General features: G+C 52.1%; 427 protein-coding genes, 2 tRNA genes and 1 riboswitch (2 of these 430 running past the window's edge). Of the genes, 199 read left to right on the top strand and 230 right to left on the bottom strand.

What is annotated here, in order from left to right; translation table 11 throughout:
- Positions 1-711: the 3' portion of a DUF6531 domain-containing protein gene (locus ACJJIJ_RS19510; protein WP_252084214.1), read on the top strand. 2,370 nt of this gene lie to the left of the window's left edge; the window shows 711 of its 3,081 coding nt (coding positions 2,371-3,081); the start codon falls outside the window, past its left edge; it ends in the stop codon at positions 709-711.
- A gap of 82 nt (positions 712-793) precedes the next feature.
- Positions 794-1,816: a succinylglutamate desuccinylase/aspartoacylase family protein gene (locus ACJJIJ_RS19505; RefSeq protein WP_252084213.1), complete on the top strand. Its 1,023-nt coding sequence runs from the start codon at positions 794-796 to the stop codon at positions 1,814-1,816.
- A 7-nt stretch (positions 1,817-1,823) separates the two neighbouring features.
- On the opposite strand, the gene ACJJIJ_RS19500 is transcribed toward ACJJIJ_RS19505, so the two are convergent.
- The 13 genes from ACJJIJ_RS19500 to ACJJIJ_RS19440 all read right to left on the bottom strand — a co-directional run bounded on the left by ACJJIJ_RS19500 (position 1,824) and on the right by ACJJIJ_RS19440 (position 17,242).
- The gene (locus tag ACJJIJ_RS19500; protein WP_252084212.1) at positions 1,824-3,044 is read right to left on the bottom strand and encodes a lytic murein transglycosylase; all 1,221 of its coding nucleotides are present in this window, start codon (positions 3,042-3,044) and stop codon (positions 1,824-1,826) included.
- Positions 3,045-3,214: 170 nt separating this feature from the next.
- Positions 3,215-3,868: a PAQR family membrane homeostasis protein TrhA gene (gene trhA, locus ACJJIJ_RS19495; protein WP_252084211.1), complete on the bottom strand. Its 654-nt coding sequence runs from the start codon at positions 3,866-3,868 to the stop codon at positions 3,215-3,217.
- Between the two features lie 142 nt (positions 3,869-4,010).
- On the bottom strand, positions 4,011-5,333 hold the full coding sequence (locus ACJJIJ_RS19490; protein ID WP_252084210.1) for an adenylosuccinate synthase: 1,323 nt from the start codon (positions 5,331-5,333) through the stop codon (positions 4,011-4,013).
- A gap of 127 nt (positions 5,334-5,460) precedes the next feature.
- A complete protein-coding gene (locus tag ACJJIJ_RS19485) occupies positions 5,461-6,654 on the bottom strand; it encodes an ATP phosphoribosyltransferase regulatory subunit (RefSeq protein ID WP_252084209.1) in 1,194 nt (397 codons plus the stop codon).
- 188 nt (positions 6,655-6,842) lie between these two features.
- Positions 6,843-7,715 (bottom strand): protease modulator HflC, encoded by an 873-nt coding sequence (gene hflC / locus ACJJIJ_RS19480; protein WP_252084208.1) that lies wholly within the window; start codon positions 7,713-7,715, stop codon positions 6,843-6,845.
- Between the two features lie 11 nt (positions 7,716-7,726).
- Positions 7,727-8,869, bottom strand: coding sequence for an FtsH protease activity modulator HflK (hflK, locus tag ACJJIJ_RS19475; protein ID WP_252084207.1), 1,143 nt, complete (start codon positions 8,867-8,869; stop codon positions 7,727-7,729).
- A gap of 145 nt (positions 8,870-9,014) precedes the next feature.
- Positions 9,015-10,346 carry a ribosome rescue GTPase HflX gene (gene hflX / locus ACJJIJ_RS19470; RefSeq protein ID WP_252084206.1) on the bottom strand — a complete coding sequence of 444 codons (1,332 nt, stop codon included), beginning with the start codon at positions 10,344-10,346 and terminating at the stop codon, positions 9,015-9,017.
- 136 nt (positions 10,347-10,482) lie between these two features.
- Positions 10,483-10,767, bottom strand: coding sequence for an RNA chaperone Hfq (gene hfq, locus ACJJIJ_RS19465; RefSeq protein WP_020413623.1), 285 nt, complete (start codon positions 10,765-10,767; stop codon positions 10,483-10,485).
- 191 nt (positions 10,768-10,958) lie between these two features.
- Positions 10,959-11,882, bottom strand: coding sequence for a tRNA (adenosine(37)-N6)-dimethylallyltransferase MiaA (gene miaA / locus ACJJIJ_RS19460; protein ID WP_252085945.1), 924 nt, complete (start codon positions 11,880-11,882; stop codon positions 10,959-10,961).
- Between the two features lie 70 nt (positions 11,883-11,952).
- Positions 11,953-13,848, bottom strand: a complete 1,896-nt coding sequence (mutL, locus tag ACJJIJ_RS19455) for a DNA mismatch repair endonuclease MutL (protein WP_252084205.1) — start codon at positions 13,846-13,848, stop codon at positions 11,953-11,955.
- Between the two features lie 54 nt (positions 13,849-13,902).
- Complete coding sequence (locus tag ACJJIJ_RS19450) at positions 13,903-15,213, bottom strand: N-acetylmuramoyl-L-alanine amidase (protein ID WP_252084204.1); 1,311 nt, start codon at positions 15,211-15,213, stop codon at positions 13,903-13,905.
- Positions 15,214-15,269: 56 nt separating this feature from the next.
- The gene (tsaE, locus tag ACJJIJ_RS19445; protein ID WP_444938201.1) at positions 15,270-15,758 is read right to left on the bottom strand and encodes a tRNA (adenosine(37)-N6)-threonylcarbamoyltransferase complex ATPase subunit type 1 TsaE; all 489 of its coding nucleotides are present in this window, start codon (positions 15,756-15,758) and stop codon (positions 15,270-15,272) included.
- Positions 15,759-15,760: 2 nt separating this feature from the next.
- Positions 15,761-17,242, bottom strand: a complete 1,482-nt coding sequence (locus ACJJIJ_RS19440; protein ID WP_444938200.1) for an NAD(P)H-hydrate dehydratase — start codon at positions 17,240-17,242, stop codon at positions 15,761-15,763.
- A gap of 134 nt (positions 17,243-17,376) precedes the next feature.
- On the opposite strand from ACJJIJ_RS19440, the gene queG reads away from it, so the two are divergent.
- Positions 17,377-18,480, top strand: coding sequence for a tRNA epoxyqueuosine(34) reductase QueG (gene queG / locus ACJJIJ_RS19435; protein WP_252084201.1), 1,104 nt, complete (start codon positions 17,377-17,379; stop codon positions 18,478-18,480).
- An 81-nt stretch (positions 18,481-18,561) separates the two neighbouring features.
- Here queG and orn read toward each other — a convergent pair whose 3' ends face one another.
- Positions 18,562-19,104 (bottom strand): oligoribonuclease, encoded by a 543-nt coding sequence (orn, locus tag ACJJIJ_RS19430; RefSeq protein WP_252084200.1) that lies wholly within the window; start codon positions 19,102-19,104, stop codon positions 18,562-18,564.
- An 86-nt stretch (positions 19,105-19,190) separates the two neighbouring features.
- On the opposite strand from orn, the gene rsgA reads away from it, so the two are divergent.
- Genes rsgA through asd form a run of 3 tightly spaced genes read left to right on the top strand, consistent with a single transcriptional unit; the run spans position 19,191 to position 21,912 of the window.
- Positions 19,191-20,231, top strand: a complete 1,041-nt coding sequence (gene rsgA / locus ACJJIJ_RS19425) for a small ribosomal subunit biogenesis GTPase RsgA (protein WP_252084199.1) — start codon at positions 19,191-19,193, stop codon at positions 20,229-20,231.
- On the top strand, positions 20,228-21,022 hold the full coding sequence (locus ACJJIJ_RS19420) for a sulfurtransferase (RefSeq protein WP_444938199.1): 795 nt from the start codon (positions 20,228-20,230) through the stop codon (positions 21,020-21,022). Before rsgA ends, ACJJIJ_RS19420 begins: the two co-directional genes overlap by 4 nt.
- 26 nt (positions 21,023-21,048) lie before the next feature.
- Positions 21,049-21,912 carry an archaetidylserine decarboxylase gene (gene asd / locus ACJJIJ_RS19415; RefSeq protein ID WP_252084197.1) on the top strand — a complete coding sequence of 288 codons (864 nt, stop codon included), beginning with the start codon at positions 21,049-21,051 and terminating at the stop codon, positions 21,910-21,912.
- A gap of 54 nt (positions 21,913-21,966) precedes the next feature.
- Here the strand turns inward: asd and ACJJIJ_RS19410 are convergent, their stop codons facing one another.
- The 11 genes from ACJJIJ_RS19410 to ACJJIJ_RS19360 all read right to left on the bottom strand — a co-directional run bounded on the left by ACJJIJ_RS19410 (position 21,967) and on the right by ACJJIJ_RS19360 (position 37,669).
- A complete protein-coding gene (locus tag ACJJIJ_RS19410; protein ID WP_444938198.1) occupies positions 21,967-23,322 on the bottom strand; it encodes a cyclic di-GMP phosphodiesterase in 1,356 nt (451 codons plus the stop codon).
- Between the two features lie 172 nt (positions 23,323-23,494).
- The gene (hemE, locus tag ACJJIJ_RS19405; protein WP_444887790.1) at positions 23,495-24,574 is read right to left on the bottom strand and encodes a uroporphyrinogen decarboxylase; all 1,080 of its coding nucleotides are present in this window, start codon (positions 24,572-24,574) and stop codon (positions 23,495-23,497) included.
- 159 nt (positions 24,575-24,733) lie between these two features.
- Positions 24,734-26,152 (bottom strand): glutamate synthase small subunit GltD family protein, encoded by a 1,419-nt coding sequence (locus ACJJIJ_RS19400; RefSeq protein WP_444908511.1) that lies wholly within the window; start codon positions 26,150-26,152, stop codon positions 24,734-24,736.
- Between the two features lie 20 nt (positions 26,153-26,172).
- Positions 26,173-30,621, bottom strand: a complete 4,449-nt coding sequence (gltB, locus tag ACJJIJ_RS19395) for a glutamate synthase large subunit (RefSeq protein ID WP_444938197.1) — start codon at positions 30,619-30,621, stop codon at positions 26,173-26,175.
- Positions 30,622-30,965: 344 nt separating this feature from the next.
- Positions 30,966-32,051 (bottom strand): 3-dehydroquinate synthase, encoded by a 1,086-nt coding sequence (gene aroB, locus ACJJIJ_RS19390; RefSeq protein ID WP_444938196.1) that lies wholly within the window; start codon positions 32,049-32,051, stop codon positions 30,966-30,968.
- A gap of 79 nt (positions 32,052-32,130) precedes the next feature.
- The gene (locus tag ACJJIJ_RS19385; protein WP_444939593.1) at positions 32,131-32,652 is read right to left on the bottom strand and encodes a shikimate kinase; all 522 of its coding nucleotides are present in this window, start codon (positions 32,650-32,652) and stop codon (positions 32,131-32,133) included.
- On the bottom strand, positions 32,652-34,841 hold the full coding sequence (locus ACJJIJ_RS19380; protein ID WP_252084191.1) for a type IV pilus secretin PilQ: 2,190 nt from the start codon (positions 34,839-34,841) through the stop codon (positions 32,652-32,654). The genes ACJJIJ_RS19385 and ACJJIJ_RS19380 overlap by 1 nt, the downstream gene beginning before the upstream one ends.
- Entirely contained in the window at positions 34,841-35,317 is a 477-nt protein-coding gene (locus ACJJIJ_RS19375; protein ID WP_286037014.1) for a pilus assembly protein PilP, read from the bottom strand. Before ACJJIJ_RS19375 ends, ACJJIJ_RS19380 begins: the two co-directional genes overlap by 1 nt.
- A gap of 50 nt (positions 35,318-35,367) precedes the next feature.
- Positions 35,368-35,988: a type IV pilus inner membrane component PilO gene (locus ACJJIJ_RS19370; RefSeq protein ID WP_252084190.1), complete on the bottom strand. Its 621-nt coding sequence runs from the start codon at positions 35,986-35,988 to the stop codon at positions 35,368-35,370.
- Positions 35,989-36,000: 12 nt separating this feature from the next.
- Entirely contained in the window at positions 36,001-36,591 is a 591-nt protein-coding gene (locus tag ACJJIJ_RS19365) for a PilN domain-containing protein (protein ID WP_252084189.1), read from the bottom strand.
- 1 nt (position 36,592) lies between these two features.
- Entirely contained in the window at positions 36,593-37,669 is a 1,077-nt protein-coding gene (locus ACJJIJ_RS19360) for a pilus assembly protein PilM (protein ID WP_252084188.1), read from the bottom strand.
- A gap of 147 nt (positions 37,670-37,816) precedes the next feature.
- Between ACJJIJ_RS19360 and ACJJIJ_RS19355 the strand changes: the two genes are divergently transcribed.
- On the top strand, positions 37,817-40,501 hold the full coding sequence (locus ACJJIJ_RS19355) for a penicillin-binding protein 1A (protein ID WP_444938195.1): 2,685 nt from the start codon (positions 37,817-37,819) through the stop codon (positions 40,499-40,501).
- A gap of 142 nt (positions 40,502-40,643) precedes the next feature.
- Here the strand turns inward: ACJJIJ_RS19355 and ACJJIJ_RS19350 are convergent, their stop codons facing one another.
- The 6 genes from ACJJIJ_RS19350 to pilG all read right to left on the bottom strand — a co-directional run bounded on the left by ACJJIJ_RS19350 (position 40,644) and on the right by pilG (position 51,593).
- Positions 40,644-41,126: a chemotaxis protein CheW gene (locus ACJJIJ_RS19350; protein WP_252084186.1), complete on the bottom strand. Its 483-nt coding sequence runs from the start codon at positions 41,124-41,126 to the stop codon at positions 40,644-40,646.
- Positions 41,127-41,168: 42 nt separating this feature from the next.
- Positions 41,169-47,582 (bottom strand): hybrid sensor histidine kinase/response regulator, encoded by a 6,414-nt coding sequence (locus ACJJIJ_RS19345; protein WP_444939592.1) that lies wholly within the window; start codon positions 47,580-47,582, stop codon positions 41,169-41,171.
- A gap of 159 nt (positions 47,583-47,741) precedes the next feature.
- Positions 47,742-49,883 (bottom strand): methyl-accepting chemotaxis protein, encoded by a 2,142-nt coding sequence (locus tag ACJJIJ_RS19340; RefSeq protein WP_252084184.1) that lies wholly within the window; start codon positions 49,881-49,883, stop codon positions 47,742-47,744.
- 160 nt (positions 49,884-50,043) lie between these two features.
- Positions 50,044-50,583, bottom strand: a complete 540-nt coding sequence (locus tag ACJJIJ_RS19335; protein WP_252084183.1) for a chemotaxis protein CheW — start codon at positions 50,581-50,583, stop codon at positions 50,044-50,046.
- A gap of 16 nt (positions 50,584-50,599) precedes the next feature.
- Positions 50,600-50,962: a twitching motility response regulator PilH gene (gene pilH / locus ACJJIJ_RS19330; protein WP_252084182.1), complete on the bottom strand. Its 363-nt coding sequence runs from the start codon at positions 50,960-50,962 to the stop codon at positions 50,600-50,602.
- Between the two features lie 235 nt (positions 50,963-51,197).
- Entirely contained in the window at positions 51,198-51,593 is a 396-nt protein-coding gene (gene pilG, locus ACJJIJ_RS19325; protein ID WP_020413651.1) for a twitching motility response regulator PilG, read from the bottom strand.
- 353 nt (positions 51,594-51,946) lie between these two features.
- On the opposite strand from pilG, the gene gshB reads away from it, so the two are divergent.
- The 9 genes from gshB (at position 51,947) to ACJJIJ_RS19280 (ending at position 60,668) form a co-directional block, all read left to right on the top strand.
- The gene (gene gshB / locus ACJJIJ_RS19320; protein WP_252085942.1) at positions 51,947-52,903 is read left to right on the top strand and encodes a glutathione synthase; all 957 of its coding nucleotides are present in this window, start codon (positions 51,947-51,949) and stop codon (positions 52,901-52,903) included.
- Positions 52,904-53,003: 100 nt separating this feature from the next.
- A complete protein-coding gene (locus ACJJIJ_RS19315) occupies positions 53,004-53,912 on the top strand; it encodes an energy transducer TonB (protein ID WP_444883442.1) in 909 nt (302 codons plus the stop codon).
- 35 nt (positions 53,913-53,947) lie between these two features.
- A complete protein-coding gene (locus ACJJIJ_RS19310; protein ID WP_444938194.1) occupies positions 53,948-54,532 on the top strand; it encodes a YqgE/AlgH family protein in 585 nt (194 codons plus the stop codon).
- 59 nt (positions 54,533-54,591) lie between these two features.
- Positions 54,592-55,014 (top strand): Holliday junction resolvase RuvX, encoded by a 423-nt coding sequence (gene ruvX, locus ACJJIJ_RS19305; protein ID WP_444938193.1) that lies wholly within the window; start codon positions 54,592-54,594, stop codon positions 55,012-55,014.
- Between the two features lie 89 nt (positions 55,015-55,103).
- The gene (hemC, locus tag ACJJIJ_RS19300; protein WP_252084178.1) at positions 55,104-56,021 is read left to right on the top strand and encodes a hydroxymethylbilane synthase; all 918 of its coding nucleotides are present in this window, start codon (positions 55,104-55,106) and stop codon (positions 56,019-56,021) included.
- A 17-nt stretch (positions 56,022-56,038) separates the two neighbouring features.
- Positions 56,039-56,809 carry a uroporphyrinogen-III synthase gene (locus ACJJIJ_RS19295; RefSeq protein WP_444938192.1) on the top strand — a complete coding sequence of 257 codons (771 nt, stop codon included), beginning with the start codon at positions 56,039-56,041 and terminating at the stop codon, positions 56,807-56,809.
- 119 nt (positions 56,810-56,928) lie between these two features.
- Positions 56,929-58,287 (top strand): uroporphyrinogen-III C-methyltransferase, encoded by a 1,359-nt coding sequence (locus ACJJIJ_RS19290; protein WP_444938191.1) that lies wholly within the window; start codon positions 56,929-56,931, stop codon positions 58,285-58,287.
- Entirely contained in the window at positions 58,284-59,534 is a 1,251-nt protein-coding gene (locus tag ACJJIJ_RS19285; protein ID WP_444938190.1) for a heme biosynthesis HemY N-terminal domain-containing protein, read from the top strand. The genes ACJJIJ_RS19290 and ACJJIJ_RS19285 overlap by 4 nt, the downstream gene beginning before the upstream one ends.
- A 93-nt stretch (positions 59,535-59,627) precedes the next feature.
- Positions 59,628-60,668 carry an alpha/beta fold hydrolase gene (locus ACJJIJ_RS19280; RefSeq protein WP_444891573.1) on the top strand — a complete coding sequence of 347 codons (1,041 nt, stop codon included), beginning with the start codon at positions 59,628-59,630 and terminating at the stop codon, positions 60,666-60,668.
- Positions 60,669-60,956: 288 nt separating this feature from the next.
- On the opposite strand, the gene ACJJIJ_RS19275 is transcribed toward ACJJIJ_RS19280, so the two are convergent.
- The 15 genes from ACJJIJ_RS19275 to proC form a co-directional block, all read right to left on the bottom strand.
- Entirely contained in the window at positions 60,957-61,286 is a 330-nt protein-coding gene (locus ACJJIJ_RS19275) for a hypothetical protein (protein WP_252084173.1), read from the bottom strand.
- A 287-nt stretch (positions 61,287-61,573) separates the two neighbouring features.
- Positions 61,574-61,882, bottom strand: a complete 309-nt coding sequence (locus ACJJIJ_RS19270; RefSeq protein WP_444938189.1) for a hypothetical protein — start codon at positions 61,880-61,882, stop codon at positions 61,574-61,576.
- Between the two features lie 342 nt (positions 61,883-62,224).
- Positions 62,225-63,445 carry a serine hydrolase domain-containing protein gene (locus tag ACJJIJ_RS19265; RefSeq protein ID WP_444938188.1) on the bottom strand — a complete coding sequence of 407 codons (1,221 nt, stop codon included), beginning with the start codon at positions 63,443-63,445 and terminating at the stop codon, positions 62,225-62,227.
- A gap of 179 nt (positions 63,446-63,624) precedes the next feature.
- A complete protein-coding gene (ubiD, locus tag ACJJIJ_RS19260; protein ID WP_252084170.1) occupies positions 63,625-65,091 on the bottom strand; it encodes a 4-hydroxy-3-polyprenylbenzoate decarboxylase in 1,467 nt (488 codons plus the stop codon).
- Between the two features lie 155 nt (positions 65,092-65,246).
- Positions 65,247-65,516: an RNA-binding regulator gene (gene rbp, locus ACJJIJ_RS19255; protein ID WP_020413665.1), complete on the bottom strand. Its 270-nt coding sequence runs from the start codon at positions 65,514-65,516 to the stop codon at positions 65,247-65,249.
- A gap of 269 nt (positions 65,517-65,785) precedes the next feature.
- Positions 65,786-67,045 carry a transcription termination factor Rho gene (rho, locus tag ACJJIJ_RS19250; protein WP_108731406.1) on the bottom strand — a complete coding sequence of 420 codons (1,260 nt, stop codon included), beginning with the start codon at positions 67,043-67,045 and terminating at the stop codon, positions 65,786-65,788.
- Between the two features lie 372 nt (positions 67,046-67,417).
- Positions 67,418-67,747, bottom strand: a complete 330-nt coding sequence (trxA, locus tag ACJJIJ_RS19245) for a thioredoxin TrxA (protein ID WP_252084169.1) — start codon at positions 67,745-67,747, stop codon at positions 67,418-67,420.
- A gap of 144 nt (positions 67,748-67,891) precedes the next feature.
- On the bottom strand, positions 67,892-69,106 hold the full coding sequence (gene hemW / locus ACJJIJ_RS19240; RefSeq protein ID WP_444938187.1) for a radical SAM family heme chaperone HemW: 1,215 nt from the start codon (positions 69,104-69,106) through the stop codon (positions 67,892-67,894).
- On the bottom strand, positions 69,096-69,716 hold the full coding sequence (gene rdgB / locus ACJJIJ_RS19235; RefSeq protein WP_444938186.1) for an RdgB/HAM1 family non-canonical purine NTP pyrophosphatase: 621 nt from the start codon (positions 69,714-69,716) through the stop codon (positions 69,096-69,098). Before rdgB ends, hemW begins: the two co-directional genes overlap by 11 nt.
- A 130-nt stretch (positions 69,717-69,846) precedes the next feature.
- On the bottom strand, positions 69,847-70,290 hold the full coding sequence (locus tag ACJJIJ_RS19230) for a DUF4426 domain-containing protein (RefSeq protein WP_444938185.1): 444 nt from the start codon (positions 70,288-70,290) through the stop codon (positions 69,847-69,849).
- Between the two features lie 136 nt (positions 70,291-70,426).
- Positions 70,427-71,017, bottom strand: a complete 591-nt coding sequence (gene metW / locus ACJJIJ_RS19225; protein ID WP_252084166.1) for a methionine biosynthesis protein MetW — start codon at positions 71,015-71,017, stop codon at positions 70,427-70,429.
- A complete protein-coding gene (gene metX, locus ACJJIJ_RS19220) occupies positions 71,008-72,213 on the bottom strand; it encodes a homoserine O-succinyltransferase MetX (protein ID WP_444938184.1) in 1,206 nt (401 codons plus the stop codon). The genes metW and metX overlap by 10 nt, the downstream gene beginning before the upstream one ends.
- Before the next feature lie 103 nt (positions 72,214-72,316).
- Entirely contained in the window at positions 72,317-74,284 is a 1,968-nt protein-coding gene (locus ACJJIJ_RS19215; protein ID WP_252084164.1) for a dynamin family protein, read from the bottom strand.
- Positions 74,285-74,434: 150 nt separating this feature from the next.
- Positions 74,435-75,043, bottom strand: a complete 609-nt coding sequence (locus ACJJIJ_RS19210) for a YggT family protein (RefSeq protein WP_252084163.1) — start codon at positions 75,041-75,043, stop codon at positions 74,435-74,437.
- Positions 75,044-75,106: 63 nt separating this feature from the next.
- Positions 75,107-75,940 carry a pyrroline-5-carboxylate reductase gene (gene proC, locus ACJJIJ_RS19205; RefSeq protein ID WP_444938183.1) on the bottom strand — a complete coding sequence of 278 codons (834 nt, stop codon included), beginning with the start codon at positions 75,938-75,940 and terminating at the stop codon, positions 75,107-75,109.
- A 142-nt stretch (positions 75,941-76,082) separates the two neighbouring features.
- Between proC and ACJJIJ_RS19200 the strand changes: the two genes are divergently transcribed.
- A complete protein-coding gene (locus ACJJIJ_RS19200) occupies positions 76,083-78,086 on the top strand; it encodes a S9 family peptidase (protein ID WP_444938182.1) in 2,004 nt (667 codons plus the stop codon).
- Positions 78,087-78,145: 59 nt separating this feature from the next.
- Here ACJJIJ_RS19200 and ACJJIJ_RS19195 read toward each other — a convergent pair whose 3' ends face one another.
- Positions 78,146-78,430, bottom strand: a complete 285-nt coding sequence (locus tag ACJJIJ_RS19195; protein ID WP_252084160.1) for a hypothetical protein — start codon at positions 78,428-78,430, stop codon at positions 78,146-78,148.
- Positions 78,431-78,502: 72 nt separating this feature from the next.
- On the bottom strand, positions 78,503-79,207 hold the full coding sequence (locus ACJJIJ_RS19190) for a YggS family pyridoxal phosphate-dependent enzyme (protein ID WP_444938181.1): 705 nt from the start codon (positions 79,205-79,207) through the stop codon (positions 78,503-78,505).
- A 69-nt stretch (positions 79,208-79,276) separates the two neighbouring features.
- Here ACJJIJ_RS19190 and ACJJIJ_RS19185 point away from each other — a divergent pair, with 69 nt between their 5' ends.
- From ACJJIJ_RS19185 to ACJJIJ_RS19170, 4 genes are all read left to right on the top strand, one after another.
- Positions 79,277-80,311: a type IV pilus twitching motility protein PilT gene (locus ACJJIJ_RS19185; protein ID WP_252084158.1), complete on the top strand. Its 1,035-nt coding sequence runs from the start codon at positions 79,277-79,279 to the stop codon at positions 80,309-80,311.
- Positions 80,312-80,358: 47 nt separating this feature from the next.
- Complete coding sequence (locus ACJJIJ_RS19180) at positions 80,359-81,510, top strand: PilT/PilU family type 4a pilus ATPase (RefSeq protein WP_152450611.1); 1,152 nt, start codon at positions 80,359-80,361, stop codon at positions 81,508-81,510.
- Positions 81,511-81,757: 247 nt separating this feature from the next.
- The gene (locus ACJJIJ_RS19175) at positions 81,758-82,507 is read left to right on the top strand and encodes an SDR family oxidoreductase (protein ID WP_444938180.1); all 750 of its coding nucleotides are present in this window, start codon (positions 81,758-81,760) and stop codon (positions 82,505-82,507) included.
- An 11-nt stretch (positions 82,508-82,518) separates the two neighbouring features.
- Complete coding sequence (locus ACJJIJ_RS19170; RefSeq protein ID WP_444883422.1) at positions 82,519-83,127, top strand: LysE family translocator; 609 nt, start codon at positions 82,519-82,521, stop codon at positions 83,125-83,127.
- 3 nt (positions 83,128-83,130) lie between these two features.
- Here ACJJIJ_RS19170 and ACJJIJ_RS19165 read toward each other — a convergent pair whose 3' ends face one another.
- Both ACJJIJ_RS19165 and ACJJIJ_RS19160 read right to left on the bottom strand, forming a co-directional pair.
- Positions 83,131-83,871 (bottom strand): LytR/AlgR family response regulator transcription factor, encoded by a 741-nt coding sequence (locus ACJJIJ_RS19165; RefSeq protein WP_444899297.1) that lies wholly within the window; start codon positions 83,869-83,871, stop codon positions 83,131-83,133.
- The gene (locus tag ACJJIJ_RS19160; RefSeq protein ID WP_444938179.1) at positions 83,868-85,025 is read right to left on the bottom strand and encodes a sensor histidine kinase; all 1,158 of its coding nucleotides are present in this window, start codon (positions 85,023-85,025) and stop codon (positions 83,868-83,870) included. Before ACJJIJ_RS19160 ends, ACJJIJ_RS19165 begins: the two co-directional genes overlap by 4 nt.
- 89 nt (positions 85,026-85,114) lie before the next feature.
- Between ACJJIJ_RS19160 and argH the strand changes: the two genes are divergently transcribed.
- Positions 85,115-86,533 (top strand): argininosuccinate lyase, encoded by a 1,419-nt coding sequence (gene argH / locus ACJJIJ_RS19155; protein WP_444938178.1) that lies wholly within the window; start codon positions 85,115-85,117, stop codon positions 86,531-86,533.
- Positions 86,534-86,608: 75 nt separating this feature from the next.
- On the opposite strand, the gene cyaY is transcribed toward argH, so the two are convergent.
- Positions 86,609-86,935, bottom strand: a complete 327-nt coding sequence (gene cyaY / locus ACJJIJ_RS19150; RefSeq protein WP_444923693.1) for an iron donor protein CyaY — start codon at positions 86,933-86,935, stop codon at positions 86,609-86,611.
- A gap of 105 nt (positions 86,936-87,040) precedes the next feature.
- Between cyaY and lptM the strand changes: the two genes are divergently transcribed.
- The 4 genes from lptM to ACJJIJ_RS19130 all read left to right on the top strand — a co-directional run bounded on the left by lptM (position 87,041) and on the right by ACJJIJ_RS19130 (position 90,388).
- Positions 87,041-87,361, top strand: coding sequence for an LPS translocon maturation chaperone LptM (gene lptM, locus ACJJIJ_RS19145; protein ID WP_252084151.1), 321 nt, complete (start codon positions 87,041-87,043; stop codon positions 87,359-87,361).
- A complete protein-coding gene (lysA, locus tag ACJJIJ_RS19140) occupies positions 87,358-88,611 on the top strand; it encodes a diaminopimelate decarboxylase (protein WP_252084150.1) in 1,254 nt (417 codons plus the stop codon). The genes lptM and lysA overlap by 4 nt, the downstream gene beginning before the upstream one ends.
- A 125-nt stretch (positions 88,612-88,736) precedes the next feature.
- Positions 88,737-89,567: a diaminopimelate epimerase gene (gene dapF, locus ACJJIJ_RS19135; RefSeq protein WP_252084149.1), complete on the top strand. Its 831-nt coding sequence runs from the start codon at positions 88,737-88,739 to the stop codon at positions 89,565-89,567.
- Positions 89,568-89,650: 83 nt separating this feature from the next.
- Positions 89,651-90,388 carry a DUF484 family protein gene (locus tag ACJJIJ_RS19130; protein ID WP_252084148.1) on the top strand — a complete coding sequence of 246 codons (738 nt, stop codon included), beginning with the start codon at positions 89,651-89,653 and terminating at the stop codon, positions 90,386-90,388.
- 78 nt (positions 90,389-90,466) lie between these two features.
- Here ACJJIJ_RS19130 and ACJJIJ_RS19125 read toward each other — a convergent pair whose 3' ends face one another.
- From ACJJIJ_RS19125 to ACJJIJ_RS19105, 5 genes are all read right to left on the bottom strand, one after another.
- The gene (locus tag ACJJIJ_RS19125; protein WP_252084147.1) at positions 90,467-90,691 is read right to left on the bottom strand and encodes a hypothetical protein; all 225 of its coding nucleotides are present in this window, start codon (positions 90,689-90,691) and stop codon (positions 90,467-90,469) included.
- 372 nt (positions 90,692-91,063) lie between these two features.
- Positions 91,064-91,402, bottom strand: a complete 339-nt coding sequence (locus tag ACJJIJ_RS19120; protein ID WP_152450594.1) for a P-II family nitrogen regulator — start codon at positions 91,400-91,402, stop codon at positions 91,064-91,066.
- An 86-nt stretch (positions 91,403-91,488) separates the two neighbouring features.
- Entirely contained in the window at positions 91,489-92,748 is a 1,260-nt protein-coding gene (amtB, locus tag ACJJIJ_RS19115) for an ammonium transporter AmtB (protein ID WP_252084146.1), read from the bottom strand.
- Between the two features lie 54 nt (positions 92,749-92,802).
- Positions 92,803-93,141 (bottom strand): P-II family nitrogen regulator, encoded by a 339-nt coding sequence (locus tag ACJJIJ_RS19110; RefSeq protein WP_252084145.1) that lies wholly within the window; start codon positions 93,139-93,141, stop codon positions 92,803-92,805.
- Positions 93,142-93,189: 48 nt separating this feature from the next.
- Positions 93,190-93,945 carry a TorF family putative porin gene (locus ACJJIJ_RS19105; RefSeq protein ID WP_252084144.1) on the bottom strand — a complete coding sequence of 252 codons (756 nt, stop codon included), beginning with the start codon at positions 93,943-93,945 and terminating at the stop codon, positions 93,190-93,192.
- 422 nt (positions 93,946-94,367) lie between these two features.
- Between ACJJIJ_RS19105 and ACJJIJ_RS19100 the strand changes: the two genes are divergently transcribed.
- The 5 genes from ACJJIJ_RS19100 (at position 94,368) to ACJJIJ_RS19080 (ending at position 97,215) form a co-directional block, all read left to right on the top strand.
- Positions 94,368-94,610 carry an accessory factor UbiK family protein gene (locus ACJJIJ_RS19100; protein ID WP_252084143.1) on the top strand — a complete coding sequence of 81 codons (243 nt, stop codon included), beginning with the start codon at positions 94,368-94,370 and terminating at the stop codon, positions 94,608-94,610.
- 34 nt (positions 94,611-94,644) lie between these two features.
- A complete protein-coding gene (locus ACJJIJ_RS19095) occupies positions 94,645-96,141 on the top strand; it encodes a YifB family Mg chelatase-like AAA ATPase (protein WP_444938177.1) in 1,497 nt (498 codons plus the stop codon).
- A 149-nt stretch (positions 96,142-96,290) separates the two neighbouring features.
- The gene (locus ACJJIJ_RS19090) at positions 96,291-96,578 is read left to right on the top strand and encodes a putative quinol monooxygenase (protein WP_444887763.1); all 288 of its coding nucleotides are present in this window, start codon (positions 96,291-96,293) and stop codon (positions 96,576-96,578) included.
- Complete coding sequence (locus tag ACJJIJ_RS19085) at positions 96,578-97,021, top strand: MarR family winged helix-turn-helix transcriptional regulator (protein ID WP_444938176.1); 444 nt, start codon at positions 96,578-96,580, stop codon at positions 97,019-97,021. The genes ACJJIJ_RS19090 and ACJJIJ_RS19085 overlap by 1 nt, the downstream gene beginning before the upstream one ends.
- Positions 97,018-97,215 (top strand): putative antibiotic biosynthesis monooxygenase, encoded by a 198-nt coding sequence (locus tag ACJJIJ_RS19080; RefSeq protein WP_444938175.1) that lies wholly within the window; start codon positions 97,018-97,020, stop codon positions 97,213-97,215. The genes ACJJIJ_RS19085 and ACJJIJ_RS19080 overlap by 4 nt, the downstream gene beginning before the upstream one ends.
- Positions 97,216-97,333: 118 nt before the next feature.
- On the opposite strand, the gene ACJJIJ_RS19075 is transcribed toward ACJJIJ_RS19080, so the two are convergent.
- The 8 genes from ACJJIJ_RS19075 to ACJJIJ_RS19040 form a co-directional block, all read right to left on the bottom strand.
- On the bottom strand, positions 97,334-98,617 hold the full coding sequence (locus ACJJIJ_RS19075; RefSeq protein ID WP_444887761.1) for an amidohydrolase family protein: 1,284 nt from the start codon (positions 98,615-98,617) through the stop codon (positions 97,334-97,336).
- A 94-nt stretch (positions 98,618-98,711) separates the two neighbouring features.
- Positions 98,712-99,560: a subclass B3 metallo-beta-lactamase gene (bla, locus tag ACJJIJ_RS19070; protein ID WP_444888891.1), complete on the bottom strand. Its 849-nt coding sequence runs from the start codon at positions 99,558-99,560 to the stop codon at positions 98,712-98,714.
- 5 nt (positions 99,561-99,565) lie between these two features.
- Positions 99,566-100,534: an alpha/beta hydrolase family protein gene (locus ACJJIJ_RS19065; protein WP_444938174.1), complete on the bottom strand. Its 969-nt coding sequence runs from the start codon at positions 100,532-100,534 to the stop codon at positions 99,566-99,568.
- Between the two features lie 98 nt (positions 100,535-100,632).
- Positions 100,633-101,229: a GNAT family N-acetyltransferase gene (locus ACJJIJ_RS19060; RefSeq protein ID WP_444938173.1), complete on the bottom strand. Its 597-nt coding sequence runs from the start codon at positions 101,227-101,229 to the stop codon at positions 100,633-100,635.
- A gap of 451 nt (positions 101,230-101,680) precedes the next feature.
- Entirely contained in the window at positions 101,681-102,250 is a 570-nt protein-coding gene (locus ACJJIJ_RS19055; protein WP_444938172.1) for a GNAT family N-acetyltransferase, read from the bottom strand.
- Between the two features lie 10 nt (positions 102,251-102,260).
- Positions 102,261-102,764, bottom strand: a complete 504-nt coding sequence (locus ACJJIJ_RS19050; RefSeq protein WP_444938171.1) for a GNAT family N-acetyltransferase — start codon at positions 102,762-102,764, stop codon at positions 102,261-102,263.
- A 17-nt stretch (positions 102,765-102,781) separates the two neighbouring features.
- Positions 102,782-103,234, bottom strand: coding sequence for a YaiI/YqxD family protein (locus tag ACJJIJ_RS19045; protein ID WP_152450565.1), 453 nt, complete (start codon positions 103,232-103,234; stop codon positions 102,782-102,784).
- Between the two features lie 2 nt (positions 103,235-103,236).
- Complete coding sequence (locus tag ACJJIJ_RS19040) at positions 103,237-103,455, bottom strand: DUF3565 domain-containing protein (protein WP_252084134.1); 219 nt, start codon at positions 103,453-103,455, stop codon at positions 103,237-103,239.
- A 153-nt stretch (positions 103,456-103,608) separates the two neighbouring features.
- On the opposite strand from ACJJIJ_RS19040, the gene rep reads away from it, so the two are divergent.
- Positions 103,609-105,642, top strand: coding sequence for a DNA helicase Rep (gene rep / locus ACJJIJ_RS19035; protein ID WP_444938170.1), 2,034 nt, complete (start codon positions 103,609-103,611; stop codon positions 105,640-105,642).
- 106 nt (positions 105,643-105,748) lie between these two features.
- Here the strand turns inward: rep and ACJJIJ_RS19030 are convergent, their stop codons facing one another.
- A complete protein-coding gene (locus tag ACJJIJ_RS19030) occupies positions 105,749-106,165 on the bottom strand; it encodes a c-type cytochrome (protein WP_252084131.1) in 417 nt (138 codons plus the stop codon).
- Positions 106,166-106,352: 187 nt separating this feature from the next.
- Here ACJJIJ_RS19030 and ACJJIJ_RS19025 point away from each other — a divergent pair.
- A tRNA-Arg gene (locus ACJJIJ_RS19025) sits at positions 106,353-106,429 on the top strand.
- 718 nt (positions 106,430-107,147) lie between these two features.
- Here the strand turns inward: ACJJIJ_RS19025 and moeA are convergent.
- Together moeA and narL are read right to left on the bottom strand one after the other, a co-directional pair.
- On the bottom strand, positions 107,148-108,389 hold the full coding sequence (moeA, locus tag ACJJIJ_RS19020; protein WP_444938169.1) for a molybdopterin molybdotransferase MoeA: 1,242 nt from the start codon (positions 108,387-108,389) through the stop codon (positions 107,148-107,150).
- A gap of 45 nt (positions 108,390-108,434) precedes the next feature.
- Positions 108,435-109,100, bottom strand: a complete 666-nt coding sequence (gene narL, locus ACJJIJ_RS19015) for a two-component system response regulator NarL (RefSeq protein ID WP_252084129.1) — start codon at positions 109,098-109,100, stop codon at positions 108,435-108,437.
- Between the two features lie 195 nt (positions 109,101-109,295).
- Here narL and ACJJIJ_RS19010 point away from each other — a divergent pair, with 195 nt between their 5' ends.
- A complete protein-coding gene (locus ACJJIJ_RS19010) occupies positions 109,296-110,909 on the top strand; it encodes an MFS transporter (protein WP_444883397.1) in 1,614 nt (537 codons plus the stop codon).
- A gap of 161 nt (positions 110,910-111,070) precedes the next feature.
- Here the strand turns inward: ACJJIJ_RS19010 and ACJJIJ_RS19005 are convergent, their stop codons facing one another.
- The 11 genes from ACJJIJ_RS19005 to ACJJIJ_RS18955 all read right to left on the bottom strand — a co-directional run bounded on the left by ACJJIJ_RS19005 (position 111,071) and on the right by ACJJIJ_RS18955 (position 120,076).
- Positions 111,071-112,189, bottom strand: a complete 1,119-nt coding sequence (locus ACJJIJ_RS19005) for an ATP-binding cassette domain-containing protein (protein ID WP_444938168.1) — start codon at positions 112,187-112,189, stop codon at positions 111,071-111,073.
- Positions 112,189-112,911 (bottom strand): molybdate ABC transporter permease subunit, encoded by a 723-nt coding sequence (modB, locus tag ACJJIJ_RS19000; protein ID WP_444938167.1) that lies wholly within the window; start codon positions 112,909-112,911, stop codon positions 112,189-112,191. The genes ACJJIJ_RS19005 and modB overlap by 1 nt, the downstream gene beginning before the upstream one ends.
- Complete coding sequence (modA, locus tag ACJJIJ_RS18995; protein ID WP_444938166.1) at positions 112,908-113,690, bottom strand: molybdate ABC transporter substrate-binding protein; 783 nt, start codon at positions 113,688-113,690, stop codon at positions 112,908-112,910. The genes modB and modA overlap by 4 nt, the downstream gene beginning before the upstream one ends.
- Positions 113,675-114,154, bottom strand: a complete 480-nt coding sequence (gene moaE / locus ACJJIJ_RS18990; RefSeq protein WP_444938165.1) for a molybdopterin synthase catalytic subunit MoaE — start codon at positions 114,152-114,154, stop codon at positions 113,675-113,677. The genes modA and moaE overlap by 16 nt, the downstream gene beginning before the upstream one ends.
- A gap of 10 nt (positions 114,155-114,164) precedes the next feature.
- Entirely contained in the window at positions 114,165-114,410 is a 246-nt protein-coding gene (moaD, locus tag ACJJIJ_RS18985; RefSeq protein WP_444938164.1) for a molybdopterin converting factor subunit 1, read from the bottom strand.
- A gap of 21 nt (positions 114,411-114,431) precedes the next feature.
- Entirely contained in the window at positions 114,432-114,923 is a 492-nt protein-coding gene (gene moaC / locus ACJJIJ_RS18980) for a cyclic pyranopterin monophosphate synthase MoaC (protein ID WP_444938163.1), read from the bottom strand.
- 3 nt (positions 114,924-114,926) lie between these two features.
- Entirely contained in the window at positions 114,927-115,469 is a 543-nt protein-coding gene (gene moaB / locus ACJJIJ_RS18975; RefSeq protein WP_444938162.1) for a molybdenum cofactor biosynthesis protein B, read from the bottom strand.
- Between the two features lie 2 nt (positions 115,470-115,471).
- Entirely contained in the window at positions 115,472-116,071 is a 600-nt protein-coding gene (mobA, locus tag ACJJIJ_RS18970; RefSeq protein WP_444938161.1) for a molybdenum cofactor guanylyltransferase, read from the bottom strand.
- 4 nt (positions 116,072-116,075) lie between these two features.
- Entirely contained in the window at positions 116,076-117,053 is a 978-nt protein-coding gene (moaA, locus tag ACJJIJ_RS18965; protein WP_444938160.1) for a GTP 3',8-cyclase MoaA, read from the bottom strand.
- Positions 117,042-117,192: riboswitch (molybdenum cofactor riboswitch) on the bottom strand. It overlaps the preceding gene by 12 nt.
- 217 nt (positions 117,193-117,409) lie before the next feature.
- Positions 117,410-118,633, bottom strand: a complete 1,224-nt coding sequence (locus ACJJIJ_RS18960; RefSeq protein WP_444938159.1) for an alginate export family protein — start codon at positions 118,631-118,633, stop codon at positions 117,410-117,412.
- A gap of 141 nt (positions 118,634-118,774) precedes the next feature.
- Positions 118,775-120,076, bottom strand: coding sequence for an MFS transporter (locus ACJJIJ_RS18955; RefSeq protein ID WP_444938158.1), 1,302 nt, complete (start codon positions 120,074-120,076; stop codon positions 118,775-118,777).
- A gap of 408 nt (positions 120,077-120,484) precedes the next feature.
- Here ACJJIJ_RS18955 and ACJJIJ_RS18950 point away from each other — a divergent pair, with 408 nt between their 5' ends.
- From ACJJIJ_RS18950 to ACJJIJ_RS18935, 4 genes are all read left to right on the top strand, one after another.
- Positions 120,485-121,960: a NarK family nitrate/nitrite MFS transporter gene (locus ACJJIJ_RS18950; protein ID WP_444938157.1), complete on the top strand. Its 1,476-nt coding sequence runs from the start codon at positions 120,485-120,487 to the stop codon at positions 121,958-121,960.
- A gap of 115 nt (positions 121,961-122,075) precedes the next feature.
- A complete protein-coding gene (locus ACJJIJ_RS18945; protein WP_444938156.1) occupies positions 122,076-123,848 on the top strand; it encodes a bifunctional protein-serine/threonine kinase/phosphatase in 1,773 nt (590 codons plus the stop codon).
- A 414-nt stretch (positions 123,849-124,262) separates the two neighbouring features.
- On the top strand, positions 124,263-124,844 hold the full coding sequence (locus tag ACJJIJ_RS18940; RefSeq protein ID WP_444938155.1) for a hypothetical protein: 582 nt from the start codon (positions 124,263-124,265) through the stop codon (positions 124,842-124,844).
- Positions 124,845-125,344: 500 nt separating this feature from the next.
- Complete coding sequence (locus tag ACJJIJ_RS18935; protein WP_444887736.1) at positions 125,345-125,830, top strand: hypothetical protein; 486 nt, start codon at positions 125,345-125,347, stop codon at positions 125,828-125,830.
- Between the two features lie 98 nt (positions 125,831-125,928).
- On the opposite strand, the gene csrA is transcribed toward ACJJIJ_RS18935, so the two are convergent.
- Entirely contained in the window at positions 125,929-126,117 is a 189-nt protein-coding gene (gene csrA / locus ACJJIJ_RS18930) for a carbon storage regulator CsrA (protein ID WP_444887735.1), read from the bottom strand.
- 1,451 nt (positions 126,118-127,568) lie between these two features.
- Here csrA and ACJJIJ_RS18925 point away from each other — a divergent pair.
- From ACJJIJ_RS18925 to ACJJIJ_RS18855, 15 genes are all read left to right on the top strand, one after another.
- The gene (locus tag ACJJIJ_RS18925) at positions 127,569-128,108 is read left to right on the top strand and encodes a hypothetical protein (protein ID WP_444887733.1); all 540 of its coding nucleotides are present in this window, start codon (positions 127,569-127,571) and stop codon (positions 128,106-128,108) included.
- Positions 128,105-128,287 (top strand): hypothetical protein, encoded by a 183-nt coding sequence (locus tag ACJJIJ_RS18920; RefSeq protein WP_444938154.1) that lies wholly within the window; start codon positions 128,105-128,107, stop codon positions 128,285-128,287. The genes ACJJIJ_RS18925 and ACJJIJ_RS18920 overlap by 4 nt, the downstream gene beginning before the upstream one ends.
- Positions 128,277-128,417, top strand: a complete 141-nt coding sequence (locus tag ACJJIJ_RS18915) for a hypothetical protein (RefSeq protein WP_444887732.1) — start codon at positions 128,277-128,279, stop codon at positions 128,415-128,417. Before ACJJIJ_RS18920 ends, ACJJIJ_RS18915 begins: the two co-directional genes overlap by 11 nt.
- Positions 128,418-128,551: 134 nt before the next feature.
- Entirely contained in the window at positions 128,552-128,764 is a 213-nt protein-coding gene (locus ACJJIJ_RS18910) for a hypothetical protein (RefSeq protein ID WP_444938153.1), read from the top strand.
- Between the two features lie 292 nt (positions 128,765-129,056).
- On the top strand, positions 129,057-129,581 hold the full coding sequence (locus ACJJIJ_RS18905) for a hypothetical protein (RefSeq protein ID WP_444938152.1): 525 nt from the start codon (positions 129,057-129,059) through the stop codon (positions 129,579-129,581).
- Between the two features lie 511 nt (positions 129,582-130,092).
- Complete coding sequence (locus tag ACJJIJ_RS18900) at positions 130,093-130,470, top strand: hypothetical protein (RefSeq protein WP_444938151.1); 378 nt, start codon at positions 130,093-130,095, stop codon at positions 130,468-130,470.
- Between the two features lie 318 nt (positions 130,471-130,788).
- Positions 130,789-131,166: a hypothetical protein gene (locus ACJJIJ_RS18895; RefSeq protein ID WP_444938150.1), complete on the top strand. Its 378-nt coding sequence runs from the start codon at positions 130,789-130,791 to the stop codon at positions 131,164-131,166.
- A gap of 1,045 nt (positions 131,167-132,211) precedes the next feature.
- Positions 132,212-132,610 carry a nuclear transport factor 2 family protein gene (locus ACJJIJ_RS18890; RefSeq protein WP_444938149.1) on the top strand — a complete coding sequence of 133 codons (399 nt, stop codon included), beginning with the start codon at positions 132,212-132,214 and terminating at the stop codon, positions 132,608-132,610.
- 808 nt (positions 132,611-133,418) lie between these two features.
- Positions 133,419-133,682 carry a hypothetical protein gene (locus tag ACJJIJ_RS18885; RefSeq protein ID WP_444891623.1) on the top strand — a complete coding sequence of 88 codons (264 nt, stop codon included), beginning with the start codon at positions 133,419-133,421 and terminating at the stop codon, positions 133,680-133,682.
- A gap of 109 nt (positions 133,683-133,791) precedes the next feature.
- Positions 133,792-134,418, top strand: a complete 627-nt coding sequence (locus tag ACJJIJ_RS18880; RefSeq protein ID WP_444938148.1) for a class I SAM-dependent methyltransferase — start codon at positions 133,792-133,794, stop codon at positions 134,416-134,418.
- 75 nt (positions 134,419-134,493) lie between these two features.
- The gene (locus ACJJIJ_RS18875) at positions 134,494-134,883 is read left to right on the top strand and encodes a VOC family protein (RefSeq protein ID WP_444938147.1); all 390 of its coding nucleotides are present in this window, start codon (positions 134,494-134,496) and stop codon (positions 134,881-134,883) included.
- 274 nt (positions 134,884-135,157) lie between these two features.
- Entirely contained in the window at positions 135,158-135,988 is an 831-nt protein-coding gene (locus ACJJIJ_RS18870; RefSeq protein WP_444938146.1) for an MBL fold metallo-hydrolase, read from the top strand.
- Positions 135,989-135,991: 3 nt separating this feature from the next.
- The gene (locus ACJJIJ_RS18865) at positions 135,992-136,432 is read left to right on the top strand and encodes a GNAT family N-acetyltransferase (protein WP_444938145.1); all 441 of its coding nucleotides are present in this window, start codon (positions 135,992-135,994) and stop codon (positions 136,430-136,432) included.
- Positions 136,433-136,500: 68 nt separating this feature from the next.
- Positions 136,501-136,905, top strand: coding sequence for a hypothetical protein (locus ACJJIJ_RS18860; protein ID WP_444938144.1), 405 nt, complete (start codon positions 136,501-136,503; stop codon positions 136,903-136,905).
- A gap of 320 nt (positions 136,906-137,225) precedes the next feature.
- Positions 137,226-137,702 (top strand): hypothetical protein, encoded by a 477-nt coding sequence (locus tag ACJJIJ_RS18855; protein ID WP_444938143.1) that lies wholly within the window; start codon positions 137,226-137,228, stop codon positions 137,700-137,702.
- A gap of 858 nt (positions 137,703-138,560) precedes the next feature.
- Here ACJJIJ_RS18855 and ACJJIJ_RS18850 read toward each other — a convergent pair.
- The 6 genes from ACJJIJ_RS18850 to ACJJIJ_RS18825 form a co-directional block, all read right to left on the bottom strand.
- Positions 138,561-138,683, bottom strand: a complete 123-nt coding sequence (locus ACJJIJ_RS18850; protein ID WP_444938142.1) for a hypothetical protein — start codon at positions 138,681-138,683, stop codon at positions 138,561-138,563.
- A gap of 129 nt (positions 138,684-138,812) precedes the next feature.
- Complete coding sequence (locus ACJJIJ_RS18845) at positions 138,813-139,637, bottom strand: peptidylprolyl isomerase (RefSeq protein ID WP_444938141.1); 825 nt, start codon at positions 139,635-139,637, stop codon at positions 138,813-138,815.
- 55 nt (positions 139,638-139,692) lie between these two features.
- Positions 139,693-140,382 carry a respiratory nitrate reductase subunit gamma gene (narI, locus tag ACJJIJ_RS18840; RefSeq protein ID WP_444938140.1) on the bottom strand — a complete coding sequence of 230 codons (690 nt, stop codon included), beginning with the start codon at positions 140,380-140,382 and terminating at the stop codon, positions 139,693-139,695.
- A 4-nt stretch (positions 140,383-140,386) separates the two neighbouring features.
- Entirely contained in the window at positions 140,387-141,121 is a 735-nt protein-coding gene (gene narJ / locus ACJJIJ_RS18835) for a nitrate reductase molybdenum cofactor assembly chaperone (RefSeq protein ID WP_444891628.1), read from the bottom strand.
- A gap of 19 nt (positions 141,122-141,140) precedes the next feature.
- Positions 141,141-142,688, bottom strand: coding sequence for a nitrate reductase subunit beta (narH, locus tag ACJJIJ_RS18830; RefSeq protein ID WP_444938139.1), 1,548 nt, complete (start codon positions 142,686-142,688; stop codon positions 141,141-141,143).
- Positions 142,689-142,690: 2 nt separating this feature from the next.
- Complete coding sequence (locus ACJJIJ_RS18825) at positions 142,691-146,461, bottom strand: nitrate reductase subunit alpha (RefSeq protein ID WP_444938138.1); 3,771 nt, start codon at positions 146,459-146,461, stop codon at positions 142,691-142,693.
- A gap of 317 nt (positions 146,462-146,778) precedes the next feature.
- Here ACJJIJ_RS18825 and ACJJIJ_RS18820 point away from each other — a divergent pair, with 317 nt between their 5' ends.
- From ACJJIJ_RS18820 to ACJJIJ_RS18810, 3 genes are all read left to right on the top strand, one after another.
- Entirely contained in the window at positions 146,779-148,629 is a 1,851-nt protein-coding gene (locus tag ACJJIJ_RS18820; protein WP_444883367.1) for a histidine kinase, read from the top strand.
- 390 nt (positions 148,630-149,019) lie between these two features.
- On the top strand, positions 149,020-149,694 hold the full coding sequence (locus tag ACJJIJ_RS18815) for a CHRD domain-containing protein (RefSeq protein WP_444899344.1): 675 nt from the start codon (positions 149,020-149,022) through the stop codon (positions 149,692-149,694).
- A gap of 54 nt (positions 149,695-149,748) precedes the next feature.
- Entirely contained in the window at positions 149,749-150,192 is a 444-nt protein-coding gene (locus ACJJIJ_RS18810; protein ID WP_252084091.1) for an SRPBCC family protein, read from the top strand.
- Between the two features lie 242 nt (positions 150,193-150,434).
- Here the strand turns inward: ACJJIJ_RS18810 and ACJJIJ_RS18805 are convergent, their stop codons facing one another.
- From ACJJIJ_RS18805 to ACJJIJ_RS18785, 5 genes are all read right to left on the bottom strand, one after another.
- Positions 150,435-151,835 (bottom strand): amidase, encoded by a 1,401-nt coding sequence (locus tag ACJJIJ_RS18805; protein ID WP_252084090.1) that lies wholly within the window; start codon positions 151,833-151,835, stop codon positions 150,435-150,437.
- Positions 151,836-151,901: 66 nt separating this feature from the next.
- Positions 151,902-152,786 carry a helix-turn-helix domain-containing protein gene (locus ACJJIJ_RS18800; RefSeq protein WP_252084089.1) on the bottom strand — a complete coding sequence of 295 codons (885 nt, stop codon included), beginning with the start codon at positions 152,784-152,786 and terminating at the stop codon, positions 151,902-151,904.
- 394 nt (positions 152,787-153,180) lie between these two features.
- Positions 153,181-154,341 carry a slipin family protein gene (locus ACJJIJ_RS18795; protein WP_252084088.1) on the bottom strand — a complete coding sequence of 387 codons (1,161 nt, stop codon included), beginning with the start codon at positions 154,339-154,341 and terminating at the stop codon, positions 153,181-153,183.
- 374 nt (positions 154,342-154,715) lie between these two features.
- A tRNA-OTHER gene (locus tag ACJJIJ_RS18790) sits at positions 154,716-154,784 on the bottom strand.
- A gap of 184 nt (positions 154,785-154,968) precedes the next feature.
- A complete protein-coding gene (locus tag ACJJIJ_RS18785) occupies positions 154,969-156,198 on the bottom strand; it encodes an RtcB family protein (RefSeq protein WP_444938137.1) in 1,230 nt (409 codons plus the stop codon).
- A gap of 229 nt (positions 156,199-156,427) precedes the next feature.
- Between ACJJIJ_RS18785 and rtcR the strand changes: the two genes are divergently transcribed.
- The 3 genes from rtcR to ACJJIJ_RS18770 all read left to right on the top strand — a co-directional run bounded on the left by rtcR (position 156,428) and on the right by ACJJIJ_RS18770 (position 160,490).
- On the top strand, positions 156,428-158,026 hold the full coding sequence (gene rtcR, locus ACJJIJ_RS18780; RefSeq protein WP_444938136.1) for an RNA repair transcriptional activator RtcR: 1,599 nt from the start codon (positions 156,428-156,430) through the stop codon (positions 158,024-158,026).
- Between the two features lie 60 nt (positions 158,027-158,086).
- Entirely contained in the window at positions 158,087-159,577 is a 1,491-nt protein-coding gene (locus tag ACJJIJ_RS18775; protein WP_444938135.1) for a C13 family peptidase, read from the top strand.
- A gap of 133 nt (positions 159,578-159,710) precedes the next feature.
- Complete coding sequence (locus ACJJIJ_RS18770) at positions 159,711-160,490, top strand: TSUP family transporter (protein WP_444938134.1); 780 nt, start codon at positions 159,711-159,713, stop codon at positions 160,488-160,490.
- Positions 160,491-160,596: 106 nt separating this feature from the next.
- Here the strand turns inward: ACJJIJ_RS18770 and ACJJIJ_RS18765 are convergent, their stop codons facing one another.
- Both ACJJIJ_RS18765 and ACJJIJ_RS18760 read right to left on the bottom strand, forming a co-directional pair.
- The gene (locus tag ACJJIJ_RS18765) at positions 160,597-162,381 is read right to left on the bottom strand and encodes a DUF885 domain-containing protein (RefSeq protein WP_444938133.1); all 1,785 of its coding nucleotides are present in this window, start codon (positions 162,379-162,381) and stop codon (positions 160,597-160,599) included.
- Positions 162,382-162,610: 229 nt separating this feature from the next.
- A complete protein-coding gene (locus ACJJIJ_RS18760; RefSeq protein WP_444938132.1) occupies positions 162,611-163,348 on the bottom strand; it encodes a YopT-type cysteine protease domain-containing protein in 738 nt (245 codons plus the stop codon).
- Positions 163,349-163,990: 642 nt separating this feature from the next.
- Between ACJJIJ_RS18760 and ACJJIJ_RS18755 the strand changes: the two genes are divergently transcribed.
- On the top strand, positions 163,991-164,848 hold the full coding sequence (locus ACJJIJ_RS18755; RefSeq protein ID WP_444887700.1) for a carbon-nitrogen hydrolase family protein: 858 nt from the start codon (positions 163,991-163,993) through the stop codon (positions 164,846-164,848).
- A 94-nt stretch (positions 164,849-164,942) separates the two neighbouring features.
- Here ACJJIJ_RS18755 and ACJJIJ_RS18750 read toward each other — a convergent pair whose 3' ends face one another.
- The 4 genes from ACJJIJ_RS18750 to ACJJIJ_RS18735 all read right to left on the bottom strand — a co-directional run bounded on the left by ACJJIJ_RS18750 (position 164,943) and on the right by ACJJIJ_RS18735 (position 168,107).
- Positions 164,943-165,950, bottom strand: coding sequence for a fumarylacetoacetate hydrolase family protein (locus ACJJIJ_RS18750; RefSeq protein WP_444938131.1), 1,008 nt, complete (start codon positions 165,948-165,950; stop codon positions 164,943-164,945).
- On the bottom strand, positions 165,947-166,507 hold the full coding sequence (locus ACJJIJ_RS18745) for a VOC family protein (RefSeq protein ID WP_444887698.1): 561 nt from the start codon (positions 166,505-166,507) through the stop codon (positions 165,947-165,949). The genes ACJJIJ_RS18750 and ACJJIJ_RS18745 overlap by 4 nt, the downstream gene beginning before the upstream one ends.
- 15 nt (positions 166,508-166,522) lie before the next feature.
- Positions 166,523-167,602 (bottom strand): 4-hydroxyphenylpyruvate dioxygenase, encoded by a 1,080-nt coding sequence (hppD, locus tag ACJJIJ_RS18740; RefSeq protein WP_444887697.1) that lies wholly within the window; start codon positions 167,600-167,602, stop codon positions 166,523-166,525.
- Positions 167,603-167,858: 256 nt separating this feature from the next.
- Complete coding sequence (locus ACJJIJ_RS18735) at positions 167,859-168,107, bottom strand: hypothetical protein (RefSeq protein WP_252084077.1); 249 nt, start codon at positions 168,105-168,107, stop codon at positions 167,859-167,861.
- A 348-nt stretch (positions 168,108-168,455) separates the two neighbouring features.
- Here ACJJIJ_RS18735 and ACJJIJ_RS18730 point away from each other — a divergent pair, with 348 nt between their 5' ends.
- The gene (locus ACJJIJ_RS18730) at positions 168,456-169,436 is read left to right on the top strand and encodes a calcium/sodium antiporter (RefSeq protein ID WP_444891642.1); all 981 of its coding nucleotides are present in this window, start codon (positions 168,456-168,458) and stop codon (positions 169,434-169,436) included.
- A gap of 140 nt (positions 169,437-169,576) precedes the next feature.
- Positions 169,577-170,566, top strand: coding sequence for a glycerophosphodiester phosphodiesterase family protein (locus ACJJIJ_RS18725; protein WP_444938130.1), 990 nt, complete (start codon positions 169,577-169,579; stop codon positions 170,564-170,566).
- Positions 170,567-170,569: 3 nt separating this feature from the next.
- Here the strand turns inward: ACJJIJ_RS18725 and ACJJIJ_RS18720 are convergent, their stop codons facing one another.
- The 8 genes from ACJJIJ_RS18720 to ACJJIJ_RS18685 form a co-directional block, all read right to left on the bottom strand.
- Complete coding sequence (locus tag ACJJIJ_RS18720; protein WP_252084074.1) at positions 170,570-170,893, bottom strand: chaperone modulator CbpM; 324 nt, start codon at positions 170,891-170,893, stop codon at positions 170,570-170,572.
- Positions 170,894-170,895: 2 nt separating this feature from the next.
- Entirely contained in the window at positions 170,896-171,849 is a 954-nt protein-coding gene (locus ACJJIJ_RS18715) for a DnaJ C-terminal domain-containing protein (RefSeq protein WP_444899358.1), read from the bottom strand.
- 137 nt (positions 171,850-171,986) lie between these two features.
- A complete protein-coding gene (locus ACJJIJ_RS18710; RefSeq protein WP_252084072.1) occupies positions 171,987-172,355 on the bottom strand; it encodes a hypothetical protein in 369 nt (122 codons plus the stop codon).
- Positions 172,356-172,710: 355 nt separating this feature from the next.
- The gene (locus ACJJIJ_RS18705; RefSeq protein ID WP_444938129.1) at positions 172,711-173,274 is read right to left on the bottom strand and encodes a TFIIB-type zinc ribbon-containing protein; all 564 of its coding nucleotides are present in this window, start codon (positions 173,272-173,274) and stop codon (positions 172,711-172,713) included.
- Between the two features lie 117 nt (positions 173,275-173,391).
- The gene (locus ACJJIJ_RS18700; protein ID WP_444938128.1) at positions 173,392-175,101 is read right to left on the bottom strand and encodes a flotillin family protein; all 1,710 of its coding nucleotides are present in this window, start codon (positions 175,099-175,101) and stop codon (positions 173,392-173,394) included.
- A complete protein-coding gene (locus ACJJIJ_RS18695) occupies positions 175,102-175,755 on the bottom strand; it encodes a YqiJ family protein (RefSeq protein ID WP_444903570.1) in 654 nt (217 codons plus the stop codon).
- A complete protein-coding gene (locus ACJJIJ_RS18690) occupies positions 175,755-176,483 on the bottom strand; it encodes a PspA/IM30 family protein (RefSeq protein WP_444938127.1) in 729 nt (242 codons plus the stop codon). The genes ACJJIJ_RS18695 and ACJJIJ_RS18690 overlap by 1 nt, the downstream gene beginning before the upstream one ends.
- 100 nt (positions 176,484-176,583) lie before the next feature.
- Positions 176,584-177,039, bottom strand: a complete 456-nt coding sequence (locus ACJJIJ_RS18685; protein WP_444938126.1) for a hypothetical protein — start codon at positions 177,037-177,039, stop codon at positions 176,584-176,586.
- 296 nt (positions 177,040-177,335) lie between these two features.
- Between ACJJIJ_RS18685 and ACJJIJ_RS18680 the strand changes: the two genes are divergently transcribed.
- From ACJJIJ_RS18680 to ACJJIJ_RS18635, 10 genes are all read left to right on the top strand, one after another.
- Positions 177,336-178,718: a nicotinate phosphoribosyltransferase gene (locus tag ACJJIJ_RS18680; protein WP_444938125.1), complete on the top strand. Its 1,383-nt coding sequence runs from the start codon at positions 177,336-177,338 to the stop codon at positions 178,716-178,718.
- A 209-nt stretch (positions 178,719-178,927) separates the two neighbouring features.
- Positions 178,928-180,559, top strand: coding sequence for a TldD/PmbA family protein (locus ACJJIJ_RS18675; protein WP_444938124.1), 1,632 nt, complete (start codon positions 178,928-178,930; stop codon positions 180,557-180,559).
- 35 nt (positions 180,560-180,594) lie between these two features.
- Positions 180,595-181,926 carry a TldD/PmbA family protein gene (locus ACJJIJ_RS18670; RefSeq protein ID WP_444883341.1) on the top strand — a complete coding sequence of 444 codons (1,332 nt, stop codon included), beginning with the start codon at positions 180,595-180,597 and terminating at the stop codon, positions 181,924-181,926.
- 27 nt (positions 181,927-181,953) lie between these two features.
- Positions 181,954-183,585: a TldD/PmbA family protein gene (locus ACJJIJ_RS18665; protein WP_444938123.1), complete on the top strand. Its 1,632-nt coding sequence runs from the start codon at positions 181,954-181,956 to the stop codon at positions 183,583-183,585.
- Between the two features lie 204 nt (positions 183,586-183,789).
- A complete protein-coding gene (locus tag ACJJIJ_RS18660; RefSeq protein WP_444938122.1) occupies positions 183,790-184,515 on the top strand; it encodes a DUF4159 domain-containing protein in 726 nt (241 codons plus the stop codon).
- Between the two features lie 2 nt (positions 184,516-184,517).
- Positions 184,518-185,516: an AAA family ATPase gene (locus ACJJIJ_RS18655; protein ID WP_444938121.1), complete on the top strand. Its 999-nt coding sequence runs from the start codon at positions 184,518-184,520 to the stop codon at positions 185,514-185,516.
- A gap of 5 nt (positions 185,517-185,521) precedes the next feature.
- Positions 185,522-186,424: a DUF58 domain-containing protein gene (locus tag ACJJIJ_RS18650; RefSeq protein WP_444938120.1), complete on the top strand. Its 903-nt coding sequence runs from the start codon at positions 185,522-185,524 to the stop codon at positions 186,422-186,424.
- A 1-nt stretch (position 186,425) separates the two neighbouring features.
- Positions 186,426-187,649, top strand: a complete 1,224-nt coding sequence (locus ACJJIJ_RS18645) for an N-terminal double-transmembrane domain-containing protein (protein ID WP_444938119.1) — start codon at positions 186,426-186,428, stop codon at positions 187,647-187,649.
- Positions 187,642-189,870 (top strand): hypothetical protein, encoded by a 2,229-nt coding sequence (locus tag ACJJIJ_RS18640; protein WP_444938118.1) that lies wholly within the window; start codon positions 187,642-187,644, stop codon positions 189,868-189,870. The genes ACJJIJ_RS18645 and ACJJIJ_RS18640 overlap by 8 nt, the downstream gene beginning before the upstream one ends.
- Positions 189,867-191,558, top strand: coding sequence for a hypothetical protein (locus ACJJIJ_RS18635; protein ID WP_444938117.1), 1,692 nt, complete (start codon positions 189,867-189,869; stop codon positions 191,556-191,558). The genes ACJJIJ_RS18640 and ACJJIJ_RS18635 overlap by 4 nt, the downstream gene beginning before the upstream one ends.
- Here the strand turns inward: ACJJIJ_RS18635 and ACJJIJ_RS18630 are convergent.
- The gene (locus ACJJIJ_RS18630) at positions 191,550-192,110 is read right to left on the bottom strand and encodes a lipocalin family protein (RefSeq protein WP_444938116.1); all 561 of its coding nucleotides are present in this window, start codon (positions 192,108-192,110) and stop codon (positions 191,550-191,552) included. The genes ACJJIJ_RS18635 and ACJJIJ_RS18630 overlap by 9 nt on opposite strands.
- A gap of 140 nt (positions 192,111-192,250) precedes the next feature.
- Positions 192,251-193,027, bottom strand: coding sequence for a ferredoxin--NADP reductase (locus ACJJIJ_RS18625; protein WP_252084055.1), 777 nt, complete (start codon positions 193,025-193,027; stop codon positions 192,251-192,253).
- A gap of 124 nt (positions 193,028-193,151) precedes the next feature.
- Between ACJJIJ_RS18625 and ACJJIJ_RS18620 the strand changes: the two genes are divergently transcribed.
- From ACJJIJ_RS18620 to ACJJIJ_RS18610, 3 genes are all read left to right on the top strand, one after another.
- Positions 193,152-194,039, top strand: coding sequence for a LysR family transcriptional regulator (locus ACJJIJ_RS18620; protein ID WP_444938115.1), 888 nt, complete (start codon positions 193,152-193,154; stop codon positions 194,037-194,039).
- Between the two features lie 300 nt (positions 194,040-194,339).
- Positions 194,340-194,837: a hypothetical protein gene (locus tag ACJJIJ_RS18615; RefSeq protein WP_444938114.1), complete on the top strand. Its 498-nt coding sequence runs from the start codon at positions 194,340-194,342 to the stop codon at positions 194,835-194,837.
- Positions 194,838-194,864: 27 nt separating this feature from the next.
- Complete coding sequence (locus ACJJIJ_RS18610; protein ID WP_444899374.1) at positions 194,865-195,263, top strand: ApeA family protein; 399 nt, start codon at positions 194,865-194,867, stop codon at positions 195,261-195,263.
- A 52-nt stretch (positions 195,264-195,315) separates the two neighbouring features.
- Here ACJJIJ_RS18610 and ACJJIJ_RS18605 read toward each other — a convergent pair whose 3' ends face one another.
- From ACJJIJ_RS18605 to ACJJIJ_RS18515, 19 genes are read right to left on the bottom strand one after another with little or no spacing between them, the layout of a single operon-like run.
- Positions 195,316-195,849 (bottom strand): acyloxyacyl hydrolase, encoded by a 534-nt coding sequence (locus ACJJIJ_RS18605; protein ID WP_444938113.1) that lies wholly within the window; start codon positions 195,847-195,849, stop codon positions 195,316-195,318.
- 36 nt (positions 195,850-195,885) lie between these two features.
- The gene (locus ACJJIJ_RS18600; RefSeq protein WP_444938112.1) at positions 195,886-197,112 is read right to left on the bottom strand and encodes a beta-ketoacyl-ACP synthase; all 1,227 of its coding nucleotides are present in this window, start codon (positions 197,110-197,112) and stop codon (positions 195,886-195,888) included.
- A complete protein-coding gene (gene fabG, locus ACJJIJ_RS18595; RefSeq protein WP_444883329.1) occupies positions 197,112-197,840 on the bottom strand; it encodes a 3-oxoacyl-ACP reductase FabG in 729 nt (242 codons plus the stop codon). Before fabG ends, ACJJIJ_RS18600 begins: the two co-directional genes overlap by 1 nt.
- Positions 197,841-198,287: a hotdog family protein gene (locus ACJJIJ_RS18590; RefSeq protein ID WP_444887675.1), complete on the bottom strand. Its 447-nt coding sequence runs from the start codon at positions 198,285-198,287 to the stop codon at positions 197,841-197,843.
- A 5-nt stretch (positions 198,288-198,292) separates the two neighbouring features.
- On the bottom strand, positions 198,293-199,453 hold the full coding sequence (locus tag ACJJIJ_RS18585) for a beta-ketoacyl-ACP synthase (protein WP_444938111.1): 1,161 nt from the start codon (positions 199,451-199,453) through the stop codon (positions 198,293-198,295).
- A gap of 2 nt (positions 199,454-199,455) precedes the next feature.
- Positions 199,456-200,007: an ApeN family LolB-like membrane protein gene (locus ACJJIJ_RS18580; RefSeq protein ID WP_444891664.1), complete on the bottom strand. Its 552-nt coding sequence runs from the start codon at positions 200,005-200,007 to the stop codon at positions 199,456-199,458.
- Complete coding sequence (locus ACJJIJ_RS18575) at positions 199,992-201,221, bottom strand: NAD(P)/FAD-dependent oxidoreductase (RefSeq protein ID WP_444938110.1); 1,230 nt, start codon at positions 201,219-201,221, stop codon at positions 199,992-199,994. Before ACJJIJ_RS18575 ends, ACJJIJ_RS18580 begins: the two co-directional genes overlap by 16 nt.
- 3 nt (positions 201,222-201,224) lie before the next feature.
- Positions 201,225-203,489, bottom strand: coding sequence for an MMPL family transporter (locus ACJJIJ_RS18570; protein ID WP_444891666.1), 2,265 nt, complete (start codon positions 203,487-203,489; stop codon positions 201,225-201,227).
- Positions 203,490-203,493: 4 nt separating this feature from the next.
- Positions 203,494-204,111: a LolA family protein gene (locus ACJJIJ_RS18565; protein WP_444891667.1), complete on the bottom strand. Its 618-nt coding sequence runs from the start codon at positions 204,109-204,111 to the stop codon at positions 203,494-203,496.
- A complete protein-coding gene (locus ACJJIJ_RS18560) occupies positions 204,111-204,545 on the bottom strand; it encodes an acyl-CoA thioesterase (protein WP_444891668.1) in 435 nt (144 codons plus the stop codon). The genes ACJJIJ_RS18565 and ACJJIJ_RS18560 overlap by 1 nt, the downstream gene beginning before the upstream one ends.
- A complete protein-coding gene (locus ACJJIJ_RS18555) occupies positions 204,535-206,094 on the bottom strand; it encodes an HAL/PAL/TAL family ammonia-lyase (RefSeq protein ID WP_444938109.1) in 1,560 nt (519 codons plus the stop codon). The genes ACJJIJ_RS18560 and ACJJIJ_RS18555 overlap by 11 nt, the downstream gene beginning before the upstream one ends.
- A complete protein-coding gene (locus ACJJIJ_RS18550) occupies positions 206,091-207,014 on the bottom strand; it encodes a lysophospholipid acyltransferase family protein (RefSeq protein ID WP_444891670.1) in 924 nt (307 codons plus the stop codon). The genes ACJJIJ_RS18555 and ACJJIJ_RS18550 overlap by 4 nt, the downstream gene beginning before the upstream one ends.
- A complete protein-coding gene (locus tag ACJJIJ_RS18545; protein ID WP_252084039.1) occupies positions 207,011-207,751 on the bottom strand; it encodes a glycosyltransferase family 2 protein in 741 nt (246 codons plus the stop codon). Before ACJJIJ_RS18545 ends, ACJJIJ_RS18550 begins: the two co-directional genes overlap by 4 nt.
- Positions 207,744-209,450 carry an ApeI family dehydratase gene (locus tag ACJJIJ_RS18540; protein WP_252084038.1) on the bottom strand — a complete coding sequence of 569 codons (1,707 nt, stop codon included), beginning with the start codon at positions 209,448-209,450 and terminating at the stop codon, positions 207,744-207,746. The genes ACJJIJ_RS18545 and ACJJIJ_RS18540 overlap by 8 nt, the downstream gene beginning before the upstream one ends.
- A 9-nt stretch (positions 209,451-209,459) precedes the next feature.
- On the bottom strand, positions 209,460-210,011 hold the full coding sequence (locus ACJJIJ_RS18535) for a COG4648 family protein (RefSeq protein WP_444938108.1): 552 nt from the start codon (positions 210,009-210,011) through the stop codon (positions 209,460-209,462).
- Positions 210,008-210,262 (bottom strand): acyl carrier protein, encoded by a 255-nt coding sequence (locus ACJJIJ_RS18530; RefSeq protein WP_252084036.1) that lies wholly within the window; start codon positions 210,260-210,262, stop codon positions 210,008-210,010. Before ACJJIJ_RS18530 ends, ACJJIJ_RS18535 begins: the two co-directional genes overlap by 4 nt.
- A gap of 11 nt (positions 210,263-210,273) precedes the next feature.
- On the bottom strand, positions 210,274-210,531 hold the full coding sequence (locus ACJJIJ_RS18525; protein WP_252084035.1) for an ApeE family acyl carrier protein: 258 nt from the start codon (positions 210,529-210,531) through the stop codon (positions 210,274-210,276).
- Complete coding sequence (locus tag ACJJIJ_RS18520; RefSeq protein WP_444891672.1) at positions 210,528-211,313, bottom strand: lysophospholipid acyltransferase family protein; 786 nt, start codon at positions 211,311-211,313, stop codon at positions 210,528-210,530. Before ACJJIJ_RS18520 ends, ACJJIJ_RS18525 begins: the two co-directional genes overlap by 4 nt.
- Positions 211,303-212,034 carry a beta-ketoacyl synthase chain length factor gene (locus ACJJIJ_RS18515; RefSeq protein WP_444891673.1) on the bottom strand — a complete coding sequence of 244 codons (732 nt, stop codon included), beginning with the start codon at positions 212,032-212,034 and terminating at the stop codon, positions 211,303-211,305. Before ACJJIJ_RS18515 ends, ACJJIJ_RS18520 begins: the two co-directional genes overlap by 11 nt.
- Positions 212,035-212,555: 521 nt before the next feature.
- Between ACJJIJ_RS18515 and ACJJIJ_RS18510 the strand changes: the two genes are divergently transcribed.
- Entirely contained in the window at positions 212,556-213,263 is a 708-nt protein-coding gene (locus tag ACJJIJ_RS18510; RefSeq protein ID WP_444891674.1) for a 4'-phosphopantetheinyl transferase family protein, read from the top strand.
- A gap of 68 nt (positions 213,264-213,331) precedes the next feature.
- Here the strand turns inward: ACJJIJ_RS18510 and ACJJIJ_RS18505 are convergent, their stop codons facing one another.
- The 9 genes from ACJJIJ_RS18505 to ACJJIJ_RS18465 form a co-directional block, all read right to left on the bottom strand.
- Positions 213,332-214,951 (bottom strand): M28 family metallopeptidase, encoded by a 1,620-nt coding sequence (locus ACJJIJ_RS18505; protein WP_444938107.1) that lies wholly within the window; start codon positions 214,949-214,951, stop codon positions 213,332-213,334.
- A 149-nt stretch (positions 214,952-215,100) separates the two neighbouring features.
- Positions 215,101-215,844 carry a hypothetical protein gene (locus tag ACJJIJ_RS18500; RefSeq protein WP_252084030.1) on the bottom strand — a complete coding sequence of 248 codons (744 nt, stop codon included), beginning with the start codon at positions 215,842-215,844 and terminating at the stop codon, positions 215,101-215,103.
- Between the two features lie 10 nt (positions 215,845-215,854).
- A complete protein-coding gene (locus tag ACJJIJ_RS18495; protein ID WP_444883311.1) occupies positions 215,855-216,265 on the bottom strand; it encodes an ACT domain-containing protein in 411 nt (136 codons plus the stop codon).
- A gap of 186 nt (positions 216,266-216,451) precedes the next feature.
- Positions 216,452-217,177: a hypothetical protein gene (locus ACJJIJ_RS18490; RefSeq protein WP_444891676.1), complete on the bottom strand. Its 726-nt coding sequence runs from the start codon at positions 217,175-217,177 to the stop codon at positions 216,452-216,454.
- Positions 217,178-217,251: 74 nt separating this feature from the next.
- On the bottom strand, positions 217,252-217,737 hold the full coding sequence (locus tag ACJJIJ_RS18485) for a hypothetical protein (RefSeq protein WP_444887657.1): 486 nt from the start codon (positions 217,735-217,737) through the stop codon (positions 217,252-217,254).
- 276 nt (positions 217,738-218,013) lie between these two features.
- Positions 218,014-218,478 carry an ecotin family protein gene (locus ACJJIJ_RS18480; RefSeq protein WP_444887656.1) on the bottom strand — a complete coding sequence of 155 codons (465 nt, stop codon included), beginning with the start codon at positions 218,476-218,478 and terminating at the stop codon, positions 218,014-218,016.
- Between the two features lie 45 nt (positions 218,479-218,523).
- A complete protein-coding gene (locus tag ACJJIJ_RS18475; RefSeq protein WP_444938106.1) occupies positions 218,524-219,717 on the bottom strand; it encodes a c-type cytochrome in 1,194 nt (397 codons plus the stop codon).
- A gap of 112 nt (positions 219,718-219,829) precedes the next feature.
- Positions 219,830-220,516 (bottom strand): thiol:disulfide interchange protein DsbA/DsbL, encoded by a 687-nt coding sequence (locus tag ACJJIJ_RS18470; protein ID WP_252084024.1) that lies wholly within the window; start codon positions 220,514-220,516, stop codon positions 219,830-219,832.
- A 229-nt stretch (positions 220,517-220,745) separates the two neighbouring features.
- Positions 220,746-221,405, bottom strand: a complete 660-nt coding sequence (locus ACJJIJ_RS18465) for a c-type cytochrome (RefSeq protein WP_444883307.1) — start codon at positions 221,403-221,405, stop codon at positions 220,746-220,748.
- A gap of 124 nt (positions 221,406-221,529) precedes the next feature.
- On the opposite strand from ACJJIJ_RS18465, the gene yihA reads away from it, so the two are divergent.
- On the top strand, positions 221,530-222,198 hold the full coding sequence (gene yihA / locus ACJJIJ_RS18460; protein WP_444938105.1) for a ribosome biogenesis GTP-binding protein YihA/YsxC: 669 nt from the start codon (positions 221,530-221,532) through the stop codon (positions 222,196-222,198).
- A 132-nt stretch (positions 222,199-222,330) separates the two neighbouring features.
- On the opposite strand, the gene ACJJIJ_RS18455 is transcribed toward yihA, so the two are convergent.
- The 5 genes from ACJJIJ_RS18455 to polA form a co-directional block, all read right to left on the bottom strand.
- The gene (locus tag ACJJIJ_RS18455) at positions 222,331-222,567 is read right to left on the bottom strand and encodes a hypothetical protein (protein WP_444938104.1); all 237 of its coding nucleotides are present in this window, start codon (positions 222,565-222,567) and stop codon (positions 222,331-222,333) included.
- A complete protein-coding gene (locus ACJJIJ_RS18450) occupies positions 222,539-222,997 on the bottom strand; it encodes a hypothetical protein (protein WP_444938103.1) in 459 nt (152 codons plus the stop codon). Before ACJJIJ_RS18450 ends, ACJJIJ_RS18455 begins: the two co-directional genes overlap by 29 nt.
- Before the next feature lie 693 nt (positions 222,998-223,690).
- Positions 223,691-224,659 carry a ribose-phosphate diphosphokinase gene (locus tag ACJJIJ_RS18445; RefSeq protein WP_252084020.1) on the bottom strand — a complete coding sequence of 323 codons (969 nt, stop codon included), beginning with the start codon at positions 224,657-224,659 and terminating at the stop codon, positions 223,691-223,693.
- On the bottom strand, positions 224,656-225,300 hold the full coding sequence (locus ACJJIJ_RS18440) for a dienelactone hydrolase family protein (RefSeq protein WP_444891682.1): 645 nt from the start codon (positions 225,298-225,300) through the stop codon (positions 224,656-224,658). The genes ACJJIJ_RS18445 and ACJJIJ_RS18440 overlap by 4 nt, the downstream gene beginning before the upstream one ends.
- Before the next feature lie 462 nt (positions 225,301-225,762).
- On the bottom strand, positions 225,763-228,501 hold the full coding sequence (gene polA, locus ACJJIJ_RS18435; RefSeq protein ID WP_444938102.1) for a DNA polymerase I: 2,739 nt from the start codon (positions 228,499-228,501) through the stop codon (positions 225,763-225,765).
- A gap of 339 nt (positions 228,502-228,840) precedes the next feature.
- Between polA and ACJJIJ_RS18430 the strand changes: the two genes are divergently transcribed.
- Positions 228,841-229,137, top strand: a complete 297-nt coding sequence (locus ACJJIJ_RS18430; RefSeq protein WP_444891684.1) for a hypothetical protein — start codon at positions 228,841-228,843, stop codon at positions 229,135-229,137.
- 88 nt (positions 229,138-229,225) lie between these two features.
- Here ACJJIJ_RS18430 and ACJJIJ_RS18425 read toward each other — a convergent pair whose 3' ends face one another.
- Entirely contained in the window at positions 229,226-230,131 is a 906-nt protein-coding gene (locus ACJJIJ_RS18425) for a metal ABC transporter substrate-binding protein (protein ID WP_444891685.1), read from the bottom strand.
- Between the two features lie 135 nt (positions 230,132-230,266).
- Between ACJJIJ_RS18425 and znuC the strand changes: the two genes are divergently transcribed.
- The 3 genes from znuC (at position 230,267) to ACJJIJ_RS18410 (ending at position 234,727) form a co-directional block, all read left to right on the top strand.
- Positions 230,267-231,052 (top strand): zinc ABC transporter ATP-binding protein ZnuC, encoded by a 786-nt coding sequence (gene znuC, locus ACJJIJ_RS18420; protein ID WP_444891713.1) that lies wholly within the window; start codon positions 230,267-230,269, stop codon positions 231,050-231,052.
- Positions 231,053-231,862, top strand: a complete 810-nt coding sequence (gene znuB / locus ACJJIJ_RS18415; protein WP_444899397.1) for a zinc ABC transporter permease subunit ZnuB — start codon at positions 231,053-231,055, stop codon at positions 231,860-231,862. It abuts the gene before it with no gap.
- 231 nt (positions 231,863-232,093) lie between these two features.
- Complete coding sequence (locus ACJJIJ_RS18410; protein WP_252084014.1) at positions 232,094-234,727, top strand: TonB-dependent receptor; 2,634 nt, start codon at positions 232,094-232,096, stop codon at positions 234,725-234,727.
- 411 nt (positions 234,728-235,138) lie between these two features.
- On the opposite strand, the gene ACJJIJ_RS18405 is transcribed toward ACJJIJ_RS18410, so the two are convergent.
- From ACJJIJ_RS18405 to ACJJIJ_RS18370, 8 genes are all read right to left on the bottom strand, one after another.
- Positions 235,139-235,348 carry a hypothetical protein gene (locus tag ACJJIJ_RS18405; protein ID WP_252084013.1) on the bottom strand — a complete coding sequence of 70 codons (210 nt, stop codon included), beginning with the start codon at positions 235,346-235,348 and terminating at the stop codon, positions 235,139-235,141.
- 98 nt (positions 235,349-235,446) lie between these two features.
- Positions 235,447-236,643: a dipeptidase gene (locus ACJJIJ_RS18400; RefSeq protein ID WP_444938101.1), complete on the bottom strand. Its 1,197-nt coding sequence runs from the start codon at positions 236,641-236,643 to the stop codon at positions 235,447-235,449.
- A 110-nt stretch (positions 236,644-236,753) separates the two neighbouring features.
- Complete coding sequence (locus ACJJIJ_RS18395; RefSeq protein WP_444938100.1) at positions 236,754-237,533, bottom strand: CPBP family intramembrane glutamic endopeptidase; 780 nt, start codon at positions 237,531-237,533, stop codon at positions 236,754-236,756.
- Between the two features lie 67 nt (positions 237,534-237,600).
- On the bottom strand, positions 237,601-238,284 hold the full coding sequence (locus ACJJIJ_RS18390) for an SCO family protein (protein WP_252084010.1): 684 nt from the start codon (positions 238,282-238,284) through the stop codon (positions 237,601-237,603).
- A 3-nt stretch (positions 238,285-238,287) separates the two neighbouring features.
- Entirely contained in the window at positions 238,288-239,181 is an 894-nt protein-coding gene (cyoE, locus tag ACJJIJ_RS18385; protein ID WP_252084009.1) for a heme o synthase, read from the bottom strand.
- 43 nt (positions 239,182-239,224) lie between these two features.
- The gene (locus ACJJIJ_RS18380) at positions 239,225-240,331 is read right to left on the bottom strand and encodes a COX15/CtaA family protein (RefSeq protein WP_252084008.1); all 1,107 of its coding nucleotides are present in this window, start codon (positions 240,329-240,331) and stop codon (positions 239,225-239,227) included.
- Between the two features lie 11 nt (positions 240,332-240,342).
- The gene (locus ACJJIJ_RS18375) at positions 240,343-240,984 is read right to left on the bottom strand and encodes a redox-active disulfide-containing membrane protein (RefSeq protein WP_252084007.1); all 642 of its coding nucleotides are present in this window, start codon (positions 240,982-240,984) and stop codon (positions 240,343-240,345) included.
- A gap of 10 nt (positions 240,985-240,994) precedes the next feature.
- Positions 240,995-241,729 carry an SURF1 family protein gene (locus tag ACJJIJ_RS18370; RefSeq protein ID WP_444938099.1) on the bottom strand — a complete coding sequence of 245 codons (735 nt, stop codon included), beginning with the start codon at positions 241,727-241,729 and terminating at the stop codon, positions 240,995-240,997.
- Between the two features lie 33 nt (positions 241,730-241,762).
- Between ACJJIJ_RS18370 and ACJJIJ_RS18365 the strand changes: the two genes are divergently transcribed.
- Positions 241,763-241,987 carry a DUF2909 domain-containing protein gene (locus ACJJIJ_RS18365; protein ID WP_252086046.1) on the top strand — a complete coding sequence of 75 codons (225 nt, stop codon included), beginning with the start codon at positions 241,763-241,765 and terminating at the stop codon, positions 241,985-241,987.
- Between the two features lie 53 nt (positions 241,988-242,040).
- On the opposite strand, the gene ACJJIJ_RS18360 is transcribed toward ACJJIJ_RS18365, so the two are convergent.
- From ACJJIJ_RS18360 to coxB, 4 genes are read right to left on the bottom strand one after another with little or no spacing between them, the layout of a single operon-like run.
- Complete coding sequence (locus tag ACJJIJ_RS18360; protein ID WP_252084005.1) at positions 242,041-242,931, bottom strand: cytochrome c oxidase subunit 3; 891 nt, start codon at positions 242,929-242,931, stop codon at positions 242,041-242,043.
- Positions 242,932-242,936: 5 nt separating this feature from the next.
- Entirely contained in the window at positions 242,937-243,506 is a 570-nt protein-coding gene (locus tag ACJJIJ_RS18355; protein ID WP_444938098.1) for a cytochrome c oxidase assembly protein, read from the bottom strand.
- A gap of 18 nt (positions 243,507-243,524) precedes the next feature.
- The gene (gene ctaD / locus ACJJIJ_RS18350; RefSeq protein ID WP_444883290.1) at positions 243,525-245,075 is read right to left on the bottom strand and encodes a cytochrome c oxidase subunit I; all 1,551 of its coding nucleotides are present in this window, start codon (positions 245,073-245,075) and stop codon (positions 243,525-243,527) included.
- A gap of 18 nt (positions 245,076-245,093) precedes the next feature.
- On the bottom strand, positions 245,094-246,239 hold the full coding sequence (gene coxB, locus ACJJIJ_RS18345; protein WP_444883289.1) for a cytochrome c oxidase subunit II: 1,146 nt from the start codon (positions 246,237-246,239) through the stop codon (positions 245,094-245,096).
- Positions 246,240-246,979: 740 nt separating this feature from the next.
- On the opposite strand from coxB, the gene ACJJIJ_RS18340 reads away from it, so the two are divergent.
- Positions 246,980-248,320, top strand: coding sequence for an MATE family efflux transporter (locus tag ACJJIJ_RS18340; RefSeq protein WP_444938097.1), 1,341 nt, complete (start codon positions 246,980-246,982; stop codon positions 248,318-248,320).
- Positions 248,321-248,598: 278 nt separating this feature from the next.
- Here the strand turns inward: ACJJIJ_RS18340 and ACJJIJ_RS18335 are convergent, their stop codons facing one another.
- From ACJJIJ_RS18335 to ACJJIJ_RS18325, 3 genes are read right to left on the bottom strand one after another with little or no spacing between them, the layout of a single operon-like run.
- On the bottom strand, positions 248,599-249,429 hold the full coding sequence (locus ACJJIJ_RS18335) for a hypothetical protein (protein WP_444938096.1): 831 nt from the start codon (positions 249,427-249,429) through the stop codon (positions 248,599-248,601).
- The gene (locus ACJJIJ_RS18330) at positions 249,429-249,704 is read right to left on the bottom strand and encodes a YheV family putative zinc ribbon protein (RefSeq protein ID WP_444938095.1); all 276 of its coding nucleotides are present in this window, start codon (positions 249,702-249,704) and stop codon (positions 249,429-249,431) included. Before ACJJIJ_RS18330 ends, ACJJIJ_RS18335 begins: the two co-directional genes overlap by 1 nt.
- Before the next feature lie 35 nt (positions 249,705-249,739).
- Entirely contained in the window at positions 249,740-251,788 is a 2,049-nt protein-coding gene (locus ACJJIJ_RS18325; RefSeq protein ID WP_444938094.1) for a M3 family metallopeptidase, read from the bottom strand.
- 65 nt (positions 251,789-251,853) lie between these two features.
- On the opposite strand from ACJJIJ_RS18325, the gene ACJJIJ_RS18320 reads away from it, so the two are divergent.
- The 3 genes from ACJJIJ_RS18320 (at position 251,854) to ACJJIJ_RS18310 (ending at position 253,953) form a co-directional block, all read left to right on the top strand.
- Complete coding sequence (locus ACJJIJ_RS18320; protein WP_444938093.1) at positions 251,854-252,408, top strand: gamma carbonic anhydrase family protein; 555 nt, start codon at positions 251,854-251,856, stop codon at positions 252,406-252,408.
- Between the two features lie 25 nt (positions 252,409-252,433).
- On the top strand, positions 252,434-253,348 hold the full coding sequence (locus ACJJIJ_RS18315) for a LysR family transcriptional regulator (RefSeq protein ID WP_444883283.1): 915 nt from the start codon (positions 252,434-252,436) through the stop codon (positions 253,346-253,348).
- An 86-nt stretch (positions 253,349-253,434) separates the two neighbouring features.
- Positions 253,435-253,953: a hypothetical protein gene (locus ACJJIJ_RS18310; RefSeq protein WP_444938092.1), complete on the top strand. Its 519-nt coding sequence runs from the start codon at positions 253,435-253,437 to the stop codon at positions 253,951-253,953.
- Positions 253,954-254,006: 53 nt separating this feature from the next.
- On the opposite strand, the gene ACJJIJ_RS18305 is transcribed toward ACJJIJ_RS18310, so the two are convergent.
- From ACJJIJ_RS18305 to ACJJIJ_RS18270, 8 genes are all read right to left on the bottom strand, one after another.
- Positions 254,007-254,417, bottom strand: coding sequence for a hypothetical protein (locus ACJJIJ_RS18305; RefSeq protein ID WP_444903523.1), 411 nt, complete (start codon positions 254,415-254,417; stop codon positions 254,007-254,009).
- A 38-nt stretch (positions 254,418-254,455) separates the two neighbouring features.
- Positions 254,456-255,277 (bottom strand): shikimate dehydrogenase, encoded by an 822-nt coding sequence (aroE, locus tag ACJJIJ_RS18300; protein ID WP_444903522.1) that lies wholly within the window; start codon positions 255,275-255,277, stop codon positions 254,456-254,458.
- Positions 255,274-255,726, bottom strand: a complete 453-nt coding sequence (locus tag ACJJIJ_RS18295; RefSeq protein WP_444938091.1) for a DUF6841 family protein — start codon at positions 255,724-255,726, stop codon at positions 255,274-255,276. The genes aroE and ACJJIJ_RS18295 overlap by 4 nt, the downstream gene beginning before the upstream one ends.
- Before the next feature lie 29 nt (positions 255,727-255,755).
- Complete coding sequence (hemF, locus tag ACJJIJ_RS18290; RefSeq protein ID WP_444883280.1) at positions 255,756-256,661, bottom strand: oxygen-dependent coproporphyrinogen oxidase; 906 nt, start codon at positions 256,659-256,661, stop codon at positions 255,756-255,758.
- 28 nt (positions 256,662-256,689) lie between these two features.
- On the bottom strand, positions 256,690-257,256 hold the full coding sequence (gene tsaC, locus ACJJIJ_RS18285) for an L-threonylcarbamoyladenylate synthase type 1 TsaC (protein WP_444883279.1): 567 nt from the start codon (positions 257,254-257,256) through the stop codon (positions 256,690-256,692).
- A 277-nt stretch (positions 257,257-257,533) separates the two neighbouring features.
- Positions 257,534-258,967 carry a catalase gene (locus ACJJIJ_RS18280; RefSeq protein ID WP_444938090.1) on the bottom strand — a complete coding sequence of 478 codons (1,434 nt, stop codon included), beginning with the start codon at positions 258,965-258,967 and terminating at the stop codon, positions 257,534-257,536.
- Positions 258,968-259,056: 89 nt separating this feature from the next.
- Complete coding sequence (dprA, locus tag ACJJIJ_RS18275; protein ID WP_444938089.1) at positions 259,057-260,202, bottom strand: DNA-processing protein DprA; 1,146 nt, start codon at positions 260,200-260,202, stop codon at positions 259,057-259,059.
- A gap of 95 nt (positions 260,203-260,297) precedes the next feature.
- Positions 260,298-261,368, bottom strand: a complete 1,071-nt coding sequence (locus tag ACJJIJ_RS18270; RefSeq protein WP_444938088.1) for a LysM peptidoglycan-binding domain-containing protein — start codon at positions 261,366-261,368, stop codon at positions 260,298-260,300.
- Between the two features lie 183 nt (positions 261,369-261,551).
- Between ACJJIJ_RS18270 and def the strand changes: the two genes are divergently transcribed.
- The 9 genes from def (at position 261,552) to ACJJIJ_RS18225 (ending at position 271,624) form a co-directional block, all read left to right on the top strand.
- The gene (gene def, locus ACJJIJ_RS18265; protein WP_444887632.1) at positions 261,552-262,058 is read left to right on the top strand and encodes a peptide deformylase; all 507 of its coding nucleotides are present in this window, start codon (positions 261,552-261,554) and stop codon (positions 262,056-262,058) included.
- 64 nt (positions 262,059-262,122) lie between these two features.
- Positions 262,123-263,076 (top strand): methionyl-tRNA formyltransferase, encoded by a 954-nt coding sequence (gene fmt, locus ACJJIJ_RS18260; RefSeq protein ID WP_444938087.1) that lies wholly within the window; start codon positions 262,123-262,125, stop codon positions 263,074-263,076.
- The gene (rsmB, locus tag ACJJIJ_RS18255) at positions 263,073-264,380 is read left to right on the top strand and encodes a 16S rRNA (cytosine(967)-C(5))-methyltransferase RsmB (RefSeq protein WP_444938086.1); all 1,308 of its coding nucleotides are present in this window, start codon (positions 263,073-263,075) and stop codon (positions 264,378-264,380) included. Before fmt ends, rsmB begins: the two co-directional genes overlap by 4 nt.
- Positions 264,381-264,410: 30 nt before the next feature.
- The gene (gene trkA, locus ACJJIJ_RS18250; protein ID WP_252083983.1) at positions 264,411-265,796 is read left to right on the top strand and encodes a Trk system potassium transporter TrkA; all 1,386 of its coding nucleotides are present in this window, start codon (positions 264,411-264,413) and stop codon (positions 265,794-265,796) included.
- Positions 265,797-265,885: 89 nt separating this feature from the next.
- Positions 265,886-267,337, top strand: a complete 1,452-nt coding sequence (locus tag ACJJIJ_RS18245; RefSeq protein WP_252083982.1) for a TrkH family potassium uptake protein — start codon at positions 265,886-265,888, stop codon at positions 267,335-267,337.
- 97 nt (positions 267,338-267,434) lie between these two features.
- On the top strand, positions 267,435-268,469 hold the full coding sequence (locus ACJJIJ_RS18240) for an efflux RND transporter periplasmic adaptor subunit (RefSeq protein ID WP_444938085.1): 1,035 nt from the start codon (positions 267,435-267,437) through the stop codon (positions 268,467-268,469).
- Positions 268,470-268,516: 47 nt separating this feature from the next.
- Positions 268,517-269,212: an ABC transporter ATP-binding protein gene (locus ACJJIJ_RS18235; protein WP_444883271.1), complete on the top strand. Its 696-nt coding sequence runs from the start codon at positions 268,517-268,519 to the stop codon at positions 269,210-269,212.
- On the top strand, positions 269,209-270,369 hold the full coding sequence (locus ACJJIJ_RS18230; protein WP_444888978.1) for an ABC transporter permease: 1,161 nt from the start codon (positions 269,209-269,211) through the stop codon (positions 270,367-270,369). Before ACJJIJ_RS18235 ends, ACJJIJ_RS18230 begins: the two co-directional genes overlap by 4 nt.
- A gap of 67 nt (positions 270,370-270,436) precedes the next feature.
- Positions 270,437-271,624, top strand: coding sequence for an ABC transporter permease (locus ACJJIJ_RS18225; RefSeq protein WP_444887627.1), 1,188 nt, complete (start codon positions 270,437-270,439; stop codon positions 271,622-271,624).
- A 42-nt stretch (positions 271,625-271,666) separates the two neighbouring features.
- Here ACJJIJ_RS18225 and ACJJIJ_RS18220 read toward each other — a convergent pair whose 3' ends face one another.
- Positions 271,667-272,554 (bottom strand): lysophospholipid acyltransferase family protein, encoded by an 888-nt coding sequence (locus tag ACJJIJ_RS18220; protein WP_444938084.1) that lies wholly within the window; start codon positions 272,552-272,554, stop codon positions 271,667-271,669.
- A gap of 157 nt (positions 272,555-272,711) precedes the next feature.
- Here ACJJIJ_RS18220 and glyQ point away from each other — a divergent pair, with 157 nt between their 5' ends.
- The 4 genes from glyQ (at position 272,712) to ACJJIJ_RS18200 (ending at position 279,689) form a co-directional block, all read left to right on the top strand.
- Positions 272,712-273,668 (top strand): glycine--tRNA ligase subunit alpha, encoded by a 957-nt coding sequence (gene glyQ, locus ACJJIJ_RS18215; RefSeq protein ID WP_444883267.1) that lies wholly within the window; start codon positions 272,712-272,714, stop codon positions 273,666-273,668.
- Complete coding sequence (glyS, locus tag ACJJIJ_RS18210) at positions 273,668-275,749, top strand: glycine--tRNA ligase subunit beta (RefSeq protein WP_444938083.1); 2,082 nt, start codon at positions 273,668-273,670, stop codon at positions 275,747-275,749. The genes glyQ and glyS overlap by 1 nt, the downstream gene beginning before the upstream one ends.
- Positions 275,750-275,803: 54 nt before the next feature.
- Positions 275,804-276,355, top strand: coding sequence for a D-glycero-beta-D-manno-heptose 1,7-bisphosphate 7-phosphatase (gene gmhB / locus ACJJIJ_RS18205; RefSeq protein WP_252083974.1), 552 nt, complete (start codon positions 275,804-275,806; stop codon positions 276,353-276,355).
- Positions 276,356-276,707: 352 nt separating this feature from the next.
- Positions 276,708-279,689, top strand: coding sequence for a S8 family serine peptidase (locus tag ACJJIJ_RS18200; protein WP_444938082.1), 2,982 nt, complete (start codon positions 276,708-276,710; stop codon positions 279,687-279,689).
- A gap of 79 nt (positions 279,690-279,768) precedes the next feature.
- Here the strand turns inward: ACJJIJ_RS18200 and ACJJIJ_RS18195 are convergent, their stop codons facing one another.
- On the bottom strand, positions 279,769-281,043 hold the full coding sequence (locus ACJJIJ_RS18195) for a serine hydrolase domain-containing protein (RefSeq protein ID WP_444938081.1): 1,275 nt from the start codon (positions 281,041-281,043) through the stop codon (positions 279,769-279,771).
- Positions 281,044-281,372: 329 nt separating this feature from the next.
- A complete protein-coding gene (locus tag ACJJIJ_RS18190; protein ID WP_444883263.1) occupies positions 281,373-282,359 on the bottom strand; it encodes a GlxA family transcriptional regulator in 987 nt (328 codons plus the stop codon).
- A 379-nt stretch (positions 282,360-282,738) separates the two neighbouring features.
- On the opposite strand from ACJJIJ_RS18190, the gene ACJJIJ_RS18185 reads away from it, so the two are divergent.
- Positions 282,739-283,926, top strand: coding sequence for a class I SAM-dependent rRNA methyltransferase (locus tag ACJJIJ_RS18185; protein WP_444938080.1), 1,188 nt, complete (start codon positions 282,739-282,741; stop codon positions 283,924-283,926).
- 76 nt (positions 283,927-284,002) lie between these two features.
- Here ACJJIJ_RS18185 and ACJJIJ_RS18180 read toward each other — a convergent pair whose 3' ends face one another.
- Positions 284,003-286,171: a TonB-dependent receptor family protein gene (locus tag ACJJIJ_RS18180; RefSeq protein WP_444938079.1), complete on the bottom strand. Its 2,169-nt coding sequence runs from the start codon at positions 286,169-286,171 to the stop codon at positions 284,003-284,005.
- A 238-nt stretch (positions 286,172-286,409) separates the two neighbouring features.
- Here ACJJIJ_RS18180 and ACJJIJ_RS18175 point away from each other — a divergent pair, with 238 nt between their 5' ends.
- Both ACJJIJ_RS18175 and ACJJIJ_RS18170 read left to right on the top strand, forming a co-directional pair.
- A complete protein-coding gene (locus ACJJIJ_RS18175) occupies positions 286,410-286,844 on the top strand; it encodes a GNAT family N-acetyltransferase (RefSeq protein ID WP_444938078.1) in 435 nt (144 codons plus the stop codon).
- Between the two features lie 137 nt (positions 286,845-286,981).
- On the top strand, positions 286,982-287,662 hold the full coding sequence (locus ACJJIJ_RS18170; protein ID WP_444938077.1) for a phosphoadenosine phosphosulfate reductase domain-containing protein: 681 nt from the start codon (positions 286,982-286,984) through the stop codon (positions 287,660-287,662).
- A 242-nt stretch (positions 287,663-287,904) separates the two neighbouring features.
- Here ACJJIJ_RS18170 and ACJJIJ_RS18165 read toward each other — a convergent pair whose 3' ends face one another.
- A complete protein-coding gene (locus tag ACJJIJ_RS18165) occupies positions 287,905-288,411 on the bottom strand; it encodes an SRPBCC family protein (RefSeq protein WP_444938076.1) in 507 nt (168 codons plus the stop codon).
- A 96-nt stretch (positions 288,412-288,507) separates the two neighbouring features.
- Here ACJJIJ_RS18165 and ACJJIJ_RS18160 point away from each other — a divergent pair, with 96 nt between their 5' ends.
- A complete protein-coding gene (locus ACJJIJ_RS18160; protein ID WP_444938075.1) occupies positions 288,508-289,353 on the top strand; it encodes a LysR family transcriptional regulator in 846 nt (281 codons plus the stop codon).
- Between the two features lie 132 nt (positions 289,354-289,485).
- Here ACJJIJ_RS18160 and gyrB read toward each other — a convergent pair whose 3' ends face one another.
- The 4 genes from gyrB to dnaA form a co-directional block, all read right to left on the bottom strand.
- Positions 289,486-291,906: a DNA topoisomerase (ATP-hydrolyzing) subunit B gene (gene gyrB / locus ACJJIJ_RS18155; protein WP_444899431.1), complete on the bottom strand. Its 2,421-nt coding sequence runs from the start codon at positions 291,904-291,906 to the stop codon at positions 289,486-289,488.
- A 21-nt stretch (positions 291,907-291,927) separates the two neighbouring features.
- Positions 291,928-293,031, bottom strand: a complete 1,104-nt coding sequence (recF, locus tag ACJJIJ_RS18150) for a DNA replication/repair protein RecF (RefSeq protein ID WP_444938074.1) — start codon at positions 293,029-293,031, stop codon at positions 291,928-291,930.
- A 125-nt stretch (positions 293,032-293,156) separates the two neighbouring features.
- Positions 293,157-294,263: a DNA polymerase III subunit beta gene (gene dnaN, locus ACJJIJ_RS18145; RefSeq protein ID WP_444938073.1), complete on the bottom strand. Its 1,107-nt coding sequence runs from the start codon at positions 294,261-294,263 to the stop codon at positions 293,157-293,159.
- Positions 294,264-294,295: 32 nt separating this feature from the next.
- Positions 294,296-296,002, bottom strand: a complete 1,707-nt coding sequence (gene dnaA, locus ACJJIJ_RS18140; RefSeq protein ID WP_444923801.1) for a chromosomal replication initiator protein DnaA — start codon at positions 296,000-296,002, stop codon at positions 294,296-294,298.
- Between the two features lie 507 nt (positions 296,003-296,509).
- Here dnaA and rpmH point away from each other — a divergent pair.
- From rpmH to ACJJIJ_RS18030, 22 genes are all read left to right on the top strand, one after another.
- Positions 296,510-296,644: a 50S ribosomal protein L34 gene (gene rpmH / locus ACJJIJ_RS18135; RefSeq protein ID WP_020413885.1), complete on the top strand. Its 135-nt coding sequence runs from the start codon at positions 296,510-296,512 to the stop codon at positions 296,642-296,644.
- Between the two features lie 27 nt (positions 296,645-296,671).
- Complete coding sequence (rnpA, locus tag ACJJIJ_RS18130; protein WP_020413886.1) at positions 296,672-297,058, top strand: ribonuclease P protein component; 387 nt, start codon at positions 296,672-296,674, stop codon at positions 297,056-297,058.
- Positions 297,055-297,288 (top strand): membrane protein insertion efficiency factor YidD, encoded by a 234-nt coding sequence (yidD, locus tag ACJJIJ_RS18125; protein ID WP_083922742.1) that lies wholly within the window; start codon positions 297,055-297,057, stop codon positions 297,286-297,288. The genes rnpA and yidD overlap by 4 nt, the downstream gene beginning before the upstream one ends.
- Positions 297,289-297,296: 8 nt before the next feature.
- Positions 297,297-298,964: a membrane protein insertase YidC gene (yidC, locus tag ACJJIJ_RS18120; protein WP_444883253.1), complete on the top strand. Its 1,668-nt coding sequence runs from the start codon at positions 297,297-297,299 to the stop codon at positions 298,962-298,964.
- 75 nt (positions 298,965-299,039) lie between these two features.
- A complete protein-coding gene (gene mnmE / locus ACJJIJ_RS18115; protein WP_444938072.1) occupies positions 299,040-300,416 on the top strand; it encodes a tRNA uridine-5-carboxymethylaminomethyl(34) synthesis GTPase MnmE in 1,377 nt (458 codons plus the stop codon).
- 898 nt (positions 300,417-301,314) lie between these two features.
- On the top strand, positions 301,315-303,204 hold the full coding sequence (gene mnmG / locus ACJJIJ_RS18110; protein ID WP_444938071.1) for a tRNA uridine-5-carboxymethylaminomethyl(34) synthesis enzyme MnmG: 1,890 nt from the start codon (positions 301,315-301,317) through the stop codon (positions 303,202-303,204).
- A gap of 85 nt (positions 303,205-303,289) precedes the next feature.
- The gene (rsmG, locus tag ACJJIJ_RS18105; protein ID WP_252083956.1) at positions 303,290-303,919 is read left to right on the top strand and encodes a 16S rRNA (guanine(527)-N(7))-methyltransferase RsmG; all 630 of its coding nucleotides are present in this window, start codon (positions 303,290-303,292) and stop codon (positions 303,917-303,919) included.
- A gap of 126 nt (positions 303,920-304,045) precedes the next feature.
- Positions 304,046-304,855, top strand: coding sequence for a ParA family protein (locus tag ACJJIJ_RS18100; protein ID WP_252083955.1), 810 nt, complete (start codon positions 304,046-304,048; stop codon positions 304,853-304,855).
- A 12-nt stretch (positions 304,856-304,867) separates the two neighbouring features.
- Positions 304,868-305,764: a ParB/RepB/Spo0J family partition protein gene (locus ACJJIJ_RS18095; RefSeq protein WP_444938070.1), complete on the top strand. Its 897-nt coding sequence runs from the start codon at positions 304,868-304,870 to the stop codon at positions 305,762-305,764.
- 201 nt (positions 305,765-305,965) lie between these two features.
- Positions 305,966-306,328, top strand: a complete 363-nt coding sequence (locus tag ACJJIJ_RS18090; RefSeq protein ID WP_444938069.1) for an ATP synthase subunit I — start codon at positions 305,966-305,968, stop codon at positions 306,326-306,328.
- Between the two features lie 50 nt (positions 306,329-306,378).
- Positions 306,379-307,305: a F0F1 ATP synthase subunit A gene (gene atpB, locus ACJJIJ_RS18085; RefSeq protein ID WP_252083952.1), complete on the top strand. Its 927-nt coding sequence runs from the start codon at positions 306,379-306,381 to the stop codon at positions 307,303-307,305.
- A 59-nt stretch (positions 307,306-307,364) separates the two neighbouring features.
- Complete coding sequence (gene atpE / locus ACJJIJ_RS18080) at positions 307,365-307,610, top strand: F0F1 ATP synthase subunit C (protein WP_020413895.1); 246 nt, start codon at positions 307,365-307,367, stop codon at positions 307,608-307,610.
- 52 nt (positions 307,611-307,662) lie between these two features.
- Positions 307,663-308,133, top strand: coding sequence for a F0F1 ATP synthase subunit B (locus tag ACJJIJ_RS18075; protein WP_252083951.1), 471 nt, complete (start codon positions 307,663-307,665; stop codon positions 308,131-308,133).
- 12 nt (positions 308,134-308,145) lie between these two features.
- Positions 308,146-308,682 carry a F0F1 ATP synthase subunit delta gene (locus ACJJIJ_RS18070; RefSeq protein WP_252083950.1) on the top strand — a complete coding sequence of 179 codons (537 nt, stop codon included), beginning with the start codon at positions 308,146-308,148 and terminating at the stop codon, positions 308,680-308,682.
- 49 nt (positions 308,683-308,731) lie between these two features.
- Positions 308,732-310,276 (top strand): F0F1 ATP synthase subunit alpha, encoded by a 1,545-nt coding sequence (gene atpA / locus ACJJIJ_RS18065; RefSeq protein WP_152455988.1) that lies wholly within the window; start codon positions 308,732-308,734, stop codon positions 310,274-310,276.
- A 77-nt stretch (positions 310,277-310,353) separates the two neighbouring features.
- Complete coding sequence (atpG, locus tag ACJJIJ_RS18060; protein ID WP_252083949.1) at positions 310,354-311,214, top strand: F0F1 ATP synthase subunit gamma; 861 nt, start codon at positions 310,354-310,356, stop codon at positions 311,212-311,214.
- Between the two features lie 59 nt (positions 311,215-311,273).
- Entirely contained in the window at positions 311,274-312,677 is a 1,404-nt protein-coding gene (gene atpD, locus ACJJIJ_RS18055) for a F0F1 ATP synthase subunit beta (RefSeq protein ID WP_252083948.1), read from the top strand.
- An 18-nt stretch (positions 312,678-312,695) separates the two neighbouring features.
- Positions 312,696-313,115 carry a F0F1 ATP synthase subunit epsilon gene (locus ACJJIJ_RS18050; protein WP_020413901.1) on the top strand — a complete coding sequence of 140 codons (420 nt, stop codon included), beginning with the start codon at positions 312,696-312,698 and terminating at the stop codon, positions 313,113-313,115.
- A 191-nt stretch (positions 313,116-313,306) separates the two neighbouring features.
- Complete coding sequence (locus ACJJIJ_RS18045; protein ID WP_444938068.1) at positions 313,307-314,296, top strand: hypothetical protein; 990 nt, start codon at positions 313,307-313,309, stop codon at positions 314,294-314,296.
- A gap of 20 nt (positions 314,297-314,316) precedes the next feature.
- On the top strand, positions 314,317-314,751 hold the full coding sequence (locus tag ACJJIJ_RS18040; protein WP_444938067.1) for a VOC family protein: 435 nt from the start codon (positions 314,317-314,319) through the stop codon (positions 314,749-314,751).
- A gap of 151 nt (positions 314,752-314,902) precedes the next feature.
- Positions 314,903-315,535, top strand: a complete 633-nt coding sequence (locus ACJJIJ_RS18035; RefSeq protein ID WP_444938066.1) for a glutathione S-transferase family protein — start codon at positions 314,903-314,905, stop codon at positions 315,533-315,535.
- 263 nt (positions 315,536-315,798) lie between these two features.
- Positions 315,799-316,593 carry a formate/nitrite transporter family protein gene (locus ACJJIJ_RS18030; RefSeq protein ID WP_444938065.1) on the top strand — a complete coding sequence of 265 codons (795 nt, stop codon included), beginning with the start codon at positions 315,799-315,801 and terminating at the stop codon, positions 316,591-316,593.
- A gap of 118 nt (positions 316,594-316,711) precedes the next feature.
- On the opposite strand, the gene ACJJIJ_RS18025 is transcribed toward ACJJIJ_RS18030, so the two are convergent.
- The gene (locus tag ACJJIJ_RS18025) at positions 316,712-320,053 is read right to left on the bottom strand and encodes an amidohydrolase family protein (protein ID WP_444938064.1); all 3,342 of its coding nucleotides are present in this window, start codon (positions 320,051-320,053) and stop codon (positions 316,712-316,714) included.
- A gap of 214 nt (positions 320,054-320,267) precedes the next feature.
- Here ACJJIJ_RS18025 and glmU point away from each other — a divergent pair, with 214 nt between their 5' ends.
- The 9 genes from glmU to ACJJIJ_RS17980 all read left to right on the top strand — a co-directional run bounded on the left by glmU (position 320,268) and on the right by ACJJIJ_RS17980 (position 331,328).
- Positions 320,268-321,629, top strand: coding sequence for a bifunctional UDP-N-acetylglucosamine diphosphorylase/glucosamine-1-phosphate N-acetyltransferase GlmU (glmU, locus tag ACJJIJ_RS18020; RefSeq protein ID WP_252083942.1), 1,362 nt, complete (start codon positions 320,268-320,270; stop codon positions 321,627-321,629).
- 126 nt (positions 321,630-321,755) lie between these two features.
- Positions 321,756-322,847: a pyruvate dehydrogenase (acetyl-transferring) E1 component subunit alpha gene (gene pdhA / locus ACJJIJ_RS18015; RefSeq protein WP_252083941.1), complete on the top strand. Its 1,092-nt coding sequence runs from the start codon at positions 321,756-321,758 to the stop codon at positions 322,845-322,847.
- Positions 322,847-323,842, top strand: a complete 996-nt coding sequence (locus tag ACJJIJ_RS18010; protein WP_444938063.1) for an alpha-ketoacid dehydrogenase subunit beta — start codon at positions 322,847-322,849, stop codon at positions 323,840-323,842. The genes pdhA and ACJJIJ_RS18010 overlap by 1 nt, the downstream gene beginning before the upstream one ends.
- Positions 323,839-325,110, top strand: a complete 1,272-nt coding sequence (locus ACJJIJ_RS18005; RefSeq protein WP_444938062.1) for a dihydrolipoamide acetyltransferase family protein — start codon at positions 323,839-323,841, stop codon at positions 325,108-325,110. Before ACJJIJ_RS18010 ends, ACJJIJ_RS18005 begins: the two co-directional genes overlap by 4 nt.
- Before the next feature lie 114 nt (positions 325,111-325,224).
- Positions 325,225-326,001 carry a DeoR/GlpR family DNA-binding transcription regulator gene (locus tag ACJJIJ_RS18000; RefSeq protein WP_252083938.1) on the top strand — a complete coding sequence of 259 codons (777 nt, stop codon included), beginning with the start codon at positions 325,225-325,227 and terminating at the stop codon, positions 325,999-326,001.
- 46 nt (positions 326,002-326,047) lie between these two features.
- A complete protein-coding gene (gene glmS / locus ACJJIJ_RS17995) occupies positions 326,048-327,877 on the top strand; it encodes a glutamine--fructose-6-phosphate transaminase (isomerizing) (protein ID WP_444938061.1) in 1,830 nt (609 codons plus the stop codon).
- Positions 327,878-327,900: 23 nt separating this feature from the next.
- On the top strand, positions 327,901-328,749 hold the full coding sequence (locus ACJJIJ_RS17990; RefSeq protein ID WP_444938060.1) for an alpha/beta fold hydrolase: 849 nt from the start codon (positions 327,901-327,903) through the stop codon (positions 328,747-328,749).
- A 555-nt stretch (positions 328,750-329,304) separates the two neighbouring features.
- The gene (locus ACJJIJ_RS17985; protein ID WP_444938059.1) at positions 329,305-330,924 is read left to right on the top strand and encodes a Na+/H+ antiporter; all 1,620 of its coding nucleotides are present in this window, start codon (positions 329,305-329,307) and stop codon (positions 330,922-330,924) included.
- A gap of 41 nt (positions 330,925-330,965) precedes the next feature.
- Entirely contained in the window at positions 330,966-331,328 is a 363-nt protein-coding gene (locus ACJJIJ_RS17980) for a cupin domain-containing protein (RefSeq protein ID WP_444938058.1), read from the top strand.
- A 117-nt stretch (positions 331,329-331,445) separates the two neighbouring features.
- Here the strand turns inward: ACJJIJ_RS17980 and ACJJIJ_RS17975 are convergent, their stop codons facing one another.
- Positions 331,446-333,302, bottom strand: a complete 1,857-nt coding sequence (locus ACJJIJ_RS17975) for a monovalent cation:proton antiporter-2 (CPA2) family protein (protein ID WP_252083933.1) — start codon at positions 333,300-333,302, stop codon at positions 331,446-331,448.
- A gap of 13 nt (positions 333,303-333,315) precedes the next feature.
- The gene (locus ACJJIJ_RS17970) at positions 333,316-334,623 is read right to left on the bottom strand and encodes a cation:proton antiporter (RefSeq protein WP_444938057.1); all 1,308 of its coding nucleotides are present in this window, start codon (positions 334,621-334,623) and stop codon (positions 333,316-333,318) included.
- Between the two features lie 442 nt (positions 334,624-335,065).
- On the opposite strand from ACJJIJ_RS17970, the gene ACJJIJ_RS17965 reads away from it, so the two are divergent.
- Both ACJJIJ_RS17965 and gstA read left to right on the top strand, forming a co-directional pair.
- Positions 335,066-335,464 carry a DoxX family protein gene (locus tag ACJJIJ_RS17965; RefSeq protein WP_252083931.1) on the top strand — a complete coding sequence of 133 codons (399 nt, stop codon included), beginning with the start codon at positions 335,066-335,068 and terminating at the stop codon, positions 335,462-335,464.
- Between the two features lie 65 nt (positions 335,465-335,529).
- Entirely contained in the window at positions 335,530-336,129 is a 600-nt protein-coding gene (gene gstA, locus ACJJIJ_RS17960) for a glutathione transferase GstA (protein ID WP_252083930.1), read from the top strand.
- A gap of 124 nt (positions 336,130-336,253) precedes the next feature.
- On the opposite strand, the gene ACJJIJ_RS17955 is transcribed toward gstA, so the two are convergent.
- Positions 336,254-337,246, bottom strand: coding sequence for a helix-turn-helix domain-containing protein (locus ACJJIJ_RS17955; RefSeq protein WP_444938056.1), 993 nt, complete (start codon positions 337,244-337,246; stop codon positions 336,254-336,256).
- 140 nt (positions 337,247-337,386) lie between these two features.
- Here ACJJIJ_RS17955 and ACJJIJ_RS17950 point away from each other — a divergent pair, with 140 nt between their 5' ends.
- Positions 337,387-337,800, top strand: coding sequence for a rhodanese-like domain-containing protein (locus tag ACJJIJ_RS17950; RefSeq protein WP_444887604.1), 414 nt, complete (start codon positions 337,387-337,389; stop codon positions 337,798-337,800).
- A 90-nt stretch (positions 337,801-337,890) separates the two neighbouring features.
- The gene (locus ACJJIJ_RS17945) at positions 337,891-338,340 is read left to right on the top strand and encodes a GNAT family N-acetyltransferase (protein WP_444938055.1); all 450 of its coding nucleotides are present in this window, start codon (positions 337,891-337,893) and stop codon (positions 338,338-338,340) included.
- Between the two features lie 57 nt (positions 338,341-338,397).
- Here the strand turns inward: ACJJIJ_RS17945 and ACJJIJ_RS17940 are convergent, their stop codons facing one another.
- Together ACJJIJ_RS17940 and hexR are read right to left on the bottom strand one after the other, a co-directional pair.
- Positions 338,398-339,657, bottom strand: coding sequence for a multidrug effflux MFS transporter (locus tag ACJJIJ_RS17940; RefSeq protein WP_252083926.1), 1,260 nt, complete (start codon positions 339,655-339,657; stop codon positions 338,398-338,400).
- Positions 339,658-339,776: 119 nt separating this feature from the next.
- On the bottom strand, positions 339,777-340,631 hold the full coding sequence (gene hexR, locus ACJJIJ_RS17935; RefSeq protein ID WP_108735063.1) for a transcriptional regulator HexR: 855 nt from the start codon (positions 340,629-340,631) through the stop codon (positions 339,777-339,779).
- Between the two features lie 139 nt (positions 340,632-340,770).
- Between hexR and uvrD the strand changes: the two genes are divergently transcribed.
- A complete protein-coding gene (uvrD, locus tag ACJJIJ_RS17930) occupies positions 340,771-342,975 on the top strand; it encodes a DNA helicase II (protein ID WP_252083925.1) in 2,205 nt (734 codons plus the stop codon).
- 139 nt (positions 342,976-343,114) lie between these two features.
- On the top strand, positions 343,115-344,263 hold the full coding sequence (locus tag ACJJIJ_RS17925; protein WP_252083924.1) for a TRAP transporter substrate-binding protein: 1,149 nt from the start codon (positions 343,115-343,117) through the stop codon (positions 344,261-344,263).
- 70 nt (positions 344,264-344,333) lie between these two features.
- On the opposite strand, the gene ACJJIJ_RS17920 is transcribed toward ACJJIJ_RS17925, so the two are convergent.
- From ACJJIJ_RS17920 to ACJJIJ_RS17900, 5 genes are all read right to left on the bottom strand, one after another.
- Entirely contained in the window at positions 344,334-344,732 is a 399-nt protein-coding gene (locus ACJJIJ_RS17920; RefSeq protein ID WP_152455932.1) for an acyl-CoA thioesterase, read from the bottom strand.
- A 170-nt stretch (positions 344,733-344,902) separates the two neighbouring features.
- Positions 344,903-348,484 carry an ABC transporter permease/M1 family aminopeptidase gene (locus ACJJIJ_RS17915; protein WP_252083923.1) on the bottom strand — a complete coding sequence of 1,194 codons (3,582 nt, stop codon included), beginning with the start codon at positions 348,482-348,484 and terminating at the stop codon, positions 344,903-344,905.
- Between the two features lie 19 nt (positions 348,485-348,503).
- Positions 348,504-349,397 carry an ABC transporter ATP-binding protein gene (locus ACJJIJ_RS17910; RefSeq protein ID WP_252083921.1) on the bottom strand — a complete coding sequence of 298 codons (894 nt, stop codon included), beginning with the start codon at positions 349,395-349,397 and terminating at the stop codon, positions 348,504-348,506.
- A 303-nt stretch (positions 349,398-349,700) separates the two neighbouring features.
- Positions 349,701-351,065 carry a TRAP transporter large permease gene (locus ACJJIJ_RS17905; protein WP_444938054.1) on the bottom strand — a complete coding sequence of 455 codons (1,365 nt, stop codon included), beginning with the start codon at positions 351,063-351,065 and terminating at the stop codon, positions 349,701-349,703.
- Positions 351,062-351,634 carry a TRAP transporter small permease subunit gene (locus tag ACJJIJ_RS17900; protein ID WP_252083918.1) on the bottom strand — a complete coding sequence of 191 codons (573 nt, stop codon included), beginning with the start codon at positions 351,632-351,634 and terminating at the stop codon, positions 351,062-351,064. Before ACJJIJ_RS17900 ends, ACJJIJ_RS17905 begins: the two co-directional genes overlap by 4 nt.
- A gap of 183 nt (positions 351,635-351,817) precedes the next feature.
- On the opposite strand from ACJJIJ_RS17900, the gene ACJJIJ_RS17895 reads away from it, so the two are divergent.
- The 8 genes from ACJJIJ_RS17895 (at position 351,818) to ACJJIJ_RS17860 (ending at position 359,931) form a co-directional block, all read left to right on the top strand.
- Entirely contained in the window at positions 351,818-352,870 is a 1,053-nt protein-coding gene (locus ACJJIJ_RS17895) for a PstS family phosphate ABC transporter substrate-binding protein (RefSeq protein ID WP_252083916.1), read from the top strand.
- A gap of 138 nt (positions 352,871-353,008) precedes the next feature.
- On the top strand, positions 353,009-354,388 hold the full coding sequence (gene pstC / locus ACJJIJ_RS17890) for a phosphate ABC transporter permease subunit PstC (protein ID WP_252083915.1): 1,380 nt from the start codon (positions 353,009-353,011) through the stop codon (positions 354,386-354,388).
- On the top strand, positions 354,381-355,667 hold the full coding sequence (gene pstA, locus ACJJIJ_RS17885) for a phosphate ABC transporter permease PstA (RefSeq protein ID WP_252083914.1): 1,287 nt from the start codon (positions 354,381-354,383) through the stop codon (positions 355,665-355,667). The genes pstC and pstA overlap by 8 nt, the downstream gene beginning before the upstream one ends.
- A gap of 31 nt (positions 355,668-355,698) precedes the next feature.
- On the top strand, positions 355,699-356,577 hold the full coding sequence (gene pstB, locus ACJJIJ_RS17880) for a phosphate ABC transporter ATP-binding protein PstB (protein ID WP_252083913.1): 879 nt from the start codon (positions 355,699-355,701) through the stop codon (positions 356,575-356,577).
- A gap of 25 nt (positions 356,578-356,602) precedes the next feature.
- The gene (gene phoU / locus ACJJIJ_RS17875) at positions 356,603-357,310 is read left to right on the top strand and encodes a phosphate signaling complex protein PhoU (RefSeq protein ID WP_252083912.1); all 708 of its coding nucleotides are present in this window, start codon (positions 356,603-356,605) and stop codon (positions 357,308-357,310) included.
- 87 nt (positions 357,311-357,397) lie between these two features.
- The gene (locus tag ACJJIJ_RS17870) at positions 357,398-357,727 is read left to right on the top strand and encodes an antibiotic biosynthesis monooxygenase family protein (RefSeq protein ID WP_444889018.1); all 330 of its coding nucleotides are present in this window, start codon (positions 357,398-357,400) and stop codon (positions 357,725-357,727) included.
- A gap of 283 nt (positions 357,728-358,010) precedes the next feature.
- On the top strand, positions 358,011-358,805 hold the full coding sequence (locus tag ACJJIJ_RS17865) for a putative porin (protein WP_252083910.1): 795 nt from the start codon (positions 358,011-358,013) through the stop codon (positions 358,803-358,805).
- A 160-nt stretch (positions 358,806-358,965) separates the two neighbouring features.
- A complete protein-coding gene (locus tag ACJJIJ_RS17860) occupies positions 358,966-359,931 on the top strand; it encodes a putative porin (RefSeq protein ID WP_444938053.1) in 966 nt (321 codons plus the stop codon).
- Between the two features lie 70 nt (positions 359,932-360,001).
- Here ACJJIJ_RS17860 and ACJJIJ_RS17855 read toward each other — a convergent pair whose 3' ends face one another.
- The gene (locus ACJJIJ_RS17855; protein WP_444938052.1) at positions 360,002-361,288 is read right to left on the bottom strand and encodes a M48 family metalloprotease; all 1,287 of its coding nucleotides are present in this window, start codon (positions 361,286-361,288) and stop codon (positions 360,002-360,004) included.
- A 69-nt stretch (positions 361,289-361,357) separates the two neighbouring features.
- Between ACJJIJ_RS17855 and ACJJIJ_RS17850 the strand changes: the two genes are divergently transcribed.
- From ACJJIJ_RS17850 to ACJJIJ_RS17835, 4 genes are all read left to right on the top strand, one after another.
- Complete coding sequence (locus ACJJIJ_RS17850; protein ID WP_252083907.1) at positions 361,358-361,837, top strand: DUF4265 domain-containing protein; 480 nt, start codon at positions 361,358-361,360, stop codon at positions 361,835-361,837.
- A gap of 65 nt (positions 361,838-361,902) precedes the next feature.
- A complete protein-coding gene (yaaA, locus tag ACJJIJ_RS17845) occupies positions 361,903-362,679 on the top strand; it encodes a peroxide stress protein YaaA (protein WP_444938051.1) in 777 nt (258 codons plus the stop codon).
- Positions 362,676-363,287 carry a DUF938 domain-containing protein gene (locus ACJJIJ_RS17840; RefSeq protein WP_444938050.1) on the top strand — a complete coding sequence of 204 codons (612 nt, stop codon included), beginning with the start codon at positions 362,676-362,678 and terminating at the stop codon, positions 363,285-363,287. Before yaaA ends, ACJJIJ_RS17840 begins: the two co-directional genes overlap by 4 nt.
- 2 nt (positions 363,288-363,289) lie before the next feature.
- Positions 363,290-363,649: a hypothetical protein gene (locus ACJJIJ_RS17835; protein ID WP_444938049.1), complete on the top strand. Its 360-nt coding sequence runs from the start codon at positions 363,290-363,292 to the stop codon at positions 363,647-363,649.
- A 21-nt stretch (positions 363,650-363,670) separates the two neighbouring features.
- Here ACJJIJ_RS17835 and phoR read toward each other — a convergent pair whose 3' ends face one another.
- From phoR to ACJJIJ_RS17815, 4 genes are all read right to left on the bottom strand, one after another.
- Positions 363,671-365,002: a phosphate regulon sensor histidine kinase PhoR gene (gene phoR / locus ACJJIJ_RS17830; RefSeq protein WP_444938048.1), complete on the bottom strand. Its 1,332-nt coding sequence runs from the start codon at positions 365,000-365,002 to the stop codon at positions 363,671-363,673.
- A 135-nt stretch (positions 365,003-365,137) separates the two neighbouring features.
- On the bottom strand, positions 365,138-365,842 hold the full coding sequence (gene phoB / locus ACJJIJ_RS17825; RefSeq protein WP_252083902.1) for a phosphate regulon transcriptional regulator PhoB: 705 nt from the start codon (positions 365,840-365,842) through the stop codon (positions 365,138-365,140).
- Between the two features lie 109 nt (positions 365,843-365,951).
- Positions 365,952-366,794 (bottom strand): 4-hydroxybenzoate octaprenyltransferase, encoded by an 843-nt coding sequence (gene ubiA, locus ACJJIJ_RS17820; RefSeq protein ID WP_444939591.1) that lies wholly within the window; start codon positions 366,792-366,794, stop codon positions 365,952-365,954.
- 63 nt (positions 366,795-366,857) lie between these two features.
- Positions 366,858-367,439 carry a chorismate--pyruvate lyase family protein gene (locus tag ACJJIJ_RS17815; protein ID WP_444938047.1) on the bottom strand — a complete coding sequence of 194 codons (582 nt, stop codon included), beginning with the start codon at positions 367,437-367,439 and terminating at the stop codon, positions 366,858-366,860.
- A 145-nt stretch (positions 367,440-367,584) separates the two neighbouring features.
- Here ACJJIJ_RS17815 and ACJJIJ_RS17810 point away from each other — a divergent pair, with 145 nt between their 5' ends.
- Positions 367,585-368,901: a dicarboxylate/amino acid:cation symporter gene (locus tag ACJJIJ_RS17810; protein WP_444938046.1), complete on the top strand. Its 1,317-nt coding sequence runs from the start codon at positions 367,585-367,587 to the stop codon at positions 368,899-368,901.
- Between the two features lie 10 nt (positions 368,902-368,911).
- On the opposite strand, the gene recG is transcribed toward ACJJIJ_RS17810, so the two are convergent.
- A complete protein-coding gene (gene recG, locus ACJJIJ_RS17805; RefSeq protein WP_444938045.1) occupies positions 368,912-371,014 on the bottom strand; it encodes an ATP-dependent DNA helicase RecG in 2,103 nt (700 codons plus the stop codon).
- Positions 370,993-371,916, bottom strand: coding sequence for a hydrogen peroxide-inducible genes activator (locus tag ACJJIJ_RS17800; protein WP_444938044.1), 924 nt, complete (start codon positions 371,914-371,916; stop codon positions 370,993-370,995). The genes recG and ACJJIJ_RS17800 overlap by 22 nt, the downstream gene beginning before the upstream one ends.
- A 189-nt stretch (positions 371,917-372,105) precedes the next feature.
- On the opposite strand from ACJJIJ_RS17800, the gene ACJJIJ_RS17795 reads away from it, so the two are divergent.
- Both ACJJIJ_RS17795 and ACJJIJ_RS17790 read left to right on the top strand, forming a co-directional pair.
- A complete protein-coding gene (locus ACJJIJ_RS17795) occupies positions 372,106-372,366 on the top strand; it encodes a GlsB/YeaQ/YmgE family stress response membrane protein (RefSeq protein ID WP_252083897.1) in 261 nt (86 codons plus the stop codon).
- Between the two features lie 229 nt (positions 372,367-372,595).
- Positions 372,596-373,480 carry an NAD-dependent epimerase/dehydratase family protein gene (locus ACJJIJ_RS17790; protein ID WP_444887588.1) on the top strand — a complete coding sequence of 295 codons (885 nt, stop codon included), beginning with the start codon at positions 372,596-372,598 and terminating at the stop codon, positions 373,478-373,480.
- Positions 373,481-373,561: 81 nt separating this feature from the next.
- Here ACJJIJ_RS17790 and ACJJIJ_RS17785 read toward each other — a convergent pair whose 3' ends face one another.
- The 6 genes from ACJJIJ_RS17785 to ACJJIJ_RS17760 all read right to left on the bottom strand — a co-directional run bounded on the left by ACJJIJ_RS17785 (position 373,562) and on the right by ACJJIJ_RS17760 (position 379,479).
- Positions 373,562-373,945, bottom strand: coding sequence for a Rid family detoxifying hydrolase (locus ACJJIJ_RS17785; protein ID WP_444883209.1), 384 nt, complete (start codon positions 373,943-373,945; stop codon positions 373,562-373,564).
- 155 nt (positions 373,946-374,100) lie between these two features.
- A complete protein-coding gene (gene spoT, locus ACJJIJ_RS17780) occupies positions 374,101-376,218 on the bottom strand; it encodes a bifunctional GTP diphosphokinase/guanosine-3',5'-bis pyrophosphate 3'-pyrophosphohydrolase (protein WP_444887587.1) in 2,118 nt (705 codons plus the stop codon).
- 54 nt (positions 376,219-376,272) lie between these two features.
- A complete protein-coding gene (rpoZ, locus tag ACJJIJ_RS17775; protein WP_252086044.1) occupies positions 376,273-376,536 on the bottom strand; it encodes a DNA-directed RNA polymerase subunit omega in 264 nt (87 codons plus the stop codon).
- A 100-nt stretch (positions 376,537-376,636) separates the two neighbouring features.
- A complete protein-coding gene (gmk, locus tag ACJJIJ_RS17770; protein ID WP_444887586.1) occupies positions 376,637-377,257 on the bottom strand; it encodes a guanylate kinase in 621 nt (206 codons plus the stop codon).
- A 242-nt stretch (positions 377,258-377,499) separates the two neighbouring features.
- Positions 377,500-378,744, bottom strand: coding sequence for a sterol desaturase family protein (locus ACJJIJ_RS17765; RefSeq protein WP_444889027.1), 1,245 nt, complete (start codon positions 378,742-378,744; stop codon positions 377,500-377,502).
- A 138-nt stretch (positions 378,745-378,882) separates the two neighbouring features.
- Positions 378,883-379,479, bottom strand: a complete 597-nt coding sequence (locus tag ACJJIJ_RS17760; protein WP_444883206.1) for a TetR/AcrR family transcriptional regulator — start codon at positions 379,477-379,479, stop codon at positions 378,883-378,885.
- 156 nt (positions 379,480-379,635) lie between these two features.
- Between ACJJIJ_RS17760 and ACJJIJ_RS17755 the strand changes: the two genes are divergently transcribed.
- Positions 379,636-380,178, top strand: a complete 543-nt coding sequence (locus tag ACJJIJ_RS17755; protein WP_444889028.1) for a carboxymuconolactone decarboxylase family protein — start codon at positions 379,636-379,638, stop codon at positions 380,176-380,178.
- Between the two features lie 78 nt (positions 380,179-380,256).
- Here the strand turns inward: ACJJIJ_RS17755 and ACJJIJ_RS17750 are convergent, their stop codons facing one another.
- From ACJJIJ_RS17750 to ACJJIJ_RS17735, 4 genes are all read right to left on the bottom strand, one after another.
- Entirely contained in the window at positions 380,257-381,651 is a 1,395-nt protein-coding gene (locus ACJJIJ_RS17750; RefSeq protein ID WP_444938043.1) for a S8 family peptidase, read from the bottom strand.
- A 357-nt stretch (positions 381,652-382,008) separates the two neighbouring features.
- Complete coding sequence (locus ACJJIJ_RS17745) at positions 382,009-383,754, bottom strand: S8 family peptidase (protein ID WP_444938042.1); 1,746 nt, start codon at positions 383,752-383,754, stop codon at positions 382,009-382,011.
- A gap of 650 nt (positions 383,755-384,404) precedes the next feature.
- Positions 384,405-384,980: a rhomboid family intramembrane serine protease gene (locus ACJJIJ_RS17740; protein ID WP_444938041.1), complete on the bottom strand. Its 576-nt coding sequence runs from the start codon at positions 384,978-384,980 to the stop codon at positions 384,405-384,407.
- Positions 384,981-385,084: 104 nt separating this feature from the next.
- Entirely contained in the window at positions 385,085-385,972 is an 888-nt protein-coding gene (locus ACJJIJ_RS17735) for a YicC/YloC family endoribonuclease (protein WP_444938040.1), read from the bottom strand.
- 109 nt (positions 385,973-386,081) lie between these two features.
- Between ACJJIJ_RS17735 and rph the strand changes: the two genes are divergently transcribed.
- A complete protein-coding gene (gene rph, locus ACJJIJ_RS17730; RefSeq protein WP_252083885.1) occupies positions 386,082-386,801 on the top strand; it encodes a ribonuclease PH in 720 nt (239 codons plus the stop codon).
- A gap of 108 nt (positions 386,802-386,909) precedes the next feature.
- Here the strand turns inward: rph and ACJJIJ_RS17725 are convergent, their stop codons facing one another.
- Positions 386,910-387,677, bottom strand: a complete 768-nt coding sequence (locus ACJJIJ_RS17725; RefSeq protein WP_252083884.1) for an exodeoxyribonuclease III — start codon at positions 387,675-387,677, stop codon at positions 386,910-386,912.
- Positions 387,678-387,794: 117 nt separating this feature from the next.
- Here ACJJIJ_RS17725 and pyrE point away from each other — a divergent pair, with 117 nt between their 5' ends.
- Together pyrE and ACJJIJ_RS17715 are read left to right on the top strand one after the other, a co-directional pair.
- Positions 387,795-388,445 carry an orotate phosphoribosyltransferase gene (gene pyrE / locus ACJJIJ_RS17720; RefSeq protein ID WP_444938039.1) on the top strand — a complete coding sequence of 217 codons (651 nt, stop codon included), beginning with the start codon at positions 387,795-387,797 and terminating at the stop codon, positions 388,443-388,445.
- Between the two features lie 51 nt (positions 388,446-388,496).
- Positions 388,497-389,096: a hypothetical protein gene (locus tag ACJJIJ_RS17715; protein ID WP_444938038.1), complete on the top strand. Its 600-nt coding sequence runs from the start codon at positions 388,497-388,499 to the stop codon at positions 389,094-389,096.
- Between the two features lie 84 nt (positions 389,097-389,180).
- Here the strand turns inward: ACJJIJ_RS17715 and slmA are convergent, their stop codons facing one another.
- The 4 genes from slmA to coaBC form a co-directional block, all read right to left on the bottom strand.
- Positions 389,181-389,789, bottom strand: a complete 609-nt coding sequence (gene slmA / locus ACJJIJ_RS17710) for a nucleoid occlusion factor SlmA (RefSeq protein WP_252083881.1) — start codon at positions 389,787-389,789, stop codon at positions 389,181-389,183.
- A gap of 127 nt (positions 389,790-389,916) precedes the next feature.
- Entirely contained in the window at positions 389,917-390,819 is a 903-nt protein-coding gene (gene argB, locus ACJJIJ_RS17705; protein WP_252083880.1) for an acetylglutamate kinase, read from the bottom strand.
- A 153-nt stretch (positions 390,820-390,972) separates the two neighbouring features.
- Complete coding sequence (locus ACJJIJ_RS17700; RefSeq protein WP_444938037.1) at positions 390,973-393,366, bottom strand: phosphomannomutase/phosphoglucomutase; 2,394 nt, start codon at positions 393,364-393,366, stop codon at positions 390,973-390,975.
- Positions 393,367-393,388: 22 nt separating this feature from the next.
- A complete protein-coding gene (coaBC, locus tag ACJJIJ_RS17695; RefSeq protein WP_444938036.1) occupies positions 393,389-394,597 on the bottom strand; it encodes a bifunctional phosphopantothenoylcysteine decarboxylase/phosphopantothenate--cysteine ligase CoaBC in 1,209 nt (402 codons plus the stop codon).
- A gap of 150 nt (positions 394,598-394,747) precedes the next feature.
- On the opposite strand from coaBC, the gene radC reads away from it, so the two are divergent.
- The 7 genes from radC (at position 394,748) to ACJJIJ_RS17660 (ending at position 399,527) form a co-directional block, all read left to right on the top strand.
- Entirely contained in the window at positions 394,748-395,422 is a 675-nt protein-coding gene (gene radC / locus ACJJIJ_RS17690) for a RadC family protein (RefSeq protein ID WP_444887576.1), read from the top strand.
- Positions 395,423-395,649: 227 nt separating this feature from the next.
- Positions 395,650-395,886 carry a 50S ribosomal protein L28 gene (gene rpmB / locus ACJJIJ_RS17685; RefSeq protein ID WP_020413982.1) on the top strand — a complete coding sequence of 79 codons (237 nt, stop codon included), beginning with the start codon at positions 395,650-395,652 and terminating at the stop codon, positions 395,884-395,886.
- Positions 395,887-395,922: 36 nt separating this feature from the next.
- Positions 395,923-396,078: a 50S ribosomal protein L33 gene (gene rpmG, locus ACJJIJ_RS17680; protein ID WP_020413983.1), complete on the top strand. Its 156-nt coding sequence runs from the start codon at positions 395,923-395,925 to the stop codon at positions 396,076-396,078.
- A gap of 87 nt (positions 396,079-396,165) precedes the next feature.
- Entirely contained in the window at positions 396,166-396,981 is an 816-nt protein-coding gene (gene mutM, locus ACJJIJ_RS17675; RefSeq protein ID WP_444938035.1) for a bifunctional DNA-formamidopyrimidine glycosylase/DNA-(apurinic or apyrimidinic site) lyase, read from the top strand.
- A gap of 73 nt (positions 396,982-397,054) precedes the next feature.
- The gene (locus ACJJIJ_RS17670) at positions 397,055-397,213 is read left to right on the top strand and encodes a DUF5993 family protein (RefSeq protein WP_444903461.1); all 159 of its coding nucleotides are present in this window, start codon (positions 397,055-397,057) and stop codon (positions 397,211-397,213) included.
- A 13-nt stretch (positions 397,214-397,226) separates the two neighbouring features.
- Positions 397,227-397,766, top strand: coding sequence for a disulfide bond formation protein B (locus tag ACJJIJ_RS17665; protein WP_252083874.1), 540 nt, complete (start codon positions 397,227-397,229; stop codon positions 397,764-397,766).
- Between the two features lie 81 nt (positions 397,767-397,847).
- On the top strand, positions 397,848-399,527 hold the full coding sequence (locus ACJJIJ_RS17660) for an amidohydrolase (protein ID WP_444938034.1): 1,680 nt from the start codon (positions 397,848-397,850) through the stop codon (positions 399,525-399,527).
- A gap of 22 nt (positions 399,528-399,549) precedes the next feature.
- Here ACJJIJ_RS17660 and ACJJIJ_RS17655 read toward each other — a convergent pair whose 3' ends face one another.
- The 4 genes from ACJJIJ_RS17655 to rsmD form a co-directional block, all read right to left on the bottom strand.
- On the bottom strand, positions 399,550-401,187 hold the full coding sequence (locus ACJJIJ_RS17655; RefSeq protein WP_444938033.1) for an NAD-dependent malic enzyme: 1,638 nt from the start codon (positions 401,185-401,187) through the stop codon (positions 399,550-399,552).
- Between the two features lie 156 nt (positions 401,188-401,343).
- A complete protein-coding gene (gene ggt / locus ACJJIJ_RS17650) occupies positions 401,344-403,062 on the bottom strand; it encodes a gamma-glutamyltransferase (protein ID WP_444938032.1) in 1,719 nt (572 codons plus the stop codon).
- A gap of 62 nt (positions 403,063-403,124) precedes the next feature.
- Positions 403,125-403,601 (bottom strand): pantetheine-phosphate adenylyltransferase, encoded by a 477-nt coding sequence (gene coaD, locus ACJJIJ_RS17645; RefSeq protein WP_252083870.1) that lies wholly within the window; start codon positions 403,599-403,601, stop codon positions 403,125-403,127.
- A 96-nt stretch (positions 403,602-403,697) separates the two neighbouring features.
- Entirely contained in the window at positions 403,698-404,297 is a 600-nt protein-coding gene (gene rsmD / locus ACJJIJ_RS17640) for a 16S rRNA (guanine(966)-N(2))-methyltransferase RsmD (protein WP_252083869.1), read from the bottom strand.
- Between the two features lie 268 nt (positions 404,298-404,565).
- Between rsmD and ftsY the strand changes: the two genes are divergently transcribed.
- From ftsY to trmB, 6 genes are all read left to right on the top strand, one after another.
- A complete protein-coding gene (gene ftsY, locus ACJJIJ_RS17635; RefSeq protein WP_444939590.1) occupies positions 404,566-405,708 on the top strand; it encodes a signal recognition particle-docking protein FtsY in 1,143 nt (380 codons plus the stop codon).
- Positions 405,709-405,748: 40 nt separating this feature from the next.
- Positions 405,749-406,435 (top strand): cell division ATP-binding protein FtsE, encoded by a 687-nt coding sequence (gene ftsE / locus ACJJIJ_RS17630; RefSeq protein WP_252083868.1) that lies wholly within the window; start codon positions 405,749-405,751, stop codon positions 406,433-406,435.
- Positions 406,416-407,432 carry a permease-like cell division protein FtsX gene (gene ftsX / locus ACJJIJ_RS17625; RefSeq protein WP_444938031.1) on the top strand — a complete coding sequence of 339 codons (1,017 nt, stop codon included), beginning with the start codon at positions 406,416-406,418 and terminating at the stop codon, positions 407,430-407,432. Before ftsE ends, ftsX begins: the two co-directional genes overlap by 20 nt.
- A 237-nt stretch (positions 407,433-407,669) precedes the next feature.
- On the top strand, positions 407,670-408,524 hold the full coding sequence (gene rpoH, locus ACJJIJ_RS17620) for an RNA polymerase sigma factor RpoH (RefSeq protein WP_252083866.1): 855 nt from the start codon (positions 407,670-407,672) through the stop codon (positions 408,522-408,524).
- 103 nt (positions 408,525-408,627) lie between these two features.
- Positions 408,628-409,005: a DUF423 domain-containing protein gene (locus ACJJIJ_RS17615; RefSeq protein ID WP_444938030.1), complete on the top strand. Its 378-nt coding sequence runs from the start codon at positions 408,628-408,630 to the stop codon at positions 409,003-409,005.
- Positions 409,006-409,068: 63 nt separating this feature from the next.
- Complete coding sequence (gene trmB / locus ACJJIJ_RS17610; RefSeq protein WP_444889047.1) at positions 409,069-409,860, top strand: tRNA (guanosine(46)-N7)-methyltransferase TrmB; 792 nt, start codon at positions 409,069-409,071, stop codon at positions 409,858-409,860.
- A 90-nt stretch (positions 409,861-409,950) separates the two neighbouring features.
- Here the strand turns inward: trmB and ACJJIJ_RS17605 are convergent, their stop codons facing one another.
- On the bottom strand, positions 409,951-410,955 hold the full coding sequence (locus tag ACJJIJ_RS17605) for a hypothetical protein (protein WP_252083863.1): 1,005 nt from the start codon (positions 410,953-410,955) through the stop codon (positions 409,951-409,953).
- A gap of 202 nt (positions 410,956-411,157) precedes the next feature.
- Between ACJJIJ_RS17605 and ACJJIJ_RS17600 the strand changes: the two genes are divergently transcribed.
- On the top strand, positions 411,158-412,054 hold the full coding sequence (locus ACJJIJ_RS17600; RefSeq protein WP_252083862.1) for an outer membrane beta-barrel protein: 897 nt from the start codon (positions 411,158-411,160) through the stop codon (positions 412,052-412,054).
- A gap of 88 nt (positions 412,055-412,142) precedes the next feature.
- Here ACJJIJ_RS17600 and ACJJIJ_RS17595 read toward each other — a convergent pair whose 3' ends face one another.
- Positions 412,143-414,059 carry an ATP-binding cassette domain-containing protein gene (locus tag ACJJIJ_RS17595; protein ID WP_444938029.1) on the bottom strand — a complete coding sequence of 639 codons (1,917 nt, stop codon included), beginning with the start codon at positions 414,057-414,059 and terminating at the stop codon, positions 412,143-412,145.
- A gap of 109 nt (positions 414,060-414,168) precedes the next feature.
- Here ACJJIJ_RS17595 and ACJJIJ_RS17590 point away from each other — a divergent pair, with 109 nt between their 5' ends.
- Positions 414,169-414,669 (top strand): TIGR02444 family protein, encoded by a 501-nt coding sequence (locus tag ACJJIJ_RS17590; RefSeq protein ID WP_252083860.1) that lies wholly within the window; start codon positions 414,169-414,171, stop codon positions 414,667-414,669.
- Positions 414,670-414,843: 174 nt separating this feature from the next.
- Here the strand turns inward: ACJJIJ_RS17590 and ACJJIJ_RS17585 are convergent, their stop codons facing one another.
- Complete coding sequence (locus ACJJIJ_RS17585) at positions 414,844-415,782, bottom strand: hypothetical protein (protein ID WP_444938028.1); 939 nt, start codon at positions 415,780-415,782, stop codon at positions 414,844-414,846.
- Positions 415,783-416,237: 455 nt separating this feature from the next.
- On the opposite strand from ACJJIJ_RS17585, the gene bamJ reads away from it, so the two are divergent.
- On the top strand, positions 416,238-417,026 hold the full coding sequence (gene bamJ / locus ACJJIJ_RS17580; protein WP_252083858.1) for an FKBP-type peptidyl-prolyl cis-trans isomerase: 789 nt from the start codon (positions 416,238-416,240) through the stop codon (positions 417,024-417,026).
- A 212-nt stretch (positions 417,027-417,238) separates the two neighbouring features.
- Here bamJ and rsd read toward each other — a convergent pair whose 3' ends face one another.
- From rsd to ACJJIJ_RS17525, 11 genes are all read right to left on the bottom strand, one after another.
- The gene (rsd, locus tag ACJJIJ_RS17575) at positions 417,239-417,706 is read right to left on the bottom strand and encodes a sigma D regulator (protein ID WP_252083857.1); all 468 of its coding nucleotides are present in this window, start codon (positions 417,704-417,706) and stop codon (positions 417,239-417,241) included.
- Positions 417,707-417,888: 182 nt separating this feature from the next.
- Positions 417,889-418,578 carry an LrgB family protein gene (locus ACJJIJ_RS17570; protein WP_444938027.1) on the bottom strand — a complete coding sequence of 230 codons (690 nt, stop codon included), beginning with the start codon at positions 418,576-418,578 and terminating at the stop codon, positions 417,889-417,891.
- Entirely contained in the window at positions 418,568-418,963 is a 396-nt protein-coding gene (locus tag ACJJIJ_RS17565) for a CidA/LrgA family protein (protein WP_444889052.1), read from the bottom strand. Before ACJJIJ_RS17565 ends, ACJJIJ_RS17570 begins: the two co-directional genes overlap by 11 nt.
- Positions 418,964-419,009: 46 nt before the next feature.
- Positions 419,010-419,501, bottom strand: a complete 492-nt coding sequence (locus ACJJIJ_RS17560) for a disulfide bond formation protein B (protein ID WP_252083854.1) — start codon at positions 419,499-419,501, stop codon at positions 419,010-419,012.
- Positions 419,498-420,100: an acyl carrier protein phosphodiesterase gene (locus tag ACJJIJ_RS17555; RefSeq protein ID WP_444938026.1), complete on the bottom strand. Its 603-nt coding sequence runs from the start codon at positions 420,098-420,100 to the stop codon at positions 419,498-419,500. The genes ACJJIJ_RS17560 and ACJJIJ_RS17555 overlap by 4 nt, the downstream gene beginning before the upstream one ends.
- Positions 420,101-420,160: 60 nt before the next feature.
- Entirely contained in the window at positions 420,161-421,744 is a 1,584-nt protein-coding gene (gene gshA / locus ACJJIJ_RS17550) for a glutamate--cysteine ligase (RefSeq protein WP_252083852.1), read from the bottom strand.
- Between the two features lie 81 nt (positions 421,745-421,825).
- Entirely contained in the window at positions 421,826-422,257 is a 432-nt protein-coding gene (locus ACJJIJ_RS17545) for a hypothetical protein (RefSeq protein WP_444938025.1), read from the bottom strand.
- 141 nt (positions 422,258-422,398) lie between these two features.
- Complete coding sequence (locus ACJJIJ_RS17540; protein WP_444887560.1) at positions 422,399-423,652, bottom strand: malic enzyme-like NAD(P)-binding protein; 1,254 nt, start codon at positions 423,650-423,652, stop codon at positions 422,399-422,401.
- 354 nt (positions 423,653-424,006) lie between these two features.
- A complete protein-coding gene (rpmE, locus tag ACJJIJ_RS17535; protein WP_083922744.1) occupies positions 424,007-424,219 on the bottom strand; it encodes a 50S ribosomal protein L31 in 213 nt (70 codons plus the stop codon).
- Positions 424,220-424,375: 156 nt separating this feature from the next.
- Positions 424,376-424,672, bottom strand: a complete 297-nt coding sequence (locus ACJJIJ_RS17530) for a winged helix-turn-helix domain-containing protein (RefSeq protein WP_444938024.1) — start codon at positions 424,670-424,672, stop codon at positions 424,376-424,378.
- Positions 424,669-425,238: a hypothetical protein gene (locus ACJJIJ_RS17525; protein ID WP_444887558.1), complete on the bottom strand. Its 570-nt coding sequence runs from the start codon at positions 425,236-425,238 to the stop codon at positions 424,669-424,671. Before ACJJIJ_RS17525 ends, ACJJIJ_RS17530 begins: the two co-directional genes overlap by 4 nt.
- A 155-nt stretch (positions 425,239-425,393) precedes the next feature.
- Here ACJJIJ_RS17525 and ACJJIJ_RS17520 point away from each other — a divergent pair, with 155 nt between their 5' ends.
- Both ACJJIJ_RS17520 and ACJJIJ_RS17515 read left to right on the top strand, forming a co-directional pair.
- Positions 425,394-427,619 carry a primosomal protein N' gene (locus ACJJIJ_RS17520; RefSeq protein ID WP_444938023.1) on the top strand — a complete coding sequence of 742 codons (2,226 nt, stop codon included), beginning with the start codon at positions 425,394-425,396 and terminating at the stop codon, positions 427,617-427,619.
- 82 nt (positions 427,620-427,701) lie between these two features.
- Positions 427,702-428,262: an SPOR domain-containing protein gene (locus ACJJIJ_RS17515; RefSeq protein ID WP_444938022.1), complete on the top strand. Its 561-nt coding sequence runs from the start codon at positions 427,702-427,704 to the stop codon at positions 428,260-428,262.
- A 1-nt stretch (position 428,263) separates the two neighbouring features.
- On the opposite strand, the gene ACJJIJ_RS17510 is transcribed toward ACJJIJ_RS17515, so the two are convergent.
- A complete protein-coding gene (locus ACJJIJ_RS17510; protein ID WP_444938021.1) occupies positions 428,264-428,512 on the bottom strand; it encodes a DUF2798 domain-containing protein in 249 nt (82 codons plus the stop codon).
- 166 nt (positions 428,513-428,678) lie between these two features.
- On the opposite strand from ACJJIJ_RS17510, the gene hslV reads away from it, so the two are divergent.
- The 5 genes from hslV to ACJJIJ_RS17485 all read left to right on the top strand — a co-directional run bounded on the left by hslV (position 428,679) and on the right by ACJJIJ_RS17485 (position 434,414).
- Positions 428,679-429,218, top strand: a complete 540-nt coding sequence (gene hslV / locus ACJJIJ_RS17505; protein ID WP_252083840.1) for an ATP-dependent protease subunit HslV — start codon at positions 428,679-428,681, stop codon at positions 429,216-429,218.
- A 76-nt stretch (positions 429,219-429,294) separates the two neighbouring features.
- A complete protein-coding gene (hslU, locus tag ACJJIJ_RS17500; RefSeq protein WP_444883174.1) occupies positions 429,295-430,611 on the top strand; it encodes an ATP-dependent protease ATPase subunit HslU in 1,317 nt (438 codons plus the stop codon).
- The gene (locus ACJJIJ_RS17495) at positions 430,612-430,986 is read left to right on the top strand and encodes a gamma-butyrobetaine hydroxylase family protein (protein WP_444938020.1); all 375 of its coding nucleotides are present in this window, start codon (positions 430,612-430,614) and stop codon (positions 430,984-430,986) included. It abuts the gene before it with no gap.
- 245 nt (positions 430,987-431,231) lie between these two features.
- Positions 431,232-432,767, top strand: coding sequence for an alkaline phosphatase (locus ACJJIJ_RS17490; RefSeq protein ID WP_444938019.1), 1,536 nt, complete (start codon positions 431,232-431,234; stop codon positions 432,765-432,767).
- 15 nt (positions 432,768-432,782) lie between these two features.
- Positions 432,783-434,414, top strand: a complete 1,632-nt coding sequence (locus ACJJIJ_RS17485) for an alkaline phosphatase (protein ID WP_444938018.1) — start codon at positions 432,783-432,785, stop codon at positions 434,412-434,414.
- An 86-nt stretch (positions 434,415-434,500) separates the two neighbouring features.
- On the opposite strand, the gene ACJJIJ_RS17480 is transcribed toward ACJJIJ_RS17485, so the two are convergent.
- On the bottom strand, positions 434,501-435,313 hold the full coding sequence (locus ACJJIJ_RS17480; RefSeq protein ID WP_444938017.1) for a CHAD domain-containing protein: 813 nt from the start codon (positions 435,311-435,313) through the stop codon (positions 434,501-434,503).
- Positions 435,314-435,451: 138 nt separating this feature from the next.
- Here ACJJIJ_RS17480 and ubiE point away from each other — a divergent pair, with 138 nt between their 5' ends.
- From ubiE to tatC, 8 genes are all read left to right on the top strand, one after another.
- A complete protein-coding gene (gene ubiE, locus ACJJIJ_RS17475) occupies positions 435,452-436,201 on the top strand; it encodes a bifunctional demethylmenaquinone methyltransferase/2-methoxy-6-polyprenyl-1,4-benzoquinol methylase UbiE (RefSeq protein WP_252083834.1) in 750 nt (249 codons plus the stop codon).
- Positions 436,202-436,254: 53 nt separating this feature from the next.
- The gene (locus ACJJIJ_RS17470; RefSeq protein ID WP_444938016.1) at positions 436,255-436,884 is read left to right on the top strand and encodes a ubiquinone biosynthesis accessory factor UbiJ; all 630 of its coding nucleotides are present in this window, start codon (positions 436,255-436,257) and stop codon (positions 436,882-436,884) included.
- 2 nt (positions 436,885-436,886) lie between these two features.
- Complete coding sequence (ubiB, locus tag ACJJIJ_RS17465; RefSeq protein ID WP_444923879.1) at positions 436,887-438,497, top strand: ubiquinone biosynthesis regulatory protein kinase UbiB; 1,611 nt, start codon at positions 436,887-436,889, stop codon at positions 438,495-438,497.
- A gap of 55 nt (positions 438,498-438,552) precedes the next feature.
- On the top strand, positions 438,553-438,966 hold the full coding sequence (hisI, locus tag ACJJIJ_RS17460) for a phosphoribosyl-AMP cyclohydrolase (protein WP_252083831.1): 414 nt from the start codon (positions 438,553-438,555) through the stop codon (positions 438,964-438,966).
- An 8-nt stretch (positions 438,967-438,974) separates the two neighbouring features.
- On the top strand, positions 438,975-439,313 hold the full coding sequence (locus ACJJIJ_RS17455) for a phosphoribosyl-ATP diphosphatase (RefSeq protein ID WP_252083830.1): 339 nt from the start codon (positions 438,975-438,977) through the stop codon (positions 439,311-439,313).
- A gap of 111 nt (positions 439,314-439,424) precedes the next feature.
- Positions 439,425-439,688, top strand: a complete 264-nt coding sequence (tatA, locus tag ACJJIJ_RS17450; protein ID WP_252083828.1) for a twin-arginine translocase TatA/TatE family subunit — start codon at positions 439,425-439,427, stop codon at positions 439,686-439,688.
- A gap of 29 nt (positions 439,689-439,717) precedes the next feature.
- The gene (gene tatB, locus ACJJIJ_RS17445) at positions 439,718-440,266 is read left to right on the top strand and encodes a Sec-independent protein translocase protein TatB (protein ID WP_252083826.1); all 549 of its coding nucleotides are present in this window, start codon (positions 439,718-439,720) and stop codon (positions 440,264-440,266) included.
- Positions 440,263-441,018, top strand: a complete 756-nt coding sequence (tatC, locus tag ACJJIJ_RS17440; RefSeq protein WP_252083825.1) for a twin-arginine translocase subunit TatC — start codon at positions 440,263-440,265, stop codon at positions 441,016-441,018. The genes tatB and tatC overlap by 4 nt, the downstream gene beginning before the upstream one ends.
- A gap of 383 nt (positions 441,019-441,401) precedes the next feature.
- Here the strand turns inward: tatC and ACJJIJ_RS17435 are convergent, their stop codons facing one another.
- Together ACJJIJ_RS17435 and ACJJIJ_RS17430 are read right to left on the bottom strand one after the other, a co-directional pair.
- Complete coding sequence (locus ACJJIJ_RS17435) at positions 441,402-441,596, bottom strand: DUF3149 domain-containing protein (RefSeq protein WP_252083824.1); 195 nt, start codon at positions 441,594-441,596, stop codon at positions 441,402-441,404.
- Positions 441,597-441,866: 270 nt separating this feature from the next.
- Complete coding sequence (locus ACJJIJ_RS17430; RefSeq protein WP_152455765.1) at positions 441,867-442,100, bottom strand: hypothetical protein; 234 nt, start codon at positions 442,098-442,100, stop codon at positions 441,867-441,869.
- Between the two features lie 77 nt (positions 442,101-442,177).
- Here ACJJIJ_RS17430 and ACJJIJ_RS17425 point away from each other — a divergent pair, with 77 nt between their 5' ends.
- Positions 442,178-443,314 carry an aminopeptidase gene (locus ACJJIJ_RS17425; RefSeq protein WP_444938015.1) on the top strand — a complete coding sequence of 379 codons (1,137 nt, stop codon included), beginning with the start codon at positions 442,178-442,180 and terminating at the stop codon, positions 443,312-443,314.
- Between the two features lie 243 nt (positions 443,315-443,557).
- Entirely contained in the window at positions 443,558-445,555 is a 1,998-nt protein-coding gene (locus tag ACJJIJ_RS17420; RefSeq protein ID WP_444938014.1) for a hypothetical protein, read from the top strand.
- A gap of 203 nt (positions 445,556-445,758) precedes the next feature.
- Here ACJJIJ_RS17420 and gap read toward each other — a convergent pair whose 3' ends face one another.
- Both gap and tkt read right to left on the bottom strand, forming a co-directional pair.
- Positions 445,759-446,784 (bottom strand): type I glyceraldehyde-3-phosphate dehydrogenase, encoded by a 1,026-nt coding sequence (gene gap, locus ACJJIJ_RS17415; protein WP_444938013.1) that lies wholly within the window; start codon positions 446,782-446,784, stop codon positions 445,759-445,761.
- 89 nt (positions 446,785-446,873) lie between these two features.
- Positions 446,874-448,874: a transketolase gene (gene tkt, locus ACJJIJ_RS17410; RefSeq protein ID WP_444938012.1), complete on the bottom strand. Its 2,001-nt coding sequence runs from the start codon at positions 448,872-448,874 to the stop codon at positions 446,874-446,876.
- 234 nt (positions 448,875-449,108) lie between these two features.
- Here tkt and ACJJIJ_RS17405 point away from each other — a divergent pair, with 234 nt between their 5' ends.
- The 5 genes from ACJJIJ_RS17405 (at position 449,109) to ACJJIJ_RS17385 (ending at position 454,493) form a co-directional block, all read left to right on the top strand.
- Positions 449,109-450,086, top strand: a complete 978-nt coding sequence (locus ACJJIJ_RS17405) for a metalloregulator ArsR/SmtB family transcription factor (RefSeq protein ID WP_444938011.1) — start codon at positions 449,109-449,111, stop codon at positions 450,084-450,086.
- A gap of 69 nt (positions 450,087-450,155) precedes the next feature.
- A complete protein-coding gene (gene metK / locus ACJJIJ_RS17400) occupies positions 450,156-451,376 on the top strand; it encodes a methionine adenosyltransferase (RefSeq protein ID WP_252083816.1) in 1,221 nt (406 codons plus the stop codon).
- 95 nt (positions 451,377-451,471) lie between these two features.
- Positions 451,472-452,857 carry an adenosylhomocysteinase gene (ahcY, locus tag ACJJIJ_RS17395; RefSeq protein ID WP_252083815.1) on the top strand — a complete coding sequence of 462 codons (1,386 nt, stop codon included), beginning with the start codon at positions 451,472-451,474 and terminating at the stop codon, positions 452,855-452,857.
- 61 nt (positions 452,858-452,918) lie between these two features.
- Complete coding sequence (gene metF, locus ACJJIJ_RS17390; RefSeq protein WP_444889067.1) at positions 452,919-453,758, top strand: methylenetetrahydrofolate reductase [NAD(P)H]; 840 nt, start codon at positions 452,919-452,921, stop codon at positions 453,756-453,758.
- Positions 453,759-453,827: 69 nt separating this feature from the next.
- Complete coding sequence (locus ACJJIJ_RS17385; RefSeq protein WP_444938010.1) at positions 453,828-454,493, top strand: RluA family pseudouridine synthase; 666 nt, start codon at positions 453,828-453,830, stop codon at positions 454,491-454,493.
- 91 nt (positions 454,494-454,584) lie between these two features.
- Here the strand turns inward: ACJJIJ_RS17385 and ACJJIJ_RS17380 are convergent, their stop codons facing one another.
- A complete protein-coding gene (locus ACJJIJ_RS17380) occupies positions 454,585-456,939 on the bottom strand; it encodes a Tex family protein (protein ID WP_252083812.1) in 2,355 nt (784 codons plus the stop codon).
- A 289-nt stretch (positions 456,940-457,228) separates the two neighbouring features.
- On the opposite strand from ACJJIJ_RS17380, the gene ACJJIJ_RS17375 reads away from it, so the two are divergent.
- Both ACJJIJ_RS17375 and ACJJIJ_RS17370 read left to right on the top strand, forming a co-directional pair.
- Positions 457,229-458,476, top strand: a complete 1,248-nt coding sequence (locus ACJJIJ_RS17375; protein ID WP_444938009.1) for an efflux RND transporter periplasmic adaptor subunit — start codon at positions 457,229-457,231, stop codon at positions 458,474-458,476.
- Positions 458,476-461,373, top strand: partial view of an efflux RND transporter permease subunit gene (locus tag ACJJIJ_RS17370; RefSeq protein ID WP_444938008.1) — the 5' portion only. The gene runs 234 nt beyond the window's last position; the window shows 2,898 of its 3,132 coding nt (coding positions 1-2,898); it begins with the start codon at positions 458,476-458,478; its stop codon lies off the right edge, out of view. The genes ACJJIJ_RS17375 and ACJJIJ_RS17370 overlap by 1 nt, the downstream gene beginning before the upstream one ends.

Below are 461,373 nucleotides of genomic sequence, written 5' to 3'. Positions count from 1 at the left end.
TTTAGTCTGGAAAGTGGACTCGCCCTCGCTTGGCAATTCGATAAGTGCCCCCCGCTACAGCTCACTACTCCAATACGCCAGACCGGGTTTCCCCAGGCACAAATTGACAGGGATAAGCGCGGCAACGTGGTCGCCGAGCGGCAAATTCCCGGGCGCAGAGATTATCAATACCAGTACGACGGTTGGGGGCTGATGAGCACCGCAGAATGCGGCGATTTTAAAACTCATTTCCGCTATGACCCGTTCGGGCGCCGTCTGAGTAAAACCTGCACCCATCGCAAATCGTCACGCCAGCGCCGGGTCACTAGCAGTTGGAGTGGCCTGGGTATCTGGGCTGAAGCACACCAGATCGATGGTAAATCCCGCGGCATTGGCCATTGGATAACACACCCCTTAAACGGATCCGTACTCTGCCACTGGAGCTCCGGCCGTTGTGAGTACTATCACACTGACTCACAGGGAAAACCGCTGGCTATTTTCGACGCACAGGGCACGGTGCAATGGTCTCAGGGAAAAGATGTCGAGGACAGAAATGGCCGAGCTTTTGGACAAACTCCTGGCCCCTGGCGCGGTATCGGCTTGATCGCCGATATTGAGACTGGCCTGTGGTACACCACTTCCGGATATTGGAATCCCGCCCTGCAAATGTGGCTGAACGGCTCAAGGATTTTCTCTCACACTACGTCCAATATGCCGCTAATCAGGCTCTAAAATCCTACTGGCGCCCCTCATCGGGGCCCACCCTGGCCTGCTCTATTCCCTAAACTTAGAGCTCTCAATTGCGAACGTAACCATGCAACAATCCCCGAACTTTGAAATTGGCGGTATCGCAGTGGCCAAGGGGGAATCCCGCCATATAGACCTGCCTGTAGTCAGCCTCTACACCAATACAGAAATGGCCATACCCGTTTATGTACAGCGCGGTAAACGGGAGGGTCCCACGATTTTTGTCTGTGCGGCCGTGCACGGCGATGAGCTGAACGGCATCGAAATCATCAGCCGTTTGATTCAGAGCCGCAGTCTAAAATCCCTTCGCGGTAACCTGATTGCCGTACCTATGGTCAATGTCTATGGTGTGCTCCAGCACACCCGCTACCTACCCGATCGCCGCGACCTCAATCGCAGCTTTCCCGGTTCTGCCAAAGGCTCCCTGGCTGCGCGTATGGCCCATGTGTTTCTGCGTGAGATAGTGGCCAAATGCGATTACGGCATCGATCTACATACCGGAGCCGCCCACCGCAGTAACCTTCCCCAGGTACGCGCCAATCTCGACGACGATGTGACCCGTGCCATGGCCAAGGCTTTCGGTGTACCGGTATTGCTAAATGCATCGATTCGCGATGGCTCCCTACGCCAGGCGGCCGCAGATCGGGGAGTGAGAATCCTCCTTTATGAGGCAGGAGAAGCCCTGCGCTTTGATGAGTTGTGCATTCGCGCTGGGCTGAAAGGAGTGACTAACGTTCTCAGGCATCTGGGTATGCTCCCGGTAAGGCGCAAACGCAGCTTAATAGAGCCCTTTATCGCTCGTAGCAGTGGCTGGCTAAGAGCCGGCGACAGCGGCATAGCCACCCACCTTAAAGCGCTTGGTGATCAAGTGTACGAAGGTGACCTCCTCGCCACTGTTGCCGACCCCTATGGCAATGAACTAGACCAGGTACGCAGTAATGGCGAGGGAATCATAATCGGCAAGCAGAACATCCCACTGGTGCAGGAGGGCGAGGCGATGTATCACATCGCCTATTTCCATGAACCCCAGGAGGTAGTTGAAAACCTCGAGTTATTGCAGGACAGCCTACTACCGGATGAGAACTTTTAGAGGCGCCCTACTGTTTCTGAAGTAACTCCAATACCTCTTTGCTGGGAAAGCCCTTCTCCTCCACACCGGCGCTCTTCTCAAAAGCCTTAATCGCTTTTCGGGTTCCCGGACCAGCTTTACCATCGATCTCACCACTGTAGAAACCCTTCTGCTTCAGCAGTTTTTGCAACTGTTCAACTTGACTGCCGTCGAGGGGAGTAAAAGGGCGGCTCCAGTCTTTCACCAGCGGCGCGCCGCCGCCAATACGATCCGAAAGTAAACCAATGGCTATAGCATAACGATCGGAGTTGTTATAACGCTTGAGTACAAAGAAATTCTTAAAGACTAGAAATGCCGGACCATTGCGCCCATCAGGCAGCTTCAGCTCCGCCACCGCTTTCTTACTTGGAAAGGGCTCACCATTAGCGCGCTTGACCCCGAGCTTTTCCCACTCCGCAACTGTCAATTTGCCGCCCGGCATTTTCTTGGCGGGAATGGTTACCTCATAGCCCCAGGGCTTACCTTTCTGCCAGCCATTACTAGAAAGCAAATTGGCAGCGGTAGCCAGTGCATCCGGCACCGAATTCCAAATATCACGCTTGCCGTCACCGTCGATGTCTACAGCATAAGCCTGGTAACTGGTGGGGATAAACTGCGTATGACCCATAGCTCCTGCCCAAGATCCAAGCAGGTGTTGACCTTCAACATCACCGGCCTGCAGGATTTTCAGTGCCGCCAACAACTGCTGTCGACCAAACTTCTTGCGCTGGGGATCTGCATAGGCCAGGGTCGCGAGAGAGCGGATTACACTGCGCATTACCGTCTCATTGCCAAGAATGCCTCCGAAGCTCGATTCCACCGACCAGATTGCCAGTAGGATATTGGGGTCCACACCAAAGCGCTTCTCGATTTTATCGAGCCAGGGCTGCATCTTCTCTTTTTCCCGCTTGCCCCGCTCGATAGCGCGCTTTTGCACACGGTTGTCGAAGTACTGCCACACCGGCGCCTTGAATTCCGGCTGGTAACTGGCTCTATCCAGCACCCACTGGTCAGGAGAGGTAATGCCTTTAAAGGCCTGGTCGTAAACCTGTGGGGAAATCCCATTCTTAACAGCCGTTTGGCGGAACTCCTTTACCCACTTTTCAAAAGCCGGGTCCGGCTTATCGGCTGCCTGAGCCTGTAGAGTGAATAACGTCAAACAGAGGGTAAGAACATAGAGCAGTGCGGGGAAGCGTTGCAATTTGGGCATGGGAGTACCTTTGACACGACATTTCGCTCGCACAAGGTTAGAACGAGCCTCTCTCTTCCGGAAGGCGGATTTCTCCAATGGTGTCATCCGCTTGATCCGTCATTAATGGGGACAGTGGAGTCGAAAGGAAGTTCTGGTGATGGCGAGGCCCTGTAACCAGGGCCACAAAATCAGGGAATGACGTAAAAGAGTACGGCGAAGAAATGCAAAATACCGCCAGCCAGCACAAATAGGTGCCAGATAGCGTGGTGAAAACGCAGGCTACGCCACAAATAAAAGGCAATACCGCCGGTATAACAGAGGCCCCCCAGCACCAACAGCCATAGACCACCGGTCTCAAGACTATTCGCCAGGGGCTTGATTGCAGCGATAACCACCCAGCCCATCAGGGCGCTGAGGGTGATCGACAGTGCACGGATCTTTTTCAAGGGAGTGAACTGGATAATCAGGCCCAACAGTGCCAAGCCCCAGATAATGCCAAACAACCACCAACCCCAGGGCCCGCGTAGGGTCACTAGGGTAAAGGGCGTATAGGTGCCGGCAATCAGCAGAAAAATTGAGGAGTGATCCAGAGTTCGCAATATCGCCTTGGCGCCTATATGGCTGACGGCGTGATAAAGAGTCGAGGCGAGGAAACAAAGAATCAGGGTGGAGGCATAGACACTGGAGCTGACGATATGCCAGGCATCCCCACGCAGTGCGGCGAAACCAGTGAGAACACCCAAACCAGCAATAGCCAGAACGGCTCCGATACCGTGGGTTACGCTATTGGCAATCTCTTCAGCAAAGCTATAGCGGCTGGCAACGGAAACGGAAGAGGTCATAAATTGGCCCGATTGAATTCTGGTAGCGAGTGGCTTCAAAACCACTCGACCGATAACTTGAATCAGGTCTAATGATCAAAGGCCTCACTAAAAATAGCAAGGCCAGGGTTTGACCGTAGATTCACAAGCAGGCTTTAGAGGCTTATACGCTCGCGTTATGGATTCCCATTTCACATAGAGCGGAAGAGGCGCGAACGATCGTCTCGTTGCGATCGGGACCTGTAGAAACAATATCTACCGGCGCACCCACCAGCTCTTCGATACGGGCGATATAAGCCTTGGCATTGGCCGGCAGGTCCGCCTCACGACGCACCCCGAAAGTATTCTCTGTCCAGCCAGGCATACTTTCGTATACAGGCTCTACACCCTCCCAACCGGCGGCGTCGAAAGGTACCGGTACTTCTTCTCCGGCACTGTTGCGGTAACCGACACAGATCTTCACTTCCTCAAGACCATCGAGTACATCCAGCTTGGTCAGACACAAGCCGGAGATACTGTTAATACGAATAGCATGACGTACGGCAACGGCATCGAACCAGCCGGTGCGACGCTGGCGCCCGGTGGTGGCACCAAATTCATGTCCCTTCTCACCCAGATGACGCCCTACTTCACAGTCGAGTTCGGTGGGGAAAGGGCCACTACCAACGCGGGTGGTGTAAGCCTTGGTGATACCCAGTACGTAATCCAGGTAGAGGGGGCCAAAACCAGAACCAGTGGCGGTGCCGCCAGCAGTGGTGTTGGAGGAGGTCACAAACGGATAGGTACCGTGGTCAATATCCAGCAGGGAACCCTGAGCCCCCTCGAATAGGATGTGCTCACCCTGTTCGCGGGCCTTATGCAGCTGGTCGGCCACATCGATGATCATCGGCACCAGTTGCTCACGCCAGATCTTGGCCTGCTCGAGAGTGTCCTCGTAGCTGACCGGATCGACTTTGTAATATTCGGTCAGGGCAAAGTTGTGGTAGTCGATCAGCTCCTTGAGCTGATTGCAGAAGTTCTCCCAGTTACACAAGTCACCGAGGCGCAGACCGCGGCGGGCAACTTTGTCTTCATAGGCGGGACCGATACCGCGACCGGTGGTACCGATTGCTTTGGCACCGCGCGCCTTTTCACGGGCCTGATCCAGTGCCACATGCACCGGCAGAATCAGGGGACAGGCTGGGGACAGGCGCAGGCGCTTGCGCACTGGGACACCGCGCTCTTCCAACTCAGACATTTCCTTGAGTAATGCTTCCGGTGACAGCACCACACCGTTGCCGATCAGGCAGGTCACGCTGGGGCGCAAGATACCGGAGGGGATCAGGTGCAGTACGGTTTTCTCACCGTCGATCACCAGGGTATGGCCGGCGTTGTGTCCGCCCTGAAAGCGCACCACCAGGGAGACCTGTTCTGTCAGCAAATCGACAATTTTACCCTTGCCTTCATCGCCCCACTGGGTACCCAGCACTACTACATTCTTGCCCATCTGTATCAATCTCTAACTCAGGTTTCGTTCTGCAGGAGGCCGAGAGGCCCCTACATCAATGAATCTTGCGGGGTTCACCGCACCAATATAGGCACATTATTGGCACATCCTCTGCGCCCGCCTTTGTTCAATCCCGGGGCTTTACCACCCAGGAGTCGCCCTCGAATACCAGCTCGCGATCACAGCGCGAATGAAGATCGCTCTCTGCGCTATCGGAAAGAGTGGCAATGACCACCTCTCCCCGCTCGCGCAGCTCATCAATTGCGCGCCACAGCCCGGCGCCCTGGGGACCACTTACCTCCGGCGCGAGTATGGCGCCCTCAGCGGGTGTCGCGCTGGTACCCAGCGTGTTGAGAGCCACTAAATCACTACTAAAGCCCGTTGCCGGGCGGTCCCGGCCAAATACTGCACCAATACCGTTGTAGCGGCCACCATTGGCGAGTGCCTGCCCGTGGCCCGGTGTGTAAGCGGCGAATACCAAGCCGGTTTCATAGTCGTATCCACGCTCTTCACTCAAATCGAAGAACAGGGTCACCGCCGGGTAGCGCTGCCCCAGAGCCTCGGCGACCTGCTGCAGATCAGACAAAGCATCCAACAGAGCCTGCGGCGCTCCCGCCAACTGAGTGGCGGCTCGTTCCAGGCAGTCGAGCCCGCCGGCAAGACTGGGGAGAGCTTGCAGCCAGCCCGATACCTGTGAATCACTAATATTCTCAGACACCCAGCTGTAAACATCGGCACTGGCCTTGTTCTGCAGCAGCGCGGAAAGTTCTTCACGCTCACTGTCACCGAGCCCGGCTGCCTCGGCGAGACTTCGGTAAATCGCTACGTGGCCGAGGTCCAAATAAATATCTTCTATCCCGGCAACCTGCAGGCTCTCCAGCATCAGGAAGATCACTTCGATATCTCCACTGAGGCTGTCCACGCCAAACAATTCCGCACCTATCTGGATCGGCGCACGCGAGCCCATCGCGGTACGTGGCCGGGTGTGCAGGACCTGGCCCGCGTAGCACAGGCGGTTAGCCCCCGCACGAGGAAAACTATGCGCATCGATACGCGCTGTCTGCGGGGTAATATCAGCGCGAATACCGAGTGTGCGGCCGGAAATCTGGTCTGTGACCTTGAAGGTGCTCAGGTCGAGATCACGCCCCATACCAACCAGCAGGGACTCGGTGAATTCCAACATTGGCGGTATCACCAACTCGTACCCCCAGCAATGGTAGAGGTCCAACAGTCGGCGGCGCAGGGTTTCAACTTGAACAGCTCCCGCGGGCAAAATCTCCGCGATGCCATCCGGCAGCATCCAACGATCGGCTTGAGTCATGGTGAAACGGACTTTTCAGAGTTAATGAGGCGCGTCGGCTTCCACAAAAAAACCGGGCGAGGCCCGGTTTGCGTGATTTTAGCACCAACTGCCGGCAGGAAGGTAGGGCTGTCGCAAGGACAGCCACGACCTCGGGCAAACAGCTGGGGGGTAGGGATAATCCGCTGCCATTTGCCCCGCAAGTTGGTTTATTGCCCTTTAGGGTCCTTCAGATAGCGGAAAAACTCACTATCTGGATCCACCAGCAACATATCGGATTTGCTGCGGAAAGATTCCCGATAAGCCTGCAGGCTGCGCGTGAAGCGGTAGAACTCGGGGTTCTTGGTATAGGCTGCGGCATAAATCGATGCCGCCTCCGCATCCCCAGCACCACGCAGTTCTTCGGCCTGGCGGTAGGCCTCGGACTCAATCACCACCTTTTGGCGATCGGCATTGGCTTTGATCCGCTCACTGGCCTCCTGCCCTTTGGCTCGGTGATCCCTTGCCTCCAGCTCACGGCCTGCACGCATACGCTGGAACACGGACTCGGAGACTTCTGGTGGCAGGTCGATGCGCTTGACGCGTACATCGATCACCTCCACACCCAAGTCGCCCTGAGCAACCTTATTCAGGTTTTTGGTAATCTCCGCCATCAGCTCATCGCGCTCACCACTGACTACCTCATGCAGGTCACGCACACCGAACTGGTTACGCAGCTGATCGTTGATCCGCTCAGACAGTAGACGCACCGCATTGCGCTCATCGCCACGGGTAGCGATGTAGAACTTACTCACATCTGAGATACGATATTTAGCGTACGAATCCACCATCATGAACTTGTTTTCGCTATTGAGCATACGCACCGGGCTTGAATCCACAGTTTGGATACGAGCGTCAAACTTGCGCAGCTTCTCCGCAAACGGAATCTTGAAGTAGAGACCCGGCTCGGTGTAGGTGCGCACCAGCTCACCAAAGCGCAGCAACACAGCCTTTTCCGTTTCCTTCACCACGAAGGCGCTGGAGGAAACCAACAGGACGACGAGCAGCAGTGCGACAATAATTCCCAAAGATTTGTTGTTCATTCCATCACCTCCTAGCGAACAGTCTGGCTGCGGCGGCTGCTGGCGGCATCCTGGCGCAGGCGCTCGACGATACGCTGGTAGACCTCTTCGATTACGATCGGGGAGGTGTCTTTACGTTGGACAGCCTGGGATGTGCTCTCCTGAGTCAGCTTATCCAGCGGTAGGTACATCATGTTGTTGCCACCCTCGACATCAACCATCACCTTGGAGGTGTTAGACATCACATCCTGCACCGCATCCAGGTATAGGCGTTCGCGGGTCACTTCCGGCGCGCGCTCGTATTCGGACAGCAGTTTCTCGAAGCGCACCGCCTCACCGCGGGCACTCTCGACTACACGGGCCTTGTAGCCCTCGGCCTCTTCGATAATTCGCTGTGCCTGACCGCGAGCAACCGGAATCACTTGGTTGGCGTAGGCCTGGGCTTCATTTTGCAGACGCACCTCGTCCTCGCGAGCCTTGGTTACATCGTCAAAGGCATCCTGCACTTCGCGGGGCGCCTTGGCATCAGTCAGGTTCACCACATCGATACGGATACCCGTTTGGTACAAATCCAGGTACTCCTGCAGACGCTGTTGGGTGTCGGTGGATACCTGGGTCCGGTTTTGCGAAATCACACCGTTCAGAGTGAGAGAGCCCACTACGTGGCGCAAGGCACTGTCAGTGGCCTCCTGTAGACTCTTCACCGGCTCGCGTACACGCAGTACAAAAGACTCCGCATCACTTACCTGCCATTGCACGGTCAATACCACTTCAACGATATTGGCATCTTCGGTCAGCATCTGTCCGGTGGTGCGCTCGGTACGCACCTCAGTCATATTGACCTTGGTTACACTATCTATCAGCGGTGGGTTCCAGTGCAGGCCGGCCGATTCGGTCGAGTGGTATTTACCAAGGCGCAATACCACCGCCTGTTCGTTGGCGTTGACCTGATAAATACCGAGTCCCGCATAAATTAATACCGCGATAACAATCACCAGCATCCATGGGAACTTACCCGTTCCGGTGCTTGGGCTACCGCCAAACAATCCGCCGAGTTTCTGCTGGACTTTGCGGAACAGCTCGTCGAGATCCGGTGGGCCATCGTTATTGCGGTTACCACCGCCGCCACCCCAAGGGTCTTTGCCGTTGTTACCACCCGGTTCATTCCAGGCCATCTAAATTACTCCAACTCTGATCATTTAAGCTTTGACTCCGGCGGATTCTAGCATTCCCCGCCGGCAAAATATTGCCGCCAGACCTCTGCTGAAGGCAAGTTTGTCGAAATTGGGGCCGCATCGGCCACACGAAAATGTGCTGGCGCTAGTGTTCTTGCGCCTCATTATCATCGGGAAGTGCCTCTTTTGGCAGCCACTCCGGCTCTTCACCACCATCTGTAAATGGGGCCAGTAAACGCTGGAAATCACTGCGCGGAAGCAATAACTGCAATTCGCAATCGCCATTATCCCGATAGTGTTCGCTCTGCACCGCGTTGATCTGGTAGAGCTGCGCGCGCAGGCGGGATTGCTGTGGTTTTACCACCAGCAGCCCCTGTACCATCTGCTCTCCCAGGCGCTCTGCAATCGCCTCCACCAGCAGGTCACAACCAGCACCGGTCACCGCTGAGAGCCAAACCGCACGCGGTACCCCCTCTTCATCGCGGTCAATGCGGGGCTCACTGTCGGCGAGCAGGTCGATTTTGTTGTACACCAGCAGCTGCGGGATATCCGCAGCACCAATTTCCTCCAGTACGGTCTGAACCTCTTCCATCAGGTGCAGACGATCTTCTGCGGCGGCATCCACCACATGTAGAAGCAGCGTTGCCTGCGCAGCCTCTTCCAGGGTCGCGCGGAACGCCTCCACCAGTTTGTGTGGCAGGTGCGAAACAAAACCTACCGTATCAGCAAGGATCATGGCGCCGACATTGGGTAATTCAACCCTTCGCATAGTAGGGTCTAAGGTTGCAAACAGTTGATCGCGCACATACACGTCGGCATCAGTGAGCCTGTTAAACAGAGTCGACTTGCCGGCGTTCGTGTAACCCACCAGGGAAACCGTAGCCACTTCGGCACGGGAGCGCGCACGCCGGCCCTGCTCTCGCTGGCGGCGAACTTTTTCCAGGCGCTTCTCAATGGAATCGATACGCGCACGCAATAAACGCCGATCCGTTTCCAGCTGGGTCTCGCCCGGTCCGCGTAAACCGATACCGCCTTTCTGCCGTTCCAGATGGGTCCATCCTCGCACCAGGCGGGTGGTCATATGGCGCAATTGCGCCAGCTCCACCTGCAACTTACCTTCATGGGTGCGCGCACGCTGGGCGAAGATATCCAGAATCAGGCCGGTGCGATCCAGCACCCGGCACTTGAGTTCACGCTCAATATTGCGCTCTTGGCTGGGTGAGAGGGTGTGATCAAAGATCACCAGCTCGGCACCCTGCTCTTTCACTTCCTGGCGAATCTCTTCCAGCTTACCTCGACCAACAAAGGTTTTAGGGTCTGGAGTGGCACGTTGTCCAAAAATAAAACTGACCGGATCGGCTCCGGCAGAGAGGGCCAGCTCCTCAAATTCGCGAGGATCATCGGGGCTGTCTATAGCGGAGAGTTCAAGGTGTACCAGTACTGCCAGTTCACCAGATTCCGGTCGATCGAAAAACAATGGGAAATCTCTATATGAGGAAATGGGCGCCTATCTGGCTCCCTAGATTGAAATGGCAGCCGCAAGTCCAACTCCGGATTCACTCGGCTGCTTGCGCCCCGGTAACGGGGCGCGAGTCTCGTTAAGCGCAACTCAATCAGCTGAAAGATTCGCGCTCACCGCCTTCACCATTGCCCTCGCCGCCATGCTGTGCGGCTGGGTTCAACAGGGGAACGCGCACTGCGCGGGACGGTACAACAGTGGAAATAGCGTGCTTGTAAACCATTTGGCTGACGGTATTTTTCAGCAACACCACAAACTGGTCGAAAGATTCAATTTGCCCTTGGAGCTTGATGCCGTTTACCAGATAGATAGAAACCGGGATACGCTCTTTGCGCAATACGTTGAGGTAAGGGTCTTGTAAGCTGTGCCCTTTTGACATCTTTTTTCTCCTTGTCAAAAAGCTGAATGCGGTATGCAGGCCGCAATCGTATCCGCGAAGTGCGCGGATCAAAAAACGACTGAGGTCGAATACGCGTAATAAGTAGTGTAGTTGCGAGCCGGAAAAGGCCGACCCTGTGAAAACTGACTGACTGAGCTTGTCGTTTTATAGCCCAACCACGTTATGGATGCTCAAGCGAGAAATTTCAAGGCTTCGGCCAATATTTCATCATTCTCACGCACCCTACCCTCGCTGTCCTGAGTGTACAAAATTTCCAACTCGGGCCAGCGCCGCAACCACGTCAGCTGTCGCTTGGCCAACTGGCGGGTGGCGGCAATTCCCGCAGCAACCATCTCATCATAATCGCAGTGCCCTTCCAGGTACTGCCACACTTGACGATAGCCCACCGCACGAATCGCCGGTAGATCCTCATGCAGATCGCCACGATCAAATAAACCGCGCACTTCCTGCACAAACCCAGCTTCGAGCATCCGCTTAAAGCGCAGTTCAATACGCCGATGTAGCAACGACCTGTCCCGAGGCATAATCGCCAACTGAGTCAAGTGGTAGCGTTCCTGTACCCCGCCACCAGATTGTTCTCGACGCAACTGGGAAAGAGGTACACCGGTAAGCCGATAAACCTCCAGCCCCCGCTCTATACGTACCGAGTGATTAGGATGCAGTTCCGCCGCTAATTGCGGGTCGACTTGTGCGAGTTCCGCATGCAGTGCCGGCCAGCCTTCACGTTCGGCACGCGCTTCAATCTCAGCGCGTAGCTTCAGGTCGGCCTCCGGCAACTTTGCCATTCCTTCCAGGAGAGCACGGAAATACAACATAGTTCCGCCAACCAGTAAAGGGATCTTACCGGCTACGCTGATTTCGTCCATAGCTTCGAGAGCATCTTTGCGAAATCGGCCGGCAGAAAAAGACTCGCTGGGATCACAGATATCGATCAAGCGATGGGGATAGCGGGCCAGCTCCTCCGCGCTGGGCTTGGCCGAGCCCACGTCGAGACCCCGATAAACGAGAGCCGAATCCACACTAATTAATTCCACCGGCAGGCGATCGGCCAAAGCCATGGCCAAATCCGTCTTGCCCGATGCCGTGGGACCCATCAAAAAAATTGCGCGGGGTTTATCGTCCAGAGTGCGCTCGCTCAAATCACCACCTACTTCCAAAACGCGATTATTGACCGCGCATAAACCACTTATCCATATCCGCCAGTTTAACCTGGGTCCAGGTCGGACGGCCGTGATTGCACTGGCCGCTGCGTTCAGTGCGCTCCATATCCCGCAGCAGCGCGTTCATTTCCGGAATCGTCAAGCGGCGGTTGGCGCGCACAGAACCGTGACAGGCCATGGTGGCGAGCACTTCATTGATTTGCTCGCCTATACGCTCGCTGTCACCCTGCCCAAGTAAATCTGACAACACATCGCGCACCAGCTGCTCCACCTGAGCACCGTGCAACATGGTCGGCACCTGTCGTACCAGTAGAGTTTCCGGGCCTGCGCGCTGTAGCACGAAACCGAGAGCCGTAAACACTTCGCTGCGCTCCTCGAAGCAATCCGCCTCACGCTGGCTTACCGCCAGGCTCACTGGTACCAGCAATGGCTGTGCCTGAATACCGCCCGCAGCATGAGCCACTTTCATCTGTTCATAGACAATACGCTCGTGGGCGGCATGCATGTCCACCACGATCATGCCCTGCTCGTTCTGCGCGAGGATATATATGCCATGCAGCTGAGCGATGGCAAAACCCAACGGCGGAACATCTTCTCCATTAGCACTCTCGTTAATCGTGGGTGCCTGCGCAGCCATTGGTGCAACAGGAGCGCCAGCCGGAGGCGCATCTGGAGAAGGTACCGCAGGCTCAGCAACAGCTGCCGGCTCCCGATAGGGTTGATGCAAGGCACCGTAGGTATTCATTTGCTGCTGTAAGCTCGCCGGTGAGGGGCGATTGGAGAGTGGCATTTTTTGTTGGCCGGAAAACTCTCCTGCCTGAATACCACTGATTCTTTCAGCAGCGCCATTCTCTTGCCCATCAGCCTCTTCAGCTTGCTCATCTTTCTGCCCTGGGCGCACATCCGCCAGAGCCCGATGCAAACTGCCAAACAAAAAGTCGTGTACCAAGCGACCATCGCGGAAACGCACCTCGTGCTTGGTCGGGTGTACATTTACATCTACCGATGCCGGGTCCAGCTCCAGATAGAGTACAAACGCCGGATGACGGCCGTGATAGAGCACATCCGCAAAGGCACGGCGCACCGCGTGACTCACCACCTTATCGCGGATAGCACGCCCATTGACGTAGAAGAATTGCAGATCGGCCTGGGAGCGGGAGAAAGCCGGCTCGGCCACCCAACCCCATAGGCGCAAACCACTGCGCTCCACATCGATATGCAGGGCGTTCTGCATAAAAGCCGGACCGCATACCTGCGCCACACGGCGCTCCATCTCCACGCGGCCGCTGCCGGCACGCAGGTTGTGCACGCCCTTGCCGTTGTGGCGCAGAGTGATAGACACATCGAAGCGGGACAGAGCAAGGCGCTTGATGGTGTCGTCGATACGGTTAAATTCAGTCTTCTCGGTGCGCAGAAACTTACGCCTCGCCGGCGTATTGAAAAATAGATCACGCACATCCACGGTGGTGCCGCGGGGGTGGGCCGCTGGGGCCAGCTGCGCCTGCATATCACGGCCCTCGGCGCTCACTTGCCAGCCCTTGCCGCTCTCATCGCGGCTACTGATCAGATTCAATCGCGCGACAGAGGAAATACTGGCCAGGGCCTCACCACGGAAACCCAGGGTGGCCACCGCTTCCAGATCTTCCAGCACATGGATTTTCGATGTGGCATGACGCGCCAACGCCATGGGCAAGTCCTCTTTCTCGATACCCTTGCCGTTATCCCGCACTTTCATGCGCTTGATACCGCCATTATCGATATCCACTTCCAGCCGCGTGGCGCCAGCATCCAAACTGTTTTCCAGCAGCTCCTTGATTACAGAGGCGGGGCGTTCGACCACCTCACCGGCAGCGATCTGGTTGGCGAGACGCGGAGATAATTGCTGGATACGTTCGTGCATAACTCTGTCTTGTTAACGCTAATTTGAAGGGCCGATAAGGCGGTAACTTTGCGGCTAACCCGAGGGGATACTCAGAGTCTGCCCCACGCGGATCACTGAGCTTTTAATACCGTTGGCTTTCTTCAGGGAGGCCACGGAAATCCGGTAACGCGCGGCAATTCCGGACAGTGTCTCGCCGCGGCTAATCACGTGGCGGCGCGACTTGGCAGGCTTGTTGGCTGCCAGCCAGGTACCCGCCGGAGGGTTAGCGCGAAAGTAAGCCACTATACCCTCACTGAGCTTTTCTGCCATACGCTGCTGAAACTTGGGATCACTCAATCGCCGTGACTCGTAGGGATTAGTGATAAAGCCCGTTTCCACCAAAATTGAGGGTACATCCGGGTTGCGCAACTCCGAAAAATTCGCCTGCTCCACTTTCTTTTTGTGCAAGTGTGTAAAGCTGGCCAGTGAATTCAGTACACTGGCGCCAATATCCAGGCTGGCATTCATGGTGGCGGTCATCGACAAATCCAGTAATACCCCAGCCAGGGTGTCATCCTTGTCATCCAGGCTCAAGTCACCGGCACCGCCTATCAGATCGGATTCATTTTCCCGCTGGGCCAGAAAACGTGCAGTCTCACTGGTAGCGCCACGCGAGGAAACGGCATAGACACCGGCACCACGGGCCTCCTTGCGGGTAAAGGCATCGGCGTGAATCGAAATGTACAGATCCGCGCGCATTTTGCGCCCCTTCTTCACCCTCTGGCGCAGGGGAATAAAGTAATCACCGGTTCTGACCAATTTCGCGCTGAAACCCCGCTCGCGATCGAGTTCTTTGTGTAGTTTTCGCGCAATAGCCAGCACCACATCCTTCTCGCGCAGACCTCTGGGACCCAGTGCACCCGGGTCCTCACCGCCGTGACCAGCATTCACGGCAATAACGATGTCGCGTTCAGTGCTTACCTGCTGCAGGGTCTTCTCTTGATTTTCCACTTTGTCGTAAAGATCAAGCACCAGGCGATCCGGCAGTACTTCATGACGGCGCAGGGAAAAACTGCGCGGATTGATCTGCTGCTTCAGATCGAGGACAACGCGCAGGTCTTTCTTGTTGTGGCGGGCGTGGCGCACTTGGGCGATGGGTGTACCCTTCAGATCCAGAGTATCTAACTGCGCCTTTAACTGAGTATCGGCAATATCCACCACAACACGGTGCGGCCCACTCAAGGTGAACAACTTGTGCTCCGCCGGGCCGCTCAAGTCGAAGACCAGGCGCGTGTGGTCCGGCGCCCGCCACAGGCGCACGCCCTCCACTTCAGCCGCCATCAGCGGCAGTGCAATTACCAGCCCAGTTACCAGGGCCACCAGCGAGCGCCACATCCTACTCATTACTTCCCAACCCTTTCACTTATTGTTTTTACACATCCCTGAATCCAGGCCAATTGCTATTTATTTAGCATCTTTGCCAGGGTATCGAGTACCGCTTCTCCCTGTTTGGAATGGGTATTCAACAGCAGCTGGCGGCCGCTGTCCGGCACTTGCAGAGTCAATTCCAAGTCTGGTTCGGGCAAAACGCCAGCGCCGCGTTCCGGCCATTCCACCAGGCTCAGGCTATGCGCGGCGAAGTAGTCCCGCACCCCCATAAACTCCAACTCCTCGGCATCTCCGAGGCGATAGAGGTCGAAGTGATATACCCGCTGGGGTCCAAGTTCGTAGGGCTCAACCAGGGTGTAAGTGGGGCTCTTCACCGCACCCTGATGCCCAAAGGCTCTAAGCACACCGCGACAAAAGGTGGTCTTGCCGGCACCCAGTTGGCCATTCAGGTACAGAGTGAGCCCCCGCTGTAGACCACTGGCCAGGCAGGCGCGGCCCAGCGCTTCGCCGCCTGCCACCGTTGCCTCTTCGTCCGCTAAATGCAATTTCAGTTCACTCACTATCAGTCCACCAACCGTCGAATCCAGGGCAATAAATCTGTGGCCAACAAACCGCGCTGACCATCCTCCGCGGCGCGGTTACCCGCTTCGCCATGCAGCCAAACTGCCAGGCGTGCCGCATCTCCCAAAGGCAGGTGCTGACCGATCAAGGCCGCCACTATTCCGGTGAGCAGGTCACCCATGCCTCCCGAAGCCATACCCGGATTACCGCTGTTGATCAGATCGACACCGCCTTCGTGGGCAATCAGGGTGCCGGCGCCTTTTAGTATCACCACACCACTGAATTTCTGCTGAACTGCCACCGCCGCCGCGCGGGGGTCCGCCAGTACCTCGGCGGTATCGCAGCCGAGCAGGCGCGCCGCCTCGCCGACATGGGGCGTCAGCACCCAATCATCGCGTTTTACACCAGCGAGTACCCGCCCGACGGCGAGGATATTCAGTGCATCCGCATCCACCACCAGCGGCACCTGAGCGCGGCCAGCGCGAGCCAGTAACTGTTCGCTCCAGGGAGAGCGGCCAAGACCCGGGCCCACTGCGATGACATCGGGCCCCTCTAAAAGTGGTTCCAGTTCCTGGCCAGAAATAACCGGATGAGCCATGACCTCGGGGCAACGGGTCAAAGCGGCAGTTAAGTGTTCCGGGCGGGTTGCCAGGGAGATCAGACCAGCACCACTGCGTGCAGAGGACTGCGCCGCCATCAGCGCTGCGCCACCGAAACCGCTGTCGCCACCGACTATCAAAATATGGCCAAACATATTTTTGTAGCTGTCCGCAGCACGCTCGGGCAGGCGTTTCAGGCTGGAGCGCTCAAACCGTTGCGCCAGGGGCTCTACTGCTTGATAAATCGGTGCGGGGGCACCCAGATCGGCAAAGATCACCTCGCCACAAAGCGCCGGGCCACGCCCACAGTAGAGGCCCAGCTTGCGACCGATAAAGGTCACAGTCATATTGGCTTGAACGGCCAGATCGGCGCTGCCACTATCGGCACTCAGGCCCGAGGGAATATCCACGGAAAAAACCGGACCGGGACTCTTGCGAATTCGCTCTATGGCATGAGCAACATCCTGACGCAATTCACCGCTAAACCCTGTCCCCAGCAGTGCATCCACGATCAGGGTGTTACCATCGGCACTGTCCAGCTCGGTCAGCGAGGTCAGCACCTGAACGCCTTCGCGAACGGCGTAGGCATAGGCCTCGCGGGCATCGCCCTTCAAGAGTTCGGGGTCAGTACAGGCAAACACCGTCACCGGTATCTTCTTCTGCGCGGCCAGAGCCGCAATCACATAGCCATCACCGCCATTGTTGCCACCGCCACAAAATACCTGGATGCGGCCGATATCTGCCCAGCGGGCGCGTAAATGGATGAAAGCAGCGCGGGCCGCGCGCTTCATCAGCTGTATCGAAGGAATTTCCAGCGCGGCGATTGTTTGTCGGTCGAGTTCCCGTACCGATTCGGCACTGTACAAAGGTTGTGGCGTATCCATGCGGCTCCCGCAATGTGGTGAAGATGTCATCTGTGGCAAAATGGGCGATTGTATCGCTGCCACTTGCACTGACAGCAAAGTATACCGCCCCGGCCAGTCATTGTGCTTGCATGGGATATCGAGCCGCTTTATCTATGACCGAATCACTGCTCGCCGAATTAGCCGACCTGATCAAACTCTGGGGACGGGAGCTGGGCTTCCAGCAGGTTGGTATCACCGACTGCCAGCTGGAGGAGGACGGTGAGCGCCTGCGCGCTTGGATCGATAAGGGCTACCACGCGGATATGGAGTGGATGGGCGCCCACGGGGAAAAGCGCTGGCGCCCGGCACTACTGGAAGAGGGAACCGTGCGCGCCATCAGTGTGCGCCTGGACTACCTGCCACCGGATACCCAGCCGATCAAAGTGCTCAAGGATTCCAGTAAGGCCTATGTCTCCCGTTACGCCAATGGTCGCGACTACCACAAGCTGATTCGCAAGCGCCTGGCCAGCCTGGCCAAGAAGATCGATGCCTTCTGTGCCGAACAGGGTATCGATTCCAAGGGTCGCGCCTTTACCGACAGCGCACCGGTAATGGAACGCGCTCTGGCGCGCAAGGCCGGCCTCGGCTGGGTCGGCAAGAACTGTCTGCTGATCAATTCCAAAGCTGGCTCTTTTTTCTTCCTCGGCGAGATCTATACCAATCTGCCCTTGCCTGTCGATGAGGGAGATTTTGCCGACGAGTGCGGCGATTGCGTGGCCTGCCTTAAAGTCTGCCCAACCGATGCCTTTATCGGCCCGCGCACCTTAGATGCCGGGCGCTGTATCTCTTACCTAACCATCGAAAACAAGGGGCCGATTCCGGAGGAATTCCGCGAGCCCATCGGCAATCGAGTTTTCGGCTGCGACGATTGCCAGACAATCTGCCCCTGGAACAAGTTCGCCAAACCCACCGCAGAGCAGGACTTCCACCCGCGCCACGGCCTCGACAACGGCGAGCTATTAGCGCTGTTCAACTGGAGCGAGGAGGAGTTTTTGCGCAAGACAGAGGGCTCGCCAATCCGCCGTATCGGCTACGAGCGCTGGCAGCGCAACCTGGCGGTGGCGCTCGGCAACGGCGCGGCCAGCGAGGAGGTATTCGAAAGCCTGGAACAATCGCGGCAAACGGCCACGCCTCTGGTGCTGGAGCATATCGATTGGGCCCTGGCGCGGCTACGCAGTGGACGCAAACGCAAACGCAAGATCAAACGCGTAACCTGAGCCCCTGAACGAGGCACAGAAAAGAGTCGGGGCAGCAGAAAAGAGGCTCTAATCGGCCGAGTGCTCCGCTAAGTCGGAAGCTTAACTAAGGCGAAAGAAGGTCTCGCGGTAGTGGCGCAACTCTTCGATAGAATCGCGAATGTCGTCTAGAGCCAAATGGCTACTGTGTTTTTTCACCCCATTCAACACATCCGGACGCCAGCGCCTGGCCAGCTCTTTCACCGAGCTCACATCCAGATTACGGTAGTGGAAGTAAGATTCCAGCTGCGGCATATATTTGACCAAGAAGCGACGGTCCTGGCCGATAGAGTTACCGCACATGGGCGAGGCACCCTCCGGCACCCAGTGGCGCAGGAACTCCAGGGTCTCTCGCTCCGCTTCCCGCTCGGATATATTCGACTCCTTTACCTTTGCCACCAAACCAGAACCGCCGTGCTGCTCGGTGTTCCAGTCGTCCATGGCATCCAGCAGGGCATTACTCTGGTGAATCACCATCGCCGGGCCTTCGGCGAGCACATTCAGCCGCGAATCGGTCACAATGGTGGCGATTTCGATAATGCGCTCTTTTTCCGGATCGAGGCCGGTCATCTCCAGATCTATCCAGATCAGGTTGTTCTGATCCACAGCGGGTCTCCTCAAACTTTCCGCGCAAGTTACCGCAACTACCCGGCAATGGCTATAATCCGCCGCTAATCTCCAGGTGCCAGTGCATGAGTAAACGCAAATTAAACCGCCGCCAACAGTGGCGCGTCGCCAAGATCCAGCAGGAGCGTGAGGCCCGCGCGCGCAAGCGCGAAGAGTCCGCAGAACAAGCTCTGGACGACGGTCAACTGGGCCAGGAACAGACCGGTCTTGTCATCGCCAACTATGGCACCCAAATTTTGGTGGAAAGTGAGAGCGATGCTTCCCTGCGCCAACGCTGCCACATGCGTGCCAATATCGATACCCTGGTAACCGGCGATCGCGTCGCTTGGCGTCCCGCCACTAGTGATAGCGATGGCGGCTATGGGGTTGTGGGTGCGCGGTTGCCGCGCAACTCAGAGCTGCAGCGCCCTGATCGCTACGGCGACCTGAAAACCGTAGCAGCCAATATCGACCGCATTGTGATTGTTATAGCCCCCTACCCGGAGCCCTTCGCTAATGCCATCGACCGCTACCTGGTCGCCGCAGAGACCACCGGTATAGCGCCAATCCTGCTGCTGAACAAGATCGACCTGATCGACGATGGCAACCGCCAGGCACTGGATACCCTACTGGCCCCCTACCCCGACCTCGGCTACCCAGTACTGCGCCTTTCCACTAAAACCGGCGAGGGCCTGCCACAACTACTCGAGACCCTGGCCAAGGGCAGCAGCGTCTTTGTCGGGCAGTCCGGCGTGGGTAAATCTTCACTGGTCAACGCCCTGCTACCGAGTGCCGGCGCCCGTACCGGCGCCCTGTCCGAGGCAACCCTGAAGGGCACCCACACCACCACCGCAGCGGAACTGTTTCACCTGCCCAGCGGAGGCGATCTGATAGACTCTCCCGGCATCCGCGAGTTTGGTCTCTGGCATATGGAGGAGGCCGCGCTACTGGAAGGGTTTGTGGAATTCCGCCCCTTTATCGGCCACTGCCGCTTTCGCGACTGCAACCATCAGGGCGAACCCGGCTGTGCCATTCGCGAAGCACTGGCCAACGGCGACATCAGTGAGCGCCGTATGAACAGCTTTTTACACCTGCGCAACAGCCTGGAATCGGAGAATAAATTTTGAACCTGATTATTGAGGCGGAAGAGCTCGCCGCCGAGCTGGAGCATGAAGAGCTATTGGTTGTCGACCTCAGCTCCCTGCAAAATTACTTGAACGGACACATCCCCGGCGCCCTGCACCTACCATTTCAGGCATTGATGGCGGGTACTGCCCCTGCGCCGGGTAAACTCCCCAGCTCCGAGCAGCTGACCCGAGTTTTTCGCGCTATTGGCCTGCGCCCGGAAACCCATGTAGTGGCCTGTGATGATGAAGGCGGCGGCTGGGCCGGACGCCTCCTGTGGACCCTGGAGAGTATTGGCCACCGCAATTACAGCTACTTAAACGGTGGTATGCACGCTTGGCGCGGTGCCGGGTTACCACTGACCACTGAAGAACCACAGGTTACCCCAAGCGATATCGAAGTCTCGATCGATACCGATGCTGCCATGAGTGCCCGAGAAATCCAGGAGTATCTTGGCAACCCCGACTTCCTCGTTTGGGATGCCCGTTCCCCCCAGGAGTACAGTGGAGAAAGGGTCTTGGCTACCAAGGGCGGTCATATTCCCGGCGCAATCAACTGCGAGTGGACCCAGCTGATGGACCCTCAGCGCGACCTGCGTATCCGCACCGATGCGCGCGAGCTACTCGCCAAGCTCGGCATCAATGAAAAACATAAAATCGTCACCCACTGCCAAAGTCATCACCGCTCTGGTTTTACCTGGTTGGTGGGTAAGTCCCTGGGTTTTGATATTCGCGCCTACCCAGGCTCCTGGAGTGAGTGGGGCAACCTGCCCAATACGCCCGTCGAACAGTAAGTATTACCGGAAAACGTTGTACCCGTATGAATCCAAAACTCTTTACCACCCTGCAATACCTGACTCCGCAACACGCTCTTTCCCGCGCTGCGGGCTGGCTGGCGAACACCGAGATCAAGTCGATCAAAGACCCTTTCACCCGCTGGTTTGTCGAGAAGTACGGTGTCGATATGCAGGAGGCCAAAGAGACCGATTGCACCGCTTATCGCACCTTCAACGACTTTTTTACCCGCGAACTCAAAGAGGGCGCACGCCCGATTGTCAGTAGCGAGGGTAGCCTGGCCTGTCCCGCAGATGGCGCCATCAGTCAGCTCGGTGCTATCCACAATGGCCGTGTGTTCCAGGCCAAGGGGCACGACTACAGCTTGCTGGAATTGGTGGGTGGTGATCCAGAATTGGCGGCCCAGTTTGACGATGGCCACTTCGCCACCGTGTACCTGTCACCCAAGGATTACCACCGGGTACATATGCCTATCGACGGCACCCTGCGCAGCATGACTTATGTGCCGGGCCAACTGTTCTCGGTCAACACCGTAACCGCCGAAAACGTACCGCGCCTGTTCGCCCGCAACGAGCGCCTGGTGTGCGTATTCGATACTGAAGCCGGACCCATGGCCATGATTTTGGTTGGTGCCATGATCGTTGCCGGAATCGAGACTGTTTGGGCCGGCCAGGTGGCGCCCCATACTCGCGATGTGCGCACCACCAACTATCTTGAGAATGCACCGATTCACCTGCGAAAAGGCGAGGAGATGGGTCGCTTTAAATTGGGCTCCACAGTCGTCATGTTGTTTGGGGCGGATCAAGTGCGCTGGCTGGACAGCCTTGAGGCGGAAACCCCTGTGCGTATGGGTGAGTATTTCGGCAGCATGATAGCTGACGCCGGCTAATTCTTCGGGAGAGCGGTAAGTTACGCCGCTCTCAAGGCTTCCCTCGAGAATAAACTATCTCGCCAGGCGCGAGAAAAAGCGGGACAGCTGCCCACCACTATTGAAAAGGTAATCGTCTCGCACCGCCGAGGTATTCACCTCCGGATAAGCCCCTGGCTCTATATCCCGCACTATGCTGACCTTTTCCTCCGGGCGCATCTTGCCACGCTCAATCAGCTTTTCTGCACGATCCTCTGCAGCCGCCAGGTCAAACAGGCGCGGTTTACTCAGCTGGCGCTTGTGCGCATCCAGCACAATCATCACCTTGGGGCGCAAACGCCGGTCATAGGTCTGCTCCACCACTACACCCACTTCGCCACTGGAGAGCTCTACCTGGGTACCGGTGGGGTAGAGTCCTATCGCCTGAATAAATTCGACGACCAGCTGTTCTTGGTAGGCGATGCCACGTAGGTCATAGAGTTCGGCCACGGCCTTTGAAGGCGCTATGGGCTGGCTGGCGCCGCGGGGGTTCGTCGCTTCATCATAAAAAGTAACGATGCCGCACATGCGCGCCAATACGGGAATCTTGTCACCGCGCAAGCCACCGGGATAACCACCGCCGTCGTGGCGCTCGCGATGACCGCGCACAATATCAATCACCTGGGGGTCGACCTGGGCGTCTGCCGATAGCATCTGCACGCTGTGTTGCACAAATTTACGATACTCCAGCTCGCTGCGCGGGTCGCGCTTGGGCATCTGCAGCACTTCTGCGGGAATCGATAACTTGCCCACATCCTTTAACAGGGTGGCCACCCCCAGCTGCAACAACTCATGTCGCGCCAAGCCGATATGCCGGCCAAACAGCACCGCCCAAATACTGGCGCGTACCGAGTGACTGTAAGTATGTTCATCCCTGTCTCGCACTCGCGCCAACCAGGCGAAAGCATCCGGGCTGCGCAGCACACTCTCAACCAGATCCTCTACCACCCGGTTCATCTGTGGCACCGGCAGTGGTCGATTGCTCGCTACCAACCCCATAACTTCGCCCATGCCACGCAATATCTGGCCGTGCAACTTGCGCGCATTGCCTGCCTCGCGCTGAGCGGGCTGAGGGGGGGGGTAAGTCTTGTGAGAGACCGCAACGGGGCGGCAGGGAATGGTGACGCGCACGGCGGCTCGGCCATGCCCTTTAGCACTTGCACCACTAGCGCCGATCAAACGGCGCAAGGTCACACCGGCACTGCCTACGGTCTTGTGCACATCGACATAAACAAAACGGCAGTACTTCTGTAGTTGGCGAATCTCCTCCAAATCGCGGATATAAAAGCCCTGCAGGGCAAATGGAGTCTGTGTCCAGGGTTTGTCTAGCCTGGACACAAACATGCCGCGCTGGAGATCACCGACGGAAATTTTTGCCTGTTCGAGTGCCACTTGGGGAGGTACCGACCACTGTAGTAAATGCTTGGAGACCGCCCTCAGCAAGGGCCCCGTTTCTAAATCCGGGCCCCCTCGGGCAAGCGCACATTTATATCACGGACAGATATTGGCGAGCACCCATACAAAGTGAGACTGTATTCACAGACTCAGACACTAGTTGCCACAGTTAGACGTGATATTTTGCGGAAAGCTCTACCACTGCCTCGATCATGGCGCCGGCATGGGCCGGATCTACTTTCGGAGTAATACCGTGGCCAAGGTTGAAAACATGGCCACTACCCTGGCCGTAGGACTGCAGCACAGCTTCCACTTCTTGGCGGATGCGTTCCGGATTGGCGTAGAGTACGGAAGGATCCAGATTACCCTGCAGGGCAACGCGATCCCCAACACGGGCACGGGCACTGCCGATATCAGTGGTCCAATCAAGCCCGAGAGCATCAGCACCGGTATCCGCCATCGCTTCCAACCACTGACCACCCCCTTTGGTGAACAGAATAGCGGGCACCCGGCGGCCATCGGCTTCTTTGATCAGACCGCTGAGAATACGCTGCATATATTGCAGGGAGAACTCGCGGTAGGCGCTGTGACTCAAGGCGCCGCCCCAGGTATCAAAAATTTGTACCGCCTGGGCACCCGCGCGAATCTGTGCATTCAGGTAGTCGGTCACCGAATCGGCGAGTACGGTCAGCAGCTGGTGCATCAGCTCGGGGCGGTTGTAGAGCATTTCCTTGCTGCGGGCAAAGTCCTTGCTGGAGCCGCCCTCAATCATATAGGTGGCCAGGGTCCAGGGGCTGCCAGAGAAGCCGATCAGCGGCACACGACCATTTAGCTCGCGGCGAATGGTGGACACAGCGTTCATCACATAGTCCAGATCCCGTTCGCTGTTCACCACTTCCAATGCCTCAATATCAGCGGCAGTGCGCAGCGGCTTATGGAATTTGGGGCCCTCGCCCTCGGCAAAATAGAGCCCAAGGCCCATAGCATCTGGGATGGTGAGGATATCGGAGAATAAAATCGCCGCATCGAGTGGGTAGCGTTCCAACGGCTGCAGAGTGACCTCGCACGCCAATTCGGTATTACGGCATAGATCCATAAAGCTCCCAGCCTCGGCGCGGCTTGCGCGGTACTCGGGTAGGTAACGACCCGCCTGGCGCATCATCCACACTGGTGTTCGATCCACGGGCTGGCGCAACAAGGCGCGGAGAAAGCGGTCGTTTTTCAATTCGGACGGTTTGGTATCAGACATAGGTACACCGAGCGGGCTAAAAAAACGGCCATTGTACAGGGGGCGGGGCCACTAGATACAGCTTGGCAACAATATCATCCAGGCAGGTTGAGGGCTGGTGCCGCTCTACAAAGATATAAAAATGGGAGGCTTCAAGCCTCCCATCCGCAACCGGGAAAATCAGATATCCAGATAATCGAGAATACCCTCACCGGCCTGGCGCCCTTCCCAAATAGCTGTTACCACCAGGTCGGAACCGCGTACCATATCGCCACCGGCAAAGACCTTCTCGTTGGAGGTCTGAAACTTGTATTTCTGTTCTTCCGGGGCAACGACACCACCCCAGTCCGCTACTTCAATGCTGTGCTCGGCAAACCATTCCGCCGGGCTCGGGCGGAAACCAAAGGCGACCAGCACGATATCTGCCGGGATGACTTCTTCGGAACCGGGCACTACCTGCGGACGGCGACGCCCGTTTTCATCGGGCTCACCCAACTCGGTAGTGACTACTTTCACCCCAGAGACCTTACCGTCGCCGACAATTTCTACCGGCTGGCGGTTAAACAGGAACTGCACCCCTTCTTCTTTGGCATTGACCACTTCGCGGCGGGAGCCCGGCATATTTTCCTCATCGCGACGGTAGGCACAGGTCACGCTCTTGGCCCCCAGTCGAATAGAGCTGCGGTTACAGTCCATGGCGGTATCACCGCCACCAAGCACCACTACACGCTTGCCTTCCACCGAGACAAATTCCGCAGGGTCCTTCTCCCAACCCATATTGCGATTGACGTTGGCCACTAAGAACGGCAAAGCATCGTGCACGCCGGGCAGGTCCTCACCAGGGAAGCCGCCCTTCATGTAGTTGTAGGTACCCATCCCCAGGAATACGGCATCATAGTCATTGAGCAACTGCTCGAAACTGATGTCCTTGCCCACCTCGGTATTGAGACAGAACTCCACCCCCATCTCAACAAACACCTCGCGGCGCTTTTCCATCACCGATTTTTCCAACTTGAATTCCGGAATACCGAAAGTGATCAGGCCGCCGATCTCCGGATGCTTGTCGAAGACCACCGGCTGTACGCCGTTACGTATCAGGATATCGGCGCAGCCCAGTCCGGCTGGGCCCGCGCCCACAATCGCGACTTTTTTACCTGTCTTTTCCACATGGCTGAGATCCGGACGCCAACCGAGGGCAAAGGCGGTATCAGTGATGTACTTTTCAGCATTGCCGATGGTCACAGCGCCGAAACCGTCGTTGAGGGTACAGGCGCCTTCGCACAGGCGGTCCTGGGGACAAACGCGCCCGCAAACTTCCGGCAGGGTGTTGGTCTCGTGGCAGAGTTCCGCCGCCTCGATCACATTCCCCTCGCTGATTAATTTCAGCCAGTTGGGAATATAGTTGTGCACCGGGCACTTCCACTCACAGTAGGGATTGCCGCAGTCCAGGCAGCGGTGTGCCTGACTCGCCACCTGGTTTTCACTGGATGGCTGGTAAATCTCCACAAATTCACTGGTACGCGCGATGATATCTTTCTTCGGCGGATCTATACGGGCCACGTCGATAAACTGGAAATCGTTGTTCAGTCTGTCTTTCATACTGTCTCTCCACCCCAGCCTTATTCGCCGCGCTTGCGCACGTCAGAAAGAAGATCCGCAAGGCTGGCTGCCTTGGGTTTCACCAGCCAGAATCGGCTCAGGTAATCGTCGAAGTTATCCAGCAGCTCTTCACCCCAGGCGCTGCCGGTCTCCGCGACATAGGCTTCGATCACTTCGCGCAGATGACTCTGGTGCGGCTCGAGAATTTCACTACTGATACGGCGCAGCTCAATCAGCTCGTGGTTGCAGCGGTCGAAGAAATCGCGCTCCAGATCCAGCACATAGGCAAAACCACCGGTCATACCGGCGCCAAAGTTGTAGCCGGTGCGCCCTAGCACCGCGACCATTCCACCGGTCATGTATTCACAGCAATGATCGCCGGCCCCTTCCACTACGGCGAAGGCGCCGGAATTGCGCACAGCAAAGCGCTCGCCGGCGCGGCCAGCGGCAAATAACTTACCGCCAGTAGCACCGTACAGGCAGGTATTACCGACGATGCTGGTGTCTTGGGAAGCAAACTCACTACCCTCAGGCGGTCGAATTACCAGCTTGCCGCCGGCCATGCCCTTACCGACATAATCGTTGGCATCCCCTTCGAGATACATCTCCAGCCCTCCGGCGTTCCATACGCCGAAAGACTGCCCGGCAACTCCATTGAGGTTGAGTTTTATTGGCGCCTCCACCATGCCCTGGTTGCCGTGGCGCTTGGCGATCTCGCCAGAAAGACGCGCCCCCAGAGAGCGATCGCAGTTGGTCACCTCAAAGCTGAATTCACCACCAGTCAGGTTCTCAATGGCGGGTAGAATTTCTTCCACCATGCGCTCGGCCAACTCGCCCTTATCCCAGGGCTCATTTGTGGCCTGCTGGCAGGTTTGCGGTTTGCTATCGAGTAGTGCATCGGTATGCAACAGCGGCGACAGATCCAGTTTCTTCTGCTTGTCGGTTTCTCCTTCAATGATGCGAAGTAGGTCTACACGGCCGACCAGCTCTTCCATGGTGCGCACACCAATGCTCGCCATCCATTCGCGGGTTTCCTCGGCAACAAAGCGGAAGAAGTTCATCGCCATTTCTGCGGTGCCGATATAGTGCGCATCGCGCAAGTTCTTGCGCTGGGTCGCGATACCCGTGGCACAGTTATTCAGGTGACAGATACGCAGGTATTTACAGCCAATCGCCACCATTGGCGCAGTACCAAAGCCGAAGCTCTCCGCACCGAGAATCGCCGCCTTGACTACATCCAAGCCAGTTTTAAGGCCCCCATCCGTCTGCACCCGAACTTTGCCGCGCAAGTCATTGGCTCGTAGGGTCTGGTGTGTTTCCGCCAGGCCCAATTCCCAAGGTGAACCAGCATAGCGAATAGAGGTGATCGGGCTCGCTGCAGTACCGCCGTCATAGCCGGAAATGGTAATTAAATCCGCATAAGCCTTAGCCACGCCAGCGGCGATAGTGCCAACTCCTGGACGGGACACCAGCTTTACGGATACCAGTGCATCCGGGTTAACCTGTTTGAGGTCGTAGATCAGCTGGGCCAGATCCTCAATGGAGTAGATATCGTGGTGCGGTGGCGGTGAAATCAGGGTGACACCGGGCACCGAGTAGCGCAGCCGAGCAATCAGGTCATTCACCTTGCCGCCGGGCAACTGACCACCCTCACCGGGCTTAGCGCCCTGAGCCACCTTGATCTGCAGCACTTCGGCATTGACCAGATAGTGCGGCGTCACGCCGAAACGGCCGGAGGCGATCTGTTTGATTTTGGAGACTTTGTCGGTGCCAAAACGGGCCGGATCTTCACCGCCCTCTCCGCTGTTGGAGCGTCCACCCAGGCGGTTCATGGCCTGAGCCAGAGATTCGTGCGCCTCGGGAGACAGAGCTCCCAGGGACATAGCAGCGGAGTCAAAGCGACGCACAATCTGCTCGACCGGCTCCACTTCCTCCAATGGCACAGGCTCGAGGTTTTCCTTGAAGGCCAGCATATCCCGCAAGGTTGCCACTGGGCGCTGGTTGACCAGTTCCGAGTAATCACGCCAAGCGGAGTAATCCCCAGTACTGGCCGCTCGGCGCAGGGCCGTCACCACATCCGGGTTAAAAGTATGGTATTCGGTGCCATGCACATATTTGTGCAGGCCCCCGGGGGACACCGGCTTACGCGCTTTCCAGGCGATATCCGCACGCGCGGCCATATCTGCCTGCAACTCGGCAAAGCCGGCGCCTTCGATACGAGTGGGTGCACCGGGGAAACACAGGTCCACCACCTCTTTGGAAAGACCGACCAACTCAAACAACAGCGCACCGCGGTAAGAGGCTACCGTGGAGATACCCATTTTTGACAGGATTTTTAACAGGCCCTTGATGATGCCGTTGCGGTAATTCTTCTGCGCTTCTGCCGCATCCAGCAGCAGCTCTCCCCTGTCGATCAGGTGATTAATAATGCTGTAGGAGAAATAGGGATGTACTGCCGTCGCTCCCACACCCACCAAGCAGGCGAGCTGGTGCGCATCCCGTGCACTGGCGGTATCCACCACCACATTGGAATCACAGCGCAGGCCCGCATGCACCAAATGATGGTGCACGGCACCGGTGGCGAGCAGCGCATCTATGGGCAGATGGCCCTGGCGAATATCGCGGTCGGACAGCACCACAATCACAGTGCCGGCACGAACAGAAGCCTCTACCTTGGCACACAGACGTTCAATTGCACTATGAAGATCCAGATTTGCCGGATCGTAGTTCAGGTCGAAAATTTCCGCGTCGAAACCGGGGCGATCCAGCGACAGTAACGCGGTGTATTTCATATGGGAGAGCACCGGCGAGGACAGAATCACACGGTCGGCGTGCTCTGGCGTCTCCTCAAACACGGATTTTTCACGGCCCAAGCAGGTTTCCAGGGACATCACCACCGTTTCCCGCAGCGGGTCAATAGGCGGATTGGTCACTTGGGCAAACTGCTGGCGGAAGTAATCGTAGAGCGAGCGGTTGTAGCGGGACAGCACCGCCATCGGCGTATCGTCGCCCATGGAACCCACCGCTTCCTGGCCGGCTTCCGCCATCGGACGCACTACCTTATCGCGCTCCTCCAGAGAGGAACTGAACAGTTTCTGGTAGACCTTAAACTGTTGGTGGGAAAAATTATTGTCAACCGGCGCAGTCACTAAGGTGGAGCGAATACGGCGCGCCTTCTCTTTCAGCCAGCGTTTATAAGGCTGGGCGCGCTTGAGCATATTGTCGATATCGGCAGTGTGGTACAGCTTGCCTTCCTGGGTATCCACAGAAAGCATCTGCCCGGGCCCGAGACGCCCTTTAGCTACTACATCTTCCGGTGCATAGTTATAAACACCGACTTCCGAAGCCACGGTAATAATATCGTCTTTGGTAATCACCCAGCGGGACGGGCGCAGGCCGTTGCGGTCGAGAGTACATACCGCGTGACGGCCATCGGTCATCACCAAGCCGGCGGGGCCATCCCAGGGCTCCATATGCATGGAGATGTATTCATAGAAAGCGCGCAGGTCTGCATCCATGCCCTCAACATTTTGCCAGGCCGGCGGCACCAGCATACGCACCGCACGGTGTAGCTCCATACCACCCGCCAACAGCATCTCCAGCATATTATCCAAACTGGAGGAGTCGGAGCCCTCGCGGTTCACCAGCGGTACCAGCGCATTCAGCTCGGGAATCAGCTCGGTAACAAATTTGTTGGTGCGCGCCACCGACCAATTGCGGTTGCCGGTAATGGTATTAATTTCACCATTGTGCGCCAGCAGGCGGAAAGGCTGGGCCAGAGGCCAGCGCGGCATGGTATTGGTAGAGAAGCGCTGGTGGAAAACACAGATAGCGGTTTCCAGGCGCGGATCCGCCAACTCAGGGAAGAATTTTGGCAGATCCGCCGGGATCATCAGTCCTTTGTAGGAGAGCACACTAGTAGATAGGCTGGCGATATAAACATCACCACTCAGCTGCAACTCGGCCTTACGCCGGGCCACATACAGCCGAGCATTAAAACGGGCTTCACCCAGTGGCTCTTCGGCATCATTAATCAGCAGTTGTTCGAAACGAGGCTGGCAGTCCCTGGCGATGGGGCCAAGACACTCGGGGTTGGTGGGCACGGTGCGCCAACCAACAATCCGCATTCCTTGCGCCTGCAGCTCAGACTCAAAGATTTGGCGAGCGCTCTGCGCCTCTCTGTCATCCAGAGGCAACATCACCGAACCTACGGCATAGGCCTCAGTGAGTTCCAGACCGAACAACTTTAACGCTTCCTCGCGCAGGAATTTATCGGGCTTCTGCAGCAATAAGCCACAGCCATCGCCAGTTTTACCATCGGCGGCAATACCGCCGCGGTGGGTCATACAGGTGAGGGACTCAATGGCCGTCTGTACTAACTTATGGCTCGCCACACCCTGTAAATGAGCGATCAGACCAAAACCACAGTTGTCCTTAAACTCATCCAACTGATACAGACTGCTACCCATAGAATTCCTCGTCACTATCGATTGGGGGACCACAGGCACTGCCGATAGCGGCCTGATATGGGCAAAAATGGCTTAACGCTCGCGCTACGCTCTCCTGCGGTCCCTAAGTAAAAGATCCCGAGATAAAAAAAGCCCTCTAATGGGGCTTTCTTTATTGTTCTTATTGGCGGTTATTTTGCCCCGCCATTATTTCCGGGGGGCGCGCAATATTACTTGCTTACCACTACATTTTCAATAATTCACAGTTTTTTTAACTACCAAACAAAAATAAGGCAGATTTATTTCCTGTCAACTTGGTTTTAAGTGATCGTACTCTCTAATAAGCGCAGTTCGCGAATCCCCTGTCACCTGGCACCACAGTTCCTTAGCGCATCTATAACTTTTTCCTGAGGCGTATCATCGACAACTTTTGCGTCCCCCAAAGATCTCAGCAATACCAAACGCAACTTGCCATCCAGCACTTTCTTGTCTAACTGCATAGCCTGCAGAAAATCATCGACACACATATCCGCGGGAGACTGCTGCGGCAACTGGGCTTTTTGCAGCAGCTGACGAACACGCTGAACCAATTCACTGTCCACGTCTCCCAGTAAATGCGAGAGCTCCAGGGCCATCACCATTCCTGCGGCCACCGCCTCACCATGCAACCAACGCCCGTAGCCCTGCACAGTCTCAATTGCATGTCCAAAGGTATGACCAAAGTTTAATATGGCACGGCGGCCTGCCTCACGCTCATCACTAGCCACAACCTCTGCCTTATCACGACAGCAACGATCCACGGCATAAGCCAAAGCCTTGGGATCTCGCGATAAGAGTGCATCGATATTGGTCTCTATCCAGTGGAAAAATGGTGCATCACAGATCAGGCCATACTTGATTACTTCAGCTATGCCTGCTGAGAATTCACGATCTGGCAGGGTCGTCAATGTATCCATATCGGCAAGTACTAGCCGGGGCTGGTAAAAAGCCCCAATCATGTTTTTACCTAGCGGGTGATTGACGCCAGTCTTACCTCCCACAGAGGAGTCCACCTGGGCAAGGAGTGTAGTGGGCACCTGAATAAAATCGACGCCGCGCTGATAACAGGCAGCGGCAAATCCACACATATCTCCCACAACACCACCCCCTAGGGCAATTAGCGTAGTCGTGCGGTTGTGACGCTGTTCCAATAGAGCGTCAAAAATTCGATTGACGGTATCCAGAGTCTTGAAGGCTTCCCCGTCGGGTAGTTCGACAACATCAACCTTATCGAAATCAGAGAGCCCATCCAGTAAGCGGGACAAATACAGGGGAGCCACTGTCTCATTTGTAACCACACAGATCTGGCGCCCACGTAAATAGGGCAGTAAATATTGTGAGTCGGCTAATAACTTGGACCCAATGACAATGGGGTAACTGCGCTCCCCCAGTTCCACATTAAAACAGTGCACAATGCTCTCCTTCCCACTAGCGCCAATATGTAGCGCATTGAGTTAATGAGACGCACTTTAGCACAGAGTGAAAAAGGGGTTATTGGGAGAGGCTTTCCATAAGGCGCACAGCTACCAGGGCTGATGCTTGCTTGGGGGTCAGGTCATCAGTGTCGCAGATAACATCCGCAACTTCGCGATAAAGAGGGGCGCGTTCTTGTAAAATTTCTTCAATACGCGCGCGTGGATTGGGCACTCGTAAAAGAGGGCGGTTACTGTTCTTGGAAGTGCGTTCCAGCAACTGCTCTACCCCGGCCTGTAAATAAATCACATGACCAAACTTTTGCAGCAACCGCCGGTTTTCCTCCAGTAGAACGATGCCACCACCGGTGCCGATAACTTGGTGGGGACCCAGACAAAGTTCTTCGAGCACTTCACTCTCGCGTCGACGAAAGCCGGCTTCGCCTTCTACATCAAATATCCAGGGGATATCTGCCCCTGTGCGCTCTTCCAGGACTTTATCGGTATCAGCAAAAGGCAGCTGCAATTGTGCCGCTAACAACCTGCCAATCGTGGATTTGCCGGCCCCCATGGGGCCGACTAAAAAGATGGAGCGGTTAATCACTTAGATAAAAAAGTCTCACTTTCGATAATACGCGGGGTGATAAACATCAATATCTCACGTTTATCATCTGTGCGTACAGTTTTCTTAAACAAGTTACCTATGTACGGAATGTCTCCAAGTAAGGGTACCTTAGTCTCCCCCTCAAGAACATTGCTCTCAAACACACCGCCTAAAACAATTGTTTCGCCATTACTGACTAGTACTTTTGTCGCTAGGGTGTTCACATTAATTGTAGGAACAGCCGTATTAGCACTAACACTAAACAAATCCCCAACACTATTCTGCTCGATATTAAGCGTCATTATTATGTTGTTATCTGGAGTTATCTGAGGTGTTACATTTAACTCAAGAACGGCTTCTCGAAATGTCACAGAAGCTGCACCAGAAGAGGTAGCCTCCAAGTAAGGTATTTCCACTCCCGATTGGATATTCGCCTCTTGTTTATCACCAGTTACTACTTTGGGCTGGGATACAATCTCAAGCATGCCCACATCTTCCATCGCAGACAGCTCCAAACCCAAATAAAAATTGTCCTTTAATATCGCATAAGCTAGTTGCCCAGCAGGTGTTCCAACACCTAAGTCCACCAGCAAAGGATCATGGGTGCTGGCCGGTGAAGAGACACTGGGTCCAAATCCAGATCCACCAACACTAGCGCTATTTTGCCCTCCAGAACCAATGACTACAGAGTCATCGTTAATATCATGAGTACCTGTATAGTTCCACTGGACACCGAGCTCGCGCTCGAACTCACTATTTGCAGTGACGATCCTGGCCTCAATCATCACCTGACGAATAGGCACATCTATAACTTCTATCAGTTCCCGAAACTGTGCGATTTTTTCTTCTGTATCTGTAAGGATAATTGTATTGGTTCGCTCATCTACAATTGCACTACCACGGGCTGACAAAATACTTGCTTGATTAGCGTCTTGTTTACCCCCAGCAAAATTGCCCTTTCCTTGATCATCCGTCTGCTGACCAGAAAATAATGTAAACAGCTCTCCGGCATCAGCATAGCGCACACTAATATATTCAGTTCTTAGTGGAGCCAGCTCCTGCAATTGCCTACGGCTCTCCAATTCCTGGCGCTCTCTTTCTGCAATCTCAGCAGCTGGAGCTACCATAATGACGCTACCTTCCTGGCGCTTATCCAAGCCCTTGGCCTTAAGAATCAAATTCAAGGCCTGATCCCAAGGCACTCCATCAAGCCGTAATGTGATTCGCCCCTGTACGGTGTCACTTGCCACCAGATTGAGATCAGTAAAGTCAGCAATAATTTGGAGCACGGAACGAACTTCAATATCTTGGAAGTTTAACGAAAGCTTTTTCCCTGTGAATTGAAACTCTTTCTCCTTCTCGCGAATTTCCGCTGCGGACAGAGGTTTTACGCTCAACACGTACTGATTATCGGCTTGATAAGCGAGATAATCATAATCTGCATCTGTCGGATCCACAGCTATTACGGTATTGCGGCCATCAGAGTCTACCGTAATGGCATTCACAGGGGTTGCAAAGTCAGTTACGTCAAGCTTCTGGCGAAGAGATTCGGGCAATTCTGCGCCCAGAAAAGTCAAATAGATTTTGCCTTTGGTGCGTTCCACATCAATATTTACTGCCGGATCAGAAAGGCTAACAATGACTTTACCTTCGCCCTCTTCACCGCGCCGGAAGTCAACCCCGTTAACAGCAATAGCACCCAAGGCATTGAACTGCTTGTTTCCACCAAGATTAAGGCCGCTGTCATGGGTGGGGGATTGTGGAGATGAAGCCGTCGCAACTACAGATTCACCAATCTCCATCACGAGCTGGCTACCATGGCGTTCACTGGTGTATACCGGCAGTTGATCCAGATTAACAATTAGGCGAGTTCTCCCCTCACTGGAAACTACCACAGCGCTGCGAGCGGCACCTATTCCCAGTGAATATTTCTTTTGTGGTAGCACACTTTCAACACCGGCAAAATCCATCACAATCCGAGCCGGTTGCTCAATTGTGTATCCAGTGGGCTCTGGAGGCTCCTCAGTGAAAGTTAAACGCAGCTGAACCCGGCCACCGGGAAGCTCTGAAAACTGTATATCGTTCAGTTGATTCACCTGCGCTTGTAACGCCGCAGGAACCATCAATACAGCGAGCAGTAAAATCTGAAACGGTGCCAAACACTTAGCAAACTGCTTATTAATCATTATCCGTTGTCCTTCTCTTCCAGCGCGAGTGCACGTGGCCTCTCAATCCAGCCCCCGGTACCATCCGGTATAATTTCCAACACATCGAGTTGCGTGGGTGTAGCGCTCACAACTCGCCCGTGATTTTTCCCCAAGTAGTTCCCCACAGTTACTCTGTGAATTCCACCATTGCCATCATCAATCAGGGCCCATAACTGGCCATCACGGGAAATTGTGCCCACCATTGCCAAAGCATCAAAGTTAATACTTTCAAGCAACTCTCTACGCCTACTTAGATCAGGTGCTATTTCAAGTCTTCTACCAACTAATCGCTGATCAGACTCCAAAACAGGGCGAGTAAATGGACTCCTTTGAGCAGCGGCACTATAAATATATGGGCTATATGGCGTAAACGTTGGGATAGGCTCAATTTGACCTTTAGGCCTCCGCTCAACCTCGGCCATTCTTTGATGTAAATCATTTTGATCTACATTCATACTGCAAGCAGAAACCGCTAAAAGTGTAGCTACGATGGCTGTTTTTTTTGTCACTCCTCATCCTCCTGATCTTTATAGCGGTAGGTTTTTGCATTGATAACCATATCAAGCAGCCCACCACTATCTCGGTTGGTTGAGATAGTAAAATCATGAAGAGTTACAATCCTAGGCATTCCAGCAATACCACTCACGAAAGAACCAAATTCATGGTACCCCCCTTGAACCTCTATACGAATTGGCAGCTCAACATAAAACTCTCCAACCAACTCACTTTCCAGAGCAACTTTTTCGATCGTTAGGCCGCTACCTCTTCCATACTCATCAATATCCTCTAACAATCCTGGAACTTCTGTATCTTTTGGTAGTTGCTTTAGCAGTGCGCCAAAGGTGCCCTCCATCTCCCTTAGTTGCTCACGATACGCATCAAGATTTGCAGCCTCAAATTGCTTGTTTTCAAACTGCAAAAACAGCTCTTTCTCTTTATTCTGCGCACGTTCCAGGCTGTTATAAAGATCACCTATCCAGAGGTAATACCCAATAAAAACCAAAACTGCTGAAACAATGATTAAGAGAGTAATACGACCAGCTATCGGCCAGACCCCAACTCTTGAAAAGTCGATGTCATTAATATCTACATCTTGGAGTTGCTTAAGAGTTTCTGCGAATGCCATTATATAATTCCTTTACTCAACGCCAGTGGTAGTTAAATCACTATCGTTAGCATCGTCACTCTTACGACCACTCAAATTTACTGTTAACTGAAAAGCACTCGCTTGTTCCCCATACTCAGGGCTAGCAGTAACATCCGTTAAGTTTGGAGATTCATACCAGTCGGACTGGTCCAAATTGCGCATAAAAGATGATACACGGTTGTTGGATTCTGCTATTCCTGACAACTCCAATTGAGAACCTTTGCGGGTAAGTTCAAGGAGCCAAAGCCCCTCAGGAGTTGCCTGTACCAGCTCATCAAAATAACGAACAGCTAGAGGACGGTTCCCCTGGAGCTCCTGAATCACCCGCATTCGATCAATCAGTTCCTGGCGGCGCTTTTTCAGGTCCTTAATCTCACTTACCTGTTTATCTAGAGCATTAATCTTGACCTGCAGTATCTGATTGCGCTCATTCTGGGTAGCGACTTGCCGATCAACCGTTTTCATCCAAAGAAAAACCGACGCCGCAGCAGCAATAATCACCAACACTAATACTTGCTGAAACTCTTTCTGCTTTTGTGCGCGATATTCCTGGCGCCAGGGGAGTAGATTAATCTTGGCCATCTCAGTACTCCTTCTCCCGCATGGCGAGCCCTGCCGCGATCATCAGCCCTGGAGCCTCTTTGGCTAATATCTGTTGGTTTACCCGAGAAGAGGTAGCCATTTTGTAAAAAGGATTGGCAATCACTGTGGGTTTGCCCAGTTTTTCACCGACCAAATCAGACAAACCTTCCATTGCGGCAACACCACCACTGAGCAATATGTAATCCACATCGCTATAGGAAGTCGAAGAGTAAAAGAACTGCAGCGCGCGGGTGACTTGCTGAATCACCGCATCCCGAAACGGCTCCAGAACCTCGGCATAATAGTCATCGGGCAATCCGCTGCCACCCTGGTGCTTCGCCAGGGAGGCCTCTTCGGCGGAGAGGCCGTAGCGCCGCTGAATCTCATCGGTGAGCTGGCGGCCACCGAATAGCTGCTCCCGTGTATAAACTGTCTTGCCATCAACCAGTACAGACAGTGCACTCATAGTCGCACCGATATCCACTACCGCAACAACCAACTGCTCTTGGGGAGGAAACTGATCTTCCAGTAGAGTGTAAGTGCGCTCAATAGCGTAAGCTTCCACATCCACGACACCCGCCTCCAACTCAGCCTCACCGAGGGCGGAAACCCGCTGTTCGATATTTTCGCTGCGGCATGCTGCCAGTAACACTTCCACCTGGTCATCCCCTCTTTCGGATGGCCCCTGTACCTCAAAATCGAGACTAACTTCTTCGAGGGGATAGGGAATGTACTGATCTGCTTCCAAGGCAATACGCGCTTCCAGATCCTCATCGGAGAGATCAGCGGGCATTTCCAGGGTCTTAGTGATCACTGCGGAGCCGGATACGGCGACAGCCGCACGGCGCAGTCGGGTTTTGGAACGGCGCACTACCTTGCGGATAGCTTCCGCCGTGGCGCCAACATCATTGATGTTCTTATCCACTACCGCATTCGGCGGCAGGGGTTCCACGGCGTAACTTTCGACCCGATATTTGTCACCATTGCGACTTAGCTCCAGCAACTTTACTGCGGTCGAGCTAATATCGAGTCCCAACATGGCCTTCGGGCCTTTATCCAGAAAAGGGAAAATCCCCATTTTTCTTATCTTTTCCGTGGGTTATGAAAGTTTGATGTTATAGCACTTTAAATTACCGCTTCAACCGGCATTTGCATAGGTAATAGCGCACAATATTCGTATAATTATTCACCGAATCATACAAATGAAGTACACAGAAGTAGTTTCATGACAGTAAAAGCCCGAAATCGTCTACTAGCGCTGCTCTGGCTTTGCCTCGCCGGAGCAGCCGGCGCAGCCATGGTTTTCGCCAGCATTTACCTCTACCTGAAACCCGGGCTACCCTCAGTCGAAAGCCTGCGGGATATTCGCCTACAGACCCCACTGCGCGTCTATTCACAAGACATGAAACTGATAGGTGAGTTTGGCGAGAAACGGCGCAACCCTATTACCATCGAACAAACGCCAGAACCATTTATCAAGGCAATACTGGCAGCAGAGGATGCGAGCTTCTACTCACACAGTGGGGTTTCGATTAAGGGTTTGATGCGGGCAGCTTCACAGCTGGTGCAGACCGGCTCAATCCAGTCTGGTGGTAGTACCTTAACCATGCAGGTGGCGCGCAATTTCTTCCTAAGCCGTGAGCAGCGTTTTATCCGCAAGTTCAATGAGATCCTCTTATCACTGCAAATTGAGCGCGAACTCAGCAAAGATGAGATTCTGGAACTCTATATCAACAAAATATTCCTGGGTAACCGCGCCTATGGCTTTCAGGCTGCCGCACATGTTTACTACGGTCGTGACATCAAGGACCTGAGTATGGCGCAATGGGCAATGATGGCGGGGCTGCCCAAGGCCCCCTCCACCTTCAACCCCATCGCCAACCCCACTCGGGCCCTGGTGCGCCGTAACTGGATTTTGAAGCGCATGCTCGACCTAGGATACATCGATCAGGATGAGTACAAGCACTCCATTACCGCACCGGTGACCGCTAGCTACCACAGCCGCGATCTGGATCTGGATGCCCCCTATATAGCCGAAATGGCGCGTAAAGAAGCTGTTGAGCTTTTTGGCGACAGTGCCTACACCGATGGCTATCAGGTCATCACCACGGTCAACAGCCGCCTGCAGGACCAGGCGCGCAGGGCACTGCAACACGGCCTCGAAACCTACGATTCACGCCACGGTTATCGTGGCCCGGAACAGCGACTGCCACCGGAATTGCTGCATGACAGTGACCAACTGATTGATCTGCTCAATGAAATCCCTGTGCTGGGTGGGCTTGAGCCTGGGGTAGTCACTGCGGTGGAGCCAAAGCTGTTGCAAGTACAGCTGCGCGACCGCCGTGTGGTCGAGGTTCCCTGGGAGAATGGGCTCGACTCCATTCGTCCCTATATTACTGAAAGCTCACGAGGACCACGCTTACAGTCTGCTGAGAAGATGTTTGCACCTGGTGATGTGGTGCGCCTACGCCGCATTGAGATTAAGCACACTGAGGTTATCGGCTCCCAGGACAAACCTACCAGCGCAGGTGGGGCAACCCAACTTGCTAGCGCCTTTGAAGACACACCCAACCCCGATCCATTTGCAGAGCCCGAAGAGGTCTCTTCCAGCCCCCTGGAGCCACAAATTACTGAGGAATGGGAGCTAACCCAAGTGCCATCGGCCCAAGGAGCCCTAGTCTCCATCGATCCCCAAGACGGCGCCATACGCGCCTTAGTAGGTGGTTATGACTTCCGCCAGAGCCACTTCAATCGCGTCACCCAGGCGGCGCGGCAACCTGGCTCCAGTTTCAAGCCATTTATCTACGCTTCGGCTATCGAGCGCGGCTATACCGCCGCCAGTGTGATTAACGACGCCCCAATAATCTTCGAGGAAACCAATCTGCAAGATGTGTGGCGCCCGGAGAATGATGGCGGCACTTTCCTTGGCCCCACCCGCCTGCGTATGGCTCTGTATAAGTCACGTAACATGGTCTCCATTCGCCTGCTGCAGGCACTGGGGCTCGATTACGCCCTCGGTTTTGTCGAGGGCTTCGGCTTTGACCGCAGTAAATTGGCGCGCAACCTAACCATCGCACTGGGCAGCTCGGCCCTGACGCCCCTAGAAATGGTGCGTGGCTATGCAGCTTTCGCCAATGGTGGCTATCGAGTGGAACCCTATCTTGTTGACCGGGTTTTAGATGTAAATGGCGAAACCCTCTACCAGGCCCTACCACTCACTGTGTGCAATGACTGTCCTGAGCCTGGCAGTGAGTCCCAAGGGTTCAATAATCAGGAGCCACTCGACCTAGCGGCAATTCAGCCCGGTGAAGAGGGCCCGGACCAGGGTAAAGAGCCTCCCGAGCTGAAAGTACTCCCAGTAGGCCCACTGGATTCATCCAAGCCCCAGGCACGCCCCCTGGCACCGCGCGCCATGACCCCGGAGACGGCTTACATCATGGATTCCATTCTCAAGGATGTGATAAAAAAAGGCACCGGCCGACGCGCCCTCGCTATGAAGCGCGGTGATATCGCTGGTAAGACGGGAACAACCAACGGCCCGCGCGACGCATGGTTCTCAGGTTATAGCCCCTACCTTGCCACCAGTGCTTGGGTGGGTTTCGACTCTTACGGCGAACTCGGTAAGAATGAGTACGGTGGCTCTGCGGCGCTGCCTATCTGGATAGATTTTATGAGTACTGCCCTGGAGGGCTTGCCCGAGCGTCACCTGCCCCAGCCAGATAGCATAACGACCGTGCGTATCAACCCCAAGAACGGCCTACGTACCTCCTATGGCGGCATGTTTGAGATATTCCGCACCAATAGGGTACCCGGGCGCGAGGCCTACAACCCCTATCGCTCCAGATACTCCGACGATGAGATGCCGGGCCGGGACCGATCGAGTGAGCCACCACCCGAAGAGCTTTTCTAAGATACGGCATCCCTGCCATAAGCCCACTTAATGAGTGGGCATACCAATAAAAGAAAAGGGGCCCATGGCCCCTTTTCTTTTATTGGTTGTTGTTTTCTCTCTGATCACCTGTCATACAAGAGATATCCGCGCTATTACGCCACTATTCTGACTCTCTATACCTAAGGCAGGCACGCTCTACGCTCTGCAGATCGGGAATGACGGCCTCTTCACCTAAAAGTGCCACGTGCATTAGCTCCCCTGGGCTCAGGGTTTGCTCCCGTAGCACTAGTTCTTCCTGGGTCACCCTTACTAAACGCGGTGTCCCCTGCAATATAAGAGCAAAATAGGGCAGGTCTCCATCGGGGTTTCCGCTACTCAGCACCGCGATACGGGCATTCTCTGAGGTTCCGCCCAGTGCTTCGCCACGCATCACATCAAAAGACAACAACGGCAGGCGTTGCTCACGCCAAATGAGGTCCCCCAGATACCACTCAGGCACATCGTATGCCGCCATAGGTACCTGCATAGCGATCACCTCGGAAAGGCTTTCTACAGGAACCAACATCTGGCCCTGTTGTAGTGGCAACAGCAGGCTGCTCACCTCCTGGGGAACATCTAGCGGCAGCGCTTCAACTTCACTCATTGCCCACCTCTTGCATGCAATATTTCATTTCTTGGTATTCGCTCAACTGCCAACGGCCGAAGTGCCGGCATATTCTCGAATAGCCTCCAGCAATACGTCTTCCTGGTAGGGCTTACCCAGGTAGTGATTAACTCCGAGAGACATAGCGTGATCACGGTGCTTACTACCGGTACGGGAAGTAATCATCACGATGGGGATATCTCGCAAGCGACTACTGGAGCGAATATGCCGCGCCACTTCGAAGCCATCCATACGGGGCATCTCGATATCCAGAAGTATCAGATCTGGAACCTTATCCTGCAGCTGAATCACGGCATCCTGACCATCTTTGGCGGTACTGACCAGATAACCTTCGCGCTCCAGGAAGCGTGTGGTTACCTTGCGTACCGTTACGGAATCGTCCACCACCATTACGGTCTGCTGGCGCTCTTCCCGCTCGGGCTGCTCTTCTACCTGCAACTGCAGCTGTGGGATATCCGGGCGTGCTAACTGGGTTGCCTGACGCCGCAGCAGGGCATGGGCATCGAGAATCACCACCACACTGCCATCACCAGTTACCGTTGCCCCAGAAACTCCTTGTACACCAGAAAACTGTGGACCAAGACTCTTCACAACAATCTCGCGGCTGCCGCGGATAGCATCCACTTGCAGGGCCATAGCGTGACCCTCGGAGCGCACCAGCAATACCGGTAACTGCATATCATCAACACTGAGCTTCGGTTGGGCACCAGACTTCAGCAGGGTGCCGAAGTAGTTCACCTCGTACAGCTCGCCCGCATATTCAAAGCGGGCATCGCTAGAGCGGTAGTAATGCTCCAGCTCAAAGGGGCTCAGGCGTACGATACCTTCAATAGTGTTGAGTGGCAGGGCAAACAGGTCTTCGCCAATCTTCACCATCAGTGCGCGGTTGACCGATACGGTAAACGGCAGACGCACTACAAATTCCGTGCCGGCACCCGCCTCGGAATTGATATGCACGCTGCCACCGATCTGTTTGAGTTCGGCGGAAACTACATCCATACCGACACCACGGCCGGAAATTTGGGTAACTTTTTCCGCAGTGGTAAAACCTGCCTGGAGAATAAACTGCAATATCTCGCTATTGGAGAGCTCCGCATCCGGGCGCATCAGGCCATTTTCCACAGCTTTTTCTCGCACGCGGATCAAGTTTACCCCTGCTCCATCGTCGCGAATGGTCAGCACCACCTCACTGCCCTCTCGAGCCAGAGCCACATCGATGCGACCGCGTTCGGCCTTGCCTGCCGCGCGGCGTGCATCAGGCATTTCAATGCCGTGGTCTACCGCGTTGCGCAGCATATGCTCCAGAGGTGCCACCATACGTTCCAGCATGGACCTGTCCAGTTCCCCTTCGACGTTGGAGAACACCAGCTCTACCTGTTTACCGAGCTCCGCACTCACCTGGCGCACAATACGACGCAGCCTGGGCACCAAGCGAGAGAAAGGTACCATGCGACTGCGCATCAACCCCTCTTGCAATTCGGTATTAACACGGGATTGCTGCAGTAACAGTGTCTCGGTATCGCGGGCTTTGTTATCCAGGGTGGAGCGCAGCTCCATCAAGTCAGAAGTGGACTCAAGCAGGGAACGGGACAGTTGCTGAATAGATGAGTAGCGGTCCATCTCTAGCGGGTCAAAATCACCATCCTGCTCGGCCAACTGCTCCTGGCGGAACAAGATTTGTGCCTCAGTCTCACGATCCAGGCGACGCAACTGCTCATTGAGGCGCAACAGGGTTGAATCCATCTCATCGAGGGCCAGGCCAAACTCGCTCATCTGCTCTTCGAGACGGCCTCGGGAGATTGCGGTTTCACCGGCGAGGTTCACCAGCTCTTCCAAAAGCTCAGCGGCAACCCGAACCATTTCCTGTGGTTGGTTCCTGGTGGGAGTCGCCACCTCATTTTCCACACCCTCGGGCTTGCGGATAAATGGCAGAACATTGCCAGCATCAGAAGATTGTAATGGCTGCGGCAATGACTCAGAGGGCTCTAGCTGCTGCTCAGATTCAGGACGCTCCTCGCTTTCTGCGGACAGTGACTCCTGTTTATCGACAACGATGGACTCATCAGCGACAGTCACAAATTCAGAATCAACACTTGGAGGTACTTCCTCCGTGATAGCTTGAGTGACAGGTTCAGACATATTGCCAAGCGGGTTCTGAATGTCGGCCCAATCTGTGGTGATCAGCTGAACAAAGGCCTCTAGCTGCTCACCTGCCATCCAAGCGCGAACTGTTTCTACTCCCTCGGCAATACGGTCATGTGTGAAATGCGCCTCGCTAAAGAATTGTGCAGAGGGTTTCACAATATCGCGCATGCCCTCAATCGCTGTTTCAAAGCGGTGAGCAACTTCACCAAGCCCCATAAGGCCGGCCATGCGGGCGCCGCCCTTGAAGGTATGCAGCACCCGTTTGAGCGCCTCAGCCTGCTCACCGTTCTCAGGAGTGTCTTCCCAAGCCTGAATCAGCTCTTCCAGCTCGTCAGTAAGATCGCCAGCTTCCTCCATAAAGACATCGACCACATCGGGATCAATATCCGCCAACAGGCGCTGTTGTTCGGCAATACTCAGCCCAGCCTGTGACTCTGACACCACTTCCAAAGTAGACGCTTGGTGAACAGACTCGACAGCCTCATTAGCAGGCTCTACTGCACTCTGTTCAGATTCAGCTGTCTTGTCAGCGCAGATGTCTGTCTCGGCCACCTCAAACAGTGCGTCATAGAGGTCATCCAAGACTGGCTCGGGTGAGACGTCCTCGGATTCCACAGCGCTCTTGTCTACCATCTCCACCATTGGAGCATCGACAGTTTCAACTTCCGTTGATTGCGCAGACTCTAACTCTACCTCAGGTAAAGTCGCAGAAACGGACTCAGCGGTGGGGGCAAAAATCGGCTCCAGTACGGAGGCTTGCACCTCGTCGACAGAAACTGAGTGCTCTTCAATATTTTCAGTTTCTAGACCAGAAACCTCTGTAACCTCTCCAGCTTCAGGGTCGAGAGTTTGTGCCTCGATACCCAATTCGCTCAGGTCGTAGTCATCCTCTGGTACATCTTCGCTCACTTCACCTTCGGCCAGATAGCGCAGAGCTTCCTCTACCGCCTCACTAACCTCAGGTAAGTCCTGGGCAGCGGCGACAGCATCCACTAGATCGAGTAACTCGTTGTGTCCCTGTTCAAGGGAAGCCCACAAGGCGGGTTCTTCCTCTAGCTGATCGGCCAATACTTTGCGATAAACCTCCAGCAGTAACTGTGCCAGCTCTGCCAATGTCGGTAGCTGAGCGCGACTGGCAGCCTCCTGCAGGGTATTGAGCTCTTCGGCAACTTCACTCACCTGAGATTTATCGGCAGGATTTGCACGCCACTGATTGAGCATCTGATCCGCATCCAGCAGGACACGCATACCGTCTGCCATCAACACTTCAAGAAGTTGAGGATCTACTGCTCTGGGCTCATTCGCTTCGCGCTCACGGATCAGGTGACCTACGGAACGTTCCTGCAACTCGGCAACACGGGCAAGGAATTGCTCGGCCCTCTCAACCTCAATGGCCTCTGCAGCGCGGATCTGTGCCAAAACCTGACGCACGTAATTTGCGCCATCGCCAATCAACTCGAAGATATCCGCATCAATGGGCACCTGGTAAATACGCAGCTCTTTTGCGAAGCGCTCCAGCGGCGCCATCATTTCGGCCACCACCTTGACCTCTGCCATATGCGCAGAGCCCTTCAGGGTATGCAGGGCTCGGTGCAGGGGGTCGCTGGGTACACCGTAAACCGGGGCCGCAGCACGCATGTCCGCAAGGTAGTCATCAACGACGCCCAGATGGGTTTCGGCCTCTTGGGCAAAGATCTCCCACAACTGTGCCCGCTCGTCGCTGCATTCTTCTTCCTCAACGGTTGCAGTAGCTGCGGTATTGGCATCTTCGACCAGCAGTTCCGAGGGGATATGCCCCTGGCTGAGCTGCTCCGCCCAGGCTTGTAACTGCAGGGTAAGGGATTTATCCGGATCGCTCTTGCGGAGACGAAATGCCTCGATCATTGATGGCAGCTTCTGATATACCCGCTCAATTAACAGCACATGGGCGCGCTGAGGCTTTATGCTGTCATCGATTACCCGATTAAGCATATTTTCCACGGACCAGGCCAACTCACCGATATCCAGCGCCTCGACCATACGGCCGGAGCCTTTCAGGGTATGGAAGCCACGGCGGAACTCCACCAGGGCGTCTGAGTTGGCAAAATTCGCGGCCCATTCCGGAAAATAATTGCCGATATGCGCGAGTACTTCGCTGGCTTCTTCGAGGAAAATTTCGATGATCTCATCATCGATCAAGCTCTCGCTATCATCGACTAACTCTTGCGATTCGCTCTCAACAGACTCTGAGGTTGACCCAGTTTCTGCAAGCGGCTCCACGTCGTTAGGTGACAACACATTTTCGCTGTCTGCTACCACAGCTACAGAAATTTCTTCTTCTGCAGTTACCGCCGGGGCCTCGGAAAGAGTCTCAGGCTCGACAGTACTTTCAACTGTTGAGAACCAGTTGTCTTCTTGTTCGTTAGCTTCTTCCGCAACAGGGGCTTCCACTTGCTGCAGATCCAGTGTTTTCTCCACTGGCTGTTCAACATTAGGGACGGATTCGGTCTCAGGCTCAGCCGGTGCAGAGACAACATTGAGGAGTTGCTCTTCACGATTATCTTTGTCGGTGTCTGCGCTATCGAAAAACTCCGGTGAAAATAACTCAAGTCCAGCGTTGTCCTCTTCAATCACCGCGCTTTCGTGGACGGACTCAGCCTCCTCCACAGATACCTCAGCATCAGTAAAGGAAATGCCGAGGTTCGCGACACTGTCTTCCGCCAGAGCCAGCAACATCTCAGTATCATCCAGGCCTTCAACTCGGCGTTCCAGATAGTATTCGACACTGGTGATCGCGTCGGCCAGGGTATCGAGCATTCGCCATTCCGGCTGCTCTGCCCGGTCGATCAGTGCATCGCTGATAAAGCGATTACAAGCGGCAATAATTTTGCTCGCACGCTGGTAGCCCACCATTTCAAGGCCACCACATACCTCTTGCAGGCGCTGGGGTACGCGGCTTAGATAGCTGATATCCCAGTGGCTGGCCACATACTCCATGACCGCCTCTTTAACCGCCTCCAGGCCCAAACGTGCTTCGCGCAGTACCGAATCTGTAGCATCTCCCATAATCGGCTGTTCGTTATCACCGCGCTTATTGCGGTCGACAGCGGCCGATAGGGCTGAGTCAAGCTGCACCAGCTCACCTGCGGCGCGCATCAGGTACTCTTCGACATCAGTGCCACGCGAAGCATCACGTAGGTACTCATAAATGCCGCGGGCACGTCCTCTTGGCGCTTCGAGACCCAAAACGCCGAGGGTGTCTGCAATCCGCTTGGCTATAGCAGCAGTCTCACTGAGGGGAGGAAGTTCGGAGGCTGCACCACTGGGTTCCAGCGCCTCACGCACCAGCTGCAACTCTTCACGCAGTGCAGTTATTGCAGTACCCAATGCTTCAGGCCCCATGGCCAAGACATCTTCTGTATCTGGGCGGGGCGTGCCCGGCACTGCCCTATCCAGAGCAAAGCGTTGGTACAGTTCCTGGCAACGGCTACCATTTGGACCGGCCAGATAAACGTAGAAGAGTAGGTTGCTCAGGAAGTCTGTATCCAGCTCGGCATCCAGTACTCTGGCACCGCGACCCTGCAGCAGGCGGAACTCTACATCGACCCGGCGCAGCAGATGGCGCAATGCTGGTTGCACATTGATACGGTGCTCCGCCAGGGCTTCCAGGATACCCAGTAATACTTCCCACAGAGACTGCCGCCGGCTACCGCTGTAGAGCAGCTGCAACTTCTCGACAATTTTCACCAGGTAAGAGAGGCTCTCACCACTGTTTACATCGCGGATTAGCCCCGCTGCGGCAACGTGATACATCTTGCGCAACTTGCCCACCAGCTCCTGCAGGCGCACATTGTCTGCAGTCAAAGGCTGGCGCTTTCCGGTGATGCGATTCGATGAAGTGAGGTCCGGGGAAAAGAGTGCGCCCTCGGTAATCAGGCGCTCGCGGCGCACCGCGCGCAAATCATTGAGGAGGGGCAGCAACAGCACCGCATTATCACGGCGCTGAAAAGAAACCTTCTCTAAATAGAGAGGTAATTCCAGCAGGGCGCGCATTATGAATTCGCGCGTTTCATCGGTATTTTCAACGGTGCCACCGGCCAGTGACTGAAGCAATTGCTCCATTTCCTCAGCCAGCATCGCCGCACCATTGAGTTGCGCCATATGCAGGCTACCGTGTACCTGGTGCACCAGGGACAAGCTGTTCTGCAGCAGGGTCTCACCGGCTTGCGGATCCGTTGCGAAAGTCTCGAGGAACTGGCGTGCCTGTGCCAGAGTCTCGTTAATTTCGCCTATCAGCCAGTCCAGGGCCATGAAGTTCGGATTGTCGTGACTCACGCCAAGTCCCCAATAATTCATTCTCTATGCAGGCGCTCTACCCGAAGCGATCCAGGGTTCGCAATCTTGCGGAAATTGCTCCGTGCGCCCTCTCCGCCCGGCAGCCAACGAAGGCGCCGGGCTTTATTTTGTGGGTTAGGCCAGAGCCCGGTCTTCACGGGACTCCAAGGAGTTGCTTTCCTCACTGTCGAGCGTGAAAGTTTCCGCATCCATCTCCGGCAACTCCACGTCGTACATTTCACTATTGGTTTCCACGCTCTCCTCTTGCGGCAGTTTGAAGCCGGCAACAGATTCACGCAGGGCACTGGCAGTCTGCGCCAGATTACCAATGGACTGAGCAGTAGCCTGTGTACCGGCAGAGGTCTGCGAAGTAATCTCCTGAATCACGTTCATGGTGTTGGAGATGTGGCCAGCAGAGGAAGCCTGCTGGCGGGCGGCGTTGGAGATGTTTTGAATCAAAGAGGCCAGGTTGCTGGATACATTCTCGATCTCTTCCAGCGCAACACCGGCGTCCTGTGCCAAACGTGCACCACGTACCACCTCTGTGGTGGTCTGCTCCATGGAGATTACTGCCTCGTTGGTGTCAGACTGAATCGCTTTTACCAGGCCTTCAATCTGCTTGGTTGCAGCGGCAGAGCGTTCCGCCAGTCGCTGAACCTCGTCCGCAACCACGGCAAAGCCTCGACCGGCGTCACCCGCCATGCTCGCCTGGATGGCAGCATTCAGTGCGAGGATGTTGGTCTGGTCGGCAATGTCATTAATCAGACTCACGATATCGCCAATCTCCTGGGAAGATTCACCCAGGCGCTTGATCCGCTTGGAGGTGTCCTGAATCTGCTCCCGGATATTGTCCATGCCCTTGATGGTGTTCTGTACCACTTTGGAACCATTGCTGGCGATCTGTACCGAGCGCTCGGCAACCTGAGCAGATTCGGAGGCGTTAGCAGACACCTGGTCAATGGTGACCGCCATTTCGTTCACCGCGGCAGAGGCTCCGGCAATCTCCTGAGCCTGATGCTCGGAAGCCTCGGCAAGGTGCAGGGCTGTCTGCTGGGTTTCCTGAGAAAGCCCGGATACTTCCTGTGCGGTGCCGTTAATTCGAGATACCAGCACACGCAACTGGTCGATGGTGAAGTTGATAGAGTCTGCAATCGCACCAGTAAAGGCCTCGGTTACCGTTGCAGAGGTGGTCAAGTCACCATCGGCGAGGTCAGCAAGCTCATCCAGCAGCTGCATAATCGCCTGCTGGTTGCGCTCATTGGTCTCGGCTTCTTCCATCAGACTGCGGCGGGTACCGGAGAAGGCCATTCCCATCATGGCAAAAATTAACAGCACGAATGCTGCAGCCAAAATGGTAATAGTCATATTGTTTGGCTGACGTTCATCGGCCAGGTTCACAATACGGTCGTTCAGAGTACTGAGAGCCTCAAGCAGCTGTGGCGAGGATGCAATAATGCCGTTGGTTGCCTGACGTGATGCAAACAGTGCCGGGGTTGCTTCGAAGATCTCGCGAACAGACGAACTTACAAATTCAAACAGTTCGGTAATTTCATCGAGCGAGCGGCGCGCCTCCTCATCGGTAATGCGGGAGATACCCATCACTACATCACCGCTCTTCATGCCATCTACCACTTTACCGAACAGGCTAGCATCGGTATTAAACTGGTCGGCTGCGCCTTCGGCATCGTCATCACCCTGCAGCATCTTGTCGATGTTTCGACCGATTCGCTCAGCCCGCCATACCTGTAACTGAGCCTGTTCAACCTGATTAGCGGGGGCATTATTAGCTAGCAGAATTTCCACAATATTGTTGTGCTCAGCCTGCAATTCCGGCAGGGAGTCACTCAAAGTGGTGGCAACATCGTTCAGGAAGATAATCGTTTCTTTGTTACCGGTAATCGTTTCCACCTGCTCGCGCAACTTACGCCAAACGGTACCGTAAGTCGCTAGCTCAGCGTCCAACGCCCTGCGGCTGCCTTTATCCATTCCCTGCAGCTGATTCCAGGCGTTAGCCATCTGCCCGGAAACTTTTTCCAGCTCGGCAAACGCTTCATCGTCTCCGGAAGTGGCCGCCGGTGCATAGGAGACCAGCTGATAGGAAAGTGCGCGAAGTTCAGCAACTTGCTGTAGGTACTCTTTATCGCGATCACTGCGGGTCTGCACCAAATAGATACTGACAATCAGCCCCGCCAGTACGGCGAGTACCAGCAGACCCAAACCCAGCGCAGCAGGGTTACTGCGAAACGCGGAAAAGGAGCTCTGGGAGCCTGTTTTCATAGTTTACTCCTAGCGGGCCCAAGCATTAGGCCGGTTTAATACCACTGAATATTTAACGCTTTAATGACAATGGCCCTCAGCCAGTGCGAATATCACTGCACCGCTTTAGGGGCCCCCCAACATCTCAAAAGCTGCGAGATGCCGAAAATTCAATCGGACCTTAATGAGTGGCAGCATCCATGAAATGAGGGTCTTTGAGCAGAGCCCGCATGTCGAACACCAGCCACCGGTCCTTTTGTAAAATAAACTGGCCATGCACCATCGGCGCAAATGGCTCAATTAAATCTGTTGGTGCTTCACGGGCATATTCAAATGCCAAATGCTGCATTCCGTGCAACCTGTCGACAATCAACCCCACGTAGGTTTTTTCCCGCTCCAACACCAGAACCCTGCGCTGTTGGCGCTGGCCCGAGAGGTGGCCGCCGTAAAAGGCTGCGAGATCAATCAGGGGTAACAGGCGGCCGCGAACATTAGAAACACCTTTTACCCAGGGCTGAACGCCGGGAATAAAGGTGTGCTGCGGCACTTCGAGCAATTCCACAACATCATCCATTGAGGCGACGAAGTTGTGGCCGAGTAAAGAGAAACCGATTCCGGTCCAATAGGGTTTGATTTCTCGGCGGCCGGGCAGGCCGGTGGCCTGCGCTTTAGCTCGCCGAGCGATATCAACAAGTGCTAGATAAGGAGTTTGTGACTGCACGCTGAGCAGCTGGCCGTCAGGCCAACACCTCCCCAATTGCACTCAACAATTTGCCCTCATCAACGGGCTTGGTGAGATAAGCTTTTGCGCCCTGGCGCATACCCCAAACCCGGTCGGTATCCTGATCTTTGGTAGTCACCATAATGATCGGTATCCCCGCGGTGTTGCCATCCTTACTCAGCTGGCGTGTGGCCTGGAATCCATTTAACCCAGGCATCACAATATCCATCAAAATCAGATCTGGTCGCTGACTGCGTGCAACATCCACACCATTTTCACCATTGGGTGCGGTGATTACCGAATGGCCATGCTTTTCAAGTATTGTGGTCAGCTTGTGTGTTTCGGTAGGAGAGTCATCAACTATTAATACTCTTGCCATCATTTCCCCCATGACTTCTTCGAATTGGCAACTGCTCAATAAATGACAGTGCTTGGCAATTTGTTGTATTTATTTTGATGGCATGTGCCAAGTCTGCACTTACTGCCAATGCACTGCCAGACTACAGAACCTTCCACCACAGGCAGATGTGGTGAACGGTATGTCTGTTAATTCATCCCCCCCAAAGAGCGAAGGGGTCGGTCCAAAAAATCAGACCCTTTTTGTTAGTGATTACTTAGGCTGCGTGGTGCGGCTTTGCGTGAGCGGAAATTGCTCCCAACAGCTCGCTTTTACTAAATGGCTTTGTCAGATATTGATCACAACCAACAACGCGGCCTTTCGCTTTGTCGAACAAACCATCTTTACTCGACAACATCACTACTGGAGTGGAGCGGAATTCACTGTTGTTTTTAATCAGCGCACAAGTCTGATAGCCATCCAGGCGCGGCATCATGATATCGACAAAAATAACATCGGGACGGGAGTCCGCGATTTTCGCCAACGCATCAAAACCATCTGTAGCAGTGACGACCGTGCAACCTGCTTTTTGTAGCAGAGTCTCGGCAGTGCGGCGAATTGTCTTACTGTCGTCAATCACCATTACAGTCAGACTTTCCCAGTTAAGCTCCATAGTCTTTTTTGAATCCCCTGTTTACTTATTTTCGGGCACGCGAAAATTTTTATCTGCACCCTTTTTTGAGCCGCTTGCGGGGCCTGGGTGTCTATCTTTGCCAAGATCGCACACTGGGTGGAACTTTTATCACAGAACCCCAGGTGAATCTAGCCGCGCTGAAGCACCGCAGACCTTATGGTGCAAATAATCACCACTTTTTATTGTCAATCCAGACAACTTATCTAATTAAGTTGCACCTAGACGAAGCTGCTCTTACCTTATCCACCCTACAAGTTGGCAGTGGCAACATTTCAATCAGCCACAACCACCGCGGCGCGGGATCAAAAATCCCTTCAACTACGGAAGCTAAGATGAATTACTCCCTCGGTGTGGTGATGGACCCCATCGCCCAGATCAATTTTAAGAAAGATACGACACTCGCACTGTTACAGGCCGCACAAGACAGCGGTTTCCAGCTGTTTTATTTTGAGCAAAGCGACCTGTATCTGGACAATGGCCGCGCCATTGGTAAGGGCAGACCACTGAGGGTATTTGACGATGCCGAGCGTTGGTTCAGCCTGGAAGAAGCCAGGGAGATGCCCCTTGGAGAACTCGATACCATTTTAATGCGTATCGACCCCCCCTTCGATAATGAGTACATTTACTCCACTTACATCCTTGAAGCGGCTGAGCGCGAAGGTGCATTAGTCGTTAACAAACCGCAGTCTCTGCGGGACTGCAATGAAAAAATTTTTGCAACGACTTTTCCCCAGTGCTGCCCGCCTGTATTGGTCAGCAAGGATATGCAGCGCCTGAGGGAGTTTCATAAAACCCATCGGGATGTCATTTTCAAACCCCTCGATGGCATGGGTGGCGCAGGTATTTTTCACTGCAAACCGGACGGCGCTAATTTAGGCGCCATTCTGGAGATGCTCACCCAGCACGGCCGCCAGCAAATCATGGCGCAGCGTTATATTCCCGAAATTAAAGATGGCGATAAGCGCATTCTGGTTGTCGATGGTGTAGCCGTACCCTACTGCCTAGCCAGAATTCCCGAGGCGGGTGAAACTCGCGGCAACTTAGCCGCCGGTGGCCGTGGTGAAGCGCGGCCACTGACTGATCGAGATCGATGGATCGTAGAACAAGTCGCCCCCACCCTGAAGGAAAAAGGACTACTTTTCGTCGGTCTGGATGTTATCGGTGATTACCTCACGGAAATTAATGTCACCAGCCCAACCTGTGTGCGTGAGATTGATGCGGCCTACGATACTTATATCGGTGCGCGACTAATGAGCGCCATCACACACCGTCTGGCACAAAAGCGCTAAACTGCGCCTTTAACTTGAATGACTCCCACCAGTGAACGGGCCGGATGGGAATGCCGAGCGTAACGCTCGGCAAGATATAAGCAGTAACCGATAATAGATAATGAATTCCACCGCCAACACGACGCCAAATTATGCAGACCAGCGCGAGCGTTTTACGTTCTCGCTGTTTCTCGCTGGCGCCATTCACGCGCTTTTGATTTTTGGTGTGGCTTTTGCCGAACCTGAAGGGCGGCAAGCCGCACCAACCCTGGAAGTTACTCTGTCACAATATAACTCGCCACAAGCACCGGAAGATGCCGACTACCTGGCCCAACACAACCAGCAGGCCAGCGGCACGGCAGATACCCCAAAGGAGCTGTCCAGCAATCGTCGCGCCGAATTTGCTGATACGCAAATTCACGATGTTAATCCTCTACCACAGCAGCAAGCCGCACGGCCTGCTGACCAGCGCCGCCAGTTGATCACCACGATCGGCGATAGCCCTCTGCAGGCCCCGGAGCTACCCGCCGAAGACAAGTTTTCCGAAGAGAAGCGCGGCGATGCTCCAAATGATCTAGCCAGGACAAATCCAAAGATTGCCAGCCTGCAAGCGCGCCTGGATAAAATTCGCCAAACTATTGCCCAGCGCCCGCGAGTGCGGCGCCTGACCTCAGTGGCAACCAAAGCCTCTGCAGATGCCGCTTATCTGCACGAATGGCGCCAGAAGGTGGAAGCAATAGGTAGCGACAACTTCCCCGCGGAAGCCCTGCAGCAGAAAATCACTGGCAGCCTGCGCATGATGGTGCGCTTGCTGCCTACAGGCGCGGTGGAGGAAGTAATGATTCTGGACTCTTCGGGAGAGCGAATCCTCGACGATGCCGCCCAACAGATTGTACGCCTGGCAGCCCCCTTTGCGCCTTTCCCAGCAGAGATTCGCAAGGAGGCTGACCGCCTCGAAATTATCCGCACCTGGCGCTTCGATTTAACTGGCTTCTCCACTACCGCAGGTGAGCTGCCCGAGCGCGGCTAAACTTGCCTTGCACGCAAGCGACCTAGAATACAACTATGCCCAATTCGAACATTGACAGCGACCTAACCCATGGCAGCTTGCGCGGCCAATTCCTACTGGCCATGCCCGGCATGGAGGACCCGCGCTTCAAGCACAGCATCGCTCTAATTGTTGAGCACAGCCAAGAGGGGGCTATGGGCATAGTGATCAACGCCCCCAGCAAAGTGCACTGGCGAGAGATTTTCGAGCAGTTGTCACTGAAGGACTCCAGCCAACGTGGCGATGAAACTGTCCTGCTGGGCGGGCCTATTTCTCCCGAGCAGGGCTTTGTCCTGCACGGTGCCGGTGTACATTTCGACTCGACGAGCGAAATCAATATGGAAATCAGTCTTACCGCTTCCAGGGATATTCTCGAGTCACTGGCCTCAGGACATGGCCCCGACGATGTGCTGCTAGCTTTGGGCTACGCCGGCTGGGGGCCAGGACAACTGGAGCAGGAACTGGCGGAAAACGCCTGGCTGACTCTACCGGCAGAACCCGAAATCCTGTTTGCCACCCCAGTGCAAAAACGCTGGCAAAGTGCCGCCGCTCGACACGGTATCGACCTCTCAGGGCTCGGCTCACAGGCCGGACACGCCTAGCCCTTCCCGGTTATCATTCGGCCCAAGATTGATCCCTCTAATACCGGATGTTCCCTCTGATGAGTAAACCCATTACCGCCCTCGCCTTCGATTTTGGCACCCGCTCCATCGGCCTCGCCTTTGGCCAGAGCCTGACTGGCAGCGCCAAAGAGCTGCCACCACTGCCAGCAAAAGATGGCAAACCCGATTGGGATAAGGTCCAACGACTGATCGACGAGTGGAAGCCACATTATTTGCTTGTGGGTTTACCGCTGAATATGGATGGCAGTGAGAGTGAATTTGGTGCTCGTGCACGTAAATTTGGCCAGCGCCTGCACGGTCGCGCCGGGCTACCGGTAGAAATGATTGATGAGCGCCTCAGTACCCGCGCAGCCAAAGAAGAGGCAGCGGAACGTGGCCACCGCGGCAGCTATGCCGATAATCCAGTGGATTCCATTGCCGCGCGTATCATTCTTGAGGACTGGCTGCGCACACGCGCCTGATATCCGCTCTCAGAATCTGTGCCAGCTGAGCCATAGCTGCCAGCGCTCTGATAGAATTACCCGCCCACACAAATGAGTGATCGAGCCCAATGCCCATTTCCCGTATCCGCATCGCTACGCGCGAGAGCGCCCTGGCCCTATGGCAAGCCAATTATGTTAAGGATCGCCTGCAGCAGGAGCACCCTCAGCTGGAGGTAGAGTTGCTGCCAATGACCAGTCGTGGCGATCAGGTGCTGGATATCCCCCTAACCAAGGTGGGCGGCAAAGGGCTCTTTGTCAAAGAGCTGGAAGTGGCCATGCTGGAGGGACGCGCGGATATCGCCGTACATTCTATGAAGGATGTGCCGATGGAATTTCCTGAAGGCCTCTACCTGCCAGTTATTTGCGAGCGCGAGGACCCGCGTGATGCCTTCGTCAGCAACCGCTTTGCCAATTTGGAGGAACTGCCACAAGGCGCAATTGTGGGCACTTCGAGCCTGCGCCGCCAGTGCCAACTTCTGGCGCAGCGCCCCGATCTGGAGGTCAAGTTCCTACGCGGCAACGTAAACACTCGCCTGGCCAAACTGGATGCGGGAGAGTACGACGCTATTATTCTCGCTGCCGCCGGGCTGCTACGCCTGGAGATGCGTGAGCGCATTCGCAGCTTTCTCCCCTCCACTGTATTGCTGCCCGCCGGCGGCCAGGGCGCTGTCGGCATCGAAGCCCGCAAAGACAGCGAGCTGGAAGCCCTACTGCAACCACTACACTGCCATGAAACCGCCGCGCGACTCAGTGCAGAACGCGCACTGGTTAAGCGCCTGAACGGCGGCTGTCAAGTTCCCATCGGCTGTTATGCCGAGCTGGAAGGCGACGCTCTGTGGCTTCGCGGCCTGGTCGGCAGCCCCGATGGCACCCGCATGATCCGCGCCGAAATCCGTGGTGCAGCCATTGATGGCGAAGCTCTGGGCGTTCAACTCGCTGAACAGTTGCTGGAGCAGGGTGCCGACAAAATTCTCGACGCGATTTAAGCCCAGGACAGATCCATATGGCCAAGCGCCTGCAAGGCAAGCGCGTACTGACCACGCGCCCCGCCCATCAAGCCGACACCTGGGGCGCGCTATTGCGCGCTACGGGCGCGGAGGTTGACACTATCCCTATGTTGGCTATTGAGCCCCTCATTGATGAGGCTGCTCAGCAGGCCATTAAAAAACGGATTCTCGATTTCGACCAGGTGGATTTTGCCATTTTCGTCTCCCAGAATGCGGTGTGCTACGCCGTCGACTGGCTGGAGGATTACTGGCCACAGTTACCCCAGGGGCCACGATACCTTGCTATTGGCGCGGCCACGGCTAAAGCATTACTGATGCGTGGTATACCCTGCGAGCACAGCGGCGAACACATGACTTCCGAGGACCTGCTCGCCCTGCCCACCCTACAAGAGGTTTCAGGACTTCGGGTACTGATCTTCCGCGGCACTGGCGGACGCACTCTTATTGGCGACACCTTGCGCGCACGGGGTGGGCGTGTGGATTACTGTGAACTCTACCGTAGGTCCCTACCTGCAGGTGCCCCAGCGGATTTGGCGGGATATTCTTTCACCCCGGATGCCATCACGGTCCACAGTGGCGAGACTCTCGCGAACCTACACAGCTGCATTGAGCGTGCAAATTGCGCGCACCTCCTCCTGGCTGCCCTTATCTGTCCCAGCGCGCGCGTCGCGGAGCAAGCCCGTGCTCTGGGTTTTATCTATACCAGCAGTGCTCAGAATGCCGGAGACAGCGCTATGCTAGAGGCACTGCTCAGGGCGCTAAACTGAATTGCTCTCGAATTTGCTGCCCTATTGGGTTAAAAATCTCAAAACGACGCCACCGGCGCTATTATGGTCGGTGCCACTCGCTATAATTCGACGACAATTACCAGCTGCGCCCCAAGCCCATGACCAACGAAAAACCCAAGGACAATCCTTCCACCCCGGCTAACGAACTCACTTCCGATGCACTGGACAAGGGGGGGAGCAAGAGCAATTTTGCCAAAGCAGCAGAAGGCAAAACTGATAAGGCCGCTAAAAATGTGATGCCTAAAAAGGGCGGGGGGCATTGGTGGTGGCTGGTCTTTATTCTGCTGCTTATCGCTTTGATCGCTTTTGCCTGGTACAGCTGGCCCCAACTGCGCAACCGCATCGCACAGCTGGACTTTTTCCCTGCCAAACAGACTGTGTCCACACAGAAAGCCGAATCACAAGGTGAAGTCACATCGCCAAATATTTCTACCGAGCCTGATACTTCCAGCCAAGCCCGCGAAAGGACAACTTCTACTGCACCCGCTGCACAATCTACTGCCGAACCTCCTTCCATAGAACCCCAGCAGGCAGAAGCGCCGAGCGTCTCCCCACAGAACCAGCAGCTTGATCAACTTAAACAGACAGATACTGAGTTACGCAATCAAATACAATCGCAAACGCGAACTATTTTGCAGCTACAGCAACAGCTAGCGGCTCTTCAGCGCAGCCTCACCGCCCAGGGCAACCGGCTCAGTGAGCTGGGTAATGTGAGCCGGGAGGACTGGCAGCTGGCCGAGGCCGACTACCTATTGCGAATGGCCAATCAACGGCTGATGCTTGAAGACAATAGCCGCGCCGCTCTGGGCCTGGTTGAAAAGGTCGACACCATTTTGCGCCAAGTAAATCTTCCCGATCTCTACGGAGTGCGCCAACAGTTGGCACGGGATATCACCGCTTTGAAACTCGTGGAAAATATCGATCGAGAAGGCCTCTATTTACGCCTGCGCGCCCTGGAAGAGCAGTTGATCCGCGCCTCTATACAGCCGCAATTCGATATGACCCAAACTCCAAGGGAGGTGGCAAAAGTAGAGCCCACGCCTGATAACCAATCCGCATGGGAGCGCAGCTGGCAAAATTTTACCAACTTCCTACGCGACTCTGTTCGCCCCATCGATGGCGATATCAACCCGGTAATGCTTTCCCCTCAAAGCGAGGCACGCTTTCGCCAAACCCTGCGTCTAAATATGGAGCAGGCACAACTGGCTCTATTGCGCGGCGATAGCACCGTTTACAAGGACGCTCTTGATAGCGCCCGCGAGCTGCTTCTGACTTATGGCACAGCCAATTCCCAGCGCAACACACTCGCGCAACAACTGGCAGAACTCAGCAAACAGCCCATTCAGGCGCAAATGCCAGACCTGAATGCCTCACAGGTGGCTCTCTACAATTACATTGAGCGGCTGCACAAAACGTCAGGGTATGGCACCGGCACCGCCGAGGAGGTCAGCCAGTGAGAAAGGTCCTTTTTGCTGCTGTCGCCCTATTGCTTCTCGGTGCCTTACTGCCGCAGATAAATCAGAATTACCCCGGGTATTTGGTAATCGGCTTCGGTGGCGAACTCAACAAAGGCTATGAGATGAATCTCTGGTTCGCCATAGTCGCGCTAGTTGCCCTTTTGCTCGCCCTGTTTCTTCTCACCTGGATAAGCCGCAGTCTCTTTCGCGCTGTGCGCGGCAGCGTCGATCGCCTACGCTTTGGCCGCCAGCGGGTCGCCCGCAGACGTCTCACTAGTGGCCTGGTGGAGTTTATGGAGGGCAACTGGTCACGTGCCCGACGACAACTTTTAAAAAGTGCGCCGCGCTCCGAGGCGCCACTGATTAATTACCTGGCTGCCGCGCGCAGCGCTCATGAGCTTGGATTTCGCGAAGAAGCCAATGAGTTGCTGGCAAAAGCCGAAGCCTGTGGCGATGACACTGGCTTGGCAGTGGCTTTGAGTCAGGCCCGTATGCAGCTACAGGATAAACACTACGAACAGTGTATCGCCAGCCTCAAGCGAGCCAAGCAATTAGAACCTAAGCACCCGGCTCTGCTACAGATGCTCAAGCAGGCCTATTACGCTTTGGGGGACTGGAGCAACCTGAGAGAACTTCTCCCTGAATTAGAAAAGCACGCCAATATGTCCGAAGAAGACCGACAAAAACTAGAGCGGGAAGTCTACGAACATCAACTCATCGAAGCCGCAAACCGAAACGACAGAAAGAAACTACACGACATCTGGCACGGCCTGAATGGCCGCTGGCAACGCAACGTAGAGCTTCGCAGTCTCTTTGCCCGTCTGCTGCACCAAAGCGGTGATGACAGTGCCGCGGAAAAACACCTGCGTTGGCTACTAAACCGAGAGTGGGCTCCCAAGCTGGCCGATCTATACGGCCGCCTTACCGGTGCCGACGCAGCGGCTCAGCTCTCTGCTGCAGAGGGCTGGCTCAAGGAATATGGTGAGAGTGCCGACCTGCTCACCTGTCTCGGGCGTCTGAGCTTACGCAACGAACTGTGGGGAAAGGCACAACAGTATTTTGAGAAAAGCCTGTTGTTACGTCAGGACCCCGCAACCTCTGCAGAACTGGCACGGCTATTTAAAGCACTCGGCGAGAAGGACAAAGCCTCGCGCTTGTTTGAGGAAGGGCTGATGCAAGCTGTTCCAAACTTACCTCCTGTATCCATGCCCAGTCAGGACAAACCCCTGCTCGGGGTACACGCCTAACCGTTTCTCCAAGGGTCCAGATAATCTGGGCCCTTTTCCTATTATACTATTTACCCCATAGTAAGCCTCCGCATCCTTTTTGAGGCTTGCTCCATGACACCGTCACAGCAATATCTCTCATCCTTCGCTATTTTATTTTCCATTCTCTTATCACGGGTGACGCTGGCTGCTGACAACCCAATCCAGCCACAAGATAAGCTGCTGAGTGACTACGAGTACCCCTATCCGGTTAAGACTCTAGAGCTATCCAAATTAGGCCAGCCTGTGGCCATGGCCTATATGGATATTATTGCGAACAAGCTTGTACGCTCTAAGGGAACAGTACTGCTTCTGCACGGTAAAAATTTTTCCGGCGCCTACTGGAAAGATAGTATCGCCGCGCTCACAGAACAGGGCTACCGTGTTATTGCTCCAGACCAAGTTGGCTTCGGAAAGTCCAGTAAGCCATTGATGCAATACAACCTGCACGGTATGGCTACAGATACCAAATTTCTGCTCGACAAACTCAAAGTGGATCAGGTTTCTGTAGTTGGTCACTCCATGGGAGGCATGCTGGCTACACGCTTTTCTTTAATGTACCCGGAGATGGTGAGAAAGCTCGCCTTGGTAAACCCAATCGGCTTGGAGGACTGGAAGCGCGTCGTACCATACGAACCCCTGGAACAAGCCATCCTTAGGGAGCAGGCACAAACACCCGAAGGGATTAAGAGCTATATGTCCAGGGCCTATTTTGATGGGAAATGGAGAAAGTCCTACGATTCCCTGCTCGATATTCAGGCCGGCTGGTCACTGGGCCCTGATTCTAAGCATATAGCCAAGATTGATGCCCTCACTTCAGAAATGGTTTTCACACAGCCGGTTATCTATGAATTCGCAGATCTCACTGTGCCTACCTTACTGATTATCGGTACCCGGGATCGCACCGCGATTGGCCGCGCCCGCGCTGCCGAACCCATTAAAAAGACTCTGGGGCGTTATGACCTATTGGGTAAAAAAGCGGCTGCCATTATTCCAGATGCGAAGTTAACCGAACTTGATGGGGTCGGGCACATACCGCAGTTCGAGGCCTTCAATGATTATTTCGAACCCCTGAGCCAGTTCCTTAATGAGGAGTCTCAGCAGGATTCCGATTGAAAAATTCCTTTCAACCTAAATCATCCCCACATGACTGAAATAGCCTCAATGGAAAAATAAAAGCTTTCCAGACAGCAATAAAATTCTCTAGCTTGGGGATTTTCACTAAATCTATACCGTAAAGCAGCGAAGCTTCTGCTTACCTTTACACCAGAAAAAAAGAAAAATTTATAAAACAGCACCACTTAGAGGGAGAGATAACTTGGATCAGGAACAGAAGACATCCGTAAAAAAGCTATTTGAAAGCTACCTGACCAAGCTGAATAAGAAAAAAATTGCCCGAAGCTATTAGATATTTGCGAACATACCAGCAAAAAGAAGCATCGCTAGGAAAGTAATTATTCCCTGCAGAATCGCAATAATTATTGCTTTCAAAAATCCAGTACCCAATACCAACATATAGGCAATAGCCGCCAGTGGAATAGTCAAGAGAACCCCGGCGCTGTCACTCACACCGGGCAACATGCCGCCCACTATTCTCTGTACAATTAATGCCAACAATAAAGCAAAAAGACAGTGGAAAACTCCTGTATTTCTCGCCCCCATCATGGCAGCAGCCATTTTTAATGGCAGGACTAAGACTGCCACCATAATGATTACAAAAAGAATCAATTCCATTTATCACCCCTCCCTCATATTGTAATTATTTGCCCTAATCCCCAGGACCATCATGAAGTAATTTGTTTATCGACCACTAAATGCCAGACAAGAATGTCATCAAATGTTAAATATATTGGTCGACTGCATAATTAACATGCAATATAGCATCGAAGTATAGAAGAGATTACATCATACTACCTAAGTCACATTTGGTTGAATTAGACGCACAAAAAAAGCTGGCAGAAGAATCACTACCAGCTTTATTGCAAGAAAGAGTGATATACAGAATTGATTGATTTGACAGTTTACTTACGTACTAGACGCATACTCGAAGGCTTTAGAGCTCCATTTTCCATATAGCTCTCTGTACGGATGATCCCTTCACTCTCCAACCACTCAAAGCCCAAACTATGTTGGTGATTGGCTTCTAAATCCAAAAGATTGGTAGCATCTTTGAAAGAAAATACCAGCTGTCCTCTTCCACCACTTGAACTAAGCTGCAAACGGGGCTGATTTCCTTGAGGGCAATAGTGGGTTGCCAATAAATTGCCATTATCCATATGATAGATAGTGAGCGAATGAGATTTACCCTTATACAGCCAATTCTCTACCAAAACAGAGGCTCCGGCAGTCTGGGAAAATTTAATATAAAAATCCCCCCCAGTATCGCCTTCCTTTTCCAGTCTCCGCTAAGTGATTTTATTCGTTCGAAAGCTTCCTTACTCTTCAGGTTAGTCTCTTCTGCATTCACCATAAGTGGAAAACAACACAGGACGACTGAAAGAAATTTAATTATATCCTCTTTGGCTCTAATCATAATTGGTACTCCTTTTCCTATAGTGAGAGAGCTCAACCCAATGATACCCATTGGAACTTCCTCAATCACCGAAAAACCTATTAATGGATTTTGAGAAATTTCAGATAAAATCTTGATTATTTTATCTTATTTATGATTATTATATTTGCACTAAGCGCTTGGCAATATGCCTCATCGCCTCGGCTGACTTACTATCCATACCACGGTTCATTAGTATAATAAAGCCATCCTTACGGTCTGGGTCAAAATACATAACAGTAAAAACCCCCAGATCTGACCCCATATGCCCCACAAGCCCATCGCGATCTCTCCAAAAAAAGCGTTGCGAATCAGAAACCGATTTGGGCAACTGCAAACGAAACATTTCTTCATACATGGTATCAGACAAGAGTTTCGCCCCTGATTTATCCCGGTTATGAAGGACTGCCAGTAGGAAATCACTAAGGTCTGCAATACTTACGCGAACACCACCATCCGGATACTGTGGATTACCATTGTGAGGATATGGATGAAATTTTTTATATTCGAAAGGTGGCTTAATAAACCTTCCCACAAAATAATTTATTTTGCTTGATTCATCATCAGTACACAGGCCGACAAATGGTACACATTGCTCTACTTTATAAGGCACAGCTATAGAATTCAGATCCATCCCATTAAGTTTCCAGCTTGCACTTTCCATTTCCAAACGGTGAAAAAGGGTATCCTTGCTATAGTCAGCGAGGGTTTGGCCTATTGCAGACTCCACTAGAAGGCCCGCCAAACCTGCAGATAAATTGCTGTATTGCCGTCTTTTCCCCGGCATAGATTTCAGATAATGGTCTCCATTATTGTACAGACTACCTTCCTTAGTAAGGAGAGCACGGAGGTGTTGCTCAAGACTAATTTCTGGGTCTCGGTTTTCAGAATAAGTGGCATAGTCATAGTAATCCGCAATACCTGCAGTGTGACTTGCCAGATTTCTTAAAGTAATTTTTTCACCCCTTGTATGTGGATTATCCACCTTAAATGGTAAATAGGTATTGATATCCCGATTGAGCTCCAAATTTCCATTATCGACCAATTGCAATAACGTTACGCCCATAATTGGTTTGCTAATTGATGCGATATTAAAAGGGGTATTCTGGGTAACTGCCTCACCAGATTCCACATCCGCCATTCCGTAGACTTGCTGAAAAACAAGCTTACCGTCTTTTACTCTTGAGACGGCCATACCAGGAATAGCCGCCTCTTTCATAATTGTGGGCAGAAATTCTTCAATATTGGTAATCTCGGCGCTTCTCTCCTGCTGGCTTGGCAATATAGCCCAAAATCCGAAAACGCCAACAATCATTAAGCTGACAGCGTAAAGTACTCTCATTTAAATATTCCCCACAATTAATCAAAGACGGCCATAAAGCTAATACCGAGATTTGACGTTATCAGCTTTATCTATAGATGCGGGAATATGGAAAATGGTTAAATGCTAAGAAATTAGCAACTAGAGCGCCTCTTGGGACGCCCTATGGAAGAACAACTAAAATAAAGTAGGACCAGTAATTATTCAAAACCTAGTTTGGACCAGATTTCATCGACTCTCTGGACCACCTGTGGATCTTTCTCGATAGGATTACCCCACTCTCTGTTGGTTTCTCCCTGCCATTTATTAGTAGCATCAAAACCAATCTTCGAACCCAAGCCAGAAACTGGCGAGGCAAAATCCAGATAATCAATCGGGGTGTTTTCCACCATCACCGTATCACGCGCGGGGTCCATACGGGTTGTCATAGCCCAAATTACATCTTTCCAATCTCTTGCATTCACATCATCATCGGTAACGATAACAAACTTGGTATACATAAACTGGCGCAGGAAAGACCAGACTCCCATCATTACCCTTTTGGCATGACCGGGATACTGCTTTTTCATAGTTACTACAGCTAGCCGATAGGAGCAGCCTTCAGGTGGCAAGTAAAAATCGACAATTTCAGGAAATTGTTTCTGTAAAATAGGCACAAATACTTCATTGAGTGCCTCGCCAAGGATCGCGGGTTCATCCGGCGGACGGCCAGTGTAAGTACTGTGATAGATGGGGTTTTTCCGGTGGGTGATTTTCTCCACGGTAAACACCGGGAAACGGTCCACCTCATTGTAATAGCCCGTATGATCCCCATACGGGCCTTCATCGGCCATGTCATCGGGGTAGATAAAACCTTCCAACACATACTCAGCACTGGCGGGAACCTGCAGATCACTGAGCAATGCACCAGTTACTTCGGTTTTATCTCCACGCAATAGCCCGGCAAAGGCGTATTCCGACAGGCTATCAGGTACCGGGGTCACTGCTCCCAGTATTGTGGCCGGATCTGCGCCAAGTGCTACAGCTACAGGATAGGGCTCCCCGGGGTGCTTCCGGCACCAATCACGGTAATCCAACGCACCTCCCCGGTGGCTGAGCCAACGCATTATCAGTCGGTTTTTACCGATTAACTGCATGCGATAAATACCCAGGTTTTGGCGCTTCTTCTCTGGCCCACGAGTGATCACCAATGGCCAGGTTACCAATGGAGCCGCATCTCCCGGCCAGCAGGTCTGAATTGGCAATTTGGTGAGGTCTAATTGAGCTTTATCTACTACCACCTGCTGACAGGCTGCACCCTTGACCACCTTCGGCCCCATATTGAGCACTTGCTTGAAAACCGGCAGTTTTTCCCAGGCATCGCGCAAATTCTCAGGCGGTTGAGGTTCCTTGAGGAAGGCGAGTAATTCACCCACCTCACGTAGGTCATCAATGCTCTCACGCCCCATCCCAAGCGCTACTCGCTCAGTGGTGCCAAACAGATTGGCGAGCACCGGCGTATCAAAACCGATAGGATTTTCAAAAAGTAATGCAGGACCTCCCGAGCGCAGAACGCGATCAGAGATTTCTGTCATTTCCAGATTGGGGTCTACAGGGAATTTAATCCGTTTGAGCTGGCCACGCTTTTCCAACAATTGGATAAAATCACGCAGGTCTTTGTATTTCATGGGCTGCCGGTCAAGAAGAAAAATCCAGCGCGCAGTGTAAAACAGAAATTACAGAATGGGGAACAGCCCCCAGGATAGGGTGCCAATTGAGAAAAGGAAGAAACGACCCGCAAACAAAATGCTGCGGGTCGCAAAAAACTTAAGCTAGCCGTAGCTTAGAAGCGAGGGCGACGCGGACGATCTTCGCGAGGCTTAGCTTCGTTCACGCGGATGTTACGGCCAGACAGAGGCTGGTCGTTCATCTCTTCGATCGCTTTGCGCGCTTCGTCGTCGTTAGGCATTTCTACGAAACCGAAGCCCTTAGAGCGGCCAGTCTCACGGTCAGTAATAACAGTAGCCCGAGAGATTTCTCCGAATGCGCCGAAAGCTTCGTGCAAGTCGTCAGAGGTTACCGCGTAGGCCAGATTTCCAATATAGATATTCACAAAAGGTTCTCACTAGATGTGTGGGCTGTCGTGCAGTCACAAATGAATAACCAGCTCCACCAGATTATCCATTTGAGATTGGCCCTTTGCGGGGTTATCCCTGGGCCAATTCGGTCGGGCGCCAAACTATAAATTTCATACCCAGCGCCACGATGTGGAACTTTATATGCCTTATAGCTCGCCTTTTCAACATTAATTCGCGCAAATAATCACTTTGTGCAAACCAGAATATAAAAGGCGCCGATATGGGCGCCTTTTATATAAAAAAATTATTTCCGTTTCATGGACAGGAAGAATTCGTCATTTGTCTTGAAGTCTTTCAGCTTGTCCACCAGGAATTCAGTTGAGGCTACATCTTCCATATCATGTAGTAACTTGCGCAGGATCCATACCCGCTGCAGCTCGCCCTCAGGCATCAGCAGCTCTTCTCGACGTGTTCCCGAGCGTCGAACATTAATTGCCGGATAAACACGTTTTTCCGCGATCTTACGATCCAACTGCAACTCCATATTACCCGTGCCTTTAAACTCCTCGAAAATCACCTCGTCCATCTTCGAGCCAGTATCAATCAGTGCAGTAGCAATAATAGACAGACTTCCGCCTTCTTCAATATTCCGTGCGGCGCCGAAGAAACGCTTAGGTCTCTCGAGGGCGTGGGCATCCACACCACCAGTCAATACCTTACCGGAACTGGGTACCGTGGTGTTATAGGCACGCGCCAGACGGGTAATAGAATCCAACAGGATGACCACGTCTTTCTTGTGCTCTACCAAGCGCTTGGCCTTTTCGATAACCATCTCGGCAACCTGTACGTGACGTGCCGGAGGCTCATCAAATGTAGAGGCAACCACTTCTCCGCGCACCGAGCGCTGCATTTCGGTAACTTCTTCCGGGCGCTCATCGATCAGCAGGACAATAAGGTGGCACTCCGGATTGTTGCGCGTGATAGCCTGAGCCATATTCTGCAACATAATCGTTTTACCGGCTTTTGGCGGCGCCACGATCAAACCCCTCTGGCCCTTACCTATCGGCGCAACCAGATCAATAATGCGGCCAATCAGGTCTTCGGAAGAGCCATTTCCACATTCCAGGGTTAAGCGATCGTTGGGGAAAAGCGGGGTGAGGTTTTCAAAAAGAATCTTATTGCGGGCATTTTCCGGTTTATCGAAATTAATTTCGTTAACCTTTAATAGAGCGAAATATCTCTCACCCTCTTTTGGTGGGCGAATTTTTCCGGAAATTGAGTCACCCGTGCGCAAATTAAATCGACGAATTTGGCTGGGGGAAACATAGATATCATCCGGACCCGCGAGATAGGAGGAATCAGCGGAACGCAAAAATCCAAAACCATCCTGAAGGATTTCCAATACGCCATCACCGTAAATATCTTCACCGCTTTTGGCGTGGCGTTTGAGAATATTAAAAATAATATCCTGTTTACGCGACCGGGCCAGGTTTTCCAGGCCCATGCCTTTGGCTATTTCAATCAACTCTTCAATGGGTTTGGTTTTTAATTCGGAGAGATTCATACCAATTGCTTATTAAGGTTTCTGTTGTCATTGGCGCGGACACGCCGGAAATAATTTGAGGAGGGGTTTGAAAATCAGAGATTTGCTCGTTTATTTGCCCGGTACTCCAGGACTCCATGCCTTTCAAAAGCGTAATACTCATTGGCTTTAGCTTTCCAACACTAAACGTTATAGGGAAAGCCGTCTCAATTAAGCTCAATTCGAGGAATAAATACGCCGGGAATAGTCAGGGACCTATGGGGGGGCGTTTTCTTCAGCTGGTCGTCACTGGATTCACAGCTGACTGAACTATTACAGAATTACAGCCAGTATAACGGGTGTTTCCCATCCTGCAAAGAAATTTGCCTTCTTTGCAGGATGAATTAACCGGGATTAAAGCTGGCTATCGATAAACTCGGTCAACTGGGCGCGAGACAGGGCGCCAACCTTAGTGCCTTCCACATTGCCACCTTTAAACAGCAGCAGGGTAGGAATACCGCGTACATTGTACTTTGCCGGGGTTTCTTTGTTGGCATCCACGTCAACTTTGACGATTTTCAATTTTTCTCCATAGTGACCAGAGAGGTCTTCCAGGACCGGAGCGATCATTTTGCACGGACCGCACCATTGCGCCCAGAAGTCCACCAGCACCGGACCTTCAGCCTTGAGAACCTCGGCTTCAAACTCAGCGTCGGTTACGTTGATGATTGCGTGCTCGCTCATAATGCTTTCCTGTTCTTTAGTTACTCGATGCGGGGACACCGCAGGCGCATCATCTCACGATGCCGGCTGTGGTAATACAGCTGTACTGCGCCGATCAGCCCAGATTTTGGGGCATTAATTCCGTTTTCAAGCCCTGCTCATATATCAGGCCTGCTCCAAAAACCGCTGAAGAATCTCATCAAGATAGTCAAAGCCAAAGGCACTGGCAGCAATACGGCGCTCCAGCGGCTGTACCAGATCCATAGCCATCAGCCCAGGCCAATGTCGCTGCAGGGCCTCCAATGATAGGCCGGTATAGCGCTCAAAAGTATCTACCGGTACACCCTCGACCAGGCGCAGGGCGTTCATCAAGAACTCAAGGGGCAAATCGCTAAACTCTATTGAATCAATATGGGGCTCAGCCAGTGCGCGCTGCAACAACTCCCCCCCCTGGGGTGCAATCGATAGGTAGTCTCTTGGAGTTCGCGTACGGCGACTGCGCAATACCTTCCCCTCTGCAGGCAAGCTGACTTTGCCGTGGGCTCCGGCACCAATGCCCAGGTAATCGCCAAAGCCCCAATAGTTGAGGTTGTGGCGCGACTCCAGTCCCCTGCCACTGTAGGCGGACACCTCGTAGCGAAAGTATCCCTCCGAGGCAAGGAACTCGCGCCCGTGGCTCTGCATACTGGCGATCAGCTGTGACCCCGGTGTCGAGGGGGGAGCGCTGTAGAACGCTGTATTGGGTTCAATGGTTAATTGGTACCAGGAGATATGTTCAGGCGCCAGGGAGACAGCGCGCTGCAGGTCTTCCAGAGCCTCAGCCTCTGTCTGTCCAGGCAGACCATGCATCAGATCGAGATTGATATTATCGAAGCCGGCCTTCCGCGCCATCCCTAGGGCCTCACTGGCCTCTTCGCCGCTGTGGATGCGGCCCAGATTGTGCAACTGGCTACTGCTAAAACTCTGCACGCCAATCGAGAGTCTATTAACCCCTGCGGCCCGATAGCCGGTGAATTTAGCCTGCTCGAAAGTACCCGGATTGGCTTCCAAAGTTATTTCAATATTCTCACTGAAGCCAACCAGCTCCTCAGCCATTATCAGGATCTGGCCGATTGCTTCGGGAGAAAACAGGCTCGGGGTACCACCACCAAAGAAAATCGAGCGCAGCTTGCGTCCCTGCACCCAAGGCAGCTGGCTGATCAAATCACGGCGCAATTGCGCCACATAGTCCGCCTGTGGGAGAGCATACTCCGTATCCGTATGATCTCTGCTCGCCTGGTGGGAGTTGAAATCACAGTAGGGACATTTACGCACACACCAGGGGATATGTACGTAAAGGCTAAGCGGCGGTAACTGCAAACTATGGTTTCTATCCTGCAAGATCGGTACCCAGCATAGTTTCCTGCCACATCGTTTCAAATGCCACCACTGCCTGGGCGCGGTGGCTAATGCGGTTTTTCAGCTCTCTCGGCATCTGCGCAGAGGTCATTCCTTCCGCATCCACAAAGAACAGGGGGTCGTAGCCAAAGCCCTGCTCACCGGCAGGCTCATTGAGTATACGGCCGCGCCACTGGGCACTACATACTAGGGGGACCGGGTCATCAAAACTGCGTACAAAGGCTAGTGCACAGTGGAAACTGGCACCACGACGCACCTCTTCGATCCCTTGCAAGGCCTCAAGCAGCTTGCTGTTATTGCCTGCATCCGTAGCACCCTCGCCGGAATATCGCGCCGAATAGATTCCCGGCGCACCACCGAGCACATCCACTGCCAACCCAGAGTCATCGGCCAGCGCCGGGAGGCCGCTAATGCGGCTGGCGTGGCGTGCTTTGATCAGGGCATTTTCAATAAAGCTGAGCCCGGTTTCCTCTGCATCACTCACACCGAATTCAGACTGTGGCAGAACCTCGATGTCCCAGCTGTTGAAGAGTTGGGAAAATTCTCGCAATTTGCCGGCGTTACCGCTGGCCAAAACAATTCTTTTTAACATGCCATATCAAATAAAAAACGGGCTCTGGGCCCGTAAAGGATTCAGTTTAATTGAGAAGTCTTTCTTGATCACACAGCTTGCAGCCGTATAAACAGAGAGAATCGCTCACTCAGATCATTCACCATTGCCGCTAGAGCTTGCGACGGAAGGAAATTGTCTGTTTCTTGCCATTGGGCAGAGTCACATCCACATTGAAGGTGAGAGTTTCCTCTTTTTCAAAGCGCAAGGGTGCCAAATAGTAAACCGCGTCGCCTTCCCGAATTTCTTTAAACTTCAGCGGTCGCGACTGCTGAATCAGGTTTGTCGCATTGCCGGACATCTCCGCACTGAGGCCCTTGGTACCACCATCTTTTTTCACCACAGAGACATTCACGTAGGCGCGGTCTTTAGCCCTCACCAGTTGGTACTGTTGGGCGATGTCCGGCTGGATAAAGTCACTGTTGAACACCGAGAAAATCACCCGGTAATCTCCGAAGTCCTCGTAATTCTTAATAACACGGGCCTGTTGTGCCATGGCACTAGTAGTCAGGAAGAGCAGCGTAAGAGCGGCAGCGACATTAAAGATGCGGTTCACGGGTCACCTCCAATTGTTATGAGCGCCCTTTCAACTGAATAACCGGGCAGACCCGGCGGTTTGGCCAGAGCGATAATCACCCATATCAGCAGTTTGCCCCAGAGACCCGGAACAAAAACTTGGCGCAGATATTAGTTTAGCGAGTCAGGTGGTATATCGCGGTCTCACCGAATAAATTTGGCAAAAAGTCTTTAAAGACCACCCCTAATTTCGACTCAGATACTACCTGGCGGTGCAAAATAGTCCAATCGTTCTGCCCGCACAGCACCTCGAAGTCTCGAAAAGTACAAAAATGAATATTGGGTGTGTCATACCATTCAAATGGTAATAAATCGGAAACCGGCATACGCCCAGAAAAAGCCAGGTGCCAGCGGGCCTTCCACTGGCCGAAGTTGGGGAAGGTGATAATACAGTCGCGCCCAACTCGTAACATTTCACCCACCACTAGATGCGGGTGCCTCAACGTTTGCAGGGCCTGGGTCATTACCACGGTATCGAAACTGGCATCGGCGAAATTGGTAAGCCCCGCATCGAGGTTTTGCTCGACGACATTGACCCCACGCTGCACACAACGGTGTATCTGCTGCGCATCTATTTCCAGTCCGTAACCGACAACGTCTTTGTTCTTCTGCAACTGTTCCAGCAGTTCACCATCACCACAACCCAGATCGAGTACTCGGCTTGCGGGTGCTATCCATTCCTGGATTACATTGAGATCTATACGCATGCGGGCTGCCCTGCTTTGTGCTCCAGCGCTACACGCTGCATGTAGGCACGAAAGACGCCCTCGTAGCGCTTATTTGGCAACAGGAAAGCATCGTGTCCCATGGCGGACTCTATTTCTGCATAACTCACCGCCCGATTGGCGTGCATCAACGCATCGGCGATTTCCCGCGAGCGGCTGGGGGCGAAGCGCCAGTCCGAAGTGAAGGAGATCAACAGGAAGCGGCAACGCGCATGGGCAAAAGCCGCTACTGGGTCGTCGTTGTACTCCCGTGCGAGATCAAAAATATCCAGCGCTCGTGTCATAAGGATGTAGGTATTTGGATCGAAACTGCTGGAAAAGCTATCACCCTGGTAGCGCAAATAACTCTGAATCTGGAACTCCACCTCTTCGTCAACGCCCTGCTGGAAGCTGCCGGAACGCAGTTCACGACCAAATTTATGCGCCAAACCATCATCGGAAAGATAGGTAATGTGGCCAATCATGCGCGCGACAGCCAAACCTCCTCGAGGCAGTTTCCCCTCCTCCAGATAGCGCCCTGCACAGAAATCCGGATCCGAGGTTATCGCCTGACGTGCGGTCTCATTGAAAGCAATATTCTGCGCCGAGAGTTTCAACGCCGAAGCAATCACCACGCAATGGCGCAAGCGTTCCGGGTACTCCAGAGACCAACGCATGGCCTGCATTCCCCCCAGGCTGCCACCAATCACTGCGGCCCACTGCTCTATGCCAAGAATATCTGCCAAGCGCGCCTGGCTGTGTACCCAATCGCGCACTCGCAAGGAGGGAAAATCCGGGCCCCAGGGTTTACCCGTGGCGGGATTGATAGAGACGGGTCCGGTAGAACCATGGCAGCCGCCCAAGTTATTGACCGCCACCACAAAAAACCTATTGGTGTCGATGGGCTTACCGGGACCGATATAGTGGTCCCACCATCCTGGGCGCTTGTCCTCGGGACTGTGCCTGCCCGCAGCATGGTGGTGACCGGATAGCGCATGGCAAATCAACACCGCGTTACTTTTATCGGCATTCATTTCGCCATAGGTTTCATAGACTAGGGTGTAGTCCTGTAAAACACGCCCGCAAGCCAACTGCAGAGGTTCACAAAACTTGTGGCTCTTTGCTGTTACAAGACCTACAGAGCCGTGATCTGCTGTGCTGGGTGCCTCGCGGGAGGGGCTGGGGTTTTCCGTGGACAAAGTAATTGTATCTGTCGGGTTATTTGGCGGTTGGTTATTGTCACTGCAGCAAGTGTACGGGAGTGCTGCAACTTATGACAATTAGCAACCGCCGGCGAGAGTGTTAAGTCGTCAGAGCTGGTTTCAGTGGGGTGACATTGTGCGCGCGCGGCGCTGGCGCCAAAGGCTGTGGTGCCGAAGTACTGTAGCGCAGCAAGTCCTCCAGTGCCGACAGGGCCCGATCATTGCGCAGTACCTCATCCTCTAGGGTACGCAAATCGGTGTGCCGACTTCGGGTTTTCTGCTTCAGCTCGGTCAATTTGATCAAGTGCCGATTCAAAAGATGTTTTTGGTATTGTGTATGTTGTTTGAGTGGTTCCAGCGCCTGCTCAAGCCAGTTTTCTGCCGCGGCACCCATTTCGCTGTACAGGCGTCCTACCTCACTGGCCAGAGTCGTAACAAAACGCTCGCTCAAACGGTTGCGCCGCGCCAGTAAAAGCTGTGGGGAGCGTCGCAGCTGGGCCGCCTGGCGGTGTAAGCCGCGCAGGGTGATACGGAATTGGCGAATGGTGAAGTACTGTTCGGCACTGTCCACCTTCTTCAGGCTGGAACGCTCAAAAATCGCATCCAACAGTCGATTCGCCTGATCCACTTCCCGCTCTAAGGTGGCTAGCTGGCAATCGACTCCCTCCATAAAAGTATCGATGGCCTTGGCAAGTCCCATGGGTGTCCAACGCTTATGCAGCGCCTTACTGGTTTCATCAACCAACCGTTGCAGCTGCTGAATGGTAATAGGCGCGAGTAGGGCCGTACTCTGCCGCATTAGCATGCGCTGGCTAGACTTCAGGGTGAGTAACTCCTGATGGCAGAGCTTATGTTGCTCACGCACAGTCTGCTGCAACTGGCCCAACTCGGTCAGTTGCTCCTCAGTGCTGGCACTATTGCGCTGCAAATGCATCAGCGCCGCACGGCCGCTGTTGAGCCTGCGCTTGAGCAGATCGCGGGTATCCGCCATCAACGTCAGGGCCTGGTGCAGAGAGCGGTGTTCCGCTACTTTTTGGCGGTGCTCCAGCAAACGTTGAACCAACAGCTTTTCAAAATCAGTAAAACAGCTGTTGCGCAAAAGTTCGACATCCTGCTGTTGACGCGCCAACAGGGCCATTTTTGCCGAGACCCCGGTGACACTCTCCTGTGGCAGGGACAGTAATTTTGCAACCTGAGAACGCATGCGCCGTAGCAGTTGCTGCGCATCTTCATCTGGATCATCCCAAAGCACATCCACTTTATTCAGCAGCGCCATAACCGGAGTGCCGCGATGTTCACGCAAAGGAGCCAGGTGGGTCTCCCACATATTCATATCAGTGCCACTGACACCGGCATCGGCGGCCAGCAAGAATGCCACGGCCTGGGCGCCAGGCAGTGTGCTCAGAGTCAGCTCCGGCTCATTGCCCAGAGCATTGAGTCCCGGTGTGTCAATAATCCGCAGGCCTTGATCTAACAGTGGATGCGGCAGGCAGATCAGCGCATATCGCCAGGCGGGAATTTCCACCAAATTGCCTTTGTCATCCAGATGGCGGCGATCGAAGCCATAACGCGCAGCCTCCTCCGGCAACACCGATTTGGTGGCGGCCACTTTTAGCAGAGCTTCGCGGGTCGCATCGGGATTATTGGCGTCGAACTCGTGCGTGACCCACTTCTGTGGAATTCGCCGGAAGCTCTCAAGGCTGGTATTGGTCGCCAGGGTCTCAATGGGCAACAGGCGCAGGCTGGCGCGCTCTCCGCCATCGCTAAAGATCTCCGTTGGGCACATGGTGGTGCGGCCGGGTTTGGAGGGTAGCAGCCGCTGACCGTAGGTCTGTGCCAAGAGGGCATTGATCAGCTCGGTTTTGCCACGGGAAAATTCTCCCACAAACACCAAGGTGAACTGATCATCGCTGAGAAGCGCACGGGCCTGTTGTACAACTTGGCAGGCGCCGGCAGAGTTGGGGAAATGCTGCTGTAACCACTGACTGAACTGGGCGAATTGTCGATCCAGATTCTTTTTCCAGCGATCGTATTCAGAGATATGTTGGCGTAGGAGTGCGTCTTCCATTTCACAGTATTCTTGTAATTTATACTCTGCGGGCTACCGACCCAAAACACTCAAAGCTGAGTTGGTCCAGTAGCCGTTAGTATAAAAGTCTAACACTGCGCCAAATGCGATCCAGTGCGCGCGGTGGAAGAAAAGCGCACAGTAGTCAATTTAAAAACCGGGGATATGCCAGAAAAGGCTATAAACAAAGCGCGGCATATTGGCCATACTGGCAAAGCCTAATAGCAACTTATCCGCCACAGTAAGTAAAATAAACACGAAGATAGGGCTGATATCGATCACCCCCAAAGGCGGAATCAAGCGGCGTACCGGTGCGCAGAAGGGCTCTAGCAACTGGCGCAGTAGCATCAGTGCTGGGTGGCTGCTCTGCGGAGCGATCCAGCTGAACACAATGGAAATCAGCATTCCCACAAACACGACCGCGATCACGGTAGCGACACAGCCGATCAGAGACCACAGCAGTGCACTCAGGGGATTGAAAAGACCAAATCCGGCAAACGCACCGCAAACCAGTATCATCACTAGACCCACCAGCAAGGCCAGCACTACCGAGGCCATATCCACGCCGAAGAGACCCGGCACCACCTTGCGTAGTGGCAGTAGTAGCGGATTGGTAACTTTAACGATGCCCTGAGAAATCGGGTTATAGAAGTCTGCCCGGGCCAATTGCAGCAAAAAACGCATCAATACCGCAAATAGATAGAGGATACCCAGGGTAGCCACCAGGAAAACACCGATGTTGCTGAAGGTACTTGTCATTGAAAATCCCTAAAGAGTGATCAACTCGCGGCGCAGCCTGCACCATTTATTGTGTTGATAAGTTTATTGGTCCAGTTCGCGAGCCATCTCTGCAGCGCGCTCGGCACAATCGCGCATGGCATCGGCCACCAACTGCGGCAGGCCGCCCTGCTCAAAGCGCTGCACAGCGCGCTCGGTGGTACCACCCGGCGACATCACATTGCGCTTCAACTGGGCTACATTTACATCACTGGTCATGGCCAGTTTGGCGGCGCCCAGGGCAGTTTGCAACACGAGGCGCTCGGCATCGGCGCGGGCAAAGCCACTGGCTGCGGAGGCGTCGATCATCGCCTCCATAAACTGAAAGAAGTACGCCGGCGCCGACCCTGCCACAGCGATCACTTGGTCGATACCCTCTTCTTTATCCACCCATAGGGAGATACCTACTGCGTTGACTATGCGCGCAGTAATGGCGCGGTGCTCCGCAGTTACCGCCTCATCTGCAAACAACCCGGTCACCCCACTCTGCACTAGAGCCGGCGTATTGGGCATAGCGCGTACAATCGGCAGATGCTCGCCCAGCCAACGCTGGTAGGCAGCCAAGGGAATACCTGCGGCCAAAGTAATAATCAGCGGCTTGCGCCCTTTCAGGTGGGGGCTCAAATCCATGCACAGATCGCGCATTACCTGGGGCTTTACTGACAAAACGATGACATCTGCGCCATCAATCGCATCGATATTATCACTGTGCACCACGGTATTGTGGCGCTTGGCAAACGCCTCAAGTTTGAGGGGATCACGCCCGGTAGCCACAATTCTATCGGCCGGGTATCCCGCCGCCAGCAGGCCACCGATTACCGCACCGGCCATATTTCCGGCACCGCCGATAAAAACAATTTTGGGATTTGTTGCAGTCACTTGGGTTACCTCGGCGAGCATTCGCCTCATTCTCTGTGAGTTTTACTGGCTGTTATACCCCGCAGGGATTCCGATAATATGTGGTCGCTCAATTCCAATAACAAGAGAAGCGCGCCCCAGCGCGCTAGCCAAGGAGAACACTATGTTGAAATGGCGCTATTTGGTGACCGCCGCAATGCTCAGCGCGGCTGCTGTTGCCCATGGAGTGGAGACCCGCACCGAGAACAATGGCCAGCTGCAGTTACACGACATTCCCCCAATTCCAGCGAGCCTGGTTGAAGAGCTCGACCGCTACCAGAATGTGCGCTCAGCCAGTTTTCGCGGCTGGGATATGCAAGGCAGCGGTATGTATATCAGTACCCGCTTTGGCGAAGTAAACCAGCTGCACAAGGTAGAGCGCGCTGGAGGAGCCCGCCGCCAGCTGACTTTTTTTGACGAACCCATTGGGGAAGTACTTACCCGCCCCCAGCACCGACAGCTGGCCTACACCATGGACGCCGGCGGCAACGAATATGCGCAGATTTTCCTATTTGACAGTGCCAACGGTAAGAGCAAGATGCTCAGCGATGGCGAATCTCGCAATGGTGCCATTCTTTGGAATAAGCAGGGCTCGGCCCTGGCTTACCAAAGCACCCGCCGCGATGGTAGGGCCAACGATATCTGGCTGACTATGATTGGCGACAAGAAAAATGAAGATCGCCTGATACTAAAATCGGAGGATGGTAGCTGGTGGGGACCCAGTGACTTCTCTCAATCCGGCAGCCAGCTACTGGTTCTGCAATATATTTCTTCCACCCGCTCTAAAGTTCACCTTTTGGACCTGGACAGCGGCGAAATAACATTGCTCTCCGGTGATGATGAAAAAGACTCTCGCAACTTTCCCGCCGGCTTTAGCTACGACGACCGCTCCATATACCTGGTTAGCGATAAAAATGGCGAGTTCACCCAACTGATCCGCAAAGATCTAGCCAGCGGCGATGAGAAAATTATTAGCGCCGGTATTCCCTGGGATATCAGCAGCTTTGTCCTTAGTGAGGACGGCCGCCGCGGTGCTTTCGTGTCCAACGAGAACGGCATGTCGGCACTGTACTTGTACGATCCGCGCAATGATCGCTACCGCAAAGTCGACACACTACCTATTGGTGTGATCGGCGGTATCGAGTTCAACCCCAGCGGAGACAAGTTAGCGTTATCACTGAACACCCCCAAAACCCCCACTGATACCTTTGTTTTGGATCTGGGCCGGCGCCCCCTATCCAGTGGCGATCTGAACCGCTGGACATTTAGTGAGGTGGGCGGCCTGGATACCGAGCAATTTATCGAGCCCAAGCTGGTGCACTACCCCACTTTCGATAAGGTAAATGGCGAGCCACGCAAGATTCCCGCCTTCGTCTACAAACCACGCGATATAAAGGCGCCTGTGCCGGTCATTATTTCCATTCACGGTGGCCCCGAAGCTCAGTACCGCCCACTGTTTTCCAGCAAGTACCAACTGTGGTTGGAGAAATTGGGGGCTGCAGTGATCGCTCCTAATGTGCGCGGCTCCGCCGGCTACGGAAAAAGTTACCTGGCCATGGACAACGGCTACAAACGTGAAGATTCGGTGAAAGACATTGGCGCGCTATTTGACTGGATCGCCACCCAGCCGGACCTGGATGCCAAGCGGGTTGCCGTCTTCGGTGGTAGCTACGGCGGCTATATGGTACTGGCCAGCAGCGTCCACTATTCGGATCGCCTAAAAGCAGCCGTGGATATTGTCGGCATCTCCAATTTCGTCACCTTCCTCACCAATACCAAGAGTTATCGCCGGGACCTGCGCCGTGTGGAATACGGTGACGAACGCGATCCGCAAATGCGCGAATTCCTGGAAGGTATCAGCCCCAACAACCATGTGGAAAAAATCCAGGTACCCATGTTTGTGGTGCAGGGACAAAACGACCCCCGCGTCCCCGTCACAGAAGCGGAACAGATCGTGACGGCACTGCGAGCAAGCGGTAATCAGGTTTGGTACATGAATGCGTTAAATGAGGGGCACGGCTACCGTAAAAAGGAAAACAATGATGTCTTCACCCAGGCTACCGCGCTGTTTTTTGCCGAACACTTGCTCGACGAAACACAGAAGGAAAAACTGACTTTAGTTGAATAGTGACAAAGGCTCTTCTAAATCGTAATGCTTAATAAACGGCCCTGTGGGCCGTTTATTTTTTAAGGCCTTAAACTCAATGTTTCCACAACAGCGATCAGGTTGAGCGCTATGGCAAGTATCCACAACCAGTGCCGGCTCTCAGGCCACAGGGCCTGGGAGACGGTGCGGTCTAAGAAATTAGTGATCAGTGTGACCTTAGGTAGCGCAAAGGAAAGCAGGCAAAGAAAAGCCAGCCATTCCAAGGCCATCCAGGTCACCAGCAGGGTGTGCGCCATAGACAGGGAAATCACTGCGCATAGCGTCAACCCCAGCAATATCACTTCGAGAGTCCCTGAGCGTTTCATTTGTCTCTTACACTTTCCCCACAAACTCAGCCCTAGAACTTCGGGCAAGCGTTCGGATCAAAATAGGATCTTTCATTCAGAGTAATTGCGCGCGCCAAAAATATCTGTGCCGATGCGCACAATGGTCGCACCGCAGGCAATCGCCGCCTCCATATCGGCAGACATACCCATGGAAAGTGTATCCAGCTCCTCGTTGGGAAATAACTCTTGCAGAGAATGCAGCAGGCGCGCCATCTCTAAAAAAGGTTGGCGTTGCGCCTGTACTGTCTGTCGCGCCGCGGGAATCGCCATCAAACCACGCAGGCGCAGCCCCGGCAATTGCACTATTTCCCGCGCCAGTGCCTCCAAATCCTGTAGAGCTATGCCAGACTTGCTCTGCTCATTATCGATATTGACCTGCAGACAGATATTGAGGGGAGCCAAATTAGTTGGCCGCTGGGATGATAGACGCTGGGCGATCTTCAGTCGATCCACCGTATGCATCCAATCAAAGTGCTCGGCTACCGCGCGAGACTTATTCGACTGCAATGGCCCGATGAAATGCCAATGGATATCCAGATCTTGTAGGGCATCCTGTTTTTCCAGGGCTTCCTGCAAATAGTTTTCGCCAAAGTGTCGCTGACCGGCCGCATAGGCGATACGCAAATCCTCCGCTGGGCGGGTCTTGGAAACCGCCAGCAGAGTGATTTCTGCAGGATCGCGATCGCAGTTGTTGCAGCAGGTCACAATCCGCTCACCTACTGCATTCAGGTTTTCGACGATTGTCGCTTTGCGCATATACTGAGGCCCTTACCGAAATGAGTGGCGATTTTACCTGAGCCCAAACAAGAACCATAAGGTAGCAGTATGGATATCACTGAACTCCTCGCCTTTAGCGCCAAACAAAACGCTTCGGATCTGCACCTCTCCGCAGGCCTTCCGCCGATGATCCGTGTGGATGGCGACGTGCGCCGTATCAACCTGCCGGCCATGGAACACAAGCAAGTGCACGGCCTGATCTACGAGATCATGAACGACAAGCAACGTAAGGACTACGAAGAATTTCTCGAGACCGACTTCTCTTTCGAGGTACCTGGTGTAGCCCGCTTTCGTGTGAACGCCTTTAACCACAACCGCGGTGCCGGTGCCGTATTCCGGACCATTCCCTCCAAGGTTTTAACCATGGAGGATCTGGGCATGGGCCAAGTTTTCAAACAGATCTCCGATACTCCGCGCGGCCTGGTCTTGGTCACAGGGCCCACCGGCTCCGGTAAGTCCACCACCCTCGCCGCGATGATGGACTATATCAACGACAACAAATACGAGCATATCCTCACCATTGAGGACCCCATCGAATTCGTTCACGAATCCAAAAAATGCCTGGTGAACCAGCGCGAAGTGCATAGAGATACCCACGGCTTCGCAGAAGCATTGCGCTCGGCCCTGCGTGAAGACCCGGATATCATTCTGGTGGGGGAGATGCGTGACCTGGAAACTATTCGCCTGGCATTAACCGCAGCGGAAACCGGCCACTTGGTATTCGGCACCCTGCATACCACTTCCGCCGCCAAGACTATCGACCGGGTAGTGGATGTGTTCCCGGCACAGGAAAAAGCCATGGTGCGTTCCATGCTATCGGAATCCCTGCAAGCAGTAATCTCACAGACACTACTGAAGAAAAACGGCGGTGGCCGTGTCGCTGCCCACGAGATCATGCGCGGCACTCCCGCAATCCGCAACTTGATCCGCGAAGACAAAATCGCGCAGATGTACTCCGCCATCCAGACTGGTGCCAGCGTTGGTATGCAGACCATGGACCAGTGCCTGGAAGACCTGGTGGCACGGCGTATCGTCAGCCGCGAAGTCGCGCGGGAAAAAGCCAAGATGCCAGAAAACTTCTAAGCATTAGCGGCCCCTCTTCAGTCAAAAAATAATACGCGGTAACAATCATGGATATAGAAAGACTCCTACAGCTGGTAGTAGAGAAAGGTGCATCGGATCTGTTTATCACCGCCGGCGTACCGCCTTCCATCAAACTGCACGGCCGCGTGGTGCCTTGCAGTAGCAGTGCCCTCACCCCAGAAAAAGCCCGCGAGCTAGTAGTGGGCACCATGAATGAGAAACAGCGCCGTGAGTTCGCCGAGAAGAAGGAATTAAACTTCGCCATTGCGGTACGCAACGTGGGCCGTTTCCGGGTGTCGGCTTTCTTCCAGCGCAACTTGGTGGGTATGGTGCTGCGACGCATCGAAACAAAAATCCCCACCATTGACGGCCTCGGCCTGCCGGATGTACTCAAAGATCTGGCCATGACCAAGCGCGGGCTGATTATTTTTGTAGGTGCCACCGGTACCGGTAAGTCCACCTCCCTGGCCTCAATGATCGGCCACCGCAATGAGAACACCAAGGGTCATATCATCACCATTGAGGACCCGATCGAATTTATCCACCAGCACCGCGGCTGTATTGTGACCCAGCGCGAAGTGGGCCTGGATACCGACTCCTTCGAAATCGCCTTGAAGAACACTCTGCGTCAAGCGCCAGATGTCATCCTGATTGGTGAGGTGCGCTCCCGCGAAACGATGGAGCACGCCATTGCTTTCGCCGAAACTGGTCACCTGTGCCTGTGTACACTGCACGCCAACAATGCCAACCAAGCCCTCGACCGGATCATTCACTTCTTCCCGGCAGACCGTCACCAACAGCTGTTTATGGATCTGTCCCTGAACCTTAAGGCCATGGTTGCCCAGCAGCTGGTACCAACACCGGATGGCGATGGCCGCCGCGCCTGTCTGGAAATTATGATCAACACGCCGTTGATGTCAGACCTGGTGCGCAAAGGCCAGGTGCACAAGATGAAGGAGTTGATGAAACGCTCCGGCGAACAGGGCATGCAGACCTTCGACCAGGCGCTGTATGAACTCTACGATCGCGGCGAAATTACTTACGAGGACGCCCTCGCCCATGCCGACTCCGCCAACGACTTGCGCCTGATGATCAAGCTTAAGTCTGAATCCGATGCGGAGTATTTAAACAGCGCAGCCGGCGAGTTGAGTCTACAAAATGACTCTGAGTACGGCGATGGTGGGCCGCAACTTTACTAAGGTTGCTGCTTAGCTATCCAAGAACCGTTTACAGAAAAATCAACGCCCTAACACCTGTAAACGGTTCTCATCTGAAAAAACCGCTTTTAATTTCCCGATAAGTCCACAGCAAGCTGCGCTCAATAATTTACGAGCTGCTTTATTCCAAGATACTCAGGGCCCCAACCTACTATTTGACTTGGGGAACAATATTTCCTTACCCTTCTCCTCCCCTCACCGAATTACTCACTTCATCGCGGCCATAGAAATGAAAAATAAAGTTGCCTTGATAACCGGAGGCAGCCGGGGAATCGGTGCCGCCACAGCAAAACTACTGGCTCAACGTGGATATCAGATTGCCATCAGCTATCGGGAACGAAGGAAGCAAGCGGAAGACCTAGTAAATGAACTTCAATCTTTGGGCGTTACTGCAATAGCGGCACGTGCCGATATCACTTCAGAAGATGAGGTTGTCCGTCTATTCGAAAAGGTTGACCAAAATCTCGGCCCGATTAACAGCCTGGTAAACAATGCCGCAGTCATTAAACCGCAGATGCGTGTTGAATTAATGGATTCTCAGCGTATCAACGAGATTCTTCGGACCAATATCACCGGTACATTGCTCTGCTGTCGCGAGGCGATTAAGAGGATGTCAACAAAAAGCGGGGGCAGCGGAGGAACTATTGTCAATATCTCATCCGCCGCCAGCCGTTCAGGGTCACCTAACGAATATATCGATTACGCGGCTAGCAAAGGTGCTGTAGATACTCTAACCATCGGACTCAGCCAAGAAGTCGCCGGTGAGGGGATTCGAGTGAACGGTGTAAGGCCGGGTTTTATTTACACGGAAATGCATGCTGATGGCGGCGAACCAGATAGAATTGAGCGAGTAAAATCTGCAATTCCACTCAAACGTGGCGGGCAAGCCGAAGAAGTGGCTAAGGCAGTGGCCTGGCTTCTCAGTGACGAATCAACCTTTACAACCGGCTCATTTATTGATGTCGCAGGTGGAAAATAAGATAAGAATATATGTTGGAAGCACTTTTTTCCCTTGTTGCGGCAACAGCTCTGCTACTTGGCTCCCCCGGTCCCGCACCACTTGCGCTGGCCGCTTCTGGGGCAACTTTTGGGATCAGGAAAAGTAGCCATTTTCTTATCGGTATCCTACTGGGGCTAAGCGTTGCAATTATGGGCGCAACCGCCGGGATAGCGGCCCTGCTGGCAACCTGGCCCGAGGCGCGCTTTGCCGTACAACTTTGCGGGGCTTTGTATATTGGCTATATCGCCATAAAAATTGCCACAGCCCCGGTAATGGAGAAAAACCCATCAGCGGAAACTCAAGCGCCATCACTGTTGGATGGGTTTATTTTTAATCTACTCAACCCAAAAGCTTATGCCGCCTTCTTTGCCATCTTTTCCCAATTTTTACTGCCAATTGAAGAAAGCAACTTAAGTTACATTGCTACTGGAATGGTCTGTTTGATAGTCGCGGCTGTGGTCGATTTTATCTGGCTATGTTTGGGAGGAAGTTTGCGACCGGTTTTTCATAAACCTAAACAGGCACGAATAATCAGAGTTTGCTTTGCCCTTCTGATGGTAGCAGCTGTGCTAATCGTGTTCCTGCGCGGAATGGTTTAACTACTAGCAAATCTCCGTGATCAGGTTTTTTACCGAAGACAGCATACGCCGGCTTACCAATGGGGCTTGTGTTACCCCTTCCAGCTCCACCCGATAATTCGCTCCGTCTCTGCGTAAGCCTGTAATAAATGCTACTGCCACCAGTGCACTGCGGTGCACTCGAACAAAGCGCTCGGCAAATTCGCTTTCCAACTCTTTTAATGACTCATCAAGGATCGTCTCACCGGCAGGGTGATGGGCCACCACATATTTGCTGTCAGCAACCAAACAACGAATGCTGTCCACTTCCAATAGCTCGACCCCCATACGGCTCACCGCTTTGATACGGCTGCGACCGCGATCCTTCTCGTCACCACTAACAAGTTTTTGTTGGGGTTTATTGAGGCACTGCACCTTTGCCAGCGCTTGGCGCAACTGCTCCACGCTGACAGGCTTGAGTAGATAACCCACCGCGGCGGTGGCGAAGGCCGGCAGGGCGAACTCATCGTGGGCAGTGCAAAAAATTATCGCGGGTGGGCACTCGCGTGTGGAAAGCTGCTGGGCCAATTCCAAGCCGCTGCCGCCGGGCATTTCTATGTCGAGCAATACCAGATCTGGGTCCAGTATCTGCACCTGTATCAACGCAGATTCAATATCCGCCGCTTCACCAACAGGAATACAATTTTCGATTGTAGACAACTGCCGCTGCAGCCGCGCGCGGGCCAGGGGTTCATCATCGACAATCAGGACTCGCAACTGGGTCACTCCATCACCTCAGTATCTCTACTGGAATTTATGATCGGTTTTGTTTCACGCTGAACCACCTCCCGGGGGAACAAGGGTAGTTGTAGCTGCACTCGGTAGTGGTCCCCCACCCGACCGGCGGTAAACTTGAAGCGATCACCGTAATAGGCGGCAAGGCGCTGGCGAATATTCTCCACTGCCATCCCGTTGCTTTCCCTGGTGAAATGCACAGTTTCTGCCGGAAGTGGGTTTTCAATATCAATGTACAGAACACCGCCTCCAGTTTTCACGGCCACAGTAATTGTGCCGCCCTCACGCAGCTGTGCCACACCGTGTAAAACGGCATTCTCAAGCAATGGTTGCAACAACATGCTGGGTACTTGTATATCCTCCAAAGTACCCTGCTGCTGCCATTGCTGCTGCAAACGCTCGCCCAGGCGCAGAGCCTCAATCTCCAGATAACGTTGGGACAATTGTATTTCCTGCGACAGCGGCACTAGCTTTGGGTCGGCGAGGCTGGCCCGAAACAACACGCACAAATCTTCCACCAAACGCTCAGCGCGATCTGGGTCTACCGCGATCAGGCTGGCCAGGCTATTCATGCTGTTAAACAAAAAGTGCGGTCGTATACGCGACTGCAACGCCTCGATACGCGCGCCCAGTTCCGCCTGTTGCTGGTTGTATAACTGCTGTTGTAAATAGGCGTAGCGCAATACCACCCCGGCGCAGATAGCCCCAAGGAGACAATCACTAGCCAGTCCCCACCAATCGAAATCCGCCTGCAGCAATAGAGCACGCACATAGCGCTGAACCCCCATTACTAATCCAAGCACGCCCAACACCGCGATAAAGCTGATAGCGCCGGCATGTTTGTGGGGTAACTTGGCTAGATAGGGGCGCAGCCGGCAAAGCACGGCGGCACAGGGCAATATCACCCACTGAATCACCAGGGACACTAGGCCAAGGCGCTGCCAACTGAAGTCGCGCAGCCCGTCCAAGGCGAGCACCAGAACCAGGGCCAGCAATTCCCCCATCAACACCAATGCGGCCAGGGCGGTGACACTGCATAAATCCGGAAGAAAAGGCACCTGCCCGCAAAGCGCAGAATCCTTGCTATCAGTGTCAGTTTTTCGAATTTTCTGCGATATAATGCCCGACGGCCTGGGAAATGACATGCAGTTGTTATTCTTGATTGTCCCTATATTCAAAGCGCACGATACCACCAAGCTCCCCGGCCTTTCACCTCACTGCAGCCAGGAAAACCATGAGCAACGACAAACCCGACTCCTCCACTAATCCCGCCGCCAAACTCTGGGGCGGCCGTTTCAGCGAAGCCACCGACGCTTTCGTAGAGCGATTCACTGCCTCTGTCACCTTCGATCAGCGCATGGCGCTGGAAGATATTCAGGGTTCCCTCGCTCATGCACAGATGCTATCCGAGGTTGGGGTATTGAGCGGTGATGAATATCACCAGATTGCCAATGGCCTGAAAGAGATTGCAGTAGAAATTGAGGCGGGTGACTTTCCCTGGTCGGTGCAGTTGGAAGATGTGCATATGAATATCGAGGCGCGCCTGACCGAACGCATCGGTGCCACCGGTAAAAAACTGCACACTGGCCGCTCCCGCAACGACCAGGTCGCCACCGATATCCGCCTGTGGCTGCGCGGCCGCATCGACCGGATCGGCGCCGAATTAACCCGACTGCAAACCGGGTTGGTAGACCTGGCCGAACGCGAAGCCGATACCATTATGCCCGGCTTTACCCACCTGCAGAGTGCGCAGCCAGTGACCTTCGGCCACCACCTGCTGGCCTGGAATGCCATGCTCAGCAGGGATTTCGAGCGCCTGATGGATTGCCGCAAACGAGTCAATCGCTCGCCCCTGGGTGCCGCAGCACTGGCCGGCACCAGCTACCCAATCGACCGCGCGCGCACTGCCGAACTGCTGGGCTTCGATGCTCCGACCGAGAACTCCCTGGACTCGGTGAGCGACCGAGATTTCGCCATTGAATTCTGCGCCTTCACCGCCCTACTGCTCACCCATCTTTCCCGCGCCAGCGAGGAACTGGTGCTCTGGGCTTCTAGCCAGTTCGACTTTATAGACCTACCGGATCGCTTCTGTACCGGCTCATCAATTATGCCGCAAAAGAAAAACCCGGATATGCCCGAACTGGTGCGTGGCAAAACCGGCCGTGTGAACGGCCACCTGATTGCACTGCTGACCCTGATGAAAAGCCAGCCCCTGGCTTACAACAAAGACAACCAAGAAGACAAAGAGCCTTTATTCGACGCTGCCGATACCGCACTGGACTGCCTGCGCGCCTTTGCGGATATGGTGCCCGCACTCAAGGCAAAAAAAGAAAATATGCTGGCGGCAGCCGCCAAGGGTTTCTCCACTGCCACCGACCTGGCGGATTACCTGGTGCGCAAAGGCATTGCCTTCCGCGATGCTCACGAGATCGTCGGCCAGTCGGTTTCCTTTGCCATTGAACAGCAGAAAGACCTAGCGGAGCTGAGCTTAGAGCAGCTGCAGCAATTCTCTGCTGATATCGGTGCGGATGTCTTTGAAGTGCTCACCCTGGAAGGCTCAGTAGCCGCTCGTAACCATATCGGCGGCACCGCTCCCGATCAGGTTCGCGCTGCCTGTGCACAAGCACGAGTGCAAATTGAAGGGCGTCATTAAGGCAGGCCCCAGCAGGACTAGGAGCCCGTTTTTTGCATCCGGGCGCCTAGGGTACGGCCGATCAGTAAACCGGGATTACTGCGGTAATCCCAGTTCGACCGATTCACCCTGCTGCTCGCTCAGCACGCGATTGAGCAGGGTCGGTAGATTTTCCTCGGTGGTACTGCATTTCCAGCCGGGCGCGGTAAACGAGAGGTGGTAACCGCCCGACTTGGCAGCTATCCAAAGTTCCTGATTGGCGGATTGCCGGGAGAGAATAACCTGACTTCCATTATCCTCCAGGGTCAGGGTGAGCACGGCACCACTGCGCTCGTAATCGATATCCCAGTCACAATCGTCCAGGGCATCCTCAATCGCCATCAGGGTATGCTCAATGGCCGCTTCATATTCCGTTTGGCTCATCTTTTATTACTTCTGTTACCGTCTACTGTGTTCAATCTATTGGCTCGCTATACTATCAGGCTTTTGCCGAAGACCGCTCTAAAGCCCGAGTGCAGGATGTCACCCATGCCAAAGAAAATGCTCTACCCCCTTTGCGCCCTGCTGAGTGCATCTGCACTCCTCAGCGGCTGCGGTCAGAAAGGACCGCTGTACCTGCCCCAGGCGCCGGCCGAACCCGCGCCTGCTATCACCACAGGCCCGCCCACTACGGTGCCCACTAGTAGCACGGCGGTGGAGCCGGATGAGCCGGTACTTGTTCCAGCCGGAGAAACTGTTGTACCGGAAGGGTACTCCGAACCAAACGACTATTCAGAACCCGGGGATTACTCTACGCCAGAAGACTACCCGGAAGAGGGCTACCCAGAGGAGCAAGCACCGCAGAAATGAGTGAGTTCAGTTATCGCCAAGGCAGCCTGTGGGCAGAACAGGTATCACTGGAAGAGGTCGCCGAGCGTTTCGGAACCCCCACCTACGTCTATAGCCGCGCCCACTTCGAGCGCCAATATCAAGCCTATGCCGAAGCACTGGGCAGCCACCCCGGCCTGATCTGCTATGCGGTGAAGGCCAACAGCAATCTGGGTATCCTGTCGCTTTTGGCCCAGCTTGGCGCTGGGTTTGATATCGTCTCCGGGGGCGAACTCGAGAGGGTATTGCTGGCGGGAGGAGATCCCTCGCGAATAGTATTTTCCGGTGTGGGTAAAACCGCAGACGAGATACGCCGTGGCCTGGAAGTGGGTGTGCACTGCTTCAATATCGAATCGGAGGCCGAAATGCGCCGCCTCGAGCAAGTAGCGGCGGAGTGCGAAGCTGTTGCCCCAATCTCACTGCGGGTCAACCCAGATGTAGACGCACAAACCCACCCCTATATTTCCACCGGCCTCAAAGAAAATAAATTCGGCGTCGCCATCAACAGCGCTCTGGATGTGTATTTATACGCAGCGCGCTCACCTCACCTGAGAGTTACCGGGGTGGATTGCCATATCGGCTCCCAGCTCACCGAGGTGGCCCCTTTCCTGGATGCTCTCGACCGGCTGTTGATGCTGGTGGACACCCTCTCCGCCGAAGGTATCCAGCTGGAACACCTGGATCTGGGCGGCGGTCTCGGGGTCCGCTACCGGGGTGAAGAGCCCCCAGTAGTTGCAGACTATCTGCAAGCGGTTCTGGAGCGTATCGGCGAACGCCAGCTGGGCCTGATACTGGAACCCGGTCGTTCGATTGCCGCTAACGGCGGCGTTCTATTGACTCGGGTTGAATACCTGAAGCACACCGAAGGACACAACTTCGCCATTGTCGATGCCGCCATGAACGACAACCTACGCCCTGCCCTTTATCAGGCCTGGCAGGATATAGTGCCGGTTACTCCGAGCGACGGTGAGGACACACTCTGGGATATCGTTGGCCCCGTTTGCGAAACTGGTGACTTCCTCGGCAAGAACCGCGCCCTGGCTCTGCGCGAGGGGCAATTACTGGCCATGCTGTCCGCCGGCGCCTACGGCTTTACCATGAGTTCCAACTACAATAGCCGCCCGCGTGCAGCGGAAGTGCTGGTGGATGGCGAGAATAGCTATTTAGTGCGCACACGGGAAACTTTCGACGACCTGGTTCGGGGTGAGACCCCGGTGCCTGAAAAGGTCTAACGGTTTGTGTCACCCTTGCCTCTTAATTACCAACCAACAGAATTCCGGGGCGCCAGCAATGCCAGCGTCACCGGTGGCGAGCACCCCTAGGATGGCCCGCTCAATCAGTTTTACAGAGAAATGGAATGCGCGTTAAATTCAGCAAGATGCATGGGCTCGGCAATGATTTTGTAATGCTCGATGGCATCAGCCAGAGACTCAAGCTGTCACCAGATAAAATTCGCCGAATCGCCGATCGGCGCCTAGGCATCGGCTGTGATCAAGTACTACTGGCAGAGCCGCCACGGGGGCCAGAGGCAGATTTTCGCTATCGAATCTTTAATGCCGATGGCGGCGAGGTGGAGAACTGCGGCAATGGTGCACGCTGTTTCGCCCGCTTTGTACGCGAACGCCGCCTGACGGGAAAAAAACGGCTCAAGGTCGAGACTGCTGCGGGAATGCTGCACCTTCGTGTACTGGATAACGACCAGGTCAGTGTCGATATGGGCGCCCCCGTTTTAGAGCCGGAGAAGATTCCGTTCAATGCCGATCGCCGTGCGGATAGCTACCTGCTGGAAGCCAGTGACGAGACCTTTACCATCGGCGCAGTCTCCATGGGTAACCCCCACGCCATACTGTTGGTCGACGATATTCACAGCGCCCCGGTAGAGACCCTCGGCCCTTTAATCGAGGCACATCCCCGCTTCCCCCAGAAGGTGAATGTGGGTTTCCTGCAAGTCGAATCCCGCAGCCAGGCACAGTTGCGTGTATTTGAGCGCGGCGTAGGTGAAACTCACGCCTGTGGCACCGGTGCCTGCGCAGCCATGGTGTATGCCCACCTGCGCGACCTGGTGGATGAGCAGGTGGAAATCCGCCTTCCCGGCGGGTCCCTGACAATCCACTGGAGTGGGCCGAATCAGCCGGTTACTATGACCGGGCCCGCGACTACAGTTTTCCACGGGCAAATCATTGTTTAAATAATTTAGCGGGCGAGCCTCAGCTCTAATTCCGATAGAGCACAGGATTCACCACGCGCCCGCGCCAATGTGAACAGAACACGATGGAACACACAGACGCCAATCAAACTTCTGATGAGATTGTCGCCGGCAACCACAGGGAAACCCAGCGCGATGACAAGTTGCTCGCGCGCCAGGTAGCTCGCTACCTAATGCAAAACCCTGAGTTTTTTGTCGAGCGCATGGACCTGCTCGAAACCATCAAACTGCCGCGGGAAAATGGCAAGACCGTGTCGCTGATGACACATCAGACCAATCTGCTACGCGAGCGCAATATTGAGATGCGGCAACGCCTCGACCAATTACTGCACAATGCACGCGATAACGATCAGTTGTTTTTTAATAGCCGCCGTCTGATCCTCGCCCTACTGGAAGCACAGACCATTGGTGAGGCCACCACGGCTCTGTACAACAGCTTTTCCCATGACTTCAATGTGGAATTTACCAGCCTAACTCTATTTGGGCCGCTGGGCGTGTCAGCCGACAAGCTCGGTGAAGTGCGCACCAGCACACTCTCCAGCGCAGAGACGGCCATTGGCGCCATATTGCGTAATGGCCGCCCAATATGTGGAATTTTGCGCCCCGGGGAAAGAGAGTATTTATTCGGAGACCAATGGCAGGAAATTGCCTCCGCCGCAGTGGTCCCGCTCGGCAATCAGCTCGGCATGCTGGCAGTTGGATCATCCGATCCCCAATACTACCGTTCCAGCCTCGGCACTCTGTTTCTCTCTTATATTGGCGAAGTTTTGGAGCGCCTGCTGCCCAGGCTACTGAATCCCTGAGGCCAACAGGCTTCGGGGTTTCCTGCAGAAAAGATTTTGCCGCCAACCTGATCTCAGGGGCGGCAACGTTGAAAAGCACTAAATAGGTCGACTACCGTATTTTGGCTGCGGTTTCCGTGGCGGGTCGGCGGTGACGTCTGGATCGACTTCATTAATCGCCCCGCCACCGGCTAGAAATTCCTCAACATCAGAACTCAGCTGGCTTCTGGCGCGTTCACGGGAGGTAATGGAGCGCTCTTCGGCAAATTCCTCTGTATCCTTGCTGCGAGCGTTCTTACCCTGATCTTCATAACTATCTTTCATAGCAAAACCCTGTAACCCTTACTCCTGTTACAGAGGGAGTACCTCTGTGCCGCCCCTTCCCGCGGCGCCAATGAAATTGAAAGCCACCGGAGTAGCAATCGCCCACCGCATCAAAAGCGGCGATTAATATATAGGCACTTACAATCTACGCTGCCAGCTGCAGGCACCGGAGCCCGTAGAGTTTTTTGTTGGGAAAAAAACGAGGAGATATTGCAGTTTGTTATGGCGATTTAAGTGACAGGTAGGGAGAAACCTTCTAGTAGGAGACGATCAGGGATCATTTTTAGGGGATAAAGTAAAGCAAAAGCCCCTTACGGGGCCTTAAACATACTGGGCATTATTAATAGAAGTACCCTGATTAATCGGCAAACATTACACCGCTTCGCTACCAGTTTCCCCAGTACGGATTCGGATCACTTCCTCCAGCGCGGTGATAAAGATTTTTCCATCACCGATTTTTCCGGTTTGCGCCGCTTTGGTGATAGCTTCTACAGCCGCATCCACCATGCTGTCATCGACGGCCAGCTCCAGTTTAACCTTGGGCAGAAAGTCCACCACATACTCCGCACCACGGTAGAGTTCGGTGTGGCCCTTCTGGCGGCCAAAGCCTTTCACCTCTGTTACCGTCATTCCCTGGACACCGACCTCGGAAAGGGCAGTGCGCACATCGTCCAGCTTGAAGGGCTTCACTACGGCCGTTATTAATTTCATCTTGTGTTTTCCCCTGGTTTATCTTCTTTGCGGGAACCTCAATGCGGCTATCTCCCCAAAACTGAGGCGACGCCACTACCGAGCGACTATTTGCTCATAAATTCCGGGTAAGCTTCCATTCCACACTCGGCCAAGTCAACACCCTCCATCTCTTCATCCTCACTGACACGGATACCGGTTGCCAACTTGAGCAGGTACCAAACCGCCAGGGAGCTTACGAAGACCCACAGGAAGATAGTCAAGGCGCCAACCAACTGACCCGCAAAGGTGGATTCCTCATTGGTGAGGGGCACCAACAGAAGGCCGAGCAGACCAACTACACCGTGCACGGAAATAGCGCCGACCGGATCATCAATTCTGAGTTTATCCAGAGTAATGATGGAGAAGACCACCAGAACACCGGCAAACATACCGAACACAGTCGCCTGCAGCGCGGTAGGAGTAGAGGGCTCGGCAGTGATTGCCACCAAGCCCGCCAGAGCGCCATTGAGCAGCATCGTGAGATCGGCCTTGCCGAACAGCAAACGGGCGGTAATCAGTGCGGCGATAGCACCACCGGCTGCAGCGGCATTGGTATTAACAAACACCATAGCTACAGAATGCGCACTGGCGGCATCGCCCAGTTTTAATACGGAACCACCATTGAAGCCGAACCAGCCCATCCACAGGATAAAGGTACCGAGTGTGGCCAGTGGCAAATTGGCACCGGGAATCGCATAAACCTGGCCATTGGGTCCGTATTTACCTTTACGTGCGCCAAGCAACAGCACGCCAGCCAAAGCGGCGGCGGCGCCGGCCATATGTACGATACCGGAACCGGCAAAATCGGAGAAACCGAGGTCACCCAGGCTAAATAGACCAAAGACATCCTGGCTACCCCAGGTCCAGGAACCTTCCATAGGGTAAATAAAGCCAGTCAATACCACCGCGAAAGCAAGGAAGCTCCACAGCTTCATACGCTCGGCCACGGCACCGGACACGATGGACATAGCGGTGGCGACAAATACGACTTGGAAGAAAAAGTCAGAAGCACTCGAATAAACGGAATCGCCTTCAAATCCATTACTGGAGGAATCGGCCAGTACAGTGTCAAGGCTAAATGCCTCAATGCCAGATAGCATCCAGTTGCCATCATACATAATCGCGTATCCAGTGAGCAGGTACATAATGCAGGCTATTGCAAACAGCGCAACATTTTTGGTGAGGATTTCTGTAGTGTTCTTTGAGCGTACCAGGCCGGCTTCCAGCATGGCAAAACCCGCAGCCATCCACATCACCAGGGCGCCCATTACCAGGAAATAAAAAGTATCAATTGCATACTGCAACTGAAATATCTGGTTTTCCATGTTTCTCTCCGTTCAAGTCTGTATATTTTTAAAATTATGTTTGTTGCTATTGAGTTAGATTGCGTCTCTGCCGGTTTCGCCGGTGCGTATGCGCACTACCTGCTCCAGGTTGGCAACAAATATTTTTCCATCACCGATTTTTCCGCTGTGTGCACTGGAGCCCAGTGCCTCCAAAACTTTGTCTAACTCAGAATCCTCTACGGCAATCTGCAGCATGGTTTTCGGCAAAAAGTCCACGACATACTCAGCGCCCCGATACAATTCGGTATGGCCCTTTTGCCGACCAAAACCTTTCACCTCAGTTACAGTCACACCATTAACACCCACTTCTCTGAGGGCATCGCGCACGGCATCCAACTTAAAAGGCTTGATAATTGCGGTGATTAATTTCATGGATTCCCCCCCAAAAAAAATGCCCGCGAAATATCGCGGGCGAATTGATTACCAAGTATAAGTAGCACCAACTACCAGGGTTGGCTCACACCAATCGGTATCCCAACATTCCTCTTTACTGACATCGGTACCAACGTAAGCCGCACTCAGGTTCAAACCACCGAAGCCTCTGCTGAGCGTTACGGAGTAATCGATATAATCATCGTCCTCATAAAGGAACTCACTACGCTCCATAAAAATGTTGTAACCAACATGAAAATCCAGGCTCAGATCTGCTGGCAGTGAGAAACTGTACTCCGCAAAGGTGTAATAAAATTCGTCGCTCTGCGCCCAATAGTCGGGAGAGTAAGCAACTCCGAGGGTCAGATCTGAAATACTGAGGTTGCCGTAAATTTCCCAGTAATCTTCATCCTGGTCACTGCCGTGATAGGCGTAATAGATATAGCCGACGTCGTAACTAATGGAGTCATTGAAATCCGAGGAGAAACCACCGTAAAAATCCTGCTCGTAATCGGTTTCATCAAACCCATAAGCAAAATCCACCTGCGAAGCCCAGGTACCCACGTAAAAGCCATTGCCAAAATCCAGATCCAGACCACCCTGAATTGCGGGATTTCTATCCTTTTGGGAAATGCCTCGGAAGCGATAATCTGAAACCATACCCAGGTTGGCGCTGAAACTGATGCCCTCTTCCTGAGAGCTGCTGGAAGAGGTATTTTCTTCAGCATTTGTTAGATTGGCAGTGCCCAACGCCAGTAAAGCGCCAGCGAAAATAGTGGCAATTTTATGCTTTTTAACTTCCACTTTATTTCTCCTAAATTTCTATAGGCTGTATTTCAAGAGCTGTAATGGCGCCGCCTGCAATCGGTCCTGCACTGTCGGGTATGACAGAGGGTCTCTTGCGTCTTGTGAACCGCTACTTTCCCAGACTCCCAGTGATCGTAAATGGCACACCTGCCTTTTCACTGCAGACTTGATGCCAGGACAGCAATATCCAATGAAATCAATAAGTTAACGGGAAAGCAGACAACCGGAATAAATACGAACAATGAGCCCACAAAGTCTCACGCACCAAGATGGAACTGTTTGTCATCGCGTGCACAGAAGTGGGGAATCTTGCAGAGGCAGTGATCAGAATAGTGCACAAAGAGTCAGCTTTTGTGGCTATAGGGTGTGGGTTACAATCTGGTGCCATTAAATAAGATTTTGACAGCAAGGAGTTGCCCGTGGCTGCGGACAAACTGCAACAACTCTTAAAAGAACTGCAACAGCAGGGCACAGTAGTTACCAATGACCTGCGCAGTGCGCTGGAGGTTTCACTGGATAAATTGCCGCTGGTCTCCCAGCGCGAGTTCGATACTCAAGTGGAGATACTGAGGCGCACCAGAGAAAAATTGGCTCGCCTGGAAGACAAGGTGGAAATACTGGAGCAGGCTCTCGCACAGAGAGAACACAAACCCGAGGATTAGTTCTTCCACAAGCCGCCGCATCAAGGATGAAAATGTGAGCCTGTCAGTTAGCTACACCCGTGCCCAGCTGGGTGTTAACGCCCCACTGGTCACCGTTGAGACCCACCTGGCCAACGGGCTCCCCGCCTTTCATATCGTGGGCCTGCCCGAAGCTGCCGTGCGCGAGAGCCGCGACCGGGTACGCAGTGCCCTAATTAACAGCCACTTTGAATTCCCCCAGCGGCGTATCACCGTTAATTTGGCCCCCGCGGACCTACCCAAAGACGGCGGGCGATACGATCTCGCCATCGCTATAGGCATACTCGCCGCCTCCGGCCAAGTGCCTAGTGAGCCTTTGGAAAGCTACGAATTCATCGGAGAGCTCGCCCTTACCGGCGGAATACGCCAAGTCAGCGGCGCACTCCCTGCAGCCATCGCCAGTGCTGCCGCTCAACGCCTATTAATAGTGCCGAAAGAAAACGGCAGCGAAGCCGCCCTGGCTGGCAGCGAAATCGCTAACGCCAACTCGCTTCTTGAAGTCTGTGCAGAACTGCATGGCCGGGAAAAATTACCTCGCGCCGAGCAGCAATTAGAGCGAGTAATTACTCACACAGCAGACCTCGCTGATGTTCGTGGCCAGCTCAAAGCGAGACGGGCACTGGAAGTCGCTGCAGCAGGAGGGCACAACCTTTTGTTCTATGGTCCACCGGGTACAGGCAAGACCATGTTAGCCAGCCGTTTGCCCGGTATATTGCCGCCTCTAACCAGCCGTGAATCTATAGAAGTGGCGGCTGTGTACTCTAGCGCTGGATTACCCCATCAGAGTCACAGGCCCTTCCGCGCCCCCCACCACAGCGCCTCCCCAACCTCACTGGTGGGCGGCGGCAGCACACCGCGCCCAGGAGAGATTTCCCTGGCCCACCGCGGGGTCTTATTTCTGGATGAAATGCCAGAGTTTCCCCGCCATGCCCTAGAGATATTGCGTGAACCGCTGGAGAATGGCGAGGTACGTATTTCTCGCGCCAGAGCGCAAGTCACCTTCCCCGCCCACTTCCAATTGGTGGCCGCGATGAATCCCTGCCCCTGTGGTTATTTGGGGGAAACTCGTTGCCGGTGTACTCCGGACCAGATAGACCGCTACCGCAACAAGCTGTCCGGACCGCTGTTGGACCGTATTGATATGCAGGTGGAAGTTGGCGCAATGAGTGCAATACAGTTACAGGACTCTCCTCCCGGTGAGTCATCTGAGAGTGTACGTGAGCGAGTCTGTAATGCCCGCCAACAGCAGTTACAGCGACAGGGAACAATCAATAGCTTATTAAAAGGGGCATCGCTGGAAAACCACTGCGCCCTAGGCGATACCGAAAAACTGCTACTGCGACAGTCAGTAGAAAAACTTGGCCTTTCTGCACGCAGCTATCATCGAGTGCTTAAAGTCGCGCGCACTCTGGCGGACCTCGCCAAACAGGAAAGAATTGGTACAGCACAAATTGCCGAAGCGTTGGCTTACCGGAATCTAGACAGACGCCAGGCAAGCGTTCATACACATTAGAAGCTCTTTACGCCCTCTAAATCTCGAATATACCGCCAGAGTGAATTCTCATTGCTACAGCGCCATCAGCTGTATATTGCACTGATATTTGACAGGTCAAAAACTATAGTTATCATGGTAACTATATTATACGCTGCTGAGTTAACCTTATGAATAATCACCTATTCATTATTGCCAGAATTTTCCCCAAGACAGAATTCTTTGCGCAAGCCAAACAGGCCATCTTATCCATAGTGCCAAATACCCTCGAAGAGGAGGGCTGCCTGCAGTTCGCAGTGCACCAGGATGGGGAATGCCTATTTTTATACGAGGAGTGGCGCAGCCAGGAAGACTTAGAAAAGCATTACACCATGCCCTATATCGCTCCAATATTCGAAGCCTATCAAGAGTGGCTAAAAGAGCCGGTGGAGATCAATAAGCTCAAGAGACTGGCCTAATGTTTTTCCTCAAAGATCTTCCCTCGCAGCAAATGATTGAAGGATATGCCAAACGTTTTTCAGTAAAAGATCCCACAGCCGTTCAGGGCGCACTTACCATGATGCGGGATGCAAGCCTACTTTTACGAGAGCTGGAGAGCTATTTTACTGAGCACGGAACCTCCCAGCTGCGTTTCCTAGTAATGATTGTTATCGACCGGGAGCCACAAAGAGACAGCTTACTAGCTTCAGAAATTGCAAAACGAATTGATGTTTCTCGGCCGGTAATGACACGAACCTTGAAAAGTATGGTGGAAGATGAGCTTATCGCTATGGAAGCAGATTCCAGTGATGGCCGAGCAAAATGTATAACACTCACTAAGAATGGAAAAAAATTTTTACAGAAAATTTTGCCTGGGTATTTTAAGACAATTTCCAAATTTATGGAGGAACTGAAAAAATGAAGGGACCGATAGTACACGCCCTGTGCATATGGGCATTGGTTTATCCCATTGTTACTCTATTACTTCTGGGGATGCAGGCACTGGAATTGCAAATTGCAATTGGTTTAAAGGCTTTAATAATGACCGCCATTCTGGTCCCACTAATGTATTTCTATCTTGTACCAAAGGTACATCGCTTGTTAGAAGCAAATTAAAAAAAAGGGCATATTAAAATGGAGAAAACATACCCCAGCTTGGCAATCAAGCTGGGTATTTTTTAACAAATCTAGAACCCCAAAAATATTACACCCGAATAAAATTTATTACCTATCATTAATTGGAATCATTGACTAACATTTTCCCCTGCTTCACGCCAATGTAAATCTTATCGAGAAAACCTAAATCCTCTAGAGGATTGCCCTCCAACACTAAGAAGCTACCCTCAGCACCTTCGGCAAAGGTGCCTAAATTTCGCTCCGGAAACATCCACTTCGGAGTATCCATGGTCAAGGATTTAAGTAATACTTCTCTCGGTGTAATATCTAGAGAGTCCAAGTAGCGCATTTCACGAAGTACCGTACCGGAAAAATTATCACTCCCCATTAATAAAGATACGCCAGCATTACGTAAACGGGTAAGATTATCTCTCTGAATCTTCTGTATCTCACTCAATTCACCTTCTGAGTATTTGTGTCCAGTGGGCACACTAGCTGTTGCAATCAACTTTGTACCCTGCTCAGCAGCTAAAGCTATAGCAGTATCGCTCAAAACATAGTCCTGAATATCGAAGCCTTCGTTTCTGGCAATTCTATATCCGGGCAAATGACCCAAAACATCGACACCGGCTTTTATCGCTACCATAGCATCGTGGGCTGTATCTACATGGGCTACCACTGGAATTCCAGATTGGTGAGCACGCTCGACAATAATCGGCACCAATTTCGGATTTAGGCCATTAACGCCAAGATACTTCTTATCTCCGTGGCGCTCTTCGAAATTCTCACTGCCAACGAGAACAATTTTGAGAAATCTTGGCGATTTTTTTATAATTCCAGGCCAAACTCGGTCAAGATCTGACAAACTGTCAACGATTAGCAAGCTACTTCTACCATCCTGAATCTCTTTCTCAGTGGGGTTTGATCGATCCTTAAAATAAAAAGCAATCGGGTGACCATCCGAAGCAGTCATGCAATCTGACGCATACAAAACATCCATGGTATCTATACTACTGAACTGCGCCTTAATTTTCTCACCAAAGCTGCACATCTGCACGCTATAAAAAACTCCAGATTTGATCTGCAGAGGCCCAAAATTCTTGATACCCCAAGGGTTTTGTAGATTGTGATTATGTCCTTCAGCATAAGGCGGCACTACATACTTTCCACTGGCATCAAAGGTATAATCAACTTTTTGTGGTTTGGTCTTAGTCAAAGAGCCATTCTCGTCAACAAACCAAGTAGCTTCCTTAAAATCCGTCCCATCAAACCATTTACCTCCCACCACGGCATATGTAGTTTCACAAAAAGCTTTCTGAGAAAAAATAATTAAAAACACCCCATATAAAAAACGACCAATAAAATTTACTGAAACACCTTCAAATGATTTTGCTTTAAACATTATTAACTGCTAACTCTATTCATATGAGAACAATTCGAATTAATTTATTTTAAATAACTCATATTATTTACAACAAAAAAATCATTACTTCTAACTATTTACGTAGTTGTTGTTCAAATTTTTCCGAAGCTGCATCGGAATATCCTTTACAGCCCACTCTTACTTTTCTGGTAATAGTATCCTGGAATACCCACCCACTTGCAGCCGGGTGAGGCGTAATGAGTAAATCACAAGGTAAATCGCGTACACGGGCGAAGCTTGTGCGGAAGTCCTCTACGATATTGGGGTAGCGGCTATTATCAATCAGTTGATAACCCGGCGCTGTAAGGCTATCCACATAAGCGATATCTGTAGCTTTACCATCAGCTACATCTTCCCAGGTCCAGGCCATACTGCCCGGTGTATGGCCTGGGATAAAATGTACGCGTAAACGCAAATTTCCCAGCACCACTTGCTCGCCATCATGAAGAATACGATCTGCCTTTACTGGGGGATATAAAAGTTCGTCGGCAAAGTGAATATCATTGGCACCACCGCGAGCCATCAGCACTGCCGACTCGGCATTGGTTACTACCTGTGCACCAGTCACGCGTTTTAACTCAGCTAAGGAACCTACGTGGTCTGCATGGGCCTGACTGTGCAAGATTAGCTTGAGATCCGAGGGGGCGACTCCCAACCTGCGCATATTCTCCAATAAATGCTCAGCCGTCTGCTCCATGCCACCGTCAATTAGAATCGATCCCTCTTTGCCTTTTAATAACAGTGAGGTAATTCCCTCTGTACCTATTTGCCAGGTATTATCTGCTATTTTAAGAGGCGCTACTGGCTGGCGCCAGGATTCTGGCACTTTGTAGTTTTCCAGTTGCGGCAATACGGAGAAATTTTCAGCCATTGTAGTGCTGGAGTAAACTGTCATTACTATCGCGGCTAGCTTGGTTCTTATATTCATCAATTGCTCTCTATTTTCTTTACACCGGATATACATCTGGGTGCTCCATTAAGTAAGGTATTTTCTATCCATCTAGCAACTCGTTCAAAAACCTCTCTTCGGTGATTCACACCATCGGTATCTGTCATATAGTGATCGTAACCGGGATACTCCCAATAAGATAATTCACATCGCCCCGCATTTGTATAAGCATCACGCGCTGCACGGCCGGAGCTGACGGGAGAGGACTTATCTTCTGTACCCTGAATCAATAAGACAGGGACATGGCTATCTAATAAGTCATTGACTGGTACCCGATCTACAACATCGGCCCACCAGCGCATAGAATTCCCCCCCCAGACTTCTACACTTTCAGGATTCGTCCGTGCGTAAGCGAGTTTGGCATCGACTTCTGTCGCTACGTGAGGAGGAACCAAGGACTTAAGTACCTCAGCAAAAGATTGCCCGAGGCCACTAGAGAAAACTACAGCCGCATCTGGATTTAATTTGGGGGCCAAACGGGCAACAACATCACCGCCCTCTGAGCCACCAAAGAGAACCAGCTTACCATTCCACCAGTCGGCTCCCTTTAACTCTTCGACTATTTGCACGATATCCCGGGTGCGCTGCTCAACGGTATGGTTCGTCACATAAGCCTGTGAGCAATCTTTAAATTGGTCATTGGGGCCATCCGCATGGGTAACCCCGTATTTCTCTACCAATAGCACGGCAAATTTTGGGGCAATCTTCTTAACTTGTTGTACTGTCTTATTCTTAATGGCAGGAAGACAACCTGAGCCCTGAGCGATCAGTAACAAGCCGTGAGACTCGCTGTGGGCAGGAAATTCTAGAGACCAGTAAAGAGTTGAGGTATCCGGACGTTTACTCGTATTTTTTATGAACTCCGCATGAGCCATTGGCAAACTGAATAACAGCAGAATATTTATAAGGACAGCTTTTATTGCCTTTAAACGAAACAGATTCATCATAAAACACCTCCATTTGCTTTTGTTTCTTATGTTTATTGAGAGTGCTGTTTATGACGCAAGTACATTAAATAGGTTCCATTGAATAGCTTAAAGACTATCTATAATTTTAATTTAAACCGCTTAATAGGATTTCCGCCTATCTGCTCCCACCAGGTATCAAACGAGAGCCGATACAAACAGTGAGGCCGCAGGGGGCTATTTTCCGGTACCAGTGGATGATCAAAGATTGAGGCGTCACGACTCATACCCAGGCCATGCATCATTCTTTGTGAAGGAAGATTTTGTAATGCGGTACACCCCACTACCTCAGTAAGATTTAATTGTTCGAATGCTACTGCAAAGACAGCCTTGGCCGCTTCACTGGCATACCCCCGCCCCCAGAAATCCCTGATGAAGCGACAACCAAGTACCACACTTGGAGAGAAAGGCAACTCAGCCGAAGCATGTTTAATACCAGCGAAACCAATAAATTGTCCATTCTCTTTCAATTCCACCGCCCAGTACCCCCACCCGTATTCATCGATATGTTCCTTAAGGGTATTTAGTAGCTTATTACTTTTAGTTCGGTTCAGAGTGCAGGGAAAGAACCGCATAACCCGAGTATCTGCATTTAAATGAGCAAAATCACCACGATCCTCTTCTCGCCATTGGCGAAGGACTAATCGCTTTGAATCAGTCTGAATCAATCTGGCCATAGTCTGGGTAGCTACGCGCTGAGAAAATTTCTGGTAACACCTACACCGTTAAGACCATTTTGAAGTAATGAAAGTCCAGTCAATTAAAAAATTATTAACTTAAATTTGGCGAACTTTTTCTGCCTTCATAAAGCATCAAATGGACTAAAAGAAATACAATCCGTTCTATAGGTGTATGTATTCCTGTCCAGCAGAAAACACACACCCTACGAAACATCAGATTGCGGGAAAAATTACCAGGGAATCACTCAATATTCATGATGCCCCTGGCTTTCAGAATGGTTCTCGAGAAGGCGCGGCTTCGCAGGAATGTGTAAGCCTTTCAAAACGTCATAATACAGAATGTGAGTCACATAGTAAGCTGCGCAGGAAGGATCTTGAGGCCGCAAATGAATACGAAACTAATCCGGGGCCTCTTTTTCAGCAAAAGAGAGCACTCAGAGTAGATAAATTATTTGACTGAATGCTCTCTAGACCATTCATCAGCATTGATACGATATAAACAATGTTTTAACAAAGGGCTTTCAGTTGGAACCTGCGGATGTTCAAAGACAAGAGAATCCCGCCGCATACCCAACCGCTCCATCACTCGCTGGGAGCGAAGGTTCTGTAACGGTGTAAAAGAAACGACCTCACTGAGGTTCAAGGTATTAAAAGCTACATCCAAAGATGCTTTTGCGGCTTCAGTGGCATAGCCTTTTCCCCAGTGGGGAAAGGCCAAGCGCCAGCCAATCTCTACCGCTGGAGTGAAGGGCAAATCTTCGGTCACATTTTTCATGCCGACAAATCCAAGAAGCTCTTTAGTCTCTCTCAGCTCCAAGGCCCAAAAGCCCCAGCCGTATTTCTCAATATGCGCAATACTGCGATCCACACCGGCGTCGCTCTGTTGTCGCGTCAGCAATGAGGGGAAGAACTCCATCACCCTGGGGTCGGCATTCATTTCCGCAAGTACAGGCTTATCTTCCGCTCGCCACTGGCGCAGCTGTAAGCGCTCTGTCATAGGTTGTATTAATTCAGGCATGGAATATTCGCTATTCAATATTTTGTTTCTGCTGAAAATCTACAGACGGTGCGACCATAAAATCGCACTGATCCAGCCATTTTCGCTGCCCTGGGTAAGCCGCTTCCTCAAAGCCCAATTTCTGGTAGAGAGTCCGTGCCGCTAGATTAGTACGCAGGACAAATAAAGAGCACTCGATTGCATCCAGGGCTCTGGCTCCTGTTTGCGCAAGCTGTACTACCAGCGCACGCCCTAATCCGGCTCCGCGATGATTAGGCGAGACAATCAAGCGACTTAGGTGGCAGCGGCCCAGGTGTTGGTAATACTGCCCAAAAGCCAGCACGTCACCGCTGCTATCCTGAAGCGCGTAGCTGGGCAACTCCGGCCAACGACAATCCTCCAAGAAGGACTTCCCCTCGAACGGAAACCTGAAATCAGGCCCCCCCCACTGTTGGCACTGCTCCCTATTAGGTAGCCAGGACATCAATGTTGGGAATTGCCACTCTTCCATTGGCTTTAGTCTCAAGTTCTCCACGGCAATTCTCCTTAAAGTTACTTGCGACTCTTTGCCAGCCATCTATCTAACTGATCGGCAAAAGCTTTGCGGTCGGCCTGGCTAAGGGCCGGTGGTCCGCCGGTATGCACACCGCTGGAGCGCAGGGTATCCATAAAGTCCCGCATATTAAGACGCGCGCGGATATTGGCTTTGGTATAGCGCTCCCCACGGGGATTAAGGGCTTCAGCACCCTTGTCGATCACCTCTGCTGCCAGGGGGATATCGCTGGTAATAATCAGATCCCCCGCCTCGCAGCGCTGCACTATCTCGTTATCCGCCACATCAAAACCCGCTGTCACTTGCACGGAGCGAATATAGCGCGACGGCGGCACCCGCACCGCTTGGTTGGCCACCAAAGTCAGTTCTGTGGCTGTGCGCTCAGCGGCGCGAAACAGGATTTCCTTGATGGCGACCGGGCAGGCGTCGGCATCGACCCAGAGTTTTGTCATGGCTATACAACCTTTTCGAGCGTATCGGGCGGTGCGCCCTCATCGCATTTCTTGCAATTGAGCTGGAATCCCAGCATGGACTCGCGCCCTTGTTCAGTGATCACCCAGGGCCGGTTGGTCCAGGGAGGATTGTGGCGTACATGTTGGAAGTGGCCACAGGCGAGCTCCGCCACCCAGTGATTCTCTTCATCCAGGTGGTAGCCGGCGATGGGTTGTTGCATGGGGTTACACAAGCAGGGAATAAGGCGCAGTTATAGCCAATCCCAAGGGCAAAGTATACGTATGGCCGGTGGTTCGCACTGGTACTGGGATGATTCGAGCCAAGACTGCTAGAATCTCCCGCTTTTCCGCGACGCGAAGATGCAGCCCCATCTATGACCCAGCTCAATCCCCGCCAATCCGAAGCCGTGAAGTATGTCGATGGCCCCTGCCTGGTACTGGCCGGTGCCGGCTCCGGCAAGACCAGCGTAATCACCCGCAAGATCGCCTACCTGATCGAGCAGTGTGGCTACGCCGCGCGCAATATCGCCGCCCTCACCTTCACCAACAAGGCGGCACGGGAGATGAAAGAGCGGGTCAGCAAGCTGCTGGCGGGCCCGGATGGCAAGCGCTCCAAAGCGAGTCACGGCCTCACCGTATCCACCTTTCACAACCTTGGGCTGAATATCCTGCGCAAGGAATACCGCGCCGCCGGCTTTAAGCCCGGTTTCTCCATCTTCGATGCGGAAGACGCCCGCGCCCTGATCAAGGAGCTGATGCTCAGGGATGGCGACCTGGATACAGACCTCTTGGATCGGGTACAGAACCAGATCTCCAATTGGAAGAACGATATGCTCACCCCGCGCCGTGCCCTGGAGCAAGCACAGAGCCCCGGTGAGCAGGCCATCGCTATCGCCTACGATCGCTACTGTGAAGCCCTCAAGGCCTACAATGCCGTCGACTTCGACGATCTGATCCTGCTGCCGGTACAGTTGTTCGACAAAGATCCAGAATTGCTGCAACGCTGGCGCAAGAAGATTCGCTACCTGCTGGTGGACGAATATCAGGACACCAACAACTCCCAGTACCTGCTGGTGAAGCTGCTGGTGGGCGGGCGCGGCGGCCTCACAGTGGTGGGAGACGATGACCAGTCTATCTACGCTTGGCGCGGCGCGCGCCCAGAGAATATGAGTGCGCTGAAGACCGACTTCCCCAACCTTCGCCTGATCAAACTAGAGCAGAACTACCGCTCCACCAGCCGCATCCTCAAAGTGGCCAACCACCTGATCGCCCACAATCCCCACGAATTCGACAAAGCATTGTGGTCCGATCGCGGTCTGGGTGAGGAGATCCGCGTACTCAAAGTGGCCAATGAAAGCGAGGAAGCGGAGCGGGTCGCCAACGAGATTTTTCTGCAAAAGAGCCGTCGCGGCTGCAAGTTTATGGATTTTGCCGTGCTCTATCGCGGCAACCACCAGGCGCGCCTGATCGAAATGAAATTGCAGGAACACCAGGTTCCCTACCAGATGTCCGGCGGTACTTCCTTCTTCGCCCGCGCTGAAATCAAGGACGTAATGGCCTACCTGCGCCTGTTGGTGAATCCGGATGATGACAACGCATTCCTGCGCATTATCAATACCCCGCGTCGCCAAATAGGTACCAGCAGCCTGGAAGCTCTGGGCAACTACGCCAAGGGCCGCGAGATCTCCATGTTCAAAGCCTGCTCGGAACTGGGCTTTAAGGAGCATATCAACGAGCAGGGCTACGAGCGCCTGAATCGCTTCGCCCTATGGCTCGAAGGGGTACAGCGCAACTGTCGCGATACCACCGCCAATGGCGCCTTGCGTGAAATGCTGGAAGATATCGACTACGCCGGCTGGCTCTCGCAAAACGCCAGCAGCGAGAAGGTCGCCGAGAAGCGCATGGAGAATGTGTTCTGGCTGTTGGAAAGCCTCAACAAGATTATGGAGGGCACCGACGATGAGCTGGAGCAGGATATCCGCCTGGAACAGGCCATCTCCAAACTGATTCTGCGGGATATGCTCGAGCGCCAGGAAGAAGAGGAAGCCACCGATAAGGTCAGCCTGATGACCCTACACGCCGCCAAGGGCCTGGAATTCCCCCACGTATTTATGATCGGTATGGAAGAGAACTTACTTCCCCACCGCAACAGTATTGAAGACGACAACATCGAAGAAGAGCGCCGCCTCACCTACGTGGGTATCACCCGCGCCCAGCGCACCCTCACCATGACTTTGGCTGGCAAGCGCAAACAGTTCGGCGAAACCCAGGACACCACACCCAGCCGCTTTATTGACGAATTGCCGGAAGAAGATGTGTTGTTGGAAGGATTTGGTAAAGCGACGCCGGAGCAGAATCAGGCGAAGGGAGAGGAAACTTTAGGGTCTTTGCTGAGTATGTTTGATTAATCTCTTTTTGATTAAATATTTTCAAATATTGCCGTACCAGCAAAAACAAATATCCAAAATAAAAAAGGCCGCTCAATAAGCGGCCTTTTTCCAATAGTGAAACAGCTTACTTACTGTTATCCACCATATAATCAACCGCAGCCTTCACTTCGTCATCGCTACAATCCATACACAGGCCCTTAGGCGGCATGGCATTGATACCATTGATGGCATTGGTGTAAAGAGTGTCCATGCCCTTGGCAATACGCGGTGCCCAGGCAGCGGCATCACCAAACTTAGGCGCGCCCGCTATACCGGCCGCGTGACAGGTAGTACAGCTCTTGTTGTAGATATCTTCACCACTGCGGGCGCCGCCACTGGCAGCTTCCGGGGCAGCCGCTACTGCCGCCGCACACTCCTCGCCCTTCATACAGGTCTCACCCGCCGGAGCGATACGCTGTTCAATTTCCTGGTCAACAGACTGGGCCACTGCCGCAGCCGCACTGACGGCCAGTGCCGCCACAATACCCAAAATGCTCTTCATGCTATTCCCCCAAAGGGCCGAAGTGAGTTGGCCCGTAGACTATCGATTTACTGCCGCAAACTTCCACGCCGCGCATTATAAGCACTGTGCCGCCCCCTGCCAAAGCCTGTGTAGAAGCGCCATAAGTCCTTTCACCCGCCCCCACCCTTCTGTATAATCCGCCTCCCATTGGCGCAGATAGCCAAAACCGCCCGTAGCTCAGCTGGATAGAGCGTCGCCCTCCGGAGGCGAAGGTCAGAGGTTCGAATCCTCTCGGGCGGGCCATATACAAAGAAGCCCGCATAAGCGGGCTTCTTTGTATATGGTTCGAACTCAGGTTCGACTCGGAGGCAGCAAAGCTGCCGTAGAGCAGCGAGCCCAAAGGGCGAAGCTCATCCTCTCGCACACTCCCCGCTTATGCGGGCTTTCTTGTATATGGCTCACTCCCAGGCTTCGTTCGAACTCAGGTTCGACTCGGAGGCAGCAAAGCTGCCGCAGAGCAGCGAGCCCAACGGGCGAAGCTAATCCTCCCGCACACCACCCGCATAAGCGGGCTTCCTTATATATGGCAAGCTCCCAGGCTTCGCTCGAACTCAGGTTCGACTCTAAGGCAGCAAAGCTGCCGTAGAGCAGCGAGCCCAAAGGGCGAAGCTCATCCTCACGCACACCACCCGCTTATGCGGGCTTCTTTGTATATGGCTCACTCTCGGGCTTCGTTCGAACTCAGGTTCGACTCGGAGTCAGCAAAGCTGCCGTAGAGCAGCGAGCCCAAGGGCAAAGCTAATCCTCACGCACACCACCCGCTTATGCGGGCTTCTTTTTTATATGTGGCTCACTCCCAGGCTTCGTTCGAACTCAGGTTCGACTCGGAGGCAGCAAAGCTGCCGCAGAGCAGCGAGCCCAAAGGGCCAAGCTAACCCTCTCTGATTACATCAACTTCAGACAAACTTTCTTAGATAGACAAATATCGGCTCTGACCATCCACAAAAGTCTATTAGCAGCCCTACCCCAACGGCACCCCCAAAGGCTCAATCACCACTTGCTCCCCAGCTTCTACACTGCCGCTATCCCGCGCTAAAACGATAAAGCAGTTAGCAACAGCCAGACCGGAAAGAATATGGCTCCCCTGGGTACCAACCGGTTCAACTACCAATACCCCATTTTCATCACTGCGATAAATACCCCGCTGGAAATCGGTACGGCCGGGCTTTTTCTTTAGGGGTTTTAACAGTTTTGCCTGTAAGGTCTGCGGGCCAGTCCACTGATCGCCTTTCATCACACTCAGGGCCGGCACGGCCAGCTGGTAGAAAGTAACCAAAGCGGAAACCGGATTGCCGGGTAAGCCAAAGAAAGGGGTTCCCTGCAGGAAACCAAAGGCAAAAGGTTTGCCTGGCTTCATCGCTACTTTCCAGAAGCCGATCTCTCCCAGCTCCTCCAACACTTCACGGGTGTAATCCGCTTCGCCAACGGAGACTCCACCGGAGGTAATAATGGCATCGGCCTCTTGGGAAGCGCGTTGTAAGGCATTGGTGATGGCCTGTTTGTTATCGGGCAAAATACCCAAATCCAAAATTTCCAGATCCAACTGATCGAGAGCAGCCAATAGAGCGATGCGGTTGCTATCGTAAATATCGCCCTTGCCCAGGGCTTCGCCGGGCTGGCGCAGTTCATCACCAGTGGAGAAAAGTGCGATTACTGGTTTGCGCACTACTGCCACTGTGCCAACACCGGCAGCGGCGAGCAGGGCGATATGGGGAACGCTAATACGCTCTCCGGCCTTAAGCAGGCTAGCTCCTTCGGCCACATCTTCACCGCAGCGGCGAATATGATCTCCAGGGCGAACTTCACCGTTTATACGTATCGACTCTTCCTGGGCATCGACATTTTCCTGCATCACCACCGTATCCGCACCGGCGGGCACTGCAGCTCCCGTCATAATACGCACGCAAGTGCCCGGGTTCACCACACCGTCAAAAGGTGCACCGGCAAAAGATTTGCCGATCAGCTCCAGCGGCAAGCCACTGGCCAAGTCTTCAAAGCGCAGGGCGTAACCGTCCATTGCTGAGTTATCGCAGGGGGGCAGGTTAACGGTGGAGATAACATCCTCAGCCAATACCCGACCGGAAGCTTGAGCCAGGGGTAATGTCTCGGTGCCACTGATTGGGCTCAGTGCTTCGAGAAGTTTTTCGCGGGCACTTTCTATGGGCATCAGACCCGGTTGGCTACAGCAGTCGATAGTGGGCATAGAGAATTTCTCTTACTTCAGTCCTTTGCGATTGGGGCAGAGTGATCAGTGGTTTCGATCCTGGAAATCAGGGCGCCTTTGATTGACCATCCACACAGCGGCTTCCACACGGGAGCGCATCCCCAATTTCTTCAATAAGTGTTTAACGTGCACCTTCACTGTTGCATCACTAATATCTAATTCGCGAGCAATTAATTTGTTACTCAGGCCATCGGCGATTAATTGCAGTATTTGGTATTCACGACTTGTGAGAGAGGAGAGGATATCCGCTCCGGAGTTATCCGGTTTGCGCAGTGCCGAGGCGAGAATTTCCGTGAGACGCTGGCTGATTGCAAGTTTGCCATGAGTAGCCAGAATGACTTGTTCAAGAATATCCTCGGGCTCCATATCCTTGAGCAGGTAGCCATCGGCACCGGCGCGGATACAAGACACCACGTCGGCATTATTATCAGAAACGGTGAGTATCACGATACGTGAGGAAACATCCGCAGCGCGCATTGCGCGCAGTGTATCCAGCCCATCCATACCGCGCATATTCAGGTCCAGCAGAATAAGGTCCGGCTCGTGTTGCTTGGCCAGCACCAACGCTTCCTCTCCACTACTGGCCTCGGCCACCAGCTCCAGGCCGGGCTCCATTGCAAATAATTGTTTAAGACCTTTGCGAAATAGCGGGTGGTCATCGACCATCATTACCGTAGCAGAAGAAATCATAGAGAGCCCCGCTTCAATTTGAAAATTGGTTTAAATCTGTACAGTGACTTTACCATAGCGTCCCACCTCGGCACTTACCCCCTAAGAGGTAGCTATTACTCAAGGGCAAAAGGGTTACTTCCTGTTGGTAATTGAGTAGGCTCAAACCCCGGCCCATAGTGGCTGTACGAATCATTTCGAGGAGGAGTGGCCGCCGTGTCTGACATCTACGAGTGGGCCCCGGAGGACAGCAAATTCTGGCAGTCCAAGGGCAAGAAAATCGCAAACCGGAATTTGTGGATATCCATTCCCAGTTTGCTGTGCGGCTTTGCCGTGTGGCTCTACTGGGGCATTATTACCGTTCAAATGCTGAACCTTGGCTTCCCCATTGCCAAAGCCGATCTGTTTACCCTAATGGCCATCGCCGGCCTCACCGGCGCTACCCTCCGAATACCCAGTAGTTTCTTTATTCGATTGTTCGGTGGGCGCAACACCATTGTATTTACCACAGCCCTGTTGATGATCCCCGCACTCGGCACCGGTATCGCCCTGCAGAGCAAGGAGACTCCACTGTGGGTATTCCAATTACTGGCGCTGTTGTCTGGCATCGGCGGTGGTAACTTTGCCTCTTCCATGTCCAATATCAGTTTCTTTTTTCCCAAGGAAAAGCAGGGGCTGGCGCTTGGCCTGAATGCAGGCCTGGGGAACTTCGGTGTCACCACCATGCAGATCCTGGTCCCGCTATTTATGACCTTCGGTGCCTTCGGCGCTGCTGGCGGCGACCCCATGATTCTGGTGAGCAGCTCTGGCTCACTGATAGGCAAGATACCGGCCGGCTCTGAAGCGTGGATTCAAAATGCCGGTTTCGTATGGTTGCTGTTCCTGATTCCGCTGGCCTTTGTGGGCTGGTTCGGCATGAACAATCTGCGCACCGACGAAGTCACCCCGGATGTGGGCAGCTCGCTCGGTGCCATGATGAAGATGACCATGATGTTGGGAATCGGCCTCTTCACCGCAATCACAGGCCTGTGGCTGTTGCTTCCCGAAGCGGCCAATGGTTCAGGCTGGGGTGTGCCCAAGGAAATTGTGCTGGTGCTGGTAATCACTGCCACCGTGTTCGGTTTGAAACTGCTGCCCGGTGAGATCAGAACTAGCCTGCAACGCCAATACCGTATCTTCAACAACAAGCACACCTGGGTAATGAGTGTGATTTACACCATGACCTTCGGCAGCTTTATCGGTTTCGCGGCAGCCTTCCCCCTGGCTATCAAAGTGATCTTCGGGTACAGCCACGTGATGGTGGACGGGGTTATGACTCACGATACCATCAACAACAATGGCCCCAGCGCCCTGATGTACGCCTGGATGGGTCCGTTTATCGGCGCCCTGATTCGCCCGGTAGGTGGTTGGATCTCCGACCGTATCGGCGGAGCCCTGGTTACCCAAATCTGTGCTGCAATCATGGTGGCTAGTGCCCTAGGTGTGGCCTATTACATGAAGGCCGCCTACGGCTCAGCCACGCCGGAAGAGTTCTTCCTGCCCTTCTTCCTGCTATTCCTGGTGCTGTTCGCCGCTACCGGTATTGGCAATGGCTCTACCTTCCGCACCATCGCCATGGTGTTCCCGAAAGAGCAGGCGGGTCCGGTATTGGGATGGACCTCAGCAGTTGCCGCCTACGGCGCCTTCTATATTCCCAAGGTCTTCGGCGAGCAGATCAAAGCCACCACTCCGGAATACGCCCTGGCAGGCATTGCCATCTTCTACGCGGTTTGCCTGGTGGTTAACTACTGGTTCTACCTGCGTAAAAACGGGGAATTCTATAACCCTTAATTCAGTTTCACTCACGGGATACCGTTGCTTCGGGGAGGTTTTCACCTCCCCTTTTTTATGATGCACTGGTGGAGAAGCGATACCTTTTTCCACAGCCATTTCGAACCTCCATATTCCGCAGAAGTTTTCAGTACAAGATTATTCAAAGAGAAATAAGAGGCTTACAAACCGGCAAGACTACCGGCCTTAAACTGGGCAAAGTAGGTAGTGCCTTCACGCAGTTCTAGGCGCTCGCAGGAGAGACGGGAAATATCTGCGTAGAATACCTGATCAGCAGCGGCTAACTGTAAACGAATGCGGCCATCGGTAAGCTTCTGCTTAGCAACTAAAGTTACCGGCAGGCAATTGAGAATACTGGACAGGCCCGGCTTCTCTACACTGAGGCTGATATCTCCAGCTTCCAACAGAAAAGCGGCGGTATCGCCTTTGCGATAATGGCCTGTCACCCTATCTGCAAAGATGGAAATCCCCCCTAAATCCAAAGTGAGCAAACCATCGCTTAGGGCTTCCACTCGCGCTTCAATCCGGCTGCGACAGCTATCCCCTACGCCGTAGCTATCCAGGCGCTGGGCAACTTCAGGTAAAGGAAGTGGCGCGGACAAATTGGAAGAATCCATCCACAAACAGCGCTGGGCCAGCAGCTGGACTTCATCAAAGTCGTGACTAGTCCAGATTACCAGCGCCGGATATCGGGCCCAAAAATCCCGAAGGGTCGGCAATAGGCGTCGCAGTACCTGGGCACGGTCAACCGCTGATAGTGGCTCATCAAATAATTGCAGCTGCGCGTTATTAAAAAGCTGGCGTAATACAGCCACTCGCTGGGCCTCTCCACCAGACAATAGCTCTACCGGCTGATGAAGCAGCGCTTCAATACCAAAAGCCTTTAACAGCCGACCACACTCTTCCTCGGGCAGTGGCCTGCGGCTGTAACGGCAGGCCAGTGCCAGGTTATCTGCCACTGACTGGCCGGCAAACAGGCGGCTGTCCTGAAAGCCCAAAGAAAGCGTTCTTTTATGGGTAGCCAGGGCGCGGCGTCCGCGCTGCCAAACCGTATTGGCAAAAGTGATATTGCCACGGCAGTATCGCTGGCCAGCCAAAGCAGCCAGTAATGTGCTCTTGCCGCTGCCGGAAGGACCGGTAAGGCCAAAAACTCCAGAGGCAGGCAGCTCTAATTGCCAGGGAGTCGCAGCGTTAAGTGAGGTCACCAGCCCAGCAACGCTCAGTCCGCTGGAATCAGAGGTGGTAGATGCAGTACCGAATAGGGGTAAGGTGATTTCCATTAGCCCAGCACCCCCATTACCGGTTTAGCGCGCTCACTATTTAATCCACGCGGGGCCAGACTATGTCCCACCCAACGGGCAGCGAGTAGCAGTACCGTAGTAATCCCCATCAACATCAAAGCCAGCCGGTGCGCCGCACCGTATTCCATCGCCTCCACATGTTGATAAAGAGCGATAGAAACCACCTGGGTCTCACCGGGAATAGCGCCACCAATCATCAGCACTACCCCGAACTCACCCAGGGTATGGGCAAACGTTAAAGCGCAGGCACTCACAATAGCGGCGCGACTCGCCGGCAAAAGAACTTTTAATAGTGCCGCCCAGGGCGGTATACCCAGTGCTGCGGCAGCCTGGGTCAGGCGCTGGCCATTGGCATTAAACGCGGCCAACAGAGGTTGCACCATAAACGGCAGGGAATAAACCACTGACGCAAACACCAGGCCGGTAAAGGAAAACACCAAGGGGCCATCAAAAATGTGTGACAACCACTGCCCGGGCTCATAGTTAGGGGAAAATAAAAGCAGTAAATAAAAACCCAACACCGTGGGTGGCAGTACCAACGGCAGGGTAATTAATACCTCTATGCCATGGCGCCAGCGGCTCTGCCATTGGCTCAATTTCCAGGCCAAGGGCACGCCGATAATAAACAGGAGTAAGGTGGTTAAGCCGGCCAATTTTAAAGTTAACCACAGGGCCTGCCAGTCGGCAGCAGCGATATTCATAAGCCGCTCCCTCCATCTCTACTTCGATCTTGAGTCGGCAAAACACCGTAGCCCAAGTGCTGTAGTTGCACCTGCACTTCCGCTGAACGCAAATAGTCAGCGAGGGACTGTGCCTCTTTAGGCCGGCGGCTCTGGGTGGGAATCAGCAGCTGCTGTTCAATGGGTTTGTACAAATGCTGCGGCAGCAACCAGTAGTTATCGCGGCCGGCTGCTTGCATCTGGCTGGCGGCGACAAAGCCCAGCCGGGCATTGCCGGAATCCAGCATTAAATAGGCTTGGCCTGCATTGTGGACCCGGGCCAATTGAGTTTGTTTTTTCTTCCACAAATCCAGGCTTTGCAGCGCTTGCCGGGCGGCACTGCCGAAGGGTGCTACTTTCGGATCGGCTAATACAATTTTATCGGGCCAGGTTTGCAGTAGCTTTTCGATATTCGATTCCGATTTTGGGTGCCAGAGAGCCAGTAAACCCAGAGCGTAAGTCTGGCGACTGCTACCCAGTGCCCCACCCTGCTTTTCCAACAGTTCGGGGCGCTCTCGATCGGCGGACAGGAATAAATCGAAGGGCGCGCGGTGCGCTATTTGTTGGTAGAGCACCCCGGAGCTGCCACTGCTGATTTGCACCACACAGGCATGGCGACGCTCAAATTCCGGCAGCACTTCTTCCAGTGCCGGGCGGAAGCTGGCCGCTACCGCCACCCGCAAGGTGCAGTTATCCGCATTAACCGGTAGCGCGATGGCCACCAGTAAAGCGGATAGCAGCAGGCTCAGCCGGCGGACCACTTTTCCATCTCCGCAGCATCACTGGCCCGAGCTTCGACCCAGCGCTCTGAAGACTTACCGGACTCATCCACAACCGCTTCGCGCTTCCAGAAAGGCGCCTCAGTTTTGAGGCGATCCATAATGTATTGGCAGGCGGCAAAGGCAGCCTGGCGGTGGGGGCTGGTAACGCCGACAAAAACAATCTCGTCGTTGATCTGCATGGGGCCAACCCGGTGGACGATAGTCACACGACCCAGGGACCAGCGATCGCGGGCATCATTGATAATCCGTTGCAGGCTTTTTTCGGTCATGCCCGGATAGTGTTCCAGGGCCAGGCCGCAGACATCACTACCGGCATTGAAGTCCCGCACCGAACCCACAAACAGGGCGCAGGCACCATCACCACTGTTGCCTTGCAGCGCAGTATATTCAGCCGCTACGTCGAGGGGCGTTTCACAGACTTCGATACGATCAACGGCTGTCATATTAGCACCACTAACCGCCGGTAACCGGTGGGAAAAATGCAACTTCATCCCCAGCCTTCACCTGGGCTCCGGTTTCTGCCAGCTCCTGATTCAGGGCTATACGAATGTCATCCCTTTGCAGGTGCGGGCTCCAATCCGGGTGCTGTTCACATAGGGTTTTGCGCAACTCGCTGAGACTGCCGGAAAAGTCCTCCAGGGTAGTCTCGCCCATGCCCAATTGCTGGCGCAGACGCGCGAAAAACAGAACCTTTACCATCGCTTTACACCTCTGAAATTTTTACGCCTTGTCCGCAGCATCGCCGCGCCAGTGGCCGCGCTTACCGCCGGTTTTTTGCAGCAGGCGGGTCGGGCCGATTTCCATCGCCGGGTCCACGGCTTTGCACATATCGTAAATGGTCAGCGCCGCTACCGAAGCTGCGGTTAACGCTTCCATCTCTACCCCAGTGCGCCCGGCCAGGCGGCAGAGAGCGGTGATATGCACACTGTGTTTTTCCGGCTGCAATTCGAAATCCACCGCTACTTTGGTCAACGCCAGTGGATGGCACAGGGGAATTAAATCCGAGGTTTTCTTGGCGGCCTGGATGCCGGCGATACGAGCTACAGAGAGCACATCGCCTTTTTTGTGCGCCCCTTGGCTCAGCAGTGCAAAAGCCTCTGCACTCATACTGATGCTGCTCTCGGCCAGGGCGCTGCGGTCAGTGATGTCCTTCTCGGTAACATCCACCATGCTGGCTTCGCCGCGCTGGTTTAAATGGGTTAATTGGCTCACAAATTACCCCCGGCTCTCGCAGGGCGCGCTGGCAAAGCGCACATGGGGGATAAAGTTACAGGGCTTGTGGCGGGCATCCAGCTGCTCCAGCAATATGCCTTCCCAAGCCGTGCGGCAGGCTCCGGTGGAGCCGGGCATACAACATACCAGTGTGCGGTTTGCCAAGCCCGCGAGCGCCCGGGATTGCACGGTGGAGCTGCCGATATCCCCCAGGGAAATATGGCGGAACAGCTCGCCGAAGCCGTCGACGGTTTTATCGAACAGCGGGCTCAGGGCCTCCGGCGTGGAGTCGCGATCGGTAAAACCAGTACCACCGGTCACCAATACCACCTGCACTTTCGGGTCGGCAATCCAAGCGGAGACCACCGCGCGCATCTGGTAAACATCGTCCGGGGTAATGCGCTTATCCGCCAGCTGATGGCCGGCAGTTTTGAGGGCTTCCACCAGGTACTGGCCAGAGGTATCAGTCTGCTCGTTGCGGGTATCGGATACGGTAAGTACCGCGATATTGAGCGGTACAAATTCTTTGCTAGCGTGTGCGGACATAATCAGTGGTCTCTCAAAAAACTGTTTTCTGGAGTTTTATCCGGCGTACTCAAGCCGAGATAATCTGCCGGCGTATTGATATTGCGATGCCAATCGCCGGCACTTTTTATGGGTATGGATTTGGCCCCCAGGTGACGCAGCAGTGCGCCGACAGAATTGCGCGCACTGCCTTCGACGGCACGGCGCAAATAATCCAGGCAATCGCCATTTAAAGGCAGCCACAGGGGAAAAAAGAAGTTTTCAAAATAACAGGGCCGGCCACTTGTCTGCCCTTCAGCCAATAACTCTGCGAGGTGCTTCCGCCCGAGTAGAGGCATATCTACCGGGATCACCAGGGCCGCATCAGCACCGGTTGCCAGGGCTACCGAATATAGGCCGCCCAGTGGACCCCGCTCCGGCACCAGGTCTTCAATCGCTCCGGGGCGGGCGCCGCTGGTGACGACTTTTGCCAGCGGAAGCTCACTCAACAATGCCTCGGCATGCTGCAAAAAATTGCCCTGTTGGGGGTGGGCCAGCAGGGCCTTGTCGCGGCCCATCCGGCTGGAGCGGCCGCCGGCCAGCACCACGCCGATTGTCGATTTACTAACAAGAGCCCTGGCCATAACCCTAGCCCCCCAGCATCGCCAGGTTGCGGGTAGCGCCGGTAAAACCTTCGTGCAGCTGGTGGCCTGCGGTCTTATCCACAATCAACTCGCGGATATGGGCCGCCAGCGCCTCGCTGTCGCCATCGGCGATGATTTCGCGCATATCAAAGCCCTGGTCGGCGAACAGGCATAGGTGCAACTTGCCCTGGGCCGATACCCGCAGGCGATTGCAGCTTGCACAGAAGTCTTTGCCGTAAGGGGTAATTAGGCCGATACGGCCGGCGTAATCCGGGTGGAAATACTCCCGCGCCGGGCCGGCATCGCGGGTGCGGATCACCTGCTCCCAGCCTTCCCGCAGCAGCAGGGTTTCTATATCGTCACCGGAGACATGGTTACTGGCGAAGAACTCGCGGTTATCGCCGGTGCGCATCAATTCAATAAAGCGCAGGGTCACCGGAGTCTCGCGAACCCAGGCGAGGAAGTTATCCAGCTCGGCCAGGTTGTACTGGCGCATCAGCACCGCGTTGACCTTGGTATCGATACCCAGGGCTAGGGCGCGATCCAGGCCTGCGAGGGCTTTATCCAGGCGGTTGTGGCCGGTGATATGGTGGAATTGAGCCGGGTCGAGGCTGTCGATACTGACATTCACCTGATCCAAGCCCGCGCGGTGCCAGTCGTCAATCTGACTGGGCAGGCGGTAACCGTTGGTGGTGATGGCTAAGCGGCGAATCTTATCGCTAGCACGCACGGCTTCGAGCAGCGGCACCAGGTCTTTGCGCAGGGAGGGCTCTCCGCCGGTAAGGCGTACCTTTTCCGTACCCAGTGAAGCGAAAGCGCGCACTAATGTGCCCACCTCAGCGACTGAGAGAGGATTTTCCCCTTCCAGGGAACGTCCGCAACCGATGCCCTCAGGCAGGCAATAGTTGCAGCGGTAGTTGCAGATGTCCGTCACGGACAGGCGCAGGTAGTAAAACCTACGGCCAAAATTGTCTTGTAACATTAAACGCCTTTCCAATGTCGGGAGGCCGCGCAGTTTCCCGCTAGACCCTGGTGGCCGGTACGGCCACGGTCCCGGCACCTTGCAACGTCAATAAAAAACGGCGCTGTTTAGGTAGCGGGACTCGGTGTTTAAACTGATGTCAGTGTATCAAGCTGGTTAATTTATGCTTGGGGCAAAGGTGGTACTCCCTAGGTACTCACAGTGATGCCAACCGGTAAGGGAAATAACATCACAAAGTGGAAATTCAGTAGGCAGAATGGCTAAAAACCGAAAAATTCCCCTACAGAAATTAGTCGGTTTTTATAAGTAAAACCCCGGCCAGAGCCGGGGCCTCGCTATGGAGCGGCTTTATTTAATTAGAAATTGGCGGTAACCATTAACCAGAACTTGTCGGTATCCACGTTGTGATCGTCAGCCTGGTAAGAGGCGTATTTCACCAGTGCAGAAATATCCTCTGTCAGCTTGCGGCCGTAGCTGATATTCCACTCATGGCCATAATTTGCGGAACCTTCATTCGCATCAAAATTGTGATAGGCCATATTCAACTTGCCACCCACAAGTTTCATAGCACCGCTGATATACATATCTTCAATGCCTTCACCTGGAGTCACCAAGAACTGGTCGGTGAAACCTTGGAATTTATGCAGGGTAGCCAGCGGCGTTTTGAACCCAACGCCATTATCAGAACCCAGTACTTCATAACCGAGTTTTGCGGTTACCGGGCCCAGGTCTGCGCCAACTTCCGCCAGATAGTAGTCGGCATTGTAGTCGAAGGGGTTGTCCCCGGTATCGTCCTGGCGCGCGTAGCTTAGATTAGCTTTTACAGGGCCAAAACTTCCTTTGTAATCCACCCCATAGGTGCGGCTGGAATTATTCACGAAATTTTCTAAATCCAGGCTGTAAACAAAACCGCTGACTTTATGGTTTTCGGCCACCGGGTAGCTGGCATGGAGTAGCTGGATATTGCCTTCAAATTCGGCGCCGGCGCTATCTTCACCAAAAACCCGGTTTACGTTGTACACGTAGCTGTAGTCCAGCTGAAGGCTGTCGGCGCTGCCATACTGATAGCGTATGCCGTCGTAAGTCTGCTCGTTCTGCCTCCAGCCAACACCGCCAACAAAGCGCTGGCCATCGAGGTTAATACGCTGGCGACCAGCAGTAATTATGGAATTTTCTCCGTTATAACGGATATAGGCCTGGTTAACCTCTGTGCCATCTGGATCGGCCACTATCGGGTAATTAGTTTTACCATTGACGGTGGAGTTGTAATTGTCGTTACCGACTGCAGTAACATCGTCCATCTCAAGAAAACCGCTGAAGCCGCGATAGCTGCCACTGCGCCAGTTGAGGCGGGTTCTCAGAGTGGACGCGAGTGCATCCCCATTAATACCATCCTGGTCATAATCTTCCTGGTCGACGATCTCCACGCGATAACGCAGATTCAACCCGACTTCACCGGATTTAAGCGCGTCGACAAGAGTGGCATTTTCACCATCCTGCGCAGCGGCCTGCAATGCAACTGTGCTGCAGGCCCCCAACAGTAAAGCACCGAAAATTTTGGGAAATCTGGAAATGGTCATTACGCTTTTCCTTTGCAACAACGGAGTGACAGTGACAAATTACAATTTTTCAGACGTGGTTGAAACCACAGTTTTTCTCGGTAGAAAAAATAAATACTTCCTACCCTTTACACACACATAATTCCATTTTGGTAGTGGGCGCTACCTATCCGGCAAAGCCGCAGAGTTGCTCGCATCCTCATGCAAAAAATTATTTTGCCTGGCGAAGGCCAAACGCTGTTGATATTGCTCCCTCTGGATTGCCAGGTACATTACCAACATACAAACTGCCAGTACGCCGTACAGCAACATAAACGCTGCACTGTGAATACCCACTAAATCCTGTGCGATACCAAACAGCACAGGCAGAGTAAAACCACCCAGCGCACCGATTGTGGCTACAGTGCCACCGACACTACCCATATGTGCCGGAAAATTATCGTGTAACGCCTTGTAAACTGAAGCGCGACCAAACCCCTGGGCAATACCAATCACCAGCAACAGCAGGGTAAACAACTCAATGCCCACCTCGATATTTAGATGCACATCCCGTTCCACCCCGTGAATCGTCATACTGGTTGGGGGGTAACTGAGAAAAAACAGGCATACCAAGCAGGTCCAGAAAACACTCCAATTCACCGTGCGCGCACCATAGCGATCTGCAAACCAGCCACCCAACGCACGCAGCGAACTGGACAGGGCCACAAACAGCAGGGTCAGCGCCATCGCCACCTGGGTACTGACTTCGTACACCGCCAGGTAGTAATTCGGCAGCCACAGTAAAAGTGCGAGAAAGCTGCCGAAGACAAAATAATAATAGAGCCCATAACGCCACACCTTGATCTGCATCAGTGGCCTTAGATGGTGATGAATTTTTGCCTTGTTGCGACTGCGCATATAGCGGGTTTCTTCAGGTGCACAAAATTCGAATAACACCACCATAAGCAAAATACCAACCGCATAAATCGGCCCAATCCATTCTCGCCCCAGCCAATTCTGGATCGCTGGCGCCAGGGCCAGGGTAATCGCCGCCCCGGCATTGCCTGCACCAAAAATGCCCATCGCGGTGCCCTGCTGCCTCCTTTCGAACCACGGAGTGATATATCGAATACCCAACACAAAGGAGACCCCGGAAATCCCCAACCACAAACCGGCCAGTAGATGCTCACCGTAACTCTCGATAAACGGCAAGAGTAAAAGCACCGGCAGCAGCAATAGCATTTGCAGGAGGATAAGTTTTTTTGCCGAGAAATATTCCACCAACAAGCCGGCGGGAAAACGCAGTAACGCACCGCTCAGAATCGGCGCGGCCAGTAAGATGCCGTACTCTGTGGCTGAGAGGTCTAGCTGCCCGCGGACTTCCACTCCAAGCACCGCATAGAGTGTCCACACGGAAAAGTTCGCAGCAAACATGGCCGAAGCAAATATCAGCACACGCCCGGCGAGTTGCTGGGTATATTGCACCGCGGGCTTCTCCTATTTTTTCAGTTTTCGGGAAGGTTATTTGGTCACCACATCGGCTGCCCGATCAATACGCACCGGCTGCGCCGCCACGAACGGATTAAAAACAGCAGTATTGGTAAAGGCCACCTGCCAGCAAGATGCATAAAAACTTCGGTAATCACAATTACTCCCAAAAACTCTCCGCTCACAAGCCGATTTTTTATGGCTACTCAACAAGGGGTAAACCTTATTTAATAGGCAGCAGCTCCCCTTAAATGGCACTACCCCAAATGGGCTAGCACCAAGCTCCAAAGCCTTTATTCAGTACCCAACTACCCCCTTTGTGTACTTTCCCTATAGCGCTGCTCAAATACTATCGGCCATGACCCTATCCACCTCTAAGTTGCTGTGAAGCCGGAGAAAATAGTCATGAGTCAATCCAGCGGCCTCAATTTATTGAATTGGGGCGATCCCAAAATAAAGACGCTGCACGTTACCTGGTTTGCGTTTTTCCTGACTTTCGTGGTGTGGTTCTCCCACGCTCCGCTGATGGTCTTTATCAAGGAAGCGTTTGACCTCACCAGCCAGCAGGTAAAAGCCCTGTTAATCCTCAATGTGGCACTCACCATCCCCGCCCGAATCATTATCGGTATGCTGGTGGATAAATTGGGGCCGCGCCTGGTGTACAGCGGTCTGCTGATGACCTCATCTTTAATCTGTTTAGGCTTCGCCACCGCAGACAGTTATGAGTCCCTGGCCCTGTTCCGCTTCCTGCTGGGATTTGTGGGTGCCGGCTTTGTCATTGGTATCCGCATGGTGGGTGAATGGTTCCCAGCCAAACAAGTTGGCCTGGCAGAAGGTGTTTACGGCGGCTGGGGGAATTTCGGTTCTGCTGCCGGTGCCATGACCCTGCCCACCATCGCCCTGCTGTTCGGCGGTGAAGACGGCTGGCGCTATGCCCTGGGCCTCACCGGCATCATCGCCGGCCTGTACGGCATCATCTACTACCGCGTTGCCCGCAACACTCCTAAAGGTTCCACTTACTTCAAACCGAAGAAGAGCGGCGGCCTGGAAGTGACCAGCAAGCGGGATTTCTACTTCTACCTGCTGATGAATGTGCCCATGTACCTGGCACTGGCAGCGCTGGCTTACAAACTGTCTCCCAGCGGCGTAGCCCTGCTGAGCCAGAATGCCACCTACGCAATGTGGGGACTGCTGGTAGTACTGTTCGCTTTCCAGACCCGCATGATCTGGAATGTAAACAAAGACCACCTGCGCGAAGGTGTGCCCGAGCTGGAGAAATACAACTTCAAGCAGGTAGCCATCCTCGACCTGGCCTACTTCGTCACCTTCGGCTCAGAGCTGGCCGTGGTTTCTATGCTGCCCCTGTTCTTCCTGGAAACCTTTGAAGGATTGAGCCCGGTGAAGGCCGGGCTGCTCGCCTCTGGCTTCGCCTTTATGAACCTGGTGGCTCGCCCAACTGGTGGATACTTCTCTGACAAACTGGGACGCCGCCGCAGCCTGATGTTCCTGATCGGCGGCCTGGCAGTGGGTTACTTTGTACTGAGCCAGATCAACGGCGGCTGGTGGATTCCCGCTGCGGTAGTTGCCACCATGTGCTGCTCTTTCTTCGTGCAAGCCGGTGAGGGTGCCGTATTCGCCGTCGTACCCCTGGTGAAGCGTCGCATGACCGGGCAGATCGCCGGTATGGCCGGAGCCTACGGCAACGTGGGTGCGGTTACTTTCCTTACCGCCCTGTCTTATGTCAGCTACAGCCAGTTCTTCCTGATTATCTGCGGCGCAGCAGCGGTGATCTTCTTCGCCTGCCTGTTCCTGGAAGAGCCCAAAGGCAATATCGCCGAAGTGCTACCGGATGGCACAGTGCAGCTGATCAGCGTGGAGTGATCCGGAAAGGGTGATCTTAAAGCAGTTATCCAGCAACAAACGCAAAGGAGGGCCAATGGCCCTTCTTTGTTTTTCGCCGTTGGTCTGAGGGGACGAAAAGAGAGTGGAGAAAGCTGTGAGCGAAACCAATTCCGGGGTGCAAACAGAAACCGAAGCAAACCCCGAAGCCCAGACACCGCGATTGAGCCACGGCCTCTGCACCAGTGCCGGCATCAAACCGCAGAACGAAGATGCCGCAATCTATCACTGGCCAGACAACCCGCACTTGCAGGAATACCTGGGCGCAGTCGCCGCGCTGGCAGACGGCGTCAGCTCCGCCGAAGCCGGCGCCCTGGCCAGCCACACCGCCACCGAGCAATTTGTGCGGGACTATTACAAGGTGCCGGATACCTGGTCTGTCGCCCACGCCGGACAGAAAATCCTCGCCTCCATTAACAGCAAGCTATACCGCAAGAGTCACGACTTTCCCCAACAGGAAAAGGGCTTCCTCTGCACCTTCTCTGCCCTGATTTTTAAATCCCGCACTGCCCACTATTTCCATATCGGCGACAGCCGTATCTATCACCTGCGCGGTGACAACCTTAAATGCCTCACCCGGGACCACAACATCACCCTGGCCCATCGCCAGCAGATGCTATCCCGCGCACTGGGCATGGATACCGGCCTGCAAGTGGATTACGGCCAGCTCAGCCTGGCTAAGGACGATGTACTGCTGATTACCAGCGACGGTGTGCACGACTTTATCAAGCAGGATCTGCTGCGTGAGCTGCTGGCAGAGTCCCAATTAAGCGAACAGGAAACAGCAGAAACCCTGGTGCGCCTCGCCGAGGAAAACGGCAGCGACGATAACCTCTCCGCGTTAGTGGTAAAGGTAAAGGCACTGCCACAAACCACTCTGGACGACTACAGCCGCCAGCTTACTCGTCTGCCATTCCCGCCGGAGTTGGAACCGGGCATGGTATTGGATGGTTACCAGGTGGAACGGGAGCTGTTCTCCTCCCAGCGCAGCCAGTTGTACCTGGTGCGCGACAGTGCCACCGGGGAAATTCTGGTAATGAAAACCCCCTCGGTAAATTACGAGGACGATATCCACTATATCGACCGCTTTATTCAGGAGGAGTGGATAGGCCTGCGTATTCGCAGCCCCCAGGTAGTGCGCCTGCACCGCCAGACCCGCCCGCGCACCGCGCTCTATTACCTGATGGAGTATGTGCAGGGCAGCACCCTGGAGCAATGGATCACCAATAATCGCTTTCCCAAACCGGCGGAAGCGTTTCGTATTCTTAAGGAAATTGCCACCGGGCTGCAGGCCTTCCACGATCAGGAAACCATTCACCAGGATTTGCGCCCGGCCAATATCATGATCGACAGCGATGGGCGGGTAAAAATTATCGATTTCGGTTCAGTCTACGTAGCCGGCAGTGCCGAGATTTTCCGCCCCCTGGAGCACCCGGAAGCGCTGGGCACCGCCAGCTACTCCGACCCTCACTATATCCTCGGGCACAACAGCGGTATTCGCGGCGATATCTATGCTCTCGCCACTATTGCCTACGAAATGTTTACCGGAGAACTACCCTACGGCGAGGAAATCGAAAACTGCCGCTCCCACGCCGACTTCGAACGCCTGCGCTACCGCACCGCCAGCCAATTTAATCCGGTAGTCCCCATCTGGTTCGACCGCGCCCTGGAGCGCGGATGCAGTATCGACCTGGAACAGCGCTATTCCACCCTAACGGAATTTATGCGCGACCTGGCCAATCCGAACCCGGATTACTTAAAGGAAGATCCTACTGAAAAAGGGGATGCCTCTTTGTTCTGGAAGATTCTTTGTGGGATTTGGGTGGCTACTTTGTTGGCGGTGGCGGCGTTATTTTCTTCTAGTGGTTGAGACTAGGGAGGTACGGTAGCCTCACTTAAGAACATGCTGACCCAGAATACCTATAAAGGGCTCTAGTTTAGCAGATAGTTTTGGGCGGATATCATCGATCACACTTACTCTGTTCCACTTTGATATACAGCACTACACTTTACGATTACATATTTTGTTATGAGTGCAGATCAAGAGTAGCTGCGTAAATTCATAGTAACGGATGCGCTTGCATATTGATTTTTAATAGTTTAATTCTTTAAAAAAAACGAAATATAGTACAGCCGTAATATGTCCACTAAGGTAGTTTTTTGCCGATGCTGGCCAACCTGCTGAATGATATGTCTTTTTCTGGTTAAGGTGGCTTCCCATTCTAGAAGTATGTTAATAAGTGATATGATGCAGCTTCTTTTGAATACGCTGTTATAAATCATTATGAGTACCGAAGAAATATTTAAAATAGCTGCAGCAATTATCGCTTCATTAGGCGGCAGTGCATTATTACTTGGCGCTTTCTCTCATTGGTTAGGAAGCTTATGGGCTGAGCGAATGCTGCAAAATGAAAGAGCAAAGCATGAAGAAAGCCTTCAAAAATTAAAAGCTAAGAATGAGGCTACCTTAGAAGATTTGAAAGCTCAAATAGACTCTCTGAAACAAAAAGAGTTGAATCGCCACTTTGATAAACTAGCGATCTATAAAGATGTAATTCATATTGTTTCAGAAATTCTACGAGAAATAGAAGCTGTTGCTACATCAAAGCAAGAATCTATCAGTTCAGAAATTGAGCATTCTTTTTCATTAAATCGAAATAAAGCTTATGGTTACATATCGCTAGTTTCATGCCAAGATGTTTTGGATAGATACAATGAAATGATCGACTTCTTTTTACCTTTGCTTTACGAAGGTGGGCAGGCAACATGGGCTGAATTGAGAGAAAAGGCTGATTCTATGTTAAATGCCATGCGTGTTGACCTTGGAATAAATGAAGGCGAAGTCATGTACAGAGGTACAAGATGATTTAAAACAAGTACTCGGACACAATTTATGCTGCGCTTCAATTTACTCGGTGTTCCGGGCGTTAAGTGTCTAGAGCATTAATATGATTTCGAAGCCTGATCTGATAAAGATGTTATGGGGTATCGCAGTCCACAATAGCTACTAGATTGACTTAAATATCAAAATTGTTGGCGACGGTGGAGAAATTATTGCAAAATAAGAGCAGTATTTTGCACGTAAAATTGGAATTAACTTTCTACAAGTTAAATCCGAGTTAAATAAATTTAGTGTGAATAGTAGTATTGATATCCCAGCTATAGTTTTGTCTAGAAAGATTCCAAAAATTTTAAAAGGAACAAAGGCGGCCAAATATCTAGATATTTGTATTGAGCAAACAAGGCTATTTAGAAATGAAAATAATTAACAATTTTATCAACGAACGTCACTGCGTGGTTGGATAGCCGATGGGGTGGCCTTGCCCGCATACTGCCCGTTATAAGACAATATGTGAATGAGAAAACATGATGAAAGTAGCGGCTTCTATATTAATTATATTATTTTTAGGGAGTTGCTATCTCATTTGGCTAGATGATCAAAATTGGAGAGACATAATACCTATAGAATTCGATCTAGGTAGCACGCTTCACAGTAACAGTGATTTACAAGGTATAAGAGAAGCTTGTGGTGTTCATATATATGAGCTTGAAGAAACAACTTTAGATAAAATCAAAGCGGAGGGTCTTGAATTTCTCAATACAGCCAAACAGGCACGAGGGCATAGCAGATTTTATTATAGCTATGGAGAATGGATGCATACTCCAAGAAAGGATTGGAAAAGACCTGAAAACTGGGCCTATGAACTGATGTGCGCAAAGATGCCGGTAAAACTACAAGGGATCATTATTGATAGTGCAATAGCACCAGGCTCTTTTTACTCCCACGGACAAGAAAAAGTTCTCATGGTAATACCTGATCACAAAATCTTGGTCTTAACACACAATGGCTAAACTTTAATCACAAAAGATTTAGGCAAGCGGACAAATTACTCCGTTTTCGGCTCCGTAATTTGTCGCTCTTTCGAACGTTCCGCAGTCGCGTAAATTTTTTACCGATCTCCGTTTCCCAAGTTAGACCCTTTCTGTAAGCGAATATATATTTCCTCACGGTGAACAGGTAAAGATTTGGGAGCACGTATTCCTATCTTCACCTGATTCCCCTTAACTTCCAATACAGTGACTGAAACATTGGTCCCAATCCTTAAGTTTTCACCAGTCCGGCGCTTTAAGATCAACATAGTTATTTCCTACTGATACTCAAACCATGGGTAGACCTTCTCTGATGGAAGGCTGAGAAAGTAACGTTGTGAGGAAATAAGAGGTGGTGCGCGGGAACGGTAGGCATAGAAGAAGAAAAGGCAGGCACAACGCTTCCAGAGCTTGAGAAATCGCCCCAAGCCGCTGAATGTTATCCACTTTATTGAAGACGAGCGGGTTTCTAGCGTATGATCCATATAGCCATTTTGATAGGTAGATTATCAATTTGGTCAGCTGGCCCCTGGTGTTGCTGCACCTTGGGTCAGCGCCTTTTACTGTCTCTTACGTCACGCTACCGTTCTCCTGTGAGAAGATGGTTCTTTAGAAAACTCTTAGAAGTCTTGATTCTCTCGAATCCCTTTGGACTTTGGTCATCGGCCTACAAAAGGCCACCCAATTCCGGCAAAATACCAATAAATATCTTTCGATTTTACGCAGCTTTGACACTGAAACAAACTGAATAAAATCCAATAAGATCATTTTTGTGCCTATATTTTTGTGCTCCTTAGCTTAGATAATTTGCGTTATCCATAAGAGTGATGGTTTAGGTGGTTGCTCCTTACTCGCTCTCACGTGAGAAATAAAAGCAATTAATCATAAAATCACCACTCCGTGTGTCATTCTTGTGTCGATAGAAAAGATCCAAATAGTCTAAGGCTTGGAAGTATTGCAGTGAGACATGGAGAGTTGTTCACTTTTAGTCGCGATGCCATTTTCATAAAGTACTTAAAGCCCTGGTTAATCTGTACGTATGTTCCTATCTATGCATTGGTGATTTTTCTCCTGTACTGGCTAACTTACCGATTGATATATCCGCTCTGAGTATAGTCGTTTGCCATTTTGGCATTGGTCGACAAGTGATATTATGCAGCTTCAGTTGAGCACACTATTAAAGCTCTTTGGCAGGAAAGCATGAACTATAGAAATCTACTGTTAAAAAGAGGGTTTGGTTTCCATTAGCAATTCATAGCTAATGGAGATCCATATAGGGTATTTTCGACACCCTAAAACTAAGAACGAGATGAAGCAATACTATGCTTCGTTGGAAAATGAACTAGAGATCCCAATAAAGATTAGAAACCGTCGTCAACCAAAATGTTTACCAAACGCTTGGGATGACTATTTTCCTAGTAATATCTCTAATCGTAATTGGAAGCTTTTTCGAAGGAACCAGTGGAAGGGGTAGTTATCCACTTTAACAGGACGCTCCTGCTGAAAATCATAAGCTCCAGCTTTGACTCTACTTATGTTTTCAGCAGAGCTTGGTGTTGTATACAACCATGATTCAATTTACGGCGACAGCCACCTTGGGCACCATGAACTGCCCAAGCAAATCTAGAAACGGGATCAAACTTTACGGCATCTTACCAACTAAGAGAAAATAGCTCTTCAAATATAGTGGAAATATTTTGATTTAAGTATAGGAAATACTATGGAAGATTCAGCTTTTCACAATTACCCTTCTGTTATTGGATACTACCAAGCGCTCAGGGAAGAGGTTTGGTCTATTACACAGGAATCATGGCCCCAGACATCAATAAAAGGCATTAGTTTGAAGACAGCAAGACTGGCTGACTCTTGGAAAGAAATGAGAGGATCTAATCTAAGATCTTCGAGAGCCAGTTGGGACTGGGAGCCAGAATTTAATGCATATCAGAAGAAGCCAAAAAGATATGAAATGTCAGTTTGGTTTGAGAATCAACTTTGCGGGCTTTGTTATGGATTTGCATCCAAGCATGGTACAAAGGTAAGAATGAACCTTATCGAATCTACACCGGTAAGACCAAATCCCTTGGGAGAAGGTGTCTTTCCAATATTATCTTTTGGAGCTACGGTTTATGCCAACTTGATTAGTGCTGACGAGGTTTGGGTGTTAGACCCAGTAAAAGGTGCAATTGATTACTACGAAAGCCAAGGATTTTCAGCGCCTGAGATTTACCACGGAAAAAGAGTCGGAATGAAAAAATTATGAGTGGCTATAAATTCTCACAAGAAGAGAAAGATCGAATCAATAAGATTCGATCAAAGATGAAGAAACATGCTGAAGAAGTGAAAAAGAAATCAAAGGATACAACAATAGAAGAACCATCGGGAAAACAAACGAATCCAACTGAAATTGACCGTATGAAAGATCGAAAAAATGACGATTAAAGACAAACAGATTAGCAAGGAAGATATTAGAAAGTTTGTTGAGAAAAACAAATCTAAAATATTGAAAGAAGCTAAAGAGGTTGAAACAGCCATAAAGTCAAATAGATTAAAGAACCAGCAGAAACTATGAATCTTATACATAGTAGCTCTAGTTAATCGAGAAATAGAAGAGGCTGAATCTTCTGGACCACCTTTAAATCCGGTAAGATCTAAGGATTGATTTTATAGCTAGCTATCGCAAAGATTAGAATCTGTTTCTTATCCATGATTACTTATAAATTTCCTGAAGAAAAAGAATACGCGGAATTTTACGCGAAAAAGTTAGATGATGAACTTAGCCTGCAATTCCTTCAAAATGGCATTATTTTAAACAAATCCCAAGCCGAACATATCTGTCGTTTCTTTTGGGTTATGGTAGATACATCAATTGAGGACGAAAATAACGGAGTAAAGCTTCAATGGAATGAAGGAGCTTAATTTTGGAACGAAAAAATAATGAACTCCATTTCGGCACACCTTGAAGCCTTAGGCTATGAAGAAGAGTGGGAAAACGAAGTCGATAAGCAATAGGCATAGCTAGGAAGGATAGAGCGCGCGGCCGCGATCTATCCAGATGATGAACGCCATCAGCCCATCAAGACGACAGCGTCTATGAGTATTAATGATCTTCAGAACAATCAAAACCTTGACGATATATATGCTAACTAAATGAAGAAAATATCGATATCATTTTTAGTGAAGTTAATTTTTTATACGTAGTGAACATCAAATGGAAAAGCGCAAGAAATTACTTTGGTTCAGCCTTCTTACTGTCTCTCTAATTGGAATCGGATTCATACTTGGCATGTTTGGCAGTGCCCTAAAGCCTCCAGTAAATGCTGGTGAACTATCTCCTAGTATTGATATAGCTGACCTGGAACCGGGTGAAATACTTACTCGAGATGTAAATTATGAGGCGGGAGGGAAGTGGGGTTTTAGATACATAATTTATAAAAACTATGAGTCCGAAATCACAGTTTTTGGCGTTCCCCTCAGAGAAGGCATGGTAAACATGCCAGATATAAAGTGGTGGAGGTGGGGCACAGAATGTAGGAATTTTGGGCCGACCATGAAAAACGGTAAGGTAGTCCCACAAAGCCAGTTCAAATGTCATGATCACGAATTAAATACGTGGTTCGCCAAAGAAAATGTCTGGGATCTTGATGGGAATAACCTCGGCAAATATACAGAAGACATGGAAAAAGTAAGATTTTCAATAAAAGGTTTTGACCTTATACTACATATGTATTATTAGAAAATAAATCTACCCAGTCTGTCATAGAGCTTTTTAATGTCTGACCCGCTTCATTATGCGAGAAGTACAATTAAAAACTAATATGGGAAGAACAAATTATTTAGTATGTAGACTTAGTATCGCGATGCTATGTAGGTTCATCTCATATTTGCTGGTAGCGACCTTTCCAGCTCTTATTACCCTAGAACTAGCAAATTTTTATAGAACACTAGGGATGTATTTCCTTTATATAGCCGTTGCTCAATTAGCGGGGTTGTTATTTGTGATATTTAGGAGCAAGCGAGTACTGAATATCACAAATAGTCTTAACCTTGATGTGCTTTATACCTGTAATAATTTACTTTATAAAGATAGCTCCAGATGGCCTAAACTAATAAAATTGGTACGACCGAACCTTTTCTGCTGAACAACTGTTGCTCTGCTGCTACAGAATTTACTGTAAGTCTTGAGTATTCCATTGGGAGGGCAAAGGTACTATTATCCAAATAGATCCTGTTAACGGTTGTATGTAATGAAAGCAAAATTACAAGAATTAGTAAAAGATAAACCCATAGAGCAAAGCCCTCATTATCTTCTGAGTCAAGAATTAGAGTTCGAATTTTTAAAGTCCATTTTGACATTCGCTATGGCATTTATAGGCGGTATTGTTACTCTCAAAACCGCTCTTGGCATTGATAAACCTATTAATGAAGGGTTAACCTATTCTTTAGCCGCCGTCGTATTATCAGCTGTATGTGCCTTTCACGCACAACAAGAATTAATTAGTGACCTACGTAAGGGTCGGACAGCTAGTAAAATAAAACGTCTTTTCAGACATTTTCCCGGATTTTCCCTCCTTGGAATATCTATCAGTTATGCCTTTAGCTATTTCGAAAGCTCATTGCACTAACAGTACAAACTTAATAAATTTTTTAAGTGCTCCTATACAGCCGTTGCTCAAATAGCAGGGTTTTTATTTGTGATATTTGAGAACATGCGATTCCTGAATATCGCAAACTTGGCTTTAACCTTGATGTGCTTATACTTTTAATAATTTTTTTGTGAAAATAGTCCCAGATGGCCTAAGTTAACAATATTGGTACAAACGAACCTTTCTTGCTGAACTACTGTCGCTTTGTTACTAGATGTCTTACTGTAGGTTTTGGACATTCCATTGGACTGGTAAAGATACTATTATGTAAATTGATCCCATTGACGGTTGTACGTAATGAAAGAAAAATTACAAGAGTTAGTTATTAATAAACCCATAGAACAAAGCCCTCATTATCTTCTGAGTCAAGAATTAGAGTTCAGATTTTTAAAGTCTAATTTAACATTCGCTATGGCATTTATAGGCGGTATTGTTACTCTCAGAACCGCTCTTGGTATTGATAAACCTATTACTGAAGAGTTCACCTTCTCTTTGGTCGCCGCCGTATTATCAGCTCTATGTGCCTTTCATGCAAAACATGAATTAATTAGTGACCTACGTAACGGCCGAACACCTAGTAAAATAAAACGCCTATTCAGACGTAACCTCGGACCTGCCCTCCTTGCAATATCTATCGGATTTGCCTTTAGGTATTTCGAAAGCTCATTGCACTAACAGTACAAGCTTAATGAATTGATTAAGCACTCCGTTTTAACCGAGTAATTAAGATAGGGGGCATGGGGAATATGATAAAATCTTTGATCCCCATAGGCTGAGGTACAAAGAATATTACTGGTTAAGATGTTAGTGGTGTCCAGAACTGTAGGGCTACGAAGCTGAAGACTTTATACATATAGCCAATGATGCCTAAGAGAAGGTCACAGGAGAAGAGTCCCCTTATGACCGCTTTATCTCATGGCAAGCATTATGTTCGCACAAAACAATCAAAAAAATTAGCCACTTGGTAATTTAGCTATCATGCGAAGAAAAATGGATAAAAAGTTATTCGGCTTGCTCCCTGGTATAGGTATCTATGTCTATATCCTGGCAACTCAAGAAACTTTAACAGCCTCCAGCGTATTTGGATGGTTGGCTTACTCTATAGCCATTGGCTCTATGATATTCTTTGTCATGTTCGCCCCATATGGTAAGCAGAGCTCGTTCACAGTCTTTGGCCGAGAGCAACGTTATAGGACTCCAGTACCCATTATCCCAGTGAAAGTAGCACTCAGTATCCTTGGGGCTATAGTAGCCTCTTTTACAATCAGTTTCGTTCTCTACCATGTCAGCCAATAGCCACTTAATAAGGCTTATAAGCGAGATAATTCATTGCCTTTCCCTTTGCTAGACGTTATTCACTATGACTGAGTTCTTACATAAGTTTGCATGCTTCGATTGTCAGGTCGCCTTTAAGCGCCACGCTATTGAGGATGCATCATCTGGCTCAGCACACCAGTCTGATTCGAACATCATCCATAAGTGTCCAAATCGCGGTCCTCTTTACTGCCACCTGGATACCAAAGGTTTGAGCTGACCCACTTGCGCATCACAGAGCGTTGGCCCAAAGCCGCTATAATCAAACTCGCGAGATAGGCTCCGCCTAGTTTGTTATATTTTTTGCGAGCTGCATGACAGCTCGGTCAACCTTAGCGTTAGACAATGGTAGATGTCTATCCATGCGTTCGACCACAATCGGACGCGAACGGAGAAGAATTGAAAAATGAATAGTGAACAGGCCGAAGCTTTTCTGGATGAGATGGCCAAAGCGGTATGTGATCCAAACGCTGATTCTAAGGTCACCGACCGCTACTTTACCGAAGACTTCGTGCAGGTTATCGACGACACAACGATTGGGCGATCGCAACTCGATTCGCGTATCAATTTGCTCCGAATGGAGTACTCGGCCGTCAGGTTCGATTACCTTTCCGTAATTGGCGAGGGCGATCGGATAGCTGATATGCATCTGGTGCGCGCGAAGGCGAAAGATGGCCAACCGCTCACAATCAAGGTAATCAGCCTGTACACGCTAAGAGACGGTCGGATCTCGCGCGCCGAATCCCTTAGCCGCCTTATCGAAGGGACTGCGGAAGACCTGCAATTACTCGTGCGTGGTGAATGAGGCGATCGGACTGCGTGGACCTTGGTTTCATTGGAGACGATAACGCAAACCGCCTCCGGGTCTCGTTTTGGGGAAGTCCTCCAACTTCCTCTCGAATTGCTTGATCAGCTTAAGAGTCGCCCAGAGATTCATGGTCATCGAAGGCAACACCCAAGTGCAGACCGAGGTGCCGCTGTGTTCTACCATTTTTTATCCCCAAGATGGTAGTTAGTGGGTTGGGCCTTCTTATGAGTCAAGCTTCATATCAGCAGGTTACACAGATCTCACCTGATAAGGGTGTGACTTTCACCACACAATTTCATCATTTACTCTACCCATTAGATCACATGGCTTCAGTGCCCTTGACCACCTCGCCTCCAGGCTAAGCATTAAGTGATGTTTCTATTCGTCAATTCGTAGTTTTGCCAGCGGCCCCCTCCCCCTAAGATCTCACCTTGTTGCAGTTGCCATTCGCTGGTAGTTAGCATTTAATGGAATGCCATTAAATGATGATCTTCCTACAGGGGAGTTTCACCCTATTAGTTCACGCCTATGCTGGGCGTACCAAGTGCAAGCAATCTGATCTGCGGTTGCTGTCACCTTTTTTGCCAAAGCTCTGAAAAAAGGCGCCAGTAGCCTCCGGCAATTGAGGCAAGCATATCTTTCATCGTAATTGGCACTAATTATTATGCTCTTTAAGGGATCGTGTAAATGTAAGCATTGGCGGGTTGAAGTTCAGTTAGCTGGACCACTCGAAGGTTTGAATCCGCGCATTTGCGATTGTAATTATTGCCAAGCCAACCCGTCACGTATTATTAGTGATCCGAATATGTCAGTGGTTTTCATTGGTGATGGGATTTTAACTAAACAAAATGGCGATCAGCTTGCTAATTTCTACCATTGCAAAGCTTGTAATGAACTACTAGCCGTAGGCTGCAATATAAATGGTCGGCTTCGCGGAGCAGTAAATTCCAATTTATTACAAGACGTGAATCAACTTGGCAACCCTATTCAAATTCAGCCAAGACTATTGAGTGCTGATGAAAAGCTTGAACGCTGGGATAAGTTGTGGGGTGTCCTTAATGGGTTTTGAAACTTAAAATGTTAAGGCTTTCGAACGCTTCGGTCCGCAGCTTGAGGCTTTATGAGTCAGGGAGAAAAAACAGCGCCGATAACGCCTTGGCATTTATACAGGAACTGATATGACTAGGTCTGATAAGTTCTGGGATAGAAAAGCAGAGGAGTATGCCAGGAGCCCTATTTCTGACGAGGCAAGTTATCAGAAGAAGCTCTCAGATACTCAGAAATTCTTTAAGCCTGATATGAATATTTTGGAGTTTGGTTGCGGAACAGGGACTACAGCGATTTGCCACGCTCCACATGTGCAACATATTGAAGCGGTAGATATATCTGAAAATATGCTTGAGATTGGTCGAACTAAGGCCAGGGAAGCCTGCATCGATAATATTAGATTTACCAGAGGTACATTAACCGAATTCAATGCTGAGTCTGCAAGTTTTGATGCAGTATTGGGTTTAAATGTTATTCACTTATTACCAGATAGAAGAGATGTTTTGGCAGAAGCTGCTAGAATCCTCAAGCCTGGTGGCGTTTTCGTGAGTAGTACCGTTTGTATGGGTAATTCCTATATACGGTTTATTAAGCTCTTAACACCTCTGGGAAAATTCATGGGCATAATGCCCGATGTCTTCATCCTAACAAAAGTAAAATTAGAGAAAGAAATTCAAGACGCTGGTTTTACCATTGAAGTTATATGGCAGCATGGAATGCATGACATGGTAGTTTTCATTATTGCGCGTAAAATATGAATGATATTTCTATAACTTTGTTATGTCTCCAGAAATACAAACCATACTTAGATACTTAACAGTGAGGATACTCAAATGAATACAAATGCAGTTTGTTGGTTTGAAATTTATGTAAATGATATGGTTCGTGCAAAGTCCTTTTATGAAGCTGTTCTCAAGCAGGAGTTAACTCGACTAGACAATCCTGACGAAGCAAAAGACTTCCCTCAACCCGAGATGTGGGCATTTCCAATGAAACAAGAGCCGGGTGCAAGTGGAGCAATTTGTAAAATGGAGGGTGTTGAAGCAGGAGGTAATAGCACTCTAGCGTATTTTGATAGCGAAGATTGTTCTGTTGAACTGGCCAGAGTCGAGCCAGCAGGTGGGAAGGTAGTAGTGCCTAAAATGTCTATTGGAGAGCATGGTTTTATCGCAATAGCGCAAGATACCGAAGGAAATAATATCGGTTTTCATTCAATGAAATAGCCAGTTATCACCTGCAAACATTAATTCACACAACTGGTTGCTTAAATATCGTACATTGCCTTCATCAAGGCACTAAGTTGTGCTCAAATTAAGCCGGCTTACCCTATTGATGAAATTAAAATTAGCGTGGAATAGCTAAGGCTAGCAATTTTGTGCAGTTAACGTTTTTGGCTAGCCTTACCAAAGTAGCCCAATACCATCCCGTATCCAAAGTGCAATTGACAAAGCCAATACACACTAAAGAACCATTTATCACAGTACAAGAGGATGAGTTTTGAAAGGACTTATAATTCTGACCTCCACTTTATTTCTACTCACCAGCTCTATCGCTTTATCTAGTAGCATTAGCGTGCAAAAAGTTTCTGAACACCTATATATCTTGAGTGGAAAAGAGTACGGAACGAATATTGGCTTAATAGCAATTGAAAAGGGATTGGTACTCATTGATCCTATGCCAGGAAATAATCAGTTAAGTGCGTTAGATCAAGAAATTCGGTCAATTTACGATAAGTCTATCTCCTTCATCTTAAACACACACGCGCATTCTGACCACACCGGTGGAAACGCGCACTTTGAAAAGCAAGGTGGAAAACTGATAGAGAGCAGCTTCAATTTAGATGGACTCACTCACATTAAAGTCAAGTCCCATACAACAATCGACAATATCTATTACCATAAGGAAAGTAATTCTATATTTGTCGGTGATGTATTCGATACCAGCTGGCATCCAACATTTTATGCTGGCGGAATTAAAGGTTTTAATGAAGCCATTGAGGCCATTTTAAATCTGGGCGATGATCAAAGTTTGATAATACCGGGGCATGGCGCTACAGCAAACAAGTTATCTTTGCTTGAATTCAGGAAAAATACTTTTACATGGATAAATAAAATTCAAGAGCTTCATAAAAAAGGATTGGGTGTGGAACAAATAATGATTGATGCACAAGTTAAGGATATTTTGGAAAAGTTCAATATAAATAATAAATCCCCATTCCTACCCCAAAAAGCTTATAAAAGATTTATAGAAAGAACTATTTCAGTGATTAATGATGAGAAGAGTATACGAAATACCGGCTCTCATGGTATTAAATATCTATCAGAATAATATATGAAAGTAGATACAACAAGCAAAAACGATTATTTAACGCTGATTGAAATATGGGAGGCTTCTGTTCGAGCTTCTCACGATTTTTTGCGGGAAGAAGATATTGTCATTCTTAAATCGCTCATCTTAGAACAATACTTCGACTCAGTAGATCTGATATGTGCAATGAATGAAGATGAAAAGATTCTTGGATTCTGTGGAGTTCTTCGCGAGAACATTGAGATGCTTTTCATTTCACCTGAATTAGGAGGCTCAGGCGTTGGAACTTTTTTAACTAAGTATGTCATTGAAAATCTAGGTGCCACAAAAGTAGACGTCAACGAACAGAACCTAAAAGCCTTAAGGTTCTATAAACATTTAGGCTTTACGGTAGTAGGTAGATCTCCGCTAGACGGTCAAGGAAAACCGTATCCTCTGCTGCATATGGAGCTGGACAATAATTAATAAGTTTAGGTGGGCGTAAAAATCATTTCAATCGTTTAATTTACAATTTCTAATGACGTTTTTGTTTTATGAAATTTCTTGTAGCTCTTTTTTTTCTACTGATTAGTCTGAATACACCAGCCTGTATAATTACCCCTGGAACAATTGCTCTTCATAACCCTAAGAAAGCTATTAAACATTCAAAGTCTGTATTTAAAGGGAAACTTTTATCTTTAATGTATGTTCCAACACATCTGCAGGTCGTTAAGTTTGAAGTGATAGAAATGTATAAAGGGGAAAAGAAGAATTTTATTTCAATAGTACATGACTATAATACCAGTTGCACATCACCAATACTGAATAACCAAGTTGGGAAAAATTACTTTGTCTTTATTACAGAGGGTTCTGGTGAAAAAGACGATTTATATACTCTTATTTCTACAAAAAAATTTGACCTCATTGAACGCATGTTCGTTTCAAAACCTACAACTTAATAAGGCTCTTGCTCGAAGCACGGTAATGATTGCGCAGGAATGGTCTTAGACACCAATAGGTTATGCAATTATCTAAATATATTTCAGAATGGACTGTTTTCGTTCAACGATTAGGTCCAGAGTTTTCCGGTACGGCAATTATATTTACGAGCTATTCATAATAGGTACTGCCACGACAGATGGAATTAGAACAGTTACTATCATTTTACTCTACCTTCTATATAAACGGAACTTTATAGTTTTATTTCAAGAATATATTTTAAGGTGTTATGATTCGTTATTCTTTAGAATACGCTGTTAGACTTTAAAAGGGAGCGATTTTGGGTATTTCTACTAGTTTCCATCTTACAATACTGAACGAAGACAAAAAAGAAACAGTTGTTTCAACAACCAACCCATGCGACGGTGTAGCTCGTATGCTATACACTGGAAACCCTAATTATCGAACCGGGTTTAATATTTTCAGTAAGATTTCAGACGAAGAAGCTAAATTAATTAGACCTACCTACACTAAAGATAGTGAAAGTGTTTTAGACGAATATGAACCTTTTAAACCAAACATAGTTGAACCTTGGCAGCTTCGCTCTGTATTAGTAAAGTTACGTAGTGAATTAATACGTTTCTTAAAAGAGGAGATTATAAATTCAGAGGGTTTTGATGAGTCAAAATGGTCCCAAGATAACAAAACGATTCGTGAAACAACTTGGGAGCTAATTTCTATATCGGAAATAATAGGCGCCCTCTCTATAGCGGAGGAGCAAAAGAGCAAAGTATATCTTGGACTATGTGATTCTTAAGATATATAAATATTTTCCAAACTCAGGCGTAAAAAACACTTACAATTCTTTGCTGTCAATTGTAGCCAAGCTTTTACGCCAGTTAGCTTAGGCGCTTTAATGTAAATAATAATTTTTGTTATTTTTTTATAGAATCGATATATTAATAGTTCCAGAAATTCATTCTGAGGTTGGTTCATGTAGGAATTCATATAAATATACGTGAATATATTTCCTTAATCTCTTAATCGGATTCAGCTTCTTATGCGGCCACGCATTCAATCCATTCTTTTCTCCTTCTTAGTAAGTTTCAGCTTTAGCTAGTTTCCATTTATACTGTGGTTGAAACACTATCTTCAATACTTGATTTTTAAGTACTCAAGAACTTCAAGATCAGCCTATTTATCTCCTACTGATGCTCAAAAATTAGATTGGTCTTTGTAACAGGTTATCTCCTCATTAATAAGCTACCCCTAGCTCATATTGAATCAGTATTTTACGTTCTTGAGGGTATTTTATCTCGTTGTTGGAGTAATTTTTGTATATGAAAGCACTATCGGTAACCCCATTCTTGTTCTGAAGATCTCTGTATTTATCATGCTAGGGATTCAGTTGCTGTATCTTGCTCTCAGTGTAGTATTGGGAGGCAAAAATAATATAGCCATCCATAAGGCTAACTCACTATTGAGGCTAACTGTATATATGGTTACACCCTTTACACTCTGAAAAGAAGCGGCAGTATCGCTCCCCCTACCCGATGCTGGTTGCCATCGACTTTAACAGATGCGGAGTAGATGTAGGGACTGAATTTCTGAGAGTATTTAAACGTAACAGCGCTATTTATATTCAACGTCTAGTACGGGATAAAGAAGTTAAAACTCAACCCTCCTCCTGCACCCCGCTATTAATATGATAAATCTCTGGCACTTGCCCGCGATCGTCTATCCGCATACCCAGGTATCGAATCAGGCCATTGCGAATATCGCTGATCCAGCCGTGCAAGCTGAGACGCTGACTGCGGTCTCAGCCCTGCTGCATTATTTTTATCATGGCCAGGTTTTACACCTGCGCCATTACATTTAATTTACCCAGTCGCGATTGCGTGCGAACAGTTGGCGAATCTCTACCACCTCAGTGGGCTTCCCCCGATAAATCTAAGCCAGAGATTTGTGCGGCCTGCACCATTTTTTGCAGGTAGTCGCTAGTCATCTGGCGGCGGCGTTTTTCGGTTAAGTATTCCTCGATTCGCTCCGAAACATATTCGTATTCCAGCGGGCGGCCCGGTTCACAGTGTTCCACATAAATCAGGTGTACTCCGTAAGGGGTCTCCACGGACTCTGCTACCAAGCCGGTGCCCTGCTCGAATACTGCGCGCTCGAAGGAGGCGACGGTATCACCGCGCCCTACTTGGCCGAGGCTGCCACCGGCTTCGGCGGAGGAACAGGCGGAGTGGGATTGGGCCAGCTGAGCGAAGGCTTGTAGCGGATTGGCATCGTTGCGGATCTGCTTGAGCATATCCTCGGCAGCGGCGCGTGCTTTAGCACAGGCTTCAGAGTCATCCGGTGCGGCTGGGATCAGGATATGGCGCACTTCGGCGAGGGGATCGGAGCGGAATTTATGTGGGTGGGCTTCGAAATAGGCGCGGCACTCGGCTTCACTGGCCGGGGGCACTTGCAACTCACCTTTCAAAAGATCTGAAACGGCGTGATCGAAGGCCTCGCTGTGCAAGTCTTCATCGGCCGCGCAAAGCCCCTGCCCTGCGGCCTTTTCCCGTAACAGCCAACCGATAACCAATGCCCGTGCAGCGCGGTAAATTGCTTGGCGCGGGGAGTTGGCGGTCTGGTATTGCATCTCCTGGTAAATCAGGTCTGCGGGAATTTCACTGCCGTTCACGGCCACGGCTTCAGCCAGTTCGAATTCATGCCCGGCGGCGTCGGAAGCTAGTAATGCACTCATGACTCTTCTCCACACAAGGCCCACACTTGGCGGGCCTGTTAAACGATTGCTGGGATTAGCGCGCGGTTTTGGCACGCACTACCTGGTAATTGCGGCGGAAGTACTGCACTGGAACACTCCATACGTGCACCAGGCGGCTGAAGGGGAACAGCAGGAACAGGGTCATACCAAGGAAAATATGCAGCTTGTAGATGATATTTACGTTGGCGATAGCCGCTGCGGCTGCGGAGCCATCGAGGGTGACAATGGACTGGGCCCAGGTCATCAGTTTGAGCATTTCGGCACCGTCCATATGGCCGGCGGAAACCAGGATACTGATCAGGCCGAGGATTAACTGGGCGTAAAGCATCAGCAGGATGGTCAGGTCCATTTTGGAAGTGGTGGCGCGCACTCGCGGATTGGTGAGGCGGCGCTTAATCAAAATGGTGAGGCCGATAAAGCAGATTACCCCGAAGAAACCGCCGATCACCATTGCCATCATCTGCTTGGTGGAAGCTTCAATGCCGAGTAAGTGCCACACCGCTTTGGGCGTAAGCAGGCCGACAAAATGGCCTGCGAGAATAGCGATCACCCCGATATGAAACAGGTAACTGCCGATGCGCAATTGCTTGTGCTCCAACAACTGGCTGGAGCCGGTGCGCCAGGTGTATTGGTCGCGGTCATAGCGGATCAGGCTCCCCACCAGAAACACCGTGAGGGCGACGAAGGGATAGATGGCAAAGAGCAGCGTATTCAGATAGTTCATCTTGTTACTCCTGTGGTACGGGCTGGGCAGAATTCTGCGCGGCATCTTTGGCACTGGAGGCCCAGGTTAGGGGCTGGCCGTCGCGCAGCTGCGCAGCGCTGGGCCGCGCTATGGACTGGTCACAATTGTTGGCGCCGGTAAAGCTGACCACCTCTTCCTCCCAGATCTTGTCCAGCGCCTCGGGGGTATCGTCGCGCTCCTCATTGGCGACTTCTTCTTTGAGTGCGGTCAGATCTACAAAGACTCCGGCCATCTGCAAGAGCGCATCCATCAACAGGTGATAGGGGCTCTCGCGCTTTGACAGGCGCGCGCTCAACAGGGCAATCACATGGGTGATATCGTGCACCCAACCGTAGGCCGCTTCACCTTGGGTGGCGCAGAACTCTAAGTAGGTGGGCAGGTAATCTGGCAGTTCGCGCTCATTCAGTTCCAGGCCGGCGGCTCGGTAGCGATTCATCAGATCCACCATGGCCTGGCCGCGATCGCGGGATTCGCCGTGGATATGCTCGAACAGGTGCAGGGACACAGCACGGCCGCGCTCAAACAAACCGTCGTATTCACTCTGCCAATCGAGCGCATCCATACGCTCGTAATGAGAGATAAACGCCAGCAGCAAATCGCGCAGGGGCTTGTCCAGGTCTTCGGATTCCGCCACCCAGTTGGTTAACTCATCCAGGTGCGCCACCAGCTCATCGGACGGGTAATCCAGCAGGCGGGCGATCAGGTTTAATACTTTCATCGGTACTCTCCCCTCGACCTCAGTCGACCACTTTGGCCGGTATCACTTCGCGCACTGCATTCTGCTTGCCGCCGAAGATATTGGTGCTGTCGTTGCCCGTGCTGCAGCCGTTGCCGAAGCTGAAACCACAGGAGGACTTCATGTCGTAGGCGTTCTCGGCGTAAGCCTTGTGGCTTGAAGGCACCACAAAGCGGTCTTCGTAATTGGCCAGGGCCATATAGCGGTACATCTCTTCTACCTGGGCTACGGTCATCCCGGCCTCTTCCAGCAACTCGCGTTCCTGCACACCGTCTACATGGATGCCGCGCATATAGGCGCGCATCACAATCATGCGTTCCAGGGCGCGAGCCACTGGCTTCTCGTCGCCGGCGGTGAGCAAGTTGGCGAGGTATTGCAGCGGGATACGCAGGGTGGAGAGATCGGGGATCTCGGCACCGCGCCCCACGGTGACGGTTTCCACTTGGCCGGCCTGCACTGCATTCTGGATCGGAGACAGCGGCGGCACGTACCAAACCATGGGCAGGGTGCGGTACTCCGGGTGCAGTGGCAGGGCGATCTGCCAATCGATGGCCATCTTGTACACCGGGGATTTCTGCGCGGCTTCGAGCCAGGCTTCGGGGATACCCTCGGCGCGGGCAGCTTCCTGGACTTTGGGATCGCTGGGGTCGAGGAAAATATCGCACTGGGCTTGGTAGAGGGCTTTTTCATCTTCTACCGCAGCGGCTTCTTCGATGCGGTCGGCGTCATAGAGCAGCACACCCAAGTAACGGATACGGCCCACGCAGGTCTCGGAACAGATAGTTGGCTGGCCCGCCTCAATACGTGGGTAACAGAAGATACACTTCTCGGATTTACCGGTTTTCCAGTTGTAGTAGATCTTCTTGTAGGGGCAGGCAGACACACACATGCGCCAGCCGCGGCATTTATCCTGGTCGATCAGGACGATGCCGTCCTCTTCGCGCTTGTAGATGGCACCGCTGGGGCAGGCAGAGACACAGGCCGGATTGAGGCAGTGCTCGCACAGGCGCGGCAGGTACATCATAAAGGTGTTTTCGAACTCACCGTAGATATCTGCCTGGACCTGTTCGAAGTTCTTGTCCTTCTTACGCTTGTCGAATTCGGTACCGAGAATTTCTTCCCAGTTGGGGCCCCACTCGATCTTCTCCATACGCTCGCCACTGATCAGCGAGCGCGGGCGGGCCACCGGCTGGTGCTTCTGCTCCGGCGCCTTGTGCAGGGTCTGGTAGTCGAAGTCGAACGGCTCGTAGTAGTCGTCGATTTCCGGCATATCCGGGTTGCCGAAAATATTCGCCAGTACCCGGTGCTTGCTGCCGATCTTCGGCTGTAACTTGCCGTTTTTCTTGCGGGTCCAGCCGCCGTTCCACTTGTCCTGGTTTTCCCACTCTTTGGGGTAGCCGACGCCGGGTTTGGTCTCGACATTGTTAAACCAGGCGTACTCGACCCCCTCGCGGGAGGTCCAGACATTTTTACAAGTAACCGAGCAGGTGTGGCAGCCGATACACTTATCGAGGTTCAGCACCATGCCGATCTGGGCTCTAACTTTCATTGTTACACCTCCTCTCGGGTCGGCTCTTTGACGTCTTCGCCATCCAGCCAGTCGACCTTGTTCATTTTTCTTACCACCACAAACTCATCCCGGTTACAGCCCACAGTGCCGTAGTAGTTGAAGCCGTAGGACTGCTGTGCGTAGCCGCCGATCATATGGGTGGGTTTCATCACCGCGCGGGTTACGGAGTTGTGGATACCGCCGCGGGTGCCGGTGGTTTCCGCTCCCGGTGTATTCACGATGCGCTCCTGGGCGTGGTACATCATCGCCATGCCGTCTGGCACCCGCTGGGACACCACCGCACGAGCAGCAATGGCGCCGTTGACGTTGAAGATTTCGATCCAGTCGTTGTCTTCAATACCCGCCAGCTTGGCGTCGTTCTCACTCATCCACACGATGGGGCCACCGCGAGACAGGGTGAGCATCAACAGGTTGTCGGAGTAGGTGCTGTGGATGCCCCACTTCTGGTGCGGGGTGATCCAGTTCAACAGGATCTCCTTGTTGCCGTTAGGCTTCTGGTTCAGCACCGGCTGTACGGTCTTCAGGTTGATGGGCGGCTTGTACACACACATGGTCTCGCCGAAGTCGCGCATCCACTCGTGATCCTGGTAGAACTGCTGGCGGCCGGTGATGGTGCGCCAGGGAATCAGCTCGTGCACATTGGTGTAGCCGGCGTTGTAGCTCACATGCTCATCTTCCAGGCCGGACCAGGTGGGTGAGGAGATGATCTTGCGGGGCTGCGCCACGATATCGGCGAAACGTATCTTCTCGTCTTCCTTGGGCTTGGCCAGGTGGGTGTGATCGCGACCGGTAATCTTGCCCAAGGCTTCCCAGGCCTTCACCGCTACCTGTCCATTGGTTTCAGGGGCCAGAGACAGGATCATCTCGGCAGCATCGACGGCGCTGTCGATACGGGCGCGGCCATCGCGGGCGCTTTCATCATTCCAAGTGCGGTTGAGCTTCTTGAGGAAGTCCACCTCGTCATCGGTATTCCAGCTGATGCCCTTACCGCCGTTGCCGAGTTTTTCCAGCAATGGGCCGATAGAGGTAAAGCGGTTGTAGGTGTTGGGATAGTCGCGCTCCACCTCGATCATGCTCGGCGCGGTAACGCCGGGGATCAGGTCGCACTCGCCCTTCCACCAGGCCTTCACCCCAAAGGGCTGGGCGATTTCGGTGGGGGTATCGTGGTGGATTGGCAGGGTTACCAGATCCTTTTCCACCCCCAGATGGCCGTCGGTGAGTTCGGAGAATTTCTTCGCCACACCTTTGAAGATGTCCCAGTCGCTGCGCGCTTCCCAGGCCGGATCCACCGCTTTGGTGAGCGGGTGGATAAAGGGGTGCATATCGGAGGTATTGAGATCGTCCTTCTCATACCAGGTGGCCGTTGGCAGCACGATGTCGGAGTAGAGACAGGTGGTGGACATACGGAAGTCCAGTGTCACCAATAGATCGACTTTGCCCTCACTGGGGGTATCGTGCCAGGCCACATCTTCCGGTTTCTTGCCGCCGGCTTCACCCAGGTCCTTACCCATCAGGCCGTGCTTGGTGCCGAGCAGGTGGCGCAGCATATACTCGTGGCCCTTACCGGAGGAACCCAGCAGGTTGGAGCGCCAGATGAACATGTTACGCGGGTAGTTCTGCGGATTATCCGGGTCCTGGTTGGCGAACTTAAGCGCGCCGCGCTTGAGTTGCTGTACGGTGTAATCCTTGGCGGACATACCCGCAGCGGCGGCATCTTTGGTCAGTTGCAGTGGGTTCATACCCAGCTGCGGTGCAGAGGGCAGCCAGCCCATACGCTCGGCGCGGCTGTTGTAATCGATAATGGAAGCCTGCCACTTGCTCTTGTCGGCCAATGGCGAAACCACTTCGTCCATCTCCAACTTCTCGTAGCGCCATTGGCTGGCGTGGTTGTAGAAGAAGGAGGTGCCGTTCATATGGCGCGGCGGGCGCTGCCAGTCGAGACCGAAAGCGAGCGGGGTCCAGCCGGTTTGCGGGCGCAGTTTTTCCTGCCCTACATAGTGGGCCCAGCCACCGCCACTCTGGCCGATACAACCGCACATCATCAACATATTGATGAGGCCGCGGTAGTTCATATCCATGTGGTACCAGTGGTTGAGGGCGGCACCCACAATCACCATGGAGCGTCCACGGGTTTTGTCGGCAGTGTTGGCAAACTCGCGTGCTACCTGGATAACGTTCTCGCGGCGACAGCCGGTAATCTTTTCCTGCCAGGCGGGTGTGTAGGGCTTGTCTTCGTCGTAACTGTGCGCACAGTTGGGATCGTCGAGGCCGTGTTCGACGCCGTAGTTGGCCAGGGTCAGGTCGTAGACGCTGGCAACCTTGAGCACCTCGCCGTCTTTGTTCTGCACAAACTTCACCGGCACCTTGTAGTCGATCACATCGCTGTGGTCGGTGTGCTGGAAGTAGTCGTGTTCATGTGTCTGGCCACCGAAGTAAGGGAAGGCCACCTGGGCGATTTCATCGGCGCAGTCTTTCAGGCTGAGTTTCAGCTTTACTTCTTCACCTGTAAGGCCATCGCGCTGTTCGATGTTCCACTTACCGCGCCCATCTTTCGCTGATGGCTCTCCCCAGCGATAACCTACGGAACCCTGGGGTGACACCAGCTGGCCATCATGGTTGACGGCGATAGTCTTCCACTCTGGGTTGTTGTCCTGGCCGAGGTTATCTGCCAGATCGGAGGCGCGCAGGAAGCGGCCCTGTACCATCTTGCCGTCGCGCTCTTCCAAGGTCACCAGCATCGGCATATCGGTGGTGGTGCGCACATATTCGGTGAAGTAGGCGCTGGGCTTGTCGACGTGGAATTCTTTCAAAATCACGTGGCCAAAGGCCATCGCCAGGGCTGCATCGGTACCCTGACGTGGTGCCAGCCAGGTGTCGCCAAACTTGGAACACTCGGAGTAATCGGAAGTGATTACGCAGGTCTTGGCACCCTTGTAACGCACCTCGCTGAGGAAGTGCGCATCCGGGGTACGGGTCTGCGGCACATTGGAACCCCACACGATCAGGTAGTTGGAGTTGTACCAGTCGGCAGACTCGGGCACGTCGGTCTGCTCGCCCCAAATCTGTGGAGAGGCGGGCGGCAGGTCGCAGTACCAGTCGTAGAAGCTCAGGCAGTTGCCGCCAATCAATGACAGGTAGCGGGCACCGGCGGCGTAGGACACCATGGACATGGCGGGAATCGGCGAGAAGCCGGTTACCCGGTCGGGTCCGTATTTCTTGGTGGTGTATACATTGGCAGCGGCGATCAGCTCATTGGCTTCATCCCATTTGATCCGCACAAATCCGCCCATACCGCGGCGCTCTTTGTAGGACCTGGCCTTGGCCGGGTCCTCGACAATGCTGGCCCAGGCATCCACAGGGTCGCTGTGTCTCAACTTGGCTTCGCGCCAGAGTTTTACCAGGCGCTTGCGGATCTTCGGGTACTTGAGGCGGTTGGCCGAGTACATATACCAGGAGTAGCTTGCGCCACGGGGGCAGCCTCGGGGCTCATGATTGGGCAGGTCCGGGCGGGTGCGCGGGTAGTCGGTCTGCTGGGTCTCCCAGGTGACCAAGCCGTCTTTGACGTAGATCTTCCAGCTGCAAGAGCCGGTGCAGTTCACCCCGTGGGTGGAGCGCACAATCTTGTCGAACTGCCAGCGGCGACGATAGCCGTCTTCCCAGCTGCGGTCGTCGTTGGTCTTTTCCCCATGTCCTCCGGAAAAAGGCTCTTTTTGTTTCTTCAGATATTTCAGTCGGTCCAGGAAATGGCTCATGCGGTACTCCCAGGGCATCGAAATGCGGTTAAAGCATCGGTTTAGCTGGGAATATAAAAGCGCTGTAAAAGAGGATCACCTGACCAAAAAGGGGTAGAAAAGCGCTGAGCTACCCATGAGTAGGTAAGAAAATGGCGCCAGTTAATGGTTGAGGTTGGGCGTAAGTCCCGTAATGACTTAGGCGGTATTTAAAACACAGGCAATAGGTTAAATTTTGTGCAAAACTGGCACTCTTTGGTGGTACTCACAAATTTGAGCGCTTGTAAGCGGCACAATAGAGGCTATCCAACAGCGGCCCGAGATCGAAGTGAACTGATATGTTGAATCGAATCCGACAGTCCATCGTCTATCGAATCGGCACCCTGATGCTGCTCACAGTGTTAGTCGCGCTGAGCTCCATGGTGGCCTCTTACATTATCTCTGACGCCGCGGAAAACGATGCCGCCGCAGTGAACCTGGCCGGTTCCCTGCGTGCTATGAGCTACCGGCTCGCAGCGACAGCACCCTCTGGTGATTTGGAAGCCACCGCCACACTATCGAACGAAGTGACTTCGCGCCTGAGCCGGGTATTGAGTATTTCCGACTTCAGTGCCAGCGATAACCTGCGCGCGGCGCACAACTACCGCAAGGTGATCGGCAGTTGGGAGGAAGAGATTCGACCACTGTTGGAATCCATTGCCGCCGGCCGCACCAGCATGGATTCCCTGCAGTTGGCCACCCACCTGGAACCATTTATTCACGATGTAGACACCCTGGTACTGGACTATCAAACCATCGCCGAGGAAAAAATCAGCCTGCTGCGCCTGGTACAGGTGGCTTCCCTGTTCGCCATAGTGGCGCTTGTTTACCTGTCCCTGTACATACTCCATCGCTCCGTGGAGCAACCGTTGAAGCAACTCATCAGCCGCTCAATGAGCATCGCCCAGGGGAACTTCAACCAAAATCGCCTGGAGATCGACAGCGAAGACGAGTTGGGGGTTCTGGCACGCACCATCAATTATATGAGCGACGAGATTCACGCAACCCATCGTGACCTGGCCCACCGCGTCGAACAAAAAACCGCCCAGCTACAGAAGAGCCACGAGGCACTGGATTTCCAATACCGACTGGCACGGCGTATTAGCGAGGGGCCCCTGGCCGGGTCCGAGCTGGGGCAATGGCTGGGCGAGTTCGCCAATGTCGCCGACTTGAACAACCTGGACCTGTGCCTGATGACACCCGAAGGCGAAGCCCCCTACGAACATCTGGTACAGGGGTTTGGCAACAGCCAGTGCAGCGGCAGTGACTGTCGTGTTTGCGTGAGCACATGCGGTCCCTCCGATGAGGGAGAGTTCCGCGTGTACCGCTTCCCCCTGGAAGTGGATAAGCGCAATTACGGCGTACTGATGTGTACTCTGCCCAGAGGCAACAGCCTCGATGAGGAACAGCAACAGCGCCTGGCCACCTTTGCCGACAGCGTCACCGCCGCCATTGCCATCAACGAGCGCGAGGCCCAAGAGCGCCGCGTTGCCCTTCTGGATGAGCGCGCGATCATCGCGCGGGAATTGCACGACTCCCTGGCCCAATCGCTGTCCTACCTGAAAATCCAAGTCACTAGGCTCAATCGCGCCAATCGCAGCGAGCAGGTGGATAAGTCCAAGGTGAAGGAGATTATTACCGAGCTAAAAGAGGGATTGGACTCCTCCTATCGCCAGCTGCGCGAACTGCTCACCACCTTCAGGCTGCAGATAGGCCCTGGCGGCCTACGCAATATCCTCGAGCAATCCATCCTCGCCTATCGCGAACAACACCCGCAGATCACTATTTTGCTCGACTATCACCTCAATGAAGTGCCGCTCACTCCCCACGAGGAAATCCATCTGCTGCAGCTGGTACGCGAAGCTACCCAGAATGCCGTATACCACTCTCAGGGCGATATGGTGCAAATCAGCATGATTCAGGCTAATAACCAATCGCTCAATGTGCGCATCCGCGACAACGGTGTGGGTATCAGCAACGCACCGGAAAAACGCAACCACTTCGGTATGTCAATCATGCAGGAGCGCGCCAGTAATCTGAATGGAAAATTGAATATTCAGCGGCGTACGCAGGGGGGCACAGAGGTACAATTTAACTTTATTCCCCTTTATGCCCGGGAGCGGGAATTGGTTTGGAAGGATGCGGGATAATAGCGCCCCATCCTCGATAACAGAGTCACTGGGTACGGATGAGCAATCACTGTATCCAGTATTTTAAATTTAGCGAAAATGCACGTTAATAATTTTTTTCGATAACCCTAATTTTTTTCTGGCTGCATCCTCCCTATACCCATCGCTTCATTTGAAGCCGGATATCCCGTTTCCACGAATTCCTTTATTCCCCAAGATACCCAGTAAAAAATACTGTCTCCAAAATTGGCCCTAAGCGGCCAGAACCAAGCACATATGCTACAAGTAGTTATCGCCAGCCATCCATGATCTACACCATTCTTCATAGTGAATATGAGTGCTATTAAGCGTCTGGCATTAAATTTCTCGTATAGGTAATAACAAGATCGACTCAATATAGAGGAGAGGTTTATGAAACTCAGTTCATTACCCAAAATCGCTTATTTAATAATGGCGATGTTTTTACTGGCCTATTCCACTTTCACCACTGCAGATAACCACAATAAAAAAGAAAAAGACTCACCAACTGCCAAACATGGATCTGGCGAGAAAGCCTGGTCCGATGCCGGAGATGACAAGCGGTTTACCATTTTTAAGGCTGACCTGACCACCGCTAACGAAAATATGCTCGGTAAAAAGGTAAATCCACAAACCCCTAAAGATGCGGGTGGCTTCTTTATTGGCGCCTACAACAACCAGACACATATGCTGAGTTTTATGGTTGGCTACAGCGATCTATCACCCGGTGGGGTAGCCATGTCGCATTTCCATATGCAATGCGCTGGCGATGGCAAAGAGCCGCCTATCTGCAAGCCCGGCAAAGCGAGCGGTCCGATTATCCAAACTATCTGTGGAATGCCGACAAACCCCGGCATGGTTCCCGATTGGCCCAAGACCAAAACCGATAAGGATAAACACGGACTGGAAAAGAAATGCTCCGAGGGCACCAGTGGATTTATTATGGGTAAATGGATGGTGGAAGAGCCTTATCGAAAAGCGCTAATGGATGGAAAGGTCTTTATTAATATGCACAGCAAACTAGACCCCAAGGGTGAAATCTCTGGATTGCTAATGAAAGGTAAATAGCATTCTTGGCAATGCCTTCCAGACCCAGCTTCGATGACCCTATGGAGAACGGTGATGTCCAACTACACTACATCATTTTTTAGCCCAAGCTCCCGGGAAGATGCTTACAAGGCAGTAACCGAAAAAATGTCCCAGTGGTGGACTCCGGTAAGCGCACCCTTCCTAAAGGTCGGCGACATCGCCAAAACCGGTTTCAAAGGTCAATCTTACTGGGTCTTTCGCGCCAAAATATTGAAGCCCGAGAAATTGATTGAGCTTGAATGTACTGAATCCAATATGGTTTCCGATAACGTAGATGACCCCGAGGAGTGGAAAGGCAGTACTCTGCGTTTCGAATTTTCTGAGGAGAATACGGGAACTCTGATTAAATTTACCCATATTGGTCTATCTCCAGAAATGAAATGTTGGGATATGTGTAAAAGTGGCTGGGATTATTACCTGCAGGAAAGTCTTCAGGATTACCTCAAAGATGGGGCCGGCAAGCCAAACAGCTACTAGCGATATAGACGGCCCTATAAGGACAGATTTCACAAAAAATCTGGTGAATTCTGCCGTTACCGTTGCAATAGAATATTAACTTAGGGCAATGAATGCCTAAAGATGTAGGGCATCTCAATGCCCTTTTACCTACTGTTGGCACATATTTTTTCAATTTTTACCGACTACCTCTCGCCACTAACCCTCATCCTCTTACCAAAAACTGATAGCAACACCGATTAACTGACACAAAGAAACCACTATTAGCCATTCGTAAACATGGGACACTGGTGTGGTTTCAGAATGTTATGTAAGCGTTTCGCAGTTTCGATAAGCTCTTTCTCTTGGCCTTTAAGGCCGATCAGCTGTGCTCCGATCGGAAGCCCGTTTCCATCAAATCCTATTGGTAAGGTCACAACTGGATGACCCGTAAGTGAAATCGGCGTTGTAAAGGCTGCCATCGCATCAAAATAATTTACCGGTTGCTCATTGATGTACATAGGGAGGGCGTAATCACGCACACCATTGCGATCGCTGGTTGGTGCCATATGCTTAAACACCGAAGTCGCCGTAACGGGCAACACCCATACACTGTTATCAGTCAAAAAGGCATCAATAGCACCAGACAATATCTTTTTTTCATCAATTGCATTGCTAAGGCGGCTTTTATTGTGGCGATAACCAAGCATGACATTCGCGATAAATTCTGGTGAACGGCGCGCGCTTGCACGCCCAAGAATGCTGGAAAGAAAACGTACAGGCGCCGACATTAAAGCGCTTGTTTCAAACCCCATAATTTCACCAAATGCACGACGTGCCCGTTTAAAATCGAAATCTTTTGGTTGAGCCTGTACTACGTGAACCCCAGATTCTTCCCAAGCGTTTTTCGCACTTTCAAAACATTTAACGATGCTCTTACAAACTTCAATCCCGCCGCTATCGACACTCCAGTTGACCTTTGGCATTTTAAACTCTTTCTGCCCAACGTCTGGCTGGTTATTCATATGTGTCCATACCAGGTCCAAGTCATCGCAAGTTCTGGCAATCGGCCCCATGCGCGCAAAATGCTTCAGCGGTGCAGCCTCGTTTGGCATAGTCCCATCAATGGGAATGGCATCCTCGCTCGGCAAAAGGCTAAACACACCACAAAATGAGGCGGGGATACGCAAAGACCCACTCAAGTCTGTACCAATATCGACAAAGCTCATCCCCGCCGCTATCGCAGCTGCGCCGCCACCACTACTCCCCCCCGGTGTGTATTCTAAATTCCAAGGGTTGTTAGTGGTGCCAAATAGAGTATTACTGCACTGAAAGTCCATCGAGAGGGGCGGGAGGTTCGTTTTACCCATAACCTGTGCACCAGCATTCAGCAGTCGTTCCACGGCAGATGCGGTTTGGGTAGGGTGGAACCCCTTGTAACGTTCCGACCCGAATGTGCAGGCCATCCCTCGATAGTAAATTTGATCCTTCAGGGTGATGGGCAAACCCGCCAACGGACGCATGTTACTTGTAGGCTGGTTTTCATTAAGTGTTACAACGGCATTGATCACCGGGTTGAGGCGCTGTATACGTTCTAGCTGGTGGTGTATTACCTCTTTGGCCTGGATATCCCCTGCCGACAAGGCTGCACAAATCTGGGTGGCTGGGTATTGATGAAGTTGCATGGCTTAATCCCGAACAATTTTGTTCCGGACGAATTTAGCAAGTAAAGTGGAAACCTGCTGTTCCTATCATGCTTTTCTGAGTGGAATATAAATACGAGTGAGTTGTTTTGCTGGGTCGATGTAGTTCGGTGTTCCCGAATAAGCTTCGAACGGAAATTCATCACGTAGCCTATAGGCTGTCTGAGCAAGCCAGTTGCGATAAATCTGGTTCCAAGTTTGGTAGAGGAATTTGTAATCCCCCCAGTGTTCAAAGACCGCCCATGTTCCAGCGTCGAACATGTGCCAATTATAGCTTTTGTTGTTGTTCGGGCGTTCTGAGTAGGCTCCACCGTACCAAACTGTAACGGTATCATCATTGAGCATCTGGGGGGTGTTAGGAAAACAGCTCATCAAGAATTGATCCGGCGGCACTATCTCTTTCAGTAGCGCTAAAAAATATGCACCAATATCTAAATCACTCTTGTGGAAAAATTGGCCTTCATAGGTTCCTCTCGACTGCTGAAACCGAAAATAAAATGGTCGTAGAGTGACGATCTCGACTGGCTCAATCACCTGGCGCGGCGGCTGATTGATCAAATACGGGCGGCCCTGTTGCACCCCTGTTTCTGCGGCTTCGGGAGAGTTGCGAAAAGCAGAGGGGCTTATTCCGAACTGTTTTTTGAATGCCCGAGAAAACGCGCTATGGGTTTGAAAACCGCAATTAAGTGCAAGCTGCAGTAAGTTGACGTTTGGAGTGTTGGTGAGTTCCAATGCTGCGGTCTCCAGACGGCGCACCGCAATATAGCGATTCACAGGTTCTCCCATATAGGCAAAAAACAATCGTTGAAAATGAAAAGGCGACAGATGAACATGATTAGCAATATCGGTAACTTTCAAATTTCTATGAAGGTTTTCCTCAATTAACTGCGCTGCTTGAGTTACTTTCGTTCTATTTTTATCCAACTTTTTCATCGGATTATTTTAATTACCCTTGAACCGATTTCTCATGAAAAATCTACAGCCAGTATTTATATCTTCGTCCAGCTTATTTTCCTGCACCCATACGTATTAACGTCGACAAAAAATTCTATTTGGAAAAATCTAAAATGGTTTTTTTATTGTAGACACAGTGTTCAAAGCATAATTTGCTTACTCCACTGGTCAACAATAGCGGTGACAATACGATTTGAAAGGCCAGACTTTTACGGCCTGCACGAATAGTTTTAATAAGAACCGGCATTCCCAGTCATAAGGACAAAGTAAGGAAAGTCCGCAAAATCTGTCTGCAGCCCTTCCCCTGAGCACCGTCTATCTTAGTCACTGCCTAAGTCCTTAAAACTCAAAGCTTACTTGGTAGCTTGCTACCTTAAGCTGTTGGACGCAGCTTCACCAAATCATTAAGCACGCCTTCTAGGCCGCCATAAACTGATATTTTATCGATGCGTGTACTGACTTTTTCTAAGGATTCCAATTCTTTTAGACGCAGTAATGTAGGATTGTTATCCATCATCTTGGCAGTGTTATGCAGGGAACGCATAGCCTGGGTCTCTTCACGACGCTTTATTAAATTCGCTTCAGACTCCTTCTGAGCTTCCACTACCTGATTAAGAATCATCTTCATGTCGCCTGGTAAGATAATATCTTTCACTCCGACACTGACAATCTCGATACCATAATGCGCTAGTTTTTTATGGATAGCCGTTGCAATAACAATATTCAGTCGATCTTTATCTGCTAATAAGCTATCCAGAGTCTGGGTACCCACCGCTTCACGCAAACTTAGTTGTAATTCACGATAAATATGGTTTTTATAATCACTGAGCTTCAATGCCACCCGCTGTGGATCTGTAATCTTGAAACTGCCACTTAAGTTGATACGCAGGCTAACTCTATCTTTGGTTAGAATTTCCTGGCCACTCACTTCAATAGTTTGCAGGCGCATATCTATCAATTTCACTGCGATAGAGCGATTGTATTTCCAAAATCCATAACGACCCGGCTGCAGCGCTTTCTCCAACTTTCCATTGACAACTAAAAGACCCACATGCTCATCGGGGACTTCGTTATAGCTTACTGCCTGAGCAGCGATGCGTATTTGGCTTGCGCAGGCACCGCGACCGAGAAGCCCCAGTACATTGTCATCAATGGTGTATTCCCTGGAAATATCCACAATACCTACACGAACGGTTTCCCCTCCTTTCCATACGGCCCGGTATGAACCAGGGGGAAGGATATCTACCAGGTTACCATCCCGATAGAAAAGTCCGACTTGTTGATCAGACAATTCGTAGGACTGCAAATATTCACCTAACACTTCGCTATAAGTATTCAGCAGGAATTTTGCTTTAATCGCATCAAAAACCACCTCAGTAATATCATAGGTCTCCACCCGTACATCACCTGAGAGCAGCCAAATACGGTGACGCCCTGGTGGCAGCACCCTTTCAAATCGGCTGCGGCGAAACAGTAGTGCTCGCTCGTTATCAGCCACATTGACAATCTTCCATATTTTAAAGAGAGACTTCATTTCTCCGATCTCTTATCATTTTATTCCTTTAGGGTGGGGCCCACTTGATCTCAGAGTGGCCCAACGCTTATACACAGAGGGTGCAAAATACAGCGGTTCTGCAAAATTCTTCTTGCACCCATCCTGGGTAACGAAGCCAACATCCTTGGCCAAAATAGAATCAATGCGAATGCTGTAATCCACACACACAGCGTAAACCCACGCAAGGCGACACTGCCGCCGGCGTGCCTTTATGGCTAGCTATTGCTGCAATTCCCAATAACCGAAACCATAAGGCACTGTAGGCCCCGGATAGATTTCAACAAAGAGGGCTTCTTTGTGGGGACTCGAACCCCAGGCTCTCGCCTTCCCTTAAAGTCGCTTTCCAGGCGACGTGACTTTGACAGGAATCGAACCTGTAACAAACCGATTTAACGGTTGCTCTACCAATTGAGCTACAAAGTAGGCGTTTGAAGATTGCCCCAGTGGGTACACCTACCGCCAGCGTCGGGGGTGCCAGGCCGGCATACAGAACCGGCTCCGCTGACTGGAACACAAACATTCAAACTTGCTTGCGGAGAGCCTGCCCTTTAGGCATAACTTCCGACATTCCTCACTATTAAACGCCTTATCCCTGGCCGGTGCTAACTATCCTTTGACACAGACTACCTGCTTGAGGGTGTAAACGATTTCCACCAAGTCTTTTTGTGCTGCCATAACCTTCTCAATAGGTTTGTAGGCCGATGGGGTTTCGTCGATCACACCTTCATCTTTACGGCATTCCACGTCGACAGTAGCCGCGCGATGCTCTTCCAGGGATACCAGTTTTTTCGCCTTGGTGCGGGACATCACCCGCCCGGCACCATGGCTACAGCTGCAGAAGCTTTCCTCGTTTCCTAACCCCCGCACAATAAAAGACTTGGCCCCCATACTTCCGGGAATAATGCCCATTTCATCAACACGCGCCCTTACAGCGCCCTTGCGCGTTACCAGTACCTCCTTGCCATAGTGTTGTTCGCGGGAAACGTAATTGTGATGGCAGTTTACCGCCTCCATGCGCGCCTCAAAATCCATACCTAGTGCCTGCTTCACCGCGCCAATAGTGCGTACCATCATGACTTCACGATTGATGCGAGCAAATTCCTGCGCCCACTCCACCGCCCGCACATAGTCATCGAAATGCTCGCTACCCTCGGGGAAATAGGCCAAGTCACTATCGGGCAAGTGGATATGCCAGCGTTCCATATCCCGCTTGGCCTTTTCGATAAAGTAGGTACCAATACGGTTACCCACACCACGAGAGCCGCTGTGCAACATCAGCCACACGCTGCCTTGCTCATCCAGGCACATCTCAATAAAGTGATTACCGGTACCAAGCGTTCCCAAGTGATTGATGTTATTGGTATTTTTCAATACTGGGTGCTTCTCTTTCAGCACCTCAAACTGCGCTGCCAACGGCGCCCAGCCGGCAAGTGCATCGTCCGGCGGATTCTCCCAGGCACCCTTATCCCGACCCCTACCCCGGTGCCGACCAGTGCGGCCGTGGGGCACGGCGCGCTCAATGGCACTGCGGACGCCCGCCAGGTTATCTGGCAGCTGTGCTGCAGTGAGGCTGGTGCGGACTGCCATCATGCCACAGCCAATATCCACACCCACAGCTGCGGGGATTACCGCTCCCAGGGTGGGTACCACACTGCCAATGGTGGCGCCTTTGCCCAGGTGTACATCGGGCATTGCCGCCACCCACTTGTGGATAAAAGGCAACTGCGAAATATTTTTAAGCTGAGCCCTGGCTTCTTCTTCAAAGGGCACACCTAAGGTCCAGGACTTAATCGGTACCCCACCTGCCTGCATCACTTCATACGGCAATGGCTTCATCTCTCGCTCCTTTAAGAATCTCATGAAACCGCGTTACCACTTCACGCGCTTCTTTTGCCATTGATATAGCGAATTGAGTGCCAACTTTTGCAGAAACTTTCCAAATTTCTGTAACTCATTGTTTTTTAAGAAAAAATTATTTTATAGGTAGCATTCTAAGGGATGGTTAGCCCAGTACGATGTTTATAAAATCTATCTTTTAAGATAGCTATTTATTATTTTAGATAGTATGAAAACAGTAGCTATCAGTATTCTCGGCACGACTAAAGACCGGCGCGGTAAAAATGACAAGCGTTGGGACAAGTGGCGCCCCAATATCTCTATGTGCCAGCACGATGACCTGCTGATCGATCGGCTGGAGCTCCTTTTCGACAACCACTCGAAAAACCTGGCAGACCAGGTCACTGAGGACATTGCATGCATTTCCCCTGAAACCAACGTGGTCCATCACCGGGTCAACTTCAATGACCCCTGGGATTTCGAGAGTGTGTACAGCAACCTGCTGGATTTCGCCCGCGATTACGCTTTTAAGCCGGATCAGGAGCAATACCTGGTACATATCACAACTGGCACCCACGTGGCCCAGATCTGTCTCTACCTGCTCACAGAGGCCGGTTATTTCCCTGGGCGCCTGCTGCAAACTTCTCCTGCACAGAAAAACAGTAATTTGCCGGGTCAGTACCAGATTATCGACTTGGATCTATCCAAGTACGACCAGATTGCCTCACGTTTCCAGCGAGAACACCAGGAGGGCACTACCTACCTGAAAGGCGGTATCGAAACCAACAACCAGGCCTTTAACCAGATGATCGAGCAGTTAGAGCAGGTCTCTATTCGCTCCGATGCGCCCATTCTCATTACAGGACCGACGGGGGCAGGAAAATCCCAGCTGGCCCAGCGTGTCTATGAGTTACGTAAACAACGCGGAAAATTGGAAGGAGGCCTGGTAGCAGTAAACTGCGCCACCCTACGCGGTGAGAATGCCATGTCCGCCCTATTCGGCCACCGCAAAGGGGCCTTTACCGGTGCCACCACACACCGCCCTGGGCTATTAATGGAGGCGGATAAGGGTCTGCTATTTCTGGATGAGATTGGCGAGTTGGGACTGGACGAACAGGCAATGCTACTGCGGGCCATAGAGCACAAGCGCTTTATGCCCTTTGGCTCAGATAAAGAAGTGAGCAGTCACTTTCAGCTGATCGCTGGCACCAACCGGGATCTAGTACAGCTCAGTCGCGAGGGTAAGTTTCGTGCAGACCTGCTGGCCCGTATCGACTTATGGACCTACCGCCTACCCTCTCTGCGTGAGCGTATTGAAGACCTGGAACCCAATATCGACTTTGAGCTTGAAGCCTTCTCCACAAAATCTGGCCACCTGGTGAGCTTCAATAAAGCGGCGCGGGAGAGGTACCTGAACTTTGGCCGCTCGGTAGAGGCCAGCTGGTCAGCGAACTTTCGCGATCTTAACGCCAGTATCCTGCGCATGGGCACCCTCGCCGACGGCGGGCGTATCACGACCCAGGTAGTGGAGGAGGAAATTCACAGATTACAGATTAAGTGGCAAAGCCCACAGAGTAAGTCATCACTGCCCTTTGCCCGTATTGAAATGTTGTTGGGCCGTGACCGCATCGAACAGATGGATTACTACGAGCAGATCAAGCTGGCGGGACTGATTCAAGTTTGTGAGGAGTCCAACTCTATGGCGGCAGCCGGGCGCAAACTGTTTCAAGTGAGCCGCACAGCAAAAAAATCCAATAACGACTCTCACCGGATACGCCAACTTTTAGATAAATACGGTCTTAAATTCGACCAACTGAATGAAACATAGAGACCGCCTGGCACCATTTTTTGTTAGTCTCATTCCTAAACCCTGATGCTGGATCATGGAATGAGATCTATCTACTTTTTCCCGCTTATTTTTTTACTCAGTGCCTGCGAGCCAACTCAGTTTGCAGGCGGAACCGCCTTGCCAGATGGCTCGGTATACAAAGGCGATATGTTAAACGGCCTGTTTCATGGGCAGGGCCAACTCGAATGGCCCAATGGCAGCCTTTATCGTGGAAACTTTCGAGAAGGCCGCATGACGGGCGAAGGCGTATTAACCGGAAATGATGGTTGTACTTATGAAGGCGAGTTTCTCAATGGGGAGCCCCACGGCAAAGGTCGCTATACCTGCAATGGAACTGTGTGGATAGGTGAATTCCTTGAAGGGGAGCTAAAAAACGGTACGTTAAATTGGGATGACGGTGACATTTACAATGGCGAATTTTTGGCTTTTGACCCTCATGGCGAAGGCAAACTCAGTACCGATGATGGCAGCCTTTATCAGGGCACTTTTGAAAACGGCTATTTAATACAAGGCAACTACTCGGATAGCGATGGCTATCGTTATACCGGCGGCTTTGAGTACGGCTCATACTCTGGCGAGGGTGAACTCACTCAGCCTGACGGCACTGTGATCCATGCCACATTCAGCTATGGGGAAGCTGAGGGGGAAGGTAAACAAATTAGTACGGATGCTGAAGGCAACATTATCGAGAAACCTGGCTATTTCTCCGAAGGTATTTATTACCCTAGCGAAGCTGCTTGGCGCGCACTGGCGAATATACCCGCCGCCCAAGCGGAAACCCGCCTCTACAGTGAGAGTGAACGCTTACGAAACGCTATAAACGCACTGCCCCCACAAAGACCCGGCATCCGTGATATTTACACACTACTAGTAGGTGGTGATGGTACCTCTCCGGTATTTGCAAGGGAGCTGGAGTGGGTGGCAGAACGCCTTGATGAAGCTTTTGATATCGACCAGCGACTGCTGCGCCTTAGTAACGGTGGCGGTTACGGTTTTCCCTTGGCCACTCGAACCAGTATCCAGGAAAGTCTAACTGCCTTAGATCAACTGATGGACCCCAAAGAAGATCTGCTTCTGGTGCACCTTGTAAGCCATGGTGCTCGCAATGGAGACTTCAAAATTGCCGAAGGTGAAATACCACTTAACGACCTATCTCTAAAAGATGGGCAACAGTGGTTAGACAATATTAACGCTCAGCACCAATGGATCATAATTTCGGCTTGCTTTTCCGGACAGTGGATAGAAGCTTTAAATAACCCCAACAGAGTAATCTTTACTTCAGCCGCTGCCGACCGTAGCTCCTTTGGTTGCAGTGACGACTCTCAGCGCACCTGGTTTAGCTCAGCCCTTTACGGTGAGGCCCTTAACCGAGGTGTAGACAATCCTGAAGCCTGGTTTGAAGCTACAAAATTAAAAGTAACCGAAATGGAGCAGGAGCAGGAAATTAGCAGAAGCCGTCACTCTCTGCCCCAGTATTCAGTGGGAGAGGACTTCCTGATGTGGTGGCAGGGGAAAGAGAAAGCAAATTAGATGGGTATTTCCTCGTCAGAAATAAGTTATTTCTTATTAGTTTGGCGGGGAATCTATAAATGCTTCTTCCTGTAAAAAATATTCAGGCTTTATTAGCTAATAAATCTAACAGTAAGCGAAAGGAGGTATCTTTTTGGATTTCGCTAGCTTCTCTACAGAGTTATTACTTATCTTATTTTTCGTTGCTATTATTGCCGGCCTACTCGACACATTAGCAGGTGGCGGCGGCCTGATAACCGTTCCGGCCTTAATCTTAAGCGGTGTTCCACCACTATCTGCCTTAGGTACCAATAAATTACAAGGCAGTATCGGTACAGCAACAGCCACTTATATGATGATTAGGGGTAAAAAAATAAGCTGGGATGGGATTAAGAGGTTGATGCTATCCGCCTTTATTGGAGCCGCTATTGGAACCATAGCCATACAACTTATCAATACTGACATCTTATCTTTTGTCATCCCTATAGTACTGTTATTTATTGCTATTTACTTTCTGATTTCTCCGGCTATAGCCCAGAATAATGATGAACCAAAATTATCTAGCAAGAAATATCAATATGGGGTAATTCCATTTATTGGATACTACGACGGCATGTTTGGGCCTGGGACTGGGTCATTTTTCACTTTGTCGGGCATTGCTTGCCGAGGACAAGATTTATTGACAGCCACCGCAATGGCAAAGCCTCTTAACTTCTCCACCAACGTAGCCTCTTTATTGGTCTTTTTAGTTGCAGGGCAAGTGGTGTGGGTTATAGGTATCCTGATGATGGCTGGACAAGTCATAGGTGCATGGATAGGGTCACACTGCCTTTTTAAAATCAACCCCACCTATTTGAGAGGAGTAGTCGTACTGATGTGTAGCGGAATGCTAATAAAATACGCACACGCTATGGGATGGATAGGTTTTATCTGAAAACAAGCTGCTTTACCGCTTGTATCAATAATTTGCCGGTTATACGCTGGCTTATTCTGGCAATCCCGCCCTAACAATGAAGAGCGGGATTGCAAAACAAGACACTTTAAGAGGCTTTCTGCTCCGCAATAAACCGTTGCATCTGCTCTTCCAACATGGAAAGCGGTAGGGCTCCATTTTTTAACAGTGCATCGTGGAAAGCACGCAGATCAAATTTTTCTCCCAACTCCTTTTCCGCTTGAGCGCGTAACTGGCGGATCTTAATTTCTCCCATTTTGTAAGAGAGGGCTTGGCCCGGCCAGGATATATAACGATCCACTTCTGCGCGTACATTCGCGGGAGATAGCGAGGTATTACTGGAGAGGAAATCGAGCGCCTGCTGGCGAGTCCAGCCCTGAGAGTGAATACCGGTATCGATCACCAAACGTGCCGCACGCCACATTTCATAGCTGAGACGACCAAAGTGTTCATAAGGCGTTGTATATAAGCCCATCTCCTTGCCAAGGCGCTCGGAGTAAAGCGCCCATCCTTCACCAAAAGCACTTAAGTAAAGTTCTCGGCGGAAGTCCGGTACATTCTCCAGTTCCTGAGACAAAGCACCTTGCAAGTGATGACCGGGTACCGCCTCGTGTAAAGTCAGTGCAGGCAGTTCATATAAGGGGCGCTGATCCAGGCCGTGTGTATTCAGCCAATAGGCCCCACCACGGGTGCCACCGATAGCGGCAGGATTATAGGAGGCCGTGGTGTAGTTGGGCGCGATTTCGCTGGGTACCGGAACGACGCCATAGGGGGTGCGTGGCAGCAGATTAAAGAACTGCGGCAACACATAGTCGATTCGCTTAGAGATATAGGCAGTCTCCTTTAGCAGCTCTTCCGGCGTTTTGGCATAGAACTGGGGGTCCGTACGCAGAAAGTGAGTAAATTCCGCAAAGCTACCTTTAAAACCAGATTCCTTTATTAACGCTTCCATTTCCGCACGAATACGCTTCACCTCGGCCAAACCTGTGCGGTGAATTTCCGTTGGATCCATATCCAAGGTGACGTAATAGCCGATGTTGTAGCGATAGTAATCCTTACCACCACGCAGCTGTTCAGCCCCAAGGGTCTCACTGGCGGCTTTCAGGTAATCCCCTTCCAGGAAGTTTGCTACACGGTCAAAAGCCGGAATAGCGACCTGTTCAATGGCTTCTTTGCCGGCATTGCGCAGGCGCTGCTGCTCTTCAGTAGTAATTGCAGCAGGCATCTCCGCAAATGGCTTATACAAGCTGCTTTTAGTTGGGTCTTTATAAACCTGGGCTCGCACCGTAGGGGCTATGCCTTGCACCACTATTTTGGGCAAAACAAAACCTGTGCGAATACCCTCGCGCATATTGGCAATATTCTCATCGAAGAAGCGGCCAAACTCGCGGATACGAGCGATGTAATCCTCATAATCCGCAACGCTGGCCATCGCCAGGCCACTATGCGCATCCAGGGCCGTGCCGAAAAAACTAGAGAAGGTATTGAGCGGTATACGCTTCAAGAATAACTGATTGGCCTCGATGGAGTTTTCCAGTACCCAGGTGAGCAACTCCCGATTAACCTTGTCCGAATCCGCTAATTCACTAGCGTCTATCGTTTGCAAGCGCTGCAGCAATTCTTGCTCGGACTTCAACCGACGCGCTCTATCCTCAGCAGTCACCCCCGGCAACTGACGGTTATAGTCCGACACCCCCATACGTCCCGCAGTAATTGGATCCTCGCGCAGACGATACTGCCAGTGGTCTTCGATCACATCCTGGAGCTGTTCTGTTGCCGTTGTGGCCCAAGATACTGGGGTTAGTACACAAGTGGCCAAGATAACGCCAGATAGCCGCTTAAAGTGTTTTGCCAGGGCCTTGCCGGATTTCACGCTGCTCTCCATTTAATCGCTAAGTTTATGCTCATCGAAATTGATATTCGTTATGATCGGCCAACCTTAACATGAGTGACACACTGCAAGATTGTTTTCCGTGACTCTGAAACCGAGATAGTTCGTGACTTGAGGACGAGGTGGTTGAAGATTGATTACATAAAAGGGTGTGAATTGAGAGGACTGTGGGAGCCGCAGTGGCTGCAACTCCCACACTATCGGTGACTAATTAGCCCCTGCGCGCATAAGAGCGAATAGCAAAGCCACCACTCAAACCGGCGGAATACATGGACTGATACCAGAAGGATTGGGTAAACCAATTAAAGAAAGAAGCGCGGGATTCAAACCAGAATTCGCCAAAGTTCGGATCAAAGAAGGCGATGTCTTGCGCTACCCAGGCAGCCATGGTGTGACCGGCGAAAGTGCCATCCAGGCTGATTTTTTTATAGCAGCCCGCTCCGCCCGTTTGATCGAGAATAATTTCCCGAGCCAAGGCATTGGGAGAGAACAAACCGCTCTGCCCATTGGCTCTACGCGGATTATTAATACCACGAATCGTATTACCACCACGCCCATTGGGGAAAGCCCCCCCAAAAATATTCTGACTGACAGGATACAGGTTTTGCACCCCCAACCAAGCTTCGGTAATCCGATCCTGATCATCGTGCATGCCTGCCTGTTGTAAAGTCATCACATGATAGAGATGGCGCTCATCGAGCGTGTTATTGGGGTATAACCAACTCCACAAAGTACCGCCTTCAGAGTGATACTTTATCCAAAAAGCCGAGAGGGATTCACACACACCACCAGCAGTATCTTCATGCATGGTGATCAACCCCTTCACCGGATCGAAGCATTGGCTAAAGTCCTTGACAATTACTCCATTGTATCTGGGCACCGCCTGTTGCACGGGCTGTACACGTGTACCAGTTACGGTAAGAATGGTTTTGTCGACCCAAATAGGCATTTTTATTCTCTCACTTCTACTAGGCAAGAAAAGCGCTTTTAAAATCCCTTTTAAAAATTTCGTGGAATTTTTCTACGCCACTTATCAGATTGGGCCGGCATTGAAGCAGAAAAGTTTCAGCGCCAACAGGAAATAGAAAAGCTTTTTAAATCGACTCTGGCACTCTTTTTCCAGGCCGCATAAATGCTTATTTTGAAGGGAGGTTTTAAGTGGTGCTGGCCAAATTTTATTGGCTATAGTGGTATTTTTTTGTTCAACCACGATAAAAACAGATAGTAAGATTTTAAAAATTACTGCTGAAATTTTAATTGGTAGGGCTTTCCCTCGGAATTACCATTTCTGCTAAGACCATATACAAAACCACCCAGTTTTTTAATTGCTTAAAAAGTATAAAGAAAAAATGGAGAGGGAAATTTTTGCAGAAAACTATTGAGAACTTTCAGTAGCCATCCCCCTACGAAACTGGACCTACACTAAAAAGAGCTTGTTAAACCAATATGGGGTTCACCCTATCCAAAGTTCGCCTCAAGATAAGTGGGGCTAGCAAAGTGCGAATTATCATTCTGTTACATTTCATTCTCATTATCAGGTTTTAGCTTTATCAATACTCCGTAATAAAACTGGAGAAAAAGGAGACCCTTAGTGAAAAGCCTTTGTGTTGCAGCAGTGCAAATGGTCAGTGGCGAGAGCGTTACAAATAATCTCTCACAGGCCTACAAACTACTTGTGGAAGCTGCCGGGCACGGCGCGCAACTGATACTACTGCCGGAAAACTTTGCGCATTTCTCGGATAAAGGTAGTTTTTCCGTGGCCGAACCTTTTTGCATTTCTGGTAAAGCCAACGCAGATAGACAACCCATTCAACACGCCCTTGCAAATTGGGCAGAGGAGCTGGGTATCTGGCTGGTCGCAGGCTCGATACCCTTACTGGAGCGAGCCGACGGTAGCCCTACTGAGGGGAAGCGCAGCCGCTCAGCGTGCCTGCTATTCGACGATCAAGGCGCTTTGCTGGCTCGCTACGACAAAATACATTTATTTGATGTGGAAGTTGAGGACGCTACCGGCAGCTATCGTGAATCCGCCAGTATTGAACCCGGCAACGAGCCCTGTGTGGCGACATCGCCCTGGGGGGCTCTGGGGCTCAGTATCTGTTTTGATCTGCGCTTTCCCGAACTCTACCGCCAGCTAGCCATAGCCAGTGCTGAGATTTTTTTGGTGCCTGCGGCATTTACCCACACCACAGGGCGGGCACACTGGATGACCCTGTTGCAGGCACGTGCGATTGAGAACGGCTGCTTTGTAATTGCAGCCAATCAGGGGGGGACCCACTCGGAGAAAAGACGTACCTGGGGACATTCCGCGATTATTGATCCCTGGGGTGAAATTCTGGCCGAAGCCGGCGAGGGTGAAGCAGTCATCACTGCCACACTGGAAGCTGAAAAGTTGGCCAATATACGGCGGCAAATGCCATTACTTTCCATGCGTCGGCTTGGGGTCTAACTAAAAGCAATCTAAATAAAAGGTGTCTAAATAAAAAAGGGCCACCTAACGGTTGCCCCTTTTTTACGACATAAACTGTGGCAAAAAGGTGATATTAAACCTTCTCCACTGTCTGCTCGATACGCCCAAAAATAGACTGACCTTCACCATCGAACATCTCGATAGCGATAGTGTTGCCGAAATCCATAAACGGTGTACTAGGTGAACCATTCTGGATGGTTTCGATCATGCGGATCTCAGCGATGCAGCTGTAGCCAACTCCACCCTCTGCTACCGGTTTGCCGGGACCGCCATCCAGCTTATTGGATACGGTACCGGAACCGATAATAGTACCCGCACAGAGTGGGCGGGTCTTCGCCGCGTGGGCGATCAACTGGCCAAAGTGGAAGGTCATATCCACACCAGCATTGGGCTCACCAAACTTCTCACCGTTCAGTTGTGAGACCAGTGGCAGGTGCAATTTGCCCTCACGCCAGTTTTCACCCAGCTGCTCTGGAGTTACGCATACCGGTGAGAAAGCACTGGAGGGTTTGGACTGGTAGAAGCCAAAACCTTTAGCCAACTCCGCAGGAATCAATCCACGCAGGGAAACGTCATTCACCAACATTACCAATTTGATATGGGAGAGCGCATCCTCGGCGGATAATCCCATGGGTACATCGTCAGTGATTACGGCGATTTCCGCCTCGAAATCGATACCAAAGCCCTCACTTTGCGGCATGGTCACCGGCTCGCGCGGGGCCAGGAAGGTATCGGAGCCCCCCTGGTACATCAGCGGATCGCTATAAAAGCTCTCAGGCACCTCGGCACCACGGGCTTTGCGCACCAACTCAACATGGTTCACATAGGCACTGCCATCGGCCCAGTGATAAGCGCGCGGTAGAGGCGATGCACACAGGCTCTGATCGAATGGCTCACCAGCAATCTCGCCGTTGTGCAAACGCTCGTGCAGCTTCTCCAGCTCACCATTGACGGCTGCCCAATTGTCCAACGCACTCTGCATGGTGGGGGCAATATCGCCGGCCGGCACCATACGGGTAAGATCATCGCTAACAACAACCAGTTGGCCATCGCGGCCGGATTTAAGGCTGGCTAACTTCACTGTGCCTCCCCTTCAGTTTTTTCCACAAATTCTTCTTCCCCATGCATCCAGGCGGCGTGCCTTGGGGCTTTTTTAGTACGCGACCACTCTTCCAACATATCCTCAGCAACCCGCTTCAGCTCTTTGTGCATACCAGGCTTGGCGGTATTAGCGGCCAGCTCGATACGATGGCCGTTGGGGTCGAAGAAGTAAATCGACTGGAAGATAGTGTGATTGGTAGGGCCGAGTACGTCGACCCCCGCCGCTTCCAGTCGCGCTTTGGTCGCGAGCATTTCTTCCATGGACTCCACTTCGAAAGCGATATGCTGCACCCATTTGGGTGTGTTCTCATCGCGCCCCATCTCCGGGGAGTTGGGAATTTCGAAGAAGGCAAGCACATTCCCCATACCCGCGTCCATAAAGACGTGCATGTAAGGGTCCGGCTCACCGGTTGAGGGTACCTCGTTTTCGGCAATGGCCAGCTGGAAGTCCATACCGAGAAGATCGCGGTAGAATTCCACCGTCTCCTTGGCGTCCCTGCAGCGATACGCCACGTGGTGAATGCGCTTAATGCCCATTGAAGCCTCCGATTGTTATTCCTTTTCTTTAATGACGCCACGCTTGAGCTGGTCGCGCTCAATGGATTCAAACAGGGCTTTGAAGTTGCCCTCACCGAACCCTTCGTCTTCCTTGCGCTGGATAAATTCAAAGAATACCGGGCCGAGCATATTGGCAGAGAAAATTTGCAGCAGCAGACGCGGCTGACCGCCCTCAGTGGTGCCATCCAACAGGATGCCGCGGCTTTGGAATTCCTCGGTAGGTTCGCCGTGCCCTGGCAGGCGCTCTTCCAGCATTTCGTAGTAAGTGTCCGGCGGCGGGGTCATAAACTCCATACCGCGCTCTTTCAGGCGATCCCAGCAGGCAATTAAGTCATCACAAGCAAAGGCGATATGCTGGATACCCTCGCCGTTGTACTTCATCAGGAACTCTTCGATCTGGCCGCCGCCACCAGCTGCTTCTTCGTTCAGCGGAATACGGATCTTGCCATCCGGTGCAGTCATCGCCTTGGACAGCAGGCCGGTGTATTCGCCTTTAATGTCGAAGTAACGGATCTCGCGGAAATTAAACAGATCTTCGTAGTACTTGGCCCAGTAATCCATGCGGCCGCGATACACGTTGTGGGTGAGGTGATCCAGAGTGTGGAAGCCGCAACCTTCCGGACGACGGTCAACGCCCTCTTCCCAGATAAAGTCGATATCGTAGATGGACTCACCATCTTCGTAGCGGTCGATCAGGTACAGAGTCGCACCACCGATACCCTTGATAGCCGGCAGTTTCAGCTCCATAGGGCCTGTCTGTACATCTACCGGTTGAGCGCCCTTGCGCAGAGCTTCTTCGTAGGCAAACTTGGCATCTTTCACCCGGAAGGCTAAGCCACAGGCAGAGGGACCATGCTCCTGGGCATAGTAGTAGGCGTGGCTGTCGGGCTCGTAGTTGGTGACAAAGTTGATATCACCCTGGCGCCACAACTCCACGGCTTTAGAGCGGTGGCTGGCCACCTTAGTAAAGCCCATGGCGCTAAACACAGTCTCGAGAATGCCTTTCTCCGGCGCAGTGAATTCTACAAATTCGAAGCCATCCAAACCCATCGGGTTCTCAAATAAGTCGGCCATGCAGTCCTCCGTCTCTTATCATCGCGGCGCCATTTATCGGGGCTGCGCGCTGGTTAATTTCTAGCGCAAAGGAAGTTAGTTGCAGATGTAACTAATGTCAAGGGGGCCAGGAATACGTACCCAAAGGCAGTATTCAGTCACTGAACATGAGGGGATTATGCATTCACGTGAATTGTAAAAAGGACCGCTAGATAAGCGATTCAGGTGAGAATGAGAGGCGCAGCACAGGCTTGTACCGCACCCTCAGCAGCAGATGCTATTTACGAGCGCACTTGCCGGTATCGGTGCGGCACATATGCTCTTTATGAAACTTGCCGCTCATCTGGTCGCACTGGGATTTGGTAACATCCCCGGCGCAGGCACTTTCTGCATGCTGGCAGCACCCGGTTTCAGCAGTGCCCATACCGCCTTTGTCCATGGACTCTTCCTTTTTCCTCTGTTCACAAGCGGAGAGGGTCAGCACCAGCGCAGCCGCCAGTATTCCGATTGAAGCTTTGAATTGCATATAGGCCTCCTAACTAGCCGGCGAGTGGCCGGTGACATGGATGTCGCGGAATCCGCCGCCCATGGCTCTGTGCGACCCGCGTAAACATACCCGACATCTCCACCAGCTGAGCGGGCTTCGCACCGGGGCACAGAGCCTCTCAGCCATCCCGTAGATTTACCGGGCCATGCATTGACTGTAGCCCACACTGGCAGCGGAACCATCTGACTGGCGGGACACTTTCGATTTTTTACAGATATCGCGCCTACCTTTTCAGCAATTCACTGATTGTGACGCCGAGAGCCGGTACAATCGCTGACCGTTTGTCGGGCCATGCCCCAATCCGCCTGTATCTTTTGAGGACTGCCTATGCTTCTCGCCGCTCTCGCCATTATCGCCGGCTTTATTGTGCTGGTCTGGAGTGCTGACCGCTTCGTGGAAGGCGCCGCTGCCACAGCCAAGCACGCCGGTATGCCCACGCTGTTGATCGGCATGGTGATTGTCGGTTTCGGTACTTCTGCCCCTGAGATGGTAGTTTCAGCCATTGCCGCGCTGGATGGCAGCCCCGGCCTGGCCCTGGGCAACGCCTATGGTTCCAATATCACCAATACCGGCCTGATCCTTGGCCTCAGCGCCCTGATAATTCCCTTGAGCGTACATTCGAAAATTGTGCGCAAAGAGCTACCGCTATTAATGGCCATCACTCTTCTGAGTGGCGCCTTCCTATGGAATGACAAGCTGGAGCGCTGGGAATCAATCATTCTGTTACTGGGTTTCTTCGGCTTGATCGGTTGGAGTGTATTCTCCGCCCTGCGCGGCAAAGGCGATAATCTGGAAGGTGAGGTCGCTGAAGAGCTGGAAGAACACGCCATGCCCCTGGGCCGGGCTCTGTTCTGGGTAGTCGCCGGCTTGGTACTTCTGATTATCAGCTCGCGGTTGTTGGTTTGGGGCGCAGTGACCATTGCCGAATCGCTGGGCGTTAGCGACCTGATTATCGGCCTTACTATTGTCGCCCTAGGTACTTCTCTACCAGAACTGGCAGCCACCATAGTAGCCGCGCGCAAAGGCGAACACGATATTGCGATAGGCAACGTGGTGGGTTCGAATATGTTCAATCTGCTGGCCGTGGTGGGGATTGCCGGCACTATCGCTCCCATGTCCAGTGTGCCACCGGAAGTACTCACCAGAGACTGGCCCATGGTGATCGGCTTGACCCTGGCCCTGTTTGTCTTCGCCTATGGCTTTCGTGGCCAGGGTCGAATCAACCGCTGGGAAGGCGGTGCTCTTTTGACAGCTTACCTTATCTACACTGGCTACCTCATCACCACCATTACTAAAGCCGCACTTTGACCGTACTTGGGGTGGCTTCACACCACCCCAAGTTTACCGCCTGAATTCGCCATAATTTGCCCCCAAAAAGCCCGTTCTTCCAGACCAGTGCCAGCTAGTATTGGCAGCACCTCAAGGGAAATAATGACGGAGATGCTTTTATGAGGCGGAGCTTTTTTGCCAAAGTTGGCATGTTGGGTTCTTTATTCGGCTTTGGAGCTATTTACCTATTAAATGCTTCCTGGTTGGCTCCAACACCCCAGGGCGAGCCCGTTCTTATTTCCCATCGCGGTGTCTACCAAACCTACAATCGCGATAATCTAGGGCGTGACGATTGTACGGCTATTCGCATATTCCAGCCTGAGCACCGCTATCTTGAAAACACAATTCCCTCCATGGAAGCAGCATTTGCGCATGGCGCGGATATTGTCGAACTCGATATCCATCCCACAACCGACGGTGAATTTGCCGTATTTCATGACTGGACTTTGGATTGCCGTACAAATGGAAGAGGCGTCACTCGGAAGCATGCCATCACTGACCTAAAGAAGCTCGATATCGGCTATGGGTACACCTTCGATGGCGGAAAAAGCTTCCCTTTTCGCGGCCAGGGCATTGGACTACTACCCACATTGAAAGAAGTTCTGCAACACTTCCCAGATCGACAATTCCTGATCAATATAAAAAGTAATGACCCCAATGAAGCAGACCTACTCAATAACTATTTACGCCAACACCAACTACTCTCCGATTCCCGCTTAATGGTCTACGGCGGCCCCCTCCCAATCGCAAGAATACGGGAGTTAAGGCCCAAAGCTTTGGCCTTCAGTAGGGACAGCGCAAAAAGTTGTGCACTGGGATATTTGCTGATTGGGTGGAGCGGCTATATCCCCGAGGCTTGCCGCAACAGTATTGTTATGGCACCCAATACCTGGCACTGGGTACTCTGGGGCTGGCCGAACCGATTTATCGAGCGGGTAGCCCAAAGCGGCAGTTTAGTCATAGTGCTAGATCATCGAGACAAAAAGGGCGGCCTTACCGCTATCTACCGACCAGAGGATTTAAATTTCCTGCCTAAGAATTACAACGGTGTTATCTGGATTGAGAAAATTGAAGTCATTGGTCCACTGTTACAAGCCAGCCATGAATAAATACTAACGTTTTCGCCGCTGCTCTAATCGCGCCAGCTGCGCTTGTAACCGCTCTATCTCTTCGAGTAATTCCAGCGCTAGCGCAGCACCGGCAAGATTGACCCCAAGATCCCGCTCCAGCGTGTAGACACGGCGAACCCTGCGCACGCAAATACCACTAAAGCGCCAGCGGGGTTTGCGCGCACGCGGCTCGATAATACCTTCCTCCACCAGTGCCAATATACGTTCAGCAGGAAGCTCACAGGCGCGACACAATTCGCTCAAACTCAGTTCACTCTCTTCATCAAGCAGCACACCGGTGACCTGTTCGGCCTTTCTAACTCTCATTATCAGCTCCCCATGGATTGGCGCGGATTAAAGTCAAAGGCCTTACTGAATTGGCGATAGGCCTCGCGCTGAGCATCGCTAGTGGCAGAGGGGGTAACTGTCTGCAGCACGATGTACATATCACCGGGTTGTTTGGCGGGGATTCCACGCCCCTTGAGGCGAAGCTTCTTGCCGTTATCACTATTGGCAGGGATGGTAACTTTCAGGGGCCCGCTCGGTGTTGGTACCTGTACTTTGGCCCCCAAGGCCATCTCCCAAGGGGCCATGGGTAAGTCCAGATAAACCGTTGGGCCCTCAGTATGATAGAGACGGTGAGAGTTGAACATGATCTCGAGGTAAAGGTCACCGGGTTTACCGCCGCCAATGCCTGCTTCACCCTGCCCGGCCAGACGAATTTGCTGACCTTCAGTAATCCCTTTTGGAATCTTGACGTTTAGTGTGCGCTCCTGCAGTTGCGGGCGCCCATCCTCCCCCAACACCGTGTGTTTAAGGGTAATCTGCCGACTGCTGCCGCGATAACTGTCTTCCAGATCTATGGCGATTCGCGCATAGGTGTTTTCCCCCTGAGCACTGTACTGGCGCCGCTGCCTGCCGCCATAGCCCTGACTAAATCCGCCTCGCCCAAATAAGCTCTCAAAGAAATCGCTGAAGGCCTCACTATCGGCATCGGTATAACCACCACCGTGAAACTCAAACCCCTGATCCCAATTAGGGGGCGGCCGGAAATCCTGGCCGGACTGGAAGCCACTACCTAACTGGTCATAGGCCGCACGTTTCTCTGGATCCTTAAGCACTTCGTAGGCCTCATTCACCTCTTTAAAGCGCTCCTCGGCATCCTTCTCACTACTGACATCGGGGTGGTATTTACGTGCCAACTTTCGATAGGCACGCTTGACCTCCGCCTGATCAGCGTTCCGCTCAAGACCGAGAATCTTGTAATAGTCCTTGTATTCCATGGCTTTAATAAAAGCCGATGATGAGAGGGTTCGCCACGTATTTAAAGTGAGAAAATCGACGCGACTATTATCTGATTAAGTAGATATCCACTGATAAATAGAAGCGCCGATAGAACAATCGGCGCCGTACTACTAACTTAATGCCCGGTTTCGTACCACATGTTGGCTGTTACATATTCGATACTTCCATCCTTGTAATGGATATAGGCCTGTGCCTCGTTGGATGAATAAGCTCTGACTGTCACACCGCATGAGAGCCCAGAATTACAACCTTTTATCCAATGGACCCGATCAATAGATTTAGAGATATTGGTAATACTCCAACTTCCAGAAGTGGAGCTTCCAAAACTGAAATCTATTCCATTACAGTGGGAAGTACCATTTCCAAACACTTGGCCGCCAGATTTGACATTTAGTTGGCAAACAAGATTGGCAGAAAAAGCCGGAACGGCTAAAGAGGAGGCAAAAATTAGGGAACTCGCTAATAGAATTTTTTTGATAGTCATTTTCCTAACCTAGTTATTTTTATATATTAGTTGTCGCAGCAAACCAAATTAGCGACCTTAATCAGGTTAACATCCAGATTTTAATCTTCAAAGGCGCTTCCAGAATCCTAACGAAAAAAATTGAGAATCTTTTATCAATTTTATGCAATTTTTTTCCATTACCAATAGATCAGTTTATAAAATCCAAATACGGATAATTTAAATGTCGATTCAGCCTTTAAAGACGACATCAAAAAAAGAGTGTTGATGCGCCATTCCAATTAGCGACTTAAATAGCACATAAACATCAACTACTCAGCTAAAGGAAACAAAAATGAATCATGCTCCCAGAGTAACATCACTACAAAACTGGTAATTATCGCTCGGCAGAATAAGGATCTTCCGCGGTCAAATAGGCAAGAATATCTGCTTTCTTTTCTTGGGAATGTAACCACTCTCTAATTTCTTTTACTTTGTCATATAGCTCTTCGCCAAATCTGCTTCTATAAACCTCAGAAAAAGTCTCTTGTGCCCTAGTATCCCTAACCTTTTTCTGCCACTCATGGGTAACCAATGAGTTCAAAGAAGCAGCAAGCCCCTCAGCTCTCAGAAGCTCCCACTCTCCCTTATCCAGCCAAATACCCCCAACTGTCGGGCTATAATCTAAACGGTGCTCACTACCCGCAGTAATTTTTAACTTCTGCATGATCATGCCTGTTACCGGACATAAAATAGCTTTCTTGGTATCTTCGGCCACGATTTCATTTAGCACAGCTATATTATCGGAAAACTGGTACTCAGGATTTTTTCTTTTCCAAGTCAGATAGTCTTCAACCAAAATCCAGTTCCCACCACAACTTGAGCAGGTATGTGCACGAAACAACTGCTCAATGACAACTGGTTTGAGCACACCTTTTTTACAACTGGTACAGCGTTTCATAATTTCTTTTCCATAAAAAATAACCCAGATCTTTTTTAAAGACCTGGGTTGCGAGATTAGAGTTTTTATCAGATAAATAAAGCCCGAATATCGTTTATCTACCAAATCTGAAAAATATTAACTCTCTGTCTCAACGGGCTTACTTAAGTTGCCAACACCCGCTTCTTTCAAGAGAGAATCCACTAAGGGAGCCATCGCACGGTGCTTCAGAGCACTGCCGACTAAAGCTTCCGGCAGGCTTTGGCCTTTAGATTCCGATTCTCCATCCAGAATTCCACTAGATGCACGACCATCCACACCATTTAACCCTTCAACAGAAATAATTTTCATGCCATCAATACTTTCCATCGGTTTAACACTTTCACGGATAATATTGGGCAGATTCTCATGCAGGCTCAGCACCTTCTTCAATGCAATCTGAGCTTCACTGAGACTGTTGTATGCCTCGTTCATCAGACGCTGACCTTCAGCATCCACTGCGTATTTCTCGCGATCTGCTTCAACCTTAATACGAATTGCCTCTGCCTCTGCAGAAGCCTGCAAGCGAAGTGCTTCAGCTTTATCTTCTGCAGCCGACTTCTCCGCTTCGGCCATTACTTTAATACCGGTAGCCTGACGCTCAGCCACTTTCTGGGCTTCGATAATCTCGATGCGCTTATCACGCTCTGCCACTTCCACGTCCTTGGCAGTGCGCACCTGCTCTTCCGCTTTTACCGCTTCAGCCAGTGCAACGTTGGCCTGCTGGTCTGCCTGGGACTGCTCTTTGGATTTTTCCGCAACGGCAATTGCCCGCTCCTGCTCCGCAATCTCTACAGATTTCTCTTTGGAGATACGCTGCTCATCGAGAATACGCTCGCGCTCAATTTCCTGCTCTCTCAGGCGGCGCTCCTTTTCAATCTCCAACAGTTTAGTCGCCTGCTCTGCAGCAATCTGGGATTGGCTAACTTCACGCTGGGCTTCAATTTCTGCCTGACGCGCAGCCCTGTCTTGTGCGGCCAATTCACGAGCAATATCAGCTTTTTGTGCGGCTTCGCGATTTTCCAGCTCGCGTTGTTGCTCCAAATGGGCGTAACGTTTTTCCTTATCAATTTCCAGTTTTTGGCGCTCGGCTTCGAGGTTTTTCTTCTCGATCTGCACCATAGTTTCCTGTTCGACGTCGTTCACTTCCTTGCGGCGCGCTTCAATGGAGCGGGTCATGCTGGCAAGGCCTTCGGCATCGAAGACATTATCCTGGTTAAAAAACTCTTTGTGAGTCTGGTCCAAACCGGTCAAAGAAACAGACTCCAGTTCCAGTCCGTTTTTCAACAAATCCTCGGAAACTACCTGTTGTACTTTTTGTACAAACTGACTGCGTTGTTCATGCAACTCTGCCATTTCCATTTCGGCGGCCACAGAGCGAAGCGCATCGACAAATTTGCCCTCAATCATTTCCTTCAAGGCTTCTGGGTCCAGAGTGCGTAGGCCCAAAGTCTGTGCCGCATTGGCAATCGCCTCGGCATCGGGCTTCACGCGCAAATAGAATTCCGCAAGTACATCCACACGCATGCGATCCTTGGTAATCAGCGCCTGGTGCTCTTTGCGGGATACCGCAAGGCGCAGGGTATTCATATTCACCGGAATAATTTCATGTAACACCGGTAATACCAGTGCACCACCATTCATAATGACTTTTTGCCCCCCCATACCGGTACGCACAAAAGAGCGCTCTTTAGAGGCACGTGTATAAAGCCGTGCAAAAATAGTCCCAATAACAATCAGGGCCACTAATATAGCTCCGGCAATAAATACCATAATCGGAAGGTTTCCTATCACTGCTAGATTCTCCATTTAGTTATTCTCCATAAGATGTATACTGCTGGGGCGAGTTACTCGAAAATGTGCTCCCAGCTCTTCAACCAGCAACACCTTATCCCCCTGATTAAATATTTCACTCTCATCCGGCTCCACCATTACATAGTGTGTGGTTCCGTATTCATCACTAAAACGCGCCTCTGCCGGTGAACCGATTTCTGCTCTGCCGATCGTAATAATCGCTACACGGCCAATAAAGGAGTTTCTCTCAACTGCCTCAGATTCATCACCCACAGCAAAGCGCCGCATGATATTGCCAACAAAACGTACCTGGGGGAGAGCCAGGAAAAGGACTCCGACAGCAAGTAAACCGCCCGGCAATAGATACCCAAAGAATGACTCCATGAGTATTTGGATTAATAAGCCCGTTACTCCAAAACCAACCAAAAAAGTAACTAACAGGATAAGTGCAGGCACCTCCCCAAAACGTAACCATCCGAGTAGTTTAGTCATCCCCCCAGATAACCCTGTGTCTGGTACGTCAACATTAAAATCTGGTAGTACGTTATCCAGTAAGTCTGAAATACCAACACCAATCAATGTCATCACGCCTTCAAGAAGCGCTATCATAAACATTAAAAGTAGCGCGCCAGTGAAGATCAGGTTTTGATCTTGCAACAAGAATATCATCAGCCCCCCGATTTAATTTTGGCTAAACGTTCTTTCACACGATTATTTCGTGCAAACTCCTCAAGCTCTGCTAACTTACTGGCATCTATTTCGGAATCAAATGTCGATATAGCTGTACTACCTATTACTCGATTAAATGCATCTGTAGCTTGTTCTACCTGGGCTTTCGACTTTCTATCCCTACCATATTCATCAGTAACAACGCTACCTCTTGCATTTTTATTGACTGCAATAAATTCCTGTAATTGCTCACGCATTTCACGCTTCTTACCTTGCAGAGCAAGAATATAAGAACCTAGTTCCTTTATTTCTATCTCATTTTCACTGATCGCTTTCTCTAAAATTGGAAGCTGCACCTCAATATCCATTTGCTTGGCAATGGCGACTTCAGCCAAATCATCACGACCTTCATTTACAGCGATGGTAATTTGTTCAGCTAAACGTTTATGACGTGTTTTTTCTTCGTTTAACGTTCTACTATTCAGATACTTAGATGCCTCTGCTTTTCCTAGCTGATCTCGCACATCCTTAATCGCATCATCCACATCCCGGATTGCCTGTTCCATCACTGACTCTGGCGCAGCGGCTTCAACTGAGTCCACAACTGCATTCGCAGACACAGAGATTAAGCGTGAAATGCGCTTAATTAATCCTTCTCTCAAAATTTTCTTTCCTTTTACTATTTCAATTTTCACCAAAGCCAGACCAAGTCCCTCAAAATCTGACAAACTTTATTAAGTACTTACCACAACAGGCTGCTAAATTACCGCTTTTTTTCAACAGTAATTCTGCCGCTTGCTTAACCATAAAGCCCATTTGTGCAGATACTTATTCCACAGTTTCACTTTCAAGGCGTTCACGAATTCTCACGGCGGAATCACGGTGAATGCTGCGTGGACTGCTCTGTTGTGACAACAGCAACATTTTTTCCAGGAAAGCCTCGACACTTGGCAACAAGTCTTTCTCCAATTCCGGTGCCATTGGCTCTTTACCGGCCACATTTTGAATAATGGCGGCACCTTCTGTGAGCAAGTCCATTACCGCCTCAATCAACAGGCTCCGCTGGTTTTCCTCCAGATAACGAGCCTTCAACGGCAGCATGACCTCTGCAGAGGAGAGATAGCTGCGGGAAAGACAATCCCCGCCAATAGACTCTCTCGCCATTGCAATAATTTCGCGTACTTTTTCACTTTGGGTGACCGCCCCATTGCGATCAATCGACATCAAATATGCATAATCTTCCGCCGATAGGCGTGCCGATATAGATTGTGTTTTATTGAGCATAATGATCCCTTGCTTGCCATGTATACAAAAGTACACACCACTATGTGTAGTGGTCAATTAAAACTCGCATGACCTATTGGTACGACAGAACCAGTCGGTGTGGAAAAATAATCTTTTGTTGATTGTGCTATCTATAATTCAGGGGATTTTTGTAAGGATTTGTTCTGATTACCGCCAGTTGTTTTAAATTACACATCCTTACAGGGATAAATTCCCGCACAAATATTTTTGTTTTCATACCCAGAAACAGGCTTTTGGCGACACATCTATAGTTCCATCGCCAACTGACGGATGTAATGTCGATAGAAAACCTGATTCTCAATGTCGATAGCTATAAAGCCAGCCACTACCTGCAATATCCACCAGGTACGGAATTTATTAGCAGCTATATCGAGTGCCGCGGCGGGGAATTTTCTGAAACGGTATTTTTTGGTTTACAAGCTTTTATTAAACAGTACCTACAAAGACCTATCACATTTGCCAATATCGAAGAGGCAGGAAAGCTACTCAAGGCCCACGGTTTGCCCTTTAATCGCGCGGGCTGGGAACATATCGTCAGTAAACATCGAGGGCTGCTGCCTTTAGAGATTTGTGCTGTAGAGGAAGGAGGCATTATTCCTTTACACAATGTTATGGCACAAATTGTTAACACCTGCCCATCCTGTTTCTGGTTGACCAGTTATCTTGAGACCGCACTGGTACGCGCTCTCTGGTATCCGTGTACTGTCGCCACACAGAGTCGGGAAATCAAAAAAATCATTGCACATTATTTACAGCAAACGGCCGACAGCCAAAAGAGTCTCCCCTTTCAATTACACGATTTCGGTGCGCGTGGGGCCAGTAGCTTGGAAAGTGCCACGTTGGGCGGTATGGCTCATCTAGTGAATTTTTACGGAACAGATACTCTCTCAGGAATATTAGGTGCGAGAAATTTTTACCATGCCGATATGCCTGGATTTTCTATTCCGGCTGCGGAGCATAGCACCATTACCGCCTGGGGCCGGGATGGGGAAGCATTGGCCTATCAGAACATTCTGCAACATTTTTCCGGAAAAAATAAAACCGTTGCGGTGGTCAGTGATAGCTATGATTTATGGCATGCAGTGGAAAATATCTGGGGTGGCCAATTAAAAAACACGATTCAAAACAGTGGTGGGACCTTGGTTATCCGCCCAGACTCCGGCAACCCTGTACAGATTGTTGTCGATTGTATAGAGCGATTGATGCATATATTTGGAGCTCACACCAACAGCAAAGGTTACCGTGTTTTGCCTGAGTATATTCGTGTTATCCAAGGAGATAGTATCTCCCGCTTCACTATCCCCAAAATACTGCAGGCAATGCAGAAGCATAAGCAGAGTGCCGAGAATGTCGCTTTCGGTATGGGCGGCGGACTGCTGCAAAAAGTCGACAGGGACTTAATGAGCTTTGCCATGAAAGCCAGTGCTATTCGCATCAACGGTATCTGGCGAGACATCTACAAGGACCCGCGCACAGGGCCAGAGAAAAAATCCAAGCGCGGACGCCTGGCCCTGATTCAATGCGAGAATGGCGACTTCAGAACCATTCGTCTGGAGGATGTAAATCATTACAAGAATTTTCTGATACCAGTGTTTCGTAACGGCAATTTGCTTATAGAAACGACTTTTGCTGAGGTGCGCCAGCGCGCAGCCATCTAGCAACTTGATTCATCCCCCTCCTCTTTCCGTAACCATTTGCCCCTAGCAAACCTCATTTCACCGAACCAACACTTTACAAAAGCAATCATGGCCTGTTACCTGTATAGGTTTGTTGTCTGGACAAGGCGCCCGGCCGGGCCTCTTGTATGTATCGGGCACAATAACAATAAGCACACCCCCAAACCCTATTGGGGGGATAAAGGTAGCCAATGGAAAGAAGAAAATTCCTCAAGATCGCCGGCGTCGGCTCCAGTGGTATTTTATTACCACTGCAGGGCATTCAGGTCAGCGCCGAGCAACTGCTCAATGAGGGCATGCACAGCTCGCACAAACGACACCTGGCAGATGTCGCTCTGAATACGGCGCGCAAAGCCGGTGCCAGTTATACCGATGTGCGCATCGGTCGCTATCTCAACCAGTACGTTATGACCCGCGAAACCAACGTGGAGAATATCGTCAATACGGAATCCCTCGGCGCCGGTATCCGCGTAATCGCCAATGGCACCTGGGGTTTCGCCGCCACCAACGATCTGACTGCCGACGGCGTTGCCCGCGCCGCACGCCAGGCGGTTGCCGTTGCCAAGGCCAACGCCAAATACCAGACCGAGCCCGTGCGCTTGGCACCGGTTAAAGGCGCAGGCGAGGTTTCCTGGCAGACACCGATCAAACAGAATGCCCTGCAAGTGCCCATCAGCGAGAAAGTCGATTTCCTGATGGATGTTAATAACGGTGCACTCAAAGCCGGAGCCAGCTATATCCGCTCTTCCCTGTATTTAGTCAATGAGCAGAAATACTTTGCCTCCAGCGACGGCTCCTATATCGATCAGGATATCCACCGCCTGTGGGCGCCCATGCAGGTGACCGCTGTGGATAAGCAGAGCGGTGCTTTCAAGACTCGCAACGGTCTCAGTGACCCAGTGGGGAGAGGCTATGAATACCTGGCCGGTCACGACAAAGACAAAATTCGCGGACAGACCACGCTCTACAAAGCCTCCTACGATATGGCCGAGGATGCCGTGCTCGCGGCCGAGCAGGCCAAGGCCAAGCTTTCGGCCAAATCCATCGATCCGGGCAAGTACGACTTGGTACTGGAACCCTCGCACCTATGCCTGACCATCCATGAATCTGTGGGCCATCCATTAGAACTGGACCGCGTGCTGGGCTACGAAGCCAACTATGCGGGAACTTCCTTCGCCACCCTGGATAAGTGGCGCAGCGGTAAATTCCAGTACGGCAGCGACAAAGTCACCCTGTTTGCTGACAAGGTACAACCGGGCTCCCTCGGTGCCGTCGCCTATGACGACGAAGGGGTTAAAACCAAGCGTTGGGATCTGGTGAAAGATGGCATCCTGATGAACTACCAGGCCACTCGCGATCAGGTGCATATGATCGACCAAAAAGAATCCCACGGCTGCAGCTACGGCGATAGCTGGTCCAGCGTGCAGTTCCAGCGCATGCCCAATGTCTCCCTGGCTCCGGGAGAGAAGAAGTACTCAGCCAAAGACATGATCCGCGATGTGGAAAAAGGCATTTACATCGTCGGGCGCGGCTCTTACTCCATTGATCAGCAGCGCTACAACTTCCAGTTCGGCGGACAGCTGTTCTATGAGATCAAAAACGGTGAGATCGTCGGCCAGGTTGAGGACGTTGCCTACCAGTCCAACACGCAGGAATTCTGGAATTCCTGCTCGGCGATATGCGACAGCAGCGACTACCGCCTGGGCGGAACCTTCTTCGATGGTAAGGGCCAACCCAGCCAGGTAAGTGCGGTATCCCACGGCTGCTCCACCACCCGTTTTGACAAAATTAATGTAATCAATACCAAGCGCAAGATTTCCTGAAGGGCGCACAAGAATAAGTAATTGGAGAAAAGGCAATGGCAATTCTGAGTAGAAGTGAAGCGAAGCGTATTCTCGATAAGGTTTTGAAATACAGCCGCGCCGATGAAGCCAGCGCACAGCTGGCCGGCAGTGAGACAGGCAATATTCGCTATGCGCGCAACAGTGTTTCCACCAGTGGCATCGTCAACGATATCGAGCTGGCGGTAGAGGCCCGTTTCGGCAAGAAATCCGGCGTAGCCACCATCAACGAATTCAGCGATGCCTCCCTGGAAAAAGTGATGCGTCGCGCCGAAGAGCTGGCCAAGCTGTCCCCGGAAAATCCGGAAGCCATGCCGATGCTGGGCCCACAGAAATATGTCAGCGTGGACGGCTTTGCCAAGTCCACCGCAGATATCACCCCAGACCAGCGCGCCAAGGCAGCCGCAGATTCCATTATTGCGGCCAAGGAAAAGAAAGTGGTTGCCGCAGGTTACCTGGAAGACGAGCGTTCTTTTGCCGCGGTCGCCACCAGTAAAGGCCTGTTCGGCTACCACGCCTCCACTTCCGCCAACTTCACCGTAACCATGCGCACAGAAAATGGCCTGGGTTCCGGTTGGGCTGAAAGTGATGTTACCGATTTCGGTGCAATGAATACCGGCAGTACTTCCTCTGTCGCCATCGACAAGGCGGTCCTGTCCCAGGAAGCCCGCGCCCTGGAACCGGGCAAGTACACCGTGATCCTGGAGCCCAATGCGGTGTCCGGCCTGGTGGGTTACATGATGAGCGGCTTTGATGCGCGCAGTGCCGACGAAGGCCGCAGCTTTATGAGCAAAAAGGGCGGCGGTAACCGCACCGGCGAGAAGATGTTCGACAAGCGCGTAAATTTCTACTCCGATCCCACCAGTCTCGATGTGCCGGCTCAACCCTGGACCGACGGTGACTTTATGCAGCTGGGGCGAACCGAATGGGTGAAAGACGGCGTAGTGAAAAACCTGGCGCGCAGCCGCTACTGGGCCGAGCAAAGCAAAGGCGAAGTGGTCCCCGAGCCCAAAAACCTGATTATGATCGGCGGCGATAAAACCACCGAAGAACTGATCAAAAATACCCGCCGCGGTATTTTGGTATCCCGCACCTGGTATATCCGTATGGTCGATCCGCAGTCCATGCTGCTCACCGGCCTCACCCGCGACGGCACCTTCTATATCGAAAACGGCAAGATCAAATACCCGGTGAAGAACTTCCGCTTCAACGAGAGCCCGGTAATCATGCTCAACAATATCGAAGATATGGGCGTCCCCCAGCGAGTGGGTATGTGGGGCATGTCCGCCATGATTCCCGCACTGAAAGTACGCGACTTTACTTTCAGTAGCCTTTCTGACGCCGTTTAACCGCCAGCACCACTTGAGGATAACGAAATGGATAGAAGAAAATTTCTCCAGCTCAGCGGTGCCGGCCTGGGGGTTTCCATGTTGCCGCTGTCCGGCAATCTGGTAGCCGAGAGCAAACTGACGCAAAGCGGTATTGATCTCTCGGTAAAAAAAGAATTTGCCGATGTAGCCCTGAATACCGCCACTAAACTCGGCGCCACTTATGCCGATGTGCGTATTGGTCGCTACCTGAATCAATACGTAATCACCCGCGAGATGAAAGTGCAGGACGTGGTGAACACCGAATCTATCGGCATGGGCATTCGGGTTATTGCTAACGGCACCTGGGGCTTTGCTGCCACCAATGACCTGACCGCCGATGGCGTCGCCCGCGCCACCCGTCAGGCAGTAGCCACGGCCAAGGCCAACTCCAAGTACCAGCAAGAGCCAGTACAACTGGCCCCGGTGAAAGGTCATGGCGAAGTCAGCTGGCAGACACCGATCCAGAAAAACGCTATGCAGATCCCCCTGGCCGACAAGGTGGATCTGTTGATGGATGTAAACAAGTCTGCCCTGGATGCCGGCGCCAGCTATATCAACTCCATGTTGTACCTGGTGAATGAGCAAAAGTATTTTGCCTCTACCGACGGCTCCTATATCGACCAGGATGTTCACCGTTTGTGGGCGCCCTTCTCGGTCACCGCAGTGGACAAGAAAACCGGCGGCTTCCGCACCCGCCAAGGCCTCAGCCAGCCGGTAGGACGCGGCTTTGAATACCTGGATGGCCGCGCCGAAGACAAGATCCAAGCGCAGACGGTGCTCTATCGCGATTCCTACGATATGGCCGAAGATGCACGCCTGGCGGCGCAACAGGCCAAGGAAAAGCTCACCGCTAAATCGGTAAAACCGGGCAAGTACGACCTGGTGTTGGACCCAAGCCACCTCTGGCTCACCATCCATGAATCCGTCGGCCACCCACTGGAGCTGGACCGCGTACTCGGTTACGAGGCCAACTTTGCCGGCACCTCTTTCGCCACTATCGATAAATGGCGCAGCGGCAAATTCCAATACGGCAGCGACAAGGTCAATCTGTTTGCCGATAAGGTACAACCCGGCTCTCTCGGCGCCGTCGGCTACGACGATGAAGGCGTGAAGACCCGCAACTGGGATCTGGTAAAAGACGGTGTGCTGGTGAACTACCAGGCCACCCGCGACCAGGTACATATGCTGGGGCAAAAGAAATCCCACGGCTGCTGCTACGCCGACAGTTGGTCCAGTGTGCAATTCCAGCGCATGTCCAATGTTTCGCTGTTGCCCGGCAAGGAAGAGCTGAGCGTCGACGATATGATCAAGGATGTGGAGAAAGGCATTTATATTGTGGGTGCCGGTTCCTTCTCCATCGATCAGCAGCGCTACAACTTCCAGTTCGGTGGTCAGCTGTTCTACGAAATTGAAGACGGCAAGATTACCGGCATGGTGGAGGACGTCGCTTACCAGTCCAACACCCAGGAATTCTGGAATGCCTGTTCGCAGGTCTGCGACAAAAATGATTACCGCCTGGGTGGTTCCTTCTTTGACGGTAAGGGACAGCCGATGCAAACCAGTGCGGTATCCCACGGTAGTTCCACTGCACGCTTCGACGGTATCAATGTGATTAACACCAAGCGCAAGCTGGGCTAATCACTGATCCACGCAGGGGTCAGGCCGGATAACCGGTATGGCCCTAGCGTTATGATTAAAGGAAAGCAGGCACTTCACTCAAGACACGCTGTTAATACGTCCCTGTACGCTCGTAATCGGCATCCATGCCTCATACGGTCTTGAGTGAAGTACCTACTTTCCTTTCTAGCTAACAATAAACCAACGCAGTAACAGAGTTATCCCGTGTCCCTCACCCGCAAGGCTTTTCTCCAGCGCCTGATCCTGGGTAGCTGCGCCGCAGCGCTGCCGTTGGACACACGCGCACAAAATACCGCACCGGGTAGTGCGCAGGAGCACTACGATTTTTATTTCACCCGCTTGATGTACGAGTCTGGTGACTGGGATGTGGATCAGCGCATGCCTTCCAACCTGCTCAATTCACTGGTGGAATACACCAATCTCAGGGTTGATCCCAAAGAGCACATAGTGCCGCTGGCCGATAAGAAAATGCTGCTGGCGCCTTTCTGCTACCTGGCCGGACACAAGCTGGTGCAATTCACCACGGAAGAGGCAAAGAATTTTCGCGATTACGTCAATCGCGGTGGTTTTGTATTTGTCGACGACTGCAACCACGATATCGACGGCCTCTTTGCCAAATCCTTTGAAGCGCAGATGGCCGAGCTGTTTGGCGAAGACTGCCTGCAAAAGCTCCCTGACGATCACGACCTCTACCGCTGTTTCTTTCAATTCGATGAACTGCCGGTAACCAGCTTTGAATTAAATGGCTGGGGTGATGATCTGGTACACGACTACCTGAAAGCCATTGTTGTTAACGGCCGTATCGCCGTGCTCTACAGCAACAAAGATTTCGGCTGCGAATGGGACTACGACTACCGCAACAAACGCTGGCTCGCCATCGATAACACAAAATTTGCGGTGAACATTGTTATTTACGCACTGACGAGCTGATTATGCTGACCACCCTGGAAAATAGTATCGAAGAACAACTGCACAGCCTCGACAATCTTCAACAGGAGATTGCACGGGTGATTGTCGGCCAAAAACCCGTGGTGGAGCAGATGTTGATCTGCCTATTGGCCGGGGGCCACGCGCTACTCGAAGGGGTGCCGGGGCTGGGTAAAACCCTGCTGGTAAAAACCCTCGCCGATGCCAGTGCGCTGGATTTTAAGCGGGTGCAGTTCACCCCGGATTTAATGCCCGGAGATATTCTCGGCAGTGAGATCCTCGAAGAGGATCACAGCACCGGCAAGCGCTTTTTTAAATTCCAGCAGGGCCCGGTTTTCACCAATATCCTGCTCGCCGATGAAATTAACCGCACACCACCGAAAACCCAGGCAGCCCTATTGGAGTCCATGCAGGAAGGCTCGGTAACCGTGGGCGGTAAAACACTGAAATTGCCCGATCCCTATTTCGTACTGGCCACACAAAACCCCATCGAGCAGGCGGGCACCTATCCCCTGCCGGAAGCTCAGCTGGACCGCTTCCTGTTAAATATTCATATCGACTATCCCGATGAGTGGGACGAAGTTGAAATCCTGCGCTCCACCACCGGTGCCAGCAGGGTCAAACCCAGCCCCAGCCTGGATGCGGAGCAATTACGCGAAATGCAGCAATTGGTGCGGGAAATTCATGTCAGCGACGATTTATACCGCTACGTGGCGGCACTAGTGCGCGCTACCCGTATGGAAACCAGCGGCAGCGATACCCTGCAACAGTGGATCAAGTGGGGCGCCGGCCCCCGCGCGGGGCAGGCTCTGATTCTCGCCGCCAAGGCACGGGCCCTTTTGCAACGACGCCTCGCCGTCACCCGCGAGGATATCCGCAGCTTGTTACTGCCGGTACTGCGCCACCGGGTGCTGCTCAGCTTCCAGGCACAGGCCGATGGCGTGCAGATGCCACAGCTGATTGAAGAATTACTCGCAGCGGTGCCGGAACCGGGCCGGGACTGATCAGCGTGGAATACCTGTCCCCCAAAACCCTGGCCAGCTGTCGCGATCTGGTATGGCTATCGCGGCATATTGCCGAGGGCGTGATGCTCGGTGTGCAACACAGCCAGCGCCGTGGCACCGGCTTGGAATTTCACCAATACCGAGGCTATCAAGCGGGTGATTCCATCCGCCATATCGACTGGAAACTGTTTGCCCGCAGTGATCGCTACTATGTGCGCGAGACCGAGCAGGAGAGCCGCATGCACGTGTGCTTTGTGCTCGATACCAGCGCCTCCCTGGGCCAGGCAAGCTTTGTCGAGCCCAGCCTGAATAAACTGCATTACGCCAAGTGCTGGATTGCCAGCCTCTGCTGGCTGCTCAACGCCCAGGGAGACAGCTTTTCTCTATTGGCGTTTAACAGCAGTCGGACGGTTTATGTACCCGAAGGCCAGGGCGAGAGCCACCAGCGTCAAATCGCCCTTCAGCTACAACAACTCGACGCCAGCGACCACTGGCCAGATCACACTCAACTGGCGCCGCTGTGGCAATACTTTGAACGCCCCTGTCAGGTGGTGTTGCTGAGTGATTTTTTTCAACAGGGCAATGAGATCGGCGATTTTGCCGCACGCCTGCATGCCGCCGGCCGCCCCTGCCTGCCACTGCAATTGTTAATTGAGGCAGAACAGACTTTTCCTTTTGGCGGAGAGCTAAAGCTGCTCAATCCAGAAGTAAGCGCCAGTACTCCCGCAACTTTAGAAGTGGACGCCGAGCGGCAACGCCAGTCTTACCTGGATGCTTTTGCTCAAGCACAGAGCGAGTTAAAAGCACGCTTTGCCGCACAGGAGTGTTCACTACAGACCGACCTTATCGAGCAGCCTGTGGAAAAGTCACTACGGCAATTTATTCAGCTGCACGGCAGGTTGTGCTGAGATGTTGTGGATAAATAACTTATTTCAATCCCCACAATGGCTATGGCTATTCACAGCCCTGGTTATCCCTGTCGCCATTCATTTACTGCGCCGAAGTAATCCACAACAGGTCTCCTTTGCTGCGCTGCAATGGGTACAAAGATATTCACAGAGTCGCGCGCGCCGCCCTATTGTGGATAACAAGTGGTTGCTGCTATTGCGCCTGCTAATCGTCGCCCTACTGGCAAGTTTATTGGCACAGCCGCTGGTTAAACGGGAAATTTATCCCCAAGAGGGCGTGATACTGGTAGACCCCAGAATTGGGGCGGGCGAAGCGAATACATTTATCCACAGTTCACTGCCGCAGCTTGTGGGGGAAGGTAATAAAGTGCTGTGGTTATCCCCAGAAACACCTTCCGTAATCTCACCCCCACCACAAAATGTGGACCTGTGGAAAACTCTATCGGCACTATCACGCCGGGCGGATTTGCGCAGGGCTCATATCCTGTTGATAAACAACGGGGTTCCAGCATCCCACCAGGCACTGAGAGTCAGTCCCCATTGGCAGTGGCACGGCCTCGATAAAGCATCCACAGCTCCGAGCCCGGTAGTACCGAGTATCGCTTTAATGGGCAATGCGCCCAGCTGGTGGGCACCAGTGCTGGAAGACTGGCAAAGTAATATGCCGGGACTATCGGTGCATATTCAGGAACAAGAAGAGATACCCAATGCCGAGCAGGCAGATTGGTTGATCTACACGGGCCCCGCTCCCCTGCCACAAGTCGTGCTGGAATTTGTTACAGGCGGCGGCCTGTTAATCACCGACAACAGTATCCCCCCTACCGATAATCTCAACTTCGTTGCTGTGGATAACAGCCAGTCAGCTCAGGCGGCCTCAGTGGGACGGGGAAGTTGGTTGCGCTACGAAAGTGACTGGTACAGCGAGGTGTTTTATCGCCGCGCAGATTTACCTGAACGCTTATGGCAGCAGTGGTCTGGGCAAGACTGGGATCTGCAACACCAAAATCGTGGCTATTGGTCTGCCAATAAAAAAGTTGTGGCAAACATAGCCGGGGCAGGCCTTCCTGTAGAAGACAGCGAGGTAGAAAACCGTCGTATTGAACAACTGCAACCCTGGTTAATAGCCGCCCTACTGTTACTTCTGGCTTTTGAACGCCTAATTGTCCTATCGCGACCTGCAGTCATTATGGCAACCGATAGTAACGGGGAGGCCGACCATGGATAAGCGTGAGTCCACCCTTAACGCTGTGCGCAGGCGCTGGCAACTGACAGCCCTGCGGCCCTATCTCTGGCTTGCCACTGGCCTCAGCCTTCTGGCTGGCTTGGGCATTTTTGTATTCGGCTGGCCACAGTGGCTATTGCTCGCCTGGCTCGGAATTATTGTTGTAGCAATTCTATTGGATCGCAGCTGGCGCCCAAGCCCTGAAAGCCTATGTCGACAGTTGGATGGACAATATCCACAGCTGCAAGACAGCAGCCAGTTGCTTAGCCAACAGAAAACCAACCTAAGTCCATTGCAGCAATTACAGCGCGCGCGTATCGAAACAGAGCTGCAACAACTGCTGGAAAGTGGCGACCGGTCGCCTTTCGGTCCAAAAAAACTCCGCAGTGCCCTGACAAATGCTTTTGGTGCCTGCCTGGGACTATTGTTATTTGTACTGAGCGATTCTCACTTCACCGGGGATAAAACTGAGACCACGCAACAAAATACAGCTATTCCCGTTGCCGAAAGACTCGCCATAACGCGCGCGGCAACCCATATCCAGCCGCCCGCCTACACTGGGCTCACAGCCGAAAGCCAATCCCTACAAGTCGATGTGCCGGAGCAGTCCAAGGTCGAGTGGCAACTTGAATTGAATCAGCCGGTGCAAGGGCTGGAAATGCTGGCCGAGGCTGAGCGCTTCGCCTTTTCTCCACTAGGTGATCTACCCAGTAAAAAATGGCAATTACAACGCACTATCGCTAAGGCAGACTTTTACCAGCTCTCAGTGCAACTCGCGGAAAGCCAAATACTTTTGCCGGAAATCCATAATATTCGGGTGCAAAAAGACAGTGCCCCGGAGTTTACCTTTGAGGCACCCAGCCTGCGCGTCGATACCATTCAAGGGAGCGCTCAAAGTATTCCCGTGAAAGTAATCATTAATGATGATTACCAGGTGAGTTCTGCGGATTTATTGGTCACCCTCGCCAGCGGCACCGGGGAAAATTTACGCTTTCGGGAAGAGCGTATTGCACTCACCAGTTTGCAATCCACTGATTTATCAACAACCCCGTCGGAAGATAAGAAAGCAGCTCTATACGACTTCACCCTGCCCATCCACCAGTTTTCCATGGAAGCGGGAGATGAACTCTACTGGTATCTGGAGGCCAGGGATAACCGCGAGCCCAGCGCCAACGTTGCCAAGAGCCAACACTTTATCTTGCGCTGGCCGCAAGAAGAGATTTTCGGGCTGAGTGATAGCGAGGGGATGGCGATTAAGATATTACCGGAGTACTTCCGCAGCCAACGTCAGTTGATTATTGACACCGAGGCCCTACTAGCCGAGCGAGAGCAGCTGCATCCACAGGAGTTTCGCAAACGCTCCGAGGGTTTAGCCTATGAACAGAATTTGCTGCGCATGCGCTACGGCCGCTTTCTCGGCGAAGAGGATTCGGAAGCGGAGCACTCTGGCGCAGAGAGCGAGAAGCACGATGATAAAGAGGAGTCCGAACACGGCCATAGCCACGATCATACAGAACAAGGTGAGCACCAGTCACATGGCGAAGAAAATGCCACTCCCTTTGCACAGCGAGACTCCCATTTCCAACAGGCAGAGCGCATAGCTGCTTCTGCCGGACACCGGCATGACAGCTCAGAGCATGCCACCCTGTTCGACCCCCAGACCAAGGAGCTACTGCGCAATGCGCTGAATGCCATGTGGAGTTCCTGGCGCGACCTGTCGGTTATAGAGCCCCAGGCCTCCCTGCCCCACCAGCACCGGGCGCTGCGCTTTATCAAAGAAGTACAGCAGGCTTCGCGTATTTACTTACAGAGAGTCGGCTTCGAGGCGCCCCCCATAGACGAAAGCCGCCGGCTTAGCGGTGAACGGGAAGACGTAGTGCCAGAAACCGTCGACAGTGCATTTGAACAAATACAAAGAGCACAGGTGCTCGCCCTAATGGCCCAGGTAAACGCTGGCACCGAACTCGATACCGATCTACTGATGCAGATAAATGAGCTAGCTGCAGAGCAATCACCAGAGCTCGGCCTGGAGCTGTCCAAACAGCTGCGTTTATACCAGCAGCGCCACCAGCAACCGAATTGCATTGATTGCACAAACTCCCTGAATCAGCTGCTCTATCAGCTACTGCCAGCACCGGAATCTGCGCCTTCACTGCCTTTGCAAACTGAGGCCGACGGCCATTTCAGCCGTTGGCTGCACCAGCAAGGGGAGAAGTCATTGTGATTGATTTCTTGATACCCGGCCTGTACCTGTTGGCCTGTTTAGTATCACTCGTTCTGTTGCGCCGCCGTGGCGCCAAGCCGTTCGACTATGGCCTGCAACTGGCGATTTGGTTGAGCGCCTGGATACTTTGGCAGCCGCCGGCAATCATTCCCGCCGAGCGCAATATCTCTATCGACAGCAAACAGCTGGCGAGCTCACATCCAATAAATCTCAATGGTGTGGAAAATATCTCCCTCAATGGGGAGCCACTCGGCCGCGACAAACTGCGAGACCTGGCACCAGTGCGCCTGGAGTTATCGAAGATCCAGGAATCTGATAACAGTTGGGAATTCGACTGGCAGCGGCGAATTACCCTGGGTGATCCTTTAAAGTTAAAGGTTCACAACATCCAGTCACTGACTGAAAACTTAAAAATTAGTCTGCTCAATCCCTACGGCCATATTGAAGACAGTCTTGAGCTGAAAGTAGGAGAAGCAATTCAGGCACAACTCACAGCCACCCCAAAAATCGCAGGCCCCCAGCTATACCGAGTACGGACGGAAAGCGAAGCCGGCGAAACCCATACAGATCCTTTACCCATCCTGGTGCGAGAACCGCTCCAACCCAAGTTGTTACTGTGGCTGGCACGCCCCTCTTTTGAGACAGCCGCCCTCTCCCGCTGGCTGCGTCAATCCGGTGTAGCGGCACAGGTGATGACCCAGTTGGCACCTGAAATTAGTAGAAAAGAGACTCTCAACGGCCTTCCACTTACCGAGTCTGCGGATCTACTTACAAAGGAAAGTCCCTTCGATTTAGCCATTCTCGATAGCAGTTTGTGGGCACAATTTTCTGCTCTGCAAAAGCGTCAGCTCAACGAACTGGCCACTACAAAGTCACTGTTATGGTTAGTCAGTGGCGATAGCTCCGAAGAGTTTCTCCAATACGCTGCAGCCCAATCCATGCCTCTGCAAAGGGGAGAAGCACCCCATTTACACTCCGGCTTTGGCTACCAAAAAGCGGCCAATGCGAAGATTCCCCCACTGCGCAATTCTGGCTTTATAGCCGTGCAGCCCAGCTCCAGTGACTTCTTACTGGATAATGAAGAAACTCCCCTTTTCTGGGGACGTTCCACCCAGACGCAGCACTTGGGTTTTATTCTATTTAGCGACAGCCACCGCTGGCTAACCAGTGGGTTTGCTACTGAATTCTCCAGCCTGTGGAAGTCGATTATTGATTACCAACTCAAACACTTGGGAAGTCAGCAACCAGTAACCCTCTCCAGTGAGTTACCGCGGACTCAGGAACGCATCACCCTATGCAGCCCACTTTTTTCTGATCAGAGACCAATATTATTAAGCTCCCAAACTGAGTCCCAATCCATTGGCGGGATTGCTGTAAATACTAATACCCAGGGCCAGTGTTACAGCTTCTGGCCACAGGGTTCTGGCTGGCATCAGATTAAGACTGATATGGATGGGGATCCGGTATTAAACTTCTATGTCTTTGCTAAACAGGACTGGCCCAAGTGGCAACGCTCCCTAAATGCCAGGGAGACCCGACAAATGGCCGCCGCACGCTTGGGGCCAGTTGATAATCGTCACTCAGGCAAAATGCCTATTGAGCGCCAATGGCCGGCTTTGATTTTGCTGTTATTGGTCTGCACAAGCTGGTGGAGGGAGCGCAGAATCTTGAACAGATCCTTATCTTGAAGACTGCGCGGAGGGTTTATTACCCGGCTGCGCCTCCTGCTTGGGGAAAATCAGCTGGTCGACAGGATAACCCATCGCCTTAGCTTTCTGTAAAAACCGCTCCAGAACATCCTTGGGCATAGTCGGGGTGCGGGACAATATCCACAGATAGGATTTGTTATAGCCGGAAACCATCGCATATTGATAATCGCCTGCCAGGGCAATCACGATATAGGAAGAATAAAAGGGCCCAAGGAAAGAAACTTTCAAGTGTCCTACATCTTTTGCGCCAACAAACTCAGCCTTCCCTCTCGCCAATTGCCAATCATCACGCGCTTGTGAATAACCGGTATTCACCACTGCAACAGAACCATCGGGGTTGAGGCTGTAGTCCGCCGTTACCAGGGTCAGGCCCCGCTCGAAAGAGTGATCCAAGCGGGCTATCTCATACCAGTGGCCTAAATAGCGCTGCAGCTGGAAATTCTGTACGGGCTCAACCCCCTCCGGCACTCGTGTACAGGCACCTAGCCACAGGAAGGAAAACAGTAGTACTCCCAGCGAAAACCGCGTCATCTATCCACTCCCAGCAAATTCACCCTCGAATCAAAATAGAAGGTAAGGGTTTCACAAGGTCAGGATAGTTTCGAGCGTTTGTATTTCACCCATAAAAAAACCACCCTCAGGGTGGTTTTTTTATGGGTGGACAGGCCAACTTACTTTTCGACGAAAGCGCGCTCAATCACATACTCGTGCGGTACCCCTGCGCGGGTCTCCTTGAATCCCCAGTCATCTAGGATATTGGTGAGATCCTTCAGCATTGCCGGGCTGCCGCACAACATAAAGCGGTCTTCCTCGACATTCGGCTTGGGCACATCGAGATCTGTAAAGAGCTTACCGGTCAGCATCAAGTCGGTCAGGCGGCCGGTATTACGATAAGGCTCACGAGTTACAGTGGGGTAGTAGAGCAGCTGCTCACGCACCATCTCACCAAAATACTCATGCTCAGGTAGCTCATTCTCGATCTGTTCCTGATAAGCCAGCTCAGAGACATAGCGCACCCCGTGGGTAAGAATCACTTGGTCGAAACGCTCGTAGACAGTAGGATCTTTAATAATGCTCATGAAAGGTGCCAAACCAGTACCCGTAGACAGCAACCACAGACGCTTGCCAGGTAACAGGTGATCCGCAACCAAAGTACCGGTGGGCTTCTGGCTCACATAGATCTCATCGCCCGGCACAATCTTCTGCAGACGAGAAGTCAGGGGACCATCTGGTACCTTGATGCTGAAGAATTCCAGCTCATCTTCGTAGTTGGCACTGGCAATGGAGTAGGCACGCAGCAGTGGACGGCCGTTGTCCTGCTGCAGACCGATCATCGTGAAATGTCCGTTCTCAAAGCGAAAACCCGAATCTCGGGTGGTCTTAAAGCTAAACAGCGTGTCGTTCCAGTGATGGACATCCAACACCTTCTCTATATTCAATTTGGACATAAACTTAAAACCGGTTATTCCACGAGTCTCTTGATAGTTGAATTTTAGCTCTGGAAGATCTATTGGCAAAGTGGGATATTTCGATATTCCTTATCTATTTTAACGATTAAGTGGAGAATTCCCTTTGCGCTATACCTTGCGCCAACTGGAGGTATTCCTGGCCTGTGCCCACCACGAGAATGTGAGCCGCGCGGCAGAGAGCCTGAGCATGTCCCAGTCTGCCGCCTCCACCGCCCTAAAAGAGTTCGAACAACAGTTTGAGCTGCGCTTATTCGAGCGCACCGGCAAGCGCCTGCGCCTGAATGAGCTGGGTAGGCAACTATGGCCCAAGGCGGAGGAACTGCTGGAACGGGCACAGGAATTAGAACAGAGCCTGGCCAGTCATCGCGATCTGGGCCGCCTAAAAATAGGGGCAACCCTAACCATCGGCAATTACCTGGCTGCGAACGTAATGGCGCGCTACATGGAGGAGCAACCCGGCACACGCGTGGAGCTGGAGGTCGCCAATACCTCGGCAATTACCGAGCGGGTGCTCAATTTTGAGCTGGATCTTGGACTTATTGAGGGTGAATTTAATCACCCGGATCTGGAGATGATTCCCTGGCGTAGTGATGAATTAGTCGTCTTTTGCGCCCCCTCTCACCCCCTGGCCAAACGCAAGCGCCTGACAGACAGAGATCTGCTCAAAGCCACCTGGATTACCCGGGAGCCCGGTTCCGGTACACGTCAGACTTTTGAGCGTGCAATGGTCGGACTACTACCAAAACTCCATATTTTGTTGGAGCTTCAACATACAGAGGCCATTAAGCGAGCGGTGGAAGCTGGGCTCGGTATCAGCTGCCTATCTAGAGTCTCTTTAGCTGATGCCCTGAAGCGGGGCTCATTAATCGAATTGCCGGTATCACAGAGAAATTTTCACAGAGAATTTTATTTCGCCCTACATCGACAAAAATATAGAAGTTCGGGGATTGAGCGATGGTTGGAGTTATGCCAATCCATCGAAATCAATTAAATGAACCCTCAATGAGATTTAGTTTTCCGAGCACTACGGTATCAACTGCTAAATTTTAGCTTTTGACGGCAATATACATTTGTCAGTGTCGAGAAATTTAAAGATGACTGATGGGTATAAAATGAATATTGAGTTCCGCTATATTACTTTTCAGTGAAAAATCCTCTGTCCTAAAGTTCGTTTAACCACTATTGTCAGGCTTTCTTATCTGGTAAATTATCGCGCATGAAAATTCGACAATTTATCAATTTGGCTACATCTGTATACTTCCTGGCAGTTGTAATATTCCTTTGAGGCAATATGAATATCAGCAGATTTAAAGTCGTACTAGCTGGTACAATTTTAAGTATCTCTTCTTTAGCAATGGCAAAAGATGTCATTAAGATCAATTCAGCAGCTCACTATCATGATGAGAAAGTAATTGCTGCCAATATACTTAGTGAATGCCCGAATCTCGGCTCGCAGTTTTCTAATTCGACCCAGAAGTTTCTTAGTAAATATGGATACTATATCTCTTCAACGTCTGAACTAAATCCTCAGTCAGAGGGCTATATTCTCAAACTAAGTATTCTAAATGCCCTGAGTTCTGGTAACGCTTGGTTAGGACATAGAAAGTCGGTATCTATTGAGGCGGAACTTTACAATAATGGAAAATTAGTAGACAGTTTTACTAATACTAGAAATTCTAGTGGTGGATTTGGTGCAAATTTTAAAAACTCTTGCCAAGTACTCCAACGCTGTGTTCATACACTTGGTAATGATGTAGCGAAGTGGATGAAGAAAAACCACGAAATTTGATCCTAAAACTACCAACAGGATATTTAAATGAAAAATTTTAAGAAAATATTATTCTCTGCGGCTTTTGCATTAACTCTCTCTGGCTGTACCAGTAATCCAGTGATGAATATCCAAGATAGAAGTATTCCTGACCGCCTTGATGGTTCTGCACAAACCCAGGATACCATTAAAAAATCAATTATCGCGGGATGTATAGCAAGAAACTGGACTTGTCGTGAGGTCGCCCCTGGACAAATAATCGCTTCAATTAACGTTCGCAAACATCACGCTGAAGCAGACATCAAATACGATATGGATAATTATAGTATTACTTATAAAGATAGCGACCTGCTTGATTACAATGAAAAATACTATACTATCCACAGAAATTATAATCGCTGGGTACGTAACTTGAATGATGCGATTATTAAGCAGTTATCAATTTAAAACTTAAGCATTCTCCCAATGATATCTATCAATGGGAGAATACGAGTATTTTTTAAAGCCTTATGCCAACATTTAAGACAAATGGCATATCTATACCATCATTTTCATCAAACAAATTAGCATTTGAAAAGTGCTTCCAAGATACCATTAGTACCAGATCCTCCTTTTTCCTCCAGTTAATTCTTGCGCCATAACCCACCTGCGCCTGAAAAGAAAAGTTGTTCTCTTGGCGTCGATCGCCTAAATGGTTACTGGATATATAACTGGGGCCCAATGCTCGAACAAAGAAAAAGGGTTGCCCCCAACTTCTTTGCCTTGGGTACAGATTTAACTGCGGGTAAATGGAAAAAGCCCTTATGCGTTTATTTTTATCCGCACTAGTACTAATTTCTGTGTAACTTACACCTATATCAATATGTTGCCGATAACTCTTTTCAAACGTTTTAAAGGAGTAGTCTAAACCAAAGGTCTTGTTATTTTGTTTTGAATCCGGCTGTGGTCCACCACCAAAACTTAACAACAAATCGTCAGCTAATACTGGCTGAGCCAAGAAAATTATTGAAACTACAGCCAACATCCACTTCATCTGTTATCCCTTATTTAAAGGTCACTCATCTATTAATTAAGAAATTCTTTTAAATATTAATGAAGTATTAATTCCACCAAAGGCGAAATTATTACTCATGATATATTCTGTATCGATATGCTTACCAGGGCCTTGGATAAATTCCAAGTCAGCACAATCAGCATCAACCTCTGCCAAATTCATTGTGGGATGGAACCAACCATTGCGCATCATCTGGATACTTGTCCAAGCTTCCAAAGCGCCGCAGGCACCCAGAGTATGGCCGGTATAACTCTTGAGGGAACTGATAGGCACAGCACGACCAAACGCATTGCGAGTCGCATGGCTCTCGGCGATATCTCCTCGGTCCGTGGCAGTACCATGTGCGCTGACATAACCTATCTCACTAGCATCTACGCCAGATTGAGCTATAGCTTGCTCCAGAGCCACCTGCATAGTCCCCGACTGGGGTTGAGTAACATGGCTACCGTCAGAATTTGTACCAAAGCCAACAACTTCCGCATAAATTCTGGCTCCACGTGCAACAGCATGCTCATACTCCTCCAGAATCAGCGTGCCAGCACCTTCACCGATCACCAAACCATCCCGGTTTCTATCAAAGGGACGCGGGGTCGCTTCAGGAGTATCATTTTTTGTGGAGGTAGCATAAAGCGTATCGAAAACTGCCGCCTCAGTTGCACACAGCTCCTCTGCACCACCGGCGACCATAATAGTTTGGCTACCATTGCGGATCGCTTCATAGGCATACCCAATTCCCTGGCTGCCAGAAGTACAAGCAGAGCTGGTGGTGTAAACCCGCCCACACAAACCAAAAAATACTCCGATATTGACCGCAGCCGTATGAGACATCATTTTTATATAGCTGGTGGCATTAAGGCCGTCGGTGCGGTGATTTATCAACATATTGCCGAAATCAGCCACTGCTGACGGAGTGCCTGCTGACGAGCCATATGAAACTCCGACAGCTCCACTTTTGAGAATGGGGTCATCCAACAATCCCGCATCCTGAAGAGCAATTTCACTGGCGCGAACCGCCATTAATGAGACGCGCCCCATGCTGCGAACGCGTTTGCGATTGTAATGAGATGGCTTTTCAAAATCTTTTACTGGGGCACCAAGGCGAGTTTCAAGTCCCTCATACTTGTCCCAGTCCTCCATATAAACAATTCCGGAACGACGGCTCTGCAAAGACTCACTAACCGACTCCCAATCTTGGCCGATAGGAGATATTCCGGCCATTCCTGTAACAACAACACGCTTCATTAGCAGAGACCACCATTTACGGAAATAACTTGACGGGTAATGTAAGCAGCCCGCTCATGCATTAAAAAGGCTACAGTCGCTGCGACTTCTTCAGGCTTGCCCATTCTGCGGGCTGGAACCATTTTTAAAATGTCTTCAACCGGCAAATCTTCATCCAGCATATCGGTATCAATAAGACCCGGAGCAACACAATTAACGGTGATTTTTCGTTTCGCCAGCTCCAGTGCGAGCGCTTTACTCGCACCAATCAAACCAGCTTTAGACGCGGAATAGTTTACCTGTCCTCGATTTCCAGCGACGCCAGAGACCGAAGTCATCACAACTATTCGACCGGGAGCACGGCGTCTAACCATGGGCATAGTCAGGGGATGCAAGACGTTGTAGAAACCATCCAGATTTGTGTGAACGACTGAATCCCAATCCTCGGCAGGCATTGCGGGAAAAGCATTGTCAGCAGTTACACCTGCATTGCATACAACCCCATAGTAACAACCGTGTTCATCGACATCTTCTAGCAAAACATCTTTAGTTTGGTTCCGATCAGAAATATCAAACTGAAGAATTCTACTTTTACTTCCTAGCTTGGCAATTTCCTCTGCAACCTCTTCAGCTTGGTCACGGCGGCTACGGCAATGTAAAACGATATTATAACCATCTTCAGCTAACTGAAGGGCAATTGCCCGACCTATACCACGGCTTGAACCCGTAACTAAAATCCACTCAGACATTTAATTTCTACCCTTCAAATACTGTTCCACGTTGTCCGGTTGATATACATTTAACCGCGCGCTTTGCTCGATGGAGGGGCCCTTTATTACACACTCAAATGTCGCCATGCCATTCTCAGCCTGCAGCAAACGCTGGACTTCAATCGTCAGTTCATCGCCACAGCGATAACTTTCAACATTTGACACAAATTTACGGGTACCCAATAAAAAGCCCAGGCGAACCTCTTCGCCCCGTTCCTTGGCGTGGTAACCGGAAAATGCCGCTATCGACTGGGCCATATACTCAATTCCCACATAGGCGGGAACACGACCGTTGCGAGAAAAAATTCCATCATCTCGGACCCGCAATTTTGCCAGCAGTTGTTCCTCATCTACTGAAACTACTTCATCGAGAAGTGACATATTTCCACTATGTGGAACCAATTCTCCAGCAGTATATTTTTGCATATATTTTACCTCTGACTGCCCATAATTACCGAGCAGTTACTCCCACCAAACGCGAAGGAGTTACTCATTACGTAGCGCAATCCTCCAGCAGCTTCTTGGCCCTGGCAAAGGTTCAGCCGCACAATCTCCGGATCATAATGCCCATCATACTGATGGGGGGGGAGTTGATCATTTTGCAGGGCAAGCCAGCAAAAGGCCGCTTCAAGTGCACCAGCAGCTCCCAATGTGTGCCCGGTTAAAGGTTTAGTGGAAGAGCAAGGTAGTTGGCTTCCAAACACCCTTTCAACGGCTAAAGCCTCCATAGAGTCATTTTGTGGTGTGCCCGTACCATGGAGATTTAGATAATCAATATCGCTTGCATCCAAGCTCGCATTTTCCAGTGCTCTGCGCATACAGGCCTCTGCACCGCGCCCCTCTGGATCTGGAGCCGACATATGGTGGGCATCAGACATGGCAGCAACACCGGATAGAATCACAGGCCCAGGTTCTTTGGTCATCACAAATATTGCGCCAGCTTCCCCAAGATTAATACCATCCCGATTAATGCTGAGGGGGTTGGTCTGGCCCGCACTAAGTGCCCCCAGGCTATGAAAGCCACGAATCGTCATGCCACAAAGAGAATCCACACCACCAACAACCACAGCATCACAAACATTGGTAGAGAGAAGGCGCCGGGCACTGGCAAGGGCATTCGCACTGGATGAACACGCTGTAGAAACTGTAAGTTGTACGCCTTGCACACCCAGATACTTTGCGACAAAAGTACTAAGTCCTGCCATTTGCTGTTGAAGCCGGTAATTGTAACCAGTGTCTTTTTTACCACTGAGGTAAGATTCACCAGAATCGATCCCAGAAGTTGAAGTTCCCATAACCACTCCAACTCGGCTTGTACCATATCTTTCAACAAGACTACCGATCTCTGATTCGATTTGGCCCAGTGCAGCCAAAGCCAGCTGATTATTACGGCAGTGATAGGCTTGTAGCGAACTCGGTAATTCTGGCAACTTCTCCTGCACAATACCCAGGTTTCCCTGATAGTTTAATAATCGGTTTTCATCCGGTCGCATAAAAGAGCTATCACCGCTAAAAAGGGGTTTAGCTACCGATTCAGCAGAATTTCCCAGGGTACAGATGATGCCCATATGATTAAGATAGAAATTAGTCATACCTAAAAATTCCTGATGCTTAACCTGTAACCAAGTCGTTTGTGCTCAAGCTCAACCTGTGCTTCCCAAATATCATTAGTACTGTAGCGCGCCTCTGTACTTATTTCTCCATTGTGGAAGAGCTGACGGATATAATTCCCCTCAACTACGGACTCTTGCAACTTCCAACCAACAGGTAATTGTTTCTGTAGCTGAGTAACTGGCCAATATACAAACTGAATGTCTGCTAACAGTTTTTCAGGTGGCAGACTTGCCGCTCTACGCATGTAGTGATGAGTGCTGATCTCATTACCATCATATGCAATATCTAACAAACTCATACCTTCAGGGCTGAGAAGCGAAACCCTCATGTTCTCTGAAGAGAGCAAGGTGGCCGCAATCACTTCGTACACATTGTTTTGATAAACAATACGCAAATGTTGATTCATCTGACGCGGTTGCTCAGCTAAAAGAGGCGCCAAAGACCAGCCTTCAGACTTATCTTTTTCTACCCTTGGGGAAATACAACCCACCAGAGTAAAGATACTAAAATAAAGCACTAACCAGCGGAGCATATTTCCACCAGTGTATTCAATCTACGCTCTGCAGCAGCAACAAAAGGATTTTTATTATCCCAGGCATAACCTGCCAATATTGAGCAAATCATTCCTTTAATTTCTTTTTGCTCAGTCTGATAAAAAATCACATCCTGAAAACGACCATCATACCAAGCCTTTACATACGTTTTAAAAACTTCAACACCCTGCTTTAAAGGCACAGAAAACTCTTTGTCCCAATCAACGCTCTCTCCAGAGAGTTGACGGTGTAAACATTCAGCGGCTAACTCTGCAGACTTCATTGCGATGGTAACGCCTGAAGAAAATACTGGATCAAGGAATTCACCAGCATTTCCCAAAAGAGCAAAGCCTGGACCTGCCAGCTTGATTACATTGCTCGAATATCCACGAATACGTTGAATCTCGGTATCAAATTTTGCGTTGTGTAAAGTTTTTGCCAACTCTGGTGCGGCCGAAATAGCACCTTTCAGGATCTGTTCTGGATCCTGTCCCCAAGCCGCGATCTTTTCCTTCTCACCAACAACTCCAACAGAAGCTCTGCCATCGGCGAAAGGTATCAACCAATACCAAATATCTCTCTCATTGGGATTGACTGTGATAAGTATTTTATCTCTGTCAAAATTACTATCAGTAATATTGTCCTCTACATGTGTGAATACTGATTCACGTACAGGAAACTCTGATGGACGATCCAGGTCCAGTAATCTTGGTAGAACTCGTCCAAAACCACTTGCATCCAGAACAAAACGGCCCTGGAAAGCAAGGTCTTCGCCATTGTGTTCAGCAATCAGTTCCGCACCATTTTCGGTAATATCAGCTGATACAATAGAATGACGATAATAAATCTTTACCCCCTGGCGCTCGGCTTCATCGGCCAGTATTTTGTCAAACTTGGCTCGCTGTACCTGGAAAGTTGTGCCATGCCCAGGTGTGAATTTTTCACGAAAGTCAAATGCAGTACGGGCACCATTCCATTCAAAAGCAGCACCATTTTTAAACTGGAAGCCTGCGGATTTTACTGCCTCCAACATATCTGCGTTTTCAAGAGATTCCATACACTGTGCCAGCAAACTCTCGCCGATAGAGAAGCGAGGGAACATCTCTCGCTCAACGATCGATACACTCCAGCCATTTTTAGCCAACAAAGCACCGGCTACAGCTCCAGCAGGTCCGGCACCAATAATAACAACGTCAGACTTAATTTCTTTCATTGGCTAATATCCCTTACCCCGTGTACAAAAAAATAGAAATGCCAACAACAAAGTTAATACTGTGCCCACAGCCAGCACTAACCCAAAATTTGCAATCGCCGGTGTGCCAGACAATGCTAGCAAACCAAACCCTAAAAAAGTTGTTAACCCAGCCATAGCTATCGCCAGCAGGGTATAATGCTGCTCTGCTTTCCGGCTTGTATGGCTAAATATTGCGTAATCTATACCAATTCCAAAGACAAGTAATAAAGCCGCAACATGAAATAAATTAATTGCTGATCCCTGTAAAATCACTATCGCCAGGGTGCCTAGCACTGCGCTGGATGGAAGTGCAACTATACTTAAGGCTTGCTTTATTCCTGTTTTAGTTGCAGTTACCAGAAATACAACAATGAATATTAATGGAAGTAATTGCAGCAACAGATCACGCTGTTGTGACATCACATTAGAGATACTTCTGGTAGTATCGACATAGGTTACTCCAGGCAGTAACTCTAAAGATGACAAATCTTCTTTTAAACCATAAATACGAACCACAGAATAACAGTGATTATTTTCACAACCCAACCATAGTCCTTTATATTGCCGACCTGAAACTGGCAACCATTCAGAGAAGTTAAAGGTAGTGAATGGCTGTATTTTAGAACTTAACTGCTGGTTAATATCTTGTGCAGAATAACCCAATTGCTGATAAAAAGATCTGACAGCATCCCCACTGTAAAACTTCGACAATAACTTCCAGTCAGCTTCTTGAACCTCTTTTGGAGGTACCCGGTTGGTTACCCCCTGAAAACCACTAATAATTTCCTTTTCTACTAAATAGTCCAGTTGATTTCTAAGTTCCCACTCCCGTGTTAATACTTGTTGCTCATCTTCACCAAAAACCAGAAAGTAACGGGAATCCGGCCGGGATCTAATCAGAGAATTTAGATCTATTTCATCTTGTGTAAGAAATTCTGGAGGCTGGTAAAACAGTTTTAGATCATCATTAAATTGAATTTTCTGAAGTGCCGCAGCTCCAAAAATCAACAGCCCAATCAATGGAAACAGGTAGTACTTAATATTGAGTTTAGGAAACTGACTGGAAAACGATAAAGGCCTATGCTTAATATTAATCCAGCCTGGGAATAGCAGGATTACAGTCAACCAAGCCCCTATTAAACCACAGCCGACAAAAACCCCTATTTGTTGTAAAAGCGGAAAGGGTGTTAATGCAAGAGAGAAAAATGCCAAGCAGCTTGATATCAAGCCCAGCAATAGCCCAGGTAATATATCCTTATCTTTTGGCTTGCCCAGCCGCAATCTATTACAAATAAAGTGAAATGCGTAATCGATTGCCAATCCAGAAACCGTTGTACCAAATACAAAAGCCAGTATATGAATTTGGCCCAAAATGATAATGACGCCAGATATGCCACTGGCCACGCCACATAGAATTGCGAATGTACAGGCTAGTAGAGGTTTTAATGAGCGAAAGACAACAATACATAGACAGCAAATAGCAAGGATCGAAAGGGAGCCAATCAGGCGTATTTCATCCTGTGCCATAGCAGCAGCATACTCTGTGTGCAGGGGGGCCCCAGCTACCAGCAGCGAATAACCATTTTTTTGGGCCCATTGTTTTAATTCTGACTGTAAAGAAAGAAGTGATATACCGCTCTCTCCAGCCAAATCTACCGGTGCGGCCAGTGTATAAAGCAGGGTAAAAGCTTTATGCCCCTCTGTATGTACCGGGATTCCATCAAAGACTTGTGGAGTAACTCCAATATCAGCGGTGAAGTAATTGAGAAAAGTTGAGAAAGTATCTTTCTCCAAATCAATTCCAGCGCCGTCAGGCCCGTATAATTTACTCAATTGACGCTGTATAAGTTCCTCTGGCGTAGCGTCTAATAACGCCCTATCTTCAGGGCTGAGTAGCTGTTGGCGCAGAGGAAAGAGCAGCTCCCACTCCTCTTTATAGCTTTCAGAATCGGCCCAACGATATTCAACAGACTCTAAAGATTTAGTGGCCTTTAGTTTCTGCGCCAACTCTTGGGTATGCCTGGCCAGACGTTGTGCTTCTTTTCCTTCAGAAACTAAAACCCAAATTAGACTTCCCTGTAATTGCTGACTGACTTTTTTCTGGATGCCAGCACTACTTACCGAGTCGGAGTTATTATCAGCTAATAACAAAATATCTGTTTGTAGCCAGCTAGATTGATAGCGTAATACAGTTATCCCAATAATTACACTAACAAAAGAAAGCCAAATAACAACTCGACGTGACATGAGATTATTTCTGGTTATCTTCTGAGAATTCACTCAGTAGTTGACTGTTATTAGCTTCAACTGAATGTAAATTCATAATATCTATTTCAGTAATTGCCATGTTGGCTTCGGCTAGTACTATTTTCCGAATCTTTTTGTCTCCCACGACTTCTATCGATTCAATAACCTTTCTAAAAGCCTCTTGTTTGGGAATTAAGTTAATTCGCCATTGCTCTTCTGCGATCTGTGGCCCCACCGTAAAAGTCTGATCCAGCTCGCTAAAATCACCATTGATAATCTTTAATAGAGGATCAGCTACATGATTTCCTACAATATTGCTATTGACCCGATTTCCGGAATCAACATCATCTAGTTTAAATATTCGATGGGATTCTATTGGATTCTCTATTCGCCAGCTTAATCCTAACTCTTCAGAAATAGCCAGGACGCCTGAAGAAACCAGAGGCCTGGGCAATTGGGGCAGCCTCTTTGTCTGGGAAAAAGTGCCAAGCATCTGTGGAGATGACACAATATTTTTCTCTATCTCCCGCAAAACCGCCTGCTGCTCCAAAGTCAAAGCAGAAGTTACTATGGAAAATAGAAAACAAATAAAAAATAAAACCAAACGCTTGGCAGTCATCACTAATTTACCCCCAATTTTTCCAGCAAAATTGGAGGCGATGCAAACAGCATTTCGGTACTGCTTATTTCGACAGCTACCTGTACGGTATGTCCTTTTGTTAAGCGTACACCGGTATCTCTATCGGTTATCGTATAATTGATCTTAAACCGATTTTCATATTCAGAAACCTCAGCGCGAATAACAATCCACTGCTGAAATCGCAAAGGCTTTGCATATCGTACACGCAAATCTATGACCGGCCAGGCAAAACCTGATTCCTTCATCTGCTGGTAGTTATATTCCAACTGATCAAACAATGCACATCGGGCTATTTCAAAGTACTTTGCATAATGCCCATGCCAGGCTATTTCCATCATATCCACATCGTGGAAAGGAATTTGTAGTTCAACTTGCGCCATCCATTTTTCAGGGCGCATAGGTTTATTAGTTTTCATATAAGCGCCAATGTCTTTGCTGAATTAATGAAACGAATTTTCTCAATGGCTGTTCAAGCTCTCTATCTTCCTCCAGAAAAGAAAATTCATCTCCTATCTGCCTGATTGTGGTATTAAGAGCGGTAGATAATTTTTCCAAATCCACTCCCCCACTACGAACTCGAAGCTGAATGCCCTGCCAAGCAACCATCAGTGCCGCTGCGGTCGTTTGCTCCGTTAACTGTAATACCCTGTTACAGTCCCTGGCAGCAATGGTGCCCATACTGACCTTATCCTGGTTATGACACTCCGTTGATCTGGAAAAAACACTTGCGGGCATGGTCTGCTTTAGTGCTTCAGCAGTCCAGGCACTCGCACCAATTTGAACAGCCTTAAAGCCGTGGTTAATCGATCTTCGAGGCCCGGTTACACCTGAGAGGTTTGCCGGGAGCCCATTATTGAACTTAACGTCAACCAGTTGGGCTATTTGTCGATCCAGTAAATCAGAGAGATTTGCTACCGCATTCTTCAGGCTATCCATGGCGAAGGCTATATGCCCACCATAGAAGTGCCCACCATGAAGCACCCTCTCGTTTTCACCATCGATGATCGGGTTATCATTAGCACTGTTTAGTTCGTTATGAATAAACTGCTGGAGCCAGGGCAGAGAGTCCTGTAATACACCCACTACATGGGGAGCGCACCGAAGTGAATAGCGATCCTGCAATCGGCTATTTTGTCTTGGAGCGTCACCAACATTGAGATCGTCGTGAATCCACTTTGCAATCTGGTTTTGACCGGGGTGTGGCTTCACTGCAAAAAGCGCGCTATCGAAATGGTAGGCATTGCCATCCAACGCAACGCTCATCATGGAGGTAATACGAGCACTCAGCTGTGCTAGATACTCTGCCCGTTTATAGGCTAAGCACGCTAAGCCAGTCATTGCGGCGGTGCCATTCATTATCGCCAAACCCTCTTTGGGGTACAGCTTTAATGGCTCAATCTGTAATTCATCGAATACCTCAGCAGTATCTCTCTGATGGCCTCGGTACCAAACTTTGCGCTCCCCGCACAAAACCGCAGCAACATAAGACAGTGGGGTCAAGTCGCCACTGGCTCCCACAGACCCCTCTTGGGGAATTACCGGAATAATGTCTTTCTGAAGTAACAGAACCAATTGCTGCAACAACCGAAATCGGACCCCTGAACTGCCCTTTGCAAGGCTGGCAATCCGGGCTGCGACAATCGCTCTACTCTGCTCAAGAGTAAAGACTTCCCCCATTCCACAACCATGGAAGGTAAATAATCGATGAGGTAACTCTTCCACCAGATCTGCAGGAATACTTTCGGTACAAGAATCACCATATCCAGTGGTTACTCCGTAGATCACACCTTCCTTCTGCCAAAGGCTATCTAGGAACTCGGCACCGCGATTTATCCTTGCGACAAAGCTCTCTTCATCAGATAGAGAGATATCGCCACGGCCAGCTGCAATGGTATTTACCTGATCAATAGATAGATCTGTGCCATCAAAGACTATTTGGGTTCGTTGTAGTACTGCTGAATTCATTTTTGTTGATCCCAGAACGGGTAAAAGTTATACCATTGCAAAGGTGCTATATGACAATAGCGCTCCAACCGTCGTGCAAACTCCTCGACAAGAGAGCGAATATGCCCTTCTCTGTCACCGCGTTTCATCACAACGCGATCGCAGAGTTTTTCCATATAGATATCGTATCCGGAAGTACTGCGCAGACAGAAAAGTGTGTACACCGGGCATTTGAGCAGCGCAGCAAGAATATAGGGCCCCTGGGGAAAAGGCGCTTTTCGCCCTAGGAATTCTGCCTCACAAGTGCGTCCCATAGAGTTAATCGGTGTTCTATCACCGACAATAACAACCAGCTCCCCAGCCTCAACAGCCTCGGAGAGTCGCATCGCTAAAGCGGGAGTTACTTCTGTCACCTGGATAAGCCGTACTTGACTCAGGGGATTGAGCATCTTCATCATGCGATTAAATTTCACCGCATGCTTTGTATGCACCAACACATTTACCCGTACCTTTGTCAGGCTGCCAAGTGCCCTGCAAACCTCCAGGTTCCCAAGGTGAGAGCCAATAATTAATCCACCCTGGCCACTAGCGGCCAACTGGTGAAGACCCGCTCTTTCTGGGAAATTTACCTGACTATCCGGGATACCCACAAACCAAGCTTCAAGCTTTTCTCTAGCACTGTTAGCAAAATTAAGGAAAATTTTAAATCCGGTTTTCCAATTCGGTTCTATACCGCTAGATGGGTAGCGTTTAGTGAATAATTCCAAGTACTCCTGGATCGAATTGCGGCCACTCTGATTTTTTAGGTAGTAGCATAAAACTACCGGGTATACCGCAACTTTAAAGGCAATCGGACCCAACCAGTGATGCAACCAGAATAAGAACTTGATACCCAGGAAAAAGCCTTGTTCCCGGTATTTTGACCAGTGTAAATTACTCACGCTTTTCGCCCTACTGTCGAAATACGCAGAGTTCTGGCCAACATGCCAAAAAATAGACGGGTGTGCATTGCCGATATATGGAAGTTATCCTTAAATCCCCGGAAATGGGAAACGCCATCTATTGGGTAGCTCACATTTACAGGTACCTGGCAGAGACCGCCTTTGCTCCAATACCACCGTACCAAGATCTCTGGATCAAAATCCATTCGATCACCGGTATACTCGTTATCTAACAAATCTACAGTTCGAGATAAGGGATAACAACGCAGCCCACACATGGAATCCTTAATCTCCAGAGAAAGAGTATTAATCCAGATCCATACATGAGTTAGATAGCGTCCCCACAAACGAACTTTAGGTACTGATTTATCGTATTGCGGATAGCCACAAATCAGTGAATCAGGGCACTTTCTGCTTTTCTCTAGGAATTGAGGTATATCAGCAGGGCTGTGTTGACCATCGGCATCGACTTGAATTCCATGACTATATCCAAGCGCTTTCGCAGCTCGCAGACCACTTTTTACCGCAGCACCTTTTCCACCATTAGCCTGGCGAACAACCAAGTGAACCCGCGGACCGTAGCCCTGCTCTAAGCGTTGTAGTTCAATTCTACAGGGTTCATCACAGCCATCATCTACCAGAATGTAAGGCAGGTTAAAGTCATCCAGAGATGCTAGCGTCTCTGCGATTGCCCCCTCATGATTATAAACGGGTATTACAAAACAAAAGTTAGACATGGCTGAAGCACAATCTACCACTGCTATATTCTAAATTGCCATCTTGAGTGTTCCGAAAAGAATAATTTAATTTGTTCTTTTCCTGGCTGAACTCCAAAGATAAAGTGACAGCATCACCGGGCATCATTAATTGCTTAAATTTAATCACTTCCATTTGGGTAAACGTACTGCCGGCTTTTACAAGTGGGCGGCCAAAATGCATAGCCCAATCCAGCTGTACTACTCCCGGCACTACCGGTGAGCCTTCAAAATGACCATCCAAGCAAGGCAAATCGTCATTAACCGTAAAATTAACTTGACGAGCATTATCTAATATTTCGCTGCTAATAATCTGTGGCACCATTGCTGCCGGAATTTCATCAAAAAGTTGCATTAGCAGGTCTCTCGTTATTTTTCCCTGTAAGTTAGCGGGGATTTCATCAACAAAACGCCAAGAACGTGGCACAGCCACGCCATCAAGATCCTTGGCCAGGGTTTCTCTAAGTTTACGAACAAGAGAAGCCTTTCCTTTCTTTTGTAATAGTTCTTTCCCGGATTCCGTTAGTGTGGCAACAGCGGCAACTATTTTTCTTTTACGCTCCAGAACAAGTGCATTGGCTTTTACAATATATGAGCTTCCAACTAGTAGGGACTCAACTTGTGTAAGAGAAATTCTTTTCTCTTCAATCTTAACAATGCGATCAGCTCGTCCTTTGAGTTCGAACATACCATCTGTACTTATTTGTACTTTGTCCTGACAAATAAACTCCTTGGGCAACCACGGAGAAGAGACTTTGAGTAACCCATCGCTGTTTTTTGCAATGTTCACTCCCTTTAGTGGACTCCAACTTTTCTGACGCAATTGATTACGCCAGGCAATCCCCCCCGTTTCAGTGCTTCCATAGACCTCTATGGGCTGGATTCCACACAACTGATCAATCGCCTTTGCATCTACTTCCAGTAAAGGCCCCCCAGAAGAAAAGATATCTACTAAGGATTTTCCCAACGCCCATGGCCAGGAAGAAATACGGCGGCTTAACTGTGCAGGGCTTGCAACCCACACGGCAGGCCCCCACTTGTGGGCGTCTTGGAGTAATCCCACAATATCCACATATGTCTTACTAACAAATCGACGCCCGCTGGCTAGTGGCCACAGTAATTTAAACAGTAAGCCATATATATGCTGATGGCTTACAGTTGCCAAAGTAGTTGTATTAGCTACCCGGGGTGACCACTTAAGATTATGGGCCTTAACCTCATTGAGCAGTTGATATAAGGTTTTATCAACGGTTTGTGGTTCACCACTGCTTCCTGATGTGAATAATTGAATACCAGCATCAAAACAACTGGGAACAGAAAGCTCCTCTCTACATTGATCCGGAATATTTATACTAAATGCCGAGCTATCTTCCCAGCTGCCCAGTAATAGGGTTTGCTCACCCAGTTTTTGCTGGGTAAATCGCTTATTATTTGCCGGTATAACAACGACTTCACAACAAGACATAGCAGCAAAAAAGAGCAAGCTAAACTCGTAACTATCTTCACAGAAAATGGCAGCTCTTTTGAACCCAGTTTCGTTTAGGGATTTTTTTAGCTTTCGCTCAATAAATGCCAATTCACGTTTAAATTGGGCGAAAGAAATTTCCCCACGACTTGAATAGCTAACTATTGCTTGGTCATTCGAGTAACCAAACACTTGTTCAAACTGTACTTTGTCCACGACCTTAACTCACACCTTATTTTGGACACGACAACGCAGTAGCCATTCACCGCCCATCATAGTTCCCATTAGCACATATGAAACAAGGCCATTGTAAAGAGTCCAGACTTTCATATCGCCGTTTAAAACAGTTGCCAGTGCGAGGCTTCCATTAATTAAAAAGAATAGGCACCATGCCTTGGTAACCTTTCGTGTATATAGAATACCTTCAGGTGGTAAATCTGGAGTCGTAAGGCGAGCAAGCCGTTCTACTAATGTTTGTGGTTGACTCAAACTGTATAAAAACAGTGAAAATAGAATCAGGTTACAAAGTACTGGATACCAAAGAAGTCCACTTGAATCGCCCCTTAACCAGGAGACGCCAACAACAAAAGCCAAGGCCACGGCCATTAGCTTGGTGCCAATCGCCTTATTCGCGCCGCCAAACAATACCCTTGAAACCGCAACAATCAACAGCAGTAACAGAATACTACTTAAAGACAAGTATTCTATGCCAAAATAAATTGCCACAGGGTACAGTGTCAGAATTATGACCAATATTAGCTGCGCGAATCGACTCACTTCTCCGCCATTACCTTTTCAATTGCACCAACTACATCTCCAACAGTTCTTACACTTTTGAATTCTTCAGGTGCAATTTTCTTTCCAGTAAGCTCTTTTAAACGAACTATCAGGTCAACCGCATCAATGCTATCTATATCCAGATCATCAGCAAGGTGGGCTTCTTCTGTTATATCCTCTTCATCAACCTCAAACATCTCAACAAGGATTTCGGTCAATTTTGGAAAAATGTCTTCTCTATCTTTCAACATACATATCTCTCTTACGCGCGGCTACCATCAACAAATTTTGCCAGGCTGTTCACACTAGCAAAATGTGATTTGGTATCTTCATTTTCTGCATCGATAGATATGTTATATTTCTTCTGCAATGCCAGACCTAGCTCAAGCGCATCAATGGAATCCAAACCTAGACCTTCACCAAATAAAGGCTCATCTGCGATGATTTCCTCTGGTGTAATATCCTCTAGGTTTAGAACCTCAATAATCAGTGTCTTTAGCTCTTCAACCAAATCATTCACGCAGCACACTCCTCAGTATAAAATGCTTTTAATTCTTGGGTAACTTGCCTGGCTACCAATGGGCTTTCGCTTTTTTCTTTCATCTTGAGAATCTCCCAAGATTCAGAGACATCAAATTCAAAATGTGGCCGCGATAACGGAATGCTGTACCACGGGATATTTTTCATCAGCATTGGCGGGTTGCAGCGAATGGTAACCAGAGTCGGACTAATACCAGAACGAAGTGCCATATAGGCAGCCCCCCGCTGGAACTTGAATGGTTTCCCTGGCACAGAGCGGGTTCCTTCCGGAAATAAAACCACTGACTCCCCTTTTTTCAAAGATTTTGAGGCAAGCTCAATTATTTTTTCCGGGTCATCATTGGGAATATAACCCGCAGTCATTACAGCACCACGCATAAAGGGATTTCGAAATAGACTCGCCTTTACAATACAGTTTGCATTAGGTATTCGAGATATAAGAAAAACGACATCAATAAGAGTGGGATGATTAGCCAGTATTAATTGGCCGGGCTCTTGCAGTTTAATCTCATCCTTGAAATCATAAGTATATATCCCTGTTTTGTGCATAAATCCAATAAACAAACGGAAGGCATGATGTATGATTAACCTAGCCTTACGCATACGTACATTTGCATTAGGGTATAAAATTCTGAGAGGTGGAAATAAAATAAATCGAAGGATCAGACCACCAAAACCAAATAGACTAAACGCAACGGCAGTGGCTATCAGCCTAAACCAATACCGATCATACCTCTTGCCAGACTCCAAATTAGTTTGCATTGATTAGTAACTCCCACCCTTTGGCAACAGGTACTTTTCCTGAGTTTTTAATAAGCGCGCTTATCAGAGGTAGCTGATAATCAGCCTCTTCAAATGCCGTTTTTAGTCTGACGCTCGAAGAATTTAGCAAAGTCACTCCAGTACCCTTACTTCCCTCAACTGGTAAGGTTAAGAGTAAAGCTGTAGCACAAACACCTGAGGGACTTTGGGTGCTAGGGTGATACATTTCTGGCAGGGGTTCCTCACAAAATATCAGCAGTATTTCTTTTGCACCTTCCCGCAAAATACCGGTAGCTTCCATTAAACCTGCCAGTAATGGATAGTCACCACCGGCTAAAGCGAGAGCTGGAGATCGTACTTTATTCGCTATAGACAATTGGCCGGCGATCGCATTGTGTACTGATAAGCCAAACGCCGTAGGGGATAAATCTTCTTCCGCAGCAACCCCCTGTAGAAGAGAGTAAGTTCTCATCGCCTCTCCGTGCACAGAGCAACACAGCAGGGGGATATCTCTCTGCTGCAGAAGTGGGTAAGCACTATTAAATACGGCTTTAGACAATGGGCTCAGGCGGCGCCTGAGCATCGCCGGAAGAAAGGAGACATCAGCCAGGGTATCTTCCTGCAGTTCTAACTCGCCACTGTGCCATCGATGCCAGTCCGCAGGTTCCGAAACCCCCGCATACCAAGCTCGCCAATCGGAAATTACAAATTCAATAGACAAACTACTCTTATGGAGCTTGGCTCCAACCCTCAATATCAAGCCTTAGTATCCAGCCAGCTCTACCATTGTTTTTAGGTGGCTTTTTGAGCTTTTCGTGACCGGCAACAGGGCGGGAATGGTACACAAAATGATCAATTCTCGCTAGCAAAAGAACCTTCAATTGGGACTGGTGAGTTTCTTTATTACACCTAAATACACGAGAACTATTCCTTAGGACATTTCTCGTATACTAGCGCCCTTAATTTCACTGGCATAAGGTCAACTTAAGACTTCGTGAGCCTCTAAAAATGATAAAGCTCTCACCAAGAATAAAATTCCCTTAAGGTGACAACTTAAAGGAAAAAACTCTAAACTTAAGAATGATCCTTAATTACCCAATCCGGTATTTATGGTCTATTTCTGAGGCAATTCTGAAGATGTATGTACCCCATCTTTTCCTCAACCATTTACCATGAGAGCCGTTCTGCTATTCAGCTTTGTTAGTGATTACAATCTAAGTCTGAATCGATAGATAAGACTTTATGCTTTATTTTACTTGTTCTTCATTCAAAAATTGGCCTGAAGATTGGCAGGCGAACTCATCTTTCTTATTGAGTGGCACGGAACATTTACGTTTAAAAAACATTCGCAACCAGAATCGGAGGATGCAATTTTTAGCCGGGCGCCTACTCGCGAAAACCCTTATTGCTGAACGGTTCGGATATCCCCCTTCTGATCTAGAGATTGACCCTAAGAACCCTACAGTTGCCAATTTCTCAGGAACCCCTATTGTCAACCTCTCAATCAGCCATACGGCAGACTACCTTGCAGTCTCCATTGGAAAAATTCCGGTTGGTATTGACTGTGAAAGAGACCATCCCAAAAGAGATTGGCTGGCAATAGCCCAGAATTACTTTAGCTCCTATGAGGTGTCCTGGTTACAAAGCTTACCGATAGCCCTCTTAAAGCAAGAGTTTATAAAATCTTGGACCATAAAGGAGGCGCTTGCCAAGTGCAGTGGTGATCCACTCGGTAAGCTGCTTAAAGTCTCTTCACTGGTCGGCCAAGAAGAAAATTGGCCTGAACCCTACTCTGAATACCGATGTTGGAGTGGGCAGCCTGAAGAAGATATCTACCTTTCACTTGTAGTTAGGCCTAGGCCCAATTTTACTTCTAAAGAGGTAATAGGAACTTACCGCAATAGTTTTAAAGGCCCTGCAACTCGAGAAATTCGGCTGAAAGCATCATGACCTGGAGATTCCCTGCTCAAATTAGCCAGGTATCGAGGGAATCTCCAATAACCACTAGTGCACGTTAACTACTGGCTAAACAGGTCCCCAAAGAAATCTCCCTCATACCATGAAGGCTTATCCGCAGCATCCGCCACTTCCCTAGCAATTAGATAATTAACTTCGGTAAATTGCTTAGCAGCTGCATAGCTCACCCCAGCATCAGGCGCATCTCCGGGTTTGTGATAGCTCTCTTTCAGGAATGCCACTTGTTTAGCGGTACCATCAATATTCGGGTCCTGAGCTTCGCGCCCAGTAATTAGGTAAATAGAGGGCACACCGCGGCGAACGAAATTATAGTGATCACTACGAACAAAGATCACTTCTTCTGGCATGGGATCAGGGCTCAATTTTAAACCGCTGAGTTTTGCCGCATGCTCCGCAATCTGGCCAAGGGATGAATGCTCGGCACCAAAGGCAATAATATCGCGGAATGGGTAGAGCAGCATGGGCATATCCAGATTGATATTGGCCACGATGGACTGCAGAGGTACGGTAGGGTATTCGGCAAAGTAGTCCGAGCCGAGTAATCCTTTCTCTTCCCCGGTCACCGCAACAAACAATAGAGAGCGTCGCGGTGCTTGGCCAGACTCCGCAAACAACCGTGCGGTTTCCAGCATTACTGCGATACCTGCGGCGTTATCTTGAGCTCCATAATAAATCTGGCCATCTTCTTTTTTACCGATATGGTCCAGGTGTGCAGAGAAGACCACATATTCATTTTTAAGCACCGGGTCGCTACCCGGTAATACAGCCACAACATTGGGGCTACGCACTTCCTGATGCTTAGAGCTTGTACTCAGGGCAGCACGGTAAGGCAGCGAAAATCCACGGGGATTTTGACCTTTTTCCATAATGCTGAAGATAGCTGCGAGGCTCTGTTGGGCACCGTCGAAGAGTTTGCTCGCCGCATCGATATCGAGCAATACACCAGGATACAAACCGGGGATAGCGCTGCCCGGCTCGCCTTTTCGGTTTACCCAGTCGAAAGTCTCATCGTGACGATGCTCCGCATAGCGCACGAAAGGGCGGCGCTTCTCACGCTCGGGGGTATAAACGGTGATATAACCCACCGCACCATGACGAGCAGCGGTCTCACTCTTGTTGCGGCTTGATGCATAGTGAGCCCCCACTTCACTGGGCAGACTCTTCGGGCGACCACTCAGTATCACTGCAATCTTACCCTTCACATCCAATCCGGCATAATCATCAAGGCCATAGTCCGGCGCTTCAATTCCGTAGCCAACAAACACCAGCTCGGCCTCCAAGCGTGCCTGCTCACTGGACGCAGAAGGCGAGGTGATAAAGTCCCCCCCGAAGGCAAAGCCGACCTCACCTTTGCTCCCCTTTAAAACAAAAGTCGGCTCAGTGCCATTCCAGCTGGCACTACGGAAAGGTACATCCTGGAAATACCCCTGCTCGCCAGCCGGAGCGAGCCCCATGGAGTGGAACTGCGCGGCCACATATTGCGCTGCCTGGAGGTAACCTTCGCTGCCTGTGTCTCTTCCCGCCAGTTCTGCAGAAGCCAGGTAATTCACATCCCGACTGATATTGTCGATATTCGCGCTTGGGGCTGTGCTGGTGGAAACTGGCATACAGGCCACCAGCAGCAACGACAGCAGGCCGCTGAGCAGGACTTTTCTTTTCATCGGATTACTACTTCTCGAATAAATCTTTGCGGTCTGCCAGACAGAACCAACACCGCACCAAAAAGGAGCGCAATCTTACCACGTTCAGACTTAGTGCAGAGCACCAAGATGTGAGTGATCACTTACTTGAAAGGGTTAATATATAGAATTCAGGCGGCCTTGTAGAGCCCAGGAAAGGCTCGGCTTATTGCTGCGGTCACTTCCTCATGGGCCCGATCCGCACAAAACTCTCCATGGGCTGCCAGAAAGTGTAGGAAGGGCAGCTGTAGCAGGCGCTCAAAATCCTCCTGCAGCCAACAGCGTTGGTCCCGGCCTTCAGGAGTCATCCGTGTTCGCCAGGCAGGCGGTACCTGCATCCCCGAGCGCATACCGGACAGTCGCAGCAGATTTCGGCCAAACCAGCTACAACCGCTCCACTTCCCCCAATACTGCAGAGCATCACAGCCCAGCAACAGGCCGTCATTGAAGGGCAGCCACCAGAATGCCTCTGGGTAACGGCTGTAACGCAGTTCCACGAAGCGACTGCCGGGTATTGGACAAACACCACCATCCCTCACCAATCTATCGGCACTAGGTGGATAAAAGTTCGAGCCGGTCTGCCGCCAAAAAGTCAGATCAAAATGGTCACGGTAATAAAGATCATCCTGGCCGTGATGGTAGCCAAGACGCACTGCATGAGCTATTCGGCCGAGATCCTGCAACTTCTCTTCTTGCGCTGGACGCAGGCGTATCGGGTTCACCAGTATCAGCTCTTCCTGCCAACGCACAATGGCCATGTTGCGGTTAATGGTAACCGCCGGAGCCAGTTTTACGGTCCCAGGGACGAAGAACAGGTCTGGTAGTAGTTGGCGAATCTCGCCGTGGGGCTGGGGTTCGGGGTAATTAATACGCACTGGCAAGCGCTCAGGTGTAATACACCCGATTACTGAGCCCGCGTAAAAGCTGTAAGGCTCGCTGCGCGCTCTCTTCAGGGACAAAGACATGATCGTGACGCAGAGCATTTACCATATTGGCCACTATGCCCGCATCAGCCAGCTCCCTGGCGACTGTAGCGGTAAGGCCCACCGCACTGAGACCGGAAAAGACCTGCAGGGTAATTTGTCTGAAGGGCCCGCTGGAAGCAATCCCATACTGCTGTGCCAAGCATCTGGGTAAGATCGCACTCATCCCCTCGCCTTCGCGGAAGATACACAGGCTTTGAGTCAAGACTTCTTCGAGCCGAGCATCCGACACCTGGCAAAACACGTAGGTTTCCTCATGTAACTTTGGGCACATATTTCTCAGGATATTTGCGAGGGAAACTTCTGCAGTCATATCCGGTTTGCCGTTGAAAAAACCTGCTGTGAAAATACTCAGAGAATGGGTGCCAGTCAGAAACCACCTAGTGTAATTATCCAGAGGGAACATTTCCCACAGGTAGAACTACATGGCCATAAGACTTGCTGGATCATCACGTTCTATTAATGGATGACAACACCACTGTCTCAGTGGTTTTTTATTTTAATTTCGCTGACGGGTTTTCACCCTCTTTTTATTGGTTTTTTTCAATTCCTCTCCTTCTAGCTCTGGCTCGCCCGGAGCTGGTGCAGTATTCACCTCTAAATCGGGGGTATCTTTCTTTTCCCAGCGTTGCAACATTCTATCAATCGCTTTTTCCAGACGCACACGAGGGAACTCGGGACAGGGAGCACCCTTGCCAGGATCATGCCAGGCAGATAATGGTGCAACAAAAACAATCAGAGATTTATGCAAGCGATCCCGACCGATACTCACTTCCGTCCAGGTAGTCTGCCAGGCAAATTTACCTCGCACTGAATAATCGCTCTCATAGGATTTTAAAGTGAGAAAATAGGGATATATTTTTCCTCTGCGGCAAATGATTCTACGACCGGTTTTTATATTGGCCATTTGGGTGAAAGGATCAAAATACCAGTGGATATCGTAGCCAAAAGCAAATTGCATTTTTCCGTCATGTGGGAGAAAAGCGTAGGAGCGGCCAGTACCATCGGGTTTTAGACTCCATACATGGCGGGCCTCCCCATCTCTGGAGATTAGCCAGGCACCTACCCACTGGCTGGCATTCAGCTTGGATTGAGCGTGCCAGCCCGCATTGCGCTGCTGTGTCTGTTCACTCTGTTTTTCTTTTTTTTTCTGCTCCTCCTTGGCAAAAGCTGAAAATGCTGTGAGCAAAAATACCAGAGTCAAAACCAAGGACTTTTGCATCACAGCTCTACTCCAATATTCGGCGCTCCCCTCCCTGAGTGGAAAATTCCTGTTTTTTTCTTACTCGGATACATAAATCAGCTGGCAATGTTGGGGCAGTTACTACCGGCTTTAGGCGTACTCCAGTCACTCAATCGGCGCTGGAAACTCAGTAACCCACCGCCAGCCTGCAGCCAGTGCCGCCCGTCTATTACGGCAAATAACAGAGTGGAGCGGCTCCAACCACGAAACGCCACCGAGACCACACCGCCCTTACAGCTAACGGAAGCACCGGTGCGGACCCGCACACGATCACCATCCAGTTGCCAGTTAATGGCAAAGCCATGAGTCAATCTGCCACCGGAGTTAAAGCCATAGGCATAACCGGAGCCATCGGCATTGAGTTGCCAAACCAGTTGGTCGTCACCTTCACTCACTACCAACCAGTTGCCAGCCCACCTTTGTTGAGCTGATTCCGCCGTTGCCATCGAGGGCAATAACAGGAACAGCATTAAGGCAATGGCACAACTCTGTCGTATGGCGACAAACACAAAATTCGAAGGGGGATTACGCAAATACTTCATGCGCTGCTCTACCGTAAGTGCTCCACGGTAAGAACCGCGGAAAGGGGTTGCTGTAAACGGCGGCTAGCGTCACCGCCAATTTTCCTGGCCGGTTACGGCCACAGGCCAAAAAAACCGGCGTGAAAAATCGCACAGGCGCTATTTTTCACATCCCTTGCTTAGTAAGGCTAGACGCTAAATCCCACAGTGGCATTAGAAGCATTAAAAATATTTATTGAGGCGCCACTATGGGGGAGTGGAATTAGAAAGGCTGTTAGATAGGGCTACGAGCAATCATTATTTTGAGTGAGCATCAGACAGGTTTTTATCCGCACGCCACACACGGTATTTCAATTGGACGCCCTCCGGCAGATACACCACCAGGGGCTGGCTACTTGAATAAGGCAGTATCAGGCCGTTACCGCGCACGCGGATAAAACGGCGCGATTCGGAATCGGACCCGCAAACTTTACTGGTACCTTTGGAGGGCTTTGGTTCTGCCAGCACATAATAGGGGTAACCCCAACCCGGTAGAACCTGGCGCTGTAAGGGCGCGCTATAACTGCGCAAGTTGCAATCGGCCAATGCATTCTTGCCTGGCACTAACTCAACCATAAAGCGGCTCTCATCGACCACCTTGGGCAACTCAATAACATGGCGCCGCTTACCCTCAACTTCTGCAGGAAAGGCATCTAGCGGTTCGGCCGCCTGAAGCGGCACCACACAACAGAGAATAAGAGCGGAGAATAAGGATCTTGCCACGGCGACTTCCTCACGGCTGATCAGCTGATTTGGCGCACAAACCCTTTAAAGTCTAGACCGCTTTCTCCAGCGCAGTCCCCACCAAAGTGACACCCCCAGTGCTAGTGCCAATGCAAAGAGCAATGCCGCCCATAAATAGCTGATGTGTCCCCCCGGCATTGGTTCCAGGCGTGCTCTGGCTCTTCCCAGCAAGGTGCCTAAATTTTGAATTGAAGCGATCACATCAGTATTGGGCGCGTTTGAGAGCACTTCTCGGCGCAATGTTTGCCATTGGGCTTGTAACTTGCTGTACAAAACCCGGTCGCTCATTTCAATGGATTGCTGTAACGGCTTATAGCCCTCTCGATAGGCAAGCATCAATTTGTGATAAGCACCGGCATTGTCACCGCCTCGATAAGCGGTTTCCGCCAAGCTTAGTAACCCCTCTGCGCGAGTAAGGGGGTGTTCGAGGGAGCGGATCAGGTGCGGGTGGCCCCGCCACCACAATAAGGCACTCCTGGCATCAGTGGGCAACTCAATCGGTCGGGTTACCGCCATACCCGGCAGACTGATCAGTGCTGGATAGCGCTCGGCAAGATCGGCGGAGGGTGGCAGCTGATTTTTTACTGCAAAAGCGGCCACCGTCACCGCGAGAGCCCAGCGCTGGCGACTATTTAAGTCGCCATCAACCCGCTCGCTATGCACGCTATCCACGTTGGGGTCGAGAGTATTGTAGAGGTCATAAAGACTGAAGCTCGCCATCCGCCTAGCATCGCGCAGATCGGGCAGGGCTCCATCACCCTGGCCCCATCTACCGTGGCAGCTGGCGCAGCGCTGTTGGAAAAGGGGAGCAGCCAAGCTGGCTGAAGGCAGTGAGTGGGCTGGTGAACGCTGCATTTGATAGAGAGCCGCCAATCGGTCGGCTATCTCATTGGCGCGCCTTCGCACTTTTTCAGCATCCTCGCGTCGGCTCAAAGCCTCCTGTAACCCTGTCATGCTGTTTTCCAGGGCTGAACGGCCCGGTTTATCTGGCAAGTTCCGCACCAGATCCAGCGCCTCGGCAGCATGGTCTTGCTGGAGTTGATAGAGACCTGTATCGATGACTTGGCCTTTATCGATAGCATCCCCGTAACCCACAGCGATATAGGAAAGCAGGTTGCTCGCGCGCGCGGCAAGCTTGTCATTTTCCGCGACCTGCTGCGCCCAAAGAGATTGAACTGAGAGGGCCAGCAAGAGTAGTAAAGTCCATGAATTTCGCAAAAATGACTTCCTGTTACTGGCAGATAACGAATGGGGTGGTAGTCGTTAATTGTGGCAAACGCCTAGATACAAAAAACCCCGCACTGGGCGGGGTTTGTTTTCAGCTGGACTGTTAGCCTCGATCGGCGCGCTCCTTGGCGATCAAGTAATCCGCTACCTGCAGCATCAATTCCTGACCATTGCTCTTGCCCTTGTAACCCGGCAGAGAGGAGCTGATACGGTACTTACCAGCCACAACCACTTCAGGTGTACCAGTCATTTTATAGGCGCGCTGATTGGCGACACCCTGCTTGACCTTGCTGTTGATGGCGAAGGAGTTCATCAGCTTGGCCGCTTTGGCACCATCGGCGCCATGCTTGTTAAATAAGGCTTCAATAGCAGCCAGGTCGGGCTTAAAGTTGCGACCTTCACGAATCGCCAGCATTTGGCGCTGGTTGTAGATGGTGTTGAACAGCGGAGTGTGCATTTTTTCCAGAACACCCATGGCATCAGCCACGTAGAACAAGCGGGCGTGAACATCCATCACTGGCTGCCAGATAGCCGGCAGCTTCACCAAGGAGACATCACTGGGCATTTTTTCTTTCCAGCGCTCCAGCGTCGGTTCGAAATGAAAGCAGTGGGCACAGCCATACCAGAACATCTCGGTCACTTCGATTTTATTGGCGTTTTTTTGCGCTACCGCCTGTGGCAGCACTTGGTAGTGTTGGCCCGCCTTGAATTCACCGCCTTCTTGGGCGCAGGCGACTAGGCTGAACAACACAGCCAAAACCATCGTTATAGGGGCGAGAACTGCTCTCATAAGTCTTCTCCAGCTTGTACATTCGTGGTTCGAGCGCCTGATTTGGCGGCATACTGTCGGGCCACTGAGGACACAATAGACAGCGCAGATTATTTAAGTTCCCAGCGCCAGGCGCAAGGAAAGGTCGCAAAAGTGGCAATACTTTACCCAATTCCCGCCCACTTGAGCGAGCGTCGGGCACAAAAAAGGCCGGTGTGTGACCGGCCTCTCGTTACTGTGGCTAACCCTTTTAGTCGGTCAGACCAGCGATATAGTTGGCAACCGCCTTGATCTCTGCATCGGAGAGCTGCTTGGCAACGGTGCGCATGGTGCGGATCTCACCATCATTGGCACGAGTACCCGCACGGAAGGCTTTCAGCTGCGCTTCAATATACTCCGGATACTGACCGGACAGGCGCGGATAACCCGCCGGGGCATTGCCCTGACCGGTGGGAGAGTGACAGCCCATGCAAGCCGGTACGCCAGTTTCTTTATTGCCTGCGCGGAACAGCTTGCGGCCAAGGATTAGGCTATCGACACTGTCACCGCTATTAAGCATCACCGGGAAGGCTGTGGAGCCAGTCAGCTGCATTGGCTGGGAGGCGAAGTAGGCGGCGATATCCTGCAGGTCTTGGTCGTTAAAGTTATCCAGCTGACCGATCATCTGCGGTATGTCGCGAGTTTTGCTCTGGATGTCTTGGAGCTGCTTATAGAGGTACTTTTCACCGAGGCCAGCGATTTTTGGGAAAGCTGGTGACAGGCTGTTGCCATCAGCACCGTGACAGGCGGCGCACTGGGCGGCCTTAGCCTTGCCCGCAGCAGCATCGCCAGAAGCCATTGCAAAAGGTACGGCCCCCAAGCCGAAAACCAAACCGAGTGCCAGAGCAGTGTTCTTGATAATGCTGTTCATACGTCGTCCCGTTGCGCGCTGAAATATGGCGTTTCGTGTCGCCCCCGATAGTCCTGCGACGCGAAAACCGCGGCATTATATACTTGCGCGCCAAGCGAGTGTACTGAATCAGCAGACTTAAACGATGCCAATTAACAAATTTGAAGCCCAACCACAGAAACTGAACTATCGTTCCATACGATTTCTCACCAGCGCCCCCACTCTGGCACAGTGTCCTGAAGACATTGGCGCCGAGGTGGCCTTTGCCGGCCGCTCCAATGCGGGCAAGTCCAGCGCCATCAATGCCCTGACCAGCAACAACAAGCTGGCGCGCACCTCTAAAACCCCCGGGCGCACCCAGCTGATCAACTTTTTCAGCCTGTCAGAAGACCAGCGCCTAGTAGACTTACCGGGCTATGGCTACGCCAAGGTAGCCCGTGCTATGAAAGACGAGTGGCAGCGCCATCTGGCCGAGTACCTGGAGCAGCGCACCTGCCTGCGCGGCCTGGTGTTATTGATGGACATACGCCAGCCTCTCAAGGAGTTCGATCTGCATATGCTCACCTGGGCGGTAGAGGCAGGACTGCCCGTGCATATCCTGCTTACCAAGGCCGATAAAATGAAAAATGGCCCGGCCAACAACGCCCTGTTCGCCGTGGAGAAATCCCTCAAGGAGCAAGGGTTGAGTCGCGGCGTTACCCTACAGACCTTTTCTTCACTGAAAAAAACCGGCCTCGACAAGCTGGAGCGCAAGCTAAACACCTGGCTGGCGCCCCAGACCGATACTGAAGTGCCAACCGAGACTGAAAGCTAAAGCAAACTCTGGGGGAGACGGGATCCAGTTACGCCTTGGCACGCGGTTCTGCTCAGTGAACATCTAGCCAAAGCCACCGGCCTGCAAGTCAAAGCGATGATCAAGGAAGTCGGGGGCTCCAAGATCACCCTGTCAGTTCCCGCCCGGCGAAATGTTCTCTCCCCCGGGCAACAGCGAACGCAGTAGCAACTCGCGCAGACGACGTCGCGCTTGGGGGGTCGCACAGTGCAGCGCCTCTGCGCAAAGGGCACGCTGTGCTAACAGATCTACCAGGGTATCCTCGCAAATAGCAACGGTGAGCAGATGCGAGGATTTTTCGACCTCTGCTGCCGCCTCCCCTTTAGTGCAACTGCAGGTTCGCCCCGTCATGGGATACGAGCTTTCCCCCGGCAAGTAAGGGTGCCGGCTCGTCGTCCCCATCCGTATAGAGTGCGCTGATGCAGTCAGCGGCAAGCCGCTGTTTATCGCGATCTCCCAGTTGGCGGGCGAGAACAGAACTGGCTCCAACAAGGAGGTAGTGGTGGTGTTTTTCATCTCCCTGCTTCCGGTAAGCCGCCATTAATTGAGCGGCACATTCACTAAAACGTGTTGCAGATACGGCATAGCTGGGCCACTCGCTTGTGAGCAGCATTCCCGCCACATCAAACGCGCAACCCAGATAGGGAATCGCCTCACTATGATTTCCCTCTTCGCACAGCATCCTGCCGCGCTCCATCCAATCCAACCACGCCTGTTCCGCACGATCGTTATTCTCAATCAGCCACTGGCGGTGATTAGCACATAGGTAACGTAAATTCACGGTAACCCCCCTGTTAGGTTCAAATTAAAGATAATGAGAAACATTATCATTTGCAAGTGCATTTAATTGAAAGAGACAAATGAAAAGACTCTTAGGGAGGTATTGAGAACAAGGTATAAAAAAAGCCGGCAGATGGGGGCTGCCGGCTAGGGGTCAGTGCCCTTGGGGTGGGGCACTTGCCAGACGCACCCAGGGGGACGGGTACGTCTGAGGGTTCCTCTACATATGCAAACACCTTGCATATTGGAAGGTTAGGCTGGCTCAGATTCGTTTCCCAGCCAGTAAACACCACGATCAGAGGTGCGCGAATACTATGCCCTTTAATCACTAATTTCCGGAAATAGGTTCCAAAGACACCAATAAATCAGCAGCTAATGAGAAAGGTCCAGAGAGGCGGAAAACAAATCCTCCTGCGCGCAGACAAAAAAAACCCCGGGTTTGGGGAATTCCGGGGTTAAAAAGCTGAACGCTTTGGGGTTAGGGAGCAACAATGATCTGTTTTATTCGATAGGACATTTGCCCGATTTGTTCCCATTGCTTAAGTAAATAAATGTAAATGCGGCTCAGGGGCGGAAAAAATAACGCGTGATAGGGATGGAACGGATTCCAGAGGAGTATTTATGCGCCAAAATTGCGTAAGACAGATGTGAAGCAGAGAGTTACTTTGTCGATAAGACTAATTTACTGAAAAAATTAAAGTGTAAGCTCACTCACCGGACCACAATCATGCAGGCGCCGAATCGCTTCCGCCATCAATGGGGCGCAGTCGAGTAGATGGAAACTCTGTGGCAAATTTAACTGGGGTAAAGAGTTGGTCACTGCCACCGCCTCCAAGGGTAGTTGTGACAAGTTTGAGAAAGCATCGCCACTAAATTGGCCGTGGCTGGCCAGTGCCAGGATACGCTGCGCCCCGCCTCCATGGGCAGCTTCCACCGCCCGACAGAGCGTTGCACCACTAGCGATAAGATCATCCACAACCAACACGACCGCCCCCTGCACTTCCCCCACCAAGGTGCCCCCGCTGATTTTTTCTCCACTGCGATACTTCTCGACGAAAGCGCAACCTACTGGGCGCCCCAGACGCTCACTCAGGGCCTCGCGCAAGGCCTCCGCGCGCTTTATACCGCCCTCATCCGGCGATAAAACCGATAGTGGTCGCGGCTCCGCCAACAGCTGACTCAGCGCAAACTCCAGTAACAGCGATTCCGACAGCAAATGTAAGGTGCGGCAGCGAAAAGCATTCTCGAACGCAGCCAGGTTGTGGGCATCGAGAGTCACGACCACCTGAGTCCCCACGGCCTCAAACAAGCTGGCCAGATAGCGAGTCGGCAGTGGATCGTGTAATTTGGTGCGGCGGTCTTTGCGTCCGTAGCAAAGGTAGGGCATTACTGCGGTAATACGTGCCGCCCCTGCATCGCGCAGTGCGCCAATGAAGAACAAACAACGCAGCAGTTTTTCATCGACACTACTGCAATGGTCCCTGTATAGGGATTGCACCAGGAAGACATCCGCCCCCTCGACATCATCCAATGGACGCACTTTATGCTCACCATCGGCAAAGCATCGCTCTTCGTGGCGAGCTAGTGGTTCACCCAGGGCTGCAGCCACACGACCAGCAAAATCGGCGCCGGCATCCAGACTAAATAGTTTCAGTCTACTCATAGTAAACTCGCACGAAACCAGCGCTCGGTCATGCGCACTACTTCATCCATGGCACCGGGTTCCTCAAATAAATGACCGGCGTGGGATATCAAGTGCAAGCGGGGCTCATTGACCATATGATTTAGGGCCTCTTTATTTAATTCCAGCACCTGCTTGTCATCACCGCCTACCAACAACAGCGTGGGCGCCTTAACTAGGGGGAGATCGGAACCGGCCAGGTCCGGTCTGCCGCCCCGTGAAACCACCGCACCCACCAGGGACGGACGCTCGGCGGCGGCAATCAACGCTGCCGCAGCCCCAGTGCTGGCGCCGAATAGTCCGATGTGCAGAGTCCGGGTAGTTTCCCCATGTGCGGCCCAATCGATCACTTCCACCAGACGCCGGGCACTCAGGTCGATATCAAAGCGGTATTCGCTGGTGGCCTCATCTGCACGGGTTTCCTCTTTGCTGAGCAGATCAAATAAAAGTGTGGCAAATCCATCATCGTTCAGACGTCGAGCCACGGCGATATTGCGCGGACTGTTGCGGTTACTACCACTGCCATGGGCAAAGATCACCAGCGCACGCGCCTCCTGGGGCAGCGTGAGAGAAGCCTGGAGAGTTTTGTGCTCCGCTGCCAACGCTATAGTTTTGTTCTGCATTGATGGCCCTCTCGGTAACCAGGGGACAAGGGCAGTTAATAATCCTAGCCGCCCAGACGTTATGGCAAACGAATGAAATCTTTGTAGTGCTCAGACTAGACCAGATGAACGCCAGCGGGCCTGCGGGAATTACTTGTGTCGCTTAATCCATGAAAAAGCGAGAGCTGTAGAAGGGTTTAATTTGAAGGCAAAAAAAAATGCCCCGGACTTGGGGGAGTTCCGGGGCAAACATCTGACTTCCTTGGGGGATGATGACGCATTCCAACGATCTTGCCTTTTTAGAGGGGATGTCGCCGGAACAGTTCCACGATTTCGCGCAAAGAATGCAAAAACGCCGACTTAAACACACTTATTGGCACTTTTTTCATCAAAAAGACGCCTATTAAGCCATCTTGTACCGGCGTATCTCATTGAACTGGCTCTTTTACTTAATGGATGAACCAGTCGCTTAAATTGAGAAACTCAATGCGCTTCATCCCAGCTCTTGCCGCGCCCCAGATCCACAATCAAAGGCACATGCAATTGGGCAGCGCCCTGCATAATCTCCTGTACACCACTGGCCACTGTCTCAACCTCATCCTTAGGCACTTCGAGTACCAGTTCATCGTGTACCTGCATAATCAGTTTTGTCGACAGCTGCTGCTCTTTCAGCCAGGCATCCACGGCTATCATGGCGCGCTTGATAATATCTGCGGCGGTGCCCTGCATCGGCGCATTGATCGCGGTACGCTCGGCCGCCTGGCGTTGCATGCCGTTGCGCGAGTTGATCTCCAGCAGATACAAGCGACGACCAAACAGGGTCTCTACGTAGCCCTTTTCCGCCGCCTGCTTGCGGGTATCCTCCATATAGCGCAACACACCGGGATAGCGTTCGAAATAGCGGTCGATATAAGTCTGCGCATCGGCGCGTGGGATATCCAATTGCTTGGCCAAGCCAAACGCTGACATACCGTAGATCAGGCCAAAGTTGATGGCTTTGGCACGGCGGCGCTGTTCATCACTAACTTCATCCAGCGCCACTTCAAAGACCTCTGCAGCAGTGGCGCGGTGAATGTCGGCTCCGTGGGCGAAGGCATCCACTAAGCCCTTGTCCCCAGACAAGTGCGCCATGATGCGCAGCTCAATTTGTGAATAGTCCGCCGCAATAATTTCACTACCGCCATTAATGCGCGGGTCCGCAGTAAAGGCACGGCGGATACGACGCCCTTCCTCAGTGCGGATGGGAATGTTCTGTAAGTTGGGGTCACTGGAGGACAGTCGACCGGTGGCCGCCACCGCCTGGTGGTAAGAGGTATGCACCCGTCCGCTGCTGGGGTCGATCATTTTCGGCAGCTTGTCGGTATAGGTATTCTTCAATTTGGCCAGACCGCGATACTGCATGATCAGCGCTGGCAGCTCGTGATTGTGGGCCAGTTCCTGCAGTACCGCTTCGGCAGTGGATGGCGCCCCCTTGGGGGTTTTCTTGATCACCGGGATCTGCAGTTTCTCAAACAGAATGACTCCCAGCTGCTTGGTGGAACCCAGGTTGAATTCCTCACCGGCCACCTCATAGGCCTTTTGCTCCAACGCTCGCATCTTCTGTTCGAGTTCGGCACTCTGCTCGGCGAGCATTTTCGCATCGATATAGGCACCGTTACGCTCCATAAGTGCGAGTACCGGCAGCATTGGCATCTCGATTTCATCGAGTACCTTTTGCAGCGTCGGCTCCCTCTGTAGGCGTGCGCTCAACTCATTGTGCAGACGCAAAGTGATATCCGCATCTTCAGCAGCATAGGGACCGGCTTTATCCAGCTCGATCTGGTTGAAGGTAAGCTGTTTGGCGCCTTTACCGGCGATATCCTCGAAATGAACTGTGTGCTCGCCCAGGTATTTTAGTGCCAGGCTGTCCATATCGTGGCGGCTGCCGGTGCTGTCCAGTACATAAGACTCCAACATCGTATCCCGTGCGATACCACGCAGCTCAATGCCGTAGTTGGCCAGGATATGACTGTCGTATTTAAGGTTTTGCCCCACCTTTTTCTGCTTTTCGTCTTCCAACAGAGGTTTCAGCTTGGCGAGAATCTCATCGAAGGGCAGTTGCTCAGGTGCGCCCATATAGTCGTGGGCCAGAGGCACATAAGCGGCTCGATAGGGCTCGACTGCGAAAGACACCCCCACTAGTTTTGCCTGCATATAGTTAAGGCTGGTGGTCTCGGTATCGAAAGCAAAGATCTCAGATGCCTTGAGCTGTTCAAGCCAGGCGTCGAATTCAGTCATCTCGGTAACGATGACATAATCCCGCTCAACCGCCTCAGCCATGGCCTCTTCAGACTCTTCACTGGTCAGCTCTTCCAGCCAGCCGCGAAATTCATTTTGGGTGAACAGCTCTATCAAGGCATCGGTATTGGGATCCGCATTATGAAGATCCTGTGGGTGATAAGGCATCTCCACATCGGTCTTGATGGTGGCCAATTTGTAGGAGAGTTCTGCCGCCTCGCGGTGTTCTGCCATTTTCTTGCCGAGAGTCTTGGCGCCGCGGAATCCCAACGGTGCAATGGCGTCCAGGTCTGCGTAGATATTTTCGAGGCTGCCGAGATTTTGCAGCAGCGCCAGCGCCGTCTTTTCCCCTACTCCGGGGACACCGGGAATATTGTCGGATTTATCCCCCATCAAGGCGAGGAAGTCGATAATCAACTCCGGCCCAACGCCGAACTTATTCACAACCCCTTCGCTATCCATCTCCGTGTTGGACATGGTATTGACCAGAGTGACGCCGGGGCGCACCAATTGCGCCATGTCTTTATCACCGGTGGAGATAATCACTTCCTGGCCCTTACGCTGGGCTTCCAGGGCCAGGGTGCCGATCACATCGTCCGCCTCGACCCCATCTACCACCAGGCGCGGTAGCCCCATGGCATCGATAATGTCGTGGATCGGCTGAATTTGCTCGCGCAGGTCGTCCGGCATGGGAGGGCGATGGGACTTGTATTCGGCAAACATCTCATCGCGGAAGGTTTTTCCCTTCGCATCAAACACCACTACCACTGGGCTTTGCGGATGCTCCTTCAAGTGGCGGCGCAGCATGCTGATCACACCACGCACGGCGCCGGTGGGTTTGCCCTGGCTGGTGGTCAACGGCGGAAGAGCGTGAAAGGCGCGGTACAGATAGGAGGAGCCATCCACCAGGATCAGCGGGGCGGCAGGGGTGCTTTGTTTACTCATAAATCTCGGGATTCTGTTATTTGTCCTGTCGGGCGCTCGCGGCGCTGGATTGGCCGATAGGATACCCCCCTTTGCACAGTTTTTCCGCTCGCTAGCACCAGGCAGAACATTTACCGCCACCACAGCCCCTGCGGCAAAGCCAACTCATCTCGACGCTGGGTTACTAACAATCGACGCAGCAATCTCACCAAATGCTCAGGCTTGTCTAGTCTTGCCGGTAGCGACTTTCATTAATCGCCAACTCCCCGGAAACAAATGCCAATGGCCGCCCACAGGCGGCACGGGGCCTTTTATTTCCGCAAAAAAGTTACCCACAGATGTACAGGAAGGATTCTTATTATGAGAGGAGTGATGTACGCCGCACTGCTATTTACCGCCTCATTTCTAGCAACGCCAGTAGCCGCGGTATCTGCCTGCCAAACGGAAAAGTCCCAGCAAACGGTCTCTGCTACAGCAGATTATCCACAGATACCAAGTCACGAGCTGATGCTGGAAGAAGCCACCAGGGAACAGAGTGAAGCGTTATTTCAACGCCAGATGCGTCAACTGGAAAAGATGCAGCGCAAGGCCGAGCGAGATTCAGCGCGCGCAGAAAAACTTCTGCAATTCAAAAATAAATCCGGTAATGCCGGTTAAGCGGCTCTAATAAGGTATGGTTACAAGGTATGGCCCGCGCCTCTACTGTCGGGCCATCTTTTTTTTCCCACATTGCCTGGGGCCCAGTTTACTCCTCTGCTTCATCTACACCGCTGTCGGGTATCTCACTAAGACAGCTGCGCGCTTGTACCAACAGTGACTCGATCAAGTCGCGATAGCTGGCATCGGGCCCCAGCTGTTCGCCGAGGGGGTCCAGAGCGACATATTCCAGTCCCAAATGCTCTGCCACTTGCCGGTCCCTAGTATTTTCTGGGACTTCTCCAAACAGGCAACCTCGCCCCATCCCACTGAGGTTTAACATAGCGCGTGCACCACGACCGCTACCGCTACCGCTTCCATTGCTTAGAGCACGGGTATTCACCCCAGCGGAGCCAAAGAAATGTCCATAAGCATCATGGGTCACCACTATAGGTACATCGCGGTAGGCCCATAGGGCCCTGTCCAGCACTTTCTGAAGGCTGGCCATAGATTGGGAAAAGTCGCGGGCGCGACTGCGATACAGCTCAGCCTGTTGCGGCTGCAATTGTGCCAGGCGCTCAGCGATCAGGGCCCCAGCCAATGCCGCATTGCGCGGACGCAGCCACAGGTGGGGATCGGCTGCATTGGCCCCCTGGTACTCAAATTCAGTTGCGCCCAATAATTGCAATTGCCTTTCCTCGGGTAGCGAATTCACCTGCCCGGCCAGCAGCCCCTCCATCTGCGGCCCCAGCCAAATCATCAATAAGGCGCGCTCCAGACGTGCCCGCTCCGCAACACTGGGGGCGTAATGGTGGGGATCGACCCCCTGGATTAATATTTTCACCGGCAGGTTATCACCGGCAATTTCCCGTGCGATCAGTGCCAGCGGGCGCACGCTCACCACCAGCTCTGTGCGCTCAATGGGCTGAGATTTACCACAGGCCAGCAGGCTGAGGCAGAACAACATCAGGGCAGAAAAGGAGAAAACACGCGAAGAGGGAGACATCGGAGACATTTGGCGAAGAAAAACTGCGATATAATCACAACCGGCTTCACGCCGCCAGCCCAACTGGCAACAGGCTCTCTTTTTGAGTCCTCGCTTGAAAGCCACAAACATACAGTTTTTCACACCCGCCCCGGAGATTTTGTCCTGAACCCTTCCCCGCCGCTAATTACCGCCGATCGCGTCGCGCTACAACTCGCCGGCCGGCAATTACTCCGGGACATCTCCGTGGAGTTGACTCGGGGGGAGATTGTCACCCTGATCGGCCCCAATGGCGCCGGCAAGACCACCCTGCTGCGACTACTACTGGGGCTGACCAAACCCACATCTGGCACCGTCTGGCGCCAACCGGGCTTGCGAATCGGTTATATGCCCCAGCGTTTACACATAGACAACTCTATGCCCATGTCCGTGCAGCGTTTCCTACAAATAGGCCAACCGGGAATAAAGACCACTCAAGCGCAGGCCGCACTGGATAGGGTGGGTGCCGAGCAACTGTTACAAGCCAGCCTAGCAAACCTCTCTGGCGGGGAGATGCAGAGAGTACTACTCGCACGCGCCGCCTCCCGCAAACCGCAATTACTGGTGCTGGATGAGCCCACCCAGGGCGTCGATGTTGGCGGGCAGAGTGAGTTGTATCAATTGATAGCCACCCTTCGCGATGAGCTGGGCTGCGGGGTGTTGCTGGTGTCGCACGATTTACATCTGGTGATGGCCGCCACCGACAGGGTGCTGTGTCTCAATCAACACATCTGCTGTCACGGACACCCGGAACAGGTGAGCAAAGATCCCGCCTACCTGGCGCTCTTTGGCGATACCGTGGCTCCCTATACCCACCAGCATAACCATCAGCACAAACTGAGTGGCGATATTGCCGGAGAGTGCAATCACTCTGGTACAAAGTCGAACGGCAAAAATAGAGAGCAATATTAAGTGGTCGAATTCGGCGAATTACTGCACAGCCAATTTCTCTGGTATGCCCTGGGTGCCGGTCTGCTAGTCGCATTAGTTAGCGGCCCACTGGGCTGTTTTGCCGTCTGGCGGCGCATGGCTTACTTCGGTGACACACTGGCACACTCAGCCTTGCTCGGTGTCACCCTCGGCTTTGTACTACACATCATGCCCACCCTCGCCGTTGGCGCAACCTGCTGTTTGCTGGCAATTCTACTGGTGTACCTGCAGCGCAGGCAGAAGTTAGCCGTGGATACTCTATTGGGGATTCTCTCCCACTCGATGCTCGCTCTCGGAATCGTGACCGTCAGCCTGTTCGAAATTAAGGTGGACCTACTCTCCCTGTTACTCGGCGACTTACTCGCCGTAGGCAGCCAAGATTTGGTGCTGATGTCTGTTACTGCCGTGGGCATCCTCGCTCTGCTTTATTGGCTATGGGAAAAATTATTAGCCTTCACTCTGCACGAGGAGCTGGCCTCGGTGGAAGGTGTGCCGGTAGAGAGAATACGTATGGCGCTAATGCTGATGCTAGCCCTGCTAATTGCCATTGCCATGAAAGTGGTTGGTGTGTTGCTGATCACCGCCTTGCTGATTATTCCCGCTGCTGCAGCACGCAGGCTCTCCCGCACTCCAGAGCAAATGGCGCTGCTGGCATCCCTGATCGGCTGCCTCGCCGTAGTGCTCGGCTTGCTCGCCTCTATTTTATGGGACACGCCAGCCGGGCCCTCTATTGTCCTGGCAGCGGCTGTGTTTTTTCTCTGTAGCCAACTACGTCCACTTCAAAATTACTAGCGTTCCTTTTGACAGTCTTTAAGCGCTGCCACAGCTTCTAATACACTGCCTTTAGTAGTTTTGGCGTTTATTTCATCCAAAAAAAGCGACTTACTTCACCCATTTATCCACAGGGTCTTTGCCCAGCTCTGAGCTAATTGTTTCAGTTTTCCGCCATTGCTAGTGTTGCTCGACGACCAGCCAATTTGGGCCAGTCATGGACTATGACAATAAAAAAGTTGAGCAATAAACATGGAAAAATTCACTCTCCGTCGCAATGTGTTGGCCTCTGCCATTTTGGCCGCGGCCGCTTCAACAACCCCGCAGGCTCTCTTCGCCGCCGAGGAAGGTGCTATTGAAGAGGTCACCGTTGTCGGCTCCCGAATCAGCCGCAACTCTGAATTTGAAAATGCTACCCCGATCCAGGTAATGGACCGCGAAAGCATCGAGAAATCCGGTTATACCAACCTACAGCAGCTGTTTGAGAAAAACCCCGCTGCGGGTAATGGCACATTCTCCACCCGCGGCAACAACCAGGATTCCACCGCTAACGGTGCTGCTGCGGTGAGTTTGCGCGGTATGGGAGCTGATGCAACTCTGGTGCTAGTTAATGGCCGCCGTGTCGCTATCAGTGCCTTTGCCGAAGGGATAACCACCAACTTCGTCGATATCAACAGTGTTCCGTTGGCCGCTGTTGAGCGTGTGGAAGTCTTGAAGGATGGTGCCTCCGCCATTTACGGCTCTGATGCGGTAGCCGGTGTAGTCAATCTAGTGCTACGCAAAGATTTCGAAGGTACTGAAGTTTCTATGGACTACGGCAGTGCAGATGGCTATGACGAGCAGTCTTTCTCGGCTGTTTGGGGCATCAATGGGGAAAACTCCAATTTCACCGTTATTTTTGATCATCATAAAAATAGCCGCCTAGCAAGCACCGAACGTAGCGGCTTGGGTACGGCCAACCAGTCCGGTAATGGCGGCCTGGACCTTCGTTCAGGTCGTGGTTATCCGGGAAGTTTCATCCTGCCAGGGGCCACTAAAACAATTGAAGATCCTAACTGTCCAGAGGATCGCATAAAAGTAACCGATAATGGCAATGTATGTGTTTACGATTACGGCCCTTGGACACTACTTACTCCCGAAGCGGAACGTACCGGGTTAATTATGCTTGGTCATAAGCAGTTAAATGAGGACATAGAGTTTTTCAGTGAAATCGCTGTGCAACATAATACTTCTGTAGCCCAGGGTGCCCCAACCCCCCTAGATGCTGATGCAGGGCTTTATGTACTGGCCGACCACCCCAATAACCCCTTTGGCGAAGATGTCGATATCGCCTTTTACCGCACTGTAGATGCTGGGGCACGCCAATGGGATATAGAAACCGACAACTTGCGTGGCGTTTTCGGCCTACGAGGTTCTATCGCCGATTGGGATTGGGAGACATCCATTCAACGCTCACGGAGCGAATCAGAACAAACCGGGAATAAATCCCAAGGTTGGGTACGCACCGACCTATTGCAAGAACAGATTAATGCCGGGAATTACAATCCCTTTGGCGGCGTACAAAATCCGGACTCTGTAATTGATGCCATCACCACCAATCTGGTCCGCCAGGGTAAGTCTGATCTAACAAGCTACAATTTCTCAATCAATGGTGATTTATTTGATACCTCCAATGGCACCATTGCTATGGCTGCTGGCTTGGAATACCGTGAGGAAAAAGCCTCCGATATTCCCGACGATCAATTCCAGCGTGGCCTCATTTTTGGTACTGAGTCTGTATCAGCCAGCGCCAGCCGTGATATCTCTTCGGCTTATGTCGAAGTAGCCATCCCTCTTCCCGCTAAATTCGACCTCACATTGGCGGCCCGCTACGACGATTACAGCGACTTTGGCAGCACCACTAATCCCATGGCCAAGCTGTTGTGGACTGCCACTGAGCAACTATCCTTACGCGCCTCCTGGGGCACCGGTTTTCGTGCGCCATCTCTTGCGCAGATAGGTCTTGGTGACTCACAAGAATCAAAATTTTTGACAGACTATTATGGCTGTGAAGCCAATGGCATAGATATTAAAGATTGCACTAAGCTCGATTACACAATTATTTACTCTCAAAACCCGGATTTAGAGGCAGAGGAGTCTGAGTCCTTCAACATAGGTGCCGTTTACGAGCCTATTGAGAACCTGCGTCTTTCCCTGGACTACTGGAATATCACCCAGGAAGGAAAGATCGATGACATTCCATATACCGGCATCTATAGTCTTCATTGTAACGATCAAGACAGTACCGTCTGCCGACGCAATGAACCACTTGCAGGCCAATCTTTAGGACAGCTGCAATCCCTGCTTAGTAGCTATACCAATATTGGCGAACAAGACGTATCTGGAGTCGACCTTAGCGCTGTATACAGTGGGTTGGAACTAGCCGGTGGAGAGTTAAACCTACGTTTGGACTACTCCTATTTAACTGAGTTTGAGCGTGTGGAGCTCAACTTAAACGGTGATGCACTTATGACCCATGATTTAGCAGGGAAATACGAGTACCCACAGCACCGTTGGAATGCCACAGCTGATTGGAACTTTGATACCTTCGGTATAAGTGCCTTGCTCAGCTATATCGGTGAATTTGAGGATACCCCAAATATCTATGGAAACCTTGATTATGGTGATAATGCTTATCGCACAGTGGATTCATTCCTCACTTTAGGTATACAGGCTCGATATACCGGCTTTGAAAATATGGTTTTAAGTCTCGGCGCCGACAATGTCTTCGACGAAGAGCCGCCTTTCGCTATTGGTAATCAAGATGGCGATCTTTATGGCTATGTACAATCTCAGCACGACCCTCGCGGACGCTTTATCTACGGAAAAATGACTTATAGCTTCTAATCAAAGGGCTTTCGCAAACAAAAAGGGAAGCCATTAGCTTCCCTTTTTATCTTATAGATTTTTTGAAATTATTTAATAGACTTATTCTTCTTCGATCGATCTCCAACTGGCTCATAACCCGCCTTATGGAATTCATAGATAGTCAGCCCTATCCCCATTAAGATACAGATAGATACGCCAATTCCTATTATCAAAATTAATGTATCAGACATAGCCTTTATCTTCTTGCCAGAAGAGCTGATACTTTAAAGTAGATGCCAAAACTTAAAATACTGGGCACCCATAAGGCAGTAAAAATACCCTGTTCCTTATAGCCGTTAAACCATAAGTACCCAGATAAAAAAAATGAGATCAGAACAGCTAATAAAATAAAGAAATCAGATGCCTTCAACATTGATTTAACCGCCAAATTTAATCATAGTCCCAAAACCCTACCGCAGCTAATAACAATCCTGATATTGTAATCATCGCGGGAATACCTATCCCTTGGATCCCAAAATATTGAATCATTGATGGAACAATATTTAGCACACCTGCCAATCCCCAAAGAAAAAATGGCATAGCAATTAAAAGACCAAACCAACCAAGAAAAAGCCGCGCTTTCCTCAGTCGATGAAACATACAAATTAATCTCTTCAAAAGACCTGTGTTCAGGTTCGACAGTAAAATTTATAAAATTGCTAAAAGCATAGCTCACCAACTTGAGGGCAATGTCTAAATCAGTGCCTTTGTGAAGTCGCATACTCTTCATTACTTTGCCAGACTCTCAGTAGATTACCCCCGAGGATCTTTTTGATGTCTTCTTCACTATAACCTCGTTCAAGTAAACCAAAGACAAGGTTTGGATATTCTGAAACGTCTTTCAGCCCAACAGGTAAACTGTCACCAACACCATCAAAATCTGAACCTATTCCAATATGGTCAACACCAACTAAATCGCGAATATGATCAAAGTGATCAAGTACATCACTTAAATCGGCATAGACAAACATATCCTGATGTAACGTTTCTGTATATTTTTCAACTTCCGGACTATGTATATCTAAGTTATTTTCTTTAATATATTTTTCAGTCAGCCTACTAATTGAGTTATAGGAATCTCTAGATTTAGCACTAATAAACGTTGAGCCAAAATTGACCATAATCAACCCTCCCTGTTTTGCAAGCGCAGTTAACATTGCATCACTCATATTGCGCTCAAAACCTGGGGTGAAATGTCTCGCTGAGGAATGTGAGGCGATTACAGGAACTGATGAAATTTCCATTACCTGCCAAAAGGCCTCATCAGAAATATGGGACACATCAATCATAATACCTAGCGCATTCATCCCTCTCACTAGATCCTTACCAAACTCACTTAATCCTTTCCACGGCCTTGACTCATCATAGGAAGAATCCGAGATATGATTACTCTTAGAGTGGGTTAGGGTAATATAGCGAACCCCGCGGTTATAAAAATGCCTTAAATTATCTAAGCTTCCGTCAACACCTGCACCATTTTCCATGCCCAGAGGCAGTGAAATTTTACCCTGCTCAACTTGAGCTTTTAATTCTTTTAAAGATTTAGGAATAGCAAATTTTTCGAGATGCATTTCTACCAATGTCTCGACATTAGTAATCAGCTGGTCTGCATAATCTTTAGCAGTTCCATCAATTTCCTTTTCGGCAGGTATGTAGATCGACATAAAAGGAGCGTTTAAACCACCTTTAATGGCCCTATGATAATCAAAGTCTCCACCTTCTACGCTGGAACCAACATCAACATTTTCTTTCGACAACCTATATGGAACATCTATATGACCATCCACTAACATATTTTCCAGTACAAGTTTTTTCGCAAGTGCATGGTGATTTTCAACATTCCACTCATCACAAGCCGACAAGAATATCAAAATAAAAGCCAAGCATTTTTTCATAAGAATCTCCCAATTAAATAGTAAACGTGAATAAGATCTGCGGTAAAAACTTGAACATTATCAGTACGCTTCAACGTATATCTTGGTTAGATTATTATCACTTTTCAGTTTTAAGTAGGAAGAGGATAAGGGAGTAATAACATATGAAATACATTGACCGCCCAGTGAGCCATCACACAAAGCCAAAAATTTCTACGTAAATACCAGAGAATTGCATAACAAAAAGAGGCTAAACCAAGTAGAATAATTGCTGAAGTATCTGCAGACCACCCAACATGAAGCATGGTAAAAATAACTGTGACTATTGGAACAGAAAGCCATCGCCACTCAGCAAGGGATTCTTCTAATCCTCTTTGTAACACCCAGCGAAAAAAGCCTTCCTCACTAATACATACGACTAAAAGATTGATAACTGCTGCTATTAATATTGTATTAGATATTTTTACCGAAGGGCCATACAAAACCAAACCAATAGCGATTGGAATAGCAATAGTAATTATTAAAAAAAATAAATCGATAGATCGTACGGTTTGTTTTTGACGAAGCATAAAAGCGAGCAAGCCAATAGCAACTAATGCTTTACCACTATTGAAGCTTACATATATCAAATTCCCTGCACTATCTGAGTAGGGAGTAAAAATGTGAATTCGCTCACTACCAGGAATGATATTAAAGCCGGCCAACAGCATAAGCGCAATACAAACAAAATATAAAGCCGCACGCCTCCATCCTCGGCATATTTCAAGTGTGGTTAAAGCGATCCAGGTAAGAGGTGCAAGAAAGCCAGCCCAGCCAAAAGGAATAATACATAAGGATAATATAAGTGGTGCACCCCAAGGGACTTTAGAAACATCCGTTGAGTGAACCTTGTCAAGGCTTTTCAACTGCACTTTACTTCCTTACATCTAAGTATACACAGGTCAAAGAGTAATTTATGAGAATACTCCAATATGTAAATTAACCATTAAAAGTGGCACGAATTGAACGATAGGTTAATTTCATTTTTGCCGGATCCAGTGGGGCTCTAAAGAAAGCATGGTAATGTCCAAGGGGATTTATTAATACAACTTGAGAACCATGATCCATCGTATAATCATTATTATCTAGAATAACTTTATTAAAAGGAACATTAAGTTGACTAGCAAAACGCTTTATTTCTATGAAATTGCCAGTAACACCGAGAAAATCATTATTAAAATATCGAACATAATCATGTAAGATCAGTGGTTTATCTCTGGCAGGATCAACCGAAACTAAAATAACATCGGTATCTGCACGAATATCTTCATCAAGGAGTTTATAGAAACTATTGAGACTCGACAGAGTTGTAGGACAAACATCGGGACAATGGGTAAATCCAAAGAATATGAAAGTCCATTGGCCTTTCATATTTTTTGTTTCAAATGCACTGCCTGTATCGGCGATTAACTGAAAATTATCTAAAATTCTTGCTCGCTGTAATTTCACGGCACCATTTATGCGAAGCTCAGAATCACTTAATATCCTTGGCTGACTTAACTTATGAACAAAGCCAACCAAAACTGCCACAATAAACATCAGTAAAACGGTAATCGTTATACGAACACCACGCTTTTGGCGTTGTATGAATTTAGGCTCAGCCATCTTATGAAGATTAGTCATTTTTTACACCGATATTAAATAGTGATCCAACAACATAATGCAAAATAAAGCCATCAGATAAATAATAGAGTACTTAAAGGTTTCAATTCCCGCATTGGGGTCTCGACCCCGTAGCATTACCAAACTCCAATATATAAACCCAAGACCTAGCACCACCGCCCCAAGAAGGTATAACCAACCTAACATTGCAGTTGCAAAAGGAAGTAAGCTAACTGCAAATAAAATAAATGTATAAAGTAAAATATGCAGATTTGTGTATGGCACACCGTGAGTAACTGGTAGCATAGGAACTTTTGCTCTGGCGTAATCCTCTTTCCTATGCACTGCTAGTGCCCAAAAGTGCGGAGGTGTCCAGGCAAATATGATCAGTACCAGTAACAGGGCATGTGGATGAATTTCATTAGTTACCGCTGTCCAGCCGAGTAGTGGCGGTGCTGCACCAGCGAGTCCGCCAATGACAATATTCTGAGGTGTGGCATGCTTTAAAAACATAGTGTAAATAACAGCGTAACCAATCAGAGATATCAGTGTTAACCAAGCGGTTAATACATTCACAAATACCATTAACACTGCCATACCAAGAATACCCAGCAACAGAGAAAATAGTATGGCCTTGCGTGGCTCAACTCTTCCTCTTGCGACTGGGCGATTGCTAGTACGCGCCATTTTTGTATCAATGTAACGATCAACCAGATGATTAATCGCTGCAGCGCTACCAGCACAAAGGGCAATACCTAAATTACCCAATATTAAAATTTCTAACGGAACCATTCCTGGAACAGCTAACAACATACCAATCAGAGATGTAAGAATCATCAGCATGACTACTCTGGGTTTAGTCAGTTCATAATAATCACGCCAGTTAGTGAAGCTCAATTTAGCAGTTTGTATAGCCATAATATTCTTCTTCTCTAATTCTTCCTTGATAAGACATAGATCATTACAACTCGGCAGCCAATTCTGAATCTTTTATAATTCTATTTTTTTTAGAATTATTTTCTCGTACTTCAATAGAGCCAGCTGAGTAAATACGATAACAGAAAGTTAAAATACCTAATAATAGAAATGCGGCACCGGCATTATGAGCAACAGCAATTGATAGTGGTAAAAACATAATTACATTTGCGACACCCAAACTTACCTGCATCCCTATCAAAGCAATCAATATAAGGGCCCAACGATACTCACCAGCTTTCCAGGAAAAAAATGAAAGGCTAAGGACTAGTCCGGTCACGATTAAAGCGCCGATACGATGAATAAAGTGAATAGCCGTACGTGCATCACTTTCCAAAGCACCACCTAAATAATTTGGCCCAATTTGTTGGAGGATATTAAACCCTTCCTTAAAATCAGCTTTAGGAAGCCACTCTCCATGACACGTGGGGAAGTCTGGACAGGCAAGTGCAGCATAATTTGAACTCGTCCAGCCTCCCAAGGCTATCTGAACAACTACTGCTATAGCAGTCAAAACGACAAGTGGTAATAAATTATGAAGTTTACGGTAATTTTTAAATTGACCTGATAATTTGTCATATCTCATTCTTTCTACGAGTAACCACAGCATAGATAATGTTGCCATTCCTCCTAGTAAGTGCGCAGTGACAACCTGAGGCCATAACTTCAAGGTGACAGTCCACATACCGAAAGCCGCTTGCAAAGTAATCAGGGCCATCAAAAAATGTATCTGTTTAAAAGTGCGTTGTTTAGGATTACGCCAGGATATGTAAACAAGTGAAGCGACTAATAAAAGCAGGATGCCTGCAAAGTATCTATGCACCATTTCAGGCCAAGTTTTGCTAGTATCTACAGGCGTATCTGGAAATGCATAGTTAGCCGCTTGAATTTCATGATTTTTATCTGGCCAAGTAAGATGGCCGTAACAACCAGGCCAATCGGGGCAGCCCAACCCAGCATCAACAAGCCTAGTAAATGCTCCTAAAGTAACAACAATTATGGCTAAGACACATCCAGCCAATGTTAACTTCAAACGCCAACCAAATTGCTCTTTTATAGGTTGCTTTATTTTCTTTTTTTCTGACGATTCCATGTCACTCTCCATTATTTTTCATAGGAGTACTTCAACAGGCGTTTGATATCTTTCAATAGTTGATTACCACTATGTTGGTTGTCATAGATCATCATTGCGAATCCTTCCTGATCTATTAATATTGCTTTAACAGCATCAATTTTTTTATGGTCGGTCAGTTCATGTAGCGTATTTACGCTATTGTCATTCAATCTGAAAATCTTTAGACGAGGATGTTCTAACTGTAGTTTTTCTTTTTTTTCTTCAGTCATGGAATGATGAGTTGCAAGAAGCCTCTCAACTCGGCTGGCTTTCTCACCCAATCGGATATGCACTTGGCGACTGGTATATAATAGTTTTTCACAGTCCTCACCACAGTCTGAAGGACTTATAATGAGATATCTCCACTTTTGGTGTTCCCCCCCAATTAACTGTGTCTCCTCTTCAAGTGAAGATATTTTTAAATCATTAAAATTAATCGGTGGTTGAAGTAACTCACCTTGATTAGTTGTTCCATCAGGTATTCCTACTCCCGTATAAAACACTATATAAGCCGCAACAATCGGTAGAAATACCGATGCTGCAATAGAAAATATCTGTATTTTTTTTGAAGAAGAATTTGCTTTTTTTTCTCCATTTTCTTGCAGAGTGGAGGACCCTTCTCTTCCTTCCATTATCATACCCCTAATTATTTATTTTATTTACTTTTATAAAATTGGTAGCAGTAAAAAGCCAAAGAAAAAATAAAGCTGCAGCCATAGCAAACCATTGAATCGCATAAGCGATATGTCGATCCACGCTGCTATTTACTAATTGCCAATCCGTTATGAGTGCTGATTCTGAGTCAGCACTTAACCTAACAATCCAGTTGTTATTACTGAGCGTCATATTCTGAACAATTTCTTTATTAACAATCTGTATTCTTCGATTTATTATTTTTTCTTTAGTCTCTTTAGATTTTAAGTTTTCAACCGGGTATAAAAACCCATTGATTTTTATCTTATCTTTAGGGTAGTTAACTTCAGGCATTACATCCCGACTAGCTGAAAATGGAATCCAGCCTCGATTTATTAGCCATCTCTGTTCACCAGATATAAAGACTTGAAGAACCTCATACCCTACCTTTCCAGTGCGAGTTCGATTATCCAATAAGAAATATTCATCAGAATAATTTCCATCTAATTTTACAGGCAGGAATTTTTTTAAATTCGTAACTAAATGTAGATTTTCTGGTTGGGATGACAATCTTGAATTGATTTCTAAATCTATGATTCTCTTATCATCAGCTCTACCGAGCTGCCAAAATCCCAACAACACAAAAACTGGAATAAACCCAAAAGAAAACAGGGTGATCGACCAGTTACGAATCAATGATACACTGGTATTATCTGAAGAAACTGATGGTATCTCTACTGTCATGTGCTACTACATAAAATAATGGAAAATAATTATATGTGGCTCAAAATCGTTATAGTCGTTCTTTTTCTCGCGATACTGGTGAGCCTATCCAGTGCTTTATTTTTTCTACTGCGAGATATGGGTGCTCCCCAGTCTAAACGTACTCTTTATGCTTTAGGTATACGGATTTCTCTTGCCGCACTTCTTTTATTAGCCATCTGGTATGGCTTCGAAAGCGGCATTTTGGCTAATACTGCTCCCTGGACAGATAAATATTAGTTTATATCGCCTCAAGTTAATTCAACCTGAGGCGAATCCTATGTACTTATAAATTATGCACCTAGCACATATACAAAAATAAATAAGCCAACCCAGACAACATCTACAAAATGCCAGTACCAGCTTGCTGCTTCAAAGCCAAAATGATCATTGGGTTTGAAATGATGTGCGATTACAGAACGTAGCAACATTATAAGCAGCATTATCGTTCCCAGAGTTACATGAGCTCCATGGAAGCCCGTCAACATGAAAAAAGTTGTGCCATAAATGCCTGACTCTAAAGTGAGTCCAAGATGTTGATAGGCTTCATAGTATTCTTGCGCCTGAAGATATAAAAATATGAAACCTAGAAGAACAGTTCCTCCCAGCCACAGATTAAATTTTCCACGCTCACCTTTTTTAAGAAACACATGAGCGAAATGTACGGTAACGCTGGAAGATAAAAGAATTATTGTATTCCAAAGAGGTAAATGCCATGGATCAATAACATCTTTAGGTCCTATAAATTGTGCTGTATCGCCATGAGCTGCTGCATCCGGAGTCACATAGAGAGGCCAAGTATTCTCAAACCCCTCCCACAACATGTTGGATATTCCATTATCGCCTTCCCCAGCTAACCAAGGAACAGAGAAATTTCTTATGTAGTATAGGGCCCCAAAAAATGCAGCAAAAAACATAACCTCAGAGAAAATAAACCATCCCATTCCCCAGACATAAGATCTCTTTAACTGTTCACTGTTCAGACCAGCCATATTTTCTCTGATTACCGCTGCAAACCAGAACCATAAGACTGCTGCCAAAGCCAGCGCACCGGTAAAGAAAATATAGGAGCTACCACCGTTGATCCAATTCGCAGCACCAAAGGCAATTAAAAACAAACCTATAGTGGCAAATATCGGCAGCTTGGATTGTTCTGGAACATAATAACTGCTTTCACTAGCCATGAATTTTATCCCTCTCGCTCGGGCTCGTTATTTTTTTCGATATTTTTAGAAATTCTTTCCGTAACATCGAACAGCGTGTAGGAAAGGGTTATAGTATTTACACTGTTAGGAATCTCGGGATCAACGATAAATCGCAATGGCAACTCTGCCTTTTCACCCGCTTTTAAAATTTGCTGATTGAAGCAAAAACATTCAGTTTTGTGAAAGTATTCCGCGGCTTTAAAAGGAACCAAGCTGGGAATGGCCTGACCGATCATATCCCTTCCAGTAGGATTGAAAGCGATAAAAACGGTATCCATAACCTCACCTGGATGGACTTCCACCGACATTACACTGGGAGAAAACTTCCAAGGCATATTGTCGTTATTGCTTGCAATAAACTGGACGGTGATAGACCTGCTGGTATCGATAGCAGCAGGGACCGCTTCGTAACGCCCGCCAGTTTTACCATTCAAACCAGTAATCTCGCAGAAAGCATCATAAAGTGGTGGCATCACGAATATGGCGAACACCAGCATGCTGGCGGCAAGCGCCAGCAATTTCGCAGAAACTTTAGTATTTTCGCTAAATTTCATCGGCACAAGAACCAGAAATTAACGAATAACCGGAGGGGTACTAAAGGTGTGATAGGGAGCCGGTGATGGCACCGTCCATTCCAACCCCTCCGGGTTATCCCATACTTTATCAGTGGCTTTTTTGCCACCCATGACTGTACGTACCACATTAAAGAGGAATACCACCTGAGCCGCACCGAAAAGAAATGCCCCCATACTGGCCATCTGATTAAAGTCAGCGAATTGTAGTGCGTAGTCTGGAATTCTTCTGGGCATACCCGCCAGACCGACAAAATGCATCGGGAAAAAGGTTAAATTCAATCCGATGAAAGCTAACCAGAAATGCACTTTCCCCATAGTTTCGTTGTACATATTCCCTGTCCACTTAGGCAACCAGTAATAAACCCCTGCCGTAATGGAAAAAATAGCCCCAGGAACCAGTACGTAATGGAAATGGGCAACTACAAAGTAGGTATCATGATACTGGAAATCTGCTGGAGCAATGGCCAACATCAATCCTGAGAATCCGCCAATGGCAAACAGAATAATAAAAGCTATAGCGAACAACATGGGAGTTTCAAATGTCATGGAGCCTCTAAACATGGTAGAAACCCAATTAAAAATTTTCACACCCGTGGGTACTGAAATCAGCATAGTGGCATACATAAAGAACAGCTCGCCGGCTATAGGCATACCCACTGTAAACATATGGTGAGCCCACACAATCATGCTGAGGAATGCAATTGCAGCTGTGGCATAAACCATGGAACTATATCCAAATAGTGGTTTACGCGTAAAAGTGGGAATGATCGCCGAAATAATACCGAAGGCAGGCAAGATCATGATGTATACCTCTGGGTGCCCAAAGAACCAGAAAACATGCTGGAATAGAACTGGGTCACCACCACCTGCAGCACTGAAGAAACTGGTACCAAAGTGGATATCCATCAGCATCATCGTCACTACACCAGCTAGTACTGGCATCACTGCGATTAGAAGATAAGCAGTGATCAACCAGGTCCAGACGAAAAGCGGCATTTTCATTAAAGTCATGCCTGGAGCACGCATATTCAGAATGGTCGCTATGATATTAATGGCTCCCATAATGGAAGATGCACCCAGAATATGAATGGAAAATATAAAAAACGTGACGCTCGGTGGTGCATATTCTGTCGACAAGGGGGCATAGAATGTCCAACCAAAGTTAGGTGCTCCCCCTTCCATAAATAAGGTCGATGCCAACATTGCAAAACCGAAAGGTAAAATCCAAAAGCTCCAATTATTCATCCGTGGTAATGCCATATCCGGAGCGCCGATCATCATCGGTACCATCCAGTTTGCTAGCCCGACAAATGCCGGCATTACCGCCCCAAAGACCATGATTAATCCATGCATGGTCGTCATTTGATTAAAAAATTCTGGCTGTACGATTTGTAGTCCAGGCTCGAAAAGCTCAGCACGTATAATGAGCGCCATACAGCCACCCAGGAAAAACATTGCAAAGCTGAACCAAAGATACAAAGTACCAATATCTTTGTGGTTTGTGGTGTATAGCCAGCGTTTCAAGCCAGATTGAGGTCCGTGTGCCATGTTAAAATCCCCCAGCGCTTACTGCTTATTCTTAAAATTAAGGATATCAACGGGCTGAACCGTATCGCCCATTTCATTACCAAAGGCATTGCGTTGATAGGTTATCACTGCGGCTATATCCACCTCAGATAACTGTTCTCCAAATGCTTGCATGGCAGGGTTTACCTGTGATCCATCAATGACTATATCGAGATGGGTATTCAGGGGACCTGTCGCAATTTTTGATCCGGCAATCGCTGGAAATACGCCGGGAACCCCTTTTCCATTTGGCTGATGACAGGCTGCACACATGCTGTTGTAGACTTTTTCCCCTTGTGCAAAAAGCTCATCAAAAGTAAAAGTTTTTCCCGTAAGCTCGCGCATTTTTACTGCAGAGGCTACTCGCCCATCCAGCCAAGCGTTGTACTCTTCTTGGGGAACAGCTTTTACCACGATCGGCATAAATCCATGATCTTTGCCACAGAGTTCTGCACATTGCCCACGATAAATTCCAGGCTCTTCAATACGTGTCCAGGATTCATTAATGAAACCTGGAATAGCATCTTTTTTTACAGCTAGGTCAGGTACCCACCAAGCATGAATCACATCATTGGCAGTAATTAAGAATCGAATTTTTTTCTTAATAGGAACAACCAAGGGTTCATCAACTTCCAATAGATAGTTTGGGCTTTTTGGCTGTTCGTTATTAATTTGGCTGCGTGGGGTTGAGAGATTTGAGAAAAAAGTAACATCCGAACCAATGTAGTCGTATTTCCACTTCCACTGATACCCCGTAATCATGATATCAAGATCCGCTTTATCGGTATCATAGATCTCATAGAGGGTTTTGGTCGCAGGAATAGCCATGAGAATCAAAATGACAGTGGGAATTATTGTCCACACCAGCTCCACAGCTGTACTTTCATGAAACTGTGCAGCCTTGTACCCCTTACTCTTACGATGACGCCACATACTGTAAAACATGACACCAAATACAAGAGCACCAATGGCTACACAAATCCAGAAAATCAGCATGTGTAATTCATAGGTCGTTTGGGCAACTTCTGTCACCCCTTTGGGCATATTGACCCCCCAGCGCTCAACAGCCTGCTCTTCCGCCATTACGGATTGGACAGATAGCGAAGCGGCCAGCAAGGCGAACAGCCGATCAAAGCCTCTCAACATCGCCTACAGATCTCCGTGGTTGCGGGTTTCCTTCGAAAACCCGAATTTTATTTTTGGCCGCCGGCCTTCACGGATAGCTGAAATAGCCCTGTCTATGTACTGTTACAGGGTTAAATCCACTCAATAATTTTGGACATACTGTAGTAACACAAGACTACATACACTGGACGAGGTGACATCCCCGCATTACTGCCGTCAGTGCAACTTGTTATTTTAGTAAAAAAATTTTTACTTCAGATGTCGTCGCCCGGAAGGTACAACCAACAACCTGTGTTTCTTTATTTGTCGCAACTACTGCAGGTACAACAGGAACATATTGTCAATGAAAAGTCAATCAGGCCTTATAGCGATAAATTATGCTCAAACCAGCTTCCTGCATAGGAAATTTCAAATAAATTTAATCATTATTTGATGATATAACTCCTATTTTGCAATAAGCTCAAGTTCTGTTGTCCCGGGACGATTAATTTGTATTAAAAAGATTATTTGCGTTGTGCATTCACACAGACTCTCCACTTCAGTACCACTTTATTGCTTGTATAAAATTGCTCTCCTTTATTGCTCCCTTCTGTCCAATCCTGCCTTCAACAATCATCAAATTGAACAATAAGGTATAATCGACAGCTTAGTAACAGATGATTTATGCGCCAAAACGATACTAATCCCTCTTAAAATACATCAGACAAAACTCCAAACTGATACGTTTTTTTTCTTACAGTTATTAATCATAAGTAGCCCCTATGAAGTACCTAACAATTGATTCAAGAAGCATGAGTCGGGTTTGGAATCTTGCCTGGCCTATGATTCTTAGTAATATTTCAGTTCCTTTACTTGGGGCAGTAGATACCGCAATTCTCGGTCACCTTTCTTCGGCCGTTTACCTCTCTGGAGTAGCCATTGGCGCAAGTGTTATGACAATGCTGCTTTGGGCCTTCGGTTTTCTTCGCATGGGCACCACTGGTGTCGTTGCACGCAGTCAGGATGGTGGTGTTGAATGGTTGCTAAGAGCAATACTATTGGCAATGGCATTAGGGATACTACTTCAGATTATTACCTATCCTTTGCTAGACAATATTGTTGGTTGGATGAATGCCAGTAGTGCAGCCAGCCCGCATGCAGTGGCTTATTTACAGATTCGTCTGATAAGTGCTCCTCTTGCACTAGTTAACTTTGCCATACTGGGTTTCTTTATAGGCCGACAGGATAGCCGGGCTCCACTATATATTTTGCTAGCAGCAAATATACTCAATATCCTTTTGGATTTTCTTTTTATTCTCGGTCTTGGTTTAGGGGCAAAAGGCGCTGCGATAGCCACAGTTTGTGCCGACACTTTCGCCTTGCTGATGGGATTGTTTTTACTTAAGCGTGTTAATCCTAAAATTTGGATAGCATTAAAAAAGTGTCTTCAAACCCCTCAATTTCAACCATGGATAGAGTGGAAGCCTTGGTTTGAGTTACTACAAATCAATACAGATTTATTTATTCGCACCTGCCTGCTGTTATTAACATTTACATTCTTTACTGCTCAAGGGGCCGCCCAAGGAGACTCCACCCTTGCAGCCAATGCAATATTATTACAACTATTAATGATGACTTCTTACGCGCTGGATGGCTTTGCCCATGCAACTGAGGCATTAGTAGGTGAATCAATAGGAAAAAAATCAAAAAAACTATTTCAGGAAATGGTTAATGCCGCAGGCATTTGGGCTTTAGGAAGTGCACTCTTTATTACTCTATTGTTCCTATTTTGTCAGCCAATAATAATAAAGTTGTTTACAGATCTCTCTAGTGTGATCCAGCAAGTAAATAACGTTTATTGGTGGCTTTGCGCTCTGCCGCTATTAGCCGTATGGAGTTACCAACTTGATGGTGTTTTTATTGGCGCCGGAAAAAGCCGACAAATGCGCAATACTATGTTTATAGCTACTATTCTAATTTTTTTCCCAAGCTGGTGGTTAACTCGAGATTGGGGAAACCATGGTATATGGTTTAGTCTTTTTTTGTGGATTGGCGCACGATCTTTAGGCCTTGTTGCTTACTTTCGATACTACACTGTAACCGACACATGGATTAAGAAATAATTTAATACTTTTATAAATTAAGTTTTAGAGGGTTTCTGGCTTGTAATAAGCTGAATTATTCAGCTGAATACAGAATAGAGTAGTATGATACTGAATTTATATCGGAGATGATGTACAAAAATTGATTAGATTGAAAACCATTAGAAATCAATGTCTAAAAATTTTTCCGGAGTTTTGTTGATCTATGAAACTCATGGTTTCAGGAAATAAAAACAATAATCTCAGGATGACAAATATTGAGCGGGAACAATAATGTATTAATACCCGCTCACAATTTTTTAAAACCCCAAAGCTCTTATCTGCTTACTGACCAAAATCTGAGTGTAGTTGGAAAAGAACTCGCTTTCTCCTTGTAAAATTGCTCGATTCAAAATATCAATTTTGCTTCTTAGAGAGCGATCATAAAAATAAAGACTGCCACTACGCACAGTGTAAGCTTTCGGATTTTCGGCCATCAACTTATAAAAGGTTGATAATCTTTCAAGATATACATTGGCATTATTAAGTGAAAAATCCCCTTTCTGATAATAGTCCAGAATTTCTGTGTTTATTTGTTTTTGAATAAATGCTTTTTCTTCATCAGAAAATCTATAAACTTTCATCTGAGTACTTATATCACTGCGTAAATCTTTCAGGTATCTATCCGCTGCCTGTGCTGACTCTCTCAGTGCACCAATAGTTTTCTTACGTTTTCTCAGTGACTTTCTACTTTTAAACGTAGCAGCATCTGACATTTCAAATGAAGCGAGGTCGGCTAGCGGTCTGAAAATAGTAATATGTTGTAAATTGCTATTTCTTGTTAATTTATTACAGATATCGACAGCATACTCCCATTTCTTAAAGGATTTTCCCTCTAAAATCTTTTCCGGTAGCCCTTCGACACTCTCATTAAGTGATCGCTGCTGTTGCAGAACAAAGCCTGGATTCTTGTGCCAATCATTTGCCTGTAAACGAAATAGGCTGAGAAGTCCTTGGTTGACGCAACTGGCCAATAGATGTGAGGTCTGCTCCAGTTGCTGTTTCTGAATTTTTCGATAATGATTTAGGCCGTACAAGCCAGCAATAATTGCAATGGCAAGCACGGCTATAACTACAATTGCCTTTTTCACTACTTATTTTTTTTGGTAGGTTGAATAAATTTTATCGGTTCTTCACTCGCCTCTTTTCTCTGCCCAGTACTAACCCGGGTTAATAGCTCAGAAGACGCGGACTGCAGGCGTATTTCATCTTTAAATCCGCAGGAAACACACTCACGAAAATTTTTTCCATCCTCCTGGTAATTGACTATACGATCTATCTCGCTACAGCGTGGGCAAACAGCGCCAGCAATAAATCGTTTTTTGGACTTTTTGGAATGCCCACCGGAATTTTCCTGATCGACCATAGTTACTGCTCAACATGCATGACTTAACGGCCTTTTCAGGCCGGGCTGATATTTAATTCAAGCTGCTCAATACCTGAGTGACGCAATAGTGCATCAACATCGGGTTTTCTACCTCGGAATTCTACAAACAGGTCTAAAGCATCCCGGCTGCCACCCTGTTCGAGGATAGAATGCAAAAAACTCTCGCCAGTAGCACTGTCAAAAATACCCTTTTCTTCAAATAGTGAAAAGGCGTCTGCTGAGAGCACCTCTGCCCACTTATAGCTGTAATATCCTGCAGCGTAGCCACCGGCAAAAATATGGCTAAAACCATGCTGGAAGCGATTTTCCTTAGCCACGGGAACTACAGCCACCTCGGTGCGTACCTCTGACATTAGCTGCTGAATTTTCTGCGTATCCATCACTTCTTCACTGGCGTGAAGTCGAAAATCAAAAATTGCAAACTCCAGTTGTCGCACAGTGAACATGGCGGACTGGAAATTCTTTGCCGCAAGCATTTTTTCTAGTAATTCTGCAGGCAACGGCTCTCCAGTTTGGTAATTAGAAGAGATCATGGCGATCGCCTCAGGTTGCCAACACCAATTTTCCAGGAACTGGCTAGGCATTTCTACCGCATCCCAGGCCACACCATTGATACCCGAAACCGCCGCTATAGCAATTTGCGTTAGCATGTGATGCAGGCCATGGCCAAACTCGTGAAACAAGGTAGTGACTTCGTAATGTGTTAGCAGAGAGGGCATATCTCCCGCTGCGGGGCTAAAGTTACACACCAAATAAGCGATGGGCAGCTGCAAGCCCTCTTCACCTTGGCGACGTGTGGCAACAGTATCCATCCAGGCACCCCCACGCTTTTTCTCTCGCGCGAAGGCATCCAGATAAAAGCCCGCAATACGTTCACCATTGCGATAGAGCCAGAAAAACTGTACATCTTTATGCCAGGTTTCCACAGAAGTGTCTTCCTGCACAGCAACTCCAAAGAGCTTTTCCACTACGGCGAATAAACCTTCCAGAACCTTGGCATAAGGGAAGTAAGGGCGCAGCTCTTCTTGGCTAATGGCATAACGCTGCTGCTTGAGTTTTTCCGCAACCCAAGCAATATCCCAAGGTTGAAGCTCTTCTAACTTATACTCTTCGCGGGCAAATAAGCGTAGTTCAGCCATTTCCCGCTCGGCTGCGGGCTTGGCTCTCTTCGCCAGGTCATTGAGAAACTCCAATACGCCTTCGCAATCTGGCGCCATTTTACTGGCCAGAGACAACTCGGCGTAATTAGCCATTCCCAATAGCTGGGCCTGCTCTGCGCGAAGTGCCAAGATAGATTCCATCACTCCTGAATTGTCGAACTCTCCAGCGTTGGGCCCAACCTCAGAGGCACGGCTCACAAATGCGGTATGCACCAACCGGCGCAACTCTCGGTTCTCCGCATGAGTCATTACCGCCAAATAGCTCGGACCCTCTAGGGTGATCAACCAACCACTTTTGCCTTTTGTGTTTGCCGAACTTTTCGCCGCCGCTATAGCGGTTTCCGGCAAGCCAATTAAATCTGCCTCATCTTCCGTATGCCAGGTCCAGGCATTGGTAGCATCCAAAACATTGTTGGCGAACTGGCTGGAAAGTTCAGCCAGGCGCTTGCTATTGGCTGCAAAGCGCTCCCGAGCTTCACCCTCCAGGCCGACCCCACTTAATTCGAAATCCCGTAAACCCAACTCTACAGATTTCTTTTGCGGCTGCGGCCAGCTCACAAAATCAGGCGATGCCGCCAGCTGTTGATACACCTCGTACAATTCGCGGTTTTGCCCCTGCTCAGTCCAATAGGCAGTTACCTGAGCAAGCGCCGCTTCATAGGGCGCTCGCCATTCACCACTCAGTACACTGTTGAGATGACTGATCGGAGAGAAGGCCCGGTTGAGTTGATCCTGAACCTGTTCAAGTGGCTGCAAGGTGCTCTCCCAGCCAGGGTTCTCTAAGCCTCTTTGTAACTGCCCTTGGCAGTCTCCGATGAGTTTTGCAATTGCAGGCTCAACCTGCTCGGGCTGCAGCTGGGTGAACGGTGGCAGTAGAGGGATATTCAACAATGGATTGGACATACGGGACCCTGTGCTCGAAATAGGATACAGCTATGATAGAGGATTCATTGTACAGGAGCTTCTTTATGTCCCCACTGCGCAGCCACAACGATTCTGCGAGCGAGAAATCCCCGCAACTTGGCCATCGTGTTTTTGTTGACCCACAGTCAGCTGTGATTGGCGATGTCACGCTGGGTGATGATTGCTCCGTATGGCCAATGGCGGTGGTACGCGGGGATATGCATCGGATTCAGATAGGTCCCCGCACCAGTGTCCAAGACGGTGCAGTATTACATATCACCCATGCTGGGCCGTTTAATCCCGAGGGGTGGCCGCTGACAATCGGCGAAGACGTCACAATTGGCCACAAGGCCTGTCTGCATGGCTGTAGCATCGGCAACCGGATTTTGATCGGTATCGGCGCCATAGTACTCGACGGTGCGGTTATAGAAGACGAGGTCGTTTTAGCAGCCGGCGCGTTGGTACCACCAGGAAAAACCCTGGAGAGCGGTTATCTCTATGTGGGCTCCCCCTGCCGCAAAGCCCGCCCGTTATCCGACAAGGAAAAGGCGTTTTTTAGCTACTCTGCGCAAAATTATGTGAATCTGAAGGATCAATATCTCCGCCAGGATATTGAATAACTCATCGCCGGACGATTCGACACTCATGCTCAATCTGAATACTGATCAATTGCATACTTTTGTACGCGCCTGCGAGCTGGACTCTTTCTCCGCTGTTGCCCGCGAACAGGGGCGTGCTCAATCCTCGGTAAGTGCCTGTATTCAGAATCTTGAGCTGGACCTGGGACTCGCCCTTTTCGACCGTAGCGGAAAATTCCCACACCCCACAGCTGCGGCCATGGCCCTATTGCCGCTTGCCCGCCAAGCGCTGGGGCAGCTGCAGCGTTTTCAGCAGGCCGCGGACTCCTACCAGCGCGGCGAGGAACCCGTGCTGCGTATCCTGTTTGAGGAGTTGGTGATGCCCGATCGCCTCAACGATGTACTGGCAAGCTTCAGCCAGCGTTTTGCCCACACCCAGCTGCAACTGCGCAGTTCCAGTCATCATCAGGCAGTGCAAAGTATCGCCAAAGGCGAAGCCGATTTTGCGTTTGTGACAAGCGGCGGCAGCTACCCGGGCGCACTAGAGTTCAACACACTCGGACGCCAACAAATTCTCTGCCTGGCCACACCGGACCATCCACTGGCGCATCAGCAGCCTAGCTCTCTGCGTGAGGCCGCGCGCCACCGGCAAATAATCGCAGCCATGGAGGAGGGCCAACAACGCTGGCAGCTCTCGTCGCAGGTCTGGGTCTGCGACTCCCTGCTACAGGCCCTGGATCTGGCCTGCAAAGGCATAGGCTGGGTCAACGCGCCCTATGAGTTGGCTCGCCCTTTCCTCAAAAGTGGAAAACTGGTGGAGCTGAAACTCACCAGCGCACTGAGCGCCTGGAGCCTGGATGTCGACCTGTTGTGGTCGGCAAAAACAGCTCAAGGCAAAGCCGGCCTTTGGTTCGCCCGGGAAGCTCGGCGTCTGTACGGTAATTATTACAGCCCACCTATCGATAAGTCCGATGGTTATTAATTTTTATCTAACATCAATACCGATAAAACTTGGCTGCGGGACCGAGGAGGTCCGACTTTCTATCACCGGCAATAGGAGCCATAGAGATGACAGAACAGCAGCAGCTGCAAGAAATGGATGCCTTCTCCAAGAAATATCGCTACGACATGGAGTATCTAAAAGAGTTTTTACGCTCGTCTCCAAAGGGCTTTGAAAAATTTGTACAGTTCCAGCCCCTGTCGATGCACCGGGAATTCTTACCGCTGGAGGTTTTTTGGGTGAGCAAACTGGCCGCCATGCAGGTGGCGGACTGCGGTGCCTGCCTGCAATTGAATGTGCGCATGGCGTTGGAAGCCAATGTCGCTCCGCAATTGGTGAAGGCCTGCATTCAGGGCGGCAGTAATTTACCGGAGCCTCTCAAGGATATTTTTGACTTTGCCACCGCGCTGGCCAGTTACAAAAATATTGATCCGTTGTTGGACCAGCGGATCTCTGAGCAGCTGGATAAAAAACAGCGAATCGAGCTGGGCGTCAGCGTCGCCACCGCCTCTGTATATCCCACTATCAAGAGAGCTATGGGCCACACCCAGAGCTGTAGCCTTATCGAAATTGAGTTTGAGGCCTGATTGGAGCAGCCGCCGCAGTCACTTGCGGCGGTGCCTAACTGGCCTCAGTTACTTTACTTACCCTGTAGTCGCAGCAGCGCGGATGCGGCAATACCGCCAATAGCACAGGCGAGAACGATCACTAGCGGAGTCATAGTTCCCAGCACAAAAGCGCCATAGTCATAGCCACGCTGGGGCAGGAGGTAGAACAGCAAGAAAGCGGCAGGTAGCAGTGATAATAAAGCACCGCGCAATAGCCAAGCATTGCGCCAGGGGAGCAAGAACAACAGACCGCAGAGCCCACCCCAAACGATACGCTGGTATAGATAAGCGTTACTGAGGTGCGGTGCCAAGTCTACCCCCAACCAGCGGGTAAACCCGTAGCTGCCCATAGCCCACAGACCCAGGGCATAACAAAGGCCGCCGAAACAACCCACCGCAAAGCACATAGAGAGATTACGCAACCACTCGCGCACAACCAGCATCCTCTTAATTTTTGTTGTTATAACTTCAGCCGCATTAATCAGGCTGTTAGTGTTCGCCGCAACTGCGCCAACACCGGCTCAACACGGGGCTTCACCCCGCGCCATAAATAGAAGGCTTCCGCGGCCTGCCCCACCAGCATGCCGAGACCATCGGCTGCTTCAACCCCCAGTTCACGGGCCCAGTGTACAAAAGGCGTCGGCTTTGCACCGTAGACCATGTCATAGGCCCGACCAGTGCTTGTAAAAAGGTGTTCAGGCAGGGGGGGCAACTGGTTACCCAGGCTCGCCGAACTGGCATTGATAACCAGGTCAAAACCTCCACACAGCTGATCCAGTCCGCCTGCAGTCATAGCCCCATAGTGGGAAAACTCATCTGCCAACTGACAGGCTTTAGCGGCGGTGCGGTTAGCGATATGTAGCTGTGAGGGATGCTCAGCCAGCAGCGGCAATAGGGCTCCGCGGGCGGCGCCACCGGCCCCCAGAAGTAACACCCGCTTATCCTGAATTGTCCAACCCAGATTGTTGCGGATATCTGAAACCAAGCCGGCGCCATCGGTATTGTCGCCCAGCAGATTTCCACTCTCTCCGTATACCAGGGTGTTCACCGCACCGGCAGCGGCCGCGCGCTCGGTAAGCGCATCAGCCAGCTCGCAAGCTTCAAGCTTAAATGGCACTGTCACATTGAGGCCGCGCCCACCCTCGGCAAAAAAGGTTTGTACCGACTCAGTAAAACGATCGAGAGGGGCAAGTATCTTTTCGTATACCAGGTCCTCGCCGGTCTGGGCGGCAAAGGCGGCGTGAATTTGTGGAGACAGGGAGTGGTCGACGGGATTGCCTACCACTGCATAGCGGTCACTCACGACTGGGCCCTCTTGCGCGCCCTGACCGCCTCGCGGATCTTGGCACTTTCATCGACCAGTACTAAAGCGTCGACTTTAAGGCCCTGCTCGGTATCAGTGAGCAGGTAACGTGTGTGTGAACTGTAGAGTTCGAGGGTCTTATCGTCTTCTTCTCTGTGATATAACAGGGTCCAGCGTACACTGGCCAAGCTGCTGTAATCATTCAATTCGATGATTTCAGTGACAGTGCCGAGTATCTGGCATACCTCCAGGCGCTTATAAGCGTTGAGCAGCTTCTCAACCTGCTGCACGAAGGCGCCGCGATCTACCGCCAGTTTGTTGCCATCTTCACGGTAATAATGCAGAGGAAAACGGTAATAGTCCGCTATCTGTTCCGCATCCCCGGTCTCAAAGTGACGCCTGTAATCCAAAAATAGCGAGTTGATGGCTTCCAATCGCGTTTGTTGCACAGCGAACCTCCGTAGTGCCTGATCTGGGGTTATACCCAGTCCCTATGCGGCAGAAAATCCGTGTAGAGTTTTTCCTCCGCCGAACCTGCTTCTGGGTGCCAGTCGTATTTCCAACTCACCAGCGAGGGCAATGACATAAGGATAGATTCGGTGCGCCCACCACTCTGCAGGCCAAACAAGGTGCCGCGATCGAATACCAGGTTAAATTCCACATAACGGCCGCGGCGGTAAAGCTGGAAATCCCGCTCGCGTTCGCCGTAAGACGTATCCTTGCGCTTTTGAATAATGGGCAGGTAAGCATCCAAATAACTGTCACCCACGGCGCGAGTTAGGGCAAAAGCGTTTTCAAAACCACCTTCGTTAAAATCATCGAAGAAAAGGCCGCCTACTCCGCGGGCCTCATCGCGATGCTTCAGGTAAAAATACTTGTCACACCACTGCTTGAAGCGCGGATAGATCTCTTCACCAAAGGGCGCACAGGCGCTCTTTGCAGTATTGTGCCAATGCACCACATCCTCTTCGAAACCGTAGTAAGGAGTGAGGTCATAGCCCCCACCAAACCACCAGATCGGCTCGGCGCCAGGCTTTTTGGCCACGAACAGGCGCACGTTGGCATGACTTGTGGGTACATAGGGGTTGCGCGGGTGGATCACCAAAGAAACCCCCATCGCTTCGAAAGAGCAGCCAGCCAACTCTGGGCGGCTGGCCGTGGCAGAGGGCGGCAGGCCGTCACCATAGACGTGCGAGAAATTGACCCCACCTTTCTCGATTAAATTTCCCTCTTCCAACACCCGGGTTCTACCGCCCCCGCCGCCGGGCCTCTCCCAGGCGTCTTCGTGAAACTCCAGGCCGTCCTCGCTACCCAGCGCGCTGCAGATTCGATCCTGTAGATCCAGCAGGTAGCCCTTTACTTCCTTGGTATCAATATCACTCATTGGGAAACACTAACTCGTTTTAAAGAATTCATCCGCCCGCCCGCAACTGCTCTCCGCTGAGCAGGTCGCGAATCTCACTAGGGGAATTTCGGCCCCCGGTGGAACCACCGCCGACAAAGTCGAGGGCATCACCAAAATAGCGAAGTACCTGGTACTTGTGCCGGGCAGGTTGACACCCCGCCGGATTGGCAGAAGTGGATACGATAGCACCGCCAAAAGCCCTTGTTAACGCAGCGGTAAAAGAGTGGTCGGTATGACGCAGGGCCACTGCGGGATGGGCGCCACAGACCCAATAGGGTATGCGGTCGCGATGGGGCACCAGCCAGGTCACGGGTCCAGGCCAGGTTTCCCGCATCTTTTCGCGCTGCTCGGCGCTGAGTGGGTCGAGCAGCTGACTAAAACTTTCCTCCTCACCGGAAACCAGGATCAGACCCTTTTCCAGTGGGCGGTTCTTCAGGCGCAGCAGGCGCCTTACGGCCTGCAGATTATTTGGATCACAGGCGAGGCCCCACACGGACTCGGTGGGGTGCGCGATAACACCACCCGCCGCAAGAGCACGGGCAGCCTTCTGTACAGCAAGCGGAGAGTACCTCATGACAGTATCGCTGCTACTTCGCTTCGCACTGTTGAATGTCTAACTTCTCCTGTACACCGAAGGCGGCTTTCATAACTGGCAGATCGGGGCCGGCCCCCATCAGGATCGCTACAAAAGGCTTGCTCATTTCAACTCTCTCAACTGTCAAAGTAGGGACAAGCGCCAAAATCTAGCGGATTGCGCAGCCGCGCACAAGATGTTGCCAAACGTCTCCACAGAAGCTGTGGTTTATCGACAACCCTTCTTTAAATGATCGGTAATGAAACTTTTGCCCAGCTCACAATGCGGCTTTAACACCAGCAGCATAATCCGGATGCACCTTGTGAAACTCAGTCAATTGTCGCTGTACTATCTCATCCGGAACTCCGGCCATGGCTCTGGCAATATTGCCAAAGAGTCTCTGTTTTTCGGCGTCATCAAAAAGATTGAAAAGCGCCCGCACTTGGCCGTAATTATCGTTGCCCTCGCGATGATCGTAGCGATCGGCAGCACCGGAAAGCTTTAGTGGCGGCTCCTTGGCACTGGGGTCTTGCTGCGGGCCGTTGAAACTGTTGGGTTCGTAATAGGCATCGGGATTGCCTGTGCGAATCCCGCTGGTATTCATCTCGCCGTCTCGATAGTAGTTATGCACTGGGCATTGAGGTGCATTTACCGGAAGACTCTCATAGTGAGTACCCAAACGGTGGCGATGGGCATCGGCATAGGAAAACACTCGTGCCTGTAGCATTTTATCTGGGGAGAAACTAATGCCCGGTACTACGTTTGAGGGAGAGAAGGCTGCCTGTTCCAGTTCGGCAAAATAATCCTCGGGGTTGCGATTCAACTCCATTTCGCCAATCTCAATCAGCGGGTAATCCCCATGTGGCCACACTTTGGTGAGATCGAAAGGGTTGTAATTTGTCTTGGCAGCATCGGCCTCGGGCATTACTTGTAGCTGTAGACTCCACTTGGGATAGTCACCCTTCTCAATCGCACCAAACAGGGCTTCCTGATAACTCTCGCGAGTGCGGCCAATCACTGACTCCGCTTCGGCATCGGTATGAAATTTGTGCCCCTGGCGGGTCTTGAAATGGAACTTCACCCAGAAGCGCTCGCCGGCACTGTTCCACAGAGAGTAGGTGTGGGAGCCGTAACCATTCATATGCATAGGTGAAATTGGCAGGCCGCGATCTGAAAACAGGATCGTAACTTGGTGCAGGCTCTCTGGAGATAGCGACCAAAAATCCCACATGGCTGTAGGGGAGCGTAAATGCGTGCGGGGATGACGTTTTTGCGTGTGGACAAAATCGGGAAACTTATAGGGGTCGCGTACAAAGAAGACCGGGGTGTTATTGCCCACCAGATCCCAGTTGCCGTCTTCTGTATAAAACTTGAGGGCAAAGCCGCGCACATCGCGCTCGGCATCCGCCGCCCCCAACTCTCCGGCTACAGTGGAGAAGCGGGCTATCATTGGTGTTTCAGCACCGGGCTGCAATACCTTGGCGCAGGTGAACTTGGCAATATCTCCGCTAATCCGCAGAGTACCGTAAGCTCCCCAGCCCTTGGCATGTACCGTGCGTTCGGGAATCCGCTCACGATTTTGATGAGCGAGCTTCTCCAGCAGTTGATAATCCTGCATCAATAGGGGGCCACGCGGTCCGGCGCTAAGGCTGTTTTGGTTATCCGCGATGGGTGCGCCAGCATCCGTGGTGAGCTTGGAATTATTCGCCATGACTTGCCTCCTGTGTTCGAGTCCACAGAGTATTAACGCAGCGCTTTGACTTCGCGAATCGCTCGGCGGCTGGTCCTTCAGGGGAGGATTCAGGTGGCCACGCCTTCTTTCTGGAGACAACAGGCTGCTCCCTGAGCCGTCAATTGATACCCACCGGGCAGCTGCTCCAATAGCTCTAGCAACTCCATTTGCAATAGCAGCGCCATCAGTTCACCCGCCGGCTCCCCAGTATCCACAGCCAACTGCTCGATACTGCGAAGCCCTCCCTGCAGGGCTAATAACACTGACAGCTGGTGATTATCCAGCGGGGTATTGCTTAGGGGCTCACTATCCGCAGGCTCCGCTAACAGCCCCCCCAGTTGCCCGGCGATATCTGCGCTGGTCTCCACCAATGTTGCCCCCTCGCGAATCAGGTGGTGACAGCCCCTGGCCATCGGGTTGTGGATGGAGCCGGGGATAGCGAAAACCTCTCGATTTTGCTCCAACGCCAGCCGCGCAGTGATCAGCGACCCCGATCGCATCGCAGCCTCCACTAGCAGCACTCCCATAGAGAGCCCACTGATAATCCGGTTGCGACGCGGGAAGTTTTTCGCCTCAGCGCTACTGCCGAGTGGAAGTTCGCTGACAATGGCGCCACCCGCGCTCAGGATTTCTTCCGCCAGGGCGCGGTTCTGACGCGGATAGACGGAGTCGACACCGCTGCCCAGCACCGCAATCGTGGCTCCCTGTCCCCGCAAAGCACCCTGGTGCGCGGCCGCATCTACCCCCAGTGCTAACCCCGAGGTGATGGCAAAACCGGATCCGGCGAGCTCCATGGCAAAACTGCGGGCGTTATCCAGGCCAGAAGTCGTGGCGCGACGCGCACCGACAATAGCGATTTGGGGCAAGGTGAGAGCAGCAGCTTCGCCCCGCACATAGAGTATTGGCGGTGGTCGCGAGATCTCTGCGAGCAAATTCGGGAAACCTGCATCACCGTGGTACAGCAGCTGCACGCCGATTTGTGCACAGCGGGCGCGCTCGGCTGCCACCCACTCCAACAATTCGCTCTGGAGGCCAAGACGACAACAATCACGCCACTGGGATTGGGCCCGCGGCGGTAGTTTGCTCAACAAAGTTGGGGGGAATTGCAGTAGGGCCCGATCGGGGCTGCCAAAATGCTCTAGCAGCTGCCAGTAGCGGGCGGGGCCCAGGCCCTCTAAACGCAGCAGGGCCATGCTGGCGGTCAACGCATCCATGCGGGCTCACCATTTTGTCTGTTTTACAGGAAGGGTTGTTTTCAGATTTGCGGCGCTCCAAACAGCAAGAGGCACCGCTCGATTTCAATACTTATTTAGGGGTTGCGCACCGAGTCCATCACCGCCAAAGGGCGATCAGCTTCGAGAATAAGCGCCAGGCTCATCTTTTCAAAAGTGCGGAAAACCATCATCTCACCAGCGCGCTCATCCGGCAGTTTCACGCTGTCTCCGGCGATACGATCGCGCACTAAAGAACCGCGCTTATAAACTGCCATCACATTGCCAGGCACTATGCCATCGCGCTCACCCAGGTTGAGGATAACTACGTCGAATTTACCAATCTGAGTCACACCCTCATCGACACCAACAATCAAGCCATTCACTGTCACGGCCGGGGCACTGGGGTGAAAGAGTGCATCGATAGAGCGCTCTTCCACCGGCATCAAATGATCCTCGAGACGGATCTCGCGGGCGGTGCTGGCCACGCCCAGGGTGGCGACGGAGAATCCAGGGCGGTTATCCGGGTCCAGCTGTAGCAAATCCACTTCACCTATCCCAAGAGCCTGGCGTCCTAGAGTCTCATTGCTGACGGGGTCCACATACACCGGGCCCGGGCGGTAGAGACCGTAGGAGGCCAGGGGCACTTCAAAATCACCGCGTGCGTAGATGGTATCGCCGGCACCCATCAGAATGTGGTTATCGGAACCGGACACAATATAGGGCGTACCCTCGAAGGCATTGGGCTCGACGATACGGGTGCGCGAGAGGAAGGCATTGATGGCATCGAGGGGAATCGCCGGAATCGCATCCTCCACGGCTTCGCGACGGATCTGCGGCGTTAAGCGGTTACCATTAACACCGGGGGACAATTGATAAGCCCGCGGGCCGCGCTGCAGCTGCAGTTGCGGTTGGCCATTCACATACACCAGGCGCAGGCTGTCGCCGGGGTAAATCAAGTGAGGGTTTTCAACCTGGGGGTTTACTTGCCAGATCTCCGGCCAATACCAGGGCTGTACCAGAAATTCACTGGAGATATCCCAGAGGGTATCGCCCTTTTGCACAACATAGGCATCCGGATGGCTGGGGTTCAGGCGCACCTGATCCTGCGCTTGGGTGCCAAGGGCGACCGCCAACATCGAGACGGCGGCCAGGATTATTTTTTTCATGGAAGCATTCCTATGCTCTTTATCGCTATAATTCTCAGCGCCGAACCACCCTTCTATAGGAAATGTGGCCGACCTCGGGCGCAAGGCGCCAGCGAAAATCGGGGTCCACTCGGTAAATATTGAGCGCGATCATAATGTTATCAGCGCACGTTCAACGAATACTAGAAGTTTGTCACAGGTGTTATGGCTAAACTCGAGATACTGGAATTTCCCGATCCGCGCCTGCGTGAGATCGCCAAACCCGTCGCAGAAGTTACCGACGCGCACCGTCAACTGCTGGACGACATGTTCGAAACCATGTACGCCGCACCTGGCATAGGCCTCGCCGCCACCCAGGTCAATGTGCACGAGCGCGTCGTGGTGGTGGATATTTCCGAAGACAGCAGCGAGCCGTACGGATTTATCAACCCGGAGATCGAAGTACTGGACCCGGAGATCCACCAGTACGACGAGGGTTGCCTGTCGGTACCCGGTTTCTACGAGACGGTAGAACGCCCGCGCAGGGTGCGCGTCAAGGCGCTGGATCGCAACGGCGAACCTTTTGCCATAGAGGCAGAGGGGCTGCTGGCAGTGTGTATCCAGCACGAAGTTGACCACCTGGATGGCAAACTGTTCGTGGATTACATCTCCCCACTCAAGCGCAACCGCATTCGCTCCAAGCTGGAAAAGTCCCAGCGCCGACGCGCCTGATCTATAAGAACTGGCCGCCGGCTGGCCCGGCGCCATCTCCACCCCTCGATCTGAGAATCCGCCAGTGAATATCATTTTTGCCGGCACGCCGGACTTTGCCGCCGTGCACCTGCAGGCGCTGCTCGACAGCGACCACACTGTCATCGCCGTTTACACCCAACCGGACAGGCCGGCGGGGCGCGGTAAGAAACTACTGGCCAGCCCGGTCAAGCAGCTGGCCCTCTCCCACGATATCCCCGTTTATCAACCTCAGAGCCTGCGCGACCAGGCAGCTCAGGAAGAGCTGGCGGCACTCGGCGCCGATATCATGGTGGTGGTGGCCTATGGACTGATCCTGCCGCAAGCAGTGCTGGACACCCCGCGACTGGGCTGTATCAACGTACACGCCTCCCTGCTACCGCGCTGGCGCGGCGCCGCTCCCATTCAGCGCGCCGTCGAGGCGGGAGACAGCCACAGCGGTGTGGCAATCATGCAAATGGAAGCCGGGCTTGATACGGGTCCGGTACTGGTGGAGCGCCGCTGTGACATTACTGAGAAAGATACGGGAGGCAGCCTACACGACAAGCTCGCCGAACTCGGTGGCCCGGCTCTGATTGAAGCCCTAGCGCAGCTAGCCTCAGGCGTCGCCAAGCCGGTGGCTCAAGATGATGCTACAGCCAATTACGCTAATAAAATCAGCAAAGAGGAAGCGCGCATCGACTGGCAGCGCCCGGCGCAAGAACTGCAGCGCCAGATCCGCGCCTTCAATCCCTTCCCGGTGTGTTGGACTACCTATAGCGAAAGTAAAGGCGAGCAACGCCTGCGTATCTACAGCGCCAGCCTGGAACGCGGCTGCCACAGCGATACGCCCGGTACCATTCTAGCCAGCGATGACGAAGGTATTCTGGTGGCCTGTGGTCGCGAAGCCCTGCGTCTGCAAGTACTTCAGCTACCCGGTAAAAAAGCGCTGCCCGCAGCGGAAATTTTGAAAGGCTACCGGGCGCTGTTCACTCCCGGAGCACAATTGGGATCACTATGAATAGAGATGTACGCGCCGAAGCAGCCCGAGTAGTAGCCGCACTACTGGAAGCGCAAGGTTCACTGGCACGCCTGTTACCTAAAGCCGAAGACAAGGTTGAGGAGCGCGACCGCGCCCTGCTCCGCGAGCTGTGCTACGGCAGTGCTCGCACCGCCCCGCGCCTGCAACTGATCGCTACCAAGCTACTGCGCAAAACCCCCAGCGATAGCCTGGTGAGTGCACTGATCCTGCTGGGCCTGTATCAACTGGAATACACCCGTATCCCCGATCACGCTGCTATCTCTGCCACGGTCAATGCCGCCCGCAGTCTCAAGCTGGATCGCGCCACTGGCCTGATCAACGGCGTACTGCGCAACGCTTTACGCGAACGCGAGCGTTTGCAGCGAAAATTGTCCGGCAACCCCCAGTTCAGCTCTATGCACCCCGCCTGGATGCAACAGGCGATCAAAGCCGCCTGGCCAGTGCAAGCGTCGGAGATTTTTCGCGCTAACAATACCAATCCCCCCATGACCTTGAGGGTCAACAGCGCGCGCATTTCCCGCGAGGATTACCTGCAGCAGCTCGACGAGACCGGTCTGTCCGCCGAGGCCTGTACCCTCTCTCCGGTTGGCATCACCCTGCTCGAAGCAGTACCTGTGGGAATTCTGCCCGGTTTTGCCGAGGGCCTGGTGAGTGTACAAGATGAATCCGCCCAGCTGGCAGCGCAACTACTGGCACCCTGTGAAGGCGAGCGGGTGCTGGATGCCTGTGCCGCGCCGGGAGGCAAAAGCTGCCATCTATTGGAGCAGCAGCCCGCTATAGAATTGAGTGCCCTCGATATCGAGGAGGAGCGACTTGATCGGGTGCAGGAAAACCTCGAACGTTGCGGCCTCTCCGCACAGTTAATTTGCGCCGATGCGGCTGCGCCGGATGCCTGGTGGGATGGACAGCAGTATGACCGTATTCTGCTCGATGCACCCTGCTCTGCCACCGGGGTGATTCGCCGTAACCCGGATATCAAACTGCTGCGCCGGGCCGAGGATATCGCCGAGCTGGCCAAGCTGCAGGCAGAAATTCTGCGCGCCACCTGGGCACTGCTCAAACCCGGTGGCAGTCTGTTATACGCCACCTGTTCAGTGTTACCAGCCGAAAATAGTGAAGTTGTCGCCGCCTTCGTTGCGGAGACCGACGATGCGAGCGACAATACCCCGCAACTGCTGCACGGTAAGTCCTGGGGTGAAAAACAAGTTGCTGGAATGCAACTGTTACCCCATAACGGTGGCGGCGACGGTTTCTACTACGCTCTGCTCAGCAAGGCCGAATAACAGCAGCGCTAGCCGCGAGTCTCATCCGATATGAAAATTGTCATTCTCGGCGCCGGCCAAGTGGGCGGCTCACTGGCGGAGGCTCTGGCTTCCGAGCGCAATGATATTGTGCTGGTGGACAGCGACGAAAAAACCCTGCGCGAGTTGCGTGATCGCATTGATATTGGCGTGGTTAACGGCCACGCCTCCCATCCCGATGTGCTGATGAATGCCGGCATTGAGGATGCCGATATTCTGGTGGCGGTCACCAATAACGATGAAACCAATATGGCAGCCTGCCAGATTGCCCATTCATTGTTCCGTGTGCCCACCAAGATCGCGCGTGTGCGAGCCTCTTCTTATCTGCAGTACCCCGAGTTATTCGACAACCAGGCGATTCCCATCGACGTTTTGATCAGCCCCGAGCAGCTGGTTTCCGAATATATCGCACGCCTGATGGAACACCCCGGCGCGCTGCAGGTGCTGGATTTCGCCGGCGGTCGTGTGCAGCTGGTCACTGTATTGGCAGTTCAGGGCGGTCCTCTGGTAGGCCATCAGCTGCGCTATCTGCGCGAGCACATGCCCAAGGTGGATACCCGTGTGGCGGCCATCTACCGACGCAACCGGCCGATCATTCCCCAGGGGGACACGGTGCTCGAGGCCGGCGACGAGGTATTTTTTATCGCCGCACGCGCCGATATCCGTGCGGTAATGAGCGAGTTGCGCCGCCTGGAACACGGTTATAAGCGCGTGGTAATTGCCGGTGGTGGCAATATTGGCCTGCGGCTCGCAACCAAATTGGAAAACCGCTACTCGGTTAAAATTATTGAGCGCAGCCATGAACGCTGCGTATTTTTATCCGAGGAGCTGTCTCACACCATTATCTTGCACGGCAGCGCCTCGGACCAGGAGCTGTTGCTGGAAGAAAATATTGAGGACACCGATGTTTTCCTCGCACTCACCAACGATGACGAAGCTAACATCATGTCATCGCTACTGGCCAAACGCCTGGGCGCGCGCAAGGTGATGACCCTGATCAACAACCGCGCCTACGTGGACCTGGTGCAAGGCGGTGAAATCGATATTGCCATTTCGCCCCAGCAAAATACTATCGGCAGCCTGCTCACCCATGTGCGCCGCGGCGATATGGTTAATGTGCACTCCCTGCGTCGCGGTGCCGCCGAGGCGATCGAAGTTGTCGCCCACGGCGACGAGCGCACCTCCAAGGTGGTGGGAAAGAAAATCGAGGATATCGATCTGCCCGAGGGCGCCTCCATCGGTGCCATAGTGCGCGAAACAGAAAATGGCAGCGAAGTTTTGATGGCGCACGACGATGTAATTGTGCAAAGCGACGATCACGTGATTGTATTCCTGGTGGATCGCCGCCAAACACGCCATGTGGAGCAGTTGTTCCAGGTTGGCTTCGGCTTTTTCTAAATCATATTTTTTATTGAATAGTCCGGCGATTACAAACTCCGCCGTCCATATATATAAAGTAACAACAGATAACAGGCTGACAGGCGCCAATGCGAATTGCGGTAATTGCGCGAGTTTTCGGAATTCTCCTCACTGTGTTCAGCCTGACACTGCTGCCACCGATCGCCGTGTCCCTGTGGTATGAGGACCATACCCACAACGCCTTCGTTATTGCCTTTGTGATCACTCTGGTGACCGGCTTGTTTATGTGGCTGCCGGTGCACGACCTGCGCCAGGATCTGCGCACCCGCGACGGCTTTGTGGTGACTTCGCTATTCTGGCTAATCCTCGGCAGCTTCGGCTCCCTGCCGTTTATTATTAGTCCGCAGCCGGACCTGAGTATTACCGATTCTATTTTTGAATCGATTTCCGGGCTCACCACCACTGGCGCCACCGTAATTACCGGCCTGGACTCCCTGCCTCCAGCCATCCTCTACTACCGCCAGCAGCTGCAGTGGTTTGGTGGTATCGGCGTAATTGTTATTGCACTGGCAATCCTGCCCATGCTCGGCATCGGTGGTATGCAGCTGTACAAGGCGGAAATACCCGGCCCAGTGAAAGATACCAAGCTGACACCGCGCATCGCCGAGACGGCGCGGGCACTGATCGTAATTTATGTAATCCTGACCATTCTGTGCGGCATCGGTTACTGGTGGGCGGGCATGACCGTGTTCGATGCCGTGGGACACGCTTTCTCCACCGTGGCTAACGGCGGCTTTTCCACCCACGATGCCAGTATGGGCTTCTACGCTCACAACCGGGCCATTATGGTGATCTGCATTATTTTCATGTTCACCGCGGCGATTAACTTTGGCCTGCATTTTTATGCCTTCCGCAATAAAACCCTCAAACACTACTGGCGCGATTCCGAATTTCGTTTCTACGTAATGCTGATTTTGGGGGCCGGCCTGTTGATCAGCTGTTATCTGTGGATTCTGAATATCTTCTCACCAGGCAACAGCCTGCTACACGGTTTCTTCCAGGTGGTTTCTATCAGTACCACTGCCGGCTTTGCCTCTGAAAACTTTTCCGCCTGGCCGGTATTCCTTCCCTACGCATTGCTTCTTCTGGGTATTCTCGGCGCCTGTGCCGGCTCTACCTCTGGTGGTATCAAAGCGGTACGCGGCATGTTGATTATGAAATCCGGTATGCGCGAATTAAATCGACTGGTGCACTCCAATGCGGTGATACCCATTAAGATCAACCGCAAGATCGTACCCGATCGGGTAACCGATGCTGTGTGGGGCTTTTTTGCCGTCTATGTGCTGTCGTTTTTTATTCTCTCGATTATTGTGATTGCCACCGGCGAAGATTTCGTCACCTCTGTGACAACGGTGGCCTCCTGCCTGAGCAATATCGGCCCGGCTCTGGGTGAGGCAGCATCTCACTACGGTTCAGTCAATGAGGTGGCCAAGTGGTTTCTGATCCTCGCCATGCTGATGGGACGCCTGGAAATTTTCACCCTGCTGGTGCTCTTAACTCCCGCCTTTTGGCGCCACTAATTTGGCGCCAACGCCGCAAGTCAGATCGAATAGCAATATTTTTTAGTTTCTGCCACAGTTGTTCTTTACAGGAAGTAATCAATAAGAACATGGCTGTATGAGCAGAAACACCAGTGAGCTGCTCGGTCAGTTGAAAATTGACCGGGATACGGCTCCCAATGATTTACCGTCATCGCCCCGAAAAACCCTACTGGCGGCTTCCTCCGGTGCAGTCGCCGGCCTGCTAGTTGGTTTTTTTGGCGCCTCCCTCTTGGCCGAAGACCCACCCGCAAGCCCTAACACAATCCCAACTCCCGCCAACACACACACTACGCCATCTGCCCCCTCCAGCGCACACCTGGAGACGGTGTTGAATGCCTCCGGATATATCACCGCCCGACGCATGGCTACGGTGTCAGCAGAGGTGATGGGACTGATCAGCAGCGTGGATGTCGAGGAGGGTATGCAGGTACAGGAAGGTCAAGTGCTAGCCCGCCTCGACGACGTCAAAGCGCGCGTCAGCCTGGCATTTGCCCGTGCGCAGATTCAGGTACTGCAAGCCCAGGAAGCCAGTATTCTCGCCAAGCTAAAAGAAGCAGAGCGTCAGTACCGGCGTTTCGCTGGCTTGCGTGAAAAAAACTACTCCAGCAAAGCACAACTCACCCAGAGTGAGGCCACTGTTGAAGGCTTGAGAGCCGATTTAAACAGCGCCCGGGCAAATATTGAGGTGGCTAAACTGGAAGCCGAGCGACAGCGGGAGCGCTTGGAGGATCACACGATACGCGCGCCCTTTGCGGGAATCGTTACACAAAAAAATGCTCAGCCCGGAGAAATTGTCGCACCCAGCTCCGCCGGAGGCGGTTTCACCCGCACCGGTATCTGTACCATTGTGGATATGAACTCCCTGGAAATTGAAGTGGATGTCAATGAGGCATTTATCGGCCGGGTCTCCACGGGTCAAAGGGTAAACGCGAATCTTGACGCCTACCCGGAGTGGGATATTCCCGCCACGGTGGTGGCAATTATTCCAACCGCCGATCGCGCCAAAGCTACGGTGCGTGTGCGTATCGGTATCGATCAAAAAGACGCCCGTATCCTACCGGATATGGGGGTGAAGGTCGGCTTCCTGGCCGGGGAGGAAGTCGCTCTTTAACGGCACAGACTACGGCTCTAATTATTCATTAAAAAAGGAAATTACAGATGTCTGAAGATGTGTTGTTTCAGTTAAAAAATGTCGGCAAGAGTTTTATCAAAGGTAAAGAGAAAATCTCTATTTTTGACGATCTCAATATGAGTATTGAGCGAGGAGATTTTGTCGCCATTATGGGGCCTTCCGGCTCCGGAAAAACTACTCTGTTAAATATGCTTGGCGGTGTCGATCAACCCACCAGCGGGGAAATTTGGTTTGATGGCACCCGTATAGACTCCCTCAATGAGAGCGCCCTAACCCGTTGGCGCGCGCAGAATATTGGTTTTATTTTCCAATTCTACAACCTGATGCCAATGCTCAATGCCCAACGCAATGTAGAACTGCCGCTACTGTTGACCAAGCTCTCCAAGGCACAACGCCGCAAAAATGTCGAAACCGCCCTCGCTTTGGTGGGCTTGAGCGATCGCGCCAAACATATGTCCAGTGAAATGTCCGGCGGCCAGCAACAGCGGGTGGCCATCGCCCGCGCAATTGTCTCGGATCCAAAACTCATTCTGTGTGACGAGCCCACCGGTGATCTCGACCGCGCCACCGCCGATGAAATCCTGGAGATGCTGCAACTACTCAACCGCGATCACGGCAAGACCATCGTCATGGTTACCCACGACCCGGCCGCAGCCAAATACGCAAAACGCACCCTGCATCTCGACAAGGGACAATTTGTGCAAAGGGAAATAGTGGCATGAACGATCTCTATTTAATTTATAAAAACATGACGAGGAAACCTCTGCGGTTATTTCTCACCTGCTTTGCAATTTTTATCGCTTTTTTAATTTTTGGCGCAGTGACCAGTTTGAAATCTGCACTCAATTCCAGTGTGGAGTTGTCCGCTGATAATCGCCTGGTAGTTTTTAACCGAATCAATTTCACCCAATCGCTACCCATCTCTTATTTCCAAAAAGTCGCTGCGGTCGAGGGAGTAAAAGATGTCACCCACCTGAACTGGTTTGGCGGTTATTATCAGGAACAAAGTAGGCAAATTGTCTCGCTGGCTGTGGACCCCGAATCCTATTTACGCGTTTACGAAGAAATAGTGATTCCGGATGAGCAAAAACAGGCTTGGTTTAACAATCGTCAGGGCGCGCTGATAGGTGAGAAACTCGCGCAAATATATGGCTGGAAAATTGGTGACCGGATCCCTATCTCCTCAAATATATTCACCCATAAAGATGGTGGCTATACCTGGGAGTTTGTAGTCTCAGGAATTTTTAAAGGGGATACCGAGCAGTACGATACTCGCCAAATGTTATTCCATTATAAATACTTCATGGAAACTCAGACATTTGGCAATGACTGGATAGGATGGATGGCACTCACTACTGACGATCCCTCTCTCAATGAGAAAGTAGCCAAAACCATTGATGACAGTTTTGCCAATTCGCAAAGTGAAACCGATACCAGTACGGAAAAATCCTTTAATAAAGCTTTTATCGAGCAAATTGGCAATATTGGTTTGATTATTTTCTCGGTGGTTTTCACCGCGTTTTTCACCATTCTGATTGTGGTTGGCAATACCATGGCCTTGGCGATTCGCGAGCGCACCGGCGAGATTGCTGTACTCAAAACCCTGGGCTTTTCCAGCGCACGCATTTTTCGCATGGTGCTATCGGAATCCCTGTTGGTCGCATTTATCGGCGGTCTCTCCGGACTCGCTGCGGCCTGGCTGTTAGTTGAAGGAATAAAAACCTTTCTCGCCCGTTTCCTGCCCAACTTGATTCTCGATGGCGATATCGCTCTACAGGCGCTGTTTTTTATGCTGCTGCTGGGAATTATTACCGGCTTGTTACCGGCTTTTAACGCGCTGCGATTGAATATTGTCTCGGCATTTAATCGTCAGCCCTAAATACATCGTATCGAGTTCCTAACAACTGTAGGTGCCCGATTGATCAAGCCCGACCGGAGGACAGCCAATGGGCTCTCTAATTGCACAAATTATTTCAGTGACCCTGATGAACCTGGGCAGCCTGCGCCGGCGCCTGTGGATGTCACTGGCGATGGTACTGGCCTCGGCGGTGGTGGTGGCAATACTGTTGGCATTTCTCGCCATGGCCAAAGGCTTCGAAGAAACTATGCGCGGCGCCGGCTCCAACCAAATCGCCATTCTGATGCGCGAGGGTTCCTCTACCGAGCTCAACTCGGTGATCCTGCAGGATCAGGTCAACCTGGTTAGCGAATCTGCAGGAGTCGCCCGGGACGCCAACGGCCCACAGGTTTCACCGGAACTCTATGTCATTGTGGATGGTATCAAAAAGTCCAGTGGTACCGAGGCCAATATCCCCCTGCGCGGACTCAACCAAACCGGTATGGCCATGCGCACCAACATGCACTTAACCGAAGGCCGTATGTTTGTTCCCGGAACCAATGAAATGATTGTCGGCGAGGGTGTCCTGCGGGAATTCAGCGGTTTCGAGATTGGCAAGGAAGTGCGCTTTGGTAAAAACCTGTGGACAGTTGTCGGAGTTTTTTCCACAGGGGGCAATATTTTTGAAAGTGAGCTGTGGGCAGATATCAAAACAATCCAGAGCCATTACAACCGTGGCAGCAGTTATCAGTCCATTCGCTTGCAATTGGACAATGACGACGGCCTGGCATCGGTCAAGGAAACCATTGCGCGGGAACCGCGCCTTAATCTCGAAGCGCAGACCGAGCGAGAATACTTCGCTAGTCAGGGTAAACAACTGCAGTACATCGCCACCTTTGGCTGGATTATCAGTGCGGTGATGGCCCTCGGTGCCCTGGCCGGTGCACTCAATACCATGTACACCTCAGTGGCGGACCGTGCCAAGGAAATTGCCACCCTACGCGCCCTCGGCTTCAGTAATTTTTCCGCTTTCTGCGGCACGATTGCTGAAGCGATGGTACTGGCGGTGGCCGGTGGACTACTGGGGTCATTGGCCGCCTACTTGTTCTTCGACGGCCTAAATACCTCAACCCTGGGCGGCAGTTTTACCCAGGTGGTGTTCAGTTTTGAAATGTCCCCAGACCTGTTCGTGCAGGGCGCCGTGTTGGCGTTGGTAATCGGCTTTGTCAGTGGTTTTTTCCCCGCCTGGCGCGCCGCGCGTATGCCGGTAATTGTGGCATTTCGCCACGCGACGTAAATTTTACCTAGATGCCGATAGACAAAGGGGCCGCTCAGGCCCCTATGTTTGTTTGCGGTAAATTTTACTCTTGCCTTCCGGCTGTCTGCGAAAGCGCTTGTATTCCCACTGATACTGCTCCGGCGCCTGGGCGATGCAGGCCTCCACACCGCGGTTCATCGCCGCCAGGGATACTTTTTGCTCTTCGCTGTAAATCGCTTTTTCTGCGGGGACAAAAACCAGCTCAAAACCGCCTTCTACACGCTTGCCAAACCCAAAAACCACATGGCACTTGGTGCGCTGTATCAGATTGTGCACCAGGGTCATCGTCAGGGCCGGGCGCCCAAAAAACGGGGCAAAGTCACCGCCCATATCCGGTTCCTGGTCGGGAAGAATCAGGGCTAAATCTCCCGCTTTCAATGATTTAAGCAGCGCGCGTACACCGTGCACATTGGTGGGCACCATCTTGCCGCCAGTTACTTCGCGCCCGCTGCGAATCACCGGGTCCAGGGCTTCTATTTTAGGAGGCTGGTAAAGTACAGCACAGGGGGACAAGGTACCCACATACAGGCCGAATATTTCCCAGTTGCCAGTATGTGGCATTAACACAATGGTGCCGCGCCCATCGGTCTCACCGGCGTTGAGTAACTGCTGATTGCGCACACGAACAATGGCCTTTTCATTTTTTGCCCAGGGCGTACTCCACAGTGACGCCATCTCAAAACCCGCCATAGCCGTGTTGATCACACTCTCCCTCGCCAGCTTTTCGCGCTGTTTGGGGTCCATTGCCGGATAGCAGAGTTTGAGATTAATGCGGCTCAGGCGCAGGCCTTCGGAACGAGTCCACACAACCATTTTGCCAGCAAACCAACCCAATCGCCGCGACCAGTGCAACGGCAATTTGCCGATGATTTTCAGTGCCCCTACAGCAAGGCGCCCCTTAATATCCACTCACTACTTCCTATACAAAAACCACTTTAAAGTGGTCGTGTTGCCCAAGTATGGCCATTGAAACCTCTTGACGCGGCTATAGCGCTTTAAGCGCAGCAGTCGCTGCCGCTATAATTGCGTCCCTTTGCCCACAGCAGATACTGATCCGGAGATAGCGGTGTCCAAGCAATACGATCTCAGTACCTTCCAGGGACTTATTTTTGCCCTACAGGATTATTGGGCGCGCCAAGGGTGCGTCATTCTACAGCCTCTGGATATGGAAGTGGGCGCCGGCACCTTTCATCCGGCCACTTTCCTGCGCGCCATAGGCCCGGAAAACTGGAACGCGGCTTATGTACAGCCCTGCCGCCGCCCCACCGATGGCCGCTACGGCGAGAACCCCAACCGCCTTCAGCACTACTACCAATACCAAGTAGTGATGAAGCCATCCCCGGACAATATCCAGGAATTGTACCTCGACAGCCTACGCGCTATGGGCGTAGACCCGGCTATCCACGATATCCGCTTTGTGGAAGATAACTGGGAATCCCCAACTCTGGGCGCCTGGGGCCTCGGCTGGGAAGTTTGGCTGAACGGTATGGAAGTCACCCAGTTTACCTACTTCCAGCAGGTGGGCGGCCTCGAGTGCTACCCGGTTACCGGCGAGATCACCTACGGTCTCGAGCGTATCGCCATGTACCTGCAGGGGGTCGAATCTATCTACGATTTAGTGTGGACCCGCAACCCGGACGGCAGCCCCGTCACTTACGGCGACGTTTTCCATCAGAACGAAGTGGAAATGTCCCACTACAACTTTGAACACGCCGATGTGGAGTTCCTGTTCGCCACCTTCGATCACTGCGAGCGCGAGAGCACACGCCTGATTGAGCTGGGCCTGCCGCTCCCCGCTTACGAGCAAGTTATGAAGGCCTCCCACGCCTTCAATCTGCTGGATGCGCGCCACGCCATCTCAGTGACCGAGCGCCAGCGCTATATCCTGCGCGTACGCACCCTGGCCCGCGCTGTGGCACAGGCTTACTACGATGCGCGCCGCGCCTTAGGCTTCCCCATGGCAGATGAAGCACTGCGAGCAGATATTTTGGCGGAAGACATCGAGCAAGAGGAGAAGCAGTAATGGCTCAGGATTTTCTGGTAGAACTGGGCACCGAAGAGCTGCCACCCAAGGCGTTACACAAATTGATGAGCGCTTTCGCCGATGGTATTACCCAAGGCCTCAAAGGCGCCGAGTTGTCTTTTGGCGAAGTGAAAGCCTACGCAGCCCCCCGCCGCCTGGCCGTAGCGGTATTCGGTTTGGCGGATAAGCAGCAAGACAAACAAATTGAAAAGCTGGGCCCGGCCGTCAAAGCCGCCTTCGATAAAGAAGGCAAGCCCAGCAAGGCCGCAGAAGGTTTCGCCCGCAGCAACGGCGTAACCGTTGAAGAGCTGGGACGCAAATTGACCGACAAAGGCGAGCGCCTGGCCTTTATCAGCGAGCAAAAAGGCGCTGAAACCGAAACCCTGTTAGCGGGCATTGTCGAGAAGGCATTGGCTCAGCTTCCTATTCCCAAGCGCATGCGCTGGGGTGCGCGCCGCGAAGAGTTCGTGCGCCCGGTGCACTGGCTCGTCATGCTATTTGGCAACAAGGTCGTAGATGGTGAAGTACTCGGCTTGAAAGCCGGAAAAACCAGCCGTGGTCATCGCTTCCACTGCAATCGCGAACTGGAGATCCACTCCGCCCACGACTATGCACAGGTTCTGCGCGAACCCGGCTACGTAATGGCAGATTTCGCCGAGCGCCGCGAAGCCATTCGCGCTCAAGTTATTGCCGAAGCCAATAACGTCAATGGAGAAGCGGTCATCGACGACGACCTGCTCGACGAAGTCACTGCGCTGGTGGAGTGGCCTGTCGCCCTTACCGGCCGCTTTGAAGAGCGCTTCCTGGAAGTGCCCGCTGAAGCCCTGATCTCCTCCATGAAGGAGCACCAGAAGTATTTCCATGTAGTCGATGAAGATGGCCAATTGCTGCCGTTCTTTATCACCGTGTCCAATATCGAGAGCCAGGATGCCGCCCAGGTTATCCACGGCAATGAGCGCGTAATCCGGCCGCGCCTGGCGGATGCTGCCTTCTTCTTTGAGACCGACAAGAAGACCAGCCTGGAGTCACGCCGTGAGAAACTGCGCCAAATCGTATTCCAGCAGCACCTGGGGAGCGTCTACGACAAGACTGAACGGGTAGCTGCCCTGGCCCGCACCATCGCTGAGAAAACCGGAAGCAACGGCGACTGGGCCGAGCGCGCCGGCCGCCTGTGTAAATCGGACCTGGTTACCGAGATGGTGTTCGAGTTTGCCGACATGCAGGGCATCGCCGGCTACTACTACGCCGAAAACGACGGCGAGCCGTTGGATGTGGCCAAGGCCATGTACGAGCAGTATATGCCCAAGTTTGCCGGTGACGAGCTGCCCGCCAGCGACACCGGCACTGTAATTGCCCTGGCAGATCGCCTGGATACTTTGGTCGGCATCTTCGGCATAGGCCAACCCCCCAGCGGCTCCCGCGACCCCTTCGCCCTGCGCCGCGCCAGCCTGGGCATCATCCGCATCCTCGTCGAAAAGCGCCTCGATCTGGACCTGCGCGAATTGCTGGAATTGGCCCGCGACAACTACCCGCGCACTGCTCTGGGTGAATACGACAAAGTGGTAGAGCAGACTTTGCAGTATGTCCTGGAGCGCTTCCGCGCCCGCTACGAGGATCAGGGTATCGCCACCGAAGTATTTATGTCCGTTGCCGCGCGCAAGCTGTCGCGCCCGCTGGATATCGACAACCGTGTGCACGCGGTTAACGCCTTCAGCCAACTACCGGAGTCCGGCGCCCTGGCCGCCGCGAACAAACGCGTTTCCAATATCCTTGCCAAGCTGGATGGCACAGTGCCCAGCAGTGTCGATGAAGCACTATTGCAGGAGGAAGCGGAGAAAGCCCTGTTCGCCGCAGTACAGGTTGCCCGCACAGAAGTTGAACCGCTGTATAGCGATGCGCTTTTCGCCGAAGGACTCGCCGGCCTGGCGGGCCTGCGTGAAACCGTGGACAACTTCTTCGACCATGTGATGGTAATGAGTGACGACGAGCAACTGCGCAACAACCGCCTGGCCCTACTGGCCCAGCTGCGTGCACTGTTCCTCGAAGTTGCCGACATCTCCCTGTTGGTTCCAGCCAAGTAATAGCGACTTGAAGCGGGGCTCTGCGCCCCGCCTCAACGAAACAGGCGAATCGACATGGCAATAATTCTTCTTGGCCGCGATGGGGTCATTAATCAAAACCCCAACCAATTCGTAAAATCCGCAGACGAATGGCAGCCCCTGCCCGGCAGCATTGAAGCACTGGCTGCGCTCAGTCAGGCTGGCCACCAACTGGTGATTGCCACCAACCAGAGCGGCCTGGCCCTGGGCCAGTTTGACTTGGATGACTTGGAGGCGATACACGCCAAGATGCGTTCCCAGGTAGAGGATGCAGGCGGTGAAATTGCCGCGATTTTCTACTGCCCCCATGGGCCCGAAGACAACTGCCGTTGCCGCAAGCCCCAGGCGGGCCTGCTGGATGCCATCGAAGCGGAATTCGACACCAGCTTGCATGGCTGCTATCTGCTCGGTGATAAACTGGCCGATTTACAGCTGGCCCTGGTCAAGGGGTGTAAGCCGGTACTACTAAAAACCGGTGCAGGCGCAGAAACCCTGCAACAGCTAGTAGAGAGCCCCGATCCGCGTCTGGCGGAAACCGCTGTGTTTGCCGACTTAGCCAGTTTCAGCCTGTTTCTAGTGGGCCCCTGAGCCCACTGATCTCTCTTTTACAGCCCTCTAAATTTAATGAGCTTTTCCAATCTCGCAGAAAAGCGTCATCAGAAACCCTCTCCACTACTGCGCCACCTCGCATTTGTGACTTACGTTTTTTTCTTTCTCGCCAGTTAGCAAAAATAGTACAAAACAATGACTATGACGCCAGTTTATTGAGTCCTGCGACACATTACTTTAAAAGCGAGTCACAGGTCGGGTGGCTTTATCCCAGTGAAAGCGCGCTCTGCCAGACCAAGGATGGCTTGTTGGGTGTCAGTGACATTGGATAAACAGCGCACTTTCTCTCCCACCTCTACCCGCCTGTTAAAATAAAAAATGGGACAACTCAATGAAAAGAAAAATAATTTCCTCGCTTATTGCGGGCCTGCTGTGCTCTGGCAGTAGTTTCGCAGCCTCAGTAGCAGACACACTCACCCCCGAAATCCAAAAGAATAAAAAGGTCTATATCGTACAGCTCGATGGCGAGCCACTCTCCACCTACAGCGGCACAGTCGCGGGCCTCTCCAGCGCTAAGTCCAATGTACGTCGCAAGGCTGACCCGCGCAGTAGTAGCTATCGCCACTACTCCGATTTTCTCAAAACACGTCGTCAACAGGTGCTTTCCGCGGTGCCCGGCGCACGCAAAGTGCATGAATACAAGGCGGCCTTTAACGGCTTTGCCGCAGTTATGAGTGAAAAGGATGCCGAAGCACTGCGTAGCCATAAAGATGTGAAAGGCGTCTGGGAAGATCGCCTGCTGAAAATGCATACCGATTCCACTGCAGACTTCCTCGGCCTGACAAATACACCCAGTCCCTGGCTCTGGGGAATCACCGGTGAGGATGTGGTCGTGGGTGTAATCGACTCGGGTATTCATCCAGAACACCCGAGCCTGATGGATGTTCCAACGCCACGGCAGGGTAATCGTGGCGTCAATATTTCCTATGGTCCGGTGCCTGAATCCTTTATCGGTGAGGGCTGTGAGTTTGGTAACACAGACTTTAACCCCGGTGACGCCGCCTTTACCTGCAATAACAAACTGATCAAGGCCAAGTCTTTTTCAGACGCCTTCCTCTCCAACAAGACTCTGGCGGATTACGAGTTTCTCTCTGCACGGGATGCGGACGGACACGGCACCCACACCGCCACCACTGCCGCAGGGAACTACGGTGTAGTGACCCCAGATGGGAAAACCCTGACCGGTATGGCGCCGCGTGCCCGTATCGCGGCCTATAAGGTGTGCTGGGATGCCCCAGACCCGGACGATAGTGGCTGCTCCTCGGCAGACTCCATGGCTGCTATTGACGAAGCCGTGGCCGACGGTGTGGATGTCATCAACTTCTCAGTGGGTGGCTCCAGTACCGTTTTCACCGGTGCCGATGAGATCGCCTTCCTGTTTGCCGCCGATGCGGGCGTTTTTGTTGCCACTTCTGCCGGCAATAATGGCCCAGGCCCACAAACAATGGGCACGCCTTCCGGTGTCCCCTGGATTACCGCAGTGGCGGCCGCCGAAGACGACCAGAGCTTTGGCACGGCCCTGCAGGTGGATGCCCCTGAAGCGGTTGTGGGCACCTACGATGCCCGTGAAGGCAACGGCCCGATCACTATGGAAGATGTAGGTCTACTATCGGCACCTGTTGTTGTGGGTGCCCCTCTGGAGGCCTGCTCCGCACTCACCAACTCCGAGGCCATTGAAGGCAAAATCGCGCTGGTGAAGCGTGGGGGATGCTCCTTCAGTACTAAATACAACAATGCTGCAGACGCCGGCGCAGTGGCCATTGTTGTCTATAACGACGGCAGTGCTGTAGACCGTATGGATCCGATCGTTATGTCGGCACCGGATACTACGATCCCAGGTGTGATGATTCGCCATGCGGATGGCGCCATGCTGGTTGAGAATTCGGGGGTCACGGGCACCCTGGATCCTGAGCTGAAGATTTCCCGCGAAGACCGCATCGCCAGCTTCTCTTCCCGCGGCCACAACGTGGGTGCGACGGATATTATCAAGCCGGATGTGGCAGCACCGGGCGTAGGCATTCTCGCCGGTACTTCACCGGTACTGAGTGGCGGCAACCTATTCGCCGCCAAAAATGGCACCTCCATGGCCAGCCCCCATGTCGCCGGTATTATGGCCCTGTTAAAACAGGCTCATCCGGACTGGAGCCCGGCCATGGCCAAATCCGCACTGATGAGTACAGCGCGCACCAACCTTCAAAAGTCCTTCGGACCCGAAGCCGCTGATCCCTTCGATATTGGTGCTGGCGCTATAGTGCCCGCCGCGGCTTTCGACCCCGGTCTAGTCTACGATGCCGGTTTCAACGACTATCTAGCCTTCCTCTGTGGCGCAGAAAATCAGCCGCAGATTATCGAGGCCAGTACCTGTGAGGGACTGGTTTCCGCTGGCTATTCTATGGATTCCAGCGATCTCAACCTGCCATCAATCGGCATCGGTGAATTGGTTGGCACACAAACCATCAAGCGCCGTGTCACCAGCGTCGGCCGCGGCCAGAGATGGTATTGGGCTTCTGTAGAGGCACCCGCAGGTGTCGAGGTCAGTGTTAACCCTAAAACCCTACGCCTTAGAGAGGGAGATAGCGCCGAGTTTGAAGTTACCTTTACGGTTACCGAAGAAGCGGCCATGAACGAGTGGGTATTTGGCGAATTAAGCTGGAAATCTGTTGGTTTACGCCAGGAAGTACGCAGTCCTATCGCTGTACGCCCGGTTCCACTATCCACAACTCAGAAGATCAGTGTCGATGGCAGCGATGGTGCAGTAAACCTGCCCGTACAATTTGGTTATAACGGCAACTATCAAGTGGATATCAACGGCTTGGCGGAAGGCGTACCTTTCCCTGGTAGCGTTGAGGATGGAGAAAACCAGCTGATTTTCTTCGATATTCCGGAGGGTACAAAGCTTGCCCGCGTAGCCTTATTTGATGCGGATGTGGGCGATGGTAGTGGCAGCGACGACTTGGATTTACAAGTCTACGGCCCCGGCCCCGATTTCCCAGAGGTGGGCACCAGTGGCTCACCGACTTCCGCTGAATCTGTCGATTTGGTCAATCCCACCGCAGGTCAGTATGCGGTATTCGTAGTGGACTACGCCTCTGCGGAGGGCCCTACGCCATTTACCCTATTTAACTTTAACCTGAGTGGAGACAACGGCAATACCCAGCTCACAGCTCCGCCGAAGGCACAAATAAATAGTAGTGGCACTATCAATCTGGAGTGGCAGGATCTCTCCCCAGGTACCCGAGCCTTGGGAATTCTCAGCCACGGTAACGGTGAGACGGTATTTGCCGAAACCGAGGTTATGGTGAATACCCAATAGAAAGCCATTCCCTCCAATGATTGACAGAGAGGGGGGTATTTTTAGAAACCGGCCGAGCTATTGGTCTTGGCCGGTTTTTTTATTTACAACGTAATTTACCCTGTTGCCGAATAAAAGCTTCAGCAATATCCATTGAGATACGACCAAAATCCCAAAAAGCTTTTGTTTTACGATTGATATTTACTGCCACTGACAAGTTGTGATCCGGCATAATCATCAACCAGCTTTGACTGCCGCGGCTGACACCACCATGATTAGCATGGCGCACAATTCCCAAAGACGGGATTTCTTGTTCACGGTACCGCCAACCCAACGCATAGTGCTGCTCGTTCACTTCTCCATTGGCAAGCTTTTGCGGTGTCCAAAAAGCTTCTCGGGTTTCAGCAGCTAAAAAATTGTTGTCGAGATAGTGTGCACCCAGCTTTACCAGATCCGTAGGTGTGGAAATAAAACCACCACCTGGTAGACGATGACTTAAATCCACCGGTCGCCATTCACGTAGGCGAAGTTCGTCGCCGCTTAACCCATTACTCTTATAGAAACGGGCAATATTTCTTTCCATATTGCCATTTAATGGAGAGACCTCAGTATTTTTCATTCCGGCAGGAATAAAGACCTCGTCTTCCATCACGTCCAAATAACTTTTTTGCTCTGCACCAGCCACAACCGCCCCTAGAAGAACGGTTCCCAAGGTGCTGTAATAAAAATTTGAGCCTGGCTGGAACAACAATTCACTACTGTCAAAAATTTCCAGAGCCTGATACATACTGTCGTAATGACGGTCCAGTGCCAGTGTTTTATACAAGCCAAGCCAATCAGAATTCTTCTTATAATGTGGTAAACCCGACATATGAGAGGCCAGCTGGCGTGGGGTGATCTCTGCCCACTCTTGATTGGGTAATGCTTCCAAATAGTGAGTTATTGATTTATCAAGATCAATACTCCCCTTCTGTACCAAACGCGCGAGAGCTGTTCCAGTCAGAGCCTTGGAAGTACTACCAATACGAAAACGTGTTTCAGTGGTAACAGGTATTTTGTTTTCCAGGTCTGCCCATCCAGATGCGCCAGCCCAGACAAGCTTGCCACAAGCCGAAACTGCCGCAGAGATTGCTGGAGAACCAATCTCCTGGCGATGCGTTTCAATGGCTTTAAGTGATTGATCTGCTGCCGGTTGCAGCTCTTTTTGGTATAGCTTTTGTGTCGATGGTGTCTCGGTGGCTAACGCCTGCCAACCAAATGGACTAAGTGGTAACGAATCCAGAGACCAGGCATAAAATTGATAAACCGGCCAGAGCAAATAGCCAATACAAGACAGCAGGGCAAAGATACCCAGCACAAACTTTTTATTTTTCATCTGATCTATCTATTAGCCCCTAAGCCATATCTGTGAGATCTAACGGTTAACACGTACCCAAAAATTTTGAACCTAGAATTATTACATTGCAGCTATTGGAACAAGAGACACACTTACGACGAATTCTGACATTTTAATTGGGGAGCAATCTAAGAAAGTGTTTTTCCCATACTGTAACTATTCATCTTTTTTAGTTGAAAAAGCAGTCATTCAGGAGAATTAAAAAATTATCAAAAGGCCAATAATTCATTTAATTCTCAATTGAACACAGCCGAACCCAAAAAAATATTATTTCTCGATGGATTATGAGTTTGCCCTTGTAGTTTTATTTAATGAAAACGCCGACGAAACTCACTGGGAAGTATGCCTTTATGTCTTCGAAACGTGCGTCTCAATTGCTCCTGGGATTGAAAGCCACAGAGGCAGGCTATTTTTTCTTGCGACAGGTTTTGTTCAGACAATAATTGGCAGGCTTTTTCCACACGGATATTTTCGACAAAGCGCGCTGGGGTCACTCCCAGCTCCTTGAGAAAGCAGCGAGAAAAATTACGGGGACTCATAGCAGATTCCTGTGCCAATTTTTCTACTGTGAGAGACTGATTTAAATTTTGGTAAATCCACTCCACAAGCCTGGCAAAGCGATCACTCTGTTGCTGATTCATCAAGTGGCTGCTGTATTGCCGCTGGCCGCCATCCCGCTTCAGATAGAGGACCATTAGTTTGGCGATTGCCAGTGCCAAACTACGCCCATGATCTTCCTCGACTAACGCCAGAGCGAGATCAATACCCGCAGTAATACCGGCCGAGGTATAAATATGATCATCACATACATAAATCGCATCAGGGTCTACTTCAATATCGGCAAACTGCCGTAGCTCATCCACATTTGCCCAATGGGTAGTTGCTTTATGACCAGCCAGTACCCCAGCCTTAGCCAAAATTAAAGCACCATTACATATTGAGCCCATCCGCTTAACCACCTGTTTTTGTTCACACAGCCAGTCGAGAATGTCTGTTTGGGAATAGAGGGCTTTATAACTTCCAGGCGGCCCACCACTCATCAACAAGGTGTGGATATCTTTCACCTCACGATATCCACAATCCGCATACAGCTTTACACCCGTGCCCATCTGTACCAGCCCGGATTCTTCAGCCAATAACTGGATTTTGTAAAAGTCAGAAGGGTAACGCCCCTCCTCACGGAGGAGATGATTGGCCAGAGCAAAAACCTCCAGTGGCCCAGTCACATCCAAGCTGGAAGCGCCCGGATAGATAAACATGGCAATTTGAATAGACTGGTCCTGAGTCAATTTCATTGATAGAGTTTTCCACAACGCCAACAAGGCACAATTTTATCTTGGCGGTAAATTCTGCCGATTAATTCGCACTTTACCAACCATTTCTGCTAAATACCCCTCCTTCTGCAGAGGTTGTGACTACATTTATTGTCGAGAATACATTATGTTTGTAAGTGCTCACATCCTTAGTAAGCTACTCTGCTTACTGGATATCTGAATTCCTGTGGGTTATCCACAAAATGACCCAGTAGCTAGTTATTCATACTTTTACTCGTACTTTGCTCTTTGATCACTGCACATCAATCCTGTTTATCCACAAATACTCGAAATCCTTGACCTATCCCCCGAGCCAAGCACAATTGCCTCCGCGAATCACCCCAGCTTACGGAGACCCCAATTGGCGGAATTAATATTGAATCGCGGCGCAGAGCGCCGTTTAAAGCGCGGCCACCTGTGGATATATAGTAATGAGGTGGACACCAAGCGCTCCCCGCTGAAAGGCTTGGAAGCGGGGAGCCAGTGCCAGGTTCTGGATAGTCAGGGTAAACTTCTGGGCACAGCCTGGGTCAACCCCAGTCAATTAATCTGCGCCCGCCTATTGAGCCGCAAGGACAATTTTTCCGAAGACGACATTGGTGAGCGCTTACAAACCGCATTGCTACAGCGGCAACGCTACTTCGACCACCCCAGCTACCGTATGGTTTACGGAGATTCCGATGCCCTACCGGGGCTGGTCGTTGATCGCTTTAACGATCATCTAGTCGTACAGGTCAGCAACTGGGGTATGGATCGCTACCAACAGGTGGTTGTGGATAAGTTAAACGAGCTGACTCAACCTACAGGAATTTTACTGCGCAATGATCACCAGGGCCGTGCAGTTGAGGATATGCCCCTCATTAACCAGATTGCTTACGGAGAAGTGCCAGAACTAGTGCCCTTTGAGGAAAATGGCGTTCCGCTTTTGGCGCCAGTTCACCAGGGGCAAAAAACCGGTTGGTTCTACGATCACCGCGAAAACCGCCGCCTGTTAAACCGCTGGGTACGAGGGAAGCGTGTGTTGGACCTCTTCTCCTATGCGGGCGGTTGGGGAATCCAGGCTCTGGCCAACGACGCCAGTCACGCGGTTTGTGTAGATGCCTCGCAACAGGCCCTGGACTGGTGTCAATTGAATGCACAGCACAACGGTTTTGCCGACAGACTGGATACGGTGCAAGGTAAGGCGCTAGAGGTTCTGAAGGCCATGGTGGCCGAGGGCGAGAAGTTTGATGTCATAGTGCTCGACCCCCCCGCGTTTATTAAAAGACGCAAAGATCACAAGGCCGGCCTTGCCGCTTACCACCACATAAACGAACTGGCTATGCGTTTATTGTCGGAGGACGGCTTGTTAGTAAGTGCTTCCTGCTCTATGCATCTACAATCGGAGGAACTGCTCGATTGTGTACGCGGTGCGGCGCACCGATTGGGCCGTAGAGCTTCAATACTCGCCAGCGGTGGCCAGGGCGCAGACCATCCAATACATCCGGCAATTCCTGAGACCAACTACCTCAAGGCCCACTTTGCCCATTTGGGCGGCAGCCGCTGGTAGCGTGCACTTATTCGCTATAAATGAAACCCCGGCGAAAGCCGGGGTTTCAAATTGAGCGCTCTGTCACTCTGTGGGATTAGAAAACGTATTTCATACCCAGTGTGGCGGTGCGCGGCCGGTTGGCGCGGGCACCATCGGGACTGCGGCTGATAATCACCTGCTCATCAAACAGGTTATCCACTTTCAGGTAACCGGTCAGGTCTGCGCTGAAATCGTAGTGCGCAGCGGCATCCACAACCCACAGAGACTCTGTGTAATCGAATTTATCGGTATTCCCCCGGTTACAACCGGTATTCACACACATCTCGTCCTGGTAAGCCGCGGTCAGGTTTAAACGCCAGGCTGCACCGCTATCGAGGCCGGCAGATACGGCAAACACATTTTCAGGCAGATATTCGAGATTATCGCCGGCAAGCAGGTCATTGCCGTCACTATCTTCACTGATTTCTGCATCAGTAAAGGTATAGGTTGCCCGCACCGGTAGTATCCAACCATTTGTGAGCACCCACTCACTTCCAAACGTAGCTTCCAGTCCTTTGATTTCTGCTTCACCCAACTGGTAGGTTCCACTCTCGGCACCATTGGGGCATTTCACCGCCACCGAGCAGTTTTGCACAGCATTTTCATAGTCACTGTAGAAGGCGATCAATTCAGCATTCAGCCTGCCGTTATCGAAGCGAGCGCCCCATTCATAGTTTGTGGATAACTCCGGCCCCTGGCCATCGGCTGCACCTGCGCCGGGAGGGGCGAAGCCACGGTGCACACCTGCCAGCAAGCTCCACTGTTCGCTTGCCTGGTAAACAAGTCCCAAACCTGGCAGCCATTCATCCACTTGATTGGAGCGATAACTGCCCTTCTCGGTACGCTCTGCGTCGTTATAACGCTGCTGCTCGGTCTCTATATCCTCGTAGCGAAGAACAGCAGTGAGAGTCAGCTTATCGTTCAGCTGGATATCGTCGTAGATAAAGAACGAAGTTGCCTCAGCTTCTTCAACACGGTTATTGCTTGAACTTGGCAGCTCAACACGTTCGTATACCAGCTGGCCATCGGTCTGATTAAAAACTTCTACGGGCTGATATCTGTCGACTTCATCCTGATGTTGACGTATACCGAAGGCTAATTCATGAGCGACGGTGCCAGTGCTAAAGCGCCAATCGGCACTGATCTGCAGGCCCTTGGCCTCGTACTCACGGTTGTTGTGCTTAACACCGAAGGTGTAATCCTCGGTGCCATCCAATACCGCCTGTGGGTCTAGAACTCCATCAACACTGCCGCCGGTATTAACAGCATCTATCAAGTCACCCTCGCTGACTTTAAACCAGTCGCGCTTAAACTTGTTGTAGTAAGCCTGGGTATGCAGGCTAAAGCTGTCACTCAGTTCGATACTGTGGTTCAGCTGGATAGTGCTGTGGCGATTCTGCATTTCATCCAGGGCGCTGATACCGTATCGACGGTTCGGATCTTTCTTAAAGTCGGCATCCGTTAGGCCCAGATAACTCATGCCAGACTCCTCTTCGGAGTACTGCAGCTTGATATCCAACTGCTGGCGGTAGGTCGCATCTGCATTGGATTGCAGGCGACCTTTCAGCAGATAGTCTTCTTTGGCGATATCTGCACTGCCAGATCGATCAATTTCGCGGAAACCGTCGGCATACTGTTGCTGGGTCTCCAGTAGCCAGCCGGTATTTTCTGTGCTGGTGCCATAGTGTGCGTGCACACGGGTCTCACCGTATTCACCGGCTTCCAGCTGCACCATCCCCTGGCTGGAAGTGGGAATAGGGGTACTCAACATATTTACCGCACCACCCACGGTGAATGGGCCGTATTGCAACGCAGCGGGGCCCTTCACTACTTCAATGGCATCCATGCGGCCGGCACTCGGGAAGTAATACGCTTCCGGTGCCGAGTAAGGGGCCGGAGCCACCAGGACTCCATCTTCCATCAAGGAAATTTTGGCGGAGCGCCCACCCTTGGCACCGCGAATACCAATATTCGGGCGCAGGCCGTAGCCATCCTCCTCAAGGATGTAGACCCCCGGAACCGATCGCATCATGCGGTTGATATCCACAAACTCGAATTCTGCCAGCTCTTCGGCATCCACCAGGTGCGCGGAGCCCGGCAGCTTGGAGATGGAATCGGAGCTACCAATAACGGATATGCTCTCCAAACGTTCCTCAGCGAGGCTGGGAGCTGCGGCAGCAGCCGCCAGAGCGATAGCCATTGGCGACAGGAAAAATCTCTTCATGAACCCTCCAATGAATCTAAGTAATTTGTAATTGTTTTTGTTAATAAGAATGATTGTATTTTACCACTTAGAGGGGTGGGATATGACAGAACATTTTTTTGTTTTTTGGCGCCTTTACGAGGAAAAAACCTCTTTGTTTTTAGTTTCTATCCTAACAACTGGATGTTTCCTAGGATCTACTCTTTGAGCTGACTAGCATTGGACCCATGTATCCACTTTGGGAATGCCCATGATACGAATGGCAGAACTCAAAGAGTTGGATAGGCTGGAACAGCTCTGGCTACACGCTGTAACAAATTCACACCCTTCGCTTCCCCGTCAGTTCTGGTTGCAGCGCCGTAGTGAATTTCGTAGAGACTGCCGCCGATCCAACCAATGCCTGGTCTTTACCGGCCGCCACAGCGCCGTTGCAGAGGCTTTTATTACCCTGGTGGACAGGGATAACATCGCCCACCTCTGTGTTAGCCCACTGTTCACCGGCTGTGGTATTGGCGCCACCTTACTTCAGGCTGTTGCCAGGGGATGTAAACAACTCCAGGCTCAAGTATTTCGTGAAAACCTGCGCACGCGTTATTTCCTGCAAAAACATGGGTTTGTAGAAACACAGCGTGGATACAATGCCGAATATGGCCAGCATCAGATTTTTATGTCCTGTGGAGGTCCTCGTCCCTGAATTCATAACCTAAAATCCGAGGTTCAACCCATTACTTATAACCGAAGCTTATTGATTCACTCCTTTTTATTGTTTCTACGCGACAAGCTATCCGGGTAGCATGACTTCCATTCTAGTTTTCCAATGCGCTGATTTTTATGGGACACAACGCTTCCAGTAATGCCCTGCAGCCTTCGAGAGGCCGCTTCTTTCATCACAATGCCAACCTGGCAGTATTGAATCAGACTTTTGCTGAGGCTAAACCCAGCGAAATCATGAAATTCACCATGGAAAAGGCCCAGAACCCGGTAGTCTTTACCAACTTCCGCCCCCTTGCTGTGGCCTTTCTGCATCTTGTGAGCAGAGCCAAGCCGGATATTCCGGTGATCTGGGTGGATCACGGTTACAACACTCCTGAGACCTATCGCCATATTGAAAATGTGGTAAAACAGCTGGGCCTCAATCTGCGTACCTACTCTCCAAAGATGTCCGCGGCACACTACAACGCTGTATACGGTGGTATTCCAGCCCTGGATACTCCCGAGCACGACTTCTTTTCGCGTACGGTCAAGCTCGAGCCGTTTAACCGCGCTATGCAGGAATTGAAACCGGATGTGTGGTTAAACGGCATTCGTCACGATCAGAATGCACACCGTAAAAACCTGGATGTTTTTACCCAGGGGAATCACGGCACCATTCGCGTAGCGCCAATGTTTCATTTGAAAGAGATTGATGTAGAAGAGTACGTTTACGAAAACGAACTGCCGGACAATGATGTGTATTTCGATCCGACCAAGGGTGAAGAACATCGCGAGTGCGGGTTATTACTGGAGAAATAAATTCATAGATCGGCGGGGGAATTTTTTCTCCGCCTTTTTTCTAAAAACTTTCTTTTTCCCTTAGTTTTTCTTCCGCGATCAAATAGTTCTTATTTATGCAGATCTAGTAATTCATAATTTTGGCTTTTGTCAGATTTCTCTGCAAAAAATATTTTTTTTCTTTGCTTTTTTCCCATTCCCTTCTGCTTGCTGATAGCAGAAACAGAAGGGCTTATAAAACTATATTCTTAATATTCAGCCAACTAAGCAGCGGCCTCACCGGTAAGATGCCGGCCTTTTTCCAAATGATTTTTTAGGTCTTCCAACATTTTACCAAACTGTGTGCCCGTCATTTTTTTCACTACCGGGCTCAGTACGACACCAATGGCACCCAGCTCCATGTTCGCAGTGAAGCTCACCCTTGTCCCATTTTCGGATAAAGCCTCTAATTTAAACTGCGATAAACTTTTCTTCACCGGAAATCCTGGCGGTGTGTTCTTGGTTTCTACAGACACATCCAGCTCATGCTTTTTATCATCAAATCTTGTGATGGTTTCATCGGCGACAAGACCATTGGGGCCTTTATTTGTCAGTACACAGACACGCCCTTTTACACTGGCATTGCCAACCGGTGTACCCTCTTTGGCAAAGGAATGCGGTATCAGCGTCATCCATTGGTAAGCGGTATCAAAATCCACAGCAAGCACTTTCCAGACCTCCTCAATCGGGCGGTCTATGGCAACTTCTCTCTTAACTTGAACGATTTTCATTGGATTCTCCCAGGATGTTCGGTGCAATAAATATTGACGGGAGACAGATTAGCTGGACACTATTTGCAACGGAATATAACAAAATAGGACACTGTGTTGCATAAAGGATCCATTGAATGGACTGATATTCAGTTCTTTATTGCGGTTGCCAGGAGTCATAGTGCCCGCAGCGTTGCTGAAGACCTTGGAGTGAGCCACTCCACTGTATCCCGCCGTATTGACGCTCTTGAAGAGAGGCTTCAAGCCAGACTGTTTTACCGTAACTCCAAAGGTTATCAACTAACCGAAGATGGAGAAGCCATGCTCGGTTATGCCAAATCCGCAGAGCAGTACCTCGACGCGGCACAGAAGCACTTGCAGGGTGGTAGCCATCGGCTCTCTGGTGAAATACGCGTTACCATGCCTGATGTCGTGGCCTCCCATCTTGTGATTCCGCACCTCAATGAGTTCACCAACGCCTACCCACAGATAAACGTTCAGCTCCTAGTGACCAGCCAGGTGCTCAGCCTCGAGAAACACGAGGCGGATGTGGCTTTGAGAATCCTGCCCAAAGGTGCAGAGGTACCCGAAAGGTTTATTGCCCGTAAGCTTACCAACCTACCTAGCTGCTGTTACGGCTCGCCAGCCTATATTGCAGAATCACTACCAGAGCACGGCCGCTGGCTCGGCTGGAGTAATGAGGATGGCAGGGTGAACTGGGCCCAAAACACCCCTTATCCGGATTTGCCCTATCAACATCAGATCAGCCATGGCCTGATACAGCTAGAAGCTGTGAGAAGTGGACTGGGCTTGGCCAGGCTTCCCTGCTTTCTCGCCGATGGGGTTAATGGCGTTATTCGCTTACCCGGCGGGAACCCTCCAGCCTGCACGATCTGTGGCTGGTCTCTACACCGGAACACCGCAATGTGCTGCGCTTTAAAGTCTTTCGAGAGTTTGTTGTGAGTCTATTCAGGCGCCTTGAGGATAAGTTGGAAGGCAAGCTGGCGGGGTGATTTCGATCGATATTTGCCTGGAGCGGTATAAAACCGCCCCAGGCAATCCATCTATTTTTAAGCGCAAGAGCGTCTGGAAGACTTAAACATCCAGGTTTTCTACCGCCAAGGCATTGGTCTCGATAAAGTCACGGCGTGGCTCTACCTGATCGCCCATCAAGGTGGTAAATATCTGATCTGCTGCGATAGCATCTTCAACAGTTACCTGCAGCATACGACGGCTCTCTGGGTCCATGGTAGTTTCCCAAAGCTGCTCCGGGTTCATCTCACCCAGCCCCTTATAGCGCTGGATACCGTAGCCTCTGCGGCTCTCGCCCATCAGCCAGTCCATCACTTCAGGGAAGCTGCCAACAGGGTGCTGCTTCTCGCCGCGTTGGATAAAGGCACCCTCTTCCAATAGACCCACCATTTTCTCACCCAGAGCGCAGATAGACGCATACTCGGCAGAATCGAAGAACTCGTGGTTAATCAGGTAGTCACTGCCGACACCGTGGGCCACGATATGGATATGGGGCAGGAATAGGCCGCGCTCGGTGTTCTCCTGAACCGTCACTTCGTGACGACGGGTTCCACCACTCTCTTCATCGCCGAGTTTCTCCTGGAGCTTCTCACTCCAAGCCGCGACTTTGTCCTGGGACTGCAGGTCTTCCTGAGACAAGCTGGGCAGGTAGATCATGCTGCGCAGCACCTCTTCTGGATACAGGCGGGACAGACGATCAATAGTAGCCAGCACACTGCGATACTCGCCCACCAGGCTTTCCAGGGAAGCGCCAGATAGTCCAGGGGCATCCGGGTTCACAAATAATGTGGCGCCTTCTAGGGCGGCGTTGGTGAGGAACTGAGTCAGAGCACCCTCATCTTTTAGGTACTGCTCCTGCTTACCCTTGGAAATCTTATACAGTGGCGGCTGGGCGATATAGATATGGCCACGCTCAATCAACTCCGGCATCTGGCGGAAGAAGAATGTCAGCAGCAATGTGCGGATATGCGCACCGTCCACATCCGCATCAGTCATGATGATGATGCTGTGGTAACGCAGCTTATCGGGGTTGAATTCGCTCTTACCGATGCCACAGCCCAGTGCGGTGATCAAGGTGCCCACTTCGGCACTGGAAAGCATTTTGTCGAAGCGCGCTTTTTCCACATTGAGGATTTTGCCCTTCAGCGGCAGGATCGCCTGGGTACGACGATCGCGGCCCTGCTTAGCAGAACCACCGGCAGAGTCACCCTCCACCAGGTAGATTTCCGACAGGGCTGGGTCTTTCTGCTGACAGTCCGCCAGTTTGCCGGGCAGTCCAGCGATATCCAGGGCACCCTTGCGACGGGTCATCTCACGCGCCTTGCGCGCCGCCTCACGGGCTTTCGCCGCATCGATCATCTTAGTAACGACGGACTTGGCTTCCTGGGGGTTCTCCAACAGATAGTCGTTGAAGTGGTGTCCCATCTCCTGCTCAACAGCGGGCTTCACCTCAGAGGAGACCAGCTTGTCTTTGGTCTGCGAGGAGAATTTCGGGTCCGGTACCTTCACAGAGATAATCGCGGTAAGGCCTTCTCGGGCATCGTCACCGGTGGTGTTGACCTTATCCTTTTTGCCCAGGCCCTCGCGCTCAATATAGGTGTTCAAACCGCGAGTCAGCGCCGCGCGGAAGCCCGCCAGGTGGGTACCACCATCGCGCTGGGGGATATTGTTGGTGTAGCAGAAAATGCTTTCCTGGAAACTGTCATTCCACTGTAGCGCCACTTCTACGGCGATGCCGTCATCGCGCTGGCTCTGGAAGTGCAACACCTTGTTGATGGGAGTTTTGTTTTGGTTAAGAAACTCCACAAAGGCACTCAAGCCGCCCTCGTATTCATAGACCTCTTCCTTACCACTACGCTCGTCCTTCAAGACAATACGTACACCGGAATTGAGGAAGGACAGCTCGCGCAAGCGCTTGGCCAGTACATCGAAATGGAATTCGATATTGCTGAAGGTATCTGCAGAGGGCTTGAAGTGCACGGTGGTGCCGGTGGTATCACTATCTCCCACCACCTCCAGTGGAGCCTGGGGCACACCGTGATGATAGGTTTGCTCGTGGATCTTACCTCCACGGCGAATAGTCAGCTTCAACTCTTTTGACAGCGCATTTACTACTGACACACCCACGCCATGCAGACCACCGGATACCTTATAGGTATTGTCATCGAACTTACCACCGGCGTGCAGCACGGTCATAATTACTTCTGCTGCAGAAACCCCCTCTTCTGGGTGGATTTCTGTTGGAATACCACGGCCGTTATCTGAGACAGAAATCGATTCATCCGGATGGATGGTTACGCGAATCTCATCGCAATGGCCTGCTAGTGCTTCATCGATGGAGTTGTCGACCACCTCGAACACCATGTGGTGTAGGCCGGTGCCATCGTCGGTATCACCGATATACATTCCGGGGCGCTTGCGCACCGCATCCAGGCCTTTGAGTACCTTGATACTGCTCGAGTCATAGCTTTGCTGCTCTGACATTTATTCGCTCCATTCAACTTATTATGCAGCCGATGCATCGGCGCTGATATTCCCATGTTCCACGTGGAACACTTTTGGGCAATTCCAAGGGGCTTCCAATTGTCGCCAGGGGCGGCTTGTAGTGCCCTCATCTATTCCGGTTACCAGTACCTGGCTGGCACAACGACCAACCCACTGGGCAAAAACTTGCTGATTGTGATCATCCAGCTCTGCCGGAAGGTCGTCCACAAGAAATACCGGTTTCTCTCGGTGACGACAAACCAACTGCGCCATAGCCGTGCGTACGGCGCATACCAGCATTTTCTGCTGGCCACGGGATAAAACATTGTGTGCAGGCTCACCTGCAACGGTAAAACGGAGATCTGCTCTGTGAGGCCCAGTGCGGGTATGTCCCTGACTGAGATCACTATCCCGAGACTCTCTAAGCGCCTCGGCCAGTTCAACCTCTTTTCGCCAACCGCGTCGATAACTCATATCCACCCGATTTAGCAGGCTGGGAGGTAACTCTTCCAGTAGCGTTGTTACGGCCGCACGCAATTGCTCGAATTGACTGCGACGCAGGGTATCCACCTGTTCGCCACTTTGGGACAACTGATGCTCCCAAATCCCGATCGCGTCCGGATCGATTTTACCACGTCGCAACAAGGCATTTCGCTGCTTCAGTGCGATTTGATAGTTTTTCCATTCCTGAGCAAAGAGATGTTCCACGTGGAACACTGTCCAATCCAGAAGTCGCCTGCGCACTCCAGGGCCGCCATCCAGGGCGGAGAAACTATCGCTGTTAATCAGTTGTAAGGGGAGACAGTTAGCAAGCTGTGAACTGGACTCAGCCGCCGCCTGGTTGATACGCACACGGCCACCGCCATCAGCTAGGCGCTCGACCCCAAGATTGAAGCCCGTATCCAGCTGGGTAAAAACCGTGAGCCCTGAATGATCATGGCGGATAACCGATTTGTGCTGGCGAGACCGAAAAGAGCGGCCTGTAGCCAACATATGAACAGCTTCAAGAATGGAAGTCTTGCCACTGCCATTGACGCCACAGAACAGGTTAACCCCAGTGTCCAAAAGCAGATCGGCGTGAGAGATATTTCGAAAATTAGAAATCAGAAGGCGGGTCAGCGCCATAGACCCCTCGCCCCGCTGACTGGGAAAATTTCAGCGGCAATATTCAGAAAAAATAAAGGGACCGCCTGTTGATAATACAGTGCGGTCCCTTCTCGATTGTGAGCCAAATGCTTACTAACCAGGGCTTACAGACGCATCGGCATAATCACGTAGAGGGCATCTCCGTCCTCAGGTTGCTGCAGTAAAGCACTGCTGTTGGCATCCGCCAGACTGATGCGAATCTGGTCGCTGTGAATAGCACCAGTAACATCGAGCAAATAGGAAACGTTAAAGCCTATTTCCATGGGCTCCCCCACGTAATCCACCATCATTTGCTCTTCGGCCTCCTCCTGCTCGGGGTTATTGGCCACAATCTGCAGCAAACCCTCGGAGACCTGCAAACGTACCCCACGATATTTTTCATTGGAAAGAATCGCTGCTCGGGAGAAAGCCTGACGCAGGCCTTGACGGTCGGCATAGACCACGTTGCCGGCACCACGTGGCAGAACGCGCTCATAATCCGGGAACTTGCCATCCACCAGCTTGGAGGTAAAGGTGAACTGGCCACTCATCACACGGATATGATTGTTGCCCAGTACTACCTGCGCCTGCACGTCGCTATCTTCCAACAGGCGGCCCAATTCCAACACGCCCTTGCGCGGTACAATCGCCTGAATGGGTGCCGTTACATTCAAGCCCGGAGCATCCCGGTCGCACAAAGCCAGGCGGTGACCGTCAGTGGCGACAGCGCGCAGCTGCTGTGGGCGGCACTCCAGCAGTAGGCCATTCAAGTAATAGCGCACGTCCTGCTGGGCCATGGCAAAGCTGGTTGCCTCGATCAGACGGCGAATCTCGCGCTGAGAAATATCGAATCGAGTCTGGGCACTGGCTTCCTCCTGATTGGGGAAGTCCGCTGCGGGTAAAGTGGATAACTGAAAACGGCTGCGGCCACTGCGCAATACCAGGCGCTCGCCATCGCGCTCAAATTTTAATTCAGCGCCATCAGGTAATGAGCGACAGATATCCAGCAGCTTGCGTGCTGGAACAGTTACTTCACCTTCCATTTCCACGCCATCCACCGGCAAGCGGCCGACAATTTCCACTTCGAGATCAGTACCAGTCAGGGACAACTCCTGACCTTGTAATTGCATCAATACATTGGCCAGGACCGGCAGGGTCTGGCGTTTCTCAACGACACCGGCTACCAGTTGTAGGGGCTTCAGCAGGGCGTCCCGGCTCACATTGAATTTCATCGGTAGTTTCGCCTTGTTTGTCAGTTATTCGATTAAGTGGTCAACGACCGTGTCAGTAACTTTACGTCCTCGCGGATATCCGCATCAGACTCCTGCAATTCGCGAATTTTGCGGCAGGCATGCAAGACCGTAGTGTGGTCACGCCCGCCAAAGGCATCGCCAATCTCTGGCAAACTGTGGTTGGTCAACTCTTTAGCCAGAGACATAGCCACCTGACGCGGACGCGCGACAGAGCGGCTGCGGCGCTTGGACAACAGGTCGGCCACCTTGATCTTGTAGTACTCGGCCACCACGCGTTGAATATTGTCCACACTCACCAAACGATCCTGCAAGGCGAGTAGATCCTTGAGAGCCTCGCGCACCAATACATCGTCAATGGCACGGCCGGTAAATTGGGAGTTGGCTATCACACGGCGCAGGGCGCCTTCTAGCTCGCGCACATTGGAGCGGATACGCTGCGCGATAAAGAAAGCGGAATCGTGGGGTAACTCTACACCGAACTGCTCCGCTTTCTTCATTAATATGGCTACTCGCGTCTCCAGTTCAGGCGGTTCCACAGCCACAGTCAGGCCCCAACCAAAGCGGGACTTGAGGCGCTCTTCAAGGCCGTCGATCTCCTTGGGATAGCGGTCGCAGGTGAGGATAATCTGTTGGCCACCCTCGAGAAGCGCATTAAAAGTGTGGAAAAACTCCTCCTGAGAGCGCTCCTTACCAGCAAAGAACTGAATATCGTCAATCAACAGCGCATCCACAGAACGGTAATAGCGCTTAAAATCGCTGATGGCGTTGAGCTGTAGAGCCTTCACCATATCAGCGACAAAACGTTCAGAGTGCAGGTAGACCACTTTGGCATTGGGATTGCGCTCTAACAACGCATTGCCCACCGCATGCATAAGGTGCGTTTTACCCAGGCCCACACCACCATAAATAAAGAGCGGATTGTAGGCGCCACCAGGGTTGTCGGAGATTTGCTGCGCAGCAGCCAAGCCCAATTGGTTGGATTTGCCTTCAACAAAAGATTTAAAAGTGAAGTTTCGATTGAGGGAGCTGCCGTGCTTAATGGCACCCTCAACCTCAACCTGCCGCGCGGGCTGCTCCGGGATAGAACGCACCATGTCGTTCATTACCGCAGGACGAATATCGGATACCGCCTGCTCCCCCTTGCTGACCTGTCTGGAGTTGGTCTCCTCTTCCAGTATTGAATGAGGATTTACACCAGGGCCACCACCAAAGCCGCCACCATTCAGCGGCTGATTGGAAACAGGAGCCTGTGGCTCCGCATGGCTCATAAACCCCTGAGAGACAGAGGGAGAAACCACACCAGGTGTTGTGGAAAAATCCACCGAACCCGATGAAACAGAAGGGGCTGGGGAAGTTGTAGGTGCTATCGGCGGCGGCATAGCACTGGCAACCGGAGCCGTAGGGGGCACGGGAGCCGGTACAGGTGCCGCTTCCATTGCTGCGCGACTACGCTGAAAACGCGCGGGGCGACGAGCAGTGATCTCCAGCCCTACTTGAAGTGGCTGTCCAGGAGAGAACTGGTGGACCAGCTCGCGGATACGATGAAGGAATTTACCGCCAACCCAGTCCAGAACAAAGCGATTTGGTGCAACCAGTCGCAACTCGCCCTCTGCACACGCGGGATTGACGCGCAGCGGTCTGATCCAGGTATTGAACTGCTGAGATGGCAGCTCATCCTGCAAACAGCTCGCGCACTGCTTCCAAACGGATTCAGTCAAGAAACCCCCCAAAACCCCAAAATGGTAAGACCACGGAGACAACGGCATGAAAGGACTGGAGTGCCCTAGCCGTCAAATAAGATCGGCGCAGTATACCTTTCCATCGATGGGTTATCCACAAGAAAGCGTAGCGCTGTTGAAAAAATTGCGCAAAAATGTCCATGCAATCAGGTATTTGCGTAACAATTAGACAATTGAAGCCTACGCCTTTGGAACTTTATCCACAGCCGCCTGTGCATATCTTGGGGTCAATCGGTGGGCATCACGAAATACATCAGGTAGCTCAAGGGCTTGTCTAGTAGCCGTTATTTGGTATCAGTGATTTAGTGGTAAACAAGCCGAATATCTCCCGTCTGTGCGTTGCTTTCACTGTTGCCTTTCTATACAATCCGCGGCCTTCGCAGCGCGTAGCTCCGTCTGCCCCGGCTCTGTGCCGGACCGGAGCCCAGGCCGCGGCCGGGGATGGTCCCGAGAAATCTTGAACACAAAGTCTCAGGTAGCAAGACTATGAAACGCACATTTCAACCCAGCAACTTGAAGCGCAAACGCACTCACGGTTTCCGCGCTCGCATGGCAACCAAAAACGGCCGTAAAATCCTGGCCCGCCGCCGCGCTAAAGGCCGCAAAGTACTGTCTGCATAATATCTCTTCTTTTTAGAGATTCTCCCTATGCAGCAGGTGCGCAGCAGCTTTGGATTTGCCAAGACTCTGCGCCTGCTTAATGCGGCGCAGTATCGCAAGGTTTTCAATGAAAACGTTGTGCGCGCCGCGCATCCCCACCTCCTGATCCTCGCATGTCCCAGTGATTCTGAGCATCCGCGCCTCGGCTTGGTAATTGCCAAGAAGCATGTGCGCAACGCCTCCGACCGCAATCGAATCAAGCGAATTACCCGAGAAACCTTCCGCTTGCAGCAACACCAGTTGCCGCCGCTGGATGCTGTAGTATTGGCTCGCCCGGGGGTTGCAGATCTGGATAAGGCCGCACTGGCGAAGACACTAAACAAGCTCTGGCGCAAGCTGGCCAAGCGCGCGCAACAGCCACAATCGAAGTCATGAAGTGGCTACTGATCAAGCTGATACACGTCTACCGCTATCTGGCCAGCCCATGGGTAGGTAACCAGTGCCGCTTTTACCCAACCTGCTCGCGATACTCCGAAGAGGCGATTGAAACTCACGGAGCCTTAAAGGGGGGTTATTTAACTGCGCGCCGCCTTATAAAATGCCACCCCTGGCACCCTGGTGGACTGGACCCGGTTCCCCCCACCAAACACAAGAACACGCTCTAGGTATTAAGATGGATTGGCAACGCTATACGCTGCTAGGTGGAATTCTCGCGGTTCTCCTCGCACTTATCTTCCAGTGGAATGCATTTCAAGAGCAGCACACTCCTGAACTCGACCGCGAAACCATAGTTCACAACGATATACAGAGCGGCAGCCAAATCCCGGCGCAGACCAGCGAAAACGGCAATGGTGATGTCCCCCAACTGGAGTCCCAAGCGCCAGCAGAGACAGGCACCGATAGCGGCCAACGCACGCTCATCAATGTCACCACCGACGTCTTTGATCTGCTCATTGATCCTCGTGGCGGTGATATCGTAAAAGTGGCCCTGCGACAGTTCCAGGAAAAGCTGGATACGCCTGACCAGCCCTTAATCCTGTTAAACCAGACCCGCTATCACACCTATATCGCCCAGAGTGGTCTGATCGGTAACAACGGTACCGATAGCGCCGCTGGCCGCCCCCTGTTTAAGGTTGAAAAGACCAACTACGCCATGGTGGAAGGGCAGGATCAGCTGATTGTGGACCTGACCCTGCAGCAAGAAGGTGCAAATATCACCAAACGCTACACCTTCAAGCGTGGTGACTACCTCGTTCAGGTGGCCTACCTGGTAGATAACACCAGCTCCAAGCCCTGGTCCGCCGCCATGTTTGGCCAGATCAAGCGCGATGCCAGTGAGCCGGTGACCGATACCGGTTTTGGTATGTCACCCTTCCTCGGTGCCGCTCTTCACACCAACGAAGAAAATTACTTCAAGCAGGATTTTGAGGAAATCGCCGAGAAACCCACCCGCACCACAGTGGAAGGCGGCTGGGTAGCCATGGTGCAGCACTATTTCCTTAGCGCCTGGATTCCCCCACAGGATGAACGCAACACTTTTGAGCTGCGCGAATTGTCCAACGGACTATTTCGTATGGGCTTCACCGCCCAGCCGGTACAAATCCCCGCCGCGACTCAGGGCGAGCTGAGCGCTTCCTTCTATGCCGGCCCCAAGGATGTCTACCGCCTGGAGGAGATCTCACCCTATCTTGACCTGACCGTGGATTACGGCTGGCTCTGGTGGATTGCCAAGCCGCTGTTCCGCGTACTGCACTTTATCCAGGAGCATATTGTCAGCAACTGGGGCTGGGCGATTATCTTGCTCACCGTCTTTATCAAGACACTGCTGCTGCCGCTGTCCGCCGCAGGCACCAAATCTATGGCGCGCATGCGCAAGTTTGCTCCACAGATGAAAAAACTGCAGGAGCAGTACAAGGACAATCGTCAGAAGTTGGCGGAAGAGACCATGAAGCTCTACCGCCGCGAGAAGATCAATCCCATGGGGGGCTGCCTGCCGATCCTGCTGCAGATGCCGGTGTTTATCGCCCTCTACTGGATGCTCACCGAAACCGTAGAGCTGCGCCATGCGCCCTGGATCTTCTGGATTCACGACCTGTCGGCGAAGGATCCTTATTTCATCCTGCCGGTACTGATGGGCTTATCCATGTGGTTTATGCAAAAGCTGAACCCGGCGCCCACCGACCCGACCCAGGCCCGTATCATGCAGCTGATGCCGGTGATGATGACGGTGTTCTTCCTGTGGTTCCCGGCTGGCCTGGTTCTGTACTGGATCGCCAACAACCTGATCACCATCGGTCAAACCTGGTATATCAACAAGCAGGTGGATGCCGGAAAATACTGATCAAGTATCCACAGATCACAAACAACAAGGGCCGCAACTGCGGCCCTTTTCCGTTATGTCGAGTACACTCAGCCGATGACACAAAAAAGCCTTAATCGTGACACCATCGCCGCCGTCGCCACCGCACCAGGGCGCGGTGGTATCGGTGTAATCCGCCTCTCTGGCCCCAAAGCCCTGTCCATTGCCCAGCAAATCTGCGGGGATAAACCGCTCAAAGCGCGCTATGCCCATTACCGAAATTTTTTCCACAGTGAGCAACTGATCGACCAGGGACTCGCCCTATTCTTCCCAGGCCCCAACTCATTTACCGGAGAAGACGTGGTGGAACTGCAGGGCCACGGTGGCCCGGTCATTCTCGATCAACTGCTGAAGGCAACGATCGAACTGGGAGCACGCCAGGCACGTCCCGGGGAGTTTTCTGAGCGCGCCTTCCTCAACGATAAAATGGATCTCACCCAAGCCGAAGCCATCGCCGATCTGATTGATGCCGGTAGTGCCCAAGCGGCGCGCAACGCCATGCGTTCGCTACAGGGCGCTTTTTCCGACAAAATTGAAGACCTTGTGGAAAGTCTTACCCACCTGCGTATCTACGTAGAAGCCGCCATCGACTTTCCCGAAGAGGAGATCGACTTTCTCGCCGATGGCAGGGTGGCTGGGGATATTCAGGCCCTACTGGCACAAATGGCTGGCGTGGAAGCCCAAGCGCGCCAGGGCGCCATTATGCGCGAAGGTATGCGGGTGGCCATTGCCGGGCGTCCGAATGCCGGCAAGTCGAGCCTGCTCAATGCCCTCGCGGGGCGCAATACCGCTATCGTCACAGATATCGCCGGCACCACACGGGATATTTTGCGGGAAGATATTCACATTGACGGGATGCCCCTGCAATTCGCCGATACCGCCGGCCTGCGGGATGCGCCAGATAAAGTAGAGCAGATAGGCATCGAGCGCGCCTGGGAGGAGATTCACCAGGCGGATCGCGTGCTCCTGGTAATGGATGCAGAGCAACTTCACTCACTGGACCCGGCAGAGGCCTGGCCGGAATTTACCAACCAGCTACAGGACTTAGACAAGCTCACACTGGTACTGAACAAAATTGATCTCAGCGATTACAGTGCCGGGCTCCAAGCTCACACTGAAGGAGTGCCGGTTATAGCCATCAGCGCCAAGACCGGTGCGGGCCTCGAAGCACTGAAGGAGCATTTGAAACAGTCTATCGGCTTCAGTGGTGCTGCCGAAGGCACTTTTAGTGCGCGTAGACGCCATTTAGAGGCTCTTGAGCGCGCCCGTGCCTTTATTGAGCAAGGTTCCCAGCAGCTCCACAGCCATGGTGCCGGTGAATTACTCGCGGAAGACTTACGCCAAGCCCAACAGGCGCTAGGGGAGATCACCGGTGCAATGAGTGCGGACGAGCTGCTCGGAAAAATTTTCGGCAGCTTTTGTATCGGAAAATAAGAAGGTGTGGAGTTCCACACACTTATCCAATTGGGGGCGCTAGCTAATAGCGTCCTCTTCTCTTCCCTCCAGTACCTCCCCACTCTCCTTCTTCTTATTCTTATTCTCCTTCTGGCACAAGTTCCACACCTCTTGCTCACAGGAAGAGCCCAGATCTATCCTAGGTTGTTAAAAAAGTTCTATTTAATCCCCAGCTTTCCCGCATATTTTCCACGAAATAGGTGAGAAATAAGCTTGAGATAGCTGTTTAAATGGCTCTTAAGGGAAAGAAGTTATACATGTCCACGGGGATTTCCCGTGGATAAGCTTATTGGCAGTTATCTCACCATTAACCCACACCCATTCAATGGGTATATGCACAGATTTATACATTGCGTTCGACTACTCACAGGTATCCCCCAGAAAGTCTGGGTAAAGCACCACAGCCACTAGTCAAAAAAAACTGACTGTGGGCAAAAGAGGGGATAAGCACCTGCAAAATAGAATAATCGTATGATGATAACTTCCTAATAAGAGTAGATAGGGCAAAGTTGTCCCAAGTTTTCACAGCCTCATACCCCGGTTACCCCTGTGTCCACCAAGGGTTTGTCGGCAGGGTTTTCATCTTTATAACCTATTGTTTTTAAAGGTTTTTTTGTGCTTATACCGGGTTGCCGCAGGTCTAATAAAAACAATAAATATAAAAAAATACTCTTTAAGATATACATTTATTCATTAGTAAGAGTATTTAAGAAAGCAAGACAGTGTTTTGAAATTCATTCGATCAGAAGTTGATATTCAGGAAGGGGAGAGAAAGACAAAGGCAGAGCTTTCCTAAACGGCTTGAATAAAGCCAATTGCTGAGGACACTTACTGACTATAAAATGTGCGCCCCAAGTTGTAACCAGTAGCAGCCAATATGGAATTCCCTAAGACCTATGATGTGATCGTGATCGGCGGAGGCCATGCAGGTACCGAAGCCTCACTGGCAGCGGCACGTATGGGAGCTTCCACTCTGCTACTGACCCACAATATCGAGACCCTCGGGCAAATGTCCTGCAACCCGGCCATTGGCGGTATTGGCAAGAGCCATCTCGTAAAGGAGGTCGATGCCCTCGGTGGCGCTATGGCAACAGCAACGGACCTGGGCGGAATTCAGTTCCGGGTCCTCAATGCCCGCAAAGGCCCCGCAGTAAGGGCAACTCGTGCCCAGGCCGATAGAGCCCTGTATCGCGCCGCTATCCGTTCAATCCTGGAAGCACAGGAAAACCTGGAGATCTTCCAACAAGCGGCGGATGACCTGATTGTCGAAGGTGAACGGGTTGTGGGCGTTGTCACCAATGCGGGGGTGCGCTTTCGCGCCAAGACAGTGGTACTAACCGCCGGGACTTTCCTCGGTGGGCGTATTCACATCGGCTTGGATAACCACGCCGGCGGCCGCGCCGGAGACCCACCCTCGATTGCCTTGGCGGATCGTCTGCGCGAACTGCCTTTCCGTGTCGACCGCCTCAAAACCGGCACCCCTCCCCGTATTGATGCCCGCTCAGTAGATTTCAGTGAGTTGGAGGAGCAGTGGGGAGATAGCCCCACACCGGTGATGTCTTATTTGGGCAGCCGCGATCAGCACCCGCGCCAGGTCTGCTGCTGGATTACCCACACCAATGCCCGTACTCATGAAATTATCCAGGGGGGGCTCGATCGCTCGCCTATGTATTCCGGCGTGATTGAGGGGATTGGCCCGCGCTACTGTCCCTCCATCGAGGACAAGGTGCACCGCTTTGCGGACAAAGATAGCCACCAGGTGTTTATCGAGCCCGAGGGGCTGACTACCAACGAGCTGTACCCCAACGGTATTTCCACCAGTCTGCCCTTCGATGTGCAGATTGAGCTGGTGCACTCCATCAAGGGCTTTGAAAAGGCGCATATCACCCGCCCGGGCTATGCGATTGAGTACGATTTCTTTGATCCGCGCGATCTTTTGCCCTCCCTGCAGACCAAATTTATCCAGGGGCTCTACTTTGCCGGCCAGATCAATGGCACTACCGGCTACGAAGAAGCGGCCGCCCAGGGACTCCTGGCTGGCACCAATGCCGCCCTACAGGCGCAGGAGCGCGAAGCCTGGTCCCCGCGTCGGGATGAAGCCTACCTGGGCGTGCTTGTAGATGATTTGATCACCAGTGGCACCAAAGAGCCCTACCGCATGTTTACCAGCCGCGCGGAATATCGCTTGCTGCTCCGTGAGGACAATGCTGACCTGCGCCTGACCGAAAAAGGTCGCGAATTGGGCCTGGTCGACGATACCCGCTGGGCAGCGTTCAGTGAAAAGCGCGAGGCGATCGCTCAGGAAACCCAGCGACTGCAAGAGACCTGGGTGCACCCAAAGACATCCCAGGCCGCCTCCGTAGAAACCAAACTGCCGCAGCCATTGGCGCGGGAATACAGCCTGATGGACCTGCTGCGCCGTCCGGAACTGGGCTATCAAGATGTGGCGGGCCTCAAAGGGGAAGCGGTAACCGACGAGCAGGTTGCCGAACAGGTGGAAATTTCGGCCAAGTACGCCGGTTATATCGATCGCCAGCGCGAGGAAATTGAGCGCTTGCAGGCCTACGAAGATACCCCGATCCCGGCGGACTTCGACTACAGCGATATTTCCGGTCTGTCCAATGAGGTCAAGCAAAAGCTGGGAGAGACCCGCCCGGATACCCTGGCGCGGGCCTCGCGGATACCGGGCGTGACGCCCGCATCCATATCCCTGCTGCTGATCCAGTTGAAAAAGCGCGGGCTGCTGAAGCGCAAAAAAGCGGTATAAATCGGTTTTCCACAGGGTATCCCGCGAGGCCCTGCGGGGTTTGAGTTTCGCGGGACTACTGGGGGATAGACCCATTTCTCACTCAATGGAACAGTTTCGTCCGCGCCTGTTAGAGGCGGCGGCACAGATGTCGGTGGTACTCAGTGACCGGCAGCAGGATCAGCTACTGGAATACCTGGCGCTTTTTGCCCGCTGGAACAGTGCTTACAACCTGTCCGCCATACGCGACCCGGAGCAGATGCTGGAGCGCCATATTATCGACAGCCTCAGTGTGGTAAATCTCTGTGGCGAAGGCTCTTTGATCGATGTGGGTAGCGGTGGCGGCCTACCAGGGATTCCTCTGGCAATTGTGCATCCGGAGCGCGCCATCACCCTGCTCGACAGCAATGGCAAGAAGACCCGCTTCCTATTCCAAGTGGCCAGCACCCTGCCCCTGCCCAATATCACGGTAGTCAATGAGCGGGTAGAAGCCTTTGTGCCAGAACAGCCTTTTGCCGGTGTGGTGTCCCGCGCCTTTGCCTCCATCGAAGATATGGTCAATGGCAGTGAGCATATGTTGGCACCCAGGGGTCGTTTTTATGCCATGAAGGGCAAGCTGCCTGAGGATGAGTTGAGCGCTCTGCCAAAAGGCATTAAGGTCGAGCAGGTGCACCGGTTGTCGGTGCCTGGCTGCGACGGTGAGCGACATATGATTCAGCTCTGTCGCACAGAATAAGATGATAGTTTGGCGGGTTTGTCGCCCGCTCAATCCTACTCCCCTGTCGTGGGGCACAACAGCCGCCGCCCGAAGCCGAGCCGGCGTCGGGGCAAACGCACCCGGAAACAACAAAGGACAAGAATCTTGAGCAAGATATTTGCTGTGGCCAACCAGAAAGGCGGGGTTGGTAAGACCACTACCTGCGTCAACCTGGCCGCATCTTTGGTTGCCAACAAGCGGCGCGTATTGCTGATCGACCTGGACCCCCAGGGCAATGCCACCATGGGCAGTGGTGTGGATAAAAGTGACCTGGAGATGTCCGGTTACGATGTGCTGGCCGCTGAGTTACCCGTTGAGCAGGCCATTGTATCCACAGAGAGCGGTTTTGATTTGATCCCTGGCAACGGTGACTTGTCTGCGGCAGAGGTGGAGTTGCTGAATCTGGAGGGGCGCGAATCTCGTCTGAGCCGCGCTCTGGCAACGGTGAGCAATCGTTACGATTACGTGATTATCGACTGCCCGCCGTCGCTAAATATGCTGACGGTAAACGCCCTCTGTGCAGCTCACGGCGTATTGATTCCCATGCAGTGCGAATATTATGCCCTGGAGGGACTGTCAGCCTTGGTGGATACGATCACCCAGATCCAGCAGACTGCTAATCCGGACCTGAAAATCGAAGGCATCTTGCGTACCATGTACGATCCGCGCAACAGTCTTACCAGCGAAGTATCGGCGCAGTTGCAGGAGTATTTTGGCGATAGCCTGTATCGAACTTGTATTCCGCGCAATGTGCGCTTGGCGGAAGCGCCCAGTTTTGGCAAACCGGCATTGGATTACGATCGCCACTCCAAGGGCGCTATCGCCTACCTGGCATTGGCTTGTGAAATCAATCGCCGCCATCCCGCCAATCAATCTACTAAAAAGAAAAACCGCCCTATGGCGGAAGCGGTATAAGGGGTAATAACTATGGCCGCCAAACGCAAAGGACTGGGCCGGGGTTTATCCCACCTGATCAGCAGTAAAAACAGCACCGCGATCGCCGAGGCTACCGGTGAAGCTGAAACCGCCGTGGTCGACGGTGATTTGAAAGAATTGCCGATCGAGTTTTTGCAGCGGGGTCGCTACCAGCCTCGCCGGGATTTTCCACAGGAGTCCCTGCAGGAGCTGGCGGACTCGATACGCGCCCAGGGCATTATGCAGCCGATCGTTGTGCGCGGTATCGGTGAGCAAAGTTACGAGATTATTGCCGGTGAGCGGCGTTGGCGTGCCGCCCAACTGGCGGGATTGGAGAAAGTACCGGCGCTGGTGCGCAATGTTTCCGATGAAGCCGCCATCGCCATGGCATTGATCGAGAATATCCAGCGTGAAGACCTGAATCCGGTCGAAGAAGCTGTGGCCCTTAAGCGACTGCAGGATGAATTCAAGCTGACTCAGCAGGAAGTGGCCGATGCGGTGGGTAAATCCCGAACTGCAGTGACCAACTTACTGCGCTTATTGAGCCTCAGTGAAGAGGTGCGCACTTTCCTTGAGCGCGGTGACCTGGAACTGGGCCACGCCAAGGCCTTGCTCGGTCTCTCCGGTGCCACCCAGCGTTCCGCCGCACGTCAGGTTGTCGAGCGCACTCTCACCGTGCGCCAGACGGAAGCGCTGGTGCGTCGCCTGCAACAGCCGGCCACGCCGAAGCAGGAAAAGCCCAAGCCCGACCCCAATATCCGCCGCCTTACCGAGCGCCTGGCGGAAAAGGTCGGAGTGCCCGTCTCTATCGATCACAACGAAAAGGGCAATGGTCGCCTGGTGCTGAAATTTACCACTTTGGAAGAGCTGGACGGAATCCTTGCCCACCTCGGTTACGCCGAGGATTAAAGCCGTGGCGAAATGCGCGTCCTAGTGGCGCGCGCAATAACTGTTGGCAATTACTCACTGCGCCGAGTAATTCCGCGCAAAACCTCCCGAAAATCAAATAAGTTGGCGACATTTGCCGGTTGAATCGGCGATGCTGTTGCAGCATAATTCGCACGCCCAAATTTTGGGCGGACAGCGCACAGAAGTCGGCTTATCCCGTCTATGAGAAAACCCCCGGTATTACGAATTGCCGCGGTACAGCTTCTGCTGATATCGGTGGCCAGTGCGGTACTGCACGTGAGTGGCAAACCGGTGACGGCGCTTTCCGTATTTATCGGCGGTGCCCTATGTGCACTGCCCGGAGCATATTTCGGCAGGCGCGCCTTTCGCGATAGCGGTGCGCGCGCGGCCCATCGCGTGGTAGGCAATTTCTACCGCGCGGAAACCGGCAAATTTATATTGACCATGGCGGGTTTTGCGGCAGTTTTTGCCACCGTCAAGCCGCTGAATGCGGCAGCGCTTTTTATCAGCTACGTCTTCTGTGTGATCGTGCAGTGGATTATGGTGGCGCGCATGGTCCGCTAGCCGGTGGATAAGAAAAAAAGAATTCTTACTTTTACGATTGTTGAGGAAATATGGCGGGCGAAGCTCTAACTGCGACGGGGTATATCCAACACCACCTGCAAAATATGACTTACGGCAAGCTGCCGGCCGGGTACACCCGCGCCGATGGTTCTGTGCTTAGTGAGTCCACCTGGACTATGGCGCATTCCTCTCAGGAAGCCGCGGATATGGGCTTTTGGGCCCTACATGTGGATACCCTGGGTTGGTCTATCGGCCTCGGCCTGATTTTCTGTTTCCTGTTTGCCCGCGCTGCCAAAAAGGCCAGTGTGGACAAGCCCACCGGTTTCCAGAGTTTTGTGGAGCTGGTCACCGAGTTTATCGACAAGCTGGTTAAGGAAACCTTCCCCCACCGCAACACCATGGTTGCCCCGATGGCGCTGACCATTTTTGTGTGGGTATTCCTGATGAACCTGATGGACCTGGTGCCGGTGGACTGGTTGCCAATGGCTGCCGCCAAGATTTCCGGTAACGATCACCTCTTCTTTAAAGTGGTTCCGACTACCGACCCGAACGCCACTCTGGGTATGGCCCTGGCGGTGTTTGCACTGATGATTTTCTTCAGTATTCGCGAGAAAGGTGCCATCGGCTTCCTGAAAGAGCTGACTCTGCACCCTTTCCATACCGGCAAACTGTTCTTTGACATCCTGCTGATCCCGGTCAACTTCCTGCTGGAAGCAGTATCCCTGATCGCCAAGCCGATCTCCCTGGGCCTGCGTTTGTTCGGAAACCTCTACGCCGGTGAAATGATCTTTATCCTGATCGCGATTGTCTTTGGTGTTGGCGTCCTCGGCTTTATTGGTGCGGGTCTCCTGCACATGGGCTGGGCGATCTTCCACGTACTGGTAATCGTGCTGCAGGCGTTCGTATTTATGGTATTGAGCACCGTGTACATGGCGATGGCACACCATCGCGACGATGAGCACGAGCACGATCAATAAGTTTTTAACCCTTTTTTCGACCTTTACAACAACTCTTTAACTTTGATTTGGAGAACACAATGGAAGCATTAGGTCTGGTTTACATCGCAAGTGCACTGCTGATCGGTCTGGGCGCCCTGGGCACCGCTATCGGTTTCGGTACTCTGGGTGGCAAGCTGCTGGAAGGTTCCGCTCGTCAGCCTGAACAGGCTCCGGCTCTGCAGGGCAAAATGTTCCTGATGGCTGGTCTGCTTGACGCGGTTCCGATGATCGGTGTTGGTATCGCTATGTACCTGATCTTCGCCGTAGCTCCTGGTCTGGTTTAATTACGCCGTTCCAATTGCCCTTAACCCTATTTAAAGAGCAAGAGGTGTCGGTGTGAATATCAACCTGACTCTAATCGGCCAGTCGATTACTTTCCTGTTTTTCGTCTGGTTTTGCTGGAAGTTTGTTTGGCCGCCGCTTTTGGGCGTGATGAAAGAGCGTGAGCAGAAGATCGCAGATGGTCTCGCTGACGCCGAGCACGCGCAGAAAGATCTGGAACTGGCCAAGCGCAAAGCTGCCGAGCAGCTGAAAGAAGCCAAAGATCAGGCGAGCGAGATTATCGATGGCGCCAACAAGCGCGCTAATCAGATTATCGATGAAGCAAAGCAGGCTGCGCATGCCGAGGGCGATCGCCTGAAAGCTGCGGCTAAAGCTGAGATCGACCAGGAAGTGAATCGCGCTAAAGAGCAACTGCGCAGCCGTGTGGCAGACCTGTCTGTCCTGGGTGCGGAGAAGATTCTCGCGGTCAATATCGACGCTAAAGCGCACGATGACCTGATCGACAAACTGGCAGCCGAGCTGTAAGCGAGGAACCCCATGGCGGAACTCAGCACACTGGCCCGGCCCTACGCTAAAGCTGCATTTGCCTATGCGCAGCAAGCCTCCCACTTAGGTGGTTGGAGCGCTGCGCTGGAAACTGCGGCGGCGGTCAGCCAGAACGAAAAAGTGCGTGAGCTGCTGGATAACCCACAGCTCACCAGTGAAGAGCGCGCAGATAAATTCCTGTCGATCTGTTCAGACGAGCTCGGCGAGCACGGAAAAAATTTCATCCGGTTGCTGGCGGAAAACCACCGCCTGCAGCTGCTGCCGGAAATTTCCGAGCTGTTCGAAGAGCTGAAAGCGCAGGCGGAAGCCACCCTCGAGGTGGAAGTTGTTTCCGCGCACGCCCTGAGCGATGCACAGGCGCAAGCACTGGGCCAAAAGCTCAGGGCGAAGTTTGAACGCGAAATACATCTGCACAGCTCGGTGGACGAGAGCCTGCTGGGCGGCGCGATCATCCGCGCCGGTGATACAGTCATCGACGGTTCCGTACGCGGCCGTCTGGCCAAGCTCGCCGAGGCGATGAACTCCTAAATTACTCTCCCCGTCGGCGTCAGCCGGCGGGGGACTTGAGGAACAGAGCATGCAGCAACTGAATCCCTCTGAGATCAGTGAAATCATCAAGAGCCGCATCGAAAATCTCGATGTGAGCACTGAAGCCCAAAATGAGGGCACCATTGTTTCCGTATCCGACGGCATCATCCGCATCCACGGCCTGGCCGACGTGATGTACGGTGAGATGATCGAGTTCGAAGGCGGCGTTTACGGTATGGCGCTGAACCTGGAGCGCGACTCCGTTGGTGCTGTAATCCTGGGCGACTACAAATCTCTGGCCGAAGGTCAGAAGTGTCGTTGTACCGGCCGTATCCTGGAAACCCCGGTTGGTCCGGAACTGCTCGGCCGCGTTGTAGACGCGCTGGGTAACCCGATCGACGGCAAGGGTCCACTGAACAACAAGCTGACCGACGCGGTAGAAAAGGTAGCGCCTGGCGTTATCGCCCGTCAGTCCGTTGACCAGCCTGTACAAACCGGCTTGAAAGCGGTTGATACCATGATCCCGATTGGCCGTGGCCAGCGTGAGCTGATCATCGGTGACCGTCAGATCGGTAAGACTGCTGTGGCGATCGACGCCATCATCAACCAGAAAGGCACCGGCGTTAAGTGTATCTACGTTGCCGTGGGCCAGAAGCAGTCCTCTATTGCCAACGTAGTGCGCAAGCTCGAAGAGCACGGCGCTATGGACCACACCATCGTAGTGGCCGCTGGCGCCGCCGATCCGGCAGCGATGCAGTTCCTGGCTCCTTACGTCGGCTGTACCATGGGTGAGTACTTCCGCGACCGCGGTGAAGATGCCCTGATCGTATACGATGACCTGACCAAGCAGGCTTGGGCCTACCGTCAGATCTCCCTGCTGCTGAAGCGTCCGCCTGGACGTGAAGCCTACCCCGGTGACGTTTTCTACTTGCACTCCCGTCTGCTGGAGCGCGCTGCGCGTGTAAATGCCGACTACGTAGAGAAATTCACCAATGGTGAAGTGAAAGGCAAGACCGGCTCTCTGACCGCCCTGCCGATCATCGAAACCCAGGCCGGTGACGTATCCGCGTTCGTACCGACCAACGTGATTTCCATTACCGACGGCCAGATCTTCCTCGAGACCGATCTGTTCAACTCCGGTATCCGCCCTGCGATCAACCCGGGTATCTCCGTATCCCGTGTAGGTGGTGCAGCGCAGACCAAGGTGATCAAGAAACTGTCCGGTGGTATCCGTACCGCTCTGGCTCAGTACCGCGAATTGGCGGCATTCTCCCAGTTTGCCTCTGATCTGGACGAAGCTACCAAAGCCCAGCTGGATCACGGTGAGCGTGTAACCGAGCTGATGAAGCAGAAACAGTACTCTCCGCTGTCTATCGCGGACATGGCTGTTTCCGTTTACGCCGCCGACAAGGGTTACCTGAAAGAAGTAGAAGTTGCCAAGGTTCTCGATTTCGAAGCCGCCCTGCTCGCTTACATGAACAGCGAACACGCAGAGCTGATGGAGAAAGTGAACGCGACTGGTAACTACAACGACGAAATCGACGCAGCTTTCAAAGCCGCTATCGAGAAGTTCGTCGCTACTAGCAGCTGGTAAGAACTCCCTGGAGAGCGCGAAAGAGCGGCGTGTCCGCTCTTTCGGAATCTAACTTCCAGCGAACAAGGTAAATCACTATGGCAGGCGGAAAAGAAGTACGCACAAAAATTGCCAGCATCAAGAGCACGCAGAAGATTACTGCCGCAATGGAAATGGTTGCAGCCAGTAAGATGCGCAGGGCTCAGGATCGCATGGCACTGGGGCGTCCCTACGCCCAGCGCATACGCGCAGTGATCGGCCACGTCGCCAACGCTTCGGCCGAGTACCAGCATATTTACCTGCAGGAGCGCGAGGCCAAGCGGGTCGGTTTTATCCTGGTATCCACTGACCGCGGTCTCTGTGGTGGCCTGAACATCAACATGTTCAAAGCGGCCATTCGCGAGATGCAGGCATGGTCCGAAAAAGGCGTTGACGTAGAAGTCTGCGCAGTAGGTAACAAGGCGGCCAGTTTCTTTAACGCCATCGGCAGCAAGGTTGTCGCAGCAGTTCGCGACCTGGGCGATGCGCCCCAGGCCAACAAGCTGATTGGCTCAGTTAAGGTAATGCTGGATCGTTACGCAGAAGGCGATATTGATCGCCTGTTCCTGGTATCCAACGAGTTTATCAACACCATGTCACAGAAGCCGCGGGTTGAGCAATTGCTGCCGCTGCCGAAAGACGAAGATGAAAAACTCATGCACGAGTGGGACTACCTCTACGAGCCGGATCCGGTTGAATTGCTGGATGGATTGCTGGCTCGCTATATCGAGTCTCAGGTATACCAGGCAGTAGTTGAAAACAAAGCCTGTGAGCAGGCAGCGCGTATGATCGCGATGAAGAGCGCCACCGATAACGCCGGTGAGCTGATCGATCAGTTGCAGCTTGTCTACAACAAGGCGCGCCAGGCGGCCATTACCCAGGAACTGTCCGAAATTGTCGGCGGTGCGGCGGCGGTTTAATCCGCTGCCCCTAGCAGTAATGGTCAGCCTAGAAAGAATTTAAAGCTGAGGATCCGGAAATGAGTAACGGGCAAATTGTGCAAGTGATCGGAGCGGTCATCGACGTGGAATTCCCACGCGATTCTGTTCCGAATGTATACGACGCACTGGTGGTTGAGGACAAGAACCTCACCATGGAAGTGCAGCAGCAGTTGGGTGACGGCGTGGTACGCGCTATTGCCATGGGTTCATCCGAAGGTATCAGCCGCGGTCTGCCCGTGCGCAATACCGGCGCTCCGGTTTCTGTACCGGTAGGCCTGGAAACCCTCGGTCGCATCATGGACGTGCTCGGCAACCCGATTGACGAGTGTGGCCCTATCGGTGAGAAAGAGCGCTCCTCTATCCACCGCGCTGCACCGACCTACGAAGAGCAGTCCAGCTCTACCGAACTGCTGGAGACCGGCATTAAGGTAATCGATCTGGTTTGCCCGTTCGCCAAGGGTGGTAAGGTTGGTCTGTTCGGTGGTGCCGGTGTAGGTAAAACCGTAAACATGATGGAACTGATCAACAACATCGCTACCGAGCACTCCGGTCTGTCCGTGTTTGCAGGTGTTGGTGAGCGTACCCGTGAAGGTAACGACTTCTACTACGAGATGGCTGAATCCGGCGTTGTTGACCTGGAAAACAAAGCCAACTCCAAAGTGGCGATGGTTTACGGCCAGATGAATGAGCCGCCCGGCAACCGTCTGCGCGTAGCCCTGACCGGCCTGACCATGGCGGAAAAATTCCGTGATGAAGGCAAAGACGTACTGTTGTTCGTCGACAACATCTACCGTTACACCCTGGCCGGTACCGAAGTATCCGCACTGCTGGGCCGTATGCCTTCTGCGGTAGGTTACCAGCCGACCCTGGCGGAAGAGATGGGCGTTCTGCAGGAGCGTATTACCTCCACCAAGACTGGCTCTATCACCTCTATCCAGGCGGTATACGTACCGGCGGATGACTTAACTGACCCGTCTCCGGCGACCACCTTCGCGCACTTGGACTCTACTGTAGTACTGAGCCGTGACATCGCCGCCAAAGGTATATACCCGGCTGTTGACCCGCTGGATTCCACCTCTCGTCAGCTGGACCCGCAGGTAATCGGTCAGGAGCACTACGAAGTGGCTCGTGGCGTACAGTCTGTATTGCAGCGCTACAAAGAGCTGAAGGACATCATCGCGATCCTGGGTATGGACGAACTGTCTGAAGAAGACAAGCAGATCGTAGCCCGCGCCCGTAAGATCGAGCGTTTTCTGTCTCAGCCTTTCCACGTTGCGGAAATCTTCACTGGTGCACCAGGTAAATATGTTTCCCTGAAAGAAACCATCCGTGGCTTCCAGGGCATCCTGAACGGTGAGTATGACCACATGCCTGAACAGGCCTTCTACATGGTGGGAACCATCGACGAAGCCGTGGAAAAAGCCAACAAGACCAAAGGCTAAGCCAGAGAGGCATATACTATGGCCATGACAGTACATTGTGACATTGTCAGCGCCGAGCAGTCTCTCTTCTCCGGACTGGTGCAGATGGTGATTGTGAGTGGTATCGAAGGTGAGCTGGGTCTCTCCTACGGCCATGCGCAACTGCTTACCGCCCTGAAGCCCGGTCCGGTACGCATCATCAAGCCCGGTGGTGAAGAGGAAGTACTGTTCGTCAGCGGTGGCTACGCCGAAGTGCAGCCGAACATGGTTACCATCCTCGCGGATGTAGCCGAGCGTGAAATTGATGAGGAAGCCGCGCAGAAGGCCCGCGAAGAAGCGGAACACGCCCTGCACAAAGCGCCTTCTGAAGTTGATTATGCGCGTATCTCAGCCCAGCTGGCCGAAGCCGAGGCGCGTCTGCGCACTCTGCAGGCAATCCGCAAGGCGGCCGGCAAGTAAGTAGCGCTTACATTTGTGTAAAGCGCCTACTTCAAGGCGATAAAAAAGCAGCTTCGGCTGCTTTTTTTGCATCTTGAATAAGCCTCCCTGTAATTATCCCTATTCTTGTTTCTCTTCTCCGTGCCTTTTCTATACTGGATATTGGCCTAATTAGCCAAATGTATTCATTCAATTTAAAGTGGCGCTGATTTATGGTTTTCAATAAGTTGTATCAGGCCTCATTTCGAAAAATTTCGATTTTTCTGACATTTTTTTTATTGTTCTTGGGTGTAAATAGCCACTCTCAATTTTATGACGCCCCCACCCTCGCCGAATATCTCAGTAACACCAAGCCTTTTTATATTCCCGGTAATATTTTTGTCACAGGAATTACTCCTGAGAAAAATAGGGTGCCAAGCCACCTAAAAGAATTTGGGTTTTATCACTCTGGTTGGGATGAAGATGATATTCCTGAAGTCGCAAGATTCTCTACTTTCGTTGATATTTGGTACTTCGATAAAGACCTAATGGCAATTGCCAGGAAGCATGGGTTAAAGATCTGGGTGGCTTTGGCCCCTATTTTTTTTAAGGATTTTGGGAAAAGTAAGCAGGAGGATTATCTGGATAGATGGGAAAAAGCCAGGCAAGAGTTGCTGCCTTTTAAAGATATTATTTACGCTTTTGATCCGCTAGATGAACCCTTCCAAAGATCTCTGTTACCGGATAAAGATTTGAAAAATTACCTTGAGGAGATTGGAGAATTGATAAGGAGAGATTTCCCTAAGGCAAAACTTGCTATTACATTTACACACAACACTGTGAGTCAGGCTAGATTCCAGCTAATCGTACCAGAGAACTACAATTTATTCGGTGTTGATCACTATGTTGGGGTGAACTTTCAGGACGAAATTGTTGAAAAATTGATGCATAAAACTCAGCATATGGATGCTAAATATTATTTAATTCCGAGAGGGTTCAAGACCACTAATCGAGATTATGGAATTTTATCAGAGGCACAACTTATTTCTCGAGCTCGACAAGCTTATAACTTTGCTATTTCAAATTCCAAGGTGGAAGTGATGTTTCCTTTTCATTGGAAAGGATTTGCCGAAAATTCAAAAGAATATATTGGCGCCGAGAGTATGCCCAAATTACTCCAACAGTACGAGAGAATTGGTAGAGCAATTTCCAGGAATCGATAGAGAGGGTGGAGGATTAGTCGATGATAAAGAATCCTGATCATGTAACCATCGCTGTCACCAATTTGGAAAAAAGCCAAAAATTCTTTGAATTATTAGATTTTGAATTGGAGATCACTGATGTTATTTCAGGAGATAAAATCTCTAAATATCTGGAGGTCCCCAATGTTCAGGCAGACCATTTAACAATGGTTTTGAAGAATGCTGAGCCAAGATTTGAAATTCAGTTGTTACACTTCCGTACACCAAGGATATTTTCTGATTCCAATTTATTAAATCTGGCAAGACCTGGCTATAACCATCTTTGCTTGAGGGTTGATGATATCGAGTTTTCTGTGGACTACTTGAAGAAAAATGGAGTTCATATTCGTGGTCAGGTTATAGAGTATTTGAGCAGAAAGCTGGTATACATTGAGGGTCCTGAATACATCACGATAGAGTTGGCTGAATGGCTGTGATGAAAAAATAAGCCTTATCACCTTTTTACAAGATTAATTTTTTACAAGTTTATTCTAATCCCGCAACAAGAACTTCCCTACTGGCGTAAAAATCTCTCGAAAAATAATAGTATTAAAATAAACTATTCTCTCCGTTTTCAGGGAGAGAATCATGTCAGATCATTTGATTTTATATACTAACCCCCAGTCCCGCGGATGCATAGTGCGCTGGATGCTAGAAGAATTGGGCTTATCTTATCGTACAGAGGTACTTGAGTACGGTGAACCTATGAAGACCACCGAATACCTTACCATTAATCCAATGGGTAAGGTACCTACTCTGGTTCATGGTGAGAGAATTATTACAGAAGCTTCAGCTATTTGTGTTTACTTAGCGGAAGTATTCCCTGAGGCAGAATTGGCGCCAATGAATGACGATGAGAGAGCGAACTTTTATCGCTGGATGTTTTTTGCGGCTGGCCCTATGGAATCTGCCATTGTGAATAAATATATCTTTGGGGAAGAGGCCGGTGCAGACAAGCAGCTAATGCTCGGTTACGGTTCCTATCAGTTGGCATTAGACACACTTTCTAAGGTGATTAAGTCCGGACCCTATATTCTCGGTGAGCGTTTTACTGCAGCGGATGTTTATATAGGTGCCCAGTTAGAATGGGGGCTTCAGTTTGGCACTATAGAGAAGCGAATAGAGTTTCAGGAGTATGTTGAGTGCTTATCTAAACGTGAAGCTTTCCAGCGAGCGCATGCATTGGATAAAGCTCTAATAGAAGAGGTTAATGAAGTTTAGTTATCACTTTTTGAGATTACTATGTAAAGCCTCGCTGTACGAGGCTTTTTAATGCATGAGTGTTAAAGTCTGGAGACAAGTATTGGGTGTATTTGAAGTTCACCTGTAATTATTTAGAGTGAATAATTACCCCATATTTTATGATTTTTTTAATTTAATGGCGAGGCTAGTTAGGGCCTTGTTCAAGTCCAAAGCAGCTATCCTGAATGCTGTGTCGCGTCTTCCCATGATGTGATTTTTATCATCTCCCATTCTGATTTTCTATGAGTATCAATAGCGATAGACCCAAGAGTGAACGGGTGGTTTTGTGTGGACAGATGGATGCCAGCCTGCATGAATATGAACGTGATAGTCGCTCTCTGTTATGGTCATCTATTGCTGCGGGATTGGAAATTGGTTTTAGTTTTTTCTTGATGATAGCGCTGTTTAGCAGTTTTCATGAAGAGCTGGATAAATCGGCGTTACTCCTTGTGTTGTCGATGAGTTACCCGGTTGGCTTTATTTTGGTCATTATAGGACGCACGGATCTTTTTACCGAACATACGACATTGGCAATTTTACCAGTTACTAATAGAAGGCAGCGTTTGCGTAATCTGGGGCGTATCTGGGGATTCATTTATCTCGGCAATATGATTGGCACTTTTTTATTTGCGTTGATACTGGTGGGTTATGTCTCAGTCAGTCAAAACATTGTTTCAGCAGGTTTTGATTACTATGGTCAAAAGCTGATTAGTACGAATAATAGTGCGTTATGTCTTGGTGTAATTTTGGCTGGGTGGCTAATGGGTTTACTCGGTTGGCTGGTTTCATCCAGTACTGACACCATTAGTCGAATAATGGTTATTGTAATAGTGACCTTTCTAATCGGTCTGGGCAGTCTGCCGCATTGTGTAGCAGGAGCCGTAGCAATATTTAGTGCCTGGATAGGTGGTGATGGCTCGGTAGGTTTGATGGAAGTACTGCGCTTTCAAATCTTAGCCACGTTGGGTAATACCTTTGGCGGGGCCGTATTTGTGGGTCTTTTGAAATATGGCTATATCACCAATAATTTGCTCTAGCCGAAAACCCTCTTTAGTAGGGTTATAAGAGATAGGTAATTGGGCGCTTTGATAGTTCTCCGCGCCCTAGAAGTTGTATCCGGCGGAAGCCACCGGATACAAACTAAGACTCTGGGAATTAATGTACCCAGTGGTGGCGTTCCATTTTCTCTTGTACCGCCTCTGCCGTAGGAGCGGGCATAGCGCTGATAGGCAGGCGTTCGTGGAAGAATGCCAAGCGTTCGCCAGCACCGACTTCGTTCATGGTTTCTGCCTCGAACACACGGCCATTAATTACCGTGTAGGTAATGTTCTCTGACAGACGCAGGTTATCCAAGGGGTTGCCGTCAACCACGATCAGGTCAGCCAGCTTACCAGTCTCAATGCTGCCAATATCACCGTCCATACCCAAGTAGCGGGCACCATCGATGGTACCGGCGCGGAAGGCTTCCCAGGGGGTAAAGCCGCCCTGCTCCATCATCCACATCTCCCAGTGCGCTCCAAGTCCTTCGCGCTGACCGTGGGCGCCGATATGTACGGTGACACCTTCGTCGCGCAGCTGCTTGGCCTGACGGGCCACATTAAAGTGGTTGTAGTGGGCATCCGGCGCAGTGGGGCGACGGATAGAGCGGGGGTTAACGATAAAATCGGGGGTAAAGCGGGTCAAGCGCTCGTTCTTCCATACCTCGGTGCGGTCATACCAGTACTCCTCACCCCAGAGGCCGCCGTAGGCCACAACGAAGGTCGGTGTATAACCCACTTGGGTTTGGCTCCACAGTTGCTCCACATCGCCGTAGACATTGGCGATCGGCAGTGAGTGCTCGATACCGGTGTGCCCGTCCACAATCATGTTCATATTGTGCTGGTACTTACCGCCGCCCTCGGGCACTACCATAATGCCGGCTTCGCGGGCTGCCTGCAGCACTTGCTGGCGCTGGTCGCGGCGGGGCTGGTTGTAGCTCTTCACCGAGATGGCGCCCATTTCCTTGAGACGGTTGACGTGGAACTGAGCGTCCTCCAGGGAATTGATCTTGGCTTTGTAGCCTGGACCTTTGGCGCCATAGAGGATGGTGCCAGTAGAGAAAATACGCGGTCCGGTAATCAGACCGGCCTTTTGCATTTCTGCGGCGGAGAATATCTCGCTGCTGTCATTGGAGGGGTCGTGAATCGTGGTCACGCCAAATGCCAGACTGGAGAACAGGTTCCAGTTTTGCTGCGGGATAATTTCTTCGCGACCCTGAGCGCCGTGGGCATGAGCGTCAATCAGCCCTGGCAATACAGTTTTGCCGGTGATATCGATACGCTTCGCCTCGGCGGGAATTTCAACTTCTGCAGCTGGGCCCACCGCGACAATGCGGTTGCCTCGGAATAGAACCACGCCATCCTCGATAATTTCGCGGGTGTTCTCCGCATCGCGCATAGTGACGACTTTGCCACCGGTGAGGGCAACGAGGCCAGCGCGATTGTCGAAGGACTGCTCAAAGCTCAGGTCGATGCCTTCAGAAACCGGCTCTGGTAGTTCCTCCGGGGCACCGGCGACAAATTCGAAGGCGTCTTTCAGTTCGCGCTCGAACAGCTTGGGCCCGTGTGCCCAGCCTAGGGTGTCACTATCGGCGGACCAGTGCAGGTTTTCACCGGCGCGCTTGGATACCTGGGTGACTTTGACCGCTTTGCTATCAGGGCCGATCACCTCGGACTTGCCGGTGTGCATAAAGGGCGCGACGAAAGCTTTGAAGTCCTGGGTAAAGGCGACCCACTTGCCGTCCGGGGACAGGCGGAAGGAGGTAATCTCAGCGCCGTGCAGGTGCTCACGCTCATCTTTGCCTTCCAGGTTGCTGCTCTTCAATACGCGCTTGCCGCCGCCGGCGTGTTGGTACTCGGAGAAATAGATACGGTCCTCGCTGGCGCCAAAGTGCGGCTCATAGCCGGACTTCACAACCCGGCGTTGCCAGTTGCCGTCGACGTCTGCCAGGTAGATACCCGGTTCTAATGAGTACTCGGGGCTGAGCAGGTAACCGCCGGTAAAGCGGCGGTAGGCCACGGTGTCACCACTGGGGGAGAAGCTCGGCTCTACGTAGAGGCCGGGCTGTTTGGTGATGTTCTTGCCGCGACCGCTGCGGGCGGATACTACACGCACATGACCGAGTTTTTGGTCGTCCCAAGAGACATAGGTGATCTCGCGACCATCGCGGGACCAGCTGGGATAGAATTCAAAGTGGTTTTCCTGGCGGGTCAGCCGGCGGCGCTCACCACTGGCGATATCCTGAATATAAATCTTGCCCAATGCCTGGAAAGCGACCTGCTTGCCGTTGGGGGATTTTTGCGCCCAGCGAATCATTTTCACATCGAAGGTGTCCGGGGCTACTTCCACAGGGAAGCGCACCGCATCCGCGACCTGTTTCTCGACCTTCACATGAGCCGCAATCGGCGCAACGCTGTCGCCGTTGATGGAGATACGTAGGAATTTACCGCCAGTCCAAACGACCAATGATTCACCATCGGGCATCCAATCGTACTGCACATAGTTGCCGTGCGGGCCGAAGATTTCCTGCAGGTCGCGCTCAAGACCAGAATAAACCGGGGTTTCGAGGCCGGTGTTAAGGTCTTTCAGAAATAGGGAAGTCTGGTTGTCCTGGCGTCGGATAAAGGCCAGCTTGCTGCCGTCTGGAGAGGGTACAGGAGCTACTGCACCGCCGGGGCCGGAGATAAAGGTTTCCTCTTCACCGTCCTGCAGGTCGTAGCGCTTGATCGCAAAAATTTCCTTGGTCGAGTTCTTATTGTATTCCCATACGGTACCCGGTGTGGTGTCGATGGAGTAATAGACGTAGCGTCCATCTGGGGAGAAAGCCGGGTCGGCAATGTTTTTCTGGGCGATATCGCCACCGATACGCTCTTTCAGTTGGCGGCCTTCACCCCCACCATAGTGGTACATCCAGATTTCTCCGGCGGGAATACTGCGGCCGGACATAAAACCTTTACGTGCTACCAGGTACTGGCCATCGGGGCTCCAGTTGGGCGAGTGCAGCAGATTTTCCTTCTCTGTCGTGAGCTGACGAAGGTTGCCGCCATCGCGATCCATCAACCAAATGTTGTCGGCGCCGTCGCGGTCACTGATAAATACGATGTTCTTGCCATCCGGGCTAAAGCGCGGCTGCATATTCCAGGCGATTTCATTGGTCAGGGCTACTGCCTCGCCGCCTGCTACCGGCACTGTGTAGATATCGCCAAGCATATCGAACAGGATGGTTTTGCCATCTGGGCTGATATCCAGGTTGCTCCAGGTGGTCTCGCGGGTGTCCAACTGGATCGGTTTAAATTCGTAGGGCGGCTTGTTGATATCCCAAGATTGGGCTTCCGCCTTATCTCCTTCTTGTTCTTCAGCGCCTTCAGCTTCTGCTACGGCTCCCAGAGGCAGGGACAGCATAAGCGCTGCCAGAGCCAATAAATGGCGCCGTGGTTTTTTTTGCTCGATTGTATTCATGGACAATTTCCCTCCACCGCATTGTCTGCGTTGGCTCTGACTGTACTGTTGTAATGGGCAACGTATTGATCTTCAGGAGGCTAAATTACCGGGATCGCCGTCCGGCGGCAATCATGATGAGTTAAGCGACAAGCTGTTACATCGGGTTGAGTTACAACTGACTAGTAGCCACAATGCTGACAAATTTAAGGAGTTAGTGAGATTTCAGACCATTATGACTATTGACGTAGTAATTTTGGCTGCGGGCAAAGGTTCCCGTATGCGATCGGACTTGCCCAAAGTGCTGCACCCGATTGGCGGAATTCCCATGTTGGGGCATGTCATTGAGACGGCGCGACAGTTGCAGGGTGTTGAAATTACCGTGGTTGTCGGACACGGCGCAGACCAGGTACGTCAGCGCTTTGCCGATAGTGGTGTGAAGTTTGTTGAGCAGACGGAACAGCTGGGCACCGGCCACGCTGTGGCACAGGCTATCCCTCAGTTCCGCGAGGGTGCCACCGTGTTGGTACTTTATGGTGATGTGCCATTGGTCAGGGCGGGAACTCTACAGTCCCTGCTGTCGGCTGCGGATCATGGCCCAGCCCTGCTCTCGGTAGAAATGGCCAATCCGGCCGGTTATGGGCGCATAGTGCGCGATACGTCGGGTCGGGTGCGGGCGATTGTAGAAGAGAAAGATGCGGATGCCGATACACTGGCTATTAGTGAGGTGAACACCGGTATCCTGGCGGCGCCGGCAGATCTGCTGGCTCGTTGGTTACCTGAGTTGTCTTGTGAGAATGCCCAGGGCGAGTATTACCTGACCGATGTCATCGCACGTTCTGTGAGTGAGGAGATCGCGGTGACGGGCGAGCGTGCCAGTGACACGCTGGAAGTCGCCGGTGTCAACAGCCGCGCCCAGCAGGCTCAGATGGAGCGGGCCTTACAACATACCCGCGCAGTGGCACTGATGAATGCCGGTGTCACTTTGCTCGATCCAGCCCGGATCGACATCCGTGGCAGCCTCGAATGCGATACCGATGTATCCATTGATATCAACTGTATCTTCGAAGGTGATGTCTTACTGGGCAAGGGGGTACAGATTGGCCCCAATTGCCTGCTAAAAGATTGCCGTCTGGCGGATGGCACCCGTGTAGAGGCCAATTCTGTCATTGAAGGTGCCCATGTGGGTGAAGCTTGTACCATTGGTCCTTTTGCTCGCCTGCGCCCTGGCACCGAGCTGGCTGACGGAGCCAAGGTGGGTAACTTTGTAGAGACCAAAAAGGCCAAAGTGGGAGTCGGCAGCAAGATTAATCACCTCTCCTATGTAGGGGATTCAGTCGTGGGTGAGTCTGTGAATATCGGTGCCGGCACCATCACCTGTAATTACGATGGTGTGAATAAGTCCCTTACTGAAATTGGTGACGGCGCCTTTATTGGTTCCAATACCGCTCTGGTTGCTCCGGTGAAAGTTGGCAGTGGTGCCACCATAGGAGCGGGCTCCACCATTACCCGGGAGGTGGGTAGTGAAGAGCTGGCCGTTGCGCGGGGCAAGCAACGCAATATCACCGGTTGGGAACGTCCCATTAAACGAAATTAGTTTTTACCCTTCCTAAAAGGGGAAACCCGCTGGAAAATCGAATTCCGGCGGGATTTCACTCCTCCCACCCGGTGGGATATCTCCTTTCCATTAAACTTGCGCTTCGGGAACAAAAGGAATGGCCCGATGCACAAGCCCAGAATGCAGCTGCTCGCCAGCTTTGATATCGCTTCTTTACAGTATCTGGATGAGTCAGGACAGACTACGCAGGCGCTGCCCGATTTCGCTACCCCGGATACTCTGGTTTCCCTATACCGGCAAATGACCCTGGCGCGTATGGTCGATGATCGCGCGGTGAAGATGCAGCGCACCGGTCAACTCGGTACCTACCCATCCAGTCTTGGGCAGGAAGCGATCGGTGTGGGCGTCGGTGCCGCCATGGCAAAAGAAGACGTCTACTGCCCCAATTACCGGGAAACCGGTGCTCTTTTGGAGCGCGGTGTGCGTATAGAGGAAATCTACGCTATTTGGGGAGGAGATGAACGCGGCCAGAACTATCGCCACGTATGCGAGGATCTACCGCTAAGCGTACCTATTGCCACGCAAATGTTGCATGGAGCCGGCGTTGCCTTTGCGCTCAAATATAAACACGAGCAGCTGGGGGAGCCTATACGCGCGGCGGTTACCAGTGGCGGTGACGGCGCCACTTCCAAGGGAGACTTCTATGAGGCCATCAACCTGGCAGGGGATTGGAAGTTGCCGCTGGTGGTGGTGATCAATAATAACCAGTGGGCCATCTCCCTACCCCGTTCTGGGCAGACTGCTTGTAAGACCCTCGCGCAGAAGGCAATCGCCGCCGGTATCCCCAGTTTACAGGTTGATGGCAACGACGTTATCGCTGTGTATCAGGCCGTGTTGGAGGCGCTGCAACTGGCCCATGAAGGTGGCGGGCCTTCAATGATTGAGGCGGTGACTTATCGTCTGTGCGATCACACCACTGCGGATGATGCCAGCCGCTACCAACCACAAGAGGGCGTCAAAGAAGCTTGGGGTAGGGAGCCGCTCAGGCGGCTGAGAATCTATTTGGAAAGCCTGGGTATCTGGGGAGATTCACAGGAAGAGGAATTACAGCGGGAGTTGAAGGAGATGCTGGAGGAGGCAGTGCGGGTGTATCGGCAAACTCCTCGAGATAAGTCTACGGCTATTTTCGATCACCTCTATGGAACCTTGCCCGAGGCCTTTATCGAGCAATACCAACAATTGCAGGGGGACAGCTGATGGCGCAAATTACCCTGGTCGAAGCGATTACCCAGGCGCTCGCTTTCGAAATGCAGAGAGACCCCAAGGTGGTTGTTTTCGGTGAGGATGTGGGACTGAACGGCGGCGTTTTTCGTGCTACCGATGGCCTGCAGGCGCGTTTTGGCCATGAACGGGTACTGGATACTCCGCTGGCGGAAAATATGATTGCCGGGATTGCGATTGGTATGGCGGTGCAGGGCCTGCGACCGGTGGCGGAATTTCAGTTTATGGGGTTTATCTATCCCGGTCTCGATCAGATCCTCAGCCACGCCGCGCGCTATCGCAATCGCACTCGCGGCCGTCTCTCCTGCCCGATTGTCTACCGGGCCCCCTATGGAGGCGGAATCCATGCACCAGAGCATCATTCGGAGAGCACTGAGGCCCTGTTCGCCCATATTCCCGGATTGCGCTTAGTGGTGCCTTCCTCTCCGGCACGGGCCTATGGATTGTTACTGGCGGCGATCCGCGATCCTGACCCGGTTGTCTTTCTCGAACCCAAGAGGATCTATCGTGCTGTGCGCCAGGAAGTCGTCGACAATGGTGAGGCTCTGCCGCTGGACCGTGCCTTTGTCTTGCGAGAGGGCAGTGATATCACCTTGATCGCCTGGGGAGCTTCGCTGAAGGAGACCCTGCAGGTTGCCGAGCAGCTCTCCACTGAAGGCATCGAAGCGGAGGTGATCGATCTCGCCACTCTAAAACCCCTGGATATTCACACCATTATTGATTCCTTGGAGAAAACCCACCGCTGTGTCTTGATACATGAAGCCGCACGTTTTTGTGGTCTGGGTGCAGAGGTGGCTTCACAGATCAATGAATACGCCTTCGATCTATTGCATGCACCGGTACAAAGAGTAACGGGGTTCGATACGGTGATGCCCTATTACCAGCTTGAAGATGTCTACCTACCCGGTGTGCCGCGAATTATGACGGCGGTGCGGGAAGTGCTCGAATACGCAAATGGAGGGGCGGCATGAAAATTTTTACCCTGCCCGACCTCGGTGAGGGGTTGCCGGATGCAGTAGTGCGGGAATGGCATGTACATGAAGGAGATGAAATTATCGCCCACGAAAGCCTGGTAACCGTTGAGACCGCCAAGGCTCTGGTAGAAGTTCCAGCTCCATGGGGAGGCAGAATAGAGAAGCTGTTTGCAGAGCCGGATCAAACCGTCAATGTGGGTGAGCCCTTAGTGGGCTTTGTCGCTGAAGGCAGTAGCCAAGAGACATCGCAATCAGCAGTGCCTGCTGAAGCTTCTTCCCCCAAAGAGTCTGTCATTCAGGAAGAACCTGAAAAGGAAAAAGTGTGCGGCGCATCGGCACCTAGTCGGTCGCGGGCCGACAGTGGAACGGTGGTTGGGAAGCTCGAACAGAGTGAAGATGTCCTCGGCGCCGAGCAGGGCCTTACTGAGGGGCCTAAACGGCTGGCAACACCCTCGGTTCGTGCCCTAGCTCGGCGCCTGGGGGTGAATTTGGAAAAGCTCTCCACGGACGGGGGAGTGATCACAGCTGCACAGGTGCGCTCTGCCGCGGGGGCAAAATTTAGTGCCGCGGAAATAGCTACCGGTCAAGCTGAGCAAAATACAAGGAAGCCTTTGCCTGAGAGGGATTTGGTAAAAGCTCAAGAGCCTGGGGAAATTATGTCCCCGGCTCGGCGTGCCATGGGCCTATCCATGAGCCGCGCTAGGGACCAGGTGGCGCAGATTACCCTATGTGATGATGCGGATATCTCCAGTTGGTGGGGCAGCGAACCGGCATTATTGAGACTGATTCGCGCTGTGCAGTCTGCCTGTGCTGCGGAGCCTACCCTCAATGCGTATTTCCAAGATGATCAGCTGTCTCCTCAACAGCCCGTCAATATCGGATTGGCGGTAGATTCCCCGCGAGGCCTATATGTCCCTGTGCTCAAAGATGTAGCCACGCGATCAGATGAATCACTGATGGCCCAGGTGGCCGACTTCAAGCATCAGGCCAGGGAGACCGGAATCGCCCAGAGCGATTTGCAGGGCGCAACGATTCTCTTGTCCAACTTTGGTGCTATTGCCGGGCGCTATGCGACACCCGTTGTGTTGCCCCCTACGGTGGCCATTGTCGGTGCGGGCAGGGTTTGCCAAGGAGTCGTCGTCATAGACCGTTGGCCGGCTATGCGGCCACTGTTGCCGCTTTCTATTAGTGCTGATCATCGAGCGGTGACCGGCGGTGAACTGGCGCGCTTTCTCCAGGCGATGCTAGCCGCGCTTTCCACCTGAGTAGCGGCATCATTTCTGCTGTTTCCCTGTTGGGACTCTGCCTTTTTGAAATTCCTGTGGGAATTTATCTTTCATTTTGCTATCTTTAAGTTTCGAAATGAAAGTTAGCATGTTATGTCGAAACGCAATACCCAACAGCGCCGCCATGGGATTATGAGTCTTTTGAATGAAACTGGGGAGGCCAGTGTCGAAGATTTAGCAAGGCGTTTCGAAACTTCAGAAGTTACGATTCGAAAGGACCTTACTGCGATGGAAAACCACGGCCTGCTGCTGCGTCGGCGTGGTGGTGCCATACCGGTTCCACGAGAGTTGGTTGTGGAGGATGGGCCATCGGAAGTGAAGCGTGCTATTGGCCGTGCCGCAGCGGCCTTGATTCCCGATCATCATCGCATCGTGATCGATTACGGCCGCACGACTGCGGCGATGATTCCCGAGCTGGAATCTAAGCGTGGCCTCGTGGTCATGACCAACTCTTTGCATGTGGCTAATGCCCTGCGGGAGCTGGAAAACGAGCCAACCCTGTTAATGACAGGCGGCACCTGGGACCCCCACTTCGAGGCCTTTCAGGGCAAGGTGGCAGAGCAGGTTTTACGCGATTACGACTTCGACAGAGCTTTTATCGGTGCCGATGGCATAGATCTGGAGCGCGGCACTTGTACGTTCAACGAGCAAATAGGTCTTTCCCGGGTGATGGCGGAAGTTGCACGGGAAGTGGTGGTGTTGGCGGAATCCAGCAAGGTTGGCAGGCGCATCCCCAACCAGGAACTATCCTGGTCACAAGTCGATGTACTGGTGACGGATTCTGGTTTGGAAGAGAGTGCCCAGGAGAAACTGAAGGATATGGGCGTGCGGGTGATTTGTGCATCCCCAAAACCTGTTGCCGGTGACTAGCGAAAGAATAAGCAAAAGACTTTTAGGAATTTGAGAGGAAATCGATATGTGTGGGATTGTTGGGGCACTGGCCCAGCGTAATGTGACGGGCATTCTTCTTGAGGGCCTGCGCCGCCTGGAGTACCGGGGCTATGATTCTGCGGGCGTCTGCCTTCGCGATGAAGATGGCCAGCTACAGCTGCGTAAGAGCTTGGGCAAGGTCGCAGACCTGGAGGCCAAGTTATCGACCGAGCCTGCTGAGGGCCTCCAGGGAATTGCCCACACTCGCTGGGCAACCCATGGAGTGCCTTCCGACGAAAATGCCCATCCCCATATGTCCGGACATATTACCCTAGTTCACAACGGGATCATTGAAAATCACCAATCCTTGCGTGAGGATCTTCAGGCTAAGGGCTATGAATTTGCCTCGGATACCGATTCTGAGGTGGTGGTTCACTTAGTTCATTCTTTGAGTACCAATGGCCATGGGTTAGTGGATGCAGTAAGCAAGGCTACCAAGATGCTTGAGGGCGCTTACGCGCTCGCTGTGATCAGTAGTGAGGAGCCCGAGGTCCTGGCCTGTGCGCGCTACGGCAGCCCCTTGGTTTTGGGGGTTGGCATTGAGGAGAACTTTATCGCTTCAGACCCAATGGCACTGCGCCAGGTTACCGATCGCTTTATTTTCCTCGAAGAGGGGGATGTAGCGGAAGTGCGTCGCAGCGGAATTTCCGTTCGCAATAAGCAGGGCGAAGAAGTTAGCCACCCGGTGCATAAGCTGGATAGGGGCCACGACGTTGCCGACAAAGGGCGCTATCGCCACTATATGCAGAAGGAAATCTTCGAACAGCCTGAAGTTGTAGCAGCGACTCTGGCTGGGCGTATTGGAGAGCGTACGGTCTTGTCCCAGGCACTGGGTAGCCTCGCCCAGGAAATTTTACCCAAGGTAGAACAGGTGCAGATCGTCGCTTGCGGCACCAGCTACCACGCAGGCATGGTTGCGCGCTATTGGTTGGAGGACTGGGCGGGAGTGCCCTGCTCGGTGGAAGTGGCAAGTGAGATCCGCTACCGCAAGACCGTTGTGCGTCCGGGTACTTTGTTTGTGACTATTTCTCAGTCTGGCGAAACTGCGGATACCCTGGCAGCTCTGCGTCAGGCCAAAAAACTTGGCTACCTGGGTTTTATGACGATCTGCAATGTGCCCAACAGTTCTCTGGTGCGTGAGTCTGAACTTTCGCTGATGACGGAAGCGGGCCCGGAAATTGGTGTGGCCTCAACTAAAGCCTTCACCACCCAATTGGTGGCCCTGCAGTTATTCAGTATTGCATTGGCCAAGGCCAACGGCCTCCCCAGTGAGCGTGAGGCGGAACTAGTTAGTGCGCTGCATCAACTGCCGAAGCTGATGGAAGAATTTACTGGTCTCGATGCACTGGTTCAACATACCAGTGAGGCTTTTGCGGAGAAGAACCATGCGCTGTTCCTCGGTCGTGGTGTCGAGTTCCCCATCGCCCTTGAGGGTGCACTAAAGCTTAAGGAAATCTCTTATATCCACGCAGAAGCCTACCCGGCGGGAGAGCTTAAACACGGTCCATTGGCGCTGGTAGATGCGGACATGCCGGTGATTGTTGTAGCCCCCAACAACGAGCTGTTGGAAAAGCTTAAGTCCAACTTGCAGGAAGTGCGTGCGCGCGGTGGACAGCTGTTTGTTTTTGCCAGCCCTAAGGCCGGCTTCACCAGCGAGGAAGGGATCACTGTGGTTGAAGTGCCGGACTCCCCAGAGAGCTTGGCACCTATCCTCTACACAGTGCCTCTGCAGTTACTCAGCTATCATGTGGCGTTGCTGAAAGGCACCGATGTAGATCAGCCTAGGAACCTGGCTAAGTCGGTGACGGTAGAGTAATTTCCCAAGGCCATGGATGGCTTATGAACAAATCCGCGCAGCGCTTGAGCTTTACCACGTCGGATGGGGTAAAGCTCAGCTATCTGTCTGCCGGGACTGGTCCGACCCTACTGATACTGCACGGTTGGTCTCAAGGGGCGGCCCTGTTCAAGCATCAACTTGCCGGTTTATGTGATCGCTACCGAGTCATTGCTCTCGATATGCGCGGCCACGGTCAGTCAGAAAAACCCTTGTATGGCTACCGTATTGCCCGCTTGGCGAAGGACTTACAGGAGTTGATCACAGCCCTGGACCCGGCCCCTCTCTATCTACTTGGCCACTCGGCCGGTGCTTCGGTGATCTGGAATTACCTGGAGATGTTTGGCGATACGCGAGTTTCCAAACTGATTTTTATTGATGAACCCGCCGCCTTACTTGCCCAGCCTTATTGGTCTGAACAAGAGCGTTTGCAGGCCGGTGCAATCCTCACTGCCGAACAGCTCTTCCAGTTTACCGGTCAACTGCGTAGCTCCCAGGGCGAGCAGGCAACCCGTGACATTTTGATGTCAATGGTGACTCCGGCAATGACACAGGATCAAAGGGAAGAGCTGGTTGGGGTCAATTTGCAGTTCCCGCGCGCTCTGGCGGCGCGCCTATTTATTGACAATGTTACTCGCGATTGGCGCGATTTTATCCCCAGAATTGAAAAACCCACTTTGATCGCCTTCGGCCGTGCCAGCCCTCACCCAGTAGAGTGCCAGCAATGGATTCATCAACAAATTGAAGGTTCTCGGTTGGAGATTATCGAGGCTGAAGATGGAGGCAGTCACTTCCTATTTCTTGAAGCGCCACAGAGGTTTAATCGGTTGCTGCGTGATTTTCTCGCCAGTTAGTCGGGTTTAAATAGAGGCCTGTTAATATTTTTCTGGCTGGATTGATTATTATCCGCTGGATTTCCACAGGTACTCTGTTACCTGGTCTATGTTCTTTTCCGGTGGGTAAGATAGGGAGTGTTATTAACAGGTTGGAGTTTTAAAATTTACCCTACGGCAGCCGGTGGCTGTTGATGTGGATAAGTATTCTTTAAAAGATTCCAGTTTTCCCAAAATTATGCACAAGGAACTCTAATTTATGAGAAAGACCGTCGGTTATTAACAATCTTTCCCTATTTTTAATAAATTCTCTCTAGAGAGTATCTCTATTGATGCCAGAGGTGCCTACGGGAACTTAATTGTTAGGTTTACACCGTTTCGGTTAACTCTTTTCCCTCTTGTGGGGATCTTTGTTTCTTAAAGCGTCTGTGATTTTGCTTTGGCGCTAAAGCCAACACTTTGAATGACTTTGTGAAGCCTCGGTAATCCTCTTTCCTATACTGGCGGAATGGCTGACCTGATAAGTCGGGTTGAAAATTGCAGTGCCGCAGTCTTTCAAAGGAATATGAGTGGGCGATGCACTATCTCGTTGTTGCTCTGCTGTTATTGCTGGTAGTGGCGCTCAGCCTGATTGTCGCTAGAGTTTTGCCTTTTCCTGTTCCCTTGCCTCTTATTCAAATTTTAGGCGGTGTTCTTCTTGGCACCGTGTTCGGCATAAAAATACCATTAGACCCAGAAATATTTTTTCTGCTTTTTATTCCACCTTTACTTTTTTTGGCTGGCTGGCGCATTCCTAAGGGTGCTCTTTTCAGGGATCTAGGTTCGATAATTACCTTGGCTGTAGGGCTGGTAATATTTACCGTATTTGGCATGGGGTTTTTTATTGCTTGGTTGTTGCCGATTATGCCGATCGCCATGGCATTTGCACTAGCGGCAATACTCGCCCCCACGGATCCTGTGGCCGTATCGGTTGTGCAGGGCACCAATAATATTCCCCCAAGGCTTGAGCATATTCTTGCTGGAGAATCATTATTTAATGATGCCTCTGGGCTGGATATCTTTCGTATTGCTTTGGCTGCGGCGATTACTGGCAGTTTTTCTTTTCCACAGGCCGTAACCGGTTTTTTTTGGGTTGCCATAGGAGGGGTTGCCATAGGTGCGGGGGTGGCATTTATCTGTGGCTATCTGTTGCGCTGGTTGGTGTACCTTCGCGGTGAGGATACGGCGATCCAGATTTTGGTAAGCTTATTGGTCCCTTTTGCCGCCTACCAAGCCGGTCAAAGTGTAGGTGTGTCGGGAATTCTTGCTGCTGCAAGTGCGGGAATTGCCACTCATTACACCAGCCTGCATGGTTCAGAAAAATCCGCTACAAGGATGGACCGTAGAGCAGTTTGGAATACCGTACAAACTGTGCTCGATGGCATTATCTTCGTGCTGCTGGGGGAACAGCTGGTGCGCCTTATCGATGTAGATTCGAGTTGGGCTCAGGATATTGGATTAGGTTGGATTGTATTGTATGTCCTGGCAATTTCTTTTGTTCTTTTGATGCTGCGTTTTATCTGGGTTTGGGTATCGCTTTATCTCTCGCGCTTTCGCCGCAACCTTCCCTCTCTCTCTACTCAATTTGCTCTGGTCAGTGTGTTGAGCGTGGCTGGTGTGCGTGGGGCTATCACTCTTGCTGGTGCATTTTCAATGCCTCTGTTAATGCCTGATGGCAAACCATTGCCTGGCCGTGAAGCATCTATAGCGATAGCTATGGGGGTAATTCTGATTTCATTATTGGTTGCCAGTATTTTCCTACCATTTCTTCTTAGGCGCTTACCGGATACGCCCAGTCTTGCGGCGATTGGCGATGAAAAGGGAGCAAGGGTTTCTGCCGCTAAGGCCGCTGAACATCGTCTGATCAATTTGCGTAAAGAAATAGATGTACACTGGAAAAATAAAGAGATTGCCTACGAGGCGATCGATCACCTGCTGGAGATATACCGTCGGCGCATCAACATCGGTGATGATGAAGCGGGCGAGACGGTATGGTTGAGGGCACGGGTGGAACGCCGTTTTCGTCTGGCGGCATTGGCCGCAGAGCGACAGCGTCTTTTGGAACTCCGTGTGAGCCGGGAGATTGATGATGAGTTGCACAGAAAGTTAGTGCTCGAAGTTGATCTGATAGAGGCCAGTATTTTGTCTAAGGAATAGAAGTTTTCCCGGATCAATATTCGCAATAGGTTGGGAAAGGTATGAAGTATATAGAGCTGCTAAGTGTTGATGGCGTATCTACCTTTAAAGAGCGGAAAATAATCCAGAAGAACCATCAGCCACTTGGAGATTATTCTGATCCCTATCAGGTGCGGCAAATATTTTTTCGCGAGTTCGATGAGCATCAGATTTTTGATTGGCACTGCGCGCCACGAGAGCAGTTTATTTTTTATCTGGAAGGTGAGGTGAAAATAACGACCAGCTCTGGCGAACAGCATATTTTTAGAGCTGGCGATATTTTATTAGCCAAGGATTTGTGTGGAAAGGGACATGTGAGTGAAACTCTGATACCAGGCCGGGCTGTGATCGCTGTGCTCGATCACAGCTCCGCAGTTGGCCACTAAGTCGCACTCAACCACATTGCGCTCAAAAGTTTGCGCCGTCAGCCAATACCTTAATCTGGATAAAAGCTATCTTGGCGCTATGTTCCTAAGTCTTTTATCGGCACAGGCAGTGGCCAATTAAGACCTTTCGGTCTCCACTTTCGCCTCTTCCCAGTAATGGTCCAGATGCAGGTCCCTATCGCGGCGGTCTTCTTGTAGAGCCTGCAAGAGTTGTTCACGATAGATACGGCTTTGCGCGATGTGCTGTGCCTCATCGCGCCAGTAGGGAAACAGTGCCTCCAGCATACGCTGGTCGTGCTGTTTAAACTTGCGTGCAGCGCGGCGCGCTTGCAAGGGGCTGAGTCCCAGCAGCTCCAGGGCCTTCTCACCAATTGCCAAGGCGGGATCGACGGTCTCGCGAAAAATATATTTTACTCCGGCTTCCATCAGCGCGTATTGGTGCATACGGCTGCGTGCCCGCGCGAGAATCTTTAAGTGCGGAAAGTGTTTTTGCAGCTGCGCGATGATCTCCAAAGAGGCGGCCTGATCACTCAAGGTGAGTATCACCAGGCGTGCCTGGGCGGCGCCGGCGGCGCGCAGTAGGTCTTCCCGCGTGGCATCACCGTAATAGGCCTCAATACCATAGCGACGAACTAAATCCAGCTGTTCGGCGTTGCGCTCCAGTAGGGTGGTGCTAAAACCACAGGCATTGAGCAGGCGTCCGGCAATCTGGCCGAAACGGCCGTAACCGATGATGATGACCGGTGAATTGGAATCCATCGGTGGTTCGTGTTCGACTGCCTGTGGGGCTTCCGGGCCGATAAGAAAACGCGGCTGAATAAACCTTTCAAATACCAGTAACAGAATCGGTGTGAGCGCCATAGTCAGGGCGATCAGTGCTACCAACAAGCTGCTGGCCTCGGCGTCGAGTACTTGGATTTGAGTGGAAAAGGACACCAAAACGAAGCCAAATTCTCCCGCCTGGGCCAGGGATAGAGCGAATAACCAATCTTCGCCCTTGGACATGCGCAGAAACCTTGCCAATAGGAACAGAACGCCAAATTTCACCACTACCAGGGCTACTACCAGGCCAAACAACAGCAGTGGGTTTTGCGCGATCTGCGCAAAGTTCAGGCTGGCGCCTACGGCGATAAAGAAAAGTCCCAGTAACAATCCTTTGAACGGCTCAATATCTGCCTCCAGTTCGTGGCGAAACTCACTCTCCGCCAACAGTACTCCGGCGAGGAAAGTGCCCAAAGCCGGTGATAGGTCGAGCCAGCTCATTACCGCCGCTGCAGCAAAGACAATCAGCAGAGCGGTAACGGTAAACATTTCGCGTACCTGGCTGCCAGCTACCAGGCGTAACAGCGGTCCCAGCAGATAGCGGCCGGTGATAGCGAAGGCGGCGATGGTGGCAATAACCGCAGCGGCATATCCCCATCCCTCCAAGCCGCTGGCGTGGGATTCGGCGGTAGTACCTGCGAGCAGTGGCAGCAGGGCGAGAATGGGGATTACAGCGATATCCTGGAGTAACAGCACCGCAAAGGCACTGCGCCCGCCTTGAGTTTTGAGAAGCCCTTTTTCATTGAGGGACTGTAAGACGATAGCGGTGGAGGACAGGGCCAGGATCAAACCGATCGCTACGCCGGTGCGCCAGCTCATGTCGAATAACCACAGCGCTATTGCCGCCACTGCAGCAGCGGTCAGGAGTAGTTGCGCGCTGCCGGTGCCGAGGATGGCGCCGCGCATTTGCCACAACTTTTTAGGTTGCATCTCCAGGCCGATCAAAAACAGCATCAACGCTACGCCGAATTCGGCCACATGCATTTCATCGCTGGCATCCCCCACCAGGCCCAGTGCGCTGGGTCCAATGGCCACCCCGGCCAGTAGGTATCCGAGTACGGAACCCAGGCCCAGGCGTGTGGCGATAGGCACAGCGATAACCGCGGCCCCCATAAAGATGACGGCTTCAACAAGGAAGTTAGAGTGTTCCATTGATCGATTATCGCTAGTTAGCAGTGTGTTGCTGATCGCTGGCGGGCGCGCTTTCCGGTTCGGCAAATTCGCGACTGCGGCGTATTAATGGCGCTATGGTAGAGCCCTGCACCACAATAGAAAAGAGCACTACGCCATAGGTCATAACCACCCATAGGTAGCGCAGGTCCTGCCCCTGAACAAAAGCACTGCCAGAGGGGATGGACATGGCCAGGGCCAGGGCCAGGCCGCCTTTGAGACCACCCCAGATCAATATCCGGTTGGTGTAAGGGTGGTAGCTGCGGCGCCTTTTCAGGTACAGGAAGGGCACCCCCACAGCCAGGACTCGTGCCATTAGTACGATGACAATCCCCGCCATCATTAGCAGGTAGTCCGCCGGGCGCAGATCGATAGTAATCAGGAACAGGCCCACCAACAGGAACAGCAGTCCGTTGAGGAAATCCTCGGTGATATTCCAGAAGTTATCCAGTTCGTGCTGGCTCACCCTGGAAAAGCCGCGCTCGCGGGTGAAGTTGCCGATAATAATTCCGCTCACTACCATCGCCAGGGCACCGGAGACACCGAGGATATTGGCCAATGAGAATCCGGCAGTTGGAATGACCAGAGTGAGCAACAGCTCCAGGCTGTGGTCGTCGGTGCAACAGATCAGCCAGTGGAACAGCCCTCCGATAATCAAGCCGAGCAGAATCCCCCCAATCGCTTCCAGCACGAATAGCTCTGCCACTGCCGGTACAGTTGGTTGCCCCCCTTCGAAAGCCACCGCGTAAATTACTGCAAATACCACAATACCGAAGCCATCGTTGAACAGGGATTCCCCTTCCACCTGAATGGAAACCTGCTCCGGTGCCTTGAGGTTTTTCATAATGGCCAATACGGCGATGGGGTCGGTGGGGGAGATCAAGGCACCGAATAACAGGCAGTAAATGAAGGCTACCGGCATATTGATCAACATGAGGAACCAATACAGTAGGCCGCCCACCGCAAAGGTGGAAATCAAAGTACCAACGATTGCCAGCAAGCCAATTTCCAGTTTTTGATTGCGCAATTCCAACAGGTCGATATGCAAACTGCCGGCGAAGAGCAGGAAGCCCAGCATTCCCTTGAGTAGGATGTCTTCCAGGTTAAGCAACGGCAGCAGTTGGTCGGCCCAGGTGCGCAACTCCACTATCCCCAATTTGCCCAGGCCGGTGACAATGAGCGACAAGGCCAGGGCCCCAGTGGTGATGGCAATTGTGGTTTGCGCACGCAGCACATACTGATTTAGGAAACCGAGAAAGACCGACACCGCGGCAAGAAAACAAAAGGTGTAATAGACTTCCATGCCGTGCGTGGACTCCAGGGATAAGAATTGCGGGGCCTTGCCCACCCCTCAAAAGCGATGCTTTTACGGGCGAAATTATCAGTTGCTGAGTGTGCCGTTAGTGTAGTCGCGCAGGGGCCCACTCGAGTTTCCCTGACAGGGCTCTGGGCACAGGGGTGTCAGGTATAGATACCGCCGGCTGCGCCCTGGTTGGGGGCGCGCAATTGTAACGGCTCCTCAGTGCGGTACAACCGCATTTTCTATTTATATCTACAACAACTTTTCCGCGCCTGCCGAAACTGTCATTCGTTAATTTCCGCCTCGTCTGACTCTCAATTGCGGTGCAAGTTTCTCTTAGTGGAATACATTGCTGTCGGCATCGCCCCCATTTCGATATGGCTTCCCAACTACACTGGAGGCATCAGGTAGAGCCCAATGTAACAGTTAAAGAAGAGAGAAGGCCGTGGCACATCATCCCCTGTTATGTGATACCTCTAAACTTGTCGGGCGGGTATTAATGTCCCTGCTGTTTATCTTTGCCGGCTGGAATAAGATCGGCGGCTACAAAATGACGGAAGCCTTTATGGTTTCCATGGGAATCCCCGCCCTGTTACTTCCCTTGGTGATTATCGTAGAACTGGTCGGTGGCCTGGCGATATTGCTCGGATTCTTTACCCGCTTTTCCGCAGTGATTCTTTTTCTCTTCTGTCTGGCTAGTGCCTGGATGGTGCATTACTCACCAGGCGATCCCGCAGAGATGACCAGCTTTATGAAGAACATCACCATTGCTGGAGGCTACCTGATTCTCGCCTGCGCGGGTGCTGGGCGCTTCAGCCTAGATCACTGGATTCGCAAAAAATAGCGCCTTGTGAAGCCAGTAGGCGCCTATATTGCCCGATGCCGCACAGTCCACTCAGGAGGGTCACCGTGAAACTCTTTTATGCGCCAGGAGCCTGTTCTCTATCCCCACATATCGTCGCCCTGGAGGCGGGTATTGATCTCGAACTCTGCAAAGTGGATCTAAAGACGCATACCCTGGAAAACGGCGACGACTTTTATAGAGTTAACCCCAAGGGCTATGTACCAGTACTGCAGCTAGAGGGGGGTGAGTTACTCACAGAGGGCGTCGCTATTATGCAGTTTCTCGCCGAGCAAAAGCCCGATGCCGGTTTGGCGCCACCGTTGGGCACTTTGGACCATTACCGCTTGTTGGAGTGGTTGAATTTTATTAGCGCGGAGGTTCATAAATCTTTCTTGCCCCTGTTTTGGAAAGGCACTGAGGAAGAAAAGAAAAAAGCTCGGGAAAGGATTCTACGTCGCATGGATTATATTGAAGAGCAGCTACAGAACGACTACCTGCTGGGGAATTCTTTATCTGTCGTGGATGCGTATCTCTACCTGATAAACCGCTGGCTCAAGGTGCAGGATTTTGATATGACACGTTGGCCCAGGTTACAGGCTTTTCAGGAACGTATGGCAGCGCGCCCGGCAGTTCAGCACGCCTTGCAAGAGGAAAATCTCAGTTAGATTGAGGGCCCAAGAGTATATTGCCGCCAAATAAACAGTGCATCAGCTCCGCTAGCGTTGGTCGAAGTTGTGGCTGTACTCACTGAAAGCATCTTATCCCGTTCAGGAATAGTCCTCGATTTATTTACTCCCTACACATATCTTCAGCCTTATCTGGACAGGCAAATTGTCGTTGGTACTGACCCGGAGAGATACCGAAAGCTTTACGGAAATGATGGCGAAGGGTTGCACTGCTCTCAAAACCAGAAACTTGTGCTGCATGATCAATGGTCTCACTGCCTGACTCCAGAGCTTTTTGCGCTACACGAAGCCGTTGTTGCGTTAACCATTCTTTAGGGGCCAGCCCCATGGATTGGCGAAATTTTCTATCGAAACTGCGACGAGAGAGATGCGCTTGTTTCGCCAAGTCGCCCACCATGATGGGTTTATCCAGGTTGGCAAGGGCCCAATCCAGGGCGCCCGCGAAATGATCGGGCCGCTTGGAAACTGGGGTCTCTACAAACTGGGCCTGTCCTCCCTGCCGATGAGGAGCCATCACCAGGCGCTTGGCTACAGAATTAGCCAATTCATAACCATGGCTACGCCGTAAATACTCTATACCCAAATCTATTGCTGCTGAGCTTCCTGCAGAACAGGCCAATTTGTCCTGCCAGACATAAAGTACATCCCCTACATACTCTACTTTGGGGAATCGCTTTTTAAAGGTATTCGCATAGCGCCAATGCGTGGTGGCTTGCCTTCCATCCAGCAAACCAATTTCGGCAGGTAAAAATGCGCCAGAACAAAAAGTCAGAATTTGCCGGCGTTCCGCCGCAAAGGCTTCCACAGCAGCGTATACAGATTGTAGGGAGCAGTCCTTGGTTTGTGGTGTAGTCGGCCAGCTGGGTACGACTAACAAATCGTAATCCATCAGGCTGCTAACTTGTCTGCACTGTAGGGATACCCCCCCAAGCCCCAGCTGTGCCTTGGCATTGAAGGAAACAACCTCTCCCTCATAGAGCGTATCGGTACAGGGGCGGGATAAACAGAACAGTTCGGTCGCGCAGCCAAGTTCAAATAAGGCAACCTGGTGATGAACCAGAATCGCTACGCGCTTTGCTTTTCCTTTATCCATCATGCCTTCCCTTGATTTCTCACTTCGATACCCAGATTGGCTCAAATTTAACGCTATATGGCTTTTAAGCCAATCGTTAAATAAATAGCCAGAGAACAGAATATATACACGACAAAGAGTGAGTGTTAACCAAGGAGATAGTTATGAGTTCTGCTGTAAGTCGTATTGCCCCAGCTAGCAGTCAAAAAGCCCTGCAACATTTCCAAGAACTGATGGCCTTTGAGACGGACTGCTGGGATGTTCATCATGCCCTAACCAATGGGCGCCAGGACTTCGTGCTGTTGGATGTTCGTGGTGAAGAAGCCTTTCGTCAGGGGCACATTTTGGGCGCTGAGTCCTTACCTTATCAGCACATCAATAAAGAGCTTGTATCTCGCTATCTAGATTCCACTTTGTTCGTCGTTTACTGCGCCGGGCCCCATTGCAATGCAACAGAGAAGGCTGCTGTCCGGTTGGCAAAATTGGGGCTTCCAGTGAAAAAAATGATTGGTGGTATAACCGGATGGATAGATGAAGGATTCAAACTGGTGGGAGAAAAGGAAACTATCAGCGCCTAAGGTCAAAGTGAGATTTTATCTCTCAAGACCGGAAATAAAGAGGGTGAAGATTGCACCCTCTACCAATCCATCAAATTTGGCAACAAATAAATGCTTATACGTAACGCAAAGCCTAGTGATATTCCCGAACTATTGGAGATGATGCGTGGGTTAGCTAAATTCGAAGGCTACTTAGATAAGTTCAAGGTTACTGAGGAAGAATTAAATAATCGACTATTTAAGCGGGCAGACTTTCAATGTTTAGTGGCCGAAGACAGCGGTGTAGCTATTGGCTACCTGGTTTTTTATGTCCTTCCCTTTACCTATGATTTAACTCCCTGGTTGTGGATTAAAGAACTTTACGTAGTTGGTAACAAAGAGTATCGCCGTAAAGGGGTAGGAAGGGCATTGATGGGGTATTTAATAAAAGAGGCCTATGAGCGGGGTAGTGCCAAAATAAAGTGGGAAGTTCTTTCTACTAATGTAGATGCACAAGCTTTTTATCAACAACTAGGTGGAGCTCCGGAACAGAAGTGGCAAATATGGTCCCTGAGTATTTAGCCAATATAGCCGGGCCGAAATACCCCCTTTTCAATAGATGAACACAAAACAGACTCCTCAACGCGGGGTAAAACGCCTGGTGATTGGTATATCCGAGTCGATGGGTTTGCGCGCTTGAGCAATTACCAAAGTGGAGAACAGGGCCACTACTGCACACCCAAACATGGATGCGGCAATAGGAACCAGGGTGCCAGTGTGCAGGCTGCTTACTAATCCGCCCAGCACACCGCCAGTGATAAAAATTGTGGCGCCATACAGGGCGTTGGCGCTGCCGCTGATTTTGGGAAAAAACTCCAGATAACAGGCGGCGGCATTGGGCCCAGTAATACCGATACAGCTCATTACCAATACCAGAGGTACCATCCACAGAGTCAGCTCTTTAATACCGGTCAAAGTGCCGAGTAATAGCAAACCACAGCCGAGCATCTGCAGGGTGACGCCAGCCAATAAAATATTGCGCGGCTGGAACAGATTGAGCAGGCGGATATTGACCTGCACCATACAGATCAGCCCCAGAATACAGGCGCCAAAGAATAGCGGGAAGCGGCTCGGACTGACACTGAAGTAGTCCATAAAGACAAAGGGTGCGGTGGTGATATAGATAAACATCGAACCACTGACACAGGCCTGGGCGCCGAGAAAACCGAGGGCGCGGCGGTTGCGTAGCACTTGTCCATAAGTGGAAATCAGTGAAGCTAATGGCATCAACTGGCGCCGCGCGCGGGTAAAACGCGATACAGTTTCTGGTAACAGTAAGCGCACTAATAGCAGCATGGCAGCGGCGTACAGTAGCAGGAATACAAAAATACTCTGCCAGCCACCCACTGCGAGCAGTAGAGAGCCGATTACTGGAGCGATCAGGGGGGCGATCAGCATGATGGTACTGATCATAGAAATAATTTTGGCGGCTTCACGCCCACTGTGCAGATCGCGCACTATGGCGGCGCAAATCACTGTAGCAAAACCGCCCCCCACGGCCTGGAAAAAGCGCAGGATAATCAGTTGATCGACATGGTCGGCAAACAGGATCAGCAGTGAACTGACGATATAAATGCACAGGCCGATAGTGCCGACCAGTCGCCTGCCCCAACGATCGGAGAGAGGGCCGCCGAAGAGCTGGCCTAGGGCAAAACCCAGTAAAAAGCTGGAGACCGAATACTGCACCCGCTCCACTTCGGTATCGAGCGCACCGGCCATGGCCGGGATAGCCGGCAAGTAACTGTCGATGGAAAATGGCGTCAGGGAGACCAGCGCCGCTAGCCATACCACCAACCAGCGCGGTGCTTTTTGCTCAGCGGATAATGCGGTGGATGTCATGGAATTGCTCTGGAACGGCTAGGGGCACTTGTTGGCAGTGGCAGTAGATTGCCGGATACAGCAGGCATGGTAGAGGGGCTGCGACACATTATCCAGTGCCGCATTCTTGCAAATTTCCCTCAGTGTTTGTCTTCCCGCAATGTGTACAGGCCCTGCTTCAGCTTTAGTAGGTGCTCTTGCAACTGGGGGCCTTTGCGCTGGGCAACGCCGATGGCGAGCACATCAATCACCACTAGGTGGGCGATGCGTGAGGACAGTGGTGTATAGATCTCAATATCTTCTTCCACATCCACTTCTAGCGGGATACTGGCCTGCTGTGCCACCGGCGAACCGCTGGGTGCCAGGCCAACCACCAGAGCGCCCTGCTCCTTTGCCATGCTCATGGAGCGCAGTAGTGCCTTGGTGCGGCCACTCTGGGAGATAGCAACGACTACATCGCCCGGCTGCATAGACATGGCTGACATATTCTGGATGTGGTGGTCCGAGTGGGCGGCGGTGGCCAATTGCAGGCGGAAGAACTTGTGCTGGGCATCGGCGGCGACAGCACCAGAGGCGCCAAAGCCGAAGAATTCCACCCGCTTGGAAGCGGCCATCGCAGTGACAGCGGCCTCAAGGGCGCGGTCGTCAATTCTATCGCGCACTTTTAGCAGAGTATCTACTGTTGAGTCGAACACCTTGCGTTTGTACTCGGCAATGGTGTCGGTCTCGGTCACCGCGATTTGGCCGAAGCTGGGGCTGGAAGCCAGCTGTTGCGCCAGGTTCAACTTGAACTCCTGGAAGCCGGAACAGCCCACGGCGCGACAAAAGCGCACCACGGTCGGCTCGCTCACCTGGGCCTCGGTGGCCAGGTCGACGATGCGCATATGAATAATTTCATCGGGATTGGCGAGAATATACTCCGCCACCTTGCGCTCAGATTTGCGCATGGATGACAGTTGCTCACTGATTCGTTGCGTTACTTCCGCCGGTTTCACAGGACTTCCTTCTCTATGCCAGTTGGCGCAGTTTAGCCGCTGCGCCCCCGGCTGGCGAGGGGCTTTGCATTGTCAGCCGGGGTAAAATCCTGTTTATTTACACAGGTCTTATACAGCAGCTCTGGTACAATCTTCGCCCATGGACGTATCTCAGATTTTAGACCCCCTCAACGACGCCCAGCGCGAAGCGGTAGCTGCCGCGCCCGGCAATCAATTGGTTCTGGCCGGTGCCGGCTCGGGCAAGACCCGGGTGCTGGTACACCGCATCGCTTGGCTAATGCAGGTGGAGGGCGCCTCGCCCTACTCCATTATGGCGGTGACCTTTACCAACAAGGCGGCCCGCGAGATGCGCGCCCGTATCGAAGAGTTGCTGGGGGTGAATACCTTTGGCATGTGGGTGGGCACTTTCCACGGCCTGGCTCACCGCCTGCTCAAAGCCCACTGGCAAGAAGCCAAGTTGCCGCAGAACTTCCAGATTCTGGATTCCGACGACCAGCTGCGCCTGATCAAGCGGGTACAGGCAGATCTGGGGCTGGACGATAAAAAGTGGCCGCCGCGGGAAACCCAGTGGTGGATTGGCGCGCAGAAAGATGAAGGCCTGCGCCCGCAATATATCAATGCCGGCGCCGATCCCTGGTTGCAGACCATGGTGCGCATCTACTTCGCCTATGAAGAGGCCTGTCAGCGCGGTGGGCTGGTAGATTTTGGCGAGTTGCTGCTGCGCGCCCACGAACTTTGGCTGAATAACGACAGTATTCTGGCCCACTACCGCCGGCGTTTCCCCCATATCCTGGTGGATGAGTTCCAGGATACCAACACGATTCAATACGCTTGGTTGCGCCTGCTCGCAGGGGAACAGTGCCATATCACCGCTGTGGGTGACGATGACCAGTCCATTTACGGTTGGCGCGGCGCCAAGATCGAGAATATCCAGCACTTTTCTACAGATCTGCGTGAAGTGCAGACGGTACGCCTGGAGCAGAATTATCGCTCCACCTCCACCATTCTGAATGCGGCCAACGCGGTGATCGCCAATAACAGCGGTCGTCTGGGCAAGGAGTTGTGGACCAAGGGGGAAGAAGGCGAGCCCATCGCCGTCTACGCCGCCTACAACGAGCAGGATGAGTCGCGCTTTATCGTCGAGCGTATCAATGATTGGGTGCGCGATGGCAATCGCCGCGACAGCATTGCCATCCTCTACCGCTCCAACGCCCAATCCCGGGTGCTTGAAGAGGGGCTACTGCGCGAACAGGTGCCCTACCGTATCTACGGTGGCCAGCGCTTCTACGATCGCCTGGAAATCAAAAATGCCCTGTCCTACCTGCGCCTGATCAGCAATCGCAATGATGACACTGCATTTGAACGGGTGGTGAATACCCCCACTCGTGGCATTGGTGCGCGCACGGTGGAAATGGTGCGCTCCTTTGCTCGCGAGCAGGGCTGTTCCTTGTGGCAGGCGGCCAAGCTGATGTTGCAACAGCGCGTACTGGCTGCGCGCGCCGGTAATGCTCTGCAGAGCTTTCTGGATCTGATCAACCAGCTGGCTGCAAATGCGGAAGATAAAGAGCTGGATGCCATTGCCGAGGATGTGATCGAGACTAGCGGCCTGCTGGAATTCCACGGCAAAGAAAAAGGTGAGAAGGGCCAGACGCGGGTGGAGAACTTGCAGGAATTGGTCACTGCTTGTCGCTCTTTTGCCGGTGTGGACCTGCCCGAGGGGGAGGAAGATGAGGAGGAAATCCCTCTTCTTAACCAGTTCCTCGACAGCGCCGCCCTCGATGCCGGTGAAGGCCAGGCGGATGAGTTTGAAGATGCCGTCCAGCTGATGACCCTGCACTCTGCCAAGGGCCTGGAATTTCCTTTGGTGTTTATGGCGGGCGTGGAGGAAAACCTGTTCCCCCACAAGATGTCTGCACAGGAGCCCGGCCGTATGGAGGAAGAGCGGCGCCTCTGCTACGTGGGTATCACCCGCGCCATGTGTAAACTGTATATTACCTACGCGGAAAACCGGCGCCTGTTTGGCAGCGAGACCTACAACAGTCCGTCTCGCTTTATCGGTGAGATTCCGCCAAATTTGGTGCACGAAGTGCGCTTGAAGACCGAAATTTCCCGTCCCCTCTACCAGGCGGATTATGGCAAGGTGGGCCAGTTTTCCGACCCGGCGCCAGATTTCGATGATTTACCACCATTGGCACTGGGTGGCCGGGTTGAGCATGTCAGGTTCGGCGAGGGCACCGTAGTGCAGTTCGAAGGTAATGGCCCCCGTACACGTGTACAGGTCAATTTCGATGATGTTGGCAGTAAATGGCTGGTAGTGGCTATGGCTAAGCTGCAGCCTTTATAGATTGTTTGCTTTGATAAAAACCAAGTCAGATTAGAAATTTTTTCTGCACTGATTTTGGTTTTTCCCAAAATCCCGACCATTTAAAAAAGATCATTTATCGATGATCAGCGCCTTACAAGAAAAAAGATAATTAAAAGCGATGAAAAAAGTTAACTGGTATCCCGCTATTATTTTGGGCCTTATCGCCCTGCTCGTTATTACCTTTGCTGCACTGGTCACTTCCCGTGTGGCACAGGGCCCTGCACAACATTTTTCCGATAATGGCAACAAAGAGTTGTTTGAGTGGAAGCTTGTTACCACTTGGCCAAAAAATTTCCCCGGCCTCGGCCAAGCCCCGGAGCGCTTTGCAAAAAACGTTGAGTTGATGTCCTCCGGCCGCCTCAAAATTAAAGTTTATGGTGCAGGTGAGCTGGTACCCGCTCTGGGTATTTTTGGTGCGGTATCTGAGGGCGCTGCACAGATGGGACATGGTGCCGCCTATTATTGGAAAGGCAAGATTCCAGCGGCCCAGTTTTTTACCGCGGTACCGTTTGGTTTAAACGCCCAGGAAATGAATGGCTGGCTGCACCACGGTGGTGGTTTGGAACTCTGGAAAGAGATTTATGAACCGTTCAACCTGATCCCCCTGGCCGGTGGCTCCACTGGGGTACAGATGGCCGGCTGGTTTAACAAACCGATTAACTCTGTTAAGGATTTGCAGGGCTTAAAAATGCGAATTCCCGGTCTGGGCGGTGAAGTATTAAACCGGGCCGGCGGTACCGCTGTGACTATTCCCGGTGGTGAACTCTATACCGCGCTGCAGACTGGTGTTATTGATGCGACCGAGTGGGTTGGACCTTATAACGATCTCGCTTTCGGTTTCCATCAGGTTGCCGAGTACTACTACTATCCCGGCTGGCATGAACCCGGCTCAATGATGGAATTTATCGTCAATAAAAAAGCCTTTGAGAAATTGCCCAAAGACCTACAGGCCATTGTGCGCGTGGCTGCCCGCGAAGCAAACCAGGACATGTTGGATGAGTACACCGCTCGTAATAATCGCGCCCTGCGTGAGCTGGTGGAAACACATGGAGTCAAAGTTAAGCGTTTGCCAGATGATGTGCTTGCCCATTTAAAGCAGATCAATACTCAACTGATGCAAGAGACCGCAAATAAGGACCCAGAATTTGCGCGTATCTATAAAGCCTTTAAGGATTTTGAGCGGGATGTGCGACCCTATCACCAGATAAGTGAAGAGGCTTATTACCAGGCGCGCGAACTTGATGGGGAAAGCAAGAAACAGGAATAAAAGGCAAAATTAATATCATAGAAGGGAAACTGGTTTAAGGCAGTTTCCCGAAATAGTTTTGTAAGTCGTTTCAGGGCAGTGGTCTGGTATGTCCTCTATCGTCGATAGCGACAAAAACAAACTCACCCTCAGTGACCTTTACCTGCTCACCAGAGTCCACCCGTGTCAGCCATACCTCAACCATTGTTCTAATAGAGGAACGCCCTACCTCTATAGCCTCGGCATAGCAGCTGACCGTAGAGCCAACCGGAACCGGGCGTAAGAACACCATACTGCCGACCGCTACGGTAGTTACCCTGCCGCGTGCAATGCTTTGGGCCAAGATTGCTCCAGCCAGGTCCATTTGCGACATCAGCCAACCAGCGAATACATCCCCCTGGGGGTTGGTATCACGGGGCATAGCCAGGGTTTGCAGGGTAAGCGTGCCTGTTGGTTGCGGGTTTTCATCAAGGGCTGAAAGTGCGGACATCGACTACTCACAGATTGTTAGAGTTATTGGTTTCCACCTGAGGGAAGGTGGCGCATTCTAGCACAAATTGAGTAGTATTTGACCAGTGCTTGTCTGAGTTTTTCCAACGAAAACGAGTGAAGTTTTTCCCAGCCACCCCCTAGGTGGCCGGGAAATTAGTGACAAGAGCCCTAAAGTGCCTCTATTGCCAACAGATTGTCGTCCGGGTTTTTGTCGATCATCTTAATATAGGGATCAAAGCCAGCAATGCTCGGTTTGCCCTTCACCTCAAATTCCAACAGGGTGGTCTCTTCACTGATCTCCTGTTTGGCCAAGTAGAGCACATTGTCTGAACTGGTGTTCTTGTCGGGATCTTCTGCAAAAATGGCAACATCTATCCAGTTATTGATGGGAATTTCTTGTTCCTGTCCATCCCCTTCGGCTTCATATTTGTGCGCTTCCAGCTCCAGTAATACGCGATAATTGCCGTTCTCCAACAGCTCATAGGTGGCATTTGCGACTTTGAGATCAAAGAGGACTACTCGCTCCAGCATATCGGTGATCAGCTCTTGCTGGGGGGGGGCGGCGTGGGCTCGGAGTCTTGCCACTAAATCCATGCTGGTGGGATAGGGATCACTGGAGAAGCCTTTTTCTTTTAATAGGGAAGCCAAAGCCGCATTGACGGCATCTTCACCCATCGCATCCTTAAGGGCGTACATCGCTAGCGAGCCCTTGTCGTAATGGATATAGGTCTGGTTTTCGTTGCGAGATAAAGGTAACTCCTCAAGCAACTCGGTACCCCGAGCGCTCAGGTAGCCATCCAGCTCATATTTGAGGAAACGACGCATTTTTTCAGGGCCGTATTCCCGCTCCATCACCATTAGTGCTGAGTACTGCGCCAGGGTTTCAGACAGTAGAGTCGCTCCCTGTACATTGGCGCCAATCAATTGATGCGCCCACCACTGGTGCGCCACCTCGTGGGCGGTTACATAGAAGACGTAATCAATCTCATCCGGGTCCCGCAGATCGGCGACAAAACCGATAGATTCAGAGAAAGGTACGGTGTTGGGGAATGCCTGGGCAAAGGATTCATAGCCTGGGAACTCGACGATACGCAGTTGGCGATATTGATAAGGGCTGAATGCCTCACTGAAATACTCCAGGGACTTTTTCACTCCCTCAACCATACGATCTATGTTGTAGTCGTGGGGCTTGTGGTGGTAGACCTCAATGGCAACGTCCTGCCATTTATCTTTGACCACTGTGTAGTCCGCTGAAAGGTAGGAAAAAAAGTTGTGAATGGGCGCGTCCATCTTGTAATGAAAGTAATGGCGCTCTCCCTCCTGCCAGTCTTTTTGTAGGTAGCCGGGGGCCAGTGCTATCTGTCCCAAGGAAGTACTGACGGTGGTTTCAAAGTTGATCCAGTCAGAGTCGCTGCGAAGATAGGATTTTCGGTAGTGCTCTTTGTCCTCCAGTTTGGGCATACGCTGCGGCGGCGGTAGATCGTGCTTTTTACGCAGGTGACGATCAGTCAACTCAAAATTGCTGTTGTAACCGATAAAGGGCAGCGCTTCGTAGTTATTAAAGAAGGTACCGTTCTGCACCAAGGTGGTGGAGGAGCCGGAGTTCATAAAGCCGCGATTGATCCTGCTCAGATCAAACTCCAGCGTGAGGGACTGGCCGGGTTCAAGTGGGCGATCCAGCTCGAAGAAATAGTGTCCGAACTGCTCGTCCTTTTCGCGTAACTTGGCCTGATTTAGGGATAACTGGTTAACTGTAAGGCCGCGATCCAGCCCTATAACTACCTCATCAATCGACTCCTCACGCTTGTTAACCAGGAAATAGCGGCCGCGCACTTCATAGCGGCGTTCATTGGGGAAGATATCCACATCCACTTTGACATCGGTGATATGTGGTGCGAGTTTATCCTCTAGGGCCTTGTATTTCTTCTCATAGTCTGCAGCTAGTCGTTCACGATCCTTGCTGGTTTCGTAGTGATTGAGAATATTGGTGTTGTAGTAAATAAAGGCGCCAGTGCCGATAAACAGTAGCAGGGTTGTGGAGGCAGTTAATCGACTGGAAAGCCCCAATTGGAAGCGCAGGGCTTTGACCCGGCTAGTTAGAGGAGCCAGGGTTCCGCGCTGCCAGAGCCCGTAACTCAAGATGGCCAGTATCAGGCTGAAGCTGATCCAATATAACGCAAACCAAGCCCGACCCTGATCAAAGTGACCATAACCATTCATGTCCGAGTAAGGTGCGGCGTTCCAGTCTGCAAATTGATAGAGGTTGTGTTCGAACCCAAGGCCATCAAGGACACTGGAGCTAATTAAGTAGCCCACCATCAGTAGCATGCCGAGGAATTTATTGCGGGTTATCACCTGGGCAAAGATAGATAGGACTGCCATCAAGTAAAACGGCAGCGCAAACTGATACCAGAGTCCGTAAAAATACAGTCCAGGCTCAAGCGTTGTATATCCCTTGCCCAGCTGTACAGCCACAGTGGTAAGCATGCAGGCTATCAGGATACCGGCCAGAACCACCAGCATTGCAATAAACTTGCTCGCTACGAAAATCCAGCTGGGTGTGGGCACGGCATCCATAATTTCATGGCAACCGGCCTGGCGTTCTCGCCACACCAATTCAGCCCCATAGTAGATCAGAATAATCAACATGATGAGGCTAAAAGCACCTTCTATCAGACTGACCATAGAACGAGTCACCGGGTATACCGAGGTGCCAAATACTGCCTCCAGGCTCAGGGATGCGCCCAAGACATTCAGAACACCCAGTGCCAGGATTACCCAAAAAGCTAGGCTTTTTACTACTGCTTTTACTTCAAAACCGCAGCGTATACGGAATTGTTGCCAAACCGTGGCTGCCCCAAAGTTTGGAGTAATTCGCGGTAGGGGCTTGATGTACCTAGGTATCTCACTATCTGCGGCTTCTGTGGTGCGGCGGCGCGACCAGAGAGATTTACGTTCGGCAAATGAAAAGCATTTATAGCCTAAGCCGATAAATAATAAGCTGACGCCCAGCCATAGTAAGCGGTTGATTAGAAAGTTTCCCTCTAGTGCGATCATAGAGGTATTGCGATCGAAAGCGGTCCAGTAGCGAGTTGTCTCCTGGAAGGCGGCGATACCAAAGGGGTCAGCCAGTGCGGCAGCACTTCGATAGGCGGGTTCATCCATGATTCCCTGGCTGGTGAAATAGAGTATCAGGAAGGCGATCAACCCCAGGTAAGTGGCCATCATGCTGCGAGTTATGGCTGCCAGGCTAAAAAACATGGCGCTGCAAAACAGCATGGTGGGAAAGATAAGTATGAATAAGGTTTGCAGGTAGTGGGATATTTGAGTGGGGCCCAAGCGCTCTGGGTCTAGCCAAGGCATCCATGAACCAAACAGCATACCCAGCGCCGTAGATGAGAAAGCCAGAAAGGCCACGGCGAATGATCCTGTGAAGCGCCCCAATAAATAATCACGCTTATTAATAGGGGTACTGAAGACAATACCTTCCATTTTCATATCGCGATCACGCAGCACCGGATTGGCTGCGAAGGCGGCAGTGATAAAAATACTGAAAACGCACATTACTAACAGGGTTAGCATAATCGCGTAGGGAGAGTTGATCAGGGTGCTACCTCCACCGCCGCCGATCTGTATATTGTCGACGGTCATAGCACCAAAAGTCAGTAGAAAAAATACCAGGCTGGTCACATAAAACAGTGGCTGGCGCAACTGGTAGTGAAATTCAAACTTAGCAACCGATAAAAACATTTAGAAATCCTCCCCCACCTCAAGCGGCGCTAGCCACTTGAGCTTTTTTATTGCTAAACAGGGTAGAGAAGTAGACATCTTCAAGGTCCGGTTGCAGCTGCTCAAAGCCTACTGCCGGTTGGGTATCTGCCAGCGCATGCACAACATGGCGCCCGGCTAATAAACGAGTGGAAATCACATCAAAATTATTGTGGCATTCTTCCAGCTCAGATTTATCGACGGTGCGCCGCCATACACGTCCTTGCAATTTAGAGATAAGTTCTTCGGGTTTACCTTGGGCCACAATTTGACCTGCGGCCAGGATCGCCATATTGGGGCACAGATCGGCAACATCTTCGACAATATGGGTGGAAAGAATTACCACTACGTTCTCGCCAATTTCGCTAAGCAGGTTGTGAAAGCGATTGCGCTCCTGAGGGTCGAGACCAGCGGTAGGCTCGTCGACAATAATCAGGCGTGGGTCGCCGATCAGGGCTTGGGCAATACCAAAGCGCTGGCGCATACCTCCAGAGTAACCGCTTAGGTTTTTTTTGCGATCCTTAAATAAATTGGTCTGGTGCAGTAATTCAGCCACCATTTCGCGACGTTCTTTGCGATTACTAATACCTTTTAGAACTGCCATATGATCGAGCATATCTTCGGCACTGATTCTCGGATAAACCCCGAAATCCTGTGGTAGATAACCCAAGGTGCTGCGAATTTTCTGAGGGTTACTGGCCACATCGATACCATCAAAAGTGATGGAGCCGCTGTCTGCAAATTGCAGCGTGGCGATAGTACGCATTAATGAAGATTTTCCGGCGCCATTGGGGCCGAGTAACCCGAACATTCCTTTGGGGATATCCAAGTTGACGTTTTTAAGCGCATGCACGCCGTTATCGTAGGTCTTGGAAAGACTAGTTATATTTAGCATTTTTTAAATCCTTTTTAATTTTTTATTCGTGCTTGGATATCGATAGCAGTATTTAATTCCTTTTGATGGGTCTATTTTTTTAAGGAAAGATATCCGCAGAGGTTTATTGATGGTCTGGCGAGCAAATTAAAAATTGAATGCCAATTTAGCAGGTGCTGGTGACTTGCCGTAGGGAATCAAGATGTGCCGATGAATTTAAGGGGCGAAGGGTTTATTAAGTTTCAATGTTAGTACGATCGTTTTGGGCTGGATCCAATCGGTAGCGATACAAGGTCTTATCACTACCGATCGTTGTCTTTTGGGTTAATTCTGAACCACCCCCGGCAACCAAGTCACCAGAGCAGGCCAGAGTGCTAGGAGGCACAAAATCAACAGCTGAATAGCGATAAATGGCATAACGCCGCGATAGATAGCGGAAGTGGCCACTGAACTTGGCGCAACGCCGCGAAGATAAAACAATGCAAATCCAAAGGGTGGAGTAAGGAAGGAAGTCTGCAAGTTGATTGCAATCATGATGCCCAGCCAAATCGGGTCCACACCCATCGCCAACAACACCGGCCCAACAATGGGCACCACCACAAAGGTGATCTCAATAAAGTCGAGAATGAAACCGAGCAAGAAGATCACCAGCATGACCAGCAAGGTCGCACCAATAACACCCCCAGGCAGACTGTGGAAAATACTGGTGACAAGTTCTTCACCGCCATATCCACGGAAGACCAGTGAGAACAATGAAGCACCAATAAGAATGGCAAACACCATCGCGCTTACCTGTAGAGTGCTGCGACCCACCTCCCCCGCTTGCGCCCAATGCAGAGCACCGCGACTGTAAGCCAGTAATCCCGCCCCCAGAGCACCTACGGCGGCGGCTTCTGTAGGCGTTGCGGCACCGGTAATAATTGAACCCAGCACTAATAGCATCAAAGCGATAGGAGGAAAAAGGCTACTCAGTAGCGGCCAAACTTCCAGAGGTTGCTGCTGCGCGGTCTTGGCCTTACCCGGAGAACGGCGCGCCACGAACAATAGATAAACAATGTAGGCTGCTACCAGCAATAGGCCGGGAATAATGGCACCGATAAAAAGGTCGCCAACGCTGACCGGCTTGGGATTAAAAATACCTGCAGATAGTTGTGCCTGCTGATAGGCGTTGGAGAGAGTATCCCCAAGAAGCACCAGAGCAATAGAGGGGGGAATAATTTGTCCGAGGGTGCCGGTGGCGCAGATGGTGCCAGTGGCTAGCTTTGGGGAGTAGCCCTGTTTCAACAGGGAGGGCAGGGACATTAAACCCATAGTCACTACGGTGGCGCCCACAATACCGGTACTAGCGGCCAGAAGTGCACCGACAACTACTACAGAAATGGCCATACCCGCCGGCGCACCCATAAATACTTTGGTCAGATTGACCAATAAGTCTTCAGCGATTTTTGCTCTCTCGAGAATGACTCCCATTAAGACAAAGAGCGGCACGGCAACCAGGGTGCCGTTTTGCATAATGCCGTAGAGGCGGTCGGGGAAGGCACGCAGTAGCTCGGCATCGAAAGCGCCATACACGATACCCAACCCGGCGGTGATTAGGGCCGTACCGGCGAGCGTGAAAGCTACCGGGTAACCGAACATCAGTAGCCCGCAAACGGCGGCAAACATCAATAGAGGTATCAGCTCGATCATGCCTCTGCCTCCTCCACCTGCTTGAGCAATCGTGGTTTCGCTACAGATTCGCTTACCGGGCTTGAAACCTCCATAAGCTGTAGCAGAGCACGAATAAACTGGGCGGTGCCGGCGAGACCGAGGGTTACTGCCGCGAGGGGAATCAGACTTTTCAGCAGGAAAACACCGGGAAGGCCGCCGGCATTGGCGCTCTCCTCAAGCACTGACCAACTATTCAGAGCAAACTGCCAGCTGCTCAGCAACATAAAAGTGCAGACTGGCAAAAGAAATAGCAGAAAACCCAGAGCATTAACCCAAGCCTTACCCCTGGGACCCATTCGCCGATAGAAGACATCGACACGCACGTGGGCGTCGGTTTGCAGCGCATAGGCCAGGCCCAACATAAAGGCGGCACCGTGCAGATAGATTACGGACTCCTGTAGCGCTATGGAGCCACTGTCGAACAGGTGGCGCAGAGCCACAACGCAGGACTGTATTAAGACCATGGCCCAGGTAAACCAGGCGAGCAGGTGGCCGGTGCGACTGGATAGACTCTCCAGTGCACGCGCTCCACGCATCAGAAATAGCATGGGGGCTTCTCTCTTTACATCTTATTGTTATCTCGTTTGTATGCAGGTTACCGCTTTGCCTGCCCGGGCACCAGCGGGGTAAATTTCCGGCTGTAACTTTTTTGTCATGTTTTATTCATAGAATCGTCATCCGTTGTTCCTAGCATCGCCGCGTGAAATAAAAAACACTCATCGGAGTTACACATGAACAAGCAAATTTTGGCTACTTCCCTGGCGGCATTGACCCTTGCCACCTCTCAGGTAGCCCTGGCGGCTCGCGACTACATCAGTGTTGTGGGTTCTTCCACTGTTTACCCTTTTACCACCACTGTGGCGGAGCGTTTCAGCCGTGCTACCCAGTTCAAGACTCCGGTAGTTGAATCCACAGGTACTGGCGGCGGCATGAAGCTGTTCTGTCAGGGCGTTGGTGAAAGCACTGCAGACATCACTGGTGCTTCCCGCCGCATTAAGCAGTCCGAGCTGGAAATGTGTAACGGCAACGGCGTTGATGTTGTGGAAGTACAGATTGGCTACGACGGTATCGTGCTGGCCAATGCTAAGAAAGCAACTCCTTTCAAGCTTTCCCGCAAAGATATTTTCCTGGCCCTGGCAAAAGAAGTACCGAACCCGGACGGTTCCGAAACGCTGGTAGCTAACCCTTACAAGACCTGGAAAGACGTAAATCCTGCGCTGCCCAATACCAAAATTGAAGTTTTGGGGCCGCCCCCCACTTCCGGTACCCGCGATGCCTTCGCGGAGCTGGCAATGGAAGGTGGTTGTAAGAAATTTGGCTGGATCAAGGCCATGAAGAAAAAAGACAAGAGCGCTTATAAGGCGATCTGTCACAACGTACGCGAAGACGGCGCTTATGTTGAAGCCGGTGAGAACGATAACCTGATCGTCAACAAGTTGGTTGCCAATCCAAATGCCCTAGGCATCTTTGGTTTCAGCTTCCTCGACCAGAATGCCGATAAAGTACAAGGCTCTTTGATCGAAGGACAGGCTCCGACTTTCGATTCTATCGCCGATCAGAGATATCCAGTTTCCCGCCCGCTGTTTATTTACGTGAAGAAGGCACATGCCGACGTAGTGCCAGGTATCAAGCAGTTCCTGGCGGAGTTCACCAATGAGCGCGCTTGGGGTGATGAAGGTTACCTGACTGACAAAGGTATGATCCCGTTGCCCCAAGAGAAACGCCAGAAAATTGCTACTGACGTTCGCAAGCTGAATGCCCTGAGCAATCTTGCTGCGAAGTAAATTTATCTTGGAGTAGTACAGTCAAAGGGAATTGACGGCCAAGCTCGAGAGGGCTTGGCCGTTTTTATGAAAGCCAAGTGGAAACACAGGGAAAAGTCGGGATAATGCCGACATCGACATTTTTAGCACGGTAATTCAATGCAAACCCCCACACTGTTCGCCCTTTTGCTGCTGTTGATTTTAGTGGCCTACGGTACCGGCTTTAGTCGTGCACTGAGTGCAGCGCGCAGCCGAGGAGGCCTGCGTAATCTGGCCTCACTGCCCAGCTATCACGGATTATTTACCGCGCTTTGGTGTGGTTTACCGGCACTTTTACTACTGGGTGCCTGGCTGATTTTTGACGATGCCATTATTCGCTCTATGGTGATGCACAGCATCGCCGATAAGCCCGATACCATTGCCGGGCAGAACCTGCTCTATGCACAAATTCAAAACCTTGCCGCTGGCCATTTGGTGGGAGAGTCATCTCCACAGTTACAGTCGGCTGCCGAGCACCTCAGTCAGTTGCGCAATAATTCCAATACTCTACAGGCCTTTTTAAGCCTGGTATTGGCGGTGGGCCTGGGGGCATTTGCACTGTTGCGTTTTTCTCCGGAGCTGCGTGCCCGTGAGAAAGTGGAAAAAGTCCTGAAGGCTATTCTGATTACCTGTGCCTGCGCCGCGATTTTTACCACTGTGGGTATTTTGTTCTCGGTACTGTTTGAGTCGCTGCGCTTTTTCCAGTCGGTGCCAGTGACTGAATTCTTGTTCGGCCTGCACTGGAGCCCGCAGATGGCCCTGCGCGCCGATCAGGTTGGTTCCAGCGGAGCCTTTGGTGCGGTACCCCTATTTACCGGCACCCTGATGGTTTCCGCAATCGCCATGTTGGTGGCGGTGCCTGTGGGCCTGATGGCCGCTATTTATCTGGCCGAGTACGCCAGCAAGCGCGTGCGCAACGTAGCCAAGCCTATTTTGGAAATTCTCGCCGGTGTACCCACCGTGGTATACGGCTTTTTTGCGGCACTGACTGTTGCCCCATTTATTCGCGACCTGGCCACCTCAATGGGTTTACAGGCCTCCAGTGAGAGCGCCCTGGCCGCTGGCCTGGTAATGGGGATTATGATTATCCCATTTGTCTCTTCATTATCTGACGATGTTATTAATGCAGTTCCGCAATCCCTGCGCGATGGCGCTCTGGGGTTGGGTTCAACCCAATCGGAAACCGTGCGCAAGGTGGTGATTCCCGCCGCCTTGCCGGGAATTGTCGGCGGTGTACTCTTGGCGGTATCTCGCGCAATTGGTGAAACGATGATCGTAGTGATGGCCGCGGGCCTCGCCGCCAACCTGACTGCGAACCCTCTGGATTCGGTCACCACTGTTACCGTGCAAATCGTGACGCTACTGGTCGGCGACCAGGAGTTTGACAGTCCCAAGACCCTGGCCGCATTTGCGCTTGGCCTGATGCTATTTATCTCCACTCTGGTGCTGAACTTTATCGCCTTGCACGTAGTGAAAAAATACCGGGAGCAGTATGACTAACCTCACCCAGACGCAGGTTCGTGAGCGCATCGAGAAGCGCCTCGCCAGCCGCCATCGCAAGGAAAAATTGTTTCGTGGGCTGGGCATTGCCAGTATCGCTTTCGGCATACTCGCGGTTGTTATTCTATTCAGCGATATTATCAGCAAGGGTAGCGGCGCCTTTGTGCAGACCGCCATTGAGCTGGAAGTGCACTACGATGCGCAGGTACTCGGTATTGAGAAGGTCGATGACGAGAGCCTTGCCTGGGCCAATTTCACCGGGGTGATTCGCGCGGCGTTGCGCGAGCGTTTTCCCTCGGTGACTGGCCGCAGTGACAAGCGTGAGCTCTATAGCCTGGTCTCCTCGGGGGCACCCTTTAACCTGCGTGATCGCCTGGCTGCAAACCCAGAGCTACTCGGTACGAGCGAGAAGGTATGGTTTGCCGCTGACGACGATGTGGATACTTTTGTTAAAAGTCTGAAGGATTCCAAAGAGGGCTTCCGCGGCCGCACATCCGAACAGAAAGCCGGCTGGATCGAGCAGTTGCTACAAAGTGGCGAACTGAAGAAGCGTTTTAACACCACCTTCTTTACCAACGGCGATTCGCGCGAGCCGGAACAGGCAGGTATCCGCGCCGCTTTGATGGGCTCGCTGTTTACATTGCTGGTGACTTTGGCGCTGTCTTTCCCAATCGGGGTGGCTGCCGCTATCTATTTGGAAGAATACGCGCCGAAGAATCGTTGGACCGATCTGATTGAGGTGAATATCAATAACCTCGCGGCGGTGCCGTCCATCGTATTCGGCTTGCTGGGGCTGGCGATCTTTATCAACTTTTTTGAGTTGCCGCGCTCTGCGCCTCTGGTTGGTGGTCTGGTACTTACCCTGATGACGTTGCCGACAATTATTATTTCCAGCCGTGCGGCGTTGAAGGCGGTGCCGCCTTCGATTCGCGAAGCGGCGATGGGTATGGGTGCCTCGCGTATGCAGGTGGTTTTCCACCATGTATTGCCGCTGGCCATGCCCGGTATGCTCACCGGTGCGATTATTGGTATGGCCCAGGCCCTGGGTGAGACCGCGCCCCTTCTGATGATCGGTATGGTTGCCTTTATTGTGGATGTACCCGGCGGAGTTACCGATCCGGCCACGGTATTGCCGGTACAGATTTTCCTCTGGGCCGACAGCCCAGAGCGCGCCTTTGTGGAGCGTACCTCTGCAGCCATTATGGTGCTGCTGAGTGTATTGATTCTTATGAATACCAGTGCAGTAATGCTGCGCAAGAAACTTGAGCGCCGCTGGTAACAGCGCGGATAATCGGAAAACAGGATTATTTATGAGTACCATGACCCTGGATGCCGCCGGACATTCTGAAGCGGCGCAACCCGAACTGACCGGTGAAAAAATGGCAGTGAGCCAAGCCGAGGTGCGGAAAACAGTGGGCCAGCCCTTCACTGATACCGCCAAGTTACGCATGCGCAATGTGAATGTGTTCTACGGTGAAACCCAGGCTATTCACAATGTGGGCCTGGATATCGGCCGCAATGAAGTTGTGGCGATGATCGGCCCATCCGGTTGTGGTAAGTCCACTTTCCTGCGCTGCCTCAACCGCATGAATGACACCATCGAAGGCTGTCGGGTGGAAGGCGAACTGAGCCTGGATGGCGACCCCATTTATGGTCCCAAGGTAGATGTTGTGCCACTACGCGCTCGGGTGGGGATGGTGTTCCAGAAGCCCAATCCCTTCCCCAAGTCTATCTATGAAAATGTGGCCTATGGCCCCAAAATCCACGGGATCGCCAGCCGCCGCGCCGACCTGGATGAAATTGTGGAAAACAGCCTGCGCCGCGCCGGCCTCTGGGATGAAGTTAAGGACCGTTTGGACAAGCCGGGCACCGGCCTCTCTGGCGGTCAGCAGCAGCGTCTGTGTATCGCCCGAGCCATTGCCGTGAGCCCTGAGGTTATCCTGATGGATGAGCCCTGCTCCGCCCTGGACCCTATTGCCACTGCGCGTATTGAGGAGCTGATCGATGAGCTGCGCGAGAACTACACTATTGCCATCGTGACCCATTCCATGCAACAGGCGGCCCGCGTTAGTCAGCGCACGGCTTACTTCCATCTGGGGCACCTGGTTGAAGTCAACGATACAGAGACCGTGTTCACCAATCCGGAGCACGAACTAACCGAAGCCTACATTACCGGCCGCTTCGGCTAAGCCAATCTTGCTCCGAGGGATAACTATGGAAATGCACTTCGATCAGCATATCTCCCGCCAGTTCAATGAGGACCTGGAGGGAATCAAGACCGAGATGTTGGAAATGGGCGGCATGGTCGCCCGCCAAGTAGCCGATGCCGTCGATGCTCTGTCGAATGCCGATAGCCAGCTCGCCGAGGAAGTCCTGCGCGTCGAAGAGGAAATCGACAAGTGCGAGATGGCCCTGGACGAGCACGCGACTCTAATCATCGCCAAGCGCCAGCCCGCCGCTTCGGATCTGCGTATGGTGATGTCGGTAACCCGAATCGCCCGCGACCTGGAACGTATCGGTGATGAGGCCAGCAAAATCGCGAAAATGGCGATTGCCCTGACCGATGAAGGCACCTCACCGCGCGGCTATACCGAGATACGCCATCTGGCAAATGCTGTACGCAAAATGCTCAACGACGCCCTGGATGCCTACACTCGTTTCGATGTGGAGTCCGCATTGCGCACCCTCGCCGAGGATGAACAGGTGGACATGGATTACCGCACCGCCGTCCGTGAGCTGGTGACTTATATGATGGAAGATCCGCGCAGTATTTCCCGCGTCATTAATGTGCTGTGGACACTGCGCTCACTGGAGCGTATCGGTGACCACGCCAAGAATATTTGTGAGCAGGTAGTCTACTTGGTGGAGGGGGCGGATATTCGCCACGGCCACGAGAGGAATTTGAATTTAAGGAAATCCTAAGTTTCCTCAGCCAAAGAAAGGTCGCTCATAGCGGCCTTTTTTATTGCAGGCAGATTTTAAGAACTTGAAATATTTAGGGGCTTGGCGATGAAATATATTTTTGAGGTTCAAATTAAGGAAGGTTTCACAGCGGAAGAATATGCCGATGCCTGGGTACGTGCGTCTCAGTTAATTCAGCGGGCACCTGGGGCTATGGGCACGGAACTTTTGCAAAAGATCGGTGACGAAAATAGCCTCATAGCGATAGCCACTTGGCACAGTAAAACAGAACGCGATGCTATGCAGGCTGAACATACGTTTGCGATTGATAAAATTATTCAAAGCGTGGCTCCTTTTGTGGGTATACGACCTTTAGGAGAGTTTAAAGAATTTAGAGAGGTAGTAGCTTCTTATGCTGATGATGATGAACTTTCTTAAGCTTGCCTCGTCAAAACTGAACAGAAGCTGAATAAATTAAATTTTTCAAAAATTAAAAAACTGTAAATTTTAATCGGTCTCTGAATGAGTATTTAAAATACTTGATTACGGATAATTACATCTAAGCAAGAAGCTTTAATTCTGTCTTTCCCCTGTTCTCATTCCCTTCGTCGCAAAGTCTTCTCAAACTGACTTTGTGTAATTAACTGTTGTTGCAGACAAAAATTCTTTTGTTACAATCCGCAGCCCAATTTGGATCCCTACGTTAACGAAGGATTTTGAAATGAGATTCAAGCTCGCAGCTCTCCCCCTGATGCTTCTTGCGGCTACTACAACTGCCGAGGAGTACAATTCTTTTACTAAAGCTAACTACAGCAATTTAGAAAAAGGTGATGATAGTTTTACTCTTGATAGTCGCTACTTCTTCAGCGGAAAAGAAACTCTAGGCCCACTGAAAGAATTTGAATATATAAACAAAGTTAGCAATGTTTACGGTGGCTTCTCTCATTTAAACGAAGGCAGTGAAGATTCCGATATTCTGACCATCGGTGGAGAGTATTTTGCATCCAATGGTCTGGTTTTAGGTGCTCAGTTAGCCGATTGGGGTGAAGAAAATATTGATACTTTATCAGTAGGTTATCTCTTCACACCTAACTTCCTGGTTAGCCTGGAACATGAAGATAACGACAGTGATAATGAGCTGTCTGTTAATGCTCGTTATAACCACCAGCTGAATGGAACCGATTATATCGGTTTCGACTTTTCAGTTGATGAAGAGTTTGATACTCGCAGCCTGTCTTCTAAGTACTTTACTCACCTGGGTGGTGAACAGTACTTAACGATTGATCTGGATTATATCAGCTACGATGAGGACGATGACTATTGGAAGTTGGGCACAGAGTACTTCTTTACTCAGCGCACCTCCGTCGGCTTTACTTTCGATGAAAAAGAAGAGTTTAAGCTGGGTATGAACCATTTCTTCAACCGCAACTTCGCTGTTGAAGCTGCTTATGTTTCCAATACTGATAGTGATATCGATTACGATATCTACCAAATTGGTATGACCGTACAGCTGTAAGTAAGAAAAGGGCTATCTTAGATAGTCCTTTTATTTTCTTAGTTAATTATTGGATGTTACCTAAACGTTTATTTCTTGTCGTATTGTTATTGTCTCTAGAAATAAAAAATAAATCCTATTAAAATCTTACAAATCAAATCTATAGTTGGAAAAGGATTTTATGAAGGGTTTTAAAGTATCAGTTGTTCCCCTGATGGTGCTTGCTACTGGCGTAACGGCGGAGGAGTATAAGTCGATAACTACTTTGAGTTATTCAGATTTAGAGTACTCATTTCATGACCATTACAATAGCCCAATGGGGTGGCCATATTTTCCAACGTCCGGTTATAATGCTAAAGAAGTAAAAAATAAAACCTCAACCGTTGGTACTACTTACTATTTTGGAGGGAAAGAAACTCTAGGGCCTCTAAAGGAGTTTGAGTACATCAATAAGGTTAGCAATATATCAGCACAATTCTCCCGATATGAAATTCGGAATGATTATTTGCGGAATGATCATCATCAAAATTCAATTTCTACAAAAGGTGAGTATTTTGTAGAAAATGGTGTGGTGCTGAGTGCTACTATAGAGGATCAAAAATATGCCAACATTTATGATCAATCGATTGGTTATTTTTTAACCCCGAATGTTTTAGTGAAATTAAACTATAGTAATACTGATTTTAAGTATTTTGATGAAGAAGAAGAGTTTTCATTAACCGCCCAGTATAGCCACCAATTAAGTGATACTGGTTATCTTGGTTTTACAATGAATGTCGCTGAGGAAACTGACGATCACATTTTATCTTCTAAATATTTCGTAGATTTCGGAAATGATAAGTATCTAAGTGTTGAAGCGAGTTATTATCACGGAAACGGAAGAATATGGGGGGATGCCTCGGAGTTGAGCGCAGAATTTTATTTTAATAAAGAGACCTCCGTCAATATAGCTTATGATGAAAATCATCGTTATAAATTAGGGTTTTCCCACTTCTTTAATCAGAATATTGCCGTTGACGTAGCTTACTTAGCCGCAGCAACAAATAAATACAATGGGTATTATGCAGAATTTGGATATTTGGAGTGTGATGATTGCGATGCTTATCGGTATGATGAGTACCGGCTGGGCTTAAGAGTTCAGTTATAATTTTATGAAAATATAAGGGCTATCCACTAGCCCTTTTAAATTTTTAAATCAAAATTTCTAAACTATAAATTTAGCCCTTCCCAGTTAAGGCCTGTATCCGGGCCTGAGCTTTAGAGCCAATCTCTCCCCCTGCCCCGGCTGCTGTCTCGTAGTGCTTGAAAGCGCTTTGCTTATTCCCCTGCTTTTCATACACCTCGCCCAAATAGAAGTGTGCATAAGCTGTTTCCAAATAACGTAGAGAACGGTTTAAGTCCCTCTCCGCAGCAGTGTAATTTTTAAGTTGCGCACTAGCCATGCCGCGTTTTAACCAGTGGGAAAACAGTGCAGGGTTTTTCTGTACGGCACGGTCGTAGGCCTGATGGGCTTTATCAAATTGTTTTTTCTGGGCGAGTAAATCTCCTTCCAGTGCGAAGAAAGAGGCTTCTTTTGGTTGTTGCTTTTGTGCCTTTCGTACCAGATTCAGTGCCGTATCAAACTGCTTTTTATTGGCTGCTTTTAGAGCATCATCATAATTTTCATAGGCATCCGCATCGCGTTTTAGTTGTGCTATGGCCTTTTGATAGGCATCGCGGTTGGTGACCCCGTTCTTGGGCAGTGATTTACTGTGCTCGATATTGGCGCTGACGCGGGACTGTGATGGGGGGTGGCTGGCGAAGAGGGCTTCCAGGCCGTTGCTCTGCTGCCCTTTGGAGAGTTCGACGAATTTGCGCTGCAGTCGCACGGCGCCCTGGGGGTCATAGCCGGCGGCAGCCATATATTTCATGCCGTATTCGTCGGATTCCAGTTCGTTGCCGCGACCGTAGCGGGCGATATAGGCGGAACCTCCCAGCTGGCTGCCGGTGGAGATAAGGTCCGCATAGGCGGAATCTTTGGTGGCCGCACCGAGTACAGCCAGGCCGGCCCCGAGCACCTGTTGTTGTGACATGGCGGTGGCGGAGTGGCGTGCGGCGGCATGGACAATTTCGTGGCCGAGTACAGCGGCCAATTCCGCCTCATCCTCAAGCAGGACCAGCAGGCCTCTGTTAATGGCGATTTTGCCAGCGGGAAGTGCCCAGGCGTTGGGAACGGAGTTATTCAATACTACAAATTCGTAGGGCAGCTGCGGCTGGTCCGAGACCCGAGCCAACTTTTGCCCGACCCGATTCACATATTCCTGCAAGCTGGGATCTATGGTGTACTGACCGCCCTGTTGTTGTTGGTTGATTGGGTATTGCTGCTGTCCTAAGTTCAATTCCTGCTGGGCCGATACCAGAGAGAACTGTTGCTCTCCGGTCACTGGATTGGTGACACAGCCACTGATAATAGAGGTTGCCGTCAACGCCACTGCGGCGAAGAAAGCCTGGTTACGCGAGATCATTGCTTGCCTCCCTGTATAATGCCGATTATTCAACGATCACCCATTGTACACAGTCGGGGAATAGAGGTTATGACGGCACTTCAGGTAATAGAGTTATTTGCGGGCACCAACCCCGATGGCGAGCCGGTGGTAGAGCGCTTACAGGTACGAGTCAATGAGGACGACAGTTGCCAGCTGGTACGTTCTCCCGCATTTATTAAAGGCATCGCCAGTGGCGATTGCATTAAAGTGGATAAAGATACCCAGCAATTTGAGCTGGTTAAGCGCTCCGGCAATTTGGCGATCCGTGTTTTTTGCCGCGGCGACAGCGCCGAACTCTCCGACCGCTTGAGCCCGCAGCTGGAGAAACTTGGAGGAGAGCTGGATCTGGAAGTTCCACGCATGCTGGTTTACAGCATCCATGTCAGCTGTGGTTTCGATAAGATTGAGGAAATTCTCAATAGTATTTGTGATGGTGCCAACAGTGCCTGGTATTACGGCAATGTCTACGATCCGAAGGATGGCCAAACACCCCTCAACTGGTGGCAGGATATATTGAAGCCCGAATAGAGCAGTGCCCCGATCCTAGCGGTTGGGCTCAAATAGAAAGCGAAGCAGCACAAGTAAGGCACCCGATGTTAATAGTGATTTCTCCAGCCAAGACGCTGGATTACGAGAGTGAAATACCCACACTGGAAACCACTCAGCCAGACTTTCTCAAGGAGTCAGCGGCATTAATTGGCGAACTGCGTGATCTGAGCCCACAGCAGATCTCCAGCTTGATGAAGATTTCCGACAAGCTCGGTGTGTTGAATTACGACCGCTTCCAAGACTGGAAACGCCCTTTCACAGATAAAAATGCGCGCCCGGCCCTACTCGCCTTTAAGGGGGATGTTTATACCGGCCTGGCCGCTGAAACTATGGGCAAGCGCGATTTCAGTTATGCGCAAAAGCATTTGCGAATGCTCTCCGGTCTCTATGGCCTGTTGCGCCCGCTGGACCTGATGCAACCCTACCGCCTGGAGATGGGCACCAGATTTGAAAACAGCCGCGGTAAAAATCTGTATGAATTTTGGGGAGAGCAAATTACTGAGACGCTCAATGCCCAGTTGCATGCGCTGAAGAGCCGGGAATTGGTCAACCTTGCCTCTAATGAGTACTTCAAGGCGGTAAAGCCCAAGGCGCTCAATGCAGAGGTCATTACCCCCCATTTTAAAGATCTAAAAAATGGTCAGTATAAGATGATCAGCTTCTTTGCTAAGAAAGCGCGGGGCATGATGAGCCGCTGGTCGATTGAGCAGCGGGTGAAGAAAGCGGAGGAGCTTAAGGGCTTTGATGTAGCCGGCTATGCCTATAACTCGGGCATGTCCAATGAGCGCGACTGGGTTTTCACTCGGGATGAACAGCAATGAGCGATACCAGCCTGCCGGATGCACCGGCTTGTGCGCGTAATCGCGATCCAATTCTTACTCATCTGTGCCGCCTGCTGGATGGTAGCCTTAAGGTATTGGAGGTGGGGAGCGGCACAGGTCAGCACGCGGTCTTTTTTGCACCGCGCCTGCCCCACTTAATTTGGCAGACCTCGGAGCGGGCGGAAATGCTGCCCGGTGTGCGAGCTTGGTTGGCGAGTGCGCCCGCACAGAACTTGCGCGAACCTCTGACTCTGGATGTCGATGCGCCCTGGCCTGCGCTGAATTTCGATGCGGTGTTTACCGCGAATACCCTGCATATTATGTCGAGGGAGTCAGTACAGCGATTCTTTCACAAACTGCACACTCTGTTAGAACCCAATGGCTTGCTGGTTGTATATGGACCCTTCAAGATTGATGGCAGTTTTATCGGGCCCAGCAATGCGGATTTCGATACCTACCTCAAAGAGCGCAACCCCGATAGCGGTATCCGTGATCTGGAGTGGTTGGATCAATTGGCCAGTGATGTCGGCATGCGTCGGGAAGAGCTAAATTACCTGCCAGCGAACAACCAGCTGGTCGTTTGGCGTAAATACGATAACAAGGAGTGATTATGCCCGTATGGTTTGAAGTTTCCGTTGTTGTGGCGTTTGCCATTGCAGCTGTGTTTTTTTTCGCCAAATATCGTGAAACTGCTGCAGCCCTGCATGAAAGTGAGCGCATGAAAACGCGTCTCTCCAATGACCTGAATCGCTATAAAGATGTGCCGCGGCTGCGCGCTCTGCGCGATGCCTTGGTGGGAAACAAGGCTCTGCCTGTGGATGACAATGGCAATGAGCATCTGTTGTTAAGAGATGGGGATTTAAAGTTGCACCACCTGATCCTGCGCCGGGAGAGCACCCCGGTGCACGATGAAGAAGAGGCTACCTATATCAAAAATGGTGAGCCGGTAAAGCTGCCAGAATTTGAATAGTTTTATCATTGAGGGGGTGGATCAAGAATCCGCGCCCTCGGTCTCCATTAGTTCCCGAGAGGGGCTCTCTTCCAGCTTGGTAGAGGGGAAGTGCAGGGTGAAAGTACTGCCCTGGGCCGGGACACTGTGCACGCTCATTTCCGCACCGTGGCGCAACAGTACATGCTTGACGATAGCCAGGCCCAATCCCGTGCCGCCGCTGTCGCGGGAGCGGCCGGGGTCTACCCGGTAAAAACGTTCGGTAAGGCGCGGGATGTGAAGCGAGTCTATACCGATACCCTGGTCCCGCACACTAAAGTGGCCGCCATCGTTATCCTGCCACCAGCGCAGTTGTATCTCCCCGTTCCCCGGGCTGTATTTCACCGCATTGAGCGCCAAGTTGGCGAAAGCGCTGTGTAGCTCGCTGGCATCGCCGCGGATACTGCAATCCCTTTCGCACGCCACACTGATCTGGTGACGGTCGCCGCTAAAGCTGCGCGCCTCACGGGCAACTCGCTCCATCAACTCGCGCACATCTACAGAGACGTCACCCGTTTTTCGCTCTGACGTTTCCAGGCGTGCCAGAAGAAGCAGGTCGTTGACCAAGGTGGTCATACGTGCCGCCTGCTCCTCCATCTGAACCAGCGGGCGCCGCCAGGCGGGAGGTGCCATATCGCTGTTCTGTAGGGTTTCCAGGTAGCCGGCAATTACGGTAAGAGGAGTGCGCAACTCGTGGGAAACGTTGGCGACAAAATCACGACGCATCTGCTCGAGATTGTGCAGGCGGGTGATATCGCGAACGATCACCAGGGCTTCATCCTTGCCGTAGCGGGTCACCTCCAGTTGTAGGTGCAGGGCTTCATTACCCGGCGCTGGCAGGGTCAGCGGTTCGCGGGGGCTGTTGTCCTCGCTGTGCATATAGCTGACAAAGCCAGGGTCGCGCACAAAGTTCACCAGGGACTGCCCCTGATCACTGGACTGCAGGCCGAGCAGCTCGCCGGCGGCGGGGTTCCACCAGGCCAGGTGGTCGCCATTTTCCAGGGCTACAATGCCTTCGCGCAGGGCGCTGGTGCTGTCCTGAACACGGCGTAACATGACATGCAGCTTTTGCTTCTCACGGCGGTGACGGCGCTGCATACGGTAGAAGTCGTCATAGATTTCACCCCAGATACCAAAAGCAGTGGGAGCGGGGCCGCGGCGGCCATTGGCCAGCCAACGATTGAAGCGGTGCTGCTGCCACAGCACTGAGAGCAGGTAGGCTGCCAGCCCTAAAATCAGGGTGAGCGACCACTCGGACGTGGTGAAGCCGAGGGTCAAGCAGCCCAAAGCAATAATTAAGAAGCGCGAAAATTCGCCAATACTGCGATCCAACATAGCCTTGCCGTGTTACCTGGCAGTTGTCGGGAGGGCTGATGTCCACCCCCGCACTTATATACATCTTAGAAACCCGGTCCTCTGTGGGAGTGACCAATGGTTACCGCGGGAGTCAGTGCCGATCTTTGCAGATTGTCACACTTTTTCGGCAGTTTGCACAGAAAATCGATAGCCGGTGCCGCGCACTGTCTGGATATAACGATCGTGACCGTCAAGTGCCAGAGCTTTGCGCAGGCGGCGGATGTGTACGTCGACGGTGCGCTCCTCCACATAGACATTGCCACCCCAGACGTGATCCAGCAGCTGGGTGCGTGTGTAGGCGCGTTCCTGGTGAGAGAGGAAGAAAGTCAGCAGGCGAAATTCAGTAGGCCCCATATCCACCGGCTGTCCCTTGATAGTGACCCTGTGGCTTAGAGGGTCCAGTACCAGATCGCCGGCGCTGAGGGGGTCTTCGGGGGTGGCCGGGCCGGCGCGGCGCAGTACCGCCTTGAGGCGCGCCACCAGCTCGCGGGGGGAGAAGGGCTTGGTGATATAGTCGTCGGCGCCCGTCTCTAACCCTTTGATTTTATTGTCTTCTTCGCCTTTGGCGGTGAGCATGATGATGGGCACCGCGGTGGTCAGCTCATCGCGCTTAAGTCGGCGGGCCAGCTCTACTCCGGATACATCGGGTAGCATCCAATCGAGAAGAATAAGGTCTGGCTTTTCATCGATGACTAAGGCGTGGGCCTCTTGGGCGTTTTCCGCCTCCAGGCAACGGTAGTCTGCCATTTCTAAAGCCACCCGCAGCATATCGCGTACAGGGGCTTCGTCGTCGACAATCAGGATCGTTTTACTGTGCATTTGGCTGCCATACCCGCTCTGTTGTCAGAAGTTCCCGGTTATGGCCGAGGATTAAACGGGATTTATATGACAAATATATGACGGTTATGCCTGAACTCCCAGACCTGGATCAATTGAAGAGGTAATGCAGGAATATTCCGGCAAAAAACACCAACCCTACCCAGTTGTTGTGGAGAAATGCCTTGAAGCAGGCCTCTCTATCGCGGTTGCGAATCAGCCATTGCTGGTAGGCGAAAAGCGCCGCTATAGCCGTAACTGCCAAGTAGTAAATGGCGCCGAGGCCGAAGCGCTGGCCGATCAACACCAGTGCCATTAGAACCAAAAGCTGCAGAGTGGCAGTAATGGCTCTGTCCATTTCCCCGAACAAAATTGCCGTGGATTTAACTCCGATTTTTAGGTCGTCATCCCGATCCACCATGGCGTAAAAAGTGTCATAACACAGGGTCCACAACAGGTTGGCGACATAGAGAAGCCAGGCCTGGGGAGGCACTTCGCCGGTCACTGCGGCGAAGGCCATGGGGATCCCCATACTGAAGGCCGCGCCCAATACGACTTGAGGCAGGTGAGTGTGCCGCTTGGCAAAGGGGTAGCAGAAGGCCAATGCCAGTGCTGGCAATGACAATAAAATCGTTAGCTGATTGGTGGTGAGCACCAGCAGAAAAGCCGCGAAGCTGAGCCCGGCGAATAGGCCAAGAGCCGCCTTGGGAGTAACGTTGCCGGTGGCCAGGGGGCGCGTGGCGGTGCGCTTAACATGGCCGTCAATCTCGCGGTCGGCGAAGTCATTTATCGCGCAGCCGGCCGCACGCATCAGGATGACGCCCAAAGTGAACACTGCAAATAGGTGCAGCCCTGGCCAGCCCCCCGCCGCAAGCCACAGTGCGACCCAGGTGGGCCACAAAAGTAATAGGGAGCCAATGGGCCTATCCATACGCGCCAATTGCCAGTAGGGCATTGCGGCGGGCCAGCGCGCGGCGATTTGTTGGCTAATCACGGTGGCTAATCTCCCTGTATTTGGTTATTGGTTTGCGGGGACTGCAGGTGGGTCACCGGGGCAGAACTGAGATAGAAAGGCCTCTGCGACCAAAAGGGGTTTGCCCCGCAGCCAAAAAATTGAGCGGCGCCCCCAGGCACTGTCGGCGCCGTCGCAGAGTCCTTGAGCCTGCAAGTCGGGGTTGCGCCGCAATTGGTTGAACTCTATTTCGCCTCGGCGAATCCCTGGTTCGCTGAAAAGCAGCTCCCCTAGAGGGCGGTCGTCGAGACTGCGTAAGTTGCGGGACTTGCCCTGCAGGCTGCGCAGGGGCAGAACACTGCGCGCGTAAACCCAGGGTTGGCCACACCCTATCAGTAGTACCTCCCGCACCAGGGCGCGGCTGTGGCGATTTAAATTGAGCGTGCGGCATTCCTCCGCTCGGGGTAGCTGCCAGCTCTGACCAAGTACCCGCACACTGAAATCCCCTCCACTCAGTTGCTTCAGTGCAGCGGTGAGCGAACCGGTGTATGCCAGCCACGGCATCAGGTTTTCTGGTGGTTGGAACTGTGCCGATTCAAATGGCCGCCCCCGCCAATCGCCCGCAGGTACAAATGGAGACTGGTGCAACGATAACTCCGCAGTCGGTAAAAAGGGTATTGTACCCTGCCCACTGGCGGCTGGCGCCACCCCGTTGGATTTTTGCTCACCGGGGCGGCAATGGATATAGTGCTCCCTTTAATGAAAACAATGAATTTATAAAGAGAAGCTTGTTATGGGGCTTACTACCAAAATTTTAGTGGGGATGGTCACTGGCAGTCTCCTTGGGGCGTTATTCAATTATTTGAATATGAGCCAGTTGCTCGGCCCAAGCGTTACGAACTTTATTAACCTTTATCTTACTGAGGGTCTGTTCGACGTTATCGGGCGAATCTTTATCGCCTCGTTGAAGCTGATGGTGGTGCCCCTAGTCCTCGTGTCTCTGATCAGTGGTGCTTGCTCTCTGTCGGAAGGCAGCCGAATAGGGCCACTGGCGGGTAAAACGATAATGCTTTACATACTTACTACTGCCATTGCTATTACTTTGGCTCTATGTATGGCATTGATCTTCCAGCCTGGGGTGGGTGTGAGCGAGGCTGCCGCTGCGGCAACGTCTTCTTTCCAGCCAAAAGAATCCCCACCGCTTTCCGAGGTGCTGGTAAATATATTCCCCACCAATCCGGTCGCAGCCATGGCCGAGGGCAATATGCTGCAGATTATCGTATTTGCCCTGCTGATGGGCTATGCGATTTCCCGCTGTGGGGAGCCGGGTAAGCGCGTCGCCGCTCTTTTTAGTGATCTTAATAGTGTCGTACTGCGTATGGTCGGGGTGCTGATGGTTTTCGCCCCTTATGGTGTTTTTGCTTTATTGGCAAAAACATTTGCACAGCTGGGGCTCGATGTACTTTTACAATTGATTAAGTACTTCCTTGTGGTTCTCGGAGCCTTACTTGTCCATGCATTGGTTGTATATTCGGTACTTTTGAAACTTCTTAGTGGCCTTAACCCTATAGAATTACTTAAGAAAATGCGTTCAACAATGATGTTCGCTTTCAGTACCGCTTCCTCAGGGGCCACTATTCCAGTCACTCTGGCAACAGTTGAGAAACGCCTCGGTGTGGATAACAAGATTGCTTCATTTACCATTCCTCTAGGGGCCACTATCAACATGGATGGCACCGCGATTATGCAGGGTGTGGCTACGGTCTTTATCGCTCAGTTCTTTGGTATTGAGATCGGCTTGACTGGCTTCCTGACTGTGATCCTGACAGCAACTCTGGCTTCTATTGGTACTGCCGGGGTGCCCGGAGTGGGCCTGATTATGCTCGGTATGGTGCTGCAGCAGGTGGGACTGCCGCTGGAGGGGATTGCCATTGTGATCGGCGTAGACCGCCTGCTGGATATGGTGCGCACCGCAGTGAATATCACTGGAGATGCGGTGGTGAGCAGTGTGGTGGCGAAGAGTGAAGGTGCCTTGGACGAGGAGACTTACTACGACGCCAATTACAAGAGTGTCAGCATCAACGATAACAGTACGGTAGGCGCCCACTAGGGCGCTCTCCTCAAGCCTCGGCGAAACGGGGCTTGTTTTGTAACCAGCGCTTAATTAGCTGCTGTCGCATCCCTTCCGTCAAATGTGGGGATATGGCTATTTTTTGCACTTGTGGCAGCAGTTCCGCATCCCGCTGCAGATCTGCAATACGGTGTTGGATCTCTCCAGTCTGGCGGGTGCCGAGAATTTCCCCTGGTCCGCGCAGACGCAGGTCTTCCTCAGCGATGGCGAAGCCGTCGCTATGCTGACGCAGCGCCTGTAGGCGCGCCCGTCCATTTTGTGACAGCGGTGTACCGTAGAGCAGCACACAGTGACTGGCTATGGAGCCGCGCCCAACCCGGCCGCGCAGCTGGTGCAGCTGGGCGAGGCCCAGGCGCTCTGGGTTTTCGATAATCATCAGACTGGCGTTGGGCACATCTACCCCCACCTCGATCACCGTGGTTGCCACCAGCAGGTCTACCTCACCAGCTTTGAAGGCGCTCATTACCTGCTCTTTCTGCTCCGGCTTAAGGCGCCCGTGTACCAGGGCCACACGCGCACCGTCGAGCATCTCCACTAATTCCTCGGCGGTGGACTCTGCGGCCTGAGCCTGCAGGCTCTCGGATTCCTCAATCAGAGTGCAGACCCAATAGGCCTGGCGCCCCTCGGCGATGGCACTGTGCACTCTTTCCATCACCTGGTCGCGGCGGTCGTTAGATATCGCCACGGTGTTGATAGGCTGGCGACCGGGCGGCAGCTCATCAATGATGGAGCAGTCCAGATCAGCAAATGCAGACATAGCCAGGGTACGGGGGATCGGGGTGGCGGTCATAATCAACTGGTGCGGTTGCAACCTGCCGGTGGCACCTCTGGCAGCGCCCTTCTCGCGCAGCTCCAAACGCTGGCGCACCCCGAAACGGTGTTGCTCGTCGATAATCACCAACACCAGGTTATGGAATTCCACACCCTCCTGGAAGAGTGCGTGGGTGCCTACCACCAGCTGCGCCTCGCCACTGGCAATTTTGCCCAACTGCTCGCGGCGCTCGGCGGCTTTTAAGCTGCCGGTAAGTTGCGCTACCTGTAAGCCGAGAGGCTCAAGCCAGTTACAGAAGTTGATTCTATGCTGCTCGGCGAGAATTTCTGTCGGCGCCATCACCACCACCTGAGCACCAGCGCCGATGCCTTTGAGGGCAGCCATGGCTGCTACCAGGGTTTTACCGGCGCCGACATCTCCCTGTAGCAGGCGCATCATGGGGAGGTCCTGGGCGAGGTCTTCGGCAATCTCCTCACAGACTCTTTGCTGTGCACCGGTGAGCGAAAATGGTAGGCGTGAGAGGAAATCTCTCTCCAAAGATTTGTTGGCGGGCAGTGGCGGTGCCGCAACCCTTGCGCTGTTGCGCCGCAATTCCAGCAGGCTCAAATGGTGCGCGAGCAGCTCTTCCAGGGCCAGGCGCTGTTGTGCGGGGTGTGTGCCGGCGGCGAGTTTTTCCAACTGGGTGCCGGCAGGTGGCGAGTGCAAATAAATCAGGGCGTCACTCAGGGGGTAACGCAATGGCTTTGGTAGTAAATCTGCAGGGAGTAGTTCGGTCACGGCTCCACTGCGCAGGAGCTCCACGGCTTGTTGCATCAGACCGCGCATACGCCCCTGGCTGACGCCCTCGGTCAGAGGGTAAACCGGTGTCAGGGTTTCCTCGGTAGTGGCGTTTTCGCTGCCGACAATTTCAGTTTCGGGATGGTAGAGTTCCAGGCCGGCGGCGCCACGCCGCGCCTCGCCGAAGCAACGCAGGCGTGCGCCGCGGGCAAAGCGGTTTTTCTGCGCAGCAGAAAAGTGGAAAAAACGCAGAGTGATACTGCCGCTCATATCCTGAAGCTTGACTACCAGACTGCGTCGGCGGCCGAAAACTACATCGGCGGCAGTTACCTCGCCCTCAATAACCGCATCCATCCCGGCAGTGAGCCCGGCCACCGGCACCACCCGGGTGCGGTCCTGGTAGCGCAACGGCAAGTGGAACAGCAGGTCTTGCAGGGAGTGGATATGCAGTTTGGCCAGGACCTGGGCAAACTTGTCTCCTACCCCTTTGAGGTTGGTAACTGGCTGATCTGCAAGGTTGTTTATGGCTCGATCAGATGACACTGGCTGATGGCCTCACGCAATATATCGATAGCTCGGTGGCGTGGAAAGCTGGCACGCCAGGCCAGTGCGACGGTGCGTCGGGGCCCCGGCGCCTTGAAGGGGCGTGTTTCCAGCAGCCCGCTGGCATATTGCGAAGCGGTGGCTGCGGAGAATGGCAATACGGTGATACCGAGCCCCGAGGCCACCATGTGTCTCAGGGTTTCCAGCGAACTGCCATCGGCGGCTGTACGAATGCCTCCACCACCGCTCTCCTTCTCCATAGTGACCTGCAAATGTGGGCAGGCCTCCAGCACTTGGTCGCGGAAGCAGTGGCCCTCCCCCAGCAATAGCACATTATCTTTGGTGAGCTGCTCGGGATCTATGAATTCCTGCTGGGCAAGGGGGTGCCCAGCTGGCATCAATACCACGAAAGGTTCGTCATAAAGTGGCTGGGTGACCACATCGGGCTCGGTGAATGGCAACGCGATAATGATCGCATCCAGCTCGCCCTTGCGCAGGCGTTGGCGCAGAGTGGCGGTGTAGCCCTCTTCTACGTAGAGAGGCATCTCTGGGGCCAGGTGCTGTAGCTGCGGAATAAAGTGCGGAAACAAATAGGGGCCGATAGTAAAAATCGCCCCGACCGAGAGGGGGCTCGCCAGCTGGTCCTTACCGGCGCTGGCGATATCCTTAATGGCGGCAGACTGTTCCAGTACTAGTTGGGCCTGGGCGACGATACGTTCCCCCAATGGCGTGGCCTGCACCCGAGTTTTGGAACGCTCGAAAAGGGCGACCCCCAGCTCTTTCTCCAGCTTTTTTACTGCGATAGACAGGGTCGGTTGGCTGACGAAGCAGCGCTCGGCGGCGCGGCCGAAATGCTGTTCCTGAGCGAGAGTGACGATGTAGCGCAGTTCATTGAGAGTCATGGTAAAGACAATTAAGCGATAGTATTTGATAGCTATTATTCATAAATAATAGCTGCTGACCACACCCTAGCGCTAAGCTGTCACCTCAGGCACAAAGTTGGGAAAAATTACCAATTGTGGACGCCTTTATGGAATTGAGGCGCAAAATTTTGCTATATCTTATGAGGGCCAACAGAATGGAGAAACGCCATGGGAGTTTTATCCTGGATTATTCTCGGACTGATTGCCGGCGCCTTAGCCAAATGGATCATGCCAGGTAAAGACCCAGGTGGTTGGATAGTCACAATGGTGATTGGCATTATCGGTGCCTTCATCGGTGGTTGGCTTGGTGCCCTGATTGGATTCGGTGGCCCCGTGACCGGTTTCGGATTTGGCGACATAATAACAGCCACCATTGGTGCGATTATCTTTCTCGCTGTCTACCGCCTACTCAAAGGGCGCGGTAATTAGTTCAATACCAGAGCGGCAGATGGAATGGTGAGGCGTGAAAGTGCCTCGCATCGTTATTCATGGATGGCAAAACCGCAATCGTTTGCGGATTTTTTTTGGCGCACCGTTTAATAGTTAATAAATAAGACTAGGGACTTCTCATCTGAGGAGTTCTGCGGGACGCAACAGCACAATATCAAGGGAATATGGCAGTCGACGCTGTCCCAGGCGCAAGATTGTCGGGAACTATATGACACAAAAAGAGAAGCTTTGGATCCTTGGGTGTGGTGATCTGGGGGCGCGCCTCGCTCTAAATATAGATCGCAAGCAGTACAGTGTTTACGGCATGCGACGCAACCCTCTGGTGGCCCTGGCGAGTAAGCGCAGAGCGGATGCGGTTAATTGGCGTCGGGGGGATGCCACCAAGGTGGGGGATATCGAGCGCTTGCTGACGGATGGTGCCGATATCGTCCTCGCCACATTTACTCCGGATGAACATACCCCCGGCGGTTATCAGCGCGCTTACGTGGAAACCGCGCGGGCTTTGGGCGAGGCCATTTCACGCCTGCCAAAACCGCCGCGCTTGGTGATATGGGCGTCTTCAACCCGCGTGTATGGCCAGAGCGGTGATGATTTTCTCGATGAGCAGACGCCTCCTGCACCTAGTGGTTTTCAGGGAGAGGCGCTGCTCGCGGCAGAGGAGATCATACGCTCGGCGATTCCCGGGGTCTGTATTGTACGATTTGCCGGAATTTACGGTCCGGGGCGTGACCGCTTGCTCTCTCAGGTACGCGCCGGTCGCTGTGCCCCGCCCCAGCCCCCCCAGTTCAGTAACCGTATTCATGTGGACGATTGCATTGGCTTTTTGTTGCACCTGGTTGAAAGGCACAAGCAGGGTTGGATACCAGAGCCACTGTATATCGGCGCCGATAGTAAGCCGGTCCCCATGTATGAACTACAGCAGTGGCTGGTGAAGGCTATGGGCTATACCAGCGCTCATTTGCGTGAGATTGTGCAGACCAGCGAACGCCGCTCGAAAAAACTCAGTAATCAGCGCTTGCTCGCTAGTGGTTACCAGCTCAAGTATCCCGATTACAAAGTGGGCTACAGTGCGCTATTGGAAGCGGAAGGCTGACAGCGGCAAATCTACGAGAGAGCAATCTAGAAATGCAGTGCCGGACGGAAGTCCTGCACTGCAGGTTGGTGCTCTGCTGGGTTAAGGCACCATCACCCCCTCGGCTTCAAACTGGGCACCAAGCGGCAGCTCCTTAACGACCACCGTGGCACGCGCTGGGTAGGGCTCCTGAAAAAACTCCGCCATCACCTCATTCACTGCGGCAAAGTTGTTGCTGTCGGTGATGTAGAGATTGAGCTTCACAATATGCTGGAGCGATCCATCCGAGGCCTCACAAACGGCTGCAAGGTTGCGGAAAACCTGGTGGGCCTCATCGACAAAACCACCGGAAACCATCTGCTGAGTCTCGGGATCCAGTCCTATTTGCCCGGACAGGTATACCGTATCGTTGACCTTTACCGCCTGGGAGTAGGTACCGGCTGCTGCCGGAGCCTTGTCTGTTTTAATAATTGCGCGGTTGGGCATTGGGCACTCCATTACTTATTGCTATTTGTTGCGGAAAGCCGATAAATATAGCGCGCTTTTGTAGGGAATGGCAGCGAGCCATAGGCCAAAAAGCGGAGTAAAAGCTCGCTCTCAGTGAGTCGATAATTAGCTCGCCAGTACGATATCCAAGTATCTTACGGGCGCGAGATACGGATCACCGACGGCAGGTTGCGCAGCCTTTTCATGACTCTCGCCAGATGAATACGGCCACTGACCTCTAGTGTGAGGGAAATAACGCTGTTATGGGCGTCTTTTTCATCCACATTGATCTGCTCGATACTGGCTCCCTCTTCGGTAATACGGGTGGCCAGGCGCGCGATAATGCCGCGCTCGGACTCCACTTCCACCCGCACATCCCCGAGGAACTCTCCGCGTACGTCTGGGGACCAGTTCACCAGCATCAGGTTTTCCGGGTGTTCGCGGAATTCGTTGGTATTGCGGCAGGTATCCCGATGTACCACTACGCCTTTGCCGGAGCTGATATGGCCGATGATGGTATCCCCCGGAATGGGGCGGCAGCACCGGGCGAAACTGATCATCATGCCCTCCTGGGCATCAATGGTTAGTGGCGAGGAGATATTGCTCGTTTCCGCCTCTTCACTGTGCGCGGGAGCCAACAGCTTGGCCGCAGAGAAAGCAACTTTGTTGCCGAGGCCTATCTCCTCCAGCAATTTCTCCAGAGTCGCACACTTGGCTTCCTGCAGACCTTTTTCCAGTTGCTCCGGTGTCAGTTCTTCCAGGCGGGTATTAAATTTACCCAGGGCCTTTTCGAGCAGGCGCCGTCCCAGAGTAATGGAGTCGTGGTGGCGCTGGTGTTTGAGGAAGTGTCGAATGGCGCTACGGGCTTTGGCGGTTACAACAAAGTTGAGCCAGTTTGGGTTTGGCTGAGCATTTTTACGGGTGAGAATTTCCACCTTTTGCCCGCTGGCCAGCGGCTGTGACAGGGGCGCCAAGCGCTGGTTGATCCGCACGGCCACACAGGAGTTGCCGATATCTGTATGCACTGAGTAGGCGAAATCCACGGCGGTGGCACCGGCGGGCAGGTCGACAATCTGCCCTTTGGGGGTGAATACATAGACCTCGTCGGGGAAGAGGTCGATTTTAACGTTCTCAATAAACTCCAGGGAGTCGCCGGCACGCTGCTGCATCTCCAGCAGGCCCTGCACCCAGCGGCGAGCACGTACTTGGCTAGTACCACCAGTGTTGATCACCTCATCGCCGGAAGCCTTGTACAGCCAATGGGCGGCGATACCGCTATTGGCCATTTCGTCCATTTCCTTGGTGCGAATCTGCACCTCGATAGGCACCCCGTGCATTCCCAGCAGCACTGTGTGTAGTGACTGATATCCATTGGATTTGGGGATGGCAACATAATCCTTGAATTCGGAGATGACGGGTTTATAGAGGCTGTGCATTACGCCCAACACCCGGTAGCAGGTGTCCACGCTGTCCACGATGATGCGGAAAGCGTAGACATCCATGATCTCTTTAAAGGATTTCTTCTTGGCGCGCATCTTTTGGTAGATGCTGAATAGGTGTTTCTCGCGACCAATCACCAGTGAGCTGATTCCTTCACGCTGCAGGCGCAGCTCAATGGCGTTCTGGATCTGCTCCAGCAGTTCCTTGCGATTGCCGCGCGCGGCTACCAGAGCGGCACGCAGTCGGCTGGCGCGCAGCGGGTGGATCGCAAAGAAGGATCGGTCCTCAAACTCGATACGCACATCGTTCATACCCAGGCGGTGGGCAATGGGTGCGTAGATTTCCAGGGTTTCGCGAGCGATGCGCTGGCGTTTTTGTGGCTTGAGTGCGCCGAGGGTGCGCATATTGTGCAAGCGGTCGGCCAGCTTGACCAAAATCACGCGGATATCGCGCGCCATGGCCAGAGCCATTTTCTGGAAGTTTTCCGCCTGTTTTTCCGCGGCGCTGTCTGTCTCAAACTGGGTCAGTTTGGATACACCGTCGACAATATCGGCAACCTCGCCACCAAACTGCTCCTCCAGTGCGGCTTTGGGGATTCCGGTGTCTTCGATCACATCGTGGAGCATGGCAGCAGCCAGGCTCTCGTGATCCATATGCATGCCAGCGAGAATTGTGGCCACCGCCAAAGGATGGGTCACATAGGGTTCACCGGAACGTCGCTGCTGACCGTCGTGGGCTTGTTCGGCGTAGAAATAGGCGCGACGGACTATTTGGATTTGCTCGGGAGGCAGGTATGAGGAGAGGCGGTGGGCCAGACTATCGATGGTGTGCAATGCCGCGCGCGCCTCTCGTAAAACTCATAAACTCTAGGTCAGAACAGATCGAAATCAGATTTCCTGGTCGGACAGATAGGCCGGGGCCGCCATGGGTGCCGGGGCCTCTTCACGATCTGGCTGGTCGAGAATGCTCGCATCAACCAGGCCCTCTTCGATCTCACGCAGGGCGATAACCGTGGGTTTGTCGTTCTCTTCTGGAACCATCGGATCCTGTCCGCCGGTGGCAATCTGGCGGGCGCGCTTACTACCCACGATAACGAGTTCGAAGCGGTTGTCGACGTGCTCCAGACAATCTTCAACGGTGATACGTGCCATAAACTTTCGGTTCCATTCACTGTGCCCGGGTGGGCGAATTCTGTTCGGGGGACCGGTTATTTTACCGGACCGGGGAGTGTACGCAATTCGATCAACCGGCTCAATGGCGCAACAGTGCCTGCAACAGTTCACCGTGGCGTTTCTGTTGCTTTTCCAGACGTTGGCGCTGGGCGGTGAAGATGGAGCCAAGCTCTATTAGGGCCAGCTCGAAATCGTCGTTAATCACCAGATAGTCGGCTTCCACGTAGTGGGTCATTTCATCAATGGCCTGATCCATACGACGCTCGATCACACTTTCGTCGTCCTGGCCTCGACCTGTGAGGCGTTCGCGCAGGGCCTCCTGAGAGGGTGGCAAAATAAAAATACCAACGGTCTCTGGGTGCAGACGGCGCACTTGAGCGGCACCCTGCCAGTCAATTTCCAGGATTACATCGCGGCCACCAGCGAGAATTTCCTCGATACTGCCCTTGGAAGTACCGTAGTAATTATCACCGTATACCTGAGCGTGCTCGAAGAAGGCATCTTGCTCAAGCATTGCCAGAAACTCCTCGCGCGACACGAAGTGGTAATCGACACCGTTGACCTCGCCCGGACGCATGGAACGGGTGGTATGGGAGATAGAAACGGTGACCTGACTGTCGCTATCCACCAGTGCTTTGACGAGACTGGTTTTCCCAGCGCCGGAGGGGGCGGATACGGTATAGAGGGTTCCTGTTTGCACAACTGATCCTGTTCGGGGTGAAAGCGCGCATTATAACCGAAGCCGTTACCTGAGCGGTGACTGGCAGTTGCGCAATCCCAGGAAAAGGAGGAGGAAAAGGCTAAACCCCGGCCGGAATTGGGGGTAAGTGTTGGGAGTTTCAGGAGGCGCTATAAACTGCCTTCTGAGCCCGGCCGGGATCGCCCAGCGGGAGATCACTCGATCACCACCAACATCCTGCAATCGAGGTTCACTCCTTGTTGCTAATCGCAAACGACAGCGACTGTATCCTCTTTGCAAGTGATTGCCAACCACCCCCAGACCAGAGCACTGATCGCAATATAAGCGCTGAAAATTGGGACAAATTGTGTGTTTAACAGCGGCAGCACCCCGCAGTAGAGGGCCAGGCGTAAGGGTTCCAGATATTTGGTCAGTGGATGGTTATCGAGAATTCGCCCATTGATTACCAGGCCAAAAACCAACAGTGCTACTGCCCCCAGCAGTGAGGGAATTTCCAGGCTCTGGTAGTACCACAGGAGTGCCAGGGTGGCGGCGGAATAGCACAGGTGCTGGCCCAGCGCGTAGTTGCGTCGGGCCCGATGAATCTGTGGGTTGTAACGCTGGAAAGATTTCAGGTTGGTGGAGGGGACTGGCATTGCCGCTTCGGCATCTGCGGGACGATAGCCGGTGGGGCGGAACCAAAGGGTAAATTTGTCCCACCAGTTTTTTGTATACCAGGCGTCTTGCGCCATGCGTTTCAGATGTTGCAGGTTTGCCGCCAGAGGGTCGAAGGTATTAAGGGGTTTGCGCACACCGTAAATACAGGGCTCCCCCTCCAGCTCCTCTTGATAGGTACCAAACAGGCGGTCCCATAAGATCAGGATTCCGCCGTAGTTTTTATCTACGTACACCTTGTTCTGCGCATGGTGCACTCGGTGGTTAGAGGGGGTAATCAGCAGCCATTCCATCCAGCGGATTTTGGGAATTTTTTGCGTGTGTACCCAGAATTGGTAAATCAGATCTATGGCTCCGGCCACGATCACCATTTCCGCTGGCAAGCCAATCAGCAGCAGGGGTAAATAGAATACCCAATCCAACTGCAACCCACCGCTAGACTGGCGCAAGGCAGTGGTGAGGTTGTAATCCTCGCTCTGGTGATGCACCAGGTGTTCCGCCCAGAACACGTTGACCTCATGGCAGATGCGGTGCTTCCAGTAATAACAAAAATCGTAGGCGAGTACAGCTAGCGCCAGGTGCCAGCCATTACTCATGGACCAGTCGAAGCCGACTGCTTGGTAGTAAGGCAGCAGCAGCTGGTATAGCGGGATATAAATGACTAGAAATAGGCTTTTATAAGTAAGCCCAAGTATGCGGCTTAGGATACCCGTACTCAAATTTCCCAGGGCATCGTTGAGGCGGTAAAGCCCCCAACCTTTCCAGCGGTCCAGTGCGAGTTCTGTGAGTACGGCGATCAGGAAAAAAGGGATGGCGAAGGTAATCAGATCCACGGTGACCTCTTATTGTTATAACTCGATACCGTTTCTCTTGAATGTGCCATAGGGGCTGTGCTGTTCAAATAACCGCAGGGGCTGGATTCCGAAATCCGTCAGCGTTTGTATAAGAGGCCGCGCATAATCGCCTTTTTCTCAACTTGTGGTCTGCACGCAGGCTGGGTCAAACAACTGTTCGATCATTTGCTCAACCGCAGCGCGGTCCGAGGTGGCGCGGAGATAAGTTCGCAGTCCAATCATTTGAACCTGCAATTGGCGAGCGAGCAGCGCCGAATCTGTCTGTTTGGAAAGCTCTCCAGCATTCACCGCACTCTCCAGATACTGACGGAACTTTGCCCCATGTGCAGCCAGTAAAGCGCGGGCCTCGGCCAATAGTGCTTCTTCTCCTTCATCCAGCTCTGAGATGGCTTTAGCTAATAGGCAGAGCTCGTTTGGGGCATCAACATCGTCACCTAGCAATATGTAATGGAAATAGGCACGCAAGCCTCCAAGGTTGCTGCCTTCGTCATTTATGCATTGAAGGAGTAATTGGTCGCGATTTTGCGCGTAATAGCTGAGAACCTCTTTGAAAAGTCCAGATTTACTACCAAAAGCAGCATAAATACTACCAGGACGAAGATTGGTGGCCTGTTGCAGGTCACGAGTCGATGTGGCGTGAAACCCTTTTTGCCAGAAAAGCCAGGTTGCCCGCTGCAATACTTCCTGGCGGTCAAATTTCGCGGTATTCGCCATGTTGCCTCCACTTGAGCAATTGCTCAAATTTTACCCTTTCAAGAGATATCCGCCAATTACTCTTTGCTGTTGAACGATCGCTCAATATTGGTTAGCCTCATAATACTTGATCGATCGCTCAAGTATTTAGCCCAAACATCAAAGGTGAGTTCAGCGATGAAAGAGTTCCAGATTTACGATCTTGAAAGTGCACCGCAAGACAGCAAACCCCTCCTCCAGAAATCTATCAAGGCCTTTGGCTCTATCCCCAACTTGCACGGGGTTATGGCAGAGTCCCCCCAAGCCCTGGCGGCTTACCAGGATTTACATCAGTACTTCCTGGACACCTCATTCAATGCCGAAGAAATGACCGTGATCTGGCAGAGCATTAATGTGGAGCATAACTGTCACTACTGTGTACCGGCACACAGCGCTATTGCCAAGGCGATGAAAGTAGCGGATGAAGTGAATGAGGCCCTTCGCAATAAGACGCCCCTACCTACTGAAAAACTTGAAGTACTGCGGGACACCACCCTGGCGATTGTGCGTGAGCGTGGTGTGATTTCAGATGAGGTATCAGAGCGGTTTTACGCAGTGGGCTATAACCGCCAAAACCTGCTGGAGATTATTGTTGGGGTTGCGCAGAAAGTGATGAGCAATTACATCAATCATCTTGCAGATACGCCGGTTGACCCCCAATTTGCCGCATTTGTTCGTTAGATTGCGTGGGTCGGCACGGGAAAGCTATAAGGCCGGCATTTGCCGGCCTTTCTATAAGATCCACAAGCGGTGGGGATATCAGTTACTGGCCGCTGCCACTGCCGAAGCAGCGTCGACAATGCCAGAGCCACAGCGCGAGCAAGAGGATGGGAAACTGCGCGCGGTGCTGGTGAGAATAGACTCTACCTGATCGGGTGTCACATTGGGGTTCACCGAATAGATCAGAGCTGCGGCACCGGCTACATGGGGGGTGGCCATGCTGGTACCGGGATAGTAAGCATAGGAATCCGTACCGGCTACAGTGTTACCGCTGTTGAGCGTGGATAGCACACCATCACTGCTCACCACATTGGTCTCACCACCCGGTGCGGCTACGTCGACCACATTACCGTAATTAGAGTAGTAGGCGCGACCACCGGAGCGATCTGTGGCGGCAACAGTAATAACCCCCGAGCAGCTTGCTGGCGTGTAACGGCGAGCGTTGCGAGCGGAGTTGCCGGCGGCAACCACGACGGTGGCACCTAGGCTGCGTGCGGTATTGATGGCATTCTGCGTTGTGGTAGCGCAACTGCCGCTACCACCCAGGCTCAAGTTCAGTACCTGGGCGGGGTTGGCGTTGGTTGGGACACCGCTGACAGAACCGCCGGCGCTCCAGATGATGCCGTCGGCAATATCTGAAGTGTAACCGCCACAGCGGCCGAGTACTCGCACGGGTACGATCTTCGCTTTGGGGGCCACACCGGCTACGCCCATATTATTGTTGGTCACTGCCGCTATGGTGCCGGCGACATGGGTACCGTGCCAGCTGCTGTCCGCTTCCGGGTATCGGGGGTCACCACAGTAGGTATTGGTATACCAGTCGCCGGGGTCGGTGGCGTCGCTGTCGCGGCCGTCACCATCCACAGAGACATCGGTATCGGAAATCATGTCGTAACCGGGCAGCAGGTTAGCGGCCAGATCTGCGTGGGGCAGGAAGCCGGTATCGATAACTGCGACGACCACACCCTCGCCCTGAGTGGTATCCCAGGCTGCCGGCAGATTAAGGCCACCGGTGGACTCAAAATAGTGCCACTGATCGTAATAGCTGGGGTCATTGGGTACGGCCATGGCCTTCATCATCAGGTCGGGCTCTGCATACTCGACATCGGGGTCCTGTTTAAGGCGGCTGATAATAGCCTCGAGCTCTGCTTTGTTTTTGCGTCCCTCCAGGCGCATCACCTGAGCACCTGTGGCCATACGGCGCAGGTGACGCATTTTATGGCCGGCGCGGCGGGAGGCTTTATCTATGGTTTCTGGAGCTAGTCTGGCCGCCTGCCCTATTTTAGCGCCCTGCTTGTATTTGACGATAATGCGGTCGGTGATTTGAGCGTTGCTGGTATCTTCGACCTGGGCGGCAAAGGAGCTTGCACACAGCAGTGAAAATACGCCGGCCAGTGCGGACTTATGCAATAGATTTTTCAGTGGTGTTTTCATTATTGTTATCTCTCCGTGATGGATGGTTATCACCCTGGTCAATATTTAGCTGACAAGAGGGGAAATCCGGGTGCTTGGCTTTCGGTAGAACTGCAAAAAAGCGTGGCACCGTTAGAACACAGGCAAAATATGTGCCCGAAAAAAGTGCATTAAGGAATTTTGTCGATACAGCTGGCAAAGTTCGGGGTTGGTTCAGGGGGGCAGAGGCATGGCCTCTTACTTAGCCGCGTAACGCACAGCTCGTTATTTCCCTTCCCCCCGCACCAATTGGGTGAGGTACTTTGGTTTTTTATTGCTAATTCGCACCAAAATACCTCTTTCGTGGCCGGAGCTTTTGGCGCCGGCCTATGTCGTCAATTAGGGAGTAGTTTCAGCCTTTAGGGTGACGCCGCTGTAGGAGTCGTAACCGTAAACACTGACATACCAGGTACCCGAGTCAGGGTTGCTAATAGTACAGCTCTCTTCATTGCCCCAGAGGTAGGGGCGGCAATCGTACCGACGTAGAGTGGGGTAGTTGGCATGGCGGACATAGAGGTCGACTTCGCCACTGCCGCCAGACATCTCTATATTCAAGCTTGTGGTACCCGCAGCGACTTCGATGGTGAAGTCGTTCCAACTGCCGGAGCTGCCGGAAAGGTTGGATTCGGTCCAGCTGACACCGCCGCCATTTCCGTTATCGCCACCGTTGTCTCCATCGCTACCGCCGCTCGCCATGGCCACTGCTGCTGTAGCATCGACAATACCGGCACCACAGCCGCTGCATGAAGATGGGAAACTGCGTGCGGTGGTGGTGAGTATCGATTCGATGTCGTCCGGGCCCAGGTCAGGGTTTACCGAATACAGTAGTGCGGCAGCACCGGCAACATGTGGGGCAGCCATACTGGTGCCTTGCATATAGACGTAGCTATCGCTGCCCGCGACGGTACTGCCACTATTGTGGGTGGAGAGAATGCCGTTCGGGTCGTTAGCAAAACTCTGCGCTCCCCCCGGTGCTGCAACATCCACTACGCTGCCGTAGTTGGAGAAGTAAGAGCGGCCGCCATCGCGGTTCGTTGAGGCAGTAGTTATTACGCCATCGCAGCTGGCGGGAGTATATTGGCTGGCGTTATCGGATTCATTACCGGCAGCGACTACGATAGTGGCGCCGAGGCTGCGTGCGGTGTTGATAGCATTCTGAGTTGTCGTGGCACAGCTGCCACCACCACCAAGACTCAGGTTGAGTACTTGTGCGGGGTTGGGGTTGGATGGCAGGCCGCTGACAGAGCCGCCAGCGCCCCAGATGATGCCATCGGCGATATCTGAGGTATAGCCACCACAGCGGCCGAGCACGCGTATCGGTACAATCTTGGCTTTGTAGGCGACACCGGCGATACCCATATTGTTATTGGTGACGCCTGCGATGGTGCCGGCGACATGGGTGCCGTGCCAGCTACTGTCGCTTTCCGAGGGGATGCGAGGATCATCGCCACAGGCTTTGTCCGTATACCAGTCGCCTGGGTCTGTGGCATCGCTATCACGGCCATCGCCGTCTACAGACACGAAAGTGTCAGAAATCATGTCGTAGCCCGGCAGAATATTACCCACCAGATCAGGGTGTGGGCGGTAACCAGTGTCGAGCACCGCGACAACCGCTCCCTCACCCTGAGTGACATCCCAGGCCGATGGCAGGTTCAGACCGCCGGTGGACTCAAAGTAGTGCCACTGGTTGAGATAGCTAGAGTCATTGGGCACAGCCATTGCGCGCATCATCAGATCCGGCTCAGCGTACTCCACATCCGGATCCTGTTTCAGACGGTTGATAATCGCGTTCATTTCCGATCTGTTTTTGCGACCTTCCAGGCGCATTACCTGAGCACCAGTGGCCATACGGCGCAGGTGACGCATTTTGTGGCCGGCGCGACGGGAGGCCTTTTCCACCGTTTCCCTGGCCATGCTGGCAGCCCGGCCAACCTTGGCACTTTCCTTGTATTTAACGATGATGCGGTCCGTCAGCAGAGCGTTGTCCGCTTGTTGTGCCTGGGCAGTGAAGGGCGCAGTGCATAGCAGTGTAAAAACGCTCGCTAGAGCCGTCTTCTGCCGAAGGTTCTTGAGTGGTGAAGTCATTATTATTTGCTCTTCGAAATTATTGTTATCCGACAGCCAGCCAATCAGCTGGTCTATCGGTCACTCCTGAAAAGATCTTTCACTGACAGAAATATATCCGCCAATAGAAAGTCCCAAATAGCCGCCAGAATAGGCATTTGGCGGTTAAAAAGACCAAAATTAGTACCAGAGTTTCACTTTGGTACAGATATATAACGACTTTGAGATTATTGTCCTCAGCTGAGGAACCTGAAATTGTGTGGCTTATGACGACAAATTTATAATTTTTTAGAAAAAAGTCAGGTAATGAGAACTTGGTCAGTGAGAAGGTGTGTCTTAGTTCACGAGCTCAGTTGGTGAGGGGTGGTTATCGGTTTTGCAGAAAAAAACAGTAAATCACTGTTTGGCAGGAAATGATTTTATGCCTTTCTGGTGCGAGGTAATTTTAAGTATTTTTGTCACAGCGCATGCATTAATCGCCAGTGGTAGCTTTTTTCAGAGTTCGCGCTGAAAATCTGACTGGTAACTTTTCTGACATCACAATGACTTCAAAACAGCATTCAGCCGTCTATACGAACTATGGCCGGAAACTTGTTTTTATTTTTTTGAGTGGACACAGAGAGCGGTCATCCGGCTCCCTGTGTGCCTGCTGTGAATTTGCTAGAGAAAAACTATGAATTTTTAGATACAGCTTGTCGGTCCGTAATAGGGTTGGGTGTGTGGGCCCATATTTTTGCAGCCATTATGCCAAAGAGGAAACCGAATAGATGCGATTCCCAGGAGATATACATTCCTTGTGGCAGCACACCAAAAATAAGTCCGCCATAAACCAATCCGACAAAAATGGATATCAATAGTCGAACAAACTGCTTGCTGATAAAGCCGGCCAGCAATAAGAATCCAAAATAGCCATAAATTACTGAACTTGCGCCCAGATGATTCCCGCCTCTAGCAAATAGCCAAACGGCAAGACCAGTGGTGACAATAATCGTCAGAGTGACTTTTAGGTAGGTTTTCACTCCATATTGCAACAGCAAAAAACTGAAAACGCATAGGGTTACTATATTGGATAGAAAATGCCAGATGCTTCCGTGTAGCAATGGAGCGGTAAAAATATGGGGCAGATGGTCGATGGATCTAGGAACTAGGCCGAAGTAATTCAATGAGCGGCCGGATAATATATTAATAATTTCAATAATGGTTACAGCTAAGAATATAGCCCCAACCCATTTAATATTATTTCGCATATAAAATGTATTTCAATGTTAGTTGGGTAAAGCAGCAGATAGTTGTTAAGCAGAACGTGAATACGGGGCTCTTATTTTGGTTTTAAAAAAGCCCCATAATATGCTTACTCAATATTTTGTACTTGCTCACGCATTTGTTCGATCAAGACCTTCAGCTCTACTGCAGCCTGGGTGGTGTCGGTTACCACGGACTTGGAGGATAGAGTGTTGGCCTCGCGGTTAAATTCCTGCATAAGAAAATCCAAGCGCCGACCTATAGCGCCGCCTCCAGCGAGCACCCGGCGGGTTTCTACAGTGTGGGCATTTAGGCGATCGAGTTCTTCATCGACGTCGGCTTTTTGAGCGAGCAGCACAATTTCCTGTTCCAAGCGCTCTTTATCCAATTCTATAGAGAGCTCTTCCAGGCGGTTGCGCAGTTTTTCCCGCTGTGCCTCTAGAATCTGTGGTAGCAGTTCCCGCACTAGGGCGACTTGTTCTTCAATGCCTTTTAAGCGGGCTTCAATAAATTTGGCTAACTCCGCACCCTCACGCTCGCGATTCGCGCGCAGTTGTTCTAGCGCTTCGTGAAACGCCTGCAAAATAGTGGCGGATTGCTGCTCAGTATCGGCTTCCGGTTCGCTAATAACACCGGGCCATTGGAGAATCTGCAGAGGGTTGAGTGGTTGGGCGTCTTCACCGCCGGTCACTTGTTTGGCGGCGTTAATCAATGCTTGTGCCAGCGGCTGATTAATTTCAAGCCCACTCGTTTCCACACTGTTGGGTTTTACTGTAAGCGTGAGTTCCACTTTTCCACGGGATAAACTTTTCCGCAAAATATCTCGTAACTGCGCTTCCAGAGGGCGGGCGACCTCGGGCAGACGGAAGTGCGGCTCCAGGTAGCGATGATTGACCGAGCGCAGCTCCCAAATGGCGTTTCCTGTGGCATAAGCGGCTTCGGCGCGACCGAAGGCTGTCATGCTTCGCACTTTGTTCTGTTCCCGGTTATTGGCCATTGCTCATCCCCTGCAGGCGTATTTATCGGCTCGGCATCATAGCACAGCGTTCGGATATCCATGTGGGGGTATATAATGCAGGGCTTTCATTCATTGACCGAGGTGAGCTATGCAGCGTCCCAGTGGCCGCGCGGCGGCGCAGATGCGCCAGATAAAAATTACCCGAAACTACACCCGCCACGCCGAGGGCTCTGTGTTGGTAGAGTTTGGCGACACAAAAGTTCTGTGTAATGCCTCAGTGTCGAGTGAAGTACCGCGCTTCCTGCGCGGTCAGGGCAGCGGTTGGATCACCGCGGAGTATGGCATGCTGCCGCGCTCTACAGGTTCCCGCATGCCGCGTGAGGCAGCCAAGGGTAAACAGAGCGGCCGCACTGTAGAGATCCAGCGTCTGATTGGCCGCTCCCTGCGCGCAGCGGTGGATCTGGAAAAGCTTGGAGAGAATCAGATCACCCTGGATTGCGATGTTATCCAGGCCGATGGCGGCACACGCACAGCGGCTATTACCGGCGCTTGTGTAGCCTTGGTGGATGCGCTGCGCCATATGCAGCGGGAAAAAATTCTCGCTGAGGATCCGTTGCTCAACCTTGTCGCGGCGGTCTCTGTCGGAATTTATGACGGCGAGCCGGTTTTGGATCTGGACTATCCAGAGGACAGTGCGGCGGATACGGATATGAATCTGGTGATGGCGGCAGACGGAGGTATGATCGAAGTACAGGGTACCGCTGAAGGTAAGCCTTTTTCCGAGAAAGAGTTCGCGCAGATGCTGGGTTTGGGTAAAGCGGGAATCGATGAACTGATCGAGATACAGCAAAAAGCCTTGGATGAGTGAGGCTTTGTATTTTGCTGAGTTAGGACCGCTCCCGCTGTAAAGCGGGTCGGTTCGCGACAGGACTCGGCTCCCCTACTCTCAGCCGAAATGGGCCGAGTCCTCAACGGTTTATACTTCCAGGTCGTAATCCATCATTAGTGGTAGGTGGCTGGAGAAATTCACATTCTTGTTAATCGCACCGTACTCAATACGATTTTTCAACCCGTGTGAAACGATCTGCATGTCGGTACGCCAGCCATCACCTTCGCCTACGGTGCCACTCGGCCACCAGGTAAATTCATCGGTGTCTTTGACCACGCGGCGAAAGGCATCGACATAGCCAATTTCATTGAACAGCTGGTCCAACCAGCGCTGTTCGTGACGCATGAAACCAGGGTTATCCTGGTGGTCCTGCCAGTTCTGCACATCGGCACGGCGGTGTGCCATGCCCCAGTTACCGCAGAAAATAAAATCGCGGCGCTTGCGGCTGATTTTGTGCAGGTGCGCTTGCATGTCGTCGAAAAACTGGACCTTTTTTTCCAGTGAAGCCTCGTCAGTGGCTATTGGCGCTAACAGAGAACCCACACTCAGGCGTTCAAAATCTGCCTGTAAATAGCGCCCATACATATCCTCGCCGTTGGCGAAACCCATACCGAAAATAATGGCTTTGGGCTGGTTGCGTGTATAGATCGCCACGCCGTTTTCATGGGGCGTTCCCGAATCGAAGAAGTAGCTGTAATAGCCATCGGGGTGGAATATGGGGTGGTCTAGCTCCGGCTCCAGAGAGCGCAGGTCTTGAAGGCAGATAATGTCTGCATCCTGCTCAGCTAACCAATCGTAGAGACCGCGCTGTGCGGCCTGATGAACGCCGTCTACAGACAAGCTTACTATTCGCATTATTAGCCCCTTACCAGCGGACTGTGTATCATTAGAAACATTATTTGCATGCCTATCCCCGGAAGAAATGCTACGGGGAGGTCTCCCTTCACCTTAGCTAATAGTTAACAATTTTCCATGCAGCAATATCAGCGCAATTTTATCCAATTGGCCCTGGATCATCAGGTGTTGTGTTTTGGTGACTTCACTCTGAAGTCAGGCCGTCAAAGCCCCTATTTTTTCAATGCTGGCCGCTTCCACACCGGTGCGGCACTAGCCGCACTGGGACAGGCTTACGCCGAGGCGATTATCGCTTCGGGAGTGGAGTTTGATGTCATTTTCGGACCGGCTTACAAGGGTATCCCGCTGGGTGCGGTGACTGCCGTGGCACTGGCTCAGAAAGGTATCGATAAGCCTTTCTGCTACAACCGCAAAGAGGCCAAGGATCACGGCGAAGGCGGAACCTTAGTGGGTGCGCCGCTTAATGGCAAGGTTTTGATCATTGATGATGTGATTACGGCCGGTACTGCGGTGCGTGAGGTGATGCAAATCATCGAATCTCACGGTGCCGAAGCGGCCGGTGTAGTCATCGGTTTAAATCGCCAGGAAAAGGCCAGCGAAGATTGTGAATTCTCCGCTATTCAGCAGGTCGAACAGCAGTTTAATATCCCAGTCATTAGCATTGTACAGCTGGATGATATAGTCAGTTTCCTCGAGCAGGAGTCTCAGGATAGTGAAATCCTGCAAAAAATTGTCGATTACCGGCAGCGTTACGGCGTAACGGGTTAAGTGAGAGGCCCGCTCGTTATAGCGGGCCGCATCAATTTAGTGAGAAGAGCGATGGGAATCGCCCCCATAAAATGTTTCCTGGTTCCTGCCATTCTGTTGTCTTGTACCCTGGCGAGTGCCGCCAGCGGTGAGCAGTTGCTCTATCGCTATACCGATGAGCAGGGCATCATGGTACTCAATGAAATGGTGCCGCCGGAGTACGTGGCTAAGGGCTACGAAATTCTCAACCTTTCTGGCCGTGTTATAGAAGTGGTTCCACCGCAGTTGAGTCCCGAGGAGTTCGAAGCGCAGCGCCGACAGGAAGCACGCGAAGAAGCGGACCGCAAGCTGCTCAAACGCTATAACAGCCTCGCCGATATCGAAAGTGCTCGCAAACGCAAGCTGGCAATTGTTGAGCAGGATATGGCGATCATGCACTCGAATATCACCAGTCTCACTCGTCAAATTACCCAGGAAGAGACACAGGCGGCGCGCACCCAGCGCGGTGGGCGCGAGGTGGCTCCGGAGCTCCTGCAGCGTATTGCCGATTTGCAAAAAGAAGTGGCAGTACTGCGCGAGCGCCTTAAACGGCGCGCCGACGAGGCCAGTTCTATCGGTGAGGAATTTGATAAAGCCGCCGCGCGCTACGCAGAAATTACTAACAGATCCTGATAGTGCAGGACCATTAGCGCCTTTCTGGCTTCGTTACACGTGCGTCCTTCCAGTTATCTTTCACTTTCCATACCGCACAGCCAGTTACCTGGCTGCGGCGACGGTCTCGCGGAAAAAGCCGGAGGTCAAAACCGGCCATTGCTCGGCCCAGTACTCGGTGGGCTTGCGCTTAAAGCCGCTGCGTACATATTGCACGATACGGCCCTCGGCACTGGCCAATAACAGGTTGGCGGCACCGCCAAGGGGCAGGGTTGGACGCAGGTGCTCACGCAGTTCCGCTTCACGCAAAATCTGACGGATTTGGGTTTCCAGGCGATCGAACAGCTGCAGGATACGCCCGTGCAAACGCTCGGTTTCGCCGGTCAACGCATCGCCAGTGAGAAGTCGGGTAATACCCGGATTGCGCTCACAAAAAGCCAGCAGAAGGTGCAGGATTCTCTGGCATCGCTCCAAAGCAGAGGGTTCTTCCTGAAGGATCAGCGCTATGCGACTGAAAATAGTCTCCTCGATAAACTCGATCAGGCCTTCGAACATTTTTGACTTACTGGGGAAGTGGCGGTATAGCGCCGCTTCAGAAAAGCCAACTTCCTTGGCCAGGGCTGCAGTTGTAATACGTGCGCCAGGACTGGCTTCCAGCATATGTGCCAGAGATTCCAGAATTTGCTGGCGCCGATTGATTTTTTCGCTGCTCATTGATTGCCTTTAGTCCACTTGGGGGGTGGACGGTGATTTTTGCTCTTGTCGCCTTAATATTTCGGCGGCGGAATCCTACCGATTCGGACGTCTGTCTTCAATTGCCAAGCGCTACTGTGCGATGGCTTTATGTCTCACTATTGGTAATCAAGGTGCCGACGCCGGTATCGGTAAATATTTCCAGCAGGACCGCGTGAGGTACCCGACCGTCGATAATATGGGCAGAAGTGACCCCGTCTTTTACCGCGTCGAGCGCACAACTGATTTTCGGCAGCATACCGCCATGAATGGTGCCATCTTCAATCAACCCTTCCACCTGGGGCGTCGTCAGGCCGGTGAGTACCTCGCCCTGCTTATCTTGCAGGCCTGCAACATTGGTGAGCAGCATCAGCTTTTCTGCCTGCAAGCACTCGGCGACCTTACCGGCCACCAGATCGGCATTGATATTGTAAGAAACCCCCTCTTTGTCGACGCCGATAGGGGCGATTACCGGAATAAAGCCGCCCTGGATCAGCATATTGATGACATCGGTATTGACCTTTTCCACCTCGCCGACCTGGCCGATATCAATAATTTCTGAGGCGTGCAGGCCGGCGCTCTCATTTTTGCGGCTCAGTTTGCGCGCTTCGATTAACAAGCCATCCTTGCCGGTAACGCCCACTGCGCGACCACCGTTCTGATTGATCAGGTTGACAATTTGCTTGTTGACCGTGCCCCCCAATACCATTTCCACCACATCCATGGTCTCGCTATCGGTTACGCGCATACCGTCGACAAAGTGAGATTCGATATTGAGTTTGTTCAACAGCAGGCCTATTTGCGGGCCGCCGCCGTGTACCACTACCGGGTTCATGCCCACGAGCTTCATCAGGATAATGTCGCGGGCAAAGTCGTTTTGCAGTTCGTGATCGACCATGGCATTACCGCCAAACTTTACCACCACGGTTTTATTGGTGAATTGCTGGATATAGGGCAAGGCCTCATTCAAAACCTGAGCAATACGCAGAGCGGACTTCTTATCGAGGGACATGGCAATTCCTTTATGGTGGGATGCGGTTGGATAGCTTTCCCGCTGTCCAGCCGCTGCTGTAGATACTGCGCGGTCGAGATTTTTTTGATTAAAGCACGGAGCGCTAGTCGGTTGCGGCACCTGCCTGTGCCGCACAGGTTTAAAATTGGTGCGCTAGTTGAGCAGTTCCCAATTGGGAACGACAACTGTGGGAGCAATTTTCTTGATCTGCGCCATGACTACTTTGCGAATACGCTCCAGAGCCTCTTTATTTTCGGCCTCGAAGCGCAGGGTCAACGCGCTGGTGGTATTGGAGGCGCGCACCAGCCCCCAGCCATCAGAAAATTCTATGCGCAGACCGTCGGTAGTATTGATATCGGCATTGTCAAAATTGCCTTGTTCGCGCAACTGCTCTATCAGGGAGAATTTCTCCTGCTCCTCTACGGGCAACAATATTTCCGGGGTGCTCTCCATTTGCGGCAGTGAGTCGAGGAGTTCATCCAGGCTCTGTTCCCGCAGGGCCATAATCTCCAGGAGCCGCGCCGCTGCGTAGATACCATCGTCGAAACCAAACCAGCGATCCCGAATAAAAATATGGCCGGATAACTCACCGCCAAGAATTGCCTTGGTTTCTAGCATTTTGTTTTTCATCGGCGCGTGGCCGGTCTTCCACATCACCGGGCGGCCGCCGTACTGGTTTATTAATTGAGCAAGGCTACGGCTGCTTTTCACATCGAAGACGATCGTCTCCCCCGGGTTGCGTGCCAGGATGTCTCTCGCCAGTAGCATAACTAGCTGATCGGCCCAGGCGATGCGCCCGCTGCTGGAAATCAGAGTGACACGATCACCATCGCCATCCAGAGCTATGCCCAGGTCTGCGCCGGTTTCCGCCACTTTGTCGATCAATGCTTGCAGGTTTTCCGGGCGCGTGGGATCGGGTGGATGGTTGGGGAAGTCCCCATCCACTTCACAAAACAGCGGAGTGACTGCGCAGCCCAGCTGCTCAAACAACCGGGGTGCCAAAACGGAAGTGGCTCCATTGCCCGCATCCACTACCAGGTGCGGTTGTCCGGCGAGGGCGACGTTGTTAAAGATCTCGTCAATATATTTGTCTTTAATATCCTGCTCGCGGTTACTGCCTTCCCCGCTTTTGAAGGGCCCCTGCTGCATAAGCTGGTGCAGGCCCTGTAGCTTTTCTTCAGAGAGGGGGCGGCCCTTGAGCACAATCTTGAAGCCATTGTATTCCGCCGGATTGTGGCTCGCGGTCACCATAACACCGCTGCTGGTGTTCTTGCCCTTGGCGCAGGCGTAGTAAAGCAGTGGTGATGGGATCAGGCCCAGATCGATACTGTTACAGCCGCTATCGAGAATCCCCTCCATCAGGCAGTTGCTGAGCAGTGCACTACTGTTGCGGCCATCGCGCCCCACTAGCAGGATTTGCTCTCCGGCGTGCTGTGCCAGGGTACCGAGGGCCTTTCCCAGCTGGTAGGCAAAGGGCTCATCAATTTCCTCACCGGCGATGCCGCGGATATCGTATGCGCGAAATACATGAGGGGGAAACTCGGTAGTTAGCGGATGTTGGGGCTTACCTGATTTGGTCGCAGACCTTGCCTCAGCGCGATTTGTCATATTCTGTTGTAAAGCTTCGGGAGCGATGCTGGGTGCCGATGCGAGCCCTTGGGGTAAAGCTTCATCCGCCAGCAGAGCATCCTGCTGCGACTCGGGCGCAGGGAATTTTTCACTTTCGCTTCTTCCGCCTTTTTGACTGCGCTCCCAAGGAGCACGGTTGTCTCGGGGCAGGAAGCGTAGAAGTACCAGTAATGAGAGCAGCAGGCCGGCGCCGGCTGTGAGATTGATCCACACAAGTGGCAAGCTGTGTTGCTGGATAAATGCAGGGGAGGGGCTGAACTGCACCTGCAAGTAACTATCCGGAATTGCTTCAGAATGGCTGAAGCCACTGCCCTGCCCGCCGCGCCAAAGGGGCTGTGCAATCGAATCGGGAAATTTTTGAAGCAGCTGAATCTGTCCCTGGTTTTTATCGAGCGTTTCCAGGGATGTTTGCAAAACAGCGAAGGGCTGGCTGACCAGAAGTTGTTGCCCAGCCAGGTTAACAGCATTGTGAAGCTGCCAGCTGTTGTCGGGGCCTGTACGCAGTATCTCTAGGGGCTGTTGACTGTCTTGTCGGGTACGCTTAAGCAGATCTACTAGCGCGAAGTTCAGGGTTGGCTTTTCACCTGCGCCCACGCGGATTTGTGCCTCTGAAAAGACCTGAATTCGCGATTGTTTCGGTAGTTGTGCTGTTTTTAGCTGTTCTTCAAGGGGTTGTTCACTGCGTTCAATTTGTTGCAGCTGCCGCGTGCGTTCGGCTAACAGAGACTCTACATCTTGCGCGAAGATTTTTCCCTGCGCCCGGGCTGCCTGTTGTACTTGCGCTTGATTGTGGGGGGTGACTATATGCTCAACGATTAGATAGGCCCCGCAAAGCCAGGCGACGGTCGCCAGCAACGAAGGCAGCAGCAACCCCTTGTGCAATAGTCCTTGGCTCTGATTTTTCTTGTTGAAAACCACTGATTTTCCTGCCTGTTAATCTTTATTTCTGCGCTTTGACGGCAATAATTTCTATTAACTGTCGCGCTAGGTCGGCCTTTAAAGCCTCGGGCAGTTGTGTATTGCCGTGGCGATCTATCACCGTGACGGCATTGCGGTCACTATTGAAGCCGGTTTCACTGCCACTAACGTCGTTGGCGATAATCATATCGAGGTTTTTCCGTTGCAGTTTGCTTTGCGCATACTGTTCGACTTGCTGTGTCTCAGCGGCAAAGCCCACGGTAAAGGGGCGTCGCTCGCTGCGCGCGGCGATGCCGGCGACGATATCCGGGTTTTTAACCAGGGTAATAGCGCTCTCGTCGCAGCCCTCGCGTTTCTTGATTTTTTGTTCCGCCACCGAGGCGGGGCGAAAATCGGCAACAGCGGCAGCGCTGATAAAAATATCGCAGAGGTCGGCCGCACGCTCGGCGGCATCGCGCATATCCCGCGCATCGATGACATCGACGCGCTTCACATGTGCGGGAGTGGCCAAATTTACCGGCCCGGCGATCAGTGTGACCTCGGCGCCGGCCTTCCGGGCGGCCTCGGCCAGGGCGAACCCCATCTTGCCGGAGCTGTGGTTGCTCAGGTAGCGTACCGGGTCCAGGGCCTCGCGGGTTGGGCCGGCGGTAATCGCCACGCGCTTGCCGCGCAGACAGTCGCTAGAGCCGAACTGTGACTCGGTCTGCAGAGCCAAGTCAGCGGGCTCCAGCATGCGGCCGGGTCCCACGTCACCACAGGCCTGGCTGCCAGCCGCCGGTCCCCACAGCTGTACCCCGCGGTCACGCAGGGTTTTGGCATTAGCAGCGGTGGCTGGGTGGCGCCACATGGCCTGATTCATGGCGGGGGCCAGGGCCACTGGTGCTTCGCTGGCGAGACACAAGGTGGTGAGCAGGTCGTCGGCCATGCCACAGGCCAGTTTTGCCATCATCTGGGCACTGGCGGGGGCAATCAGGATCAGGTCGGCCCACTTGGCCAGCTCGATATGCCCCATGGCGGCTTCAGCTGCTGGGTCCAGCAGATCGGTGTGTACAGGGTTGCCGGATAGGGCTTGGAAAGTCAGCGGCTGCACAAACTCGCGCGCGCCGGCGCTCATTACCACTCTCACCTGGGCACCGCGTTCTTTTAGGCGGCGTACCAGGTCGGCGCTCTTGTAAGCGGCAATACCGCCACTGATTCCCAAAAGTATGCGTTTATCGGCCAGTGAGGACATAGATACAGTTTCCGAATATATGCGAGCGGGTTAGATTAGCATTTCTGCGTCTGGACTTATAAGGCGCAGAATAGACGCGAAAATCGTGATTGTGGTGAGTTGGGGAGAGAGTTCACAAAAAAAGACAGTCAGGGAAGGCGAGAAACGATTATGAAGATCAAGGATTGGCCGGCGGCGGAGAGGCCCAGGGAGAAGCTATTGGCGCAGGGTGCCGCGGCGCTGTCGGATGCAGAGTTGTTGGCGATATTTTTGCGGGTGGGGCTGCCGGGCGTTTCCGCAGTGGATTTGGCGCGGGGTCTACTCAGTGAGTTTGGCGGCTTGCGTGCCCTGTTGGAGGCAGGTAGGGAGCAGTTTTGTCGCGCCCGCGGATTGGGGGATGCCAAGTTTGTACAGCTGCAAGCGGCGCTGGAGATAGCGCGACGACACTTGGCAGAAACGGTGCGGAAGGGCAGTGCTTTGTGCAGTCCGGCGGCAGTGCGAGACTACCTGGCTATGCAGTTGCGCCATCGCCGCCGCGAGGTCTTTTGCTGCCTTTTCCTGGATACCCAGCACCGTGTTATCAGTTTTGAGGAATTGTTCGAGGGCACTCTGAATGCCGCCAGTGTTTATCCTCGTGAGGTGGTGCAGGCTGCTTTACAGCGGGGTGCGGCGGCAGTGATTCTGGCGCATAATCACCCATCGGGCATTTGCGAGCCTAGCCAGGCGGACATCTGGATTACCGAGCGTTTGGTTCAGGCCCTGGAGCTTGTGGATATCAAGGTGCTGGATCATCTGATAGTGGGCGAGGGCCAGGCTCTATCCTTTGCGGAGCAGGGGCTGCTGTAGGCACTGCAATTGAGAAGCTGCGATTGGCGCAGAAGTACTGTACAAAACTTGCTCCCTACGGGCTCTTTTGGTATAAAACGCCGCTCTTTGCGGCCGGGCCAGATTCTGCACAGGTTCCGCCGCCATCCAGGAACCGGATTAGAATCCCGATTTTTATGTTCCCGCACACCCTTTTCCTCTTCAGGATTGGCGCCATGCGGGCACAAGCGTTTTGAAGAGGCCAACAGATGTCCAAGGTATGTCAGGTAACCGGTAAGCGTCCGGTAACCGGAAACAATGTATCCCACGCTAAGAACCGCACCAAGCGTCGCTTCGTGCCGAACCTGCACAGCCACCGTTTCTGGGTTGAGTCCGAGAAGCGTTTTGTGAAACTGCGTGTTTCCGCAAAAGGCATGCGCGTTATCGATAAGAAAGGTATCGACGCTGTCCTGACTGAGCTGCGCGCCCGCGGCGAAAAAGTATAATTAGCTGTATTCAGCTAACTGATTGGAGATTGAGCAATGCGTGAGAAGATTCGTCTGAATTCCAGCGCCGGTACTGGCCACTTCTACACCACTACCAAGAACAAGCGCAACATGCCTGAGAAAATGGAGATCAAAAAGTACGATCCCGTTGTTCGCAAGCACGTTATGTACAAAGAAGGCAAAATCAAGTAATTGCCTTTCGAGTACTCGCAGAAGAGCCCGGTTCTTGCCGGGCTTTTTTGTGTCCGCTCCTCGGCTACAGCCATCGTGAGATGAGAAATGCCTGAACTCCCAGAAGTAGAAACCACCTGCCGTGGCCTCGCTCCCTATCTAGAGGGACAGTGGGTGCGATCGGTTGTGGTGCGACAGGCGCGACTGCGCTGGCCTGTGGACCTGGACTTCGCCAAGCACATTAAAAATGCCCGTATTCTGAAGCTGGAGCGTCGCGCCAAATACTTACTGGTGCATACAGATAAGGGGTGTGCCATCTGGCATTTGGGGATGTCTGGAAGCCTGCGCTTGGTCGAGCAGGAAGAATCCCCTGAGAAGCACGACCATATCGACTGGCGACTCGATAGTGGCCTGACCCTGCGCTACAGGGATCCACGCCGGTTTGGCGCTCTTCTGTGGACCGCAGCAGACCCCCTGGCCCACGACCTACTCAGTCATTTAGGGCCAGAGCCGCTGTCGGAGAGTTTTAGTGGTGACTACCTGTTCGCCGCTTCCCGCAAGCGTAAACAGTCGGTGAAAACGTTCATAATGGATGGGCGTATCGTGGTGGGGGTGGGGAATATTTATGCCAGTGAATCCCTCTTCCTGGCAGGTATCCGCCCGGATCGTGAAGCGGGCTCTATTTCAAAAGCCCGCTATCTGCGCCTTGCAGAGGCGATCAAAAAGGTATTGAGTCATGCCATTGCCCAAGGTGGCACTACCCTGCGGGACTTTATCGGTGGTGATGGCAAGCCGGGATATTTCGCCCAGGAACTCAATGTCTACGGCCGCGCGGGAGCACCTTGCCCCAGTTGCGGGAGCCCGGTGCGGGATATGGTTCTGGGCCAGCGCAGTACCTTCTTTTGCACTCGTTGCCAGCGTTGAGTTTACTTTGCGGTAGGGCATTGGCGGGAATTTACTACTAATCTCAGAGTATTGCTGTCTGTGGAGATGGCCCGTGGTATTGGTACTGCCTTTTCTTACCGTTCTGATTGCAGCCTGGTATATATGGAAGCGCCGCCAGCGCGCGGCCACCGTGTGGTGGTTGTTGACTATGGTGATTTACATCATCTGGTTGATTTATCACTCGAACACAACGCTGGACCTCTCCTTCTAGCCGGGGTGCCGCTATGGTGTATATGGTCCGAAGGCTTGATGCCCTGGCTCTTCTCGGCCTCTCTGCGGTTCTCTGGGCGGCTTTTATCATCGAGCTTTACGAGCACCAACTGCCCTGCCCCATCTGCCTGCTTCAGCGTGTAGCCTTTACCATGGCTGGCTTGGGCTTGCTGATGAACCTGCGATTTGGTGTACGTCCCGCTCACTACGGAATTGTTATTCTCTCGAGTATTGCCGGGCTGGCTGCTGCCGGGCGCCAGGTGTTGTTGCATATTCTGCCCAATAACCCCGGATTTGGAGAGCCCTTTCTCGGCTTGCATCTCTATACCTGGGCGGCCGTGGCTTTTTTTGGGCTGCTTACTTATTGCGGGGTCGCAATGATGTTGGGCTTCTTGCGGCGGAACCTGTCACCGCGTCGATTCACCTTTCCCGAGAAATTTATCGCGGTGCTGTTTCTCACCATTGCCATGGCGAACCTGGCCAGCACCCTATTGGAGTGCGGTCTAGGTCCCTGTACGAGAGGCTCTTTCGGCTATCACTGGCTGTGGCCTTGAGAAAATCGTTGAATTGCTAGTCTCGCTGAATTTTTCCACAGTGGAAAATTGAGGGGATAGGGCAAATCCGTGGGAAGCTATATGCGTTTATTCAGTTTGCTATCGATTCTTTTGCTCCTCTCCTGTGATCCTCTAGAAAAGAGCGTGGGCTTCATTCCCACCGCCAATCCCACTCCAAGCAAGCCCGCTCAGTTAATTGTCCGTAACGCCACTATTTATACCGCGGATAAAGCCCGATCTATTGCTGCGGCGATGGCAATCAGGGGTGGGCGAATTGTCTTTGTCGGCACTGAAGCAGGTGTTGAGGCTTATATTGGCGGGGATACTGAAATTGTAGATCTGAATGGTAAGCTGGTTTTACCTGGCTTTTTCCAAAGGGCAAAAATTCGGGGGGCGGCATCCAGAATCAACTTATTTTCTCGAGGCTCCATTGAAGATTACCGTTTTGCGGTAGCGCGTTATATTCGAGAGAATCCGCAACAGCAAGTGATTGTGGGTGATGGTTGGAATTTGCAGGCATTTTCTGTTGAGCCTCCGCACAAAGGGATTCTCGATCAAATTAATGACCTGATCCCGATTATTTTATTTTCTTCAGACCGAAACAATATCTGGACAAATTCAGAAGGTCTGGCTGCCGCAGGAATTAATAACGATAGTGTGAATCCTCCTAATGGTTTCATAGAAAAAAACGAACACGGCATTGCTACTGGTTGGTTGCGGGGTCCTGGCGCTGTCGCACTAATAGAGAAATTGATCCCGCAGGACAGAAACGGAGATTACCGAAAAGACTTGCTCAGTATGCAAGATTTAGCGGTTAGTAATGGTGTGACAAGTCTCTATGATTCCGTTGTTGTATTAAAAGATGAGGAAGGTCAAAAGCGTTATTTTGATCAAATATCCGAAATTGAACCCATGGGTTTTCGCGTGCTGGCCTCAATGGCGGTTAGTACAGATTTTTCCGACAAAGATTTTAGTTCGTTGCAGCAAAAAGTTAGTCAAATAACAATTGATGACTTTAGACTGATTTCGATAAGTTATATTGGATGGTTGCCGGAAAATTTAGAGGTATGGATCACTACTGAACCAATCTCAAGAACTTCTGGTTCGATTAAAGAGGTTATTAGCTTGGCGCAAAGGGCTAATGCTCACCAATTTCCCATACAGATTTTAGTCTCTGGAGAAGAGGAAACTGATAAAGCTTTAAATATACTGGGAAAGTTGGAGGGGGGGGGCACCAAAATACGCAATGCAATTGTTAATGCTTCTTTAGATAAAGAGTCCACTCTGGATCAGCTTTCCCAGATGCATAGTGCCGTATTTGTACAGCCAAAAAATATTTTCCTATTGTATAGCGGCCGAGAAGGTTCAACTGGGGGTGGAGTTTTAGAGGGTGGAGAAAAATATATTCCCATGAGTGTCTCTTTATTATCTTCTGACCCCTCTCAGATTCGTGGCATGGTGGATCCAATGGCGGTTATTTATCGGGGGTTAAATCTAGGAATTTCTATTGATGACCTGGTTGAGGCTTTTACAATTAATGCTGCCTATTCTGGAGGCTTGGAAAAGGAAACGGGCAGTATCGAAAAGGGTAAGTGGGCTGATTTTATTGTTTTAGATAGAAATATATTTAATGTTTCTAAAAGTCAGGTTGATGAAGCCAAAGTGATAAAGACTTTTTATAAGGGACGCTTGGTGTTTGACCGGAAATCTTTAAGAAATTCAGACAATGAACCAAGATCAATACAACTAGACACCTTCTGACCTTTGTTGCATTGGGTTAAATTCAAATATAAGAAAGATATTCAGCTTTATAAGTATGTTTTTCTATAAATTCTAAAAAATCTTTTGGCGGCTCCAGTGTGCTGAGCCCAAGTTCAAAGATTTTCTTGCTGACTTTTGCGGCTGTATTTTGGGATATTTCTAAAATTTTTGATTGTGGCGGAAACAGACAGCCCTGCTGCAGCAGATCTTGACCAACTTGCTCAGCAACTCCACGGGCGGCCTCAATAAATAGTGAATCGGGCACACGTTTAGCACTTGTTGCATAAATTGCCATTGCTACCGCGGGGAAGATATATAAATTATTCGCTTGGCCTGGCAAATAGGTTTTTCCATGCAGTGTGACCTTGGGGAATTGTACACCGGCGGCATAGATGGCTCGGCCTTGGCTCCAACTGTAGGCCTGCTCCGCACTGCATTCGGCATGTTCGGTTGGGTTGGACAGAGCAAAAATAATGGGTCGCGGGTTGTGTGCGGCCATAGTTTCCACGACTTCCTGGGTAAATAATTGACCAACAGTACTGACGCCAATCAAGGTGGTTGGCTTGTGAGTTTTTATGGCCTCCAATAATTGTGAAGTTGGGGATTGGTCGTGTGCGTAGGGGCGCTGGAAGTCGAAAAGGTCTTCACGACTTTTTACCAGCAGTCCCTTTTCATCGAACATAATAATGCGGGCCTGGGCCTCTTCCTTACAGAGCCCTTCATTGACCAGTTCACTCACAAATAAATCTGCAAGCCCTATGCCGGCAGAGCCGGCACCGGCGAAGAAGATTTTTTCATCCTTTAACGAGCCCTGTTTGATTTTCAGGGCGTTGATCATGCCGGCCAGGGCAATACCCGCAGTGCCTTGGATATCATCGTTATAGCAGCAGGCCCTGTCTCGATATCGTTGCAGCAGGTGGACGGCGTCACTACCGGTCCAGTCCTCAAAGTGCAGGCAGCAATGTGGATAGCGCTGCTGGATAGTGTCCACAAATTCATCCACAAAACGGTAAAGCGTCTCGGTATCCGGGCGTTTATGACGCAGGCCTACATAGAGTGGGTCTGCGAGTACTTGTTCATTATCGGTGCCGGCATCTAAAAAGAGTGGCAGTAAATGTTCTGGCGGTACGCCCCCGGCGGCGGTGTAAAGCTGCAGTTTACCAATGGGGATACCCATGCCATTCGCGCCGATATCCCCGAGCCCCAGAATTCGTCCGCCATTGGTGACACAAATAAATCGAATGTCCCGGTCCGGCCAGTGAGACAGGGAGTCGGCGATACTGCCCTTCTGTGCAATAGACAGATAGACACCCCTGACCCTGCGCATGATATGGCTGAACTTGGTACAGGCTTCACCGATAGTGGGGTCGTAAATGATCGGAAGGAAGCGCACCGGATCAGACATCACCACTCGGTAAAAGAGCGTCTCGTTGGTATCCAGTAGACCGGTCAGGTAGACAAATCGATCGATATCCGAATGTTTGTGGCTCAGCTGCATCATCACCCGCTCTACCTGGGTTTCGATGGTTTCCAGAGCGTAGGGAATCAGGCCGTTAAGGCCAAACTTGTTGCGTTCCGCTTCTGTAAAAGCAGTGCCCTTATTGGTGCTGGGGTCGTGCAGGAGTTCGATGCCAGTGGCATCTACTTTGCGGTGGTCCAAGAGGGGCCCTCCAGTTGCGTTTTGGCTTACGCTAGTTAGGAGGAAGTATGGACCACTCTAAAGAAGGGGCACGCTATCCGGAAAGCTGGTTTATGAATGGCAGCTTTCTAGGGGGGATGGTTTTGAGGAGGCATGCAATATGCCTCCTCCAGAAAATCAGTGCCCTAGCGCACTACCTTCCCGGCGGGGGTCGGCACCGCCGTGGAGTGTATTGTTTTTTACCGCGATTGCATGAATGCCGCTGTTGAGATCGCGCTCGACGACCTCGTGCCCGCGTGCCCTGAGTTTATTGATGGTTTCCTGGCTAAAGAAACCGGGTTCAAGTTCGACACGCCGCCCGATAGCGCCAATGTTGCCGGCTGCGATGGCATCGGCAATGGGCATATTCAGCCCCAGGTGGTAGAGAATGGTGCGGGCGGTGTAGTCGATAATACGTGACCCCCCGGGTGAGCCCACCAGTAGGCGTAGGCTGCCATCTTTATTAAATACCACCGTTGGCGACATGGAAGAGCGAGGTCGTTTGCCGGCCTGGATACGATTCGCCACCAACTGCCCTTCGGCCGTTTTTGGGGTAAAGGAAAAATCGGTCAACTGGTTATTCAGCAGAAAACCCTTTACCAGCAGGCGAGAGCCAAAGCCCGTTTCGATGCTGCTGGTCATGCTGACGCCATTGCCGTAGCGATCCACAAAGACCAAATGGCTGGTGTTGGGCATCTCAGGTGATTGGGCCGTGAGGCGCTTGGTCGCCCCAGTGTTCGGATTGCCGGGCTTGGCTATGCTGGCGCTGTCAGGGTCAATGAGTGTCGCACGTTCGCTCAAGTAAGCGGGGGATACCAAAGCCTTACTGGGCACACTGATGAAATCCGAGTCGGCCGAATAGGTGTTGCGATCGGCAAAGGCCAGTTCTGAGGCTTCGATAAACAAATGGGTGAGCAGGTCGTCCCCGGCTTCCATTTCAGCGATGGGAAAAGCTTGCAGCATGCCCAAAATACCGCCCACGGTGGTGCCGCCCGATGAGGGGGCATCCGCACCACAGACCCGGTATTCGAGAAAAGCGGAACAGAGAGGCTGGCGCAGTTTGGCCCGATAATTGGCCATATCCTCAAGGTTGAGCAGACCGGGGTTTTCAGTGTCGCCGCGGACGGCCTTGACGACCGCCTCGGCGATCTCTCCTTTATAAAAAGCGTTCGCACCATCGCTGGCAATCATGCGCAGGGTGCGGGCATATTCCGGATTCTTCAGCCGGTGGCCCACCGGCAGGGGCCTGCCGTCGCTGTCAAAGAAATAACTGGCGATCGCCGGTCTTGCATCTACATGGGGTAGCCTGCTCAACAATTTGTGCAGACGTGGAGAGACTTCAAAGCCGCTTTCGGCTAGCTGGATGGCTGGCTGGAATAAAACTTCCCATGGCAGTTTGCCATCGCGCTGGTGCGCCATTTCCAACATGCGGATGACGCCAGGGACGCCCACTGAGTAGCCGCCAATAACCGCCTGCATAAATGAACGCGGTCTACCGTCGTGCATAAAGTAGTTTTCATCCACCTCTGACGGAGCGGTTTCCCGGCCATCGTAATAGCGCAGCTGTTTATCTTTGGCGTCGTAGCTCAGCATAAAGGCGCCACCGCCAATACCCGATGACTGGGGCTCCACCAACCCGAGCACCAACTGAGCGGTGATGGCTGCATCCACGGCACTACCGCCCTGCGCGAGGATTTGTTCGGCGGCGCGACTCGCGTGGGGGTTGGCGGTCACCGCCATATAGGATTTGGCCGTGGCAGACTTGATTGCACTGCGGCCGGTATCGACTTCCGGTTGCGGCTCATCGGCCATGGCCGGAGATAGAACAAGGGCGAGAGCGAGGAGAATGTGACGCACGAAACACTCCGCGGATTGTGGAAAAATCCGCTCGAGTGTATCAGAAATAACCAATTCGGGAGTTAGCGGAATTTCTCTTCCAGTGCAGCTTGTACAGCACTTGGAACAAATTTTGTGACATCTCCACCGAGAGAGGCAATTTCTCTAACTAAAGAGGAAGAAATATAGGACAAGTGTTCTGCTGGGGTCAGGAACAGGCTTTCCATATTCGGCGCCAGTTGGCGGTTCATATTAGCCAGCTGAAACTCGTATTCGAAGTCGGATACTGCGCGCAGGCCGCGTAGAACCCCGTAGGCATCCACCTGGCGCACCAGGTCAGCCAGCAGGATATCGAAGCCGATGACTTCCACATTGGGCAGGTGGCCGAGTACGCGCTGGGAGAGCTCCACCCGCTCATCCAGTGTAAATAAAGGATTCTTTCGATTACTGGCGGCTACGGCCACGATGACGTGGTCAAACAGGCGACAGGCCCGCTCCACCAAATCGAGATGACCATTGGTGATTGGGTCGAAAGTTCCGGGGTAGACAACTTTTTTCATACGCCAAGGATAAATGCGGGCTGAAAGGGATGCGAATGGTAAACAATTTACGGCTAAGGCTCAAAACCGAATGCGTTAACCTGACCCGCTGACCGGTCAGTGTTCTGTGGTTGTATCGGAGTTATTACGAAACAGTCGCATACAGACCTGACCAGCGCGCTTTTCCTTGATTAACGACCAGTCGTTCGCAGCAGAAATAACAGTGTCTCGGGGTGTCTCGATATAAATCAGAGCGCCTTCTGAGAGCCTGCCAGTGAGAGCGCCGAGACTCTCCTGCCACAAATCGTCTGCAAAGGGCGGATCGATAAAGACAATATCGTAAGGCTTGCCGCCACCGACCAAAAAATCTGCTGCCCGGCAGTTATGCACCTCGCCATCTGTGGCTTCGAGTAGCTGGAGTTGCTGGTTTAGGGTGCGTGCAGCCTGGGGATTCAGTTCGACGAAATCTACTGAGGCCGCGCCACGGGATAGAGATTCCAGACCCAGGGCGCCGGAGCCGGCGAAGAGGTCGAGGCATTGTGCGCCAGGTAGGTGAAACTGCAACCAGTTGAACAGGGTTTCGCGCAGGCGATCGCCGGTAGGTCTCAATCCCTCAACCGGGGCAAATTGCAATTTGCGCCCGCGCCACTGCCCTCCGATGATGCGCAATTGGGAAAGGGGCTGTGTGCTTTGCTTGCGCGATGAACTTCTGGCCAAGGTAACTCTCTACTGGGGGCTTAGCGATGCTAAGATTAGCGTCTTTCTGCAAGCGGTACACCCGGATAAACGAATGATCTTTGATTTCCTGCGCAAAAAGAAAAAGCGCAAGCCCGAACAAAGCGAGCCCCAAGGGGAGCAGGCCGAAGCGGTTGGCTCACCAGAGGAGGCCCCGGCGGAAGAGTGGCAGGAGCCATCTGTCACCGATAAAGAGCCCGCTGCACCCCAGGAGGCCGCTGCCGAGTCAGCAGAGGCGCCCGCTCCAGAGATGGAACAAGCGACTGCTGATGTGCAGGAACCTTCCACAGAAGCTGTTGAGCCATCGCCCGCTAGTACAGCCAATGCGCAGCCCGAAATTCAGTCTAGCCCTGAATCTGAGTTGCCAGCCGATACTAAAGCAGCAGCGTCAGAACCGGCTCCTCGGGTTCAGGAGCCAGCGCCCAAGCCCACCCCCGTGCAGGAAAAACCCGTAGCGAAAAAGAAAGAGGGTTTCTTTGCACGTATTCGCCGCGGGCTCAGCCGCACCAGCAATCAGTTTGTCGAGGGCATGGGCAACCTGTTCCTCGGAGCCAAAGAAATCGATGAAGATCTGTTGGAAGAGCTGGAAACCCAGCTGCTGATGGCAGATGTGGGTGTCGAGGCCACCAGTGAAATTGTTGAGCGCCTCACTGAGCGCGTCTCGCGCCGCGAGCTGGCCGATGGCGATGCGCTCTATAAAGCGCTGCAGCAGGAGTTGGCAGAGCTGCTCGACAGTGTCGACGCGCCTTTGGTGCTGGATACCAGTAAAAAGCCCTATGTGATTTTGGTGGTGGGCGTTAACGGCGTTGGTAAGACCACCACCATCGGCAAGCTGGCGCACCGTTTCCTCGGCGAGGGCAAATCGGTGATGCTGGCCGCCGGCGACACTTTCCGCGCCGCTGCGGTAGAACAGTTACAGGTTTGGGGGCAGCGCCACGATGTGCCGGTGGTGGCTCAGCATACCGGTGCGGACAGCGCCTCGGTAATTTTTGATGCAGTCCAGTCGGCCCAGGCCCGTGGTATTGATGTGGTGATCGCCGATACAGCCGGCCGCCTGCACACCAAGTCCAACCTGATGGAAGAGTTGACCAAGGTGCGCCGCGTAATGGGCAAGCTGGATCCCAGCGCTCCCCACGAGGTGCTATTGGTGCTGGATGCCGGCACCGGCCAGAATGCAATTAACCAGGCTGCGCAATTCCGCGAGGCGGCCGGTGTCACCGGCCTGGTACTTACTAAGCTTGACGGCACCGCCAAGGGTGGCGTGATCTTTGCCCTGGCGCGGCGTTTCGGTATTCCTGTGCGCTTTATCGGTGTGGGTGAACAGGCTGAGGATCTGCAGCCGTTCCGCGCGCGCGAATTTGTCTCGGCGCTGTTTGGCCGCGATACCGCTTGATCGCTACTAAACCCTCTTAGGGAATAACAAGAAAAAAATCGTGATCACCTTTGACAATGTGAATAAGCGCTATGCATCGGGGCAGGACGCCCTGGTGCGTATCAGCTTGGAAGTCCCCCGCGGCGATATGGTGTTTCTCACCGGTCATTCAGGTGCGGGTAAGAGCACACTTTTGCGGCTGTTGACCGCCATCGAGCGCCCCACTAAAGGCTCGATTTTGGTCGCAGGGCAGAATCTCAACCGCCTGCGAAATAGCCAGATCCCCTATTACCGCCGCAACCTGGGTATCGTTTTTCAAAACCACCAGCTGCTGTTTGATCGCAGTGTGTTCGACAATATCGCTCTGCCACTGGCAGTGGCCGGCTGCAGCAAACGCGAAGTGGGCCGCCGGGTGCGCGCCGCTCTAGACAAGGTAGGCCTCCTGGACAAGGAGAAACACAATCCCATTACCCTGTCTGGAGGGGAGCAGCAGCGGGTGGGTATCGCCCGCGCAGTAGTGAACAAGCCGGCGATCCTGGTAGCGGATGAGCCTACAGGTAATCTGGACCCTCAGCTGTCACAGGAGATCATGCAACTGTTTTCCGACTTTAATGCTGTGGGCGTCACTGTACTGGTGGCAAGCCACGACCTGGAATTGATAGCGCGCATGCGCCGGCGGGTATTGACCCTGCAAGCCGGTCAGTTGATCTACGACGGAGTCCCGAGCCGTGAAGCACACCCAGTCTAGAGCCCAGCGCCCGGCGAGCAGTGGCATTGAAAAGCGCCCGCGTAGCAGTGGCGCAGTGGCTGCTCGCACCGGTATTTCGGATCGCTGGCAGTCCTGGCTCGACCACCATCGCCAGGTAGCGCGGGAATCCCTGCGTCGTTTTTTCGCTACGCCCATGGCTAGTGCTATGACCGCCCTGGTAATCGCTATCGCCCTGGCTCTGCCCGCCGCTTTGCAACTTGGGTTGGCAAATTTTCAGCGCGCTGTGGCCGGCTGGGATGGCCAGCCGCAGATTTCAGTATTTCTCAATAAGAGAGCGCAGAAAACGGCAGTAGACTCCTTCGCCGCCAAACTGCGCAGCGACCCGGCCATCGCAGAGGTGACTTATATTTCTCCGGAAGCGGCGCTGGCGGAATTCGAGCAGGCTTCCGGGCTCGGCGACCTCCTGGTGGGGCTCGATGCCAACCCTCTGCCGGCAGTATTGCTGCTGCGCCCGCGAGATACCCATAACAGCGAAAAATTGCAGCGCATTGTGGATAACCTACAGGAGCACGCCCTGAGTGACTCGGTGGTGCTCGATCTGGCCTGGGTGCAGCGCCTAACCCAGCTGACGGAGCTGGGGCAACGGATGTCCGCAGGGCTCGCGCTGCTGTTGGCGCTGGGGGTTATCCTGGTGGTGGTCAATACGATTCGCCTGCACATTGAAAGCCGCCGGGAGGAAATCCTGGTAGTAAAGCTTGTGGGTGGCACAAATGCTTTTGTGCGCAGACCTTTCCTCTATAGTGGTCTCTGTTATGGGGCTTTTGGCGGACTGCTGGCATGGGCTCTGTTACTGGGAGCGGTTTTGCTATTGTCCGGGCCGATCTCAAGCCTCTCCTCTAGCTACGGTAGTAATTACAGCCTAGTGGGGCCCGGTTTCAGCTATTTTGTTGGCCTTATCGGTGGCGCTGCTTTGCTTGGGCTGCTGGGGGCCTGGCTGGCGACGGGCCGTCACTTGCGCGAGATCGAACCCAGCTGAGACGAGTGTTTACACGCCTTGGTTTAGCCAAGAAGCGTAAAGCTGTAGCGAATTGGGGAACCTAGTTGGGATTTGGTCCCTCTAAACGGCTGCAATACAAGGGAATACGGCAGTTGGCGGCGGACTTTCTTAACCGCTCGTGCAAGTGCTACACTGAGTCCAGCCTGTTGCCGGATAAAGTGTCCGACGACAGCGGCCGCTGGAATCGGCCGACTAATAATGAGAGGAGAAACCTGAATGGGAACCAGCCTACAGCCAGTGCATACGCTGTCTCCGGGCGCCAACCTGGGAGCTTACATCCAGACCGTCAGCAGCTTCGATGTGCTGTCCGCGGAGGAAGAAAAGCGCCTGGCAGAAGACCTCTATTATCGCGAAGATATTAACGCGGCCCGCCAACTGGTCATGTCCCACCTGCGCTTTGTCGTACATATCGCCAAGTCTTATTCTGGCTATGGACTCAACCAGTCGGATCTGGTGCAGGAAGGCAATGTTGGTCTGATGAAGGCGGTTAAACGCTTTAACCCCGAGAAAGGGGTGCGTTTGGTCTCCTTTGCGGTGCACTGGATCAAAGCGGAAATTCACGAATTTATCCTGCGCAACTGGCGCATCGTGAAGATCGCTACCACCAAGGCACAGCGCAAGTTGTTCTTCAACCTGCGTGGTCAGAAGAAGAAACTGGCCTGGCTGAGCAACGATGAAGCCAAGGCGGTGGCTAAAGATTTGAATGTAGATGTCGCCCAGGTCCATGAGATGGAGGGCCGCCTTGCCGCTCATGATGCCGCATTTGATGCGGGGGTGGACGACGATGACGACACCGCCTGGCAAGCGCCGGCACACTACCTGGAAGACCGCAGTTATGACCCGGCAGCTCAGTTGGAGCGGGATAACTGGCAGGAAACCAGCTTCAACAGTCTGGCCAATGCTATGGAGCAGCTCGACGAGCGCAGCCGCGATATTATCCAGGCACGCTGGCTGAGCGAGGAGAAATCCACTCTGCACGAGTTGGCAGATAAATACGGAGTCTCCGCCGAACGTATCCGTCAGCTGGAGAAGAACGCCATGAAAAAAGTGCGTGCGGCTATGGAGGCCTGATAGCGCACTTTGGCAGTTCGGAAAAAACCGCGCAGCAGCGCGGTTTTTTTATTTCTGCGATGCATGGACCCGCTTCGTCGGGCGCAAAAAAATGGGATAAGCCATGGCTAAAGTTTACCTTCTACTCGCCGCATTATTTGGCGCCAGTGGCGTTGCTCTCGGTGCCTTTGGCGCACACGGCCTGCGTGGCAAGGTCGCCGAGCCGCTATTGGAAGCCTACAAGACCGGTGTGCAGTACCAGATGATCCACGCCCTGGTGCTATTGGCTGTGGCGCTGCTGATACAGAATTGGGGAGAACGTCTGTCACTCACTCTGAGCGGCGCTTTCTTTATATTTGGCTTGGTGTTTTTTTCCGGTAGTCTCTACGCCCTTACCCTGGGTGGGCCGCGTTGGCTGGGGCCGATTACACCGATTGGTGGGTTATTGATGATCGCCGGCTGGGTGACACTGTTTATTGCCGCCGTGAATACCCCCAAATAGCCGGGCTGTCGCCTATCAAAACCCGAATAAGAGAAAACCGCTTCGCATAAGAGGTCGCGAACAATGCAAGACGAATCCGCGGAAGAGTTTCCCTACCGCACCGAGTACAAGAAAAAATCTATCCGCAGCTACGTGATTCGTGCGGGGCGGATGACTGAGGGGCAGCGCCGCGCCTTTGATACTTACTGGGGAAAATATGGTCTGTCGCTCTTCGATGGCCCTTTGAATCCAGTTGAGGCATTTGGCCGTGAGGCTCCGCTTGTGTTGGAGATCGGTTTTGGTATGGGCGACTCACTGCTCGCCATGGCCCAGGCTGAACCGGATAAGAATTTTATTGGTATTGAGGTGCATCCTCCCGGTGTGGGTCGGCTGATTAACAATGCCGGTAAAGCCGGGATTGATAATCTCAAAATTTATATGGCCGATGCGGTGGATGTTTTGAATGACTGCATTGGGGATGGCATTCTGGACAGGTTCCAATTGTATTTTCCCGATCCCTGGCATAAGAAGAAGCACCATAAGCGCCGCATCGTGCAGCCGCAGTTTGTGCGCCTGATTTGCAGCAAGCTGAAAACCGGCGGTGTTATGCATATGGCTACGGACTGGCAGAATTATGCCGAGCATATGCTGGAAGTGTTGCAAGCGGAGTCGTTGCTGGAAAATACCTCCTCCAATGATGACTATGTCGAGCGTCCAGAGTGGCGCCCGGAAACCAAGTTTGAGCGCCGCGGCCAGCGCCTTGGGCACGGTGTCTGGGATCTGGTGTACCGCCGCCTGCCCGGAGAAGCTCCTGCCCTAGCGCCGAGCGAAGAGACTGTTGAAAAGCCTTCCAAGCCGGCACCGGAGGTCGAATAACATCCAATTTGCCACTTGGAGAGTTTTAGCAATAAGCGCCGACTGTAAGTCGGCGTTCTCCCCCACCTACGGCAGTACCCCACCCTTTCTTTAAACGTACAGCTGCCAGTTCTTCTTGAAAGATTCCCAGCGCTGTTTGTCTGCGGTGATACGAATATTTCTTACCGAGTTTTCGTTGTAGTACATCCAATCCGATAACACGATATTGTTTTGGCTGCCGGCATAGTAGCGCATGCGGAAGCGGCGAATATATTGGTTGGGTATTGCCAGGAAGGCTACCTCACGACCGGGGGTGACGTTGGCGACCTCAACGCATTCATGTCCAGTTTTGTCGAACTCATAGACAAATCCGGCGATGGCTTTATCCACCCTGTCGGTTTGGTGCAGGTAGTAGTAACGCACCGGACAGTAAGTTTTGTTGTGCCAGGCAAAGCGCGCTACCACGTTGGGGTCGTCGGTACTGGATATCACCTGGCAGGAAGCGCCGCTACCGAGATGGGGGTCGTGGCGGTTGTTATTATCCATTTTTGGAAAAAATCCCCCTGACTGCCACAGCATTTGCGGCGGCCGGGTATCCCCCCGGTACAGGCGTCCCGGTGTCATATGCAGATTAAAACCCGAGCGGCTAAAACGATAACGATACAGATTGAAAGGGATGTCATTGTGGTTCTGAATATTGCCCAGAGCCAAAGGTTCTGACAATGCGGCTTCACTGGCCTGGCGATACCAGCAATAGGCGCCGCCCAGCAATGTGGTAATGGCGTTTTGACGTCGCTGTATACCATCCGAGGTGAGCTGTTGTACCGGGTTAGAGGGATTGAAGCCGGTCAACCAGGTATACATTGCCTCTATAAGGCTTTGGGATGTGTTGGATATGCGGGTGTAATCCAGAGTCTGGATCAGTGCAGCCTGAGTCACTAACTGATCAATTCGGGTTAGTCCATCTTTACTGCGGCTGTACTTCCAACTGCAGCGAGAATTTTGTTGAAAATCGGTGGCGTATTCTCGAATAGTTTTTGGTGGGCGGCACGAAGTTTGAATCAACTCTGGGCGAACCAGGTTTCTTACGTAGTTATCTATGTTTGGCGCCAGCATCGGTTAACTCTCCGCTGTTTATAAGTATATTTTTTATTTCCCGTCTATGATTTTCATATTGGGCGCGGCATTAAATAGTAGTTTTATTAAAAATGCAGAACAAATAACACAAAGATAACCGAATTAATTTGAATTTAAAGTAGTTAATCAAATTAATAAAAATTGAAAGGGGGATGGTTTTAAAAAGATTTCGGTGTCAGTAATGGGTAAATGCCATACTTCCATTTCAATCCTCTGCGGTGCTGTATTGCTTTTTTCTGTCAGTAATGTTTCGGCCGATTTTGTCGGTACCCTCAATCTCTATGCCAATGGCGGTAAATACTGGTTTAACAGTGACCGTTTAAACGGAACCCCTTTTCACGGATTGACTTTGCAGGATACCACCGGTGGTGGTGGTGGCCTGGGATTTAATATGACCAACTACTGGGCGATGGAGGGGGTGGTCGATTACTTTATTGTTGGAGTGGATGATTTTCCCGAAAAACTCGAGATTTACAATTACCACCTGGACCTACTCTACCAATTTGGTGGGCAATTCTGTGGTGATTTTTGTTGGCAGCCATATGTGGCTTTTGGCGTTGGCGAGATGCGCATTAATTATGATAAAGCGCCGAAAAAACGTTACAGGAGATATTACACGGACGAGGATGGGATAGAACGTTACGACTGTAAATATCGGTATAAACATGGTTATAAATATCCTGACTGGCACCCCTACCGGAGATATCTGTGCAACTGGCATGATCGCCAAACCATGGTCAATCTTGGTCTGGGGATAAAATATAGCCTCGGTCCCCGCTGGCAGGCCCGTGCGGATGTGCGACTTTTTCAGGGGGTGGATCACGGTGGGTTGGATGGTTTTGCCAGCGTTGCGATTGGCTACCAGTGGATCGAGTATCCGGACTTTTGGTACGACGAGGATGCGGACGGGATTATCGATGCAACCGATCAGTGCCCACAGACCCCGGTAGGTGTGGATGTTGGCCCCGATGGCTGCCCCATGGATATCGACTTTGATGGCGTGCCGGCCTATATCGATCAGTGCCCGAATACACCAGTCGGCACCGCCGTGGATGAATATGGCTGTATTCGCAGATAGCTAATGCGTTTTTAAAGGCTTCCGGGGTAGCTCCTGGAGGGCGGTGATGATGCCCTCCAGGAGCTATTTTGATAGACAAACGGTCTAGTTACTCCCCGCGCAATTGCTCAAGTTGCTCGGAAATTTCCAGCCATTCCATTTCCAGAAGGTCGAGAGCTTCGCGATATTCGGTTTGCTCTTTATTGAGACGTGCAATTTCATCTTGCTGACCTCCCATGTAGAGTTGTTCATCGGCCAACTTGCCTTGAACTTTTTGAAGTTTTTCCTCTGTTGCGGCCATTTGCCGCTCAATATTTTTTAATTTATTGGTCAGGGGTTTTAGTTGTTCTCGCAAGGCGGCAGCGGCACGGCGTTGGGCCTTTTTATCTTCTGCAGGTTTTTCCTGATTATCACCGCTTTCTACTGATTTTTCCTCACGCCGCTTTTCCCGGTTAAAACCCAGTAGCCACTGTTTGTAGTCCTCGAGGTCACCGCTATAGGGTTCCGCACGACCATTTGCAACCAGAATAAATTCATCGGCGGTATTGGCGAGTAGATGGCGATCATGGGATACCAAAATAACCGCACCGGGGAACTCAGCCAGGGCCATGGTAAGAGCATGGCGCATTTCCAGGTCTAGGTGGTTGGTGGGCTCATCGAGCAGTAGTAGGTTGGGTTTTTGCCAGGCGAGGATCGCCAATGCTAGGCGGGCCTTCTCTCCACCAGAAAAGCCGGCTACGGTTTCAAAGACCCGGTCGCCAATAAAGCCGTATCCGCCGAGGAAGTCGCGCAGAGACTGCTCACTGGCCTCGGGACTCAGTCGTTGCAGGTGTAATAAAGGAGAGGCCTTGCCATCCAGAGCTTCGAGCTGGTGTTGGGCAAAATAGCCAATAGCCAGATGTTCGCCACACTGGCGCTCACCGCTCTTGGGGGCAAGCTCGCCGGCAAGGGTTTTAATTAGCGATGACTTACCCGCGCCATTGGGACCGAGCAGGCCGATACGGCGGCCGGGCTGAATACCCAGTTGTACTTTCCTCACGACCACTTTGTCGGCATAGCCGATATCAGTTTCGCGCAGGTCGATCAGCGGATTGGAAGTTTTATCCGCAGATGGCAGGGTGAAGTGAAAGGGTGAGTCCACATGGGCTGGGGCGATTTGTGCCATGCGGTCCAATGCCTTTAAACGACTTTGCGCCTGTTTGGCCTTGCTGGCTTTGGCGCGAAAGCGCCGCACAAAGTCTTCCATGTGGGCGCGTTCGGATTGCTGTTTTTCATATTGTATTTGTTGCTGGGCTAAGCGCTCGGCGCGTGTACGTTCGAAGGCGCTGTAGTTACCGCTATAAAGCACGAGCTTTTGCTGTTCAAAACTGACAATGCCATCAACCACTGCATCGAGGAAATCGCGATCATGGGAAATAATTAACAGGGTGCCGGGGAAACGCTGTAGCCACTGTTCCAGCCAGAGGGTCGCGTCTAGATCCAGGTGGTTGGTGGGTTCGTCCAGCAGCATCAAATCCGCGGGGCACATCAATGCTCTAGCCAAATTGAGGCGAATGCGCCAGCCACCGGAAAAGCTGCGCACCGGGCGCTGTTGTTCCGAGTGCGCAAAACCCAGGCCGTCGAGTAACTGTGCGGCACGCGCGGGCCCGCTATAGCCGTCGATGCTGGCCATACGCTCGTGCAGCTCGGCCAGTTTGTGGCCATCGGATTCCCCGCTGGCTTCAGCCTTTTTGAGCTGGTCTTGCAGGTTGCGCAGTTCCCGATCGCCGTCGAGTACATAGTCGAGGGCCGACTGATCGCTAGCCTCCACCTCCTGGGCCATATGAGCAATTCGCCAGCCGCCGGGGATATCCACCTGTCCAGCGTCGCTTTCCAGTTGACCCAGTAGCAACTTAAACAGCGTTGACTTACCACAGCCATTCGCGCCGATAATTCCCACCTTGTGGCCGGGGAATATACGGCAGTCTGCACCGTTTAGCAGGTCGCGCTCGCCTCGATGCAGGGAGACACCTTGCAAATTAATCACTGGAAAAAACCTCTTATGAACAGGCCGATGAATGCTAGGCTATTCGACGTATTTGTACGTATTCGCCGCCGCTTGAGCGCGCCGAACCGCAAAGGGCCTGGATTTTAACGTGACAGATAGCACACCTCCATCCTCTTCCAAGGAAAACCCACTGTGGCAGTTCAGTCTGGACTTCTATCGTCATCAAGGGGTTGAAGACTTCTTGCTCGACTGTCAGGACACGAAGGGGGCCGACGTGTGTTTAATGCTTTGGGCTAGCTATGCAGCGGTTTGTGGACACCAGTTGAGTGAGGAGGGGTGGCGTGTGGCTGATCGCGGTTTGGCACCGCGTCGTAGAATGATTATCAGTGTACGCCACCTGCGTCGCTTACTAGGGCGCTTTCGCCCTCATACAGTGCGTGTGTACGAAATGTGTAAGCGTTATGAATTGAACTTGGAACGCTTGCAGTTGGCGGCACTTTGGAAAATTTGCCTGGAGGCATGGCCGGGAGATAAGCCTGCGCTACAGCTTGCGGGGCAGCAATATGGGCTTTTACAAAAAGATCAGGTTCACTGGGCAGGTCTAATTGAGAGCTTTATGGCTTCGGTCGAAAATCTGGATGCCGTCTGAATTTTTCAGGCAGCGGCTTTAGCAAACACAGTGTGCTGCCAATAAAACTGGAAGGTTTCTACCTACTACCAATCCCATACTTCCAATAAATTACACCGTAATGGACTGGCTACTTGGCACCCACCCTAATAGAACCGGCCGGGTGCCAATCTGTTTACAAAGTATTAGGAGCGCCTATTCGCCACGGTGACCCTCTGTGGAAAACAGGCTATTGGCCGGTGTAGTTGGCGTAATCGATGGTGTTGGTGGAGTTTGCTCCAGTGGTTTTTGCTGCTCATCAGATGCCAGGTTCTTTGCTTCTTCAGTGGGTTTTTCCTGAATTTTGCTTTCACTGGGTGCAGCTTGCTTGGGTTTTTCCTGTTGCGGCTTTCCTTCTTTGGCCTTTACCTGCTCAGGTTTAGCAACTTCAGAAGTTTTTGTCGCTGTTGCGGCTTTAGTTGGGGTAGCTTTCTTGCTGGCGGGTTTTGCTACTTTTTGCTTGCTCGCGGTGGTAGTTTTTGCCGGCTTGGTAGCGGTTTTCTTTGTGCTACTAACTGCTGCCTTCTTAGACGGTTTAGCAGTGCTCGTCTTTTTCGCAGCAGCTTTCTTTTCGCTGGCCTTTGCTGCTACCGTCTTTCTCGTAGATTTTGCCGTGCCAGCTTTTACAGACTTAGCAGAGGTTTTACTGGTGGCTTGCTTAGTGGCGGTGGGTTTTTTCGCCTTAGGCTGAGTCTTAAGCAGCTCTTTTTCCGTTTTGGCTGCGACTTTGCGTACGGTTTCCGCCGCTTTGAGCTCTGCTTTGGCTCTGGCTTGCAGATACTTGGCGTCGGCAGCAGCTTGCTTAGCCCGTTGAAATACCTCGTTAAATTTCTCTACATTGCTTTTAGCGCTTTCCACACGCTTTAGAGCTGCGGGCGTCTTGGTGGTTTTCGCCTTAGCGCGGGCTTCACCCAGCTTGTCCTTTGCCTTACTCAGCTTGTCTTTTGCTGAGGTCAGGTTTTTTCCGGCCTTAAGTACCGCTTTGCCGGCATCGGTGATTTTCTTATTGCGGGCTTTGTCCAGTTTTGCGGCGAGTTTGGAAATTTGTGCTTCCAGCTCTGCAACCGGATTGACAGCTTTTGGTTTGGCAGCCATGAGTAAATGTCCTGACGTTTATTATCGATTGGCACTTCCGGATAGTGCGCTCTTCTTCCTTTAAATACGATGGATACCGCTCTAGCAAGAGATATGCGCACCGCGCACTGCCCCAAACTGAAAAGCACTTCAAACAGTCCAGAACAATAACCGGTTACTGGCCGATAATAGCGCTGTTTTTAAAAAAAATGTATGCCGTGTACTGCGAAAAAAGCGTTGTCTGCAGATTTTTTGTGAAGCGGCTGGAACCAGCAAGGGGAATGTGGTGTCCTGCACAGTGTGCGCGTCATCAGTATGCACTGGGAGTCGCCTTGGGTTAGACTTGGGCGCACTGGCGGAAACTGTGCGCCTGGTGGCTTAGGGCCGGAACAGAGTTGCTTGAAATACCGCTGTTGGCGTTGGACCAAGGTCAAGCGCGAATCTATAAACGCAATACGGACAAAGAGACAACACCCATGAATAAATACCCTTTGGCTGCAGCAATTGCCCTTGGCCTGGCGCTGACCGGCTGTAACGAACAGGGACAGAAGCAGGAAAAAGAAGTTGCCCTGGACACTCAGGAGAAGAAGGTCAGCTACATCATTGCCGAAGACATGGCTAAGCGCCTAAAGGCTCAAGATGTGCAGCTGGATCCCAAAGTGGTTGCGATGGCACTGAACGACGTTGCCAGTGGCCGCGAGGATCGCTTGTCCGATGAAGAAAAGCAGCAGACTATTGCCGCTTTCCAGGAGCAGATGCAGAAGAAACAGCAGGAAATGCTGGCTCAGCAGGAGAAAGAATTTAAAGAGAGCGCCGACAAAAATATGCAGGAAGGCAAGACTTTCCTCGAAGAGAACGCGAAGAAAGATGGTGTAGTCACCACTGATTCTGGCCTGCAGTATAAAGTGATTAAAGAGGGTAGCGGCAGCAAGCCAAGCGCTACCAGCACCGTTGAAGTTGATTACAAGGGCACCCTGATTAACGGTGAGGAGTTCGACAGCTCTTACGCGCGCGGTGAGCCGGTTCAGTTTCCGGTAAACGGGGTAATCAAGGGCTGGACAGAAGCTCTGCAACTGATGAAAGAAGGCTCCAAATGGGAACTTTATATCCCCTCTGAGCTTGCTTACGGTCCCGGTGGTGCAGGCGGTAAAATTGGCCCCAATGCCACTCTGATTTTTGAAGTGGAACTGCACAAAGCAAATGTTGCTGGTGATGAGGGTTCCGAGAAAAAAGAAGAAAAGAAAGAAGAAGCTCCATCTGAATAATCTGACTTTTCGAACTTTACTGAAAAAGGGCGCCTATAGGCGCCCTTTTTTTGTGCTTGAGTTTATTTCACTTGGCTACCTGGTTTTATTTAAAGATTAAATGCATTCGCAGATATATTCCGGCTAACTGGTCGTCAGCCGGCGAGTGAAGGCGAGCAGAAAATAGGAGTCCCTGGGCAAAGAAAAATTGCATGCAACAAGAGGCGGCTGTGCTAGGCGATCCGATTTTTGTGAGCGGTGTGTAACAGGGCGATCATTCTATCTTCGGAGCTAAAGCGGGTTTCAAGCGCCTCTCCCAGTTCGGACAGATCCGGTGCCAGGCTGGAAAGGTCGTCCGTCTCCAGATATTTATCGTTGAAATCAACGGCGATATCTGTAGTTCTATCGATATCATCGTAGAGTTCACAGGCTTTTTGCAGACCTTGTTTATCATCGAAGGCCTGCCCCTCACGCATCAGTTGTTCATAGACCTCAAAATGACCGGCCGACACATAGTCCACCAGCAGCTGGCACAGCTGACGGACACGGTCTTCGGTTTCGGGGTCATCCTCACTGAATTCCTTTTTTTCGGAGAGGTGGTAGAAACTCACTAATAGGTTTTGTCGTGACTGAAGCCAGCGGTCAATAATTTCGCTGACACCACCCCAGCGCTCCCGCGCCGACTTGCAATTTTCCAGCATCGCCAAGATGTCCTTTTGTTACTGTTACTGTTGCTGCAGTGGCAGCTTATTAGCTTTTTGCTGATCTCGAAGGCCCTTAGGAAGATAGGAGATTCCCCCGCCGGCAGCAAGGAGTCAGGCGCAAAGTACGTCAGAATGCTGTGACGGCTGTGTGAATTTCACTGCTCGCGTCGGCAGGTGACTCAGGGGGCGATAATTAGCGGTAACAATAGCGCGCTCAAGGCGCCACAGAGTCCCATAGCGAGGGCGGCACAGGCGCCACACAGCGCGCTGATTTCCAGTGCACGCGCCGTGCCCACGGCGTGGGCATTGATACCCAGCACCACGCCGAGAATCCGCTCGTCGCGAATACCTAGGCGGCGCACCAGCGGTGGTCCGGCCAGGGCTCCTACCACGCCGGTGAGCACCACGATTGCTGCGGTCAGGCTTAAGCTCGCGTGAACTTTTTCGGCAATTGCAAGTGCGATGGGTGTGGTAATGGATTTTCCGCTAAGGGCGAGTAGTACAGACTTCCCCACTCCGAGTAAAAGTGCGATCCCCACAGCAATTGCTGGGGCCAACAGGGCTCCGACGGTGATGGTTACCAGCAGGGGCCAGCCAGCGCGGCGAATCACTGTCAGGTTTTGTTTCAGCGGTACGGCCAGCGCGACTACGGCCGGACCCAGTAAGGCGTAGAGTAGATCGCTGGCATCCTGGTAGTCGCGGTAGGGAATATCCAGGCTATAGAGGGCTGCGAAAACTAGCAGACTTGCGGTGATTATCGGGTGTAACAGTACCGTACCCGTGCGTCGGTACAGCAGTACCCCAAACCAGAAGGCACCGCAGCTCAATGGTAGGGCAAACAGCGGGCTGTGTAGTAACTCACTGCTCATTGTTGTGCACTATATCGGTTTTTCTGAGTAGGCGGCGCAGCAACAGAGTGCACAGCGTAAGGCTGATCAGGGTGCCAAAAAGAATCGCGGCGAGCAGGCCCAGCCAATCGGATAAGGAGAGATCGCGCAGAAAGAAGACCCCAGTGGCGGCGGGTAAAAATAGCAGCGGCAGTAAAAAGAGCAGCTGTGCACTGACTTTTGCCAGGCCGCGGGGCACGCTGCCGTAGACCATTAGGCCCACCAGTAGCAACAACATCCCCACTACAGCACCCGGCACCGGTAGGGCGAGCGCCTTTCCGATCAGGCTACCGAGCCGTTCGCAGCCAAACAGGATTGCGATACCGAGCACCCAATGGGCTAGCTCGCGTGGGGATGGTGCTGTCATTGGCAAAGGGCGGCTCCGCTGAGCCGCGGTTTAGTGTCCGGTTGATTCAGGCTTTGCGAAATGCCTGCCAGCCGCCAAATAGGATCAGTCCGGCAAAACCGATAGCGGACCAGCCGGGGATACTGAGGCCCATCATGGTCCACTGGACTTCGGCGCAGTTGCCGTCGCCAGTGAGCAGTGCCTTAAGTACATCGGCCATAGGAAAGACCTCCATCATGTAGCTGACACTGGGTCCGCAGGCGGGCACCTGGCCCTCCGGCAGGCTCTGCAGCCACAGCTGGCGCCCGGCAAAATAGAGGCCGCCCAGAGCCCAAATGGAAACCAGCAACCCATAAACGCGCCGGCCGATCGTTGCAGGATTGTGCAGGAAGGCTATGAGAGAGACCAGTCCAATGCCAAGTAACATCACCCTCTGGGTAATACATAGCTTGCAGGGCTCCAGGCCCCGAGCGTACTCCAGATAAAAGGCGGAGCCGAGCAAAAAGACGACAATTAGAAATACCAACAGAAAGGTAATGCGCGGGTTGGGTAAGGTCATGGTTTATCGGATCCTGAATAGTGCTGCCGAAAGCGCTGGGCTTCGAGATTCAAGTCGGTTAGTAGTTTATTGAAATTGTTTTCCAGTTTTGCCCGCCCGCTACTGAGCTCAGGCAGTATTTCCTGCAGCGCAACCGGTTGGCGCAGGCGCTGACCTACCCGCTCCAGGGTAAGGCCGATGATGCGTTCCTCGCGGTAACTCTGCAGTAATTTAATTTGCTCGGCACGGGCCATAAATGCTCGTGCCTGCGGCGGAATATACCGGCTGTGGCTGCGAAAGTCTCTCCAGCACTGGTCGCAAAATTCTTCCAGGCTCTGTGGATGCCACTCTTGCCAATGCTGTGCCAACAGATGGTCGAACCAGATATCCAGTGCGATACCGGCATAGCGGCGCCAGCTGGGGTCCAACTGCGCCAGGGCTTCACGATAATAGGCATTGCTATCTGTGCTGGCATCAATGCGGCGGTGCAGTTTGATACCGGCCTCAATGGCCTCCGGTCGCTCGCCTTTGAGTGGACCCTTCACAAAATCTCCGAGTAGCCCACCCAGGCGCCAGCGGGTGTCGGGACCAGAAAGCAGCAGGTGGGCGAGATAGTTCATGCGCTCAATCCCTATGGGGCGGATATCCGGACCCTGCGCCGGTGCTCTGTGTTGCCAGGGCTAGCCCTGGCAACACATATATTGCGCGTAGTAGTGGCTGAGGAATTCCTCGAAGGAGCCCTTGTCTTCCGCTTCCACGCGCTTTTGTCTGAGCAGGGACTCCTCGGCTTCACGAGAGAAATCCCGCACCGACTCGCTGTCGAGAGGGCGCTCGAGAAAGTAGCGGCGATGTTGCTCGGCTTTGTGCATAGCCCAATGGTAGAAGTTCAGGTTTTGCTCCTGCATTTCCGCCAGGATCTGCTGGGCTGGGGTGGGTATCTCCCCTTTGACCTTGGCGCGCTGAACTCCTACGGCACTGCGGTACTGGTCGCCGCCCCAAGCGCTGTCGAGCAACTCGGCTACAGTATCCACCTCCCCGAGTAGCTGGGAAGCCCACTCACTGAGCTGCCGCTCGCTTCCGTTGCAGCGCAGCTTGAGGCCGGGCTCGTGGCCGCGATAGACGATACGCTGTTGGTTCTCCTGAGTCGAACGGTAATCGACCTCATCGGTCTCGGGGCTCTCTGTCAGCAGGCAGTGCAACAGGAAGCTGTCGATAAAGCGCATTTGTTGCGCATCGATGCCCAGCGGCATAAACGGATTTAGGTCTAGGCAGCGCACCTCGATATATTCGACCCCGCGATTATCCAGTGCCGCCAGGGCGGTCTCACCGCGTTTGGCGGGATTTTTTGGCCTGATCGGTGAATAGAATTCATTTTCGATTTGCAGCACGCCGGCGGAAAGCTGCTGATACTGTCCATCGCTATCCTTGACTCCGAGCTCGTTGTAGGGGCCATAGGGCCGGCTAATCGCTGAACAGAGCGTGGACAGGTAGCTACGCAAGTTGTTGTAGCAAACCACCAGAGACTGCTGCACTTCGCTGTTGTAGCCCAGGTCGCCCATGCGCAGGGAGGTGGCGAAGGGAGCGTGTAGGGTGTGACCGTCGCCGTTAAAAGCTTCGAGCTTATGCTGGCGTCCTTCGACAAAAGAGGAACACACCGCAGGTGCGGCTCCAAACAGGTAGATCAGCAGCCAGTAGTTGCGGCGGAAATTACGGATCAGGTCGAAGTAGCGGCGGGTCTTGAATTCGCACAGGGCTTCACTGCTGCCCTCGAACTCGTGCAGCCACAGCCAGAATTCATCCGGTAGAGAAAAGTTGTAGTGGATACCGGCGATGGTCTGCATGGCGCGGCCGTAGCGCAGTCCGAGTCCCAGCCGATAAATGGTCTTCATAGTGCCGCTGTGGGAATCTCCGTAGCGGGCCACCGGGATATCGCTATCGGCGCCGATAACACAGGGCATGCTGTTGACCCACAGGCGTTCGTCTCCGATCTGGCTGTAGGTAAAGCGATGAATGCGGTCGAGAATCCGAAGGGCTTCCTCCGGGGTAGCCACCGGAGGGGTAATAAATTCCAGCAGCGCCTCAGAAAAATCGGTGGTGATGCTCTCGTGGGTCAGCGCGGAGCCCAGTGTCTGCGCGTGTGGCGTTTGCGCCAGGGTGCCGTCGTGGGCGACCCGCAGACTCTCTTTTTCCAGGCCGCGACGTATGCCCTTGAGCAGTTGCACGGGTTTGGCCTGGGATAGGGCAGCCAGGTGGGGAATAGGCACTCGAATCTCCTTGGTACTACCGGAACTCTTTCTTGTTGTCGCCGTTGGGGCTACTTGTGCCGGTGCTAAAAGAATCTCCGCTCAGGCGGCAGACTCCGATTCCGATTTGTGCTCGCCGGGTTGTGCGGGCGTCTCATCCGGGGTTTGTGCTGGCGCGACCTCAGGAGCCTGTTCCGGGGCCACTTCCGGCTCTGGCTGTGGTTCCAGCTCGGTGGGCTCTGCAGCCGGGATCTCCTCTGGTACACCGGGCTCGATCTCCGGATCCTCGGGCGCCGAAGATAACTCAGCCAGGGCTTCTTCTGGTATCAGTGGCTGGGCCTTGGGGTTCAGCGCACACTGCAGCAATTCGATACGCAAGCCGACATCACGGGTATTGGCCTCGAACATCTGGTTGATGGCGACATCTTTATGCTCGCTGCGAAACAGTTTGTTGGGCTCGCGGCCATCAAGCCATTCGCCGCTTTTGCTCAGGAACTGCTGGTGCTGGTTTGTCAGCACATACACGTGACTCATTGTGTTGGGCAACTTTGATGCTGTGACAGAAAGGCAGTTTAGCGACGGGTGCTTTATGGCTCAAGAAGTCTGTGGGGGTGAAAGCGGCAAACGCCCGCCCCGGGAGGATAAGGCGGGCTGCTAGGGACGAATTAACCGGCCCTAGAGTGTTTGCAGCGGGTAGTTTTCAGGGTAAGGCAGGCGGGCACAGCCGCTGTCTACCGCTGCGCGCGCTACTGCGGCGGCAACCTCCGGAAGCAGGCGTGGATCCGTGGGTTTGGGCAAGATATAACTTGGGCCAAAGCTCAGTTCTACCCCGCCGTAGCCCTCGCGTACCGAGTCCGGCACCGGTAAATGGGCGATCTTACGGATGGCTTCAATTGCGGCCAGCTTCATCTCTTCATTGATACGCGCCGCACGCACATCCAGCGCGCCACGAAATATGAAGGGAAAGCAGAGTACATTGTTGACCTGGTTGGGGTAATCCGAGCGCCCGGTAGCCATGATCAGGTCGTCGCGTACGCTGTGGGCCAGCTCTGGTTTGATCTCCGGATTTGGATTTGAGCAGGCGAATACCACTGGCTTCGGCGCCATGCGCTGCAGCTGTTCGGCGGAGAGCAGGTCTGGGCCCGATACTCCGAGGAATACATCGGCACCGGTGATAGCGTCATCGAGGGTGCGCATATCGGTATCCCGCGCCCACTCACCTTTATAAGCATTGATATCGGTGCGGCCGGAGTGAATTACCCCACGGCTGTCGAGCATAGTGATTTGATCTTTGCGCGCGCCGGCGGCCAGCAGCAGTTTGCAGCAAGCGGTGGCGGCGGCACCAGCTCCAAGGCACACCATGCGCACGTCGCTGATTTTCTTACCCTGGATCTCCAGGGCATTCAGCATGCCGGCAACGGTCACAATTGCAGTGCCGTGCTGGTCGTCGTGGAATACGGGTACTGGGCAGCGCTCAATCAGTGCCTCTTCAATATGGAAGCACTCCGGCGCTTTAATATCTTCGAGATTGATGCCGCCGAAGGTATTGGCGATGGCGGCAACTGTCTGAATAAACTGCTCCGGGCTGTTGACGTCCACTTCGATATCCACCGAGTTGATATCGGCGAAGCGCTTGAACAGTAGTGACTTGCCCTCCATCACCGGCTTGGAGGCCAATGGGCCCAGGTTACCGAGGCCGAGGATGGCGCTGCCGTTGGAAATGACCGCCACCAGGTTGCCTTTGCCGGTATAGCGATAGGCGGCTTCTGGGTCCTTGGCAATTTCACGCACAGGTTCCGCCACACCGGGACTATAGGCCAGCGACAGGTCCTCCTGAGTTTCAGCGGGGGTGGTCAGCTCGACTGAAAGTTTGCCGGGGCTGGGGAGTGCGTGGTAATCGAGCGCTGCCTGGCGCAATGAATCCGTCATTTGGGGGCTGTTCTCTCGAAAACGGGGGGCGACACTTCAGGCGTCATCCCGGTTACTGCGGGTTCCAGAGAATAACCGAGGGGTGCTTGCGGTCACAAGCTCACAGAGGCAATGAAACAGTTACTTATTACTATTTTGCCCTTAACATCTGGCCAAATTCAGGATGATCAGCCGTCTAATATTCAATTTGAAGGATAAATTTACTGCTAATAACGAATATATTAAGCGATACAAATCGATTTCGCCCCAGCGCTCTGGATCTGTGCAGAGCGCTGAATTTGCAGCACAAAAAAGGGCGCCGTGGAAAATTCCAGGGCGCCCTTTCTGAAGTACCAAAGTACCTCTTTATTCGGATTACTTGCCGATGCGGCTGCCGAAACGCTTCTTGAAGCGGTCCACGCGTCCACCGGTAGTAGCCTGCTTCTGCTTGCCGGTGTAGAAGGGGTGGCACTGGGAGCAGACGTCGATCTGCAGGTCTTTGCCCAGGGTGGAGCGGGTCTTAACAACATTGCCGCAGGAGCAAGTAGCGGTGATGTCGGTGTAGTTAGGATGGATATCTGCTTTCATGATTGCCTCTTTCCGAAACCGCCACTCGATCTGTTGCCGGGCACGGCATCGTCGTTGGAGCAGGAACCGGATTGGTTCCAGGCTGATTAAAAAGTCGGCGCATACTATCAGATTAGCGCCGGGGTTCAAGCCCAAATACAAGGCCGGGCAATGGTGTTATTCCGCGGCGGCGATAAGTTGCTGCAGAGCCTGCAGGTGCTTGATCAGCGCCTCTCGCCCGCTCTCAGTGAGGTGATACCAGGTGACGGGTTTACGCTCTACAAAGTCTTTGCGCAGAGTAATATAGCCCTGCTCTTCCAAGCGGCGCAGCTGCGCGCCGAGGTTGCCATCGGTCACCTGCAACTGCTCCTTGAAGAGAGAGAAACTGATTTCCTCGTATTTCGCTAGCATCACACAAATCGCGAGGCGTACCCGGTGTTCGAGGACCGGGTCCAAGTCCGCAAGGGCTTTCATTGCGCCGCTCCATTAGTTTGCCTGGCCCGCTGTACCAGGCCGGTCCAAACAAGTCCACAGCCGATCGCCAGGCCGCTCAGTACCCAGGCGTAGGGCGGTGTCAGCAAAATGATCAGCAGGTAACTGGCCAGCATCAATATACCGCTATAGAGCAGTGGGCGGATCAGGTGGATACCGGCGAGGCTATAGGAGAGTCCGGCTAGAAGCAGAAATTGCTCCGGGCCAGCAGCGTTGGGCTTGGCGATCATTGTGGCCAATATCAACAGGAAACCGATCCCAGTTACCAGCCAGTGCCAACCATACTTGCGACCAAAGGTACTGTTATTGATGCCAGTGCGGCGTGCTGTTCGCTCGCCCAGCCACCAGCTGAACAGTCCGCCGGCGGTACTCGCCACCAGGAAGTAATACACGGTGAGTTGCGGGGCCAGGTCCGCCAAAGCGAATCCGATAAAAATTAGTAGTCCCCACAAGAAATAGAGTGATGGGATGCCGTTCTCCATTTGGTTGCTGCGCACGGCATCGCTGACAAAATCCAGGCTGTCTTTGAGTTTTTCCATATCGGTCATGGCTGTCTTCCTTGCTAACTTAGAGAACTCTAAATGTTAGAGTGAGTTTATAGAGTACTCTGAATTTTAGAGTTTGCAAGTATAATTTGCAGTCTCTGTACCTTGTCGTAACAGCCAGTACACTAGCGCCTTTTACCGAGGTTATTGGGGGCGGGGTGCAGCAGACGGTACCAAAGACAGTGCAACAGGGAGTTATCCTGCGGTTGGCGGTGCCAGTGCCACTGCGGCGTCTCTTCGATTATCTGCCCCCGGAGGGCATCAATCCCGCTGAATTGAAACCCGGCCAGCGCTTGTGGGTACCCTTTGCTGGGCGCAAATTGGTAGCCGTGTTGGTGGAGATAGTGCCGGAGTCGCCGCAGGCACAGCTGAAACCGGCGCAGGAACTGATCGATAGCAAAGCCCTGTTCGACAGTGGCGCGCGCAAACTTCTCAACTGGATCGCCGACTATTACCAGGCCCCGGTTGGAGAGGTTTACGCCGCCGCCCTGCCCGCCGCGTTGCGCAAGGGCAAGCCTGCTGATCATTGGGCTGAGCAGTGGTTGCAACTCACTACCGACGGCAAGGGGCTACCGGAATCTGCACTGGCGCGGGCGCCCAAGCAGCAGGCCCTGTTGCAACAATTACTGCGCGCCGGTCAGCAGAGCCGCACCTACCTGAAAACCCAGGGGCATACTCCGGCGGTGATTCGCGCCTTGCAGGAGCGCCAACTGGTGGAGTGGGTCTCGGGTCCTACGGTGCCGCTGCCGATGCCGGCTGCGGAGGCCACTCCGCCACCGCAGCTTAATAGTGAGCAGCAGCAGGTACTCGAAGCGGTGGATTGCAGTTGCTTTTCCGCCACCTTGTTAGAAGGCACCACTGGCAGTGGCAAGACCGAGGTCTACCTGCGGTTAATGGAGCGGGTTCTGGCCGAAGGGCGCCAGGCCTTGTTGTTGGTGCCGGAAATCGGTCTCACTCCGCAGACTTTGCGGCGTATCGCCGCGCGCTTTCCCGAGCACAGTATCGCCGCCCTACACTCGGGGCTGGCCGAGGGCGAGCGCGCCCAATCGTGGCTCGCCGCCTCTGAGGGCCAAGCGGATATCGTTATTGGCACCCGCTCGGCAATTATGACGCCACTGCCGAGACTCGGTGTGGTGTTGGTAGATGAGGAACACGACGCTTCATTTAAGCAACAGGATGGCGTGCGCTATTCCGCCCGTGACCTGGCGGTGGTATTGGCGCGCAACAGTGATGTGCCGGTGCTGCTGGGTTCTGCAACGCCTTCCCTGGAAACCTTGCACAACGCCCTTAATGGTCGCTATCAACATTTGCGCATGCGCCAGCGCGCCGGCGATGCGCGCCCGCCGCAGATCCACGTGGTGCCGACTCTACGCGAGCCTCTGGAAGAGGGTTTTTCGCCTCAGGTTTTACGTCATATCGGCGAGACCCTGGCTCGCGGAGAGCAAGTGCTGGTGTTTATTAACCGGCGCGGCTTTGCACCGGCACTCAACTGTGATGATTGCGGCTGGATTGCCGACTGTCCGCATTGTTCCAGTAAACTCACCATGCACCGACGCCAGCGCCAGCTGCGTTGTCACCACTGCGATTATCGCCGCCCCCTGGTAGATACTTGTCCGCAGTGCCACAGCCGCTCAATCTCTGCCCTGGGAGGCGGCACCGAGCGCAGCGAAGAGTTACTGGCGCGGCGCTTTTCCGATTACCCGGTAATTCGCGTTGACCGGGATACCACCACTAGTAAGCAAGCTCTCGATCGCTTGCTGGCGCCGGCCCGCGATGGCGAACCCTGTCTGTTACTGGGCACTCAGATGCTGGCCAAGGGGCACCATCTACCGAGGGTGACCTTGGTGGTGATCCAGGATGCCGATGGTGGCTTGTTCAGTGCCGATTTTCGCGCGCCCGAACGCACAGGCCAGTTGCTGGAGCAGGTGGCGGGGCGCGCCGGGCGCGGCAGCTTGAGTGGCCGCGTATTGGTGCAGAGCCGCTTCCCGGAGCACCCGTTGCTGCAAATGTTGTTGGAAAAAGGCTACGGGACTTTTGCGCGCCAGCTGTTGCGCGATCGTGCGGTGGCACAGCTGCCCCCGACCCACGCTATGGCACTGGTGCGGGCTGAGTGTGAGGAGCCCGCCTGGGCCGAGGAATTTCTGCATAATGCACGCCTATTTATGCAATCCCTAGTACCGCCCTCACCTCAGTTGCAATATCTGGGTCCGGTGCCGGCGCTGCTTGAGCGCAAATCTGGTCGCTACCGTTTTTATGTTCAGGTGACCGCACAAAATCGCGCCCAGTTACAACCCCTGCTGGCCCGGGTATGTGCCTGGGCCGAGAGCAATAAGAATCGCCGCTTGCGCTGGGCGGTGGACATGGATGCGCAGGAATTGTCGTGAATTTTGCGAGAGAGCAATGCCCTTGTGTAAATTGGCGGTACAATTTGCCCGCTGAGTAGACTATCCAGGGAAGAATTCCACCATGAGCCGTCGCAACACGAAACGCCGCAGCAAAAGTGCCTCGGGCAAACCCGCATGGATGTGGTTTGTACTGGGCAATGCCGTGGGTGGCTTTGCGGTGTTCTTGCTGCTGCAGTTCGGTGTGGCCGGCAATGGCAAAGGTGCCGCTGGTGACAGAGCTCCGGCAACCAAACCGAAGGCGCAGGCGCCGTCCGAACCGCGCTTTGATTTCTATACCATGCTCAAGGAAAACGAAGTTTCGGTACCGCCACCCAAGGTGGCCAAGCCAGCCATTCGTGGGGAGTCTTCCTCCAATAAACAAGGGGCTGCTGATAAGGTCAAAGCGCAGGTTTATATCTTGCAGGCCGCCTCCTTCCGCGAGGCGGCGGAAGCCGAGCGCCTGCGCGCCCAGCTCACCCTGGCCAATCTGGATGTCAAAGTGGAGTCTGCCAGTGATAGCCGCGGCACCTGGCATCGGGTCTTGGTTGGCCCCTTCGACAACCGCTCGCGCATGGCCAAAGCCCGCCAGGTTCTGGCAGAACATCGCCTGATGCCGCTGGTATTGAAGCGACCTGCAAATTAAATCAACCGCTGGATTCCTTGTCTGGCGCCGCCAGTTTGCCCAGCAGACTTTTTATTACCGGTCTGATCAGTGGCGGTAATCCCAGTGAAATTATCCAGGCCAGTAACCAGGCCCGGCCCCATATCGGCAGAAATCCTTCGCTAAATCCCTGGTGGGAGTAGGTAATCGCCCCAGAGATTACTCCCGACATCACGCAGGTCATAACCAGAGTGAAAAGCGGCTTGAAGTAGCGGGAGGGAAGCAGAGCCAAGAGGCGAATCCGCAATGGATGACGGGTTCTCAGTATAGCAATTGGCCCTTCTCTTATTGAAATCGGTGCGTCCCGTCCTCACTTATCTAATCTGACTAATTTTCCCGGCGTGTAAGGCAACAGGCCTTGCACAGCCACAGTACACGCGTAATCCGAGAGGTCTCCATTGGAACAGTATCGCGGAACCACCATTTTATCCTGTCGCCGCAACGGCAAAGTTGTGATTGGCGGCGACGGCCAGGTGTCTCTGGGCAACACCATTATGAAAGGCAATGCCCGCAAGGTGCGCCGACTTTACAAAGATAAGGTTATCGCCGGTTTTGCCGGTGGCACCGCCGATGCCTTCACCCTGTTTGAGCGTTTTGAAGCCAAGCTGGAAGCCCACGGTGGCCAGCTGACCCGCGCTGCGGTGGAGCTGGCCAAAGACTGGCGCACAGACCGCGCACTGCGTCGCCTGGAAGCTCTATTAGCGGTGGCAGATGACAGCGCTAGTTTGATTGTGACCGGCAACGGCGATGTGATTCAGCCGGAAGATGACCTGATTGCTATCGGTTCCGGCGGCCCCTTTGCCCAGTCGGCGGCGCGCGCGCTGCTCGACAATACCGATATGGATGCGCGCTCCATCGTTGAGCAGGGCTTGAAAATTGCCGGTGATATCTGCGTCTACACCAACCACAACAACACTATCGAAGAATTGACTTACTGACCGGGCGCTCTCAGAAAAAGCGCCTGAGTCCAGCGGGCTGCAACCTGGCCCGCACAACCGTTTTGCAGGAATTTGTATGTCCCAGATGACCCCCCGTGAAATCGTCCATGAACTCGATCGCCACATTGTTGGCCAGCAGGATGCCAAACGCGCGGTAGCGATTGCGCTGCGCAACCGCTGGCGCCGTATGCAGGTGAGCGAGGATCTTCGCGCCGAAATTACCCCGAAGAATATTCTGATGATCGGCCCCACCGGTGTGGGTAAAACCGAAATCGCGCGCCGTCTGGCAAAGCTTGCCAATGCGCCTTTCATTAAGGTCGAAGCGACTAAGTTCACCGAAGTGGGCTATGTGGGTCGCGATGTAGAATCTATCGTGCGTGATCTTGTCGAGATGGCAGTGAAGCAGGAGCGCGAACTGGCTATGGCTGGCGTGCAACAGCGCGCTATGGATGCGGCCGAGGAACGCATTCTCGACGCCCTGCTGCCACCTGCGCGTTCGGCTGAGCCCAACGACAAGGATTCCAGCACCCGCCAGCTGTTCCGCAAGAAGCTGCGCGAGGGCGACTTGGATAGTAAGGAAGTGGAAATTGATATGGCCGCCGCGCCTATGGGTGTGGAGATTATGGCCCCTCCGGGTATGGAGGAAATGACCAACCAGCTGCAGGGCATGTTCTCGAATATGTCCCAGGGCAAGACCCGCAAGCGCAAGCTGCCAGTCAAGCAGGCGTTGAAACAGCTTACCGATGAGGAAGCCGCCAAGCTGGTGAACGATGAAGATATCAAAACCCGTGCGATTCGCGCTGCCGAACAAAACGGTATCGTTTTTATCGACGAAATCGACAAGGTGGCCAAGCGTCAGGAGAGCGGCGGTGCCGATGTCTCCCGTGAAGGGGTGCAGCGCGACCTGTTGCCACTGATCGAAGGCAGCACCGTCAACACCAAGTACGGCATGATCAAGACAGACCATATTCTGTTTATCGCCTCCGGTGCCTTCCACCTGTCCAAGCCCTCGGACCTGATTCCCGAGCTGCAGGGGCGTATGCCGATTCGCGTGGAGCTGAGCTCGCTGACTTCCGCTGACTTTGAGCGTATTCTCACCGAACCCTCCGCGTCTCTGACCGAACAGCAGAAGGCTTTGCTGGCGACAGAGGGTCTGGAACTGCAATTCACCGAAGACGGCATTCGCCGTATCGCTGAAGTGGCTTACGAAGTGAATGAACGCACAGAGAATATCGGCGCACGCCGTTTGCACACGGTGCTGGAGCGCCTGCTGGAGGAGGTTTCCTTCGATGCCGGCGACGGCGACAAGTCTCTCAAAGTGGATGCGACTTATGTGGACAGCCACCTGGGTGAGCTGAGCCAAAACGAGGACCTTTCGCGTTTTATCCTGTAAATGAAACCGCAAAAAATACGATTAAATCGCGCAGAGAAAACTCTGCAGCTGCTGTTTGCCGATGGCGAGTTCAGCCTACCGGCAGAGTATCTGCGTGTCTATTCCCCCAGCGCTGAAGTGCGCGGCCACGGCAATAGCCCCGCACTGCTGGTGGATGGAAAAATCCATGTGGGTATCGACAGGGTCGAAGCCGCCGGTCGTTACGGTCTGAAAATCGATTTTGATGACGGCCACGACACCGGCATTTACACCTGGGAATACCTGCGTGAACTGGCCGAAAAGCACACGGCCAACTGGGAGGCCTACCTGGAGCGCTTACGCGCGGCGGGCAAGGGGCGCGACCCGGATGAAAGTGTGGTGAAATTTATTGGTTAGTTGCCAAGTGCGCCCTTCAGTGGCGCACTTTCCTTCCCTCCCAAAGTATTAAAAAAGTGAGGAAAAACAATAATTTCCCGCATTATTTCGCAATACTGTAACAATTATGTGGCTGTCTTTTTGCAGTTGTAACAAGCGTACAAATCTTTATGACAAAGAAAACGAGATGTTAATCGGCGCGTAATTCTTTTGTCATGTTTCCGGACTCTAATGCTCGCCAAATTCACGAGTTCCGGAGGCCCACCGTGGCAAAAAAACTTGCCCGCGCACTCAGCGCCTTTTGTTTGATTCCTCTCGCTTCCGCGGTTTCCGCCGCGAGCCTGCCCGATTACCAAACTAAGAGTGAATGGTTTACTGAGGCGTCCGACCGCCTGGAAGAACGCGTTTCTCTTACCCGTGAAGCCAAAACTGCCAAAAACGTCATCCTATTTGTTGGCGATGGCATGGGGATTTCCACCCTGACCGCAGCCCGTATCTTCGAGGGCCAGCGTCGCGGTGAACCCGGTGAAGAGAACAGTCTTTCTTTTGAGGATTTCCCTCACAGTGCCCTGATCAAAACCTACAACACTAACCAGCAGACCCCCGACTCCGCCGGCACCATGACCGCGATGATGACCGGGGTGAAAACTCGCGCTGGTATGATCAATGTGGATGGCAAGGGCCTGGTGGCTGACTGTGCTACGAGTAAGGAGCTGGGTTTGAACAGCTTCCTCGAGATGATGGAAAGCCGCGGCAAGGCTACCGGCATTGTCTCTACCGCACGCCTCACCCACGCTACTCCGGCAGCCACTTATGCCCACAGCGCCAGCCGCAAATGGGAACACGCAGCCGATGAGGGCTGTACCGATATCGCCACACAAATGGTGGAAATGAACATCGGCGATGGCATGGAAGTCATGCTCGGTGGTGGCCGCAACTACTTTACACCGGTGGCCGAGGGTGGCTTGCGTGAGGACGAGCGCAACCTAACGGGTGAATGGCTGCTGCGCTATGACGGTGAGCAGAATGCGGTTTACGTCGAAAATGGTTTCGAACTGTCGGCAGTGGACATCGCTAAAACAGATAAGCTGCTGGGGCTCTTTACCGAAGATCACATGAGCTACGATGCCGACCGCATCGCCAAGAACAGCGAAGAGCCCAGTATCGTCGAGATGACCACCACCGCTATCGATATGCTGCAAAAAGATGAAGACGGCTTCTTCCTGATGGTGGAATCCGGCCGAGTCGATCACGCTCACCATTCCGGCAATGCCTATAACGCGCTGAATGAAGCGATCGAGTTATCTGACGCGGTCAAGGCAGCGCTACAAAAAGTGAATCTGGAAGAAACTCTGATCCTGGTGACTGCTGACCACAGCCACGTAATGAATATGGCGGGCTATCCCACCAGGGGTAATCCTATCCTGGGTAAGGTGATCGGCAACGATGACAGTGGCGCGCCGAATGAGGCCGTCTCTCTGGCCGAGGACAATAAGCCTTACACCACCTTGACCTACACCAATGGTCGTGGCTTTGCCGATTTGGGTACTGAAACTGATGCAGACAAGCGCGATGACTACGATATCGCCGCCGGTCGCCATGATTTGACGCATGTGGATACCGAGATGCCTGGCTTCCACCAGGAATCCCTGGTTGCTCTGGGGGGCGAAAGCCACGGCGGTGAGGATATTAGTCTGCACGCGATCGGCGCCGGTGCCGAAAAAGTGCAGGGACATCTGGAACAGAACGCGGTTTTCCACATAATGACTGCCGCGGCCGATCTGTCGCTGTCAGAAGAATAATTGGGGGTATTGACCATGAAACAGTTTAAAAAGACCCTGCTGGCCTTTACCGTTGCCGTACTGGCCAGTGCCTGTAGCGATGATAACTCCAGCTCCAACAATGTTGCCGAAGTGCCGGATGCTACTGAAACACCGCAGCAGCAGAATTACTTAGGCCTTTCCTCAACCCAAAGTGAAAGCAGCTGGTTCGAAGATGGCCAGAAAGCGGTAGCTGCGGCGAGCGCAGAGAAGATCAACAATACGCCCGGTGCCGCGAAAAACATTATTTTGTTTGTAGGCGATGGCATGGGTATCTCCACCGTCACCGCCGCGCGTATCTTCGCCGGCCAAAAACTGGGCCTCGACGGCGAGGAATACCAGCTGAGCTTCGAAAAAATGCCCTTTGCCGGCTTGGTAAAAACTTACAACACCAACCAGCAGACCCCGGATTCCGCTGGCACCATGACCGCTCTGGTTACCGGAGTGAAAACCAAGGCCGGTATCCTGAGTGTGGCCGAAGATGTCGCTCGCGGTGACTGCGCCGCCAGCCTCGAGCGCCCCCTGACCACCTCCCTGGAACTGGCCGAGGAACTGGGTAAGAGCACCGGTATTATCAGCACCGCGCGTATCACCCACGCCACACCCGCAGCCACCTTTGCCAAGGTGCCCGAGCGCGAGTGGGAATACACTGCTCCAGACGGCTGTCGCGATATCGCCACCCACCTGGTTGAATTGGAGGCCGGTGATGGTATCGACGTGGTAATGGGCGGCGGACGCCGCAATTTCCTGCCAGCGGACTTCACCGATGCGGAAGGCAAGACTGGTAAGCGCACCGATGGGCGCAATCTGATTGAAGCGTGGAAAACTCGTTATAACGATGGCGTAACCACCGCGTACTACATGGAAGACAAAGCCGGGTTTGACCAGCTGGATGTGACTAACACCGATAAGCTATTGGCGTTATTTAACTCCTCTCATATGCGCTATGAGGCCGATCGTGGCAACGATGTTGGCGGCGAGCCTTCCCTGAGTGAGATGACTGCCAAGGGCATCGAGATGCTCCAGCAAAACGATAAGGGTTACTTCCTGATGGTGGAGTCCGGGCGTATCGACCACGGTCACCACGCCAACAATGCCTACAATGCTCTCAGCGATGCGGAAGAGTTTGCCAAGGCGGTGCAGGTAGCCCTGGATAACACCAGTGCCGAGGATACTCTAATCGTTGTTACCGCGGACCACAGTCACGTGATGACCATTGCCGGTGGGACTACCCGTGGCAACCCAATCCTCGGTAAGGTAGTTAAAAATGACAAGACCGGTGTGGCTGAAGAGATGCCCAAGCTGGATAAAACCGGCTTGCCTTACACTACGCTGAACTATGCCAATGGTCGCGGTTTTGCACATTACGGCGACAATACCGATGCTGATGACCGTTACGATCATGACATTATTCAAGGGCGTCAGGATCTTACCGATGTGGACACCACCGCTCCCGGCTTCCACCAGGAAGTCCTTGTTCCTCTTTCTGGAGAAACCCACGGCGGCGAAGACGTGGGGGTCTGGGCCCGCGGTCCCGGTGCGCACCTAGTAAGCGGCACCAATGAGCAGAACTATCTGTTCCATGTGATGGCCCGCGCCGGCGGCCTGCTGGAGCAGAGCGCCAAATAAGTTGGCGAGCTTAAGGCGCGGGAAACCCTCCTGCGCCTTTTTAGTTTTTTGGTGAGTAGTTTCAGCGCCCTCTGTGCCAGCATCACTTAGATCACAAGTGTTTTGTGGGCAAAGAAAATGGCGCAACCGTCTTCTATTTTCCTGCGCAGTCGCATCTTGTGCCAGTCCCCCATCTCCAATAGCTTGATTAACTCTTCCCCTAATGGCTCTCCCACCGTGATGGCAAAGCGACACAGTAGGTATAGATCACGCCAGTCCCCTAGTAATTGCGCGAGTTGTTTGAGCGGTTCACAGCGCAGCGCTACAGATTGGGGGTGCCTCTCTCTGAGTAGGCGACAGTGGTACCAGTGATCTTTTACCCTTTTACGCAATTGATGCAGTTTATGGGCGTTATCTCCTTCGCGTGTTTCTAGCCAGGTTTTGTGCGCGCGCTGGTAGCCGCGTAAATATCCTACGTCGATATCTCTCCAATCAATATTTTGCAGGGGCCAACACTCAATTCTCTTTTGTGCCTCATGCAGTAACCCTTCGACCCGAATAAGGCTCTCCTCATCTCGCAGCGACCGCTGTAATTGGTGCAGCACTCTATGCATTTTTTCAAAGTGGTTGGGGGGAGCTAGGGTAAGTAGCGCGGTGCGAATGGAGACAAGATCGCGGCCCGCAGATAGGGATCGCGCTAATTTCCGGTAGCGATCGTTCTCGAGTTGGAGGAGTGAATTTTCTTTCGGAAAAATCAGTCGCAGTAGAGCACGCAGTTTTTTGCAGTGTTTACGTAGCTCATGAACGGCATGTTCACCTGGCAGAAGCCGGGCATTATCACAGGCGGCGCGTATTTCTGCGTGAGCCGCAGTGCGCAGACTCAGTGCAGCGGGCATGTCGCTGTCGAGTCGGTAATCCATGAATTGGCCCTGGACTCAGTATTTTCTCTCGTGTGATTTAATTTTAGTGAGTTGCCACTGGGCGAATCATGGGCACTGTTCCGCCGGCTTGGTCGATGTACAATGGCGCACTGAATTTGGCTCAGCAGGCAGCACAGCATGAAGGATCGCAAGACCACCCACTTCGGCTACCAAGAGGTCCCGGTGGAGGAAAAGGCCGGTCGTGTGGCGGAAGTGTTCCACTCAGTGGCGGCGCGTTACGACGTAATGAACGACTTGATGTCCGGGGGTATTCACCGCCTCTGGAAGCGTTTCACCATCGAATTGTCCGGTGCGCGGCCGGGACAGAAAATTCTGGATATCGCCGGGGGCACCGGTGATCTCACCGCGCGTTTCTCGCGTATTGTGGGCGCCAGCGGTCAGGTGGTGTTGGCAGATATTAATGAATCGATGCTTAGGGTCGGCCGCGACCGCCTGCTCGATCGTGGCATTGCCGGCAACGTAGTGCCGGTACAGGCGGACGCCCAGTACCTGCCCTTTCCGGACAACACCTTCGACTGTATTACCATCGCTTTTGGTCTGCGCAATGTCACCGATAAAGACTTGGCGCTGCGCTCCATGTTGCGGGTACTGAAACCCGGTGGGCGCTTACTGGTACTGGAGTTCTCCAAGCCGGAATCGAAACTGCTGGAAAAAGTCTACGATCACTACTCGTTCCGCCTGCTGCCATTTATGGGGAAATTGGTGGCCAACGACGCGGAGAGTTACCGCTATCTGGCGGAGAGCATCCGTATGCACCCGGATCAGGAAACGCTCAAGCAGATGATGGTGGATGCTGGATTTGTCGATTGTGAATTTCACAATATGACCGGTGGCATTGTGGCGTTGCACCGTGGTATCAAGCCCTGAGAGGTGCCCGTCGTGATTGACCCCCAAGTGATGGCACGAGGCCAATAACCACCATGAGCGATCCCACCTATCGCGCGGGTTTTGACGCCGCGCTGGAAACCGCTATTAATACTGCCTTGCAATACGATCCCGCGACCCGAGCACGCCTGCAGGAGTTGGACGGCAAAACCATGGCGCTCGACCTGACGGCTCCAAAGTTGCAATGCTGCCTATGTATTAAGGGCGATCAGGTGTGCGTGCGCCAGCACTGGGAGGGAGATGTAACGACCACCATCAGTGGCTCGGCTATTTCCCTGGTGCGATTACTAAAGGACCCCGATGCCACGCCTGCGGCACTGGGTGTCTCTATCAGCGGCTCTAGTGCTCTACTGGCCGAGTTGCAGTGGATCATGAGCGATCTGGATATCGATTGGGAGGCACCACTTGCGCAAGTGTTTGGCGATATTCCCGCCCACTCCATCGGCAATGTGCTGCGCAGTGCTAGTAGCTGGTTAAGTGCCAGCCTTAGTCGCGCGCCGGTTGCGGCCGCAGAGACGATCAGTGAGGAATGGCAGTTGACGCCACCACAGGCACAATTTGAAGCTTTCGCGGATGACCTCGCCGAGTTGTCCCTGGCCACCGAGCGCCTGGAGGCGCGGGTGCGCCTGCTGCAGGAACAGTTTTCCCGCGGGGGGGCCGAGTAGTCTTGCCTATATCCCGTACTGTTACCATCGCGCGGGTTTTCCTGCGCCATCGCTTAGATCTGTTATTACCGGCCGAACGCCGCCCCCTGTGGCTGCGCGGATTACTGGCTCCACTCAAACTGTTGCCGCAACCAAAGATGGAGCGCGGCGAGCGACTGCGCCGCGCCCTGGAAGAGCTGGGACCGATCTTCGTTAAATTCGGTCAGCTGCTCTCCACCCGCCCGGATTTGTTGCCGCCGGATGTGGTTGAGCAGCTCGACTACCTACAGGACAAAGTACCGCCCTTCCCCAGTGATCAGTGTCGCGCACTGATTGAGGAAGCCCTTGGCGCTAGTGTCGATGAAGTCTTTGCCAGCTTTGAGCACGAGCCCTTAGCGGCAGCTTCGGTGGCACAGGTTCACGCCGCCGTGCTTAACAGCGGCGAGTCAGTCGTGGTCAAGGTGTTGCGCCCGGGCATCGGCGAAGTGATTCAGGAAGATTTGCGCCTGTTGCGGGTGATTGCCCGGGCTATCGAACGCTTCGTGCCAGAGGGCCGGCGTCTGCGCCCGGTGGAAGTGGTGGAAGACTACCGTCATACCATCGAGGGCGAGTTGGATTTAACCCGCGAGGCGGCCAACGGCACCCAGTTGCGGCGTAATTTCACTGATTCCCCACTGCTATATATCCCCCAAGTTTACTGGGATTACACCCGCGAAAACGTGCTGGTGCTGGAGCGTATCAATGGTATTCCTGTCACTGATTTAGCGCAGCTGCGCGAGCAGGATACCAATATGCCGCTGTTGGCCGAGCGCGGCGTGGAGATCTTCTTTAAGCAGGTTTTTGAATACAACTTTTTCCACGCGGATATGCACCCGGGCAATATTTTTGTCTCCCGGGAACACCCGCAGCGCCCGCAGTATATTGCCATCGACACTGCCATTGTCGGCAGCTTGTCGCGAGAAGATCAGTACTACCTGGCGCGCAACCTGCTCGCCATGTTCCGGCGCGATTACCGCATGGTGGCGGAGCTGCACGTACAGAGTGGCTGGGTTCGTGCGGATACCCCTGTGAATGCCTTCGAGGCGGCAATTCGCGCCGTGTGCGAGCCGATTTTTGAGAAACCGCTGGGGGAGATTTCCTTTGCGCGGGTATTGATCAGCCTGTTCCAGACTGCGCGACGCTTCGATATGGCGGTGCAGCCACAATTGGTGTTATTGCAGAAGACCCTGTTGAATATAGAGGGTTTGGGACGCCAGCTTTATCCGGAATTGGATCTGTGGAAGACTGCTCATCCATTTTTGGAGCGTTGGATGCGTGAACGCATCCACCCCAAAACACTGGTGGGCGAGATCAAGCGCTACGGTCCCGAGTGGCTGGAGAAGTTTCCACAGATGCCGCAATTGGTCTATTCAGCCCTTGAGCAGTCGCGGGAATTGGCGCCACAACTGGAAAATATCGGTGAAAAACTGGCGAGCAGTCAGCGCCGTGGGCGCTGGCAGTATTTGCGTCGGCTCGGCGGTGTGCTGCTCGCTGTAGGCGCCCTGGCCTTAAGCCGGCCGCAGTGGCTGGAGCAGTTGCCACCCTCTGGTTGGGTATTGGGCATCGCAGCCCTGATTTTACTGCTCTGGCCCTAATGACACTGGCGGCAGTATTTTGCCGGCGTCGCGCCGGCCTACACTTGGAATTCTGATGGAAGAGACATTGACTCAAGCTGTGCCAACAAGCGGCTTTATTGATCAGGTCAGCTGGAACAGCGATGGCCTGGTACCCGCCATTGCCCAGGATTTTAAAAGCGGTCGCGTGCTGATGATGGCGTGGATGAATCGCGAGTCTCTGGCACTGACCGCTAGCGAGGGCTATGCGGTCTACTGGTCGCGTTCGCGCAAGGGCCTGTGGCGCAAAGGGGAGTCATCCGGCTTCCTACAGAAAATACGCGAGATTCGCCTCGACTGTGACGGTGACACCGTGCTGTTAATGGTTGAGCAAGAGGGCGGAATTGCTTGCCATACGGGCCGTAGCAGCTGTTTTTACAACCTCTTGCAGGACGGTGAATGGCGCGTTAGCCAACCGGTATTGCAAGACCCCAAAGCCATCTACAAGTGAGCCCGGAAATGAGTGATCTGCTGCAACAACTCGATGCGGTACTAGAGAGCCGCAAGTGCGCAGAGGATGCCGATAAATCCTATGTGGCTAGCCTGCATAGGAAGGGGCTCAACAAAATACTGGAAAAGGTGGGCGAAGAAGCCACCGAAACAATTCTCGCCGCCAAAGATGCGCAGGCCAGTGGCGACAACCGGGATATGATCGCCGAGACGGCGGATCTCTGGTTTCACTCATTAGTGATGCTTTCGCACCTGGGAGCGGACTCCCAGGATGTAGTGCGTGAACTGGGTCGGCGCTTTGGGCTCTCTGGCCTGGAGGAAAAGGCATCCCGCAGTAAAGAGGGATAAGAATTCAGTTGGAAGGACTGGCGTAACAGTCCTCTGATAAGTTGTGGTTTTACCCATGGTGGCCAATGGCAATGCAAATCGGCTGCCGTATTAAATGACATGGAGACAATTATGGGATTCGGTGGAATTAGCATCTGGCAGCTGTTGATTATCTTGGTCATTGTCCTGCTGCTTTTCGGAACCAAGCGCTTGAAAAACCTCGGTGGTGATCTGGGCGGTGCACTGAAAGGCTTCCGCAAAGCGGTGAAGGACGATGATAAGGATGAGGACAAAGATAAAGACAAAGACCCTGAGCGTCTTCAGCACGATGAGGAAGAAAAGCCGCAACAGGGCAGCACCTCGAAAGAAAAAGACAAGCAGTCCCAGGACAAATAATTCGGCACTGTTAACGCGAGTAATGCCCCGTGTTTGATATTGGCTTTTTTGAACTACTACTGGTCGCGGTAGTGGCACTGCTTGTGGTGGGCCCGGAGCGCCTGCCCGATGCCATCCGCACGACAGCGCGCTGGTGGTCTGGCCTGAAGCGAACCTTGCAAGGTGCGCGTGAGGAACTGGAACGGGAAGTCGGTGCCGACGATATCCGCCGAGAACTGCACAATGAGCGCATCCTCAAGGAGATCGAAGAGAGTCGCCGGGAAATGGAGCGTACCTTTAGTGAGGCTAACCGCGAGGTGAATGAATCCCTGCAGCAGCAGGAGGAGCCACAGCCCAGCGAGTCGGCCAAACCTAAGGAAAAAGCTCCAGCCAAAGTGCCCCAGGAGCCCGAACATCCGCGCGCGGAAAAAGAAGACTATTTACCGGAGCAGGATGAAACCGTTGAAGAGTTGCAGGACCCGGAATACCCGGAGCACTGGCACGATTTAGGTGATCCCGAACTGAATCCGGAGCACCCGGAAAATACGCCTAAAGACCTAGAAAAAGAATCGCAACAGGAAAAAGACAAGCAACCATGAGCGATCAATCACAAGACAGCCATCAGCCCTTTATCGATCACTTGATCGAGCTGCGGGATCGGCTGCTGCGCACTTTACTGGTTGTAGTGGTTTTGTTCGCCTGCCTGGTACCCTTTGCCTCGGATATCTACAACTTTATTGCCAATCCGCTACAGGAACGTTTGGTCGGCGATGCAGGCATGATTGCCACAGAGGTGACCTCCACCTTTCTTACGCCATTTAAGACCACCTTTATTGTATCGTTTTTCATCGCCATTCCCTTTGTGCTCTATCAGGCCTGGGCTTTTATAGCTCCCGGTCTTTATAAAAATGAAAAACGTATTGCGATTCCAATCTTGGTCACCAGCGTATTTTTGTTTTACGCCGGTGTGGCCTTTGCCTATTTTGTAGTGTTTCCTATTTTATTTGATTTCTTTGTTGGCTCGGCCCACGCAGATATCAAAGTTATGCCGGATATGCGCAGCTATCTGGATTTGGTATTGAAGTTATTTTTTGCCTTCGGCTTCGCTTTCGAGATCCCTATCGCCACGGTGTTATTGATTTGGAGTGGCGCAGTGGATGCCAAAACCCTGGGGAGTAAACGTCCCTATGTGATTGTGGGCTGCTTCCTAATCGGTATGTTGCTCACCCCACCGGATGTTATCTCCCAATCCCTACTGGCCGTACCCATGTGGTTGCTGTTTGAGGTGGGAATCTTGTTTGGTCGCTGGATTACATCGCGCCGGTCGAAAGAGCAAGCCGAGCAGTCTTGATTTGCGGATTTTTAAAAATTACATTTCCGCCATCAGTTAAACGGCTCGAAGTAGTTTTTCAAATCAACATTTTGCTTGCGCAATAAAATGCCCCGACTGCTTTCGCAGCCGGGGCAGTCGCCCTGTTGTTTTACCTGCCCTAACCAAAATCCAACGCCGTGCTCTCAAACAGAGCTGGTTGTGGATAGACAGTCTGCGTTCCATGCAATAAAAAGCCGAACGATATTGGTTTTTGCGCCACTACTGGCAAGCCCCCATCGCAACAAAAACCAAACGGTCAGCTGAGGAAATTAGCGATTAAGATCCGAAACTCCTGTTTCTTAAAATAACCGCCTGCGCCGCAAAAAACTTGCGGCAATGGTACTACCCTGAGACCCCAGGTATTAGCGAGATGCAGCCGCCGTTTTATTGACACGGGTGGCTGCAGCGCGCTCTTTCTTTTCCTGCTCCGCTACTGCTTTTTCCACATTGTTGCTAACCAGTCGATAAAAATAGAATGCCATCAGGAATATAAACCCGATTACGGCCAGACTGAGCAAGCCGGAAAAGCTGGTAAATAGATCAATTAAGGCATCCATCTTTCTCTCCAGTACGCCAATGCTTCAGTTATGCAGTGTATGGAGTAGTGCTACAAACCTCTTGACCTAAATCAACTGGGCTTGAGTTACTGGAGAAGAGAAGGATCGGAGGTCTTTAGCTGGGCGTATATAAGCTGATACCAAGTGCAGGTGTTCTTAGGGGGCTACTTTTCCTAAAGGAGAAGGTGCAGTACTGCGACTGACCAGTATTTTACTTGATAGAGTTAGCTAGGTTCATATATGCACTTTAGAGCATAGGGAGTTTTTTCATCAGTGCAGCACAAAACTTAATAGCAGGCAGGCAAGTGCTGCGCCCCATAGTAGATATAACTCCTGCTCCTGGCGCCAGCGAGGGAGAAGCAGCATGAGTGCCAAGGGAGGTATAAAAAGAGCGAGGAATCCAGCTATAGTGCTGTCGTCAAAGCACACTTTCACTAATCGCAGCCATGCAATGGCGGCGAAAGCCAGGGCAAATACTGTCAGAACCGCGCTAACTGGCATCATGCTATAACCCTTAGAGGCTATTGAAGGGGAAGAAAAGGCCCTGGCCAGATCACATTAAAATGACAATAGGAAAGGAAGTGTATAGCAGATTGCTTATCACGGGCCTGCCAAAAAAATGGCTTAATTTGCGCTTATGGCTGCTTATCATCCCACTGTATTTGGCGGGCTGTGAAACCGTCGGTTATTACGCCCAAGCAGCTGCCGGCCAGTGGCGTATTTTGTCTGGGCGTCAGCCGATAGAAAAAGTCATTAATGAACCGGGTACCAGTGAGCAATTACAACAGCAGCTACAACTGGTATTGCAGATTCGTGCCTATGCAGCTGAAGTTTTGCAACTGCCGGTAGGTGATGCCTATAACGCTTATGTACAGTTAGATGACACCTACCCGATTTGGAATGTCCTGGCAGCGCCGGAGTTTTCCCTTGAGCCTAAGCGCTGGTGTTACCCTATCGCCGGCTGCGCCAGCTACCGAGGTTATTTTCGCAAGTCTGCGGCAGAGGCAAAAGCGAATCAACTGCGCGGACAGGGCTATGATGTATATTTGGGCGCGGTGCCCGCTTACAGCACCCTCGGTTGGTTTAACGACCCAATATTATCCAGTTTTGTTAATTGGCCTCAGGAACGCCTAGCCGGTCTTTTATTTCATGAGCTGGCCCATAGAAGGGTTTATATCTCCGGTGATACCCAGTTCAACGAGAGCTTTGCCACCGCCGTCTCAGAAATTGCCCTACCCGGCTGGCTCAGCAGTCAGGGCCTGGTCAGCTCCGCAGCTCAAGCCCGCGCAGAAACCTTGTCTGTGCGTCAATTGATGGCAGCCGCACGCAGCCAATTACAAACAGTCTATCAATCTTCACAGCCAGATGATTTAAAGCGCGAACAAAAAGCCCGGGTTTTATCCCGATTACGTCAATGCTATAGAAAGCTATCTGGAAACTGGCCCAATCCTGCGCGCTATCAAAACTATATAGAAAAAACCAACAATGCCACCCTGGCTCTAGCCGCCGAATATGAATCCCAAGTGCCGGCCTTTAAGCAGCTTTATTTGGATAGTGGTAGCTGGGAGGCTTTTTATAATGCTGCGCAAAGGTTGGGGGATTTAAGTAAGGTTAATCGCGAAGAACGTTTACGCCAGTTGGGGGATGAATATCGCCGGTCAAACTCAGAGATTAAGCAAGAAGGGCTAGATGAAATGAGATGCATTTTACGTGATTAATATAAAAATCGTCGTAGACGACCCTTTCTTGATAAAGGATTTTACCGGAGATTTTTTCAAACCATAAGAATGATTAAACTTGATCCTATTACTATCAACAAGTCATGTTCAGGCATTTATTTGCATTGTGTGACAGCTAGTTAGTGTAATTTCAAAATTTCATCTCTTAATTTTTCTGGCCTGGCTCTGCTTGTTTCTTTATAGTCCCGTCCCTCAGAATTCCATCCAGTATGAATGAGTAGAATGATGTACCCTAAATTCTTATCCAATTTTTTAATAATTGGTTGCTTATTACTTCTATCAGCTTGTAGCAGCGATGATAAAGACAAGAATAATGAGCTACCCGAGAAAACGGTTAGCTTGACGATTGAAGGATATGTGGAAACTACGAGCTTTACCCATGCTGAGGTGAGGTTACAGGTAGCTGATACTGAATTTTATGGAGAGGTAGATGCGTTAGGGAATTACTCTATCGATATAGATATCCCTGAATCTCAGATTGATAGCTTTGTAAGAGCTGAAGCCATTTTTCCTGCCGAAAGTAGTATAAGACTTGTGAGTCTACTTGGCTCTGTAAGAACTTTGCTAGAGAAATCTGGTGAAGACGGAGTCTTAGTGCAGGAGGAAAAGAATGAGGTAAATATTACCAGTATTTCTACAGCTTTTTCCGCGCATCTAAAAAGCATAAATGCAGGGGAGATAAAGTCAGACTCAGAGTTAACTTTATCCTTAAGGGGTCTTGATGCTTCCGTAGTTTTTGATATAGCTGCTTTCATTAGTTTATATAGTAGTAATGAAAGTTTAATGGAAGATTCCGGTCTTTCTATCCCTAATGCTTATCGTGATATATATGAGTTAGCAGCCAATAAATCCGCAGTATCTATTTCTGTATATAATGCAAAAGAAAGGCTTGCTGATTTGTTCGATAAGGCACAGTCAAGTCTAATTGAGAATATAAAATTATTTGGCTATTTATCTAATAGTAATTTGCAAATAGTAGATACCTATTATCTACCATATTTGAAGGTGAGGCTTACTCTACGACCAGATGGAACCGGTGAAATTAATGGAGAAGTTGATAATACTAGTTTTACATGGTCAAAAAATGATAATGGAATTACGTTTAAAGATGCAGATTTGATAAGGCACGTTAGTTTTTTTGGAACCTACTCCGTAGAAAGCCATATCGTAATCAACGATCTTGTGTGGATGATGGACAGTGATGCTATTTCATCAGTTATTCTGCAAGTTGAAGAATATGATGTCAGTCCTGATTCTATTATTCTTGATCCAGAGATAAAGAGCAATATTTACGCAGAAACTGCGATTCGCTCCTTAAGCATAATAAAAGTTTCTGAGTCAGTTAAGTTGGAACAAGAATATAGTATGCCGACACCAGCTATGCTTGGAGAAGTCATAAATCCCGTAGATGGGGTTTCTCCCAGGCTTTCAGTTAGAGTTCTTGGTATGAGCTTTAGGGGAGAGTTTGAAACTGGTGGGACGGTCAATATATCTATTCCTGGTGTGGAGGGAGATGGAAGAAAGACAAGCACTAATATGTCTGGGGTTTGGCGCTTGGAAGACGATAAAAAAATCATTATAGATACCTCTGCAGGAAGTAAATTCACATATGTTTTTCTAGACTATATGTATAAGGGAAAAAATTTAACGTTTGTTCTAGAAGAGTCAGAGAAAGGACGACTAATAGATTTTGATACTGTACTAGCTAAAGATCTGGATTCATGGAAAGAGAATACAGTAGAGGGTATTTATAAATTTAGCTCGTACTTTGCTCAACCATTAGATTACTCTTGGTTTGAGGTGAATTCTGACGGTACAGTAAAAAGAATAACTATTTTTGATTGGGATTCTGATGGAGAGTTAGTTAGTGATGAACTTGATATTTATTCGGGGCTTTGGAAGCTATCTGATGATGGAAATTTGATTATTAGATTTTACCGGAGAATGAATGGCGACAGCTGTATGCCTAGTGACTGGGATCCCCAATCCAATGCAGATTGCTCACTTGGTAGTGAGCGAGAGTGGAACCTTTCTCAGGTATCAGAAGAGGAGCAGTTGTTCTGGATTAGAAAGGAGTTGAAATTTTTCTCAAATGAAAGACGTGATGAAATTCCTGGTTTATCTGATTTAACGAATAAAATATTCGTTGGTGGGCATATATATAATTCATTCATGTATAAAGTTAGTGAAAGGCCCGTACCATTGCCTGTCGACCAATAAATTAGAGTTCCATAATCAAATAGAAGAACTGTATTTTTGCAATTGGCTTATAGGGCGGTAAGGATTTACCGCCTTTCTTGTCCTTATCCTGAGCATGCTAAGTTGATGAGCTCTATACTTGGAACTGATATTTATTAGGTGTCGATTTTCCTATTAACGCAAAATCGGTATTTTACTGCTAGAAGTAAATGGCTTGTTTAGCTTTAATGGGAGGTATTCTTTTGGGTTAATTCTCTGGCCACATCCAACATCCGATTCGCAAACCCCCACTCATTATCAAACCAAATCAATATCTTTACTAATTTTCCGCCGGCAACCCGTGTCTGACTGGCATCAATAATTCCCGAGCGCGGGTCGTGATTAAAGTCGCAGGAGGCGAGGGGTTCTTCGGTGAAGCCGAGTACGCCTTTAAACTCGGTCGCAGCTGCGGATTTTAGTAAAGCGTTGATCTCACTTTGACTTACGTCTTTTTGTAATTGAACCGATAGATCAATAGCGGAGACATTAACAGTGGGTACGCGCATAGCCTGGGCTTCGAACTTTCCAAATAAGTGCGGCAATATGCGCTCGATGCCGCGGGCGAGTGCGGTGTCGACGGGAATAATTGAGGTAACGGCGGAGCGTGTTTTTCTTAAATCGGTGTGGTGATAGGCATCGCTTACCGGCTGATCGTTCATGGCGGAGTGGATGGTGGTCAGCACGCCCGCTTCTATACCAAACGCCTTGTCGAGCGCTGCGATTACCGGCACGCTGCAATTGGTGGTGCAGGAGGCGGCAGAAATAATAGTTTCATTGCCGTTCAGGGTGTGATCGTTAACCCCATAAACAATGGTGGCATCCACATCGCGGCTGGCGGGCTGGGAGAATAAAATTTTTTTTGCCCCTGCGGCCAGGTGCAGTTCGGCACAGCGCCGCTCTTTAAAACTACCGGTGCATTCCAGCACAATATCGACATTTTCTTCGCGCCAATTCAGGTCTTCCAAACGCTCGAAATGCGTAACTGCGATGGAATCGCCATTAACTGTTAGTGTGTCATATTTCACTGAGACATCACCGGCGAAGCGACCGTGTACCGAATCGTACTTGGTAAGGTGGCCGATGGTAGCGCAGTCTGCCAGCTCGTTGATGGCGACAATCTGTAGGGTATCGCGGGCGCCGGATTCGTACAGAGCGCGCAGAACGGAGCGGCCGATACGGCCATAGCCATTAATGGCGAGTCGGGTGGTCATAGCGGTACATGCCGGATAGGAATTGAAGGCGTAGCCGAGACGCCCCTCGCGATATTGTGTGCAAGGGGCGCCCGGCTAGAGTGCTGAAATTAGTTCAGCACTTTCTCGACGGTTTCCACCACATTTTCCACGGTGAAACCGAAGTGGTGCATCAGCTCGCCGCCGGGGGCGGACTCACCGAAGCTGCTCATGCCGATAATGGCGCCGTCAAAGCCGACGAACTTATACCAGTAATCCTGGTGGCTGGCCTCTACGGCCACGCGTGCGCGCACGGCGGAGGGTAGTACCGATTCGCGGTAGGACTCGTCCTGCTCCATAAAGGCTTCGGCGCAGGGCATGGAGACCACACGCACCTTCTTGCCCGCGAGCTTTTCTTGGGCGGCCATGGCCAGCTCCACCTCAGAGCCGGTGGCGATAATGATCGCTTCCGGGGTGCCGTCGCAGTCGGACAGTACATAGCCGCCCTTCTCTACCTGGGCCAGCTGTGCGGCATTGCGCGGTTGCGGCGCCAGGCCCTGACGGCTGAACACCAGGGTGCTGGGGCCATTTTTACGTGCGATAGCCATTTTCCAGCTCACTGCGGATTCGGTGGCATCGCAGGGGCGCCAGGTGTGTAGATTGGGGGTAGAGCGCAAAGCACTCAGCTGCTCAACCGGCTGATGAGTGGGTCCATCTTCACCAAGGCCAATGGAGTCGTGGGTGTAGACAAAGATCACGCGCTGCTTCATCAGTGCGGCCATGCGCACGGCGTTGCGGGCGTATTCCATAAACATCAGGAAAGTGGCGCCATAGGGGACGAAACCGCCGTGCAGGGCGATGCCGTTCATCATGGCGCTCATGCCGAACTCACGCACGCCGTAGTAGACGTAGTTGCCGGAGGCATCTTCGGCACTGACGCCCTTGGAGCCGGACCAGATGGTGAGGTTGGAGCCAGCCAGGTCGGCGGAACCACCGAGGAATTCAGGCAGCAGCGGACCGTAGGCGTTCAGTGCATTCTGGCTCGCCTTGCGCGAGGCGATTTTCTGCGCATCGTCCTGGCACTGCTGAATATAGTCATCGGCCTTTGCAAAAAAGTCTGCGGGCAGTTCGCCGCGCATACGGCGCTCGAATTCGGCAGCCAGCTCGGGGAACTCTTCGCGGTAGTCGGCGAAAATGTCTTTCCACTCGTCTTCCTGGGCTTCACCCTTGGGTTTGGCGTCCCAGTCGGCATAGATCTCCGCGGGGATTTCGAAGGGGGCGTGGGCCCAGCCGAGGGTTTCGCGTACCAGGGAGATTTCATCGTCACCCAGAGGTGCGCCATGGCATTCTTCGCGGCCCTGCTTGTTGGGGGAGCCGAAGCCGATCACGGTTTTACAACAAATAATGGTTGGCTTATCGCTGTTCGCGCGGGCCTCTTCGATGGCGGCTTTAATGGCGGTGGCGTCGTGGCCATCCACATTGGGGATTACGTGCCAGCCATAGGATTCAAAGCGCTTGGGCGTGTCGTCGGTAAACCAGCCTTCTACTTCTCCGTCGATGGAAATGCCGTTGTCGTCATAAAAGGCGATTAGTTTGCCCAGGCCCAGGGTGCCGGCCAGGGAGCAGGCCTCGTGGGAAACACCTTCCATCAAACAGCCGTCACCCATAAATACATAGGTGTGGTGGTCGACCAGCTCGTAACCCGGACGGTTGAACTGTGCTGCCAATACTTTTTCAGCCAATGCCATACCAACGGCATTGGTAATACCCTGGCCGAGAGGGCCGGTAGTGGTTTCTACGCCTGGCGCATAACCGTACTCCGGGTGGCCCGGGGTTTTGGAATGCATCTGGCGGAAATTTTTCAGCTCTTCGATCGGCAGGTCGTAACCGGACAGGTGCAGCAGCGAGTACAGCAGCATGGAGCCGTGGCCGTTGGAGAGCACAAAGCGGTCGCGGTCGGCCCACTCGGGGTTGGCTGGATTGTGCTTCAGGTAGTCATTCCACAGCACTTCGGCGATATCCGCCATACCCATAGGCGCACCGGGGTGGCCGCTGTTGGCTTTCTGGACGGCGTCCATAGACAGGGCGCGAATAGCATTGGCCTTGTCTGTGCGAGAGGGAGTAGAAGACATAGGAAGAACTCTCTGATTTTCGGATGGCCGCGGGGTGCTCTACAGGCGCTTCCCGCAGCGACAAAATGGGGGCGTATTTTCCCGTAAAGGTGCGTCTCACGCAAAGGCTTGCGGAGGGAAATTGCTATTAAGTGAAGCAACAATTGCCCTGGCTTATGTGCAGATGGTGGCCATAAGCACCTACATCAAAATAATTTTATAAAGCTATATCAAAGTTCTTTGATATAGGATGGTGTGCCTGATAGACTCATCCGCATGTCTGAAATCCAGCCCATTTCTCAATCCGGCACCGGCGCGGAAATTCCCCAACTGGCGGCGACCCTAAAAGCTGCGGGGGATCCCCTGCGCCTGGAGATTTTGCGCCTGCTTAGCCAGGACTCATACAGCGTGCTGGAACTCTGCCGAATTTTTGATCTGCGCCAACCGGCCCTGAGTCACCACCTAAAGGTGCTTGCCCAAGCGGGGTTGGTGAGCAAGCGCCGCGAGGGTAACAACCTCTTTTACCGGCGCACAGGCAGCACACCGCTGCTCGCTCAGCTGTTCGCCAACCTGGACCAGTTGCCGCTATCAGACGCGCGGGCTCAATCGGTGGCGCGTATCTCGGAGGAGCGCGCCGAAGCCTCGCGTCGCTTCTTTGCGGACTACGGCAATCGTTTTCGCGAGCAGCAGGAGTTGATCGCCAGTTACAGCGTGTATGGACCGCAGGTGGCACAGCTGCTCAACTCTGGCCGCCATGCCCTGGAGGTGGGGCCCGGCGAGGGGGAGTTCCTACAGGAGTTATCCCTGCGTTTTGCCACAGTCACTGCGCTGGATCTGTCCTCGGCTATGTTGGAGCGTGCCCAGGCATTCGCCGATGAGCAGGGCCTGGCCAATATCGAATTTGTCTGTGGTGACACCCGTGCTGCAGCGGCACGCCCAGCCAGTGCGGACAGCATTGTGGTGAATATGGTATTGCACCACACCCCCGACCCCGCACAGATTTTCCAGGACTTACAAGGCGCGCTGAAAAGTGGTGGTCAGTTACTGGTGGCAGAGCTACAGGAGCACGGTCAGGACTGGGCGCGGGAAGCCTGCGGTGATCTATGGCTGGGATTTGCCCCCGAACAGCTGAGCCAGTGGGCACAAACTGCCGGTTTAAGGGACGGCCGCAGTGTCTACAGTGCCCTGCGCAATGGCTTTCAGATTCAGATCAGAGAATTTGTAAAACCCTGACAACTGCAGTCGATTGTCAGGCCCAGAATTTTGCTAACCGCCCGCGGCGGAACACATGGAGACTCTCACATGAGTGAATACAAACTGTTTACCTCGGAATCCGTGTCTGAAGGGCACCCGGATAAAATCGCCGACCAGATTTCCGACGCGGTATTGGATGCTCTGTTGGCTCGTGACAAGCAGGCGCGTGTTGCCTGTGAAACTCTGGTAAAGACCGGTATCGCGGTTATTGCCGGGGAAATCTCCACCTCCGCCTGGGTTGACCTGGAGGAATTGGTGCGCAAGGTGATTACCGATATCGGCTACACCTCCTCCGATGTGGGTTACGACGGGGAAACCTGTGGTGTGATCAACGTTATCGGCAAGCAATCTCTGGATATTGCCCAGGGTGTCGACCGCGCCAAGCCGGAAGATCAGGGTGCTGGCGACCAGGGCCTGATGTTTGGCTACGCCACCAATGAAACACCGACTTTTATGCCGGCGCCTATCTATTATTCCCACCGCTTGGTAGAGCGTCAGGCTGAGGCGCGTAAGTCCGGCCTGCTGCCCTGGTTGCGCCCGGATGCCAAGAGCCAGCTTACTTTCCGCTACGACGACCAGGGCCGTCCCTGCGCTATCGATGCGGTGGTGCTCTCCACCCAGCACAATCCCGATGTGAGCCAGGCCGACCTGCGCGATGCGGTGATGGAGCTGATCGTACACCACACCCTGCCGACAGAGTGGCTACACAAGGACACCAAATTCCATATTAACCCCACCGGTAATTTTGTGATTGGCGGCCCCGTCGGTGACTGTGGCCTGACCGGGCGCAAAATTATCGTGGATACCTACGGCGGTTCTGCGCGCCATGGCGGCGGTGCCTTCTCCGGTAAGGACCCGTCCAAAGTGGACCGCTCTGCGGCCTATGCCGGTCGCTATGTGGCCAAGAATATTGTCGCCGCAGGCCTGGCCAAGCGCTGTGAAATTCAGGTCTCCTATGCCATCGGCGTTGCCGAGCCTACCTCGGTTGCCATCAATACCTTTGGCACAGGCGTGGTTTCCGAAGAGAAACTGGTGGAGCTGGTGCGCGAGAATTTCGATCTGCGCCCCTATGCCATTTCAAAATCCCTCGATCTGCTGCACCCCATGTATCAGCTGACTGCAGCCTACGGCCACTTTGGTCGCGATCCCTTTACCCACACCTATAACTGGGTGGATGGCAACGGCCAAGCGCGCAGTGAAACTTTCACCGCCTTCCCTTGGGAGAAGACTGATAAAGTCGATGCGCTGCGTGCGCAGGCGGGTCTGTAATCTACTGGATAAACGCGGCTCCATAGCGTGAGTCACTATCAGGAGGCGCTGCGGCGCCTCAGTGAGTGAAAAGAACATTACTGGAACTCAAAAGAATGAATCAAATGAGCACTGAATTTAAAGATTTTAAGATCGCGGATATTTCACTGGCCGAGTGGGGCCGCCGTGAAATCGAAATTGCCGAAGGTGAAATGCCGGCGCTGATGACCCTGCGGGAGAAATACCGCGCGGAACAGCCTCTCGCCGGTGCGCGTATTATGGGCTGTATCCATATGACCATTCAGACCGCAGTACTGATTGAAACCCTGGTTGCCCTGGGTGCTGAAGTGCGCTGGTCTTCCTGTAATATTTTCTCCACTCAGGACCACGCTGCTGCCGCTATCGCCGCACGCGGAATTCCTGTGTTTGCCTGGAAGGGTGAAACCGAGGAAGAGTACGAGTGGTGTTTAGAGCGTACCGTGGGTGCCGATGTTGCCGGCTGGCAGCCGAATATGATTCTCGACGACGGTGGTGACCTCACCGAACTGCTGCACCGTAAATACCCCGCCGTCCTGAACAATTGCCACGGTATTAGTGAAGAAACCACCACCGGCGTACATCGCCTGCAGGACATGTTGCGTGAAGGCACCCTTAGAGTTCCGGCGATCAACGTCAACGACGCCGTAACCAAGAGCAAAAATGACAACAAATACGGTTGTCGTCACAGCCTGAACGATGCAATCAAGCGCGCCACTGATCACCTGCTGGCGGGTAAGAAAGCGCTGGTTATCGGTTACGGTGATGTGGGTAAAGGCTCCGCCGCTTCGCTGCGCCAGGAAGGTATGATCGTAAAGGTTTCTGAAGTGGATCCCATCTGTGCCATGCAGGCCTGTATGGATGGTTTCGAGCTGGTTTCTCCCTACATTAATGGTATTAACACCGGCACCGCCGAAGGCATTAATAAAGAGCTGCTGGCCAATACTGACCTGATTGTCACCACCACCGGCAATGCCAATGTCTGCGATAAGCATATGCTGGCGGCACTGAAGAGCGGCGCTGTAGTTTCCAATATTGGCCACTTCGATAATGAAATCGATACCGCCTTTATGCGTGAGAACTGGGAATGGCAAGAAGTGAAGCCCCAGGTGCATAAAATAGTGCGCAATAGCGAAACCAATGATCACCTGCTGTTGTTGTCCGAAGGCCGTTTGGTAAACCTGGGCAACGCCACTGGTCACCCCAGCCGTATTATGGATGGGTCATTTGCCAACCAGGTTCTCGCGCAAATTCACCTGTTTGAAGAGAAGTTTGCCGACTTGGCCTCCGATCAAAAAGTGTCTGCACTCTATGTCAAGGTACTGCCCAAGCACCTCGATGAGGAAGTCGCGCGCTATATGGTGGAAGGTTTTGATGGAGTAATTACCCGTATGACCGAGGAGCAGGCCAAATACATTGGTGTTTCTGTCGACGGTCCATATAAGCCCGAAAGCTATAAATATTAATACCCTCATAAAAGATGCCGGCTGTGCCGGCATCTGAATTTCGGAGGGCCTGGAAAATATAATGAAAAATCCCATTCGCATCAGTTTCGAATTTTTCCCACCCAAAACCCCCGAAGGCCGCGTTAAGCTGTATAAAACCCGCGAGGCTTTACAGGCGTTTAATCCCGAATTCTTTTCAGTTACCTATGGTGCCGGTGGTACCACACGTGAAACTACCGCCAATATTGTTACCAATATGCGCAAAGATGGTATTTCCATCGCGCCGCACCTGTCATTTGGTGGAGACAATGAAGAGATCATTCTCGGATTATTAGATATATATAAAGAGGCCGGTGTAAATCGTATTGTGGCCCTGCGCGGGGATATGCCCTCTGGAATGGGTGCGGTGGCGCAACTGGTCTACGCGAATGAGTTGGTGGCTTTTATTCGCCGCCATACTGACGATCATTTCCACCTGGAAGTTGCCGCCTATCCGGAAATTCATCCGGAGTCCAACAGTTATGATGATGATATACGCTATTTAAAAGGAAAGTTTGAGGCGGGAGCGAATAGCGCCCTGACTCAATACTTCTATAACCCGGATTCATATTTTTATTTCATAGATCAGTGTGAGAAAGCCGGTATCGATGCACCGATCTATCCGGGGATTATGCCAATTATTAACTTCGATAATTTAGTGCGTTTTTCGCGTAACTGCGGCGCAGAGATTCCGCGCTGGCTGAAAAAACGTATGGAAAGTTATCGCGACCCCGATGATATCCGTAAGCTGGGTCTCGAAGTAGTTACCGACCTGTGTGAAACCTTATTGGAGGGGGGCGCACCAGGATTGCATTTTTATACGATGAATCAGATTGGTGCCTCAGAGAGTATTTTAAAGGACCTGGGCCTTGAGGCTCGCTAGTCCTCCTTGATATTTTATAGTGCCACCGGGTGTGGGCATTAGTATTTAGCAGGTTGTAAGAGTTAAATAATGCGTAAATATTGCCCACCAACCGAGCCTTTTTCATCGGTCATTTATCAGGATTCCTCCTTTCTAATTTTAAATAAACCCAGCGGTCTCCTCAGTGTGCCTGGCAGAGACCCGGCCCATAAAGATAGTCTGGCAAGCAGGGTACAAAAAAAATACCCGGAAGCACTGATAGTGCACCGCCTGGATATGGATACTTCGGGCCTGTTGGTAATGGCGCGGAGCCCGGAAGTTCACCGCAAACTCAGCACACTCTTTCAAAATCGCAAGGTCGATAAAACCTATATTGCCAGAGTGTGGGGGATACCTACTGCAGACTCAGGTGAGGTGGATCTGCCTCTGATTTGTGACTGGCCAAACAGGCCAAAACAAAAAGTGGATCATGAGGTGGGTAAGCCCTCTCTCACGCGTTGGGAAAAAATATCTAGTACAGCAGACAGCAGCTTACTGCGCCTCTTGCCGGTTACAGGCCGTTCCCATCAGCTGCGGGTGCATATGCAGGCGATCGGACACCCGATATTGGGTGATCCATTCTATGCACACTCAGAAGCCCTAGCTGCGGCCCCGAGATTATTATTGCATGCCAGTGCTTTGGAATTTGTGCATCCGGAGACGCAAGAGCGCCTGAGTATTACCAGTGAATTACCAGAGGCTTTCTCAGCTGAATAATCGTTAATGCTAGTTTTACAACCGGCTTTGATTTTTCATTAAATAAAAAAAGGCGATCTGGTGATCGCCCTTTTTTTGTTGGTCCGCCGTATTATTTTTTATTCTTCATTGCCGCCATTAACAGATCGCCCATGCTGCCACGGCTATTCCCTTGGCTGCCCTTTTGCTGCCGATTGCCCTGCTGCTTGTTATAGCGCTGGGCCTGGCGGTTTTCACGCTGGTCGCCTTTGTTGATACCGCCGCTGCCCTGCTCGCCGGGCTCGTCGGATAGGCGCATGGAAAGACCGATGCGCTTGCGTGCGACATCCACTTCCATCACTTTCACTTTGACGATATCGCCGGCTTTAACCACCTCGTGGGGATCTTTCACGAACTTTTCTGAAAGCGCGGAGATATGGACCAGTCCGTCCTGGTGCACGCCGATATCCACAAACGCACCGAAGTTGGTGACGTTGGTAACAGTGCCTTCCAACACCATGGCCGGGCGCAGGTCTTTGATTTCCTCAACGCCCTCTTCGAAGCGCGCAGTACGGAATTCAGGGCGTGGGTCGCGGCCGGGTTTTTCCAGCTCGGCGATGATATCGGTAACGGTGGGCACACCGAATTTTTCATCGGTGTAATCTGCCGGGTTGAGGCGGCGCAGGAAGGCGGAGTCGCCGATCAGGCTGTTGATCTCGCGGTCGTTTTTCTCGGCGATGCGTTTCACCACGATATAGGATTCGGGGTGTACCCCGGATTTATCCAGCGGGTTTTCACCGTTATTAATTCGCAGGAAGCCGGCGGCTTGCTCAAAGGCTTTGGGCCCCAGGCGCGGTACTTCCATCAGCTGTTTGCGGTTTTTAAAGGCGCCGTGTTGATCGCGGTAGCTGACGATATTGCTGGCGATGGAGGCAGTCAGGCCGGAAACCTTGGCCAACAGTGGCGCTGAGGCAGAGTTCAATTCGGCACCGACACCGTTTACACAGTCCTCTACTACAGCGTCGAGGGAACGCGCCAGCTGAGTCTGTGAAACGTCATGCTGATACTGGCCGACACCAATGGATTTAGGCTCGATTTTTACCAGCTCAGCCAGCGGGTCTTGCAGGCGACGGGCAATAGAGATGGCGCCACGGATGGTGACATCCAGATCGGGAAATTCCCGCGCGGCGAATTCGGAAGCGGAGTACACGGAGGCGCCTGCCTCGTTTACCACCACCTTTTGCGCATTTAATTTGTATTGCTTAATGGTCTCACCGACAAATTTATCGGTCTCGCGACTGGCTGTGCCGTTGCCGATCGCGATCAAGCCTACATTGTATTTATTACACAGGGCGGCAATAACCGCGGCGGATTCCTGATGACGGTTTTGCGGCGGATTGGGGAAGATGGCGGTGTGGTCCAGTATTTTGCCGGTGGCATCTACCACTGCAACTTTCACACCGGTACGCAGTCCCGGGTCCAGGCCGATAGTGGCCTTGTGTCCGGCAGGTGCGGCTAACAGCAGATCTTTGAGATTGCGGGAGAAGACCTTGATGGCTTCCTCTTCCGCTTTCTCGCGCAGCTCACCCAACAGGTCAGTTTCCAACGCGGTAAGCAGCTTGATACGCCAGGTCCAGCGCACCACTTCGCCGAGCCATTTGTCCGCCGGGCGGCCTTCGTCGCTGATATCGAAATGCCGAGCGATCATAGATTCACAGGGATGGCTGGCGGTGGCTGGAGTACCTTCCTCTTCTGGTAATCCAACACTGATGGCGAGGATGCCCTCGTTGCGGCCGCGGAAAATCGCCAGGGCGCGGTGGGATGGCACCTTGGACCAGTCCTCGGCGTATTCGAAATAGTCGCGGAATTTGGCTCCCTCTTCCTCTTTGCCGTCGAGCAGCTTGGATTTAACCTGGCCATCGCGCTTGAGGAAGTCTCGCAGTTTACCCAGCAGTTCGGCATCTTCGGCAAAGCGTTCCATCAGGATAAATTTGGCCCCGTCGAGGGCGGCCTTGATGTCTTTTACCTGTAAGGAGGCGTCTTCATGATCGGTGTTGAGGTATTGCTGCGCTTCTGCGGCGGGATCGAGGGATGGATCGTTAATCAGGGCGTCGGCGAGAGGTTCGAGGCCCGCTTCGATGGCGATCTGCCCTTTGGTACGACGTTTGGGTTTGTAGGGCAGGTAGAGATCTTCGAGGCGGTTCTTGGTGTCGGCACCGTTGATTTGCTGCGCTAATTCTGCGGTGAGTTTGCCCTGTTCATCAATACTCTTGAGGATGGCTGCGCGGCGCTCTTCCAGTTCGCGCAGGTAGCGCAGGCGCTCTTCCAGTGTGCGCAGTTGGGTGTCGTCTAAAGCTCCCGTTACTTCTTTCCGGTAGCGGGCAATAAAGGGCACCGTGGCGCCTTCGTCCAGCAGGGATACTGCGGCAGTTACCTGTTGGGAGCGTACGTTGAGTTCTTCTGCGATGCGAGCGTTGATATCCAGCATTTGATGTCTATATCCGTTTTCCGGGGGTTCGTACCTTAAGGAGCGGCGTTTGACCGGGAAATAGCCTATCGGTTTCCTTGGCTTTGCGCGGCCCGTTGTCTCTCCTGCAACGGTAAATTGGGGCGGGCATTATGCGTTACCAGGGGCTAGCGAGGAAGGTTTGCGATAAAGCACAAACTCCTGCGGCGACCTGCATCCGAATCGACTCTTATCTGCGTCGAACTCCAGTAGAATGCGCGCTAATTAAAATTTGACCAGTATCGGTCACAGAATGGGGTAGAGGGTGCCTGTGAAAGTGTCGAGCAAGAACAAGCTTTTATTTACCGTTTTGGCTATCGGGGCGGCCGCCATTACTGCGGTGGTGTTATTGAAGCCCAAGCCGGAAGAAAAACCACCGGAGGTGGTGGTACCGCCGGTGGCGGATGTCCTGTATGCGGAGCCGGGGCGCCAGACTTTGTTGGTACCGAGCCAGGGCACCGTGCATGCTCGCCATGAAATTGAGGTGGTGGCCCGTGTCGGCGGTGTGATTGAAGGTGTGGGCGAGGCCTTTGTGCCCGGCGGCTTCTTTGCCGAGGGGGAATCATTGCTGCAGCTCGAGCAAGCCGACTACATCTATAAAGTGACACGTGCCGAATCACAGCTGGCCGATGCCAAGTCCGCCCTGGCTCAAGAGCAGGGTCGCGCCAAGCAGGCCAAGCGCGAGTGGCGCAATCTGGGCAGCGAAGCTGCCAACGCCCTGTTTCTGCGCAAGCCACACCTTGAAGCCGCCGAGGCCGCAGTGGCCGCCGCGCGAGCGGATCGCGACCAAGCCAAACTCGATCTGGCGCGCACCGCAGTGAAAACGCCGTTTGCCGGGCGCGTGGTGGAGACTTATGTCGATCTGGGCCAGTACATCACCCCCGGTACGCCTCTGGCAAAAATCCACAGCACCGGCATCGCCGAAGTGCGCCTGCCTCTGACCGATCAACAGCTGGCACTGCTCGATCTGCCTCTGGGTAAATCCTTCGAACATGGCCCCGAAGTACGTCTGCGGGCGATGGTAGCTGGGCTTGAGCGCGAGTGGCGTGCCCAGCTGGTGCGCACCGAAGCCAGCATCGATACCAATAGCCGCTTTATTTATGCCGTGGCTCAGGTACAGAACCCTTATGAGGGCGCTGTTCCCCTGATGAATGGCCTGTTTGTGGAAGCCGATATTGCCGGTCGCACTCTGGACGGCATAGTGGTTTTGCCGCGCCAGGCTCTGCACGAGGGCGATCACCTGCTGGTGTTGGATGAAGAGAGCAAGCTGGTTTTTAAAACTGTGGAGCTATTGCAGAGCATCGGCGAGCAGGTGTGGCTGCGCGGTGATATCGCCGTTGGTGATCGCGTCGTGGTGTCCAGTCTGGGATACTCCCGCGAGGGCATGGCACTTACCGCTAATCCTCTCAACGAGAAGCCTGCCGGTCTGATCGATAGCGTTAAGAGCGATGCCGAAGCCGATTCAAGTACCTCCGGTGAGACCGCAGCCACGAATAGCGCTGCCCACGGAGGCCACTGATGAACGGCATTATTTCCTGGTTTACGCGCAACAGTAAGGCCGCCAACCTGTTGATGATTATGATTATCATCGGCGGCTTCTTCGGAATCAGTGGGATTGATCGCGAGGTCTTTCCAGCGATTCAGCCCGGTATTGTCGAGGTGGAAATATCCTACCCCGGTGCCGGCCCGGCGGAAGTCGAGCAGCAGGTGACCGTGCGTGTAGAGGAGGCTATCTCTGAGGTGAAGGGCATCAAGGAGGTGAACTCCGCCTCTCGCCGCAGCCACTCCTCTATCGAAGTTCAAGCGGTGGATGGCTACGATGAGCTGCGTCTGCTCAACGATATCAAGGTGCAGGTGGATAGTATTAACACCTTCCCCGAGGGTATCGAGCGCCCGGTGATTCGCCTGCAGGAGTGGGATACTCAGCTGATGATGATCGCCATTGGCGGTCCGGTTTCCGAGCGTCAACTCAAGGAGACCGCGCTGGACCTGCGCGACAAACTCACCCTGATTCCCGGTGTGCGGCGTGTGGATATCTGGGGCGAGCGTCCGGATGAGCTGTCCATCGAGGTTTCCGAGCTGGACCTGCGCCGCTACAACCTGAGCTTCAACGATGTGGCCAACGCGGTGCGCCGCTCCTCCCTTGATTTGCCCGCGGGTATGGTGCGTTCGGATCGCGGTGATATCCAGGTGCAGACCCGTGGTCAGGCCTATACCGCCGAGGACTTCGAGCGTATTCCGGTAGTCAGCCGTGCCGATGGCTCTGTACTGCTGCTGCGTGATGTGGCCACCGTGCGCGATGGCTTCGAGGAGTACAACAACGTCATTCTCTTTAACGGCAATCCGGCTATGAACCTGCGTGTGGTTCAGGGCGAGCCGCTGGATGTGGTGGCCACTGCCGAGCGCATCAAGGCGTTTATGGCGGAGGCGCGCACCCAGTTGCCGCCGGGTATGGAGTTCGACGTCTGGTTCGACTTCTCCAAGGCTTTTGAAGGCCGCATGAACCTGTTGACCACCAACGCCTTAAGCGGCTTCGCCATGGTCTTTATCATGCTGATGCTGTTCCTGCGCCCGGCGCTGGCGATGTGGGTAACGGTGGGCATTATTGTGGCCTTCCTCGGTGCTTTCTGGTTGCTGCCGATTACCGGGGTCAGCCTGAATATGCTGTCGCTGTTCGCCTTCCTGCTGATTCTCGGGATTGTGGTGGACGATGCGATTATTGTGGGGGAAGCCGTGCATGCGGCCCACGATCGCGGTGTTACCGGTCTGGCCGCCGCAGAAGAGGGCGTGAAGCAGGTCTCCGCGCCGGTGATCTTCGCCGTGACCTCCACCATGGTGTTCTTTATCCCCATGCTGTTCCTGCCCGGTTATACCGCGCAGATGATGTTGGCACTGCCGGTGGTGGTGCTCTTGTGTCTGGTGTTCTCCCTGGTGGAGTCTCTGCTGATTCTGCCGGCGCACTTGGTGGGCATGAAACCAGAGCAACCCGCCAAGTCCGCCCTGGGTATCAAGTTGCAAAAGCTGCGTGGCCGCTTCGCCGGGGCCATGAAGACCGCCGGTGACAAGTACTACTTGCCGCTGCTCAAGAAGTCCCTTGGCAACAGCCGCACCACGGTGATGGTCTTTTTCATGGCGCTGGTACTTTCCATCAGTGTCTTTACCAGTGGTTATGTGGGTTCTTCCTTCTCGCCACAGGTACCGTCGGATCTGTTGGAATTGCGTGCCAGCATGGCCGATGGCGAGCCTTTTCATGAGGCCGAGCGCGTGATGAACCAGGTGCTGGAGGCCGCAGATAAGCTCGCTACCGATGAGGAGATGCTGAAGCTCAACGACGGCGAGCCCTTCGTAATGAACTCCATGGTGTTCAACTGGCGAGGCAACATCTTTGTGATCTTGCAGCTCACCGACGGAGAGATGCGTGATGTGACTTCCAAAACCCTGTCGTTGCGCTGGCGCGAGCTGATCGGTGAAATGCCGGCCAGTGTTGAAGACCTCAATATTGATGCCACTATCAACGATGGAGGCAACGGTATGAGCTTGAACCTGAGCACCGCTTCGGGGGATATGGACGAATTGCGCGCTGCCGCCGATGCGGTGAAGAAGAAGATGAACAGCTATGCCGGTGTTTACGATGTGCGTGACAATCTCACCAGTGCGCGTCGCGATATCGAAATTCAGCTGAAGCCCCACGCCACCACCATGGGTATCAACCTGGCGGATGTGGCCAGGCAGGTGCGCCAGGGTTTCTATGGCGAAGAGGTACAGCGTATTCCCCGCGGTCGCGAGGACGTTAGGGTGATGGTGCGCTACCCGCAGGAAGAGCGCGCCAGCGAAGAGCAGATGGACCGCGTGCGTATTCGTACGGCGGAGGGAGAAGTGCCCTTCTCTGCGGTGGCCGATGCGGTCTATGTGCCCGGTTACACCACCATCCGCCGCAACAACCGCGAGCGCACCGTGCGCGTGTTTGCCGAGTTGACGCCGAACACCTCCACTGCGCAGGAAATTCTCAAGGATATGCGCGAGACTCTGGTGCCTGAGCTGGAGCGCCAGTTCCCCGGTTTCTCCCTGAGAACTGCCGGTGAAATGCAGGAGGAGGAAGAGTTCAACGGTGCGATCCTGGCGTTCTTCGTGCTGTCTCTGTTCGCCATTTACGCCCTGCTGGCTATCGCTTTCCGCTCTTACTCGCAGCCGCTGTTGATCCTCACCGCAGTACCGTTCGGCTTCTTTGGCGCGGTAGTAGGCCACCTGTTGATGGGCCACGATATCAGCATCATGTCCATGCTCGGCTTCCTCGCCGCAGCGGGGGTTGTGGTGAACGATAACCTGGTATTGATGGATCGCATCAACCAGCTGCGCGCCCAGGGCTGGGCGGTGATGGATGCGGTGGTACAGGCGGGTCGCGATCGTTTCCGCCCG

This window comes from Microbulbifer mixtoriginis (SeqCode) (assembly GCF_052467945.1).
This window is presented reverse-complemented; position numbering and strand designations above follow the sequence as displayed.

Excerpts from the sequence above, each read along its gene's own strand:
- ACJJIJ_RS19505 (WP_252084213.1), top strand. The coding sequence starts at position 794 with ATGCAACAATCCCCGAACTTTGAAATTGGCGGTATCGCAGTGGCCAAG.
- ACJJIJ_RS19500 (WP_252084212.1), bottom strand. The coding sequence starts at position 3,044 with ATGCCCAAATTGCAACGCTTCCCCGCACTGCTCTATGTTCTTACCCTC.
- trhA (WP_252084211.1), bottom strand. The coding sequence starts at position 3,868 with ATGACCTCTTCCGTTTCCGTTGCCAGCCGCTATAGCTTTGCTGAAGAG.
- ACJJIJ_RS19490 (WP_252084210.1), bottom strand. The coding sequence starts at position 5,333 with ATGGGCAAGAATGTAGTAGTGCTGGGTACCCAGTGGGGCGATGAAGGC.
- ACJJIJ_RS19485 (WP_252084209.1), bottom strand. The coding sequence starts at position 6,654 with ATGACTCAAGCCGATCGTTGGATGCTGCCGGATGGCATCGCGGAGATT.
- hflC (WP_252084208.1), bottom strand. The coding sequence starts at position 7,715 with ATGAACAACAAATCTTTGGGAATTATTGTCGCACTGCTGCTCGTCGTC.
- hflK (WP_252084207.1), bottom strand. The coding sequence starts at position 8,869 with ATGGCCTGGAATGAACCGGGTGGTAACAACGGCAAAGACCCTTGGGGT.
- hfq (WP_020413623.1), bottom strand. The coding sequence starts at position 10,767 with ATGTCAAAAGGGCACAGCTTACAAGACCCTTACCTCAACGTATTGCGC.
- miaA (WP_252085945.1), bottom strand. The coding sequence starts at position 11,882 with ATGGGTCCCACGGCATCGGGCAAGACGGATTTGGCCATGGCTTTGGCC.
- mutL (WP_252084205.1), bottom strand. The coding sequence starts at position 13,848 with ATGCACGAACGTATCCAGCAATTATCTCCGCGTCTCGCCAACCAGATC.
- ACJJIJ_RS19450 (WP_252084204.1), bottom strand. The coding sequence starts at position 15,213 with ATGAGTAGGATGTGGCGCTCGCTGGTGGCCCTGGTAACTGGGCTGGTA.
- ACJJIJ_RS19440 (WP_444938200.1), bottom strand. The coding sequence starts at position 17,242 with ATGGATACGCCACAACCTTTGTACAGTGCCGAATCGGTACGGGAACTC.
- queG (WP_252084201.1), top strand. The coding sequence starts at position 17,377 with ATGACCGAATCACTGCTCGCCGAATTAGCCGACCTGATCAAACTCTGG.
- rsgA (WP_252084199.1), top strand. The coding sequence starts at position 19,191 with ATGAGTAAACGCAAATTAAACCGCCGCCAACAGTGGCGCGTCGCCAAG.
- asd (WP_252084197.1), top strand. The coding sequence starts at position 21,049 with ATGAATCCAAAACTCTTTACCACCCTGCAATACCTGACTCCGCAACAC.
- hemE (WP_444887790.1), bottom strand. The coding sequence starts at position 24,574 with ATGTCTGATACCAAACCGTCCGAATTGAAAAACGACCGCTTTCTCCGC.
- ACJJIJ_RS19400 (WP_444908511.1), bottom strand. The coding sequence starts at position 26,152 with ATGAAAGACAGACTGAACAACGATTTCCAGTTTATCGACGTGGCCCGT.
- gltB (WP_444938197.1), bottom strand. The coding sequence starts at position 30,621 with ATGGGTAGCAGTCTGTATCAGTTGGATGAGTTTAAGGACAACTGTGGT.
- ACJJIJ_RS19380 (WP_252084191.1), bottom strand. The coding sequence starts at position 34,841 with ATGATTAATAAGCAGTTTGCTAAGTGTTTGGCACCGTTTCAGATTTTA.
- ACJJIJ_RS19375 (WP_286037014.1), bottom strand. The coding sequence starts at position 35,317 with ATGAATGTAGATCAAAATGATTTACATCAAAGAATGGCCGAGGTTGAG.
- ACJJIJ_RS19370 (WP_252084190.1), bottom strand. The coding sequence starts at position 35,988 with ATGGCATTCGCAGAAACTCTTAAGCAACTCCAAGATGTAGATATTAAT.
- ACJJIJ_RS19365 (WP_252084189.1), bottom strand. The coding sequence starts at position 36,591 with ATGGCCAAGATTAATCTACTCCCCTGGCGCCAGGAATATCGCGCACAA.
- ACJJIJ_RS19360 (WP_252084188.1), bottom strand. The coding sequence starts at position 37,669 with ATGGGGATTTTCCCTTTTCTGGATAAAGGCCCGAAGGCCATGTTGGGA.
- ACJJIJ_RS19355 (WP_444938195.1), top strand. The coding sequence starts at position 37,817 with ATGACAGTAAAAGCCCGAAATCGTCTACTAGCGCTGCTCTGGCTTTGC.
- ACJJIJ_RS19350 (WP_252084186.1), bottom strand. The coding sequence starts at position 41,126 with ATGAGTGAAGTTGAAGCGCTGCCGCTAGATGTTCCCCAGGAGGTGAGC.
- ACJJIJ_RS19345 (WP_444939592.1), bottom strand. The coding sequence starts at position 47,582 with ATGGCCCTGGACTGGCTGATAGGCGAAATTAACGAGACTCTGGCACAG.
- ACJJIJ_RS19340 (WP_252084184.1), bottom strand. The coding sequence starts at position 49,883 with ATGAAAACAGGCTCCCAGAGCTCCTTTTCCGCGTTTCGCAGTAACCCT.
- pilH (WP_252084182.1), bottom strand. The coding sequence starts at position 50,962 with ATGGCAAGAGTATTAATAGTTGATGACTCTCCTACCGAAACACACAAG.
- pilG (WP_020413651.1), bottom strand. The coding sequence starts at position 51,593 with ATGGAGCTTAACTGGGAAAGTCTGACTGTAATGGTGATTGACGACAGT.
- gshB (WP_252085942.1), top strand. The coding sequence starts at position 51,947 with ATGAATTACTCCCTCGGTGTGGTGATGGACCCCATCGCCCAGATCAAT.
- ACJJIJ_RS19315 (WP_444883442.1), top strand. The coding sequence starts at position 53,004 with ATGAATTCCACCGCCAACACGACGCCAAATTATGCAGACCAGCGCGAG.
- ACJJIJ_RS19310 (WP_444938194.1), top strand. The coding sequence starts at position 53,948 with ATGCCCAATTCGAACATTGACAGCGACCTAACCCATGGCAGCTTGCGC.
- ruvX (WP_444938193.1), top strand. The coding sequence starts at position 54,592 with ATGAGTAAACCCATTACCGCCCTCGCCTTCGATTTTGGCACCCGCTCC.
- hemC (WP_252084178.1), top strand. The coding sequence starts at position 55,104 with ATGCCCATTTCCCGTATCCGCATCGCTACGCGCGAGAGCGCCCTGGCC.
- ACJJIJ_RS19295 (WP_444938192.1), top strand. The coding sequence starts at position 56,039 with ATGGCCAAGCGCCTGCAAGGCAAGCGCGTACTGACCACGCGCCCCGCC.
- ACJJIJ_RS19290 (WP_444938191.1), top strand. The coding sequence starts at position 56,929 with ATGACCAACGAAAAACCCAAGGACAATCCTTCCACCCCGGCTAACGAA.
- ACJJIJ_RS19280 (WP_444891573.1), top strand. The coding sequence starts at position 59,628 with ATGACACCGTCACAGCAATATCTCTCATCCTTCGCTATTTTATTTTCC.
- ACJJIJ_RS19275 (WP_252084173.1), bottom strand. The coding sequence starts at position 61,286 with ATGGAATTGATTCTTTTTGTAATCATTATGGTGGCAGTCTTAGTCCTG.
- ACJJIJ_RS19265 (WP_444938188.1), bottom strand. The coding sequence starts at position 63,445 with ATGAGAGTACTTTACGCTGTCAGCTTAATGATTGTTGGCGTTTTCGGA.
- ubiD (WP_252084170.1), bottom strand. The coding sequence starts at position 65,091 with ATGAAATACAAAGACCTGCGTGATTTTATCCAATTGTTGGAAAAGCGT.
- rho (WP_108731406.1), bottom strand. The coding sequence starts at position 67,045 with ATGAATCTCTCCGAATTAAAAACCAAACCCATTGAAGAGTTGATTGAA.
- trxA (WP_252084169.1), bottom strand. The coding sequence starts at position 67,747 with ATGAGCGAGCACGCAATCATCAACGTAACCGACGCTGAGTTTGAAGCC.
- rdgB (WP_444938186.1), bottom strand. The coding sequence starts at position 69,716 with ATGTTAAAAAGAATTGTTTTGGCCAGCGGTAACGCCGGCAAATTGCGA.
- metW (WP_252084166.1), bottom strand. The coding sequence starts at position 71,017 with ATGCGTATAGATCTCAATGTAATCCAGGAATGGATAGCACCCGCAAGC.
- ACJJIJ_RS19215 (WP_252084164.1), bottom strand. The coding sequence starts at position 74,284 with ATGGAAGACGCACTCCTACGCCAACATATCTCTGAATACGATCGCTGG.
- ACJJIJ_RS19210 (WP_252084163.1), bottom strand. The coding sequence starts at position 75,043 with ATGACAAGTACCTTCAGCAACATCGGTGTTTTCCTGGTGGCTACCCTG.
- ACJJIJ_RS19200 (WP_444938182.1), top strand. The coding sequence starts at position 76,083 with ATGTTGAAATGGCGCTATTTGGTGACCGCCGCAATGCTCAGCGCGGCT.
- ACJJIJ_RS19195 (WP_252084160.1), bottom strand. The coding sequence starts at position 78,430 with ATGAAACGCTCAGGGACTCTCGAAGTGATATTGCTGGGGTTGACGCTA.
- ACJJIJ_RS19190 (WP_444938181.1), bottom strand. The coding sequence starts at position 79,207 with ATGCGCAAAGCGACAATCGTCGAAAACCTGAATGCAGTAGGTGAGCGG.
- ACJJIJ_RS19185 (WP_252084158.1), top strand. The coding sequence starts at position 79,277 with ATGGATATCACTGAACTCCTCGCCTTTAGCGCCAAACAAAACGCTTCG.
- ACJJIJ_RS19180 (WP_152450611.1), top strand. The coding sequence starts at position 80,359 with ATGGATATAGAAAGACTCCTACAGCTGGTAGTAGAGAAAGGTGCATCG.
- ACJJIJ_RS19175 (WP_444938180.1), top strand. The coding sequence starts at position 81,758 with ATGAAAAATAAAGTTGCCTTGATAACCGGAGGCAGCCGGGGAATCGGT.
- ACJJIJ_RS19170 (WP_444883422.1), top strand. The coding sequence starts at position 82,519 with ATGTTGGAAGCACTTTTTTCCCTTGTTGCGGCAACAGCTCTGCTACTT.
- ACJJIJ_RS19160 (WP_444938179.1), bottom strand. The coding sequence starts at position 85,025 with ATGTCATTTCCCAGGCCGTCGGGCATTATATCGCAGAAAATTCGAAAA.
- argH (WP_444938178.1), top strand. The coding sequence starts at position 85,115 with ATGAGCAACGACAAACCCGACTCCTCCACTAATCCCGCCGCCAAACTC.
- cyaY (WP_444923693.1), bottom strand. The coding sequence starts at position 86,935 with ATGAGCCAAACGGAATATGAAGCGGCCATTGAGCATACCCTGATGGCG.
- lptM (WP_252084151.1), top strand. The coding sequence starts at position 87,041 with ATGCCAAAGAAAATGCTCTACCCCCTTTGCGCCCTGCTGAGTGCATCT.
- lysA (WP_252084150.1), top strand. The coding sequence starts at position 87,358 with ATGAGTGAGTTCAGTTATCGCCAAGGCAGCCTGTGGGCAGAACAGGTA.
- dapF (WP_252084149.1), top strand. The coding sequence starts at position 88,737 with ATGCGCGTTAAATTCAGCAAGATGCATGGGCTCGGCAATGATTTTGTA.
- ACJJIJ_RS19130 (WP_252084148.1), top strand. The coding sequence starts at position 89,651 with ATGGAACACACAGACGCCAATCAAACTTCTGATGAGATTGTCGCCGGC.
- ACJJIJ_RS19125 (WP_252084147.1), bottom strand. The coding sequence starts at position 90,691 with ATGAAAGATAGTTATGAAGATCAGGGTAAGAACGCTCGCAGCAAGGAT.
- ACJJIJ_RS19120 (WP_152450594.1), bottom strand. The coding sequence starts at position 91,402 with ATGAAATTAATAACGGCCGTAGTGAAGCCCTTCAAGCTGGACGATGTG.
- amtB (WP_252084146.1), bottom strand. The coding sequence starts at position 92,748 with ATGGAAAACCAGATATTTCAGTTGCAGTATGCAATTGATACTTTTTAT.
- ACJJIJ_RS19110 (WP_252084145.1), bottom strand. The coding sequence starts at position 93,141 with ATGAAATTAATCACCGCAATTATCAAGCCTTTTAAGTTGGATGCCGTG.
- ACJJIJ_RS19090 (WP_444887763.1), top strand. The coding sequence starts at position 96,291 with ATGAATAATCACCTATTCATTATTGCCAGAATTTTCCCCAAGACAGAA.
- ACJJIJ_RS19085 (WP_444938176.1), top strand. The coding sequence starts at position 96,578 with ATGTTTTTCCTCAAAGATCTTCCCTCGCAGCAAATGATTGAAGGATAT.
- ACJJIJ_RS19080 (WP_444938175.1), top strand. The coding sequence starts at position 97,018 with ATGAAGGGACCGATAGTACACGCCCTGTGCATATGGGCATTGGTTTAT.
- ACJJIJ_RS19075 (WP_444887761.1), bottom strand. The coding sequence starts at position 98,617 with ATGTTTAAAGCAAAATCATTTGAAGGTGTTTCAGTAAATTTTATTGGT.
- ACJJIJ_RS19065 (WP_444938174.1), bottom strand. The coding sequence starts at position 100,534 with ATGATGAATCTGTTTCGTTTAAAGGCAATAAAAGCTGTCCTTATAAAT.
- ACJJIJ_RS19060 (WP_444938173.1), bottom strand. The coding sequence starts at position 101,229 with ATGGCCAGATTGATTCAGACTGATTCAAAGCGATTAGTCCTTCGCCAA.
- ACJJIJ_RS19055 (WP_444938172.1), bottom strand. The coding sequence starts at position 102,250 with ATGCCTGAATTAATACAACCTATGACAGAGCGCTTACAGCTGCGCCAG.
- ACJJIJ_RS19045 (WP_152450565.1), bottom strand. The coding sequence starts at position 103,234 with ATGACAAAACTCTGGGTCGATGCCGACGCCTGCCCGGTCGCCATCAAG.
- ACJJIJ_RS19040 (WP_252084134.1), bottom strand. The coding sequence starts at position 103,455 with ATGCAACAACCCATCGCCGGCTACCACCTGGATGAAGAGAATCACTGG.
- rep (WP_444938170.1), top strand. The coding sequence starts at position 103,609 with ATGACCCAGCTCAATCCCCGCCAATCCGAAGCCGTGAAGTATGTCGAT.
- ACJJIJ_RS19030 (WP_252084131.1), bottom strand. The coding sequence starts at position 106,165 with ATGAAGAGCATTTTGGGTATTGTGGCGGCACTGGCCGTCAGTGCGGCT.
- moeA (WP_444938169.1), bottom strand. The coding sequence starts at position 108,389 with ATGCCCACTATCGACTGCTGTAGCCAACCGGGTCTGATGCCCATAGAA.
- narL (WP_252084129.1), bottom strand. The coding sequence starts at position 109,100 with ATGATTTCTTCTGCTACGGTAATGATGGTCGATGACCACCCGCTATTT.
- ACJJIJ_RS19005 (WP_444938168.1), bottom strand. The coding sequence starts at position 112,189 with ATGGAAATCACCTTACCCCTATTCGGTACTGCATCTACCACCTCTGAT.
- modB (WP_444938167.1), bottom strand. The coding sequence starts at position 112,911 with ATGAATATCGCTGCTGCCGACTGGCAGGCCCTGTGGTTAACTTTAAAA.
- moaE (WP_444938165.1), bottom strand. The coding sequence starts at position 114,154 with ATGACAGCCGTTGATCGTATCGAAGTCTGTGAAACGCCCCTCGACGTA.
- moaD (WP_444938164.1), bottom strand. The coding sequence starts at position 114,410 with ATGGTAAAGGTTCTGTTTTTCGCGCGTCTGCGCCAGCAATTGGGCATG.
- moaB (WP_444938162.1), bottom strand. The coding sequence starts at position 115,469 with ATGTCCGCACACGCTAGCAAAGAATTTGTACCGCTCAATATCGCGGTA.
- mobA (WP_444938161.1), bottom strand. The coding sequence starts at position 116,071 with ATGGCCAGGGCTCTTGTTAGTAAATCGACAATCGGCGTGGTGCTGGCC.
- moaA (WP_444938160.1), bottom strand. The coding sequence starts at position 117,053 with ATGTTACAAGACAATTTTGGCCGTAGGTTTTACTACCTGCGCCTGTCC.
- ACJJIJ_RS18960 (WP_444938159.1), bottom strand. The coding sequence starts at position 118,633 with ATGACCATTTCCAGATTTCCCAAAATTTTCGGTGCTTTACTGTTGGGG.
- ACJJIJ_RS18950 (WP_444938157.1), top strand. The coding sequence starts at position 120,485 with ATGAGTCAATCCAGCGGCCTCAATTTATTGAATTGGGGCGATCCCAAA.
- ACJJIJ_RS18940 (WP_444938155.1), top strand. The coding sequence starts at position 124,263 with ATGAGTACCGAAGAAATATTTAAAATAGCTGCAGCAATTATCGCTTCA.
- ACJJIJ_RS18935 (WP_444887736.1), top strand. The coding sequence starts at position 125,345 with ATGATGAAAGTAGCGGCTTCTATATTAATTATATTATTTTTAGGGAGT.
- csrA (WP_444887735.1), bottom strand. The coding sequence starts at position 126,117 with ATGTTGATCTTAAAGCGCCGGACTGGTGAAAACTTAAGGATTGGGACC.
- ACJJIJ_RS18925 (WP_444887733.1), top strand. The coding sequence starts at position 127,569 with ATGGAAGATTCAGCTTTTCACAATTACCCTTCTGTTATTGGATACTAC.
- ACJJIJ_RS18920 (WP_444938154.1), top strand. The coding sequence starts at position 128,105 with ATGAGTGGCTATAAATTCTCACAAGAAGAGAAAGATCGAATCAATAAG.
- ACJJIJ_RS18915 (WP_444887732.1), top strand. The coding sequence starts at position 128,277 with ATGACGATTAAAGACAAACAGATTAGCAAGGAAGATATTAGAAAGTTT.
- ACJJIJ_RS18910 (WP_444938153.1), top strand. The coding sequence starts at position 128,552 with ATGATTACTTATAAATTTCCTGAAGAAAAAGAATACGCGGAATTTTAC.
- ACJJIJ_RS18905 (WP_444938152.1), top strand. The coding sequence starts at position 129,057 with ATGGAAAAGCGCAAGAAATTACTTTGGTTCAGCCTTCTTACTGTCTCT.
- ACJJIJ_RS18900 (WP_444938151.1), top strand. The coding sequence starts at position 130,093 with ATGAAAGCAAAATTACAAGAATTAGTAAAAGATAAACCCATAGAGCAA.
- ACJJIJ_RS18895 (WP_444938150.1), top strand. The coding sequence starts at position 130,789 with ATGAAAGAAAAATTACAAGAGTTAGTTATTAATAAACCCATAGAACAA.
- ACJJIJ_RS18890 (WP_444938149.1), top strand. The coding sequence starts at position 132,212 with ATGAATAGTGAACAGGCCGAAGCTTTTCTGGATGAGATGGCCAAAGCG.
- ACJJIJ_RS18885 (WP_444891623.1), top strand. The coding sequence starts at position 133,419 with ATGTCAGTGGTTTTCATTGGTGATGGGATTTTAACTAAACAAAATGGC.
- ACJJIJ_RS18880 (WP_444938148.1), top strand. The coding sequence starts at position 133,792 with ATGACTAGGTCTGATAAGTTCTGGGATAGAAAAGCAGAGGAGTATGCC.
- ACJJIJ_RS18875 (WP_444938147.1), top strand. The coding sequence starts at position 134,494 with ATGAATACAAATGCAGTTTGTTGGTTTGAAATTTATGTAAATGATATG.
- ACJJIJ_RS18865 (WP_444938145.1), top strand. The coding sequence starts at position 135,992 with ATGAAAGTAGATACAACAAGCAAAAACGATTATTTAACGCTGATTGAA.
- ACJJIJ_RS18860 (WP_444938144.1), top strand. The coding sequence starts at position 136,501 with ATGAAATTTCTTGTAGCTCTTTTTTTTCTACTGATTAGTCTGAATACA.
- ACJJIJ_RS18845 (WP_444938141.1), bottom strand. The coding sequence starts at position 139,637 with ATGAGTGCATTACTAGCTTCCGACGCCGCCGGGCATGAATTCGAACTG.
- narI (WP_444938140.1), bottom strand. The coding sequence starts at position 140,382 with ATGAACTATCTGAATACGCTGCTCTTTGCCATCTATCCCTTCGTCGCC.
- narJ (WP_444891628.1), bottom strand. The coding sequence starts at position 141,121 with ATGAAAGTATTAAACCTGATCGCCCGCCTGCTGGATTACCCGTCCGAT.
- narH (WP_444938139.1), bottom strand. The coding sequence starts at position 142,688 with ATGAAAGTTAGAGCCCAGATCGGCATGGTGCTGAACCTCGATAAGTGT.
- ACJJIJ_RS18825 (WP_444938138.1), bottom strand. The coding sequence starts at position 146,461 with ATGAGCCATTTCCTGGACCGACTGAAATATCTGAAGAAACAAAAAGAG.
- ACJJIJ_RS18820 (WP_444883367.1), top strand. The coding sequence starts at position 146,779 with ATGTTGAATCGAATCCGACAGTCCATCGTCTATCGAATCGGCACCCTG.
- ACJJIJ_RS18815 (WP_444899344.1), top strand. The coding sequence starts at position 149,020 with ATGAAACTCAGTTCATTACCCAAAATCGCTTATTTAATAATGGCGATG.
- ACJJIJ_RS18810 (WP_252084091.1), top strand. The coding sequence starts at position 149,749 with ATGTCCAACTACACTACATCATTTTTTAGCCCAAGCTCCCGGGAAGAT.
- ACJJIJ_RS18805 (WP_252084090.1), bottom strand. The coding sequence starts at position 151,835 with ATGCAACTTCATCAATACCCAGCCACCCAGATTTGTGCAGCCTTGTCG.
- ACJJIJ_RS18800 (WP_252084089.1), bottom strand. The coding sequence starts at position 152,786 with ATGAAAAAGTTGGATAAAAATAGAACGAAAGTAACTCAAGCAGCGCAG.
- ACJJIJ_RS18795 (WP_252084088.1), bottom strand. The coding sequence starts at position 154,341 with ATGAAGTCTCTCTTTAAAATATGGAAGATTGTCAATGTGGCTGATAAC.
- ACJJIJ_RS18785 (WP_444938137.1), bottom strand. The coding sequence starts at position 156,198 with ATGAAGCCATTGCCGTATGAAGTGATGCAGGCAGGTGGGGTACCGATT.
- rtcR (WP_444938136.1), top strand. The coding sequence starts at position 156,428 with ATGAAAACAGTAGCTATCAGTATTCTCGGCACGACTAAAGACCGGCGC.
- ACJJIJ_RS18775 (WP_444938135.1), top strand. The coding sequence starts at position 158,087 with ATGAGATCTATCTACTTTTTCCCGCTTATTTTTTTACTCAGTGCCTGC.
- ACJJIJ_RS18760 (WP_444938132.1), bottom strand. The coding sequence starts at position 163,348 with ATGCCTATTTGGGTCGACAAAACCATTCTTACCGTAACTGGTACACGT.
- ACJJIJ_RS18745 (WP_444887698.1), bottom strand. The coding sequence starts at position 166,507 with ATGGGCATTAAGCGCATTCACCACGTGGCGTATCGCTGCAGGGACGCC.
- hppD (WP_444887697.1), bottom strand. The coding sequence starts at position 167,602 with ATGGCCGACTTATTTGAGAACCCGATGGGTTTGGATGGCTTCGAATTT.
- ACJJIJ_RS18735 (WP_252084077.1), bottom strand. The coding sequence starts at position 168,107 with ATGCAATTCAAAGCTTCAATCGGAATACTGGCGGCTGCGCTGGTGCTG.
- ACJJIJ_RS18730 (WP_444891642.1), top strand. The coding sequence starts at position 168,456 with ATGCTTCTCGCCGCTCTCGCCATTATCGCCGGCTTTATTGTGCTGGTC.
- ACJJIJ_RS18725 (WP_444938130.1), top strand. The coding sequence starts at position 169,577 with ATGAGGCGGAGCTTTTTTGCCAAAGTTGGCATGTTGGGTTCTTTATTC.
- ACJJIJ_RS18720 (WP_252084074.1), bottom strand. The coding sequence starts at position 170,893 with ATGAGAGTTAGAAAGGCCGAACAGGTCACCGGTGTGCTGCTTGATGAA.
- ACJJIJ_RS18715 (WP_444899358.1), bottom strand. The coding sequence starts at position 171,849 with ATGGAATACAAGGACTATTACAAGATTCTCGGTCTTGAGCGGAACGCT.
- ACJJIJ_RS18710 (WP_252084072.1), bottom strand. The coding sequence starts at position 172,355 with ATGACTATCAAAAAAATTCTATTAGCGAGTTCCCTAATTTTTGCCTCC.
- ACJJIJ_RS18705 (WP_444938129.1), bottom strand. The coding sequence starts at position 173,274 with ATGAAACGCTGTACCAGTTGTAAAAAAGGTGTGCTCAAACCAGTTGTC.
- ACJJIJ_RS18700 (WP_444938128.1), bottom strand. The coding sequence starts at position 175,101 with ATGGAGAATCTAGCAGTGATAGGAAACCTTCCGATTATGGTATTTATT.
- ACJJIJ_RS18695 (WP_444903570.1), bottom strand. The coding sequence starts at position 175,755 with ATGATATTCTTGTTGCAAGATCAAAACCTGATCTTCACTGGCGCGCTA.
- ACJJIJ_RS18685 (WP_444938126.1), bottom strand. The coding sequence starts at position 177,039 with ATGCTCAATAAAACACAATCTATATCGGCACGCCTATCGGCGGAAGAT.
- ACJJIJ_RS18680 (WP_444938125.1), top strand. The coding sequence starts at position 177,336 with ATGTCGATAGAAAACCTGATTCTCAATGTCGATAGCTATAAAGCCAGC.
- ACJJIJ_RS18675 (WP_444938124.1), top strand. The coding sequence starts at position 178,928 with ATGGAAAGAAGAAAATTCCTCAAGATCGCCGGCGTCGGCTCCAGTGGT.
- ACJJIJ_RS18670 (WP_444883341.1), top strand. The coding sequence starts at position 180,595 with ATGGCAATTCTGAGTAGAAGTGAAGCGAAGCGTATTCTCGATAAGGTT.
- ACJJIJ_RS18665 (WP_444938123.1), top strand. The coding sequence starts at position 181,954 with ATGGATAGAAGAAAATTTCTCCAGCTCAGCGGTGCCGGCCTGGGGGTT.
- ACJJIJ_RS18655 (WP_444938121.1), top strand. The coding sequence starts at position 184,518 with ATGCTGACCACCCTGGAAAATAGTATCGAAGAACAACTGCACAGCCTC.
- ACJJIJ_RS18645 (WP_444938119.1), top strand. The coding sequence starts at position 186,426 with ATGTTGTGGATAAATAACTTATTTCAATCCCCACAATGGCTATGGCTA.
- ACJJIJ_RS18640 (WP_444938118.1), top strand. The coding sequence starts at position 187,642 with ATGGATAAGCGTGAGTCCACCCTTAACGCTGTGCGCAGGCGCTGGCAA.
- ACJJIJ_RS18630 (WP_444938116.1), bottom strand. The coding sequence starts at position 192,110 with ATGACGCGGTTTTCGCTGGGAGTACTACTGTTTTCCTTCCTGTGGCTA.
- ACJJIJ_RS18625 (WP_252084055.1), bottom strand. The coding sequence starts at position 193,027 with ATGTCCAAATTGAATATAGAGAAGGTGTTGGATGTCCATCACTGGAAC.
- ACJJIJ_RS18615 (WP_444938114.1), top strand. The coding sequence starts at position 194,340 with ATGAATATCAGCAGATTTAAAGTCGTACTAGCTGGTACAATTTTAAGT.
- ACJJIJ_RS18610 (WP_444899374.1), top strand. The coding sequence starts at position 194,865 with ATGAAAAATTTTAAGAAAATATTATTCTCTGCGGCTTTTGCATTAACT.
- ACJJIJ_RS18605 (WP_444938113.1), bottom strand. The coding sequence starts at position 195,849 with ATGAAGTGGATGTTGGCTGTAGTTTCAATAATTTTCTTGGCTCAGCCA.
- ACJJIJ_RS18600 (WP_444938112.1), bottom strand. The coding sequence starts at position 197,112 with ATGAAGCGTGTTGTTGTTACAGGAATGGCCGGAATATCTCCTATCGGC.
- fabG (WP_444883329.1), bottom strand. The coding sequence starts at position 197,840 with ATGTCTGAGTGGATTTTAGTTACGGGTTCAAGCCGTGGTATAGGTCGG.
- ACJJIJ_RS18590 (WP_444887675.1), bottom strand. The coding sequence starts at position 198,287 with ATGCAAAAATATACTGCTGGAGAATTGGTTCCACATAGTGGAAATATG.
- ACJJIJ_RS18585 (WP_444938111.1), bottom strand. The coding sequence starts at position 199,453 with ATGACTAATTTCTATCTTAATCATATGGGCATCATCTGTACCCTGGGA.
- ACJJIJ_RS18580 (WP_444891664.1), bottom strand. The coding sequence starts at position 200,007 with ATGCTCCGCTGGTTAGTGCTTTATTTTAGTATCTTTACTCTGGTGGGT.
- ACJJIJ_RS18575 (WP_444938110.1), bottom strand. The coding sequence starts at position 201,221 with ATGAAAGAAATTAAGTCTGACGTTGTTATTATTGGTGCCGGACCTGCT.
- ACJJIJ_RS18570 (WP_444891666.1), bottom strand. The coding sequence starts at position 203,489 with ATGTCACGTCGAGTTGTTATTTGGCTTTCTTTTGTTAGTGTAATTATT.
- ACJJIJ_RS18560 (WP_444891668.1), bottom strand. The coding sequence starts at position 204,545 with ATGAAAACTAATAAACCTATGCGCCCTGAAAAATGGATGGCGCAAGTT.
- ACJJIJ_RS18555 (WP_444938109.1), bottom strand. The coding sequence starts at position 206,094 with ATGAATTCAGCAGTACTACAACGAACCCAAATAGTCTTTGATGGCACA.
- ACJJIJ_RS18545 (WP_252084039.1), bottom strand. The coding sequence starts at position 207,751 with ATGTCTAACTTTTGTTTTGTAATACCCGTTTATAATCATGAGGGGGCA.
- ACJJIJ_RS18530 (WP_252084036.1), bottom strand. The coding sequence starts at position 210,262 with ATGTTGAAAGATAGAGAAGACATTTTTCCAAAATTGACCGAAATCCTT.
- ACJJIJ_RS18520 (WP_444891672.1), bottom strand. The coding sequence starts at position 211,313 with ATGCAAACTAATTTGGAGTCTGGCAAGAGGTATGATCGGTATTGGTTT.
- ACJJIJ_RS18510 (WP_444891674.1), top strand. The coding sequence starts at position 212,556 with ATGCTTTATTTTACTTGTTCTTCATTCAAAAATTGGCCTGAAGATTGG.
- ACJJIJ_RS18505 (WP_444938107.1), bottom strand. The coding sequence starts at position 214,951 with ATGAAAAGAAAAGTCCTGCTCAGCGGCCTGCTGTCGTTGCTGCTGGTG.
- ACJJIJ_RS18495 (WP_444883311.1), bottom strand. The coding sequence starts at position 216,265 with ATGACTGCAGAAGTTTCCCTCGCAAATATCCTGAGAAATATGTGCCCA.
- ACJJIJ_RS18485 (WP_444887657.1), bottom strand. The coding sequence starts at position 217,737 with ATGAAGTATTTGCGTAATCCCCCTTCGAATTTTGTGTTTGTCGCCATA.
- ACJJIJ_RS18470 (WP_252084024.1), bottom strand. The coding sequence starts at position 220,516 with ATGAGAGCAGTTCTCGCCCCTATAACGATGGTTTTGGCTGTGTTGTTC.
- ACJJIJ_RS18465 (WP_444883307.1), bottom strand. The coding sequence starts at position 221,405 with ATGAACAGCATTATCAAGAACACTGCTCTGGCACTCGGTTTGGTTTTC.
- yihA (WP_444938105.1), top strand. The coding sequence starts at position 221,530 with ATGCCAATTAACAAATTTGAAGCCCAACCACAGAAACTGAACTATCGT.
- ACJJIJ_RS18455 (WP_444938104.1), bottom strand. The coding sequence starts at position 222,567 with ATGACGGGGCGAACCTGCAGTTGCACTAAAGGGGAGGCGGCAGCAGAG.
- ACJJIJ_RS18445 (WP_252084020.1), bottom strand. The coding sequence starts at position 224,659 with ATGAGTAGACTGAAACTATTTAGTCTGGATGCCGGCGCCGATTTTGCT.
- ACJJIJ_RS18440 (WP_444891682.1), bottom strand. The coding sequence starts at position 225,300 with ATGCAGAACAAAACTATAGCGTTGGCAGCGGAGCACAAAACTCTCCAG.
- polA (WP_444938102.1), bottom strand. The coding sequence starts at position 228,501 with ATGAGTAAACAAAGCACCCCTGCCGCCCCGCTGATCCTGGTGGATGGC.
- ACJJIJ_RS18430 (WP_444891684.1), top strand. The coding sequence starts at position 228,841 with ATGAGAGGAGTGATGTACGCCGCACTGCTATTTACCGCCTCATTTCTA.
- ACJJIJ_RS18425 (WP_444891685.1), bottom strand. The coding sequence starts at position 230,131 with ATGTCTCCGATGTCTCCCTCTTCGCGTGTTTTCTCCTTTTCTGCCCTG.
- ACJJIJ_RS18410 (WP_252084014.1), top strand. The coding sequence starts at position 232,094 with ATGGAAAAATTCACTCTCCGTCGCAATGTGTTGGCCTCTGCCATTTTG.
- ACJJIJ_RS18405 (WP_252084013.1), bottom strand. The coding sequence starts at position 235,348 with ATGTTTCATCGACTGAGGAAAGCGCGGCTTTTTCTTGGTTGGTTTGGT.
- ACJJIJ_RS18400 (WP_444938101.1), bottom strand. The coding sequence starts at position 236,643 with ATGAAAAAATGCTTGGCTTTTATTTTGATATTCTTGTCGGCTTGTGAT.
- ACJJIJ_RS18390 (WP_252084010.1), bottom strand. The coding sequence starts at position 238,284 with ATGACTAATCTTCATAAGATGGCTGAGCCTAAATTCATACAACGCCAA.
- cyoE (WP_252084009.1), bottom strand. The coding sequence starts at position 239,181 with ATGGCTATACAAACTGCTAAATTGAGCTTCACTAACTGGCGTGATTAT.
- ACJJIJ_RS18380 (WP_252084008.1), bottom strand. The coding sequence starts at position 240,331 with ATGGAATCGTCAGAAAAAAAGAAAATAAAGCAACCTATAAAAGAGCAA.
- ACJJIJ_RS18375 (WP_252084007.1), bottom strand. The coding sequence starts at position 240,984 with ATGGAAGGAAGAGAAGGGTCCTCCACTCTGCAAGAAAATGGAGAAAAA.
- ACJJIJ_RS18370 (WP_444938099.1), bottom strand. The coding sequence starts at position 241,729 with ATGACAGTAGAGATACCATCAGTTTCTTCAGATAATACCAGTGTATCA.
- ACJJIJ_RS18365 (WP_252086046.1), top strand. The coding sequence starts at position 241,763 with ATGTGGCTCAAAATCGTTATAGTCGTTCTTTTTCTCGCGATACTGGTG.
- ACJJIJ_RS18360 (WP_252084005.1), bottom strand. The coding sequence starts at position 242,931 with ATGGCTAGTGAAAGCAGTTATTATGTTCCAGAACAATCCAAGCTGCCG.
- ACJJIJ_RS18355 (WP_444938098.1), bottom strand. The coding sequence starts at position 243,506 with ATGAAATTTAGCGAAAATACTAAAGTTTCTGCGAAATTGCTGGCGCTT.
- ctaD (WP_444883290.1), bottom strand. The coding sequence starts at position 245,075 with ATGGCACACGGACCTCAATCTGGCTTGAAACGCTGGCTATACACCACA.
- coxB (WP_444883289.1), bottom strand. The coding sequence starts at position 246,239 with ATGTTGAGAGGCTTTGATCGGCTGTTCGCCTTGCTGGCCGCTTCGCTA.
- ACJJIJ_RS18340 (WP_444938097.1), top strand. The coding sequence starts at position 246,980 with ATGAAGTACCTAACAATTGATTCAAGAAGCATGAGTCGGGTTTGGAAT.
- ACJJIJ_RS18330 (WP_444938095.1), bottom strand. The coding sequence starts at position 249,704 with ATGGTCGATCAGGAAAATTCCGGTGGGCATTCCAAAAAGTCCAAAAAA.
- ACJJIJ_RS18325 (WP_444938094.1), bottom strand. The coding sequence starts at position 251,788 with ATGTCCAATCCATTGTTGAATATCCCTCTACTGCCACCGTTCACCCAG.
- ACJJIJ_RS18320 (WP_444938093.1), top strand. The coding sequence starts at position 251,854 with ATGTCCCCACTGCGCAGCCACAACGATTCTGCGAGCGAGAAATCCCCG.
- ACJJIJ_RS18315 (WP_444883283.1), top strand. The coding sequence starts at position 252,434 with ATGCTCAATCTGAATACTGATCAATTGCATACTTTTGTACGCGCCTGC.
- ACJJIJ_RS18310 (WP_444938092.1), top strand. The coding sequence starts at position 253,435 with ATGACAGAACAGCAGCAGCTGCAAGAAATGGATGCCTTCTCCAAGAAA.
- ACJJIJ_RS18305 (WP_444903523.1), bottom strand. The coding sequence starts at position 254,417 with ATGCTGGTTGTGCGCGAGTGGTTGCGTAATCTCTCTATGTGCTTTGCG.
- hemF (WP_444883280.1), bottom strand. The coding sequence starts at position 256,661 with ATGAGTGATATTGATACCAAGGAAGTAAAGGGCTACCTGCTGGATCTA.
- tsaC (WP_444883279.1), bottom strand. The coding sequence starts at position 257,256 with ATGAGGTACTCTCCGCTTGCTGTACAGAAGGCTGCCCGTGCTCTTGCG.
- ACJJIJ_RS18280 (WP_444938090.1), bottom strand. The coding sequence starts at position 258,967 with ATGGCGAATAATTCCAAGCTCACCACGGATGCTGGCGCACCCATCGCG.
- dprA (WP_444938089.1), bottom strand. The coding sequence starts at position 260,202 with ATGGATGCGTTGACCGCCAGCATGGCCCTGCTGCGTTTAGAGGGCCTG.
- ACJJIJ_RS18270 (WP_444938088.1), bottom strand. The coding sequence starts at position 261,368 with ATGAAAAAAATAATCCTGGCCGCCGTCTCGATGTTGGCGGTCGCCCTT.
- def (WP_444887632.1), top strand. The coding sequence starts at position 261,552 with ATGGCTAAACTCGAGATACTGGAATTTCCCGATCCGCGCCTGCGTGAG.
- rsmB (WP_444938086.1), top strand. The coding sequence starts at position 263,073 with ATGAATAGAGATGTACGCGCCGAAGCAGCCCGAGTAGTAGCCGCACTA.
- trkA (WP_252083983.1), top strand. The coding sequence starts at position 264,411 with ATGAAAATTGTCATTCTCGGCGCCGGCCAAGTGGGCGGCTCACTGGCG.
- ACJJIJ_RS18245 (WP_252083982.1), top strand. The coding sequence starts at position 265,886 with ATGCGAATTGCGGTAATTGCGCGAGTTTTCGGAATTCTCCTCACTGTG.
- ACJJIJ_RS18240 (WP_444938085.1), top strand. The coding sequence starts at position 267,435 with ATGAGCAGAAACACCAGTGAGCTGCTCGGTCAGTTGAAAATTGACCGG.
- ACJJIJ_RS18235 (WP_444883271.1), top strand. The coding sequence starts at position 268,517 with ATGTCTGAAGATGTGTTGTTTCAGTTAAAAAATGTCGGCAAGAGTTTT.
- ACJJIJ_RS18230 (WP_444888978.1), top strand. The coding sequence starts at position 269,209 with ATGAACGATCTCTATTTAATTTATAAAAACATGACGAGGAAACCTCTG.
- ACJJIJ_RS18225 (WP_444887627.1), top strand. The coding sequence starts at position 270,437 with ATGGGCTCTCTAATTGCACAAATTATTTCAGTGACCCTGATGAACCTG.
- glyS (WP_444938083.1), top strand. The coding sequence starts at position 273,668 with ATGGCTCAGGATTTTCTGGTAGAACTGGGCACCGAAGAGCTGCCACCC.
- gmhB (WP_252083974.1), top strand. The coding sequence starts at position 275,804 with ATGGCAATAATTCTTCTTGGCCGCGATGGGGTCATTAATCAAAACCCC.
- ACJJIJ_RS18200 (WP_444938082.1), top strand. The coding sequence starts at position 276,708 with ATGAAAAGAAAAATAATTTCCTCGCTTATTGCGGGCCTGCTGTGCTCT.
- ACJJIJ_RS18195 (WP_444938081.1), bottom strand. The coding sequence starts at position 281,043 with ATGAAAAATAAAAAGTTTGTGCTGGGTATCTTTGCCCTGCTGTCTTGT.
- ACJJIJ_RS18190 (WP_444883263.1), bottom strand. The coding sequence starts at position 282,359 with ATGAAATTGACTCAGGACCAGTCTATTCAAATTGCCATGTTTATCTAT.
- ACJJIJ_RS18180 (WP_444938079.1), bottom strand. The coding sequence starts at position 286,171 with ATGAAGAGATTTTTCCTGTCGCCAATGGCTATCGCTCTGGCGGCTGCT.
- ACJJIJ_RS18175 (WP_444938078.1), top strand. The coding sequence starts at position 286,410 with ATGGCAGAACTCAAAGAGTTGGATAGGCTGGAACAGCTCTGGCTACAC.
- ACJJIJ_RS18170 (WP_444938077.1), top strand. The coding sequence starts at position 286,982 with ATGGGACACAACGCTTCCAGTAATGCCCTGCAGCCTTCGAGAGGCCGC.
- ACJJIJ_RS18165 (WP_444938076.1), bottom strand. The coding sequence starts at position 288,411 with ATGAAAATCGTTCAAGTTAAGAGAGAAGTTGCCATAGACCGCCCGATT.
- gyrB (WP_444899431.1), bottom strand. The coding sequence starts at position 291,906 with ATGTCAGAGCAGCAAAGCTATGACTCGAGCAGTATCAAGGTACTCAAA.
- recF (WP_444938074.1), bottom strand. The coding sequence starts at position 293,031 with ATGGCGCTGACCCGCCTTCTGATTTCTAATTTTCGAAATATCTCTCAC.
- dnaN (WP_444938073.1), bottom strand. The coding sequence starts at position 294,263 with ATGAAATTCAATGTGAGCCGGGACGCCCTGCTGAAGCCCCTACAACTG.
- rpmH (WP_020413885.1), top strand. The coding sequence starts at position 296,510 with ATGAAACGCACATTTCAACCCAGCAACTTGAAGCGCAAACGCACTCAC.
- rnpA (WP_020413886.1), top strand. The coding sequence starts at position 296,672 with ATGCAGCAGGTGCGCAGCAGCTTTGGATTTGCCAAGACTCTGCGCCTG.
- yidD (WP_083922742.1), top strand. The coding sequence starts at position 297,055 with ATGAAGTGGCTACTGATCAAGCTGATACACGTCTACCGCTATCTGGCC.
- yidC (WP_444883253.1), top strand. The coding sequence starts at position 297,297 with ATGGATTGGCAACGCTATACGCTGCTAGGTGGAATTCTCGCGGTTCTC.
- mnmE (WP_444938072.1), top strand. The coding sequence starts at position 299,040 with ATGACACAAAAAAGCCTTAATCGTGACACCATCGCCGCCGTCGCCACC.
- mnmG (WP_444938071.1), top strand. The coding sequence starts at position 301,315 with ATGGAATTCCCTAAGACCTATGATGTGATCGTGATCGGCGGAGGCCAT.
- rsmG (WP_252083956.1), top strand. The coding sequence starts at position 303,290 with ATGGAACAGTTTCGTCCGCGCCTGTTAGAGGCGGCGGCACAGATGTCG.
- ACJJIJ_RS18095 (WP_444938070.1), top strand. The coding sequence starts at position 304,868 with ATGGCCGCCAAACGCAAAGGACTGGGCCGGGGTTTATCCCACCTGATC.
- ACJJIJ_RS18090 (WP_444938069.1), top strand. The coding sequence starts at position 305,966 with ATGAGAAAACCCCCGGTATTACGAATTGCCGCGGTACAGCTTCTGCTG.
- atpB (WP_252083952.1), top strand. The coding sequence starts at position 306,379 with ATGGCGGGCGAAGCTCTAACTGCGACGGGGTATATCCAACACCACCTG.
- atpE (WP_020413895.1), top strand. The coding sequence starts at position 307,365 with ATGGAAGCATTAGGTCTGGTTTACATCGCAAGTGCACTGCTGATCGGT.
- ACJJIJ_RS18070 (WP_252083950.1), top strand. The coding sequence starts at position 308,146 with ATGGCGGAACTCAGCACACTGGCCCGGCCCTACGCTAAAGCTGCATTT.
- atpA (WP_152455988.1), top strand. The coding sequence starts at position 308,732 with ATGCAGCAACTGAATCCCTCTGAGATCAGTGAAATCATCAAGAGCCGC.
- atpG (WP_252083949.1), top strand. The coding sequence starts at position 310,354 with ATGGCAGGCGGAAAAGAAGTACGCACAAAAATTGCCAGCATCAAGAGC.
- atpD (WP_252083948.1), top strand. The coding sequence starts at position 311,274 with ATGAGTAACGGGCAAATTGTGCAAGTGATCGGAGCGGTCATCGACGTG.
- ACJJIJ_RS18050 (WP_020413901.1), top strand. The coding sequence starts at position 312,696 with ATGGCCATGACAGTACATTGTGACATTGTCAGCGCCGAGCAGTCTCTC.
- ACJJIJ_RS18045 (WP_444938068.1), top strand. The coding sequence starts at position 313,307 with ATGGTTTTCAATAAGTTGTATCAGGCCTCATTTCGAAAAATTTCGATT.
- ACJJIJ_RS18040 (WP_444938067.1), top strand. The coding sequence starts at position 314,317 with ATGATAAAGAATCCTGATCATGTAACCATCGCTGTCACCAATTTGGAA.
- ACJJIJ_RS18035 (WP_444938066.1), top strand. The coding sequence starts at position 314,903 with ATGTCAGATCATTTGATTTTATATACTAACCCCCAGTCCCGCGGATGC.
- ACJJIJ_RS18030 (WP_444938065.1), top strand. The coding sequence starts at position 315,799 with ATGAGTATCAATAGCGATAGACCCAAGAGTGAACGGGTGGTTTTGTGT.
- ACJJIJ_RS18025 (WP_444938064.1), bottom strand. The coding sequence starts at position 320,053 with ATGAATACAATCGAGCAAAAAAAACCACGGCGCCATTTATTGGCTCTG.
- glmU (WP_252083942.1), top strand. The coding sequence starts at position 320,268 with ATGACTATTGACGTAGTAATTTTGGCTGCGGGCAAAGGTTCCCGTATG.
- pdhA (WP_252083941.1), top strand. The coding sequence starts at position 321,756 with ATGCACAAGCCCAGAATGCAGCTGCTCGCCAGCTTTGATATCGCTTCT.
- ACJJIJ_RS18010 (WP_444938063.1), top strand. The coding sequence starts at position 322,847 with ATGGCGCAAATTACCCTGGTCGAAGCGATTACCCAGGCGCTCGCTTTC.
- ACJJIJ_RS18005 (WP_444938062.1), top strand. The coding sequence starts at position 323,839 with ATGAAAATTTTTACCCTGCCCGACCTCGGTGAGGGGTTGCCGGATGCA.
- ACJJIJ_RS18000 (WP_252083938.1), top strand. The coding sequence starts at position 325,225 with ATGTCGAAACGCAATACCCAACAGCGCCGCCATGGGATTATGAGTCTT.
- glmS (WP_444938061.1), top strand. The coding sequence starts at position 326,048 with ATGTGTGGGATTGTTGGGGCACTGGCCCAGCGTAATGTGACGGGCATT.
- ACJJIJ_RS17990 (WP_444938060.1), top strand. The coding sequence starts at position 327,901 with ATGAACAAATCCGCGCAGCGCTTGAGCTTTACCACGTCGGATGGGGTA.
- ACJJIJ_RS17985 (WP_444938059.1), top strand. The coding sequence starts at position 329,305 with ATGCACTATCTCGTTGTTGCTCTGCTGTTATTGCTGGTAGTGGCGCTC.
- ACJJIJ_RS17980 (WP_444938058.1), top strand. The coding sequence starts at position 330,966 with ATGAAGTATATAGAGCTGCTAAGTGTTGATGGCGTATCTACCTTTAAA.
- ACJJIJ_RS17975 (WP_252083933.1), bottom strand. The coding sequence starts at position 333,302 with ATGGAACACTCTAACTTCCTTGTTGAAGCCGTCATCTTTATGGGGGCC.
- ACJJIJ_RS17970 (WP_444938057.1), bottom strand. The coding sequence starts at position 334,623 with ATGGAAGTCTATTACACCTTTTGTTTTCTTGCCGCGGTGTCGGTCTTT.
- ACJJIJ_RS17955 (WP_444938056.1), bottom strand. The coding sequence starts at position 337,246 with ATGATGGATAAAGGAAAAGCAAAGCGCGTAGCGATTCTGGTTCATCAC.
- ACJJIJ_RS17950 (WP_444887604.1), top strand. The coding sequence starts at position 337,387 with ATGAGTTCTGCTGTAAGTCGTATTGCCCCAGCTAGCAGTCAAAAAGCC.
- ACJJIJ_RS17945 (WP_444938055.1), top strand. The coding sequence starts at position 337,891 with ATGCTTATACGTAACGCAAAGCCTAGTGATATTCCCGAACTATTGGAG.
- ACJJIJ_RS17940 (WP_252083926.1), bottom strand. The coding sequence starts at position 339,657 with ATGACATCCACCGCATTATCCGCTGAGCAAAAAGCACCGCGCTGGTTG.
- uvrD (WP_252083925.1), top strand. The coding sequence starts at position 340,771 with ATGGACGTATCTCAGATTTTAGACCCCCTCAACGACGCCCAGCGCGAA.
- ACJJIJ_RS17925 (WP_252083924.1), top strand. The coding sequence starts at position 343,115 with ATGAAAAAAGTTAACTGGTATCCCGCTATTATTTTGGGCCTTATCGCC.
- ACJJIJ_RS17920 (WP_152455932.1), bottom strand. The coding sequence starts at position 344,732 with ATGTCCGCACTTTCAGCCCTTGATGAAAACCCGCAACCAACAGGCACG.
- ACJJIJ_RS17915 (WP_252083923.1), bottom strand. The coding sequence starts at position 348,484 with ATGTTTTTATCGGTTGCTAAGTTTGAATTTCACTACCAGTTGCGCCAG.
- ACJJIJ_RS17910 (WP_252083921.1), bottom strand. The coding sequence starts at position 349,397 with ATGCTAAATATAACTAGTCTTTCCAAGACCTACGATAACGGCGTGCAT.
- ACJJIJ_RS17905 (WP_444938054.1), bottom strand. The coding sequence starts at position 351,065 with ATGATCGAGCTGATACCTCTATTGATGTTTGCCGCCGTTTGCGGGCTA.
- ACJJIJ_RS17900 (WP_252083918.1), bottom strand. The coding sequence starts at position 351,634 with ATGCTATTTCTGATGCGTGGAGCGCGTGCACTGGAGAGTCTATCCAGT.
- ACJJIJ_RS17895 (WP_252083916.1), top strand. The coding sequence starts at position 351,818 with ATGAACAAGCAAATTTTGGCTACTTCCCTGGCGGCATTGACCCTTGCC.
- pstC (WP_252083915.1), top strand. The coding sequence starts at position 353,009 with ATGCAAACCCCCACACTGTTCGCCCTTTTGCTGCTGTTGATTTTAGTG.
- pstA (WP_252083914.1), top strand. The coding sequence starts at position 354,381 with ATGACTAACCTCACCCAGACGCAGGTTCGTGAGCGCATCGAGAAGCGC.
- pstB (WP_252083913.1), top strand. The coding sequence starts at position 355,699 with ATGAGTACCATGACCCTGGATGCCGCCGGACATTCTGAAGCGGCGCAA.
- phoU (WP_252083912.1), top strand. The coding sequence starts at position 356,603 with ATGGAAATGCACTTCGATCAGCATATCTCCCGCCAGTTCAATGAGGAC.
- ACJJIJ_RS17870 (WP_444889018.1), top strand. The coding sequence starts at position 357,398 with ATGAAATATATTTTTGAGGTTCAAATTAAGGAAGGTTTCACAGCGGAA.
- ACJJIJ_RS17865 (WP_252083910.1), top strand. The coding sequence starts at position 358,011 with ATGAGATTCAAGCTCGCAGCTCTCCCCCTGATGCTTCTTGCGGCTACT.
- ACJJIJ_RS17860 (WP_444938053.1), top strand. The coding sequence starts at position 358,966 with ATGAAGGGTTTTAAAGTATCAGTTGTTCCCCTGATGGTGCTTGCTACT.
- ACJJIJ_RS17855 (WP_444938052.1), bottom strand. The coding sequence starts at position 361,288 with ATGATCTCGCGTAACCAGGCTTTCTTCGCCGCAGTGGCGTTGACGGCA.
- ACJJIJ_RS17850 (WP_252083907.1), top strand. The coding sequence starts at position 361,358 with ATGACGGCACTTCAGGTAATAGAGTTATTTGCGGGCACCAACCCCGAT.
- yaaA (WP_444938051.1), top strand. The coding sequence starts at position 361,903 with ATGTTAATAGTGATTTCTCCAGCCAAGACGCTGGATTACGAGAGTGAA.
- ACJJIJ_RS17840 (WP_444938050.1), top strand. The coding sequence starts at position 362,676 with ATGAGCGATACCAGCCTGCCGGATGCACCGGCTTGTGCGCGTAATCGC.
- ACJJIJ_RS17835 (WP_444938049.1), top strand. The coding sequence starts at position 363,290 with ATGCCCGTATGGTTTGAAGTTTCCGTTGTTGTGGCGTTTGCCATTGCA.
- phoR (WP_444938048.1), bottom strand. The coding sequence starts at position 365,002 with ATGTTGGATCGCAGTATTGGCGAATTTTCGCGCTTCTTAATTATTGCT.
- phoB (WP_252083902.1), bottom strand. The coding sequence starts at position 365,842 with ATGCACAGTAAAACGATCCTGATTGTCGACGACGAAGCCCCTGTACGC.
- ubiA (WP_444939591.1), bottom strand. The coding sequence starts at position 366,794 with ATGCCCTACTGGCAATTGGCGCGTATGGATAGGCCCATTGGCTCCCTA.
- ACJJIJ_RS17810 (WP_444938046.1), top strand. The coding sequence starts at position 367,585 with ATGGGGCTTACTACCAAAATTTTAGTGGGGATGGTCACTGGCAGTCTC.
- ACJJIJ_RS17800 (WP_444938044.1), bottom strand. The coding sequence starts at position 371,916 with ATGACTCTCAATGAACTGCGCTACATCGTCACTCTCGCTCAGGAACAG.
- ACJJIJ_RS17795 (WP_252083897.1), top strand. The coding sequence starts at position 372,106 with ATGGGAGTTTTATCCTGGATTATTCTCGGACTGATTGCCGGCGCCTTA.
- ACJJIJ_RS17790 (WP_444887588.1), top strand. The coding sequence starts at position 372,596 with ATGACACAAAAAGAGAAGCTTTGGATCCTTGGGTGTGGTGATCTGGGG.
- ACJJIJ_RS17785 (WP_444883209.1), bottom strand. The coding sequence starts at position 373,945 with ATGCCCAACCGCGCAATTATTAAAACAGACAAGGCTCCGGCAGCAGCC.
- rpoZ (WP_252086044.1), bottom strand. The coding sequence starts at position 376,536 with ATGGCACGTATCACCGTTGAAGATTGTCTGGAGCACGTCGACAACCGC.
- ACJJIJ_RS17760 (WP_444883206.1), bottom strand. The coding sequence starts at position 379,479 with ATGGCGAATACCGCGAAATTTGACCGCCAGGAAGTATTGCAGCGGGCA.
- ACJJIJ_RS17755 (WP_444889028.1), top strand. The coding sequence starts at position 379,636 with ATGAAAGAGTTCCAGATTTACGATCTTGAAAGTGCACCGCAAGACAGC.
- ACJJIJ_RS17750 (WP_444938043.1), bottom strand. The coding sequence starts at position 381,651 with ATGAAAACACCACTGAAAAATCTATTGCATAAGTCCGCACTGGCCGGC.
- ACJJIJ_RS17745 (WP_444938042.1), bottom strand. The coding sequence starts at position 383,754 with ATGACTTCACCACTCAAGAACCTTCGGCAGAAGACGGCTCTAGCGAGC.
- ACJJIJ_RS17740 (WP_444938041.1), bottom strand. The coding sequence starts at position 384,980 with ATGCGAAATAATATTAAATGGGTTGGGGCTATATTCTTAGCTGTAACC.
- ACJJIJ_RS17735 (WP_444938040.1), bottom strand. The coding sequence starts at position 385,972 with ATGGCCAATAACCGGGAACAGAACAAAGTGCGAAGCATGACAGCCTTC.
- rph (WP_252083885.1), top strand. The coding sequence starts at position 386,082 with ATGCAGCGTCCCAGTGGCCGCGCGGCGGCGCAGATGCGCCAGATAAAA.
- ACJJIJ_RS17725 (WP_252083884.1), bottom strand. The coding sequence starts at position 387,677 with ATGCGAATAGTAAGCTTGTCTGTAGACGGCGTTCATCAGGCCGCACAG.
- pyrE (WP_444938039.1), top strand. The coding sequence starts at position 387,795 with ATGCAGCAATATCAGCGCAATTTTATCCAATTGGCCCTGGATCATCAG.
- ACJJIJ_RS17715 (WP_444938038.1), top strand. The coding sequence starts at position 388,497 with ATGGGAATCGCCCCCATAAAATGTTTCCTGGTTCCTGCCATTCTGTTG.
- slmA (WP_252083881.1), bottom strand. The coding sequence starts at position 389,789 with ATGAGCAGCGAAAAAATCAATCGGCGCCAGCAAATTCTGGAATCTCTG.
- argB (WP_252083880.1), bottom strand. The coding sequence starts at position 390,819 with ATGTCCCTCGATAAGAAGTCCGCTCTGCGTATTGCTCAGGTTTTGAAT.
- coaBC (WP_444938036.1), bottom strand. The coding sequence starts at position 394,597 with ATGTCCTCACTGGCCGATAAACGCATACTTTTGGGAATCAGTGGCGGT.
- radC (WP_444887576.1), top strand. The coding sequence starts at position 394,748 with ATGAAGATCAAGGATTGGCCGGCGGCGGAGAGGCCCAGGGAGAAGCTA.
- rpmB (WP_020413982.1), top strand. The coding sequence starts at position 395,650 with ATGTCCAAGGTATGTCAGGTAACCGGTAAGCGTCCGGTAACCGGAAAC.
- rpmG (WP_020413983.1), top strand. The coding sequence starts at position 395,923 with ATGCGTGAGAAGATTCGTCTGAATTCCAGCGCCGGTACTGGCCACTTC.
- mutM (WP_444938035.1), top strand. The coding sequence starts at position 396,166 with ATGCCTGAACTCCCAGAAGTAGAAACCACCTGCCGTGGCCTCGCTCCC.
- ACJJIJ_RS17665 (WP_252083874.1), top strand. The coding sequence starts at position 397,227 with ATGGTGTATATGGTCCGAAGGCTTGATGCCCTGGCTCTTCTCGGCCTC.
- ACJJIJ_RS17660 (WP_444938034.1), top strand. The coding sequence starts at position 397,848 with ATGCGTTTATTCAGTTTGCTATCGATTCTTTTGCTCCTCTCCTGTGAT.
- coaD (WP_252083870.1), bottom strand. The coding sequence starts at position 403,601 with ATGAAAAAAGTTGTCTACCCCGGAACTTTCGACCCAATCACCAATGGT.
- ftsY (WP_444939590.1), top strand. The coding sequence starts at position 404,566 with ATGGAACAAGCGACTGCTGATGTGCAGGAACCTTCCACAGAAGCTGTT.
- rpoH (WP_252083866.1), top strand. The coding sequence starts at position 407,670 with ATGGGAACCAGCCTACAGCCAGTGCATACGCTGTCTCCGGGCGCCAAC.
- ACJJIJ_RS17615 (WP_444938030.1), top strand. The coding sequence starts at position 408,628 with ATGGCTAAAGTTTACCTTCTACTCGCCGCATTATTTGGCGCCAGTGGC.
- trmB (WP_444889047.1), top strand. The coding sequence starts at position 409,069 with ATGCAAGACGAATCCGCGGAAGAGTTTCCCTACCGCACCGAGTACAAG.
- ACJJIJ_RS17605 (WP_252083863.1), bottom strand. The coding sequence starts at position 410,955 with ATGCTGGCGCCAAACATAGATAACTACGTAAGAAACCTGGTTCGCCCA.
- ACJJIJ_RS17600 (WP_252083862.1), top strand. The coding sequence starts at position 411,158 with ATGGGTAAATGCCATACTTCCATTTCAATCCTCTGCGGTGCTGTATTG.
- ACJJIJ_RS17585 (WP_444938028.1), bottom strand. The coding sequence starts at position 415,782 with ATGGCTGCCAAACCAAAAGCTGTCAATCCGGTTGCAGAGCTGGAAGCA.
- bamJ (WP_252083858.1), top strand. The coding sequence starts at position 416,238 with ATGAATAAATACCCTTTGGCTGCAGCAATTGCCCTTGGCCTGGCGCTG.
- rsd (WP_252083857.1), bottom strand. The coding sequence starts at position 417,706 with ATGCTGGAAAATTGCAAGTCGGCGCGGGAGCGCTGGGGTGGTGTCAGC.
- ACJJIJ_RS17570 (WP_444938027.1), bottom strand. The coding sequence starts at position 418,578 with ATGAGCAGTGAGTTACTACACAGCCCGCTGTTTGCCCTACCATTGAGC.
- ACJJIJ_RS17565 (WP_444889052.1), bottom strand. The coding sequence starts at position 418,963 with ATGACAGCACCATCCCCACGCGAGCTAGCCCATTGGGTGCTCGGTATC.
- ACJJIJ_RS17560 (WP_252083854.1), bottom strand. The coding sequence starts at position 419,501 with ATGACCTTACCCAACCCGCGCATTACCTTTCTGTTGGTATTTCTAATT.
- ACJJIJ_RS17555 (WP_444938026.1), bottom strand. The coding sequence starts at position 420,100 with ATGAACTATCTCGCCCACCTGCTGCTTTCTGGTCCCGACACCCGCTGG.
- ACJJIJ_RS17545 (WP_444938025.1), bottom strand. The coding sequence starts at position 422,257 with ATGAGTCACGTGTATGTGCTGACAAACCAGCACCAGCAGTTCCTGAGC.
- ACJJIJ_RS17540 (WP_444887560.1), bottom strand. The coding sequence starts at position 423,652 with ATGACGGATTCATTGCGCCAGGCAGCGCTCGATTACCACGCACTCCCC.
- rpmE (WP_083922744.1), bottom strand. The coding sequence starts at position 424,219 with ATGAAAGCAGATATCCATCCTAACTACACCGACATCACCGCTACTTGC.
- ACJJIJ_RS17530 (WP_444938024.1), bottom strand. The coding sequence starts at position 424,672 with ATGAAAGCCCTTGCGGACTTGGACCCGGTCCTCGAACACCGGGTACGC.
- ACJJIJ_RS17525 (WP_444887558.1), bottom strand. The coding sequence starts at position 425,238 with ATGACCGATATGGAAAAACTCAAAGACAGCCTGGATTTTGTCAGCGAT.
- ACJJIJ_RS17515 (WP_444938022.1), top strand. The coding sequence starts at position 427,702 with ATGAGCCGTCGCAACACGAAACGCCGCAGCAAAAGTGCCTCGGGCAAA.
- hslU (WP_444883174.1), top strand. The coding sequence starts at position 429,295 with ATGTCCCAGATGACCCCCCGTGAAATCGTCCATGAACTCGATCGCCAC.
- ACJJIJ_RS17495 (WP_444938020.1), top strand. The coding sequence starts at position 430,612 with ATGAAACCGCAAAAAATACGATTAAATCGCGCAGAGAAAACTCTGCAG.
- ACJJIJ_RS17485 (WP_444938018.1), top strand. The coding sequence starts at position 432,783 with ATGAAACAGTTTAAAAAGACCCTGCTGGCCTTTACCGTTGCCGTACTG.
- ACJJIJ_RS17480 (WP_444938017.1), bottom strand. The coding sequence starts at position 435,313 with ATGGATTACCGACTCGACAGCGACATGCCCGCTGCACTGAGTCTGCGC.
- ubiE (WP_252083834.1), top strand. The coding sequence starts at position 435,452 with ATGAAGGATCGCAAGACCACCCACTTCGGCTACCAAGAGGTCCCGGTG.
- ACJJIJ_RS17470 (WP_444938016.1), top strand. The coding sequence starts at position 436,255 with ATGAGCGATCCCACCTATCGCGCGGGTTTTGACGCCGCGCTGGAAACC.
- hisI (WP_252083831.1), top strand. The coding sequence starts at position 438,553 with ATGGAAGAGACATTGACTCAAGCTGTGCCAACAAGCGGCTTTATTGAT.
- ACJJIJ_RS17455 (WP_252083830.1), top strand. The coding sequence starts at position 438,975 with ATGAGTGATCTGCTGCAACAACTCGATGCGGTACTAGAGAGCCGCAAG.
- tatA (WP_252083828.1), top strand. The coding sequence starts at position 439,425 with ATGGGATTCGGTGGAATTAGCATCTGGCAGCTGTTGATTATCTTGGTC.
- tatC (WP_252083825.1), top strand. The coding sequence starts at position 440,263 with ATGAGCGATCAATCACAAGACAGCCATCAGCCCTTTATCGATCACTTG.
- ACJJIJ_RS17435 (WP_252083824.1), bottom strand. The coding sequence starts at position 441,596 with ATGGATGCCTTAATTGATCTATTTACCAGCTTTTCCGGCTTGCTCAGT.
- ACJJIJ_RS17430 (WP_152455765.1), bottom strand. The coding sequence starts at position 442,100 with ATGATGCCAGTTAGCGCGGTTCTGACAGTATTTGCCCTGGCTTTCGCC.
- ACJJIJ_RS17420 (WP_444938014.1), top strand. The coding sequence starts at position 443,558 with ATGATGTACCCTAAATTCTTATCCAATTTTTTAATAATTGGTTGCTTA.
- gap (WP_444938013.1), bottom strand. The coding sequence starts at position 446,784 with ATGACCACCCGACTCGCCATTAATGGCTATGGCCGTATCGGCCGCTCC.
- tkt (WP_444938012.1), bottom strand. The coding sequence starts at position 448,874 with ATGTCTTCTACTCCCTCTCGCACAGACAAGGCCAATGCTATTCGCGCC.
- metK (WP_252083816.1), top strand. The coding sequence starts at position 450,156 with ATGAGTGAATACAAACTGTTTACCTCGGAATCCGTGTCTGAAGGGCAC.
- ahcY (WP_252083815.1), top strand. The coding sequence starts at position 451,472 with ATGAATCAAATGAGCACTGAATTTAAAGATTTTAAGATCGCGGATATT.
- metF (WP_444889067.1), top strand. The coding sequence starts at position 452,919 with ATGAAAAATCCCATTCGCATCAGTTTCGAATTTTTCCCACCCAAAACC.
- ACJJIJ_RS17385 (WP_444938010.1), top strand. The coding sequence starts at position 453,828 with ATGCGTAAATATTGCCCACCAACCGAGCCTTTTTCATCGGTCATTTAT.
- ACJJIJ_RS17380 (WP_252083812.1), bottom strand. The coding sequence starts at position 456,939 with ATGCTGGATATCAACGCTCGCATCGCAGAAGAACTCAACGTACGCTCC.